This is a genomic window from Dethiosulfovibrio peptidovorans DSM 11002 (assembly GCF_000172975.1).
In the GTDB taxonomy this organism is placed as follows: Bacteria; Synergistota; Synergistia; order Synergistales; family Dethiosulfovibrionaceae; genus Dethiosulfovibrio; species Dethiosulfovibrio peptidovorans.
On sequence record NZ_ABTR02000001.1, the window covers coordinates 1,873,862 to 2,335,234 of the forward strand.

The following is a 461,373-nucleotide window of genomic DNA, read 5'->3' on the forward strand; positions in this document are numbered from 1 at the left end:
GACGAAGTCGAATCGCTGGAGAAATCCAAGGTTCGTCAGGATTCCCGTCTGAAACGTCTTCTATCGGGACGTCCAATTGCGGAATGGAGGGCCATGGAAGCCTTTTTCCGTCGTTCAATCTCGCTTTTTGAAGGAGAGTCCAGGTCTGTCGAACTGGAAAAACAGATAGTTACGTTGAGGACCGATCTCAGGAAAAAAGAGGCGGATCTGATGGTTCTTGCGGAAAAAGCAGGTCTTCTCGATTCCTTGGTAGAATCTTTGGATAAGAGAAGGGAAGATAGAGCGAGGACCCTTTCGATGGAGGTGCAGAGGGGCTCTCTGGTCGACGGATGTCCCTGTCCTCTCTGCGGGGCGCTCCATCACCCCTATTCGTCGAAGGTACCCGGTTTCGACGATGGATTGGACGAAGAGTGGCGTTCCAGAAAAGCCGAACTGTCCCGGCTGAGAGACGAGAAAATCAGGCTCGAGACTACGGTCGAGACTTCGTCTGACCAGCTTAAAGGGATGGAATTGGAGAGATCCGAGCTTCTGAGGTCTATCGAAAGCGAGAGATCTGCCCTGATGTCATCGGCGAAGTCCTTGTCCTTATCGATTCCTTCCGACGAAGGCAAATCCCTTCTTGAAAAAAGACGGCTGGAGAAGAGACTCAAGCTTTTAGATAGGATATCGGAGATCAGGGATGAAAAAAGAGGAAGGCTGGAGAATCTCAGATCCTCCATCGGAGAGAAGGAGAGGGCGGTTCATCGTATCGAGCTATCCCTGTCCGAGTTGGAGAATAGTCTTCGCGTCGCCAGAGAGAAAAAAAGTCGACTTGTCGGAGATCTCTCCTCGATAAAAATCTCCCTTGAGGCGGACCTGTCTCCTGTCGGTCTGGACATAGGGGACGATCTGGAGACAGAGATCTCCGAAGGAGCTTTAGAGTTCGAAAAAGTGAGCAGATCTCTTGATTCCTTGCTGGATAGTCAGACCGAGCTTCTTGCCGATAAGAGGGAACTGGAGGCGGAACGATCCTCCCTCTCCAATCGATTGAAGGTTATCTCTGAGGGGATAAAAGAGAGGGAGGAAGAGATCGCCAAGCGGCTTGTCGAGAGGAAGACATTGTTCCCGGGGAACCCCGATGTTGCCGAGGAGGATTTTGATGCAAGGTTGAAGGAGCTTTCCTCGGAATTGGAGAGAGTTAAACGTTTTTTGGCGGTTTCGGAGAGACAGCTTGATTCTTACAGAGAGTCGAGGGGGAATATATCGAAGGAAGCGGCATCGATGAAATTGGAGCTTGCCTCGGCCGAGGTCGCCTTTGGAGAACTCTGTAGAAAGGCAGGCCTTTCCGGTGAGCCCGACTTCGTAGCTTCCTTTCGCGATCAGGACGACATGGAGGAGCTTTCTCTTTGGATGGAAGACTGGAGAAACAGAAAAAATACCGCCGAGACCAATCTAGCCGATCGTAAAAGCAGAAAGGCCTCCATAGGCGAATTTGACGGGGAAGATCTCCGGTCTGTCGAGGCGAAGGCGGAGGCTCTGAGGTCCGAAAGGGACCTTAAACTGGCAGAAAAAGGTCGGCTAAATGCCGAATTGGACAGGATAGAAGAGATGGAAAAAAGCAGGTCGGAATTGAAGTCCAGACTTAAGGAACAAGTTTCGAACGTCGAGCTTTGGCGAGGGCTTCACGGTCTGATAGGGTCCGCCGACGGGAAGAGATTTCGGTCTTTCGCCCAAGGGATAGCCTTCAAGACCCTAATCTCCCTCGCCAACGGCGAGCTTCGAAGGATGACGGATCGGTATGTCTTGCTTCCCAAGGAGGACGAGCCTATGGAGCTCCTCGTCAAGGACTTCTATCAGGCCGGCGAGATACGGTCTACCAGAAATCTGTCCGGAGGGGAGCGCTTCCTTGTCAGTCTATCCCTAGCCCTGGGGCTCTCCGATATGTCCAGTCGTAAGGTTAGGGTTGACTCGTTGTTTCTGGACGAGGGGTTCGGCACATTGGACGAAGCCGCTTTGGACCAGGCTCTAGAGGCCTTGTCGGAGCTTCGGCGGGGCGGTAAGCTCATAGGCGTGATATCCCACGTCTCTGCGATAAGAGAGAGGATCGGGGCTCGGATAAGGGTGGAACCTTCGGGAGGAGGCAGAAGCCGTCTGAGTGGTCCAGGAGTTTTACGAGAAAAGTAGATAGAAGGAGGAAGGTCATGGCTGGAGAGTCGTTGCGATCGTCGGTTTCGTTGCCCACGGATTTGACGTATCTGGAACCCCTTGAGGGATTCGTCAGGGGACTGTGCAGGGTCGCGGGGTGCGATCAGAGGGACACGTCCATGGTAGCGTTGGCGATCGAGGAGGCGGTCAGCAACGTCATCCAACATGGATATGACCAGGGCGAGACGGATGTCTTCGACGTCTCCTTCGATGTGGGCGCTGCCGGCATAGTTGTCGAGGTCCACGATAAAGGACTTCCCTTCGATCCCGAATCGTTTTTTTTCAAAGAGCCTCTCTCGGGGGGAGCTGCTCCGGAGAGAGGGATAGGCATAAAGTTAATGAAGGGCGCCATGGACAGGGTGGAGTTCGTCAATCTCGGCAAGGGCGGAAAATTGGTCAGGATGACCAAATACTTTCGTCACAGGAGGATAGACAGTTATTTCACCGATGGGGAATTGGTCGATTCACCTGAAGAGGAGTCTTTTTTGGGGCCATTTGAGGTTAGAGTCATGAAGTCGGAGGAGGCGCTGGAGATATCTCGCTGTGCCTATCGAGCCTACGGTTACAGCTACAGGGAGTTCGTATATTACCCGGAGAGGATAAGAGAGCTCAACGAAAGCGGAATGATGAGGTCCTTCGTCGCAATCGATTCCAGAAATTCCCTCGTGGGACATCTGGCCCTTTCGTTTTCCGATCTCGATTCCGTCATAGCCGAGATGGCTGCGGCTTTCGTAAACCCATCCTGTCGGGGCCAGGGAATTCTCGGGATGATGAACGAGATGGTCATGGCGGAGGCGGAGAGATCGGGTCTTCAGGGATTGTTCGTCCACGCAGTGACCAGTCACGTAGCTTCACAGAGGGGAGCAGCCAAGTCCGGTTTCATGTCTACCGGGATTCTTTTGGGGGCGTTGTTCTCAGACTTGAACTTCAAGGCCCTGGCTGGAGAGGTGAGACAGAGGGAGAGTGCGGCGATTATGTATCGTCCCCTGTGCCATCGTGTGGATTACGATATCTGGGTTCCCGATAGATACGTGTCCATCGTATCCGCCATAGTCGCTTCCTGCGGGGTGAACGGGAAGGTCCGATCGTCTCCAGTCTCCCTTCCGGAGAGAGCCTCTAGAAGAGGAGAGGGGAACAGAGCCTACAAGGTGGGGGAGTTCAACTTCGGGGAGATAAGAATAGTGGATTTCGGCCAGGATTCTTTGACTGATCTGCATCAAAGGCTGAGGGAGTTTCGCAGGGATCGGCTAGACGTCGTGTACCTTTATCTGGACGCAGAGGTCCCCGAGGCTGTGCCCTTCGCCGAGGAATGCCGCCGAATGGGATTCGTGTTTTCCGGATATCTCCCGGGAGAGCTGAGGGGACACGATGCCTTGATCCTTCAGTATCTAGACGAAACGTCTTTGGATCCGTCTAGGATAAATCTCGCCGGTAAGATGGGGCAGGATATACTGGAGTATATAGTTGCCGAGATGGATGAAAGGGAGGAGTCTCTATGAGAGAGTTCCCAGCGGTGGATGCCTACAGTTGTATCGATAAAGCCTTTGGCCGTACCGAGGAATCGGATAGGCTTTTTCTCGAGGCAATCAGAGAGAACTACCTGTTTCAGCTCAGTTGTCAGTCTTACGTCAGAGCTCTTATGGAGAGATACGATTTTTCTCCTGAAGATCTAAAGGGGCCGGAGGATGTATTGAAACTCCCTCCTGTTTTCGTGGATACCATGAAATACCATCGTTTTATCTCTGTTCCGGAAAAGGACGTTATCATGACACTGACCAGTTCTGGGACCAGCGGGCAGGTTACCCAGGCGTTGTTTGACCGTCCCGGTGTGGAGAGAATACAGCGTATATCCAGTAAGATATTTAACGATATAGGTTTTTGTTCGTCCAGACCTGCGGGGTATCTCATGTTCAGCTATGCCAGAGAGGACGCCCAATCCATCGGCACCAGTTGGAGCGATGAGCAGGAGATGAAGTGCGCTCCTGTTTCAGAAGAGAAATGGCTGCTTCGCAAGAACGATGAGGGAATATTCGATTTCGATCCCGAGGAGGCTGTTGATGCCCTTGCGGATATGGCCGAGAGGGGACCTGTGCGTCTTCTCGGTTTCCCCTCCTTTATATTTCAGACCCTGGATGAATTAGATAGGCAGGGAAGGTCTATCCAGGTCGATGGAGACAGTTTCGTCATAGCCGGTGGAGGCTGGAAAAACCATGCAGGGGTGCCTATGACGCAGTCCGAGTTTGCCTCCGAACTGGAGAGGAGGATAGGACTTCCCAAGGAGAACGTCAGGGACCTCTACGGAATGGTCGAGCATGGCATACCCTATTGTTCCTGTCCGATGGGCCATCACCATGTTCCCGTGTTCTCCAGGGTGGCGGTCCGTCATCCTGTGACCATGGAATTTATGCCTCACGGGGAGGAGGGCCTGCTTCAGCTGATATCGCCTTGGAATGTCGCTCAGCCGAACTGTTCTATACTGTCCTCCGATCTGGTCCGGGTAGAGAAAGACTGTCCTTGCGGTATTCCCGGCGAATATATCGCTTCGATAAGAAGAGGCGGTAAGAAAAAACATAAGGGCTGTGCCATTGCGGCCCAGGAGATACTGGATAAAGTACGCGCCGATAGGGAGGGACGATAATCATGGAGAGCATGAGACATTTTCTTTTCGGAGAGTGGCGGGAACTCCCGCCCGATCTGCCTCTCGACGAGGCCCGCAGCGTCTTTGAAAGTAGTGCTATGGCGGAGCGGCTGAAAAAATTCTCCTCCATATCGGTGGATGATGTCATATCCCTTCTGGATAGAGTGGGAACCAGGCTTACATCCCCTGGACCGTACAGGGATAGGATTATGGATGCTATGCCGGACGTTACGGGGTTTTCACCTTCCATGGTCGAGATAGGGTTAGATGTCCTGAAAGGGCTGCTTTCCCGGGGGTCACTGGAGGAGCGCCTGGCCTGCCTAGGGGATCGTAGGGTTCTGGATTGTTGGACCGAGAGCGGAGGCAGCCCCATAAGGGCTGTCCCTCTTGGGTGCATATGCCATATAGCGGCGGGCAACATCTTCCTTGGATCGATCGATTCTCTCGTGATGGGTATGATAACCAAGAATTTGAATGTTCTCAAGATCTCCAGACAGGATCCGATATTCCCTTTTATATTCCTCGAAGCCCTGCTTGAGGAGGACCGTGGGGGAAAGATCTCATCTTCTATAGCCATTACCTCTTGGAGTCATTCCAACGAGGGAATAATGGACCTTGTAGGTAGGAGGTTTGACGGGATACTGCTCTTTGGAGGAGAGGAGGCCGTCCGTTCCTACAGATCCATGGCGTCTCCGGGAAATGAGGTGCTGGCGTTCGGGCCCAAGATCAGCTGGGCACTGATACGGGAGGGTCTTTCCGAAGAGGAGCTGGACGAGGCGATCAAAGGGTTCGCCATGGACGTATCTCTATGGGAGCAGAGGGCCTGCACCAGCTGCCAGAATATCTTCGTAGAGGGACGCGACCTGGTCGACAGAGTCGCCGAAAAACTTCATGAGGAGCTGTCCTCTCTGGAGGAGTCGATCCCGCAGGATAGGCTTTCTATAGACGATGCCGTGGATATACTCAGGGAGAGAGAACAGGCTTTTTGGGATCAAGTTCACGGTAACAAGAAGCTCTTTCAGGGATTGGGACATACCGTTGTGTTAGGTCAGGGCGCTAGGCTTTTGCCGTCTCCTTTAAATCGGACCGTTTTCGTCTCTGCCATAAGGAACATCGGTGAGCTGGCGAAGGGAGATATCCTCGATATGGGGTATTACATGTCGACCGTAGGTTTGGCCGTTCCTGATGTTCTCATGGACGAGACGATAGAGACCCTTCAAAAGCTTGGAGTTCGGCGCTTCTGTCTTCCTGGGACTATGGGGTTGGGTGCCGACGGAAAAGCATCTCACGATGGCATTCATATAGCACTCAGTTTGGTGCGGCTTATAAACAGGGAGGATATCTCGAGAGATGGATTGGGGCTCAACTGGGTTTCTAAAGACAGACGAACAGAGTTGCTCCTGGGAAGGCTCAATCGGGTTCTCTCCGAGGCCATGAAGGCACCTTTCTATAGGGAAAAATACAGGGATCTGTCTCTTCCTCTGAAAAACCTTTCAGCCTTTGCCGAGCTTCCCTGCATGGAAAAGAGTGACCTGGAGAAAAATTCTTATCCCTCCAAAGATATGTTGACCGATCCAGATTTGGGAGGATACGTTTTCTCCTCTGGTGGAACCTCCGGTCATCCCAGATCGCTTCGCTGGACTTCGTCGGAGTTCCGAAAATCAGCGGAGGTGCTGGGAAGGGGATTTAGGACTCTCGGAATAGGTCGGGACGATGTGGTGGCGAACTTGATGGTGGCCGGTCCCCTCTATACAGGATTTTTGGCGGTCAACGGAGGGCTGGAGGAAACGGGATGTACGGTGTTGTCTATGACGGCCAACCAGTCTCCGAAGGATACGGTCGATCTTCTGGTCGAACTGTCTCCTACGGTCGTGATGGCCATGACGAGCGCTCTGGTGGAGCTTGCCGAGGAGGCTTTGAATAGGGGAGGGATCCATCTGGATCGAATCTTCTACACGGGAGAGACCATGGGCAAGTCGTCCATAGCCTTGCTGGAAAAGGCCTTTTCTCCCAATCGTGTAGGTTCTCTGTCCTATGGGGCGGTGGAGATAGGTCCCTTGGCGTTTCAATGTCCTCATTGCAGACATGATGAATTCCACGTGGACGAGTCTTGGGTTTACGTCGAGATAGATGACGATGGCGAGCTCTACGCTACCACCCTGGAGAGGACCCTTCAGCCGATAATAAGATATAGATTGGGCGACAGAGCGGAGTGGATAGGCGAGGCCTGCGATTGCGGCAGAAAAGCCCCCCGTTTCAGGCTTATGGGCAGATCTGACGACTCGGTTCGTCTGCTCTACAACGATCTTTACCTTAAGGATCTGGATGACACTGTATCGCTTTTCTCCGGGCTTTCTCCGATCTATCAGGTCGTGGTGGAGGATGGTTCGAAGGGACCGGACGTCTCTATAGCGGTAGAAGGAGACGCTTGTTCGATCGAAGAGGAGTTTCTCCGGGTTCTTAAGAAAAAATCGTCTCAGTTCGACCATCTCTCCGATTTCGGATGTCCGGTCAAGCTGTCGGTGGTACCCAGAGGTACGATAGAGAGGCTTGGAAGGACGGGGAAGGTTCGCCGCATAGTGGATCGGAGGATCCGTTGAGGTGAATTTTAAGGCATTGACAGGGCACCCTCTGGTCAGATTCGGGGATTTTAGGCGGTTCTTCCTGGCTCGCTTCGTGTCCTCCATAGGGGATAAGTTTTTCGCTATAGCTCTGTCTTGGTGGGCCGTCAACGACGCGGGCCCTAATGGGCCGATGCACCTCGGGTTTCTCATGGGCATAACCTTATTACCTGCGGTGGTGTTGGGGCCGATATCCGGGACCTTGGCGGATCGATACAGCCGTAAGACCTGTATGATCGTGGCCGATTGTGCCAGATTGGCTGTTATGTCGGTCATGACGGGGTTGTTGATAATCGGGGAGATGTCTTTGCTCTTGATGTACCTCTCGGTGTTGACCCTTTCATCCTTTATGCCTCTCTTCGAGGCATCTGCCAACGGATGTCTCGAGGCCTTGACCGACGAAGAGAGCCTGGCTGCTGCCGCGGCGGTGAACTCATCCGTTGTCGAGCTGTCGAACGTCCTAGGTGCGGCCTTAGGCGGAGTGGCCCTGGCTACTTTGGGCACCGCCGGAGCGTTCGGCGTGGATGGGGGGACGTTTCTTCTCTCTTTATTGTTCATCGTGATGATAGGGAATCCACTTCGTCCCGAAAGGTTGCCGGTCTCCTCTATAGAGGGCGGTATGAAAGAGCTTTTACTGTGGCTGCGAAGCAACGGCGACGTTTTAGGGTATCTCTGTCTTTTCGGAGGTCTCAACTTTTTTGCCGCTCCGCTGATGGTGTCGGTCCCTATGATGGTCAAATACGGTTTCGATGGCCCTGTCTCCTGGGTGGCCTTTCTCGAGGGGAGCCTCGCCCTTGGATCGGTGGTGGTGGCGATGTCAGTGAGCTTCCTTTCTCCCGGGTCGGTATCTCGAAGGGTTTTCTGGGGTATCCTTACGACCGGTCTCGCGATGGCCGCTTTCGCCTCGTCTTCCGGTTTTGCCGGAGGAGTCCCGTCGGTGTTCGTCGCCGGGGGAGGTCTGGCTTTGGTAAACGCCGCTGCTATGGGATATTTTCAGAGAAGGGTTCCCGACTCTATGAGGGGACGTTTTTTTGCCGTTCTCACCGCCGTCGCCTATTCGGTTATGCCCGCCGCCCTTGTGGTGAACGGCGTGGTATGTCAGATATGGCCTGTAAGGGCGGTTCTCGCGGCTGATGGAGCGATAGTTGCCTTGATGGGAGCTTTGGTATGGCGGGTTCCGGGGGCAATATCCGGTAGAAACTGATCGGGGTTTTCCCATTGTGATAGTATAGAGAAAGTATCGGAGGGAGATGATCCTATGACTTTACTGCGGGTGGATAAACTCAAGGAAGGTATGGTCGTAAAGGTAGATGTCGTGGCTCCCTCCGGAAGGCTGCTACTGCCGGTCGGCACGAATCTTGAGGATAAACACGTCCGATTGCTTAAAAGCTGGGGAGTAGTGGAGGTCGAGATAGAAGGTGAGCCCCAGCCGGAGAGTTTGCCCAAATTGCCTCCTATGCCCAAAGAGGCCATGACCAAAGGCGCGAGCTATCTGGATCATCTATATTCTCTCTGTGGTAGAGGATCGCCGGTGTTAAGGGAGATGTTCCGTATCTCCACTGTGAGGATAATGGCTCTGATAGCCGAAAAGGGTATCTCGGTGGTCCCTGATATATCTCATATGGACGATCTGGACGATCCCTCTCGTATCAAGTCGCTCGATTTATCTATCTCTCAATTGTTAGGAAAACAAAACAAGCTTTTTTCTTTTTCCGAGACTTACCGTCAAATCGTCGAGGTCCTTAGGTCTCCCAGGAGTTCCTCAGCTCATATAGCTCAAGTCGTGGAGAAGGACACCAGCCTGTCCGCCAAGCTCCTCAGAATAGTTAACAGTGCTTATTACGGTTTCCCCTCAAAGATAGGATCTATCCAAAGGGCGGTTACCGTGCTTGGAGGTAGGGAGCTTACCACCTTGGCGATCGGAGTGACGGCCATACGCTATTTCTCTGGATTATCTCAAAATGTCATAGATATGGACCGTTTCTGGCGTAATTCCGTGGCCTGCGGTGTATTTGCCAGACTTCTGGCCGGAGAGAAGCATCTCCTATCGGACAGCCATTTTTTTCTGTCAGGGCTGCTCCGCGACATTGGCCTGCTTCTACTGCTGGGGGAGTGTCCGGATTTCATGGGGAAGCTCTTGGATAGAGCGAGCTCCAGGAAAATGTCTCTGCCGGTGTGCGAGAGAGAGGCATTCGGATTCTCTCATTCCTTTTTGGGAGCCGCCTTGCTTTCGGAGTGGCAGGTTCCACCCTATCTCATAAGTACCATAAAGTATAAAGATAATCCCTTGGCCTCCGACGATGTGTCGGAATCGTCTATTTTGCACGTTGCCGATGTGTTGTCCTTTGCGATGGGTTATGGTTGGAGTCCTATAATTCCGATTCCATCGCTGGATCAGGACGCCTGGGATCACCTTGAGCTGTCTCATAACGTCTTGGATACCCTTACTGCCAGGGCCAACAGACAGATAAGCGAGATCGTAGGAAGCTTCATAGACTGAATCGGAGAGATTGCATGATCGATCTTAAAAAAAGACTCGACTATCTGGAAAAGGAAAGGGATAGGGTCATAGCTTCCCTGGACTCTGTGTTGAGCTTCAACAGTCGATCCTCCATGATAGGGGAATCGACGACGCGGACCGGGCTTTTGACCGACGCTTCCGCTAAGCTCCGGCGATTATGTCATTTTAGATGTGTGTCTTTCTACCTCGTGGATAAAGAGGATCAGGATTTTTATCAGGCTTTTTGCGACGATTCCGAGTGGCGAGATTTCGTCGAGGTCGAGAGAAATGGACTGGTCGACGATGGAACCTTCGCATGGGTTCTGGGAAGGACTCAGCCTACCGTACTGAGCTCCAGCGATGGCAGTTATAGTTTGATGTTGTGCTCTCTCTCCACCGTGTCTCGAATAATGGGTATGTTCGTTGCCGTAGTCGATCGGGACAAGGGTTGCATGGACGACATCTCTCTTTCTTTTCTGGCGTTGATATTGAACATAACGTCCATTTCCCTTCAGAATCTTGAGCTTTATGGTCTCGTTCATGAGCTGAACGAAGATCTGGAGAAAAAGGTGTCCAGCTTGACCGAATCGGAAAAAAGGTTGACCAATTACCAGCGTAATCTAGAGGATTTGGTCAAACGTAGGACCGCTGACTTGGAAAACACCCACGACGAACTTCTCCTCGCAAAGGAGAAGGCCGAAGCAGCCAACGCCGCCAAAAGCGCTTTCCTCGCCAACATGAGCCATGAGATTCGTACCCCTATAAACGTAGTACTTGGTATGACCAACCTGGCCTTGGAGTCCGCAGATATCCCAGACGGTCCTAGAGAATATCTTGAAGACGCTAGATTGGCCGGTAGAGAGTTGCTGAAACTTATAGACGGTATCCTGGACCTGTCTAGAGTCGAGTCTGGAGAGATGAGCCTCTCCTTGGAATCCTGCGATCTTTACGAATTGTGTCGTTCCGTTATGGATATGACCAGGGTGAGAAATAGTTCCGACGAGCTTGCTATAGAGCTCGTTTTCGACGAGTATGCTCCTAGATTGGTAAAATGCGATACGTTACGTATGAGACAGGTACTTTTGATCTTGACGGAAAACGCGGTTAAGTTTACGGAGAGAGGTTCCGTGACCTTGGTAGTCTCCATGGTTCGTCGTGCCGAGGGAGAGGCTACGATTCGTTTCGCCGTGAAGGACACAGGCATAGGTATATCTGAGGATAAGAGGGACCATATATTCGGTACCTTCTACCAGGTAGATGACTCCCGATCCAAGAGGCATAAGGGGGCTGGTCTCGGTCTGTCCATAGCCAAGCAGATAGTGGAGATCATGGGAGGTCGCCTGTGGTTGAAGAGCGAGGAGGGAAAGGGAAGCACTTTTTTCGTGGACGTGCCTCTTCCCGTCTTGACCAATGAGTTCCATCCTCCCGCTGTGGGGGGTGGTTCGGTTGTTACCTCCGATGATATGGAGACGCCTCGCGATTTGACAGTCCTGTTGGTAGAGGACAATATGTTGAACCGCAAACTGGCGGAAGCCATGATGGCAGAGCTCGACTGGACCATAGACGTCGCAGAGGATGGCTTCAAGGCGGTTGAGGCGGTATCGGCTAAAAGGTACGATCTCGTGCTTATGGACGTTCAGATGCCCGGTATGGACGGACTTGAGGCGACCAGAAAGATAAGATTCATGGAGAAAAGAGGAGTTATATCCTATCGTCCGATAATAATAGCCATGACGGCCAATGCGATGAAGGGTGACAGGGAGATATGTATGGAGTCGGGAATGGATGATTATCTATCCAAACCCCTCAGTCGGGATTTAATGATGAAGACTATTACGTCGGCTTTGATATCCGGGGGATGACGATGGATCGATCTAGAGTGGAATTGAAGAAATGCGCCATATGCGACAGGGCCTTTTGGGGTGGCCCCGAGGATATGGCCTGCGGATCCTGTCGAGCGGAATACGAGAAACTCCGGGAAATGGTGAGAGAGTATCTTTGGCATCAGCCCATGCAGAAGGCTACCTTGGAGAGGATAGAGACCGATCTGGGAATCCCCCCCAAGGTGGGCAGGATGTTGCTGAAAGATCCTAGATTCGCTGGACTCAGCGATGAAGATATAGCCAAGGATGGTCTCGAAAAAGAAAAGAGGAAGTTTAGACATGGTAGGTAGAATAAAAAAAATATTGTATTACGCCAAGCTTTTTATGTTTGGGACGTTTTTAGATAAACGTAGTGCCGTCGTTAGAAAAGAGGCCTTCGACGAGAACGACGATCTTATGTTGCTTCTCTTCGGCGATTATCTTGGTATACCGAACCCCATCTCCTATTATATGCTCGAGCTATTGCCCTATGTGGCGTCCGATATGGATGCCTGGGAGAGGCGTATTCAGAACAGAAAGATGATCTTGGCCGAGAAAGCGGCTCAATTCGATTTCGATTGATCTTAGGACGGAGGTCTAAATATGTATCGTAGATATACCTTCTTCGGAGGAAAGGGCGGAACCGGTAAGACGACCTGTGCCGCCTCCTACGCTCTCTCCTTGGCACGTCGGGGCGTAAGGACCTTGGTGGTGTCGACCGATCCTGCTCATTCTCTGGCGGACGCAATAGGATCTCCGATTGGGAGCGAGGTCGTGGAGGTTGAGAAAAATCTCTGGGCCCTGGAGATAGACGCGGAGCTTGAGGCGAAGAAATATATGGAGTCCATTCAGCAACAGATGCTTCATATAGTCAGTGCAGCGATAGTCGAGGAGATAAAACGTCAGCTTCGTATCGCATATCTCTCTCCCGGTGCGGAAGAGGCGGCCATATTCGACAGGTTTATCGATTTGATGGAGGAGGCGGGGGATAAATACGACGTAATAGTCTTCGATACCGCTCCTACCGGCCATACTCTCAGGCTTTTGACCCTTCCCGAGGTGCTGAAGGTCTGGATCGACCATCTGATAAAAAAGAGAACCAAGGCCATGGATCTGATGAGACTGGCGGCCAGATACGAGAAGGAGCTTCAGGAAAAGCTCAAGGACGATCCGATATTCAACATTCTCTCCCGTCGTCGAGATAGATTCCAGAGAGCCAAAGATCTGCTCACCGATCACGATAACGCAGTCTTTCATTTCGTTTTGAACGCGGAAAAGATGCCTATTCTCGAGACGGAAAGGGCTATAAAATTGCTAAAGGAGTTCGATATAAAGGTAGGCTCCGTGGTGGTCAATAGGATCATTCCCCCTGAAGCCGGGGCCTTTTTCGAGAAGCGCAGAGAGGCTCAGGATGGATATCTCAAGACCATAGAGGAACGGTTCGGAGTGTATGGTATCGTTCGTCTGCCTATGTTGGAGTCCGACATTCAGGGAGTGGAACAGCTGGAATCCATATCCGAGTCGATAAAGGAAGTGGAGGAGCTATGATAAAGAGGACCGGTTTTTTAACCGGTCCTCTTTATCGAGGAATAGCTTTAACGTTCCTCTCTGTAAAATGGGGTGCCTAGGGCTGCTGGAGCCCCGAACAGTATCCCCTTTCCTTTTTTCACGGATATGACCAGCAATACCGTTATAGTCAGTATGTAGGGCAGCATAAGGAGGAGGGGAGCCGGGATGTTCGTTCCCGCCGCCTGTATCCTGAGCTGACAGGCCTCGACTCCTCCGAAAAGATAGGATCCGAATGCCGCTCTGGCTGGGTGCCATATCGCGAAGATCACCAGAGCAACCGCTATCCAGCCTCTGCCTGCGGACATCCCCTCTGTCCACATGTGGCTGTAGGATATGGACATATAGGCTCCTCCTACGGCAACGACTCCGCCTCCTATCAGTGTGGCCGCGTAACGTATGGCCGCTACGTTCAAACCGACCGAATCGGCGGCCCGGGGGTTGTCTCCTACCGCCCTTAGGTTTAATCCGGTCTTCGTCCTCCATAGAAACCAACACATGAAGGCGACCAATGCATAGGATATGTAGACCAGTGGATCGTGGTCGAAGAAGACCGGCCCTACGAGGGGGAGCTCGCCCAGAAAGGGTATAGTTGTCTTCGTCAGTCCCTTGATGGTCTCTCCTACGTAATTTATACCGAGTATGGCGGTTGTCCCCGTTCCCAGCATGGTCAAAGCCAGGCCGCTGACCACTTGGTTCCCTCCGAGGGTTATGCAGACTACGGCGTGAAACAGGCTGAAGAAGGCTCCTATGCCGAAGGCTGCCGCAACCCCGAGCCACGGGTTCCCCGTGGACGATGTGACGGCGAAACCGGATAAAGCTCCCAAGAGCATCAATCCCTCCAACCCGAGGTTCATCACTCCGCCCTTTTCGGTTATTATCTCGCCCAACGTGGCGTAGAGGATCGGGGTTCCGCTTCTGACCGCTGCGGCCAATATGGGTACGATGATCTCCACGTTAGATCTCCTCCTTCACCAGGACGATTCGGTATCTTCGGAAGAACTCTCCAGCCAGTATAAAAAACAGGATGCATCCCTGAACCACTAGGGTACTAGCGATAGGCAGCCCCATCACGATCTGGAGGGATTCGCCTCCGACCAGTAGACCTCCCATGAGGAAGGATACGATCGCTATGGCCAGAGGGTTCAGCCTGGATAACCAGGCCACTATGATGGCGGTATAACCGAATCCTCCGGAAAAACCATGCTGCAACCTGCCCTGAAGCCCGGCGACCTCGCTCATCCCGGCCAGTCCGGCTATGGCTCCCGATATGAACATCACCACAACGACGTTTTTGACGTAGTCTATTCCGGCGAAGGTAGCTGCCTTCGGGTTTTCTCCTATGACCCTTATCTCGTATCCCCAACGGGTCATCTTGAAGACCCACCATGCCAATAGAATCAAGGCCAAAGCTATGAAGATGCCCGAGTGGACCCGCCCCCATCCTATAGGTACCAATTTGGCCGTCTCCGGGAAGGGCGCCGTCATGGGAAATCCCAGACTGGACGGATCCCTCCAGGGACCGTAGACGAAGTAGTCCATCAGGTGTATGGCGATATAGTTCATCATGAGGGTCGTTATGATCTCGTTGACGTTCCACCGAGCCCTTAAATAGCCGGCGAAAGCGGCCCATATGCCTCCTGCGATAATCGCCGATATGCCCATTATGGTCATCATGGTCCAATGGCCCTCTACGGGGAAGTATCTTACCGCGGCGGTCGCTGCGATAGCTCCCATGAATATCTGCCCTTCCGCCCCGATGTTCCATATCAGCATCTTGAACGACAGCATAAGGGCTATTGCCGTCATAGCCAGAGGTATGGCCTTGACCATACACTCGCTAAGGCCGTAGCTGTCGCCAAAGGCGGAATAGTACATTTCCCTATAGGCTTCGATGGGAGAGACCCCCATCATGACGAGAAAGACTCCGCTTGCCAGAAAGGCCATCAGAAGTCCTCCGACGGGAATAGCCAGGTCCAACCAAAGAGGTTGTCCTATCCTTTTCTGCCTTTTTATCCTCATGCCTTGGTCCTCCCCAGTTCATCCATCCTGGTTCCGGCCATCATCATGCCTATCTTCTCCACCCCGAACGACGATGGCTCGTCGACGATCCCCATTATCGAACCTCTGTACATCACAGCCAGGCGATCGCTCAGAGCCAACAGCTCGTCCAGGTCCTCGGATATCAGAAGAACGGAGGCCCCTTTCTCTCTCTCGTCCAGAAGCTGTTCCCTGACGAACCTGGTCGCCGCCACGTCCAACCCCCATGTAGGATTCATCGCTATCAGGATCTTAGGAACGTCGCTGAGCTCTCTACCGAGCATCAGTTTTTGAATGTTACCTCCCGATAGATTCCTGACAGGGGTTCCCACCGAGGGCGTATCCACGTTGAAGTTCTTTATGATGTTCAAAGCGTGTTTGATAACTATCTTCCAGTCTATGATAACGCCGTGAGCTACTGGGCTTCTCCAATATCTCTTGAGGGTGGAGTTTTCCCCTACGTCCATGTTGGAGACCATGCCGGTTCCCCGTCTATCCGCAGGTATGTAGCGAACTCCCGCGTCTATCAGTTCTCTGGCCCCTTTCCCGGTTATATCTTTTCCGCCGAGGAAGAGATTTCCCGAGACCAGCCTTCTGAGACCGGCCATGACCTCGCACAGTTCGGTCTGTCCGTTTCCGGCGACTCCCGCTATCCCCAGTATCTCCCTTTCCCTGAGGTCGAAAGATACCTGGTCCAGAGCCTTGAGACCTCGATCGCTGAGAGCTGTGATCTCGAACAGGCTGTATGTGACGTTTCCTGGGGAAAGGTTTTTTTTATCCATCTCCAGCGATACCCTTCGGCCGATCATCATCTCGGCTATCCGTTCCTTGCAGGATTTGCAGGTGTCCACCGTGCCTATGAGTTTCCCCTTTCTGAGGACGGTGATCCTGTCTGAAATTTCCATTACCTCGTCCAGTCTATGAGATATGAAGATCACGCCTCTTCCCTCGGAGGTCATTTTCTTTACGGTGGAGAATAGATTTCTGGCTTCCTGAGGGGTGAGGACCGCCGTTGGTTCGTCGAGTATCAGGACCTTGGCGTTTCTGTATAAGGTCTTGAGTATCTCGACCCTCTGCTGTTCTCCTATGGAAAGCTGCCATATCAGGGCCTCGGGATCGACGTCCAGGCCGTATTGACGGGATATTGACTCTATATCGGATATGATCTTTTTTTTCGGAAGTATCTGAGGAAGGTCGGCGGAACCCAGGATCATGTTTTCCCATACCGTCTGAGAGGGGACCAGCATGAAGTGCTGGTGTACCATACCTATACCTCTGGCTATCGCGTCGTGAGGGGATCCGAAGGAACACTCTTCTCCGTCGATCTCGATAGACCCTCCGTCGGGACGATATATGCCGGAAAGTACGTTCATCAGGGTGGATTTCCCGGCTCCGTTTTCCCCTAAAAGCGCCATTACCTCCCCCGGTTTGACCGAGAGGTCCACTTCGTCATTAGCTCTGATGCCTTGAAAGGATTTTACGATTCCTCTCATATTGACCAAAGGGCTTGGTTCCGACGTCGTCATAAAAAGAGTCCCCCCTTGCACGGTATCATGGATATGAGGAAATAAAGCGAGGGTGCTCTTTTATGAAGCACCCTCTTGTTATGATACACTGAAAACCTATCTCGGCGAATTAATTATGAATGAGTCTATTTGGGAATGGTGCCTTCGACGCCCTGCACGAACCAACTCATTCCGAGCATCTCTCCGTCGGTCATCTTTGCGTCCTCGGCGACCTTCAGCTCGCCGTTTTGGTCCCATATGGGTCCCCAGAAGACGTCCCATTCCCCGGATATTATGGCCTTTTTCCTGGATTCTACCGTTTCCTGAAGGGACTTTGGCACTGCTTCGTTGAACGGGGCGAGTTCTACCAATCCTTCTTTCAGTCCCCACCATACCTGATCGGGAGCCCATACTCCGTGGGCTATCTGTTTGACCGTGTAGTCATAGTATTTTCCCCAGTTCCATATAGGAGAGGTCAGGTGCATCTTCGGTGCGAACTTGGACATGTCGTTGTTGTATCCTATTACGTATACTCCGGCTTCTTCGCAGGCTTGAGGTGCTGCTCCGCTGTCGGCGTGCATACCTATGACGTCGGCGCCAGCGTCGATGAGGGCCTTGGCTGCCTCTTTCTCCTTGCCTGGGTCGAACCAGGAGAACAGCCATATTATTTTTACCTTGACCTTGGGATTGACGCTTCTGGCTCCAAGGGTAAAGGCGTTTATGCCTCTTATGACCTCCGGGATCGGCTGAGCCGCCACGTAACCGAGTACGTTGCTCTTTGTCATGGCTCCGGCCACTATTCCGGAAAGGTAGCGGGCCTGATACATGCGGCCGAAGTAGGTTCCCATGTTGTCCGCCGTTTTATATCCCGAGCAGTGCATGAAGTAGGTGTCGGGATGTCTCTTGGCTACGTCGACCATGAAGTCCATGTAACCGAAGGAGGTTCCGAAGACCACGTTACATCCCTTTCTCACCAGGGTCTCGATGACTCGGGCGGAATCAGGTCCTTCCGGGACGTTCTCCACTATAACGCTCTTAGGCAGGTCGGGGTTGTTCTCGTGCATATAGGCTCTTCCCTGATCGTGCATGAAGGTGTAGCCTCCGTCTCCCACTGGCCCTATGTATATGAAGCCGGACTTTATGTCCTGAATTGGGATGGCTTTCATGGCGGCGGTAGCGGTGCCGATCATGAGAAGCGCGAGGGATAGGGCGATGATGCCTGTCAGTAACCGTTTTTTCACAGTCAATACCTCCTCTACGTATTAACGAGACGAAGCCCGTCTTTGCCAGAGTATATCACGTAAGGACGATGTATATCCATGAATACAGTTACCCTGGTTTTACATTTTTCTCGATTTGGGTAAAATAATGGACAGGCAAAACGCTTCCCTCACAGGGGAGACTTTTTATCTTTGGAGGAAATGCCAGATGGGTTCGGAGGAAAGATACCACAAGACTTTCTCTGTATCGTGGGAACAGATTCAGAGAGACTGCAAGGCCCTGGCCTGGAGACTTTTGGACCGCAAGTGGGAGAGGATAATAGGTATAGCAAGAGGGGGACTCATCCCCGCCGCCATAATAGCTAGAGAGCTCGATATAAGGCTGGTCGATACCGTATGTGTATCCAGCTATACCATGAAGCGTCAGGGCGAGCTGGAGATATTGAAGCAGATCGACACGTCCAGCAAGGGCGAGGGGTGGCTTATCGTGGACGATCTCGTCGATACCGGCAAGACTGCGAAGGTTGTCAGGGATATGTTTCCGGAGGCTCGGTTCGCAGCGGTTTATGCCAAACCGGAGGGAAGGCCGTACGTCGATACGTACATAACCGAGGTCAGTCAGGATACCTGGATACTGTTCCCCTGGGACGCCGAGGCCCAGTATTCGGATCCCATAAGCATGAGGCAAAAATAACGGTAAAACGGGACGTAGGTTCGGCCGAACTACGTCCCGTTCTTTTACTCCACCAGTGTGGGAGGAAGTCTATCCCCCTCCTCGGGTACCATGCAGATGAAATGGAAGTCGCAATGTTCCTTGGCCTGGAATCTATGGTGCACCTTCGGAGGTATGTAGAACCAGCCGCCCTCCTTGAGTTCGAACGTCTGGTCGTCTACGATCGCCGTAGCCTCTCCTTTCAGGATCAGCCCCCAATGAGGCCATTCGTGGCAGTGAAGCGGGTTTCCCGTTCCCGCTTTTATGGTGAAATAGCGTACCACGTGTCCTGGCCAGTCGTGGACTTTCGGGCTGAATACGATTCTTTTTTCCATGGTGGGACCGCTGGCGTCGTCCAGCGTTATGTCTCTTAACGATCCGGTATATTCTTTCATGCTCCAAATCCCCCTTCGAGTAAGGTCTCTCGAAAATCAGTATAACAGAAAGCTCCCTTTCTCAGATTGCGGAAGGACAGCCGGAGGAGCTTTTTCCGGAATCGTTGGAGATGATCTCGGCCATTATTGCCACAGCTATTTCCTGAGGGGACCCGGCTCCGATTTCCAGTCCTATGGGGGTATGGATTCTCTCTAGATGTTCTTTGGATACTCCCTCTTTTTCCAGTGTTTCCCACAGGGTGGCGGCCTTCTTTTTGGAGGAAAGCATGCCGACGTAGGATGGATTCCTGCCATCCAGGAGTTTCACCACGTCTCCGTCTTTTCCGTGGGCCCAGGTGCATATAACGACGGAGACTCCCGGTTCCATCGGGAGGGTGTCGATGGCCTCTTCGAGAGGCAGATTCACAAATTTAGAACAGCTCGATGGAGCCGTTATCCCGTCTCTGTCGTCCCAGAAAATCACGGAGTAACCGCAGAGGGAGGCTATGGTTCCCACCGCCCGTCCCACGTGTCCTGCTCCGAATATGACCAGATCTCTTCTCCTGCCTATCGCCTCCATGAAGATGGCGGTGCTGCCTCCGCATATAAGCCCCTCCGTATCGGAAGATTCCGCCTCCAGCCGGTATTCCATCATCTCGTGAGGACGGTCATCTGAGAGCAGCTTCTGCGCTTTCGATATGGTCTCTCTTTCCAGAGCTCCACCTCCGACCGTGCCGATCGTGGTGCCGTTTTTTTCGACCCACATCTTCGAACCTATCCGACAGGGGGTGGATCCGTTTTTCGCCACTACCGTGCAGAGTACTCCGGGGACTCTCTCTCTTATAGACCTTTCCATCGCTTCGATTATCTCTGGGGTCATATCGTTTCTCCTTTTATGTTATTTGGGGGCTCCAGTTGGATCTGACCAGTTTTACCCCTTTGGAGCCGTAGTCCAGTACGTGGATCCCGCAATAATCCTGTTCCATGGAAAAGACGGTTCTGAGGGAAATTCCGATCTCCTTCCATAAAATGGTCCTGAATACACCCAGATGTCCGAAAACCGTTAGTGACCTGCGGTCTGTCAGCCTTCCCCTGATGGCAGGTACGGTCCTCTTTGCGAGGTCCTCGAAGCTTTCTCCCTTGGGAGGTCTGAAGGTCTCTATCTCGGTCCACCTCTTGTCGAGGTCCTCCGGGCATTCCCTTGCCAGGTGGGAGAATTTCTTCATCTCCCATTCTCCCAGGTCGATCTCCCTGAGATCCGGAACCTCCAAAGGCTTAAGGCCCGCTTCTTCGGCGGTGTCTAGACATCTGATCATGGGACTGGATACGACGAAGTCCGGGGAAATTCTACCGATGACGTCGGACAGTTCTTTCGCCGATTTCCTACCTTTCTTTGAAAGAGGAAGGTCGGTGGCGCCGTAGAGCGTCCTTTTCTCCTCCAGTTTTGGTTCACCATGGCGTATCAGATAGACTCTGCAGGTCATCTCAGTTCCTCCATGCCGTCCCTGCCTATCGCTTTAGAAAAATCATCCAGCATCTTTTTCGCTTTTTCCAGCCTTCTGGCCGCGTTTTTTCTGGCTTCCGGCCGATCCTTGAACTTGGCCAGCATCCCGGCGAGCCGTTCATCCGGAGAGCATATTCTGTCGTCGCAGGTGAGCTTGTCCGCCAGATAGAGCAGGGCGCCTTCGTCCAGAACGCCGTCGTAGGGGTAGTCCATGTGCAGTTCCACCAGACTAGCGACCGACGGAAATCCGTGAGAACGCAGTGCTTCAGCTCCGACTTTTCCGTGTTTTTTCTCGGTGCGACAGAGGTCGTGGAGGGATGCTGCCGCCTTCAATAAAGGCAGGTCGAGCTTTGTACCTCTCTCGATCAGGAGATTGGCCATCTTGAGGGCGGTCTCGGTAACCTGCTTTTCGTGTCGTATCACCCTCGTCGGGGTTTCGTACATAGTTTCGAGGGCTCTGATCTCCTCTTCGGAGGGGATCGTTCTATTCGAGGCCATTGAGGAAAGGTTTACGTGATCCTCTCTGTCGTCCATGTCGCAGAGTATGAAGCGATCCGCCACGGGAATTTCGGAGCTCTGATCTTCCAACAGATTCAAGGCCCCCCTCAAGCCCATTTCTCCGTTCCAGCCCAGGATTTTCGAAACGGCTTTCCTGTCTATAATGGGAGGATGGCCTCTTTTTCCGAGAAACGTGGGGTAGGCGACGGTAGAACTCCCTGCCAGACCGGCGAGTCTCGATAGAGTAGCGGCCTTTACCATAGGGATGTCGACCGGAAGGAAGAGAAAACGATCCCAACTTACAGGCATGGCCTCAAGGGCCTTTCGGACCGATGAGAACATCCCATCTTCGTATCGTTCGTTGTGGACCGTCTTACATCCGAGCGCTTGGGCCAAGGGATCGATCTTTTCTCTCCAGTGTCCAGTGACTACTAGGATCTCCTCGATACCGGCCTGTCGAAGATTCGATACCACCCATTCCATGGCGGGAAGTCCCAGTATCTCCATGGTAGCCTTGCAGGCTCCCATTCGGGAGGAATATCCGGCGGCTGGAACTATCGCTCCCGTTTTCAACATGATTTCGGACATAGATGATTTAGCCCCAAGAGGGCGCCTGTCCCCGATATGGTGGTGCCAAAGAAGATGATCTCCTTGTCTCTTCTCTCGTATATTTCGACTATCGAGTCGATCGTATCGTTTACCAAGGTGGAGCCGGTGACGAGACAGAGGTCGACCTGGTCCGCCATTCTCTCCATGTCCTCGTCTCCGTTCCAGACCTCTACTCCATATCGGACTTGACCTATGTTGGCAGGGTTCAGGTCGACGATCTTTACCCTTTGTGGTCCCAGTTTCTCCGAAGCGTTGCGCAGCATAGCGGGCTGGTACCCTACTATGCCCAGGATACCGTCAGGTGGCAGTTTCTCCTCTATCAGGTCGGCGATCTCAGATCCACAGGAGTCGGGCTCCGAGTCCTTGCAGTGGACCGTGTGCCCGCATATGCCGAGGGCTGACGACAGGGCGTTGACGGTGCCTATAATAAGGGCTCTCGATCTATCGTCGTCTGGATTCATAGTCAGTACGTCCGAGAGAGTCCCAACCCAATTGGATGGACTGGAAGTGAAGGACTGCCCATGATGACCGTCTATCTCGACGTCCATTAACTTCTCGACGCCTCTCTGTAGGGCGAAGTCCTTGTACGGGGACGGGTCCCCTAGGGCTTCCTCCACTCCGAGAGCTCTGGCGGTTATGTTCGAGCCGGTAGGGTAGCTACTCTCTCTTATCACGTCGTTTAGGTTTTTAATCGCCGATGCCAACAAGGTCATCTTAATCCTCCTCGTGATCTTTCGCCTTTTTAGAATTGCACTCGTCGCATATTCCATATCCCATAAACTGCTTCCCCCTTATGGTCCAGCCCTCCGGAAGGCTTATGTTGGGTATGGGTTGTTCCTTTAAGCATATCATTCTTCCGCACTCGGTACAGATTAAGTGAGCGTGGTTTCCTGGGCAACCTACAATTCCTTCGTCGTGGATGCAGTATCTCCATATTCCGTCTATGCCGAGTATGCGGTGGATCATTTTCCGTTCTTCCATAGATTTTAGGTTTCTGTAGAGGGTAACTCTATCGAAGGGGGCTAGCTCGGGATCCGATTCGAGATCGCAGTGAGCCATGGGCTCTCCCTCTTTGGCTAATCTCTGCAGGATAGCTTTCCTACAGGGAGTGGCCTTGAGCCCGAGCTCGTTGAGTTTTCTTCTGTAGTCCATGATGTCAGGCTCAACGGGATGCGAAGCCGCAGTTGGGGAAGTTGCAGATCTCGCAGTGTCTGCAAAGTCCGCCGACTCCCCATCTTCTGGTCTCCTCGAAGGAGGGGAGTTTTCCCGTGAATACCCGGGGCAACAGAAGATCCAGGGAAGTCCACGTCTCAAATACCGCTCCCGCCGGGACTCCCAGTACGGGCAATCCTCCCTTTCGGGCGAGCATTATATGGCATCCGGGAAGGACGGGTATCCCCTTGAAGATGGTCTCGTCCGTAGTTGTCTCTATAGCGGATGAGGTGACGTCGTCGGCGTCCACGCTCATCCCCCCGGTGCATATGATCGCTTCTGCCCCTATATCGACCATGTGATTTATCGCCTGGACTATGACCTCCTTTTCGTCGGGAACTACGGTCTGTTCTATAATTGTTCCTCCGTATTCGGCTATCTTGACCTCCAGTTTCGGTCTGAAAGCGTCCTTTATACGTCCCTCGGCCAGCTCTTTGCCGGTGGTTACGAGCCCTAACTTTAAGGGAGAAAAGGGTATCACCGATATGGGGGACGCTATCTCCTCCGCTCTTTTCACCTGTTCTTCGTCGACGACTAAAGGCAATACTCTGAACCCAGCCACGATCTCTCCCCGTTTAACAGGAACGTTGACCGGCAATGTAGAGATTATCCAGCTTGGATCCAGGTTGATCCCGTTTATCCCGTCGGTGTCGAAGTGGAGCAGACCGTCTCTTTTCGCTTTCAAAGTGCATTTCCCCTCCGACGGCCCCGATCTAGAGACCCCATCTCCAGTCAGTATCCTAGAGAGTCTCACCGATGCATCGTCCTCGTGAACCTCCTGCGGTTCGAGTTCCAGTACCGTGAGATGGGCTCTTCCCATGGACTTAAGGACCTCAAGGTCGGATTCCTCTACGACGTGCCCCTTCTTGAAACGAGCCCCCTTGAATCCTCTCTGCGGTGATATCTGAGTGAGGTCGTGGGATAGAGGATGGCCTATGGCCTTTTCCAGGGGCAAGGTTTTTTTATTCATGGTAGATTCCTCCGATTCTTGAATATGATCGATATATTCCTCGGCCTTATCGCCATCGCCACGGATGAACCTTCCTCCGTATCTAGCGAGGTGTATGAGGTCGAAGGGAATTCCAGCTGCCAGCTAGTTCCTCCTCCGTCCACGTGTAGATGGCACACGTTGCCTATGACGTACCTCTCCAGCACCGTTCCTCGCACTATATTTTCGGAGAAGATAGGATCCATCGGTATGTCCGGATATAGCAGAGATATATTGTCGGGGCTTATGAAGGCAGAGGCTGGGCCCTCATCGTTTATCGAAGGCGGGAGCATTAGCTTCCCTCCGTTCCAAAGGAAACGCATACCTCCGTCGCCTCTCACCACCGTCCCCTCCATAGTGGTTCCCCATCCCAGGGAATGCCATCTTTCCCCCGTCCCGGATAGCAGTTCCTCCGACCTTATCTTGCCGGTGATCCTGCCGTCCTTTACCAGAAAGATGCGGTCCCCCAGCGAACAGACATCCTCTATCTGGTGGGTAACGTATATCATGGGAACGGAGGTCTCTCTGTGAAGCCTTTTCAGCTCTCTTCTCAGAGATCTTCTGAGAGGGGTATCCAAAGCGCTGAACGGTTCATCCAGGAGGATCAGATCCGGCTCGGAGGCCAGAGATCTGACCAGGGCGACCCGTTGTCTTTGCCCTCCGGAGAGTTGGTGCGGAAACAGGTCCTTCTTTCCGTCTAATCCCACCTTTTCGAGCCATCTACTCGCCTCTTTATTAGCTTCTTTTCGGGGCATCCTGTCGTCCATGGCGAAAGCCACGTTTTGTTGGGCTGTCATGTGTGGAAAAAGGGCGAGATCCTGAAACACCATGGATATTCTTCTGGTCTTCGGGGATGTCCATGAATTCCCGTCCGACAATATCCTGTTACCAAGGATCAGTCTGCCTCCGCCGTTAGGCTTGATTAGTCCCGCCAGAAATCTCAGGGTCATGCTTTTTCCCGCTCCGCTGGGTCCGAAGAGGACCGAGATCTCCTTTTCCATGGAGATGTCGACGTCTAGGTCGAAATCTCCTACGCTGTGTCTGAAGGATGCGTCCAGCCACGTCACGATCGGTCTTCCATTCTTCTAACGAAAAGCAGGCTGGCTACGCCGACACATGCCAGCACAGCCGCTGCGGCGTTCGCCTTTGCGAACTCCAGAGACTCAACCTGGCTATATATGTACAACGGCAAAGTCTGCGTCCTTCCCGGTATGTTCCCCGCTATCATCAGGGTAACACCGAAGTCACCTAACGCTCTGGCCGATGACAAAGCCAACCCGGCCAGTATGTACTTTCGTGCCAGAGGAAGGGTTATCCTGTAGAATATCTGCCATTCTCCCTTCCCCATAGTCCGTGCCACCTCCTCCAGAGAGTTGGGTACGGAGAGGAAACCGGTCCTGGACGCGGATATTATCAAAGGCATCGACGGAATAAGGGCCGCTATAGAGGCGGCGGGGAAGGAAAAGAGCAATCCCATCGATCTCATGGCAGGTATGCTGCCGAGTGCCATGAGCAGATAGAGTCCCAAAACCGCCGGAGGTAGCGCTACCGGAAGCATCAGGGCTGTTTCCAGAATCGGTTTGCCTGGAAAATCCTTTTTAGCGAGGAGCCAGCCCGAGGACGTGCCGATTATCAAGAGAAGGGGGACATCTACAATCAGGACTTTAAGGCTTATTGTCAGGGATTGGATCAATTACGTCCCTCCAGAGCGAACCCCCACTTCAGCCAGATAGGGTCGACTTGTGAGGAACGGCAAAAAGACCAGAATTTTTTTGCCTCGACCCCGGCGGAAGGGGATAGACCTCCTACCTGAGGCAGAGTGGCTCCCTCCATGACGGTAAACGAACCTTCGGCCTTCAGAGCTGCGCTCTCGGGGATAAAAGCCCATTCAGCCGCACCGCTTTTTACTGTGATAATCGCCTGAGGGGCCGACTTTGCCGGTAGGATTTTTTTTCGATCGAGCGAGTTCCACATATTCAGTTTTTGTAGGTGTTTTTGGGCAGCCATTCCGTAGGCGGTGGTATCCGGATCCGGTATGGCTACGGTTTTCTTTTCGAGATCGGACAGATTCGGTTTTTCCGTCCCGGGACTCCACAGTACCAGTTGTCCGATGGCGAAGGTGTGGATGTCCATCAGAAGGTCGCGACTCTCCATCCACTTTGGCCATCTCGGTTCCGAGAGCAGTATAAGGCCATACGGGGCGTTGGCGTCGGCCTGTTTTGCCAGGGCTCCACAGGGTCCCTTCACGATGGAGAGAGGCTCGTTCCCTTCCGATACATAAAGCGTCATGACCTCCTCGACGCATGGTGCTATTCCGGCGGCCACGGCCACTATCTCCCTGTCCGTAGCTGTCGAGGGCACAGTTGAGAAAAGGAACAGAGCGATTGAAACGATCGAGACAATGTTTCTCTTAGTTGACTGCTTCACGTAGCAGGACCTCCTTCGATGTTTCCCCCGAGCGTTATTTATGGGAGATGCTATATAATGCAACCTAGTTGCGATTATATTATACACCGAAAAAAAAAGGAGGATCCTATATAATCATGTCGAAAATCGAGGCTATATGTATTAGCTCCAAACGTAGGGAACCGAAGAGATCCGTCCCCTATGCCTCTTTCCTGTACGGTGGTATAGACGGGGACTCTCACAGAGGTATCTCCAAGAGAGAGGTCAGTATGTTGAGATCGGAGGATATATCGGCTGCGGAGATCCAGGCCGGATTCAGCTTTCCCCCAGGTGTCTTGGCGGAGAACCTTATAGTTTCGGGGTTGCCGAAGGATCTTCCTGTAGGGACGGAGCTTAAAATAGGTACCGTGTCTCTTTTGCTTATAGAAATAGGAAAAAAGCCGGGAGAACCCCATTCCTATGACTATAGGGGATGGTGCCTCCTTCCCGACGTAGGTTTTTTTCTCAAGGTCGTCGAAGAGGGAGTCGTTAGATTGGGAGACGAGGTCCTCTTGAGTTTTCCGAATTAAGTTGAAGGGTATTCACCGCAGACAACTTTTTGGTATGATGGTTCGATAGATGAGTCGATGTTTCAGAGAGGTGGTGATTTAAAGGGGAGTCGCCATAGTGGGATTTTTTCTATCTGTAGCTGATGTATGTCGGGGGTGGCTCGACTCGTTCAGGCTTTTTTAGTGTTATTTATGGAGGGCTTTTATGTCTAAGGAAACGACCAAAAAAGATGGTTTTTTCGTAAAGGTCATTAAGGGTATCGAGGTAGCGGGAAACAAACTGCCCCATCCTTTTTGGCTGTTCATGGGGCTCTGGGCTATAGTCCTGGCTCTTTCCGCGGTTTTTGAGGGTGTCTCAGTCCAAAAACCGGGTACGGAGGATACCGTGGCCATAATGAATCTGCTATCACACAAGGGGTTCGATTGGTCCGTGAGAAGCATGGTCAAGAACTTCGCAGGATTTCCACCTCTCGGGTTGGTCCTGGTCATGATGATCGGTCTGGGGGTCACCACGAAGTCCGGATTCCTGGAAAACCTCATGAAGAATATCGCCAAGGTGCCGGAAAAATTCATTATCTTAGCGGTTTTCCTCTTCGGAATTTGCGGTAACCTGGCCTCCGATGCGGCTATAGTCATAGTCCCCCCGCTTACGGGAGCTCTTTTCTTCTCTATGAGGAAGAACCCTATATTCGGTTTGGTAGTCGGTTACGGTGCTGTGTGTGCCGGTTTCACCGCGAACTTGTTCATAGCCGGTACCGATCTGTTGCTGGCGGGAATCTCCACTACCGCCTATCAGATAGTCAAGCCCGGTGCGGAAGTCTATCCCACCGCCAACTACTTCTTCATGGTGGTGTCAACCTTCGTGATATCCGGCTTGGCTTCCATCTTCGTCAGCAAGTTCATGATGCCCTCTTTCGGCCAGTGGGACGAGAAATTCGAGCACTGTCAGGCGGCCGAGGAGATGCAGCACGGTGGCGGAGGATTCGAGGTCTCCGAGCAGGAAAACAAGGCCTTCCGGTCCGCCATGATATTTACCGCCGTCTATTGGATCGGCCTCATCTCTTATGCCATGGTTCCTGGTAGCATACTGAGAGATCCGGTAAAGGACGTTCTGATTCCTTCGCCCTTCATCAAGGGCCTTGTTCCTATTCTGCTCCTCTATTTCATCCTGGTCGGGGTCATCTATGGTAAGAAGGCCGGAACGATAAAGACGGCGAAAGAATTGGTCAACTCCATGGTAGAGGGAGTGGGAGGTATGGCCAGTTACATCGTCATAATCCTGCCCATCGCCAACTTCATAGCGGCTTTCTCCAAGTCGAATATGGCTATCGTGATGGCGGTAAAACTGGCTGAGGGGCTTAAGAACGCCGGTTTTACCGGATTCAGCCTTCTAGTGATGATAATTCTTTTCTCCACTTTCGTGAACCTCTTCATAACCAGTGGATCTACCAAGTGGGCATTTATGGCTCCTGTCATAGTTCCGATGCTCTATTATCTCGGGTATTCCCCTCAGCTTGCGCAGCTTTTGTATCGTATCGGTGATTCTTGCACCAACTCGATAACTCCCATGATGCCCTATTTCCCTATACTCCTGGGTTTTGCCGCTAAGTACGATAAAGACGCCGGTATAGGGACGATCGTATCCAGAGGGATCCCCCTTTCTATATTCTTTGCCGTTGCCTGGATAACTCTCTTGGCAGTGTGGTACTTCCTTAATCTGCCTCTCGGACCTGGAGCGGGTATCTTTGTAGGTTAATCTAAGCGGTTTTCAGTGGTAAGGACGAGCCCCCCCGTTTGTTGGAGGGGGCTCGTCGTGCTAAAGTGGTTTGGAATAATAATAAAAGACCGCTAAGGAGCTGAGGCGATGGAACGAGGCATAGAGTCCAGTTTTGGAAGATATCTGAACTACGTCAGGATCTCCGTGACCGATAGGTGTAATTTCCGTTGTCGATACTGTATGCCGTCCAGAGGAGTGCCGACCTTGAGCCACGAGGAGATAATGAGCTATGAGGATATCCTCTTTCTGGCTAAGACCCTATCTTCCATGGGGGTGAAACGGTTGAGGTTCACTGGAGGGGAGCCTTTTGTAAGAAAGGATTTCGTTCCTTTTTTGGAGAGACTGAAATCGGAACTCCCCGATTTGGCGGTGGCTGTGACTACCAACGGCTCTTTGGTGAAGCCCTGGGCCAATAGGCTGGGAAATCTTGGTCTAGACGGTATAAGCGTAAGCCTCGATAGCCTCAAGCCCGATCGTTTCAGGAATATAACCAGGCTCGGAGATCTGGGATCTGTGATAGAGGGTATCGAGGCCTTGGTCGATAGCTCGAATGCAGTGAAATTGAATACGGTTATGGTGAAGGGGTTTAACGACGACGAATTGCCGGATTTGATCGATTTCGCCAGAGAGAAAGGGGTCCTTTTGAGACTGATAGAGTTCATGCCTCTCGATTCCGAAGTGTGGCTGGAAAACGCTTTCGTATCCGTGGACGACATGATCGATGGCCTTCCCGACGGGGAGCTCTGGATCCCGGAAAGACCGTCCGATAGCGTTACTTCCGGGCCTTCCGTGTATTACAGAAATCGAACAACGGGGCAGAGATTGGGTCTGATAGCTGCCGTATCCCATCATTTCTGCGATCGTTGTAACAGGCTCAGAATAACCTCCGATGGAGAGGTTAGACCTTGTCTTTTCGATGTTAGAGGTCGCAGCGTCATGTCCGCGCTCAGGGACAGATGCAGTGAGGCGCTCGTTGAGACCATAGCGGTCGCTGCCCTCGATAAACCCGAATGTTGGACCAAGGTCGCCCGTGGCGAGAGCCATATGTCCAGGATAGGAGGTTGATAACAATGTCGAAGTTCACCCATGTCGACGACGAGGGACATCCCCGGATGGTGGATGTAGGAGGAAAGCCAAGGACAGACAGGACCGCCGAGGCGGAGGGATGGGTTCTGATGTCCGATAAGGTCCGTGATGCAGTGGCGGAGGGAGGAAACAGGAAGGGAGATGTATTACGCATTGCCGAGCTTGCGGGGATCTCTGCGATAAAAAAGACCTCCGACCTGATCCCGCTTTGCCATCCTCTCAGACTGGATCACGGTGCCGTTATCTGTCGCCTGGATCCAGGCAAAGGTGTCCATATAACCTGCAAGGTCAAGGCCGGAGACGTGACTGGAGTGGAGATGGAGGCTTTGACCGGTGTCTCAGTAGCCGCGCTTACGGTCTACGATATGTGTAAAGCGGTCGATAAGGGTATGGAGATACAGGGAGTCAGACTCCTGAAAAAATCAGGCGGTAAAAGCGGTAAATGGACCAGGGACGGCTTAGAGAGGAATGGCGATCTACCGGAGATAACCGTGGCCGTCCTGACCGTGAGCGACAAGGGCAACCAGGGAGAGAGAGAGGACCGATCCGGTCCGGCTCTATGCAGGGCTGTAGAGGAACTCGGATACACCGTACAAGATAGGGCTATAGTACCGGACGAGAAGGATGTTATAGCGGACAGAATCGTAAAATGGGTGGACGAGGAAGACGTCCATATGGTCTTGATAACAGGCGGAACCGGTCTCTCCTCCAGGGACGTAACGCCGGAAGCGGTCATGTCCATAGCGGACAGGGAGGTGCCCGGACTGGGAGAGAGGATGAGATCCTATTCTCTCAACTTCACCGATAGAGCGGTTTTGTCCCGAGGATTGGCCGTCACTAGAGGTGGGTCTTTGATATTGGCCATGCCCGGAAGCGTAAGAGGAGCGATCCAGTGTTTTCAGGCGGTGGAGTCTGTGATCGGTCATGGATTGGAGACTTTAAGAGGACGGAGTGGGGATTGCGGTAATTGAACCGTTGCATATCGGAAATATTCGATCCAATCCATTGACTTTCCCTATGGCAGGGGTCGTCGGTTTTCTTGACACCGAGGTCGCCGAAATATACGATATTGACATTAAAAAGACAATGTCATGTCTTAGTCAGAGGAGGGGGCAACTTGAGTTCAAAATGGCTTTTTCCTTCCGATATCGATGAGCTCGTCGGTTTATTGGAGAGAGATAATCCCCTGGTTCACGGAGGGGGAACTGGAATTCCTAGAGGTCGTGTTAGGTCCTCCAAGGTAGTGGTCGATCTGGGTAGGATGGGATGGAACCGTTGCTACGAAGATGGAAAAAATCTCCTTTTGGGGGCGACCTGTACGTTTTCTAGGACGGTAGAGCAGCTGTCGAGAATTCGTCCCGGACATATCCTGGTGTCCGCCCTTAGTCGGGCGGCCTCTACGCCTCTGAGAAACAGGATTACCCTCGGTGGCAGCGTGGCTTTCTTCCCCCTGTGGTCCGATCTCATGGGGCCTCTCTTGGCTCTAGGGGCATCGGTGGATTTGGTCGGAACGGTATCGGGGCGTTATCCGATAGAGCATTTCGTGTCCAACAGGGGGCTTTTCAGGGGGGCGGTGATTAGATCTGTCGTCGTTCCCGATCTTCCTGTGGATAGCTGGTATTACAGAGAGGTTCGCGTCGGTTTCGATTACCCCGGTTTCACGATGACCCTGTTGGCCCAGAGGGACGGAGACATCCTGGCAAATTTTAGAGGTGTTTGCGTGGGAACCAAAGAGCGGTTCAAAGTTTTAAAGGGTGTATCTGAGAGTCTCAAAGGGATCCGTTACGGCGATGTGGACGTCAACGCCGTGGCCGAAAAGCTCGAGCTGGATTTTCCGGATAAAAAATCCGGAAGCGGAGAGTATTTTGGTCAGGTCGCCAAGGTCTGGTTCGAGAGAGGCCTGGCGGAGCTCTTGGAAAGGTAGGTGGCTGTCTTGGAAGGACGTTTCGTGATAAACGGGGTTGAGAAGGTCCTGTCGTTCGAGCCTGACGCTACTTTGCTCCAGGTCCTTAGAGACGGTGGTTTTACCGAGGTTAAGAGAGGTTGCGATACCGGTGAATGCGGTGCTTGCGCCGTCGTCCTTAACGGAGACCTCGTGACATCCTGCAAGGTTTACGCCGCCTCGGTGGTCGGTTCTGAAATACTTACGGCAAAGGGGTTGGGTACGGTACAGAACCCCCATCCTATTCAACAGGCTTTCGTTGACGCCGGGGCGATTCAGTGCGGCTTCTGTACTCCTGGCATGGTTATGGCTACATATGCGTTGCTGTCGAAAAACCCCTATCCCACCGATGATGAGATCAAAAGGGCCTTGGATGGCAACAAGTGCCGTTGCACCGGCTACGTGAAGATATTCGACGCGGTACGATTGGCAGCTGAAAGGATGAGAGATCATGGATAGGGATTTTTCCTCCGTAGGTCACGACGTTGAGAAGATCGACGGTCTGTCCCTGGCGACGGGAACGGGACGCTATACCGACGATTTTGATGCTCCTGGAACCCTTCACGTGGCGGTGCTGTACTCTCCCCATGCTCACGGGATCATAAAGAATATAGACGACTCGGAGGCTTGGAAGGTGCCGGGAGTGGTGGACGTTATGTCCTATAAAAACGCCTACGACGACATGCCTAAGGTAGTTCATACCACTGCCGGTCAGGGGTTTCCCGAACCCTCTCCCTACGATTCATGGCTTTTCGACGACAAGGTCAGATTTGCAGGCGACAGGGTAGCGGCGGTAGCGGCGGAGACCCTGGATATAGCCAGGCAGGCGGTATCGAAAATAAAGGTGGAGTACGAGCTGCAGGAACCCCTCTTCGACCCGGAGAGAGCCATGGACCCAGGTGTCCCGGTGGTTCACGACAGGGACGAATATATGCCGATCCCCGTCCCATACGACCCATCCAAGAACCTGATGGCGGAGAAGATCTTCTCCATAGGAGATGTGGAGAAGGGCCTGGCAGAGGCCGACTTCGTCCTGGACCAGGTCTATCGCACCCATTACGCCCATCACTGCATGATGGAACCCCATTCAGCCTTTGCCCTTTTCGACGAGACCGGAAGGGTGATCGTCTACTCGTCCACCAGCGTGCCGTTTCACGTTCGTCGAATAGTCGCCCAGGTGCTGGATTACCCCCTTAGGAAGGTTCACGTCATAAAACCCCGGGTGGGAGGAGCTTACGGCGGCAAACAGGAGGCCTTCATAGAGCCCCTAGCGGCCAAGTTCGCCCTCCGTACCGGTCGTCCGGTGAAGGCGATACTGTCGAGGGAAGAGGTTTTTACCTCGTCCAGGACGAGACACCCCATGAGGGTCCACGTCACGGCAGGGGTGATGAAGGACGGGACCATCACCGCTCTCAGAATGGACGACCTGATGACGGCTGGAGCCTATGGTCCTCACGGCCTCACCGTGCTTTGTAACGCAGCTTCAAAGGTCCTTCCCCTTTTCAACAAGGTGGAGAACGTCGAGTTCATCGGTCGCACCGTCTATACCAACCAGCCGGTGGGAGGAGCTTACAGAGGCTACGGTGTTACCCAGGCGACATTCGGTTTTATGCAATTCATCGACGATTTGACGAGAAAACTCGACGTGGATATCTTGGAATACATCAAAAAATGGCATATCAAAGAGGGGGAGGGCTCTCCCGTGTTCGAGGCTATCGGAGAGGGCAAGGCAGGAGTTCCTCAGGTCATAACGTGCTGTAAACTCAGCGAGTGTATCGACCGAGGTGCCGAGGCTATAGGGTGGTACGAGAAAAGGGGCAGACGTATATCCGATAGCCCTGGAAAGATCCGTGGGGTAGGTATGGCGGTCTCTATGCAGGGATCGGGAATTCCGCTCATAGACATGGGAAGCGCCTACATGAAGTTGAACGAGGACGGCTCCTGTAACCTCCTCATGGGGGCGTCCGATACCGGAACCGGATCCGACACCGTGATGTGTCAGATTGCCGCGGAGGTGCTGGATATACCTACAGATATGGTGGTCCCGCTTTCCTCCGATACGGACGTCACTCCCTTTGACGTAGGGGCCTATGCGTCCTCCGGTACCTACGTATCAGGAGGAGCAGTAAGGGCCTGCGCAGAGGATTTTCTTAAGAACATAATGAAGGTAGCTTCCGTCATGTTGGAGGTTCCGGTCGAAAGACTGGAGACCTCCGGGGGTAGGATATGGGATCGCGACAATCCCGATGTCTCCACCGACTTCGGAGCGCTGTGCTGTTTCTCCCTCTACGGTGCCGGTGAAAACATGCAACAGATTCAGGGGTACGGATCCTACACGTCTCCGGTGTCACCGCCTCCCTTCATCGCCCAGTTCGCCGAGGTGGAGGTGGATACCTTCACCGGCAGAGTAGAGGTGCTGCGTTTCGTCAGCGCCGTGGACTGCGGTAAGGCTCTCAATCCTAAGATGGCCGAAGGGCAGGTCGAGGGAGGAGTTCTCAACGGTATAGGTTACGCCTTGACCGAACAGTATCTCTTCGACGACAAGGGAAGAATGACCAACCCGGATTTCGGAAACTACAAGGTCTTCGGATCCCTGGATGTCCCGAAAATCGAGACCATTCTGGTGGATTCCTACGAGGAAACCGGTCCTTTCGGAGCTAAATCCGTCTCGGAGGTATGTATAAACGGACCGGCTCCGGCCATCGCTAACGCGATATACGACGCCGTAGGCGTGAGAATATTCGACCTTCCTCTTACTCCCGAGAAGATCCTAGCCGCCTTGAAAGACGTGGATCGCTGAGAGCGAGGTCTGCTCGACGGGGGCGGTCAAAGACCGCCCCCGTCGAGTTGAGGTATTTTCCTCGAAAGGGGGAATGTCACAGTGGATCAAAATCGCTATATCATCTCTAACGGCGTAGTGGCCGACGGCAGAGGCGTCTTCTATTACAACGGATCCGTTTTGGTCGATAGCGGTAGGATCGCCTCCGTAGGCCCTCTCGACGACCTGGAGATCGAGGGTCTTCCGGTTTTGGATGTGGGTGGTAGGTTGATACTGCCAGGTCTGGTGAATATGCACCATCATCTCTACTCCCATTTTGCCCCCGGTCTGGCTCCTCACGGTCCCTCGGAGGGCTTCGTCGAAGTCTTGGAGGACCTATGGTGGCCTCTTGACGCCTCCATGGACGAGAGCTCGATTTATTGGTCCTCCCTGTGTGGCGCCATGGACTCGGTTCGCCATGGGGTGACCACCTTTTTCGATCATCACGCTTCGATGAACCTGTCGGAGGGAGTGCTTGACGTGATAGACCGTGCCGTCGAAAAGGTCGGATCTAGGGCGGTCCTATGTCTTGAGGTATCCGATCGTCTCGGCAGGGAGCGAGTAAAGAATCAGTTCGAGGAAAACGTCCGATTTTGGAGCTCCCATCGAAACGATACCGCCAGAAAGGGAATGCTTGGCATTCATGCCAACATGACCTTGTCGGACGAGTCCATGGCCTTTCTAGGACGGCAAAAACCCAAGGAGATGTCTATCCACGTCCATTGTGGAGAGGGACGTCCCGACTACGATTTCTGCGTAGAGAAGGGGTATCACGGACCGATCCATCGGCTGGACTCGTTTGGACTGATTTCCCCGGGGTCTCTGTTGGTCCACTGTATTCATCTCTCGGAAAGGGATTACCGCATATTGGAGGAAATCTCTCCCGCTGTGGTGACAAATCCGGAGTCGAACGCGAACAACAGGGTGGGACGGATGGATAGAGGCCGCATAGGGCGTTTCCTCTTGGGGACCGACGGTATGTCGGGAGATATGGTGGCTTCTCTTCGTTCGGCTTTTCTGCTTGATCGTCAGGCCCCGAGGCTCTGGGAAGGCTTGAAAGACGCCTTCTTCGACGAAAGGTACGACTATGTCCGTCGTTTTTTTCCGGATCTCAGAGGCTTCGAGATAGGGTCAGCCGCGGATGTAGCCGTTTTGGACTATGTTCCCCTTACCCCTGTATCAGAAGATAACCTCTTGGGACATCTCATATTCGGAGCCAAGGGCGGAAACTCGTTCATGACGGTGGTTGACGGAAAGATCCTCTGGCATGATGGAAAATTCACCGACAGTGATTTGAACGATGTCTCTTTGGTCTCGGAGGCTCGAAAGGCTGCTTTAAACCTTCACGGCAGATTCGAGGCGCTGGACTGGAACGGACATCTCAGGTGATTCGATAGGCTTACCGAAAGGGAGGGTAAATATGGCAGATTTGACCGTTAAATTGGGGAAGTTAAAGTTCATAAATCCGGTGCTTCCCGCAGCGGGCCCCAACGTCATGAGGTTGGAGCAGATGTTGGAGGCAGTGGAGAGAGGGGCTGGAGGCATAGTGACAAAGACGGTGTCCAGAGAACCGGCCGTCTACCCTAAACCCTGCATTTCCAAAGGACCTTGCGATGGTCTTTTGAACTGCGAGACTTGGTCCGATCGTCCCTGGAGGAGCTATATAGATGACTATGTCAAGGTCAAGGAGACCGGTGTTCCCCTGATATGCTCCATCGGCTACAGCCCCGAGGACGTGGCTGAGCTTGGCAAGGCGCTGGAGGCGGAGGTTGGTCCCGACGTGGTGGAGTTCTCAACCCATTACGTCGGCAAGACCCTCGATCCACTGAAGCGTGTGGCCGAGGCCCTTAGAGGGTCTGTATCCTGTCCTGTATGGATGAAGGTATCTCCCAGTACCCCGAATATACCGGAGATGGCCAAGGTCATGTCCGATTATGTCGACGGATTCGTTGCGGTCAACTCGGTAGGTCCCGCTCTGGATTTCGATATCGATAAACCTAAGCCTCGGTTGGGGACGGAGGACGGCCACGGTTGGCTTTCCGGCCCGGCCATCACCGGCGTCGCTCTTTATGCGGTCTATCAGATATCCCATTCTCAGGATAAACCGGTCGTGGGGGTAGGAGGCATCAGGACCGGAGAGGATGCGGTCAAGTTCATCATGGCAGGGGCTTCTTTGGTCGGAATATGTTCCGAGGCGATACGCAGAGGAACCGGCATATACGGAAAAATAGCCTCCGAGATATCCGATTGGATGGATCGAAAGGGATATGGCTCGTTGGACGATATTCGGGGTCTATATGCTCCGGTCGAGGCGGGCGATTCGAGATGATCGGAGGCCTCGATATGGATGGACGCAGGGTGGTGGGGAAGCCCGAGCCGAGGAAGGACGGTTGGGATAAGGTAACGGGCAGGGCTCTTTTCGTGGACGATATACCTTTGGATGGATGTTGGTATGGCGGAGTTCTTAGGTCGACCGTTGCCAGAGGAATTCTCAAGGGGATCGATAGAGATCCTTCCTTCGACTGGTCCAAGGTTACGGTCGTGACCGCCGCGGACCTGCCCGGGGCTAATATGGTGGCCTCGGTGCGAGACGACTGTCCAATATTGGCGGAGAACCGAGTTTCCTACGTTACGGAGCCTATCGCCTTGGTGGCCGCCCCGGATAGACTATTGCTCGAAAGGGCCTTGTCTTGCCTGAGACCGATCATAGAGCCGGACGGGGATCCTGTGGTCGACGTGATGGAGGCATTGAAGGCCGAACGGATCGTATGGGGAGAGGACAACGTCATACAGCAGTTCGATATCCGTCGAGGAGATCTGGCCGCCGGTTTCGACGAAGCTGATTTTATCTTCGAGGAAACCTACAGCACCCAGCATCAGGAACAGGCCTATCTGGAGCCACAGGGAGCCTTCGCCGTGCCCACTTCCGACGGAAGGGGAGTCGAGGTCACCATATCCTGTCAGTGCCCTTTTTACGTGCATAACTCTTTGTCCAAGGGGTTGCCTCTTGATCCGGGGAACATAGTTGTGAAGCAGTCCACCACGGGAGGAGCCTTTGGAGGGAAGGAGTTTTATCCGTCTTTGGTTGCCCTCCATGTGGCAGTTCTGGCATTGGTCTCGGGTAAAACGGTCAAGCTGATATTCGATCGTGAGGAAGATCTGTCATCTACCTCCAAAAGGCACCCATCGGTCACCAGAATTCGCTCCGGTCATAAGAAGGACGGTACCTTAACCGCCATGGACGTGGACTTTATCCTGAACGGAGGGGCCACCACCACCTTGAGCGTGGTGGTACTCCAGAGGGGGGTCCTCCACGCGACGGGGTGTTATCGGGTCCCGAACGTCAGGGTATTGGGAAGGGTGGTAGCCACCAATCTACCCCCCAGCGGAGCCTACAGGGGTTTCGGTGTTCCTCAGTCGGTCTTCGCTGTGGAGCGTCATATGGATCTTGTAGCCTCCAGACTCGGGATCTCTCCTGTCGACATCCGTAGAGCGAACATGCTCAACGTGGGGGACATGCTGCCCTGCGGACAGGTTCTGGATCAGGTCGCAGCTAGAGAGGTCATGGATAGAGCCCTGAAGAGCTCGGACTACTTCGAAAAGGTGAAGAGATATTCGGAGGAAAATTGCTCCGGATCGAAGGTGCTTAAAGGCATAGGGACGGCGGTATTCCTTCACGGAGGAGCCTTCACCGGGTCAGGAGAGGAGTATATAGACGGCGTCACAAAAGTCGTCTTCGTTCCCGGAGAGGTTCCGGAAGACGGGCGGGTCGAGATAAGAATAGGCAGCACCGAGATGGGCCAAGGAGCTGCCACTGTGTTGCCCCAGATAGTCGCTGAAGGCCTTATGCTGGATCTCGAGAAGGTGGATTACATGGACCCCGATACCTCCGCCGTTTCGAACAGCGGGCCGACAGTAGCCTCTCGTACCACCGTCGTCGTAGGGGCCATATTGACCAGATCGGCCCAGGATATGATAGATAAGCTGAGGGATTTTATAGGGGAGAGAGAAAACTCGATCGTCTCCTACGAGGACGGTTTATTTCGTTTCGATGGAGGAACGATATCCTTTATGGAGGCGGCCCATAGCTATTCCGAGGTCAAGGGCGAGCTCGTAGGGTGGGGCAGATATCGTTCCACCGGAAGCCGCTGGGACGACGATACGAATAGCGGCGACGCCTATCCTTCCTACTCCTGGGCTTGCGACGTGGTAGAGGTGGAGGTGGACAGAGACACCCTCGAGGTAGTCCCCACCAGGCTTTATGCCGCCGTCGAGATTGGGACGGTTATCAACCCGGTCCTGGCGGAGGGGCAGTATGAAGGGGGGACTCTTCAGGCTCTCGGTTACGGTTGGCTGGAGGATATGAAGGTTAAAAGAGACCGCATAGATGCGGGGTCTCTGAGTAAATATCTTATACCGACCACGATGGACACGCCGTCCTTCCAAATCGAATTCTTAGAGGTGCCATACGAATACGGGCCCTATGGAGCCAAGGGGTTGGGCGAGCTCCCCCACGACGGAGCCGCTCCTGCCTTGGCCCAGGCGATAGGGCATGCATTAGGGATATTCCCCAAGGACATCCCGGTGACCCCGGAGAGGATCACCGCCATGTTGACCTCAAAGGAGGAACGGCGATGAGAATCGCTTTGTCTATAAACGGAGAGAAACTAAACTTCGAGGTGAGCCCTCTCGACCGTCTCCTGGATATACTTAGGACCTACAAGGGACTGACCGGGACCAAGGAGGGCTGCGGAGAGGGGGAGTGCGGTGCCTGTGCTGTCATTCTGGACGGCCGACTGGTCAACTCCTGCATGATCCCTGCAATGGAACTCCACGGCAGCAAGGTGCTGACAGTAGAGGGGCTTGAAGGGGAGGGCGATCTCCTGCAAAGGGCATTCGTGGAGGAGGGGGCGGTGCAGTGCGGCTTCTGTACTCCCGGGATGGTCATGGCCTCCAGGGCCCTGCTAGCCAGACGTCCCCATCCGACCAGGGAGGAGATCAAAGAGGGACTCGCTGGCAATCTATGTCGTTGCACCGGTTACGAGAAGATAATAAAGGCCGTGTCCAGGGCGGCCGACGAGGGATACGGCGAGATAGCTAAGGCCGATCTGGATTTTCAGGAAATGGAAAAACCCTCCGAGCCCGCTGGTCTTAGCGAGAGTGAAATGGATAAGGTTTTTCTTCCCTACGATCTTGATGAAGCCTGCCAGGTCTTAAGCCGTTTCGACGATGTTTACATGCTCGCCGGTACGACCGATTTCTACCCGGACCTTAAGAAAGGGAAGCCCGTTCCGGGGCGATTGATGGATCTTACCCATATATGCGAGCTGAAGAAGATAGACGTATCGGAGGCCAATGTGATTATCGGTAGTGGAGTTACCACCCAAAGGATAGCGGAAGATCCGACTATAGCGGAGTTTTTCCCTGCCCTCCGGGAAGCCGCCGATAGCTCCGCAGCGATCGCCATAAAAAACAGGGCCACTTTGGGTGGAAACCTGATGACGGCGTCCCCTGCGGCCGACATCCCTCCGGTTCTCATGATGCTGGGAGCGAAGGCGGTCCTTCGAAGTTCCTCCGGCCGAAGAGAGATTCCGATGGATTCTCTCTTCAAAGGCTACCGGGAGACGGTCCGTCGTCCCGACGAGCTCCTGGATTCCGTAATGATTCCCACCCCCAAAAAAGGAACTGTTCAGGTTTTTTACAAAAGAGGATCGAGAAAATCACTGACCATCTCCAGGGTAAACGTGGCCTGCTCCGCTCGACTGGAGGACGGAGTGGTGAGGGATATGAAGGTAGTAGCCGGGACGATGTCGATCTTCCCGAGCCCTTTGGTACAAGTATCCGAGATGGTCGAGGGGAAGCCGATAACGGCATCTCTGGTAGAGGCCGTTCGAGAAGCTGCCAGAGACGGAGTTCATCCGAGAACCTCGGAGGAGTACAGAAAAAACATCACCGGAAACATGGTAGCTCGTTTTCTGAGCGAGCTTGGTCAGAGGTTTTGAGGAGGGACGACAGTGGAAGCCGACGTTATCTTCAACAGGATGCTGGACGTTATAGAGAGAGACGTAGTGCCCCTAACCCGTAAAGGGGTGGAAGAAGGACACAAGGTTTTCGGTGCGGCGATCCTTAAAAAGGACGATCTCTCGTTGGTGGTCGCCGGGACGAACCACGAGCTGGAATGTCCTCTATGGCACGGAGAAGTCTATACCATAAAGAAATTTTATGAGATGTCGAACAGGCCGGATCCGAAAGACTGTGTGTTTCTGTCCACTCATGAGCCCTGCTCGATGTGCCTGTCCGCCATCGCCTGGGCTGGTTTTCCGGAGTTCTATTTTCTTTTCAGTTACGATGACACGAAAAACGCCTTCTCCATACCTCACGATATAAAAATGCTAAAAGAAGTCTTTGAATGCGATGCCCCTACCAGGGAAAATTCCTTCTATCGGGCTCATCCCTTGATGGATATGGTCCCTGATCTGGACGATCCCGACGACGCTAAAGAGCGTATCTCTAGGATCCAGTGCGAGTACGATTCTATGTCTTCGCTCTACCAGTCGAGAAAGGATACGAACTCAATCCCTTTAAAGTGAAAACGGAGGAGATCTCTTCCTCTTGCCAAGGATGTAGGCTTTCGTCTATACTGAATATGCTTTACAGCTGGTTAACGTCATTATGATGTGAGTCGCACGATAACGTCCAAGCAGAGGGAGGTCGGCAAAAGTTATGGAAGTCCTTAAAGTTTCCGCAAACTCGCAACCTAAATCGGTGGCCGGAGCTATCGCTGCGGTTATGAGAGATTCCGGTATGGTGGAATGTCAGGCCGTAGGAGCTGGCGCGGTGAATCAAGCGGTCAAATCGATCGCCATCGCCCGAGGTTACGTGGCCCCTAACGGAATCGATTTGGTCTGTGTGCCGGCTTTCGCCAAGATACTGATAGAGGGAGAGGAAAGAACCGCTATCCGTTTTCAACTTGAATCCCGTTAGTTACTCTGAACGATAGAAAAAGCGGCCCTAGGGCCGCTTTTTTAATTGGCGTTGTCGAGGTAGACGATGTATAATTTCTCGATAACGTTTTATCTTTAAACTCACGACACAGGAGGTAACGCTATGGCCGAGAGTATTAAAGCCCCTAGAGGAGTTCGGGATATTCTTCCCGATGATTCATGGAAATGGGGCCATACGTTGAATATGTCCCGAAAGATCGCCGATCTTTTTTCGTATAAAGAGGTCCATCTTCCCATATTCGAGCATACGGAGCTTTTCGCCAGAGGTATCGGCGACACCACCGACGTCGTGGAAAAGGAAATGTACACCTTCGAGGACAAGGGTGGGCGGAGCATAACCTTAAGGCCGGAGCTGACTGCATCTATGGTCAGATGTTACCTGGAACATTCCATGAACGGCGGAGCTCAGCCCGTTAAACTATGGGGATCTGGCCCGATGTTTCGCTACGAGAGGCCTCAAAAGGGGAGATACCGCCAGTTTTGGCAGCTCGATTTCGAGGCTCTAGGTTCTGATAGTCCTCTAGTGGATCTGGAGGTCATAATGACCGCCATCGAGCTTTTTAGAAATCTCGGCATGTCCAACTTGGAGGTGGTCATAAACTCGGTAGGATGTCCTGAATGTCGCCCTGCCTACAGGAAGGCTCTGATGGACTACCTTCGTCCTTACCTGGACGAGCTATGCGGTACCTGCCAGAACAGGTTCGACAGAAACCCCCTCCGAATACTGGACTGCAAGAACGACAGGTGCAAAGAGATCACCGACGGAGCTCCGGCCATATTCGAGACCCTCTGTGACGAGTGTTCCGAACACTTCAAGGCTGTGACATCCGGTCTCGATTCACTCGGTATCGTCTATCACATAGACAAGAGGCTGGTCAGAGGGTTGGACTACTACACAAAGACGGCTTTTGAGGTGCAGTCGGGAGATCTTGGTGCCCAAAACGCCGTCTGCGGTGGAGGTCGTTACGACAACCTGTCGGAGGCGATCGGAGGACCTCACGTGCCAGGCGTCGGTTTCGCCGCCGGGCTCGATCGAATAGTCCTGACGATGGAGCAGCAGGGGTGCGATTTCGGGAGGGAACCGACCCCGGATGTTTTCGTGGTCTGTGCGGACGAGATAGCTCGTTCTCTGGCGGTAGATGTTCTCTATCGTCTCAGAAGGGAGGGGATCTCCGCGGATATGGATTATCTTGGTCGAAGCATGAAAGCCCAGATGAAGTCCGCCGTCAATGGAGGATCCTCCGTGGCCTGTATAGTGGGCGGAGACGAGTTGGACAAAGGGGTCGTGACGGTAAAGGATCTCTCCAGGTCGGAGCAGAGCCAGGTGGAGTTGGAGAGTTTGACCTCCAGCGTGTCCCGACTGTTGGATCAGAGTACTTTAATAAAGCGGGGATGATTTAGACTATGGAAACAGGTGTTTTTTCGGCTTCCTGGAAAAGGTCCGTCTTCTGCGGCTCCGTAAACGGAAGCCATGAAGGCCAGGTCGTAACGGTAAACGGATGGGTCCGAAAACGTCGTGACCTGGGCGGTATTATCTTCATAGAGCTATGGGATCACACCGGGACGGTTCAGGTCGTCTTCAATCCTGAACTGTGTCCCGAACCTCACGATAGGGCTAAAGCTCTTCGGAGCGAGTTCGTGGTGGCTGTTAAGGGATCCGTAAGAGTTCGTCCCGACGGGACCTGTAACGACGATATGGCGACGGGACGATGGGAGATCATGGTCGACGATTTTGTCCTGCTAGCCCCGGCTAAACCTCTGCCATTCGAGGTAGGAGAGGGCACTGACGGAGTGGACGAAAACCTCAGGCTTTCTTATCGATACCTCGATCTGAGGCGTAACAGGATGCAGAGAAATCTGAGGGTACGCCACGATGTGGCCCGGTATACCAGAGAATTCCTCAGCGATAGGGGGTTTTGCGAAGTGGAGACCCCTGTTCTCACGAAGTCCACCCCTGAGGGGGCCAGGGATTATCTCGTTCCCAGCAGGGTCAATCCCGGTTCCTTCTTCGCCCTGCCTCAATCGCCCCAGATCTTCAAACAGATACTGATGATAAGCGGCATGGATCGATATTTTCAGATCGCCAAATGTTTCAGAGACGAAGATCTTCGGGCCGACAGACAGCCGGAGTTTACCCAGGTGGACATCGAGTTGAGCTTTCTAACGGAGGAAGATATATACGAGATGATGGAGGCCTACATGGTAGGTCTTTTCAAGGATGGACTGGGAGTTGAGCTCCAAACTCCCTTCTTGAGGATGCCCTACAGGGAGGCCATGGACCGCTTCGGAAGCGATAAGCCCGATCTGCGAATTCCCTTCGAGATCGTCGATCTTGGAGACGTGTTTGCAGACGGTGGGTTCAAGCCCTTCGAGGAACTCCTAAAAAGGGGGGGCTACGTCAGAGGAGTGGTCCTTCCCGGGGGAGCCTCTCTCTCCAGACGTCTGATAGAGCAGGTATGCGAGAGGGGCAAGGCGCTTGGAGCTCCTGAGATGGCCTATTTCCAGTTCAAAAACGGAGGGGTCAAAGGACCTCTTGCCAAGTTCTTGAGCGACGCCAAACAGGCCGATCTCGGAAGGATCTCCGGTGCTTCCGACGGAGATGTCCTGTACGTGATGGGTCATGAAGACTGGAGCTTGGTATGCTCTGTGCTGGGGCAGATCCGGTTGGAGATCGCAAAAGAGCACGGCCACGTAAAGGATTCCTGGGAATTCCTCTGGGTGACGGAGTTCCCCCTGTTCGAATGGGATGAGGAGGAAAAGAGATGGACGTCGGTACACCATCCCTTCACCATGCCGATGGTGGAAGATCTTCCTTTCATGGACAGGGCCCCTGGGTCGGTAAGATCTAGAGCTTATGACCTAGTTTTAAACGGAAACGAGGTTGGAGGAGGATCCATAAGGATCCACGATCCTGCTATACAGTCCGAGGTGTTCGGTTGTCTGGGCTTCTCGGAGAATCAGGCCAGAGAGAGGTTCGGCTTCCTTCTGGATGCCCTGAGCTACGGGACTCCTCCTCACGGAGGTATAGCCCTTGGGTTCGATCGATTGGTCATGCTTCTTACCGGATCCAACTCTATCAGAGAGGTCATGGCTTTTCCCAAAACCGCCAAGGCCCAGAGCCTCATGTCAGGTGCTCCCTCCGAGGTCGGAATCACCCAGATGGAGGAACTCCACATAAAATCAACCTTCGTGCCTAAAGGTTAGAGGGAGTTTTTTCGGGATCGTCACTGAACGGCGGCGGTCCCGTTTTTGTTATACTGTCCTTAGAGAGGGGGCGTTTCTTATGTTGGTCCGTTATCTAGGTCACTCGGCTTTTCACGTAAGAGGGGAGTCGGTCAGTTTCTTGATAGACCCCTTTCTTACGGGAAACCCTAAATCCGTAGGAAAAATCGACGATTTTGACGACGTCGACTACATCTTCGTGACTCACGGTCACGGCGATCACATAGGCGATACTCAGGAGATTGCGAGAAGAAGCGGGGCCACCGTCGTGTGTAATTATGAGATATCGGTTTATCTCTCTCGATCGGGAACAAAATGCCATGCTATGCATATCGGCGGTTCCTTTGAGTTCCCGTTCGGGAAGGTCAAGATGACCCCTGCCCTACACGGTTCGGATATATACTCTCCTGACGGGGTGATACCGGGAGGTGCGGCTGGAGGTTTTCTCATAGAGGTGGATGGAAGGAAGTTGTATCATGCCGGAGACACCGGCTTGACCCTCGATATGGGGTTGCTCAAAGAGGATGAAGTCGAGGTGGCTATTCTACCTATAGGAGGCAATTTCACCATGGACGTAGAGGACGCCGCAAAGGCGGCGAACCTCATCCGTCCCAATCATGTCATACCTATGCATTACGATACCTTCGAGGTGATAGAGGCCAGTCCGGAAGAGTTCGCCGTCGCAGTCAGCGGGACGGTGGACGTTGTGATTATGGCTCCCGGAGAGACCGTTGAGTTCCCCCTGGTCGAGGTTTTGGATCAGTAACGAAGGCCGAATACCGGGTGGTATATCCTCTCGTCGTGCAGACACTGTGCCTGGTCTTCCAGAGCCTCCTGGGCTTTTTCGCCTAAACTGATAGATAAGATTGACGTCAGGACGTGTACCAGGAAGATCGGCCCGATCAGGCTGCTTCCGAATGTAGGGCTGTTGTCGCTGACGTAGAAAGATAGATCGGCGAATCTACATATAGGGGCTGCGGGGCTGTCGGTTATGGAGACGATGGCGGCCCCGTTTTTCTTCGCCCTCTCTACCGATTCGGTTACCTGAATGGCATAGCCTGGAAGGTCGCAGGCTATCACCATGTCCTCCGGTTTTATTCCCCTAGCCTGTTCTATAAGGGTCAAGGATCCCCTCTTCATCAGGATCCCGTTTAGAGCCATCTCCCTGAATCTGGAGAACATGGACTCGGCCACCATGGACGAGATCCCCCAGCCGGTGCAGTATATATTTTGTGCTTTTTTGACGATGTCGCAGAAGAGGGTTATCTTGTCCTGAGAGAGCTGATTCCACGTGTCGTCTAAATTAGCGTGTTCCATTTGGTGGATTTTATCGGGAAGGTCGTTCTCATCGTTCATCACCCGATTCAGCCTCGCTGCCGGATTTACCTGCTCCAAAACGGCTTCTTTTAGCGCTTCTTTCAGATCCGCGTATCCCTCGAACCCCAAGACCCTGGCTACCCTCACCATCTGGGCCTTTGAGACCTCCAGACGGTCAGCCACGTCTCCTATAGATATGAAAGCCGCCTCCCTCATGTGGGTCAAGAGGTATTCCACTACCCTTCGTGCCTTTGTAGGCATGTTGTCAAGATGGGACCTCAATAGGTCCTGTAACTGTTGAGCCTCCAAAAAAACACCTCCATCCGAAGAAACTTGTACTCTAGTACAGTTTAAGACGAAAGGATAGTTTAGTCAATTCTCTCGGTCGAAACAACGAAATCGCCGCTTTGTCATAATGTTCTCGTTTTCGTCGAGTCAATCCAACAGTGCCGATATCACTTTCTCTATCTTTTCAACCTCTTCTTCGGTAATACGTCTGTTTTTATACCAGTATTCTGCGCCCGAGTTCCGGTCGAAGATCTCCTCCAGGTAGATCCTTTTCCCTTTCAAGTGATCTCCTGAGGGGATTAGCGAACCCGGGTCCACCTTCAGTATGTCGCCTAGTTTCCCGAGCAATTTTACCGAGGGGGTCTTTCTGTTGCCCTCGAGAGCTTGAACGTAGGTTCTGCTTATGTCGGCTTTTTCAGCCAGCTCCAACTGGGTCATTCCGAGACTTTCCCTGAGCAGCTTTATCCTGAGCCCGGTGCTTCTAATCTTGGATCTCTCCTTCCTGGTTCCCCTCTGCCATGTAAGAGTTGTATGCATCGTCGAAGAAGTCATATTCCAGTTTCATGGCTCTTCTGTAATGACGCCGTGCTCTCTCGGGATCCGTTCCGTGGCGGTCGACCAGTTCCGCCAGGGTATTCGTCAGGATCCTGAACGATTCGGAGGAGTAGGTGTCGATCCATTCCATATAGCGTGATTTGGAATGGTCCCCTCGCTTCAGCTCGGTTCCTAGAAAAAGGTACAACGCATCGCAGGGAAGTGTAGCCGCTGCTATGTCTCCGATCCCTTCCGTGGCCGCTACCCTCAGCAGGAAATCGACGTAGTTGGACGTAGCTTTGGAGGGAGGGCAGTTTAGGGGGAATCCCCATTTTTTTGAGTAGGCTCCATGGAGCTTCAATTCCTCGAAGACTCCGTTGAGGAGGGAGACGAATACCTCCATGGTCTCTTCGTCTTGGCTTTTGGATATTCCGAAGGCGAACGCCTTTGCGTATGCCTTGAGATAGAAGGAATCCTGGGAGAGGTAACCTTGGAAGGTCTCCAGTTTTAGAGATCCCGTTTTGAGTTCCCGTATGAAAGGATGATCCAGACAGGCTAGAGCTATGTCCATGTTTTCGTCAAAAAGGACCGTTGATAATGCGACCATAAATCGACAAATCCCCCTTTTTCTAGAGTTTTGATGTGCTTAGAATGACTCTAACCGAACCTTCCGTTCTTGCCAAGCCTTTTATCCCATGTGATAATCTTCGTTGGATGAAAAGACCTGTAGACGTCGCTGAGAGGAATGGTATCCTATGGATTTTAGAGAATTGGAGACTTTTATAGCTATAGTGGAAAAAGGCAGCATCTCCGCTGCGGCTGCCGCCCTAGGCGTCTCCCAGCCTGCGGTCAGTAAGAGAGTCGCCAGGCTCGAAAAAGAGATGGGAGCGACGCTGTTTGCCAAGGGGCATAAACATTCGAGCCTGACTTCTGAGGGGTCGGTTTTCTACAAGTCCGCTTTGAGGATGCTGGACTGTCGAAAAAAGACGAAGCTTCAGATAGCTGAGATCTCCGAGGAGCTTTACGGCTCGGTCACAATAAGCGCCAGCTCTATTCCCGGAGATTACATCCTCCCCACTTTTCTCGTGGAGTTTATCGAACGTCATCCGGGGGTGGATGTGAAGGTCAGAGTCGGAGATTCTCAGACGGCTTTAGAGGATCTGTCGTTACGCAAGGCCGATCTGGCCATTGTCGGCACCGATCGCTCTTTGCCCGGATTTTCCAGCGTTCCTTTCCTGAATGACGAGCTTGTGCTGGTGGTGGGAAGAAGACATCCTCTTGCTACGAAAAAGAGCGTCGGACTGGAGGAAATTGCTTCGTTGAAGTTGGCTGGCAGGAGTTCTGGATCGGGAACCAGACAGATATGGGAGAGAGCCTACAAATCCGTAGAGGCTGGATCGAAGGATATTCCTCTGCAATTCGGTCACGCTTTAGCCGTGGTCAACGCAGTGGCCAGCGGCGCCGAAGCTGGCGTGGTATCCCGGGTGGCGGCGGAATCCAACCCGGACGTGGCTGTGATAGCTTTCGAACCTCCGGTCAGGAGGCCTTTCTACATGGTCTACGGCCTGTGCGAGACCAAGGCGGTGGAGTCTTTGGTGTCCTTCCTTATGGAAAAAGCGGAGAGCAGGGAGGTCTGACGATGGAAAACGAAGCGGTGAAAAAGGTAAGATCTTTTCTGGATTCCAAGGGCTACGACGGAACGATCTATCATACCGACGACACCATATTTACTGTGGAGGACGCCTCCAGGGCAGTAGGGGCTCCTCCAGAGGAGATATTGAAGAGCCTCGTTTTCATGGTGAGCGGCGATCCTGTTTTGGTGCTGATGTCCGGTGATAACAGGGTCGATCCCAAGAGGATTGCCTCGGTCATGGGAACAGCTAACTCGAAGGTTAAGATGGCTCAGCCGGATTACGTTTATTCCAATTTCGGCTATAAGGTGGGAGGCGTGCCTCCTGTGGGGTATCGGCCGTCTCTTCCTGCCCTGGTGGACGAGGAACTTAGTAGATTTGACGTAGTCTGGGCTGCTGCCGGTACTGATCACGACTTCTTTCCCATCTCGCCTGAGCTCCTGTTGGAATATACGGAGGGGCGAATGGTATCCTTGAAAAAATAGTATCGTCCATATAGAAAAAAGACGAGGGGAAAAATCCCCCTCGTCTGCGAGGTCAGCTTCTTCTTTCCGGGATAAGCGCCTCGAAAGCGTTTATATCCCTTCTGTTGAAGTGCTGGGAGTATATCGGTTTCAGAAATAGCTCGATGTTTCTCATGGCGATTGCCTCCATGATGTGACCGCCTATTACCTGATGATCCGGGGAACTGAAGACTCCGTGGAGGTGGGGATACATTCCGTCTCTCCTGAAGCTTATGTCTCCCGAGAGAGAGATTAGCTCCATCGTCCCGTCGTAATTTTTCTTGAGATATTCTTTTCCGGTAAACCATCCGAAGGTCACGGATGAGATCATTCCTAGCCCGGAAATAACTACGGCGGAGTCTACGTTGCTTCCCTGGCAGGCCGTGACGATACAACCGTGAAGGTTTTCTCCGTCCTCTATGTGAAGCGCCAGGAGTTCCTCCGTTCCACAATACTGCATGATCTCGCCCCCTTTTTTGTCTCATGCCTTTTGACCGGTTCCTCTTGGCTTTATTGTACTATATAGAGGGCGTTTTCCCAAAAGTATCCAAGTCATATCTTTCTATGGAGGGTCTACATGTCTTCTTATCTCAGCCTTGTAGCGGTGTTCTTGGTGGGAGTAGCGGCGGGATTCTTGAACGTCACGGCGGGAGGGGGAAGCCTGCTGAGCCTTCCTATGCTGGTTTTTACGGGGCTTTCTCTTCCTATGGCCAACGCGACCAACCGTATCTCCATATTTTTCCAGAACACTGTGGCAACCACGAGGTTTTACCGGTCGGGGGTCCTCTCCGTCCGAGAGGCGCTGTCTTTGGCTGTTCCTGCTACGATAGGATCTGTGGTCGGCACATCTTTGGCTATAGAGTTAAATCCTAAAGTCCTTCAGATATCCATATCGATTTTGATATCCGTGATGGCTTTTCTTCTTATGTTCAAGCCGTCTATGTGGGAAAAGGAGAGGAGCAGGGATGTTCCCAAGCCTGCTTTGTTTCTCCTCTTTTTCGGAATAGGGGTTTACGGCGGGTTCGTTCAGGCCGGAGTGGGGTTTATCTTCCTTTGGGCTCTTTCCGGGTTTGTCGGCCATGATCTTGTTCGATCAAACGCCCTCAAGGTTGCGGTTATCCTGTGCTATACGTCCATCAGCGTGGCTATGTTTGCAGCGAAGGGATTGCTGGACCTTAAGGTCGGTCTGGTTCTTGCCTGTGGCTCCATGCTAGGCGGGTATTTAGGGGCCCGTTTTGCCGTGTCCAAGGGTAGTCGGTGGATTCGATGGATGGTTGCCGGTGCTGTTATCGTAAGCGCCTTCAAGATGATGTTTCAGGCCCTTTCCGCTTGAAACAGGAAAAGATACTAGGCCGACCTTAAGGTCGGCCTAGTATCATCTTTGACAGAATATGTAATCCTGTAACTCCGGTCCGGAAAGACCTGCTCCTATGGCCACCGAAAGTTTCAGACGAGCTTTTTCAGGAGACAGATCTCCTCCGTTCAATACCCCCATATCGAAGAGCCGACTGGCGGACCCCTCGAAACAGTATCGATTTACGACTCTGCCGGCCGAACATCTTGAGGTAAGCAGAACCGGGACCGATGATCTTACCAGCGCCTTGACGGAGGGAATCCAGCCGGGGAATATATTTCCGTTCCCGAAAGCGGCCAAAACGACCCCGTCGGGGAGGTTGTCGGAAGACATGGTCAAGGCTGCCAACAGACGCTCTCCACCCCCCAGAGACGCCTGAATCAGCTCGACTCCTTTCGCCGGTGTTACGCCTTCGATTATCTTTCCTCTCTTCGGCGCTCTCCGGAGCATCACGTCCTCGCCGATAATCTCTCCAACCGGTCCCCTGTCCAAAGCGACGAATCCGCTTCTCCTGTAGTTGCTCTCCTGGGTAATCTCGGAGGCGGCGAAGATGCAGTCTTGTATACACACCAGGACCCCAGCCCCCCAACAGGCCTGAGATCTGGCGGATAGGAGCGCTTGGTATAGATTTACAGAGGAGTCCGTCCCTATTACATCCGATGGATAGGTCGCGCCGGTGAATATAACCGGTTGTGGATAGGCCCACATAAGATCGGCCAAGTAAGCCATTTCCTCAATGGTGTCTGTGCCGCAGGTGATGACGATTCCCTGTATTCCGTCTATCACTAGCTTGTTCAGTATATCCATCAGGTCGGAGGTCATACGTATGGAATAATGGCTGCTGGCCTGGTGACTCCAATCTACCAGATGGATTTCCTCTGCTATCTCGGGAGGCAGCCATTGGAGCATTTCCTCAGCCGTGACCTCCGGGGTATGGCCATTTTTGCGCTCGGAGTAACGCATTCCGATCTCTCCTCCGGCCATAACCAACGCTATTTTACCCCGATTAGGCAAGGTAAAAGCCTCCTGCCCTAGTACCCAAGGTCTTCGCCTACCAGGATGACGTGGGATTCCCGTCCCATGGTCGGGTTTTCCATTATCAGTAGGGCCCTACATACCGTCTTGGGAACGGGACAACCTACGTGATATCCCAGCTTGGCACAGGGAACATCTAAGCCGAGTCTGATGGCGTTCATTGGAGTGGCTACGTCCCTTACCCTTTGCATGGCCGACTCAACGTCGTGGCAGACCTTGTTTATCCCCACGACGTAGATTATTTTTCCTCCGGTCCAGCACATGCCAGCCAGCCTGTTGCCGGTGCCGTCGATGTTCACCATCTTCCCGTCTATGGTCATGGCGTTCGTGCTTGTAAGAAATACATCGCTCGAGAGCTCGTCCTTGAGTCTCTGCTTTTTTCCCTCGGCGGTCAGAGAAGGATCCCAGTGATGGTGTACCGTGTGTCCTTTTTTCTCCAAGGCCTCAAGGGCTCCGATCTCTCTTATGGTTACGGTACCAGGCACCCCTACGGATGCGCCCTCGGGGATGAGTTTTAGCACCGCTTTCAGTGCTTCTTCTTTGGTGCTTACGTATGCGGCTCCATAGCCGCGTCCCTCCAGAGCCTTAACGATCGTAGCTCCCAGACGATGTTTCCACTCTCTTCGGGTGTCGTCGAAAGCGGATGCCCGTTTTTCGCTCATGAATCCATACCTCCCAAATATCTGGTTTCGTCTCATCACTGACGATAATGGCAGAGTTTCAAGTAAAAGTCCAGTCTTGAAAAAGAGGTGTCAAGGTCTATAGCTTGACACTTTTCCGAGGCCGTTCTATACTATGTCGTCTCGTCGGGAGGGATTGCCGTGGATGCCAATAAGCTTGACAGGAGATTCTACATAGCAGGTCTTTACGACCTTTACGGCCCGGTTCTCACCGAAAAACAGAGGCGGATATACGAGATGCACGATCTTCAGGATCTGTCTCTCTCGGAGATCTCCGACGAGCTGGGAATAAGTCGTCAGGGGATATCGGATCAGCTACAGAGGGCTAGAGACCGTCTGGACGAGCTGGAGAATCTCCTGGGATTTTTCGAAAGATCGGCGGCTTGGGATGGAGTCTACGCCGATGTGTTAAGGTTGGTCGATTTGGAAAGGGACCGTCTTCCCTCGGATTTCATCTCCGAAATTAGGGCGATCCTCTCCGAAGTTGATTAGAGCGGCGAAGGGAGAGATTTGACCGTGTTCGACGCCCTGAAGGAAAGGCTTGACGGCGTTTTTGGTAAACTCAAGGGAAAAGGTAAGCTGACCGAGGGAGACGTACAGGAAGCCCTTCGGGAAGTTCGTAGAGCCCTCCTGGAGGCGGACGTCAACTATAAGGTCGTCAAGGGACTGGTCGAGAATATCCGTCGAAGAGCGATGGAGAGGTCCGTCCTGGATTCCATTACCCCGGGACAGCAGGTCGTAGCTGTTGTCTACGAGGAACTGATGGATCTCATGGGCTCCGAGCCCAAGCCTTTGACCATATCGCCTAAACCTCCGACCCTGATGATGATGGTGGGACTTCAAGGTGGAGGTAAGACCACCAGCACCGTGAAGTTGGCCAAACGGTTGAGTAAGGGACATAAACCACTTGTCGTGGCATGTGACCTTCGGCGACCCGCTGCGGTCGATCAGCTCAGGGTCCTAGCCGAGTCCGCCGGAGTAGGATTTTATGGTCCAGAAAAAGGGGAGTCGGACGTCCTCAACGTGATAGACGGAGCGTTGCGTTACGCCAGAGATAGATTGATGGACGTTATTCTCTTCGATACCGCCGGTCGTCTGACAGTGGACGATGAGATGATGGCAGAGCTGGATGCCATGAAGGCCAGGATAGCCCCTCATGAAATTCTTCTGGTCGTGGATGCCATGACCGGGCAGGAGGCCGTCTCGGTATCGGAGGCTTTCCACAGTAGGATGGACCTTACCGGAGTAGTTCTCAGCAAGGTCGACGGTGACGCAAGAGGAGGGGCGGCTTTGGCCGTTCTTGCTACTACCGGAGTGCCCATCAAGTTCGCCGGTGTCGGAGAGGGAATAGATGCCCTGGAGGTCTTCGACGCCAAACGTATGGCGGAGCGCATAATGGGCATGGGAGACGTCGTAGGGTTGGTGGAGAAGATAGAGCAGGCCACCAGCGAGGAGGACGTAAAGAGACTTTCCTCGTCTCTCAAGAAGAACAAACTGGACTTCAACGATCTTTTGGCTCAATTCGAGCAGATCGAGAAGATGGGCCCCCTGGATAAAGTTATGGAGATGATTCCGGGAGCCGACAAGATAAAGGAATTGAAGGACGGGGAGATGGATCCCCGTAGGATCGCCAGGATGAAGGCCATAATCCAATCCATGACGCCGGAGGAACGGAGAAGCCCTGCGGTGATCAAGGGAAGCCGCAGGCGAAGGATAGCCCAGGGATCGGGAACTACCGTTCAGATGGTGAACCAGCTTTTGAAGCAACAGAGCCAGATGAACGATCTCTGGAAAAAAATGGGTAAGGGGAAGGGACGAAAGAAGTTTCAGATGCCGAAGCTCAAGGGATTCGGCGGTCTCTTCAACTAAATAAAGTCACTCACGAGGCATGAAACCGGTCAACCGGTTCTATGACGTATCTATATCAGGAGGTGTTTCTAGACATGGCAGTACGTATTCGTCTCGCCCGTCACGGGCGTAAAAAGGCTCCTTTCTATCGTTTGGTGGTAGCGGACTCCAGAAGTCCCAGAGACGGTCGTTTCATCGAGCAGCTTGGTACCTACAATCCTATGACCGACCCCTCGGAGATAACCGTCGACAGCGACAAGGCGGTCAAATGGCTTCAGCAGGGAGCTATCCCTTCCGATACGGCCAGAGGGCTTCTCAAGAAGACTGGAGTTTGGGAGAAGTTCGTCGAGAGCAAAGGTAAGGCTGAGTAGTCGTGCCTGATTACGGTGCCCTGGTCGAGTATGTAGCTCGGGCCTTGGTCACGAAACCCGAGATGGTTCAGGTGTCATCTCAGCCGGTGGAGGATGGCACCGTGAAGGTTCTGGTGGATGTCGATTCCGACGATATAGGTCGCATGATCGGTCGTCGGGGGGCTACCATCAACGCTATTCGTCAGGTAGTACGGGCCGCTGCCGTCAAGTCCGGCGAGCGGGTCGACGTGGACGTTAGGGAGGATTAACGGTGAAGGGCGACGACCTCGTTGAAGTGGGAAAAGTAATAGCTCCTCACGGGGTCAAGGGTGAGTTTAAAGTTTTCCCTCTGACCGACTTTCCCGATCGTTTCGAATCCATGGACGAGTTGAATCTGTACGACGGCAAGGGGCGATTCATCAAGGCCGTCCCTATCTCCTCAGTTAGATTCAGACCGGATAAGGGCGAGGTTATGATAACCTCCCCGAAAATATGCGATAGAGACGAGGCTGAATCTCTGAGAGGTCTGTTGATAAAGGTATCCAAAGACCAACGCAGGGATCTGCCTGAAGGCGAGTACTGGATAGACGATCTCATCGGTCTATCCGTAATCGACGAAGGATCGGGCGAAACTATCGGTACTCTGTGCGATGTCATGGTGACCGGGGGATCGGACGTCTATACGGTTAAACGCCCGGATGGACGAAACATGATGATTCCCGCCGTAGGAGAGTACGTCTCTTCCGTGGATATCGCTTCTGGGGTGCTCAAGGTAAAGAACATCGAGGGCCTTAGAGATCTATGAAAGTAACGGTGATAACCGCTTTTCCCGAGTTCTTCCGTGCCTTTTTCGAGACCAGCATCGTCGGTCGCGCCGTCGAGAGAGGTCTCCTCGAAGTTGACGTGGTGGATCTCCGCGATTACGGAGAGGGATCCTACAGCAAGATAGACGATTATTCCTTCGGAGGCAAGGGAGGAATGGTCCTGATGGCCGAGCCTTTAGCCCTGGCTTTGGAAGGGTTGAAAGGTGATCCCTACGTGGTCTATCCCAGTCCCCAGGGGGTTCCTCTTACCCAGGAAACGGTGGAGACCCTGTTTTCCAAGGGGGACGTCGTCATAGTTTGCGGTCATTACGAGGGGATAGACGAGAGGTTCGTTTCGTCCCGGGTCGATCTTGAGCTATCGATAGGTGATTATGTCCTCACAGGAGGGGAATTGCCTGCCATGGTGATAATCGATGCGGTCTCTCGCTTGGTTCCCGGAGTGGTTGGAAAGGGACGATCCGTAGAGGAGGATTCCTTTTTCAAAGGCATGCTAGATACCCCTCATTTCACCAGACCGTCGAGCTGGAGGGGGCAGGACGTCCCAGACGTCCTGCTGTCCGGTAACGATGGGGCTATAGAGGACTGGCGTCGTAGAGAGGCGGTTCGTAGAACCCTCGAGAGACGTCCGGATCTTTTGAGCCGTTCCGGTCTTTTAGGGTATATGGATAAAAATGCGTTCCTCATGCTTCCTTTATCGGAGGTATCGTCTCCTTGGGAAATCCGTTCGATAGCTAGGTCCTGCGGTTTTTACGGTGTCTCCAAATTGCTGATCCCAGTAGAGGACAGGGATACACGGGACTCTGTGCGATCTTTGATCCTGAGAGAGGACCTCGGGGCCCTGGTAAAGCTTTTCCCCTCTGTGGCTAGAGCTTTGCGATGGGTCTCCGATAAGGAGAAGGCAGTTCCCTATATGGTAGGATTCAATGGTTTTAACTCGAGTGGTCTTTCCTGGCTTGAAATCAAAAGGGAGATCCTCAAGGTCTCCAGGCCGGTGATATTCATGGCCGGAGGAGACGAGAAGGATTGCGATGTAACTATGCGTCCTGTCGCGGGAGATGATCGATCTCGATCCGCTCTTCCGGTACAGAACGCCATTTCGGTTGTATTAGATCGCTTCTTCGGATGGCGATAAATCTTATATGTACACGACAGGGAGGGTTATGCATATGGATCCCAGAATTAGTCTGATAGAGCAGAAGTTCATGAAGCAGGATATTCCCCAGTTCCGTTCCGGAGACACCGTCAAGGTTCACGTTCGGGTCAGAGAGGGAAGCAGAGAGCGTATCCAGATGTTCGAGGGAGTGGTGATCGCCAGGAAACACGGCGGCCTCAGCGAGACTTTCACGGTTCGCAAGGTCTCCAGTGGAGTGGGAGTCGAGAGGATTTTTCCCCTTCATTGTCCCAGCGTGGAGAAAATAGAGGTTAAACGCCTCGGCAGGGTACGTAGGGCCAAGCTTTACTATCTGAGACAGAGAAGCGGTAAGTCCGCGAGAATCAGAGAGCGCAGGATCTAAACTTCTTTCGCGATAGGGGCTTGACTGACTGCTTGGGCCTCTGTATAATACGCACTGTCCTAATGCGGGGGTGGCGGAACTGGTAGACGCGCAAGACTAAGGATCTTGTGGGCATAGCCTGTGGGAGTTCGAGTCTCCCCCTCCGCACCACTAAAAGAGCAAGGCCGGAAGCTTAAGCTTCCGGCCTTTTCTTATGTGTACTCTCTCGGATTTTTACTCCAGAATATAGGCCTTCGAGATCACCACTGGCTCGATTGGAACGTCCTGGTGTGGTCCGAATCCACCGGTCTTTACCGTTTTTATGGCGTCAACGACCTCTTTGCCCTCCGTTACCTTCCCGAAAACCGCGTAGCCCCAACCACGAGCGGTAGGAGCACTGTGATTGAGAAAGTCGTTGTCCTTTACGTTTATGAAGAACTGGGCCGTAGCCGAGTGAGGATCCTGGGTCCTGGCCATCGCGATGGTGTAGGCCTCGTTTTTCAGCCCGTTATCGGCTTCGTTCTCGACTGGGTCTCCGGTTTCCTTCTGGCTCATCGTCTCGTCGAAGCCGCCTCCCTGGATCATGAAGCCGTCTATAACCCGATGGAAAAGCGTACCGTCGTAGAATCCCTCTTCCACGTATCTTAGAAAATTTTCGGTGGTCTTAGGTGCCATTTCTTCGTTTAATTCCAGGACGATATCTCCCTTGTTGGTCTCCAGTTTTACCATAAACTATCTCCTCCGTCGTCTTGATTGGCCTTATTTATCCGGTCCGGAAGTATTATGCCCTATGCCTACCCTACAGTCCAGAAACAGGTTCGATTATTTTTCGCCTTCCTCTCTGTCCAGAGAGCACCAATCCAGGTACATTCTCAGCGAGATCGATGGATGTCCGTATCTGTTTCTGCGGAGGGACGATCCCCGGTTGTACTGTATGGCCTTGGATGGACACCAATGAAAACAGGATAGACATCCGGTGCAGTTTCCAAGCCGAGGGACGACCGTCGACAATCTTCACGTTGTTTACGGGGCATACAGAAGCGCAGATTCCACATCCTGTGCATTCGTCCGTTTAGAAGAACTTCGAGTCCCCTTTGGGGCCGCTCTGAGGGCTCTGGAATTGATGAAGTCGGACAGAATACCTAACAGTTTATTCGGAGATCGGGAACCCTTTCTCGTCAATACGGCCTCGATGACTTTGTCCATGGAAACGTCACCTTTTTGGGCCAGACGCCTCAGCTTTTCTCCCGACGGCGGGTTGGAGAGAGGCGGGTAGTTCCCCGGCATCTTTACGGAAAAGGAGGCGTCCAGCCTTATCCCTCTTTTCTCCAATATCCTGCGGCACTATGCCTCGGCTCCCAGCGGCGTTCCGGCGCTGTCCAATACGAGGTATATCCAGCTGGACGTCTTCGTCCATCAGTCCCACCATATTGTGTATCTCGTGTTTGCCGATCCTCTCCGATAGCTTTTTTGCCAGGTGAAGCGTGTTTCCCGTCCCCGAGTAGACGTACATGAGGTTCTTCTAATTCCTCCTATCGAATACCTATGGTGATTTAGTCTCAGAATCTATCGATATATTAGTACATGATCTACATGATCGGTGAATTTTATAGCTGAAATACAGCTTCTCTTATGGGGTATAATGATCGGAATTCGGATACGAAACGGAGATGGAATGGATGGATAGTGCCGGGGTGTTTTTCGCATTGGGAGCGTCCCTGTGTTGGGGGACCGTTCCTGTTATATACAAGCTTGGAATGGGCAAGGTCCTGATGGAAAAGATGAACGCCATAAGGTCTTTCGGGTTTCTCGCCAGTTCCCTGATAATATATCGGCTCGCCGGAGAAAGTTCTATGGGAGGCGCCAGCTGGGTCATCCTAGTAGGGCTGGGGCTGGCGGTCCTTCTGGCCAACGTAGCAGGGGATCTGCTCTTTTTCATAGGTATCGACGCGGTAGGGGTTGGAAAGGCCACCGCCGTGACCTGTAGCTATCCCCTCTTCGTGACGGCTATATCGGTGCTTTTATTGGGGGAGTCGGTTACCTTGACGGCCATTTCCGCCACAGTCGTCGTAATAGTCGGACTCGTACTCCTTCGAAGCCGTCCGGTAGGACAGGAGGGGGGATCGGGGGCCATATTCAAGGGGGTTTCCGCCTCCTTGGGAGCCGCTTTCCTCTGGGGCGGAAGCCTGGTCGTGACCAGGTGGGCGGTTCTGGAAAGCGATCTTGGGCCAGCGGCCCTTAATCTGTGGAGGGCGATCTTCTTCCTCCCCATAGCCTGGGGATGGTGGGGGTGCCGCTATCTCTCCATGGGGAATGCCGATCGCCCCGATCTCTTCAGGACAGATCTCAAAAGCTGGGCAGCTTTGGTGATAGCCGGAGCTTTGGCCCTCTCTCTAGGTGGTTTTTTCATCACCAGGGCGATGATGCTTGCTCCTGCCTCTTTGGTAAGTCCTATAGCGGCCACCAGCCCTCTGATAGCCGCCATATGGGGCAGGTTGCTCTTCTCTGAGAGGCTGTCTCCCTCTCAGATGCTCGGTGTGGTGTTGATCATAGCGGGCTCTTTGGCCATAAGCATCTAGTTCCCAGTCCTCCAGCAGGCGACCATCCTGCCATCTCCCATGTATTTCATAGGAGGGGTTTTCTCGCAGACGTACATGGCTTCCGGGCAGCCTTTTCTAAACGGACAGCCGGTGGGGGAGGGGGTCCTGTCCTTCGACGTCCTCAGCACCATCTTCTCGTTCAACCTCGGCATGGCTCCGTAAAGTGCCTTGGTATAGGGATGGATCTGTTCGGATACGATATCGTCGGAATTCCCCGTCTCGCATAGCGATCCTCCGAAAAAAATCGCCGTCTTCCGGGCTATAGATCGTGCCAGGAGGAGATCGTGGGTGACGAAGATCAGAGACATACCGCGGTCCACCCTTTCTTGGAGTAACCTTATGACTTTGTTTCTCGTGGATATGTCCTGCATGCTGGTAGGTTCGTCGGCCAGAAGCAGTTCCGGGTCGTTGATTAGGGCTCTGGCTACCGCTATTCTCTGTCTCTGTCCTCCTGACAGCCCTTTTTTAACCTTTCGGTTCCCCAGGTTTTTCGAGTCCAGTCCCAGCCGCTCCATCAGTTCGACGGCGTATTTTTTACCGGCCTCTTTGTTGTTTTTAGGGTGAAGAAGGTCCCAGGGTTCTCTGACTGTATCCAGGGCAGAGAGGCCCGGCGGAAGTCCTCCATATACGTCTTGAGGAATGAACCCGCACCTTCTTCTGACGGCGATTGTCCCCTTTTTGTCCAGTTCGGAGATGTCTTCTCCGAATAGAGAGATCGCTCCGGAGGACGGAGGCTGGAGTCCCAGGATGGCCCTCACCAATGTGGTCTTTCCGCACCCCGACTCTCCGACTACGGCCAGAGACTCTCCCCGTCCCAGTTTTATGGAGAGTGGTCTGAGAGCTCTCACCGATTTATCCCCGCCTCGGTAGACGACCTCGAGCTCGTCGGTCTCCAATATGACGTCTTTCATCGTTCCATCTCCTCCTGAGCTCTCAAAAGGGACTTCGTGTGTTCGTCGGTGGGATGGCTCAGGATCTCCTCGACCGTTCCGTGGTCGACCAGTTTCCCGTGGCGTAAGACCGCTATAGAGTCGCATATCGACGATGCCAGGGCTATATCGTGGGTCACCAGTACCATGCCCATGTTTCTCTTCTTGACGGCTCTTCTCAGAAGCGAAATTACCTCAGCCTGGGTTATAACGTCCAGAGCCGTGGTCGGTTCGTCCGCCAGGAGGAAATAAGGAGCACAGGCTAGGGCAGTAGCTATGGCCGCCCTCTGTTTTTGACCTCCCGACAGCTCGTGAGGGTATCTCTCGTAGGCGTCTTCAGGCAGCCCTACCTCGGACAGCAGCCTTCTGACTTCCTTCGTGGATTCGCCGATAGGTATGTCCGAGTGCTCCAGCAGGACCTCTGCGATCTGATATCCCACAGTCAATACCGGTGTGAAACCGTTCATCGCTCCCTGAGGAACCAAGGAGATCCTGTCCCATCTGAAAAGACGCATATCCTCCTCGTCCAGGGATAGCAGGTCCTGTCCCTCCGAGGTGATGGTCCCTTTAACGAAGGTCCCTTTCGGCAGGAGCCTCAATATAGCCATCAGAAGGGTGCTTTTTCCACTTCCCGATTCTCCTACCAAACCCAGTATCTCCCCCATCCTGAGGGATAGAGACACATCGTCCAGGGCAGGAGGGTAGGGCAGAGGTGAATTGGAGTATCTGATGCTGAGGTTGGACAGGTTTACCATCATGGCGAACCCTCCTCGGATATTTTTCCGAAATCCAGGAATATAAGACAGACCAAGACTATCCCGAGCCCAGGAGGCAGGAGGAGCCACCATGCTCCGGCGGAAAAGGCTCCGAAGCTGTGGGCCTCGTGGAGCATCCTTCCCCATGAGATCACACGGGGATCGGAAAGCCCCAGAAAGGATAACCCCGCCTCGGCCAATATGGCGCCCGGGACCCCCAGGGCTACGTTTGCGGCCATTATAGGCATCGTCTCCGGCAGTATATGTCTTCTCAGTATATAACCCGTCGGAGCTCCTAGAGCTCTCAGCCCCTCCACGAAGGGGGATTCCCTCAAAGACAGGACCTGGGCCCTGACCGTACGGGCTGTGCCCATCCATGAAAACAGAGAGAGTATGACGATCATCTGTATCAACCCTTTCCCCCATAGGGAAGCGAGTACCATGAGTATAGGAAGGGTCGGTATGGACATGAATAGGTCGACTACCTTCATGATAGCCCCGTCTATCCAGCCTCCCTTGTATCCGCTGATCATCCCCACCGTCAAACCCAGGATCGATGCTATGGCCGTGGTGGCCAGACCTACCACGAGGGACACCTTGATGCCGAGAAGGAACAGCAGAAAGACGTCCCTTCCCCTTTGATCTGTACCTAAAAGTCCCCATCTCTCTCCGGGGAGGTGAAGGGTCAGATCGGAGGAGACGAGTTCTCCTGTGACCTCGATCCTATATGTCCCCTCTCTCGGGAATAGATGCTCCATAGGATCGTCGAAGGGGGATATGCCCAGGTTCAATTTGAACGACATGTCCCTGTTGTCCAGGTCGATCTCGTTTTTCCCTCCCGATAGGTCGATCAGCTTTGAGGGACCCTCAGGGTTTTTCCAGATTATCTCTCCGGAACGTTCCTCTGGCAGGACAACCGTGCCAGATAACCTGAATCCTCCCGGGGGCTGACCAGCCCATTCTATCTGTCCAGATCTTTTCTCATCGATATCCAACGTCACGCTGGGCGGAAGATCTCCGTCTATCCATAGAGGTTTCGAGAAGGGAGGGGCCACTGAGTCCACCGATAGGTCCACCACTGTAGGTCCTAAAAACCCCATGATCGATAATCCCGCCAGAGCCCAGAGGCTCCATCTTCCAGTTATCTTGAAGTTCATTTAATGGTCCTCCCCAGCCTTACCCTGGGATCCACCAGTTCATATGCGGCGTCGGCCAAGAGGTTGGATCCCACCGTAATCAAAGACAGCAGGTAGAAAGCGGCACCGGCGGAGGGGTAATCGTGTCCGATCACCGATTGCAGCAGGAAGGCCCCTATGCCATGAAGGGAGAACACCGCTTCGGTTATTACCGCCCCTGATACCAGTGATGGTATGGACATCAGAAGTATCGTCAGGATTGGCGGCAGTATGGATCGGAAGGCGTGTCGCCATATTATCCTCTTTTCGGACAGTCCCCTCGCTTTGGCCATCAGGATGAAGTCCTCCTCTAAAACCCGAACCATCAGGTTTCTGGCGTATAGAGCCCATCCCCCGAATCCCAGGAGGATGAGGGAACCGGCGGGAAGGACGAGGTGCCAGAGGTAATCGATCAGTATCTGGATGGGCTCCGTTGGCGGTGGAACCGACACCGATCCTCTGAGGGGAAATAGGGGAAGGCCGTAGGCCAGAGCCATCAAGAGCACCATCTGTACGAAAAAGGAGGGAAAGGAAAAGGACAGTGCGCTCCCCCATAGGACCAGTTTCTCCGTCCATCGGCCTTTTCTCGTCGCGGCCTTTACCCCAAGCCAGATTCCAGATGCGGCGGAACCTAACACGGCGATTCCCATAAGCGCTATCGTGTTGGGAAGCCTGGAGGCGATTTCCTCCCACACCGGCTTTCTCGATATGAAGGAAATCCCGAAGTCCAGCGTCAGGGTTCTTTTGGCGTAGGTCAGAAATTGACTCCACAGAGGACGATCCAGACCGTATAATCCCTTCAATTTCTCCTTGGCCTCGGGAGAAAAGCCGGGGTCTACGATGGACGATACCGGATCACCTGGCATGATTCTGAACAGCAGAAAGTTCAGGGCGAGAACCGCCAGCATTATCGCCGCGGCCCCCGCAAGTCTCCTGGTCCAATATCTTTCGCCGACTAATGGAGTCAACGGCGGTACCTCCTGTAATGTTCGTTCGACGAGAATCTCACGAACTCACCGGGCCTGTACTCCTTAAGAACGAAGGGTCCCGAGCCGATGAGCCCCCCGTCCTCCATGGGCTGCCAGCTTTTCCAGTCGTCTATCTTTCTCAGAACTTTAGCCGGGAGAACCGGAAGTCCCGCTATATGGTGAAAGTGCCAATAGCTGATCGAGTCCATCGTAACAGTCAAGGTCGATTCGTCCGGGGTCTCGACCGCCATAAGATCCGATACATTGTCGAAGAACCGTGGAATCTCGTTTTCCGCGATATATCGGATAGTCTCCGCCGGGTCGGAGGAGGTCAGAGGCGAGCCGTCCTGCCAGAGGAGCCCTTCCTTTAATTTGAAGGTTATCCTGGTAACCTCGCCGCCGGCGACCGTCACGGTCTCGACCTTCCAGGACTCGGCTAGTCCCGGTCGGTCTCCCAGAGTCGTGGGATCTATCTCGATGAGGGAGTCGTATATCAATCCCAGGACCTTCCACGCCGTGGCGCTGGAGGATGTGAAGGGGTTGATGGCTCTGGGATCGTCCTCCAGGGCCATCTTGAACCGATCGTGTCCGTCTCTGTAGGCCGACAGAAGGGTCCATATGGAGTCCACCGAGGTCGCGGTGGTAGCGACAGTTCCAGACCACCCCTTGCCTACGGCTCCTACGGACGAACGGCTGTATATAGGAACGACCGGAACCAGCTCGGAAAGGAGTTTCTGGGATTGGTGAGCCGCCGTCATAGCTGATTCTTCATCTGGTGCGTAACGCAGCCTTTCGATAGATTCGTCCAGAGTGGAAGATCGGACGCCGGGAAGATTGTATCCTCCTGGGACGTCCATCGACGAGTGATACAGAGAGTAGAGGACGTCGGGATCCCTGGTCAAACTCCATGCCATGACGTAGCAGTCGAAGTTTCTGGCGTCGAGCCTCGCCAGCATGGTGGAGAAGTCCATCGGTTCCGCCTGCGTAGGTATGCCCAGAGCGGTCATCTCGTCGGCTATGCGAGAGGCCAGTTCCGCCGTGGTGGGAGCCGAGTTCGCCGTGGGGGATAGTATGGATACGGGTTTCAGAGGATCTGAGGATTCGGGAGGAATTAACGCCCCTTCGTCGTTCCAGCTCCAACCGGATGCCCTCAGCATCTCTCTGGCTTTGTCCCTATCGTATTTCGGTTGGGATATCTCGGGATCGTGATAGGGAGACACAGGAGGTAGGTACGAATACAGCGGCTCGGAAAAGCCTCCGAAGAGCTCTCGTACCAGCCTTTCTCTGGGAATGATCGTGTTTATCGCCCGTCTAAGCTCGACTCTGTTCCATGGGTTTCTTCGGAGGTTCATCCCCATAGATAAAGCGTGAAAGCTTTTGGCCATGGACATCGAGATCCTGTCGTCGGCTCTCGAGAGCCTGTCGATTATCGCAGGGCTGGCTATGTCCCCTATCAGGTCGACCTCGCCCTTCTCCAAGGCCAGAGCCCTGGCGTCGGGGTCCTTGATCACCACCATGTAGAGTTCGTCTATCGATGGTCCCTGGATTCTATCCGGATCGACAGAGGCGTCTGCGATTTGGGTCAACACCGTTGCGGCAACTGTAAGGGCTAAAAGGCATCTTTTTCTCAAGACTTGCGTCCTCCTTTCTCTACGTTCTTTTTCCTCCGATTTTTCTGGCCCAGTAGACGAAGGGTGTATCGCAGGCTGCGACTATGAATTTCAACACATAGGTGGATAGGACGATCTCTCCCAGAACCCCTGTCGGGACCGTCCCATAGAATGCCACCAATGTAAATATGACGCTGTCCAGCGCCTGGGAGACCATGGTGGAAAGGTTGTTCCTGAGCCACAGTAGACGGCCTCCCGTGCGTTCTTTCCACCAGTGGAAAGCCCACACGTCGTGGAGCTGGGAAGCTCCGTAGGCCATAAACGAGGCCAGGGCGAGTCTGGGCATCAGCTTGAAGATCGTATTCAGTGCTCCTTGGGCGAAATCGTCAGGATGAGGGGTGAACCACAGAGCCAGGTTCATTATTATCGTCATCGCTATCAAGGAGAAGAATCCGATGTAGACCGCCTGCTTGGCGTCCTCCTTGCCGTGGTTTTCCGACAAGATGTCGGTGACCAGAAAGGCCGATGCATAGACTATGTTGCCAAGGGTCGATGTTATACCGAAAAGGGATACCATCTTGACTACCTGAATATTGGCCAATATGACCGATACCGGAATCCAGCACAGCAGGCCCTGTTTTCCCCAAAGTCTGTAGATGGCCATTATGCATCCGAAGTTCAGAAGCATCATGGCAAACCATAAAATTTCGTTTGACACGTAAATATTCCTCCCTGTTGTCGAATCGAATTATGTCGCTCATTTTAACCCATAAAGACGATAAGGTCTCTTCTCGGTATGTCCTTGATATTCCTTAGAAACATAAAAACGAACGTTGTGTTACAAAATCCCTACATAGAGGAACAGTTCTATACAAATAATTGACCTAAACGGTCCTGGTCGTTAAAATTTTTCACAGTGAATGCGTGGTATCCAGGTATCGACCCCCGTCGCGTTCTTGGCGGGTATTTTTGTTCGGGAGGGTGTTTTTATGTCCGTGAGAAGCGTTTTCAAGAGGGCGGGAGTTGCTGCAGGGGCTTTGGCTGTTTCGGCAGTTCTCGTAGGATCCGCCTTCGGATGTACCGCTATGATGGCGGGAAAGAAGGCCACCGTGGATGGTTCCACCATGGTCAGTCACACGGCCGATGGATGGTACGATCATAGGCTTCAGATAATCCCCGGTCGTAAATGGGATAATGGAGCCACCGCTCCGGTTTACAAAAACCTATGTTATCAGACGATACCTATCAAACCTCTGGACAAAGTAGGCGAGATACCTCAGGTCGAGGAGACCTACACCTACTTCAACGTGGGATATCCCTTCATGAACGAGCATAAACTCATGATAGGTGAGGCTACCTGGGGTGGCCGCGAGGAGCTCTACTGCGACAACGGCTGGATGATGATCGAGATGCTGGAGGTCTTTGCGCTCCAGAGAGCCAAGACCGCCAGGGAAGCTATAACTGTCATGGGCTCTCTCGCCGAGAAATACGGTTACGGAGACGCTGGCGAAGGACTCTGTATAGCCGACGGAGACGAGGTTTGGCTTTTCGAGATTGCCGGACCGGGACCTCTCTGGACCTCCGACAACGGTAAGCCCGGTGCCGTGTGGGTAGCAGCCAGAATTCCCGACGACGAGGTCAGCGTAATCGCCAACCGTTCCAGAATAGGCAGAGTTGACTTCGACGACGACGAGAACTATATGTACTCCTCCAATGTCAAGACCTTTGCCAAGGAGATGGGGTGGTGGAAGGAAGGAGAGGAGTTCCTCTTCAACAAGGCCTACATGCCAGCTGAGGACTATGCCTACTCTCCGGTGTGTAGCCGCAGGGAGTGGAGGGCGCTCGATCTGATGGCTCCTTCACTGAAGCTCAAGTCCACCGAGGCCCAGTACCCCCTCTCGATCAAGCCGGACAGGAAGGTCTCCGCCAAGGATCTTATGACCATAAACAGAGACCATTATCAGGGAACCCCTTACGATCTTGCCAAGACCAAGGCCGGAGGTCCCTTCGAATGCCCCGTGCTCTACAGGCCCAACAGGGATCAGAAGCCCGAGGGAACCGAGCATACCTACTGGGAGAGGAACATCAGCATCTTCCGTTGCTCCTACAGTCACGTAGCCCAATCCTGGAGCGACCTTCCCGATCCGGTGGGAGGGGTGCTTTGGTTCGGTTTGGACCAGCCTCTCACCACGGTCTACGTACCTGTGTTCTGCGGCGTGACTGAGGTCCCCGAGAGCTGGGCGACCGGCATGCGCCACAAGATGGATCGTAACAGCGCCTGGTGGGCCTTCAACTTCGTGTCCAACTGGGCCACGGTCAAGTGGAACTACATGATCGTGGATATCGCAGCCGAACAGGAGAAGTTCGAGAGCCGTTTCCTCGCCGAAGTGCCTAAGCTCAGGGACGAGGCGGCCGAAGTCTACGGTAAGGATCCCTCCAAGGCCGTCGCCATGGTGACCGACTATACCAACGAAGCCATGGAGGTAGTGGAGGCCAGATGGTGGGCGCTCGGAGACGAGTTGGTCGGTAAATACAGCGACGGTTACGTAATGACCGACGAAGGTTCCCAGGAAGGAGCTGGCTATCCTACCTGGTGGTTGAAGGATGTTGGATTCGGAGCCACGTCCAATCCATCTGATCCTAAATAAAAATCGTTATTGCTGAGCCATAGACGATAGGAGAAGGGGTTCTTCAGCCCCTCCTCCTGTCTTCATTTCCTCTTCATCCTGAAGTATCCGCCTAAACAGCTTTTTACGTCGAAAACGGTCACGAAGGCCAGGTGTTTGATCATCCTGGTTATCTCCGGGATGTCCTTTCTGTTGCATATTATCTTGATTATATATCTGGGGCCGTTCTTCCCCTCACCTCTTATCATCGTAGTGCCGAAACCTCTGTCTCTGAGGTCGTCTACGACCTTCAACGTCTCGTCGCTACAGGGTGCCATCGCCTCCAGCATCGTATAGCCTTTCATGAACTTGTCCTCCATAAAGGCCCCTACATAGTTTCCGAAGGCGTATCCCGTGCAGTATGCCAGTAGTTCCATGGTCTTGAGGGTGCGACCGCCCCCCAGTATGTGACTCAGCACCGCCATATATATCATAATCTCGAAGAAACCTATCATGGTGGCGGCTATTCTATGTCCTCTCACCAACTGGAGAATCCTGAAAGTGCCGAGGCTAACGTCGGTTACTCTGGCTAAGAATATCATTGTCATGCTGAGCAGAAGAGCGGTGTCGATCAATGAAATCACGGTCCTTTCTAGTGTCTTTTTCCCTTTTTCCTGTGCTATGCTTAGTCGTGAGATAAAGCTTCGATACGGAGGCATTTCAGCCTGCGTAAATACATTTTCGGGAGGTCTTTTATATGAGAAGATGCACCGTCCGAGTTGGGAAGCTATTTTTTGTCCTGATGGCGATAATGGCTTTTTCCATGCCATCTTGGGGCAAGGATGGAACCGCCACTATAGTGGGATTCAACGATATGCACGGGAAGATATTTTCCTACGAAGCCACGGTAAAGGTTGACGGCGAAAAGGTCAAGGAAGACGTTGGAGGAATAGCTAGAATGGCCTCGGTTATAAGGGAGATAAAATCTCAATCTCTCGGTAACGTCGTCGTGGCTCAGATGGGTGATACGGTTGAAGGTCCGCTTTTCTTTTTCTTTCATGGAAAAGCTGAGCTGGCCGGAATAGACGCGATACCGGTGGACGTTGGAATTCCTGGCAACCACGAATTCGATCTGGGAGCCGATGTGTTCGGCCAGTTCGTAAGGACCGCCTCCTTCCCCTTGATATGCGCCAACCTGGATACCTCCATAGAGGACTGCGAGCTGCCAGCTACCTGGACGACCACTCTGAAAAACGGTCTTAAGGTAGGGTTTTTTCGGTTTGCTCTGTACTGAACTGGCATCTCTCACCAGTCCCGGTCCTGATATCGCGGCCGGCCAGGATCTGATCGCCGTTTCCGAAAAATGCGTCGAGGACCTTCGAGAACGGGGATGCGATGTCATAGTAGCGTTAACCCACGTGGGGATCGACTCAGATAGGGCACTGGCCGGATCCGTCTCGGGAATACATGCCATCTTAGGAGGACACAGCCATACAGTGATGGAGTCTCCGGAGATAGTGGAGGGCCCAGATGGATGGAGGACCATGATAGGACAGGCCGGTGCCATGGCGAGATACGTCGGTTCCATGGCGGTAACGGTCAAGGACGGAGAACTCGACGTCGAAAGATCGAGCTGGAAGCTGATCGAGATGCGTCAATCTATTCCCAAGGCTCAGGACGTAGAGTCCGCAATAGAGCCTTACGGAGAGGAGCTTAAGAAAAATCTGAGTAAAAAGGTCGGAACCTTCGCTGCCGATATGGATGCCACCAAGCTTGTGGTGAGGGCCCGTGAATCCGCATTAGGAGACTACCTGGCCGATGGACTTCGTTGGAAAGCCGGAACCGACGTAGCCTTCGTGAACGGTGGAGGTATCAGAGGAGACAGAGTATTCCCCGCCGGAGAAATTTCCTACAACACGATAATGGAAATCTTCCCTTGGGGCAACACTATGCAGACCTTCTCTTTCTCCGGAGCGGAGCTGCGGGAAGTGATGGAGATATCCGCCTCGGCTCTCAAGGGGACGGACGATGAATACGATCCGGCCGTGAGGGCTCCTAGCGGAGCTTTTCTACAGATATCCGGTCTTAGAGTGGTCCTCGATCTCACCAAGGCCCCTGCATTGATAGACAACGATTCCAAGTTGATCCGTTCGGGAGCCCGGGTAGTCTCCATGGAGATAGAGAGGGACGGGAAAAGGATTCCTCTCGAGGACGACGAAATATACACCGTCGCCACCTATTCCTGGACCGGAGGAGGAGGGGACAAGTATTATCCTTTCGCCCGTAAAAAAGCCGCCGAATCCTACGTTACCGACTCGGACGTTTTGGCTGAGACCATAAGACACACCGAGGGGATAGTGGAAAAATCCGAGGACGGGCGCATTGCGGTGAAAAAATGAAGTCAAAGGTTTAAGGTCTAAGGGTTTCCTGAAGTAGTTCCGGTCTTTAAGCAGGTGTGCCATCGATGGCGCACTTGCTTTTTTTTGCGTCCTGTTGTAGGATATCCTGAACTTAAAATCATAGCTTGGTTTTTTAAGAAACCTTAGTTTTGTGGAGGTGCCTATGTATCAGGTCGCTTTAAGTCTGTCAGATGGAACTTCGAAGAGTTGCCTTTCGACGATCGATGGAGTCGATATCGAGGGGGAGCTTGTCTTCACCACCGCCTATCCGGGGTACTCTCAGTCCATCACAGATCCGTCCTATCACGGTCAGATTTTGGTGTTCGCCTTCCCCTGTATAGGAATATACGGATTGGACGAAGTGGATTTTCAGAGCTCCAGGCCTTGGGTTAAGGCTGTGGTCGTCCAGAGACTCCAGGATACGGAGGGGACTTTTGAAAAATGGTTGGCCAAATGGGGTGTTCCAGTCATAACCGGGCTCGACTGTAGGTCTTTGGTCCTGAAGTTGAGGGAAATAGACACTCCAATGGCCAGGATATCCGAGACGAGAGAGCCCCCCATCGTCGATACTTTGGGGGGTGGCCTCGTTTCCGAAGTCTCCTCTTCGGCGGTGCGAAATTATGGATCCGGTAGCACCTCTGTGGCTTTGATCGACTACGGCACGAAGATGGATATAGTCAGGCGTTTGGTCGACAGAGGGTGTTCCGTGACCCTTTTGCCTCACTCCGTCGATCCTCGTCTCGTCCTGAATGGAGATTTCGACGGAGTCCTGTTAAGCAACGGTCCCGGTGATCCTTCCCTTTTGCCCGAAGAGATAGGCGTTGTGAGAGAGCTGTTGGGTAAAATTCCTATTCTAGGTATCTGTCTCGGTTGTCAGATATTGGCTTTGGCTTGCGGTGCCGAGACCGTCAGGCTGCCCTACGGACACAGGGGAGGAAACCACCCGGTTTTGGATCTCCGTACCGGCAGAGCCATGGTGACCAGCCAAAATCATGGTTATGCCATAGATGAATCCAGTCTGAAAAATACCGATCTGGATATTTCTTTCCGTCATCTTTCCGATGGAACCGTGGAGGGGATCTCCGATCCCGCTCTCCGCATTTCCGGGGTACAGTTTCATCCGGAGGCGGGGGCCGGGCCTATGGACGGACTATGGATATTCGACGACTTCGTAGACACCCTGAGGAGGACTTGATCGATGGACGTTATCGAGAAAATACTGGTTATAGGTTCGGGGCCCATAAGAATAGGACAGGCCGCCGAGTTCGATTATTCCGGGAGTCAGGCCTGTCGAGCTCTGAAGGAGGAGGGATACGGCACGATCCTGCTGAACAGCAACCCCGCCACCATACAGACCGATACGTCTTTGGCCGACATGGTCTATCTACGTCCTCTTACGGTGGAGTCGGTGGAGGAAATTCTCGCTGCTCATAAGATCTACGGCGTTGTCGCTACCTTGGGAGGACAGACCGGCCTGAACCTCTGTGTGAGTTGTCAAGATATGGGTCTCTGGGACCGTTACGGCGTGAGAGTACTGGGAACCTCGGTGGCGTCCATCCTGAAGGCGGAGGGTCGGGAGTCCTTTAGAGACTGTGTTAGCTCCATCGGGGAGCCGGTGGTGGAAAGCGCCTACGTGGGATCGATGAAAGAGGCCCTGGCCTTTGCGGAAAAGACGCCCTTTCCCATGGTGATAAGGCCCGATTTTACTTTGGGAGGAACCGGCGGAGGAGTAGCACGGGATGAGTCTTCTTTGAAAAGAATAGTCGCAGAGGGGCTTAAGGCGTCTCCGGTATCCAGGGTCCTGGTGGAGAGGTATCTTAAGGGATGGCGGGAGATAGAGGTAGAGGTCGTCCGGGACGGGTCTGGGAATTCCTTGGCAGTCTGTGGTATGGAGAACGTCGATCCCATGGGGGTGCATACCGGAGATTCGGTCGTGGTATCTCCGGTCCTGTCTCTTAGCGACAGGATCTGGCAGACCCTGCGCTATTCGGCCCTCAGGATAGTGGATGCCCTGGACGTAAGGGGAGCCTGTAACGTTCAGTTCGGATTAGCTCCCGATGGAGATGAATACGTCGTCATAGAGGTCAACCCTAGGGCCAGCAGATCCAGTGCCCTGGCCAGCAAGGCGACGGGATATCCCATAGCCAGAATAGCCGCGAAAATCGCTCTGGGGCGTTCCTTGAGCGAGATGCCAAACCCTGTGACCGGTACGGGCAGTGCGATGACAGAACCGGCACTGGACTACGTTGTGGTAAAGGTTCCACGTTTTCCTTTCGATACGTTCGATACGAAGGACCGATCCCTAGGGACCAAGATGAAGGCTACCGGAGAGGTCCTGGAGATGGGGCTTAGCTTCTCCGAGGCTTGGATGAAGGCCATGAGATCCCTGGGAACCGAGTCCTGGCGTTTCTCCGTCGACGGGGTCTGTCTGTCCGACGAAGAGCTACAGGAAGATCTGACGATCCCTACCGACAGAGCGCTGCTTTCCTCCATGGAACTTTTCAGAAGAGGCTATTCGACGAATTGTTTGGCACGGAGGTCCTCTATCGCTCCTTGCTTTTTGAATTTTCTCGAGGAGATCGTGTCCATGGAAAGAGTCATCTCTTCTGGAGGGCGGCTGGACGAATTCGTCTTGAGAAAGGCCAAGTCCATGGGATTTTCCGACAGGGCCGTCGCCTACTGGGCCGGAGTAGAAGAGGGAGATGTCAGGGATCTTCGGAGGAAGGAGGGGATTGTTCCGGGGTATCGCGAGGTCGACGGTTGCGCCGGGGAATTCCCCGCCGGGTCCGGTTTCTGGTACGGCAGCTACTCCGCCGAAGGAGATGTTTTTTCCGCCCCCTCAGGGAGAGCTGTGGCGGTCCTCGGTTCCGGTTCCATAAGGATAGGGCAGGGGGTAGAGTTCGATTACTGTTGCGTGAAGGCTGTTGAGGCCCTTAGACGGAGGGGGATTCGGGCGATTATGGTGAACGATAACCCCGAGACGGTGAGCACCGATCACGATATCTCCGACGGACTCTACGTAGAGCCATTGACTGCCGAGGACGTCGAAGCGTTGCTCGATAGGGAGGGGATATCCTCGGTATTCGCCTCCTTCGGCGGGCAGACTTCGCTGAAGGTAGGTCTGGATCTGGAGGCCAGAGGTAAGGAGCTTATAGGAATCTCCGGCGATACGGTGATTCAGGCCGAGGATAGAGGTGCTTTCGTTTCTCTGCTCGATCGACTGGCCATTCCCTATCCTAAAGGGACTGCGGTACGAGACATTAAAGAGGGGCTGTCCTGCGGTGATGGCATCGGCTATCCTCTCATGGTTCGTCCCAGCTTCGTCATAGGAGGGGCGGCCATGAGAGTGGTCTACCGTCCTCAGGACTTGGAAGGGGTCCTGGAAAGGGCGTTTTCCGTCGATGCCGATCAGGAGGTTTTGATGGATCGATTCCTCACCGGCAAAGAATTCGAGGTGGACGTAATCTGTGATGGCAAGGACGTGTTCGTGCCGGGTATTTTCGAGCATCTGGATCCGGCCGGGATCCACTCAGGGGATTCTATGGCGGTGTTTCCCGATATCTCCTTGAACGAAGAGATGCGTTTGGAGATAGCGAATATCTGTGAATCTCTCGGGAAAACGATGAACATAAAAGGCCTTTTGAACGTTCAAATGGTCCTTCACGGCGGTCGGCTGTGGGTCATAGAGGCCAATCCTAGGGCAAGCCGAACTGTTCCCATAGTGGCGAAGCTCACGGGATTGCCCTTGGTGGATATAGCGGTAGGCGTGGGGTTGGGAGAGCCCCTTTCATCTTTCGTCGTTCCCGGAATTCATCGTTATCAAGGACCGATGGGGGTCAAGGTTCCGGTTTTCTCAACAGAGAAGATCCCAGGGGCAGAGGTGAGACCCGGCCCGAGGATGAGCTCTACCGGGGAGTCCCTGGGATTGGGCGAGTCTTTAAGCGAGGCACTGAGAGAGGCCTGGGTCGGTGCCGGGTGGTCCGTCCCCCGTAAAGGCAGAGTCCTTTTTTCCGTGGACGATGGCAAAAAGGCGGAGGCCTGTGCCATTGCGGCTCTTTTCGAATCCAAGGGATGGGAGGTGGAAGGGACTCCTGGGACCGCTTACTTTTTCTCCAGATGGGGGGTGAGTTGCCGTTCTGTCGTGAAAAAAGATGGATTGTCGGCCTCCTTGAACGATGGACGATGGGATCTGGTGGTAAACCTTCCGGGGCCCGATCTTGGTGCTATTAAAGAGGGAGCGGGAATAAGGAGAAATGCCATGGAAACGTCGACGCCCTGTCTTTTCTCGTTGGAGGCGGCGTCGGCTGTGGCGATGGCGTTAAACTTGACATAGTTGGTAGGGTATGCTAGTCTAGCATCGAAACACATTGGACTTTACGTCTATCTTCAGGAGGCGATGCCATGAATGGCAAGGTATATATGGATTATGCCGCCACTACCTTCGTTAGACCGGAGGTCGTGGCGGCCATGATGCCCTACCACTCGATTTCCTTTGAGAACCCTTCGTCGCTTTACAGCTACTCCGATGGGAACAGACGAGCTATAGAGGAAGCTCGAGAGGCGGTGGCCGACCTCATAGGAGCGTTGCCTGAGGAGATTTTCTTCACCGGCGGCGGTTCGGAGGCGGATAACTGGGCCCTTAAGGGGTTGGCTTTCTCTCGGGCCGGCAAAGATAAACGGCACCTGATAACCACCGAGACCGAACACCATGCGGTGCTCCATTCCATGGATTTTCTGGAGAGGATGGGTTTTCGTGTCACTTATCTTCCTGTAGATTCGGAGGGATTCGTCTCCATCGATAAGTTGAAGGAGGCCATAAGAGACGACACCTTGTTGGTCTCGGTCGCATTCGCCAACAACGAAATAGGCACTATTCAGGATGTAGAGGCGATCGGAAAAGTCTGTAGGGACAGAGGTGTACTGTTTCACACCGATGCGGTTCAGGCCGTGGTTCACGTGCCTATAGACGTGAAGTCTATGGGGATAGATATGCTTTCCATGGCGGCCCATAAATTCTATGGCCCCAAAGGTGTCGGGGCCCTTTACGTGAAAAAGGGGATACGATTGGAGAATCTCATACACGGTGGAGGTCAGGAGAGATCTAGACGGGCAGGAACGGAGAATGTAGCGTCGATAGTCGGTATGGGAAAGGCCGCCTCCTTGGCCTCGGAGGAAATGGAGTCTGATTCCCTAGAGATCTGCAAACTTCGTGATCGTCTCATCGATGGAGTCATGTCCACCATACCTCATACCAGGCTCAACGGTCCCGTGGGAGACAGGCGTTTGTCCAACAACGCCAACTTCAGCTTCGTAGGAATTGAGGGAGAGACCCTTCTGTTGGACCTGGACGATGCCGGGATAGCCGCCTCTACCGGAAGTGCCTGCGCGTCCGCTTCTCTCGATCCGTCTCACGTCCTAATGGCCATAGGGCTGTCTCACGAGATGGCCCACGGTTCTGTCAGGTTGACTCTGGGGCGGTCCAGCTCTGACTACGACGTGGCTCGACTCCTGGAGGTCTTGCCCTCCATCGTGGAGGGGAGAAGGGCGATGTCTCCTCTTTGGGACGACTACATGGCCCGACGGGAGGTTCTGTGATGCTATACAGCGAGATCGTGATGGATCATTTTAGAAATCCGAGAAATGTCGGGGAGATTGAGAATCCCGACGGGGTCGGAGAGGTAGGCAACGCCAAATGTGGCGACATAATGAAGATATATCTCAGGATAGAGGACGACGTCATAATCGACGTCAGATTTAAGACCTTTGGATGTGCCTCCGCCATAGCTTCCTCCAGCATGGCTACCGAGATGATAAAGGGCAAGTCCGTCCAGGAGGCCGCCGAGCTCACCAACAAAGCAGTAGCTCAGGCGTTGGACGGCTTGCCTCCGGTCAAGATGCACTGTTCCGTACTGGCCGAGGAAGCCATAACAAAGGCTCTCAACGATTACCTGGGCAAAAAAGGGCGTCCACTGCTTCCCGAGAGGAACCAGAATCAGCTTGCCCACGATCATGGCAACCGATAAGGGCTATAAAAAGAAAGAGTAGGAGGGGATTTCCCCTCCTACTCTTTGCATTCTATCTTTTCTTGAATCCCTTCAGGTAAAGCTCTCTTATCTCCGATATCAAGGGATATCTGGGGTTGTTGCCGGTGCACTGGTCGTCGAAGGCCAGCTCGCTTAGTTCGTCCACCTTGGCCATGAAATCCGCTTCGTTGACCCCTGCCTCTTCGATGGTCGAGGGGAGGTTGAGGTCCTTTCGTAGCTTCTCTATGGCGGATATGAGCGCCTCTATCTTGTCGTCGTAGCTCTTGCCAGGCAGCCCAAGGTAATCGGCCACCTTTGCGTACCTCTCTTTGGCCTCGGGGTACTTGTACTGGGGGAACGCCGCCTGTTTTCTCGGTGCAGATGTCATGTTGTACCTGATGACCTCGGTTATGAGTATCCCGTTGGCAACCCCATGAGCCACATGGAAGGCCGAGCCCAGTTTATGGGACATCGAGTGGCACAGTCCCAAGAAAGCGTTGGCGAAGGCCATCCCCGCCATCGTCGCAGCGTAGTGCACCTTTTCCCTGGCCTCGGGATTGGCCGCTCCGTCTCTGTAGGACGCCGGTAGGTAGGTGAAAAGGAGTTTCAGAGCCTCCATGGCTATGCCGTTGGTGTAGTCGGTGGCGGTGGTGGCCACCAGTGCCTCCAGGGCGTGGGTAACGGCGTCTATCCCCGATGCCGCAGCCACTCCTCTAGGCATGGATAGAACCAGGTCCGGGTCCACTATGGCCATGTCCGGAGTGAGCTCGTAGTCCGCTATGGGGTATTTAACCCCTTCCTTGTCATCGGTTATGACAGCAAAGGGAGTGACTTCCGAGCCGGTACCGGAAGTCGTGGGGATAGCGACCATTATGGCCTTCTTCCCCATTTTAGGGAACTTGCAGACCCTTTTTCTTATGTCCATGAAACGCATGGACAGCCTGTCGAAACGGACCTCCGGATGCTCGTAAAGCAGCCACATGATCTTGGCCGCGTCTATAGGAGATCCTCCTCCGAGGGCCAATACCACGTCGGGGTTGAAATCCTTCAGCCTCTCCAATCCCTTCTGGATGGTGGAGATGTCTGGGTCGGGTTTGACGTCTGCGAAGATCTCGATCTCCATGCCCATGCTCTCCAGATGCTTGGTCACCTTGTCCGAGTAGCCCAGGTCGTACAGCGGGCGGTCCGTCACGAGAAATGCCTTTTTACGGCCCTCCAGCTCATTCAACGACTCGGAAAGGCATCCGGGTTTGAAATAGACCTGGGAGGGGATGCGAAACCACAGCATATTCTCTCTTCTTTCCGCAACGGTCTTCAGGTTGATCAGATGACGGATTCCGACGTTTTCGCTGACACTGTTGCCTCCCCAGGAACCGCATCCCAGAGTCAAAGAGGGCTCTAGACGGAAGTTATAGACGTCTCCAATTGCTCCCTGGGAACTGGGCATGTTTATTAGGACCCTGCCGGTGGACATCTTCTCGCTGTAGGCTTTTATCCTGTCTCTGTTGCTGGGCTGGGTGTAGAGAACCGAGGTGTGTCCCATCCCGGCGAATATCACCAGTTTGGAGGCCTTTTCCACTGCGTCGGAGAAGTCTTGGGCTCTGTAGAGTCCCAGGACTGGAGATAACTTCTCGTAGCTGAGGGGTTCGTCGGAGCCTATTTTTTCTGCCTCTCCTATCAGGACCTTGGTTGCCTCCGGAACCTTGAAACCCGAGAGCTCGGCTATCCTGTGGGCCGGTTGGCCGACTATGTCTACGTTCAGCTTTCCGTCCTGAATTATAGTCCTTCTCAGCTTTTCTCTTTGGTCGTCGTTAAGTATTATGGCACCTCTCTCGGTGAACTCTCTGTACACCTTGTCGTATACGGATTCACACACGATCACCGATTGCTCCGAGGCACATATAAGTCCGTTGTCGAAGGTCTTGCTCAGGAGTATGGAGTTTACCGCCATCTTTATGTCGGCGGTCTCGTCTATCACAGCCGGGGTGTTCCCCGAGCCTACCCCTATGGCAGGCCTTCCAGATGAGTAGGCGGCCTTCACCATGCCGGGACCGCCGGTAGCGAGGGTCATGCTTATGGATCTATGGGACATGAGGTACTGGGATCCTTCGACGGAAGGTTCCTCTATGCAGGCAACTATGCCTTCCGGAGCTCCTGCCTTGACGGCGGCGTCGTGTATCAATTTTGCCGTCATTACGGTACATTTCTTGGCCCTAGGATGGGGGGAAAATACGATCCCGTTTCTGGTTTTCAACGCCAGCAACGCCTTGAATATGGCTGTAGAAGTCGGATTTGTCGTCGGAATTATTCCGGCCAGTACTCCCAGAGGCTCAGCTACCCTGAAGAAACCGTTGGTCTCGTCCTTTTCGACGATGCCGCAGGTTTTATGATTACGGTACTTGTTGTATATGAACTCGGAGGCGAAATGGTTCTTTATAACCTTGTCTTCCACTATGCCCATGCCGGTTTCCTCCGAGGCCGCTTTGGCCAGAGGAATTCGGGCTTGGTTGGCCGCCATGGCCACCTGGAAGAATATCTCGTCGACCTTTTCCTGACAGTATGTGGCGTATTTTTCCTGAGCCGCTTTGGTCCTGGATACCAGATCGTCGATCTCTCTCGGTATATCTCTGACGGATTTTTCGGTCGTTTTTGCGTCTTCTGGGATTTTTTTGGTGGCCATTTTTGTAGAACCTCCTTGAAAAATAGTATTAGGTAAAACAATAACTATCGTATAGCTTGATAGGTATTGTAATCACATTCACAAATAAGTCAAGGGAGATCCTTAGGGGTCAGAAGAGACAGATTTGACCGATAAAACGAGGTCGATTTTTGCTGCTGTAGAATTGAATACAGAGAAAAGTTTGCCTTCGATTCTTTTAAGTGTATAATCGAAATAGATACGTAACCGAACCATATCATTTTTCAGTGAGGTGAATCGATTGAGCGTAGCTGAGACAAAGGCGCAAGCACGTTCGGCGGAAAACTCACGGTATGAGGCCTTCCGGGGTAAGAGGTTTCTGAAACGTAAGGTTCTGGTTCGAGAAAGACTTAAGTTATTCGGTTTCGAGGTCAACACCGAGGTAGGGCAGGAAGAAAGCGACGTCGATAAGCGGTAATTCGAGGATTGAAAAAGGGGCCGGTTAAAGCCGGCCCCTTTTTCAATCCTCGTGGTATACTCGCATTTTTATCGGTTTTATCATGGATAGGGTTGTAAATAAATTTGATGAGAGAGGTTTTTTCGATGTCACATGAAGACAACTCCTTTTCGTATCGATCCATGGAACGCCTTTTTCGCCCCAATAGTATTCTGATAGTCGAGGATTCTCTAGGCGGCGGCGTAATATCAAGGTTGAGAGCACTTCTTCACGAGTGGGGTTTCTCCGGCGAGGTCGTAGCCATCTCGGAAGAGAACGCGACGTCGATTGAGGATCTGCCATTTGTCCCCGACCTGGCTATGATTCTTTCCTCTTCGGATTTCTCTTTGAAGGCCTTGGATATCTGTTCTCGCGTAGGAGTTCCCTATATGGTGCTATTCTCCCGGCTGGAAGGTTCCGGCCGGGATCATAAACCTATCCTGAAGAGGGTCCTCTCCAGAGGCACCAGATTTATCGGCCCCGAGTCTCAGGGGTTCGTCAATTTCGTTGATTCCATACCGATCAGTTGTTCCAGCGCTCTGGATCTCAGTCAGGGAGAGGAGGGACATGTGGCCTTAATCTCTCAAAGCGGAGCGTTGGGTTTTTCCGCTTTGGCCATGGGGATAGACTCAGGGGTTCGTTTCCGTTACGTGGTGACCACCGGGGTATCCATGGATCTGGACATGATAGATATCGGACGTTGGATAGTGGAGGACCGCGAGGTAAGGTTGATTATATTTTATATCGAGGGTATGTCTGATGGGCGGGCTTTTCTTTGTCTGGCTCAGGAAGCCAGGGCAAGGGGAATATCTGTCGCGGTAATGAGAGGCGGAACGTCGAAATGCGTCAGGGATAGGGTCTTGGACAGATATGGCTTAGGTTCCTCTACCGACGACGGTATATGGAGAGCTGTGGCGAAGCAATTTGGATTGGTGCTGTTGGACGATCTTGAAGAGCTGATAGATATGTCAAGAATTATAGGGGAAAGCGAAAGAGCCTCGGGCAGCAACGTGGCGATTCTGTCCCTTTCCGGTGGTATCGGGGTTATTCAGGCTGATAAGTGTGTTTCCCTAGGGCTGAACGTGGTGGGATTATCCGATAGGACCAAAGAGGAGCTGTCGGACGTGCTACCCTTAGGAAGCATATCCCAAAACCCTGTAGTCGTCCCTCATTCAATTGAAAATCCATTTTCCGTTTTGTCCAATGCGCTCTGTATTCTTCAAAGTGCGGATGAGGTCGATGCAGTTATAGTGGATGTTCCGATCATGTCCGCCGGAGGGGCCGAATTGGTGGCTGATGCCTTGATAGGTACGGTTCGCCCTGATTCGAAGCCCATACTGTGTTGTTGGTTGATAGACGATGCTCACGGTAACCACGCTTTGGAGAGGCTTCGTAGGAGCGGGATACCACTTTTCGATAGTCCTAGAAGATGCGCGGATGCTCTAGTATCCCTTTTGGGTATGATACAGACTCCGGTTCCTTCAGAGTTGGAATGTTCTCCCTCCGGTGCCTCCGTGCTGGATCTGTATCCGAAGGATCTCAACGAACACGATGCCACCGATTTTATCGGTCGCTACGGCCTCTCCCTGGTCAGACAGCGTTTCTGCCGTTCTTTGGACGAGACCCTGACGGCCGGTAACGAGATCGGCTATCCTGTGGTCCTCAAGGTAGTGTCCACCGACGTGTTCAGCAAGAAGGCCGCCAGAGGCATAGCCCTGAGTCTCAGGACGGAGGAGGAATTGCAGAACGCCTATGGCCGTATACTGGAGAGGACAGGACGCTCCTGTCCGGGGGCGGTCATAGACGGGGTGTTGGTGCAGGAGATGGTGGAGGAGGGCATCGAATGTATGATAGGGATGAAGAGGGATCCTGTCTTCGGACCAGTCGTCGCCGTAGGTTTGGGAGGGGTTCTCTACGACGTAACTAAGGACCTGGCCCTCAGACTAGCACCTCTGGATTTTTCCTCGGCTCTGGAGATGGTCGAAAGCCTCAGAGGGTATCCTCTTTTTTCCGGGTTAAAAGGGACGGAAACGCTGGATTTTAAGGCCCTTGCCGGTGAGGTGGTAAAGGTCTCTAGGCTATCCTGTGCCGAGCCGGACCTTCAGCTCCTGGATATAGATTCGGCCTTTGTGACCTCTGAAGGCGTTAAAATAGCCGACGTCTACGCCTTCAGGGCTAGAAAGGATGATGTATGATGTGGAGTTTCTTTGTCTCTTTCGCTTGGCTGGTATTGGGATACCTGGCAGGGTCTTTCCCTACCGCTTATCTGATTGCCCTACGCTTGAGGGGCATAGACATAAGGACCTACGGTTCCGGTAACGTTGGGGCGACCAACCTGGGAAGGCTCATGGGTAAGAAATGGGCTTTTTTAGTGGCTATAGTGGACATGCTAAAAGGGGGAGTCGCGGTGCTTATGATCCGGCTTTTCGGGGCATCCGATGTCACAGTGGCTATGGCTGCTTTCGCCGCCGTCATGGGCCATAACTACCCTATATGGCTGGATTTTAAGGGTGGTAAGGGGGTCTCTACCACCTACGGTACCCTTTTCTTCGTAGCCCCTCCTGGGTCGATGATAGCCGTTCCTCTCGGTGGACTCGTCTGGCTGATTATATTGAAGATTGGAGGGTATGTCTCTCTTGCATCGATCCTTTCGTTATTCGGTTTAGCGTTTATCCTTCCTCTTTGTGGAGTTCCTGCTCCTTTCGCCTTGTCTGCCTTTGGATTGGCTGTTTTATCTACGTGGAGACATAGAGCCAACGTTAAAAGGCTTCTCTCCGGTCGAGAGTCAAGGGCCCGATCTAAATAAGATCAGCGAAGCTCTGACCTATTGACTATTTTTGACCAATAGGATAGAATGTCGACATTATCGTATATGGATAGGGGGAGTTGTGGTGCGGAGCCTCACCGAGGTCATAGAGAGTCACATAATAGAGCTTCTCGAGGGAAACGACGAGGACGTCGTATCCCTTCGTAGAAAGGAGCTTGCTGAGAGGTTCGGGTGCGTCCCCAGTCAGATAAACTACGTTTTGAGGAGCAGGTTCACCCCCGAGCGGGGATATCTCGTAGAAAGCCAGAGGGGCGGTCACGGCTACATAAGGATTCTACGGATATGCTACGAGACCCCGGATGCCAGACTCCGTCATCTGGACGACCTGGTAGGAGACAGCATTACCGAACAGGAAGCTAAGAGGTTGTTGGCTTCCCTTCAGTCCAGAGGTCTTCTCGAACTGAGGGAGAGGCTTTTGATAGAGGTTGCATTGCGTCATGTGGACGATATGGGAGAATCGGTCTTCGATGTGTCTCCCTATAAGAGAAACGTTCTCCAGGCCGAGCTTCTCAAGAGAATGCTTCGCAGTCTGGTTCTTTCGTGATGGAGGGTAGTATGTGGCAGTTCTTTACAGAGAGAAGCAAGAAAGTCATACAGCTGGCTCATAGAGAGGCCCTCCGATTGGGCCACGATATGATCGGAACGGAACATATACTTATGGGGTTGGCTCTGGAAAACGGCGGGGTTGCCGCGCAGATTCTATCCTCTTTAGGGTTGCCTTCGGACGAGTTGCTAGTGGCGGTCGAGGCTAGCGTATCGCTTGGAGAACCCATAAAGAAGCCGATGGATCTCCCGTTGAGTCCCAGGGCCAAGAGGGTTCTGGACCTCTCCATAAGGGAAGCCAGGAACATGGGGGTCAACTACGTCGGCACCGAGCATATTTTGCTCGGTCTTTTTTCAGAGGGGGAGGGCATGGCGGTACAGGTCCTTAGAAATATGGGACTGGAACCGGCGGAGGGCAAGAAACAGGTTCTTCGTTTTCTCTCAGGAGGAGAGGGCGATGGCAAATCCTCGAACAAACAGGAAAGAAAGGATCGGAATAGAACGCCGATCCTGGATCAGTTGGGGATAGATCTCACCGAAATGGCGGAGAAAAACGAACTGGATCCCGTAATAGGAAGGAGCAAGGAAATCCGTAGGGTCATACAGGTCCTTTCTAGAAGAACCAAGAACAACCCCGTGTTGATCGGAGATCCCGGGGTAGGCAAGACCGCTATAGTGGAGGGTTTGGCCCAGAAGGTCTTATCGGGAGATATTCCGGAGAGCCTTAAGGAAAAGAGAGTCTTTCAGTTGAATATGGGCAATCTCGTAGCTGGGACCAAATACAGAGGCGAGTTTGAGGAGAGAATGAGAAAGTTGGTCGTTGAGCTGAAGGAGTGTCGGGACGTCATCCTCTTCATCGACGAGATCCACACTATAGTCGGGGCGGGAGGAGCTGAGGGCGCCATCGATGCGGCTAATATTCTGAAGCCCAGCCTCGCTAGAGGGGAATTTCAGGTCGTAGGAGCGACTACTCTGGAGGAGTATCGTCGTCACATAGAGAAGGATGCGGCACTGGAGAGGCGTTTTCAACCCGTTAAGGTGTATGAGCCCAATCTGGAAGATGCCTTTCTGATAGTGAAGGGGCTGAGGGATAGATACGAGTCTCATCACAGAGTGACCATAACCGATCAAGCCCTGGACGCGGCGGTAAAGCTGTCCTCGAGGTATATAACCGATCGATTTCTCCCGGACAAGGGGATTGATCTCATAGACGAGGCTGCGGCTCGTGCTAGATTGGATACGATGGAGCTTCCGGAGTCCCTGAAGAAAATGGACAAGGAACTTGAACGAATCAGGAAAGAAAAAGAATCGGCGGTGAATTCTCAGGCTTTTGAGAAAGCCGCCAAGCTTAGAGACGATGAAAATCGACTTTCCGACGACCTGGAGAGGAGACGTCGTGAATGGGTCTCTCGACAGACCAAGGAAGTTCCGGTGCTTACCGATGAGAGCGTGGCTCAGGTCGTATCCGAGTGGACCGGTGTCCCTGTGAGCCAGCTTACGGAAGAGGAGTCCAAAAGGCTCTCCCGTATGGAGGATGAGATCCATCGCCGTCTTGTCGGGCAGGAATCAGCGGTCTCGGCAGTATCCAAGGCTATCAGGAGAGCTCGTAGCGGACTTAAAGATCCCAAGCGCCCCATAGGCAGTTTTCTCTTCCTGGGGCCTACAGGGGTAGGCAAGACCGAGATGGCCCGTTCTTTGGCCGATTTCCTCTTTGGTTCGGAGGATGCTCTAGTGACCTTGGATATGAGCGAGTTTATGGAGCGTCACGAGGTCTCTAAGCTTATAGGAGCGCCTCCTGGATATGTCGGGCACGAGAGCGGTGGCAAGCTTACCGAGACGATAAGGAGAAGGCCCTACTCGGTTATACTCTTCGACGAGATAGAAAAGGCCAATCCGGACGTTTTCAACGTGCTTCTTCAGATTCTAGAGGAAGGTCGTCTTACCGACGGTCAGGGTCGGAAGGTGGATTTCCGAAACACAGTGGTCATTATGACCAGTAATATAGGGGCTAGAAATATCGTCAAGCGCCAGGGGTTCGGTTTTGCCACCGATAATCACGAAGGTTTTTCGGACTGGTCCAGCGTCTCCAAGAATATAGACGAAGAGGTTAGACGGGCATTTAGGCCGGAGTTCTTGAACAGAATAGACGAACAGGTAGTCTTCAGTCCCCTCAGCAAAGAGCAGATGCTTGGCATTCTGGACGTAATGTTGAAGGAAGTCAGGGAAAGGCTCTCTGAAAAGGGTATTCGACTTACCGTCTCGACCAAGGCGAAAGAGCTGATCCTGGAAAAGGGGTATCAGCCTCAGTATGGAGCTCGTCCTCTTAGAAGAACCATACAGAGGCTGCTTGAAGACCCTCTTGCGGATATGATATTGGATGGGAGCCTGATCGATGGATACACCTCCAGGGTTGGAGTCTCCCGTGGGGAGCTGTCGTTGCGTTGCGTTCCTCCCAAAAAAGGAGATCAGCGAAAGGTCACAGCGTAGGGAAGAGGTCGTTCTCTCCCTTCCGACGGTAGGTTCACGGTGATCCCTTTCCACCATAGCTGGCTCGATCCACCTCCGTCCATGTTTATCGCTTTTACGAGACCAGCCTGTCTGGCTATGAAGGCCGCCTCGGACAGTGTGGCGCCGTCGCTATGCCACGACGAACGACCGTCTATGACGATCCAGCATAATCTGTCGCCATCCCAGCCCGCTAAAGTCCTGGGGTGGCGTTTGTTTATTATCGAATCAGAAAACCACTCGGAGGAAAATGGTCCTTCCAGACCGAGGATCATAGGGCCCGCTTGAATTACCTGTTTGGCCTCGATCATCGCTTCATCGGACCAGATGGTCTGAAGCTTGATCTCAGCCGCATCGGAGAAGGGGCCTAATCCGGATGTCCTTAGATATAAAATATTCTCTTCCGGTTTCATGAAGTGGTTCGATCCGGCTGATCTCCTGGCCTTTATCGTTTTCGACCTTTTTAACAGAAACTCCGTCCCGTTTCCCTTGATAGAGGTGGCGAACTGTCCGAAATGAGGGGTATAAAAACCTATCTTACCCTCGGATGTCGGCTGATTTATGGACGATATCGGAAGACTCTTATCCCCGCATTCAACCGACAGCCGAAAGGATCCATCTCCGAAGAAGGCCATCTCCTGATTCCAGCCTACGGCGGACCTGTTCTTATAGGTCGGCGATACCGGGATATCGTCTATAACTATCGTGCCGACCGGCCTGTTTTTCCAAAAAAAACCGGCGTTTACCGCGGCCACCGAATGGGAATGTTCCCCGATCTCGCTCAGGGAGAGCTTTCTGGCTCCTATGGAAGGTGCCGTGGTTATGGAGGTTCTCGACGGAAGAGCCTTTATCATGCACCAGAAAAGAGTCCTTCTTCCGCCTCCAATCGGCAAAATGGAGACCTTTCCGAATTCTCTGGGCACTTTCTTTGCCAATAACCACGCCTGAGCATAGTTGCTATACGGTCCTATTCTGACCGAGAAAGCGCAGTCGGTTCTCTCTATATAGGACGGGAAATTCAGGTTCTTTAGCCTTTTTATCGTCGCTCTGGCCTTCTCCTCACTGGAGTTTTCCGACAGGGCTATCGCCCACCCTTTAGGCGGGCGGCCAACCCCCTCTCTGTGTAGAGAAAGGGTATAGCTCGAACTGTTCACACTCATGTCCCACCTTACCCCTGAGACGATGCTTTCTTTTAGCCATTCGGTCAGGTCTTTCAGATCCTCTTCGTTCAAAGTATGGGAAGGGGAACGGACCAGAGCGGGAGGCATCTTAGGTTCTATTTCCCCGGCTAGGCTTACGTATGGCTCCAGGTAGGGGGGCAGCTCTCCCTTCGTCTGGACAAGGGAAGCGGCCATTTTAGCCTCGTGATGCCAGCCCATCGCTCTGAACGAAAAAGCTATGGCCTCCGCTTTGCTGATCTCTATGTCAGGATAGAACCTGTCGGAGGGGAAAAGTATCCCCATGGCGAAGGCCGATTCCACATAACGTGAGCTTGGATGATCTTTAGGAACGTCGGAAAAACTTTTCCCGTTCCAAAGAGGAAGGCTAAGTGCGGATATTATCTCGGACAGAGCTTTCCCTCTGTTCACGGCGGCAGCCGGAGTGGATACAGCTAACGCCAGCATAAAACCTACCGTTATCTTTAAAAGATGTCTCAATGTTTTACCTCCCTGATGTAATCGATTATATTATAACCGGTTAAAATGGTACCATAGGTACAGCGCGTATGGACAGATCTACTCATCCTTGTGCTACAATGGCTCTTGATGTAAAGCTCTAGAGTGGGAGGTGTCGGCAGATATGGAGAAGAATCTAGAGGCCTGGATTCGAGAACCACGAAAAAAACTGGATCCCGATGCCATGGGTTTCCCCATCGTCTCCTCCGATGTCGATGACGATGCCTCTGGACAGTCAAAGGAGGGTTTCTCCTCTCCTATCGATTTTATAAAAAAGAGCGAGGCTCCTGCACACTCTATAGAAGAGATAGTCCCCGAGAATACTCTCGATTCCTTGGCTTCAGCGGTCTTTACAGACTTGGGGATCTCCGACTCGGTTGAAATCCCTCCGTCTCCGTCCATGGGGAAGGTCGACGAAGAAACGGAACAATATCTTGAAGAAGAGCTCGCCGAACCTCAATTGTCCTCCTCTTCAGAGCCCCCCCCTCTTTCTCACATGGAAGAAGGGGCTATAAGGGATATGGAGGATCGTATTCTTTTCGATGGGGAGCCTGCATTTATTCCCGAGGATATCTCCGGGGAGGAAGAGGATCCCGAGGGCTCTAAGTCCAATTTGCCTAAAAAAGGGGAGAAGACTTCATCTCGCCGTAAGTATATTCTACTTTCATCCCTCGCTCTCGTCGGAGGGGCCGTACTTTTGGTCTGGAATTCAATAGAAACTCCAACTAGAACACTCGAAGAGGCGGATCGGATGTATTCCTCAGGCGAGTTTGAAAAAGCTGTCTCTCTTTATGAAGAAGTCGAGATGGAGAGATCTCTTCCTCTCCAGTCCCTGATAAAAAAGGGAGAGGCTCTTTTGACTGCCGAAAGATATGCAGAGGCTTTGGATTCCTTTTACGGTGCCTTGGCGTTATCCCCTGAAAGCCCGGATATTCACCGAAAAATAGGATCGATCTTGTCCCATCTTGGTTCATCCGCTCAAGCGGAGAAGAGCTACAGGGAGACGTTGCGGTTAGATCCTAGCGATAACGAAACACGTCTCGAATTGGCACGGGTGCTTTTGGAAAAATCTCAGCCGTTGGATGTCCTTCAATTAATCGAAGAAGCTCCAATCGAAATATCTGGAGACGAGGTAAACTCGCTCAGATCGGATGCGCTGGACCTTCTGTTACCGGTGGAGGATGTTATCTCTGAGGATTTATCGGGAGATCTCTCGGTCTCTCCCGATGAGTTTGTCGCCGTGTCCATGGATGAAGTCTCCGAAGACTCGGCGGTCTTGACGGTAGAGGTTCCCATAGAGATAGTCGATGAAAAAAGCTCGGAGGATCAAAAGGAAAAAACTCAACCGATTAAGGCTGAAAAGGTCGTCGAATACGAGGTTGCTTCGTCTCCTAAAGTCGTTCCTCCTAAAAAAACAGATAGGAAACAAGAGAGAAGAGACGTAAAAAGGGTTGCCCGAGAAGAAACAGACAAAACGGAGTTATCCGGTCCTAGTCTTGAAGAACGACACTTCCTGGTCCTGTTAAGTTCCTCCCGAAGGATAGGAGCCCAGGATTCGGATATGTTGAGACGACTCACCGATAAGCGCGATGTGTCATCTCTCTTTCGGTTGGGGAAGGCCTATAATATGGCAGGCCGTTTCAGAGAGGCTTTGCTTTTCTTGGAGAAGGGGCTGCTTTTGAACGATAAAGACTCTCGTCTTTTACTGGAAGCCGCCTATAGCTGCTCATCCATAGGTAGAGATCAGGATGCTATGGCCATGGTGCAGCATGTCTTGACCAAGAAGAGCGGTGCATCGTTGAAGGGAGACCCTCCTTCCGTCTTGGTCTACAGATCGAGGAATAACTGGAATATCGGATGGAACGACGGCGATGGCACTGTGAAGGATGCCACTCTTTATGCCGAGGACGAAGGAGTGTCCATTCCCGGTCTGATAGTACCTAAAATCGGTCTCGATATGTACGATCCTTTGAAAAAAGCCATAAAACTTAACCCTGGTGGGAAAGAGCTATACATAGATTTTATGGCTCTTACGGTCAAAATCACTCCGAGCCCCCCTTCGAGGATCCTTAAGGCCTCCGCTATAGCTATGGAAGCCCACAGTCTTTTTGTCTCCGGACGAAAGGACGAGGCCTTGATTTTGCTCGATACTGTTGAAGAATTAGCCCCTTCGGTGGTTTTTTGGAAAGAACTGAGGGACAGCTTTTCGACGAAGATATAAAAACGGCATTTTCAATATACCCTTTTTCATCTATACTTTTTAAGGCGTTTTATTTTTTTACGTTAGTAACATATCGATATCAAGCACAGGTGGTGGTCGCAGAATGCAGACTCAGAAGGTCGAGGAGTGGGGGTTTCAGTATATCCAGCGCTACTCCATGTACCAGGAATTCGTGAGGAGAATGAAAAATCTTCTCCAAGATTTAATCGAAAGGGAGCATGTAAAGGTATACGCTCTCGAGGGATGGGCTAAATCCCCGGAAAGTTTTATCCGTGACCTTACGGAAAGCGGTAAGGCTCTTCCTGTCGATCCGTTTAAGGATATGCCCGACTTGGCTACGGTGAGGATTCTCCTCTATTTCCCCAGCGATGCTATCGCGGTGGAGAAGACGATACAGGAAGAGTTCCTGATAGATCTTCCGAGATCCACTACCAGCAAGGATCTTGAGGATCCCGATATATTCGGCTATCGCTCCATAGTTTATGACGTCTCTTTGAAGTCCGATCGGAGCAAGTTAAGAGAATGGGAGCGTTATCGAGACCTGAAGCTTCATCTTCAGGTCCGTACGATGTTACAGGAAGCCTGGGCTACCATCAGCCCTGAAATTGCGGGAGCTACCGATGTAGTAACCAAAGGTAAACTGAAGAGGAAGCTTTCCAGGGTAAGTGCCCTTCTTGAGGAAGCAGATGAAGATTTCCACTATCTGAGAGAGGCCGCTAAGGGATTGGCCATACCTGTGACGCCCGATCGAGCCAAGCCCATAATCGATAACTCTCCTCCAGAGGAGAAAAAGCCTTTGGATAAGGAAGATTTACGTAAGCTTTTCGAGGAATCCGACGGAGCTCTCTACTCACGGTGGTCTGAGGCTGCTAGAGAGACGGGTTTCCCAGGATTTGTCCCGGACAGTTCCTATCTGGAGGATAGCCTTGATTATCTGTGCCGTATCTTTAAGGCGGCCGAGTTCAATTCAGTATCCGAGGTGAGAGATTTCCTCTCGTCTATGGAAAGAGACGGCACCGGCATAGAACAACTTAAGACGGTCCACTCCGCATTCGAGGAAGAGATCTCCTCCTGGAAAGTGGACGGTTATTCCGCAGTGTTCCTGCTAGTGTTGAACATGAAGTGGGATGTTCTTCAGAACAAAGATCTCGTGGGGTTGGGCATAAAGATGGGGTCGGATAGGATCAAAGGCGTTTGATCCCGTTTGGTGCGGCCTGTATTACCTGTGCAGGAGGGCGGAAGCCCTCCTTTTTTGAAATGTCCAGGCCCGGCAGTAAGGAGGGTGTCTTTTGATCTTTAAGGATTTTCTACGGGGCCTTTTGGTCATCGCGGTCGTCCTTTTGATTTCCGATTTCGCATTGGCAGAACCCTGTCTCTCGAAGGTCGGAGGTCAGGAGGTGACCGAGGACGACCTTATTTATCTTTTATCCAGACGGATGGACAGCAGCATGGATGTAGCGGCTTTGGCTTGGATGGGAATGGACTCCAAGCAGAGAAAAAACTTTATTTCCCACGTTGAGGACGTCCTGTTTCTCTCCGAGGCCTCCAGGTTAAGGGGACTGGGGTTGAATCAGGACGTGGCGAGGAAGATCCGTTGGGACGGCATCAATACATTGGCTAAAGCTTACGTCGGCAGAATCGGTTTGACCTGGGATCTCTCCGAAGAAGCTCTTCGAAAGTACCACTCATCCAACGGTGAAAGGTATAGAGCTCCAGAGAGGGTTTTAGCCGAGGTTCGTCACTGTGGCGGTTCATACGACGGTAGTCTCGATACAGGAGAGCCACGGTGGTTCAGCTTGAAGGATGTCCCCGATGCCCTTAAGGATGTTTTTTTTCTCGATCTCAAGCTAGGAGACGTGCCTCCTGTACTTTCTTCCGATGGCGGTCTCTGGATAGCGAGGGTGTTGGAATTTCAGGGCAGTCGAGTCCTGCCTTTTGACGTAGTAAGGGACAGGGTTAGAGAGGACCTCAAGGGATTCTACCTGGAAAAAGAGCTACGCAGACTGAGGGGTAGAATCCTTCCCGTAAACTGATACAAAAGGTGTTGACAGGATCGACCTCCTAACATATAATTCTCCCTGTCGCCGCGAGGCGTCGATGTAAATTGATCGGGGCTATAGCTCAGTTGGGAGAGCGCTTGAATGGCATTCAAGAGGTCAGGGGTTCGAATCCCCTTAGCTCCACCATTGTTTTTTAGGTCCACTCTATAGAGTGGGCCTTTTTTTGTTCCTTAGAATTCTTCTTAAAAGCGTCGATTTTATGTGTCCAGCCTTGTGGTTTTCTATGCCATGGCTCTTATTGCGTTATTGTTTATGGGCTTTTTAGAAGTGGTATAGTATAAGACATATCTAGACTCACGACTTTAAGGAGGGGTGGATATGAAAAACTATGATTTGATAGTGATCGGGATGGGGCCAGCCGGTATGGCGGTATCCGCGATGGGGGTCTCGATGGGATTTAACGTCCTATCGATAGAGAGGCGTAAAATCGGCGGAGAGTGCCTTAACTGTGGGTGTATCCCCAGTAAGGCGTTGTTGAAAGGGGCCGAGGCATTTCATGGGCTTAAGAGGCTCTCCTCCTACGGGATCGATATCGACGCCGATATCCTCAAGGTCTCCCCTATGTCGGTGGTTCGGGATAAAATAGACGCTATAAACAGCAAAAAAACGATGAAGATGTTCGAGAAGGTCTCCCTGATATCCGGAGAGGCCGTTCTGGATGGACCTGATGCCGTAAGGGTGAACGGCCATACCTACAGGGGAAAGCGGATATTCATAGCTACGGGGACAAGCCCCGCCATCCCTCCTATACCTGGATTGAAGGATCTCCCCGACATTTTGACGAATGAGAATCTCTTCCAGCTTGAGGAGATACCCAAATCTATGACTATCATAGGCGGAGGTGCCATAGGCAGCGAGATGGGACAGGCATTTGCTAGATTGGGAACTAATGTGACCATCGTGCATATGGACCCCCATCTAGTGCCGACAGGGGACGAAGCTGCGGGGCACCTGCTTGAAAAGGTTATGGTGGAAGAGGGCGTTACCGTACGAAACTCCGCTTCGATAGACAGAGTGGAGAAGATAGACGGCAGGGTTTTCCTCTACTCTGGAGATGACGTTTTTGAGTCCGAAAAGCTCCTCGTGGCGGCCGGAAGGGTCCCTCGTATATCCGGTTTGAGACTGGACGAGGTTGGGGTAAACCACGATAAAAAAGGGATCTCCGTGGATCAACGTATGAGGACCAGCGTCAAAAATATATACGCCGTAGGAGATTGTAACGGGCAATATCTTCTATCCCACGCGGCTATGCACCAGGGTATGCTGGCTTTTATGGATGCCTTATCTCCGTTCAGTCTGCCTTGGACCCGCCGAGATCGGTATGTGGTTCCCTGGGCGGTATTTACGGAGCCGGAAATAGCTCAGGTAGGAATCACGGAGAAAGAGGCTTCAAAAAGAGGGCTAAATTACGATGTTTGCGAGAAGAAGTACAGTTCATATGGCAGGACAGTAGCGGATGGTCACCCGGAGGGGTTCGTAAAGATTATAGTCGGGAAGTCTGGTAAAATCCTTGGAGCGACCGTTATAGGTGAAGGGGCGAGTGAGCTTATTCAGGAATGGACCGTGGCCATTCAGGACAGGCGTAGGATGACCCATATCATGATGACCCAACATCCTTTCCCTTCTGTCGGAACCATCAACAAGATGGTAGCGGAGGAATGGATGATGTCGAAAATGAGATCTCCTATCCTTTGGAAACTTGCCCGTTTTATTTTGAGATGATCCGATAAGATCCGAATACCGGCTTGATCGTCGTAGGAAGGGTCTTGAAGGGGGATTACGATGGTTGATCCTGGGAGGGAGTTCAGAAAACTCCCGATAGAGACTTTGACGGCATTAGTGCAGTCTTTTCAAAGAGGATTCTATCGCTTTAACGAATCCATGGGCATAGACGTCCACTTTCGGAGGAGGGAAACCTCGCTTTCCTACTCGATCCCTTACGGCGTTATAATCGCCATGATAGGAGTGGTGGGAGACTGCAGAGGAGGACTTTCCGTAATACTGGATCAGGCCGGTTTTAGTCGTTACGTAGGGGCTTTGACTGGAGGCATTATCCGTCCTGACGTGGAGGACGCCATTGCCCTTAGTTCCATAGGGGAGATGTTGAATATGGTGGCAGGTAGGATGGCTCTCGAGATGAGCAAGGAGGGCTTCTCGGTAGATATAACTCCTCCTCAGACCTTTTGCGGCGAGAGGATCAGACAGGTGGAATCGGAAAGGACTGCTCATATAATATTGCCTTACCTTCTGAGTGAGGCAGACGGAGGGGATGGGGTGGCCCATCTGGTAATCAACAGCCCCAACCTATAGACTTAAAGGGAGTTTCCTTAAGGAAGCTCTCTTTTTTAAATCTCTAGCGTGTTTAGTTGTAGCGAAAGCCTTTAAAATGACTATCAAGCCATTTGATTTTATTGTCTCGATATGGTATAAATCTCGAGTCCGAGTTATTTGAAGGTGGGGTGTGTTAAAGAATGATAGAGGTTAAGGACGAAAAAATAGAGGATATGACCGATCTTTTGGTGGAATTTTGTGAAAAATTTAGCGGGTGGGAAGGGGCCGTTGCCAAGTTGGGAAGGCTTTCTCCCGCTCAGATGAGGACCATCGGTGTTATCGGTCGTAATAGAAACCTAAGAATGAAGGATATCGCTGAAAAGATGGAACTTACGACTGGTACGGTAACGGTCATGGTCGATAGATTGCAGGAAATGGGCTTGGTCGAAAGATGTAGGAACGAGATGGATCGTCGTTCCTACAGAATAGTTCTCTCCTCCAAGGGAGAGGAGTACTTTCAGCGGCATAGTCAGAAACAGCGTGAGCTGGTAAAAAGGCTGGCTTTAAAGCTTAACGACGACGAACAAGATAACCTGATAGGTTTTTTAGGTCGATTTTTAGAAGCTCTATGATAGTAATTAAAACATAACACGTCTTATCGATCTAGGGGGGAACGGTGTCTAACGCTGTTCCCCCCTCGGCTTTGAGAGGAGTCCTTGACACGAGAGGTCCAGATGGTCTTTCATCAGTTGGACGGACAGCTCCTCGTCGTGTCTGGACAGGGCGGATAATATGGCCCGATGCTCGTCGAGGCTAGGGTTATCGTGAAAATCAAAAAAATTCTCGTAGAAAACCATATAAACGTAGGTTCTGGATAACACGTTTTCTATGTACTCGGCAAGGACCACGTTGCCCGATCCCTCCGCTATTATGCTGTGGAACCTCTTGTTTATCTCCAAATAGCCCTCTAGATCCTTGTCCTCGAAGCTTTTTTCCTCTTTTTCTATCTGTTCCTCGAGTTTGCAGATCTGAAGCGGTGTTATACGAGTTGCCGCTTTTTTTACGGACAGTCTTTCGAGGTATTCTCTTACCTCGTAGGTGCTCTCTATCTCCTCTTTCGTCGGGGCGGTCAGTCTGGCTCCCCCGTTAGGAATCAACTGCACTATTCCTTCGTTGGCTAGTTTTCTCAACGCCTCTCTTACCGGTGTGCGGCTTACGTCCAGCCGTTTGGCTATGGCTATCTCAGGAAGCCTCTGACCGGCTTTCAATTTTTTAGTCAATATCTGGCTTCTCAGTTCATGGTAGACGTAATCTGCGGTCGTAGTGTAAAAGACGTTATCTCTCATGCGGTTCCCTCCCTGTCTGAACAACGAAAATCATACAAGAACCCCTCTGCATTTACAAGCTTTCTGGTGCTAAATAATTCTAAATACAGAGAATGTGTTGACAAGATAGAGCGTCAGTGTTATATACAAAGTGTCCAATGTATTCTATGTATACTTAAATTTTGTTATGACGATTGAGGAGGGGTAAGGGTGATCGATCTTAACGAGTTTTTCGGTATGAAGGGCAAGGTGGCGTTAGTGACCGGATCGGCTTCAGGAATCGGTTTGGGGATATCTCGTTTTTTCGCAAATACCGGCGTGTCCGTTGCTATGTTCGATATAAATGGCGATGCCGGTCCGGCGAGGAGTGCCGAGATCGAAGGAGATTCTGAGTTTTTTCTGTGTGACGTGACCGATAGCGGTAGTTGTTCTTGCTGCATTGACGCTGCCTTGGAGAGGTTCGGGCGTATAGACGTATTGGTCAACTGCGCCGGTGTCGCGAGACGAAACGATGTGGTGGGGTTGAGCGAGAGCGATTGGGATCTGGCTCTCGGGGTGACGCTGAAAAGCGTATTCCTGATGTCTAAGTTCGTGGTTCCCCATATGAGGAGACAAGGCAGAGGTCGAATAGTCAACATAGGTTCTGGGTGGAGTTTCAAAGGAGGGCCTAAAGCCGTTTCATACTGTGCTGCCAAAGGAGGGGTTTGGAACATGACTAGGGCTATGGCCATAGATCTGGGACCGGACAACATAAACGTGAACTGCGTGTGTCCCGGAGATATCGATACCCCTATGTTAAAAAGCGAGTGCGAGCAGTTAGGTGGGGTGTACGACGAGAACTACAGAGAGGAGTGTTCTAAAAGGCCGATCAAAAGGCTGGGAACCCCGGAGGACGTGGCCAAATGTGTTTTCTTTCTAGCTAGCGACATGTCTCCTTGGGTGACCGGAAGTAGTTTGGTCGTCGATGGCGGCGGGATTGCATAGATTTTAACTTCAGGAGGTCTGTCATGAAAAAAGTGTATCCCTATATACCGAACTCGGCACCGGAAGCACAGAAAGAGATGCTCGAGTATATAGGAGTCCAATCCATAGACGATTTGCTTGTCGACATACCGAAAGAACTTCGGATCAGAGGAGGTTTGAAGCTTCCCCGTCCATGTCTTTCGGAGGCGGAACTCCGTCGACATATGGACGGAATAATCGACAAAAACATCCCGGCAGGTAGGAGTATATCCTTTCTCGGAGCTGGTTGTTACAACCATCAGGTTCCGGCGGTGGTGGACGAGGTAGTCTCTTCAGCCGAGTTCCTGACAGCCTATGCTGGCGAACCCTACGAGGATCACGGGCGTTTTCAGGCTCTCTTTGAATATCAGAGCATGATGGCCGAGCTTCTGGACGTGGATGTCTGTAACGTCCCGACCTACGACGGAGCTCAGGCGGCTGCGACCTCGCTCAGAATGGCTTCCCGTGTTAGCGGTCGAAATGTGATCCTATTGGCTGGAGCTATCGATCCTGATCGCAGGGCGGTTATCGAAACGTATCTGGATCCGGTTCTTTCTGTCGAATATCTGGGTTACGACGAGAAAACAGGGCTGGTAAATCCAGCCGAACTGAAAGAGATTTTGAACGATAAGGTCGCGGCGGTATACGTCGAGAATCCCTCCTTCCTGGGGTCGATTGAGGAAAGGGGAGCTTCTATAGCTCAAATTGCTCACGATGAGGGAGCGCTTTTCGTCGTATACGTCGATCCGAGTTCTCTGGGTGTTTTAACCCCTCCATCTCGATACGGGGCAGATATCTCCTGTGGAGATATCCAATCTTTGGGGATTCACATGAACTACGGTACCGGTGGCGGTTTTATAGCTACTAAAGACGATCCTCGGATAGTCGAGGAATATCCGTCAAGGCTGTTTAGTCTGGCTCCCACCTCCGGAGGGGAGTGGGGCTTCGGAGACGTCCTGTGGGAGAGGACCTCCTTCGCCAATAGGGAGACCGCTAAAGAATTCGTCGGAACCCACTCCGCCTTATGGGGAATCGGAGCTGGAGTATATCTGGCTACCATGGGACCTCGTGGAATGGAGGATCTCGGACGGGGCATAATGCAGCGTTCTCTCTATGCTAAAAAACGTCTTTCCGAAATTCCGGGGGTCTCTACCGATCGTTTCGGATCGGTGTCATTTAAGGAGTTCGTCGTCGATTTCAATCACACCGGGAAATGCGTGAAAGATATCAACGAGTATCTGTTGGGTAAGGGCATATTCGGAGGCAAAGATATCTCCTCGGATTTTAAAGAACTGGGGCAGTGTGCTCTCTTCTGCGTTACCGAGATGATAAGCGCCGAGGATATCGATTTTCTCGTGGAGACTCTACGGGATTGTCTAGGGTAAGCGGGGAGGTCTCGATATGAATAAAACCGCTATGATCCGTAGATTTCACCAGGCGAGTTGGGATGAACCGATAATATTCGATCTCAGCGAACCAGGTCAGAGAGGGGTATTGGTGCCTGAGGCGGGGCCGAAGATAGAGGAATCCGTTGGAGATGGTCTCTCCGCCATCCCGGAATCCATGCGTCGCTCCGATATTCCGCTGTTGCCCGAGATGGGACAGCCTCAGGTGTTGCGACATTTCAACCATCTGGCCCAGGAGAACCTGGGAGCCGATTACAACGTCGACATAGGACAGGGGACCTGTACGATGAAGTACAGCCCTAAGGTCAACGAGATATTTGCAACTTCCTCTAAAATAGCCGATCTCCATCCCTATCAAGATGAATCAACCGTCCAAGGAGCTCTTGAGGTCATGTACCGCCTGGGGGAGTGTTTCAAGGAGATTTCCGGCCTGGACTGTTTCAGTCTTCAGCCTGGAGGTGGATCACACGGAGCTCTGGCGATGGCCACCGTAGTTCGTTCATATTTTAGGGATAGAGGCGAGGAGGATCGTAGAGACGAGGTGATAACCACTTTTTTCTCCCATCCCGCCGACGCGGCCGTTCCGATAGTGAAGGGGTTTAAGGTGGTCGTCCTTCCGCCCGATAAGGACGGTTTGCCCGATTTCGAAGCCTTTAAGGCCGCTTTATCCGATCGTACTGCCGCTATATTTTTCACCAATCCCGAGGACACCGGTATATTCAACGGTCGTATAAAGGATTTCACCGGTTTGGCCAGGAAATTCGGTGCTCTATGTTGCTATGACCAGGCCAATGCCAACGGATTGCTCGGTATCGCTCGGGCGAAAGAGGCCGATTTTGATCTCTCATTTTTCAATCTTCATAAGACTTTCTCATCCCCTCACGGATGTGGAGGTCCTGCAACAGGTCTGGTCGCTGCTAGGCAGTTCCTAGGGACTTACCTGCCCGCCCCTCTGGTCGTTAAAAAAGGAGACCGTTTTTCGCTGGACTGGGATATGCCTAAAAGCTGTGGGAAGATAAAGGCGTTTTACGGCACTCTTCCGGTTATCGTCAGGGCTTATGCCTGGATTATGAGCCTAGGAGCCGAAGGTCTGAACGAGGCCTCCAGGGTAGCCATTCTCAACAATAACTATGTTATGAAAAAGCTTCTCTCCATAAAGGGCTGTTCCATCTCCTTTCCCGATCATGCTCCGAGAATAGAACAAGCGAGGTACAGCTGGAGAAAACTCAAAGAGGACACGGGGTTCGGCACCGAGGACGTTCAGCGTCGTATAGCTGACTTCGGAACCCATTACTGGTCCAGTCACGAACCCTGGGTTATCCCCGAACCCTTTACAGTCGAACCGAGCGAGTCCTATTCAAAGGCCGATCTCGACGAGTTCTGTGCCATATTGGAACGGATCTCCCAAGAGTGTTACGACGATCCCGATACTATACGACATGCTCCGCATAATAGCACCATACACCACGTGGATCACGACGTTTTGGACGATCCCGATCTTTGGGCCATAACCTGGAGATCCTACAAAAAGAAATACGACGGCTATTTTGAGAGAAGGAAAGATTGATTCTCGGCCTTTGGACGTGGGTTTCGGTTCACGTCCAAAGGCCGTTCTTCTTTAGAAAAGAGGAGTGATGCTTTGAAAACCGTCGGTTTTATAGTCAACCCCGTCGCAGGAATGGGAGGGGCGGTGGGACTAAAGGGAACCGATGGCCCGGAGATCCTGGAGCGGGCCATCGCTTTGGGTGCTGTCCCTAAGGCGAAGGAAAGGGCGATCTCAGTCCTGAGAGGATTGATAGATCTCAATGGGGTTCGATGGATAACCTGTCCCGGTCCTATGGGTGAGGAGGCGTTTCTGTCTTTAGGCATGGATTTTGAGGTGTTAGGCGGCGATTTCGCAATTCCCACGACCGGTCGAGATACCGCTTTCGCGATCGAAAAAATGATCGAGATGAACGTGGATCTTCTGAGTTTTGTCGGAGGGGACGGTACAGCCAGAGACGTAGCGTCCGTAATTGGAGATCGAATACCGGTCGTAGGGATTCCCGGCGGGGTTAAGTTGCACTCCGCGGTTTTCGCGAAGACTCCGCTGAAAGCGGGGGAAATACTCGAGAGATATATCAGGGGGAGGATAGACGACTTTCGTCTTGCCGAGGTGATGGACATAGATGAAAAAGCGTTCAGAGATGGGAGACTGTCCGCCAGCCTTTACGGATATATGAGAGTCCCGGTATCACCGGAGGGCATGCAGTCTAAGAAGTCGGGAAGACACAGAGAGTCGTCGTCCTTCCGATTGAAGGAACTAGCCTGTTACGTCGCTTCTTCCATGGATGAAGACGTCATATATCTACTTGGGTCGGGGTCCACCGTTAAGGGGCTTTCAGACTATCTCGGTATCGACGGAACCTTGCTCGGCGTCGATGCCGTCATAGGAGGAAGGATGATCGGCAAGGATATGACCGAGGAAGAGATAAGGAAAGCGATCGAAGCTACCTCCCTCAGGGTAGCCATGATTCTCTCTCCAATAGGAGGTCAGGGATTTCTGTTGGGAAGAGGAAACCAACAGCTTAGTCCCGATATCGTTCGTTCCGTAGGAAAGGAGGGGATATCGGTTATAGCAACCCCTGAAAAAATGGAGGCACTTTTCGGAAAACCTCTGCTGGTAGATACGGGGGACCGAGAGCTGGACGAAGATCTGAAGGGATTTGTGTCGGTTATAGTCGGAGACAGCAGAGAGCTTATATGGCCTTTGGAATGATGGTTGAATGTGAACTTGGTTGGGAGGTATTTAAGGATGGAATCTGTCGGATACGGATTATGGGCGGTATTGCCGCCTTTGGTCGCCATAATACTGTGTTTCAGGACCAAGATGGTCCTTCCGTCGCTTTTTGCCGGGCTTTTTACCGGAGCGGTTATAGTATCGCACGGTAATGTCCTCGCAGGTATCGGATACTCTCTTGAGACGATCGTCGATAACATGGTGGATCCATGGAACGCGAGATTGCTGCTTTTTACTTTTTTCATGGGAGTAGGGATATCCTTCATATGGAGGCTGGGAGGCAGCTTTGCATTGGCGGATCAGGCCAAGAAGAGGATAAAGACCAGAAGATCGGTCTGTCTCGGTACCTGGCTTTTGGGAATGGGCACATCCATCAACGATTGTCTGGTCGCCGCCGTCGATGGCAACGTCTTCAGGGATATCTGCAAGGAGTACAGGGTCTCTTCCGAGAAATTTTCATACGTTCTAGATTCCACAGCCGCTCCGGCCGCCGCTCTCTTCATATCCGATTGGGTTGCCTACCAGATAGGGATGATTCAACAGGGATTGGATATCGCCGGAATAACTACCATAAAACCTGTGGAGGCTTACGTTAAGACCATTCCGTTCAACCTCTATTCCATATTTACGTTGTTTTTCGTTGGAGTTCTTATGTATACGGGCAAGGACTATGGACCGATGTTAAAGGCGGAGATGAGGGCTATCTCTACGGGTAAGTTCAACCGGGATGGAGCCGTACCGATGTTGGACGTAGGGTCTGAGCTGGGAGAACCTATAAAGACCAACCCGATGATTATAACATTCGTACTGCCCCTTGTAGCGGCTTTCGTGGTTATTCTAGCGGGGCTTTACTGGACCGGAAGGAGCGGAACCTCTCTTATGGGGGTTTTGGAGAATTCGGATGCGTCGATAGCCTTGCTTTGGGGAGCCTTTGCTATGGCGGCGACGGGGGTAGCACTGGCTCTTACGACGAGAATAATGGACTTCAAGGACGCTATGGATACCTTCGTAGATGGTTTTAAACTGATGGTCTTGACCGCCTCCATATTGGTGATGGCATGGTCCCTTGGTGCGATAACGAAGGAGATGGGGTTGGCTCAATTCATAATAGAAAAAATCGGAATGGAGTTACCCTTCGTGGTGCTTCCAGTGATTATCTTCTTGCTCTCTATATTAATAGCTTTTGCCACCGGGACATCTTGGGGAACCATGGCCATCATGACTCCCTTGGCTATTCCCCTCGCTTACAACATAACGGGGGATCCCTCGACATCGTCCGCCATTGCCGGTGTGGTTCTGTCCGGTGCTATATTCGGAGATCACTGTTCACCGATATCCGATACAACCGTGATGTCTTCTATCTTTTCCGGAGCCGATCATATAGATCATGTAGCCACCCAGTTACCCTACGCCATTACCGTAGCTGTGGTGGTGTTGTCCATGTACATCTTATACGGGGCTTTCAGGATCTCTCCTGCGGTTTTAATACCTATAGGCATGGTCTTGCTATTGTTGCTGCAGAAACTCCTTCACGTGGGGTACTTGAGAGGTTTGAGAATGAGTGAATCTTAGGATAACGATTTAAAACAAAAAGGCCCTCCATTTTTCATGGAAGGCCTTTAACTTTTGGCAGTCCCTAGGGGGTTCGAACCCCTGTTACCGGGCTGAGAACCCGGCGTCCTAGACCACTAGACGAAGGGACCATTTGGCTGGGGAACAGGGATTCGAACCCCGATTACCTGATCCAGAGTCAGGCGTCCTGCCGTTGGACGATTCCCCAATGGTCGACCGAGCTTCAGCCCGGTGCGAGAGGTATAATACCATGGAGGTTGGATGTTCGCAACCCCGGAATAAATATCAAAATAGTCTCTTTTTTGGACGTACTTCTCCTCTTTTACGAAAGCGGCTGTATGGCTATAATGTCAAAAGAGGAACGAAGTATTTGGAACGTCTATTTCAGCGTACCTCTAAAAACAAAAGTTCTCAGTGAGGTTGTCCCGATGGATCTCGAATGGGAGGATCTCACGGAGGAAGAGGTCTTAGAGGTTCCGCCTAGACGTTATCGTGTTATCTTGAGGAGTGATAGTGTTATGGTATCTAACGAGAGTTCTTTTCTCGACAGACGTCCTCTAAACGTCAGAGCTAGATGGGGTTCCGAGGACGTGGCATTGGTCAGCGGACGGGATGTTTTCGGAGCTATGAAATACAAAGGAGCAATTGCCTTGGCTGCGAACGCCAGACATCCCCTTACCGTAAAAGGTATTCTGAAAGCGGCAAAAAAACTTGACGCCGCGGTTGTGATAGAGATAGCGAAATCGGAGACCAACTATTGTGGAAGTAATTTCGATACTCTGCCGGAGGCTGCCGTTCGATATTCGTCCGAAATCGGTCACGGAGCTGTCTTTGCCCTTCACGTGGATCACTACGGTATAAAGGGTTACGACGACGTGATCAAGGCGGTCTCCGATTTAGGTAGGATAGTCAGAAATGGTTGGACCTCCGTCGCCATAGACGCCTCCCATCTTCCCGATTGGGAGAACCTTTGTGCTACCAGAGATGTCGCTATGCACGTGCCCCCTTATTTCGGTCTGGAGGTAGAGGTGGGCGAGATAAAAGGAGCCGGGGAACTTTCAACGGTCGAGGAGGCTCTGTACTTCGTAGGCGGATTGAATTCCTGGAGTATCTTTCCTGATCTTTTGGCCATCTCGAACGGGAGTTTGCACGGTACCTACGATGCCTCGAAGGGGCAGGCGGAGGGGATTGATCTCAAGAGGACGAAGGAAATCGCCGAAGCCATTGCTCCCTACGGTGTATCCATAGCTCAACACGGCATATCCGGTACCGCCATAGACAAGTGTGCTGAATTCTCAAAATACGGCATAAACAAGGGCAACGTGGCGACCTTATTCCAAAATGTGCTGTTCGGAATCAAGATGGACCAGGAGACCGGTAATGCCGTAATAGAAGGGGATAGCTACGTAAAAGAGCCGGATCGAGGGATACCGATGGATCTATGGAATGATCTGGTCTCTTGGTGTGACGATCAGGGCTATAGCCGTAAGGACGGTAACTATAAAAAAGCCAATCTTCCTTTCTGGGAGCGAATAGAGTCTCTTCCTTCGGAGCGTCTCGACATGATAGTCGAGGAGACCCAGTGGTGGGCCGAGAGGTTCATAAAGGCCTTCAACGCGGAGGGAACCGCCGAAATAGTCAAGGAAAGGATGTCTTCCAGGGAAAACTGGAATCCGTTCCCCGACACTAAAGTCCAAGCCTCTCGAGGGGATTTTGGTGCGGACAAAGCTCCCAACGCAGCTAAGAAAGACGGCGAGGATTACTCCGACTAGAACATTTTGCCCAGAGGCCTCCTATTATGGAGGCCTTTACTATATAATTTCAAGGCCGATGTTCGATTTTAAAGGGGGCCTGGAAAATGCAGGATAGATCTATTCGCTTGGAGGATCACTTTCTGGATGTTCTGTCAGTGGAGATAGCCAACTATGAGAGGATAAGCCATCTACTTGACGATATGGAAGAAGCTCGTCTGGTCATAGATCCTGTCGTGGTGGACATCAGAAAACTGACATCCAGTTATATCAGACGCAATAGGGTGCCTTCTGGAGGGGGAACTCCGTTCGTAGTCTACTGTAGAATTCGCGGAGGAGGGGCTGCGAAAGAAGCCCTGGTAGAGGATTCCATAAGCAGATGGTACGGAGAGGAGATAATATTACGGGCGACGAAGAAAATCGTCGACAGGGGTTTTTTCTCTCGTTATCAGGTGGAAGATGCTGTGGGAAGAATCGGCTCCATGGGGTGGGTCCCTGCTGATTCCGACGAGGACGGTCGTAGATGAGTCTATCCAAAACGGTTCTGGCGGTGCTGTTGCTTTCTTTATTTTCGGTATTTTCGTTTTCCTCCACTGGTCTTGCCAAGGTGAAGCTTACAGCCGACAACATGACTTTTGACACAGCTACGGGGCTTTTGGTCGGAGTGGGAAATGTCACGTTGATAAGGGAGGAACTCAAGGTTTTCTCCGACCGTTGCGAGGGCAGCTACAGGGAAAATACCGCCAGGATGTGGCAGAACGTTAGGGCCGAGGGAACCTGGAGTGGCGAGAATCTTTCGTTTCACTGCCAGGAACTTAGCGCGTCCTTCTCCAAACCGGAGAAAATATCCATGGTTGGCTCCGTCGACGGTCGTTTCGGAAGCCGTTCTTTGAGATGTTACGACGTTGAGATGATCGGAAATCGTTTTATAGCGACTAAGGTCACTCGTTTTAAGGACGACGACGAAGGCCTTTCCCTGTCCTGCGATAGGGTAAAAGGGGCGATCGGCGAAGGTATGCTTCTAGAGTTCGAGGCCGAGGGATCCGTTGAGATGGAGATAAAACACGCAAAAGACGGGACTGTGACGAGAATCTCCGGTGGTAAAGCGCTATACTCCAAGGATAGAGGATCGATCGTTATGAGCGGAGGAGCGGTGGCGGTACAGAGGGGTAGAAAGATAACCGCCAAAAACGTGGTCTTTTATCCGGCTACAAGCAAGATAGAGGCGAAGGGCAACCCCAAGATAACCTTCGACGTGGAATGAGGTTGTGTTAACTATGACATCCCGAAATGGAGTTACTCTTTCTGCAGAGGGGTTGACGAAGAGTTACAGAAAACGGACTGTAGTTTCAGGGGTCGACCTGAAGATTCCTATGGGAAAGATCACCGGACTCTTGGGGCCTAACGGAGCTGGTAAAACCACCAGTTTTTACATGATAGTAGGGTTGATAAGACCCGACAGAGGTCGCGTCCTACTGGGAGACAGGGAGATAACCGGCCTTCCTGTCTATAGGAGAGCCCGTATCGGAATAGGCTATCTGCCTCAGGAGAGCTCGGTATTTCGAAGTCTGACTGTTAGAGAAAATTTAGACCTTGTGTTGGAGGAGAGACACGTCGCTAAAGCGGAGAGACGGGAGATCGCAGATCGTCTGATAGAAGATTTGGGGCTTCAGAGACTGGTGGACGTGTCGGGATACGCCTTGAGCGGTGGAGAGCGACGACGGCTCGAGATAGCTCGCTGCCTGGCTATAATGCCGGATTTTATCTTCTTGGACGAACCCTTCAGCGGGATAGATCCGATAGCGGTCTACGATATACAGCAGATAATTCTGGGGCTCAGGGAAAAAGGATACGGAATAATGATAACCGATCATAACGTCAGGGATACCCTGGCCATAACCGATAAGACCTATCTAATCCACAGAGGAGAGATAGTCATAGAGGGCAACCCTGATGAGGTAGCCAGGAGCGAGGTGGCCAGGAAGTTCTATCTCGGAGAGAGGTTTACCTGGTGATTTTTTAATCAAAGAGGTGCTATTTCGTCGGTCCCTTCTCTTCTAAGGATTCTCTCTACCTTTTCTGCTGCAGAGGCCACCTTGACGCTGAGGGGAGCTCCTAGAACGACTCTATCTGGCTGTATCCCGATTACGAACGTCTCCAGATCGAACTGGTTCAACATCAGGTTCAGGGGCATATCGTGATTTGTGAAAGAGACATCCGATATTCGCTCTATCGAAAAACGCCTGAAATCCCCGGGGATGAGCCCCATGTCGGAGGCGTCCACCAGGATCAACTTTTCTGGCCTCTCTCTCTTTATGGCATATACATAATTTCCGGGTACGGTATAACATGTGTATACCACCGTGTCGGCAGGAGGGGTTCTTTTTAATCTGTCGGATATTATCACCCCTACCGCGTCATCCCCGTAGAGCTCGTTTCCCAGACCCCATATCATCGTCTTGCTCATCTTATTATGCACCTCGATCTATCTTGAACTGGAGGAAGCTCTGTGTCGGTAATTCTCTCTCGTATGGTCAGAAATGCTCTTACAATGATGCTAGGAACCTTCGCTAGCCGCATACTTGGACTGGCTAGAGAGATCATAACCGCGGCCCTCTTCGGGGCCTCTCGTTCTCTCGACGCTTTCTATATAGCCTATACCCTTGCTAATCTGGCAAGACAGCTTCTGGCGGAAGGGGCACTCTCCGCAGCTTTCGTGCCGGTTTTCGCTCAGGTCCTCGAGAAGGACGGATGCGAGAGGGCCGAAAACCTGGCTAGGCAGGCTTCATCTGTGTTGCTTTTTTTGTGTGCCGTGGTAGTCGTCTTGGGTTATCTAATGTCTCCATTATTGGTCTCCTTGATGGCCCCGGGATTTGACGTCGAAAAGACCAACTTGGCTGTGTCTCTGACAAGATGGATGTTCCCATATCTGATGATGGTATCTATGGCCGCACTGGCCATGGGAGTTTTAAACAGCATGGGCAGGTTTTTCGTGCCTGCCGTGGCTCCCGCCATGGCCAACGTAGCATATATTACGATCGTGCTCTTGTTTGCGTCAAGGAGCGGCGTATCCTGTCTGGTCTGGGCGGTCCTTCTAGGAGGGGTATTGCAGATGGGGATACAGCTTCTGGCGGTCTCCAGAGAAGGCGTCTCCCTCCTCCCGGCGATTCCTAGAAAAGGAGATCCCGAGCTCAGAAGGATGATGTTGCTCTTCCTTCCCTATGCGGCAGGTCTTTCTCTGAATCAGATAAACCCGATCATCAGCAGAGTATTGGGTTCTTTTCTTCAGGATGGGGCCATATCGGTATTGAACTATGCTAACAGAGTTATACAGCTTCCTCTCGGGCTCGTCGTGATAGCCATATCTCAAGCGGTGCTTCCCGAGCTCTCTAGGTGCCTGTTGGAGGGGGACAGGGTTTTCTCTGAGACCGTTCGGGATTCGGTGAGGTTTGCTCTTTTCGCCATACTGCCGATAACGGTGGCAGCCTGCATAGTCTCGGGGCCCGTGATACACGTTCTTTTCTATAGAGGGGCTTTCGACGAATGGGCATGGAACGCGACCTCTTTGGCCATGTCTATGTACGCTTTGGGACTTCCGGGAATGGCCTGTTCTACTGTGATCATGAGAGCGCTCTACGCCAAGGGGCTTCCAAGGGCGGCCGTTGCAGTGACAGTCTCCAGCGTCGTCTCTAACCTGGTAATCAGCGTATTGCTCCTGCGCCCTATGGGATTCAGTGGGCTGGCTTTGGCTACCTCGATAGCCTTTACTCTTTCCTCGTTTGTCGGGCTTTATCTTCTCAGTAGGAAGACGACACATCGGATAGGTTTGTTCGACGTGTCATGGATCGTTAAAAATCTGGTAGCTCTATCGGCTCTGACCGTGGCACTGTACGGTCTCTCGGTTTGGTATCCCTATCCCCAGAACGGTTCGATGGCCTGGAGATCACTGTGGATCCTTTTAGCCGCGATCTTAGGAGGTGCCTTCTACATAGGGGGAGCCGCCGTTATGGGGTCCGGTGAGCTTCGTTGGATAAAAGAGGCCGTCGTCTCTAAAAAAGGGAAAGGACAGAAAAACCGTGATAAATCGAATGATTAAAATATTTAGCTTCTCGCTTGTTGTGTCGGTGCTTTTTGTCGTCGGCGCCCCCTGTTGGGGTTTGTCTTTTGATGATTTGGAGGTCGATCGCTCGTCGGTGGTGTGGGTCGAAGGTCAGGTTATGGGCGATATGGTTTTAGGAGCGAAAGCAAAATTGATCTTCCTGTTTATGGACAGGAGGTTATGTGATGTCGCCAGAGTGGATAGAGGAGATTTGCCGGAATGGCTGACATGGAACCTTCAATATGAATCGGCCGCAAGAAGAGGGAAACGGGAGTTCTTCCTGTTGAGATACGAGGCGATAAAAAACTGGGAATTTGATCCCACCAAGATAAAGGTGGGGGGATATAAATTAAAGATGACTGACGTATTGTCCAGAAAGGACATGGTAAACGTCGGTCCCCTGTCTTCCGGCACGTTGGCTACGTTGGCATTCTCCGTCCCCAGATCTTTTCTGAAGCCGGGGCATTCTCTGGAGATTGTTTACGGTGACTGGGCGACAGATTGGATTGTCCCGAGGAGGTGAGGTTAGTGCACGTTTTTAAATGCGCGGCCTGCGAAAAGGAGTTCAAAAGCGAAAAGAGAGAGCTTAAATGTCCTTTCTGCGGCAGCAAGGTTCTGATTCACGTCAGTGGAGAGAAGTTCAACTCAAAAAGTTGCGGCGGTAACTGCAGTTGTTGCAACGGTTGCGGGAGTTAAGTTTATGGGGTTCCTGACATTGGCCATAGAAAGCAGCTGCGACGATACCGCCGTTGCCGTAATCGATGGCCAGAGAAATGTACTGTCCTCTACGATGTCCTCTCAGGTGGAGAGCCATGCTCCCTTTGGAGGGGTTGTTCCGGAATACGCCTCCAGGATGCACCTGGAGGCGATTCTTCCCTTGGTGGACAGGGCTTTAGCTGAAGCCGATGCAAAACCGTCGGACTTGGACCTCATCGCCGTGACCGCTGGACCGGGACTGATGGGGTCCTTGCTGGTAGGTGTCATGACGGCCAAGGGATTGGCCCAGGCCTGGGGAAAACCGATTCTAGGGGTAAACCATCTGGAGGGACACGTGTTCGCCAACGTGGTAAATCATCCCGACCTTGATCCTCCCTTCATAGCGATGATAGTCTCCGGCGGGCACACTGAAGTTGTCCTCGTAGAAGATCTGGGGTTTTACAGAATACTGGGAGGAACCAAAGACGACGCCGCAGGAGAAGCGTACGACAAGGTGGCTAAACTTCTAGGCCTCGCGTATCCGGGAGGCCCTATCGTGGACGAATTGGCGAAGGACGGTGATCCCCAGGCATTCGACTTTCCCGTTCCTTTGAAAAGATCGGATGAGATATCCTTCAGTTTCAGTGGTTTGAAGACAGCCGTACTCTGGCAGGTAGAACGCATAAAGAAAGAAGGAGCATCTCTCCCGGTGGAGGATATATGTGCTTCCTTTCAGAGAGCTGCCGTAGAGGCCCTGATATGTAAACTGGATCTGGCTGTCCAAAAGACCGGGGTTGAAAAGGTGGTGCTCTCGGGAGGTGTCGCCGCCAATAGCTGTCTCAGGGATCTGGTCCTCAATCGAGGGGACTGGAAGGGGTATGTTCCAGATATGTTCTATTGTACCGATAACGCCGTCATGATAGGTGCGGCAGGATACCACGGTTGGATGAGAGGACGTAGAAGCGGTTTGGACTTGGCTCCTTCTCCGTCGTGGAGCATCATGGACGGAGTTTGACCAAATGTGATTTTAGAAGAAAAAAGACGATTTTAGCCCATAAAATGGATTATTTGCGTCACAATGCCTCTGATCTCTCTTGAGATTTAAAGAGGCTGCCTGTATTATCAACAGCGTCGGTTAGCACTCACAAGGTTTGAGTGCTAATATCACCAAAGAAATTTTGAGGGAGGTATTTAGCGTGAATCTCAAACCCCTTGCGGATCGTATTGTAGTCAAGGTAGTTACCAGTGAAGAAAAGACAAAAGGTGGACTTTTCTTGCCCGACACTGCCAAGGAGAAGCCTCAGGAAGGCGAGGTAATGGCCGTAGGGTCCGGAAAAGTTCTGGAGAACGGTCAGAAGCTCCCCATTGAGCTTAAGGTCGGCGACAGGATCATCTTCAGTAAGTACGCCGGTACGGAGGTAAAGATCGACGGAGACGAATATGTGATCTTCAGCGAGAGAGACGTTCTCGCCGTTATAGAGAAGTAGACGTTTAAGAACGTTAGCCTTTTAATTTACCGATAGAAAGAACGGGAGGTTCGACAACTATGGCAAAAATTCTCGCTTTTGGTGAGGAAGCTCGTCGCGCAATGGAGCGCGGGATCGATAAAGTCGCTGATACCGTAGGTGTTACCCTTGGCCCCAAGGGACGTAACGTCGTTTTGGAGAAGAAATTCGGCTCTCCGACTATCACCAACGACGGTGTAACCATAGCCAAGGAGATTGAGCTGGACGATCCTTACGAGAATATGGGGGCCCAGCTGGTCAAGGAGGTCGCTTCCAAGACCAACGATGTGGCCGGAGACGGTACCACCACGGCGACCGTTCTCGCCAGGGAGATAATCCACGAGGGCATGAAGAACGTAGCTGCCGGCGCTAACGGGATGTTCCTTCGCACCGGTATCGAGAAGGCCGTCGATTTCATAACCGAAGACCTGAAGAAGAAGTCCATACAGGTTAAGGGCAAGTCGGAGATCAGCCAAGTGGCCTCCATCTCCGCCAACGACGAGGTGGTCGGTAAACTGATTGCCGAGGCGATGGAGAAGGTCGGCGAGGACGGGGTCATCACCGTAGAGGACAGTCAGACCATGGGAACCACCCTTGAGACCGTGGAGGGACTTCAGTTCGACAAGGGCTATATCAGTCCCTATATGGTTACCGATCCCGAGCGTATGGAGGCTGCTCACGAAGACGCCTATATCCTGATATACGATGGCAAGATCAGCAACATCAAGGACGTCCTTCCTATATTGGAGAAGGTGGTCCAGACCGGGAAACCTCTTCTCATAATCGCCGAAGACATAGAGGGCGAGGCTCTGGCGACCCTGGTTGTCAACAAACTGCGCGGTACTATGCAGGTTGCTGCTGTCAAGGCACCCGGCTTCGGCGAGCGTCGTAAGGCCATGCTTCAGGACATCGCCATCGTGACCGGCGGAGAGGTGATCACCTCCGACCTGGGCGAGAAGCTGGAGAACGTGGAACTCTCCAAGCTCGGTAAGGCCAAGAAGGTCCGGGTTACCAAAGAAGAGACCACCATAGTCGAGGGTGCCGGTAACCCCGAGGATATTCGCAAGAGGGCCGCTCAGATTCGCAAGGAGCTTGAGGATTCCACCTCTGATTACGACAAGGAGAAGCTCCAGGAGCGTCTTGCCAAGATAGTCGGAGGAGTTGCTGTGATACAGGTCGGCTCCGCTACCGAGACTGAGCAGAAAGAGCTGAAGCTCAGGATCGACGACGCTCTGGCCGCTACGAGAGCTGCCGTCGAGGAGGGCATCGTTGCCGGAGGCGGTGTCGCCCTGGTCAGCTGCATCGATGGCTTGGCCAAGGAGATTGAGAATCTTGATGGAGACGTGAAGACCGGCGCCAGCCTGGTCCTCAAGTCCCTCTCCTCGCCTCTCCACCTTATAGCCACCAATGCTGGCCTTCAGGGCGACGTTGTGGTAGAGAAGGTAAGAGGCCTGGAAGACGGTTTTGGGCTTAACGCTGCCACCGGAGAATATGTCAATATGATCAAAGAGGGTATCATCGATCCCGTCAAGGTTACCAGGAGTGCCTTGGAGAACGCGGCTTCCGTGTCTAAAATGGTCCTGACCACCGAGGCTCTCGTGGCCGACAAGCCCGAGGAGAAGAGCGATCCTGCTGCCGGAATGGGCGGGATGCCCGGCGGAATGGGCGGTATGTACTAGATTCTGTCCTAGAGGATCTTTCCGGAACCCCCGGTTTTTCACCGGGGGTTCCTTTTTTCGATTTTATAGCTTGAAAGATCACCAAGGCCTCCCTTTCTGGTATCATGAATGGAGCGACGGGAAGGTTCGTATTTAAACGGGGGAGGAACTTTGAGATCATGGAAAATATCGTGATTTTGGACTGCGGCTCTCAGTTTACCCAGCTGATAGCCAGGCGCATCAGGGAATTGAAAGTACACAGCGAGATAATGCCGTGGGACGCCACCTTGGAGGAGGTAGAAGCCAGATCTCCTATGGGTGTGGTTATATCCGGAGGTCCTAGGAGCGTTTTGGAAGAAGGTTCCCCCTGGATAGATCCTGCCATACTGAATATGTCGGTCCCTGTGATGGGACTATGTTATGGGATGCAGTACATCTGTAAGGCCATGGGAGGAAGGGTTCGGTCATCCACAAGTAGGGAATACGGTCGAGCTCACGTCACCATAGTGGATGACAAGGCGACGGTCTATGATGGAGTTCCCTCCAGGATCCAGGTTTGGATGAGTCACGGCGACGATGTCGAGGCCATCCCTGAGAACATGGTCTTGACTGCCAAGACCGACGACGGTGTTGTCGCCGGTTTTCGCAGCCTTGACGGACGGCTGGTGGCGTTTCAGTACCACCCTGAGGTCGCCCATACAGAACACGGAATGACAATGCTTTCTAATTTTTTGTTTAAGGTGTGTGGGTGTAACGGAGACTGGGATCTAGGAGACTGGGTGGAGAGTTCCGTGGCCTCCATCAGGTCTAAAGTAGGCGACGACCGGGTTATCTGCGGTCTCTCAGGAGGCGTGGATTCTTCCGTGGCCGCCGCTTTGGTGTCCAAGGCTATCGGGGACAGGCTTCAGTGTATCTTCGTGGACACCGGAATGCTCAGGGACAGGGAAGCCGAGGAGGTCTTGGAGAGCTACGAGGCCATGGATTTAAACGTCGTTCATGTGGATGCTTCGGAACGTTTTCTGACCGCATTGGAAGGTGTCACCGATCCAGAGAGAAAACGTAAGATTATCGGAGAGCTTTTCGTTAGAGTTTTTGAGGCCGAGTCGGCGAAGATATCCGATGCCAAGTGGCTTCTGCAGGGGACCCTCTATCCGGATGTCATAGAAAGTGGCCATCAGGGGAAAAACGCTGCGGTAATAAAGAGCCATCACAACGTCGGAGGTCTTCCCGAGGACATGGATCTGAAGGTCCTAGAGCCACTCAGAGATCTCTTCAAGGACGAGGTAAGGGCTATCGGAAGGATACTTGATGTGCCTCAGGATATAGTCAATCGTCATCCTTTCCCCGGCCCAGGTTTGGCTGTCCGTTGCCTTGGAGATATCACCAAGGAAAAATTGGATGTCCTTAGGAAGGCCGATCGAATATATATCGACGAGATAAAAAGGGCCGGTCTGTACGATAGTATATGGCAGGCATTTGCGGTGTTACTCCCGGTCTACACCGTAGGGGTTATGGGTGACGACAGGACCTACGCCAGGGTTTTGGCCCTTCGAGCTATAACCTCCTCGGATGGAATGACCGCAGAATGGTTTCGTTTTCCAATGGAGGTTCTCGACAGGGTTTCCACCAGGATATGTAACGAGGTATCCGGAGTAAACAGGGTAGTTTACGACGTAACGAGCAAACCGCCTGCAACCATAGAATGGGAGTAGTTTCGGGCCGGACCTTTGCTTGTTTTTATCCTGTCCCTTTACTATAATGTTGGAGCTTTGATGAGGTGATCCTCCTAATGGGGGGCCTCGTTAACGGTGTGTTGTATCGAACACAGAGGAGGTCTGTTTTATGGGTCAAGTGTTTTTGCTTGTCGGTTTTTCCGGGATTCTGGCCCTGATCTATGCGATGATGGCTTATCGCAAGGTCAGTGGTTTCAGGGTCGATAACGAGAGGGTGGAGGAGCTTTCCAGCATCATCCATCGCGGTGCCATGGCTTTTTTGAACAGAGAATATCGTTGGCTTTTCCCCTTCGTGATCTTGGTCGCCGTGCTTTTAACCTGGAAGCTCGGATTGCCCACAGCTCTGGCTTTTGTTCTCGGAGCCATGTGCAGCGCCGTTGCCGGATATATCGGCATGAACGTCGCGACCAAGTCCAACGGGAAGACCGCCTATGCTGCCACGAGAGGGATGAATCCCGCTCTCAACGTGGCTTTCAAAGGCGGCAGTGTGATGGGCATGGCGGTTGTCGGGCTCGGTGTATTGGGAATACTCGTTTGCTATTTCCTGTATCGTGATCCCAGCGTCATAACCGGTTTCGGATTCGGTGCCAGCTCCATCGCCTTGTTTGCCCGTGTCGGTGGAGGAATCTATACCAAGGCTGCCGACGTCGGAGCAGACTTGGTTGGCAAGGTCGAGGCGGGGATTCCCGAGGACGATCCCCGAAATCCTGCTACCATCGCCGATAACGTCGGAGACAACGTCGGAGATATCGCCGGCATGGGAGCCGACCTTTTCGAGTCCTACGTGAACTCCATAATAGCCGCCATGGCTATAGGGGTCATAGTTGCCGGAGGTGTCGGTGTCGCATACCCTCTGGTGCTGGCCGGTATAGGGATAATTTCGTCGATCCTCGGTACTGTAGTCGTTAAGGTCAAAGAGGGAGGCAACGCACAGGCCGCTCTCAGAAAGGGAACCTTCCTTACCGGGGCTTTGATGATGGTAGGAGCTTTCCTGGCCACCAAGTTCATGATGGACGATATCGCCCTTTTCTGGAGCGTCCTCTCCGGGATCCTGGTCGGTGTCCTTATAGGCTGGGTTACCGAGATATACACCTCGGCAGACTACAAGCCGGTGAAACAGATAGCCCAGGCTACCGAGACGGGTGCTGCCACGACGATCCTTTCCGGGATCGCGGTGGGAATGATCTCCACCGTAGTCCCCGTTATAATGATATGTGTAGCCACTCTGGTCAGCTATAAGTTCGGCGGCCTCTTCGGCATAGCCTGTTCCGCCGTTGGGATGCTCTCTATCACCGGCATGACCCTAAGCGTAGATGCCTATGGTCCCATCGCCGACAATGCTGGCGGTATCGCCGAAATGAGCAAGCTTCCTCCTGAGGTCAGGAAGATAACCGATAAACTTGATGCCGTTGGCAACACCACTGCCGCTATGGGCAAGGGATTGGCTATAGGTTCAGCCGCTCTTACTGCTCTATCCCTGTTCGCCGCCTATGCTGCTGCGGTGAACCTCCAAGCCATCGACCTCAGCAACCCGACCGTCATGGCCGGACTCTTTCTCGGTGGGATGCTTCCCTTCCTCTTCAGTGCCCTGACCATACAGGCTGTAGGAAGAGCTGCAGAGAAAATGATAGACGAGGTCAGACGTCAGTTCAGGGAGATTCCCGGCATCATGGAGGGAACGGCCCGTCCCGAATACGAAAAGTGCGTCGAGATTTCTACCGGTGCGGCTCTCAAGGAAATGGTTTTGCCCGGTCTTTTGGCCATAGTATGTCCAGTTTTGGTCGGTATCTTCCTCGGTCCTGAAGCTCTCGGAGGACTGTTGGGAGGAGCCATAGTTACCGGTGTAATGTTGGCTATATTCATGTCAAATTCCGGAGGAGCCTGGGATAACGCCAAAAAGTATATCGAGGAGGGACATCACGGAGGCAAGGGCACCGAGCAACACGCCGCCGCCGTGGTCGGAGACACCGTCGGAGATCCCTTTAAGGATACCTCCGGTCCGAGTCTCAACATTCTCATCAAGCTGATGTCCGTCGTGGCCGTGGTTATGGCCCCTCTCTTCCTGTAGCAGGAGATATTTAAGCCTACGAATCGGATATCCGGTTTTACCATCTAAAGCGGGGAGAGCATATGCTCTCCCCGCTTTTTGATAAACTTACCTTTTGAGGGGGTGAGATTGTGGGCGACGACGTGGATAGAATAAAATCCAGACTAGATGTCGTGGATATCGTCGGAGATTACGTAAAACTGACCAGGAGCGGGAGAAACTACAAAGGTCTATGCCCTTTTCACGAAGAGAAAACTCCTTCCTTTTACGTATCCCAGGAGAGGCAGTCCTGGCATTGTTTCGGATGCGGGAAGGGCGGGGATATCTTCAGCTTTGTAATGGAAAAAGAGGGGCTTTCATTTCCTGAGGCTCTCTCCCTTCTGGCTCGCCGAGCAGGTATAGAGATCGAGTCATATCGACGAAGCGACGGATCCGGTAAAAAAACTCTTTTCGACATAATGGAGGAAGCTTGTTCCCTTTTTAGAACATGTATGAATGGGGATCAGGGGAGTGTTCCTCGAGGATATCTGGACCGTAGGATGATCCCTCCCCAGGTCCGGTCGTCGTTCGAATTGGGGTGGTCTCCCCCCTCTTGGTCTTTTATGGTCCAATATATCAAGAAAAAAGGGATATCCTTAAAAGACGCGGAGAGGTGTGGGCTTGTCCTCAGAGGAAACCGAGGTCCTTACGATAGATTCCGAGGCAGGGTTATCTTCCCGATCAGGGATATCACCGGTCGTTTAGTGGCTTTTGGTGGACGTATCGTCGACGGTGACGGAGCGAAGTATCTCAACAGCCCTGAGACCGAGATCTACAGCAAAAGGAGAACCCTTTATCTGATAGACAAAGCTAAGGGGGCTATAAGAAACGGCGGACACTCGATAATAGTCGAGGGATATATGGATGCCTTGCGACTTCATATGGAGGGCTATCCTCAGACGGTAGCGACCTTAGGTACTGCTTTGACGGAGGACCAGGCGACCATATTAAAACGATTGGCTGATGAGGTCTTCATCTGTTACGATGCAGATCAGGCGGGACAGACTGCGGCGATAAGGGGGATGTACGTCCTTCAGCAAGCAGGATTATCTGTAAAGGTCGTCGCTCTTCCCGAGGGGAAGGATCCGGACGATCTCTTGAGGTCCGACGGTGGAAAGGCCCGTTTCAATGATTGTCTGAAAGAGGCCTTGCCGCTGGTAGAACATCATATAAAATTGCTCTCTCCTGCCATCAAGGACGACAGGACCAGAAAGTCGGCGATTCACGATCTTTTAGAGGGCCTTTCAAACATAGACGTGACCGATGTATCTCCCTATCTTCCCTCTTTGGCCGCTTTGTTAGGTATAAGAGATTTCGAGGTTCTGGACGCATTGGAGAGAGTCCGCTCCAAGCGCAGGAAGACCGATCGTTCTTTCGATACAGAAGAGATCCCTTCATCCCTTCCAGATGAAGGCCAGCAAAGCCAGGAAATGCCTCCTTTGCCGGAGATAGCTCTGATCTCCTTGCTCTGGAGCGAATGCGATCTTCGTAGAAAATGCGATACCCGAGAGGTTGTGGAACTTCTCTCCGATCCGAGACTTAAACTCATGGCCAGCTCCATAATGATGGGAGAATCCCCCTCATCTCTGGAAAAGCGATGGCTCGAGATGGGGGAGACCTTTCAGCTTCGCGTTTTAGCCAGAGGAGGAGCCTATCTGGACGAATTCACTCAAAATTCCGACTGGAAATGGCGACATTTTTGTCATCTTCTCTATCGCCAAAAGGGGCAGATGAGGTATAATGAACTTCGTGTAAAAATGCTCAAAGGGGAAGCTACGACCCGGGAAATAAGGGAGATGGAGGACCTTCGACAGAAACTGGTATCCCAGAAAGGTTCCTGATTGTGGAAGAGGACGGTGGTTGTGGTATGAAGCACATCGTTGACCAGCAGGAAGTAAGCGATGATCTAGATATAGGAGCGGATCATACCGAGATCGTTCTGGACCAGTACCTCGATAAGATAAAGGACATTCTTCTCGAGGGGCAGAGCAAGGGATTCGTTACCAAAGAGGACATCAAACGTCATATGACCCCTCAGACCCTGAACGAGGTGTTACTGGAGAAGATATACGATAATCTCCGAGCCTTGGGGATAGATATCCAAGGGATCGACGACGAGGATGAAAAAAAAGGCGACGATCCCTCTTCTCGCATTTCCGGAGAATCGGTCTCTTCCGACTCCGGAGGCGGTGGAGACCCTGTCAGGATGTACCTTCGGGAGATCGGTACCATTCCTCTGCTGAATCAACCTCAAGAGGTGGAACTGGCGAAGAGGGTAGAGATGGGGGACGACGAGGCCAAGTCTCAGCTGATAGAGGCCAACCTCCGTCTGGTAGTCAGCATTGCCAAGAAGTATATGGGACGTGGGATGCTCTTTCTGGATCTGATACAGGAAGGTAATCTGGGGCTCATCAGGGCCGTCGAGAAGTTCGATTACTCTAGAGGCTATAAATTCAGTACCTATGCCACCTGGTGGATCCGACAGGCCATCACCAGGGCAATAGCGGACCAGGCCAGGACCATAAGGATACCGGTCCATATGGTGGAGACTATCAACAAGGTGATGAGAGCCTCCCGCAATCTTGTTCAGAGCTTGGGAAGAGAGCCCACCGACGAGGAAATAGCCGCGGAGATGGGCATAGAGCCAGCCAAGGTAGTCCAGATAAGGAAGGTAGCTCAGGAGCCCATATCCTTGGAATCCCCGGTAGGGGAGGAAGACGATAGCGAACTGGGAGACTTCATAGAGGATAAGGACATGATAAGTCCCGACGACTCCACCTCGATGGAGTTCCTGAGGGATCAGTTGGACGATGTCCTTGAGGGGCTTACCGACAGGGAGAAGCAGGTTCTCCGACTTCGATTCGGTTTTGACGACGGTCAATGCTACACTCTGGAGGATGTCGGTCGTCGATTCGGAGTCACCAGAGAGAGGATCCGTCAGATAGAAGCAAAGGCTTTGAGAAAACTTCGTCATCCCAGTCGGAGCGTTACTTTGAGAGACTACATGTCTTGATTCTTTAGGGGGCCATGGCTATCAGATTGGATAAATTTTTAAAACTTGCCAGATTGGTTAAGAGAAGGACTGTAGCCCAGGAGATGGTGGAAGCTGGCGCAGTGAGGATAGACGGTAGAAAGGTTAAGCCATCGTCGGACGTGAAGGTCGGTTCCACCCTTGAGGTGGCCTTTCCTCGCAGGCTTCTGGTAGTGGAAGTCTTAGTGGACGAGGAGGCTGTCTTGAAGAGACGGGGCTGCGAGCCTTACAGGTTGATAGAGGACAAAAGGGTGAATCCAGAGACTAAGCTTTGGGATCGATAGCTCTTTACTTGCAGGATTGGGAGGTAGTTGCATGAGTACCATAGTTGGAATACACGGCAGAGAAATTCTCGATTCGAGGGGAAACCCTACGATAGAGGTGGAGGTTGCGCTGGAATGTGGCGTGATAGGCAGGGCTGCCGTTCCCTCGGGAGCTTCTACTGGAACCTTCGAGGCGGTGGAATTGAGAGACGGAGGCAGTCGCTACATGGGGAAGGGGGTCCTTAAGGCGGTCGAGAACGTCAACGAGAGGATCGCTTCGGAGATCGTCGGAATGGACGTCTCGGAACAGTCCTATATAGACGGGGCAATGATCGATCTGGATGGGACTCCCAACAAGGGCGATCTCGGAGCCAACGCTATCCTGGGAGTGTCTCTGGCGGTAGCTAGAGCCGCTTCCGATTACTACGACATGCCTCTTTGGGGCTATATCGGTGGGTTAGGCCCTTTCACCCTCCCTACCCCCATGATGAACGTCATAAACGGAGGTGCACACGCAGACAACAACCTGGACATTCAGGAATTCATGGTGATGCCTTACGGCGCATCGAGTTTTTCCGAGGCTCTCAGGATGAACGTAGAGATATACCACACCTTGAAGAAGATGCTCAAGGAAAAGGGCTACTCCACGTCACTGGGAGACGAGGGAGGCTTTGCTCCTAACCTGGGGAGCAACAGAGAAGGGTTCGATATACTGGTCGATGCGATAGGGAAGGCCGGATATACTCCCGGCGACCAGGTAGGTATAGCTGTAGACGTAGCCGCCTCCGAGCTGTTCTCCGGCGGAGTATACTCGTTTAAGGGAGAGGGGAAGTCCTTTTCCGCCGAGGATCTCAACGGTTACTATGAAGGTCTGTGCAAGGATTACCCTATAGTCTCCATAGAGGACGGAATGGCAGAGGAAGACTGGGAGGGCTTTGCCCTGATGACCGAAACCTTGGGTGACAAGATCCAGATAGTGGGAGACGATCTTTTCGTCACCAATCGAGATCGCCTGAGCAAAGGCATAGAGATGAACTCCGCAAATTCCATATTGATAAAACTCAACCAGATAGGTACTCTGACCGAGACTCTTGAGGTCATAAGGACGGCTAAGAACGCCGGTTTCTCCACCGTTATATCTCATCGTTCAGGTGAAACCTCGGACACGTTTATCTCCGACTTATCCGTTGCTGTGTCGGCGGGGCAGATAAAAACAGGCGCTCCTGCCAGAACCGACCGAGTCGCCAAGTACAATCAGCTTCTTCGTATAGAGGAAGCTATAGGCTGTTGCACCTCTTATGCCGGGCTCTCTTCGATAAAAGGGCTTAAGGTTCGTAGGTGAAGGTTGCATCCTCGATGGCGGATGAGGGATGCGGATGAAGGTCGCGGAACCTACGGTAGAGCGGTTGGTCCAGTATCGTAGACTTCTGGATCGTATGGACAGAGACAAGGTACAGGTAATCTCCTCCAAGGAAATAGGGGATATGCTGGGTTTTAAGGCCAGCCAGGTGAGAAAGGACCTCTCCTACTTCGGAGAAATAGGAAAACGAGGCGTCGGGTATAACGTCGATCGACTTTTGAAACACGTATCCGATATACTATCTCCTCCTAGAAAATGGAATGTAGGCCTGGTCGGAGTGGGAAGGCTTGGAGAGGCCCTGTTGGACCATAAGGCCTTTTTATCGGATAAATATGAGATCATAGCGCTTTTCGACGTCTCGGATGAAAAGGTAGGAGAGACTTTTTTCGGACGGCCATGTTTCCACGTCGACGATATGCCTGGAAAACTGGAAGAGATGGATATAGAGATACTCATACTGACGGTTCCTAAGGATGCCGCGCAAAGATGCGTGGATGCCGGTACGGAGAAAGGGCAGATAAAAGGAGTCCTGAACTTCTCCCCTTCTTCCGTCGTCGCTCCTCCAGGTATCATAGTGTACTCCGTCGATATTTCGGTAGAGCTGGAGAAACTGCTCTTTTATCTAAAGCACGAGGGAACCGAAAGTATATAAACTTCCCGGTCCATGGTAGAATAGTTATTCCTGGTCGTGGACAAGGGATATAAGATATAGGAGGCGGTATCGTTGAATCAAACTGGACAGGCGGGCGCGATGCAGATGTTTTTTCCTCTGGTGATATTCGTCGTCATCTTCTACTTCTTCATCATAAGACCACAGAAGAAGCGTCAGAAGAAGCACGATGAACTTTTAGGGTCTCTAACCAGAGGGGACCGAGTAGTGACAGCCGGTGGATTCATCGGCATCGTGAGAGAAGTAAAGGACGATAGCCTGATCCTCGAGATAGCCGACGGCGTCAAGGTCAGAGTCCTTAAGGGGTCTGTTTCCAGCAAAATGGTTACTGAAACCCCTGATGCCAAGAAGTCGGTAAAGGACGAGACCACGTCCGAGCCCAAGAACGATAACACGGAGGATAAGGGCGAGAACTCAGACGAGGCGAAGTAGAGACCTTCGGTTTCGACCGGAGTGGGTGTCCTTTACGCATCCACTCCTTTTTCGTTTTTTTATTTTTTTATTTTTTTGAGGAGGTAGTGACGTTCTATGCTGAGAAAAGATCGTTGGCGGCTCACGTTGGTAGCCGTCGTCGTTATCGCCGCCTTGGTGTCGGTTTTCCCAATAAAAGGGCGGATTCATCTCGGGCTCGACCTCAAGGGAGGAGCGCATATAGTTCTCCAGGCAAAGGGTACCGACGAGAATCCCTTGACCGGCGACAGCGTCGAAAGACTCCTTGCAGTCCTTAGAAACAGGGTCGACCAATATGGCGTATCCGAGCCTCTCATACAAAGGGAGGGGCAGGACAGGGTGATAGTGGACCTTCCCGGTGTGGAAAACCCTGAACAGGCTCTTGAACTGATAGGCAAAACCGCCCTTTTGGAGTTCAGACAGGTACTTCAGGCTACCTCTGCTCTACCTCCTAAAGCTCAGAGGGAGAACTACGATTCCGATGAGGAATACCAGGCCGCCGTTTCAAGATGGAACGAGGTAAAGGCCGACAGGGACGAACTTGAAAGCCGTTTGCGGTCGGAGGCTTCCTCCGAGTCCGGTGCGGTAGTGGGAAGCGATGAGGCCGGACGTATATACCTTCTCGGACCGGTGTATGTCGGAGGAAAAGACCTCAAGGACGCCAAGGCGACCTACGATAACCTGGGAAGGCCTGTCGTAAGCCTGGAGTTCAACGACGATGGCGCAAAGCTCTTTGACTCGGCCACAGCCGAGAACGTCGGCAATCAGATAGCGATAGTGCTCGACGGAACTGTGGTGTCCGCCCCGGTTGTTCAGGAGCGGATCAGCGGAGGTGCAGCCCAGATCTCCGGTCGTTTCACGCCGGAAGAAGCTCGCAACCTAGCTATTATGCTTCGTGCCGGAGCCTTGCCTGTTCCTGTCGATGTGCTTGAGAACCGTTCGGTAGGGCCTACTCTGGGAGCGGACTCTATCAATTCGGGGCTTAAGGCGGGGCTTATAGGGTGTGCCCTGGTCATCCTGTTTATGTTGCTCTACTACAGGATCTTGGGAATCGCCGCCGATATAGCCCTGTCGGTAACGATCTTGATCCTCTTCGCTTTGCTGATAAGCTTCAAGGCCACTCTGACCCTTCCCGGAATCGCCGGTATCATCCTTACCATAGGAATGGCCGTCGACGGCAACATATTGATATTCGAACGTATCAAAGAGGAATACAGGGACGGCAAGACTCCTTTCGCTTCGCTGGATTCGGGGTTCAAGAAAGCTTTCAAGACGATTCTCGATGCCAACGTGACTACGTTGATAGCGGCAGCGGTCCTCTACTATTTCGGAAGTGGACCTATCAGGGGATTCGCCCTTACTCTGGCTTTCGGAATAGTGGCTAGTGTCTTCAGCGCAGTGTTGGTGACCCGTGTCCTCCTCCAGGTCATGGTCAGCCATAACAGCATACCTTCTCTGGCTCGTAGGAAGTAACGGGAGGCCGGTCGACATGAATAAAACAGCGGAATATCGTTTTGATTTTATGGCTTTTCGTAAAAAAGCCATGGTTTTGAGCATGGTTTTACTGTTGGTGAGCTTGGGGTCTTTGTTTTCCAGAGGACTCAACCTAGGGATAGACTTCACCGGCGGCAATTTGGTCCAGTTGGAGTTCGGCTCTCCCGTAGAGGTTGGAGAGGTTCGAGATGTGTTGGCCGGGGTCGGTCAGGACAAGGCTGTTATACAGGCCTATAGCGATAAAGGGGTCATCATAAGGATGAAGGCCGACGAAGAGGATGCTCGACGAGATGTACTCAATGCTCTCAAGGCTAAATACGACTCGGTTCAAGTTCTACGATTCGAGAAGGTCGGACCGGTGGTAGGAGATCAGCTTCGTAAAGAGGCTTTCATAGCTCTCGGGCTCGCTCTGGTGGGGATCTTGATCTACATCACAGTTCGGTTTCAGTTTCGTTTTGCCGTGGTCAGTGTGCTGGCCCTGCTGCACGACTCGATAATAACCCTGGGTATCTTCAGCATCATGGGAAGGGAGATATCGGTCACCTTTATAGCGGCGATTCTGACCATCGTGGGCTATTCCCTGAACGATACTATCGTGGTTCTCGACAGGGTGAGGGAGAACTGGAAACACCTAAGAGGTTGGGGAATCGACGGTCTTTTCAACGTATCGGTAAACCAGACTTTGTCCAGGACGATAAATACCTCGCTTACCACGTTTCTTCCCGTTTTAGCCTTCTATATATGGGGAGGCCCGGTCCTGTCGAACTTTTCATTTGCCCTCATGGTGGGGATTGTGGTGGGGACCTACAGTTCCATTTACGTGGCCAGCTCGATACTGGACGAGTGGTTCACCAAATCTCCGGTCAAACATTAGTTCGGACAGTTTTTCAGAGAGGAGGAAGCCTGGTGCTCCTCCTCTCTTTTTATTACAATGTCCGTCGGAGAGTTTTCGATGACCTTTCCCCGAAGGAGTTGTTTCGATAAGTGTTGCCTACCTGTACATTCGACGACATTAGACTTATATCCATCGACGACGAGATATTGAAGATAGCCGAAAAGATGAACTGCTCGGATGTCGTAGCAGCTGTCTTGAGTTCCAGAGAAAAAGATGGCCTGATAAATATAGAGAACTTCCGTGTCGGAGGTATCGATGAATCTTTATCCTCTCTGGAGCTCGGTCCCGGAGTTTCAGAGGCTGTGGATACATGGAAAAGATCTGTCTCCGGTAGTTCCGTTCTGGTATACGGCGATTACGATGTAGACGGGATAGCCTCCACCGCCTTAGCGGTGGAATTGGCAGGAGTTTCCGGTGCCTCTTCGGTTCATTACTATCTTCCTCACAGACAGAAAGAAGGATACGGAGTACATCTTCCCCTGATCAGAAGGGCTTTGGCTCAAGGGGTCCAGACCTTGATAATCACCGATTGTGGTTCCAAAGACGTGGAGCCCTTGAGGGAGGCGGTCGATGGCGGTATGGCCGTCATCGTCTTCGATCATCACTCGGTGGACGGAGATACGATCGACTTACCCGCCCTCGTCAATCCCCAAAGGGGCGGTTCTCAGGAGGCCAGAAATCTCTGTGCTACATCCGTTCTCTGGTGTTGGGCCGCTGTCTCGTCCATCGTTTCCAGAAGATGGCTGGAGGAGAGATTGGACCTTGTGGCCTTGGCTACCGTGGCCGATTGCGTGCCTATGGGCAAGCTCAACAGAGTCTTGGTCGACAGGGGACTTGAGATGCTCCGAAACACGAGACGATCGGGGATCAAGGAGCTTTATGCTCGCCTGGGAGTTTCGACCGCCGTATTGGACGAAGAGACCTTGGCGATGAAGGTTATTCCCTGTCTCAACGCCGCGGGGCGAATGGACGTGGCCGATCTGGCCCTTTCTATCGTTCTCGGAACGGGAAACGTGGCAGGTGATGTTGATAGGCTGGATGCTTTGAATCGCAGGAGAAAAGACCTTTCCGCCGATATCTCGTCGGCGATCGCCGAAAAAATAAAGAGAGATATGGAGCACGTTCTCTATGATGATAGATGGCCGGTAGGGGTGTTGAGCGCCATAGCAAGTCGTCTCTGTCATTCCTACGATAAGGGGTTTGCTCTGGCGGCACCTTCGGGAAGCGGAATAAAGGGGACCTTGAGGGTTCCGGAGGGAGCCAACGCCGTCGGGATATTGTCAGAACTGGACGATATGCTCACCGCATGGGGCGGCCACCCATATGCAGCGGGTTTTTCCGTCGATCCCTCCAGATGGGGAAAGCTATCCTCTAGACTTTCGGAAAAACTCAGATCCATAGTCCCTGAACGGACCGTAGAGACCGTCATAGAATATGATCTTTCCCGTTTCGATATGGCATTGTGGAGGGACCTACGTACCATAGGACCTTTCGGGCAGTTAAACCCGTTCCCATGTTTTTTTATCCCTAGGCGGGGAGGGGAAAGACTTTTGCCTCTCGGAAAAGGGGAAATCCACTGTAAAATCGACGTGGGGTCAGGTTTTCTAATAGCTTTCAACGGAGCCGAACAACATCGAGAGATGGATAATATCGCTGGATGGCTATACAGACCTCGACTCAATCAATGGAAGGGCAGAATAAATTTGCAGTTCTTGGTGGAGAAGATAGTCCTATCCTGCTAAACTTGACGGTTACTCCGGAGGTGAGAACCTTGACGAACGAAACCGATAAATCGCCCAGCAAGAGGGAGCTTATATCCCTTAGAGATAGTTTTATGGGGCGGATTCCCATGTCTCAAAGATCTGTAACTGTAAAGTTTGCCTGGCAGGAGTTGTGGTCGAAGGTCTCCCATTATCTTTCCAAGGAAGAGCTTATGGAGCTCGGCGAGGCCTTGATATTCGCTGCCGAGGCTCACGGTGAGCAAAAGAGAGGGACCGGCGAACCCTATATAATTCATTGTGTCTATGTCGCATCGATACTTGCCGATATGAAGATGGACGTCAAAACCATGGAGGCCGCCTTGTTGCACGACTGTATAGAGGATACCGTCGTCACCAAAGAAGCCCTGGCAGAACGGTTTGGCGAAGAGGTTGGAGTACTGGTCGACGGGGTAACCAAGCTGGGAAAACTTCCTTTCAAGTCTTTCGAGGACTACCAGGCAGAGAACCTCCGAAAGATGTTTCTGGTCATGGCCAAGGATATCAGGGTAGTTCTTATAAAACTGGCGGACAGGACCCATAACATGAGAACCCTAGGGGCCCTTCGGAAGGACAAGCAGCAGAGGATAGCCAAAGAGACCCTTGAGATATACGCACCTTTGGCCCATAGACTGGGAATATATCAGGTCAAGAGGACTCTGGAGGACCTGGCTTTCAAGTATTACGATCCCAATATGTATTATGAGATAAAGAAGAAGGTCCAGAAAAGGCTACCCGAGAGGGAGGCTACAATAAAGAAGGCCATAGATGTGCTGGAGGAAAAGCTCAACTCTCAGGGAATAGATGCCCTGATAAAAGGACGAGCAAAACATTTCTATAGTATTCTCGAGAAAATGAACCGAAAGGGGCTTTCCGTCGACCAACTTTACGATCTTTTGGCGATGAGGATCATAGTCGACGATATCACGACCTGTTACACGGTTCTCGGGATAGTCCACACCATATGGAAGCCCATACCGGGGCAGTTCGACGACTATATAGCCAACCCCAAGAACAACATGTATCAATCGCTTCACACTACGGTGGTAGGTCCTTCCGGCGAGCCTTTAGAGGTTCAGATAAGGACCTGGGAGATGCACTGGCTGGCTGAGTACGGCGTAGCTGCCCACTGGCGCTACAAAGAAGGTGCCGACAAGATGGACGACCTGGATGCCAAGCTGGAATGGATCAGGAAAGCCATAGAGGGCGGTCAGGAAACCCGTCCCGATGAATTTATGGAGAGGCTGAAGGACGATGTCCTTACCTCCGATGTCTTCGTCTTCACCCCTCAGGGAGACGTGAAATCGCTTCCTCGGGGGTCTACTCCGGTAGATTTTGCCTACGCCGTACATACCCAGGTTGGAAATCAATACGTAGGAGCGATGGTAAACAACCGGATAGTTCCCACCGATTATGAACTTCAAAACGGTGATATCGTAAAGGTTCTTACCTCCTCCCAGGGGAAACCCTCCCGGGATTGGCTCAAGGTAGCGAAGAGCAGTAAGGCTAAATCCAAGATCCGGACCTATTTTAAACATCTGGATTCGATAGCCAAAGCGGAGTCCCTACAGCGTGGCAGAGACCTGGTTGATAGAGAGTTGAAAAAACGCCTGTCCAGCAGTGAGGAGAGCTCCCATTCGCCGGAAGAGATCACCGCTGCTTTGAACAGGGTCGCCAGAGATATGGGTTACAATAACGGCGACGATGTTTTCTTCGCGGTGGGATCCAACAACCAGTCCGCAGGTCCGATCGCTGCTAGAATTTGTTCGATCTTATCCAGCCACGATGGTAAATCCGACCTGAGAGGCGATGGCAAAGGCGGTTTCGATAAAAAAGACAGCAACGCAGATATAGTCGTGGAGGGAGCCGATGGCGTATTGGTGTCTCTCGCTAATTGTTGTAGACCGGTGCCGGGAGACTCCATAGTTGGATTTGCGACCAGAGTTCGAGGGATAACCGTACATAAGGAAAACTGTCCCAACGTTTCGTCCGTCTCTTCCGATAGGTTGATCAGCGTCGCATGGGGAAATACCTTTAAAAAGAGATACGATGCCAGGATTTTGGTAGAAGGACTCGACCGTCCCGGACTTTTTTCAGACGTAGCTCAGGCGGTCACCAAGGCCGAGTCCAGTTTGTTATCCGTGAAAGCCAACCAGATAGGCGGAGGGCAGGCCAGAATGAAACTGGAGGTAACGGTCAGGAACCTGGAGCATCTTTACGCCGTTATAGCCAGGATAAATACCGTTAAAAATGTCATAGACGTGTCCAGGGGGTAATCTTCAATGAGAGCAGTTATCCAGAGAGTATCCCGAGCTGCCGTATCGGTCGACGGAGTCGAGACCGGGAGTATCGACAGGGGATTTTGTGTTTTTCTTGCCGTAGGTCAAGGAGATGGGCAGAGACAGGTCCGTTGGTTATCGGATAAAATAGCCGGATTGAGAGTCTTCGAGGACGACTCTGGAAAAATGAACCTCTCCCTGAGCGAGGTGGGGGGAGAGGTTCTGCTGGTGTCCCAGTTCACCCTTTATGGAGACTGTCGTAAAGGACGTCGTCCCTCCTTCGTTAAATCGGCTCCTCCCGATATGGCGAAAAGTCTCTACGATGCGTTTGTCGAAGCTTTGAAGGAGAAAGGCCTGGTTGTGGAGACCGGAGTCTTTCAGGCCCACATGGTCGTTGATATCGTCAACGATGGGCCCGTTACTCTAATAGTGGATACTCCGGAGGATATGTGATATGAAATGGAAGCGTTTTCCCTTGGGATCTCTTTGGACGAACGGTTATCTTCTCTGGGATGATGATGGAGTTGGCTTCTTCGTCGATCCCGGAGGTGACCCGACGGATGTGTTTGAATGGGTGGAGGATCATGGAATAGACGTCAAGGCTATACTGTTGACTCATGGACACGGAGATCATATAGCCGGTGCCGCTGCGATGTCAGAACGGTTTGGTTCTGACGTATGGATTCACAGAGAGGACGAAGAAATGCTCTGCGATAGGGACAAAAACCTCTCTTCCAATCTGGGAACCGAGTGCCCTGCGGTCGTTGCCACGGGATATCTTGAGGAGGGGGGTCCCCTTTCCGTAGGACGGATGGATCTTCAGGTGATCCACACTCCCGGACATACCAGAGGGAGCTGCTGCGTTGTCGTTCGAGACGGCGAGAACAAACTCCTCTTGGCGGGAGACACCCTTTTCGCCAGGAGCATAGGAAGGACCGATCTTCCGGGTAGCGTGCCGGAACTGATGTCCGGATCGCTGCAAAGGGTGGCATCGTTAGACGAAGATATGCTCGTGCTTCCCGGCCACGGTCCGGAAACTACCATAGGGACCGAGAGGCGGGAAAACCCGTTCCTGTCATGACAGAGGATCAGCTTCCGAGAGAAAGGCTTTTCAGAAACGGAGCAACGGCTCTGAACGACGTCGAGTTGCTCGCCATATTGTTGAGGACTGGCGGAGGCGGGGAAGATGTCCTCGGTCTTTCCGAGTCCATATTGGATGGATTTGGAGGCTTGGGAGGTCTTACCAGAGCATCGGTAAAAGAGTATCTTTCCTTTAAGGGCATAGGGGGTGCAAAAGCGGCCAGTCTTGCGGCCGCCGTCGAGATAGGTAGGAGATTAGCTATCTATAACGGCCGTGATCCGTCCAGACCTCTCTCCTGGAGGGACGAGCTGAAGGATATCCAGGTACGTCTTTCCGACGAGCCCAGAGAGTTTATCGTGGCTATCTTCCTCGGAGATAGAGAGCGTTTCCTATCCAAGGAGATGATCTCCTTTGGTGGTCCTGACGGAGCTAGTTTGGATATCAGGCATTTCATGAGGGTCGCAGTTCGTCTGGATGCCTACGGAGTGGTTCTGGTGCACAATCATCCCGACGGCTCTTTGGAAAGCAGCGCCGAAGACAGAACGCTTACCCGGATCGTTCGCGAAAGACTGGACGCCTTGGGTATTCGATTTCATGGTCACTATATAGTCTCCAGGCTGGGTATAGCTGCGGTGGAGTAATAGGGGCAAGGATAAAGAGGAGGAACTTAAAGGTGGGCTTCTTTTCTGGTTTTTTGGGCAACGATATAGGTATCGATCTTGGAACGTCCAACGTCGTAGTCTATCAGTGTGGTGAGGGGATCGTTCTGGACGAGCCTTCCGCCGTGGCGGTTAGAAAAAGAAAAAGGGGCGGGCAGGCCGAGGTAATAGCCTTTGGGCATGAGGCCAAGGCTATGGCCGGAAAGACCCCTGCGGGAGTGTCCACGATAAGGCCCTTGAAGGACGGGGTAATAGCCAACTTCGATATGACCGAGGCCATAATACGTCATTTTCTCCAGCTTACCGGAGGGGCAGGCATAAAATCCAGACCCAGAGTAGTCATATCCGTTCCGGCAAAGGTAACAGAGGTGGAGAAAAAGGCCGTCATAGACGCGACCTTGGGTGCAGGAGCCAGAGAGGCCTACGTCGTCGACGAGCCGATCGCGGCTGCTTTGGGGGCGGGGCTTCCCATACAGGAACCCATAGGAAGTATGATTCTAGACGTAGGAGGGGGGACCAGTGAGGTCGCTGTATTGTCCCTCGGAGGCATAGTGGTCAACAACTCCCTGAGGGTGGCCGGTGACGACATGGACGATGCCATAATAGCCATGTTGAGGCAGAAGCACGCCATTTTGATAGGAGAGACCACAGCGGAGTCGGTGAAGATGGAAATCGGATCAGCTCTACCTACGGGAGAAGAGGTAGAGATAGAGGTAAAGGGCAGGGATCTAGCGGACGGCTTGCCTAAAGTAGCGACGGTCTCATCTGCCGAGATAAGGGAAGCCCTTGATCCTTTAGTGTCCAGAGTGGAGGACATGGTCAAGGTAGCTCTTGAGCAGACCCCTCCGGAACTATCGAAGGACATAGTCGATCAGGGGATCGTCTTGACCGGCGGGGTATGTCAGCTTCGTGGTTTGGATCAGCGTCTCTCGAGGGCTTTGAACGCTCCGGTTATCCTATGTGATGACCCGTTGCATTCCGTAGCTCAGGGAGTCGGCAAGATCCTTGAGGATCTGAACGCTATGAAAAAAGTCTTGATGTCCGTGGAAAAGGGGAGCCGTTGATATAGATCTCGGAGGATGGCATGACGGAGAATCGTCAGGGATACGTAATATCTGGACTATGTGCCGTGGCTCTAGGCCTGGTGTTGACTCTCGGTACCGGTAGTCCATTTACCGAGAAGGCCATGGGGGTTTGGACCGATTGTCTCGTCTGGCTGGAGCAGCCAGCGACGCATCTTCGAGGGCTTTACAGGACGGGACGTAAATGGGTCTTAGAGAGGCGCTTTCTCATAGACAAAATGTCTAAAATGGAGGAGGAAAACGACGCTCTTTTTCTCTCTCTTCATCTCAAAGACGCTTTGGATTTGCGGGATACTCTTTTGAAATCAACCGTGAATGCAATGGTGGACCTAAGATTGCCTCTGAGCTGGTGGGAGGAGATAAGGATAAACCAAGGCGGCATGGATGGTATCTCCCCTGGAGATCCGGTTTTACAAAAAGGTTTTTTAATAGGCCGGGTGAACCGTGTGGACGGAAGCAAATCGTGGATTACCCTTTTGGCCTCCACGGAAGAGATGATACCGGTGGTGGTAAGGGAGACTAGAGATGTCGGCGTGGTAGTCGGAGACGGCATGGGAGGAATATGGCTTTGCTATATACCGTTGGATTCCGAGATCAAAGCGGGAATGAACCTGGACACGGCATTGATCAGCGAGATAATCCCTCCGGGGATTCCAGTCGGAACTGTGACGGACGATATAAGGGAAAACGAACAGGGATATCGTGAATATCGGATTTCCTCCGGGGCCGACCTATCCAGACTTTACGACGTGAAGGTCTTTCGTAGAGGGGACATGTTGCCATGACGGTAGCCTTGATCTTTGCCTGGTGTCTGCAGGACTTTCTTCAGGCATTGTTTTTGGGGTGGACCAACTCTCCCGATATCTTCCTTATGACCTTGCTGACCGTGGGATTGATCGATGAAACGGCGGAGCACAGCTACATATGGATAGCTTTCATAGGAGGATTGCTCATAGATCTTCGATGGACCGGGGTGCCTGGAATGCACGGTGCCCTGTTTGGCGCCGCCTACATGATTTCAAGCCTTTTTTGGTCCTTTGTTCCTAAGGAAGGCAGGATCCCTTATCTTTTCCTCTCTTTCATTGCTGTGAATTCGAGTTTAGTCGCCTTATTTAGATGGGTGCTATCGAAGGCTGGTTTGCCTATAGGGACGGCCTCCCTTGGAGCCTGGGTGTTGCTTACCGTACCTTTCATTCTGATATCATGGCTCTATTACTGCTGGTTTTACAGGAGAGAAAATGTTTAACGATAAGGTTTTGCTTAATTCTAGACTTCGTCTGATAAGGATAGCACTGATGCTCTCTATGTTGATCCTGTTCAGCGGTTTGTTGTATTACCAGGTTTTTCGATCCGACAAGTACGTCAAATTAGCGACGTCCAATAAATTAAGGGTGGTCAGGCTTCCCGCAAGAAGAGGAAGAATTCTCGATTCCAACGGAGTGCTCCTGGCGAACAACGTTCTGACGTTCGACATAGTGGGGTATCCGTTAGACCTTAGAAAAGAGGGGATACTGTCCGGTTTCGCCGATCTGTTGACCCGACATGGAATCCCCCTTTCCGAGGAAATCCTGGAGAAGAGGATAAAGAAACAGTACATCGTACCATATCGTTCCGTAGTTTTGCTCCGTAACTTGACCTTACCGCAGGTAACGGATCTGGTCGGGGATCCCGAGTTTCCTCCACAGCTTTTTCACCTTCCCGTCTGGAGAAGGACCTACCCGATAGGGTCTCTCGTCTGTCATGTCTTGGGCTACGTTGGGGAGATTTCGGAGCAGGAGCTCAAGGAATTGGGACAGGACGGCGAGACCTCTCGTTTTGTCGGTGGTGACGTGATAGGCAAGGGAGGAGTCGAGCACTTTTACGAGGACCGTCTACAGGGCTACCCGGGACACAAAGTCCTGGAGGTCGATGCGAGAGGGCGGTTCGTGAGGGTCCTGTCCGGCAGAAAGCCCGTTCCGGGAGAAGATCTGTCTTTAACCCTCGATCTGGGGGCGCAGAAGTTCGCTGCCGATCTCCTGGGGGAGAGTCGAGGTGCCGTCATAGCTATGGACTTGAAGACTGGGGGGGTGAAGGTGCTTTACTCCAACCCTACCTTTGACCTAAATCCTCTCGCCTGGGGCGTTTCCTCCAAGGAATGGAAAGATCTCGTCTCCGACCCCCATCGGCCCATGATGAACAGAGCGATAAGCGGAACCTACTCTCCCGGATCGGTTTATAAGCCTGTCGTTGCCTATGCGGCACTAGCAGATGGTGTCGTAACGGAGAAGACGACTTTCTTCTGCTCCGGAAAGTTCGAGCTTGGGAATCAAATATTTCGTTGTCATAGACGTTGGGGGCACGGAAACGAGGACCTTGTCGGAGCCCTGAGAGATTCCTGCGATGTCTATTTTTACGAGGTCGGACAGAGAGTCGGAATAGATTCGTTGGTCCGATGGGGCAAGGTATTTGGGGTAGGATTAAAGACTGGGATCGATCTTCCCGGTGAATCCGAGGGGAATATCGCTGGTCGAGAGTGGAAAGAAAGACGTTTCGGAGATAGGTGGTACAAAGGTGATACTGTTAACTACTCGATAGGTCAGGGATTTCTTCTTATGACACCTATACAGATATTGAGACAGTTCGGAGCTGTTGCAACGGGGAAATTGCTGCGACCTCATTTATTCTGCGATGCGGCTTCTGCCCCGATTAATCTCGGCCTCTCGCCTAAATTTCTCAAAGTGGTTCAAAATGGAATGGCCGCTGTGGTCAAACCGAAAGGAACGGGACGGCGTGCCGGTATCTACGGAGTTTCTGTAGCCGGAAAGACCGGTACAGTCCAAAATTCCGGAGAGGATCATGCGGTGTTTGGAGGATACGCTCCGGTGGAAAATCCACGCTATGCTGCCGTAGCTTTTGTAGAGGAAGGATTGCATGGCAGCATCGCCGCAGCTCCCATAGTTGGTCAGCTTCTGGCGTATTTGGTCAAAAACGACGAAGGAGGTCCCGGCGGTGCTTCAGGAAAAGGCGAATGAGGATATGGTTATATTGAAAGGACAGGGCAGTCTACTGAGGTTGTTGCTGTCCGTAGATGGTCCTTTGGAGATCGTGTTATCTCAGGCTAGAAAAGCCCTGGAGAAGGCCTCTTCCATGATCGGCGATATAGGTATCGTCCTGGAGACCGATTCCAGACGTCTGGATGGGATATCGATCGTTCGGATTCTGGAGGATCTTATATGGCCGATGTCCTTAAATGTGAAATATTGGAAGAGCGAGGATAGAGAATCGCTCCTTCTTCTTCGGAGATCGGGTTTTTCCTTAGAAGACGATACTTCCTCCGGCGAAAATATCTGTACCGGTGAGCCTTTGGTGGTGGACCGTTCTCTGAGATCGGGACAGAAAGTGGTTCACGACGGAGACGTCCTTATATTGGGAAGCGTTCACGATGGTTCCGAGGTTTTGGCGTCAGGGAATATCTGTGTTTTCGGAAAGCTCCAGGGCCTTGCTCATGCCGGTTCCCAAGGGGATGATAGAAGGTTCATCGCCGTCGATTCTTTTATGGCACGTCAGGTAAGGATAGGCTGTAGGGTCAGCAACGAGATGGCCCAATCGGAACAACACTGGTGGGGAAGGCCTGTTATAATTTCCATTGAAAGAGGGTCTTTTTTGGTTACCGAGCGGAAATAGTTTGTTTTTTTATGTAGATTTTGCATAGATGGGGGTTTTTTATGTGGATGCACGGGTGATAGTTGTTACCTCGGGCAAGGGTGGAGTGGGAAAGACGACCACCACTGCCAACGTCTCAATGGCTCTTGCCAAGAGAGGCTACAAGGTCGTGGCCGTCGATGCGGATATAGGTCTCAGAAATCTCGACGTCATCCTAGGGCTCGAGAATAGAATAGTATACAATTTGGTGGACGTCATAGAGGGAAATTGCGGGCTTAGGCAGGCGATGGTAAGGGACAAAAGGGTGGAGGGGCTTTACCTTCTTCCTGCGGCTCAGACCAGGACCAAGGACGCAGTTTCTCCCGATCAGATGAAAGGTCTCTGTGATGAACTTAAGAAGGAATTCGATTTCGTCCTTCTGGACAGTCCTGCTGGTATCGAAGGTGGCTTCCAAAATGCAGCAATAGGAGCCAGAGAGGCGCTGGTAGTGACCACCCCCGATGTTTCCGCTGTAAGAGATGCCGACAGGATAATAGGAATGCTCGAGTCGATGGGGAAGATGCCCATAAAGCTCATAGTCAACAGAATAAGGCCTCAAATGGTAGATAAGGGAGAGATGTTGTCGGTCGACGATGTCCTGGAAATTCTTGCAGTCGACCTGGCTGGAATAGTTCCCGAGGACGAATCGGTCGTAACCTCCTCTAACAGAGGCGAACCTCTCACCATGGGGAACGAATCCCCTGCCGCCAAGGCTTTCGCGAACATAGCCGGAAGGATAGTGGGAGAGGAAATAGACCTGCTGGACATGAAGTCGTCTCAAAATGAAGGTTTTTTGGATGGCTTTAAAAAGTTCTTTCTCCGCAAGTAGAGAGGGACAGATATGAGTTTTCTGGACAAGATATTCAGCAAGAAAAAATCTCAGTCCGTCGCCAAGGAGAGGCTTCAGCTTGTATTGATTAACGATAGATCGGACATATCCCCTGAGGTATTGGAAAGGCTTCGTGAGGATTTAATCTCTGTGATATCCAGCTATATGGAGATAGATACGGAACACATAGAGATGGACTTCGATCGAGAGGGTAAAAAAGTAGCCTTGGTGGCGAACATCCCGGTGACCAATATCAGGAGGGGCCAGCGAGGCAACAGGGATGTCTGAGGAAAGGGCATACTCCTTACGGAAATCGTTGAAGGGACTCGACCTTACGCTGTTTTTCTGTATCGTAGTTCTGTATTTCGTGGGAGTTGCCTTCATATACAGCGCAGCATCGGGGATAAACGTCAGCGGAATTGGTTTCGCTCGTCGCCAGCTGATATGGGGAGCCGTCTCGATACTGGCCTTCGGAGCGGTTCTGAAAATCGGCTACAGACGTTTTTTAAGTTGGGGCTACTGGATATACGGTGGAATTCTCTGTTGTCTCTTGCTAGTCCTGTTGACCGGAGTCGTGGCCAAGGGAGCTCAATCCTGGTTTTCCTTCGGTGGACTTCGGTTGCAGCCATCCGAGCTGGGTAAGATATCCCTGGCTTTATTGTTGGCCAAGCTTTCGCTATACGGTAAGTTGGAGACCCTTTCGGGCTTTTTGAAGGTGTGGGCACTGTCCGGGTGCAGTCTGGTCCTGGTCCTGCTCCAACCGGATCTGGGAAGTGCCCTGGTCTATGCGACCATGATCTTCGCCGCCCTATGGACATCAGGGTGCCGTAAACGCCATTTCTTCTCCCTGATAGGCCTAGGATTGGCCATGCTCCCAGTTGGGTGGCATTTTCTTAAGGAATATCAGAAACAGAGGTTGCTGGTATTCGTGGATCCATCCCTCGACCCGTTAGGGGCGGGATATAACGTCATACAGTCCAGGATTGCCGTAGGATCCGGATCGATCTGGGGTAAGGGATTTCTTCAAGGGACCCAGAGTAAGCTTCGTTTTTTGCCTGAACCTCACACGGATTTTATCTTTAGTGTTTTTTCCGAGGAATGTGGATTCATCGGAGGGGTCACCGTCCTGGCTATCTTTTCGTTGCTTTTCTGGAGAACGATCTCCATCGCGATCAAGACCAAGGATAAGCAGGCTAAAGTGATGATAGCCGCCTTGACCGCCTGGTTATGGTTTCAGGTCTTCGAATGTGTCGGGATGAGCATGGGGCTTCTTCCCGTGACGGGGCTTCCTCTTCCTCTTCTGAGTTACGGAGGTAGTGCCTTGGTCGCTACATCCGCTGCCTTGGGACTGATAGCGAGCGTTGGTATGACCGACGAGATGGAGCGCCAGACTTTTGAGAGGTAATCGTTTTTGTTTTTTTACTGACAGGGGAGCTATTTATGTTTTTTGACGAGTGGAACGATCGACGATGGGAAGCTATGACCTCGGTCAAGCGTCCTTCGAGATACGCCGGAGGGGAATGGGGAGACATCTCCCCCAAGGTAGACCCTTCCTACAGGATATGTCTGTGCTTTCCCGATGTCTACGAGGTGGGTATGAGCTATCTCGGTTATCAGCTTCTGTATTCCATGATAAAGGGACTTGATCGAATAGACGTGGAGAGAGCTTACTGTCCTTGGATAGATATGGAAAAAGAGATGAGATCCAGGAACATTCTCCTGGGATCTCTGGAATCCGATCGACCTCTGTCCGATTTCGACGCCTTAGGATTCACGTTGCAATACGAGCTCTCGTTTACGAATATACTGACCATGCTAGATCTGGGCGGAATCCCCCTTAAGGCATGTGAGAGAGATGACGATATCCCTCTCGTCATAGCGGGAGGCCCGGGAGCACTTGCTCCCGAACCTATCTCCGAGTTTTTCGACCTTATCTGTCTTGGGGATGGAGAGGAAATGCTTCCCTCTTTGCTCGAGTCATTGGCCGAATCTTCCGGAATGTCACGGGACGAGAGAATTCGTATGGCCTCCGATATCCCGGGAGTTTACGCTCCTTCCTCCATCGATTGGACCTATGGAGAGTATGGTGCCGTTCGTCTTAGGGCGGAACGCCCTTTTTCGAGGGTGATCTCTTCCGACATGGAGTCGATATGTCCCGATTCGGCTATAGTTCCGTCCGCCAGTATCCTGCACGATCGGATCGCCGTAGAGGTCTTTCGTGGATGTTCCAGAGGATGTCGCTTCTGTCAGGCTGGAATGGTATATCGACCTATAAGGGAACGATCTCCAGAAAAGGTATTGGAGACGGTAAAGAAACTTGCCGAGGCCACCGGATGGGAGGAGGTCAGTCTCGTCTCCCTGGCGAGTTGCGACTATTCCAGGATCGGTGATGCCATCGAAATACTGAAACCTTATCTGGATGCCAGGGGCATGAAGCTCAGCTTGCCCAGCCTTAGGATGGACAACTTCGCTCTTTCTTTGGCCGCAGGACTCGACGTCATGAAGAAAAGCGGGTTGACCTTGGCGCCAGAGGCGGGATCTCAGAGGCTTAGGGACGTGATAAATAAAGGGGTCTCCGAGGAAGACGTGGAGACTACTCTGAAAGCGGCCTTCGAGCACGGATGGAATAGGATGAAACTTTATTTCATGATGGGACTTCCGACAGAGACGGAGGAGGATCTTGCCGGAATTCTCCGGATAGCCGATAGAGCTGCCAAGATCGGTCGTTCCATGAAGAAGAGAGGGCAGATCTCAGTATCGGTGGCAGGTTTCGTTCCGAAACCTCACACTCCTTTCCAATGGGAGGCACAGGATGGTATCGAAACCCTCAGGGAGAAGGGACGGTGGCTCAAGGGACGTGTAAGGGATAAGAAGATATCCCTCAGGTACCATGAGCCCGAACAGACTTTTCTGGAAGGCGTTTTCGCAAGAGGAGACAGGAGATTGGGCGATGTCATAGAGCGGGCCTGGCGTCTAGGGGCCCGTTTCGACGGTTGGACGGAGACCTTCGATCTGTCTATATGGCTCAGGGCTTTCGAAGAATGTTCCGTCGACCCGGAATGGTACAACCAAAGGGAGAGATCCAGGGACGAGGGCTTCCCCTGGGATCATATTGACGTCGGAGTGACCAGAGAATTTCTCTGGAGGGAGAGATGCCGCTCCAGAGAGGGTCTTTTAACCCCCGACTGTCGTGGAGGCACTTGCTCTGTCTGTGGATGGCAGGGACGAGGATGCAGTTGGTCCGGGGGAGGTGTCGATCTTGCTCAGAATTAGAGTTCTTTTCTCTAAAAGAGGTCCTTTTTGTTTCATACGTCACGTCGAGTTACCCCAGATATTCTCCCGGGCTGCCGCCAGGGCGGGGTTGTCCATAGAGCTGACGGAGGGCTTCTCCCCCCATCCCAAGATCTCCCTAGGTCCTGCTCTGCCTGTCGGTGTGGTCGCTTGTGCCGAGCCGGCGGAGATCTGGTTCGACGACTGGCGGGATTCATATCTCGAAAGGTTCGACGATGCTCTTCCCGACGGCCTATCGGCGTTCGCAGCAGCGTTTGTCGAGGGAAAGTCGCTCAATAAACTCTGCGATGCTGGAGAGTATATCGTGCATTTTCCCAGTGATGATACGAGAGAGAGCGTCCTGTCGCTATTGAGAGAGGGGAAACAGCCTTGGGAGGAAAACCTTCTCGACTGGGAGATAATCGGTCGCTCCATCCGTATGGTTATGTCGTCTCCCTCGCAGAAAGGCCCGGGGAATATAGTCAAAAAACTGGTCGAGATGAAGATAATCCAGGGATGGGCCGATATCAGATTGGCTCGTCTTTCCGTAGGTACATGGAACAGCAAATCTAAAAAGGTGGTTCCTCTGGTCGAGAGCGCCTCTGGGACTCTTTCCGTCAGAGAGGGGTGAGACCATGGCCGATCGGGACAGCGAGATCAGGATAATAGCCAACACAGTCGATCCCGAAGAGATGAGAGTAGCGATAATAGAGGGTGACAGACTCAGAGAGCTCTTCATAGAGCGGATGTGGGAGCGCCAAAAATCAGGTGAAATTTACAAGGCCAGGGTGGAAAGCGTCTTGCCGGGAATGAACGCCTCCTTCGTCAACCTGGGGGACGGTCGAAACGCCTTTCTCTACCTCAACGACGCCAAGGGTTACCATCTAAAGCCTGGGATGGACGTGGTCGTTCAGGTGGTCAAAACCGCCAGGAAAAATAAAGGTGCCAGGGTTACGACCAGACTGTCTTTGCCAGGACGTTTTCTCGTGATAGTCCCCGGAGGTCAGGACGTCGGGGTCTCAAAGAGGATCGTGGAAGATAAGGAACGTCTCAGACTCAGAGATGTAGCCAGACAACTCTCGAAAAGAGAGGATATCGGCATCATCATCAGGACCGCTGCCGAAGGTCAGGATTCTGAAATTCTCGAAAACGATTTCGATAGCTTGATGCAACTTTGGCGTGAGGTCGCACACGAGGCCGATGTTCAGACAGCCCCATGCCTTCTCTATCGGGATCCGGGACTTACCGGCCGTGTCCTTCGAGACGAGTTCTCCGGAGACGTCTTCGAGATCGTGATCGACAACGAGGAAGAGAAAACCAAGGTGGAGGAATGGCTGAGGACCTACGGGGGACAGGTTATGCCGTCGGTATCCCTTCACCGAAGCAACACCCCCGTCTTCGAGTTCTACGATATAGAGAAAGAGGTAGCGGCTGCGTTGGATCAGAAGGTATGGCTTCGTTCCGGAGCCTATATAGTGATCGAACAGACCGAGGCTATGACGGTAATAGACGTAAATACCGGTAAATTCGTAGGCGATACAGACCTGAGACACACTGTTTTACAGACCAACCTCGAGGCAGCAGACGAGATAGCCTGGCAGCTTCGTCTCAGGGCTATTGGTGGAATCGTCATAGTGGATTTCATAGATATGGAATGCGAGGAAGATAAAACAACCCTGGTCCAGAGGATGGAACAGCTTTTGGCCGACGACAGGTGTCGTTCCAAGGTCTTCGGAGTTACCCATCTGGGATTGGTGGAGATAACCAGAAAAAGAGCCAGAACGGACGTGAGGTCCATACTCACGAGAAGCTGTCCTTTTTGCGGCACCACTGCCAGGGTCTTGAAAGAAGACAGTGTCGCCGTTACCTTGAAACGATTCATCCGAAAAATCGTCAGGTCCAACAAGTCAGAGGCCATGTTGTTGGAGTGTAACTCCCGTATCGCCGGCTATATAGCGGAGACCTATCTCTCCGTATGGGAGGAAGCTTTCGAACGTGCCATAGCTCTATGTGCCGTTCCTTCGATGGATTGGGAGAAATTCAGGCTGGACTACCAGGGGAGCAGAGAAGGGCTTGAAAAGAGAGTCGCCCAGCGTCAGGAGGAGGCCCTAGTTGTATATAGCACGACTTCAGCTTAAAAACTTCAAGAGTTTCGGTGGATCCCACGAACTGCCTCTCTCCGAGGGGTTTACCGCCATAGTCGGTCCGAACGGCAGCGGCAAGAGCAACATACTGGACGGACTCAGGTGGGGTCTTGGAGACAGCAACGGAGGGCGACTGAGGATCACCAGACAGTCCGATCTACTCTTTCAGGGAACTACCACCCGTCAACCATCCAAGTCGACCGAGGTCGCCTTGGAGCTGAAGGATGGGGATACATCCACTGTTATACGCAGAAGATTCTCCGACGAGTCCGGGGCGGTTACCTTGGTCGACGGCGTGAAGCATCGATTGCAGGATCTCTCTGAGGTCAAACGTCGATGGCGATTGGACGGCGATAGATTCGCCTTTATAGGACAGGGCGACGTGACCGATGCCATTACCCATCGTCCCATGCAGAGGAGAAATCACCTGGAGGAATTGTTCGGGATAGATACCTACCGAAAGAGACGGGACGACGCCTTGAACAAAATCCTATCCGCCGAGGACGAACTGGGACGTCTAGAAGCTTTGATGGCAGAACTGGAGTCCAGGAGGCGTGAGATAGCCCCGGCGGTGGCCAAGGCGAAAAAGGCTAGGGATATAGAGACGGCCCTGGATGAATCCAGGGCCGATTGGTATCGGCTCAGACGTCGAGACATGGAACGCGAGATAGAGGATCTCTCCAGAAAACTGGTCGAGGAGAGACGCCGTTTCGAGGATAGGCTGGGATGGAAGCTCATCTGGGATACCGCTTTGAACCGGCTCAAGGAAAAATCCGTCCAGGTGGAGAGACGTAGAATAGAGTCCAGACAGAGACTGTCCAACATAGACGGTGTACTCGAGACCTTGGGAAGAGAGGTCTTCGAGCTCGAGACGGCGCTCAGGGTAGAGGAAGACAGGTTTTCCCGTCTGGACATATCATCCATCGAGCTCAGGGAGAAGGAGAAGAAGATCTCCGGGGAACTCGAATCTGCAAAGGAGGACTTACTGTCGGTCGGTAAGGGATTCGACGATAGGCGAGCGGAGCTGACCGATCTCGAGGCGAAACAGGAGGATATCCTTCGAAAGATGGAGGCCCACCGTTCCAGGAGAGAGCAGTTGATCCTCCGGAAAGAGGAGCTGCTCGCGTCCATAGAGGCGGCTAAAGCTAGAAGCGGAGCTCTTTCGGGATCGGACAGAGAACGTCGGACCGCATTGAAAAAGCTTTTCAGCGAGATCGTCGAACTGGAGAAGGCCATCGAAAAAGCCAAGCTCGTCGAGCGGGATCGCAGAAACGACTTAAAAGAACGTTCCTCCTCAAGATTGGAGGCTAACAGAAAGTGCAGCGAATTAGGCGCCACGGTTCAGACTATTCGCAAGGAGATTCTACGGTTGGAGAGGGAGCAGGATTCCCTTTCATCTGCGGCAAACGATGGACTCTATCCGAGGCCGGTAAATCACCTTATCTCTGCGGCCGACCTCGGTCGCCTGACCGTGAGGCCCACTCCTGTGGTGGAGTCATTCCAGTGCCCTGAAGACCTTACAGTAGCCATGGACGCAGCTCTGGGAGGCCGTCAGTTCTGGTTGTTGGTCGAATCCATGGAGGACGCCAAAGAGGGCATAGAGGAACTCAAAAGGAGCAAGGCTGGAAGAGCCACCTATCTTCCTCTGGACAGGACGAGGCCGAGGACGGTCGGGAACGTCCATCTTCCCGAAAAAGGTATCGTAGGTTGGGCTATCGACCTCATGTCTGTCATGGAGGTCTGGAGGCCCGCCTTGGAGCATATATTCGGAGATCTTCTGATCGTGGAGGGCTACGAAGTCGGGGCGTCTCTCGTCTCCGGAGGATACCGTTTTCCGATCGTATCGGTCGCCGGAGAGGTGTTCTCTCCGGGAGGTACTATAAGCGGAGGTCAAAAGCGCAATTCCGGAGGGGCCTTGAAGATAAGAGGACGGCTCCACTCGGTCGAAATAAGTCTTGACGAAAGCAGAAAAAAACTTAGATCTCTGGAGAGATCTCTGGAGATGGCGGAAGTAGACGAGGCCAAGTGGGCAGAGGAGGAAAAGAAAGCCTCCGATCTCGTCGCAGAGGCGGAGACCGAGGTCCTCCGAGGCGAGAAGGTCCTGGCCGATCGAATCAGGGACAGGGAAATGTTGGAGAGCGAGGCGACCCAGACTGCCAAGAGGCTGGAATCCCTCGATAAAGAGATCTCAGAGGCAGAGGCGGAGTTGCTCTCCGTCTCGGAGGAGATCTCCAGTCTGACCGCCCCGGAGGACGAGACCATAAGGGATCGACTGAACGAACTCCGTCCGGAACTGAAACTTTGGGAGGAACGCAAGACAGCTGCATCCTTACGGGTCGGAAAACTACAGTCCGATCTGGATGAGATCAAAGCAACTCTCTCCAAAACCCTGTCGGAGTCCTTGGCCCTCAAGGAGGAGATGGACCGAAAGGGCCGAAGGCTGTCTCAATTGACATTGATGATGGATGCCAAAAAGAGAGAAAGAGCCGAGGAAAAAGCCGCTTTGGACGATGCCGAATCCGGTGGAGGTCGTCTGGGTGAGGCCCTGGACCGTTGTTATCTGAGATATCAGCTTGCCTTGGAAAGGTCGGACGACGGAGAGAAAACCGTATCGTGGCTGGAGCAGAAAAAAGACAGAGTCGCCAGTCGTCTGGAAGACCTTGTGGAATCCTGGGAATCCCGATACCCTTACCTTCTCGAGGGGGATATGGTCGAGGGCGATCTGGACGAGACGGAACGAAAGGTAAAGAGGCTGGAGAACGCCATGGCGGCTTTGGGAGACTTCGATAGAGGGGCTCTGTCGGAGGACCAATCCCTGGAAGACCGGATAGAATACTATCGCGAACAGACCGAGGACGTTTCCTCCGGCATATCGGAACTTCGTTCCCTCGTGGAGACCACTGACCTTCAGGCGGGAGAGCTATTTGGAAACGCTCTGGAGAAAATAGACCTTCGGTTCAACGGTCTTTTTCAGCGGCTGTTCGGCGGAGGCGAGGCCCACCTTAGGCTTCAGGAGGATGTAGGACTTTGGGACTCCGGAGTCGATATAGTGGCCCGTCCCCCTGGAAAGGGATCTGCTTATCTGGCCCAGCTCTCAGGAGGAGAGCAGACCCTCACGGCCCTCTCGCTCCTTTTCGCCTCCATGGAGGTAGCCCATGTACCAATGGTAGTGCTGGACGAGGTGGACGCCGCGTTGGATGAGGTGAACCTGGGGCGATTTGCCGGCATAGTCTCGGATTATGCGTCTTCCCTTCAGATACTGGCGATGACCCATCGTCGTCAGACCATGGAGAGGGCCGACGTAATGTACGGCGTCACCATGTCCGAGCCCGGACTATCCCAGATAGTAGGGGTCAGACTGGAGGACTGGCTATGATAGACCTTAAGTCCATAAGCGAAGATTCCATAAACGGCGTGGACATAAAATTGCTGCAACCTTTAAAGGGTCCGAGGGTAAACGTCGATACGGTCCTTCTCGCTGGATTTTCGAAGGTTCGTAGAGGCGAGAGGATATGTGAACTAGGTTGCGCTCACGGTGCCGTCTCCCTAATTCTGGCTAAGAGAAAGGAAGTCTCCGTGGTCGGACTGGATATACAGGAAAACCTGGTCCACATGGCGGAGAAAAACCGGGAGCTCAACGAACTATCAGATAGGGTCTCCTTTATACACGGAGACCTACGAGAAATACATAAAATCCTACCCCCTCAGGGATTCGACGTCGTAGTGGCCAACCCTCCGTACGGAGATCCGACCAGACACAGGACCGGCAACAGATCGGAAAACGTGCTGGCGAAACATGGGGTGGTCTGTTCCGTGGAGGACGTGGCGGAGGCCTGCCGGTATCTTTTGGGAGACAAGGGAAGGGCCTATTTCGTCTTTGCAGCTGAGAGGTTGGTGGACTTACTCTGTGCACTCAGATACCGTGGCGTGGAACCCAAAGCTTTGAGGGCCGTCCATCCCAGAGAGGGCAAGGATGCCTCCGTCTTTCTGGTGAAGGCCCTCCGGTCGGCCTCTCCAGGCATAAGGCTTCTTCCTCCTCTGAGGATAAACGACGACGGTGGTAGCTACACCGAGGATCTGCTGGAATTCTACTCCCCGGAGGGATCGCCATGCCCCTGATAGTTATACCGACCCCGGTGGGCAACATGGACGACATAACCTTGCGAGCCCTGGAGGAACTTGAAAAGGCCGACGTCGTGGCCTGTGAGGATACCAGACACTCAGGGTTGCTCCTCAAACGTCACGGAATAGACGCCAGACTGCTCTCTTATCATAAACACAACGAAGCCGGCAGGTCGGAGGAGCTGTTGGACCTTTTAGCTCAGGGGAAAAGAGTGGCTCTTATCTCCGATGCGGGAACTCCCGGCATATCCGATCCGGGATACGAGATAGTAAGAAAAACCGTGGACGAAGGCTTCGAGATCGATGTCCTTCCCGGGGCTACCGCCTTCGTTCCGGCCCTGATTTTGTCGGGGCTCCCTCCCCATCCCTGTCTGTTTTTCGGGTTCCTGTCCGACAGAGAAGGGGACAGAACCAGAGAGTTGGTAGGGCTCAAGGACATCCCCTGGACACTGGTCTTCTACGTGTCGCCGCACAAGGTCGTAAGACATCTCGAATCGATGATATCCGTATTCGGGGACAGAAAATCGGCTCTGGTAAGGGAGATCAGCAAGATCCATCAGGAAGCCTTGCGGGGATCCTTGACGACAGTTCTCCGAAAGGCCGAGTCGGGGTTAAAGGGTGAGATGGTCCTGATCGTGGAGGGTGCCTCCGTTGATTCCGAAGACGAAGAGATCCGGTGGAAAGAGAGGGCCCTCGATATGGTCCGGAAAGGGATGTCCCTGAAGGACGTTGCCTCGACGCTTTCGGAGGAACTGAGAATCCCGAAAAACCCGATAAAAAAATGGCTCCTAGGACAAAAGGGGATAAAATAGAGGGAGTTTTACTTTAGCAGGAGGTTGAGATCATGTCAGATTCCAAGCACTTTTACATAACCACGCCGATCTATTACGTTAACGACGTGCCTCATATCGGTCACGCCTATACTACCATAGGGGCGGACGTTATGTCCCGTTACAAGAGGATGGACGGCTATAAGGTGTTCTTTCTCACCGGAACGGACGAACATGGACAGAAGATCTACGAGAGCGCCAAGGCCAAGGGAATGACCGCCCAGGAACTCACGGACGAGATGGCGGAGAACTTCAAGAGGCTTCTGCCCGTGTTGAATATATCCAACGACGACTTTATCAGAACCACCGAAAAGAGGCATGAACGGGTTGTCCAGTCCATATTCTCCAAGCTCATGGATCAGGGAGATATCTACAAGGGTACATATAAGGGACTATACTGCGTTCCCTGCGAGACCTACGTTCCGGAGAGCAGCATGGGAGAGAACAACACCTGCCCCGACTGCGGTCGTCCTCTGGTCGAGATGGAGGAGGAAAGCTATTTCTTCAAGACCTCTCGCTATGCCGACAGACTTTTGAAGTATTATGAGGACAACCCGAAGGCTATAATGCCCAAGACCCGCTACAACGAGATAGTCAGCTTCATCAAAAGTGGTCTCAGGGATCAGTCGGTCTCTCGAACCTCCATATCTTGGGGCATTCCCGTTCCGGGGGACGAGAAACACGTGATATACGTGTGGTTCGACGCCCTGATAAACTATCTCACGGCCTGCGGTTACGAGGACGACCCGGAAAAACTGGCGGCATTCTGGCCCAACGCTCATCATCTCATGGCGAAGGATATAATACGTTTCCACTGCGTAATCTGGCCCATCATGGTTATGGCCCTGGGATTGAACCCTCCCGTTGGGGTCTTCTCCCACGGCTGGTGGACCATGGAGGGGGAGAAAATGTCCAAATCTAAGGGGAATGTGGTGGATCCCTTCGAGATGGTCGATCTCTACGGTGCCGACGCTTTCCGCTATTTCCTGTTGCGACAGGTGCCTTTCGGGATGGACGGAGACTTCTCCGAGGCGGCCATGGCACAGAGGATCAACTCCGATCTGGCCAACGACCTGGGCAACCTCCTCAGCCGGACCGTGTCTATGGTGTTGAAGTATAGGGACGGGATAGTGCCGAGTCCCTCCGATCTCTCCCCTCTCGATATAGAGCTTTCCGAGGTGGCGAGAAAGGCCCTCGATACCTACAGGGAGAAGATGGACGACTTTACCTTCGACGAAGCCCTCAAAGCCGCCTGGGGTCTTATCGGAAGGGCCAATAAATACATAGACGAGACAATGCCTTGGAAATTAGGCAATGAAGGGTCTAAAGAGCCTCTGGACGCCGTGTTGTGGGGACTTGTGGAGAGCCTTAAGTTGGTATCCATGATGATATCTCCCTTCATGCCAGAGACCGGTCATAGGGTATGGTCTCAGCTGGGTTTCTGCGGCGACCCAGCCAACCTCCAGTGGGAACACTATCGCTGGGGAGAGCCCACCGCCGGCATGCTCTCGGTCTGCAGGAGCAAGGATGTGCTGTTCCCCAGGATAGACATGAAGGAATGGGAGGAATCCAAAAAGAAGAGGGATATCGCAAAAGGCAAGGTGGTCGATCCGGGGGAACACGAGCCTCAGATAACCATAGACGACTTCGCCAAGATAGAGCTCAGGGTAGCCCAGATAGTGAAGGTGGAGGAGGTCCCACGGGCCAGAAGGCTCTACAAGCTTGAGATCGACCTGGGATACGAGAGGAGAACCATAGTCTCCAGTCTCAAGGAAGACTTCACCGCCGAAGAGCTTGAGGGACATAAGATAGTCGTCGTAGCCAACCTGAAGCCAGCCAAGATGTGCGGTGTCCAGAGCGACGGAATGCTTTTGGCCGCATCTCTGCCGGGGCACGACGGGCTGTCCCTACTGGCCCCCTTTGAGGACATTCCTCTGGGCAGCAGGGTTCACTAGGTCGAATCTCCCATATGACGCCTTATATAGACGGACATTGCCATCTCAACTCGCCGGAGCTCAGGGGGGAACTCGATCGCCATATAGACGAAGCCCGTTCCGCCGGAGTACAGAGGATGTTGGTGGTGGGTACCGACCTTCGGACCAGCGAGGAAGCCATATCCATATCGAAGGGCTATTTCGACTCGGGAATCAGGGCATCGGTGGGGATACACCCCCACGATGCCTCGTCCGTAAGCTCCTCCTTGCCGGAGGAACTTACGGATCTGGCGAAAGACCCTGTCGTAGTTGCCATAGGGGAGATAGGGCTGGACTATCACTACGACTATTCGCCATGCAAGGTCCAGCGCGACGTCATGATATCCCAGATCCTATGGGCCGAGGAGGCGGATCTTCCGATCGTTTTCCACGTGAGGGAGGCGTTCGACGATTTTTTCTCCATATTGAGGGACTATCCTGTGGATCCCGAACGAGCGGTAGTTCACTGTTTCTCCGGTTCTTTGGAGGAGGCGAAGTCCTGTCTGGATCTGGGGTTCTATCTGGGATTCGGAGGAATGATAACCTTCAAGAAAGCCGACGGTATAAGGGAATGCCTGGCATCCTGTCCTATCGACAGAGTTATCCTCGAGACAGATTCTCCCTGGCTTGCGCCGGTTCCCTTCAGGGGAAAGATCAACAGTCCTCTCAACATGCCCTTGATATACAAGGCTGCGGCTGAGGTCTTGAAGGTTAGAGATTCCGTTATGGCCGACGCGGTGTGGACCAACGGTGTGAATTTCTATCGATGGGAGAACGAATGATGTTCGAGTTCAGAGTCCAGGCGGTATGTCCCGAGACCGGAGCCAGAGCTGGAGAGCTCGTAACCCCTCACGGAATAATAGAGACGCCGGTGTTCATGCCGGTCGGAACCAGGGCGACGGTGAAGGCCATGTCTCCCAGGGAGATGGAGGAGATAGAGGCCCAGATAGTTCTCTCCAACACCTACCATCTCTATCTCAGGCCGGGAGTGGAGCTGATAGAGAAAGCCGGTGGGCTCCATCGTTTCATGAACTGGCATCGTCCGATACTGACCGACAGCGGGGGGTTCCAGGTCTTTTCTCTTTCCGGAATAAACCGCATCAAAGAGGACGGAGTCGAGTTCTCCTCCCACCTGGACGGAAGCAGACACTTCATGACCCCCGAGTTGGCAACCAGGGTCCAGGAGGGTTTGGGCAGCGACATAGCTATGTGTTTCGATCAATGTGTAGAGTTGCCCTGCGACGAGGAAACGGCGAGAAAAAGCGTAGAGAGAACCCTGAGGTGGGCGAGACGATGCAAGGAAGTACACCGTAGGGACGACCAGGCACTTTTCGGAATAGTCCAGGGGGCCCTCTTCGACGATCTGAGGAAAGACTGTGCCAGAGAGCTTATAGCGATGGATTTTCCAGGGTACTCTATCGGAGGACTTTCCGTTGGGGAAAGCCACGATGAAATGTACCGTATTCTGGACCTATTGAATCCGATTTTGCCGCAGGAAAAGCCGAGGTATCTGATGGGAGTCGGTTTCCCCACCAACCTGGTGGAGGGAGTTGCGAGAGGGGTGGATATGTTCGACTGCGTCTTGCCCACCAGAAACGGTCGTAACGGCACGCTCCTGACATCCAGAGGCAAGTTCAACATCAAACACAGTCGCTTCGAGGAGGACTGGGGACCGATAGATCCTGACTGCGACTGTTACGCCTGTAGAGAGTTCTCCAAGGCCTATATCAGACATCTCTACAGGTCCGGCGAGATGCTCGGAGCCAGGCTGTGCAGCTGGCACAACCTCAGGTATCTGATATCTCTCATGAAGGGAGCCAGAGAGGCCATACTGGAAGGCCGTTTCCCCCAGTTTCGGGACCGTTTTCACGAGCTTTTCTCCACAGGTAAGGTTCTATGAGGGTGCCGATAAAGGTCGATCGCTGGAACCCCGACAGGGAGGTCATCGATAGGGCAGTCTCCATCCTCAAGTCGGGAGGGTTGGTTGGGTTCCCCACCGAGACGGTTTACGGACTGGGTGCCGACGGACTTGATGGAAAGGCCGTCTCAGGAATCTTCGAAGCCAAGGGCCGCCCGTCGGACAATCCTTTGATATTGCACGTCGGAGATCCAGAGTCGGTGAGAAAGATAGCCAAGGTGGACGATCGAGCTGATATGATCATGAAAAACCTTTGGCCCGGGCCTCTCACACTGGTATTGCCCGCCTTGCCCATCGTGCCTCCAGAGGTTACCGCCGGTTTGGACACGGTGGGAGTCCGAATGCCCTCTCATCCTGTGGCATTGGCTCTTCTCCAGGCCTGCCCATTTCCCGTTGCCGCTCCCAGCGCCAACACCAGCGGGAGGCCCAGTCCTACGGACGCGGTGACGGTGGCTCGAGACCTTGACGATAGGGTAGATCTGATCATAGACGGGGGGGCTACCGAGGTTGGACTGGAGTCAACCGTATTGGACGTAACTGGAGAAGTTCCCGTTTTGCTTAGGCCCGGGGGGCTTTCGGTGGAGGTCCTGGCGGATCTTTTGGGCGAGATAGCTCTGCCGGTCGGGGAGCTGGAACTTAAGAGATCTCCCGGTACCAGGTATCGTCATTACGCTCCGTCGGTTCCGCTTATACTATGGATACCTGAGGAGAGCGGCCACCCTGATTTCGGTGAAAGTTGTCGTTATATAGGCATGGTCGAGCCGGTTTTTCCGGTGGATAAGTCGATAATCTTCGATTCCGTCGAGAGCTATGGAAGAGGTCTTTTTTCCGCACTGAGAGAGTTGGAACGAGAATGGGATGGAACTATAGTGGCTCAGTGGCCCGATTCTGACGGAATAGGACTGGCCCTAAGGGACAGACTTCGCAGAGCTTCCGGCGGTCGTTGAGATCCCTGACCTCGAAAAAACGATAAAGTGCTTGCAAATCGGAGGATCGGCTGATAAAATACATCTCGTTTCGAAGATACGCCCGGGTGGCGGAATTGGTAGACGCGCTAGATTCAGGTTCTAGTGGGCATTTGCCTGTAGGAGTTCGAGTCTCCTCCCGGGCACCATCCAATAGGGGTGCTATGCACGATTGGATCGCCAAGTGTGTATCAGGTCGTATTGTGTCGTTGACATAATGCGACCTTTTTGTTATTTTTATTGTTCGTCAGCATGGAGAGTTTACCCTCACTTTTAGAGACACAGGGAGGTCGTCAGCCTAATGGCCGAATTCGTACCCGTGGGCAAAAAGCGCAGCCGCCTCACCTTTGGGCGTGTTCGAGATCTAGTAGAGATCCCGGACATGGTCGAGGTGCAGCGAGATTCCTACCGAAGCTTCTTTCAGGAGGATGTCGATCCCGACAAAAGGGACAGCGTAGGACTTCAGGAACTTCTCGACGAGATTTTTCCGATTGAAAGTTACGACGGCTCCTTTGCCCTGGAGTTCGTCCGATACTATCTGGACAGGCCAGCCACTACACAGGAGGAGTCCCAGCAGAAGGACTGTACCTGGCATCGTCCCGTACGAGCCACCATAAGACTCGTAAACAGAAAGAACCTGGAGATCAAGGAAGAGGAGATCTTTCTGGGCGACTTTCCGATGATGACAGAGAGGGGAACCTTCATCATCAACGGAACCGAAAGAGTCGTCGTCAACCAGCTTACCCGCTCCGCGGGAATCTACTTCAAGGTAGACTATTCAGCCCCCGTGGCCGAGACCTTCACCGCCAAGATAATCCCCGACAGAGGAGCCTGGCTGGAGTTCGCCATGGGAAGCGGAGATGCCCTCTACGTCAACATAGACAACCGCAAGAAACTTCCTGGAACCCTTCTTCTCAAGGCCTTCGGAGTCTCATCCAACGAGGAGATGCTTCGTCTTTTCGGAGGGGAGATAGAGGAGGTCGATATATCGGAGGAACTTCTGATAGGCAGGCTTCTCGGTGAGACTGTCCTGGACGAGGGCGGGAACGTCGTGGTCCGCAAGGAGGAACGTATAGGGAAGGAAGAGCTCGAACGACTTTGGGACATCGGCCGAACGAGGGTGAAGGTCTGGAACGTCAACCCCGTTTTCGCCGCTACGTTGGAGAAGGATTTCACCAACAACAGAGACGAGGCTATGTTGGAGATATTCCGCAGGCTTCGTCCTAACGACCCGGCCAGAATAGAGAACGCCAGAGAGTACATAGACAGCCTGTTCTTCGATTCCCGTCGTTATACGCTGGGTCGTGTCGGTCGTTACAAGCTCAACAGAAGGTTGAAGCTGGATCTGCCCGACAGAGAGTACCTGCTCACGATAGACGACCTGGTCAGAATCGTCAAGGGAATAATTGTCTTAAGAGACACGGAAGAGCAGAGGGATGTAGTTTCTTTCCCCGACGTCACCGAGGAGTTTCCTGACGATATCGACCATCTCGGCAACAGAAGAGTCCGTTCCGTAGGCGAGCTTCTTCAGAATCAGGTCAGAATAGGCCTTCTACGAATGGAGAGAATAGCCAAAGAGCGTATGACCACCGTGGCGGATCTCACCAAGGCAATGGCCAGGGACCTTATAAACGTCAGGCCCATATCGGCGGCACTCAGGGAGTTTTTCGGTTCGGGACAGCTGTCTCAGTACATGGACCAGAACAATCCTTTGTCCGAACTGACCCACAGGCGGAGACTTTCCGCACTGGGTCCGGGTGGTCTTAGCAGAGAAAGAGCCGGCTTCGAGGCGAGAGACGTCCATTACACCCACTATGGTCGTATCTGCCCCATCGAAACTCCCGAGGGCCCCAATATCGGGTTGGTGACGTCTCTTTCGACCTACTCCAAGGTTAACCAATACGGTTTCTTAGTAACCCCCCGTCGCCCCGTGGTAGAGGGTGTCGTTTCGTTGAATCCCGAGGATGTCGTCTACCTTGCGGCGGATGAGGAGGACAACTCCTACGTAGGAAGGGCTAATACCCCTTACGACGAGAGTACCGGCCGTCTTTCCGAGGAGTACTGCTACGCCCGTTACAGAGGGCGTATAGTCGAGGTGCCTCAGGATAAGATCGATTATCTGGACATATCTCCTAAGCAGATCGTCTCGGCCTCTACTGCTCTGATCCCTTTCCTGGAGCATGACGACGCCAATAGAGCCTTGATGGGGTCTAACATGCAGCGTCAGGCCGTCCCGCTTCTCCTTCCGGAGGCCCCGAGAGTCGGTACCGGCATGGAGGGTAGGATAGCAAAGGATTCAGGCTCCTGCGTGGTGGCTCCCGAGGACGGTGTGGTCACCTACGTAGACGCCGACAGAATAGAGATAAGAAGCGACCTGGGGGTATATCGTTCCATGTCCCTCCAGAAGTTCAAGAGATCCAACCAGGGCACCATCATCCATCAGAGGCCTATAGTCTCGAAGGGCGATGTCGTCTCCAAAGGCGAGATAATGGCCGATGGGCAGTCGGTGGATCAGGCGGAGCTGGCCCTTGGGCGTAATGTCCTTATAGCCTTTATCCCCTGGGAGGGGTATAACTACGAGGATGCCATCCTCCTCAGCGAGAGATTGGTAAAGGAGGATTTCTTCACCTCCATACACATAGAGGAATATGAGATGGACGCCAGGGATACCAAGCTCGGTCCGGAGGAGATAACCAGGGATATTCCGAACGTCGGAGAGGACGCACTTAAAGACCTCGACGAGTTCGGGGTAGTACGTGTCGGAGCCGAGGTCAATGCGGGGGATATTTTGGTAGGAAAGGTAACCCCCAAAGGAGAATCTGATCAGTCTCCGGAGGAAAAATTGCTCAGGGCTATCTTCGGCGAAAAAGCCAGAGAGGTCAGAGACACCTCCCTTCACGTTCCCCATGGAGCAAGAGGAAAGGTCGTAGCGGTCAAGAAGCTGAACAAGGACGAGAACAGCGACTCCTTGAGTCCCGGGGTCAACGAGGTCGTCAAGGTCTACGTGGCTCAGCTAAGAAAGATCACCGTCGGAGACAAAATGTCCGGACGTCACGGCAACAAGGGTGTCGTCTCCAGGATCCTTCCCGTAGAGGATATGCCCTATCTTCCGGACGGTACCCCTGTGGATGTCTGCCTCAACCCCCTCGGGGTTCCGAGTCGAATGAATCTCGGACAGGTTCTCGAAACCATACTTGCCACCGTGGCAGTTGCCAACGATTGGCACGTAGCTACTCCGGTTTTCGAAGGAGCACAGGAAGAGGAGATCTACGATTTGCTCGATAAGCTCAGTCAGGAGAACCCCGACTATTCCACCCTGACCAGAGGCGGCACCATGCAGCTCATAGACGGCAGAACCGGAGAACCAATGGAATACAAGACCACCGTTGGGCATATGTACATGCTCAAACTTAACCACTTGGTGGACGATAAACTGCACGCTCGATCTATAGGACCTTACAGTCTCATAACCCAGCAGCCTCTGGGCGGTAAGGCTCAGTTCGGAGGGCAGCGCTTCGGAGAGATGGAGGTCTGGGCTCTTCAGGGATACGGAGCTGCTCACGTTCTTCAGGAAATGCTGACGGTAAAATCCGACGATATCCACGGCCGACTCAAGACCTACGAGAAAATCGTAAAAGGTCAGAATCTGACCAGGCCGGGAGTTCCCGAGAGTTTCAAGGTTCTTGTAAAAGAGCTGGAAGGGTTGGGCTTAGGAGTCGATATAGAATACAACGACGGCACCATCGGTCCTCTCCTTCCCGACGAGGACGATGAACAGAGCAACTCTGCTCCTGTCCCCCAAAAGGCGGAGGCCGTTCCGGCCGTAGCTCCGGATGAGGCATCTGCTCCTACGCCAAAGGAGATGGAGGAGATGATCTTCGGCAACGAGGAAGCTAGCGTTAAAGAGAGTAAAATCTCTTATGCGGAGTCTACGGAAGCTCTCTCGGATAGTCCCACGTCCGAAAAGAAGAGTGGGACCTCCGACGAAGGGTCTAAGGAAGCTCTCTCGGATAGTTCCAAACCCGAGGAGGAGAGAAAGACCTCTAACGAAGAGTCTAACGAAGCTCTCTCGGATAGTTCCACAGTCGAGAACGATGATGTGAAAGGAGCTGACCGCTAACGATGACCCGCCGCGAGATCGTCGGAGTCAGGGTACGTCTTGCCAGTCCTGGAGAGATAAGGGGACTTTCCACCGGAGAGGTCAAGAAACCCGAGACCATCAACTACCGGACCTTGAGGCCCGAGAAAGACGGCCTTTTCTGCGAGCGTATCTTCGGGCCCACTAAAAGCTTTGAATGCGCCTGCGGCAAGTATAAGAAAAGCGGTCCGAAATTCAAGGGCGTGATATGCGATCGATGCGGCGTGGAGGTAACGGATAACCGCGTTCGTAGAGAGAGAATGGGGCACATCGAGCTGGCCGCCCCTGTCGTTCACATATGGTATCTCCGGGGTATCCCCAGTAGACTCAGTCTATTGCTTGGGACCGCCACGAAGATGCTGGAAAAGGTGGTCTACTTCGCTCCCATAAGAAAGAGGGAACCGGCCTTCAAGGTAGTCATAGAGGGCAAGAGGTCCGATCTCGCTAAGAGAGGAGACATCGTCTCCGAAAGCGAGGTCAGGCTTCATTGCCATTACGACCCGAAGTTCAAGGCAGAGGAAGCCTACAGGGTCGTCTCTGTTGACGATGTCCCGATCTCGGATGGCGACATAGTGTCGTCCGCTCAGATAAGTCGCTACAAGGCTGACTATGGCGACGAATCCTTTTCCGCCGAGCCTGCCTTTGTAGTGAAAGACCGCGGAGAGGGAGTCGAGATTGAGCTTGACTCGATCCTATCCGGAGATGAATATCGGTCGTTAAAAGAAGAAGGTCTGGATGTAACGGTAGAGAGGGCCATGTCGGGCAACCAGGAGGGTTTTGTCGTCACGTCGGTTGCTAAGCTCCCATTTGCCAAGGGAGACGTTATATCCACCAGCGAGTTCAACCTCTTCCAGGAGCGCTATCCGGAACGTTTTACCGCGCAGCTTGAGACTGTTGTTGTTGAGGATCCCTGCTTTCTGGTGATAAACGGCAGCGAATCTCCCTTTGACGATGGCGACGTTATATTGGATAGAGAACAGTATCTCTGTAGTCACTACGACAAGAAATTTCGTGCCGGAATAGGCGCGGAAGGCGTAAGGGAGATGCTCGACACCCTGGACATGGATCATCTGGCCCAGCAACTCAGGGAAGAACTGTCCGAGACTTCCGGCCAGAAACGTAGGAAGCTGGTCAAGAGACTCCAGGTCGTAGAGGATTTTCGCAAGGGAGACTGCAACCCTCAGTCCATGGTGCTTGAGGTCTTGCCGGTCATTCCTCCGGACCTTCGTCCTATGGTGCAGCTCGATGGAGGTCGCTTTGCTACCTCAGACCTTAACGACCTGTACCGAAGGGTTATAAACAGAAACAACCGACTGAGAAAGCTTCAGGAGCTCAGGGCTCCGGAGATAATAGTCAGGAACGAAAAGAGGATGCTCCAGGAGTCGGTCGACGCACTTATCGACAACGGTCGCATGGGCAAGGCGGTGCTGGGGGCGGGCAATCGTCCCCTGAAGAGTCTCTCCGACCTGCTGAGAGGCAAGAAGGGACGTTTCCGTCAGAATCTGCTCGGTAAGCGAGTGGATTACTCCGGTCGTTCTGTCATAACGATAGGGCCCAATTTAAAGATATACCAGTGCGGTCTTCCCAAGCAGATGGCTCTGGAGCTGTTCAAGCCCTTCGTAATACAGAAACTGGTGGACCTAGGCATAGCTCCGAACGTCAAGAGCGGCAAAAGGATGATCGAAAGAGGCAAGGAGGAAATCTGGGCCATTCTGGAGGAGATCATAAAGGATCACCCTGTGATGTTGAACAGAGCTCCCACGCTTCACAGACTGGGCATCCAGGCTTTCGAGCCTGTTTTGATGGAGGGTAAGGCCATACGGCTTCACCCCCTGGTCTGTACCGCTTTCAACGCCGACTTCGACGGAGACCAGATGGCAGTACACGTGCCTCTCTCCGTGGAGGCTCAGGCGGAGGCCAGGATGCTCATGCTCTCCGCAAACAACATACTTTCCCCCGCCAGTGGAAAGCCTATAGTGGCTCCCTCGCAGGACATAATATTGGGGATATACTATCTGACCAATCTCAGAGAAGGTATGACCGGAGAGGGCAAATACTTTGACAGCTTTGACGACGTCTTAACCGCTCTGGATCACGGAATTGTGCACGTGAACGCCAGAATTCGCATGAGATGGAACCACGAATGGGGAAACTGGAAAGATAAGGTCGATCAATGGGGAGTCTCCTTCCTGGACGAAAGCGGAAAATGGTTCGAGACCTCGCCGGGAAGGGTTCTTTTCAACAGCTATCTTCCTAAAAAACTTCGATTCCTTGACGGTCAGCTGGGAAAGAAGGACCTCAGCAGGTTGCTTGACCTCGGCTACAACGAGGTCTCCCGTCAGGAAATGGTCGAGATGTTGGACTCCATAAAGGGGCTCGGCTATCACTGGGCTACCTTGAGCGGTATAAGCTTCTGTGTCACCGACGTCGTAATACCCAAGGAAAAAGAGGACGTGGTCTCCACTTCTCTGGTAGAGGACGACGAGATAAGAAACCAGTACGATATGGGGGTCCTCTCGGAGGACGAATACCTCCTTCAAAAGGAGACCCTGTGGTCCAAGGCGGCCGCCGATGTCGGAAATGCAATTCTTAACCACATGGGGCACGATAATCCAGTCAGAATGATGGTCGACTCCGGAGCCAGAGGAAGTAGAGGACAGCTTGCTCAGATGGCGGGGATCCGAGGCCTTATGGCCGACCCCACCGGGCGAATAATAGACTATCCCATCACAACCAACTTCCGTGAGGGGATGAACATGTTGGAGTATTTCATCTCCACTCACGGAGCCAGAAAAGGTCTGGCCGATACCGCCCTTCGTACGGCCAAGTCGGGGTATCTGACCCGTCGTCTCGTCGATGTCTCTCAGGACGTCATAATAACAGAGGATGACTGCGGAACGGAGAAGGGTGTCAAGATAGAGCCTTTGGAAAGCGACGGCAAGACGGTCATCCCTATCAGCGAGAGGATAGCCGGTAGAACGTCCCTGAACGATGTCAACGATCCGGAGACCGGTGACCTGATAGTCGGGGCTGGCGAGATCATAACCCCGGATCTGGCTTCCCGAATAGATTCCTGCGGATTCAAGGAGATCTGGGTAAGAAGCCCCATGACCTGCACAACCAGACACGGTATATGCCAGAAGTGCTACGGTGTTGACCTAGCTACCCGTTCCGTCGTCGACATCGGAGAGGCTGTCGGGGTCGTGGCAGCCCAGTCTATCGGTGAGCCTGGAACCCAGCTTACCATGAGGACTTTCCATACCGGAGGAGTTAGGATTACCGGTGAGGACATCACCCAGGGACTTCCAAGGATAGAGCAGCTCTTCGAGGCCCGTCGTCCCAAAAAAGTCTCCGTCCTTGCCGGTGTGGACGGCAAGGTGATCGAAATTCGGGAGATGGAGGGCAAACGCAAGGTAATAATAACCTCCGAGGAGCCCGGGAACGAACAGAAGATCACCCACACCATCCCTTCGTCGCAGAACCTTCTGGTCGAAGAGGGCGAGCCTGTCTACCGTTCGACCAAGCTGACCGAGGGCTATATCGATCCTCAGCAGCTTCTCGAGGTGTTGGGGCAGGAAGAGGTTCAGAAATACCTGGTGGACAGCATTCAGGAGGTCTACCGCTCTCAGGGCGTCTCCATCAACAATAAACATATAGAGGTAATCCTCAGAAAGGTCGCTCCTGTTAACAGACTGAGAGTCGTCGATGAAGGAGACACTGCATTCGTGGCAGGAGATCTGGTATGGGCCGGTGACGTGGAGGCCGAGGAAAAGGTTATACTGGAGGAAAACGAGAACAACATACACGAGGCGGTCAAGATCTTCTCCGGTAAGATATTCCAGGGAATTGCCGGAGCCGTTAAGACGGATCTGAGCAAGAAAAAAAGCCAGCCCATGGACGAAGAGCTCATAAGATCCATCCTGACCCCTGGAGCACCTGTTACGGAGATAGACGTGACAGATGAGGTTGGCCCCCTTAAAATCATTGCGGGAGAGGCCTCTTTTAGAAAAGAACTCAAGGGATTCGAGCTTATAGATCCCTTCGAGGCCAGAGACGGAAAGGTCGTCGAGTCTGGGCAGCCTCTTACCCTTGGCCAGCTGTCGGTGATAACCTCTCAGGAACCTCGGCCCTTGAGGGTCAGGGACGTGGAGGTAATAGAGAAACTGGTGGATTCGGCCTATCTTGCTGAGGACGTCTTGGTGGACGGTCAAGCCGTCGCCCTCAAGGACCACATGGTCACGGAGGAAGTCGCTGCGTTGTTGAGGATAAACGACGTGTCCTCCGTCAAGGTATGGAAGGGAATCGAGAGAATCAGCGTCTCCGACGCAATGCAGGAAAGGCTCTTGGCCAGGATATGGGGTAAACCTCTTAAGCAGGCCATAGATTCCCAGGGCAATGCGCTATCCTCAAAGCCTCAGCTTGTAGATGGTAGCGTGGTTCGAGGAATAATAGACGGAGAGCTGGCCGCCATCTCCATAGGTGAGGATATAATAACGAGGGATAACATCCTCAAAGACGTCATAGCCGATACCTGTTATGGAAAGGTTCTGCTGGACAGGGTAGAGGTTGACGGCAGGGTTGCGGCCGACTCCGGTCAGGAGATAAATAAATCGCTTCTGGACGAGCTGGTCGCAGCTGATCCTGAGGAATTGGTCATAAGACCTATTCACTGTAACAGTGAGACCAGAAACATAGTCTCCAGGGTTACCTTTGTTCGTAAGCTAAGGCAGAACCCTGAATGTCGAAAGTTTATCCATGGAATAACTAAGGCCGCTCTGGCCACGGACAGCTTCCTGAGTGCCGCTTCCTTCCAGCAGACCGCTCAGGTGCTTGCGGGGGCTGCAGTCCGTTGTCAGGTCGATAACCTCGTAGGCTTGAAGGAGAACGTGATAATCGGTCACCTCATCCCGGCTGGAACGGGAGTGGAGGATTTCCGTAAGATCGCGGTCAAGGAAAAAGAGTCCTAAAAACGAGTAATCTTTCCAAATAAAGCTCGACCTGGTGCTATGTTTCTTGACATAGCACCAGGTCGTTGTTATCATTACTCGGTGCCTATGCTCAGGAGGTTTTATGATGAACGTAGCGGAGTTGACCGAGGGCAGACGATTTGTGGGTTTCAAGCAGGTCCGTCGCGAACTTTTGAGGGGCAATGTCCGTAAAGTCTTCATCGCTGCCGATGCCGACGTTTTGATGATTCAGGAGATAACCCATATATGTTCCGAACGGGGTGTCCCGGTGGAAACGGTCGACTCCATGGCATCTCTGGGTAGGGCTTGCGTCATAGATAGAGGCGCAGCTACGGCGGCTTTGCAGCGGGACGACCGCTGTTAAGAAAGCATATAAGAATATCTGGAAGGAGGTAACGTAGTGCCAACAATCAATCAGTTAGTCCGGAAAGGTCGGAGCGAGAAGGTCAAGAAATCCGATTCCCCGGCGTTGCAGAATTGTCCGGCGCGGAGAGGGGTCTGTACGCGAGTCTATACGATCACTCCGAAGAAGCCCAACTCGGCTTTGAGGAAAGTTGCCCGTGTGCGTCTGACCAACGGTATCGAGGTGACCTCATATATACCGGGAGTCGGTCATAATCTGCAGGAGCACTCTGTCGTCCTGGTCAGGGGTGGTCGAGTCAAGGACCTTCCCGGTGTGCGCTATCACATCGTACGCGGTACCCTTGATTGCGGCGGTGTCGAAGGTCGTCGTCGGAGCCGTTCCAAATACGGTGCCCGTCGTCCTAAGTCCTAAAGGTTATAAGGAGGTAGTGCCATGCCGCGTAAAGGGCATGTGAGAAAGAGAGATTCGTTGCTGGATACCAGGTTCGGAAATCTCGCTGTCACTAAGTTCATCAATAAGGTCATGCTCGACGGTAAGAAAAGTACCGCCGAGAAGATAGTCTACGAAGCTCTCGATAAAGCCGCCGAAAAACTGGGCGTGGAGCCTATCGAGGTCTTCAACAAGGCCATGGAGAACGTCAAGCCTCTCGTCGAGGTCCGTTCCCGCAGGGTCGGTGGTGCGACCTATCAGGTCCCAGTGGAGGTTGCGCCCGCAAGGGCTCAGGCTCTCGCTATCCGTTGGATAATCTCCTACTCTAGGGGCAAGAAAGGCATGCCCATGAACGAGAGGCTCTCCAGGGAGTTTATCGATGCCTACAAGGGCGAGGGTAGCTCCATCAAGAAGAGGGAAGATACCCATAAGATGGCAGAGGCCAACAGGGCCTTCGCTCACTACCGTTGGTAGCACTTGACGATATGTTCGTCAGTCGACGTTACGCGTCCTAGGTGATAATTATGGCTGGAATGGATCTACATAAAATAAGAAACATAGGAATAGCTGCGCATATAGACGCAGGTAAGACGACCACCACCGAGCGTATCCTGTTCTACACCGGGCGCAACTACAAGATCGGTGAGGTTCACGAGGGCGCGGCCACCATGGACTGGATGGAGCAGGAACGTGAGAGAGGAATAACCATCACTTCCGCTGCTACCACATGTCAGTGGAAGGGCCATAATATCAATATAATTGATACACCCGGGCACGTGGACTTTACTGTCGAGGTCGAGCGTTCCATGAGGGTCCTCGACGGAGCCATATCGGTCTTCTGTGCCGTAGGCGGGGTCGAGCCCCAGTCCGAGACCGTGTGGCGTCAGGCCGATAAATATCATGTTCCTCGCATAGCCTTCGTCAACAAGATGGACCGGGTTGGAGCCAATTTTCTCACCGTGGTCGATCAGCTGAAGGAAAGGCTGGGTGCTACCGCAGTCCCCCTTCAGCTTCCGATAGGGTCCGAGGAGGACTTTCAAGGAGTCGTCGATCTCATAGAGATGAAGGCGATACTCTTTTCCGACGTGATGGGTGCCGAGCCCACCATAGAGGAGATTCCGGCGGACATGATGGAAGAGGCAAAACTCTACAGAGAGTCCATGATAGAGTGCCTGTCCGATTTTGACGAGGAGATAATGGCCCTCTTCCTCGAGGGAGAGGAAGTCTCCAACGACATGATCAGGTCTGCTATCAGAAAGAGCACCATCTCTCTAGATATCGTCCCGGCAATGTGCGGAACGGCTTTCAAAAATAAAGGGGTTCAGCCCCTTCTGGACGCCGTCGTAGCATATCTTCCAAGCCCCATGGATCTTCCCGCTATAGTGGGGGTTGATCCTGACGATGGATCGGAGCTGGAGAGGCACGCCAACGAAGACGAACCCGTATCCGCGCTGGCTTTTAAAATAGCGGTGGACCCCTTCGTAGGTAAACTGACATTCTGCAGGATATACTCGGGAGTTCTTAAGTCGGGGACATCTATTTACAATCCGACCAGTCGCAAGAGGGAGCGTATCGGCAGGATTCTGCAGATGCACGCCAACAAAAGAACCGACATAGACGAAGCCGGAGCTGGTATGATAGTGGCTCTTCCGAGCCTCAAGAACACCAGGACTGGCGATACCCTCTGTGACGAAAAGAACCCGATCGTTCTCGAGAATCTCGAGTTCCCCGAGCCAGTCATTTCTCTGGCGGTCGAGCCCATAACCCAAAGCGACAAAGACAAGCTCTCCAAGGGGCTTATCGCTCTGGCCGAAGAGGATCCCACATTCGTGGTCCGCAACGACGAGGAGACCGGTCAGACCGTTATCTCTGGAATGGGCGAGCTTCACCTCGACATCATCGTCGATCGTCTCAAGAGGGAATTCAAGGTCGGGGTCAACGTCGGTCGTCCTCAGGTCGCCTACAGAGAGGCCATTACTAAAGCGGTCTCCCAGGTCCAGGGTAAGTTCGTTCGTCAGAGCGGTGGTCGCGGGCAGTATGGAGACGTGGTTATCGACATGGAGCCGCTTGAGGAATGCAAGGGTTTTGTCTTCGAGGACAAGATCGTCGGAGGAGTCATCCCAAGAGATTACATACCTGCGGTACAGAAGGGTATAGAGGAAGCCATCACCAACGGTATACTCGGAGGCTTTCCTGTAATAGGCGTGAAGGTCTCGCTGGTTTACGGAAGCTACCACGATGTCGACAGTTCCGAGATGGCGTTCAAGATCGCCGCATCTATGGCGTTCAAGGAAGCCATGAGAAAAGCCGGGCCGACTCTTATGGAGCCGGTGATGTTCGTGGAGGTCGTGACTCCCGAGGAATACGTCGGAGATGTCATGGGAGATCTTTCCTCCCGTCGTGGAAGGGTCGAGGGCATGGAGATCCGTGGTAACGCCAGGGCTATAAAAGCATACGTCCCCCTTGGTGAGATGTTCGGATACGCCACTGACGTAAGGAGCAAAACCTCTGGTCGAGCCACCTACACCATGCAATTTGATCACTATGAGGCCGTCCCGGCAAGCGTTGCCGAGGAAATCCTCAAGAAATAGGACTTCTTATTAGGAGGGAGTACCATGGCAAAAGAGAAATTTGAAAGAACAAAACCGCATCTGAACATAGGGACCATCGGTCACATCGACCACGGGAAGACGACCTTGACGGCGGCTATCTCGAAATCGCTTTCAACCGAGGGCTATTCGGATTTCACCAAATTCGAGGATATCGACAAGGCCCCTGAGGAGAGAGAGCGCGGAATAACGATCAACATCGCTCACATCGAGTATCAGACGGACAAGCGTCATTATGCTCACATCGACTGTCCCGGACACGCCGACTACATCAAGAACATGATCACCGGAGCGGCCCAGATGGACGGAGCCATTTTGGTGGTTTCCGCCGCGGACGGTCCGATGCCTCAGACGAGGGAGCACGTTCTTCTCGCCCGTCAGGTGAACGTTCCGGCCCTTGTGGTCTTCATGAACAAGGTCGACATGGTGGACGACGACGAGCTTCTGGATCTTGTCGAGATGGAGATCAGGGAGCTTCTGGATAAATACGAGTTCCCCGGAGACGAGGTGCCGATAGTCAGGGGTTCCGCCCTGAAGGTTCTCGAGGAGAGCGACGGCGGCAGGGAGAGCGAGTGGAGCAAGGACATTTGGGCGCTCATGCAGGCCTGTGACGACTACTTCCCCGATCCCGTTCGTGAGACCGACAAGCCCTTCCTCATGCCCATCGAGGACGTCTTCACCATCACCGGTCGCGGCACAGTCGTAACCGGAAGGGTGGAGCAGGGAGTCATCCATTCCGGCGACGAGGTTGAGATAGTCGGAATCAAGGACACCCAGAAGACCGTGGCGACCTCCCTTGAGATGTTCCGTAAGATCCTGGACGAGGCTCTTGCAGGAGACAACGTTGGGGTTCTCCTTCGTGGAACCGGCAAGGACGACGTCGAGCGTGGACAGGTACTGTCCAAGCCGGGATCGATCAAGCCTCACACCAAGTTCAAGGCGGAGGTCTACGTTCTGAAGAAGGAAGAGGGCGGACGTCATACGCCTTTCTTCAAGGGCTACAAGCCCCAGTTCTACTTCCGTACCACCGACATAACCGGAGCCATCGAGCTTCCCGAGGGAGTGGAGATGGTGATGCCCGGAGACAACGCCACCTTCAAGGTGGAGCTTATCCACCCGATCGCCATGGACACCGGTCTTCGCTTCGCTATTCGTGAGGGCGGCCACACCGTAGGTGCCGGCGTCGTCACCGAGATTCTCGAGTAACCTGGAGGTTTCGCCGTGTCCAAGAAGATCCGCATTCGTCTGAAGGCCTTCGATCACAAGGTCCTCGACACGTCCGCCGCTCAGATAGCCGAGACTGCGGATAGAAGCGGGGCAAGGGTCTCTGGTCCGATCCCCCTTCCTACGGAAGTCAATAAATTCTGTATCCTCAAGTCCCCCCACGTGGATAAGGATGCGAGAGAGCAGTTTGAGATGAGAACCCATAAGAGGCTAATCGACATCATCGATCCCAATCAGAAGACGATGGACGCCCTTATGCAGCTGAATCTTCCCTCTGGAGTAGATATTCAGATCAAGCTTTAGTGGGAAGCTCTGAGCAAAGGAGTGAAATAATATGAGTCTTGGTATCCTGGGGCAGAAACTGGGCATGACCCAGATCTATAACGAAAATGGCCAGGCCGTTCCCGTAACGGTAGTCGAGGCCGGACCCTGTCCGGTTTTGGCGGTTAGGACCGAAGAGAAGAACGGCTACGACGCCATCCTTCTAGGGTTCGGTAAGGTCAAGCCCCGAAAAGTCACGAAACCTCTTAAGGGTTTCTTCGACAAAGCGCAGAGTGAGGCCAAGCGCTGGCTCAAGGAGTTCCGGATCTCCAACGCTTCGGATTACGAAGTCGGAAATGCCGTGGACGTAACCATCTTTGAGGCCGGCGAGAAAGTTGACGCTACCGGGGTCAGTAAAGGTAAGGGGTTTGCCGGAGTAATAAAGAGATACAACTTCGGCGGAGCTCCTGCGAGCCACGGCGTGTCTAAAACCCATAGAAAGCCGAACTCCAGCGGCGCCAGCAGCTATCCCAGCCACGTATTCAAGGGCAAAACGATGCCCGGACAGCTCGGCAACGAGCAGGTCACCGTGAAGAACCTAACCGTGGTGGCCGTGGATGTGGAGAATAACCTCGTCCTCGTCAAGGGGGCCATCCCCGGTGCCAAAAACGGCCTGGTCCTGCTCCACAAAAAGGGCTAGTCGGCACGGTTAAGGAGGTCAAGAAAAATGCCGAGCATCAAGCTTGTCACTATAACCGGCGAGTCGACCGGGGAACTGTCTCTGTCCGGTAACGTCTTCGACGTACCGCTTCACGTTCCCGCTATGCACCAGGTGGTGGTCGCTCAGCTCGCCAACAGGCGTCAAGGTACCCACTGTACCAAGGGCAGAGGCGACGTCCGCGGAGGCGGAAAGAAGCCTTGGAGGCAAAAGCACACCGGTCGTGCCCGTCACGGCAGCAGCCGTTCGCCCATCTGGGTCGGAGGCGGAGTTACTCACGGTCCCAAGCCGAGAAACTACCGTCAGAAGGTCAACAAGAAGGTTAGGAGACTCGCCATCTGCAGTGCGCTGTCTCAGAAGATCCGGGACGCCCAGTTGATGGGATTCGAGGCTTTCTCCATGGAGAAGCCCTCGACCAAGATCATGAAGGGCCTGTTTCAGTCCCTCGGGGTGGAAAAACCCCTCGTGATAGTGGATCACAGGGACGAAAACATCTCTATGTCCACGAGAAACATACCCGGAGCAGACGTCCTTCACGTGGACAGCATCAACGTCTACGACCTGTTGAAGCACGGACACGTTTTTATCAGCGCCGGTGCCGTTAAGAAGCTGGAGGAGGTGTACGCCTAATGAAACTTATGGCTCACGATATCATCGTTCGGCCTATCATCACCGAGAAAAGCAGCCGTATGATGGAGGATAACAAGTACACCTTCGAGGTTCATCCCCAGGCAAACAAGACCGAGGTCCGTAAGGCCGTTGAGACGGTTTTCAAGGTCAAGGTCGAGAAGGTCCATACCCTGAAGGTCCGTTCCAAGCCCAAGAGGATGGGAGTGTTCCTGGGGAAGAGCCGGGCCTGGAAAAAGGCCATCGTTACTCTGGCTGAAGGGGAACGCATAGAGTTCTTCGAAGGCGCCAGCGTTTAGCTCTGACGGGAGGACGGAACAATGGGAATCAAGAAATATAATCCCACGACGCCGGGTCGGCGTTTCATGAGCATCCAGACCTACGAAGAGGTTACCAAGAGCGAGCCGGAGCGTTCGCTTTTGGCCCCTATCGCTAAAAAAGGCGGTAGAAATAACAACGGTAGGATCACGATGCGCCATCGTGGGGGCGGAAACGCCAAAAGGTACCGTATCATAGATTTTAAGAGAAACAAGATCGGGGTTCCCGGCAAGGTTGCCACCGTGGAATATGACCCCAACCGTTCGGCTAGGATCGCTCTGATCCACTATGCCGACGGAGAGAAACGTTACATCCTTTGCCCTGTAGGACTTCAGGTTGGGATGACCATCATGGCAGGGCCCGAGGCGGACATAACTCCAGGCAACGCTCTTAAGTTGTCCGACATCCCTGTAGGTACCATGATCCACAACATCGAGCTGGAGCCCGGTAGAGGCGGAGTAATGGTCCGTTCCGCCGGAACCACCGCTCAGTTGATGGCAAAGGAAGGCAAATACGCCTTCGTCCGTATGCCCAGCGGAGAGCTTCGTCTCGTGCTGTTGGAGTGTATGGCTACAGTGGGACAGGTCGGCAATACGGAGCATGAAAACGCCAGCATAGGTAAGGCCGGTAAAACCCGTTGGCTTGGCCGGAAACCCCACGTTCGCGCCATGGTCATGAACCCAGTTGACCATCCCATGGGCGGCGGTGAGGGACGAAGCAAGTCCCATAAACACCCTGTATCTCCTTGGGGAACGCCCGCAAAGGGATATAGAACCCGCCGGAAGAAGCCTTCGGATAAGTTCATCGTCCGTCGCCGGTTTGCCAAGTAGAGATAAGGGGGTAAATCAATGGCTCGTTCTGCCAAGAAGGGACCCTTCGTCGAACAGAAACTTCTCAGCCGCGTAGAAACTCTCAACGAGAGCGGGGAGAAGAAGGTCGTCAAGACCTGGTCCCGTGCCAGCATGATAGTTCCGGCGATGATCGGACACACCATCGCCATACACAACGGCCGTATTCACATACCTATTTACATCAGTGAAAACATGGTCGGTCACAAGCTCGGGGAGTTCGCTCCCACCAGGAAGTTCGGCGGTCACGCCGGACAGGAGCGCCGCTCCGGCGTAAGATAGGGAGGAATAGGATTATGGAGGCAAGAGCACGTGCCAAACAGGTCCGCGTCTCTCCTTTTAAGGTGCGCCAGGTGCTGCCTCTGATCAGGGGCAAGAAGGTAGGCGACGCTTTGGTCGTCCTCAGATACACCCCGAAGAAGGCTGCCAAGGTCATCGAAAAGGTGCTCAAGAGTGCCGTGGCCAACGCCGAGCACAACTACGGACTTGACATCGATAAGCTCGTGGTAGTCGAGGCCTTTGCCGATCAGGGGCCCAGCATGAAGCGTTTCCGTCCGGTGTCGATGGGTCGGGCCCATCCCTACCGCCATCGCACGAGCCACATCACCGTGTCGGTAGCCGAACGTTAAGGAGGGCTAAAGATGGGTCAGAAAGTACACCCCGTAGGATATAGAGTCGGTGTCATCCGGGACTGGGAGTCCCGTTGGTTCGCCGACGGCAAGAACTACGCCAAGAACCTTCACGAGGATCTCAAGCTTCGTGATTGGATCAAGGCTCGCTGGGATGGCGCAAGCATCTCCAAGGTCGAGATCGAGAGAGTGGGTAAGGTAATACGCTTTTCGATTTGGACCGCCCGGCCTGGTGTAGTTATAGGAAAAGGCGGCTCGGAGATCCAGAAGGTCAAGGAAGAGCTTCAGGCCATGACTGGCTCTAAGGTAATGATCAACGTTCAGGAGATCAAGAACCCCGAGGTCGAGGCCCAGCTTGTGGCTGAAAACGTGGCCGCTGCGTTGGAGCACAGGGTAAGCTTCCGTCGCGCCATGAAACAGTCCATCTTCAGGACCATGAAGGCTGGCGGCAAGGGCATCAAGATCCAGTGTGCCGGACGTCTCGGTGGAGCCGAGATAGCCAGAACCGAGTGGTACAACGAAGGACAGCTTCCTCTCTCCACGCTCAGGGCCGACATCGACTATGGTCTGGCCGAGGCTAAGACCATGTATGGCGTCATAGGCGTCAAGGTCTGGATCTACAGGGACGAGAAGGCCATCAACACTCCTGCGCCGAGACAGCCCAGGAGGGGTCGTAGAGATGGGGGGCGTAGCTGATGTTGATGCCCAAGCGCACCAAATGGCGCAGACCTCATCGAGAGAAGCTTAAGGGAGACACCAAGGGCGGTGCCTACGTAGCCTTCGGAGAATACGGTCTTCAGGCCCTTGAGTGCGGCTATATAACCGCTCGTCAGATAGAGGCCACCCGTATCGCGATCACCAGGAAGCTTCGTAAGGGCGGTAAGGTTTGGATAAGGATATTCCCCGACGTGGCCTACACGAAGAAGCCCCTGGAGACCCGAATGGGTAAAGGTAAGGGGTCGCCGGAATTCTGGGTGGCTCCGGTCAAGAGGGGACGTATCATGTTCGAGGTTGCGGGGGTGTCCCGCGAGATCGTCGAGAGGGCCTTCAGAACGGCCTCCTACAAGCTTCCGATCAAGGTGAGGCTTGTGGCTCGGGAAGGTTTGGGTGGTGAGTAAGCCATGGATGCCAAGAGTCTGCGTGATTTGACAATAGAAGAGCTGCAGGAAAAGCATCGTCAGTACAAAGAAGAGCTCTTTAACCTGCGCTTCCAGAACGCCATCGGTCAGCTCAAGAACACGAGCAGGATCAAAGACGTCAAGAAAACCATCGCCAGAGTCCTTACCGTCGTTCACGAGAAAGAACAAGGTCTGGGAATCGGTGGAAGGAGGTAAGGACAGATGGAGACCCGTACACCCCATCGTAAAACTCGTGTCGGAACCGTAGTCAGCGACAAGATGGAAAAGTCCATCTCGGTCCAGGTTATCCGTCACGCCATGCATCCTCTCTATGGAAAGAGGATCATAAAGTCAAAGAAGTTTATCGTCCATGACGAGGAGAACTCCTGTCGCATAGGTGACAGAGTCCTGATCGGCGAGGAGCGCCCCTTGAGCAAGACGAAGCGCTGGTCCGTCGTCAGGATAATCGAGAGAGCTCCCGTACTCGGAGATAGTACTACCGAGTCTAAAGAGGAGGCGTAGGTCATGATCCAGCTTCGTACCGTCCTTAACGTGGCGGACAACTCTGGAGCCAAGAAGATCATGTGCATCCAGGTCGTGGGCGGAAGCCGTCGCCGTTGGGGCAATGTCGGCGACGTCATAGTGGCCTCCGTAAAGGAAGCCATTCCCAACAGCAACATCCCCAAGGGGAAAGTGGTCAAGGCGGTCATAGTCAGAACCAAGAAGGAACATCGCCGTGTCGACGGATCCTACGTTCGCTTCGACGACAACGCCGCAGTGATCATCGACAACAACGGGGACCCCAGGGGAACCCGTATCTTTGGCCCTGTGGCCAGGGAACTTCGGGCCAGGAAATACATGAGAATTCTCTCTCTGGCTCCCGAGGTAGTGTAAGGGGGCACATGGTATGAACAGATTAAAAAAAGGCGATCGCGTCCGTGTGATCTCCGGTAAAGACAAGGGAAAAGAGGGCAAGGTCCTCAAGGTCCTCAAAAGCAAGGACAGGGACATGGTCGTGGTCGAGGGGGTCAACATGGCCTCCAAGCACGCCAAGCCCTCCCAGAAGAGCCCTCAAGGCGGCATCGTCAAGCAGGAGAACCCCATATATGCCTGTAAGGTGATGCTGGTCTGTCCGACCACCGGGAAACCCACCAGGGTCGGACATGCCTTCCTTGAGGACGGTCGCAAGGTCAGAGTCGCCAAGGTTAGCGGCGAGATCGTGGACCAGATCTAGCGGAGGAGGTACGGAAATGAAACCTCGTATGCTCGAGAAATATCAAGGCGAGGCTGCTCCGGCCCTTCATAAGGAGTTCGGCTACAGCAACCCAATGGAGATCCCTCGTCTCGTCAAGATAGTGATCAACATCGGAGTCGGTGAAGGCAAACAGGACGCCAAATACGTCAACGCCGCCATGTCCGAGCTGGCTACCATAGCGGGACAGCGACCCATGATGAAGAGGGCTAAGAAGTCCATAGCCGGTTTCAAGCTCAGAGAGGGCGTTCCCGTCGGTTGTTCCGTGACCCTTAGGGGCAGTCGTATGTGGGAGTTCCTGGATAGGCTGGTCAGCGTCGTTCTCCCTCGTATTAAGGACTTCCGGGGCATATCCGGCAAGGCCTTTGACGGAAGGGGTAACTATAACCTCGGTCTCAAGGAACAGATAATCTTTCCCGAGATCGACTACGACAAGATCATGGTGTCCAAGGGGATGAACATAACGTTCGTCTCGACCGCGAATACCGATGAAGAGGGACTGGCCCTGCTTTCCAAGCTGGGCATGCCCTTCGCAAGGTAGAGGAAGGGGTAACGGAGTATGGCCAGAAAAGCCATGGAGCACAAGGCGACTTTGACGCCCAAGTTCAAGGTACGTCAGCATAACAGGTGCCCTATCTGCGGCCGTGTTCACGGATATATGCGGAAGTTCAACATGTGCCGCTGCTGCTTCCGCAAGCTGGCGAGGGAAGGCAAGATTCCCGGCATCGTCAAGTCCAGCTGGTAGTCACTGAAAGGGGGCACACACGGGATGTACGTTAACGATCCTATAGCGGATATGCTCACTCGGATCAGAAATGCCAACATGGTGTATCATGATTCGCTGGACATTCCCATCAGTAAGACGAAGCTCTCCATAGCCAAGATACTTAAGGGCGAGGGCTATATAAAGAACTACAAGGTTATCAACGATCCTAAGAAACCCTACGGGATCCTGAGGGTATTCCTCAGTTACGGTCCCAACAGGGAGAGGGTCATACAGGGACTGCGTCGCATAAGCAAGCCCGGACGCAGAATGTATGTAGGCAAGGACAAGCTGCCCAAGGTAATGGGCGGCCTCGGCATCGCCATCATCTCCACCTCCAGCGGTCTAAAGACTGACGCTGAAGCCAGAACCTCTGGCAGTGGTGGAGAGGTCGTCTGCTACATCTGGTAGGGGGGAGAGGCATACATGTCTAGAATCGGACTTAAACCCGTAACCCTTCCAAGCGGAACCACGGTCTCCGTAGCGAACGACAAGATCGTCGTCAAAGGGGCTAAGGGAGAGCTTTCCATGCCCACGATCCAGGATATCTCCGTCGAGGTCTCCGATGGTATCGTCAAGGTAGCGAGGGCTAACGAACTAAAGAAGACCAAGTCGGCCCACGGGATGGTCCGTGCCATGATTCAGAACATGGTGACCGGAGTAACCGATGGCTACGAGATAAAGCTCGAGATCGTCGGAGTAGGGTACAGGGCTCAGATGCAGGGAAGCAACCTTCAGTTGAGCCTTGGATTCTCCCATCCGGTGATCCACGAGGCGCCAGAGGGCATAGAGTTCGCCACAGACGGTCCTACGAAGTTAAGCGTAAAGGGAATCGACAAGCAGCTAGTCGGTCAGACCGCCGCTATCATCAGGGGATACCGTCCGCCCGAGCCCTATAAGGGCAAGGGCATCCGTTACGAGGGCGAGCACATAATTCGTAAGGCCGGCAAAGCCGGAGCCAAGTAGGGGTGATCGCATCATGATCAAGATAAAAGGCAGAAACAGGATGAGGGTCGTCCGTCATCTTCGGCTTCGTCGCAAGCTCAAAGGAACCTCCGAGCGTCCCAGAATGTCGGTGTTCCGGAGCCTGAACGAGATCTACGTCCAGATTATAGACGATACTGTGGGACGTACCCTGGCATCGGCTTCCACCCTCGACAAGGCCCTCAAGGCAGAGCTCCAGGTCCACGGCACCGTGGACGCCGCTAAGGCGGTCGGCGAGCTAGTGGCCCGCAGAGCTCTGGACAAAGGGATCTCCGAGGTCGTCTTCGATAGGGGCGGTCATATGTATCACGGTCGCGTCAAGGCGCTGGCCGAGGCCGCTCGCGAGGCGGGCCTGAAGCTGTAAGGAGGATGGAGCATGAACGGTAGACAGGCAAACTCCGATATGCTGGAGCGCGTCGTCGCGATCAACCGGGTCAGCAAGGTCGTCAAGGGCGGAAAACGCTTCCGTTTCAGCGTCCTGGTTGTCGTTGGAGACGGCGAGAGCAAAGTAGGCGTAGGCATGGGCAAGGCTCGTGAGATCTCCGAGGCCGTCCGCAAGGGCATAGAGGCCGCCAAGAAGGATCTCAGGGTGGTCAAGAAGGTCGGAAAAACCCTTCCCCATCCCATCATCGGGAAGTTCGGATCCGCCGAAGTTCTTCTCAAGCCGGCAGCCCCCGGTACGGGAGTAATCGCTGGCGGAGTGGTCCGAGCCATCATGGAGCTCGGTGGGGTCAAAGACGTTCTCACCAAGATCGTCGGACGTACCAACAACCCCATCAACGTGGCTCGTGCTACCTTGTCCGCGGTAGGTGCCCTAAGAACTCCGGACGAGATCCTGGCGCTTCGCGGCAAGAAGCGCACTCAGGAAACCGCTTAGGACAGGTGATCGATATGGCTAAACTTATCATCACCTGGAAGAGAAGCACCATAGGTCGTCCTCCCAAGCAGGAGAGGACCGTCAAGGCTTTGGGCCTCAAGAAGCTAAACTCTACGGTGATCCATGAGGATACTCCTCAGATCAGGGGCATGGTGGCCAAGGTTGCTCACCTTGTCGAATGTTCGACCGTAGAGGAATAGGGAGGGAAGTCCAGTGAAACTCAACGATCTCCATCCCGCACCGGGAACGAAGAGAAAACCCAAAAGGGTTGGATGCGGCGCAGGATGCGGCAGCGGAAAGACCTCCGGTCGGGGACATAAGGGACAGAAGTCCAGAAGCGGAGGCGGAGTTCGCCCCGGTTTCGAAGGCGGACAGATGCCTTTGGTTCGCAGAACTCCTAAGAGGGGATTCAACAACGCTCGTTTCGGGACCTCCTACCAGGTCGTCAACCTGGATCTTCTCGAGTCCCGTTTCGAATCAGGTTCGGTCATCACCGCCACCGAACTGGCCGCCAAGCGGCTTATAAGCGACGAAAAGGGCCTGGTGAAAGTCTTGGCGAAGGGGGACATTTCCAAGGCCTTGACCGTCAAGGTCAACGCTTTCAGCGCCGAGGCCATCAAGAAAATAGAGGCGGCCGGCGGGAAAGCCGAGGTGATCTGAGGTGCTGGATTCCTTCCGAGATGCATTCAGGCTTCCGGATCTTAAAAGGCGGATTCTCTTTACTATGGGGATGCTTTTCGTTTTCCGCCTCGGGGCTCATATTCCCACTCCGGGAATTGACTCCGCCGCCATGGCGCACCTCTTCGAGGGAGGCGGCGTGCTCGGGTTTCTGGATATGTTCGCCGGAGGCGCGTTGAGACGATTCAGTATATTCGCTCTCGGTGTCGCGCCTTACATCAACGCCAGCATCGTCATGCAGCTTTTGGTGGTCGTGTTCCCGGCTCTTGAAAAAATGCAGAAGGAAGGACCGGAAGGACAGAAGAAAATCATTCAGATCACCAGGTTGAGCACACTTGGTTTCGCCGCTATCCAGGCCGTCGGAATGGTCTTCTGGCTTCAGAGGGTAGGTGTCTTCTCCGGTGGTGCACTAGGCATGGTGACCGCCATTTTGACCATAATCGCAGGAGCCATAGCGGTTATGTGGTTGGGCGAGGAAATATCCGATCACGGAATAGGAAACGGAATCTCTCTGTTGATATTCGCCGGAATTGTAGCCAGAATTCCCGAAGCCACTATAAGAACCTGGAACATGCTCCATCTCGGAGAGCTTCACGCACTGATCGTCCTATTGGCTCTGATGGTCATGATAGTCGTGGTGGCCGGTTGTATAGTCTTACAGGAAGGTCAGAGACGTCTTCCGGTTCAGTACGCCAAAAAAGTCGTCGGCAACAAGGTCTACGGAGGTCAGAGTACCTTTATTCCTTTGAAGGTCAACCAGGGAGGGGTCATGCCGATAATATTTGCTTCCTCCATATTGATCTTTCCTTATACGGTGCTCAAGTTTTTCTCCGGAGATATAGCGATCAAGATGCAGAATATGCTGGCTCCCGGTAGCTGGCTCTATTCGGTTCTCTACGTAACCTTGATATTGTTTTTCGCCTATTTTTACACCGCTATGGTCTTCAATCCCAGCGATGTGGCGAACAATATGAAGAAATACGGTGGCTTTATCCTCGGTATACGCCCCGGAAAACCCACCTCTGATTACATCGAAAAGGTAATGTCCAGGATCACCCTGGGCGGTGCTCTTTTCCTCGCCGTCATAGCCCTGATACCTACGGTGATGACCAATCTCATGGGGATAACCAGCTTCTACTTCGGTGGGACCGCCGTCCTCATCGTGGTCGGTGTTGCCTTGGATCTCGTACATCAGGTCGAGGGTCAGCTGTTGATGAGACACTACGAGGGCATCCTGAAACGTCGTAATGGCGCCGGTGCCGGTATCCTGAGGTTCTAGGCGGTGTCGATATGAGAATCATTCTCCTTGGACCTCCCGGAGCAGGGAAGGGAACCCAGGCGGAAAAGATAATGGAGCGCCATGCGGTGGCTCACATATCGACCGGAGACATACTCAGGGCCAACGTCAAAGCTGAGACAGATCTGGGACGTAAAGCCAAAAGCTACATGGACGCGGGAAAACTCGTTCCCGACGAGGTTATAGTCGAGATGATGGAGGAGCGTCTTCAGGAAAGCGATTGTTCCGAAGGCTTTCTTCTCGACGGTTTTCCCAGGACAGTGGCTCAGGCAGAGGCTCTGGACGTTATGTTGAAAAAGCTCGGACTCGTCCTGGACGGGGTGGTGCTTCTGGACGTCGACGACGAGACCGTCGTCAAACGTCTCTCCGGACGCAGAATGTGCAGGGGATGCGGAAAGATCTTCAACGTGACATTCAAGCCCTCTGCCAAGGGAGACCTCTGTGATCAGTGTGGAGGAGAGCTCTACCAGAGGGATGACGACCGAGAGGAAGTCATCCGAAATAGGTTAGCTGTCTATCATAATCAGACGGCTCCCCTTATCTCCTATTATGAGGAGAGGGGACAGCTTCACAGAATAGATGCGGCGGACGGCGACGACGTCCCCGATAAGATCGATTCAATCGTCGGACGGGTCTAATGATCTCGATCAAAAAAACCCGCGAGATAGAAAAGATGCGCCGGGCCGGCCGTATAGTGGCCGACGTGATCATGCTCCTCAAGGACATGATCCGGCCCGGCATAACGACCGCCGATATAGACAGAGCGGCGGAGGATTATATCCGGAAGGCCGGGGCCTATCCCTCTGAAAAGGGATATAAGGTCCCGGGAATACCGGATCCCTACCCTGCATCAGTGTGTACCTCGGTAAACGACGAGGTGGTGCACGGGATCCCGAGCGAGGATCGATACCTTGAAAACGGTGACATCGTCAGCGTCGATATAATGGCCTGCTACGACGGTTATCACGGAGATGCCTGTTACACCTACCCGGTGGGAGAGATCTCCGATAGCCGCCAAGACCTCCTGAATATAACCAAACGGAGTCTGGATCTTGCCTTAGAGGCAGCCAGGGCCGGAAATACCCTGGGCGATATCGGGAACGCCGTTGAATCTCTGGTCATACCTGCGGGCTACGGCCTGGTAAGGGAGTACTCGGGACACGGCATAGGAAAGAGACCTCACGAGGCGCCTATGGTCCCCAACTACGGACGACCGGGACGGGGAATAACCCTGAAGGCCGGCATGACCTTGGCTATAGAGCCCATGGTCATGGCTGGACGGGAGGAACTTGTCCAAGGTTCGGATGGTTGGCTTGTCTCCACCGCCGACGGATCCGATGCGGCCCATTTTGAGAGAACAGTCCTCATAACCGAGGGAACCCCCGAGATCCTAACTCCCTGGGAAGACTAAGGAGGGAAATCCATGGCCAACAAAGACGATGTTATCCAAGTACGCGGAGTAGTCGTAGAGCCTCTGCCCAACGCTATGTTCAAGGTTAAGCTCGAGAACGACCACAAGATACTGGCCCACGTGTCCGGTAAGATGAGAATGCATTTTATAAGAATATTGCCAGGAGACAAGGTCTTGGTGGAGCTTTCGCCCTACGACTTGACAAGGGGACGAATCACCTATAGATATAAATAGTTTTTTCGTCCGTTCTAAGACTCCGTTTCCTAGAGGAAGACGAGCAGGAGGAGCGTATATCATGAAAGTCAGATCTTCGGTAAAACCGATATGTGAATATTGTCGTGTGATAAAGCGGAGAGGTGTGGTCAGAGTCATCTGCAGCCGCAACCCCCGTCATAAGCAGCGTCAGGGAGCGAGGAGGTAAGGCGATGGCCCGCATTTCAGGAGTCGATCTGCCCCGCGAGAAGAGGGTTGAAATAGGTCTCACCTATATATTTGGAATAGGTCTGACCACGTCTAAGAAGATCTTGGCCACCACCGGTGTGAACCCCGATACCAGGGTCAAGGATCTGACCGAGGAGGAGACCCAGAAGCTTCGGTCCGAGATCCAGAACGGCTACACCGTTGAGGGAGATCTTCGTCGAGAGGTGACCATGAACATAAAGAGGCTCATGGACATCGGTTGCTACCGGGGTATCCGTCACAGACAGGGTCTTCCCCTTCGAGGCCAGCGGACCAAGACCAATGCCAGAACCAGAAAAGGTCCGAAACGAACCGTTGCCGGCAAGAAGAAATAGCCGGGAGTCAAAGGAGGTAGACCTTCGTGGCCAAGCGTACTCAGCGTAGAGGCAAGAGAAAAGAGAAAAAGAATATATCCTACGGAGTTGCTCACGTATTTTCCACTTTCAACAACACTATCGTGAGCATAACCGATAAGGGCGGAGCCGTTATTTCATGGGCTTCCGGTGGTAACGTAGGATTCAAGGGAACCAGAAAGTCCACTCCCTTTGCGGCTCAGATCGCCTCGCAGCAGGCGGCCAAAGCCGCACAGGATCACGGACTTAAAGAGGTAGACGTCATAGTCAAGGGCCCCGGTCCTGGCCGAGAGTCCGCCATAAGAGCTCTCCAGGGGGCGGGACTTCAGGTCAACAGCATCAGAGACGACACACCGATCCCCCACAACGGATGCCGTCCTCCCAAGAGACGTCGCGTATAGCCGTGTCTTGCGGTCACGGAATCCACATGTGGCCGGCGGTCATAAGGAATGGGAGAAAAGACGATTTATCAGCGAAAGGTGTTGGGATCATTGGAGTTTATGAGGCCTGAAATCCGAGTTGAGGAATGTTCGGCGACCAGTGCCAGGATCGTCGTCGGTCCCCTGGAGCGGGGGTTCGGCGTAACCATAGGTAACGCCCTCCGCAGGGTATTGTTGTCCTCCATCAAGGGGGCTGCCATCACCTCGGTGCGTATCGACGGCGTCGTCCATGAGTTCAGCACCATCCCTGGGGTCGGGGAGGACGTCATCGAGTTGCTGTTGAACCTTAAACACGTACCGATACGGTCCTACAGTCCTGAAGTCAGGGTGCTGAGGCTCGAGGCCGAGGGAGAGCGGAGGGTAACAGCCGCCGATTTTCAACCCGACAGCGAGATAGAGTTTGTCGATCCCGAAGCCTACATCTGTACCTTGGCTGAGGGAGCTCGTCTCTCACTGGAAGTCTATATCGAACAGGGAGTCGGTTATGCGCCAGCAGATAGACCTAAACCGGCCTATCTGCCTATGGATTCGTTGTTGATAGACGCCATATTCACCCCGATACAGAGGGTCAAGTACGAGGTCCAGGCGGAGAGAGTCGGCCAGAGGACTGACTACGAGAGGATCGTCATGGACGTCGACACCAACGGAGTGGTAAAGCCCGATCTGGCGGTAGCCGAGGCGGCTAGGCTCCTGAGGAAATATTTCACCATAGTCGTAGAGGAAATCCAGAAGTTACACCCATCGGAGCATACTGATCCCGAGATCGTGGAGTCTCAGGAGATCTCTGTGGCAGAAGAAGAGACTGAAACCGAGCAGGAAAGCGAGGAGAACACCCTCCTTTCCAGAGGCGTTCGAGATCTCGAACTCTCCATCAGAAGCGAAAACTGCCTCCTGCGAGGGGGTATCCACACCATCGGCGACCTGGTGAGTCGCGGGAGGGACGATCTCCTTAAAATCCGGAATCTCGGAAAGATCTCCCTCAGGGAAATCGAGGAAAAGTTGGAGAACCTTGGTTTCTCGCTCCAGGACGAAAAAACTGGAGACACAACGGACAAGGAGGACGAGTCTGAATGAGACATCGAGTCGATAGAAGAAAGCTCGGTCGCCACGGCAGCCATCGTAAGGCCATGTTGGCCAACATGGTAGCCAGCCTTATCATCGAGGAAAGCATCGAGACCACGGTGGCGAAGGCCAAAGAGGTGCGCCGAGTGGCGGAAAAGATCATCACGAGAGCCAGGGGAGGGTCCCTTCACGATAGAAGGATCGTCATCTCCAAGATGAACCACAAAATCGCAGTCAACAAGCTTTTCGACGACGTGGCCAAACGCTATTCCGAGCGTCCCGGCGGTTACACCCGTATCGTCCGTACGGGGTATCGTAACGGCGACGCCGCTCCCATGGCGGTCATCTCCCTGGTCTAGAGGATGGACGAACTTTCCATTGCCTCCCTCGATAGAATAGGTTATTCCTACGTTGAGGAAGGCAATCCCGCCCTCAGGGACATATCCCTGGAGGTGCGGCGGGGCGAATGGCTCGCTCTTTTGGGCGGCAATGGCTCCGGCAAGTCCACGCTGGCAAAACACCTTAACGCCCTGCTCGCTCCGATGCAGGGCGCTTGTTTTATATCCGGGATGGACAGCAGAGACGAGAGGAATCTCTGGGAGATAAGAAAGACCATCTCGATGGTATTTCAAAACCCGGAAAACCAGATCGTCTCCACGGTGGTGGAGGACGACACCGCCTTCGGACCGGAAAACCTGGGTCTTCCTCCCGACGAAATTGAGAACAGAGTCAAAAAAGCTCTCGATATTGCGGGATTGAGCGACAAAGCTAAATCGGCATCCTACACCCTGTCGGGAGGTCAGAAGCAACGTCTGGCTATCGCAGGGGCCATAGCCATGGAACCTCCCTGTATAGTTCTAGATGAACCTACCGCTATGCTCGACCCTCAGGGACGAGGTGAGGTGATGGCCCTATTGGAAGAACTTCACGGTCACGGAATAACGATAATCCACATAACCCACAGGCTTGAGGAAATACGAAAGGCGACCAGAGCGGTCGTTTTACAGGCAGGTCGGTTGATCTGGGACGGACTTCCCGAGGACCTGTTCAAAGAACCTGAACTGACTTCATGGGGGCTAGAGCTTCCTCCGATAGTCTCTTTCTGGCGTCGTCTCAGGGAACGGGGTCTATGTGAAGATGACGTCATCCTCACCGTCGAAGGGTTGGTGAACCGGCTATGTCGATAGAAGTGAATAACTTGACCCATATCTACCATAGAGGAACCCCGCTTGAGACGGTAGCTCTGAGAGACATCTCTATGGAGGTACCCGATGGTGGATGGGTCTCCATAGTCGGCCATACCGGAAGCGGCAAATCCACATTAGCGCAGCATCTGGATGCTCTCCTGCTTCCCGACGAAGGCAGCGTCCTGGTGGACGGCCTATCCACGGACGTAAAGAAAGACCTCAGAAAGATCAGACGCAAAGTCGGCCTAGTATTCCAGTATCCGGAACAACAGCTTTTTGCCGAAACCGTCAGGGAAGAACTCTCCTTCGGACCTAAGAACTGGGGTGAAATCGACGATATCGATCGAACCCTGGCTGAGGTCATGGAGCAGGTCGGACTGGACGAATCCTATCTGGAAAGATCCCCATTCAAGTTGTCCGGTGGCGAAAAAAGAAGGGTCGCCATTGCCTCTGTATTGGCGGTTAGGCCTTCCTATCTGGTCTTGGACGAACCTACAGCAGGACTGGACGCCTCGGGCCGTCATCGTCTGGTAGAACTGCTTTCCAGAATACACTCAGATGGAACGGCGGTCATAATGGTGACTCACGATCTAGAGATAGCTCTGGACCTGAGCGATAGGATCATCGCTCTCGAAAAAGGTACGATAGCCTGTCAGGGTAGTCCGGAGGAAATAGTCCTCTCCTTGGAAAGTCGACCGGTCTCCGGATTGGTTCTGCCCGATATATGCAAAATTTGGCTGGGCGTTAAAAACAGAGGCATGGAGATCCCCTTCAGCTGCGATCCCATCTACCTTGCGGACTTCATCGCTGATAGGAGCTGATCGGTTTGAAATTCCTAGATAACCTGAGTTTCGGACAGTACATACCGGCGGATTCCCCCGTTCACAGATGTGATCCCAGATGTAAAATTATGTCGGTCCTGATCCTTCTGACCGGTGTATTTCTGGTGGATTCCCCTGTAGGCTTTATCTTTTGGGGAGGTCTGTTGTGGCTGTTGAGCCTTATCTCGAAAATAGGCATCCCCGTCCTTCTCAGGACGGTAAGGCCGATAATGTTTCTTATAATATTCACTGCTATAATAAATCTCTTCTTCACATCGGGGACTCCTCTGTTTGAAATAGGTCCCATATCGATTACGAAAGAAGGAGTTCGATTGGGCGCCTATATGGCCCTTCGGCTCCTGTTTCTGATCCTCTTCGCCAACCTCTTGACCTTGACCACTAGTCCTATGGCATTGGCTGATGGTATAGAATCTTTGTTGTCTCCCTTTAAAAGACTGGGGCTTCCCGCGCATGAAATGGCAATGATGATGACCATCGCCTTAAGATTCATTCCGACCTTGATGAACGAGACCGACAGGATAATGAAAGCTCAGCTCGCAAGGGGGGCTGATCTCGATAGGGGAGGATTGATCAAGAGACTAAAGGCCTTTATACCCGTACTTATTCCTCTGTTCGTGATAGTATTTCAGAGGGCCGACGATCTTGCCGTAGCCATGGAAGCCAGATGCTACAGAGGTGGAGGAGGACGAACCAGAATGCGTCCTTTTGCCTGGGGGACCGGAGAAACCCTATCCTTGGGCTTCGTACTGACCGTGGTGGTAGCTCTGACCGTCCTCGAAAGGAACATCGGCCTATGAAGTACGCATTGGAGTTATCCTATGAAGGCAATCACTTTTCCGGTTGGCAGCTGCAACCGGATTCGATAACGGTGCAGGAAGTTCTCGAAGAAGCTCTTACCGTTCTTGAAGGGGCTCCCGTCAAAGTTTCCGGTGCTGGAAGAACCGACAGCGGAGTCCACGCCAGAGGTCAGGTGGCATCCTTCGAATTGTCGAAAACATGGGATCCCTACAGGCTCACTCTTGCGGTAAACGCCAATCTTCCCGAACACGTCTCGGTTATGAGGGCCTCGGCGGTCCCGGACGATTTTGACGCTAGACGGAGCGCTCTATGGAGGGAATACGCCTACTTTGTATGGCACGGGCCTTCCTGTTTTCCCCATGTCCGTGACATGGTCTGGTGGAGAAAGAGAGACGATTGGGACATGGACGCGGTCGACGGATGTTGCAGGGCTTTGGTCGGGGAACACGATTTCGGCGCCTTCTGTAGACTCTCCGAATGTCCTGAAAACGCCGTGAGAACACTGTTCAGTGTAAGGCATATAAGGAGAGGAAGGCTGTCCATCTTCAGGATAAGGGGTAAAGGGTTTCTCACTAACATGGTGAGAATAATCCTCGGGAACATCGATGCCGTAGCGACCGGAAAGAAAAGACTAGAATGGTTCGAAAGGCTGCTTCTCGGAGGAACGAGAGTAGACTCGGCTACGACGGCTCCCGCTTCGGGATTATTCTTTTGGCGGGTTGGCTACGACGATTTTTAACGGTAGAATCGTAGACGTTATCGAGTTCGAGGATCTAAGTCGTAATTGAGGAGGAGACTGCCACGTGTTTGGTTTGGGAAACGATATAGGCATAGATTTGGGGACGGCGACGGTCCTGATCTACGTCAAGGGTAAAGGTGTCGTCCTTCGGGAGCCCTCGGTCGTGGCGGTGGATCAGGAATCGGGAAAAATCCTGGCCGTAGGGTACGAGGCTAAAAACATGGTGGGACGGACACCGGGAAATGTCATATCGGTCCGCCCCCTTAGAGACGGAGTTATAGCGGACTACACGATGACCGAGACCATGCTCAGATATTTCATGAGACGGGTCAACACCGGCATTCGCAGGTTTTTCAGGAACAGGGTCATGATATGCGTTCCATCCGGGGCCACAGACGTAGAGAGGCGAGCCGTCCTGGAGGCAGCCGTAGAGGTGGGAGCCAGAGAGGCCTATCTCATAGAGGAACCCATGGCCGCGGCCATAGGAGCTCAGCTGAACGTCGAGGAGCCCAGAGGAAAAATGGTGGTCGACATAGGCGGTGGCACCACCGACATAGCGGTGATATCCTTGGGCGGTATCGTGATATCCAAATCGCTGCGAATCGGAGGAGACAAGTTCGACGAGTGCATAATGCGCTACCTTCGTAGGCAGTACAACCTAGCCATAGGCGAGCAGATGGCCGAAAATCTTAAGATAATGATAGGAACATGCTTGGCCGACGGAGAGGAAACGGAGATGACCTTGAAGGGCAGGGACCTGGTCCAGGGACTGCCCAGACAGATAGAGGTCAGCAGTAGAAGCGTCTGTTCCGCCATAGGAGAGAGGGTCCAATCCATCGTCGACGGTGTTAGAAACGTTTTGGAGCTCACGCCGCCGGAGCTTTCCGCCGATATTATAGACGGAGGGATCGTTCTTACCGGAGGAGGGTCCCTCTTAAGAGGTCTGCCGGAGCTCATATCCAGACAGACCGGAATCAGATGTTTTGCGGCGGATCAGCCTACCGAGTGCGTCGCTCTGGGAACCGGAATAGCCCTGGCGAACATAAACAGGCTGCTGGATTCTGGAAAAGGAGGTATCCTTTTCTCGGCCAGAAGAGGACGTCGCCGTCGCTGGTGAGGAGGGACGCTAAAAGTGCATAAAGGCATTTACGCCGGAGTATCGGCCATGATGGTGCAGCAGGGAGTCACCGACTGTGCCGCCAACAACCTGGCGAACGTAGACACGGCTGGGTTCAGGGCTAGAAAACCTATAGCCAAGTCATTTCCAGAGGTTCTAATGGAAAGGGTCGATCCCGCCAAAGGGCAGGGGGAGATCCCTCCTTGGCCTTGGAGGAGTCACCCTATCGGAAACGCCTCCATGAACCAGGTGCTTTCCGAGACGTATATGTCCACCGACGAGGGGAACCTGCAGGTTACCGATTCCCCTATGGACGTTGCTTTGACGGACGAAGAAGGTTTTTTCGTACTTCAGGACGGAGAGGGCAACCAATTCTACTCCCGATCCGGTCATTTCCTAGTCAACGAGGGGGGGCAGCTGGTCAATCCAGACGGATATCTTCTCGTGGGAGACGGAGGACCTATCGACGTAGGGGAAGCCGCTGCCGTATCTTTTACCGACGACGGACAGGTGATCGCAGATGGGATCGCTGTGGCTCAGATAGACATAGTGGGATTCGAGTCGCCTACCGCCCTCAGGCAGATGGGCAAAAACCTTTTGGCAGAGACGGAGGACTCCGGGGCTCCTGCTCCCGTCGAAGTTCCTCAGGTGGCGGTGGGGGTACTGGAGCGTTCAAACGTCAACGTCGTCGAGGAGATGGTCCGCCTGATAGAGGCACAGAGAGCCTACGAAGCCGCGTCTAAGGGAATCCAGACTTCCGACGATATGACCGGACAGCTCATAACGTCCTTGGCTAAGCCTTAAGGAGGATAAACAATGATAAGATCTCTTTGGACCGGCGCTACAGGAATGGTAGCCCAACAGACCAATCTAGACGTTACCTCCAACAATCTAGCCAACGTCAACACCGTGGGCTATAAGAAGGTAAGGACCAACTTCGCCGACCTTCTATACCAGATAAACCGCGAACCGGGTTCTCCCGTAGAGGGGGGGACTACGGTACCCACTGGAATACAGGTCGGACTGGGAGCCAGGGTCAACGGAACCTCCAGGATAACCACCCCCGGCAGCTACGAGGTTACCGATGCACCTTTAAACGTCGCCATAGAGGGCAACGCTTACTTTCAGGTCGTCCTCCCCAACGGGGATATAGCCTATTCGGCTAACGGAGAATGGCAGAGAGACGGCGACGGACAGATAGTCACCTCCGACGGTTATCTTTTGGAGCCCGCCATAGTCATACCGGAGGACGGAACGGACATAACCATAAGCTCTACCGGACAGGTCTACGTAAGCCAGCCCGGCGACGACGAGGCTCAGGAAATAGGTCAGATAGAGCTGGTTCGTTTCGTGAACCCTGCGGGCCTTAGGGCCATAGGGCGCAACCTTTTCAGGGAAACCGCAGCCAGCGGAGATCCTCAGATAGGCAATCCGGGAGACGACGGTTTTCCCACCCTTCAGCAGGGCATACTCGAGAGGTCGAACGTACAGGTAGTGGAGGAAATGGTCAACCTGATAGTCGCTCAGAGAGCTTACGAGGCAAACTCCAAGACCATTCAGACCGCCGATAGACTTCTGGAAGTTGCAAACGGCCTCAAACGCTAACAATAGGAGGATTCTGGATGGTATCCTCAAACGCCGGGCGGCGGGTCCTCCTGAGGGCCCGCCTCTGTCGTATAATAGTGTCGATGATAGCGGTTTCGGTGTTGTCCTTTTCTGCCGAGGCATTGGAGCTTTCTGTGGAGATCAAATCGGGAGCGGTCGTCCCGTCCGGACCGATCAGGCTGAAGGACGTTGCCTACGTCGCCTGCGACTCTCCAGAGATATTGACAGGGAGCTCCTCCGCTATATTGAGACCCTCCGGAAATACAATAACCCCGGAGGACGTCGTAACCGCCCTTACCCAGGCTGGAATAGGCGGGGTATCTCTCAGGCTTGTCATGGCGGACAATGTGCCCTTTCGACGTGAAAACGACATAGAGCGATGGCTTAGAAACTACTCCGGGTGGACAGGAGCCCTCGAGGTAGAATCCGACGGATTTCCCCAAGGGGGCAGGCTGGTACCTCCCGATTCCCTCTATCCCGGGGCTAAGGCGATAAACCTCAGATTCGATGTGGCCGGGGCAGAACAGATATATCCCGCCAGGCTGCGATGGCTTCTTCCTGCGGTAGTCGCCGACAGCTATCTTAGAAAAGGCGTATATATAAAAAACACCGACCTGGCGATCGCAGCCATAGAGGTTAGAAGAAACAGAAAATATTACGACGATCCCAAAGACCTGGTGGGAATGACTGTCGAGAGGGACATGGCCAAAGGCGATCCCTTCACCGTAAGGATCACTGAGGAGCCCGAGCTGATTCGAACTGGCGATCTGATTCGGTTGTTATACCGTAGCGGCTCCCTGTTGGTCTCTACGTCGGGAAGAGCCATGGACAGAGGTGCTTTGGGGGACAGGATAAAGGTCCGTAACGACAGAACGAGAAAAATAGTGTTCGGAATAGTGACCGGGCCTGGAACCGTGGAGGTGAGTGAATGAAATCCTTAACTATCGTGATGCTGGCCGTCTGTCTGGCGTCTACTCCGATCTCCTGCGCGTCTGGACAATCCCTATGGCAGGACGGCACGAACTACATAGGAGACGACAGACCTTCCAGAGTAGGGGATATCGTCATGGTCGAGGTCGACGAGAGAACGGATACCGAGGACGAGGCCAAGACTGAGACCACCAAAGAGGGTGGGGCTAACGTAAGCGAGGGAACCGGTATATTGGACTTCATCAAGGGGCTGAGCCTTACGTCCAGCACGACCAGCACAGGAGACGGATCCTCTGAGAGAAGCTACAGGACCAGGGCCAAGGTCACCTGCGTCGTGACGGAAGTGCTCCCGAACGGCAACCTGGTCATAGAGGGCACCAGAGATCTCCAGACCCACGGCGAAACCCTGAAAATGAGGTTCAGAGGGGCCATCAGGCCTCAGGACGTCGACGGAGATAACACTATCTCCAGCGAGAGAGTCGCTAACGTGGATCTTATAGTCGACGGCAAGGGCACCCTTACCAGGCTGCAAAAGCCCGGCATATTGACCCAGATCCTGCAGGCAATTTTCTAGGAGGTCCCGGTGTAGATGAAGATAATAAAAGCGATCCTTTTGTCCGTTGCTGTTTCTCTTTCCGTGGCCGGACTGAGTCTCGGTGCCCCTATAAGTCCGGAGGTACGAATAAAAGACCTGGCCGATATCGAAGGGGTCAGAAGCAACCAGCTTTCCGGGGTCGGTGTTGTTATGGGACTTCAGGGGACGGGGGACAAGTCGGACATGTCCATACAGGTTCTTCGTAACCTCATGCGTCGCTTCGGAGTTACCTTGTCGGATAAAGACGTCAAGAGTAAAAACGTAGCCATGGTGGCGGTAACGGCGGAACTGCCTCCTTTCGTTCGTCCCGGACAGACTGTCGACGTTACCGTGAGCACCCTCGGAGACGCCAAGAGCCTCCAGGGAGGCGTCCTTCTACAGACCCCCCTTAAGGCAGCGAACGGCAACGTCTATGCCGCCGCCCAGGGTCCGGTTCTGGTCGGTGGATTCTCCGCCGGTAGAGGAGGCTCCAGCGTGACCAAAAATGTCGTCACAGTAGGACGCGTCAACGGAGGGGCCATAGTGGAGAGAGATGTTTCAACCGAATTTTCCTACGGAGGCAGGCTCTCTCTTCTGCTCAGGAACCCCGACTTCACCACCTCCAGAAGGATAGCCGACGCCATAAACAGGAAATTCGGATCGATAGCCTCTGCCTTGGACGCCGGACGGGTTCAGATACAGCTTCCCGGAGCCTATATGGCCTCGCCTTCCGCCTTCATAGCCGACATGGAAAGCATGAGGGTTACGCCGGATATGCAGGCCAAGGTAGTTGTCAACGAGAGAACCGGAACGGTCGTTATGGGTGGTAACGTCCAGATCAGCTCGGTTGCAGTGGCTCACGGAGACCTGACGGTCAGGATAGACCAGGAAAACCAGGTATCCCAGCCTGAGCCTTTCTCGGGTGGAGTCACCACGCCCTACGCCAACGATACGGTCCAGGCGGAGGAGAAGAGAGGTTCCTTCATAAAGATGGATGCCACCACCACGGTAGATCAGCTGGTAGACGCGATCAACGCGGTTGGAGCCTCTCCCAGAGACGTAATAGGAATATTGCAGGCGATAGATAGAGCCGGTGCGCTTCACGGCGAACTGGACGTAATGTAAGGAGGTATCCGAGGTGAAGATTGACAACTCCGAACTATCGGCCCTCAGCTTAAGCGGAGGACGAAAAGACCCTCACGAAACCTTAAAGAAAGCCTGTCAGGATTTCGAGAGCGTCTTTATGGCCCAGACCTGGAAAGAGATGATGAAACAGGCCCGGGAGATCGGCGGCAAGGACGAGGACGATCGCCCCTTCGGGATATTGGAAGATCTCTCCGTGGAGATGGCCTCGGAGGCCCTGGCGGGGCAGAACGACAACGGTCTTTGGAAGGTCCTTTACGACTCTCTGGCGTCCTCCCTGCCCGACGAAGATATCGAGAAGTCATGAAAGCATCCTCTCCCTGGTGGTTCGAAGGGCTTAGATTCTCCTGTGTAGGATGCGGAAGATGCTGTAGAGGAGAACCTGGCGCCATCTTCTTTTCCAGATACGAGGAGATGAGAATAGCTTACTGCCTGGGGCTATCCTTAGGGGAGTTTCGTAGAGGATATGTAACCGGTAGATGGGGATTGCCCAGCATCGACGAGAGATGGAACGGCGAATGTCTCTTCTACGATCCTGCGACCGCCAGATGTCGCATATACCCGACACGTCCACTTCAATGCAGGACGTGGCCCTTCTGGCCGGAGATACTGGATACCCCGGAATCCTGGCGGAAGGCCTCTAAAATGTGTCCCGGAATGGACCAGGGAGTCATGCACGACGGTCCTGAAATAAAGGGGATACTGGATTCCTACGTCAAATACCTCGGGGAGATGGTAAATTGACATCCTTAGCCGATGCCTTGCCGGAGATGAATTGGCAGTTGATATTTTTTACCGTCCTTCTCAGTGCGCTGGTGGCCTTCTTAGGCGACCTGTTAGGCATGAGAATCGCAAAAAAAAGGATCACCCTTTTTGGCTTAAGGCCCAGACATACCAGCACCCTTATAACAGCCATAACCGGCATGGTTATAGCCATGGGAATAATGACCGCTCTGGCTGTGACTTCCGACACCGTCAGGACCGCCCTCTTCAGCTTGAAATACGTTCAGAGACAGGTCCTGGACCTAACATCCCAGCTTCAGGAAGCTAGAGACGAATCGGATCTAATGGGCATTCGCTACGTCGAAAGCCTCCAGAAGCTGGAAAACAGTGAAAAGGAACTGGCTCATGTGAACGAGAAGCTGAACTCTCTCACCCCGGAGCTAGAGGCCACCAGAAAGGAGATATCCGAGCTGCGCTCTCAGAGGGCGAAGCTTCAGGAACAGATAGAGGCCCTTCGTTCCGAGGCGGTAAACCTTCGTAGAGGTCTGGAGGCGGTCAGAGAAGGACGTGTAGTGGCCTTTGCGGACGAACTTTTGTCTCAGGAGACCGTTCAGGAGGGAGCGTCCAGGGAAGACTTGCTCTCGATAATGTCCAATCTGAGGAATAAAGTGAGATTTATAGTGGCCAGAAGAGCCTCTATATCCCCGGAGGACATCTCTATCGGGAAGGACGAACAGGAAGAGGAGCGGGTGATCTCGCGATGTCTCGTCATAAACAGCAGAAAGGTAATCCGGGCGAGAGCTTTGTCCAACGTGGTCGCCGGAGAGCCAGTCACCCTCAGCTACAGGGTATACGAGAGCGTTAGAGTGTATAGAAAAGGCGAGCTCGTATTCAGAAAAGCGGTTCCCCCCGTAAACGATGTAGCAGAGGCGGAGGGAGTCCTCCACGAGGTTCTCAAGGAGGTAAACCCCATAGCGGTCAGGGACGGTATCCTTAGGGATCCCTTCACCAGGACGGTGGGGCAGATAGACGCAACCGATTTTTACGAGGCGGTAGACAGGCTTAAGGACACCGAAAGCTCCCAGATAATCGTGTCGGTGCTGGCTGCCGAGGACATATACACCGAGGGACCGGTCAGGGTGACCTTGTCGATCGGTCTAGACGAGGGGTAGACCAGATGGATCGGGAATACCTGTATTACGACAGCAAGATAGGACTCTCTTCCGAGGAACTTCAAGGGTTGTATCGATTTACCCGATGGGGAAGAAGCCGTTCCGTATCGCAGATAGAGAGAATGCTCAAGGGCACGGACCTCTGTTTTTCCGTCCGTTATGAATGTGAGTTGGTCGCCTTTTGTCGAATAATCACCGATTTCGTCTTCAGGGCCTCTTTATGGGACGTGGTGGTACATCCGGACCATCAGGGGCAAGGGCTCGGTTCCAGCCTGATGGGGTATGCCCTGGAACACCCTGCCATAAGGAATATCCCGATGATAACCACCTACAGCAGCGAGCTGGGCCCTTTTCTGGCCAACATGGGGTTCGAGCCCAAGGAAGGCATGATGATGTTGCTTCGGTGTCCTATAGAATACTCATGACCTCGATAGACCTTTTCTTGCATTTTCTGTGGCCGGTAAGCTGTCCCGTTTGCGGTAAATTGGCCAGCGTCCTCTGTCGTTCCTGTTCGGACGAACTGGTTAGGGATAATCCCTTGCGATGTCTGGTATGCGGAGAGGATATTCCCTGTCATCTTCACGGCCATAGCTATCCTTCCGTATCGGGAGCAGTCCACTCCGGCATGGCCAGAGAGTTAGTGTTATCCATGAAATATCACGGTGTGTCGGGAATGGGAAGAATAATGGGACGATCTCTGGGATCCGCCATAGCCATGCCCTTTCCCCAAAATCGCATAGTGCCCATTCCTCTCCATCGTGGAAGTACCAGAAGATACAACCAGTCCCGATGGTTGGCTATGGGGATATCGGACGTTTGGGGTGTAGTTCTATCGGATCATCTGAAATGGAGGACATCGGAAAAACAGTCGGAACTTGGGGCCGAGGCCAGGAGGAGTATGCCAAAAAACTCCATCCTTTGGAGAGGTCCCGATCTTAAGGGGCAGAGCTGTACCCTCGTCGACGACGTAAGGACGACCGGAACCACCCTTCTAAGAGGAGCGGAGGCTCTTTACGAAGCCGGCGCCGAGAACGTTCTGTCCATCACGTGGAGTCGGTCGATAAACGCTAACGAGAGAGGAGATCTATCATGGAGCTGAAACACTGTAAGATCTGCGACAAAGTCTTCGCAACCGTCACGGCGGATATATGTCCTTCCTGTTGGGAAGATCTGGAGGAAGTCTACATGAACGCCAGAAAAGCCATAAGGGATCATCACGGCTCCCGGTTGGACGCCTACTCTTTGTCCGAGATGCTGAATGTAGACTCTATATACATAGAGGTACTGGTGGACCAAGGGCGTTTAAGCCTCTCCGGAGAAGACGACGGTAGGCCTCGTTGTAAGTCCTGCGGCGTAGAGGTCCACTCCGGGCAGGAGTACTGCGATACCTGTAGAGAAAAGCTGATAAAAGGTTTTTCCTCCGACGGGGAACACAAGAAAAAGACCATGTTTAGACAGGAACGCAGGAGTAGATGAGGTTAAAGTTCGCGATCTTCTACCTGTTAAGGAGTCGGCCCCGAAATCCGATACATAACCAGATGCTCCTGGGGGGGATGTCACGATGATAGATAAAATAGTTGGATCCTACTTATACAACGGCGGTTCTCCCGTAAAGAACCGTAAAAAAATCGACTCCAACGTCGGCACGGATAAAAAAATCGACGGAGTAGAGGTAAGCGATTTCGCCCAGACTCTGGGCAAGGCCATGATGGAATCCAGGAAAGTATCGGACGTCAGGCAGGACAAGGTCCAGGCTATGTCCGATAGCATAGATTCCGGTTCCTACGATCCCGACATGGGAATATTGGCGGCCAAGCTGATAGCGGCCGGGCTGACCAGGTCTTCCGATTGATATGTGGTCGTCTGAGATCGTAGGGGTGATCGAACGGCAGACGGAGGCGATCCATCGCGTCCTGTCCGTGGTCGTGAAACAGCGAGAGGCGCTCAAAGAGGGGCGCCTCGAACTTTTGAAAGACCTCCTCAAGGACATGGATCAGGCCCATCAGGAGGCCATTACCGCCGAGTCCATGAGGATCCAGGTCGTCAATAAGATAGCCGAGAGCAGAAAATGCTCCCCGACCTTGAATGAACTGGCCGCCTCAGGTACGCTCGAGGAGTCCGAGGCGATGCTGAAGGCGGGAAAAGCCCTGAGAGCCGCGGTCGAATCTGCTCGGTCCGAGATGGCGTTGCTGAACTCCCTTGTCGAGGAAAACAAGGCCCTTAACGATATGCTTATAGACGAATGGCGGCGTTTAGGCGGAAATCAATCACTATCGTCTCTTGACTTGAAAGGTTAGGTGAATGCCTCATGATCAACAGTTTTTTCGGGTTCGAGATGGGAAGAAGGGCCCTCAGCTATTTCCGTCAGGGATTCGAGACATCCGGTCATAACATCTCCAACGCGGACGTGGAGGGGTATTCCCGCCAGAGAGTTGAAGCTTCTTCTACCGATCCTTTTACCGAACCGGGCCTGAATCGTCCCGCTCTTCCAGGGCAGATCGGCACGGGAGTAAAGGTGGATGCCATAGTCCGTCTCAGAGACCAATTTCTCGATCTCCAATACAGGGAGGAGAGCACGGTAAAGGGGTATTGGGACATAATGACTCAAGGTCTGGACACCCTAGAGACCTTCGTCAACGAGCCCAACGGAGAGAGCGTAAGGGTCGGTTTAGACGATTTCTGGGCCGCTCTTCAGGAAGCTTCCAAAAATGCGGACAGTTCCTCCGCCAGGGAAAACCTGATATCCAAGGCAGGAACCTTGGGAACCTATCTGGACAGTCTCTCTAGAAATTACGAAGAGTACAGGACCGGATTGAACGAACAAGTTTCCCTGGCTGTGAACGAGGCCAACACCTATATAGACCAGATCTCCGCCCTGAACCTTACGATAAGGGAGGTCGAGGGAACCGGCGGTAACCCTAACGACCTTTACGATCGGAGGGACCTGTTGGCCGAAAAGCTCTGCTCTCTTATAGATTGTGAAGTAAGCGCCCCTTCCGATATGGAGGACGGCGAGTACAAGATATATCTCGGCGGAAGGATATTGGTTCAGGGAGATAAGGCCAGACATCTCGAATTGAAGTCCGTTCCAGGTAACTCCGGTTTCTATGACGTCCAGGTCGAGGACAATACCTTCGATCACGTCTCAGATACCGACGTTTTGACCGCTTCGATAGGCCAAAAGGCCTCCGAGGCGATCCATTCCGTGGCGGTAGAAAGGCTTGCCAGCGAGACGACCTGGAAAGTCGGAGGGGGAACCATAAACGGAGCCGTCGGTCGACTGCCGGTGAGCGATCCGGACGAGGCCATGAACATAGAGGGAACCATCAGACTGCAGGTTGGATCCTCCGGAGTCAGAGCCACCGGCAACCAGATGAACAACGAAATGGGAAGCCCTGTGCTTCTCAAGTTTCCCGGAGGAACCGATCGTACCGAGTATACCTTCAGAATAGCCTCTCAAGACCTGAACTCCATGCCGGGCAATCCCGAGGAAATGTACGTAACGGTTTCCTGGAACTCTGCGACGTCGGAATGGGAGATGTCCAGCCGCTGCGGCAACAGCTCTTCCGGCACGGTGTCCGCAGGTGGAGAGCTTTCCCTCGATGAGCTTCAGTCCTTTCTTCAGAACGACACCGGTGTGGGAGGCCGGTTGGAGGTATACGTAGAGAGCTCCGGATCGGTAGACCGTCTGGTGATAAAGTCCGGCGACGACCATCTTCTCTCCTTCAACGACATGAAGGGAGACCTACTTTCCGGAACGCTGGGACTCGAGAACGACGCTCCGGTGGTAACGGTCGAGATAGACAACGACGACACCCTTAGATCAATAGCGAACAAGATAAACGGTGCTTATAACAACGGCGATGGAATGCCCGACGATCCGTCGGAATGGCTCCACGCATCGGTGAAAAGCGACGGAGGCGGAGACTACTACCTAGTCTTGGAAAGCGACGTGGTAGGCGAGTCCAGCAGAATAAACGTTATGGGATCCGATGCAGGAGATTCCTATGCCGCCAGACGTCTCGGGCTTATGGGGGGAACCGCCGCGGAATACTCCACCGAAACCCTCTCCACCTCTACGGATGCATTGGTGATGGTGGACGACGATCGCTATCTGTCCTCTTTCAACGAGTTTCGGCAAGCTCGAAAAATATCCGCTTCCGACGGATATAAGGCTTCTTCCATGGAGGATGTCGCTTCGGGCATAGTTCTCAGCCTGAAGGACACAGGCAGCTCCGCCATAAGGGTGGAACATCACGTCTCCGGAGGAGAGATAAACGCCCTTATGGAGGTCAGGGACGACGTAATATTGCAGCACCTGGAATCCTTCGACGCCATAGCCTACAACCTGATAAACGAGATGAACGCAGTACACTATGCCGGTCACGGAAGCGGGGACTATTCGGACATAACAGGAACGGCCTTCTTCTCTCCGACCTCCGTTATGTCGGGAGCTTCCAGGAATCTCTCCGTGAACGATCAGTTGGTGCAGGCCTCCGGGCTCTTCGCCGCTTCCGCCGACGACGGAAACGGCCAGTCCAAAGGCGAGGGCAACGGGGACAACGCCATCGCCATGGCCCAGCTGAAACAGGCCAAGGTAATGGCCGGCGACAGCGCCACCTTCAACGAATATTACGAGGATTTCATCGCAAGGCTTGGGGTGGAAAGCCAGAGATCTCAGGCCATGCTGTCCAACCAGACCACCTTAGTGGACCAGATAAGCTCTCAGAGACAGTCGGTCATGGGGGTCAACATAGACGAGGAGATGATGCAGATAATGCAGTTTCAGCAGTCCTTCAACGCCATCTCCCGTTACGTAACGACCCTGGACGAGATGCTCGACAGGGTGATAAACGGCATGGGCCGCGTCGGCCTGTAAGGAGGGTAACCCATGAGAAGGGTCAGTAACTCCATGATGTACGGTGGCATGATGACGGACATGCACAACAACTTGGCCCGTCTTCTTAAGATGAACAAACAGGGCTCGACGGGAAAGCTCCACCATAAACCCTCGGACTCGCCTATAGACGTGACCAGGGAGCTCTCCCTCAGCACCACCATATACGAAAACGAGCAATATATAAGAAATATGAACGACGGTCTTACCTGGTTGAAGAACACCGATTCGGCTCTCAATCAGATAGGTGAGATGATAGATCGGGTTAGATCCCTCTCCGTTCGTGCCGGAAGCGGTGCCTTGAACGACGAGGAGATGGATGCAATCGCTCAGGAGATGATAGAGCTTCAGGAGGGAATAAGGGAGGCCGCCAACTACAGCGTTGAGGGTCGATATCTCCTCTCCGGCGCAGCGACCTCCGTGCCCGCCTTCCAGAGGGACGAGGAAGGGCACGTGATATATGCCGGAAATGACTACAGGGTTCAGTTCGAGATGGAGCGTGGCATAGTCAGCGACGTATCCGTGACGGGCAAAGAGGTCTTCCCCGATGACTACACCCAATATACCCTGAGGAGTGCCGACGTTCCCGCCGATTTCGAGTGGACCGGCAGAAACGAGATAATACAGATCCAGGTCGGAGATCGTTCAGTTAAGATCAGGATACCCGAGGAAGACTGGGAGGACGATAACTACGACAGCTCTACCCTTACCGACTACAACAGATTCAGAGATCCCGGAGAGCTTCACCCTATGTCCTTGGACGATATAGCCGAGACCATAGAGAGCTCGGTCAATATGGGAGACGCCGGGAAGCTCGTGTCGGTTCAGGTAATAAAAGACGAGGACGCAGGCACTCAAAAGCTGGAGATTCGCAGCCATACAGGAGAACCTATCTCCATGACATCCTGGCCCGAAACGGACGATATACCGATGAACCAGGCAGTAGAATCACTTGCAGTGGATGACTCCGTTCCTGGCGGCTACGTTCTTCCATCGGACGGCTCGATCGAAATAGCTATAGACGATAGCCAGAATATCACTACACTGAACTTCACCGCCGGAATGACCTTGGATCAGATGGCCGACCAGATCTCCGGACAGGAAGGTTTGGTCGGTAAGGTAATAAATTCCGGAACGTCTTCCGCCAAACTCATCGTAGTCTCCAGCGATGAGAACGTAAAACTCAACGTAACTCCCGAGGGTGGAGCGACAAACCTTTTCGGTCCCGACCCGGTCGCCTCCGAAGCAGTTTCCAAGCCTCACGATCACAGTCATATAGGCCTTATGGGTTTACTGGGAATGGAGACATCCCTTCAGGGAACCGAATATTCTGAAGGGGCTACCATCGCTTCCGGACTTTCGGACACGAACAAGGTGAACTTCTACATACAGTCTGGAAAGAACAAAGCGGAAATTCTGGTCAACTCCGGACCGGACATGACATTGGAGGACCTGGCCCAGGAGATAAGGGCCGTAGCGGGAGATTGGCTCGAAGTGGTCGTGCAGACCGATCCGGGAGACGGAGTGGCTGGTCCGAACGTATCCGGAAGTAACCTCGAAAACGGAACCCAGCGCCTGGTCATCAGGGCCAAAGACGCAGGAGCTCCTGTAAGCATGATGGACCTAGCCACCGATGGAACAAATGCGAACACCTCGCTAATTCAGTCTATGGGACTGTCCACCGCCGTCTACGCTCAGGGAGCGGCGGAATTTCCCACCGGAGGAGATCTAGATCCCAACATGCCTGCTCGTATGACCGTGTCGGTAGGAGAGAGGGACTATGATCTTAAACTTTACTCCGATGACGTAGCGACAGGCGGAGTGGTGGACAACGTCAAGATGGCTCGGGAAATTCAGCGTCAGGTAGGTAAGGGCCCCGACGGCGAGGACCTCATCGGCTACAAGGAGCTTTCCTCGGGAGGAGTGGCACTATTCGCCACCTCCGGAGAGCCGCTTCAATTCGTCGATCGTTCCTTCGGAGATCCTTCAGTGGACGAATACAGCGCCGGTCTTGCCCTCCAAAGCGGCATTGCTTCGGGGATACAGGGAGAATCCGTTGCGGAAAATCTGGCCGTAGATACCGGCTCCGGAGGGGTTATGCGCATAGAGGCCCTGGGGCGGTCCGTGGATATATCCGTGGCTCCGGGAGATACCATGAAGGATTTTTCCGAAAAACTTCGCAAATATGCCGGGAACTGGCTTAACGTATCCTACGTCGATACCGATCTGGACGACGGCACCAACGACGTTAGGCTCTCTATATCGGCAAAAGACGGCTCCGCCGTCAACGTCTACGACCTGGAACCGGCCGCCATGACGGCAGGTGGTCCCGGTGCGGCGGCAGCTTTCGGCATAGACACTGCGATCAGGGGGGCCGCTCTGCCTGCCGGTCCGGTCGTCGTCGACGACAGCACGAACACTCTCTCCATTTCGGTGGACGGATACGAGCACACGATGGACCTCAGAGAGCTCGATGCCGACGGAAGCGGAGTTCTGAGCCACGACGAGATGACCTCGGTGGTGGACCTCATAAACTCCCGTTTTCAGGGACAGGACGTAGAGGCTCAGCTATACACCGACCAGGCCGGAGACGATCATGTCATACTGACATCTCCCAAGGGGTACGAGATAACCGTATCGGGAGATCTGGCTAACGACTTTTTCGGGGCCGCTACCATCACCAGCCCTGACCACGGAGGAACGGGCCCCTACGGTCAGGTTGTAACGAGACGAACCGGGGCCGACTATCGCCAGACCGATTTTTTCGGAATGATGGAGGATCTCATAGACGCGGTCAAGGGGCAGGACAGCGAGGCAATAACCACGCTCCTAGGCGACATAGATAACGAGATAGACTCCCTTCTCAAGTGCCGTACAGAGGAGGGGGCCTTGGTCAAACGATATGAGGGCAGCTCCAGCAGGCTGACCCAGAACAACGGCAACTACACCGAGCTGTACAGCTCCATAAGCGACACCGATCTGGCCAAGATGGCCATGGAATACATGTCGGCCCAGTCGGTCTATCAGGCCGGACTTGCCACCATAGCCAGGATAATCCAGCCTACGTTGGTGGACTTTCTGTCATGACGAAAAAAATGTCTAAAACGTTGACGATCTCGACGAGCCGTTTCGGTGACGTGAAATACGAGGAAAGCATGATTTTTCTATCGCCTAAGGGGATCCCGGGATTCGAGGATATGCGCAGATGGTTACTGGTAGGCGAGGATGACTCAACCGTAAAACATCTTCAGAATTTAGAGGACGGAGGTCTTGCTCTGCCGGTAGCCGTTCCTCAGCAGCTTTTTTCCGATTACTCGGTGAAAATCCCTCGAGAATTTCTAGATGAAGTGAAAGCCGAGGACGAAAGAGACCTAGGGATCCTTTTAATTCTTACTGTTCCTTCCGGAGCGATATGGGATATGACCGTCAACATGAGAGCCCCCATATTGATAGGGCTTTCCTCTCGGTTGATGCTTCAGGCCATATTGCCGGATGAATCCCTGACTCTTCGTCGCCCTTTGTGGAATCAGGCTCAAAGAGACGAGATGAAAAGTAAAATTCAGCAGTCGTCTCTAAACGGGGAATAACCTATGTTGGTTTTATCCCGCAAAGTCGGAGAGGGAATGAAAATAGGAGAGGATATAACTCTCAGGATACTCGAGGTAAAAGGAGACACCGTTAAGTTGGGATTCGTGGCTCCTAAAAACGTCCCTATATGGAGATCAGAACTCTTCGATGAAATAGCCGATGCCAACCGTCAGGCCGCCTCGATAGAACTAGGAGGCGATATAAACCTAGATAACATTTTAAGGTCTACGAAGAGGGGTGATGCCTCGTGATGGATAGAGCTCTACTAGAAAAAAATTTGGAAAAACTGGAGGGGCATCAGCCTTTACTGGTAAAACGATTGAGGGCAAGGCTAGAGGAACTCGGAGATTCTCCTATGAAACCGATTTTCCGTGAAACACCTAACGGCAAATGGGTCTCGGGCATTACGGAATCACCTTTTTTCGAGAAGGAACCGGCGTTCAACTTCAAACACGTAAAGGTGCCGGTCTACGCTCTGTTCGGGATAGGAACGCCTCCCTATCTCTTCAAGATGCTCAAGGCCCTGCCTCAGGAGGCCCTGGCGGTAATCGTTGTCGAGCCCTCTTTAGATCTGATACTCCATACCCTCTCCCTTACCTCGGCTTTTATGGCATTGCCTCGAGGATGCCGCCTTTGTTTCCTGGTGTCCGACGACCGTCCTTTAATGGACGAGCTAATGGACTGGACCTTGGTACCCATGGGGATATTCCCGGCCGCCAACATGCACTCCGAATATCATGGGGGAGAGGTGGAGACGGTTCCTGAACTAAAAAACCTTGGTGAGTTCTTCCGTACCGAGGTGGTTTACAGACTCACCCTGCTGGGGAACTCGCCGGAGGACACCCTTCTAGGATTTCGACATGCGGTTCTCAACACCCCGAGGATTCTAAAGGGAATTTCTATGAAGTCTCTCAAGGATGCCTTCGGAGGAAGGCCATTCATCTGCGTAGCCGCCGGGCCGTCGCTGGAGAAGAACGTGGATTTGATCAAGGGCATGGAAAATAAATGCGTCATCGTCGCATGCGACACGGTGCTTCTGCCCCTTCTCAGGCGGGGTATCGTTCCCCACGTCGTAACGACTATAGAGAGGCCCTATCTCAGCTACAAAATCTGGTGTCAGAGGGTTCTGGACGAATATCCCGATGAGTGCCACAATATAGTGCTTTTGTCCCAGTCGGTCAGCTACCCTATGACGGCGGGACGATGGCCTGGCCCTGTCGTGGTGATAGGCAAAAAAGGCGTTCCCGTCGACGAATGGTATGTAGGAGCGTTGCTTCACAGGGATCGACTCTATTCGGGCCTGTCTGTTGCTCATATGGCCCTGACTCTGGCTATCTATTCGGAAGCTTCTTCTGTGGCCTTGATAGGTCAGGATCTGGCTTATGCTCCGTCCGGCGAGACCCACGTCGGAGGAGCGGTTGGTCAGGCTATAGAATCCATCGAAAAGAGTAAGGCAAGGCTAACGGTTCCCGCCTCCATGGGTGGTACGGTGGAGACCCACGACCTTTGGTTGACCTTTATCCAGATATTCGAGAGGATAATAGCCGCCACGCAGAAAAAAGTTTATGACTGCACCGAAGGAGGAGCCTTGATAAAGGGCACCGAGGTGATATCCCTGGTCGAATATCTGGAGGAACACGTATCCTCCAAGTCTTTCGAACCGGTAGACCTTTCTTACCTTTTAAAGACGGACCGACGGGGTTGGTCCGAGGAGCGGGAATCTATACTGGCTCGTATAGACTCGGCCAGAGGGGATCTCGAATGGTGCGTCCGGATGTTGGACGAAATGGACGATTTGATCGAAGGCGCAACGGCCCCTGCCTTGCCCCCCTCCAGGAGGAGGGACAAGGGGTTCAAAGTTGCGGAGTTATTGGACAAAATACATGCGGCCAATCCTGTTCTCTCCTTTATAGGTCAGAGCTACACCTACTTGGCTGGAACTGCCATGGCGGAGACCAGAATGATGGACAACGTGGAGTCGGTCTCCCGTTGGGAAAGGGTCCATCGCGAAATAGTCCGATCTCACAGGGCTAACGTCGCATTTTTGGACCAGTGGCTAAACTACGCACGGTCGGTGGTACCGTTCGACACTGATACGACCGCCGACAGGGATTCTGCGATGGATCTTCTCGAAAAAATCGACGGAACCACGGATAAATCCGACCTCATGGTGGCGCTCTCTGAGTTGCTCTGTCGCATGGATCCCGTCGTGGAGGGCGATTTCGGGCCGGAGGACCTGTGGTCACTGGCCCGTTTTTTGTCTTCCAGGGGGAGATCGGAGGAGGCATGCCTCTTCATGGCGAAAGGGGCCTCCCTGATGGAGGATACCTCCGTTCCCGTGGATTTTGCCGGTAGATTCCTCCGGGACTGGGCAGTTATGAGCGCCTCCCACGACCTGTGTAGGGTTCCCAACCTTGAGGAGGCTATGGAATTGGCATCCAACGCTATGCGTTATCTGCCGGACGACGAGGATCTTAAGGCCATAATGGAGGAGATCTCCTCCAGAAACGTCGATCAGCTCAGGGAACTCTCGCGCTTTTTCTCCGACATGGGAGAGACGGTACGATCTCTGAAGTTTAGTGTCGCCAGGGGAAGAAATAAGGCGGAGCTGGCCATTAGACATGACGATCTTGTAGGAGCTATGGATGTCGTCAGGGATATGATATTGGACCTGCAAGCCGACGAATCCCATGAAAATTTCGTAGTTGCGGTCTCTCCCTTCGTGGAATGGCTCGCCACCACCTCGGCCCGTTGTTTGGAGGCCTCTGACGGTCTCATTGTCGAAGGGTCGAAAAAGCACCTGGATTGGCTGGCCCATTGGATTCCTACGGCAGGATTAGAGGGATTGATATTTCCTACGGTTACGGTACAAGCTCTTGAAAAATTCGGTCTCAAGGTGTGGATCGATACGGCCGAAACTGAAACAAGTCAATAGATAAAGGGGGGACGAATTAGTAATCCGAAACATGGGCATGGAAGCCCAAAATCATACAAGGAGGTAACAAATAATGCGTGTATATCATAACGTACCTGCACTCTTCGCCTACAACTCGCTGAGTGCAACCAACAACAACCTTCAGAAGTCCATCAATAAGCTGTCCACCGGTCTCAGGATCAACTCCGCTGCCGACGATGCCGCTGGTCTCGCCATCAGCGAGAAGATGCGTGCCCAGATCAACGGTCTGGATCAGGCAACCAGCAATGCCCAGGACGGCATCTCCATGATCCAGACTGCAGAGGGCGCCCTTAACGAGACCCACTCCATCCTCCAGAGGATGAGAGAGCTCTCCGTTCAGGCTGCCAACGACACCCTCACCAGCCAGGACAGGGATTACATCCAGATAGAGGTCGACCAGCTGAAGGAAGAGATAGACCGCATCTCCACCACGACCCAGTTCAACAAGAAGAAACTGCTCGACGGTTCCGCCTCTGTCCTTTGGTCTTCCGATAACCTGGAGACCAAGGCCTTCGTAAGAGGAAGCCTCCGTACCGTAGACCAGTTCGGTCAGAAGTCGGCTGCAGAGGGCAACTACAAGATCAGCATCACGGCAGACCCCGGTCAGGCCGAGGTTCAGAAGACCGACATCTTCAAGATCAAGCACGAAAACGTCATAATGAACGTAACCAAGAATGAAGCGGATGGGCTTCAATCCATAAGAGTCGATAGCCTTCCCGCCGGTACCTATAATGTTATTGCTTCAGCCGGAGTTACCGCAGCCGCTGTGTCCGAGCTTCAACAGTATGGTACAACCGCTGTTTTAAATTTGGTTGCAGGAACTGTAGATGTTGCTGGTGCTTCCATTTATCTTGAAGTTGCGTCGATAAATACGGCGCTTAATCAGGTTACATTTAAGGCAACAAGCAATGTTCTTGGTTCCGATGGTTCTCTTACGACTAAAAACAACACCAACCTTGTTGTTGGATCAGCGGCGGGGACGGCTGCAGTTCAGCTAGATAGTCTTGGCCTTGGTTCAGCTACCGTTGCGATAGGAAATACTACTGCTGAAAATGCTGCTATGTACTCCATAGGTGATAAGATCGTAATTGGATATGTTGGTTCTGCTGGAGATGTTAGCGTAACTATCTCCGGTACCACCAACCCCGAATGGGACGGACACTGGGGAGGTACCGCTGGTACTGATCTTGACGACCGTAAATTTTCCTTAGTCGCAGCAGATGTTCGGGGCAAAGATATACACTTCAAGAACTTCTACTTGAACACCGCCAACGGGACCCTGTACCAGTCGGACACGGTTCTGGAGTTCAATACGGCCTTTGCTGCCGCAGATGCAACACTTGCCGGATTCGACGCCGCCTACGTCGGTCAGGTTGCCAAGGGCGATGTTCAGCTTAGAGATCTGGACAAGTTCTGGGACGCCAACGGCCGTTTCATGTTGGAGGATGCCCAGCCTATAACCGTAACTCAGGGTGACGGAACCCAGACCAGCATAACCCTGAACTCCACCGATACCCTTAGAGATGTCGAGATAAAACTCAACGATGCCATCGCTTTCGGGCTAGGTCAGGCCAAGTACCTTGATGGCAATACCGACCGTTTCGTCGACTTCATAGAGGGCGAGACCGACAACACATCCGAGTCCGTCGAGGGTACGTTTGTAATACGTTCCGTCGTGGCCGGTTCTGACGGAGAGATCAACTTCGCCGGAGATGAGGACGTAATAAAGGCTCTCAGCCTCAACGTGATACAGGAATCAACTGAGAGTCAGTACGATGTCACCGTCAACGACGCCCATAGCGGCAACACCATCGCCTCCAACGTCAAGGTAACCGGTAACATGCTTTACGGTGTGGTACACAAGAACGTAGACGTTCAGTTCGATGCCATGGCCGATACCAACGTCGAGTGGTCCGAGGATGCAAAGTCTTTCCGCCTAACCACCGACAGCGATGATACCTACGAGACAGTCATCCACCTTGCCGATAACAGCACCGTCTTCCAGATCGGAGCAAACGAGAAGGAAGACATGGGAATCAGCATAGGAGACATGGGATCCGAGGCTCTTGGTATCGATGGGCTTCTTGTAACGGACAGAGAGTCCGCCGCTCGTTCGATCACGGTTATCGACAGTGCGATAGACACTGTATCGAAGCAGCGAGCTAACCTCGGTGCCTATCAGAACAGGTTAGATCACACCATCAACAACCTTACCATTGCCAGCCAGAACCTGACCTCCGCAGAGAGCCGCATCCGCGATCTCGATATGGCCAAGGAAATGATGAACTTCACCAAGCTCAACATCCTTTCCCAGGCTGGAACCAACATGTTGGCTCAGGCCAACCAGCTGCCGCAGAACGTCCTGTCGCTGCTCCGTTAATTGAACTAGACGACTCGGCCAAAGAGGCGGGAGGGAGCTCCCTCCCGCCTCTTTTTTAAAACCCGAAAGGGGGCATGACAAGTGACGGTAGAAAAACTTGTTCCGTCATCTTCTCCCTCATCGAGGTATGTCGTGTCCGATGGAAGTTTAGTAGGGCGTCAGGTAGATGTAAAAGATAGGGCCGCCTCCGTACAGAGGTCGAATGAGTTTCTCCGTCCTCGGAAAGAAGAGATAAAGCGTTCTTTGGCGAAAGCTGAAGAGGTGGCCCAGGCTTTCGACAGGCAGATCCGTTTCCGTTTCAGGGAAGAGGCCGATGAATTTCAGGTCGAGGTACTTGAAAAGGACGGATCGGAGGAAAAAGTCATAAGGAAAATACCACCTGACAGCGTTATCAACTTCATAGAGCACGTACAGGAGATGTTCGGAGCTTTGATCGACGTGGAAGCGTGACGATTGGAGAAATCGACGGTATTGAGAGGCTTCCGCCAGAGATGCGGCGGCCTCTTTTGACTTTTATCCGGACCGGTGTCCGATGAAGGGTGTGTCTTTATGTTCGACGATAGATCGATACTTATAACCGGAGGAACCGGTTCTTTCGGAAAGGCCTTTATCGGCAGATTGCAGAAGGAATGGAGCCCCAAGCGAATAGTCGTATATTCCAGAGACGAATTCAAACAGTACGAAATGCAGCAGGTTTATAATGCCCCGTGCATGAGATATTTCATAGGAGATATCCGCGACGGCGACCGTCTCTCCATGGCGATGAAAGGGATCGATTTCGTCGTTCACGCCGCCGCCTTGAAGCAGGTCCCAGCCGCCGAATACAACCCCATGGAATGCATAAAGACGAACGTGGACGGAGCATACAACGTTATACAGGCGGCCATAGCCAACGACGTGGACAGAGTGGTAGCCCTATCGACGGACAAAGCGGCCAACCCCATAAACCTCTACGGAGCGACAAAACTCTGCTCGGATAAACTCTTCACCGCCGCCAATAACCTAGTAGGAGAAGGAAGAACCCGATTTTCCGTCGTTCGTTACGGCAACGTAATGGGATCCAGAGGATCGGTAATACCTTTTTTCAAGAAGCTGGTCGAGGAAAATGCTCCCGAAATTCCGATAACCCACGACGGCATGACCCGTTTTTGGATAACTCTCCCTCAGGGAGTGGATTTCGTGGTGAAAGCCTTTCTGCGTATGCAGGGAGGGGAGCTCTTCGTGCCTAAAATTCCATCAGCCAGGGTGGTGGACATCGCCACAGCCATAGCTCCGAAAACACATCAGAAAACAGTCGGAATTAGGCCGGGTGAAAAACTCCACGAAATCATGTGTCCTCTGGACGATGCTAGAAACGTCCTCGAGTTCGAAGACCACTTCGTCATAACGCCGTCGCTTACCTTCCAGTCTCAAAGGGATTTTCAAAGAAACGAACTGGGAGAGACCGGCAAATCAGTAACTGAGGATTTCGTGTATAGCTCTGGAGAAAACGAATGGTTCCTTACGGTCGAAGAAATAGCGCAAATGATAGAGCGTAACTGCGAAAGATAGAGTATAAAATGATAACAGCCCTGATCCCCGCCAGAGGGGGAAGCAAGAGAATACCGGGTAAAAATATACGACCATTTTTAGGCAAACCGATAATGGCTTACTCCATAGAGGCTGCAGTGAAAACAGGTCTTTTCGACAAGGTGATAGTCTCGACGGACGACGAAAAAATAGCCGACGTAGCTCGTTCCTACGGTGCCGAAGTTCCCTTTATCCGTCCGGAAAGACTATCGGACGATCATACAGGAACCGATGCGGTTGTCCGTCATTGCCTGGAATGGCATGAAAAACGAGGAGACATCGTCACCCATATATGCTGTATATACGCCACGGCCCCGTTCGTACAGTCAGAGGATATAATAAAGGGGTATGAAAAAGTCTGTGAAGAGGGAACGGCATCCTCTTTCTCCGTAACCCCTTTCGAATATCCCATATACCGTGGATTGAAGCTCTCCGAGGACTGCCATGTGGAGATGATCTGGCCGGAATACCAATCCTCGAGATCGCAGGATCTGCCGGAGGCCTACCACGATGCGGGGCAGTTCTACTGGCTGAACGTATCGGAGATGTCCGAAGAGGGCCCCCTCTTCTTCAGCCGAAACGCTAGGCCTGTCATATTGCCGTCCTGGAGAGTTCAAGACATAGACACGTTGGACGACTGGAAAAGGGCCGAGCAGATATTCCGTATGATAGAGGAAAAAAAAGAAGAGTAAGTTTATAAAAAAAGGAGGTTCTTCCATGACGGACTCTATTTTCATGGCAGGAAGGCCTGTAGGCGAAAAACACCCCTGCTTCATAATAGCGGAGGTAGGGGCCAACCATAATAGGTCCTACGACCTGGCCTTACGACATATAGACGCCGCTGTCGAGGCTGGGGCTGATGCGGTCAAATTTCAGATATACTCGGCAGACAGACTCTACTCAAAAAAAACGCCTAAGCACTCCGGATACGACAAGGACCTCCACACCCTCATATCGGAGATAGAGACTCCCAGGGAATGGCTTCCCAAGCTTGCCGATTATTGCAAGAAAAAAAACATACTCTTTTTCGCCACTCCCTTCGATCACGAGGCGGTGGACGAACTGAACAAAGTCAGCGAATTCTTCAAAATAGCATCCTTTGAACTGGTAGATCTGGACCTAGTAAGATACTGTGCCTCCAAGGGCAAGCCGATGATAATCTCTACCGGTCTGGCCGACATGGAGGAGATAGAGGACGCCTATAGAGCCTGTGTGGAGGCCGGCAACGAGAATATAGTCTTTCTTCAGTGCGCCTCCGTCTATCCCGCTCCGCCTCATATAATGAACCTGAAAAGCATGGAGACCATACGCAGGGCTTTCGGAACCCTGGTGGGGTTATCGGACCACACGCCGGGCGTACATATATCCGTTGCCGCCGTAGCCATGGGAGCTTATGTGGTAGAGAAGCACTTCACCTTGGACAGATCCATGGAGGGACCGGACCATCCCTTCGCCATAGAGCCCGACGAACTCAGGGAATTGGTCAGGCAGATAAGGGAGGTCGAATCGGCCATGGGAGATGGCAGGAAGCTAGGTCCTTCCGAAGAGGAGATGGAGTTCTATCAAAAGGCCAGGAGAAGCCTCCATGCATCTAGGGATATAAAAGCGGGAGAGACCATAACGGAGGGTATGCTGACCTGTAAAAGGCCTGGACTTGGTATCGCTCCCAAACACTCAGATATAGTGGTGGGAAGAACCGCCAAGATCGATATAGAACGAGACCAGTGGCTCACCTGGGAGATGATTTGAAATAGATAAGTCATTGATGTTTAAAAACTTGAAGGATGTTTCGGAAGAGACGAGGCTTAAGCTTTTGAGATGGAGAAACTCACCATCCGTTGCCTCTAAGATGCTTAATTCTAAAGAAATAACCTTAGAGGAGCATCTTTTCTGGGTTCGACGTGTTGTGCAAGATGTGACTAAAAATATTTTAGTTGCTTTTTATGACGATATCCCGGTGGGAATAATATCCTTCAGAGGTATAGATATTGAAAATCAGCATGCTGAGTGGGGATTTTATATTGGAGAGGACAAATATAGAGGTCGTGGTTTGGGTTCTTTCATGTTACGAGAAATTATCCGTATCGGTTTTTGCGAGTTTAAACTGAGGCGACTTTATACCTCCGTTTTGTCTACTAACGAGAAAGCTATCGCTATGTACGTCCGTTACGGATTCCGCATAGAGGGATGCTGGAGGGAGCATCTTTTTCGTGACGGGAAACCGGTCGATATCTACTGGATGGGAATGTTGAATACGGAGAAAAGGGCCGACTTATCGTGATTATCCTGGCCGACGGCGGTCCTTCCGTCGGAGGAGGACACATAAGCCGTTGTCGGTCCATCGCTTATGAGATAGACAGAATGGGTCAGCCGGTTCGTTGGATAGTTCCGGTTGAGGCGTCTCCCTTCATGAGGAAAGAAGAGGATTTTTCAGGCATCGTGGATTTTACCGTGGATGCAATCTCCACGGTGTTGAACGCCGACAATCCCATTCAAAAGAGCGATATTCTTCTGGTTGATGGCTATCGCTTTTCGGAGGAACTTTTAAGGTTCCTGGGCGATAACTGCATCCTGGTCGTTTTGGATGACTATCGTAACATTCCTGTGGATCGATGGGCTTCTATCGTGATCAACTATAACCTTGGGGTGACGGATATTCCCTATGGTAGAGAGGCCGTCAAGCTTCTTGGCCCTTCATACTGTCCTCTTCGTCCTTCTTTTGCGAAACTGACTCCCAGCGATGAAGGATTCGTACTTTTTCTGGCCGGTGCCTCGGATATGGCCGGTGTCACGGCGGATGTCGTGACATGGTACGATATCTCGTGGCCTCCTATGGTAGCTGTGTTGGGTCCTATGGTGCCGGACGACTATTTTGATAAGGTGTCTCGGATGGCTGACAAGAAGGACGGATTGACCTTGATGAGGGCTCCCTCCGATTTCGATAGGCTGATGGCTAGGGCCTCCTCGGTGGTCTGTACCTCCAGCGTGACCTGTTACGAGGCGATGGCACTCGACAAGCCTGTGGTGGTGTTTCAGGTGGCTGAAAACCAGAGAGGGATAGGACGGGCCCTGTCCGAACTTGGCTGGGGTATCGATCTGGGGTGGTGGAAAGACATATCCCCCGAAATCCTGCACAGTGCCATAGAAAAGGCCTTCCCCCCTCCTGCCGGTTGCGTGACCACCGACGGAGCAAAGAGGGTGGCCAGTGCCATACTCTCCATGGTTCGATAAAAACTTGAGAAGAAAGCGGCGGTGTTTTCATGATCCCCTATGGGCATCAATATATAGACGAAAAGGATATAGAGGCTGTCTGCGCGGTTCTCAGAGGAGACTGGCTGACCCAGGGCCCCACTGTGGAGTCCTTCGAAAAGGCCCTGGCGGCCAAGGTCGGGTGTAGATACGCCGTTACCTTCAGCAACGGCACCTCCGCATTGCACGGAGCAATGTTCGCCGCCGGAGTGGAGAAGGGAGACGAGGTTATTACGTCTCCCATGACCTTTGCCGCCACCTCCAACTCGGCTCTTTATCAGGGAGGGGTTCCAGTTTTCGCCGATATAGACGAGAGAACCGGATGTCTCGATCCCGAAAAGGCCATGGAAAAGCTGTCTCACAGGACGAAGGTTATAGCCCCGATAAGCTATAGCGGCTATCCGGTGAAGTTGAGTCCCTTTCTGGAGATGGCCCGTTCCGTAGGGGCTCTCGTCGTGGAGGACGGCTGCCATGCCTTGGGCGCTAGTAGAGATGGCTTTATGGTGGGGCAGGAAGCGGATATGACGGTTTTCAGCTTTCATCCCGTAAAGCACATAACCACAGGAGAGGGGGGAGCGGTCGTCACAAACGACGAAGAGCTGGCCCGAAAGCTCAGGCTTTTCCGCTCCCACGGAATAACCAAGGATCCCGACGAGATGGAGAACGCCGATGGACCGTGGTCCAACGAGATGATCGATCTGGGCTACAACTACAGGCTTACCGATCTTCAGTGCGCTCTGGGGTTGAGCCAGCTTGAGAAACTGGACGACTTCGTCTCCTATCGCAGGGCGGTGGCCGGACGATACGACGAGGTACTCGCCGAGCTTCCAGGGGCGGTGATACCGGCCGGGCATCCCGGTCATGGATACCATCTCTACGCCTTCAGGGTTCCAGCGGATATCAGGAAAAAGCTCTTTTTGGATCTAAGGGATGAGGGCATATGGGTCCAGGTGCACTATCCTCCGGTTCACCTTCACCCTTATTATAGAAAGAGTTTCGGCTATAAAATCGGGGATTTTCCCGTGGCCGAGAGATTTTATTCCATGGAGGTATCCCTTCCAATATATGTGGGCCTTTCCGAGTCGGATCAGGGTTTGGTCATGAGGAAAATCGAGGATATGTTGAAAAATCCGTAGCAACGGTTCGACTACTGGTATAATGATAAAGTGGTTTTCTTAAGGCTTGCGGGCCTTTTCAAAGATCGAAAGAGGTGTCTCATGGAGAAGATCGTGCTCGACGGGGTCCCCTTGACCCTAGATGAAGATGGCAACGTTCAGGTTTACGAGAGAATATCGTCTATTTTAACCGATCAAAACCGGGTGATAGCCTCCGTGGCCGTGGACGGCGTGGAGATGTCTCCCGAGGCCTTCGTCTCTCTTGAGGGGGGAACCTCGGTGGAGTTCGTCTCCATGGACGTGAGAGAGCTGGTCGTCCAGACGTTGGGAACCGCCGGAGAATACGTCGTCAACGTTCGAAAAGGCGCTCTCTCCGTGGCGGATATGCTGGAATCGGAGAAGGTCGAACAGGCCATGAATCTGTCGGTTCAGGTCATGGAGGGGATGGATTGGCTTCTTACCGCCGTCGGCAGGTGTACGTCTCTTCTCGGCTGCACCCCCGACGAGGGTATCTTCGGAGATTTTCAGGATGCCCGTCAGAAGGTGGCTGAAAAGATGGAGTCGGTGGTCGATTCCTTCGAGGCCGGGAAGTTTTTTGCTCCTGCCTTTGTGTTCAGAGAGGAAATACCTCCTCTAATCGACGTAGTACAAAACACTATCGCCGCGTTGGAGGGACAGGTTACGGGACGCAGACAGTGATATAGGCGTTTTTACCGTGGACTTGTCCTGAAGGACGGGGTAGAATTCTTACGCAACGAGAGAGATGTAATAGCTTTGAGGAGGTTTTTTTTATGGGTATGGTTAAGTCTGTCAGGTTGGTAGCTCTTGGGGTTCTTTTCGCTTTGGTCTTTTCGTCCGTCGCGGTAGCGGCAGAGAAGATCGGGGTGATCGAGCCTCAGAAAATTCTTTTTCAGCATCCCAAGTTCGAGCAGGTAACTAAGAGAGTTCAGGCCGTTCTGGATTCCAAGCAGAACGAGGCCAAGTCCGCTATAGAGAAGGCCTCGGACAACAAGAAGAAGGCCGAGATCTACGCTACCAAGAAGCAGGAGGCCGCCATCGAGGAGCAGAAGCTCATGGCTCCTCTCTTCAAGGAGATCAACCTCGCCATAAGGACTGTGGCCAAGGCCAAGGGCATAACCGTCGTTTTGGACAAGGCGCAGGTTTTCTACGGCGGTGTGGACCTCACCGAGGACGTCATCCAGCAGCTCAAGAAGATGAACCTTTCCCAGTGATAGAGGGGATGGATTTTTCGGGGCCCCGCCGTTCGGCGGGGCCTTTTCGTCGTCTGTTGGTAACGGATCTGGACGGAACGCTACTGGACGGCAAGGGCAGTATGTCTTCCACCACCGTTTTGGCCTTGGAAAGGCTGAGGTCCGACGGTTGGGATATCTCCGTGGCCAGCGGAAGGATTCTCGGTTCCGCCTTGCCACATATCCTGGCGGTCGGGGCGGAGCTTCCGTCGATTCTATACGATGGGGCCAGGATAATTGATAGACGAGGCCAGGTGTACTGGGAGGCCCAGATGGATCGTGATCTTGTGACGGAGGTCCTTCGTCTCGGCTGGGAGCAGGGGGTCGAGGTTCAGGCTATGGGGGACGAGTTGGTCTTCTGTAGGCCTCAGGACCTCGGAACCATAGAGTTTTTCGAGTCCGTCGGCGTTCCTTACTCTCCGTCTCTTGCCGGTCCCGAGGCCGATCTCGGTAGGGTCTTCCGGGTTATGTTTCACGATCGTTCCCGGTCGGAAGGCAGGGGCATCTCCGAGATGCTCAAATCGGCTCTCGGCGGAAGGGCCGAGGTCGTCTTGGCGGGAAACGGATTCGTCGACGTTTTGCCTTTCGGGGTGAACAAGGGAAGCGCTCTGAAAAGGTTGCTGGACATGGTGGATGTGGAGTACGATATAGTCGTCGCCGTAGGGGATAACGAAAACGACATGGAGTTGTTGCGCAGGGCAGATGTCCCTGTGGCGATTTCCTCCGCTCCCGGGGATCTTCTGGCTCTCGCTTCCTGGACAGTTCCATGTCCAGAGATGGGCGGCGCAGATGTCCTTGTGGATCGGCTTTTAAAGATCGAGAAGGAGGAGTACGTAAATGGCTGAGATTTCGAGATGGTGCGTCGAGGATATGGTCATTCCGGAGAACTGCAACATAGTGTTGGGGCAGAGCCATTTCATAAAGACCGTAGAGGACCTTTACGAGGCTCTTGTGACCTCGTCGCCTTCGCTGGAATTCGGCGTAGCCTTCTGCGAGGCCTCGGGAGATTGTCTAATTCGAAAGGATGGCAACGCTCCCGACCTGGTCGAGACGGCGGTTGAGAACGCCGGAAAGATCGCTGCTGGTCATAGTTTCGTCGTCCTTTTGAGAAACGGCTATCCCATAAACGTGTTGGACCGTATAAAAGGGTGTCAGGAGGTTTGCCGGATTTTCGCCGCCACGGCGAATCCGATTCAGGTTTTGGTCGCGGAGACGGAGCAGGGCAGAGGGGTTGTAGGCGTGGTGGACGGCTTCGTTCCCAAGGGAGTCGAGTCCGAGGAGGATGTAGCGGCCAGAAAAAGCCTCCTCAAAGATATCATAGGATACAAAAGGTGAGCTTCCGAAGCTTTGGAGTGGCTCTTTTTCTCCTTTTGCTGACGGCCCTGTCCTCGGCGGAGGCCGAGGTTCCCCGCTCGGTGGAGGAGGGGTGGGCCTGGCCGATCGCGGTGATACCGCCTTCCGACGGTTGGGACAGCCCTTCCGGCCGGTCTGTGGCTCCCGTGGTGGAGTACGCTCAAGGGCTTGTCAACGACAGTATCGAGGGGATAAAGGAACACGACGTCTTTTTGCGCCTGGAGTCGGGCGACGTGTTCGATTCTTCCGACATGGCCCGTTGGAGAAAAGAGGGTTTTCTGGCGGTGATCTCCTTCGCCGACGAGAGGGTCAACCGTGTGCTGGCCGATTCGTGGCGACAGGGAGATCCGGTGTTGCTCTTGGCGGACGATTCCTCCACAGTTTTGAGGGACGAAAAGGAGGTCGTAAAGGCAGGACTTTTTTCACTTGACCTTCACGATTCCTACGTTACAAGGGCCGCCGTCGAGACCGCCGTATCGATCCTTCCTCCCGCGAGCGAGGTGGGGCTTTTATCCGATCGTCTGGCCCAGTCTCTTTCCAGAGGAGCCAGAGCCGTCTCGAGAGGCCTGAGAGAGGGAGGGCTCAATTCTCAGGTTTTCTGGGTTGCCGGAGGGGGCACCGATTCGTTTTCCATGATGGCTCAGGAGATGCTGGGCTTCGGATCCGATATGGTAGTGGTCTGGATGACCGACATGGCAGCCAGGGAATTTTACCGGCAGTTGAGGGTGCTGGATGGATCCGTTCCGGTATGGTCCGGTGGGGCTTCTCTGGACGGTATCGTCGGTTTAGAGGGAATAATGACTGTCGATCAGGATCTGCCCCTTAGGCTCGACAAAGCTATCAAGACCCTCAAGACCGACGTCTGGGATGCCACCAGGGTTCGGGTTCCGGACAGCCCTCTGGCTGCCAAGGCCTACGCCTGCTGTCAGTGGGTATTTCAGGGGCTGAAAGACGTACAGAAGGCCGATCCCGAGCACTTGGCCAAGGTAATGGCGTCCACCAAGGGAATTCCTCTAGGATCGGAGAACTTGGAGATAAACCCCGTTACCCATCGTCCTTCTGTGAAGAAGGTGGCGGTCATAAGGGCAAAAAAAGGAAAATGGATTCAGGACGAGATATTCTCCCTTTCCGAGTCCGGAGCCGGCTATTACTTCGGAACTCCTAAAAATGAATAATTATTTGTTATTTTTATTGATAAGACAGTCTGTTTGTGATAAAATCTTCCTAGAAGATGACCTGCTGAGGAGGGGTGTTAAGTGAGATATGCTATAGCATTTGATTTAGATCAAGATACTCTCTCTAAGAGTTATCCCAATCCAAGTTATACTAACGCATATAATGATATAAAGAAAATCTTAGAGGATCACGGTTTTAGCAGACGTCAAGGTAGTGTGTATTTTGGCAATGAAACCGTTGATGCTGTCAAATGTGTCCTGGCGGCCCAAAAGCTAGCTAAAGAATTTTCTTGGTTCCCCTCTAGCGTAAAGGACATCAGGATGCTAAGGGTTGAGGATGATAACGATTTAAGAGAGGCTATCGAGAGTATTTAAAAAAGAGCAGAGTTCCATGTTTTTCCTTAACAGTGGAGCTCTGCTCTTTTTGTCGTTATTTATGTCTTTTTTTCAGCTCTCTCCAGATCTCTCCCGGAGACAGGTCCGAGGCCAATAGTCCCACCAGCAGATGGTAGACCAGGTCCGCTGCTTCGTAGATAGTCTGTTTCCTGTCCTCGGTGGCTATCGCCAGGGCCGTCTCCACCCCTTCCTCCCCGATCTTCTGGGCGACCCGGCTCTTGGGCCCGGCGATCAGTCTGGCCGTGTAGCTTTCCTCCGGCGAGTCCTGGGATCTCTTCTTCAGGTAAGCCCACAGACGGCCCAGAAATACGGGAGAATCGTCGTCGTTTCCATGGATGAAGCGGTAGAAGCAGCTGATCTTCCCTGTGTGGCACGCCGGTCCCATGGGATGCACTCTGGCAAGGACGGCGTCGCAGTCGCAGTCTATCTGCAACGACGCCAGAGGCAGCCTGTTGCCGCTTGTCATTCCTTTGTGCCATATCTCTTTTCTGGATCGACTGTAGAAGACCATCTCGCCTCTCTCCAGGGTCAGCCTCATGGATTCCTCGTTCCCGTAGGCCAGCATGAGGACCTCTCCGCTGTCGGCGTCCTGTACCACCACCGGTACCAGGCCGTCGGGACCGTATTTTATGTCTTCCGGTTTCATCTGCATCGTCCTCTCATATCCTGACCGGGATTTTCGCCCCGACGAGGTACCCCTTCACATCTCCTATCCTAAGCTTACCGTAGTGGAAGATCGACGCTGCCAGGGCTGCGTCCGCTCCGGCTCGAAAGGCCTGAAGTATGTGTTCTTCCTTTCCCGCTCCTCCCGATGCTATCACCGGGACGGTGGCTTTAAGGGATACTCGTCTCAGAAGCTTGAGGTCGTAGCCCGCCTCCGTTCCATCTCCGTCCATCGATGTCAGGAGTATTTCGCCGCAGCCCAGTTTCTGGGCTTTTTCTATCCATTCCAGTCCGTCCAGGTCGGTTTTATTCGCTCCTCCCTGGATATAGACGGCCCAGCGGCCGTTTTCCCTCTTGACGTCCACCGCAACCACCACGGCCTGGCTTCCCAGCAGTCTCGAACATCTCTCTATCAGAGAGGGGTCTTTTACCGCGGCGGTGTTCAGGGAGATCTTATCCGCTCCGAGGGCTATTATCTCTCTGGCCTGTTCCGCCGAGGATATTCCTCCCCCGACGGTGAAGGGTATGGTCAGGCGATCCGCCACGGCTTTTACCCATTCGGCCATGGTGGCCCTTCTTTCTTCCGAGGCGCTTATGTCCAGCAGGACAAGCTCGTCCGCTCCCTCGGAGGAGTAGAGCTCCGCCAGCTCCGCCGGATCTCCGGCGTCCTTCAGGTTTACGAAGTTTATGCCCTTTACCACCCGTCCGTTCTTAACGTCCAGGCAGGGTATTATCCTCTTGGTCAGCATATCCCGAATTCCTCGACGGCCTCTCGGAGATCTACCGTGCCTTCGTAGATGCTTTTGCCGAGCACTGCTCCGGATACGCCGATTTCGGCCAGGTCGGCCAGGTCTTTTTTGTCCCTTATGCCTCCCGCCGCCAGGATCCGTCCGTCCGTTTTTTTCAGCCTTTCGTAGAGCTTCAGGTCCGGTCCGGAGGCGGTGCCGTCTCTGGATACCGACGTGACCAGAAAAGTGGAGTAGCCGATCCGGAGGAGTTCCGTTATAGCCTCCTCCGGAGGGAGTTGGGTTACCTCGGTCCATCCGGATAGCGCCACGGTTCCGTTTTTGACGTCTACCGATGGCACGATGGAGTTGCCGAACCTTTTCCACAGGGTCCTCGGCGATCCCTTGAACAGCAGGCTTCCCAGGTATACCCTTTTCGCTCCGGAGGAGAGGGCCAGGGCTACGTCCTCCTCCGTTCTCAGTCCCCCTCCGTATTGAACCGGCAGGCCGGTGGAGGCTGCCACCTTTTCCAGCTCTTTCAGGTGGACCGGAGAGCCTTTTTCCGCTCCCTCCAGATCTATAAGATGTATCCAGCGGGCTCCCGCCTCTGCGAAGGATAGGGCTGTTTCCACCGGGTCGTCTCCGTATTCCTTTATCTTTTCGAAGTCTCCTCCGGTCAACCTGACGACCTTTCGGCTGTATAGGTCTATGGCTGGGTATATCTCGATTTTTTTCATCGGCCTAGTTCCTCCAGTATTCGGTCCAGTATGGCGTGTCCTACGTCGCCGCTTCGTTCCGGGTGAAACTGAAGCCCCATGACGGAGTCTTTCCTTACGGCGGAGACGAAGGCGACTTTTCCCGCCTCGGTCGTGGCTGCCCGGTCCTTCGAGTTTTTAAGGCCGTAGCTGTGGACGAAGTAAAGGTAGCTGCCGTCGAAGGGCTTTAGTATGGGGTCTTCCGTGGATATGTCGTTCCATCCCATGTGGGGCAGAGGGGTCATGTCCAGTTTTTCCGATTTTCCCTCTATGAGTCCAAGCCCTCGGTGGCTCCCGTTTTCGTCGCTTCCTTCGGCGAAGAGCTGCATTCCGAGACATATTCCGAGAAGGGGCCTTTCTCTATCGGCCCATTCGATAAGGGCCCGGTCCCAGCCTTTTTTTCTCAGAGAATCCATCGCCGGTCCGAAAGCCCCGACTCCGGGCAGAACGATGGTGGATACGGATTCGGGGATCTCGTCGGGGGATTCGAGCAGCACGCCGGATCTGCCGAGTCTTTTAAGGGCCCTCATAACGTTGCCCAGGTTCCCGGCACCGTATTCCACTATGCCAACCTGTTTCACAGGAGTCTACCCTTGGTGGAGTTCAGGTCGCTCGATTCGGCAAGTGCTTGGCCGAGGGCCCGTCCAGCTCCTTTGAAGATGGCCTCCGCGAGGTGGTGGGAGTTATCCACCGCCAGGGCCTTTACGTGCACCGTGGCCCTGGCCTCCCTGGAGAAGGCCCTCCAGAACTCCGGTATCAGCTCCAGATCGAAGGTTCCGCATTTTTCCGTGGGAAACGGGGCTTCCATGGTGAGGCTTCCTCTGCCGCTCAGGTCCACCGCCACCAGTGCCAGAGATCCATCCATCGGCAGTGCGCACCAGCCGTATCTTTCGTATTTGCGCCCCTCTAGAGACTTCAGCAGGGCGGATCCCAGGACTATGGCGAGGTCCTCCGTCAGATGGTGTTCGTCGACGTCGTCTCCTCTGGCGGATATCTTAAGGCTCATTCCGCCGTGGAAGGCCATCAGGGTGAGCATGTGGTCCATGAAGCCGCATCCCGTGTCTATGTCGACGGACCTTTCCTCGGGGGAGATGTCCAGCGACAGACATATGGAGGTCTCCTTAGTCCCCCTTTTAAGGGTTGTCATGCCACCACCTCCCCTACCAGTCCCTTCATGTTTTCCAGCACCGGTTTTATGCCGTTCCATCCGAGGGAGGCGCTTTTCCTGCTGGCCACCAGACGGAGGGACACGGGAGCCACCTTTTCCAGTGTAACCAGGCCGTTGGCCTTGAGGGTCGTGCCGGTCTGGACGATGTCCAGTATGCAGTCGGTCATGCCGAGCATGGGGGCCAGCTCTATCGATCCGTTCAGATGGACTATCTCCACCTGGACTCCTCTTCTTGAGAAGTGGTCGTCGGCTATCTTTGGGTACTTGCTGGCGACTCTGAGCCACATGAGCTCCGATCTGTGGCAGCGAAACCTCTCGCCGAGCTCGGGAGGTCCCGCCACCTGGAGAGAGCATCGACCCATTCCCGTGTCCAGAAGCTCCACCAGTCTGGCCCCAGATTCCCACATCACGTCGCTTCCCACCAGAGCGAGGTCCGCCACGCCTCTGTCGACGTAGAGGGGAACGTCCATGGGTTTTGCCAGGATATAGCGTATTTTGTCTTCCTCTATCACCAGTTCTCTGCCGGGGTTGCTCAGTTTTTTCGACGGGAGCCCGGCTTCCCTCAGAAGTTCTATCGCCTCTTTCATAACTCGTCCCGTCGGCAGGGCTATGGTCAGCATGAGCCTTTCTCCTCTCTGTTTCGAAACCAGACCTCCAGGCTCGCCGTATTTCCGCCTTCCCTGGATATATCGGTCACTGTGTCGTTTTCCGGATCGTACCACCAGGAGTATCCCTTGGCTTTGGCTCGGGCCATTCCCGAGTCTCCGTCGTGGCTCCAGGTTATCTCGGTGGTGAGCCCTGCGTCGTGGAAGGCGGAGCATCTGGACAGGACCAGGTCCGGCGGTGTTCCTCCTCCTTTGATGGCCACTATCGGTTCCGGGTTCCTGTAGATCGAGTGTCTGGCCAGTTCCTCCAGATCGAGTCCGAAGCCTATGGCCTGGCCGCTGAGGCCGTAGGAGCCTAACAGGCTGTCGTATCGTCCTCCGCCTCCCAGAGATTTTCCCGATTCGGGGGAGTAGACGTCGAAGACCGGTCCGCTGTAGTAGTCCAGCTCTCTGATCGATCCCAGGTCGAAGGCTATTCTGTCCGATTTTCCCATCCTTCCGAGGATCTCACTGATGTTGTCCAGGGATCGAAGGGACTCTGCTCCTGTCAGTTTTCTGGCCTCGTCCAGCACCTCCGGGCCTCCCTTCAGCTCCGGAAGGGCCTCCAGAAGCCTGTTTTCCTTGGATCGGCATCCGGACAGAAGTTTAAAGTAGGTTCTGTATGATCCTTCCTGAAGGGCCTTCAGCAGGTCGGATTTAAGCTCCTCGTCCAGTTTCTCCATGGCGTTGTCCACTAGGGTGACGTCGCTCAGAACGAGCTTTCCGTCGATCAGCCCCAGAGAGTCCAGTCCCTCCAAAAGAAGGGAGAGGATCTCCACGTCGGCACCCTCTCCCTCCCATCCGAGCAGCTCGGCTCCGATCTGAAATTTCTCCAGGTCCCCGCCTGGAGCGGGGTTTCTGTAGAGACGATCGGCGTAGCACATCCTGAGAGGCCGTTCCTGAGGGGAGTAATGGTTCGCCAGATAGTTCACCGCCGCCAGTGTTATGTCGGAACGAAGACAGCAGGGCTCTCCCATGGGAGAGGTCAGTACCAGAAGGCTCTCCCTTATGGTTCGAGGAAGAAGATCCCAGGAGGTCTCCAGCAACTGGAGCCCGGAAGACCAGAAGAGGCGGTATCCGTGTCGGTTGAAGAGGCTTATGAATCGATGTCGGCATCTCTCCATGGCTATGGCCATGCGTCCTCCGGTGCTTCTGCACCCTGCCGGTAACCGTCTCATCGATCTCGAAGATGTCATTGGGATCTCTCCTTTATCATGCTAAAGCGATAGTATGGTGTCGTGCGGGATCATACCATCGTGAGGTCGTCCTGTAAAGTGGTCAGGACAGGCCTGTGACGGTACAATGATCCGGTGAAGGTCGAAACGGAGGCTGTTTCTTATGGCGAAGAAGAACGAGGTAAGATACGTCTGTTCCGAGTGCGGCTACGTCAGCCTGTCTCCCATGGGACGCTGTCCCGGCTGCGGAGAGTGGGGGACCGTTGAGGCCGAGGTTCTGTCGGTCTCGACTGAGGGCAGAAAGAGCGGATCGTCCCCCCTTTCTCCCCGGTCCATACTGGGGCTGAAGCCCCCGAAGCGGCTGCCCTCGGGGATAGGGGAGCTGGACCGGGTTATGGGAGGAGGCTGGGTCGAGGGCGGAGTCGTCCTCCTCGGTGGACAGCCCGGTATCGGGAAGTCCACTTTGTTGTTGCAGGTCTGCGGGAACCTGGCCAGATCGGGCTCCAAGGTGCTGTACGTCTCGGGGGAGGAGTCCGCTTCCCAGGTGGCTTTGAGGGCATCCAGGCTGGGGGCCGACTCGGAGGGACTGGAGCTGCTTTGCATAGCCGACGTAGAGATGGCTCTGGGGTCCCTGAACGATCACGGTCTAGTGGTGATAGACAGCGTTCAGGCCATGAAGGATCCCGGAGAGGGAGGCTGGCCCGGCACTCCGAGCCAGGTCAGGGCCACGGCTCAGAGGTGTATAGACACGGCCAAGTCCAAGGGGATTCCGATGGTGCTGGTCGGCCATATAACCAAGGAGGGCCGCATAGCCGGGCCCATGTTGCTGGAGCATATGGTGGATACGGTCCTTTTATTCTCGGGAGACGACGGGTCTCCCTACAGGACCTTGAGGGCCACCAAGAACAGATACGGAGGGACAGACGAGGTCGGACTCTTCCAGATGGGCGAGAGGGGGTTGAACCCGGTCGACGATCCCAGCGGCCTTTATTGGGATAGAGGTGATCAGTCGGTTCCGGGAGTGGCTCTCACCGTGGTGATGGAGGGAAGCCGAGCCTTGGTCGCAGAGGTTCAGGCTCTTGCCGCATCGACCAGTTTCGCCTATCCCAGACGGACCGCCAGGGGTACTTCGGTTAACAAGCTCCATTTGCTGCTGGCGGTGCTTCAGAAAAGATGCGGTTTAACTTCCTCCGGATTGGACGTCTACGTAAACGTGGCGGGAGGGATGGACCTTAGGGATCCCGGGGCCGATCTGGCCCTGGCTCTCTCTTTGGCGTCTTCCGCCATGGACAGGGCTCTTCCGTCGGACTGCTGTCTCTTGGGAGAGGTCGGTCTGGTAGGCGAGATAAGGCCGGTCGGCCGGACCGGACAGAGGCTAAGGGAGGCTGCCCGGTTGGGATTCAGAAGCGCCGTGGTCAGCGCCAGGGAGAAGGAGGAAGCCCCTAGGGGGATGGATGTGATGGCGGTCAGGTCTCTGGCTGAGGCCATGGCCCGATTAGGGCTGAACTAGCGATAAGTCGATTTTGTAGGTATAATCGGCGAGTTCAGATAGAACCTGGAGGAGGACGAACTGGCTATGGATTACGATTTTCGATCCATCGAGAGCAAATGGCAGGCCTATTGGGAGGAGAACAAGACCTTCAAGGCCGAGGAGGACCCCGCGATTCCCCGGGATAAGCGTCGTTATGTACTGGATATGTTTCCCTATCCCTCCGGGGCGGGGCTACACGTCGGCCATCCCGAGGGCTACACAGCCACGGATATATACTGTCGTTTCCTGAGGATGAAGGGCTACGCCGTTTTGCATCCCATGGGATTCGATTCTTTCGGCCTTCCGGCGGAGAACTACGCCATAAAGACCGGAACCCACCCGGTCGTGACGACCGAGAGGAACATAGAGCGTTTCAGAGAGCAGATAAAGTCGTTGGGATTCTCCTACGACTGGGACAGGGAGGTCTCCACCCACAAGTCGGATTACTACCGCTGGACTCAGTGGATATTCCTGAAACTTTTCGAAAAGGGGCTGGCCTACGAGGCTGAGACCCCGATCAACTGGTGTCCCTCCTGTCAGACCGGCCTCGCCAACGAGGAGGTAAAGGAGGGGCGATGCGAGAGATGCGGAGCCCAGGTTGAGAGGCGAAACCTGAGGCAGTGGATCCTCAGGATAACAGCCTATGCAGAGAGGCTTCTCCAGGATATCGACAAGGTGGAGTGGCCCGAGGCCATCAAGGCCATGCAGAGAAACTGGATCGGAAAGAGCACCGGCGCCAATGTATCTTTCCCTCTGGAGGACGGAAAGGGCGAGCTGGTAGTCTACACGACCAGGCCCGACACGCTTTTCGGTGCTACCTATATGGTGTTGGCTCCGGAGCATCCTTTGGTGGCAGAGATAACCACCGAAGAACATAGAGGTGCGGTGGAGGACTACATCCGTCAGGCCTCCCTGAAGTCCGATCTTGAGCGTACCGAGCTCAGCAAGGACAAAACCGGCGTCTTCACCGGAGGGTACGCCATAAACCCGGTGAACGGCAAGAAGATCCCCGTGTGGATATCGGACTATATCCTCATCTCCTACGGCACCGGGGCCATAATGGCCGTTCCCGCCCACGATCAGAGGGACTGGGAGTTCGCCGTCAAGTTCGACCTGCCTATAGTCGAGGTGCTTCAGGGAGGGGATGTCTCCGTCGAGGCCTACACCGGGGACGGACTGCACGTAAACTCCGATTTCCTGGACGGCATGGGCAAGGAAGAGGCCATCTCGTCCATGATATCCTGGCTTGAGGATAAGGGGCGCGGCGAGAAGACGACGAACTATAAGCTGAGAGACTGGGTCTTCTCCAGACAGCGTTACTGGGGAGAGCCCATTCCCCTGGTTCACTGCGAGAAGTGCGGGGTTGTGCCGGTGCCGGAGGATCAGCTGCCTCTGGTGCTTCCCGAGGTGGAGAGCTACGCTCCTACCGGGACTGGCGAGTCTCCTCTGGCCGCTATAGACTCCTGGGTGAACACGACCTGTCCCTGCTGCGGAGGGCCTGCCAAGAGGGAGACCAACACCATGCCCCAGTGGGCCGGCTCCTGCTGGTATTACCTTCGCTATCTCGACCCGGACAACGAGTCCGAGTTCGTGGGGCGGGACAAGGTGGATTACTGGATGCCGGTGGACCTCTATGTCGGAGGAGCGGAGCACGCTGTTCTCCATCTGCTCTACGCTCGCTTCTGGCACAAGGTTCTCTTCGATCTCGGGGTGGTTAACACCGATGAGCCTTTCCAGAGGCTGGTCAACCAGGGGATGATAACCTCCTTCGCCTATCAGAGAAAGGACAAGTCTCTGGTGCCGACCGACGAGGTCGAGGAGACCGGTCCGGACACTTTCGTGGAGAAGGATACCGGCGAGCCACTCGAGAGGGTCGTGGCCAAGATGTCCAAGTCCCTGAAGAACGTCATCAATCCGGACGACATAATAGAGAACTACGGAGCCGATTCCATGAGGATGTACGAGATGTTCATGGGGCCCCTTCAGATGTCCAAACCCTGGTCCACCCAGGGACTCATAGGGGTTCACCGTTTCCTCGACAGATTGTGGAGGCTGATGGACAGGCCTTTGGTGGACGACGAGCCTCCTGTGGAGCTTACCAGGGTTCTCCATCAGACCATAGCCAAGGTGTCCTCCGATACCGACTCTCTGAATTTCAACACCGCCATAGCTCAGATGATGGTGTTCGTGAACGAGTGTTTCAAGGCAGAAGCGGCCTATAGATCCCTAATGGAGCCCTTCGTTCTGTGTCTATGTCCCTACGCTCCCCATATGGCGGAGGAGCTATGGGAGCGTCTCGGCCATAAGCCCTGTGCCTCCCTTCAGCCGTGGCCGTCCTACGATCCCGAGCTGGTCAAGGAGCCGGAGATAACCGTGGCGATTCAGGTAAACGGAAAGGTCCGGGAGAAGATACAGGTGTCCTCCGATGTGTCCGAGGACGAGTTGAGAAAGGCCGCCATGGAACATCCTGGAATAGTCGGCCGGATCGAGGGTAAGTCGGTCGTGAAGGTCATAGTAGTGCCAGGTCGACTGGTCAACGTGGTGGTGAAGTAGACGGTGCCCCATCTTGTGATAGTAAGCGCCGCTGAGTCCTCTCAGCGGCGTCTTCTGGTGGAGGCGGTGGAAAAGGCGAGATCAGACGGCTACGACGTCCTGGGCTCGTCGGAGGAGATGGACTGGAACGGCCTTTTCGCCGACGCCATGACCGCCGGTCTGTTCTCCTCTCGCTCCGCCCGGGTGATAGAGAAGGCCGAGGCAATGGGGAAGTTTCCCGATTCTTTGATACCCTCCTTGGAGGGCTGCGATGCCGATTACAGGTTTATACTCCTCTACGGCGGTGGATATAAGAAGTTTTTTCCCAAAGATGCGATCGCTTCCTCCACCGTCAAGGAGGCCGAGCAGGTTCCCTTTTGGCCCTCTCAAAGGACCAAGTGGCTTCTGGGTCGGGCACGGTCCCTCAGGATAGACTTAAATTACGATGCAGCCTCTCTGATGGTCGAATGGGTGGAGGAGCCGGAGGAGCTTCTGTCCGTCCTGTCCACCTTGGGGAATTTCGCCGACGGTGAAACGGTGGACTGCGATATGGTCGAGAAGCTGGTACTGAACCAGGAGGCCAAGGGTATGCTCCGCCTATTGGACGGTTTCTGCGCCAGGAAGGCGGGAAAGTGTCTTCAGGGTTTCTTGGAGCTCAGGGAGACCGGGGATGTTATTCCCACCATGGCTGCCCTGCACAAAAGGGTTCGTTTCGCCGCCTATCTGTCACTGACAGGCGGGGGCGATTCCGTGGAGAAGGCTTTCGGCATGACCAAATATCAGGCTAGACAGGCGAGGGATGCTGCGGGCAGGTACGACCCTCAGGAGCTGAAGGACCTTCTGGCCGGGGTTATCTCACTTTCCATGGCGGAACGTACCGGAGCGGGAGAGGGCTGGGCCGGATTTGAGAGATTGGTGCTTCAGTCCATGTGAGGTTATGGAGGCATAAAAAAAGAGAGGATGCGAATTCGCAACCTCTCGGTAGGGTCCTCTCGTCGAGGATTTCGGTGGTTTTGCTACGCCTTTGCCGTGGCCAAAGTCTTGACCTTGGCTGCCAACCGCGCTTTGCGGCGGGCTGCGGTGTTTTTGTGAACCACGCCCTTGACGACGGCCTTGTCCAGAACGGACTGAGCCATGTCGAGCCTCTTTGCGGCCAGCTCCACGTCACCGGCGCTGACGGACTCGAGCACTCTTTTTACCGCGGTCTTGCACCGGCTTTTCCAGTAACGGTTGTAAAGACGGTTTCTCTCGGACGTACGGACCCGTCTCCTGGCGGACTGTTTGTTGGGCATCCTCGACTCACCTCCTTGGTAAAATCATGGTGTATTATACACGCTCGTCGAACATTGAGCCATAGGCTACTTTCGGGCGCAAGACAAGATTGTATCAGAAAACGACGGTGATTGCATGACCGATTTATTCGGCCCAGATGGGCTTTTCTGCAACAACCTCTCCGGATTCGAATATCGTCCTCAACAGGAGAGGCTTTCTCAGGCGGTGTTGGGCCTGCTGGAGGGGAATTCCGGTCGAATTTTGGCCGCCGAAGCTCCTCCCGGGGTGGGCAAGACTTTTGCCTTATTGGCTCCGGCCGTAACCTGGGCCAAGACTACGGGAAACACGGTTTTGGTGTTGACCTCGAGCATAACCCTTCAGGAACAGCTTATAAACAAGGACCTTCCGACCCTTTCGGAGGTGTTGGGTTTGGACGTTCCCTTCGGTCTTCTGAAGGGAAGGAGCAACTACGCCTGCATGAGAAAGGCGTCGGAGCTAGGGGACGAGGGGTTGCTTTCCTTCAACGATAAGGGAGAGGCTTCCGGTGTGATACTGGAGTGGCTGGCTCTGACCGAGGAAGGGGATCTGTCCGAGGTTCCTCTGCCGCCGGGGCATCCCGCGGTGGAGCGGATATCCGGCAGTTTTAGAGGGTGTCTGGGGGCTCGGTGTCCCTACAGGGATCGTTGTTTCGTTCAGAGGGCTCTTCGGAACGCTTCTAGATGGACGGTGGTGGTCGCGAACTATCACCTTTATTTTTCCTACGCTTTAGGAAGGGGAGGGGCTTTTCCGGTTCCGGCCCGTCTGGTGCTCTGCGACGAGGCCCATAGGATGCCTGAGGCGGCATCCTCGGTCTCGGCCGTAAGCACCAGGATGGACGACTGGATCAGACATCTCAGAAGGGTTCCGTCTCCCGGATTGAACGAACTGGGAGCGAAGACGGTGGGCTACGATCAGCAGAAGACGCTGGACGATGTGAAGTCCTTGAATCGGGCGGTAAGGCTGTTTTTCGAGAGGCTCGATTCCTCCGGGATAAAAAACGGCCTTTTTATCGAGCCTCCGGAGGAGTTGGTCAGGGAGGGACTCGACGTCCTGGACCTGGCGGCTCCCGTTATAGCAACCGGTCGTCGTTTTTCCTCCTATCTGGATGATCTGGGGCCCTCCGGCGAGGAGATGGCCAGGGACGGAGCGGAGTATCTCGCCTGGGTACAGGTACTGGACGAGATGGGGCAGGCCTTTCGGTGGTGTCTGGACGTTTCGGACTATCCCGATTGGACTTACTGGAAGGAGGACGGCGCCCTGTCGAGCGCTCCGAGCAAGTGCGGCGATATCCTGCCCAGGGCTTTCGGAGGGGACGATCCTCCCTATATGGTGGCTGTTTCCGCCACCATGGCTGTGGACGGGCGTTTCGACTATTGGAGCAGGGAGACCGGCCTCGAGCCGGACGAAGCTCTGCTGCTGGACTCTCCCTTCCCCCTGTCGGAGCAGATGGAGCTTTTGGTGGTCGATCTGGGGATAGCCGTTACCGACGAAAAATACGACGATCGGGTATGCAGGGTGGTCAGAAAGCTCTGCAAGGAAAACGGGGGGGCGTCCTTGGTGCTCTTGAGCTCCACCAGGCTGCTCAAGAGGGTGGGAGGTTACCTCAGGCGTTGCAGCGGAGACGGCTACAACGTGTTGATTCAGGGAGACCTTCCCAAGGTGGAGCTTCTACGTCGTTTTAGGGAGGACGAAAGCTCCGTTCTGGTGGGCACTGTTTCGTTCCGAGAGGGGGTGGACGTTCCGGGAGATTCTCTGACCCAGGTGATAATCGATCGTATTCCCTTTCCCCATCCGGACGATCCTATCCAGAGGGCGAGACGGGATCTGGAGGGGCCCTCCAGCTTCGTAAAATCGGTCCTTCCCAACGCTAAAATGCACCTCAGACAGGCGGTGGGGAGGTTGATACGCTCTTACGGAGATAGAGGAAGGGTCGCCGTTTTGGACGGAAGGCTTTTATCCCGCAGGAACTGGAGGGTCTTGGACAGCCTTCCGGATGTGCCGATAAGAAAGATAAGAGTGGTCGACAGATCTGTTGATACTACAGGTGGAGTGTGATATATTGTCCAAGCTGGTTTTGATTCTATAGGGATTTTTGTCTTCACTAGATGGCAGGAGGTGTAACCATGAAGCAGACGTTTCAGCCCCACAATAGACCTAGAAAGAGAAAGATGGGTTTTCTCGCCCGTTCCAGTTCCCCCAGCGGCCGCAGGATCCTCGCTAACCGTCGTGCCAAAGGTCGGAAGCGCTTGGCCGTTTAACACCGGGGCCTTGGAGTTCAAGTATCCACCCTCGTTAAGATTGAAGAGGGGATGGGAGTTTGACGTCGTATTCCGCACCGGCAGTCGGCATAAAGGCGCGCTGGTGCGGTTGTTGTTTATCGAAGCCCCCGACGGAAAGACCCGCTTCGGAGTCGTTGTGGGCAAAAAACAGGGTAATGCCTGTGTCCGCAGTCGTGGGAGACGGGTGCTTCGGGAGGCGGCCCGCAGGCTGGCTCCCTGGGTTCGTCCGGGATATTGGTTCGTACTGAGTCTGTCTTACAGAGGGCTCGGCGGCAACGCCAGAGATGTCTATGTCGATGTATCCCGTCTGATGGAGCGCAAGGGTTTTTTGTCTTCCGATTGGCCTGGAATATCGTGGTGAAAATTCCGGCTCGAATCGCCGTTTGTTTTATTAGGGGATATCAGCTGTTCATATCCCCCTATCTAGGAAAAAACTGTCGGTTTCATCCTACCTGCTCTCGTTATGCCATAGAATCTATAGAGCGTTTCGGCTTGATCAGGGGTGGTTGGCTGACTTTGTGTAGAATCGTTAAATGCGGTCCCTGGCATCCTGGGGGCTACGATCCGGTTCCAGAAAAAACAACAGATGGACCCGACTCAAGAGGAGAGTGAAAGTTTTGTGGGAAGCAGCTAGTAACGCTATGTATGGTCTTCTTTCAACCATCCACAATTTTGTAGGTTCCTGGGGCCTTGCGGTTATAGTTCTGACTTTGTTGGTGAGGTTGCTACTTCATCCTCTGAACCACAAACAGCTGGTCAGCATGCAGAAGATGCAGAAGCTTCAGCCTCGGATCAAGATGCTTCAGGAGAAGTACAAGGACGACAAAGAGGGGCTCAGCAGGGAGACCATGGCCCTCTACAAGGAGAACAAGGTTAACCCTGCGGCGGGGTGTCTCCCCCTTCTGGTGCAATTGCCCATACTGATACTTCTCTTCAGGGTACTCATGAACTCCGATTTCGGAGGAGCCAGTTTTCTCGGCATCACTTTGGAAGGATCCGTTCTCACCACCATGGCGGAGGCTCTCGGAGTCGTGGCCGCCGAGGGCACCAATATCGGCTTTATGACCGTGGTCAAGGCGATAATGGCCAACCCCTCCGGACTGGCCTCTTTCGGTCTGTACGGACCCAATCTCCTTCTTCTTGGCCTGATCATATTCGTGACCTGGTATCAGCAGAGGATGTCCTCTACCGGAAATCCTCAGATGGCTATGATGAACTGGTTCATGCCGGTCTTCATGGGATTCATCTGCCTTAGCCTTCCCGGAGGAGTCATGCTTTACTGGGGGGCCTCGTCTTTCATAGGAGTGGGGCAGCAGTGGTGGGTCCTTCACAAGACCTCGCAGGAAGGGAAGCCCACTCTATACAAGGATAACCCGACGAAGTCCAAGGAGGATTAGGTTTCCTCGAAGGGAGGAATAAAGGGTGACCGAAGACTACAGAATAGTTCTGGACGTCAAGTCCGAGGAAGAAGCTATCGCACAGGCATCGGATATCTGGGAAGTCGATCCTGATAGATTGATAGTGAAGGTCTTGGACGAGGAGAAGGCTTTTTTCGGCCTTTTCGGAAGAAAACTGAGGGTCGAGGTTCGAATGGAGGCCGACGACCCCGAGGTTACTGAGGTCGATTCCGACGGAGGTCCATCGACGGAGGACGAGGATACTCTCCCTGTAAAGGGGGATCCAGCTTCGGATGGGCCGAGCTCCAAGGAGGAGATTGTTCGAAAGCTGATTTCCCTGATGGGGCTCGACATCCAGGTCGACCTCAACGAGCGGGACAGGATAAACCTCTCCGGTCCGGATGCCGGTATCGCTATAGGCAAATACGGCGATACGATAAAGTCCATGGAATATCTGGCAAATCTCATGGTGCGACAGAGTTCGGGAGGTCCTAGGATTCGGCTGGACAGCGACGGATACAGAGAACGAAGGGAGTCCTCTCTAAGCCGTTTGGCTAACTCCGCCGCCAAGGATGCTCTCAGAAGCGGACGCACCGTATATCTGGATCCCATGACCAGCTGGGAGAGACGGATCGTTCACCTCGCTCTCAAGGACAGAAAGGACGTCGAGACCCACTCGGTAGGTGTAGACCCCGATCGTAAGGTCGCCATCCGCCTCACTCAGCAGGGCAGAAAAAGACGAACCTCCAGGAGGCATTGATGCATCCCGTCTTATTTTATATCGGTTCCGTGCCGGTCCACAGCTATTACGTGCTGTGGACCGCCGGTTTGTGGATAGCCCTCTTTTGGACCAGGTCCAGAGCGGAAAGACGTTACTTCGTCGACCCGGACGATCTTCATCACGTCCTTATATGGAGCTTCATCGCCATGCTTCTCGGAGCCAGGATAGGCGGATATTTCGACAATTGGTCGATCTACGCTCAGGATCCATCCAGGATATGGCGGATCTGGGAAGGGGGGATGTCCTCCATTCCTGCGGCAATTTCTTGCGGATTGACGGGGATCTGGCTCTGTCGGCGTAAGGGGATAGATGTTTGGCGTCTTGCCGAGGCTGCTAGCGTTCCTACCATGGCCTGTATCGCCATAGGCAGGTGGGGATGCTTCCTGAACGGGTGCTGTCACGGGATTACTACCTCCTGTCCTCTGGCGGTTAAATTTCCCAGGCTTTCCATACCTGTTCATCCTACCCAGCTTTATTATTCTTTCGGAGCTCTGGCGATAGCCATGCTTTTATGGGCTATCGAGAGGCGGATAGGTGCAGGGGATAGAAAGACCCCTGTGGCGATTCTGTGGCCCCTCTTGATGATCCTCTACGGTGCCGAACGTTTCTTTGTCGATATTCTAAGAGATGGAGACCGAATATTGGATTTCAAGGTTGGGCAGGGGTTGGGCTTTTTTGTGGCTTTGGCCGGCTTTCTCTGGCTTTTCAGATCGATCTCCGTTATGTATATTCATTCTAGATCTCAAAAAGGTTAAAACACCTCCGCGATATCGCGGAGGTGTTTTTTTGAATCAATATTCAGCATATAGGGAATATTGCGCGTGCATTATTGAATATACTTTATACTGTATTTTGGAACGGGCCTTTCTTGAGATGCACGGTGAAAGAGAGTATTCTTAGATGGAGAAGTTTTTAACAATCTCAGAGGAGGGGGAATATGTCGCTCAACACGACAGAAGTCATCGCCAGAACCAGTGAGATCGTGTCTCCCTGGAAGTCGAAGCATGGGGGGTTGATCCCCATCCTTCAGAGCATCCAGGGAGAGTTTGGTTATCTTCCAACGGAGGCCTTGAAGACGGTTTCCAAAGATCTAAAGATTCCGGAGGCGGAGATCTACGGAGTGGCCACTTTTTACGCTCAATTTCATCTGAATCCGAGGGGACGCCATGTAGTGAGGGTCTGCCGAGGAACGGCATGCCACGTCAGAGGAAGCCAGAAGATCCTCGACATGGTGAAAGAGATAACCGGTATAAACGAGAACGAGACCACCAAGGATCTGCGGTTTACCATTGAGCCTGTGGCCTGTCTCGGGGCCTGCGGTCTGGCGCCGGTCATGATGGTCGACGATCAGACCTTCGGACGTCTGGAACCCAGCAAGGTGCGGGAAATTCTGGAGAAGTTTGAGTAGCCTGAGAGGTGGGGGAATATGGCTAAGATCAAGAGCCTGGACGAGTTGCGCAGGATAAAGACGTCAGCCTCGGACCTGACCGCTGCGAGATCCAGCAATGCCGTGAAGGTCATAGTAGGGATGGGGACCTGCGGTATCGCCGCCGGTGCCAGAGAGGTTATGGACGCCGTTTTAAAGGAAATAGAGAAAAGAGGGCTTAAGGACGTCTCGGTGCAGACAACTGGCTGCATCGGTATGTGTCAGGAAGAGCCCCTTTTGGACGTGATTTATCCCAATAAAGGGAGAATCACCTACGGTAGAGTGACCCCTGAGGACGTTCCCAGAATAGTGTCGGAGCATGTCGTCAATGGTCGTATCGTCGAGGACCTGGTCATAGCCAGGGTCGACGATTAACGGAGGGCTGTCATGTATAGAGCTCACGTTCTCGTATGCGGCGGTACAGGCTGTACGTCCAGCGGATCTCATGGGGTTATGGATGGCCTTAAATCCGAGCTGAAGAAGCAGAATCTCGACGACGAGGTACTGGTGGTTCAGACCGGATGTCACGGTATGTGTGAGATGGGACCCATCGTGGTGGTGTATCCCGAGGGGACCTTTTACTGCAGGGTGTCCAAGGACGATGTTCCCGAGTTGGTAGAGGAGCATCTTCTCAAGGGAAGGACCGTAGACCGTCTTCTATACACAGGAGAGGGAGACGTTCACGTTCCCCACTACAGCGAGATCCCCTTTTACTCTAAACAGGAAAGGGTAGCCTTGGGTAACTGCGGCTATATCGACGCCGACAAGATAGAGGAATATATAGCAAGGGACGGTTACGAGGCCCTGGGCAAGGTCCTTACCTCCATGACCCCCGAGGACGTCGTGGAGGAGATGAAGACATCCGGCCTCAGGGGCAGAGGCGGCGGAGGATTCCCCACCGGTCTCAAGTGGAGTTTCTGCGCCAAGTCGCCGGGGCCGAAGAAATACGTCATCTGCAACGCCGACGAGGGAGACCCCGGTGCTTTCATGGACAGATCCATACTTGAGGGCGACCCCCATTCCATCATCGAGGGCATGATGATAGGTGCCTATGCTATGGGAGCCGACGAGGGATATATCTACTGTCGTGCCGAGTATCCTCTGGCGATAAAACGTCTGAAGAGGGCCATAGATCAGGCGGAGGAGTACGGTCTTCTCGGAGAGAACGTCCTGGGAACCGATTTCTCCTTCTCTCTCCACGTGAAGGAAGGTGCGGGAGCCTTCGTCTGCGGCGAGGAGACAGCCCTGATGGGATCGATAGAGGGTCGGAGGGGAATGCCGAGGCCTAGGCCTCCTTTCCCGGCTGTCAGCGGTCTATGGGGTAAGCCGACCAATATAAACAACGTCGAAACCTGGGCCAACGTGCCGTCCATTATCCGCAGAGGTGGCGCCTGGTTCGCTTCGATGGGAACGGAGAAGTCCAAGGGTACCAAGGTTTTCGCCCTGACCGGAAAAGTTAAGCATACCGGTCTCGTCGAGGTTCCCATGGGTATAACCCTTCGGGAGATCATCTTCGACATAGGCGGAGGAATTCTCGGGGACAAGAAGTTCAAGGCGGTCCAGATAGGCGGCCCCTCCGGAGGATGTCTTACCGAGGAGCACCTGGATCTTCCCGTCAGCTACGAGGATCTGGCCAAGGCCGGAGCCATAATGGGATCGGGCGGGATGGTCGTCATGGACGAGGATAACTGTATGGTCGACGTCGCCAAGTTCTTCCTGGAGTTTACCCAGAGGGAGTCCTGCGGAAAGTGCGTTCCCTGTAGAGAGGGAACCAAACAGATGCTCCTGCTTCTCAAGAAGATTTGCGATGGAGAGGGGACCATGGAGGATCTCGCTCAGCTCGAGGAGCTGGCCCATATGGTAAAGGATATGTCGCTGTGTGGGCTTGGACAGACCGCTCCGAACCCGGTTTTGACGACTCTGCGTTACTTCCGTCACGAGTACGAGGCCCATATAAAGGACAGAAGCTGTCCCGCCGGGGCCTGTCAGGCTCTCATCCGCTACAGAATAGATCAGGACAAGTGCAAGAAGTGCGGTCTCTGCGCTAAAAACTGTCCGGTCAACTGTATAGACGGAGATCGGAAGACCCAGTTCGTCATAGACGAGGATGCCTGCGTCCGTTGCGGTACCTGTTACGACAAGTGCCCCTTCGATGCAATCCTCAAGCTCTAGTCCCGGGAGGTTCTAAAAGATGAGTCAAATTACCCTGACCATAGACGGAAAAATCTGTAACGGGTCGGCGGGGCAGACCATCCTAGAGGTTGCCCGGACCAACGATATATATATTCCCACGCTATGTTACCTGGAGGGGCTCTCTCCTATCGGGGCCTGTCGTATGTGCGTCGTAGAGGTGGAGGGGAACGCAAAGCTTCTCACGTCCTGTACCACTCCCGCCAACGATGGGATGGTAGTCCATACCGCGACGGATAAGCTGAAGGCATACCGTAAGGAGATTCTGGAGCTCATGTTCGCCGGCAGAAACCACTTCTGCATGTTCTGTTCTCAGAGCGGCGACTGCGAGCTTCAACGTCTTGCCATAGAGCATGGAATGGACAGCGTCCGTTATCCATTCCTGTACGCTCCCTTCCATAACGATACCAGCAAAGAGACCATTCAGATGGACCATAACCGGTGCATCCTATGCCTTCGTTGTATCAGGGTCTGTGCTGAAAAGGTCGGCGCCCATACCCTCGATCTGGAGAAGAGAGGTTGGAACACCAACGTCGTCGCCGATCTCGGTCACTTGCTGGGGCAGAGTGAGAGCTGCGTAGACTGCGGCGCCTGTGCCCAGGTCTGTCCCACCGGTGCCATAACTATAAGGGACTTCGTCTATAGAGGCAGAAGGAACGACTGCGACGATGTGGTGGAGAGCGTGTGTCCTCTTTGTTCGATGGGATGCAAGATCAAAGCCTACGTGAGAACCGGAAGCGTCACCAGGGTCGAGGGAACCGAGACCTCGTCTCCCGACGGAGGTCAACTCTGTTTCAAGGGGCGCTGGGAGCTTCCCAAGTCCACAGAGCGAGACAGGGTCGCTGTTCCCATGATAAGAGAGGGGTCGTCCTTCAGAGAGGCATCCTGGGACGAGGCTCTCGATCTGGTCGCGACCAAGATGAAGGGTGCCTCCAAGGATAAGATGGGTGTTCTGGTGTCCGATCTCAGCTCCAACGAGGATCTCTCCAGCTATGCGGCTCTTTTCAGGTATGGCCTCAAACTCGGTAAATACGACGTATTCAACGGCGACGTCTCCAGAGGTTTCCTAAAGGGAATGGAGCCAGTGGCCATGCAAAAGGTTCGCCCATTTACAGCCGCTCACAATATTCTCGAGTCCGACGTCATAATGACTGTCGGTGCCGATCCTCAGGAAGAGGCTCCCGTCGTGGCTAGTTACGTGAGGGTCGGTGCTATAAAGAACGGGGCTTCGGTGATCAACGTCTCCGGCGACGGAGCGCCTTTCCCAGGAGTGACCGATTCCGATCTCAGGGTAGATGAGTCCGATATGGAGTCTTTCCTCGGCGGTCTCTGTGCGATGGTGGCCGATGTGAAGTCCGGCAAGGATATAGATACCTCGGAACTGGCCGAACGTTTCGATCTCGAAGCGGCTTCGGTGTGCGAGGCGGTCAAGCTCCTGGCCGGTGCGAAAAAACCGGTCTTCGTGGTCGGTAGAAAGGCGGCCAAGTTCCCCAAGGCCGTCACCGCTGTGACCAACGTGGCCATAGTTTCCGGCGGAACCTTCGACGATGGGCTGGCAGTGGTCCCTCTGATGACCAGCGGCAACAGCCTCGGAACCCTTCACTCCATGTTGGGACAGGAGTCCTGGCTGGGAGAAGGGGATCTGGATGTCCTGTTCGTATCGTCGACCGGATTGGTCGACGAGGATCCGGATACGCTGGACGCCATGACTAAGAGTCGTTTTACCGTGGTTCATACTCCCTTCATGGTGCATCCTCTGGTAAACATGGCCGATGTTATCCTGCCGGCACAGGCTTGGTTCGAGGTCGGAGGACATTACTGCAGTCTCGAGGGAGAGAACAGAAAGGCCGAGGTCATAGTGAAGCCCGACGACGAGAGGCTCGGGGTCGACGAGGTCGTGAGCGGGTTGGCCGACAGGCTTGGCGTGACCCTCGACAGGTCTTGTTCCGTCGGGCCCTGCGAGAGTGTCTTCCTGTCCGAGGTAGCTCCGGACAGGGCTAAGACCGTGGAACTGTAGGGGGGCTGGATCATGTCGAAACCAAAGGTCGCTACAGTATGGCTCGAGGCCTGTGCCGGATGCCATATGTCTTTTCTCGATATCGACGAGAGGATCGTCGATCTTCTGGACAAGGTCGAACTGACCTCCTGTCCTATAACCGATATAAAGGAGATTCCCAAGGTAACGGTGGGGGTAATCTCCGGAGCTCTCGGCAACGATGAAGAGGTCCACATCGCTCGGGATATTAGGGAGAAGTGCGATATCCTGATAGCCTGGGGAGATTGCGCGGTTATGGGTGGTATCAACTCCATGAGGAATTTTATGAAGCCGGAGGAGGCACTGGAGGTGGGGTACAAGGATACCCTCAGCACGGTAAACCCCGATGGCGTCATTCCCGGGGAAGATCTTCCCAAGTTGCTTCCTATGGCTATCCCGATAGACGACGAGGTTAAGGTCGACGTCTATATACCGGGATGTCCTCCCGATGCGGATACCATACTTTACGTTTTCCAGGAGATACTGGAGGGGCGCATCCCCACGGTACCTGTGGACATGATGCGGTACGATTGAGGAGGGGAGAATCATGCCCAAAGAGAGAAAGACCATCGTCGTAAACCCCATAACCAGAATAGAGGGGCACGGCAAGATAACCGTATATCTCGACGATTCTGGTAACGTGGACGAGACCCGTTTCCACGTTACCCAGTTCAGAGGCTTTGAAGCGTTCTGCAAGGGCAGAGATTTCAGGGAGATGCCGGTGATAACTCCCAGGATATGCGGAATATGCCCGGTTAGCCACCATCTGGCCTCCGCCAAGGCCTGCGACGCCATACTGGGGGTTACGATAACCCCCACGGCCCACAAGCTCAGGGAGCTGATGCACATGGGACAGATAGTTCAGTCCCACGCTCTAAGCTTCTTCCACCTCTCTAGCCCCGATCTGCTGTTCGGATTCGACGCCGATCCTGCGGTGAGACACGTCGGAGGAGTTGCAAGGGATTTCCCCGAGCTGGCCAAGAGGGGAATCCTCATGAGGAAGTTTGGCCAGGAGCTCATAAAGACCTTGGGTGGCAAGAAAATCCATCCCTGGCACAGCATTCCCGGAGGGGTCAACAGGAGCATAAAGGTAGAGGAAAGGGATCTGTTCCTCAAGGGCCTCCCCGAGCAGAAAGAGGCCATAAAGGACACCATTGAGTTGATAAGGAAATATCTCGAGGATAACGGAGAGGAAGCCAAGAAGTTCGCCACCCTCAAGAGCTCATACCTCGGGTTGGTGAAGGGTGGAAAGCTTGAGCTTTTCGATGGCGATATCCGTCTTCGCGGCCCCAGAGGGAGGATCACCGACGAGTTCCCCGACGTGGAGTATCTGGAACACATAGGAGAGCACGTCGAGCCTTGGAGTTATCTGAAATTCCCCTTCTACCGTTCCCTCGGCTTTCCTCAGGGAAGCTACAGGGTCGGTCCTCTAGGAAGGGTCAACGCCTGCGACGACTTCGCTACCCCGGAGGCCTCCAAAGAGCTCAAGAGGTTCAGAGAGCTCGGAGAGGATGGCATGGTTCACTACACCATGTATACCCATTATGCCAGGCTGATGGAGGTCCTTTACGCCCTGGAGCGTATGGAAGAGCTGCTTTTGGACGAAGACATCACTGGCAGCGATCTCAGGGTTTCCTCCAAAGGACTTCAGCCGGAGGGCATCGGGGTCATAGAGGCTCCCAGAGGAACTCTCATACACCACTATCAGGTGGACGAGGTGGGATCGGTCAAGGCGGTCAACCTTATCGTGGCCACCGGTCATAACAATTATGCCATGAACAAGGGCGTCGAGATGGTCGCCAAGGAGTTTATCCACGGCGCAGACGTCAAGGAAGGTGCCCTCAACAGGATGGAGCACGTCATACGTTGTTACGATCCCTGTCTTTCCTGCTCTACCCACGCTGTCGGCAAGATGCCTTTGAAGGTCTCCATAGTGGACGGAGATGGCAGGGAGATCCGAGAGATCTTAAAGGGTTAAATGAAGGTTCTCCTTGTAGGGTACGGCAACGAGTTTCGTCAGGACGATCGAGTAGGTCATGTCCTGGCTCCGAGGATCGCCGAGTGGCTCGGCGATCAGGGAGTGGATACGGAGTTATGGCTTGGAGCCCAGTTGCTGCCCGAGTTGGCCGACGACATGACATCGGTGGACTTGGCGGTTTTCGTCGATGCGAGCACGGTGGAGCTGCCCGGAGGGTTCTCTTTCGATGAGATATTACCGGACCCTTCTTTGGAGGGGTTGAACATACACTCCATGGGGCCGGGTTGGTTGTTGTCCCTTATGGACGATCTCGGCTATAGGAAGCCGAAGACCCTTTTGATATCGGTGACCGGAGTTTCCTTCGACTTTAGCGACGATATAACCGAGGAATGCGCTGGTTTCGTCGATTCGGCGGAAGCGGCGTTCAAGGATTGGTGGGCTCAGGCCTAATTTGGTTCGCTTTTTCGGAGAGAGGGATATTCCCTCTCTCTTTTTTCTTGTTATGTTGTCACGGAATGCATATAATGAACTGGGTTGTCGATTAGATCGTTTTTCGAACCTAATTGAGGAGGGTTTATCTGTGAAACGAATAGTGGTAACCGGAGGACTGGGACAGATAGGGACGGAGCTGATCCGCCGTCTCAGGAAGGAATACGGCAACGACTGCGTATTGGCAACGGACGTGAAGGAAGAGGGAACGGAACGTCTTGGCGAGGGGCCCTTCGAGCTTCTGGACGTGACTGACGGAAACAAGCTGAGTGAACTGGTGAAGAGACACAGGGCCGACACGGTGCTTCACCTGGCCGGCATACTCTCGGCCAACGCGGAGAAGAACCCCCAGCTGGCTTGGTCGGTCAACATGAACGGTCTCTACAACGCCCTGGAGGTCGCCCGTCAGGAGAGCTGCTCCTTCTTCTTTCCCAGCTCCATAGCGGCCTTCGGACCAGGGACGCCACAGGACAAAACGCCACAGGACACTGTCCAGAGGCCCAACACCATCTACGGAGTGGCCAAGGTATCGGGAGAGCTTCTGTGCGACTACTACCACGGCAAATACGGCCTGGACACCAGGGGAGTCCGCTTCCCCGGACTCATCTCCTACGACGCCCTTCCCGGAGGAGGGACCACCGACTACGCCGTCCACATCTACTACGACGCAATTCGCAAAGGCAGCTACACCAGCTTCATAGCCCCGGGGACCTACATGGACATGATGTACATGCCCGACGCCCTGGATAGTGTGGTGGGGCTCATGGAAGCCGACCCGTCCAGGCTGAAGCACCGGTGTTGCTTCAACATAACCGCCATGAGCTTCGAGCCGGACCAACTTGCGGCGGCCATAGAAAAGCACGTACCGGGATTCGTCCTGAACTACGACGTAGACCCGGCCCGTCAGGCCATAGCCGAATCGTGGCCCAACTCCATAGACGACAGCGCCGCCAGAGAGGAATGGGACTGGAACCCTAAATACGACCTGGAGGCCATGACGGTCGACATGCTTGAGAAACTGAAGGCCAAACTATCCTAGAAGTAGGGGAAGGAGAGAAAACCATGCTGGACAGACTGGAGAAAACCCTTAATGGGAACCTGGAGGAGCTGAGAAACTCCGGACGGGCCAAGGGCAAGGAACTGATAATAGAGGACGTCATCAAGCCGGAAGGCGACAGGGGGCCTCGCTACCTCGTCAAGGGACACGGTGAGAAACCCTTCATAAGGATGAACTCCAACTCCTACCTGGGACTTACCCTGAGGGACGACCTCAGAGAGGCGGAGGAAGAGGGAGCCACCAGATACGGAGTCGGCCCCGGAGCGGTCCGGTTCATAAGCGGTACCTTCAGACCTCACAGGGACCTGGAGAAAAAACTGGCCGCCTTTCACGGCAGAGAGGAAGCCATGGTCTTCAGCTCGGCCTACATGACGGTAAACGGAGTGCTCACCTCCCTGATAACCAAGGAAACGGCGGTCATAAGCGACGAGCTCAACCACAACTGCATAATAAACGCCATAAGGCTCTCCCGCCCCAGGAGCAAATCGGTCTACGGCCACAACGACGTGGCAGAGCTGGAGAGCAGGATCCTGGAGGCCCAGGGAGCCCGGCGTCTCATAGTCGTCACGGACGGCATCTTCAGCATGAGAGGAGACCACGCCCCTCTTAAGGAGATAGAGGCAGTGGTCAGGAAACACGACCATCTCTTTCCTGAGAACGCCATACTGGTGGTGGACGACTCCCACGGGGTGGGGGCCTTCGGAGAGACAGGCAGAGGCACGGAGGAATACACGGGAGGTCGGGCCGACGTCCTGGTGGGGACCCTGGGCAAAGCCTACGGTGTCAACGGCGGCTACGTCGTATCCAGCGAAGCGGTAGTAACCTACCTGAGGGAACACGCCCCCATGTACATCTACTCGAACCCCATCTCCGCCGGAGAGGCGGCCGCCACGGTCAAGGCCCTGGAGATACTGGACGGCCCCGAGGGAAGGGGCATACTGAAACACCTGAGGAACATGACCGGACGGTTCGAGAAAGGGCTGACCGACCTGGGCTACGAGGTGATCCCCGGAGACCATCCTGTGGTTCCCCTGATGGTCCGAGACACCGAGGAAACCTCCAGGATAGTCTCCTACCTGCTGGAGAATGGCGTCCTTGCCACGGGGCTGAACTACCCTGTGGTTCCCAAGGGAGACGAGGAGATACGGTTCCAGATATCCGGCGACCACACGGCATCGGATATCGACGCTGTTCTGGATATACTCAGGGAGTACAGAGAGAAACGGTAGAGGAGGTCGGCTATCGTCGTTTTACCCTATGACGGTTCGGTAGAAATTACGATGTAAAACGAGGGCCTTCGATGTAATTTATACGTAGATATTTTGGAGGTGATCTCATGAGGGATGTAAAAAATATCAAATCGAGAGTTCTTTTTTCAGCTTTGATGGTGTTCGTCCTTGCATTGTCCGCCGTGTCCGCTCAGGCCCAGGACGTCTATACAGGCAACCCCGTGTCCGCCATATTCGAGCAGGCTTCTCCCGCTGTGGTCAACATAGATACGGAGGCCATGGTGAGGCAGAGCGTGTCTCCCTTCGGAGACGATCCTTTCTTTAGGGAGTTCTTCGGCGATAGGTTCAAGGAGTTCTCCAGGATGGTCCCTATGAGAGGCAAGGGATCCGGTTTCATCGTCAGCGAGGACGGCAAGATCCTTACGAACAACCATGTCGTGGCCGATGCCGATACAATAACGGTAACTCTCTCGGACGGCAGGACTTTCGACGCCAAGATAGTGGGGAAGGATCCGACCTTCGATCTAGCGGTTTTGAAGATAGAGGCGAAGAATCTTCCGATCCTCGAGTTGGGAGACTCGGAGGCCACCAAGGTCGGCGAGTGGGCCGTGGCCATAGGAAATCCACTCGGTCTGGAACATACCGTCACAGTGGGAGTTGTCTCGGCCAAGAACAGGAGTATCCACGCCAGAAACTTCAATTTCGACGGTTTCATACAGACCGATGCGGCCATAAACCCCGGTAACAGCGGGGGGCCACTTTTGAACATGGACGGCAAGGTGATCGGTATAAATACGGCCATAATCCCTTACGCCCAGGGCATAGGATTCGCTATACCGGTGAACATGGCAAAACAGGTCATGGACGATATAGTCCGTTACGGCAAGGTCAGGAGAGGTTGGCTCGGCGTCTATATACAGCCGGTAACGAGGGACTTCGCCAAGGCCTATAAGCTCGATGGAACCGACGGAGCCGTGGTCAGCGACGTGGTTCCCGATTCTCCAGCGGCCAAGGCCGGATTGAAGAGGGGAGACGTCATAATCTCCATCGACGGGAAGAAGGTCAAGGACCATCAGGATTTCGTTATGAAGGTCCGTCATCGTATGGCGGGAGACGAGGTCGCCTTGAAGGTAGTTCGCCGAGGAAAGGAGAGGACCTTGAAGGCCAAGCTCTCCGAGGTGGACGATTCCGCTGGGTTCGGCGAGGTGTCCGGGTCGGGAGAGATCGACAGCCTTGGGGTCAAGGTGGCAGTCATCACAGGCCAGCTAAAGGATAAGTATGATCTTCCGTCGGAAGACGGTCTGGTTATACTGTCGGTTGAGGAGCGGTCCTCCGCTGCTATGGCCGGACTGAAGGAGGGAGACGTTATCCTGGAGGCCAACGGCCATTCCCTGAAGACCCCCTCCGATCTTGGCAGGGCCCTGAAGAACGAAAAGGGTAACGCCGTGTTGTTGGTGAGAAGGGACGGAAGGACCACCTTCATCTCCATAACTCTGAGACGTTAGAGTGGAGAAAAAGGGTGGGGTTCCCAAAAACGGAGCTCCACCCTTTTGATTTAATCTATATCGACGAGTTAGCTGCACTCACTGCACTGGACTTTGTAGCCAACGCCTCTTACCGTTACGACGATAGAGTCCATCTTGTGTTCTCTGAGTTTGTCCCGGAGGTACTTTATGTGGACGTCGACCACGTTGCTGGTCCCGTCATATTCCTTCTGCCATACCTCGGATATGATTCTCTCTCTACTGAACACCTGGTTGTCGTGACGCATCAGGATCTCGAGGATGTCGAATTCCCGTCTTCTCAGGGGGACGGAGGTGCCGTCAACCTTGCATTCCCTCGCTACCGGATCCAGTATGAGTCTGCCGCAGGTGAGTAGCGGCCTATGGCACTGAGCGCTTCTTCTTATGAGAGAATGCACTCTGGCGATGATCTCTCTTCCGTCGCAGGGTGAGGCCACGTAATCGTCGGCCCCTCTCTCAAACATGGCGACCAGGTCGTCCACGGTCTTGTTGGCCGATATTATCAATATAGGCAGTCCCATTCCACTTTCCTTGTTGAAGTCGACCAGGTCCATTCCGCAGTTATCCTCAGCGTCTTTTCTGTCTATTATGACGCAGTCGTACTTGTTGGATTTCAGCATCTCCAGGCCCTCCTCTGGATCGCTGATGCGGACTACCGTAAACTCTCGAGATAGATCGCTGAAAAGATTCTGGCTTTCACCGACGCCTACGTTGTCCTTATCCCCTATCATAAGAATTCTCATTTATACCACCCCTGAAAAAATAGTAGATTTCATAGATGCTATCGCATCTTATGTGTATTAAAACACAACCACACTGCCTTGTCTAGAGTGAAAAAAGATTTTTGAGGGGATTTCTTAGGGTTGCTTTTATAGTTCTTGTCCGTAGCCGATTCGGATGATACAATTAGCGCACCCAAATCTAGGATAGCCCTTTCAGAGCTTTCGTGGATTCGGGAATTCGACGGCAAAAGTCGTTTAGAGGTGAACAGTATGCTTTCCAAAGAAGAGAAGAACGTAATTATCGAGGATTTTCACTCCCATTCCACCGATACCGGATCTCCCGAGGTCCAGGTGGCGATCCTTACCAAGAGGATCAGGGATCTGACCGAACATCTCAAGGTGCACAAGCACGACTTCCACTCCAAGAAGGGGCTTCTTACCATGGTCGGACGTCGTAGGAAGATGTTGAGATACCTCAGGAACAAGGATTTCAACAGATACAAGACTCTTATCGAGAGGCTCGGCCTGAGACACTAAAAAAGAGTCGAAATTCTAGGTCTGAAATGCGGAGACGATTTAAATCGTCTCCGCATTTTTCGTCTTTTATGTGGTATGCTTATTCGGATCGAAAGGGATGGAAAAAACAAGGAGGAAATTTTTATGCAGGATATCTATCGAGTGAGAATTGGAGAAGAAGAGCTGGTCTTCGAGACCGGTAAGGTAGCCAAGCAGGCTAACGGATCTGTATGGGCTAGACAGGGCGACACGGTCATCCTTACGACCGCTTGTATGACCGATAAGCCGAGAGAGGGGCTGGATTTCTTCCCCCTTCTGGTCGACTTCGAGGAACGATTTTACTCCGCAGGGAAGATCCCCGGCGGTTTTATAAAGAGGGAGGGGCGTCCTTCCCAGACCGCCATCCTGAGTGCCAGGGTTATAGACAGGTCGATTCGTTCTCTTTTCGAGAGCTGGATGAGGCACGACGTACACGTGGTTTCCACCGTCCTGTCGGTGGACCAGCATAATCCGCCTAATATACTGGCAATAAACGCAGCTTCTGCGGCCCTGACCATATCCGATATCCCATGGGGTGGTCCTGTAGGTGCTGTACGTATAGGCTACATAGACGGTTCCCTGGTGGTTAACCCCACGGAGGAGATGATGGAGAACAGTTCTTTGGAGCTGGTCGTCTCCGGTCATTCCGACGGAATCACAATGGTCGAGGCGGGGGCCCAGGAGGTCCCGGAGGATCTTCTGGTGGACGCCATGGAGCTTGCCCAAGGAGAGATAAAGAGGATCGTCGATCTCCAGCTACGCATGAGAGAGGAGATCGGCAAGGACAAGATCGTAATAGATCCTCCCGTCAGGGTCCCCGAGATAGATTGCTGGGTGGAGACGAATCTCAAATCCGATATCGCCGAAGCCGTTATGATACACGACAAGAAACAGAGAGGCGCCGCCATTAGAGCTCTGGAAGATAGAGCTCGGGAGCATTTTGCCGAGGAGTTCCCCGATAAGGGAGGATATATATCCGGTGCCGTCGAGCATTGGGTTAAGGCTATGATGCGCAAGATCACCGTGACGGAGAAGCGCCGCGCCGACGGTCGAAAGACCGACGAACTCCGTTCTCTGAGCTGCGAGGTCGACGTCCTTCCCAAGGTCCACGGATCCGCAGTGTTTACCAGAGGGGAGACCCAGTCTCTGGCGACGGCCACTTTAGGCATGTTGGGTGAGGACGATCAGCTCATAGACGGTCTCAAGCACAACGAGCCGAACAAGAGCTTCCTGCTTCACTACAACTTTCCGCCCTACTCGGTGGGAGAGGTCCGTCCAATGAGAGGACCGGGCCGAAGGGAGATAGGACACGGTGCCTTAGCGGAGAGGGCCTTGACTCCCATTATCCCCGACGATACCGAATTTCCCTACGTGGTCAGGGTGGTATCGGATATCCTTGAATCCAACGGTTCTAGTTCCCAGGCCTCTATATGTGGGGGAAGCCTGGCCCTCATGAGTGCCGGAGTTCCCATAAAGAGGCATGTTGCCGGCATTGCGATGGGACTGATCAAAGAGGGAGACGACGTCGTAGTTCTCACCGATATACAGGGACTGGAGGACCACTACGGCGATATGGACTTCAAAGTCGCCGGTACCCGCGAAGGGGTCACTGCCCTTCAGATGGACAACAAAGCCGGAGGGATAACCAGGGAAATACTGAAGCAGGCTTTAGGACAGGCCAAAGACGCCAGGATGGCGATCCTTGACGTTATGGAGCAGGCCATATCCAACCCCGGGGATCTCTCTCCCAACGCTCCCAGGATGTACACTATGATGATAAACGTGGATAAGATCCGAGACGTTATAGGGCCTGGAGGTAAGGTTATCAGGGGGATTACCCAGGAGACGGGGGCCAAGGTCAACATAGACGATGACGGTCAGATTCTGATTGCCGGAGCCTCCCAGGAAGAGGTCAACGCGGCGATAAAGATGATCGACGACATAGTCAGAGAGGTTCAGGCCGGAGAGGTATTCCAGGGCAAGGTGACCCGTCTCATGGCCTTCGGAGCCTTCGTGGAGGTCCTGCCAGGCAAGGAGGGATTGCTCCACGTCAGCGAGATCAGCACTCACAGGGTAGGAAAGGTAGAGGATGTATTCAAGCCCGGAGATCCTGTGCTGGTGATGGTCCGAGAGATCGACGATATGGGCAGGATAAACCTGACCAGAAAGAAGATCCTGGCCGACGAGGCAAAGGTCAAGGAAGCCGGACTGGAGTCCTGTTTGTCCTTCGAGGCCGAGAGGGACGAGGCCATAGCTGCCCTGCCTCCCGCACCTGCCGGAAACGACAGGCGTAGGCCTGGCGGAGACGATCGTCGAAGAGGCGGTAACGGCGGTCGTAGAAACGATCGCAGATAAAATGGAGATACGTATCCCCGTGGTACGGGAAGGGGAAGCCTTAAGGCTTCCCCTTCCCGGCTATGAGACGGATGGTTCCGCCGGTATGGACCTGATAGCGGCGGAACCTGTGGTGATCCCTCAGGGAAAATGCATGACGGTGGGAACCGGACTCAGAATAGCGGTTCCCGAGGGCTTCGAGGCCCAGGTTCGCCCAAGAAGCGGCCTGGCTCTCAATAGAGGTCTGGTGGTTCCGAACTCTCCTGGAACCATAGATTCGGATTACAGGGGGGAGCTCAGGGTAATAATGATGAACCTGGGAGATGATCCCTTCGAGGTGGCAGTAGGCGACAGGATCGCCCAATTGGTGATCGCTCCGGTCGCGAGGGCCTGCTGGGAGGAAGTCGTTACTTTGGAATCCACCGAGAGAGGCTCCGGTGGATTCGGTAGCACCGGCATCTCGACCCCTTCGAGGAAATAGTAGGAGAATGGGGACATCAAGATCCCCTCTAGCGTTGTAAAGGGCCTGGTCGGTCCTTGGAAAGGCAGGTAGGAAATGTATCGTTTTTCCGGTCCCGCCGGGCAGCTTCTCGAGTCGGAGAAAGCTGTCGTCGGCGATATCTTAAAGGAATGGAAGCTTGACAAGGGAGCTCTCGCGGCCAAGGTGAACGGAGAGGAGCTGGATCTCGACGTAGAGGTCTCCTGCGATGCCTCGGTGGAGCCCATAACCTCCGATACCGAAGAGGGTCTGGAGATACTGAGACACTCGACCGCCCATCTCTTGGCCCAGGCCGCCACCAGACTGTTCCCTGGAGCAGTGGTCGCAATAGGTCCGGTGATAAAGGACGGTTTCTACTACGACATAGAGTTCAAGGAGCCCATCTCAGAGGCGGATCTGCCCGCACTGGAGAAGGAGATGCGCAGGATAGTCAAGAGGGGAATACCTCTGAAGCGCCAGCGAGTCTCCAGAGAGGAGGCCATCGAGCTCTTCAAGGAAAGGAAGGATCTCTATAAGGTCGAGATCCTGGAGGGAATAGACGACGATTCGGTCAATCTATACTGGCAGGACGAATACGTCGATCTCTGTCGGGGTCCTCACGTGCCCAACACCAGGGTGCTCCAGAACTTCAAGCTTCTCTCCGTCGCCGGTGCCTATTGGAGAGGCGACGAAAACAACATCATGCTTACCCGTATATATGGAACCGCCTTCGCCACCAAGGAGGATCTGGAGGCCTACGTCACCAGGATGGAGGAGGCTAAAAAGAGGGATCACCGCAAGATCGGTCGTGAGCTTGGCTTGTTCTCTCTCCACAAGGAAGGTCCGGGGTTCCCGTTTTTCCATCCCAAGGGTATGGTGGTGATAAACACCCTAATCGACTTCTGGAGCAAGGTGCACAGAAAGAACGGTTACGATCAGATAAGGACTCCCATGATTCTTAACAGGGATCTGTGGATACAGTCGGGGCACTGGGATCATTACAGGGAAAACATGTATTTTACCGAGATAGACGATCAGCCCTACGCCATAAAACCGATGAATTGCCCCGGAGGAATCTTGGTCTATAAGTCGGATCTTCATAGCTATAGAGATCTTCCCCTCAGGCTCGGCGAGCTCGGGATCGTCCATAGACACGAGAAGTCCGGAGTGTTGCACGGTCTGATGAGGGTCCGTTGTTTCACCCAGGACGACGCACATCACTATTGCACCCCCGATCAGATCAAGGACGAGGTCTCCCTGATCATGGACATGGTGGACTACATATACTCCGAGGTGTTCGGCTTCAAGTTCCACGTGGAACTGTCAACCAGGCCGGATAACTCTATGGGCAGCGACGAGATGTGGGAGTTGGCCGAGAAGTCCCTGAGAGAGGTGCTGGAGGAGAGGGGAACTACCTACGTCCTCAACCCCGGAGACGGAGCTTTCTACGGTCCCAAGATAGACTTTCACCTGGAGGACTGCATAGGTAGGACCTGGCAGTGCGGGACTATCCAGCTCGACTTCCAGATGCCGGAGAAGTTCGACGTCACCTATATAGGCTCGGACGGGAAGGAACATCGTCCTGCCATGCTCCATAGGACCATATTGGGAAGCATCGAGCGTTTCCTTGGCATACTGATAGAGCACTACGCAGGGGCCTTCCCCTTCTGGATCGCTCCCGTTCAGGTGAAGGTCCTCGCCGTAGGGGACGATCACGTCGATTACGCCAAGGATTTGAAGGCTTTGCTCCAGGATCGGGAGTATAGGGTTGAACTGGACTGTCGGGACGAAAAGCTCGGTAGGAAGATCAGAGACGCTCAGATGGAGAAGGTCCCTTTCATGCTGGTCGTCGGAGACAAAGAGCTGGAGACCGGTACCGTCTCAGTGAGAGACCGGTCCGAAGGGGATAAGGGATCCATGAGTAAGGAGGATCTACTGGAGCTGCTTAAAGGGCAGTTCTCCCCCTTATAGAGAAAAACTTGCCTAAAACGGGATGTCGTGGTAACATCTTACGAGTTACGATGTAGAAAAGAAGGGGATCCCCTCACCTGGCGACGCCTTTAGCAGTTGTCTGGTTCCAGTCGAATCATCGCGCCTCAGGGCGTAGTGTATTTCGTACTTTCGAGGGGGCCGTAGTCGGTCCCCTCTTTTTACGCCAATCATTCACGGAGGTGAACCGTTATAGCTAAGAAACTTTCTGACGAGCCGAGAGTTAACGAGGAGATAACCGCACGAGAGGTCCTGGTTATAGACGATCAAGGTGGAAAATTGGGAGTCCTTCCCATAAACGAAGCCCTGGATCTGTCGGCAGGAAAGGAACTGGACCTGGTGGAGGTGGCTCCGGGAGCCAAGCCGCCGGTCTGCCGCATCCTGGATTATGGTAAGTTCAGGTATCAGCAGCAGAAGCGGGAGAAGGACGCTCGTAAGAAACAGAAGACCCAGACTCTCAAGGAAATGAAGATGCGTCCGAAGATCGACGAACACGATTACAACTTCAAAACCAAGGCCATTAGGAGTTTCCTGGAGAACGGTCACAGGGTGAAGGTCTCCATATTCTTCAGGGGTAGGGAGATGGCGTTTCTGGATCGCGGCAAGGAAGTGCTGGACAGAGTAGCCAAGGACTGCGAGGACCTCGGCAAGATGGAGGGCTTCCCCCGCATGGAAGGACGTTACATGCGGATGATGATAACTCCGGTCCAGCAGAAAGAGGTCAAAAAATCCCCTAAGAGCGAAAGCGATCAGGGGGAAGAGTAAGGTTCTATAAAACGGTATTCTAATATAAGGAGGAGCTCCTATGCCTAAGATGAAAACCCACTCCGGCGCTAAAAAGCGTTTTTCTTTCACCGGAACGGGAAAGGTATCCTATAAGAAATCCGGTCGCGCTCACATTCTCAGGACGAAGAACGCAAGACGCCTTCGTCGCCTTCGTCAGGACGGTATCCTTAACGATACTTTGACCGAGACGATGAAGAAAATGATGCCCTACGCCTAACGGCGATTCCGTAACGAGAGGTGAAGAACGATGCGTGTTGCTGCTGCCAGCTCTAGCGATAGAAAACGCAAAAAGCTGTTTTCCATAACTAAAGGTTATTTCGGAAGAAAGAAGAACGTCTATCGTCGTGCCAGGGAGGCTTTCCTTCACTCACTGACCAGGATGTATGCCGACAGAAAGCTTCGCAAGAGGGACTTCCGTCGTCTTTGGATAACCAGGATCAATGCTGCGGCCAGGATCAACGGTATGAACTACAGCAATCTGATCAACGGCTTGAAGAAGGCCGGCGTGGAGGTCAACCGCAAGATGCTTGCGGACCTTGCCGTAAACGACATGCCCGCCTTCGAGGCCCTAGCCGTCAAGGCCAAAGAGGCCTTGAACCAGGCGTAGTGAGGACATACAGCTCTATACGAGTTGAACGAGCCATCGTCGGAGGGTTCCTATCATTGATTTTGATAGGAGCCCTTCTGCTATGGGGTTTCAACTATCTGGGAGATATGCCTATCTCTCCGTTGGACGCCCTTTTCACCTCCACTTCCGCTGTCTGCGTGACCGGTCTGGCCGTGGTAGATACCGGCAGGGACCTGGTCTTTTCGTCTCAGGCGACACTCCTTCTTCTGATTCAGCTGGGAGGTCTGGGAGTTATGACCGCGGCGACCTTCACCCTTTTTCTACTGCGTCGTCCCATAGGGATAAGACAGAGGCTTCTCTTTGCCGGAGGCATGGGGCTTGAGGGTCCCTCCGGTGCGGTGAGACTCGTAGCCCGTATAGTGAAGATGACCCTTGTGATCGAGTGCTTAGCGGCTATTCCGCTTTTTTTCGTTTTCAGCGAGACCATGTCCTCCATGGATTCCCTGTGGTGTTCGATCTTTCACAGCATCAGCGCCTTCTGCAACGCCGGTTTTTCCCTCTTCAGCGATAGCCTGGAGGGTTACGCTACGGGATGGCTTGTCCCGGCGGTGGTGATGTTTCTCATAATTCTAGGCGGTGTCGGCTTCATCGTTTTGTGGGAGCTAGGTGAGTGGTTCAGAGGTAGAAAAAGGCTTTCCATCCATACCAGGCTAGTGCTGGTGGTAACCGTATCGTTGGTTTTTTTCGGAGCGGCCGTTCTCGCCTTGACCGAATGGGATGGCCTGCTGAGAGGGCTTTCGGTTCCCATGAAGATATGGAACGTCCTTTTCGCCTCCGTTACCTCTCGTACCGCCGGATTCAACACCTTGCCGACCGTCGAGCTGTCCTCTCTAGGGGCTTTTCTGATCATGATCCTGATGATGATAGGAGCTTCGCCTGGCTCTACGGGAGGGGGAATGAAGACAACTACCTTCGGGCTTCTGGTCTCCTCCGCTTTTTTCAACACGAGAGGCGACTCCAATCTGGTGCTTTGGCACAGAAGTGTTCCTCAAAAGCTCGTGCTGAGGGCGATGATGCTCGCTTTCCTCTACGTGGCCACGGTTTTATTTGGTATACTCCTTCTGAACTTGGTGGAGGATATGTCGTTCAGGAGCTTGGCCTTCGAGGTCGTCTCGGCCATCGGCACGGTGGGGCTTTCCATGGGGGTTACTGCGGGGCTCTCCCCTGCTGGAAAATGGATTCTCATACTCCTGATGTTCTGGGGTAGGGTGGGGATCCTAACCTTCCTGTTCAGCCTCGCGGACAGCGACGAGTCCAGCAAGGTCAGCTACGCCGAGACCTCTATACCTATAGGATAGGAGCTGTTCTTCATGGCCCGGGAGACCAAGATGTATTTCGTCGTAGGACTGGGGCGTTTCGGCCTCTCTCTTTGCGAGAGGTTGGTAGCTCTGGAACAGAGGGTAGTTGCGGTCGACATGGATCCCGACAAAGTGGCGGAGGTCGCCGATACGGTGGACTACGCTGCCGAGCTAGATGCCTCAGACGAGGAGGCTCTTATAAAGGTCGGGGCCAAGGAAGCCGATGTGGCCGTTGTCGCCATAGGGGAGAACGTGGAGGCCAGCATCCTCACCACAGCGATCCTCAAGGGTTTGGGAATAGATAGGCTCGTATCCAGAGCCCAGACCGCCCTTCACGCCAGAGTCCTGGCCAGGGTCGGGGCGGACAGGGTCATCTTTCCCGAAAAGGACATGGGAGTCCGTCTGGCGGAGCAGTTCGTCAACCCCTGGCTGTCGAACTTCTCTCAGATACCGGGCAACGGCTATATAGTGGGAGAGCTTAGGCCCCTTCCTGACATGGTGGGAAAGAGCCTTATAGAGCTAAACTTTAGAAGTTCCTACGGCGCATCCATATTGTTGTTGGAGCGGGATGACGCCAAGATGATGCCTGGTCCGGATTCGGTTATAAGAGAGGGAGATAAACTGATGCTGGTCGGCGACAGGGAACGCCTGGCCGATTGGGTGGATAAACTGGAAAAAATAAATTCGGAAAGGGAGGTCTAGACGATGGATTTGAAACTGGATATAGAAGGGGTGAGAAGTTCCTTCCTTTCTGAGCTAGAGGATGCGAAGTCTCTGGACGATCTAAAAGACCTCCGGGTTCGCTATCTGGGCAAGAAGGGCAAGGTGACTGCTCTTTTGAAGTCTCTGAGGACGATGTCGCCGGAGGAACGTCCGGAGGCGGGTAAGGTCATAAACGAGCTAAAACAGGTCCTCGACTCGGATCTGACAGAGAGGTCCAAAAGGGCGGAAGACGAGGCTTTGAGGCAAAAGGAGCTCGATGAGTTCGTGGACGTTACCCAGCCCGCCAGAGGTCGCCTTTCCGGGGGAGTCCATCCGGTTATGCAGGTGATGTACGATGTCTCCGAGATACTCACCGGGCTTGGCTTTTCCGTGGCCCTTGGGCCGGAGGTGGAGGACGACTTTCATAATTTCGAGGCCCTCAATATCCCCCCTCATCATCCCGCCAGGGATATGCAGGACACCTTTTATTTCGACGATGGCAGACTTCTCAGGACCCATACCTCTCCGGTGCAGGTGAGGTCCATGTTGGCCTACGGGGCGCCTTTGAGGGTAGCCTGTCCCGGGAAGGTCTACAGGAGGGACAGCGATCCCACCCATTCACCTATGTTCCATCAGATAGAGGGGCTTCTGGTGGAGGAGGACGTCTCCATAGGAGATCTCAAGGGCTGTCTGGAGGCCATGGTTTCGGCGATCTTCTCCAGGCCTCTCAAGGCTCGATACAGAGCGAGCTATTTCCCATTCACCGAGCCGTCCATGGAGGTCGACATAGAGTGTATCGCCTGTTCCGGCAAGGATCCCTACTGCCGGATATGCAAGGGGACCGGCTGGCTGGAGATAGGCGGTATGGGAATGGTCCATCCCGAGGTACTTCGGGCCGGAGGAGTCGATCCCGAGAGGTTCAACGGTTTCGCCTGGGGTATGGGGCTGGATCGAATAGCTATGTTGAAATACGATCTCAGGGACCTTCGCCCTCTCTTCGAGGGAGATCTGTCCTATCTGCTCTCCGGGAGGGATGAATGATGTTGGTTTCCTGGAATTGGCTCAACGAGCTGGTGAATTTGCCTGTCTCGATGGAGACTGTGGCCGAGAGGCTTACCGTTACCGGAAACGAAATAGAGGCTATACATCGCCCGTGCGAGAGGTTGGCCGGGATAGTGGTGGCCCAAGTCTCCTCGATCGTTCCACATCCTCGCAGCGGGAACCTCCTGCTGGTGGATCTCGATAGAGGGAATGGTTCGATCTCCTGCGTTACCGCCGCTAAAAATCTGTCCGTAGGCGACAAGGTTCCCTATGCTCCCAGTGGCGCCACCATAGCCGACGGAACCGTGTTGAGCGACAGGGAGTTCGACGGTGTGGTCAGCTCGGGAATGATGCTTTCCGCCGAGGAGCTGGGACTTCCCGACGTGGCGGACGAGTTCGGTATACTGAGACTGCCGGAACATCTGGGCGCAGGAGACGACGCAGTCAAGGCTCTGAGGTTGGACGATTTTATCTTAGAACTTTCCATAACCCCCAACAGAGGGGATATGTTGAGCATGAGAGGGATCGCCAGAGAGGTGATAGCCCTCTTCCCCGAGGCCTCCATGAGAAAAGGGGACGAGCCCGTCTCCCTGGGAGATCCCGACTGGGACTTCGATTTCAAAGGCATAACTCTGGAGGACGACGGATGTCCGGTCTATCTCATGGGTATGGCGGATAGGCTGAAGATAGCTCCGTCACCCATTGAGGCCAGGATTCGGCTGGCTCTTTGCGGAATGAGGCCGGTCAACAACGTGGTAGACGTTACCAACCTGACCATGCTCGCCTTGGGGCAGCCCCTTCATGCCTTCGATGCCGACAGGTTGCCCGATCGGTCCATCTCGGTCCGTTCGGCCCTCCAGGGAGAGCGGTTCGTGACGCTGGACCACAAGGAAAGGGTCCTCGACTCGTCGGATCTCGTCATATGCAGTGGAGATAGCTCGGTGGCCCTGGCAGGGGTCATGGGAGGGTTGAACTCGGAGATAGAGGACGGCACGACGCGGTTGCTCCTGGAAGGCGCCATATTCGATCCTGCCAGGATAGGCTCGACCTCCCGTCGTCTGGGACTTCCCAGTGAGGCCTCCTATCGCTACGCCAGAGGGGTGGATCCGGAGCTTCCGGAGAGAGCCATAGACTACGCTTTCTCCTTGCTGAAAGACTGGGGATGTGCGGAGGTCGCCTCCGGTGTGGCCAGAGCCTTCAGAGGCGATACGAACCGTCCGGTGGTGTCCCTGACGAAAAGAAAACTGGCCCGAATCACCCAATGGGACGATATGGAAGAGGCGTCCTCCATCCTATCGAGGCTGGGGCTTGTCGAGGTCGAGGTCAGTGAGAACGGCTGCGTGCGAAGTTTCAAAGTCCCTTCCTATCGTCCGGATATATCCATAGAGGAGGATCTCGTGGAGGAGGTCGCCAGGATAAGGGGATACGACGTGATACCTTCCCGAATTCCCGGATGCTCCTACGGTACGGGAAAACTGGGAGCCGTGACCGCGACGTCGAGAGAGCTGAGGTCGCTCGCCATCGCCAGAGGGTACGTAGAGGTCGTCTCTTATAGCTTCCATTCGCCTAAATACGGAGAGACACTGCGCCTCGAGGACGATCCCAGAGGTCGTTTCCTCTCCCTCAGCAATCCGATAAGCGGAGAGCTGTCCGTAATGAGATCGACCATGTTGCCCGGACTTCTGGAGTCCCTGAGGCGGACCTTGAGGTCGGGCTGGCGAGGTCCCGTCAGGCTTTTCGAATCCGGCAGGGTCTTCAGGCTGGACGAAAGGGACGAATTGATCGAGTTCGACAGGATCTCCGGTCTGGTCTATCCCGGTAAGGATACACGCAGCCCTTACGGTGAATCCGTCGTAGACGATCTGCTGTCGGTGAAGGCGGACGTCCAGTCCTTCGGGTTGTCCAGAAAGGTCCGTTTTTCCTTCGTTCAGGGAGAGGAGCCTTTCGGACATCTTGGGCAAACGGCCCATATCGTGTATGATGGTGCGGTGATAGGCTTTATGGTCAGGCTGAAGCCGGCCGTAGAGAGCGAGTTGGACCTGGACGGCCCGGTTTTCTGTTTCGAGTTCGACTTGGCTCCTTTGCTTGAGGATCCGGTTTTGAGGTTCGGACAGGGCTCCTCTTATCCTCCGGTTTTCAGGGATATTTCCTTGCTGGCAGATTCCTCCGTATCGGTCGAATCCGTGATTGGTGACGTAGAAAACCTCGCCGACGACCTTCTAGATAAGGTCAGGCTGTTCGATATATACGAAGGGAAGGGAATTCCCGAGGGCAAGAGGAGTCTGGCGTTTTCCATGGCCTACAGGAGCTCGGACAGAACCCTTAAGGACAAAGAGGTCGATTCCGTACACGAAGAACTGAGGTCCAGGCTGGAAGAAAAAGGCTATTCTCTCCGCTGAGCTGCGGAGCCATAAACGGGTATTCCCGAAATTTAAATAATACTGGAGGGGTCATTATGAACCTGGAAAATATGGATCAACTTATCGATGGACTCGCTGAGAGACTTAAGGTCCTTAAAGAATCCAGAGACCGCTTCAAGGACGAGCTGGAAGGAGCCAAGACCCAGCTGAAGGACAAAGAGATGGAACATATAAGGCAGGAAAAGGAGAGCCAGAGACGGATAGAGCAGCTGGAAAGGGAGAAGATGAATCTTCAGAAGGAGAAGGCCCAGATGGAGAGTCGTCTGACCGCCGTCTACGGCAAGCTTAAAAATCTGTTGCCCCAGGAGGGGCCGGATAACAGAGGATAAGAGGGGAGTCGCTTGATTGTCCGATAAAAGCCGCCAAGAGACCGTCGTGATAGGCAGGAACCGCTACAGCGTGGAGACCGCCGTAGACGAAGCTACTTGGTCACGAGCCATGGCCTTCACGGAGGAGGTCATGGGCAAGATCGATTCCAAGATGCCCTCGGATCGACGGCTTCTGATGGCGTGGCTGAACCTGGTCCTCTGGGTCGACGGTCAAAGCAGAAGGCTGGAGGATCTACTGGCAGAAGTAGATCCGGCGGAGGATTCTCCATGAATATAGGACTGGCAATAGACCTGATATTTCTGTTTGTCACGGTCATTTTCGCTGTCAAGGGAATGTTGCGAGGTCTTATGGGAGAGGTCATCTCCCTGGTCGCCACGGTGGGAGGTCTGGTCTTGGCTTTTCGCCTGGCCGACCAGGGCGCCGCTTTTCTGACGGAGGCTTTCGACGGTCTATCCCTTCCCGCCGGCAAGGTGATATCCATGGTGGTAGTCTTCGTCGTGGTCGTCCTTCTGGGTGCTCTGTTGACCAGGGTATGCAGGGCTTTCCTGACCATTACATCCCTCACCTTTCTGGATCGAATGCTGGGACTGGCCGCCGGGTGCGTTAAGTCGGTAGCCCTTCTATTGGTCCTCTTCGTACTGATCTCCATGGTGAAACCTCTGGTTCCCCAGGAAGTTTTAAAACAGAGTCGTTCGATGATTTTGGCCGCAATAATATGGCCTCACGTCGCGCCCTATGCGGCTAAGAGCGGGCTTTTGCCCGATGAAGGGAGTTCCTATCCCGTCGATACGGGGGATATCTGAGTTATGTATGTGTCGAAAGCGGCCTATAAAAGCCTTGAAATAGAGAAGATAATGCTCCAGTTCGCCTCTCGGGCTCGAAGCGAACTGGGCGTTTTTATGTTGTCCCGGCAGGAACCCTTTTCCGATATGGACCAGGTTCTCAAGAGACAGTCCCTGATAGAGGGGTATCGAAGGTATCTCTCAATACATGGCAATTTGCCCTGGTCCTCCGACGTGGCTTCCGTCGACGGCCTGATCGAAGGAGCCTCCGAGACCGGAATGATGTCGGGAGAGGAGCTTCTGCGTGTGCGTGTCCTCCTTCATCTGGCTGGGCGTATTCGCGATTCTGTCGTAGAGGTCAGGGATGATTTCCCCTCCCTGTGGACTTTGGCCAGAAGGGTCCGGGATTTTTCCGAGGATCTCGAAAGGCTATCCGTGTTGGACGAGAAGGGAGAGCTCTACGACGGAGCATCTCCAAGGTTGAGGGATCTGAGAGAGAGGATAGACGAACTACGGAGAAGAATAAGGAGAGACTGTAACGGCATAATCAACGGTAGCTCCTCTCATATGCTGCAGGAGAGGGTCCTCTCCATGAGAAACGGTAGATCGGTCCTTCTGGTCAGACAGGAGTTCGTGGGAAGGTTCCCGGGGATATTGGTAGATCGTTCTTCATCGGGAAATTCCGCTTACATGGAGCCCAACTGCGTGGTCTCCCTGAACAATCGCATGGTGGAGCTCCGTCAGGACGAGAGAGACGAGGAAAGACGAATTTTCCGGGCCCTTACCGCCGGTATAATGTCCAGAAAAGGGGCCGTCCTAGAGGCCCAGGACGTCTTAGGGACTATGGATATGATATACGCCGTATCCGATCTGATGGACAGAGAGAGATGGGCCTTCCCTGAGATGGCGGGGGGAACCCGTTTCAGGTTGTTTCAGGTACGCCATCCTATGCTCGGTTCGTCGGCCGTTCCCATTGACGTCCATTGCGGTGGGGCCTTCAGGGTCCTGGTCATCACCGGTCCTAATACGGGAGGAAAGACCGTGGTCCTCAAGACCGTGGGGGTGTCGGTTTTTCTGGCCTGGTGCGGCCTGCCTATCCCGGCGGTGGAGGGCTCCCAGGTCGGAGAGGTGTCGTCTCTTTTCTCCGATATCGGCGACGAACAGAGCATAGAACAGAGTCTATCGACCTTCAGTGCCCACCTCAAGAACATCGTGAATATATTGGAGGATTCGGACGATCGATCCCTTATCCTTCTGGACGAGCTGGGTGCGGGTACCGATCCCCAGGAGGGAGCTGCCCTCGGAGTTGCGTTGCTTAAGACCTTCAAGAGAAGAGGTTCTTTGGTTCTGGCGACTACCCATCACAACCCCATAAAAAAGTTCGCCACCACCACCGATGGAGTAGAGACAGCCAGCGTGGATTTCGATCTGTCCACCCTCACGCCGACCTACCGGCTGATAATGGGCATTCCGGGACAGAGCAACGCCCTGGCTATAGCTGAGAGGCTAGGCATGCACCGGGAGGTTCTAGGGGATGCCGAAAAAGTTCTTAAAAGCGGAGAGGCCTCCATAGAGACCATGATAGGCGAGCTCCAGAAGAAGACCCTTCATCTCGACTCTCAGGCCGCCTCTTTGGCCAAGGAAAGGCTGGAGATTGAGGAGCTTAAAAAGGCTATCGAAAAAGAACGCCGCGATCTTGAGAGGATAAAAAGACGGACCATCATGAAGGCCGACAGAGAGGCGGAGAGGGTCCTGGAGGAGGCGGAGAGGCAGGCCAGAGAGATGCTCCGCGGCCTCGACGAGGCCGCTAAATCGGCAGCCGACAGAGAGTTGAATAAGCACAAAAAAGGGGTCAAAAAATCGAAGGAACGATCCCAGGTCCGTCAGGCTGTATTCGAGGCCAAGGAGATAAAGGAACGGGGGGCCAAGGAGATAGAGGTGGGAGACGTGGTTCAGGTCTCCGGATCAGGTTCGGCCGGAGAGGTGCTCTCCATAAAGGGGAAGAGAGCGGTCGTCCTGGTGGGGGGGCTGAAGATAGAGACGGATATCAAAAAACTTACGGTGAGCGATAAGAAGATACGTCCTGAGGTTTCCGGTCCTTCTATCTCAGTATCTCGTCCCGTCGGGGTACCTAGCTCCATAATGGTACGGGGAATGACGGTGGACGAGGCCATGCCTATAGTGGCGGATTACCTGGACAGGGCTGTCCTGGCTGGCTACGGAGAGGTTACCGTGATTCACGGACGGGGCGAGGGGATTCTGCGTAGAAAGGTCCACGAGCTATGCTGCCGTCTGCCCTATGTGGCGAATTTTCGACTGGGAGAGAACGGAGAAGGCGGCTATGGGGTAACAGTGGTCAGTTTCAGGGACTAGCTCCAGGTTTATTTCCGTAGGGGACACTTGACCTAAGAGGCTTTTCGATGTATCGTATCCAAGTTGCTTAGCTTTGAACGATGCGCCTGTAGCTCAGCTGGATAGAGTGCTGGCCTCCGGAGCCAGAGGTCGTGGGTTCGAATCCCGCCGGGCGCGCCATATGAGATATCGAGCCTCCAAGAGGCCTTCCAACCCGCCTGTAGGCGGGTTTTTTTATAGCCTATCTACGGTCGTACCATCGGTAGATATTAGACCGAGACGGGGAAAAAGATGTATAATCGACGGGCAAAATACGATTTCCAAGGGAGGTCGCGATGAAAAACGTAAACATCATAGTGGCGTGCGTTTTCATACTGACTTTGGTAGCGGTAGGTATGGTGCTCAAGGCCGCTCAGAGCGTCATACTTCCCTTCGTTATAGCCTGGCTTCTTTCATATGTGTTCGGACCTATAGTTCGCTTCATGGCCCGGAAGAAGATTCCAATCTTCTTCACCATCGTGGCGGTTTTAGCCCTGTTTTTGGGGGTATGTGCCCTAGGGGCCATTTTCATGAATACCCGGGTGGTGGCTTTCGCGTCGGCTTATCCCAAGTATTACGATCAGCTCATAGCTCTCACGAAGAGCTTCGCCAGCAGCGATCTGCTGCCTCCGGATTTCTGGGATAACATAAACTGGGGTGAGAGGATAGGCAAATATCTCCTTTCCCTTTCCGGCTCTCTGGTGACCTTTATGTCGAACTTGGTGTTGGTCATAGTCTTTCTGGTCTTTATGCTTTTGGGCAGCCCATACGTGGAGTACAAGATCAAAAAGGCCTTCTCCGTCGACTCGGGGTCCAGAATTCTTTCGGTTCTGAAGGCCATCTCCACCCAGATAGGGAGCTATTTGACCTTACAGACCTTGATAAGCGTCTCCACCGGGGTCTGCGTCTGGTTGGCTCTGTCCTACCTTAGGGTCGATTTCGCCATGACCTGGGGGGTTTTGGCTTTCGCTCTCAATTTCATCCCGACCATCGGTTCTATAATAGCCTCGGTTCCTCCAATTCTGCTCGCTCTGGTACAGTATTACCCGAATACTTTCCCCGCCATAGGCGCGGCGGTGTCCCTTCTGTTAATCCAGATGCTTATCGGAAACGTGATAACCCCTAAGGTCATGGGGGACAGTCTGGACGTCAGTCCGGTGGTAATACTCATATCCCTGTTCTTCTGGGGCTGGCTTTGGGGTGTCATAGGCGCGTTATTGTCGGTCCCAATAGTGGCGATCATCAAGATAATATGCGAGAACGTCGATTCCCTGAACACGGTGGGAGTTATGATGGGAACGGGTAAACAGTATAAAAAGGAGTTCGAATGATCCAGAGAGGAGGTCGTTCCGGAGTGTCGGTTCGAGTGCTGAGGTTGGATAACAAAAAAGGGAAGAAAGCCAGCGTTCTGATAGATGGGGATCACTTTCTTCACCCCGAGGGAGGCGGACAGCCCGGCGATTCGGGTGTTTTCTCCTCCGACAACTGCGATGGATTCATCTTAAATACCAGAAAGGACGAAGACGGTCTCTGTGTCCTGGATCTAAAGCTTAAGAGCGGGGAGCTTCGGGAGGGGGATCTCCTGAAGATAGAGAGAGACGACGTCAGACATTCCGTCCTATCGAGGATGCACTCGGGGGAGCACGTTCTTTCCCGGATCATGGAGGATATGCGGCCGGGGCTGTCGGTTTACAAGGTCGCTGTAGGCGAGGAACGGACCGGGATCTACATGAGATACGACGGCGATCTGGACTGGGATTTTCTCTTCGAAGCGGAGGATCGGGCCAGAGGGGTCGTAAGGTCGTCCTTGCCGGTGGAGACCTTAGTTCTCCCGATAGAGGAAGCAAAGAGACTGGACGGTCTCAAGGCCCGGTGGGACAGGGTTTCCGACGACTCCATAAGGGTAGTCCGAATACCGGATTTCGACCTGATCGCCTGTTCGGGAAGCCACGTGGAGAACACTTCCGAGATAGGAACCCTGTTCGTCGAGTCCTTCAAGGGCAGTTCTCCCGAGTGGGAGGTCGTGTTTTCCTTGGATTCCGATAGGGATGTCCTGTATTCCAGGGAAATGAGAAGGTTGATCTCTAGGGCGAACTGTCGATACGACGAGGTAGGAAAGATAATGGACCGTCTTGGCGAGGAGAATGGCAGCCTGAGAAAACAGCTCGCCAAGGTTCAACAGTACGTGACCCTTCCGTGGGAGACCAGAGAACTAGATGGACTGACTTTCGATGTGCTTCACTCGATAGGGTTGCCCAAGGAGCTGGTTACCTCTTCCTGTAGAAAGAGGGCGGAAGGCCGTCCCGACTCTATAGTGTTGGCCCTCATCGACGACGGGGTCGGTCGGGCCATCCCCTTTATGCTGTGCGTGGGGGAGGATTACTCCTTCGATTCTAAGGGTTTGCTCGGTTCGGATGAGCTCAAGGTCCGTGGAGGCGGAAGAGGAGGAGTCCTCTCGGGGCAGGCGGAATGTCGGTCTCTGGACGTATGGTTGAAGGTCTGTAGAGGATTTATTTCTTGAGAGGTCGGTGTTTTTTTAGATGAAGTGGACGAAAATGTTCGCCGGAGAGGAAAGGGAACAGGATGCCGCCTATAACGGGGGGGAGATGGAGAGAGATAGCCTTTCAGACGATGACGACGGAGTGGAGATAGTAGCCAGGATCCGTTTTAGCGCCGACGGTCAGATAGGCAGAGCCGCCTTGCTATTGGCCTCTACCTTGACGAAGGAAGACGAGGATTCGGTCAAGAGACAGCTTCTCGATCTGGGATGGCATTCCGTAGCAACCGAGGTGGGAGGCGTTTACGGAGACCTTCCCCAGAAGATAACCAGGGCTTTGGTAGGGGCGGCTCTAAACAGCGGTGTTATACAGAAGGACCAGAGGGAGATGCACGCCCTTATGCACGCAGCTTTCGAGTCTTTGGATGCATTCATCCCGTCCGGCCTCCTGGAGGCCAGCATAGGTGCCAAGATAGCCATCGTCAGGAACGATAAGTGGATATCCGTCGCCGTAATGGGGGACACCGCTTATCATGCCGTGGCCCATCACGAGAGGTTCGGCCTGGGAGTCATGCATATCTGAATCGATTCTCTCCTTGATAAAAATCGGCAGCTGTGATAGATTCTCGTTTTGAGATATTTTCGGTTCTTAGGAATATCGAACGTTTCATTTAGAGGAGGAGCTTCAATATGAAAAAGGACATTCACCCCAACTACGGGCCCTGTAAGGTCTCCTGCGCCTGTGGGAACACCTTCGAGACCCAGGCGACCGTCGACGAGATCAAGGTAGGCGTCTGCTCGGTCTGCCATCCTTTCTACACCGGCAAGAAGGGAAGAATTCTCTCCGAAGCTGGAAGGCTGGAGAAGTTCAACAAGAAATACGCTGGAATCAACTACGGCCAGAAAGAGGCCACCGAGTAAAAGAGGGGCTTTGCCCCTCTTTTTTTTCTAGAGTATCTCAGAAGAGAAAGGGGCACATCATGAGAGTCGATCTGATCTATACTACCCCGGACTACCTCATGGCCGTATGGCTCGCAGGCCATACATGTCACAGTCCCAAGGCCCCTCAGGAGCTATACGCCGAGCCGGTCAGCAGGGAAAAGATGCTGAAGCTTGCCGACTTTCTCATCAAGGCGAAGCACCTGAGCGTCATGGAGCATTGTTCCATGACCTTCGCCGTTTCCGGGGTTTCCAGGACCTTGTTGGCCCAGTACAGTCGTCACAGGATAGGGGTTAGCCTCAGCGTTCAGAGTCAGCGATATGTCTCGGAGAGGTCCGATTCTGGAGCTGTCTTCGATCACGTGGTTCCCCCTACCGTATCTGCCTCTCCGGAGGCCATGGAGATATTTTCCAAGGCAATGGAAAGCTGTCAGGACTATTACGATAGACTGTTGGACGTTGGAATCCCCAGGGAGGACGCTAGGTTCGTACTTCCCGGCGCGATAACTACTAACTTCGTCACCACGTTGAACCTGCGGTCGTTTCTCGATGTATACAGCAAGAGGGTCAGCGTCAAGGGGGCGCAGTGGGAGATCCGGGAGCTTTTGGTCGAGATGGGAAGGTTGTTGCTCGAAAAAGAATCCTGGCTTAAGCCTTATCTGGGCTCCGATCTGGAGGAGAAACGATGATATTAGGTCCAATCAAGTTCATGGCTCTTTTGGCCGGAGCCTCCGATAGGGTATCGGAAAACGCCTGTCCTGAGACCCTGCCGGTCGGAGGCCAAGCGGTCATAGAGGGGGTCATAATGAAGGGTCCCAGCCATTGGGGGATGGCGGTGCGTCGCCCCGATGGCGAAATATGGAAAGACCGCTGGCCTTGCGCCGGGTGGGATAAAAAAGGTATATGGAAAAACCCTGTTTTCAGGGGAATGGCCACCATGGCAGAGATGCTCAGAGAAGGCTTCAGGGCTCTGTCCCGATCCGCCCAGATAGCTCTAGGGGAGGAAGAGGAACTTACCTCCTTCGATATAGCGATGTCCGTCCTGGTGGCGGTAGTGGCGGTCGTAGGGCTTTTCGTCGCCCTGCCCCTTTGGATCGGCGATCTTTTCGGTGGCTGGTTCGGCCTGGGACATCTGGGTAAAAACGTGGTGGAGGGCGTCGCCAGAGGGCTCGTCTTCGTCACCTACGTCGGCTGTATCGGCCTGTGGAAGGATATTCGAGAGGTTCTGATGTACCACGGAGCGGAGCACAAGACCATAAACGCCTTCGAGGCCGGTTCCCCTATGACGGTAAAAAGGATAGGAAGGTACTCCAGGATCCATCCCAGATGTGGGACGTCCTTTCTTATGGTTGTGGTGGTCATGAGCATTCTCGTCTTCTCCCTGGTCGGAGGGGGAGGCATTCTGTGGAGGGTGGGATCCAGGGTGGTGCTGTTGCCTCTGGTGATAGGTCTTTCCTACGAGATAATACGTTCCTCCGCGAAATGGGGTTCCTTGGGAAAGAGCATAATGGCTCCGGCCTTGAGCCTGCAGTACCTCACGACCAGGATACCGACCTACAGGCAGTTGGAGGTTGCCCTGTCCGCCTTGGAATCCGCTCTTGACGTCTCTTTCTTGCCCGATAGACCTGGGAGGGATCTGTACCGTGAAACTAGACGATAAACTTCAGGAAATAGCGGCCACCCACGAGGAAATAGAACACAAGATGGCCGACCCCTCTGTTACCTCCAATCCGAAGGAGCTTCAATCTCTGGGAAAGAAACATGCCGAGCTGTCGGAGATCGTGGAGGCATACGAAGAATACAAGAGGATAAGGTCCGAGCTGGAGGAGGCTAAGGCTCTTCTGGACTCGGATGACCCCGAGATGGCCCAGTTGGCCAAGGAGGAGGTCCACAGTCTGGAGCCTCTTCTGGAGGAGCAGGAGAAAAAGGTTACTTTGTTGCTTCTTCCCAAGGACCCGAACGATGATAAAAGCGTGATGGTAGAGATAAGAGCCGGTACCGGCGGAGACGAGGCCGCGCTTTTCGCCTCCGACCTTTTCCGTATGTACAGTCGTTTCGCCGAGCAGCGTCGGTGGTCGGTAGAGATACTTGATGCCAACGAAACGGAGATAGGCGGCTACAAGGAGATCGTCTTCAAGGTCGACGGCCAGGGGGCCTACAGCGATCTAAAGTACGAGAGCGGGGTGCACAGGGTCCAGAGGGTTCCTGCCACCGAGTCGGGGGGGAGGATACACACGTCCGCAGCCACTGTGGCGGTCTTGCCCGAGGCGGAGGAGTTCGACGTTGAGGTTCGTCAGGAAGACCTCAAGATAGATACCTACCGTTCCAGCGGCGCCGGAGGACAGCACGTCAACATGACCGATTCTGCTGTCAGGATCACCCATCTGCCGACCGGTATAGTCGTTACCTGCCAGGACGAGAGATCTCAGATAAAGAACAGGGCGAGGGCCATGGCTTTTCTGCGGACCAAGCTCTACGACATGGAACAGCGGAAGAGACAGGATGCCGAAGCCCAGGAGCGAAAGGGACAGATAGGTTCGGGGGACCGTTCCGAGAGGATAAGAACCTACAACTTTCCTCAAAACAGGATAACCGACCATCGGATAGGACTTACCCTTTACAAACTCGACGCCGCCATGGGAGGATCTATAACTGAGCTGGTGGAGGCTCTTCGGATGGCAGAACAGGCGGAGCGTATGAAGGATCTGGACGATAGGTGAGCCTCCCCCTGAAAGATCTGAGGCGACTGTTCATAGCGGATCTTTCCGAAACCGGGGTTGATAATCCCGATCTGGATGTTGATCTGATATTGTCCCATTTTATGGGTGTGAGTAGGTCGTGGATTCACTGTCATGGGGAATTCCCCTTTGAAGGTGCTACATTGGACTTAATGAAGGAGGCTGTCTTTCGTAGGAAGGGCAGAGAGCCTCTACACTATATTTTAGGCAGCTGTCCTTTCTGGGGGAAGACTCTGTCCGTGAGGTCCGGCACCCTGATTCCCCGGCCTGAGACGGAGTTTTTGGTCGAGGTCGCTTTAAATTATTTCGACGGCGGGACGTTCGTCGACTGGGGGACCGGCTCGGGATGTATCACCTGTGCGATTCTGTCCGATAGACCGGATGCCTCCTGTATCGCTGTAGATTCCGAGGCGTCGGCGATAGAGGTCGCCTACGGTAATCTCCGGAGGGAGGGCTTTTTAAACCGCTGTCTGCTTTGGCACGGTTCGACTCCCGAGTCCATCCCAGTGGCTTCCGGAACGGTGGACCTGATAGTCTCCAATCCACCCTATATTCCCTCCGAGGACGTTCCGTCGTTGATGCCGGAGGTCGCCCGTTACGAACCTCGTTCCGCCCTCGATGGAGGTAGGGACGGTCTGGATCCATACAGGATGCTCCTGCCATGGGCGAAGAGGACCTTACGGCCAGGAGGACTGCTTTGGGTCGAATTCGGAGGGGCAGATCAGGTTCGGCCTCTGGAAGAGATGGCGCCGTCGGGAATGTCGCTTCTCGAGGTCAGGAACGACCTTTCCGGCATACCTCGCCTTATGGGATGGCGTCGTGTATAATAATCAGCTGGTTATATCCTGCGATCGTGTCGCATGGAAGAGATATCAGAACTGAGGAGGAATTGTCATGGAACAGAGAGATCTTGTTATCATAGGAGCTGGGCCTGCCGGTCTTACCGCGGCCATCTACGGAAGAAGGGCCGGTTTGAGCACCTTGGTGATAGAGAAGGGTGTCTTTGGCGGCGCTATCTGCGTGACCGACGAGATCGAGAACTGGCCTGGAGTTAAGCACGCTACCGGCCCCGAGCTCGGAGATATGTTCAGAGATCACGCCGAATCCCTGAAGACAGAGTTCATGGAGGCCGAGGTCAAGTCCATCAAGGAGAACGGAGATTCCAAGATAGTCGTGACCGACAAGGGCGAGATAGAGGCTAAGGCCCTCATCGTCGCTACCGGAGCCAGCTTCAGAAAGCTCGGTTGCCCCGGAGAGGCCGAGTTCACCGGCAAGGGGGTCAGCTACTGCGCTACCTGTGACGGAGCCTTCTTCGAGGATCTTGAGATAGCGGTCATCGGAGGAGGAAACACCGCCGTAGAGGAGGCCTGCTACCTCACTCAGTTCGCCTCCAAGGTCTATATCGTACATAGAAGGGACAAGTTCCGGGCCGATCAGGTGGCTGTGGATCGTGCTCTGGCCAATCCCAAGATCCAGCCTGTCTGGGATTCCGTGGTCGAGGAGATCGCCGGAGACGGTATGGTCGAGAAGGTCGTTCTCAAGAACGTCAAGACCGGAGAGATCTCCGAGATCCCCGTATCCGGCGTATTCATGTTCGTCGGCAACACCCCCAACGCCGAGTTGGTCAAGGATATTCTGGAGACCGAAAAGGGCGGATGGGTCAAGACCGACGAAAAGATGGCCTCGTCGATGAAGGGACTCTTCGTCGCCGGCGACCTTAGGAGCAAATCCCTCCGCCAGGTTGTCACTGCCGCGAGCGACGGAGCAATCGCGGCCATGTCCTCCTACGAATATATTGCGGAGCACTTCTAGAAGATTTATACTTATAGGCGGTGGGGCGGGGTGGCTGTCACCCCGCCCTTTTCTTTAGGTAAAATGTCCCTTCAACGGAGGAGGATGATCGATGATCGTCACTGTGACTCTAAACCCAGCGGTCGATGAAGGCTATGTAGTCAGGGATTTCAATCCGGGAGGGTGGTTTCGGGCGGTATCGTCCGACAGATCTCCAGGGGGAAAGGGGATCAACGTCTCCCTGCTCCTGAATCAGCTGGGCCATGAATCGGCCGCTATGGGTTTTTTGGCGGGGTTTAATGGGGATTACATCAGAGACGTCTTGAGGCGCCTTCGCATAACCACCAACTTCGTACACGTTACCGGAGAGACCAGGACCAACGTCTATGTAGTGGACGAGACCGGCCGGGTCGAGACGGGAATATCCGAGTCCGGACCGGAGATCTCGGAGGATGCTCTCACTCGCTTTCTGTCCAATTACAGACGGATGTTGAACAGAGCTTCGGTGGTGGTTATAGGAGGCTCCATCCCTCCGGGAGTTCCGCAGGATATCTACAGGGATCTGGTGTCCATGGCCAAAGACGTAGGAGTGGAAACCTTCGTTGATGCCGCGGGGCCAGCTTTTATGGCCGGTATAGAGGCGGGACCGTCCTTTGCCAAGATCGACCATAGGTTCATGTCTCAACTTTCGGGAACCCCGCTTTCCACTCTGGACAACCTGATCCGCGCTGTCTCCGACCTCCACGATCTGGGGGTGAACTGGGCGGTCTCCTCGTATCACGTCTACGGAGACGTGTTTTTTACACCGGACGGCATCTATCTGGCAAAACTGGGAGACAGGACCGACGTGGTCTCCATGTTCGGGGCCAGCGATGCTCTGGTGGCTGGGTTAGTTGTGGGTTATATGGAAGGCATGTCTCCGGAGGAAGCCATCCGTTTCAGCATGGGCTGTGCCATGGAGGACGCTACCCACATGGCCAAGGGGATCAGCGGCAGAGAGGCAGTGGAACGGTATATGTCGACGGTGGAGATAGAGAAACTTCGTTGACCGTCGAATTTCGGTTCAAGCCGGAGACGGGAAACATCCGAAACTACTGATAGGAGGTGGGTGCTTATGGAACAGAAGAATCAGAACGCTCAGTTGGCCTATCAGGTCACTAGGATCAGAACTGCCTCTAGAGAACAGTTGTTGCTGATAACCTACGATATAGCCATTAGATTTTGCCTGTCCGCCGAATCGGCCATAGCGAAGGGCGATACCGAGGAAAGCCACGAGAACCTCTTGAGAGCTCAGAACGCAATTAGGGAACTTATGGTTTCACTCAACGTGCAGGTCGGTGGTTCCGTCGCGGAGAACTTGATGGGGCTATACGATTTCATGCATCGTAGCCTCGTGGAGGCCAACGTGGAGAAATCGGAGGAAAAGGTGGCTATGGTCAGGTCCATGCTGGAAGAGCTGCGGGATACCTGGCAGGAAGCATTGGAGAAGATCAAGAAAGAGGCCATCTCCAACAATCAGGAGGAGACCGTCCCGTCCGGGGGAGGGGTTAGTTTTGCCGGTTAAGCTGGAAGATCTGGTAGCCGGATTGCTGAGACAGGAGCTTGATCTTTACCGGCTGCTCAGGTCGAGAATAGACGCAGAGCTGGAGGCCATCGACGGTGACGATATGGATCTCCTCATGTCCATCCTTCAGGAAAAACAGTCCATAATATCCAGACAGGAGCTTCTTATGGAGCGTTGGGGGGATGTGTCCTCCGAACTAGGGATATCGGAGGGCCGAGACGAACCGGTTTTCTGGAAGGCTCTTGCCTCGGCGGTGGGTGAGAGAGGCTACGAGGCCCTTATATCCAGGGTGAGAGAGATTCAGGATCTGGTCTCTGCCTCTATAGATTTCGAGAACGTCGCGCAGGAGAAGATGGCCGGAAAATTGAGTGAGCTCAGAAGCCGGATGTCCCGGGTCGCCAACGGCAAAAAGGCGGTACGGGGATATATGGGCAGCATCTGAAGGTGCCGTCGTGAGGATGGATACTCTTAAAAAAATGGCTGAGAAAGCCATTTTTTTATTATCCTTGGCTCTCTGTCTCTTTCTGTCCCCCGTGGCCGGACTAGCCGGTCCTTACGAAAGGGAGATAGCCTTAGGCAAAAAAGTGGCCTCTCAGGTAGAGGAGCAGTGGCCGATCGTATCCGATCCAGTCAAGGTCGCTAGGGTAAGGGCGGTGTTCGAGAGATTGCTTCCCTTCGTCGAGAGGAAGCTTCCCTACAGCGTGAATCTCCTGGATGCCGATTTTCCCAACGCCTTCTGTATCCCCGGAGGTGGAATATACGTCACATCCGGCATGTTGGATTTCGTTAGGAGCGACGGCGAATTGGCCGCTATTTTGGCTCACGAGTTGACCCATGCAGACAAAAACCACGTCATGATCCAGGCGGAGAGATCCCAGAAGCTGTCATTGGCTACCTTGGCTATCTTGATCGCCAGCGAGGGGCAGGCAGCCGCTGCCATGATGGCTGGAGTGGCTCAGATCGCCATAACCAACGGATACAGCCGGGACCTCGAGAGGGAGGCGGATCTTGGCGCCGTCGATAAGATTCACCGGGCCGGTTATCCTTCCGCCGCCGCTCTTACCGTGATGGAGGGGTTGGCAGCGGAACAGCTGAAGAGGCCTTACGTAGATCCCGGTGTTTTCATGGATCATCCTAGATTATCCGATAGAATCGACTATATCACGAGGTTCATAGAGGACAGCGGCTGGGAGCTCAGCCGTAAAGCCGCTTTGAATCTTTTAGTTACAGAGGTGAGGGAATCGGACTATAGGTTGGAGCTGACCGTCGACGGGCTGCCCGTCTGGTCGTCTTCCTCGGAGAATCGGGAGTACTTGGCCGAGGTGGCTTCGGCTATATCCGATAGCCTGGAACTTGAGACATCACCACACGACATACAGATAATAGGGACCCTCGAGGGACGGAAATCGCTTATCATAAGCGGACATATAATAGCTTCCGACCCCCTTCCGAAAGGAACATCCTCTCTGTCCGAGCTCAGAAAGGGCATATTGAAAGCTCTCTCCGCGGCTAAGGACAAGAACCCCACAGCAGACTATCTTTCCTGACGAAGAGCCCGACACGCTGCATCCGAACAGCCCGTCGGGTATAATGGTCGTGCCTCCTTGGAGGATTTTTTATAAGAACAGGAGGACTTCCATGTACCTTTCTCTGTACCGTCGCTATAGACCTCAGACTTTTCAGGACGTAACCGGCCAAAATACCGCCGTAGAGGTGGTGCGCCGCGCCGTCTCCAGGGGTAACGTGGGACACGCCTATCTCTTTTCCGGTCCTAGAGGTTGCGGAAAGACCACTGTAGCCAGGCTTTTCGCCAAGGCCGTCAACTGTAGTGACCGAGGCAAGGGCGGAGAACCCTGCAACGTCTGTGATTCCTGTCGCAGTATCTCGGAGGGAAACTCCCTCGACGTCGTAGAGATAGACGGAGCCTCCAATAACAGGGTCGACGAGATAAGGGATCTCAAGACCCACGTGGGGCTGGCGTCTTTTTCCTCTCCCTACAAGGTCTATATAGTGGACGAGGTCCACATGCTTTCCATAGGGGCTTTCAACGCCTTGTTGAAGACACTGGAGGAGCCCCCCGAGTCGGTGCTCTTCATCCTGGCGACCACGGAGCCCTTCAAGGTTCCGGTTACGATTCGTTCCAGATGTCAGCATATACCCTTTCACTCTATCGGTCTGGAGGATATGGTCTCCAGATTGCGTTATGTCACCGAACTGGAAAAGGTGAAATGCGACGACGACTCCCTATGGGAGATCGCCCGTCAGGCCGACGGTGGTCTGAGGGACGGGCTTTCACTGTTGGAGCAGGCTATGGCTGTCCAGGATGACGGGGTGGATTTGTCCGTGGTTGAACGGTTGGTGGGAGGAGGAAGTCACGGAGAGCTGTGTAGATGGCTCGACGGTTTTCACGAAAGAGGTGAAATGGGCACCCTCAAGGACCTCGAGGGGATGTTCCTCAGAGGCGCCTCTGTGGAGAGGGTGCTCGACGGACTTTACGTTATATTCAGGAATCTCTGGATAGCCTCTAGGTGGGGCGAGAAGGGAATAGACGCTTTGGGCCTGTCTCCCTGGGAAAGTCGTTTCCTGACCCGAACCGTCGGAAGATGGAACGAACCGTTTCTCAGGGATATGATGGAACTGACGTCGTCCCTTATGCCTCAGGGCAGAAGAGGACTGAGGCAGGACGTGCTGATCGGGATTTTGATGACCCGTCTGGTGCCTTCGGAAACGCCGTCCTCCATCAAGTCTCCTACCGTCGAGCCGCCTAATGAGGAGCCGGTCTCGGCGAAACCGGCGCCCGTATCCGTTCCCGCGTCAGACGGAGAGGATCCGCCACTGTGGTCTCGCTTTGGGGATATACCCCATATAGTCTCCGCCCTGGCTTTTTGCGCCATATCTAGGTCCGACGACGAGATGGAGGTCGTGGTATCTCCGGAAAGAGTCTTCTGCTTCGAGCTTCTCTCCGGAGAGAGAAACGCCTATATAATGCAGTCCGTTCTGAACGAGGACGGATGGGAGGGGCGAGTCGTCTTTCGTTGCGGAGATCGAGAGAGGGTTTACGAGCCCTTATCGGCTCCTTCGTCGCAGGAACTTCCCCTGGAGGTCGATCGGGAGGACCAGAGGGAGACTGTTAAAGAGGTAAAATCGACGGATGTCTCCAAAACAGAGGATATAGAGGTCCCCGACGGGGACGACGGTTTATTGAGAGCCCTTCAGGTGGTCCGATCCCAGACCTCCGGGGAGGTCCTTTACCTTCGCAAAGACGAGGAGATAGAGAAGGAGGATGAGATAGACGGTGACTAAGGAAAAGAATTTCGTCCACCTTCACGTCCATACGGAATACAGCCTTCTTGACGGTGCCATCCGATGCAAGGAGCTAGCCAGAAGGGCCAAGGAATGGGGTATGCCCGCCGTAGCCATATCGGATCACGGCGTGATGTACGGTGTCATAGAGTTTTACCAGGCCTGCAAGGACGAGGGAATCAAGCCGATCATAGGGTGCGAGATCTACGTTGCCCCAGAGGGAATAGAGGAGAAGAGAAAGGAAAATCCGATAAATCACCTTCTCCTCCTGGCGGAGAACGACGTCGGATACCACAACCTGGTAAAGCTGGTCTCCATCGCCAACACCGACGGTTTCTACTACAAACCCAGGGTGGACCACGACCTTCTGTCCCGTTACAGCGAGGGGATCATAGCCTGTTCCGCCTGCCTGGCCGGAGAGATCCCCCAGCTTCTCATAGCAGGAGAGGACGAGAAGGCCCTGGATAGGGCGAATCTCTACAGGGATATATTCGGCGAGGACAACTTCTTTCTCGAGATACAGTACAACCATATCCCTCACCAGGCGGTTGTCAACAAGGGACTGATAGAGATGTCCCGTAAGCACGGTTTCCCTCTGGTGGCCACCACCGACTCGCACTACATGAACAAGGAGGACTACGACTGGCACGAGATTCTTCTGTGCGTGGGGACCAACTCGACCCTGGACGATCCTAAGAGGATGTCCTTCGAGACCAACGACTTCTACCTTCGTTCCGCAGAGGAGATGTGGCAGATATTCGGGGACGATGTGCCGGAGGCTCTGGAGAATACTCTGAAAATAGCGGAAAGGTGCGACGTTTCCTTCGACCTGGGGACGAGGGAGTATAAGCTTCCCCAGTTCGATATACCCGAGGGTGAGACCTTGGAGAGCTTTCTGGAGAAAAGCGCCTTCGATGGACTCAAGGAGAGGTTGAAGGGTGCTCCTCTGACGGATGAGTACAGACGGAGACTCGAATACGAGCTGTCGGTGATTAATCAGATGGGGTTCCCCGGTTATTTTTTGATAATCGCCGATGTCATACAGGCCTGTAAGGAGAGGGGCATACCCATAGGTCCCGGGAGAGGTTCCGCTGCGGGGTCTCTGGTGGCATACGCCATGAAGATAACCGAGCTGGATCCCATAAAATACGGTCTGATCTTCGAGAGATTCCTCAATCCCGAGAGGGTGACCATGCCCGATATAGACACGGACGTCTCTGACAAGGGACGGGAAGATCTTCTAAAGTATGTCGTGGAGAAGTACGGGGTGGAAAACGTCTCCCAGATAATAACCTTCGGTAGGATGAAGACCAAGGCTGCCATAAAGGACGTGGGAAGAGCCATGGGTATTCCCTACGCCGAGGTGGACAGGGTAGCCAAACTCGTTCCCGACGGAGTGAAGTCCATCGCCGATGCCATCTCCCTGACCCCGGATCTCAAGGAAATCCGTGACAAGGACCCTAAGATGAGGACCTTGCTGGAAAGCGCCGCCAAGATAGAGGGCTTGGCCAGGCATTGTTCCCAGCACGCAGCCGGGGTGGTAATAACCCCCATGCCTCTTACCGACCTGGTTCCGGTCCGTAAGATAGGGGAGAACCAGGTAGTGACGCAGTTCTCGATGGAGCCTGTCGAGAGGCTGGGGTTGGTCAAGATGGACTTTCTGGGACTTCAGACTCTCTCCATATTGGAAGAAGCGTTGGAAAATATAAAAACCAACGGCAAGGAACCTCCAAACCTGAACGAACTGCCCATGGACGATCAGTCTACCTTCAAGATGCTCCAGGCGGGAGATACCTTGGGAGTGTTCCAATTGGAGTCGGCCGGTATGAGACGGTTGCTCAAGAAGATGCTTCCCGACAGCTTCGAGGACGTCATAGCGGTGCTGGCTCTCTATCGCCCCGGTCCTCTGGAGAGCGGAATGCTGGATCAGTACGTGGAGTGCAAGCACGGCAGGGCCAAAGCTCATTATCTTCATCCCATGCTGGAGGACGTCCTGAAGGAAACCCACGGGGTCATTCTCTATCAGGAACAGGTTATGAAATGCGCATCCACCCTCGCTGGTTACACTCTGGGGGGAGCGGATCTTCTTCGCAGAGCCATGGGGAAAAAAAAGGTCGAGGTCATGAACGAGCAGAGGGCCATCTTCCTCTCCGGAGCGGAGAAGCAGGGAGTTGACAAGGCCAAGGCCGACGAGATCTTCGACATAATACAGAAGTTCGCCGGATACGGCTTCAACAAATCCCACAGTGCCGCCTATGCTCTCATCAGTTACCAGACAGCCTATCTCAAAGCCCATTACGATAGGGAATTTATGGCAGCCTATCTTACCAGCCAGATAGGGTCAAAAAAGGACGTCATGGCAGCCTACGTCAGGGAGGTCAGAAAATCTGGCATTCCTGTGTTGCCCCCGGACGTAAACCAGTCCCGTTCGGCCTTCACAGCTGCGGAGAACGTAATCCGTTTCGGCCTCGAGGCCGTGGGCAAGGTGGGATCAGGGGCGGTGGAGGCTATCATAAAGGCCAGGGAAGAGGGAGGCCCCTTCAAGGATCTCTGGGATTTTCTGGACCGAGTGGACGTTCGCTGTCTGAACAAGGGGGTCATGGAAAACCTCATAAAGGCCGGGGCGTTCGACAGCATATCTCCAAATCGCAGACAGCTCATGGAATCCTTCCCGGCCATGATGGACTATGCTTTGAAACGGGGTTGCGACGGAGACCAGTGTTCGCTTTTCGGGGAACAGGAGGCGGCAGTTCACCCAGATATGGTAGAGGTCGAGGATTACGATATACAGGAAAAACTGGAGATGGAAAAGTCCGCCATAGGCATGTATATATCGGGACATCCCTTCGAGAGATACGAGGAGAAGGCCTCCAGATACGTCAACTGTACCATCTCCGATCTGGAGCTCTGGAGGAGCGAGAAGGTGTCTCCCTGCTTCGCCGGCATGTTGGTGGAATCGGTGGAAAAATATACCAAAAGAGGGGAGCCTATGGGGATACTTCGTTTCGAGGATTGTTCCGGAGAGATCGAGGCAGTATGTTTCCCCAAACCCAGGGAAGGAAGACCCTGGTTGGATATCAAGCCCTCTTTGATATTGGGAGACCCCTACCTGGTCAGAGGATCCGTGCAGGATCGGGGCGGGGTGAACGTTCTGGTGAACGAGGTAGTTCCCCTGAAGGGAGAGCTCGTAGGCGTCAAACGATACGCCGAGATATCCCTCCGGGAGGAGGCCTTCAGGGAGTCCTTTTTCAGGGAGTTTTTGCGTATATTGAAGGGGCACCCAGGCGATAGTTCGGTCTTGTTGAAGTTGGAGGGCGACCACGAAAGAGCGTGCGTGATCCTGGACGATATCAGAATATCCCCTAGCTCGGATCTCCGTAAAAAGCTGGAGAGTTTGATTTCCTCCGATCTAGTTGCTTTGAGGATATAGAGTCTTTTTTTTCGGAGGTGAAATATAATATGCAGAGAAAGGTCAAGATAATATGCACATTGGGCCCTTCCAGCTCCGACAGAGAGGTTCTGGCGGAGATGATAAAGGGAGGCATGACCGTGGCTCGCCTGAACTTCAGCCATGGAACCCACGAAGGGCATCTCGATACTTTGAGGTTGGTCCGTGGTCTCTCCGATGTGTACGGAGGCCCGGTGCCGATCATGCTTGATACCAAGGGACCGGAGATAAGGACCGGGCTTCTGAAAGACGGAACCACCGATCTCGTTCAGGGCTCCGCCTTTTCCTTGAGGCTTAAAGACGATTCTCCCGGGGACTCCTCCGGCGTGTGGGTCACCTATCATCTCTTGGGAGACGAGGTCTCGGTGGGACAGGATGTCTTCATAGACGACGGTACCATTCATCTCAGGATAGATTCCATCTCGAAGGAATCTGTCGACTGTTCCGTAGTGGTAGGAGGCTCTTTGGGCAACAGAAAGGGCGTCAACGTGCCTGGAGCGAACTTCTCCTTCTCCGCCATGTCCGAAAAGGACAGGGAGGACATACTATGGGGCGTAGAAAACGACGTGGATTTCGTGGCTGTCTCTTTCGTGAGGGACAGACAGGACGTCCTGGCTGTGAGAAAGGTAATAGAGGATGCCGGTGGAAACATAAAGATAATCGCCAAGATCGAGACCCGCCAAGCGGTGGCAAACATAGACGAGATAGCCGAGGTCGTAGACGGGATGATGATAGCTAGAGGAGATCTGGGAGTCGAGATACCGACCGAGGAGGTTCCGCTGGTCCAGAAGAGATTGATAGATATATGCAGAGGTCAGGGAAAGCCGGTCATAGTGGCCACCCAGATGTTGGACTCGATGATCAGAAATCCAAGGCCTACCAGAGCGGAGGCCAGCGACGTGGCAAACGCGGTTCTAGACGGCGCCGACGTGTTGATGCTCTCGGGAGAGACCGCGGCGGGGAAATATCCTGCGAGGTCCGTGGAGACAATGTCCAGAATTATCTCCAAGGCGGAGGAACAGCTCGAGAGATGGCAACGTCCCTTTGAGGTCCCTTCCGTGCCCAACAGCGTTCCGGATGCGGTCAGTATGGCCGCGGTGGAGATAGCTAAAAAAACCGGGGCCAAGGCAATTCTTTCCCTTACCAGAAGCGGCGTTACTGCCAGGATGGTCAGCAAATATCGTCCGGATTGTCCGATTATCGCCACCACTCCATCGGTAAAGACGCAAAAAGAGCTCTCGCTCAGTTGGGGAGTAGTTCCCCTTTTCAAGAGCACCGACGGTTCTGAGGACGAGGCGATAGAGGGAGCGGTCGCCGCCGCCATGGGGCGAGGATTTCTATCAGAAGGGGATATGGTAGTGATAACCGCCGGTATGCCCTTGGACGTGCCAGGGACTACGAATATGGTGAGGGTCCATACCATAGGGCGAATCGTCCTTAGAGGCCTTCCGGTGATTCCCAAGGTCCTGGCTGGTCGGGTGTTTAAGGCCTCTTCTGCCAAGGAAGCTCAATCCATGCAGGACGGGGATATACTGGTGACTTCCTTTACCGATGGATCCTACATGTCTGCTTTAAAGCGAGCCGGTGCTTTGATCACGGAGGAGGGAGGGCTTACGTCTCCCTCGGCTATAATGGCCCTTGAACTCGGCCTGCCCTGTATCGTCAACGCCTCTCGATGCATGGAGTCCCTTAAGACCGGAAACATCGTGACGGTAGACAGCGGGAAAGGACTGGTCTACGAGGGGACTGTAAACGTTGGAGCCTAGCCCACGCTTTTCCCCTTTTTCTCCGTGGGAGACTCTCGTCGGTAACTTTGAACCGGTCCGATGGGGAGCGGTTGCCATTCCTATCTTATCGACCAAAGCTGGGCCTAGAGTTGTGTCGATATTAAGGCCGGAATCGATGAGGTCTCACGGAGGGCAGATAGCTTTTCCCGGAGGAGCCAGAGAGGAGGGGGACCTCACCCCATGGGAAACGGCCTGTAGAGAGACCTGCGAGGAGATAGGCCTGGACGGGAAATATCTTAAATTTCTCGGAGCCGTCCCAATTGAGGACGTCTTTGTCAGCGGTTTCAAGGTCATACCTATAGTCGTAGAGGTCGATGGAGCCGTGAGGGAGTCGGATTTCGTCCTCAACGAGGACGAGGTCGCGAGGGTGATTCTCCTGGATCCCGATACTCTCTCCGGTTCTCCGGAGATGAAGAGAGGTCTTTATAGGGGGGTCGAATACTCTTATCCCATATATCCTCTTTGCGAAAAAATGTCCCTTTGGGGGGCTTCAGCCAGGATGTTCCGGAATGTGGATCGCCTAGGGTTCTTTCGGCGTTTTCGGTCTTTTGAATAGTCGTTTTTCCAAGCCTCTTGAATCTAGCGGCCAGGTCGAGAAGGGGATGCATCATGACGGAAATATTTAAGCTTATAAGATGGCAGGATGTAGTCGATATATTGGTCATATATTACGTCGTCTATCGCCTTCTTTCGCTGCTATACGGAACGAGAGCGATGCAGCTGGTCAAGGGGCTTCTGGTTATCGGTATGCTCGCGGCATCCGCCAGGCTCCTCAACCTGGGGACCATATCGTGGTTTATGGGGCAAATCCTGAGCATAACGGTAATAGCCGTTCCCATAGTCTTTCAGCCCGAGCTTCGGAAAGTCCTGGAGGAGCTCGGCAGGGGGAACATATGGAAGAGACATAAGGCGCAGAAAAGAGCGGAGACGATCGCCGGGGAAATATCGAAAGCCCTAATCTACATGAAGGGTCAAAGGATAGGAGCTTTGCTGGTATTGCAGAGAGGGACGGGGCTGAAGGATTTTTGGCGTACAGCCATAGAGTTGAACGCGGACATAACTCAGGAACTCTTGATATCCATCTTTTGGGTCAACAACCCACTCCACGACGGAGCGGTCATCCTGGATCAATCCAAGATCATAGCGGCTGGATGTTATCTGCCCTTGACGGAGAACAGCGATCTCTCTAGGTGGATAGGGACGAGGCATCGGGCCGGTCTTGGGGTCACCGAGGTGTCGGACGCTATTTCCCTGATAGTTTCGGAGGAGAGAGGAGAGGTGTCTCTGGCCATTAACGGACATCTTTCCAGAAACCTCAAGGACGATCAGGTGCATAAGCTTTTGGTCCATTATTTTTCCGGAGAGGATACGGAACAGCAATCCTTCCTCGATACTCTCAGAGATGAGATAAAATCTCTAGGATCGTGAGGGTAGAACGATGCCTTTTTTAAAAAACGTGGATAACTTTTTCGGATCCAGATTCTTCCTTCGAATAGTGTCTCTCTTCGTCGCTTTGGTGCTGTGGTTCTACGTAAACGGGGATATCGGCGGCAACATGGAAAAAGAGGTGTCCTGCGACGTCCAATTCCTCAACCTTTCCTCGGAGCTGACCTTGACCTCCGAGCTTCGTAAAGTGGACGTAGGTGTGGAGGGGAAAAGAGACGTAGTCGCCGATTTAAACCCGATGGACATATTATGCGAGGTGGACGTAAGGGGGCTTGCTCCGGGTAAGTACCGGCTGCCGGTTAAGGTGATATTGCCCGCAGGAGTTAAGCTGGGGTTCGTTCGGCCTCCTAACATGGAGGTGTCTCTGCTCAGGTATGCGGAAAAAGTGTTGCCCATACACGTTTCCGTGGTAGGTGGTCTCCCTGCCGGGTTGTTGATGGACGCAGTGGACCTATCCCCGACGGAGGTAACCGTCAGAGGCCCGGAGGAGGATCTGGCCTCGGTTAAAGAGGTCCAGGTCCAGCCTACCGTAGATGAACTTCAAAAAGGAGAAAAGCTTACCTTGCCGGTTAAGCTGATACAATCGGAGGGGGCTGACGACTCTTTGACTGTCCATCCTTCCGAGGCGGATCTTACGGCGATACTTCGTAAGGGACTTCCGAGAAAGACCCTGCCGGTAGATATTTCCGTTAGTGGATCCCCGGCGGAGAGTTTCGAGGTTAAAACCCTTGTAGTTACTCCGTCGATGATCGAGATAGAGGGGCCGGAAAAGGCTATCAAGAAAATAGACAAGGTGGAGACTGAGACTATCGATCTTACCGGGTTCGATAAAGACAGATCGATGATAGTACCCTTGAGGCCGCTTGAGGACGAAGAGGTCCATTTTCTGGGTGATTCCGCGGTGTCCGTGAAGGTCATGCTTAAGCCTAAAACGGAGAGCAGACTGTTTGCCGGGGTTCCCGTAGTCACTAAGGGGAGAAGTGTCTATCCCGGATGGGAGGTATCTCCCCAGACCGTGGACGTCAGATTGGAAGGACCAGCGAAGGTGATGAAATCCCTGGAAGATTCGGAAATCCCCTTTTTCGTATACGTTGACGTTACCAACATAGTATCGAGACAGCTTCGGGTTCCCGTAACGATCGAGATGAGAGAAAAGGGACTTAAGGTCGTATCGGTGGCTCCTGAAAGAGTGACCGTTAAGGCTAAAATAGATTGATGTCATATAGGATAAACGAGGGAGGAGCGCTTATGAGCGACGTAGCTACTAAGAGGAGGCGATGTCTCTTCGGTACCGATGGGGTCAGAGACGTGGCCAACAGGGGGTCCATGACCCCTGAGATGGCTCTTCGCCTAGGCAGAGCATACGTTCTCTTTTTGACCGAAAGGGGATTCCCCAGGCCCAAGATAGTAGTGGGTAGGGATACCCGCCGTTCCGGACCTATGTTGGAGGCCGCTCTTGCGGCTGGCATGACGTCCGCCGGGGCGGATGTAATATGTGTGGGAGTGACTCCTACTCCTTCCGTCGGTTTTGGAGTGAGGTTTTTTTCGGCCCAGGGAGGGGCCGTGATAAGCGCCTCTCATAACCCAGCGGAGTATAACGGAATAAAGTTCCTGGATGGAGTCGGGTGTAAGCTCTCCGACGAGGATGAACTTTCGATAGAGGACTATCTTGGAGACAATCTGATAGATGAATGGCGTCCATCAGGTGCTTCGGTCGGCTCTATCGAGAGCAGAGAGTGCGACTTCAACAGACAGTACGAGGATCATGTTCTGGACCTGGTTGGCCACGTCGGTCTCGATAGGGCTTCGATACTTTTCGACTGTGCCAATGGAGCTCTATCTCCGATCGTGTCGGATATGATCGGCAGGATGGGGATGGTTAACTCTTCCGCCGTAGGCAATCTTCCGGATGGACTGAACATCAACGAAAAATGCGGTGTCATGGCGATGGAGGGGCTCTGTAAGGAAGTCATGGCAAGAGGTATGTCGTTGGGGATCGCCTACGACGGGGATGCGGACAGGGTCCTTCTCTCCGACGGAAAGGGGCGAGTCCTGGACGGAGACATAATGCTCTGGATCATAGGCCGATGGCTTCATTCCCGGGGGGAGCTGGGTGCTGGGGTAGTGGCCACAGTTATGAGCAATTTGGCCCTGGATCACCATTTAAAGGCCGATGGCATCGATGTGCATCGTTGTCCCGTAGGAGACCGTTACGTCTTTCAGACAATGGTGGAAAAGGATGCCAGGCTCGGCGGAGAACAATCGGGGCACGTGATAGTCTTTCCTTACACTAAAACGGGCGATGGATTATGTACGGGATTTCTGTTTTTGAGAGCTTGCAACGAGCTGAAGGAGGATATCGACACCTTGGTGGATCGTTTCGGGCGATTCCCCCAAAAGCTTACCAACATAGTCGTCAAGGATAAGAGTCGCGTTATGAACGACGGGGATATAGCCTCCGCGGTGGAGTCTGCGTCGAAAGATCTAGGCGATACCGGCAGAGTTTTCCTAAGACCGTCCGGCACGGAGCCTTTAGTCAGGCTCCTCGTCGAATGTCAGGACCCGAATCTGATGGAGGAGATATCCTCCGATCTACAGAGGCGCATATTGGAGATGATAGTATGACCCATTTGGAGTGCATCTTCCCGGTAGCGGGACTGGGTACAAGATTTCTGCCTGCCACGAAAGAGATTCCCAAGGAGATGGTCCCTCTTTTGGATCGCCCGGTCATCCACTATGGAGTAGACGAGGCCCGTAACTCGGGTTGTTCTCGGATGATAATGGTCACAGGGCGCTCAAAGGGCTGTCTGGAGGATTATTTCGATCGTTCCTGGGAACTGGAGAGAATTCTTGAATCCAGGGGGAAGGAACGTCTTCTGGACGCTGTAAGGGAGACTTCCTCTATGGGGGATATCCTCTCGGTAAGACAGAGCGCCCCGCTTGGGCTCGGACACGCCGTGCTTTGTGGAGAGCCATTGTGTAACGGTGAATTTTTCTCCGTAATACTTCCAGACGACGTGATGGAGGGGCAGCCTCCTGTGCTTCGTCAGCTGATGGACGTTCACGATACTCTGGGAGGATCCGTCCTGGCCCTGGAGGAGGTGTCGGATGCCGAAGTCTCCAGATATGGCATGGTGGCAGTAGAGCCTTCGGGAACGGAGGGGATATTCCGAATTACCGACATGGTCGAGAAACCCTCGGCTGCCGATTCTCCCAGCAGGTTGGCGGTGATGGGGAGATACGTTCTGTCCAGAAGGATTTTCGATCTACTTAAGTCTCAGCCTAAGGGAGCCGGTGGAGAATACCAATTGACCGATGGGATAAAAGCTTTGATAGACGAGGAGCCGGTCTGGGGGGTTGTTTACAAGGGAGAACGATACGACTGCGGCACCCTGGAAGGATGGTTGGATGCTACTATCAGGATGGCCTGTAGACGAAAGGATTTAGCCGGAGTGGTCGAAAAAGCGATATCCTCGGCCGGTAAATAGAGCGACGTCTGCACGGGAAGGGGGTGATATCCGAAACCACGATTGCGCCCGATAAAAGCGCCTGAACTAGGGAGACCTAGTTGACGAGGACGGAGGTTATCGATCTATCGGCGGATGCCTCCGGGGGGGCGGGAAAACTCCCTGAATCGGGAACACAAAACCGCTGGGCGACCGGTGGGACAAAAGCTCCCGTTTTTCCCGATCGTGGAAGGACGTGTGTTCTTTATATGTGCGGAATAGTAGGGTATATCGGTCACAGGGATGTGTCCAAGGTAGTCCTGGACGGGTTGGCCCGTCTCGAGTACAGGGGATACGATTCTGCCGGAATGGCCGTCGTGGGAGAAAAGGGCGTCCAGATAGTCAGAGAGGTCGGCAAGGTCGCCGATCTGGCCAGGCAGATCGGCGAATTTCCTCTGGAGGGTACCATCGGGCTGGGACACACAAGGTGGGCAACCCACGGAGGCGTATCGGTGGAAAACGCTCATCCCCACAGAGATCAGGATGGATCGGTTGTATTGGTCCACAATGGAATAGCCGAGAACTATCTGGAGATAAGGGATGAGCTGGCGAAAGAAGGGGTTTCGTTTTATTCCGACACGGATACGGAGGTCATAGCCCAGCTTTTGGCCAAGATCTACGACGGAGACCCCAAAAAAGCCCTGGTCGAGCTGTATCGACGGATAGAGGGAGCTTTTGCCCTGGCGGTTATATTTGCCGATGACATGGAACATCTCTACTGCGTCAGAAAGGGATCTCCCCTTATAGTCGCTTTCGGCGATGGAGAGAACATCTGCGCTTCCGACGTACCGGCGGTTCTCCCCTATACGAGAAGTATAGCGTACCTGGGAGAGGGGGAGATGGCCTGTCTTTCCAGAAACGACGTGTCTTTTTGGGATTTCGAAGGCAACCCCGTAGAGAAGGACGCTGTGGAGATAGATTGGGATATCTCCATGGTGGATAAAGGGGGATATCCCCATTTCATGCTCAAGGAGATCAACGAGCAGGGTGCCGTGTTGAGACGGTCCATGTTGGACAGGATCTTCCACGGTGAGGTCGACCTATCCAGAGAGCTTTCCTGGTCCTCCGAATCTGCAAAGAGGATAAAGAGGCTTCATCTGGTCGCCTGCGGAACCTCATATTATGCCGCTTTGGTGGCGGAGAGGCTTATAGAGAGATTTTCCGATCTGGACATAAGGGTGGATATAGCGTCGGAATATCGCTATAGAGATATTCCTATAGGAAACGATACCCTGGCGGTGTTCGTCACCCAGTCTGGAGAGACCTTGGATACACTTGCGGCGGAGCGATTCGCCAAGGAAAAAGGTGCCCGATGTATGGCGATAACCAACAATGGGCTCTCTACCGTAGCCAGAGAAGTGGACGATGTTTTGTCGCTCAAGGCCGGTCCAGAGATAGGAGTTGCTGCGACAAAGACCTTCATGGGACAGATGACGGTGCTTTATCTTATGGGCCTCTATCTTCTGAAGCTGAGAGAAGAGCTTTCTCTCGGTGACGAGATGAGGCTGGTGAGAGAGATGGAGGTTCTCCCATACAAAGTGGAGTCCTTGATCGATAGGGCCGACGAGATAAAGGCCATAGCGTCGAGATACTGCGAGGCCAGGGACTTCTTGTTCTTGGGGAGGGGGTTTTCTTTCCCTATAGCCATGGAGGGAGCCCTTAAGTTGAAGGAGATATCCTACATTCATGCCGAGGCTTACGCGGCTGGGGAGATGAAACACGGTCCCATCGCCCTTCTGGACAGGTCCGTTCCGGTGGTGGTGGTTATGCCCGACGATAACCTTTTCGAGAAGACCCTCTCCAACGTTCAGGAGACAAAAGCCAGGAATTCCCCGGTTATAGCGATTGCGACCGAGGGAAGGAAGTCTATCTTGGGACAGGCCGAGGACGTCATGTGGGTTCCTAAAACTGATATGGAGTTAAATCCTTTCTTAGCTGTTATACCTCTCCAGATATTCGCTTACTACGTGGCCCTGGCCAAAGGCAAGGAGATAGACCAGCCTAGAAACCTCGCCAAAAGCGTCACTGTCGAATAAAAACATGAGGGATCGAGCCTTGTCTCGATCCCTCTCATTTTTACGGCTTACCCTTCATTAGTATCTCTGTAAGTCTTCCTTGATATAGCCCCGACGGAGCACGTTCGACCCCGTATTTTCGACCTGTTGTCGTGTAGGAGGCCCTCACGGAGGGGCTGAGTTTCCAGAGGTACCTTCGTGTCAGTCCTTTAACGGCTCCCTGTCGTCGGGGAAATATATCCTCAGATGGGTCAATGATTTGAGGGAGTTATCGTTCCGTCCTATCGACTCCGGCAGGAAGCGCCACGGTCCTCCATCGATTCGGCAGAGGGCCAGCGATCGTCTCCCGTATTTTGCCCAAAGAGAGAGGAAGTTTAACCTGTCTTGGTCCTCTACTTGAATCGGTCCCGGTACGAGGTATCCGTCGAACAGTGGAGGGTTGCCGGCCAGAGGAACTCCGTCCAGAGGAGCCAGTATCATCCATTGGGTCATGTGCCACATGGAGGCCATCTCCGGAGAGTCTCCGTGTTTTAAGGGCACTATTTGAAACCCTCCGATCTTTCCATAGGGAGATGTCGAGATGTCTATGACTCCCGTATGGTTTGCCCTTAATCTACTGACCGATTGATAGAGGGTTCCTCCGAACCTGCCGGTTCCTCCGACAGGTCTCACGACCTTCGCTATTGTCCTATAGCCCTGTTCCGATAAGGTAGAGACCCTTCCTCCCGGGTGGTTTTCTATCTCCACAAAGACAGGAGGATCGGAGGTCTCCACCCTCAATTTCAGGGTCTCTCCCTCTTGGGGCAGGTCATCGGCCTTTAGAGGGCGCTCCGTTCCCTCAGAATTCCTGATGGTTACAGGTGTCCCGATAGGTGGTGCCCAGGCTCCAAAGATCCCCGTTCCTCCCTTACCGTCCAGTACTATGGCTGTCCCAGGAGTTGCCGCAGGAGCTACCGTCTCGGAAGGAATCAAGCTTATGGTTCTGCCCTTTCCCTTTTCAACGGATAAAAGCATATGTATCGCGTTTACCGCGGACGCACATACCCTACCCGGCTTCCCCCAGGCACTGGCAGTATAGGCCGGATATCTCGAGGAGTTAGGGATCTTCATTACCTTGCCTATAGGTATTTTCCTATCCTCGAAGTCTACGAAAGCCTGAGATCCCACCGATATCGGAATTTCCACGTCCCACCTCAAGTCTGCCTCTGCCTTGGAGACTGACGCCTGTAGGGTAGAGAAAAATAGGGTTAAGAACAAAAGGTATCTATACATGGACAAACGCCTCCTGATATGAGTTAAATCGGTATGTCGGGAAAAAACCATATCGACCATATATTTCCGGCGAAATGGTATATAGCCGATGGTGCTACGGATCGATGTCTCTCTCGAAGAATCCCCATCACTAAACCGGGGAAAAAAGTGGCAAATCTCAGCCAATGGAGCTTGAGAAACAGATGGGCTATGGCGAAGAGAAGGGCTGTCGCCACTATCGAGATGTAGCGGTTGGTCCTTTTAGACAGCAGGGTCTGTAGCCAGCCTCTGAAGAAGACCTCTTCCACCACGGCGGCCACGGCTCCAGCCGCCAGGAGGGTTAGTACGGTGTTTGACGGGAGGACTCTGGGAAGGTCATTACCGGGCCATTTCATAGCTAAAGGGGTCAAGGGGGTCAATGTAAGGGCTATCGCAAGAAGGGACTCCTTACAGCCTTTCCTGTCCAGAGTCCAAGATAGGCCGTATTCCTCCGTCGGTTTCTTTAGCATGAAACACCAAGCATAGGGGCCGTAGAGCATGATCCCGGCTATAATGAACGGTATCACCGATTTCTCCTTATCCGCAGAAAGATAAGCGCGAACAGAACAGACGGAATTGCCGGTATTGCAGCAGCCCAAGGTGCTACCACCGAGTAGAGGACTATGGAGACGGATAAGAGGAAGAGGATTGAGGACGTCCAGAAAAACCTCGTGCCCCAGGGAGTCTTCCCTTTCGCCGCCCATATGCCGGAAAGAGAGCTCGCCACCAACGTTGTCACTATGAAAATTATAGAATATTCTCGTATCATATAACCATCTCTTTCGAAAAGTCTTATTCATCTTGACAGCCAAAGAGGCCATGGTAGTATAGTACCGCTCTTTTGTTGAGTTATCTGATGTCGTATAGTTTGAACCGACAGGTAGGTTCGTCTTTTCGTCAGTATATCAGAAGGGGGGCCTTGAGGTTCCCCCTGTTTTTGTGTTTTTCTCTTCTCGAAGGTGATGATGACTTATGAGTGCAGACGAGAGATCCTTGGCGATAGTTGTTCTCGCCGCTGGCAAGGGGACGAGGATGAAAAGCGACCTTCCCAAGGTGATGCAGCCGGTTCTCGAAGAACCTATGCTGTATCATGTGATGAGGGCTTTGGCTCCTCTGGGGCCCGTTGCCGTCATAGTCGGTCATGGCGGAGATGTCGTCGAATATTACCTGGATTCGAACTGGCCTGATACCAATGTTCTGTGGCAGAGAGATCAGCTTGGTACCGGACATGCTGTGATGATGGCCAAGAATTGGCTTTCAGGTTTCGACAGGGTCCTTATAGTTAACGGCGATATGCCGCTTTTGACGACCGATACAGCTAGACATATATCCGATTCTCACGTAGGAGGATGTTCCTTCGCCACTTTCTCTGCCGAAGATCCTTCTGGGTACGGAAGGGTCTTAAAGGATCCCAGGGTTCGCATAGTGGAGGAAAAGGACTGTTCCGAGGAAGAGAGAGCCCTAACAGAGGTCAATGCCGGCGTCTATCTGGTGGATGTCCCTCCACTTTTAAAGGGATTGAAAGAGCTGGGCAGGGACAATTCCCAAGGAGAGTATTACCTGGTGGATATATTGGATTCTTTTCATCGAATGGGACTTCCTGTTTCTGCGATACACCTGGATAGCAGCGACGATGTGATGGGGGTCAATAACCCCTTGGAGTTGGCGGAAGTCGGCCGTATCCTTCGAGACAGATATCTGAAGGGCTGGATGATCGGGGAGGGCGTGAAATGTATAGATCCTTCCTCTGTGTGGATAGGCCCTGAGGTAGTGTTCAAGGGGGAGGCGATCATATATCCGAACGTACAGATTTGGGGAAAAACCGAGATAGGTCGAAACGTAACTGTGGAGAGCTTCTCCGTCTTGAGAGATGCTGTAGTGGGAGATGGTTCCAGGATCAACGGTTACGTTCGAATAGAGGATTCTTCCTTGGGTCGACAGGTTAAAGCGGGGCCCTTCTGTTATATTAGACATAGAGCAGACGTTTCCGACGAGGCTTTCGTGGGGAAGTTCGTGGAGGTCAAAAAGAGCTTAATAGGCAAGGGCAGTAAGGTCCCCCATCTATCCTACATGGGAGATGCTACCCTCGGAGAGAGGGTCAATATAGGAGCCGGTACGATTACCTGCAATTACGACGGCGAAAACAAGCACAAGACCTCCATAGGAGACGACGTTTTTGTCGGAAGCGATACCATGTTGGTGGCTCCCGTCAAGATCGGGGATAATGCCATGACCGGTGCAGGGTCGGTGATAACAAAGGATGTGCCTGACGGAGCCTTGGCCATAGGGAGAGCCCGTCAGAGAAACATCGAGGACAGACGGGGTTTGATGAAGAAAAAATCTGGGGGTGGGGATCGTGTCAAACAGTAGTCGCAATCTCATGATCTTTTCCGGAACGGCTCATAAGGCTTTCGCGGATAAGATTTGCTCCGAGCTCGACGTCCCTCTGTGCAGGGCCAGTCACTTTAGGTTTTCCGACGGGGAGATAGGCCTTTCCATCGAGGAAAGCGTCCGAGGTGCCGACGCGTTCGTCGTGCAACCGACGTGTTATCCTGTGAACGAAAACCTCATGGAGCTTCTGATCATGGTGGACGCGTTGAAGAGGGCATCCGCCTATAGGATAAATTTGGTCATTCCCTATTTCGGATATGCCAGACAGGACAGAAAGACCAAGGCGAGAGATCCCATTTCGGGAAAACTCGTGGCGAACCTTTTGGAGACTGCCGGCGCTCACAGGGTTATCTCTGCGGATCTTCACGCCGGTCAGATCCAGGGTTTTTTCGATATCCCGGTGGACCATCTGATGGGTGTGCCTCTTCTGGCCTCGTACTTCAAAAAACAGCTTGCCGAGGATCTGGAGGACAGAAAGGTCACGGTAGTAGCACCAGACGTCGGCGGGGTCGTGAGGGCCAGGAAGTTCGCGGTTTTGTTGAATTCGGACCTGGCCATAGTCGATAAAAGACGTTCCCATGAGGTGGCCAACTACTGTGAGGTTATGGCCGTCATAGGCGATGTCTCCGGTAAGGTCGCTATCTTGGTGGATGATATAATCGATACTGCGGGAACCATCGTCAACGCAGCCAAGGCATTGAAGGAACGGGGAGCGTCTAAGGTGTATTGTTGCGCCACTCACGGAATCCTCTCCGGTCCTGCGGTGGAGCGTCTGGCCTCGGACGAGGTGGATGGAGTGATCTTAACCGACAGTATCAAGTTGCCGGATGAGAGAAAACTGGATAAAATTACTCAGTTGTCCATAGCGCCTTTGTTCGCCGAAGCTATACGTAGAGTACATGTGGACAGTTCGGTGAGCAGTCTTTTCGACTGATAATCGAGTTTTTACTATTTGTTGCTTTAAGCAACGTCTGAGGAGGATTTTTATGGATCTTGTTAGACTTAACCTCGAAAAGAGAGATGCCGTAGGAAAAGAGGCCTGCGGTCGTCTTCGCCGTTCGGGATATATTCCCGCGGTTCTCTACGGCCCCGACTACAGGGAAGCCGTGTCGGTACAGGTCAAAGCGGAAGATTTTCTGCCCAATATAAGAGGCACCCACTGGAACACGCTCAAGTTCGACGCTGTGCTGCCCGATGGCTCTTCGGAGATGTGCATCATAAGGGACATGAACAGAAATTACGTCAGCGACGACGTGCTTCACGTCGATTTTTATCAGCTGGTCAAAGGCCATAAGGTGTCCGTGAAGGTTCCCATCGAGATCGTAGGCAAAGAGACCTGCGCCGGAGTTAAAGCCGGAGGTCTTCTGGAACAGCGCATTCTCGATATCGAGATAAACGTCCTTCCCAGGGAGATCCCGGAGAACGTCGTCTTGAACGTAGAATCCATGAACGTCGGCGACTCGATTACCTTGGCCGACCTCGACCTTCCTGAGAGCGCCGAGATGGATAAAGATCCTTCCGAGATCGTCGTCGAGGTCGTCCACGGCAAGGCCGCCTCTTCCGAGGAAGTTTCCGAGGAGGAGGAAGAAGCCGCCGAGGAGATGGCCTAACGGCGGCACGTAAGGTTGAAGCTGTTCGTAGGTCTGGGGAACCCCGGGTTAAAATACGGCCAGACCAGACATAACGTTGGCTGGATGGTCGTTGACAGGTTAGTGGACGAGCTAGCTTTAGGCGCTCCGCAGGAGAAGTTCAAGTCTTACATATGGGGGCCTGTACTTATGGACGGAGAGAGGGTCTTCCTGATGAAGCCCTTGACCTACATGAATGCCAGTGGAGAGGCCATAAGGGATTTTCTCCGATATCATCCTGTGGATCTGGAGGATCTCCTGGTTATTTACGATGACGTGGCCTTGGATGTCGGACGAATCCGTATCAGAGCGAGAGGGTCTGCCGGTGGACATAACGGCATGAAATCGATCATAGCCTGCCTGGGTTTCAGCGAAATCCCCAGACTTCGGATAGGGGTAGGTCCCAAACCGGACAGAATACCCTTGGTCGACTTTGTCTTGGGACGATTTCCAGAGGATCGGATTCCCGATCTCCTAAGTTCCCTGGACAGAGCCTGTTCTGCCTGTAGAGAGCTGTGCTCCAACTCGTTGGAACACGTCATGAATAGGTTCAATTAACGCGATGGATGGTGGCGGAATTTTTATTCCGCCACTTTTTTAAATGTCTTTAGGATATCTCTAAAAATGCAGACCCTTCATTAGGTCGTCGCGACTGAGCTTGTTCTAGGATATCTCCAAAAACGCTGATCCTCGTAGAGGTCGTTCCGCCTGCGCCCTGTCTCGCCCGAGCGTCTTTTCGACCTGCCTGTTTCGTACGGACCGCCTCGGAGCCCCCTCGGCTTGGGGCGACGTCCTGTCGCCCCATTCGTACTACACGACGGCAGGTCGAAAAGACGGGCTCGAATGGGCTCCGTCGGAACGACCTCTACGAGGAGACTCGGACGTGAGTTTTTAGAGGTTCCTTTTATCGGGAGGAGGATATAGACTTGTTGGATCTTTTCGACGGCTCGAGAGCTTTTTTCTTTCCCTTCAAGGGGGCGGTCAGGGCTTGGATATGTCGAGAGCGGTCGAGCCGCCTTACCGTGCTGCTTCCCGATGAGAATCAGGCAGAGGATTTCTATTCCGACGCTAAAATTCTGCTCTCCCACGAGAAGATATTCAGGTTGCCCGATATTCCATTGGAAAAGGGGATCGTCGACGACCCGGCCTCTATGGTCGCAAGAGGTCACGTTCTTCGAAAGTGGTCCGAGGAAGGGGGCATACTGATCTCCACTCCAGGCGGGATGATGTCTCCCTTTATGAATTCCGAAGGACTTCTCTCCCTAAGAATAGGGGAGTGTGCGGGCAGAGACCGTCTTATCTCCTGGCTGGATTCATCCGGCTATTCCAGAAGCGATCTGGTGTGGAAACCAGGAGAATATGCCGTAAGAGGAGGGATCGTCGATCTGTTCGATCCTTCCTCTCGAATGCCTCTGAGGGTAGTTTTTTTCGACGACGAGATAGAGGAGATGCGCCTGTTCTCCCCGGAAGATCAGACGAGCAAATGCAAGGTGGAGGCCTTCTCTGTATGGGAATTAGGGGATCGTGTGACCCCATCCGCTGCCTCCACTGTGTCTGAAAAAGGGGAGGTCTTTCTTTTCGACCCCATCCGCTCACAGATTAACGCCGATAGTTTCAGGTCCATATGGAACGATCTCTCCGCCAAGTGGAACATTCCGGAGGAGCGATGGGATCGCTTTTTAATCGATACTCCGCTTCTCTACCGTTTCGAATCCGGTCTCGGCGTTCGTCAGAGGAGATTGTCCTTAAGGGAGGTTCCCCGATTTCGAGGACGCATATCCGAGATGGCGGTTCAGATCTCTCGTTGGAGAGAACAGGGGTATTACGTAGCTATCCGAAGTTCGTCCCCTCTGCCGAGCGATTTCGAAGGAATGGACTGGCAGCCCGAGCCCCTTTCCTCCGGTTTTATAGACGACGAGGAGAAGATGGTCTTTTTATCCGACGTAGAGATGTACGGAATCAGGCCGGACAGGAGGACGGAAAGACAGGGAACGCCCAAGGATTGGTCTATTCTTTTCGAGGCCAGGGACTGGTTGGTTCACGAGGATCACGGTCTTTGTCGTTACGGCGGCCTTGAGTCGGTCGAGGGATCCTGGGGAAGACAGGAATTCCTCGTTTTGGAGTTTCAGGACAAGAAGAGATTGCTTTTGCCCACCGGGCAGATTTCGAGGATCTCTCCCTACAAGGGATCGGTGGACGAATCGACGGTTCCGGATCGTCTGGGATCGTCCCGCTGGAGCACTTCTTTGAGAAAAGCGGAGAGGCAGATAGAGGAGGAGGCCAAGGAGCTTCTGGAACTCTATGCCAAGAGAAAGATCGCAAAGGGACACGCTTTCTCTCCCGACGGAGAGGCGATGGAGGAATTTGAGAGGTCGTTCCCCCATGAGGAGACGATAGACCAGTTAAAGGCCATATCGGATGTGAAGAAAGATATGGAGTCGCCGAGACCTATGGATCGTCTCGTCGTAGGAGATGTCGGATATGGAAAGACAGAGGTGGCTCTCAGAGCTGTCTTCAAGGCCGCCATGGACGGATTCCAGGTGTTGGTGTTGGTCCCTACGACCGTTTTAGCCCAACAACATTACATGACGTTCCGTAGCAGAATGGGGCCGTTCCCTCTTAAGGTGGAGCTGCTTTCCCGTTTTGTTTCACAGAGGAGACAGAACGAGATATTGACGGGCTTAGCGGATGGCTCCGTGGACGTGGTGATAGGAACCCATAGGCTTTTACAGAACGATCTCAAGATACGGCGCCTGGGGCTTATAATCGTCGACGAAGAACATCGTTTCGGAGTCGCCCATAAAGAGAGGTTCCGTAAACTGAGATCCGGAGTGGACGTCCTGACCCTTTCGGCAACGCCGATTCCCAGAACTTTTTCCATGGCGATGAAGGGTATGAGAGACGTATCGATAATCGAGACGCCTCCTGGTAACAGACCGGCCATAATAACGGTGACAGGCGCCTGGGACGACGGACTTGTCCGAAAGGCCCTCGCCAGAGAGATGGCGAGAGGCGGTCAGGTCTATATGCTTCACAATAGGGTCGGGACCATAGAGGAAAGAGCCGGATGGGTGAAGAGCCGTTTTCCCGATGTCCGAGTTGCCTTCGCTCACGGTCGAATGAGAGAAAATGAGCTGGAGGAAACTATGATGGCCTTTTACGACGGGGAGATAGATATCTTGGTCTGCACCACTATAGTCGAGAGCGGACTGGACGTCGGAAGAGCCAATACATTGGTGGTGGATGACTCGAGACTGCTCGGCCTCGCCCAGATGCACCAGCTGAGGGGGCGGGTCGGTCGCAGAGACGACACCGCTTACGCCTTTTTTCTCTATCCGTCCGATTGTGTCTTACCTCATTCCACCGCCGAAAGGCTCGACGCCATCGGCAGACTTTCCTTTCAGGGGGCCGGTTACGAACTGGCCAAGGAGGATCTTCACATTCGTGGCGGAGGCGACCTGCTGGGGATGTCCCAACACGGCCACAGGGAGAGGGTCGGACTTCAGCTGTATTATAGAAAATTGCGGGATGAGGTCGATCGTCTGAGAGGAGGGACCACGGGGGAGACGGAGATGGAGATAAGAATACCACTCTCTATTCCTGAAAGCTACATCTCCGTGTCGGCCCTTAGATTGGCCATATATCGTAGAATAGACGAGATAGAAGATTTAGAGGGTCGTGAAAATCTGAGAAACGAGCTTCAGGACAGATTCGGACCGATTCCATCCGAGGTAGATCGACTTTTGGATCTTGCGTTGCTCAGGACTATATGTCGAAAGCGGGGTATAATTCGTTGTATGCTCTCCGAGGAACGATGTGAGATAACCCTGGGAGAGAAGACGGACGTAAGGCTGTCTGCTCTATGGACCGAAAAGAAAGACGAAATGGTCGGTCCCGGAGGCCGATCGGGGATTATATCTTTGCTGGATATCTTGACCGATCGAAAGTCGACTGAAGGAGTGATCTCATGAAAGACGATAGCGGGGCGCTTTTTTCCCAGTTGAGGGATATCATGAACCGACTGAGAGCCCCCGGGGGCTGTCCTTGGGACAGAAAACAGACCTATGGTTCTCTTCGTCCTCATATCATAGAAGAGGCCTATGAACTGGTCGATGCCGTCGACAACGGCGATATAGCGGGGATATGCGAGGAATCAGGTGATCTTCTGCTCCAGGTCGTCTTCATTGGAGTGATAGCGGAGGAGTCCGGGGATTTCTCCCTGGCGGACATAGTGAGGTCGATATCGGATAAACTGATCCGTAGGCACCCCCACGTTTTCGGCGATGTCGACGTTTCCGATAGCGATGAGGTCTTGAGGAACTGGGAACAGATAAAGCTCAATGAAAAGGGCGGTCAGGATAACGGAGCCACGGTGCTGTCGGGGGTCCCCAAGGGATTACCTCCGCTTATAAAGGCTTTCAGGATACAGCAAAAGGCGGCCAGCGTGGGTTTCGATTGGGACCAGTCGTCTCAATTGCCGGTTTTCGATAAGATAGACGAGGAGATCGACGAGGTCAAGACGGCTATGGAATCGGAGGACAGGCTTTCCATGGAGGAGGAGATAGGGGACGTTCTTTTCTCCATAGTGAATCTGGCTCGTCGGTTAGGGGTGGACCCGCATCTCGCGCTGGAGAGATCGAACAAAAAATTTATCGATCGTTTCGGGAGGATAGAACAGGACCTTCGGGATCGAAATAAGTCATGGACCGATACCGACCTGGACGAACTCGATTCTCTCTGGGCTCGGGCTAAGGCGGTCTCTCGGCAGGATGGTGCGTGCGATAATCCCATGTGATATAGTGTCCACAGTTACTGGAATGGAGGTAAGACTATGAGTCAGTCGAAAAACTCTATCAGGAAAATAGGGATAACCGAGACCGCTTTGAGGGATGCTCACCAGTCCCTCATGGCGACTAGACTCCGGATCGAGGATATGCTGCCGGTCCTCGAAAAGATGGACCAGGTTGGATATCACTCCCTGGAGGTGTGGGGAGGAGCCACCTTCGACTCCTGCATGAGATTCCTCAACGAGGACCCTTGGGAGCGCCTTAGAGTACTCAGGAAACATATCAAGAACACGAAGCTTCAAATGCTCCTTCGTGGACAGAACCTGGTTGGATACAGACATTACGGAGACGACGTCGTGAGGGAATTCGTCAAGAGAGCGGTCGGTAACGGAATCGACATAATGAGGGTCTTCGATGCCCTCAACGATCTTAGAAACCTCGAGGTCGCGTCCGACCAGGTCAAGAGGGAGGGCGCCCACCTCCAGATGTGTATTTCCTATACCATATCTCCGGTGCACACGAACGATCTGTTCATCGACATCGCTGGCAAGATGAGGGATATGGGAGCCGATTCGATATGTATCAAGGATATGGCAGGTCTCCTCAGTCCGGTCGATGCGGATCGTCTGGTAAGAGGGATAAAAAAAGAGACCGAGCTTCCCGTACAGGTTCACAGCCACTACACCAGTGGATTGGCGTCAATGGCCTATTACGCTGCCATAGAGGCCGGTGCGGACGTGGTTGACTGTGCTATATCGCCCTTTTCAATGAGAACCAGTCAGCCCGCTTCAGAGTCCATGGTAGCAGCCTTGTCCGGCGGTCCTTTCGACACGGGACTCTCCTTGGAGAATATGATTCCTATAGCAGACCATTTCAAGAAACTCCGATCCAAGTATGACGATCTTTTCGTGAAGCTCGACGGAGCCGATACAAACGTGTTGATATATCAGATACCGGGAGGAATGTACTCCAACTTGGTGAATCAGCTTAGGGAGCAGTCGTCGGAGCATCGCCTGGACGATGTTCTCAAAGAGGTGCCGGTGGTCAGGAAGGCCATGGGTTATCCTCCGCTGGTGACCCCTACCAGTCAGATAGTCGGTACCCAGGCGACCTTGAACGTCCTCGTAGGAGAGAGATGGAAGATCATTCCAAAGGAAGTGAAGAACTACTTTATGGGTTACTACGGGAAGCCCCCCGCAGAGGTCGATCCCGAGGTCCAGGTGAAGGCCCTCGGAGGGGAGGAGCCCATAACCTGCAGGCCGGGAGAGAAGATCGCCCCCGAGCTCGATAGGGCCAGGGCCGATATAGCTGCCTGGATAACCCAGCCGGAAGATGTCCTCAGTTACGTCCTTTTCCCCGCCGTAGCGAAGGACTTTCTCATGAAACAGTACTCTAGGTTGAATTTAAGGGATATCGGTCTCGACGAGGTAGTCGAAGAGATCGCTTATCCGGTGTGATCGGGAGGTTGAAATGAGTTTGATAGATAGGATAAACGAAGTGGTTGACAAAAGCATCCGTCCTGCCCTTCAAAGTCACGGTGGGGACGTTGAGGTTGTATCCTTCGACGAAGAATCGGGAGTTATCTCCGCCCGTCTTCAAGGGGCTTGCGGTACCTGTCCCTTCGCTCAGGAGACCCTCAGGATGCAGGTAGAGGCGGTCTTGAAGAGGGAGATTCCGGAGGTCTCCTCGGTTGTCAGAGCCTAGCCCCGGTAGGTTGTCCTCTTGACCAGTAAAATTACAGTAGAGGAGACTCCCGGTGGGTATTCCTACGTCTTTGAGTCCGGGGCAGTCGGCTCGGGATCCAAGTTTTCCGGTAAGGACGACGAGAATATCCATCTGATAGAGGAGAGGTATCCGGTACGCATAGTCCTGCGGGGAGAGAACATAACTGTTCAGGGCCCCGATAGAGACGCGGTCGAGATAGTTTCCGATTTTATAGATCAGATGCTTAGCATAGCCTCCAAGGGCCATGCCATAAGGGCGGCGGAGATAAGGTATGGAATGGACATGATCGCCAAGAGAGGGGCCGTCGATCTAGAGGCCCTTTACGACGATCTGCTCTGTATGACTGCCAGAGGGAAACCGGTTCGACCGAAAACCCTTGGTCAGAGAGCCTATATAAAAGCGATCAGGGAGAACGACGTCGTCTTTGGTATAGGTCCGGCCGGCACGGGAAAGACTTATCTGGCGGTCTGCGAGGCCGTGAATATGTTGAAGTCCGGCGCTATCAGCAGGATCGTGCTGGTCCGTCCAGCGGTAGAGGCGGGTGAGAGTTTAGGCTTTCTTCCAGGGGATCTGAAAGAAAAGGTGGAGCCCTATCTAAGGCCTCTTTACGACGCTTTTTTCGACCTCCTGAGTCCGGAACGGTTTATGAGATATATCGACAAGAACGTCATAGAGGTAGCCCCTTTGGCCTATATGAGAGGGCGAACTTTGAATGACAGCTTCATAATATTGGATGAGGCTCAAAACACCTCTCCGGAGCAGATGAAGATGTTTTTGACGAGACTCGGTTTCGGATCCAAGGCGGTCGTAACGGGGGACTTGACCCAGGTTGATCTCCCCTCAGGAAAAAGATCCGGACTTTTTGTCGTTCAGGACATACTCGAAGGTGTCAAAGGGATCGATTTTATCCGCCTGGAAAACGTCGACGTCGTACGCCATGAGATCGTTCAGAGGGTTGTGGCTGCCTATGAAAGACATGAAGAAAGACAAAGAGAAAAACAAGAGACAGGAACCGGTTCGACAGCAGCCAAAAGCTGAGGACCGGTCTCATGAGAGGCTGAAAGCGACTTATCTGTCGCTTTCAGCCCTCCTTGTCGTTGGCTGTCTGCTTTTGGTTTTTAGGTGGGTATCCATAGATATCGATAGATCTTTTGTGAAGGGACTCCCCGCAACCAGAAATTACTTCGCGTTATTCAACATGCGTTATAAAGACGAGAAGGAGACCGAACAGCTCAGGGATTTTGCAAAAGATAGTATCGTAGACGTGTTGGTGAGAAAAACCGGTCATATAAAGGAAGCCCAGGAGAGATTATCTCTGATAGGGGAAGGTCGTCTGGAGGAAGCCGGAGTTCCCCAGGTTTTCATCGAGCTTATTCGGGCCCTCCCGATCGAAAGGCGGGATCTCCTTCTTAAAGTCACCTCTAAAGCCGGTTTGGAGATCTCCGAATCGGATATCTACAGGGATTCGATGCAGGGTGTTTCTGAAGACTATCTATGGCGTGTTCTGGAGAGCAGCGGCTTGGATCCCGGAGAAGCCAATATATCCGTACAAGTCCTGTCGGGAATCCTTATACCGGCTGTCTCGGGAGAATCGGGTATCACGGACAGGTTAAGAGATATAGTTGCGGATGCGGTAGAGACGGTCCCGAAAGAGATCCAGGCGGGAGAGGTAATAGTTTCCAAAGGGGATACGATCACCCCTCAAATTGCCGAATTACTGAGGAGACAGGGATATCCTGAAGCTGCCTTTCCTATAAAAACCCTTTTTGTTATTTCATTGTCGGTCGTATCGGTTTTTATCTGGGCCCAAAAGAACGTTCTTACCCTATGGGACGAGAGAAAAGCAGGTTTTGTGGCTTTTCTCTTTGCTTTATGCCTCGTCATGGGAGTTCTATCCGCCTTTTACGGGATGACGGGGCTCGGTATAGTTCCCATGGCAGGGATAGCCTACGTAACGATGCCCCATCGAAGAGCCAGAGCCACTGTTTTGGCTGGGACCCTTCTGTTAGCGTCTCTTTTTTTCGACGTCACTCCGATATCCTCAGGAGAAATTTTACTGATAGGGATGGTCGTCGCTGGGATAGGCGAGATCCTATTCAGGAGAATCGATTCCAGATCGAGTCTTTGGCTCTGCATGGTACAGCTTGGCCTGGTCTCAGGAGCGGCCTTATTGTTGTCGAGATGGATATTCAACAACCCCTTCGACTATATATTTCCCCTGCAGGTTTTTCTTATGTCGATTCTTTGGGGAACCTTGACGATGATAATCCTTCCTCTGACGGAAGGTCTGTTCGATGTCCTGTCGCCTTTGCGCCTAATGGAACTCTGTCAGCCCGATCATCCCCTCCAGAAAAGGCTTCAGATAGAGGCACCGGGAACCTACCATCATTCTCAAATGGTTGCTATACTTGCCGAGGCGTCGTCCGATGCATTGAGACTTAACTCCAGACTGGTAAAATCCGGAGCTTTCTTTCACGATATAGGCAAGCTGAAACGGCCGCAATTTTTCGTGGAAAATCAGTTTGGATCTAAAAACGCTCACGATGACATATCTCCCGTTATGTCTGCTCTCGTGATAGTATCCCATGTGAGAGAAGGGCTGGACTTGGCCCTGGAGAACAAGTTGCCCGAGGGGATAAGACGCTTTATAGCGGAGCATCACGGCACGACTTGTCTGGGGTATTTCTACAAAAAGGCTAAGAAAATGGGACTCGATCCTTCCGAGAGTCAGTTCAGATATCCCGGGCCCAGGCCGAAGACGAAGGAGACTGGATTGGTTATGTTGGCCGATTCGATAGAGGCGGCGGTTAGAGCGGAGAGGGAAAATATAAAAAGTTTTATGGATCTAAAGGAAATAGTAGATGGGGTAACCGAGTCCAAGCTGAGAGATGGTCAGCTTGACGATACTGGATTTACCCTGCTGGATTTGGCTAAAATAAAGGAAGTAATGCTTCAGACTTTGAAGTCGATGTACCATACCAGAAACATAGTACCGTTGCAGGAAGACAAAACACCGGAAACCGGAAAGGATGGACAGATGTGATGAAACTGGAGATTGGCATCTCAAACGACGAGGGTGACCCTCGACCGTCTGCGATACTCGACGAGGAGGTTCTCTCTCTCTGTATATCCCAGCTTTTCGACGAGGTATGGCCACAGTGGCGAATGAGGGATTCAGTGTCCATATCGATAGCCACCGTCGATGAGGAGACCATAAGGCAGCTGAACAATTCTTATAGGGGCTGCGATAGTTCTACCGACGTGCTTTCCTTTCCCCAATGGGAGGACGGCGTCTTCTCTCCACCGGAAGAATGGACCGAGCTACCGTTGGGAGATGTGGTCATATGTACTTCTATCGTAAACCGTAATGCCGAGGAACGCAATGAATCCTACGACAGAGAGATGGCCTTGATGGTTTTTCACAGTGTTCTTCATCTCTTAGGATGGGACCACGATACGCAGGAAAAGGAAGCGGCCATGTGGTCCCTACAGGAAAAATACAGAGATATAGCGATGGAAAAATTGGGGCAGGAGGGTTGATCTGGTTTTGACTATCCTCTTTAAAAGCCTGATATTCGTGATCTTTCTGCTCTTTCTCTCCGGGCTCTTCAGCGGTGGAGAAACGGCTATAACCGCTACCAGCAGAGCTAAACTACTCGCTCTGAGAGATCGCTACATGAGTTTTCGGAAGGTTTTGGATTGGCTCTTGAAGGATCGTCAAAAAGCCCTTACCACGATCCTGATCGCCAACAATCTGGTCAACATAGCGGCTAGTTCTTTGGCTACGACTCTGGCCGTGATGGTTTTTCAAAGACATGGAGTCGTTCTTGCTGTGACAGCTATGACGGTATTGATAGTTATCTTCGGAGAAATTTTGCCCAAAAGTTTCGCTTTGGCAAAAAGCGAAAAGGTCCTGTTTTTTACCCTGCATTTTATTCGGTTCTCCAGTCTGGTGTTGTCCCCCTTCGTCTGGATAATAGGCGGTATCGTAACCGCGATCGGCAGACTCTCCAAGGTAGATCTCTCTCTGCAGGCTTCCTTTGTCACCAGAGAGGAAATAGAGCAGGTGGTTACTATCGGGGAGGCCTCTGGCGCTTTAGAGGAATCGGAGAGGCGAATGATCCACGGCATAATCTCTTTCGAGGACACCAAGGTCTCGGAGGTCATGGTCCCCCGCATAGATATGGACGTCGTCGATAGCGACATAACCATAGAGGAATTGATTCCCCATCTGGAGGAACACGGTCATTCCAGGATACCTATCTATGAGGATAGCTTGGACGATATCATAGGGATTCTCTACGTGAAAGACCTGATAGGGTTGCTATATTCAGGGAAAACCGAAGTGAAGTTAGCCAGCCTTAAGAGAGATGCTCTCTTTGTTCCGGAAACAATGAAGGTTCCCGACCTTTTTAACATAATGAAAAGTCGAAGGATACATATGGCAGTGGTGGTCGACGAGTACGGTGGCACCGCCGGGATAATAACCCTCGAAGATCTCCTTGAGGAGATTGTAGGGGAGATCCAAGATGAATACGATCACGAACTTCCAGCCATAGAAGAGGTTGAGGAAGGGGTCTATCAGGTTCAGGGAAACATGGACCTCGAGGACCTGAGCGATTTTCTTGGGTATCCATTCGAATCGGAAGATGTGGAATCAGTCGGTGGATTGATAACCGATCTTTCCGGGGATTTCCCCGGCACCGGTAGCTCCGTGACCTATGGTCCTTGGGAGTTTACCGTTCTAAGCTTGGCGGATCACAGAGTGATGGAGGTAGAGTTGAGAAAAATTGATTCAGAGGAGTGTGTCGAGGATGACGATTGAAAAATTCGACGAGGGCTATAGATCTGGAGTCGTAGCCGTGGTCGGGAGACCTAACGTCGGCAAGTCCTCCTTGGTTAACGCTCTTTTACGTTGCAAGGCCACGATAGTATCCCCTAAACCTCAGACCACTAGGAACAGAATAAGGTGTATCGCAGATGTGGAAGGCGGCCAGATCGTCTTTACAGATACCCCGGGAATTCATAAGCCGCAGCATCGTCTCGGAGAGGCCATAGTTGACTCGGCTTTGGTAGCCCTGGACGATGCTGACCTTATCCTCTACGTTATATCGGCTCAGGACGAGGGAATTACCGGCCAGGACAGACATATAATCGAGCGCCTCAAAAACTCGAACACGCCTGTTATCATGGTCATAAACAAGGTGGACCTCCTGGGTTCCAAGAAGGCTAAAATTCTTCCTTTGATAGATACCTACCGTAAAAAGCTAAACCCCATGGATGTCTTGCCCGTCTCCGCTAGAGAGGATATCAATCTGGAGACGCTCATGGATTTCATACTTGAGCATATTCCTGAGGGACCTCCTATGTATATGGAGGATATGCTGATAGACCGTTCCTCTCGTTTCCTGGCTGCTGAGATAATAAGGGAACAGGTTCTTTTGAGAACCGACCAAGAGGTTCCGCACAGCGTGGCGGTGGAGATCCTGGAGTATAAATCGCCTGAAGAGTATCCTGAACGGAGAGATACCTACATAAGAGGTGTTATCTTCGTGGAACGTCGAGGTCAGAAGCTAATTTTGCTGGGCTCTGGTGGCGAAAAAATGAAAGAGATAGGAACTGCGGCGCGGGAAGCTCTGGAGAGCTTCCTGGGGGGGAAAGTCTTTTTGGACCTATGGATAAAGGTCAGAAAGGATTGGCGGAACTCCGAATCGGAGATTCGTCGCCTCGGATACAGAGAGTGATCGAAAAACCTCAGGGACTCCGTCGTCGAACCGGAGTAGTCCTCAGACGAGAGATCAGCCCTGAAGGGGACATCCGTCTTATGTGTCTCTTTCGAGGGGATGGCGTCCATTGGCTCTCCTTGCCGGGAGGGGGCCGCGGCAGGGTGAGATTGGGCGGCAGTACCGAACCTCTGACCTGGGGAGTTTTTTCATTCTATAAAGGCAGAAATCGCTCCTTTTTGAAGGAAATAGAGGTGAAGAAGGACTTTTGGGATCTTCGAAATATGCAGGAATCCCTTAAGTTCGCTTTAGGATGGTGTCGGTTGTTGTCCGAGATGTTACCCTATCAGCAACCTGTCGACGAGGTAATCCCTGTCTTTTTCTGGGCCTTGGAACTTCTCGAGGACAGGAGGGATCCTTGGGGAATGGACCTGCGATTTTTATGGCGGATCCTTAAGGTCTGGGGAGTGGCCCCTTCTCTCTCTTCTTGCGGAAGCTGCGGAAAAAGGCTCTCTGAGGGAACATGGAAAGACGGGGTGTTTCTGTGTCCTGTCTGTTCGCCTGGCGGGCGAGGCCGGATACCTCTTGAGGCAGCTACTTTTTGGGCTAGAACGGATAAAAAAAACTTACCGCAGGAAACGTTATCCGAGGGTAACCGTAAGAACTTATATGCCGTCAGGAGTATAATTTCGAGTAACCTAAAGGCTTTTAGATAAAAAACTTTCGGCAAGGATGTGGTCTATTTGAATTTTCAGGAGATAATCTTCCGTCTGGAGCGTTTTTGGGCGGAGCGGGGATGTGTCATACAACAGCCTTACGATGTCGAGGTAGGAGCCGGTACCATGAATCCGGCGACCTCCCTGAGGGTAATCGGACCTGAGCCCTGGAAGGTCGCCTACGTAGAGCCTTCCAGACGTCCTACCGACGGTAGATATGGAGAAAATCCCAACAGGCTTCAACATTATTATCAGTATCAGGTGATACTGAAGCCTGCCCCCGACGATGTCCAGGAACTTTATCTGGACAGTCTCGCCGCCTTAGGAATAGACCCATCGGAGCACGATATTCGATTCGTGGAGGACGATTGGGAATCCCCTACCGTAGGAGCCTGGGGGTTAGGCTGGGAGGTCTGGCTGGACGGTATGGAGATAACTCAGTTTACCTATTTTCAGCAGGTCGGCGGGGTGGACATGGCATTGGTCCCGGCGGAGTTGACCTATGGAATAGAGAGAATCGCCATGTTCGTCCAAAAGGTCGACAGCGTCTATGATCTCAATTGGAACGATGAGTTGACCTACGGGGACATCCATCATAAAGGTGAGGTAGAACACTCCACCTATAATTTCGAGGTCGCCGACACCGACATGTTGTTTAAACTTTTCGATATGTACGAGAGAGAATCCCATAATATAGTCGAGAAAGGGCTGGTCCTGCCGGCATGGGACTATACGCTGAAATGCTCTCATACGTTCAACATGTTGGACGCACGAAACGCCATAAGCGTAACTCAGAGGACCGGGTATATATCCAGAATCCGTGCTCTGGCCATAAAATGTTGCGAGAGCTACAGCGCTCAGCGCAAAGCCATGGACTATCCGCTAAAGGGAAAGTTAGTTTAGGAGGGGTGTCGCAATGGAGACGAACAACCTGATTTTAGAGATAGGTACGGAGGAAATCCCCTCCCGTTTCATGCCTCGTGCTCTGAGGGAACTGGCCGATATAGCCTCGGCCGAGTTCTCCGAGGCCCGTATAAGCTGTGGAAATATAGAGACCTACGGTACTCCCAGGAGGCTGGTGCTCTCGATAAAGAAGCTCAATTCTCGTCAGGACGATCTCTCGGAAGAGTTTAAAGGTCCCGCCTGGAAAAGCGCCTTCGATGGGAACGGTACACCCACCAGAGCCGCCATAGGATTCGCCAAGAGCAAGAATATAGAGGTAGAGGACCTTGAAAAAAGGGACGTCAACGGGATCCCCTACGTATTTGCCGTGGTAAACCAGAAGGGCGGTCAGACCCTGGATCTCCTGCCCGATATGCTCTGTAGGATCGTCAACAGACTTGTTTTCCCTAAGAATATGTATTGGAAGAAAACCTCCGTTCGGTTTGCCAGACCTATAAGGTGGATCCTCTGTCTTCTAGACGATAAAGTGGTTTCCTTCGAGCTAAACGGGATAAAATCCGGTCAGATATCGAGAGGCCACAGGTTCATGGGCGCTCCTTCCGTTTCGGTATCCAAGGAGTCGTCCTACATGGAAAAACTTTACGATAACTACGTCATAGTGGATCAAAAAAAGAGAAAAGAGAAGATGCTTTCCGCTATAGCGATTCTAGAAAAAGAGATGGACGGAACTATAGATAAGGATCCGGATCTGATAGAGGAAAACCTGTTTCTCGTAGAATACCCGGTCCCTTTTTACGGTAAATTTGACAAAAAATACCTGGAGTTGCCGGAAGAAGTCCTTGTCACCACTATGAAGCACCATCAGAAGTATTTCCCCGTTAGGGATCATTCGGGGAAACTGATGCCTTATTTCGTAGGTGTAAGCAATAACAGAGCAGTTAACATGAACGTCATAGTAGAGGGAAACCAGAGGGTACTTAGGGCCAGGCTAGAGGATGCCTCGTTTTTCTGGAACGAGGATAGCCGAGAGCCTCTGGCGTCTAAACTGGATCGGCTTAAGACCGTGGTGTATCAGGAAAAACTCGGATCGGTTTACGATAAGGTAATGATAACTGTTGATCTGGTTCGTAGTTTAACCTCCATGCTTGGATTGGAGGAACATATAAAACTGATAGAGAGAGCGGCCATTCTTTCCAAGTCCGATCTCGTCACCAACATGGTATACGAGTTTCCGGAACTTCAGGGTATCATGGGAAGGGAGTACGCTCTAAAAGATGGCGAGGATCCCAGGGTTGCCATGGCTATATATGAGCAGTATCTTCCCAAGAGCGCGGGAGACGAAACACCGAGCGACGTCATAGGAGCGGTGTTGGGGTTGAGCGAAAGGGTCTTCAACATGGTAGGGGCTTTTAAAATGGGATTTAGGCCATCGGGATCTCAGGATCCCTATGGACTGAGACGGGCCGTTCGTTGCGTAAACGAGATAATCTGGAGTCTATCCCTCGACGTAAATCTGGACGAGTTTTTAAAAGAGGCGGCCCACTCCCTCCAGTTGGAGAAAGAGCCCATGGAAGAACTCATCTCGTTCATAAGACAAAGACTTCTTATCCAGCTTAAGGAAAAGGACTTCTCTCACGATCTCGCGGAGCTGGCTGTATCGGTCACGGGAGGACGGCCCCTACAGGCATTGAGGTTCCTCGAATCGTTGAAGGCCGTTCAGGAAGAACAGTGGTTTATCAATCTGGTCACAGCTGCCGTGAGGGTACAGAATATCCTGGCCAAGAACGGAGAGGAGAGAGGAAGTTCCGTAGAGGTCGCAAAACTTCTCATGCCTGCTGAAAAGGATCTCGCTGAAGCGGTCGAAAGCTGTTCCCGGACGGTCTGTAAGGCAGTAGAGGAGGATAACTGGGATCTTCTGATGGAATCCCTCTCGAGGCTTTCCCCTTCCATAACGTCGTTTTTCGACGACGTTATGGTTATGGACGAAGATTCGACGGTCAGAGCGAACAGACTGGCGCTCCTCGGAGAATGTGAGGATCTTTTCCGAGAGATAGGCAATCTGTCTCGGCTGAAGAGGTAGTGTTTTGCGGAACAAGGATAGTTTAAAATGTCTCCAACTATAGCCCTAGTTTCCGATTCGACCGGAGAAACCGCCGAATATATAGTTCAGGCGGTCTTGACCCAGTTCAAGGATCTCGACGTGAAGTTCATCCGATTTAGATTCGTGGATTTGCCGGAAAAAATAGAACCTCTCATAGAGCAAGCTCGAGATAGAGGGGCCTTGGTCGTCTCCACATTGGTGTCAGATGAGGTCAGAAGAGAGTTGATGGATCAGGCCGAGAGAAACGGCGTGATGGCGATCGATCTTTTGGGACCTCTACAGGGGGCCGTCTCTCGTTGGAGTGGCTTTAGGGCACTTCAAAAGCCGGGATTGCTTCGTCGAATGGACGATAAATACTTCCAAAGGATAAAGGCTATAGAGTTCTCCATCAAATGCGACGATGGGAAAAGCCAGAATCTGATGCTCTCGGCGGACATAGTCGTACTGGGAGTGTCTAGATCGGGAAAGACCCCGTTGTCCATGTTTCTGGCCAACAAGGGATATAAGGTTGCTAATTTACCTCTAGTTCCAGAGGTGGCACCTCAAGATACTCTCTGGCAGGTCATGCCCCAAAGATGTGTCGGACTACTGATCAGTCCCGATAAGCTGATGAAAATACGGAAAGACAGGCTGAGAATAATGGGATTGGATCCCGACATATCCGCCTATGCTCAGGAAAAGAGGATACTTCTGGAGCTTAACTACGCGAAAGAGATAATGATCAAGGTAGGCTGTCGTGTGTACGATACGACCGATCGCTCAATCGAGGAAATCTCTCAAAATCTCCTGGAGGATATGAGGTTAACCCACGTAAACTAGAGGACAGGGCGAAAAATTACCCAGACGGCTTAAGCCGTCTGGGTAATTTTTTTTGTTATCAGTCTGAAAGGCCGTACTGTTTGAGAAGTTGCTGGTACTTATCCTCGACCGTTGCAGGAGTTTCGCGCTCATCAGCGTATGGATCGGTGGCAGGAGCAATCGCCGGGGGCACACGAGCGGGAATGGACGGCGGTATCATAGACGGCGCAAGCTCCGAGGGAACGGTCATCTCTCCCAACTGGAAGGAGCTATCCTGAGGAAGCAGAAGTAATCTGGGAGCGTTGGGATCCTCCATTGCCATCATGGGAGATCCGCCGTGTAACGGGCAAACCGCCTTCGGTGCTCTGTCTTCCGGCAAGTACAGCTCCGCAGAAGAGCAACCGTCTGAAGCGATGTAGCCGGATTTGCGGCAAACCATGACCTTGACCACCGCGGAATTTTCTGGCACGTCGAAAGTGCTAGGATAAGTCCTCATGGTAACGGCTTTTTCCATGAAATTTTTCCAAACGGGGAGAGCGATCCTTCCTCCCGTTGCGCCCCTTCCTAGAGGTTTATGATCGTCATTGCCTGCATAAACGACGGAGACCAGTCCGGGTAGTCCGCCGGCGAACCACGCATCGCTGTACTCGTTCGTCGTTCCCGTTTTTCCGAAGACCTCGTATCCCGTTAGAGCTGCTCTGCGTCCCGTTCCGGCCTTGACCACGTCTATCAGCATAGATCTCATCACTATGGCGGTGGAGGGATCTATGGCCTCTTCGAGTTTCGGAGTGTGGTTTTCGAGTGTTTTATCGTTGTTATCCCGTATCTCTCTTATGGAGTAGGGAGTGACCCTTTTGCCGTTATTCGCATAGACGCAGTAAACCGATGCCATCTCAAGAGGGGTCACGCTGGCAGTGCCCAGTCCGATCGATAAAGCGGGAGATAGGTGTGGCGATGTTATACCCAGTCTTCTGGACATGGACATTACTGCTTCTACACCGGTAAGATCGGTAAGCCTAACGGCAGGAGTATTGTGAGAATGGGTAAGGGCCTCAAACAACGGTTCTTCTCCTGCGAATTTCTTGCTGTAGTTACCGGGAGTCCAAATCTTGTCGACGCTCTCCTTTATTTCATAGGAGATATGTTTGTCAAGAATATGATCCGTAGGCATATAGCCGCTTTCCAGTGCCGCGGTGTAGAGGATCGGTTTGAAAGCCGAGCCGGGCTGGCGATAGGCTTGAGTGGCCCTGTTGAATTTGCTGACCTTGAAATCCTTTCCTCCGACCAGAGCCAATATCTCTCCGGTCTCGGGATCCAGTGCTACTATAGCTCCCTCTGACTTGAGCTCTTGGATGGCCTTCTCTGCCGCTATCTGTAGATCCAGATCGATGGTGGTGTATATCTTTAGACCTGAAGAGTAGACGCGATCTCTTCCATATTTGGGCAACAGTCTCTTGAAGAGTATGTGGCTCACGAAGTAAGGAGCCTTATTGACGTTTAGAACGTTTTTTACGGTAGTGTTGTTGAAAGTCAGTTTTTCCGATAGGGCCCTTTCTTTCTGTTCTTCTGTTATCCACCCCAAAGTAGTCAGTCTTTGAAGGACGTACCTCTGACGGACCTTGGACTTTTTGAGGTTTTTTATCGGAGAATACCTCTCCGGTGCCGCTATAAGACCTGCGAGAACTGACGCTTCCGCCAATGTCAGATTAGAGGGCGGTTTTCCAAAATAAGCCTGAGCAGCGGCTCCTACTCCCCAGGCCCCGTGTCCGAAGTAAATGGCGTTTAGATAGGTTTCCAGTATCTTATCTTTGCTGTACAGCTGTTCTATGCGAAGCGATAGAATTGCCTCTCTTCCTTTTCTCTGCATCGTTTGATCCAAAGTAAGAAATAGATTTCTGGCCAGCTGTTGCGTTATCGTGCTTGCGCCGTGTCCGCCGTCACCTGAAAAGATCGATCGCAGAATCGCCAGAGGTCTTATCCCGTGATGGGAATAAAAAGAGGAGTCTTCCGCCGCTAAAGTAGACATCACCATCCATCTGGAGATGTCCTTAAGTTCCACCGGTCGCCTGTTTTCCAGAAACAGTTTCGTTATTACCTTGCCGTTTCTATCGTACACGACGCTGGCTTCGTTCGCTTTATAGGAAAGGATCTCGTCGTCGGAGGGCAGGTCCTGGGCCAATTTCGACACGATGACGGCAGTTCCGATAGCGCTCAATGCGACTATTACCGTCAAAGACAAAAAGAAAAAGGTCCCCAGAATTCGCCAAAGAGAAGAGGGGGCCTTCCGATTTTTAGTTTTTTTGCGTAACATGGATCACACTCCCTGAGGGGTTTTTTCGTAGAGTTTATCGATACCGTTGAATTATAACACCTGCATCCTCATATCTTCGTAGGAAATCCATTGAAAAGGGAGAAACAGAAAAAAGCTTATGGAGGGGTTGCACGATATCAAGTGAGATGTTATAGTACTTCGGTCGCCGCAGGGTGGCACGAAACTTGAAAAGAGAATACAGCGCATGAGAAGAACTAGCGTAACTCGAAAAATTTTATGGAGAGTTTGATCCTGGCTCAGGACGAACGCTGGCGGCGTGCTTAACACATGCAAGTGGGACGAAGGTATGTACTTGAAAGCTTCGGCTGGACGGTACATATACTGAGTCGCGGACGGGTGAGTAAAGCGTGAGGACCTGTCCATCAGAGGGGGATAGCCCCGGGAAACCGGGATTAAAACCCCATAAGCCCAAGGGTGAAAAGGAGCAATCCGCTGATGGAGGGTCTCGCGTCCTATCAGGTAGTTGGTGGGGTAAAGGCCTACCAAGCCGAAGACGGGTAGCCGGACTGAGAGGTTGACCGGCCACATTGGAACTGAGATACGGTCCAGACTCCTACGGGAGGCAGCAGTGGGGAATATTGGGCAATGGGCGGAAGCCTGACCCAGCGACGCCGCGTGAGGGAAGACGGTCTTCGGATTGTAAACCTCTGTTGCAGGGGAAGAAGGAAGTGACGGTACCCTGCGAGGAAGCCCCGGCAAACTACGTGCCAGCAGCCGCGGTAACACGTAGGGGGCGAGCGTTGTCCGGAATTACTGGGCGTAAAGGGCGCGTAGGCTGCGAGGCAAGTCGGGTGTAAAAGGCACGGGCTCAACCCGTGTGTGCACTCGAAACTGTCTTGCTGGAGGGGTAGAGAGGCAAGCGGAATTCCCGGTGTAGCGGTGAAATGCGTAGATATCGGGAAGAACACCAGTGGCGAAGGCGGCTTGCTGGCTACACCCTGACGCTGAGGCGCGAAAGCCAGGGGAGCGAACCGGATTAGATACCCGGGTAGTCCTGGCAGTAAACGATGAATGCTAGGTGTGGGTGGGTCAAACCATCCGTGCCGCAGTTAACGCGATAAGCATTCCGCCTGGGGAGTACGGCCGCAAGGTTGAAACTCAAAGGAATTGACGGGGGCCCGCACAAGCGGTGGAGCACGTGGTTTAATTCGATGCAAACCGAAGAACCTTACCTGGGCTTGACATCTAGGTGGTATTGACCTGAAAGGTGATAGACCATATTTTCGGATATGGAGCCTAGACAGGTGCTGCATGGCTGTCGTCAGCTCGTGTCGTGAGATGTTGGGTTAAGTCCCGCAACGAGCGCAACCCCTATTGTCAGTTGCTAACGATTGAAGGCGAGCACTCTGGCGAGACTGCCGGCGACAAGCCGGAGGAAGGTGGGGACGACGTCAAGTCATCATGGCCCTTATGTCCAGGGCAACACACATGCTACAATGGCCGATACAGAGGGAAGCGAAGGCGCGAGTTGGAGCGGATCCCACAAAGTCGGTCCCAGTTCGGATTGCAGTCTGCAACTCGACTGCATGAAGTTGGAATCGCTAGTAATCGCAAATCAGCTAAGTTGCGGTGAATACGTTCCCGGGCCTTGTACACACCGCCCGTCACACCATCCGAGTTGGGTGCACCCGAAGCCGGAGGCCGAACCCTTAGGGGGCGGATCCGTCGAAGGTGTGTCTGGTAAGGAGGGTGAAGTCGTAACAAGGTAGCCGTACCGGAAGGTGCGGCTGGATCACCTCCTTTCTAAGGAGTACGTTCTTTTATGTTCTATCATGCGCTGTTCTCTTTCTTTTTAGTGGGCCGGTAGCTCAGGCGGCTAGAGCACTCGGCTGATAACCGAGAGGTCAGTGGTTCAAGTCCACTTCGGCCCACCAAGTTTTCGTTTTTTTCTATGGGGGTGTAGCTCAGTCGGGAGAGCGCCTGCTTTGCACGCAGGAGGTCGTCGGTTCGATTCCGGTCACCTCCACCAATGAAGATACCAAGATGGAGAGCGTTCTGCATAGATGTAGGACGTTTTTTGCTTTCCGTTTGGTAGTTCCTTGACAAAGGAATAGAGAAAGCAAAGAGAGGTTAAGGTAATAAGGGCATACGGTGGATGCCTAGGCACCTGAAGCCGAAGAAAGACGTGGCAAGCTGCGAAAAGCCACGGGTAGGAGCAAGCATCCTTTGATCCGTGGATATCTGAATGGGGCAACCCGGCCGAGCAACCCTCGGTCATCCCGTAAGGGAAGGAACCCGGCGAAGTGAAACATCTCAGTAGCCGGAGGAAAAGAAATCGAGAGAGATACCCTGAGTAGTGGTGAGCGAAAGGGGAGCAGCCTAAACCCGGTAAGTGTAAGACTGCAATCGTTGCTTATGGGGGGTTGTGGGAATATGTACTCGTGACTTGCAGGTTGCGACAGCAGTTACAAAAGAAATCGTTAGACGAACCGTGTTGGGAAAGCGGACCGCAGAGGGTGAAAGTCCCGTAGTCGAAAGCGAAATCTCTGTTGACATATCTCCCGAGTAGGCCGGAGCACGAGGAATTCCGGTTGAATCCGGGCGGACCATCGTCCAAGGCTAAACACTTCAGGTGACCGATAGCGAATAGTACCGAGAGGGAAAGGTGAAAAGCACCCCTGGCGGGGAGTGAAACAGACCTGAACCCGTATGCCTACAAGCAATCGGAGCTGGAAATGCCGCGAGGCATGGAAAGTGACGGTGTGCCTATTGAAAAATGAGCCTGCGAGATACTGCGTGTAGCAAGGTTAAGGGCTATAAGGTCCGCAGCCGAAGGGAAACCGAGTCTTAACAGGGCGCAAGTTTCACGTAGTAGACCCGAAGCCCGACGATCTAGCCATGGCCAGGTTGAAGTGAGGGTGAAACCTCATGGAGGACCGAACCAGTATCTGTTGAAAAAGATTTGGATGAGCTGTGGTTAGGAGTGAAAAGCTAATCGAGTTGGGTAATAGCTGGTTCTCCCCGAAATGCATTGAGGTGCAGCCTCAGGTATTTCGTCTCGGGGGTAGAGCACTGGATGGATGCGGGGGACTGGGGTCCTACCAAATTCAACTAAACTCCGAATACCGAGACGTGAAGCCTGGGAGTGAGACTACGGGTGATAAGGTCCGTGGTCGAAAGGGAAACAGCCCAGACCGTCGGCTAAGGTCCCAAAGACATGCTAAGTGTGGCAAGGATGTGGAGATGCCCAAACAGCCAGGAGGTTGGCTTAGAAGCAGCCATCCTTTAAAGAGTGCGTAATAGCTCACTGGTCGAGGATCTCTGCGCCGAAAATGTAGGGGGCTAAGCATGACACCGAAGCCACGGGATGTATGTAAATACATCGGTAGGGGAGCGTTGCCATTGGAGTGAAGCCGTATTGTAAAGTGCGGTGGACCGATGGGAAGTGAGAATGCAGGCATGAGTAACGACAAACAAGTGAGAATCTTGTTCACCGGAAGACCAAGGTTTCCTGGGGAAGGTTGATCCGCCCAGGGTTAGGCGGGACCTAAGGCGAGGCTGAGAAGCGTAGTCGATGGACAGCAGGTAGACATTCCTGCCCCGTTCTTGGACGTTATTACCGAAGTGGTGACGCAGGAGGCTAGGTGTAGCCGGCGGATGGAAGAGCCGGTCCAAGGGAGTAGGCAGGGTAGGCAGGAAAATCCACCTACCTGATAATGCTGAGACCTGAAGGGGAGTGCTTACGAGCGCGAAGACATTGACGCCACGCTGCCGAGAAAAGCCACTAGGGAGGAAGAGAACGCCCGTACCCGAAACCGACACAGGTGGTCTGGCTGAGAAGGCTAAGGTGAGTGGAATAACCATCGTTAAGGAACTCTGCAAGTTGACTCCGTAACTTCGGGAGAAGGAGTGCCACCCTGGTGAAGCTAATGCTGGTGGAGCTGAGGGTGGTCGCAGAAACCAGGCCCAAGCGACTGTTTACTAAAAACACAGGACTCTGCAGAAGGCGCAAGCCGACGTATAGGGTCTGACGCCTGCCCGGTGCTGGAAGGTTAAGGGGAGAGGTTAGTCTTCGGGCGAAGCTTTGAACCGAAGCCCCCAGTAAACGGCGGCCGTAACTATAACGGTCCTAAGGTAGCGAAATTCCTTGTCGGGTAAGTTCCGACCTGCACGAATGGCGTAACGATTTGGGCGCTGTCTCGACGATGGATCCCAGTGAAATTGTGGTACCGGTAAAGACACCGGTTACCCGTGGTGGGACGGAAAGACCCCGTGGAGCTTTACTGTAGCCTGGCATTGGGACTCGGCACATCATGTACAGGATAGGTGGGAGCCTGAGAAGCGAGTACGTCAGTATTCGTGGAGGCGTTGTTGGGATACCACCCTTGTTGTGTTAAGTTTCTAACCGCTGCTTCTGAATCGGAGAGCGGGACATTGTCAGGTGGGCAGTTTGACTGGGGCGGTCGCCTCCTAAAGAGTAACGGAGGCGCGCAAAGGTCATCTCAGGGCGAATGGAAAACGCCCGAAGAGCGTAAGGGTATAAGATGGCTTGACTGTGAGACAGACATGTCGAACAGAGACGAAAGTCGGTCCTAGTGATCCGGCGGTACCGAATGGAAGGGCCGTCGCTCATCGGATAAAAGCTACCCCGGGGATAACAGGCTGATCTCCCCCGAGAGTTCCCATCGACGGGGAGGTTTGGCACCTCGATGTCGGCTCGTCGCATCCTGGGGCTGAAGCAGGTCCCAAGGGTTGGTCTGTTCGCCCATTAAAGCGGTACGTGAGCTGGGTTTAGAACGTCGTGAGACAGTTCGGTCCCTATCCACCATGGGCGTAAGGTATTTGAGGAGAGCTGCTCCTAGTACGAGAGGACCGGAGTGGACGCACCGCTGGTGTACCAGTTGTGTCGCCAGATGCATAAGCTGGGTAGCTATGTGCGGAACGGATAACCGCTGAAGGCATCTAAGCGGGAAGCCGCCTCCAAGATGAGATACCTCACTGCGTAAGCAGGTAAGGCGTCCCGTAGACGACGGGGCAGATAGGCCGGAGGTGGAAGCGTGGCAACGCGTGGAGCTGACCGGTACTAATACGCCGAGGCCTTAACCTCTTTTTGTTTTCTTTGTTCCTTGTCAGGGAGCTTATATATAGTTTGGAAAGATTCTTGGTGGCTTTTGCGGAGGGGGTACACCCGGTCCCATGCCGAACCCGGCAGTTAAGCCCTCCAGCGCCGATGGTACTGCGATTCGCTTCGTGGGAGAGTAGGTCGCTGCCAAGAGTCTTTTCTCCTTTCTACGACCAGCCCCGACCATCCTTCGATGGTCGGGGCTGGTCGCGTTATTATTCTGTATATTTCCTCTCCTGTTTGACCTCTTGAAAAGAAACTCCATCTCTGATATACTCTCCAAGTCTTGAAGAAACGAGGACATCGCGGGGTGGAGCAGTTGGTAGCTCGTCGGGCTCATAACCCGAAGGTCGCAGGTTCAAGTCCTGCCCCCGCAACCAATATATGGCGGTGTAGCTCAGTTGGCTAGAGCATACGGTTCATACCCGTAGTGTCACTGGTTCGATTCCAGTCACCGCCACCATCGACCGATTCAGCCCCTTGAGAAGGGGCTTTCTTTTTTAAGGGTATATTTAAGATCGTTTGACTGACTAGTTCCACGGTGATATCATCTTTTTGTTTAAAATGATGCCCGAGTGGTGGAATTGGTAGACACAAGGGACTTAAAATCCCTCGCCTGTAAAGGCATACCGGTTCGAGCCCGGTCTCGGGCACCAATATCGTTCTTTATCGTCTGTTCATGACGGTATGAGGAGGACTCTACAAGGAGTCCTCCTGTTTTTTTACCGGTTAAGTTGCATCGTATTTGACGTCGTGATAAAGTTATTGTCGCTTTATCGCTTTAAAGTGAGGAGGATCAGCTATGAGCCATATTTTAAGACTTGATAAGAACGAGTGTCCCTATTCGATTCCTTCGTACATGAAGGACGATGTCGATAGAGCCCTTCTATCCGTGGAACCCAACAGGTATCCCGATCCCACTTACGGAGAGCTTCGTCAGGTGTTAGGAGATTATGTCGATTTTCCAGCAAGTTCAATCGTACCGGGAAACGGCGGGGACGAAATCCTATGGATGATCTTTGCTGCGTGGATAAAACCTGGAGATACGGTGTTGACTTTGAATCCGTCTTTTTCTCAATACGAACACATGTGTAAGGTGTTCAACGCCAGACATCTCCCCGTTCCCATGGTCTTTGACGAGACTGTTTTTAAGGTCTCGGTAGATGAAGCGGCTTTTATAGGGGCAATAAAAGAGGCTTCTCCGTCTTTGATACTCTTGGATTCCCCCAATAATCCCAGTGGAACGGTCCTCTCCGACGATTTTATAAATTCGGTGGTGGAGAACTCCTCCTGTCCCGTCATAGTGGACGAAGCCTACGGTGAGTTTGCCTCCAGGAGATATCTCGATCGTTTTACCACCGAGACCCTTCCCGAAAGGGTCTCGGTCTTGAAGACGATGTCCAAGGCATGGGGTATAGCCGGATTGAGAGTGGGGTGTCTCGTGACTTCAGAAAAGGTATCCCGTCTTCTGAACGATCTAAGGAGTCCGTTTAACGTCAACGTATATTCCGAGGCGGTGGCTCTGACCCTGCTGAAAAATCGTTCTTGGCTGGAGGAGAGGATAAAGACCATCGTTTCGACCAGGGAAAAATTCAGAGAATCCCTTGCAGAGATGTCTCAATGGAAAGTTCTACCCAGCGAGGGCAACTTTCTCCTGGTCGATAGTCCTATACCTGGAGACGAGTTGATCTCTACGCTGAGGGATAGACATGTGGAGGTGAAGAGGTTCAATCTGCCTTGGGAGGGCGAGTGGATTCGTATAACCGTAGGTACCGATGACGAGATGAATCGTTTGCTCTCTGTAATGGAGAAACTGTAAATCCTTTCTTGTGTACTTGTAGACTCTATTGGTTGGTGATACTATGATGTAGAGATTTTGAAGATATCAGGAGGCAGGAAAGGAGGATTCAGGACGTGGAAAAATGGAAAGATCGTCTTACCGATCAGCTCTGTTCAGCCGTTCTGTCGTTAGAATCCCAGGAAGAGGTCTATTCGTTTCTGGAGGATATCGCCACTATCGGCGAGATAAGAGCGTTGGCGCAACGTCTTGAAGTCGCAAGGCTTTTACGTGATGGTTATACCTATCCTCAGATAGCTCAGCAAACCGGTGCCAGCACGGCCACTATAAGTCGGGTGAAAAAATTCCTGGAATACGGTGCCGACGGTTACAGAATTGTCCTGGAACGCCTCCAAAAGGGCACGAAGGAATAATTCCGACATAATTACAAATCCCTTGGGGGAGGTCTGATGTCAGGACTTCCCCCAAGTTGTGTCTCTATCTCTCGTCGTTTTATGGCAGCTCCGTCAGTTCTGTTGTAAAATACGGAAGCTGTCCCTAGGGAGGGTATTTTTCCTGGGTTCCATATATGTGGTCGTGCGGACCTCACGGGGAGGTTCTTTTTTTTCTTTTATCCCGTCCGGAGGTGTGATAAAGGTGAGACGTTGTTCCGAGCAATTAGGAAAGGCCTTACACCGTGCCGGCGTCAGACAGGGATGGTGGAATGCTAAAAGGATAGCGGTGGCAGTCTCCGGAGGAAGTGACTCAATGGCGTTGCTTTGGTTGATGCTTAACTGTTGGCCCAACGATATCTCGGTAATCCATGTCGAGCATGGGATAAGAGGAGATTCGTCCAAAGCGGATGCCTGTTTTGTCAAAGAACACTGCAAAAAGCTGGACATACCGTGTTTCATACTCTCGAGGGACGTCCCAGTCGAGGCTATGAAGGGAGAGTCCCTGGAACAGGCTGCTCGTAGAATACGCCACGAGGCCTTGGCATCCAAGGCGGAGGAGATAGGGTCGGATTTTGTGGCCCTGGGCCATAACTCGGATGATACAGTGGAGACATTTTTTCTCAACCTGGCCAGAGGTTCCGGAGCCTACGGGCTTGCCGGAATTCCCGAGGTCAGGGATCGTTTTGTCCGGCCAGTTCTGGAGGTCTCCAGGGATGAGCTGCGAGAGCTGCTGAAGGAAGTCGGATGGGGTTGGGTCGAGGACGAAAGCAATCAGGAAGACCTCTATCTCCGAAACAGGATAAGACACGAGGTCCTGCCTCTCTTGGAGAACAGGATAAACCGTGGAGTCCGTCGTCACGTGCTCTCATTGATAGAGGAGATGTCGGATCTCCGTAAGGAAGAAGAAAGAACTGCCTTCGACCTAGCTCGTTCTCTGTTCTCCTTTATGCCTTGGTCTCTCTACTCTCTGGATAGATCCGGCGTGATGGATCTATCGAAAAGGCACAGAATTTGGCTCTTTCGCCACGTAGGTAGAGAGCTTGGACTGAGAACTTTGTCTAGACACAGGACGGAGATCCTTTCGGATTTACTGGAACGCTCTTCCAGATGGCGTTTTCAATGGTCCGAGGACGTCGAGCTATGCTGCTGTAAGGACCATCTTATATGGCTGACGAAAGAGTCCCTGGAGGAAAGTCCTTCCCCAACGATCTTTCTGTCCCCTCCTAGAGGCGAATCAGAGTGGTCTGGTGAGGAGATCACCTGGTCTTATCTGGAGGAAGGAGCCCCCTTCAGAGAGGGGCTCGTGGCCAACGTCCCTGTCTTGTCGAAGAATGGGGAGTCCTTACTCGACGTAGTTTCTCTCTCTTCTATAGAAAAGAAGGAGAAAAAGGCCGTAAGAGGTAGTTTCCCATGGTGTATCGAAAATAAAATCCCAGTAGTGAGGATAAACGGAATACCCTATTGGTCTCCCAGGATCGGAAATTGGTCCGGGCGGTGGGCTTTTCCGCTGGATAGTGTAAAATGTGATGGTGTTTGTTTCATAAGGTTTACCCATCCCCATCAGGGGTAGGAAGGAGAGCGTCGGATGGATTACGAGGTTGCCGGAACCCTCATAGACGAGGATAGGCTAGCCCGAAGAGTTGCGGAATTGGGGAAGGCCATAAGCGTCGATTACAACGGCAGGGAACTCATCGTTATAGGAATACTGAGGGGAGCGGTCATATTCATGGCCGATCTGGTTCGAGCTATAGACGATAATGTCGATGTCAGCATGGATTTTATGAGTGTCTCCTCTTATGGGGATTCCACGAAGTCCAGTGGCGTGGTGCGCATAAACAAAGACCTGGATAACTCTATAAAGGACAAAGATGTTCTCATAGTGGAGGATATCGTCGATACGGGGCTTACCCTTTCCTATCTCAGGAGGGTCTTGATGGAGCGAGGACCGAAAAGTTTGGCGATATGTTCTCTGTTAGACAAGAAAGAGAGGCGGATCGCCGATATCTCTGTCGATTACGTCGGCTTCGATATACCCGATCTTTTCGTCGTAGGATACGGCCTGGATTATTCGGAGAGATGGCGTAACCTTCGGTCGGTCCACTCGGTGGAGCCTACGATCGAGGCATAACTGGAAGGAGGTAAAAATTTGCAGCGATTGGTAAAGAACCTCGGGCTCTACCTGATCCTGATCGTTCTGGTTGTGAGTCTGGTAAACGTCTTTCTCTCGCCGGAACAAAGAGGAGTCAACGTAAGAGACCTGAGCTACAGCCAGTTTCTTCACGAAGTTGATAGCGGTCGTATAAAGTCGGTGGTCATAAACGATTCCATCCTGACCGGCAAGACGGTGGACGGCAAGGACTTTGTCACCTACGTGATAGGGGCGGGAGACATAGCCCAAGATATCACCCAAAAAGGGGTGGACGTAAAAATAGCTCCTCCTCAGAAAAATCCTTGGTGGGTCACCATGATGTCATCTCTGTTCCCGACGTTGCTCCTCATAGGAGTCTGGATATTCTTCCTGTACCATATGCAGGGCGGTGGCGGAAAGGTGATGAGTTTTGCCAAGAGCAAGGCCAAGATGTTCCTCGACAACCGTCCTAAGGTCACCTTTGACGATGTCGCCGGGTGCGACGAATCGAAAGAGGAGCTCCAGGAGGTAATCGAATATCTCAAGGACCCGTCCCGTTTTACCAAGCTCGGTGCCACCGTTCCCAAGGGAGTCCTGCTTCTGGGACCTCCAGGCACCGGTAAAACCCTTTTGGCCAGAGCCTGTGCAGGGGAGGCGGCGGTACCTTTTTTCAGCACCAGCGGATCCGATTTTGTAGAGATGTTCGTAGGGGTAGGAGCCTCAAGGGTTCGCGATCTCTTCGAGCAGGCCAGGAAGTATCAACCCTGTATAGTCTTCATAGACGAGATTGACGCGGTCGGAAGACAGAGGGGGGCAGGCCTAGGAGGCGGACACGACGAGAGGGAGCAGACATTAAATCAGCTCCTTGTGGAGATGGACGGATTCGACGAGAAAACCGGTATAATTTTGATCGCCGCCACCAACCGTTCGGATGTCCTCGATCCCGCCCTGATGAGGCCGGGAAGGTTCGACCGTCATATTGTGGTGGATCGCCCCGATGTCAGAGGACGTAAGGCCATACTGGACGTCCATATAAAAGAGAAAAAACTGGACGAATCGGTGAACCTCGAGGTAGTCGCAAAGAGAACTCCCGGTTTTGTGGGAGCCGATCTGGCCAACCTGGTAAACGAGGCTGCTCTGTTGGCTGCCAGATCCGGTAAAGAGAGAATATCCATGGACGAGCTTGAGGAAGGGATCGACCGTGTCTTAGCCGGTCCGGAGAGGAAGAGCCGTCTAATAGGAGAGAAGGAAAAGAATATTATCGCGTTCCACGAGACAGGCCACGCTTTGGTGGCGAAATTTATTCCGGGATGCGATCCGGTTCATAAAATATCCATCATTCCCAGAGGTAGCATGGCCTTGGGCTACACCTTACAGCTTCCTGAAGAAGATCGTTTCCTCATGTCGAGGAACGAGCTTTTGAACAACATCTGCGTTCTTTTAGGAGGAAGGGTCACTGAAGAACTGGTTTTCGGTGATATAACTACCGGAGCCACCAATGACCTGGAGAGGGCCACTCAGATAGCGAGGCAGATGGTGACCCAATACGGGATGAGCGAAAATCTGGGTCCTGTCACCCTCGGGAAAAAGCAACACGAGATATTCCTCGGCAGGGATATTGCGGAGGACAGGAACTACAGCGAGGAGATCGCCTACGCCATTGACAGAGAGGTTCGCTCCATCGTCGAGGGCTGTTACGAAAAGGTCAAGACCATCCTCTCGGACAACATGGATAAGGTGGATCTGGTCGCACAGACCCTTCTAGAGAGGGAAATAATAGACGGGAAGGAACTTTCCGTTCTTCTTGGAGAGGTCATTGAGGAGGAGGAGAAACAGGCGCCTCAGCCACAGGAGGACGATGTTAATTTCGACGAAGATTCGTCGCAAGAGGACATCCCCAAAGAGACTCCAGAAGAAGACGGAGTGAACTTTCAGGCATAATTAGATCGGGAGCGAGGGGATTTCCCCACGCTCCCTTCGTCTCTTTTCGGGAGGTGAAAGATATGCCCAGTCTTTTTAAACTCAAGTCACCCTGGGCTCCTTCGGGGGATCAGGGCCAGGCTATAGACAAACTATCCGAGGGATTCGAGAAGGGATTGAAGTATCAGACTCTCATGGGGGTGACCGGGAGCGGAAAGACCTTTACCGTAGCCAATGTGATACAGAAGGTCCAACGGCCCACACTGATCCTGGCTCACAACAAGACCCTGGCGGCTCAGCTCTACAGTGAGTTCAGGGACTTCTTCCCCGACAACGCCGTCCATTATTTCGTCAGTTACTACGATTACTATCAGCCGGAGGCCTATGTACCTTCGTCGGATACCTACATAGAGAAGGATGCCTCGGTCAACGATAGAATAGAGAAGCTACGTCTCGCCGCCACCAAAGCGCTGATAGAGAGAGAGGACGTAATAGTGGTCGCCAGCGTATCCTGTATATACGGTCTGGGAAAGAAAAAAACCTACGAGGAAGCAGTGATACCCTTCTCGGTGGGGGAGATCTGGGATCGAAGGACCTTCTTGGAATCCTTGATGGCGGGATACTACAGCAGAAACGACGTCGCCCTTTCCCCCGGTAACTTCAGGGTAAGAGGGGATGTGGTGGAGATATTTCCGGCTTACAGCGATACCTGTCTCAGGGTGGTGTTTTTCGACGACGAGATAGAATCCATCGAGGAGACAGACCCTGTTTCTGGAAAAACCGTTCTTCGCAAGGAGAGAGCTGCCATATATCCCGCTCAGCATTATGTCACGACGGACGAGGCGGTGGCAGGAGCGATGAAGGCGATCTCTGAGGAGATGAGGCAGCAGGTGGACCTTTTTACCTCTCAGGGAAAGTTCATAGAAGCTCAGAGGATAGAGAGCAGGACCAGATACGACATGGAGATGCTGGTCGAGACGGGGTATTGTTCCGGCATAGAGAACTACTCGAGGTATATGGACGGCCGCTCCGAGGGAGAGCCTCCCGGTACGTTGATAGACTTCTTCCCCGACGATTTTCTGCTGGTGGTGGACGAGTCCCACATCACCTTGCCTCAGGTTAGAGGAATGTTCAACGGAGACAGGGCCAGAAAGGAGACCCTGGTCAACCATGGATTTCGCCTACCGTCCTGTCTCGACAATCGCCCTCTTCGTTGGGAGGAGTTCTCTCGCTACATGAACAGGACCCTTTTTCTATCGGCTACGCCGGGGGACTGGGAATCGTCGATGTCGGAACGGATAGTCGAACAGGTTATAAGACCGACGGGCATACCGGATCCGGAGGTTTTGATAGTCCCCGCCTCAGGTCAGGTAGACGATCTTCTAGAACGATTGAGAGAGGTCATAGGCAAAGACGAGAGGGCACTGGTGACCACCTTAACCAAAAAGGGAGCGGAGGATCTTGGTGGCTATTTGGTAGACCTCGGCCTAAAGGCCAAGTATATTCACTCCGACCTGAACACCTTCGAGAGAGCGGACCTTATAAAGGAACTACGCTCCGGGGGCGTCTCGGTCCTGGTAGGGGTGAATCTGCTTCGTGAGGGAATGGACCTTCCAGAGGTGACGTTGGTGGCCATCCTCGATGCGGACAGAGAGGGATTTCTTCGATCGTACCGTTCGCTCATACAGGTTATGGGACGAGCCGCCAGAAACGTCAACTCCAAGGTGGTTCTCTACGCCGACGAGATGACCGACAGTATATCCAAAGCGGTGGACGAGACGGTAAGACGCAGGGAACTCCAGATAAAGTATAACGAAGAGCATAACATAGTGCCCAAGACGGTATATCGAGAGATAAGAACTCTCCTCCCTGAGGAATTGATGAAGGACGCCCTGCCTAAGGGGCCTGACAAATGGGAGGAGACCTTAGAGGGCATGGAGGAACGGGATCTCGAGAGGCTGATGTGGGAGGCCGTGGAGAAACTTCAATTCGAGAGGGCGGCTACCCTTAGAGACATACTGGGAACTATAAGGGGAGGGGAGATGCCCCGTGTCGCATCGGGTAATTCGCATCGTAGGCGCAAGAGAACATAACCTGAAGAATATATCGGTGGATATTCCGAAAGATACCCTGACGGTCATAACCGGACCTTCCGGTTCGGGAAAGTCCTCCCTGGCTTTCGATACCCTCTATGCGGAGGGGCAGAGAAGATACGTCGAGTCCCTGTCAGCCTACGCGAGACAGTTCCTCGGGGTTCAGAAAAAGCCGGACGTGGACGACATAGACGGACTTTCACCTGCAATATCCATCGAACAGAAAGGCGTTTCCCACAACCCTCGGTCGACTGTGGGGACCGTAACAGAGATATACGATCATCTACGACTCATTTTCGCCAGGATCGGCGTTCCCAGATGTCCGTCCTGCGGTGCCGAGCTTCACAGGCACAGCGTGGACGAGATGGTGGATCTGCTCTTGAGGGAAAAAGAGGGCAAAAAGGCGGAGATATTGGCGCCGGTGGTGAAGAGAAAAAAGGGAGCGTTTAAAAACCTCTTCGTCGACCTCAGAAAAAAAGGTTTTCTGCGGGTTCGAGTGGACGGCGAGGTCTATTGGCTGGAAGAGGACCTGGAGTTGGATAAAAAACGTCCTCACGACGTCGAAGTCGTGGTCGATCGTCTGAAGATTGTGGAGGATCGTAAAAGCAGGATGGCCGAAGCAATCCAGGTCTGCCTGGATCTAAGCGATGGATTCGTCTCGGTAGAGATCGAGGACGGAGAGCCCCGTAGACTTACGGAAAGACACGTCTGTCCCGATTGTGATACCTCTTTTCCCGATCTCGAACCGGCGCTTTTCTCGTTCAACAACCCTTCAGGGGCCTGTCCCGATTGTTCCGGTATAGGGATCCATAGGGCTTTCTCCGAGGACCTGGCAGTAGTGAGCGATTTGCCTCTTTTGGACGGAGCTTTGCTTCCGTGGCGTAAGAACCACTACATGCTTCGCCGTCTTACTTCTCTGCTCTCGTCTCTTGAAATAGACGGGGAGAGGCTTTACCGAGATCTCTCGGAGGAAGAGCGATCCATCGTGCTTAACGGCTCCGATAGAAAACTTCGGCTCACATTCGAGAGAAAAGGGGTTACATCTGAGTATATGGGACGCTATGAAGGCCTTCTGACCTGGTTGGACAGGCGTTGGCGCGAAAGCGACTCGGAGGCTGTAAGAGACGAGCTGTCCCAGTATCTATCGGAGGATATCTGTCGTTCCTGCTCCGGACTGAGACTTAGACCGGAGAGCCTCAGCGTATTCATAGGAAAATGGAACATAGGCCAGTTGGTCTCCATGCCTGTGGACGAGCTGTTGCAGGTGATCAAAAATCTCTCCTTAAACGACAGGGATAGCTCTATAATCGATCAGGTTCTCTCCGAGCTTATAAAACGGTTGGAGTTTTTGGTGCAGGTAGGAGCGGGATATCTTTCTCTGAACAGAAGGGCTGATACCTTGAGTGGAGGGGAGAGCCAGAGGATAAAGCTGGCTACCCAGATAGGCTCGAAGCTCACGGGCGTACTGTACGTCCTGGACGAACCTACGATAGGGCTGCATCCAAGAGACACTGGCAAGCTCATAGAGACACTTGCCACCATAAAGAGCATTGGCAATACCGTGGTGGTAGTGGAGCACGACAGAGACGTGATGAACTCCGCCGATTATTTAGTTGAGATAGGACCAGAGGCAGGAGAACAGGGAGGACAGCTGATCCGTCAAGGATATAGAGATGAATTCGACGATTCGGTGGGTAAAACCGGTCCCTACATCAGGGGAAAAGCCTCCGGCATATACAGAGATGGAAGGCTCTCTCCCGGGGAAGATAAACTGAAGATTTTGGGGGCCTCGGAAAATAACCTTAAGGATATGGACGTAGAGATTCCCCTAGGCAACCTGGTCTGTCTGACCGGGGTTTCCGGATCTGGAAAAAGCACGTTGCTGTACGACGTCATCTACAGAGGGATAAAAAGAAAGATGGATAAATCCTACAGGATAAGACCGGGAGCTCATCGAAACATAGAGGGATGGGAGAAGATCCGTAAGGTCGTCATGGTGGATCAGAGCCCTATCGGCCGTACTCCCCGGTCTAATCCGGCTACATACACCGGATTGTTCACCCATATCCGGGAGTTCTTCTCCCGGATGCCCGAGGCCAAAATAAAGGGATTCGCTCCCGGGAGGTTCAGCTTCAACGTAAGGGGCGGACGCTGCGAGGCCTGCGGAGGCGCTGGAGTCCAGAAAGTATCGATGTTGTTCATGCCGGATGTCTACGTCGACTGTGAGGTCTGCGGAGGAAAAAGGTACAATAGAGAGACCCTGGAAGTGACATACAGGGGTAAAAACATAGCGGATGTGCTGGACATGACGGTGGACGAAGCCCTAGGACATTTCAGCGAAATACCGGCCATCGCCTCCAGATTGGCCTTCATACAGGATGCCGGGCTGGGTTATATTAAGCTCGGTCAATCTGCCTTGACCCTCAGCGGAGGAGAGGCCCAGAGGGTGAAGTTGGCAAAGGAACTCGGCCGCAGATCGGGAAAGGGAACCCTGTATCTCCTGGACGAGCCGACTACCGGTCTTTTCTACACCGACGTAGTAAAATTGATAAAGATACTGAGAAAATTGGTGGATCAGGGAAACAGCGTGGTGGTCATAGAGCACAATCTGGACGTCATATGTTCCGGAGATTACGTCGTAGACCTTGGTCCGGAAGGCGGCGTCGGTGGCGGAAACTTGGTCGCCTCGGGAACCCCCGAGGCTTTGTCTGAGAAAAAATCTGGGTATACCGGTTATCATATAGACCGTTATCTTGAGGAAGGGAGATGGCTGACCTGAAGGATAAAAGAAAAGTCCGATCGGATCGTTCCAAAGGAAGAACCACGAGCTCCCGTCGTTCGGAAGATAAAGATCTATGCTGGGGTAGAAACGCCGTAATATCTATGCTCGAGACGGTTCCCTCAGCCTGTAAAAAGATATATCTGGCCACAGGTATCCAGACCACATTTCGAGACGACCTTCTGAGTTTGGCTGGCAAGAATGCCGTTGAGGTGACTGAGGCCAACGGATCCTATCTGGACGAGATCACCGGAGGAGAAAAACACCAGGGTATAGTGGCGAATATAGATTTGCCAAAACCGAGGGATCTCTCACAGTTCTCTCCGAAAAAAGGCCCTTCGCTTTTGTTGGCTATGGATCACGTGAAGGACCCTCATAATTTCGGAGCGATGATAAGAACGGCTGAGGCTGTAGGGGCACTCGGGGTGATATACCCCTCCAGAAGATCGGTAGGCGTAACGGGAACCGTGATAAAAACCAGTGCTGGTGCGGCTTTTAGGGTTCCCCTGTACGAGGTGACCAATCTGGTTCGCTCTATGGAAATCCTCAAGAAGGAAGGATATTGGGTGGTCGGTTTGGACCATGAGGAACCTCGAGATATATGGTCCAGTCCTCTGCCTGATAAACTTGTGCTTATGGTGGGTTCAGAGGGGGAGGGGCTGTCCAGGCTTTCTTCGGAGAGATGCGACGATCTTCGCAGAATTCCCATGGTCGGGAAGACCGGGTCTCTGAACGCCAGTGTCGCTGCGGCTTTGGGTATGTTTGAATGGCGTAGATTAAACCCATTGGCGGAATAGAACGAGAGGAGCTGTCCGGATTGAACGATGTGAGACGTAAAATCGCTGTAGTCGGAGCCGGTGCCTTAGGAGGTGCCGTCGCCGAGGGGCTCTATCTTAAGGGGCAGGACGTCATGGTCTACGATACGAGCGCCGAAAGACGTCTGGACATGGAGGGTAAGGGAATCTCCGTAGCCGATGAAATGGACGAGGCCCTGGCGCACGGTGAAATTGTATTCTGGGCCTTGAAGCCACATATCGTTTTGTCGGTGATAGAGACCAACTCCGACAAGCTCTCAGGAAAACTCTGTTGTTCTCTGGCGGCCTGCGTGGATTTGGAGCTATTGAAGAAGAACGCTTCCGATGCCCGTTGGACTAGGGCCATGACCAATATATGTGCGTCGGTATGCAAGGCTTTCACCGGATATAGCCTATCGGCTGAGGTTACCGAAAAAGACAAAGAGTTTCTTCGCGAAGTTCTATCCTGTATCGGATTGGCTCGGGAAGTCTCCGAAGGCGATCTGGACGGCATTACCGGAATATCCGGTTCCGGTCCGGCCTATGTCTTCACTATCCTGGAGTCCTTCATCCAGGGCGGACTGGCCTCCGGTCTGAAAGCGGATGTCTCCTTCGAGGCCGCGGCGATGACCCTGATAGGATCCGCCGAGCTTGCCCTGAGGGGAGGGGAACACCCTGCGGCTTATAAAGACAGGGTCTGCACTCCCGCTGGCACGACCATAGATGCCTTGAGGGTTATCGAATCCGGTGGTCTCAGGACGTCTATTATCGAGGCGGTCGTCACTGCCAGCGAGAAGGGACGTTCCGGATCTCGTGCTTTGAGGGAAAAGCTATCGGGTAGATAGAAGCTCTTTATGCCGGAGTAGTGGAGATCGGAGATTGACAATAAGCCCTATCCCATGTAAAATTCTCTGGCGTTGGCGGGTGGTTAGTTCAGGGGTAGAACGCTTCCTTGACGCGGAAGAGGTCAGAGGTTCGATTCCTCTACCACCCACCATTTAAGTTTAGGATACAATCGAATAAAGCCCCCGGGTGGTTAGTTCAGGGGTAGAACGCTTCCTTGACGCGGAAGAGGTCAGAGGTTCGATTCCTCTACCACCCACCATTGAGTACAAAGCTTCGACCACGGTCGGAGCTTTTTTTGTAACTTTTAACCCGTAAAATTATTGACGCAAGCATCGTTTGATTATAGAGAAATATGTTTATCCATAAAGATACTTCTCCAGAAGATCTGTTTTTACATCTTTTTTCTTCGGGGGAATTGTGATTTCTCAAAAATAGAGTATAGTATTGTTCTGTACAGGGGAGGGGAATTTATGGTTCTCGGTATAGGCGTCGATCTCTGTCGAGTATCTCGACTGGCGAGGTGCATAGAAAACGATCGTTTTCTCAAGAGGGTCTTCTCTCCTGAGGAAATAGACTATGCCATGTCCCGCCCGGTTCCTGCCAGACATTTGGCGGCTTCTTTCGCTGCCAGGGAGGCCTTCTCAAAGGCTTCCGGCGTTCACTTGGCCAAGGTGGTCTTTCAAGGAGTTTGGGTTTCCCGAACGGAGAAAGGTCCTTTTATTAGGTTGGACGGACTTTCTCCGGAGATCGGGCAATATCTAGGAGAGAACCGCTTTCACCTTTCGTTGAGCCATGACGGCGACTACGCATTAGCTTTTGTGGTTATGGAGGAGGGGCCATACCATGAAAACCTTAAATAAGATTTATCCTTCTGAGGTCATACAGTCCGCAGATAGGTACGCCATGGATCATCTGGGCATACCATCTGAGATACTCATGGAAAACGCCGGTATCGCATGTTCCGATATGGCAGCATCCATGTCCGCAGTCGGGGACGATGTGGCCGTATTGGCAGGTACCGGAAGCAATGGAGGCGACGGATTCGTAGTGGCCAGGCATCTTGCCAGAATGGGCCGACGTGTCTCCGTCTTTCTTGCAGGATACGAGTCCCGTCTGTCCGATGCCGCTTCTGCAAACTATTCCATCCTGACCAAACTTCACATACCCTGTGTAAAAACAGAGGATCTTTCCGATCCGGAATTGGCTGACTCGGTCGGTCGAGCTTCCCTGGTAGTCGACGCATTGCTCGGTACCGGTGCAAAGGGAGCTCCCAGAGGGGAGGTCCTCCGTGCCGTACGCTCCTCCCGAAAAGCGAGACAGATCCTAGCCATAGACGGCCCCTCGGGAGTCGACCTGAGCGACGGTACCGTTCTCGGAGAGGCGATAAAGGCAGACGTGACCGTGACCATGATTGCCGGAAAGATCGGCCATTTCGTTTCCCCAGGGCGACTTTATTCGGGGGATCTCGTTATAGCTCATATAGGCGTGGACGGCGACGTCATCGTCAGAGACGACGAGGGGCTGTCCATGGACCTGATAGACAGACTGTGGGTAGAGGAGAGATACCCTTCTACCCATCTGGACGCCCACAAGGGAAGCCGCGGAGGCGTGTTGATAGTCGCCGGGTCTCTCAGATATCCAGGAGCTGCAGCTTTGGCCTCCATGGGGGCTCTCAGAGGAGGGGCGGGGCTCTGCGTCTTGGCGGCTCCAGAGATCGTAAGACCCTATATTTCCTCCATCCCGGAGGTCATTTTCGAGCCGATGAACTCTTCCGACGAACTGAGCGTTATTCTCGACAGATGGAGAGAGAGGTGTTCCGTCGCCGTGGTGGGGCCCGGTCTGGACAGGAACGGCCTTTCCGAGGAGATCTTCTCTTGCTTTTGGGAGTACGGAGGCTATAAAACCGTCGTAGACGGAGACGGGCTTTTCTTCTTGGCTTCTCGAAAGGATCGTCGGGAAAACCTATTGATAACCCCCCACGAGGGAGAGGCCGCCAGGCTTTTAGATTGTACCCCATCCGATGTGGCGTACCGAAGGCTGTCCGTCGTGACCGAGCTAGGAAAAAAATACGGCCTCTGTCTGTTGAAGGGGTACGGGACATTGATAAGCGATGGTCGGAGGCGTTCTGTCATCTCCTCGGGGAATCAGGCCCTGTCCATTCCGGGGTCGGGAGACGTTCTCTCAGGGTTGGTTGGAGCGATGTGGGCTAGGGGTCTCTCTTCCATGGAGGCTGGAGCCATTGCCTCGTGGATCCATGGAGTTTCCGGAGAAAATCTCTCTGAGAAAAGCGTGGATGGACTGAGAGCTTCAGAGATAGCCGACGAGATTCCATCGGTGATGGGAGAGGTTCTATGAGAGGAAGAGAGCCGGTCGATTGGGATAAAGAGCTGCGTAAAACAAAGAAAATACAGCGTAGAGGTCTGGGGATATCGGCTTTATCTCTGTTGTTTGCCTTGGCCATGATAGGCGGAGTTAAATTTTACCGTCCGGAGGTCGCCGTTTCCAAGGTACTACTGCCTGCCATAGCGATGTTTTTCGCCGTGGGGGTCATCTTTCTCGTATTGATGAAAAGGTGGAAAAGATGACTTTTTCGATTACAACTACGTCGTCGGAAGAGACCGAGTCTTTCGGTGCCGCCTTCGCGAAAGCCCTGACTCCGGGGTCGATAATCCTGTTGAACGGTACTCTGGGCATGGGAAAGACCACCTTCGTCAGAGGGATGCTCAAAGCACTTGGATGGAGGGAAGTGAGAAGCCCTTCGTTTACCTTGGTTAACGAGTACGATTCGACCATCCCGGTAGCCCATGCCGACCTTTATCGTCTGGAAAAGGTCGATTTCAGGGAACTTGGACTGGACGAATACAGCGACGACGGCTGGGTTGTAGTGATCGAATGGCCCGAGAGGCTGACCTCCGTTCCTAAACAGGAGGGTTTTTCCGTCTTATTCAAGGGAAACGAGAACGATGCTTTCCTCAGAACCATAGAGGTCCATCCTCTGGACGATGTCAGTCGAGATCTTTTTGATTCCTTGGACCTAGAGAATTGGAGGTCTTGATATATGAATAGAATTTTGGCCCTGGACTGTTCCAACCGTTGGACCTGCGGGGGAATCGTCTCCGAGGGGATCCTGGTTTCCGAGATCAACGTGGATCTCGGAAGGACCCAGGCAGCCAGGCTTCCGTATGTAGTGGATTCACTCCTCTCTTTGTCTGGGATGTCCTTGCAAGATATAGATGCGATATCGGTTACGGTAGGTCCCGGGTATTTTACCGGAATACGCATAGCCGTGGCATATGGCGTCTCTCTCGCCAAGGGGCTGGGGCTCCCGGTCATACCGATAAGCTCCCTCGAAGCCCTGGCTCGGGGGGCTAACCCCATCATCGGGGATCTGATCATACCCTGTATAAGGGCTGGCAGAGACGCAACCTATTCCGCCGCTTTTTATCTAGCCGACGACGGATTCGAGGAAGTCATGGCCGAAAAAGAGAGATCTTTATCCGATCTATCGTCGGCCTTGAACGATTTAGACGGTTTTCCCAAGGTCGTGGTGACGGAAGACCGTACATGTCGAGGTATGCAATACGGTGGTTCCATAAACCTTATTCCGAGGATTGGTGGTATCGCCACAGCCTTGACGGCTTGGCACCGCAAGGACTATGCGGTAGACCCCGAGGCCGTAAAGGCTAGATACCATAGAGATCCCGGCATAGGTGGTTTTTCAAAATAAACTTACATGTGCACCAACCGTTCCTGGGGGGAACGGAATCCTTTGGAGGTGAATTTTTTGGCGAAGAAGTTTGAGGTAATCATCAACAAGACCTGGTGCAAAGGATGTTCACTCTGTGTGGAGATCTGTCCTAAGAAGGTCCTCGGCATCGACGACAGGCAGAAAGCCGAGCCTTTCGAGCCCGAAAAGTGCATAGGTTGTCGTCAGTGCGAGAATATCTGTCCCGACTTGGCCATAACGATTAGGGAGGCGGAAAAAAATGGGTAAGATTGCGTTTTGGCAAGGTAACGAGGCTTTGGCTATGGGGGCCTTGGCTGCCGGCTGTCGTTTCTTCGGCGGTTATCCCATAACCCCTTCCACAGAGATAGCTGAAAAGATGGCGGAAGAGCTTCCTAAACTGGATGGTCGCTTCATCCAGATGGAGGACGAGATTTCCGCTATAGCAGCGACCATTGGCGCTTCCATCGCCGGTTCCAAGGCTCTTACAGCGACCTCCGGGCCTGGCTTTTCCCTTAAACAGGAGAACCTGGGTCTTGCCTATGAGGCGGAGATACCGATAGTCGTAGTCGACGTCATGAGAGGCGGCCCCTCCACGGGACTTCCCACTAAAGCGGGACAGCAGGACGTCATGCAGGCTCGTTGGGGAACCCACGGAGATCACGGTACTATAGCCTATGCCCCTTCCTCGGTTGAGGAGTGCTACACCATGGCCGTAGAGGCCTTCAACGCTGCCGAGAAATATCGTCAGCCTGTGCTGATAATGAGCGATGCCGAGATCGGTCATATGAGAGAGAAGATAGAGATTCCAGATCCCGAGGACATCAGAATCTCGAACAGAAAAAAGCCGACCGTGGAGATGGAGAAGTTCGTCCCATATAAAGCAGCCCCAGAGGACGATATCCCTCCCATGGCGTCCTTTGGCGACGGCTATCGTTGGCACGTGACCGGTCTTACCCACAATGACTGGGGATTCCCGACCAATAACGCCGACGAGATAGAGAAGAAGATGACCCGTCTGATGAGAAAGATAGACCGGTTCAGAGACGATATAGTTCGTTACGATACCGAGTCCGTCGAGGACGCCGATATCCTGGTGGTCTCTTACGGAAGTGTGGCCCGTTCCAGTTCCAGAGCCGTCAAGGATGCCAGAGCCAGGGGCATGAAGGTAGGACATTTCCGCCCCATAACCCTGTGGCCCTTCCCCGACAAAGAGCTGGAAAAACTCGCCCGCAAGGTCAAGACCATCATAGTCCCCGAGCTGAACTGTGGCCAGATGGTATTGGAAGTGGAGCGTGCGGTTCACGGAAAATCCAGGGTAGTACCCATGGAGTTGGTCAACGGGGATCTGTTCCACCCCAAGGATATCCTCGAAAAAATTTCCCAGGAGGTCAGATAAGATGCCCTCGAAAGAAGTATACAGCTGGCTCAGAACTCGGTTTTTCCCTCATATGTGGTGCCCAGGATGCGGCCACGGCATAATCATGCACTCGCTGCTTCGGGCATTGGTGGACCTTAAGAAAGACCAGAGCAACACGGTCATAGCCTCCGGAATCGGATGCTCCAGCCGTATGCCCGGTTACATCGACGCCTGCACCCTTCACACGACCCACGGTCGTTCTCTGGGATTCGCCACAGGCATCAAGATGGTCAAACCGGAGATGACCGTTATAGACGTAATGGGCGACGGAGACTGTTCCGCCATAGGAGGCAACCACTTCATCCATGCCTGCCGACGTAACATCGACATAACGGCCATCGTGATGAACAACAACATCTACGGCATGACCGGAGGACAGGCTTCTCCCACCACCCCTGCCGGAGCTTTGGCCACCACCGCTCCTTACGGTGCAGTTGATCCCACCTTCGACCTCTGTCGTTTGGCCGAGGGGGCTGGAGCGACTTTCGTGGCAAGATCCACCATCGCCAACCCCAAGCAGGCGGAGAAGTACATCGTAGATGGCATAAAACATAAGGGTTTCTCCGTGGTGGAGATAATCTCAAGCTGTCACACTCAGTTCGGCCGTAAGAACAAAAGGCGTACTCCCATATCCAACATAGAGTTCCTCAAATCCGCCACCGTCACCAAGGAAAAGGCAAAGGAAATGTCTCCGGAGGAGCTTTATGGCAGGATAGTCGTAGGAGAGTTCGTCAACAAGACCGCTCCCGAGTACACCGAGCAATACCTTGCCATGACCAAGAAAGTGAGGGAAGGCTAATGAGCGATCGTTTCGAAATTCGTTTCGCCGGCTCCGGCGGACAGGGCGTCATCTTGGCATCGGTCGTGGTCGGAGAGGCCGTCTCCCTTTACGCTGACGGTCTGTTCGCAGTTCAGACCCAGAGCTACGGTCCCGAGGCCAGAGGAGGTAGCTCCAAGGCAGAGGTGGTCATCTCCAGCGAGCCCATAGATTATCCCATGCCGGTTCAGCCGAACCTCCAGGTTATCCTGACTTCCCAGGCCTGCGAGAAGTACGCTACGGACACGAAGCCCGGGGGACGTCTGATAATAGACGATTTCTACGTCAAGGACATACCTGAGGTGGATGCCAACATCTATCATCTTCCCATCGTGAAGACAGCGAGAGACGTCATCGGACGAGAGCTTGTCACCAATATGGTCTCTCTCGGAATGGTGGCCAGAGTGCTCGAGCTTGAAAAGGTAGCGGAACCCGAAGCGATAAGGAAAGCTATCCTCTCCAGGGTCCCCAAGGGAACGGAGGAGATGAACGGCAAGGCTTTCGACGAGGGCTATAAAGTCTTCAAGAACAGCCAGTCGCTTCACTTTTAGTGTAGAATAAGGACATATATCGTGCCGGGGAGAGATAAAACTCTACCCCGGCATATTTATGGGGGGATCTCCGTGGGCAAAGAAATCACTCTTACAGTTAGAGACGTGAATTCCAGGGGACAAGGAGTTGCCGTCGGAGAGGACGGTAAGGTAGTCTTCCTTGATGGAGGACTGCCTTCCGAGGTAGTAAGGGTCTCCCTGGAGACTGATAAAAAGAACTACTCCACGGCTAAAATCCTGGATATCGAGGTCCCATCGGAACATAGGATAACCCCTAGATGTCCCTGGTACGGACTCTGCGGAGGATGCCAGCTCCAACACGGAAGTTACGATCTACAGCTGGAGATAAAGGCCAAGAGCGTGAGAGACGCCATGGAGAGGATCGGAAGGATGAGGGTCGATAGACTCGTCTGTCATCCGAGTCCGATGCAATGGGGCTATCGTAACAAGGCCTCGTTTCCCGTAAGGTCCGAAAACGGTGGGGAAATAGGTTTCTTTAGATCCGGCAGCCATAAATTGGCACCTATTGACGGATGCCCCGTTCTCATGCCTCACGTGGAAAAACTCTACGTCGATTTCAGGGATACGGTGATGCCGGAGTTGAAAAGGAACGGAGTTCCCTTTTACGACGAAAGACGACATAAAGGCCTGTTACGACACATGGTTTTCAGGGGCAACAGAGAGGGTTCTCTTTTGGCTCTCGCAGTTGTTACATCCCTCAGAGACTGCCGTGGAAAAGAGCTTCTCGAGCGATCTCTAGCTAGACTGAAGGAGACCACTCAGACGTCGTTTTCCGGAGTCTGGAACGAAAACTCCTCCAGAGGAAACAGGATACTTGGAGAGAGATCGTCGACGATATGGGGAGACGGGGTCATAACGGAAAAGATCTCAAACTACGATCTATCCTATGATGGTACCGCTTTCTTTCAGGTAAATCCGTTTCAGGCGGAAAGGCTTTTCCTCAGAGCGTCCTCTATCGTTGCCGAAAGGGGAGGGGCGGTCGTGGAACTCTACGCCGGAGTGGGAGCTCTGACCGTCATTTTAGCCAAAGCTGCGAAAACGGTATTGGCAGTTGAGGAATGGGCACCTGCGATCGAAAGGCTTTTGGAAAATGTCTCCCGTAACGGCTTGGACAACGTCAAGGGAATATGCAACAGGGCGGAGGATACCGTCAGAACCATGGTAGAGGCCAAGCCTGACGTGATCGTCGTCGATCCTCCGAGAGGTGGCTGTGCCTCGGAGGTCCTGGATGCCGTCACGGAGAGCTCTGCCGATATGTTGGTTTACGTCTCCTGTAATCCCTCTACACTGGCGAGAGACGGCGCTAAGCTGGTCTCCGACGGTTGGGAGTTGGCCACATTGGAGTGTTTCGACCTGTTTCCCCAGACCGTTCACGTCGAGACCCTGGCCTCATTCAAACGCACCGCAAGAGGTTGACAGATCTGCATGAATCGCTATAATTACGGACGTTGATTGCTTTCAGATGTCAGAATGCGGACATAGCTCAGTCGGTAGAGCATTAGCTTCCCAAGCTAAGGGTCGCGGGTTCGAATCCCGTTGTCCGCTCCATATAAAAAATAAAAGAGCCTAGCTGTCAATTAAAGACAGCTAGGCTCTTTTATTTTTTATAGCTCTTTTTAGAGGATAATTCGCTTTCAGTCATTTGTTTTGATTGACACGACTATCCTCGATCACTAAAATTGAGTGGTGTCCCGGTCTGTACACGAGAGTACAGACCTTTTGAAGGATTTTGTTCCTCGAAAGGAGGTGAGCGGAATGGCGACCAGTCTTACCGAAGAGATCAAAAAGGTCGAAGCTCAGGCTAAACAACAGGTGGCTGAAGCCAGATCCGAGGCAGCTAAGATAGTCTCCAAGGCAAGGGACGAGGCGGATCTTATGCGCAAGGAATCGAAGCAGGAGGCCTACAAGAGGTACAAAAACCGATTGACCGAGGTCGAGGCGGAGGCGGAAAAGAACGCCGACTCCATCGTTGCGGAGGGCGAAAAAGAGGCTCAGAAGTTTATCGAGGCCGGTAGAAAAGGTGTCGATGCTGTGTCCTCCTGGGTTGCGGAAGAGGTGATGGCTAGATATGGGCGTAGCTAGTGTCAAAAAGCTGGAGCTATACGCTCACAACACCGTGGTCGACACGGTTCTCGCCACGCTTCAGAAATTAGGGTGTTGTGAGATCGTCCTTCCCGATGGAGACGAGGATGGACAGAAGTCTCCGGCAGTTCTAGCGGATTTGGACGATAAGATCAGCGAAGCCCGATATCTCCTCAGGATACTGGAGCCCTATTATGTAGACGAGATCAGCTCTATAGCTAGATCCTTTGGGGAAAGGCCGGAGTTCTCACTTCGGCATCTGGCTTCCGCATCCGAGTCGTTCGAGGTCAAGGAGAGGGCGGAGGAAGTTCGCGCCCTGGAAAGAAAGCTCGTCGAAATTCGATCTGATATATCTCAGACGGACGGATATCTGACTTTTCTAGACGAATTGAAGGATATGCCTTATCCAATGAGCCTCATGTCCGCCGGAACCGAAGTAGTTTCCGGCGTCATGGGAACCATCCCAGTCGAAAAGATAGACCAATGGAATCGGTCCATTTTAGACGCTCTGGGAGAGGATATCGAGACCTATCACGTGCCGTTCGGCCCCAAGGATAAAGAGACCTGGGGCGTTATGGTGGGGCTTAGAGCCTTGGAATCGAGGGCTCTGGAGATAGCCAGTGGCTTCGGCTTTTCCAAGATCGATGTGTCAAAAGACCTGTCCCTATCTCCTCAGGAGGAGAGAAGACGCCTCGTCGAGAAGAGAGGGCGGCTTTTGAAAGAGGCCGAGGATCTGGACGTTAAGATGCATCGAAAGGCGGAGGAGTTGGTTCCGGACGTCAGAAGGTTCAGCGACTATTGGGCGATTCTCGCCGATCGTGCGAGGGCTCTGGAGGGCGGAGAGTACACCGACGAAGTCGTTTTAATCCGCTCCTGGGTTCCGGTAGAAGAAGAGGACGAACTGGTGAAGGCTCTTTCTCCTGTGTCCGATCTTACCGAACTTCGTTTTTACGATCCGGAGGAGTCCGACATGCCTCCGACTATGCTTCAAAATCCCGAGTGGGCTCTTCCGTTCGAGACCTTGACCAAGCTTTACGGAGCTCCCAAATACGGAGGTATAGATCCGACTCCTCTGTTGGCGCCGTTTTTCTTCATATTCTTTGGGATGTGTCTGGGAGACGGTGGGTACGGTCTCATCATGGTCGGTTTCTTTATGGCCTTCCTTAAAAAATTCAAAAAAATGCCCTCGGGAACCAAGCAATTCTTCTCTCTTTTCGTGCTGTCCGGCATCGCCGCCACCTTGGTAGGCGCCTTAACCGGAAGTTGGATGGGAGACATGATAGACGTAGTACCGTTCCTTCGTTTCCTTAAGCCCATCAAGGATATCCCGGTTCTCTTGATTCCCATGAACGATCCTATGGCCTTTTTGGGAATCTCTCTGGTTTTCGGCATAGTCCAAATATTCTTCGGGATGGCCGTCGCTATGAAGGATTGCCTGAGAAAAGGCGATTATATGGGTGCTTTCGCGGATCAACTCGGATGGATGGTCTTCCTTACCGGACTTCTTCTTTTAGGCGCTTCCGCGAAGTTGCCAGCGATTTCCTGGTTGGGAAAACTCGTCACCGCAGCAGGTGCGATAACCTTGGTGGCGACGCAGGGCAGAGATAAAGACGGCATGATCCAAAAGGCGATCTCGGGGCTCCTGAGCCTGTACAACGTGACAGCCTACCTGGGGGACGTCCTCAGTTACAGTCGTCTCCTGGCCTTGGGGCTGGCCACTTCGGCCATAGCTATGATAATAAACATGTTGGCCGGTCTTTCCTCGAGCATTCCTTACATAGGATGGCTGATAGCCATCGTGCTTTTCCTGGGAGGTCACCTTTTCAGCGTGGCAGTCAACGTCCTGGGAGCGTTCGTTCACTCTCTGCGTCTACAGTACGTGGAGTTCTTCAGTAAGTTCTACGCCGGAGGAGGTCGCCTTTTCGAACCTCTTCGGTATAACACGAAGTACGTCGCCATATCAGAAGAGGGCGGCGAAGGCTAGTAGATTGGTCTATCCCACAATAGGGAGTCACCATTTATTTTTGTGAGGGGAGTGTCGTACTTTATGGAACATCTCGGTGTGATGCTGACGATTCTTGGTGCAGCTTTGGCCGCCGGTTTCGCCGGTGCTGGATCGGCTATCGGAGTTGGTATTGCCGGTGAATCCGGCGCTGGAGTCATGACGGAGGATCCCGGTAAATTCGGTTTGGTGCTTTTGCTTCAGGCCCTTCCGGGAACTCAGGGAATATACGGTCTTTTAATCGCTTTCTTTGCCATGCTCAAGGCTGGCCTCATCGGAGGAGAGCCCACGATGGCGATAACCTGGCTCAACGGGCTAGGTGTCCTTTTCGCCTGCCTTCCTATCGCCATAGCCGGGTATTTTTCCGGAATAGCCCAGGGAAAGACTTCCGCTTCTTGTATTCAGATGATCGCCAAGCGTCCGGAGGAAACCGGTAAAGCCGTTATCCTTCCCGCTATGGTCGAGACCTACGCCGTTCTTGCCCTTTTGGTGAGTATCCTCCTGCTCAACGGGATATCCTAGGCTTAGGCCTTAAGAGTTGGAGTGATCGGCATGTCTTTATCCGACATAAAGAAAAAAATTGAGGCTGACGCCAGAGCAGAGGCCGGAAAAATCCTGGATAAAGCTCGAGAACAGGCCGGAGAAATAACGGCCGAGGTAAAGCGAGAGGTGGAGTCGATGAAGGACTCCTATGAATCTCGATTCGAGAGCGAAAAACCGGAAATTTTGCGACGTCGCGAGATAGTGGCGAAGCTGGACGTCAAGAAGCTTGAACTCGGTGCCAAGCAGCAGCTCGTCGACGAGGTTTACAAGGGATCCCTGGAGAAACTCAGAGCCCTTCCCGCCGCTAAGTATCTTTCTTTCGTCGAATCCCTCTTGGGGAAAGCGATTCAGACAGGCGACGAGGAGATAGTAGTAGGAAAAGGGGACAAGCACCTCAGCGAGACTTGGCTCAAGGGATACAACGAAAAGCACAAGACCAATCTGACTATGTCGGGAGAAAAAGCTCCTATAACCGGAGGTTTTATACTCAAGAGGGATAAAATAAGCGAAAACGCTTCCTTCGATATGTTGGTCCGCTGGCTTCGGGACGATCTTGAGGCAGACGTTGTAAAACGGCTGTTCTCAGAGTAGTTGGGCGGTGAACACATGGCCCCGGCGGAACGATATGGATATTCGGTCGCGCGTCTGAGGGCGATGGAGAATCGGTTACTCGACGAACCCCTCTTCCAGAGGCTTATCGAGTGTGACGGTCTGGACGGAGCCATAAAGGTACTTGGGGAGACCGTTTATGCCCCATGGATCATGGAGATGAAGTCCAACGAGGAGTTTGACTCGGCCATCGAGGCGGAACTTCATCTCGCTTACGATGAGATCAGCCGATTCACCCCGGACGAGGAGTTGGTTCAGCTTTGCCGACTGCCTTACGATTTTCACAACGTCAAGGTTCTGGTGAAGAGCCTGATCCTCTCCAAAGAAGGAGGAGATCGTCGCTTCGATCTCCTGACGTCTCTGGGGACCATCGACACCGATTCTTTGGTCATGGCAGTGGAGAGCGAGGAGTACCGTCTGTTGCCATTCGGCCTACATCGCACTATACCGCAGGTGTTGACTCATTGGGATCAGAATCACGATATGCTGGCGGTCGAGTGTGCCTTGGACAGGAGCCTCTTCGAGGCCATGTCCGATTTGGTCGGCAAGCTCTCGATGCCGCAGGTGGACCTTTGGTTCAAGAGGCGGGTAGATGCGGAGAACGTCCGTACTCTCATCAGGTTAAGTCGAGCCCAGGTGGAGTCCTCGGCAGCGGTGGACTTTCTACATAAAGGCGGGGATATATCGATAGACCGCCTTATATCCACTCTAGCAGAGCCGATCGATAGCTGGGGAAGGCTTCTGGCCTTCGCCGACGTCGGAACGGTCTTCGATTACATCCAGGATTCCTCCGATATGGAGACCCTCCTGATGGTGTTTGACAAAATTCTCGATGATTACGTAACCGACGTGCTAGAAGAGGCAAAGTATGGTTGCTTTGAGCCGGAAAACGTACTCCGTTTTTCCTGGTTGAAAGAGTTGGAAGCCAAAAACCTGAGGGTTATATTGGTTTCCATCGCCAACGGAGCCGATCGAGATATGGTGAGGAGGCTGATGCGTCGTGTCGGATAAAAGCTCTCGCCCTATGGCTGCGGTCGGACAATACGATACAGTATTGCCATTTCAGGCAGTAGGCGTAAAGCCCTTCCCTGTCGGAGAGAAATCCGATGAGGTCAAGAAACTTCTGGAACGACTGGCCAGAGAGAACTACGCAGTCGTCTTCGTTGAGGAGGCCCTCTTCATCGAGAATAAGGATCTCATCTCGGAGCTCAACCAGGAGTATCCCGCCAGCATGATCCCCATTCCAGGCATAAGAGGGTCCCTCAACGTCGGACTCTCCGCTATTCGCGGAAACGTGGAGCGAGCCGTGGGAATGGATATCTTTGCTGAAAAATAGTTAAGGCTGGAGGCGATTCATAGTGGCCACGGATAAGGTCATAAAAGGCAGCATAGAAAGAATATCCGGACCCCTTGTAGTCGCTAAGGGAATGATCGGTGCCAGCATGTACGACGTGGTCCGTATCGGGGAAATAGGTCTTGTCGGCGAAATCATTGAGCTGAAGGACGAATATGCCTCGATTCAGGCCTACGAGGAGACGTCGGGGCTAAAACCCGGCGAACCAGTCGTAAGCACCGGAGAACCCCTTAGCGTCGAGCTTGGGCCCGGACTGATAGAGCAGTTTTACGATGGCGTTCAGAGACCTCTTAAGAGCATCGAGGACGCCGCTCAGAGTCCCTATATAGCGAAGGGAATCGACGTTCCCGCCCTGGACCACTCGAGAAAGTGGGATTTCGAGCCACGTCTTAAGGAAGGGGATCAGGTCTCCCAGGGAGATGTTCTAGGAATCGTACAGGAGACAGTGCTGGTCGAACATCGCATAATGGTACCTATCGGTATATCCGGAAAAATAAAGAAGATATCGAAGGGAAGCTTTACCGTCGACGACGTGGTCGCAGTAATAGAGAGCGACGACAAGGAGAAGCACGAGGTCAGGATGGCCCAGAAATGGCCTGTCCGTAAAACCCGTCCGGTAGCGAAGAGGCTTCCTCCCGTTACGCCCTTGACCACCGGTCAGAGGGTAGTCGACACCTTCTTCCCCATAGCCAAAGGAGGAACGGCCTGTGTGCCCGGTCCCTTCGGCTCCGGGAAGACTGTTATACAGCACCAGCTGGCCAAGTGGGCGGAGGCTCAGATAGTCGTATACATCGGCTGTGGAGAAAGAGGAAATGAGATGACCGACGTTCTCCTCGAGTTCCCCCATCTGGAGGACCCCAGATCGGGAGAGCCTCTGATGAAGAGGACGGTTCTCATAGCCAATACATCCAACATGCCCGTCGCGGCACGAGAGGCTAGCGTATACACCGGAATAACCATGGCTGAGTACTACAGGGATATGGGCTACTCGGTAGCTTTGATGGCCGACTCCACGAGCCGTTGGGCAGAGGCCCTCAGGGAGATGTCCGGACGACTTGAAGAGATGCCAGGAGAGGAAGGTTACCCTGCATATCTGGGGACCCGACTGGCGTCCTTCTATGAGAGGGCTGGACGGGCTATCTGTTACGGCAGAGAGGGCGCCGAGGGATCGGTATCGGTCATCGGGGCAGTGTCCCCTCCCGGAGGAGACCTCTCCGAGCCTGTAACCCAGAATACCCTTCGAGTTACAAAGGTCTTTTGGGGACTGGACGCCCAGTTGGCCTATCAGCGTCACTTCCCGGCCATTAACTGGCTCCAGAGTTACTCTCTCTACACCAACAAGCTGGACGAGTACTGGGACGGAGAGTTCGACGACGAGTGGTCCCACACCAGGGTCGAGGCCATGGGACTGCTTGAGGAGGAGGACAAGCTTCGAGAGATAGTGAGGTTGGTCGGGATAGATGCCCTCTCCAGAAACGAGAGGATGATACTCGAGACGGCCAAGTCTCTCAGGGAGGATTTTCTACACCAGAACGCCTTCCACGAGACCGATACCTATACGTCGATGAAGAAGCAGTTCAAGATGCTTGCGACGATCATAAAATTCCATCATTACGGAACCGAGGCGCTGAAAAACGGTGCTCCCATGAACGAGCTTTTCAACCTCCCTGTCAGGGAGAAAATAGCCAGGATGGGACTCGTCGCCGAGGACTCGCTTCAGCAGATCGACGACCTTGAGAACGTCATGAAGGAAGAGATCGCCAAACTGGTTCCGACGGGAGGCGAATCCAATGTTGCCTAGAGAATATAAGACCATCAGCAGCCTTCAGGGACCGCTACTCGTGGTCGAGAAGGTCCAAGACGTCAAATACGACGAGTTGGTCGAAATCGAGCTTTCCAACGGCGAAAACCGCCGGGGAAGGGTCCTGGAGATAGACTCCAACAGAGCGCTGGTACAGGTCTTCGAGGGAACCGACGGTATAGATATAGAGGATACCAAGGTCCGATTCGTCGGGAAGGTCCTAACTTTACCGGTCAGCGAAGACATGTTGGGACGGGTCTTCAACGGCAGGGGAGAGCCCATAGACGGAGGGGCTCACATAATCGCCGACAAAAATATCGACGTCAACGGACTGCCTATCAACCCCTTTTCCCGAGATTATCCGGAGGAGTTCATCCAGACCGGCATATCCACCATCGACGGTATGAATCCCATGGTTAGAGGTCAGAAGCTGCCCATCTTCTCAGGAGCTGGGCTTCCCCACAACAGGATGGCAGCCCAGCTGGCTCGTCAGGCGAACGTAATCAGCGGTCACGAGGCCTTCGCCGTCGTATTTGCCGCCATGGGTATAACCTTCGAGGAGGCCTCCTTCTTCATGGAGGACTTCAGGAGAACCGGTGCTCTGGAGCGTACCGTAATGTACGTCAACCTGGCCGACGATCCGGCTATCGAGCGAATAACCACTCCCCGTCTGGCTTTGACCGCGGCGGAGTATCTCGCTTTCGAGAAGAATATGCATGTCTTGGTCATCCTTACCGACCTCACCAACTACTGCGAGGCCCTTCGTGAGATCTCGGCGGCTAGAAAAGAAGTCCCGGGCAGACGTGGTTACCCCGGTTATCTCTACACCGACCTCGCCACTATGTATGAGCGGGCCGGTAAGATAAAGGGCCGCAGCGGATCCATAACCCAGGTTCCCATACTTACCATGCCGGAAAACGACAAGACCCACCCGATTCCGGACCTTACGGGTTATATCACAGAGGGTCAGATAATCCTCAGTCCCAACCTTCACCGTAAGGGTATATATCCCCCGGTGGACGTCATGCCTTCGCTGTCCAGACTCAAGGACAAAGGTATCGGCAAGGGAAAGACCAGAGAGGATCACGCCGACCTGATGAACCAGCTCTTTGCTGCCTACGCCAGGGGCAAGGAGGCCAAGGAGTTGGCCGTCATATTGGGAGAGGGTGCCCTGTCCGAAGACGACAAGGCTTTCGCCTCTTTCGCCGACCGTTTCGAGGACGAGTACGTCCGTCAGGGAGAGTACAAAAACCGAACGGTGGAGGAAACCCTCCAGCTTGGCTGGGAGCTCCTTACCATGGTCCCTGTCAAGGAGCTCAAGCGTGTCCACGACGAGTATATAGAGAGGTATCTGCTGCCTCTCAAAGAGGGTCAGAAGTCCGCAGAAGAAGTCAAGGCTTAGCGGGGTGATGTCATGGCTCGTCTGAACGTCAACCCGAACCGAATGGAGCTATCCAGGCTCAAGAAGAACCTGGTGGTGGCCAAGAGGGGCCACAAACTCCTGAAGGACAAACAGGACGCCCTGATAAAGGCCTTTCTGGAAAAGGCTCGCAAGGTCAAGGAGCAACGCGAAGCGGTGGAGGAAGAGCTCCGTAGATGTTACGAGAGCTTCCTCCTCGCCAGAGCTCAGACCTTGCCCGCCATGTTGGAACAGGCACTTATGATTCCCGGGGCGAAGTGCCGTATCTCCGTGGAACATCGCAACGTTATGAGCGTGGTGGTCCCTGAATACGGTATAGACCAGGAAGGCAAGGCTCTCAACTACGGTTTTGCAACAACCCTGGGCAGTCTCGACGTCGCTCTCGAGCGTTTTTCTTCCATAATGCCGAAACTCATAGAGCTTGCGGCGGAGGAAAAGGCCATAGCTCTCATGTCGACCGAGATAGAGAAGACCCGAAGAAGGGTCAACGCGTTGGAGCACGTCCTGATTCCGGCTACAATAGAGACCATAAAGTACATCACCATGAAGCTGGAGGAACAGGAGCGATCGACTCTCAGCCGTATAATGAAGATCAAGGATATCGTCAGATCTCACTAAACAAAAAGCGGAGGTGGGGCTTTAAAGCCCCACCTCCGCTTTTTCGATTTTTCCTTCTATTTGAGGGGTTTTTTGTAAAGAAAGGGCTTTGCAGCCTCGAATCCGTAGGATTTATACTCGAAAATCTGTTCCGTCGATCCCACTAGAAGATACCCTCCCGGTCTGAGTGCATCGAAAAACTTCTGATAAAGGACCGCCTTCGTCTCCGGTCTGAAGTATATAACCACGTTCCTGCACAGTATAAGGTCGTAGTCTTTTTCGAACCTATCCTCTACTAGGTTCAATCTGGCGAAATCGACTCTCTTTTTGAGATCGTCCTTAACCTGATAGGTTTGCTCGTCTACGGCCTTGAAGTACTTGGTTATCCAATCTGGAGGAACGTTTACCAGCTGTCTCTTGTGATAGATCCCTTTTTGGGCTATGGCGATTGCGCCGGCATCGATGTCTCTCGCATGGACCGGGGTAGTGGAGGATAGCCCGCATTCGCTGGACAACATCGCCAGAGAATAGGGTTCCTCTCCGGTTGCAGATCCGGCACTCCAAAAACGAAGTTTTTTATTGCCTTTGGTCTTGATGAGATCGGGAATTACATGATCTTTCAAATCCCACCATCGTGGAGGATTTCTTAGGAACTCCGACACATTTATCGTTAGATAATCGAGAAAATCCCTCAGTTTATCCTCATTTTTGTTGATCATAGTAAAGTACTGGTCGTAATCGGTCAAATTCCATCGGCTCATGAGCATATGAGCACGACGATGTATTTGGTTCTTATATGAATTTAAATCTAGACCAGTTAGTTTTTGAACCTGTTGTTTAAAACGCGTGTATTCTGGCGAATCGTAATCCTTCTCGTTAGCGACCAAGGGAATCCCTCCTTTATGGTGTTATCGTCTACAATCATACCATGTCGGCGAATCACTTGAAATGTGATATACTGCCTCCTGAGAGTCTTCCAGGTAGTCGCTGCCGATAAATATCGGGAGAGGAAAGTCCGGGCTCCAAAGGGCAGGACGCTGGGTAACGCCCAGTTGGCGTAAGCCACAGGCCAGTGCCACAGAGATATACCGCCTCTTCAAGAGGTAAGGGTGAAAAGGTGGGGTAAGAGCCCACCGGACGGCAGGTGACTGTCGTGCCAGGTAAACCCCGTCCGGAGCAAGACCGAATAGGGGGGGATGAGGCGGCCCGCCGACCTCCGGGTACGGTCGCTCGAGATGTCTCGCGAGGGATGTCCTAGATAAATGACTACCCACGACAAAACCCGGCTTACAGGAAGGCTCTCCAGCACCGTTTTTTGGGACCTACGGCCTAGTAAAAAAAGGCCTGGGTCCTTTTTTTTGCCCTTTTATCCGATGAGAGGCCATGATCCTCTTGACTCTTTCACCTTTAAGTTCTACTGTTTAGTTGGTATATCGTGGAGAGAAGTGGGAAGTTATGGGGGACAAGCCATGTTCTTGGGGAGTTACGATCATAAAATAGACGATAAGGGACGGATGATCCTTCCTTCCCGTTTTCGGAATGTCCTCGGATCTCCCATTGTATGTACCGTAGGAATAGAAAGATGCATGGCAGTATATCCACTTGATAGCTGGCAGACTTTCGTAGCTCGCTTCGATGAACTGCCCTTTTCTAAAGAAAAATCCAGAAATTTCAAGAGAGTCCTTTTTTCCATGGCCGACGAAATCACACCGGATAAAACCGGGCGTATTCTCATCTCGCCCTCTCTTCGTTGCTACGGAGAATTGAAAGAGGATGTTTCGGTTATAGGGGTCGAGGACCACATAGAGATATGGGATCGTGCCCGTTGGAACGACAGAAGGTCTACCTTGCTTGGAGATCTGGGAAAGATGATCGAGGAAGTGATGCAGTGAAGGTTGAACATGTTCCAGTTATGTTGGAGGAAGTACTTGAGTATCTTAAAAAAACGGGCTCCTCAGGTCCTATAGTAGATGCCACCTTAGGTTTGGGCGGGTACTCGGAAGCGATCTTGGCTCGTATAGAAGGAGTAAATGTCTTCGGAATAGATAGAGACCCCCAGGCTTTGACCATGGCCTCGGAAAGGCTGAGTCCATTCGGAAAGAGGTTCATTCCCATAAAGGGTAATTTCTCCGATCTAAAGGGATTGCTCGAAGATATAGATGGTATCCCAGTGGGAGGAGTCGTCTTCGATTTAGGGGTCTCCAATATGCAGATATCCCTACCGGAAAGGGGCTTTTCCTTCAGAGAAAACGGGCCTTTGGATATGAGGATGAACCACGAAGATGGAGGCGAAAGCGCAGCCGATATGGTCAGAGAACTGACCGCCCCCGAGCTAAGCGAGATTTTTAGAAAATACGGAGAGGAACGATTTGCCTGGCCGATCGCCAAGTCCATAGTCCGTTATCGTGAAAAGAGCGGTCCTATAGAGGACACGGATACATTGGTAGAGGTTATACGTAAGGCTCTTCCAGCTCCGGTTATGAGAAAGGCCAAAGGGCACCCTGCCAGGAAGGTCTTTCAAGCTCTTAGAATTGCTGTAAACAAGGAGATGGATGCCTTGGACGAGGGACTAAACTCCGCTCTAGAGGTCATATCTCCTGGTGGGGTGGTGGTGGTAGTGTCATATCACTCCCTTGAGGACAGAATCGTCAAATGGAAATTCAGAGGATGGAAGGATCAGGGAGAAGGAACTATTCTGACTAAAAAGGCCCTGGTTCCCTCGGATCTTGAGATAGAGAACAATACCAAATCCAGAAGCGCTAAGCTTAGAGCTTTCGCCAAAGGACAGACGTACACAGGAGGGCTGTCGTGCTTTTCAAAGATAAACTCAGAGAAGACCGTTATCGATCTGACGACGTCCGTGTCAGAAGGAAAAAAATCAAGATAAGCCCTATCTTTGTACTCTTTCTCGTTGTGGCTATGATGCTGTGTTCTTCTCTGGTATGTCTGAGAATGTATGGTCTAGTTCTTGAATCCAAACTGGACGACCTCTCTGCGAAGGTAAGCGATTTGGAGGCACAGGTCACGTCGATCCATAAAAAATGCCTTGCCATGGAATCGCCGTCAACGGTATATGGATATGCCAGCACAAAATTGGGTATGACGGAGGACGCCTATGCGGGGATAATAAGGGTTCAGTTCTCAGGAAAAACTGCATCCTCGATGTCCGATCCCAAAAGATGGAGTGGCTCTCTGCCAGACAAGCACTATAGATGAAAAAAAACTTTCCATGGGTGCTTCTTTTCCTGGTTATAGCAGGCCTGATAGGCAGAGTCATAGTTCTTCAGATAAAACCGGATGAGAGGGTTGTAGAGAGGCTTGGAAATCAAAGCAATAGGTTCGGTAGGACCTGCTCAAGTAGAGGTCCTATCTTAGATAGAAGAGGCGAGCCTTTGGCGATCTCCGTCCCTACCGCAAGCCTGTATGTCGACCCCAGAGATTGGAACACCGATAACGCCGATAAACTCAGCGAGTGGGTCTCGAAAGAGAAGACGGCTATCCTGTCGTCGCTCAAAAGAGGCCGTTTTTATTGGGTCCGGAGACAGATGGAAGACGAAAAAGCTAAGAAAATACTCGATATGGGCTTGGAAGGACTCCACGTTCTACAGGAGACGAAGAGGATATATCCTAACGAGACTCTTCTGTCCCACGTTTTGGGGTATTGCGATATAGATGGAATAGGATTGGCTGGACTTGAACTGAAGTGGAACGATGTACTTTACACTCCCTCCGGTTGGACTATGAAAACCAGAGGACTAAGAGATCCCACGATCGGTGGTTCCGAAGGTAGGGTTTTTTTGACAGTGGATCGTCGTATACAATACATTCTCGAAAAGCGACTTTCTGATATATCGGTCAGGGAAAAGGTCAAATGGGGTGCTGCTCTCTGTCTGGAAAGCAATACAGGGAGAATCGTTGGGATGGCAAGTTGGCCTAGTTTCAACGCTAACAAAAGGGCAACCTTGAATAACGATAACATGACTAACAACTGTATCGGCAGGGTCTACGAACCTGGGTCTACGTTGAAGCCTGTTATTGTGGCCATGGCGCTTCAGTCCAAACTAGTGGGAAGAAACTCCTGGTTTATAGATAATGGCAGGATCAAGGTAGCCGACGGTTGGATTTCCAACTCTCATGGACGCGGAAAAGGCAAGATAGACCTCTCCGACGTGCTTATATATTCTTCCAACGTCGGTATGGCTCAGATCGGAATTAAACTCAATCCCTACGAAGCCTACAGAGATCTGGAAGCCTGGGGATTCGGGAAAAAAACCGGAGTAGAGTTGAACGGAGAGGAAAACGGGTTATTGCTACCTCCCGAAAGATGGTATGGGGTAATCCCCGCTAACGTGGCTATCGGACAGGGAATAGCTGTTACGCCTATTCAACTGATCACAGCCTTCAACGCCGTAATAAACGGAGGAAAGCTGTTGCTCCCTCATATAGTCGATAGAGTAGAGGATGGAGACAGGAAACCCATATATCGCTCTGAAACGGTTGTCCTGAGAGATTTGCTTCCTCCGCATTACGTCGATTGGTTCAGAAAGACGCTTCGAAGGGTGATAGTCGAGGGAACGGGCAGAAAAGCCGACTGCAAAGAGGTTAAGATAGGTGGGAAGACCGGTACCGCCCAGGTGGCTGTAAAAGGCGAGTACTCAAAGAAACGTATGGTAGCATCTTTCATAGGGTTTTGGCCTTACGATTCCCCCAAATACACCTTATTGGTTGTTCTTGGAGAACCTGGTCGAGGTCGATATTACGGAGGAGACATAGCCGCCCCGGTCTTCAAAGCTATAGTCGAGGACATAGAGAGATTGAATTCTGGAGAGTGATTACTCTACGATGAAAAAAATCAATGAACTTGTCGAGGATCTTAGATCCTCCGGAATGGTATCGGCGATCGTAGGCCAACTTAGCGATGAAATCATTAGTTCTATCGAGTTCGATTCCCGCAAAGTCACATCGGGAAGTCTCTTCTGTTGCGTGCCCGGACTCCATAACGATGGACATAAATTCGCCGTCGCTGCCGTAAAATCGGGAGCGGCGGCTCTGTTGTGTGAACATATTCCCGACGGAGTGAAAAAAGACGTGCCGATTATCTTAAGCTCGGACGCCAGAAGCGCATTGGGAGCGATAGCCTCTTCTTTTCACGACCATCCTTCGGAGTCTCTCTCGATGGTTGGAGTTACCGGAACCAATGGTAAAAGCACGACTACCTATATGATTCGGTCCATCATGAGGGGAAGGGGCAAGGTCGGTTTGCTGGGAACAATAACCTACGACGACGGGACCAAGGAAATCGAGGCAGATAGGACCACTCCGGAGGGATCGGAGATACAGGCCTTTCTCTCCGAGATGGTCCGATCCAGTTGTAACGGTTGTGTTATGGAGACATCCTCTCACGGTCTTGCCCAGGGACGGCTGTCGGGATGTCTATTCGACGTAGCGGTCTTCACAAATCTAACTCCGGAACATCTCGACTTTCACGGAGATATGGAGCGCTATTTCGAGACTAAAAAGTTGCTTTTTACACAATACATGAAATATAACTGCAAAAAAATCTTTAACGTGGACGATCCTTACGGAAAGCGATTGCTGAGGGAATGTTCCGGATCCGATGTCGTAACCTATTCGTCCAAATCTAGCTCGGCTACGGTTACGGGGTCCAATATATCACTGGATGTAGGGGGGCTTTTCTTTGACCTCGCCATAGAGGGACGGGTTAACAGGGTTCGTCTGCCCCTGATAGGGAGATATAACGTCAGCAACGCCTTGGCAGCGGCCGCTGCCTGTCATTCCATCGGTTTTTCCTACGATGAGATCCAGCGTGGTTTAGAGAATATGCCTCAGGTACCGGGCAGAATGGAACGTTACCTTTTCAAAAAGAGAGGTTGCGCCATAGTGGATTACGCCCATACGCCGGATGCGTTGAGCAATCTCCTCTCAGCCGCCAGAGAAATATGTAAGGGGCGGCTTATAGGGGTCTTCGGTTTAGGTGGGGAGAGGTTCAGAGGAAATCGTTGGGCAATGGGCGAGATAGCGGCACAAAAGGCGGACCATCTGGTACTGACGATGGATAACCCCAGAGGAGAGGATCCACTATCGATTGTCGAGGACATATTGGAAGGCGTCCATAAAGTAGATGGCAACAGCTACGATGTTATCATCGATAGAAAAGACGCTATATACAGAGCTCTGGATATGTCTAGAGAGGGAGACGTGGTGGTAATCTCCGGCAAAGGGCCGGAAAATTATATCCTTATAAAAGGGAAAAAGACTCCCTATAGCGACTCTGAGTCGATAAGAAACTGGGGGAAATATCGAGGAATCCCATGGAAATGAATCCTAAAATCCATACCTGGTCTCAATATGCCTCGCTGGCAGAGGGTATGCTCAAAGGCGACGATGGCGAATTTTCCGGTCTTATACGTGTGGACAGTCGAAAGATAGAAGAGGGAGACCTGTTCGTGGCTTTGTCAGGCAAAAACATGGATGGCCATGACTTCATCCTTGATGCCTTTTCCCGAGGAGCCCATTGCGCCCTGGTGAGTAGCTCTTGGGGGGAGAAAATAAGAGACCTTCCCGAAGGGATCCGAGTAATAGAGGTGGCGGATCCCGAGCAGGGGCTGATAAAAATAGCTCGTCATCGACTCAAAGGCCTGAAAAACGTGATAGCCGTAACCGGGAGCGTAGGTAAGACGTCCACCAGAGAGATGATATTTCTCGCTTTAGGAGGGTCTTCGTCAGGGGTCTACAGGGCTAGAAGCAGCCATAACACGAGAATCGGCTGCGCTCTTACCGTAGCGGAGATGCCGGAAGACACTTCCGTCCTGATCCTGGAGATGGGGACCAACCATCCGGGAGAGATCTCCGAGATGGTCGATCTATATCCTGTAGACACTGCGGTTATAACCGAAATAGCTCCGGCTCACCTGGAGGGGTTGGGTAGTTTAGAAGGCGTGCTTGATGCAAAACTTGAAATACTGGAATCCCCAAATTTGAGGAAGGTCATCTTTAACGGCGACAACCCCATGTTATCCTCCGCCGTAAAGGAGAGGTCCTTTGGGAAGAACTGGCAAGCCCTATCGGTAGGGTCTTCGGGAAGCTATGTTTTGGAGGATATACGGCTCGAGTGGCAGGAACGTCCTGTCCTTTCCATGATCATCGGGGAAAAACAGGGGCGGAGCTCTTATGGAATTAAGGCAAAACTCACTGGGATACATAACGCCAGCCTGTTGGGAATCGCATGGGCTACCGCGGTGGAATTGGGCATATCGCCAGAGGAGGCCTCTATCAGATTATCCTCGATAAAACCCTACCATGGAAGGGGGGTCTTGAAAGATAGAGGCGGGATCCTGGTTCTGGATGAAAGTTACAATGCCAACCCAAAATCCATGGAAGCCTTGCTGGATCTGGTGGCTCAGAGTCCTTTCCCTAGAGAAAAAAGGCTCCTCATTCTCGGTGAAATGGGAGAACTTGGAGAAGGGTCTCTATCTCTACATGAGGAAATTCTTAAAAAAGCCCTACCATTGGGGACGGTTTTTCTTTTTGGGTCGATGTGGATTAGTTTGAAGCCTCCCGTAAAGGTGTATGAGGATATTGAATCGTTATCCTCTGATCTAAAGAGTCTTCTATCAAAGGGTTATTTCATCGCCATAAAAGGGTCCAGAACCAACGGGCTGGAACGTCTGATGGAGATCTTTTCATGACTATAGGCCTTTTGATGTGGGGGTTGGTCCTGTTTTTTTTCTCCATCCTAGCTCAATCCAAATGGATATTATGGTTGAAACACCGTGATTTTAAATTGGCCCAGAAAAGCTATGGTCCGATGAGAGACGAACAAAAGGGCAAGACCCCGTCCCTTGGAGGGGCAATGTTTATGGTAATGGCGCTGCCGTCCATTTTGATAGGCTGGGCTTTAGGAGATGGTTATATTGGATTTCAGATAATTCTATGGTCATTGCCTCTGGCTTCCGGAGGGATCGGTCTATGGGATGATATCCTGAAATACTCAAAATCCTCTAGTGAGGGGCTATCCAGTCTGCAGAAGCTTTCAGCTCAGGTATTAATATCCCTGATTTGGTCCGTGGTAGTCCAAAGATATTTAGGAATCGCTATTTTGCCTGGGGTTTATATATCGCCTACGTTCTCGATTCTCCTTTGTTCCTTTTTTGTCGTCTCCATGCTCAACGGAGTCAACGTTACAGACGGATTGGATGGACTGGCCGCGGGAGCCTCGTCGATTTCGTTGATGTTCATCTGCACAGTAATATCGTCCGGAATCAGCGGAGCGGTAGCGGGACTAGCCATGACGCTCGGTTTTCTGTGGTACAATTCCTTCCCCGCCAGGATATTCATGGGAGATTGCGGTTCTCATTTTCTCGGAGGGCTTTTGGTCTCCATATCGGTCTGTGGAGGAGGACTGCTGTATGTTATCCCTGCTGGAGCTCTTTTCGGCGTCGAGATATTATCCGTGGCGATTCAAATAGTAGCCATAAGGGTTTTCTCCAAAAAAGTCTTTAAAATGAGCCCCGTGCATCATCATTTCGAACTATCAGGATGGAGCGAGGTGCAGATAGTTCTGAGATTCTGGATCCTACATATAGCCGGGATCGTCGTCCTTTTTCTGTCTGGAATTGGCCTTGGACTTCACTTTTAACGAGAGGTGGCAGTCGTAGTGGAAGATTTATTCGGTAAAAAAGTTACCGTATTGGGAGCCGGGATCAGCGGCGAGGCTTTGGCTTCCTCTGCGGTCAGGTCGGGAGCCTCGGTCTTTGTTACGGAAAGCAAAGCCGATATACCGGAAGATAGACGGCTTGGCCTAAAGGATATGGGAGTCAACTTCGAGATAGGAGGGCATTCCTCCAAGGCCTTGGAGTGTGACCTCATGCTGGTGAGTTCCGGAGTTTCCCCTAAGGCTCCTTTGCTTCTGGAAGCGAGAGATGCCGGAATCAAGGTGATGGGAGAGGTAGATTTCGTGTTACCCAAACTGGACGGGAAGGTCGTCGTTGTAACTGGTACTAACGGAAAGACCACCACCACTTCATTGATCGCCCATCTGCTTGAAGTCTCCGGTCTTGATGCCTTAGCACTGGGGAACATAGGTTCGCCTCTAGGTGATTTCGCAGGTGAAAGAAGAGACGTCTTCGTGATAGAGCTGAGCAGTTTTCAACTCCACTGGACCGAGAAATCCGAGTTTGATATCTCTGTAATTACCAACATTGCACCGGACCATATCGATTGGCATGGGTCCTACGAAAATTACATTTCAGCCAAGAAAAAAGCCATCTCTCACAGAAGGGATACTGGGTGGTCCATCGTTCAGGAAAAGGATCGTTCCCTCCTAGGTGGGCAAAGCGATCCAAGGACCATCGGTTTGACTCTGGAGAACGATTTAAAGAAAGACGGTATATTTATAAACAATGAAAGAGCGATCGCTGTTATAGAGGGCGTTCGCCACGATCTTTTCATGTCGAAGCAAGTTCCTTTGCTGGGAGGACATAACATAGAGAACGCCGCCATGGCCGCAACTGCCTGTATATTGTCATCTTCCAGAAAAATAGATTGGTCCATGGGGCTCGCCTCCTACCAAGCCCCTCCCCATAGATGTCAGTTCATAGTGGAGAAGGACGGAATATCCTACGTCGATGACTCCAAGGGAACAAACGTTGCCTCCACTTGTACAGCCCTTAGGTCCATTCCTGGCGGAAAGGTCGTTATCCTGGGAGGAAAAGGGAAGGGAGAGAATTACCGCGAGTTGGCACTTGCGGTGAAGGATAACTGTAGATATGCCATATTGCTTGGAGAAGAGCGTTTTGCCATAGCAGATGCCTTGAAAGAACAGAATGTAACCGACTGGCAGATGGTTGAATCCATGGAAGAGGCCGTAGTCAAGGCGTCCAGAAGGGCTAAAAGAGGGGACACTGTGTTGCTATCCCCTGCTTGCACTAGCTGGGATATGTACGGAAGCTACAGGGAGAGAGGCGACCATTTCAGTGGGTTGGCGAAAGCGATAGAGGGGATAGACGTAAAGTCGTGAGATCAGGAAGGGACCCTGTCGTATGGATCGTGCCCCTGATCCTTTCTGCCCTCGGAATAGTGGTGATATTGTCCTTGACCACGGTTAGGTTAGGGGACGGCTCCATATCGTTCGTGTTAGGGCAAAGACAGGCTCAGTGGTTGGCGGTTGCCTTGATATGTATGTTGATATCGAGCGCCTTGCCACTGGATTTTTGGTGGGAACGAAGCGGGCTCTTTCTGTCATCATCCTGGATTCTTACCTGGTTGACATTGATCCCAGGCATAGGAACCGGCGGAGGCGGTGCTTCAAGATGGATCAAGTTAGGTTCCATCAGCTTCCAGCCCCTGGAATTGCTCGTTTTTTTTCTGATGATCCACCTGTGTAAAATCTACACGAGAAAGAAGCTAAAATCCTTCAGGGCCTTCTCCTTGACGTTATTGCTGATATTCATCGCGGCTGTACCGGTATTGCTGCAACCCGACCTTGGTGGAACTTTGTTATTGTTTTTCCTTGCCATGGGAATCTACGTGCAGGCTTACGGTTTTCTTCTACCCCTTACGTCTGCGATCCTGCTGTCGCCCGTTTTCGTATTTCTCTCTCAGAAAGGCTACAGACAGAGGCGAATCGTCGCCTGGCTCGACCCTTGGTCCGATCCTTCCGACGTCGGATACCAGACAATTCAAGGATTGATAGCCTTTGCTAACGGTGGTTTCTGGGGTACCGGCTTGGGAAAGGCTGTACAGAGAAGTCGCTTCCTGCCAGCGGCTCACACGGATTTTGTCTTTGCCGCTGTCGCTGAGACTCTGGGGGTAATAGGAAGCGTAACCGTCCTATCTTTGTTCTCGCTTTGGTTTTTTCGGATTTACTGTCATTTTCGTCAGGCCGAGGATTCCTCGATAGCCTTGTTGCTGTGGGCAGGAGCTCTGTCTATAGCTATCCCTCTGATCATAAATATCGGAGGAATATCGAATGCCATACCGATGACTGGAATGCCTTTGCCCTTTTTGAGTTATGGTGGAAGCTCTCTGGTAATATCTTGGCTTAAGATAGGGCTCATCCTTAGAGCAATGAGAGAGTTATACGATGGAAAAAGGTGGGTGGAAGATTGAAAATAATTTTAGTCGCAGGAGGAACCGGTGGGCATATAACCCCGGCCATAGCGTTCGGAAACTCGAGAAGGGAAGCAGGAGATCAAGTCTATTACGTATGTGGATCCAGATCGATGGAAAAAAACATATATGAAAACCATAATGTTAGTCCTTTTATCCTACCGGTAGAGGGATCGCCTTTAGGCATCAAGACTTTAAGGAGTGTCTTTGAAAGATCGTGGAATATGATAAAGTCCATCGCAATTATGTATAAAAAGGTCAATGAGATAAATCCCGATTGTTTAATCCTTTTCGGAGGTTACATCTCTTTTCCCGCCCTCGTCGTGAGCAAGTTTGTAAAGAGTCCCGTTTTTATACATGAACAAAACGTCGTTGCGGGAAAGGTATCTCGTATCGCCTCAAGATGGAAAGTACCTGTGGCTACTGGGTGGCACAAATGTAAGGGGGTAAAAGGAGTTTTCACAGGGACGCCAACTAGAAAATTTAGAAAATTATCTCGAGGGGCGTCTCTTGACGAACTAGGGTTAACCGATGCAGTCGGCGAAGAGGATCGTGTTATCGTGCTTCTTGGTGGCTCTCTTGGCAGCTCTAGCCTGATCGACTTGGTATCGATCACCTCATCTATGGTAGAATTTGTAAGGTGTTTTTTCATCGTACTAGGAACCGACGAGGATAGAGTGGAGAATAAAGTGGCATATCTTTCCAATAGATGGGATATGTCGCCAATTTACGGGGTAGCTGATATGGTTATCTGTCGGGCCGGAGGAGCCACATTGGCCGAGATAGGCGAGCTAGGCATACCCGCCGTGGTAGTTCCCTGGGAGAAAGCCTCCGATGGACATCAATATGAAAATGCCCTGTCTTTTTTGGAGGATAAAAAGTCGGTACGAATCTGGACTCCCCAAATGGGCATTGCCGAACTGGTAAAGATAATAGACGAGTTAGAGAACGATATTTCTCGAAAACCGAATACAGAATACGGCGAATTAAAAGAATTAAAAAACTCGACCGACGACGATAATGCAGTCTCGGCGTTGTGGCGATTGATTCTTTCGCATATTTGAAGGGAGAGTCCGGCTTTGGAAATAAAGGAGATAAACTTGGATGAGGTTCGCCATATACATCTGATGGGGATCGGCGGTGCCGGAATGAGCGGTCTAGCCCTTCTTTTAAAGGAGCTCGGCTTCGATGTCAGTGGCTGCGACATGTCCTATGGATTCTACGTTGAAAAAGTGGCTCAAGCCGACATAGATTTCAATATAGGTCATAGTTCGGACCACCTATCCCGGTTCTCTCCCGACCTGTTAGTCTACAGCAGTGCGATTCCCGAGGATAACGAAGAGTTGGTAGTCGCCAGAGAAAGCGGTATAGCCGTCGCTCAGAGGGCTCAGGTATTGAGCGCTATATTCGACGTTAGATACGGAATAGGAGTAGCCGGTACCCACGGAAAAACTACTACATCTTCAATGATAGGCCTAATTCTCAGCGGAGCCGGGCTTGAACCTACCGTCGCTATAGGCGGCGAGCTGTGCGATATAGGTTGCAACGCCAGACTCGGATCGGGGCCTCATATGGTCGCCGAACTCGACGAAAGCGACGGTTCCTTTCTCTGTTTTCATCCCACCATATCGGTTATAACGAACGTCGATTGGGATCACGTAAATCACTATCCCGATTTCGATTCCGTCCTTAACACCTTCGAGTCTTTCTCCAAAAATCTTAGGAAGGGGGGATTGTCCGTACTCTGCGGAGAGGACGGAGGAGTACAATCTCTGCTGAAGATGATGGAGAAAGATGGCCCTAAAGCTAAAGTCACCTACGGCTGGGGAGACAGGTGGGATTGGGGAGCCACAGACATAGAGTATAATCATGGTGGCGGTGTCTCGTTTTCCGTCAGAAAACACGGTAGATCTATAGGCAGAATAGAGCTCTCAGTCTCGGGAGACCACAACGTGTTGAACGCCTTGGCATCCTGTATAGTAGCAGACACGTTGTCTGTTCCGTTCGACGTGATAAAGAGAACCCTGCGTCAATTTAAAGGTGCGAAAAGACGGTTACAGTTCAAGGGCGGAGTCGAACATATAGATGTATACGACGATTACGGCCATCATCCAAAAGAAGTAGAGGCTACCTTGAAGGCGATAAGTCAGATCTTTCCAGAGAGAAAGATCTTGGTGGCCTTTCAGCCTCATCGATTTACAAGGACGGCAGCAATGGCGGAGGACTTTGCCGAAGTCCTAACATATGCCGATAAGGTCGTCGTATTGCCTATCTACCCAGCCGACGAACCGCCTATAGACGGTGTGACATCCCACATGATAGGGGATCATCTATCGATGAAAAAGCACCCGTCCTTTTTTGTGGCGGATAGAAAAAAGGACGCCATAGATAAAGTAATGTCCTTGGTTGAGGAGGGAGATGTGATCTTGACTCTAGGGGCGGGAGATATAGCGGATCTAGGCGATATACTTGTAAAAGAGATAGGTCGCAAGAATATAGTTCCTCGTTCAATAGCTATAGGGGTTTGAGCGAGGCGATAGAAGCGAGTGTTTTCTCATGCAGGAAAATCGTCTAGGGGTGCTTTTTTCCCTCCTATTGGTATCGTTTCTCGCGGCATTTCCGTTTAAGCTAGAGAGAAACTATCAGTTTTTGAGATTGAGGTCCATAGTCTTGGATTCCTGTCCATCCTTAAGGATAGAGAAAAAGATCCTGTCGTACATATCTCCAGATGCTATACGTTTTTGGCCTTTATCGTTTACACTATTAGGCGACCTGGACGAAGCCATAAAGAAGAGCGAGCCTCTGTCCATAGATACTCAGATCGGATGGGGCACTTTATCCTTCAGGTTAAAACCCTTGACCGTTTTAAGTACCTTTTCCTGGAGAAAGACCTCCTGGTATCTTTCCAGAGAGGGTAGGGTCTGGTCCGAAGACCACCCTATGAACGAAGAAATCTACGGGAAACCGGACGATCCTTTGGTGGTTATAGATGAGTCTATGCCTCCTCCGATAAAAGTGTCATCGAAAGATCAAGGATCGGTAATGGATTTCGATTATGACCTTGATTATTATTCGTCAACGATAAAAGAGCTCACAGACATGGATTTGCCTGGAGAAGTCCAGGCATTAAGGATTTATAGAGAAGGCGGTATGGAATTGGCTTCTCTGTATATAAAAAGAGAAAACAATGGGTTTTTAACTGTCATAATTGACAGAGACAAGAACTTGCACTCTCAGATATCTGCCGTAAACGAGCTACTGAGTTCGGGAGTCAAGTTCAGAAGCGGTGAAATCGTGGATGCCTCTTACGGTGATAAAATAGTCGTAAAAGGGCTGAACGATTAAACCATGCGCGAAGGGAGCGATGGGTTTGTGAAAAGAGAGCCTGACATTTTCGTAGGTCTTGATCTCGGCACCTCAAAGGTGTCCGTCGTCGTGGCGGAAAGAGACGTCCGCTCCGACGAGGCCCAGATCATAGGGGTGGGGCAGGCTCCCTCCGCAGGGATAAGAAAAGGCATGATAGTCAACCTGGAACAGGCCGTTTTAGCCGTAAGAAGGGCTTTGAAGGAAGCTGAAACCATGGTCGGCTTCACTCTGGATGACGTCACGGTTGCTTTTAGCGGAGTAGAGGTCGACAGCGTGATGTCTCACGGTATGGTCTCTCTGGGAAGGACGCCTCGACAGATCGAGATAGACGACGTCGAGAGAGTCATTGAGACGGCACAAAGCGAGCTTTCCGTGTCATCCAACAGGAGCGTACTCCATACAATTCCAGTGAAATACTCTATAGACGGGAACTCCGGAATAGACGACCCTTTGGGAATGACGGGAATCCGTCTCGAGATAGAGCTACAGTCGGTAGTTGTGCCCACCACAGCGCTTCAAAACGTGGTCAATTGCGTGGAGAAAGCTGGCGCCCGAGTAAACGGACTGGTCGTAAAACCTCTTGTAGCGGCTCTAGGGGCCCTATCCTCAGAGGAGAGGACCGCTGGAGCGGTGGTGGTATCCATAGGCGGAGGAACTACCGGGGTAGCCATATTCGTGGATGGCCGTCCTATACGGCTCTCCGTAATTCCCATAGGAGGAGATCACATCACCAACGACCTCGCCTATGTGGCCAAGATCCCAATAAGCGTGGCGGAGGAATTGAAAAAACGCCTGTCTCTAGAGCCACCGGAAGAGGATGAGGAGTTCGAGGTAGTGATAAGAGGAAAGGCCAAGACCATGCCTATTGACGCCTTAGTAGAGGTCGTCTCCTGTCGATTGGAGGAGCTGTTCTCTCATCACGTGAAAGAGATCCTGGACGGCATGAACTACCATGCTTTCCCCTCGGGAATCATACTAACGGGAGGCGTGGCTTTAACGGAAGGGTTGGAGGGATTCGTCTCCGATGTCATGGAGTTGCCGGTGAGAGTCGGAGCCCCCATCGTATCCCATCAGATGCCTCCTGGGATGAGTTCATGTCAATATTCTTCCTTGGCGGGAATCGTTCGCTACCTTGTGGAGAGAGATCGGCACAGATATCGCTATATAGAAACCTCGGTAGGAGTTTTAAGAGGTGGAGGATACACTTCAAGAGAACCGTCGCCTAGACGTATGCCGAGCTTCGGAGAGGCAAGAGGGGTCTTCGATTCTATAAAGAGGGCCTTCAAAGATCTGTTTTAAAGAACCAGCCGCTGGGAGGTTGTGATATGGACATGAATGGTGTCTTTAAAGTCACCTCGGAGAGCAGTCCGCACAGAGAGGTAATTAAGGTCGTCGGTGTCGGAGGAGGCGGAGGCAACGCCCTCAACAACATTATCCGAAGCGGCGTAACCGGAGTAGAGTTTTTAGCAGTCAATACCGATATGGCATCTTTAAGTCTATCGGAAGCCCCAACCCGTCTGATATTAGGGAGGGAACTCACCAAAGGGCACGGAGCTGGAGCGGATCCTCAGATAGGTCACGGAGCCGCCAAGGAATCTTTCGACGAGCTCAAGGAGGTTCTGGTCGGTGCCGATATGGTCTTTTTGACCGCGGGTATGGGAGGAGGAACCGGAACCGGTGCCAGCCCGGTCATAGCGGAGATAGCCAGGGAAACCGGCTCTCTCGTAGTAGCGGTTGTGACGACACCTTTTTTCTGGGAGGGTAAAAGACGAAAGTCTCAGGCTGAGATGGGGATAAAGGCCCTTCAGGAAAAAGTCGATGCTCTGATAGTTATCGAAAACGATAAATTGATGGAGATCTCCGATAAAAACACCGTTCTGACCGATGCCTTCAGAATGGCCGACGACGTCCTTCGTCAGGCAGTTCAAGGGGTGACCGATCTGATCCTGAGGCCAGCACTTGTGAACGTCGACTTCGCCGATGTCCGATCGGTAATGCAGAACGCGGGATCAGCCATTATGGGCATAGGAGAGGGACGAGGCGACAACAGAGCAGTCATGGCAGCCCAGGCCGCGATAAACAGTCCTCTGATGTCAATTCCCATGACCGGAGCCAAGGGAGTTCTCTTCAATATAACCGGAGGGGCGGATGTTGGTATATTCGAAATTAACGAGGCCGCCGGGATCATAAACGAAGCCTCCGACGATGACGCCAATATTATATGGGGAAGCGCCATAGACGAGGAGATGGAGGACAGGATAAAGATAACGGTAATAGCTACAGGGTTCTCCGACTATGAACAGGCCAAATCCAAGGCAACTCCTTTTGGAAATATAAACGCGGGATCGGGATCCAAGTCCACGGCTCAGAGAAAAGAGAAGAAGACCTCCGGTATAAAATTAGAACCGACGGATCTGTCTCCCGAGGAAGATGGTCCGGACATGTTTGAGCTCCCAGGGCTCCCAAAAGACTCATACGATGTTCCGTCCTACATAAGAAAGGTGCGTAGGACCCGCGATAAAGATAAAGACAACGGAGGAAGGTAGACATCTAGCGGGGCCGAACCTCTATAGGTTTGTCCCGCTTTTTTAAGGGAATGGTGTTGTTATGGCTAGGAAGGTAAAACGGAAAAAGAGGAGCTTGTTGCCCTTTGGAGATCTTATGCTACCGATACTTGGTCTGGTGGCTTTGGGGTTTTTGGTCTTCGGGATAAAGATTTTTTTTCTGCCGGATAAAGACGATCCCTATGGGAAATACGTCCAGGAGGCCATTCCCGTCCCATCTCAGCCCCGAAAGATAGACGTCCCCATAAAAAAAGAAAGTCCTCTAAACGAGGACGAAGTCTCGGTAGAGGATGGTACTGTGATTGCCGTTCCCATAACCATGAAAGAGGCAGAGGACAAACAAAGAGAGACTTCTCATAAAAAAACCGCATCTCAACCGAAGCCTACGAGCACCTCTTCTAGAGCCTCTGCCAATGCTAAAAACTCCTCTTGGTATGTTCAAATCGGTGCCTTCAAACAACGATCGATGGCTAAGGCCTTGGCGTCTAAGGTCGGTTCCAAAGGCTACTCGGTTATAATAGGCGAGGGAATAGTGAGCGGGACAAAATATTACAGGGTTTGGATTCCCGGCGGGAACTCACGTAACGAGGCTACTGCCGTTGGGGAGAGGCTCAAAAAACTGGGATATCCTTATTTTGTGTTTCTCAGAAAGTAGGTGACGCTGTTGGGAATCTACAATGTGAAGAAGCTGGTGGTGGTCACAGGACTATCCGGCAGCGGTAAATCCAGTACCCTCAATATCCTGGAAGACCAAGGCTTATTTGCCGTGGATAACATCCCTGCAGCACTTCTTCCTCAGCTTCTGGAACTTTTGGGAACTCATGATTCTGCCGTCGTAAACGGCGTGGTCGTAGTTGTAGACGTGAGAGGAAAAGACCTAGATCGATTCGAGACGATCTCCAGAGAACTCAGGGCTGGGGTAGAGGATTTTTCCGTAGTCTTTCTGGACGCCACCGACGAGGTTCTCGTACAGAGATTCAACACCACCAGACGGAGCCATCCTCTGGGAGATGGCGTGACTATACTAGAGGGGATAAAAAGGGAAAGAGACCTTCTCGCATCCATAAGGCAGGAGGCGGATATCATCGTAGACACCTCCAATCTTGATATAAGATCGTTTAGACCAGCACTTTTAAAAGCTCTGGGATCGCCGGATCCTCAGCTCACGGTCCTTTTTTCCTCGTTTGGGTTTAAACACGGAATACCGAACGACAGCGACTACGTCATGGACGTCAGGTTCTTACCTAATCCCTACTACGTTCCCAGCCTTAGAGATCTTACAGGCACGGACGAACCGGTAAAACAGTATATAAAGGAACAATTCCCGGACTGGGAAGCTTTTTTAGACAAGACCGTCGATTTTTTCGAGTTTTTACTTCCTCAATATGGTAGGGTGGGAAAGAGCTCAATGCACATAGCTATAGGATGCACCGGAGGACGACACAGGTCCGTAGCCATGGTCGAATGGCTCGAGTCAATTTTCGAGGAACAGGGGTATCGTGTGACCCATTTCCATAGAGATATAGATAAACATTGAGTTTCTTTACGATATCACGATACACTCCAGGGAGGAGATGACTCTATGAGGCATCTATGGCCCTTTTTATGGGGACTTTCGGTAGGTGTTATCGCTGGAGCACTCTTTAAGAGGAGAAGGACAGGATTCCGATCGTCCCCTCCGACGAAAGATTCCGGTGTCTCCTTTCGTCTTTCATCTGGACCTTATGTCGTGGCTGTAGGCGGAGGTACCGGCCTATCCGCCTTTCTGATGGGATTGAAAGGATTCACGAAAAATATAACAGCGGTCGTAACCGTTACCGATGAAGGTGGTAGCTCGGGACGTATCACCAGGGACTGGGGAGTCCTTCCCCCCGGAGATATCCGAAACTGCATCGTGGCCTTGAGCGAAAACGACGATGTATTGAGATCCTTTATGGACTTTCGCTTCGACAAAGGAGATCTAGCAGGACATAGTCTGGGAAATCTCATGTTGTTGGCCTCGGCCGAGATGACAGGAGACTTTAAGCTGGCGGTGGAGAGGATCAATCAACTTCTAGCGATAAGAGGCCGCGTCCTTCCGGTCTCCACTGAAAACATCGTTCTTCGGGGAAAGACAAGCGGCGGGAAGCAAATCAAAGGAGAGCTCGAGATTTCAAATTTCGGCACGGACCTGGACGAGATATGGCTGGAACCGTCGGACGCAAAGCCGATCAAAGAGGTCATAGCCGCTGTAGACACGGCGGATCTTATCGTATTAGGCCCCGGAAGTCTCTTCACAAGCGTGATCCCCAACCTTCTCATAAGAAACTTTAGAGAAAGGATAAAAAAGGGATTGGCTCCCACCGTATATGTGGCCAATATAATGACACAGCCCAGAGAGACCGAGGGAATGTCGGTGACGGGACATCTAAATTGGATAGAGAAAGTCCTAGGGAAACTCCCTGACTACGTCATAGTGAACGATCAGGAGGTTCCGAGGGGACTGTTGGAACGATATAAAGCAGAAGGTGCGGAACCTCTCTACCTGAACGACGACGAAGAGGTCGAACTTTACGAAAAAGGCTGCAAGGTCCTGCGGGGGTCTTTTCTAAGGTTAGATCAAGTAAAGGGAGAACCGGTCATAAGGCATGACGGAGGACGTCTATCGGAGGCCATTTTCTCCTTGATACAGAAGAAGGACGGTGGCACTTTCTAAGTGGACTCTCTAAGCAGTGAGATATGGGATGAATGGATATCGTCCCATATTCCGGATCGGATATCGGCAGACTCGGAAATAGCGGGTACCTTTTCCTGTATGAGACGCAAGATAACGAAAGCAGATAGGGTGATTCTATCCTCCAGAAGACTGTGGGTTTTCCATCGCATGAGACGTTTGTGGAAGAAAACCTCCTGGGGTGGCGATTTTGACCTGGGAAAAATGTTGCACGTTCCAGAAAGACACAGAGGGACCGTGCAATTGGAGATGCCCATAGACCTATTCAGAGCTATTCAGTCGAAAGAGCTTAGCGGCTCCTTCATCCGCTGGGCCTGGATCAGAGGTATATTCGGTGCCGTAGGTTCAGTTTTTTTCCCTAAACGAGGATATTACTTTCTATTCCGAGTCCCTTACGACGAAATACTCGCGGGTCTAAAGGATCATCTTCAGAAAAACGACCTCTCCGTCTCATATCGGAGGGGATCTGGTTGTGTCGAAGCCATGGTGAGAGGTCAAAACGACATTGTAGATCTAATGATAGGCATGGGATTATCCGATGCGGCTTTGAAGATGGAGGAAAAGGCCATCGTCAGATCCATGAGGGATAGGGCCAATCGTCTGGTAAATTGCGATGCCTCCAATATAAGAAAGACCGTCGATGCCGCTAGACGTCAGATAGCCCTTGCGACATTCCTTAAGGAAAACGGCCATGAAGATGAGCTACCTCCCGATCTGGCCGAACTTATCGACCTGAGAATCGCCAATCCAAGCGCCAGCCTGAACGAACTGGGATCTGCAATGAACTCTCCCGTAAGCAAGAGTACCGTAACTTATCGATGGAAAAAGATCATGTCCATCGCCGAGACCTACGGTTTTAGCTACGATAATTAAAAACTTGAAAGGAGCGTCATACGCCATGTCTAAGGTGAAAGTCGCAATTAACGGTTTTGGTAGAATAGGAAGATTGGTACTGAGAGCCCTTCATGAGTACGACCAGGAGGGGCTGATAGACATAGTGGCGACAAACAGTCGCTCGACCTCGGAGCAGAGAGCCTATCTTTTCAAGTACGATTCGGTCCATCGCAGATATCAGGGCAAGGTCGACTACGACGACGAAAATATCTTCGTGGATGACAAGGCCATAGCCACCCTTCGACATTCGACCCCGGACCAATTCAACTGGGGCGACCTTGGAGTGGATATCGTAATCGAGGCATCGGGGATATACAAGGATACGGAAAAAGCCCAAGCTCACCTCGACGCAGGGGCTAAGAAGGTAGTAATCACGGCACCTGGCAGCGGAGAAGGGCTGGGAACCTTCGTGATGGGAGTCAACGAGGAGTCCTACGATCCTGCGACACATCACATCGTCTCCAACGCTTCCTGCACGACCAACTGTCTTGCCCCTGTGGCGAAGATACTGAACGACGAGTTCAACATCGTAAAAGGGGTTATGACCACCGTTCACGCCTATACAGGAGATCAGAAGACGGTCGACTCGTCTCATAAGAAATTCCATAGAGGAAGAGCCGCCGCCGTCTCCATGGTCCCTACTTCCACCGGAGCAGCCAAGGCTGTAGGCTTGGTAATACCGGAACTCAAGGGCAAACTGAACGGAATGGCTCTGAGGGTCCCTACTCCTAACGTCTCCGTAGTCGACCTCGTCGTCGAGCTTCCAAAATCGGTGACAGCAGAGGAAATCAACTCTACGATCAAAAAATATTCCGAGGAATCCATGTCCAGATATCTGGGATACGAGACGGACGACTGCGTGTCCATGGACTTCGTCCATGACAGTCGATCCTCTATTTTCGCCCCGAACCACACTATGGCTATAGACAACATGGTCAAGGTGCTGTCTTGGTACGATAACGAATGGGGCTATTCGTGCCGTTGTCTGGACCTGGTCAATCACATGATCAGGAAGGGGCTGTAGGACTTGAACCTAAGGACTCCCGACTACGGTTCTCTTAGAGGCAAGAAAGTCCTGGTGAGGGTGGACTTCAACGTTCCGTTAAAAAACGGTCTCGTATCGGACGATACAAGGATAAGGGCCCACCTGCCGACATTGAAGGCCTTGAGGGACGCTGGAGCTATCGTAGCTTTGGCCTCCCATCTAGGTCGTCCGAAAGGCAAAATAAATCCGGAGTTCAGCCTGAAGACGGTACTGCCGGCAGCGGAAAAGCTGCTCGGCCCCATAGAGTTCGTCGAGGACTGCGTCGGTCCCAAAGTGGAGAAGGCCCTGAGAAATTCGACGGGGAAGATCCTACTGTTGGAGAACACCAGATTCCACGAGGAAGAAGAGGCCAACGACCCCGACTTTTCCCGTTCCATGGCGGCTCCTTTCGAGGTATTCCTGTTGGATGCCTTCAGTGCATCTCACAGAGCTCATGCTTCCACCGTAGGAGTTCAGGAACACCTCAATTCCTACGCTGGTTACCTTTTGGACGAGGAAATATCCGCATTGTCAAAGGTGAGAGACCATTCCGAACCTCCTTTCGTGCTCGTATTGGGAGGAGCGAAGGTATCGGATAAGATAGGGGTCATAGATAACCTCATGTCCAAGGTGTCCTCCATAGTGATAGGAGGGGGCATGGCCTTCACGTTCCTCAAGGCAAAAGGTGGTACGGTGGGCAGATCCCTTCTCGACGAGGGACACCTTGATTTTGCCGCTTCCATGCTGGAGAAGGCGGAAAAATCGGGCGTGACGGTGGAGCTACCTGTCGACGTCGTAGCGGCTACATCTATAGAGGATCTATCGAGTCTTACTTCCTGTCCCGCCGACGAAATTCCCGACGATTTGATGGGGTTGGATATAGGCCCCGAATCCGTAAAGGCTTTTTCTAAAATCATCGAAGGTGCAAAGACAATACTCTGGAACGGACCGTCCGGGGTTTTCGAAGTCGAGACTTTCTCCAAGGGAACCAAGGGTCTATGCTACGCCGTGGCCAAAGCCACATCGCAAGGGGCTTTCTCCGTAGTAGGTGGAGGAGACACTGCCTCGGCGGTATCCTTGATGGGATATAGGTCGAAGGTCTCCCATGTGTCCACCGGAGGAGGAGCCAGCCTCGAGTTCTGCGAGGGCAAAGTCCTTCCTGGCATAGCTCCTCTTCTGCTCGATTAAGGCGGTAGGAGCCATGAAAAACTATCTTTTCGGAAACTGGAAGATGAACATGAACGGGGCTGAGATAGACCGTTTTTTTAAAGATCTATCCTCCGGTTTTCCTGAAAAATCGGAAACGGTAATGGCTATATTTCCTCCATTCGTCTATCTGGAGAGAGCCGTCAAACTTGCTAAATCCATGGGCGTTGCGGACAAGCTCTCCATAGGGGTTCAGAACGTTCACGAGGCTGACAAGGGGGCCTATACGGGCGAGATATCGGTGAAAATGGCCCTGGACTGTGGAGCAGAATACAGCTTGATCGGTCATAGCGAGAGACGTCATGTCTTTGGAGAATCGGAAGAACGTATAGCGGCCAAGGTGAACGCCTGTTGTAGCCGAGGCCTGAAGACCGTTTTATGCGTAGGAGAGACGCTGGAGGAGCGGGATAGGGGAGTTACCTGGGAGACGATCGAGAGGCAGTTGAAATCCGGACTCTCCGGAGATAAAATCCCGTCCGATTCTATCGTAGTGGCCTACGAGCCCGTATGGGCTATAGGGACGGGACGTTCTGCCTCTCCTGAGGACGCCCAGGAAGTATGCGGGGCCATAAGAAAATGGCTCTCAGGTCGCTTTCCCGGTGCCACAATTCCCATCCTATACGGAGGAAGCGTAAAACCGGATAATTCGGAAAGTCTGTTCTCTATGACCGACATAGACGGCGGACTCGTAGGAGGAGCTTCCTTAGATCCTGGATCTTTCCTGAATATGGTTCGATAAAAGAGACAAAGATAGATAACGTAAAATATCTTTCGCACATTTACTTGAGGAAAAACTTGGCAGTAGCCCCCACAAGGGTTATGTTTTAGGTGACAAAGCCAAAAACATATTGTCCCGAGGGAGGGCTACCGCAAATGTACGATACCACAGATAACACCGGGAAGACAAAGGGTGATTCCAAGATCATAAGGATCGACGAACAGGAGATCCGTTCCCATCTGGATCGGATAGTGAAGGGAACCGTAGAGGATACCCTGAACTCGTTGCTGGATGCCGAGGCGGACGCAATCTGCCAGGCCGGTCGTTACGAACGTACCCCGGACCGTCTGGACACCCGTGCCGGCTATTACAGCAGGAAGCTTCAGACCAAAGCCGGTGAGGTGCAGCTGAAGGTTCCGAAGCTCCGTAAACTCCCCTTCGAGACTGCGATCATCGAACGTTACCGTCGCCGTGAAAGCTCGGTGGAAGAGGCCCTGGTGGAGATGTACCTGGCCGGAGTCTCGGTCCGCAGGGTCGAGGACATCACCGAGGCCCTCTGGGGAACCCGGATAAGCCCATCTACCGTAAGCGATCTAAACAAGAAGATCTACGGCAGAATCGACGAGTGGAGAAACCGTCCTATCAGGGGTGAGCATCCCTACGTGTTTCTTGACGGTATCTGGCTCAAAAAGAGCTGGGGAGGCGAGGTCCATAACGTCTCGATACTTATAGCCATAGGGGTCAACCAGATGGGCTATAGAGAGGTTCTGGGCGTATGCGAAGGCAGCCGAGAGGACAAGGAAAGCTGGTCCTCCTTCCTGAGGCATCTTAAAGAAAGAGGCCTGAAAGGGGTCCGTCTCGTCACCTCCGATAAAAGCATGGGGCTCTTGGAAACCCTACCCCATTTCTTCCCTGAAGCTCTGTGGCAACGTTGCATAGTTCATTTCTACCGCAACGTCTACAGTGCCGTCCCGAAGGGGAAGGCACGAGAAGTAAGCCTGATGCTGAAGGCGATACACAACCAGGAAGACCTGAAAGCAGCCAGAGAAAAAGCTGAAGCCGTGGTCGAAAAGCTGAAGGCCATGAAACTTCAGAAAGCCGCCAAGATCGTCCAGGAAGGCTACGAGGAGACCCTGAGCTACTTCCATTTTCCCTCGGAACACTGGAAGCGGCTCAGAACCAACAATTCTCTGGAACGACTGAACCGAGAGATCCGTCGAAGGACAAAGGTCGTGGGCAACTTCCCCGACGGGGAATCGGCCCTGATGCTGGTATCCGCCAGAGTCAGGCATGTAGCTTCCACCCAGTGGGGTAAGAGAGCCTACATGAACATGGAGCATCTCAGAGAACAGATACTGGAGCAAGAAAATAATGCCATCGTAAGCTGACACAGAAAGCCTTAAAAACCGAACATAGCCCTATATGGGCCTGCTGAGTCAAATATTAATGTGCGAAACATACTGGACAGTACCCAAAGATACAGGGACGCAATTTTATATGCGTCCCTGTATCTTTGTTATCCTATAAGCAACATAAGATATATTATAGGACATGACCTCTATAAAGCATGGCCCGGTATACTGTGGTCCGGGCCATGCTAAAATCAGTCTTTATTTTCAAGCTTGATGTGAGGATGATCTCCCCATATCCTCTCCAGATCGTAAAACTCCCTACCTCTTGAGCTGAAGACATGAACCAGTAGGTATCCCGCATCTATCAAACGCCACATGGAGCTGGTCTGGCCCTCGACCGTATGAGACACCCCCAAGTCTTCTAAAGCATCCGAAGCGGCTTCGCAGAGTGTCTTCATATGAACGTCCGAGTTGGCGGTGACGACCACGAATTCCTCCGCAATGGTAGACCCCTCTCTGACGTCCATTATCGTGACGTCGTTTCCTCTTTTGTCGGAAACTGCTTTGGCTACCGAATCGGCTTGTTTGCTGTATTCCACGAAGATACCCTCCCCTATCTGTCTAAATTAGCGATTATCCTGTCTTTGTCGTGTCCCAATATCAAAGTTGCACTATAGGAGGCCCCCCGGTCTTCTTTGACCAGATTTTCTGGGATACCGGAAAGCTTGGCCAAGGCGAGGGCGACATCTTTGGAGTCCTCTCCGGGTTTGTGGGTTATAGTGCTGTAGTGGAAGTCAAAATGTTTGGCATTGCCTACGTAAGCGACCTCTATGCCATGTTTTTCCAGTCTGGAGGATATATTTTTTCCCAGACCTGAGGTGCCGTCTCCGTTCAAGACTGCGATAGGACGGTTTATCTCGGATACGAGATCCTCTATTACCCCTTCTTCTTTCGCTTCACCTTGACCGCTGAGGTCCATGGCACCCGACAGATCCTGACTGGACGTCAACAAAGTAGATGTCTGGAGAAGATCCGGTGACCAATAGCTGGCTCCGTTTATCATAGCCGCCTTTCCAGGCATGGTGAAAAAAGAAATCCTATCAGGAGAGATGTCCCTTAAATAGCTTATCAACTGTAAGGCCTGACTCGGAGGTATGTCTGTCTCCACTACGGAGAGAATTTCCTCTGTTATCTCCGGCAAATGGGACATGGTAGAGGGATCGTAGAGCTTTTTAAGCAGGGCCTTCAGGAATCTCTGTTGTCTCTGAATTCGTCCTATATCGCCGAGAGCATCGTGACGAAATCGAACGTATTCGAGGGCAGTCTTGCCGTCCAGATGGCGCCATCCCTTCTTGATGTTTATGTATAGCCCACCGGCGTTGTCCCTGTAGCGAAGATTTTTCTGAACATCGACGTCGATACCGCCGAGAGAGTCCACTATCTTAGGGAAGCTTTCATAGTTTACCGCCAAGGTATAATGTATCGGCATACCTATCAGGTTGACGACAGTTTCCTTGAGAAGGTCTACCCCACCGTAAGCGTAGGAATGATTTATCTTCTGAGTCCCATGATCCCTTATGGTCGTCCTGGTATCCCTCGGGAGAGACATCACCTTTATCCTCTTGTTGTCTATGTCCAGAGTGATGAAGGCTATAGTGTCCGATCGATGCACCCCTTCTACGTCGTCGACCCCCAAGGCCAGTATGTTTATGCTTCCGGTTTTCTCGTCGAATTGAATTTTTTGCTTTATATCCTGTGCTTCCGGAGAGACCAATCCCTTCAATCGCCAGGCTCCTCCGGCGACAGTGGCGAAGAGAGCGACGAATATAAGGAAAAGGATCCTCGTCTTTCGTACCATCAATTTCACCTCTTTTATGCTCTATGTCCCGATCCTTCCTTCCTGTAAAGCCCTTTCTTATCTATGAACTTCTCCACCAGAGGAGGCACTAAGTACCTTATGTTCTCCCCTTTTGCTACCCGTTTTCTTATGTCGGTGCTCGATATGGACAGAGATGGAATGGAGAGAGGAACGACCGAGTCCCTCAGAAAGCCGGGAAAGGAGATTTCTCCCTGGCTTTCATCACGATCGTAACCGGGACGACTTACCGCCACGATGGTACATAATCCGGAAAGATATTCGTGCTCATGCCAGTTCTCCATCGTCATGACCGCATCCACCCCAGTGATAAAGTAGAAAGAGGCGGTCCCCTCGGGGTACCAATGGCTCATCTCTCTCATGGTCTCCACTGTATAGCTAGGTTCATGTCTGTCTATCTCGATCCGAGAGACCCTAAAATGATCGTTTTCCAAGGTAGCCAGACAGGTCATCATATATCTGTCTTCCGGAGACGTGACTCGTCTGTCCTTTTTATGAAAAGAATCTCCAGTGGGAATAAATATAACCCTCTCCAGGCCCAAGGCGTTATAGGCTTCTTCCGCCGCTACCAGATGTCCATGATGTATAGGATCGAAGGTTCCTCCCATCACGCCGATCTTACGGACAGAGGACATGACGATTCTCAGTAAGCCCGTTCCGGCTGGAACTCGAACGCGACGTCGCCTATATATATGGTGTCTCCCTCCTGAGCTCCACTTGCCTCCAGAAGTTCCTCCACCTTATATTGTCTAAGTATCCTCATAAACCTCACAGCAGCCTCTTCTTGACCGAAATCGTATCTCGCGGAAGCGGCCTCTATCCTGGGATGAATCACCCTGAAGCAGCCGGACTCGTGAAGCCTGAGGATCTGGACCTTATCCCTGGTCCTTTTTTCTGGAAGATCCTCCTCCACCGTCGCGAACAACCTCGTGGTTCCCGTAGGTCTTGGATGTTCTCTGGACAGCGAGACTATATGATCCATGAATTCCTGGACCCCTTCTCCACTCAAAGCGCTTGTAGCTATGAAGCGGATATCCCTTTGGGAGAAGAATTCATAGGTCTGATCGATCAAATTCCTGGCCGAGTCTATGTCGATCTTGTTCCCCACGACTATATAGGGTCGCTCCAACAGATCAGCGTTGTAAGCCTGGAACTCATCCAGAACGGTCTTCCATTGATTAACGACGCTCTCGAGGGAGCCGGAGCTGAGATCCAGGACGTGGACGATTACCCTCGTCCTCTCTATATGACGAAGAAAGTAATGGCCTAGTCCTCTATTCTGATGAGCCCCTTCGATCAGTCCCGGTATGTCGGCTACGACGATTTTATCCTGGTCTATCCTCATGACTCCGAGATTAGGGGATAAAGTGGTAAAGGGATAATCGGCTATTTTAGGGGTCGCGTTGGATATCGCCGCCAAAAGGGACGATTTTCCCGCGTTAGGAACCCCTACAAGAGCTACATCGGCTATCAGTTTGAGCTCCATGGTTATCTTTCGTTTTTCCCCGTCCTCGCCTTTTTCGGAAAAACGGGGGGCCCGTCTCCTGGAGTTGGCGAAATGAGCGTTGCCCTTCCCTCCTCTCCCGCCTCTGGCCACCAGACAGCGGTCGCCGGGCTCCACCAGATCCGCCAGCGGCTCGCCTGTCTCCTTGTCGAAGACGATGGTGCCACATGGCACCTTTATCACCACGTCCGATGCGTTGGCACCGAATTTTTTGGCTCCCTGCCCGTGAGCCCCGTTGTCGGAAGAGATATGTCTAGAGTACTCGAAATCCGCCAGGGTATGCAGATCCGTAGTGGCCTCGAGAAAAATATGACCGCCCCTTCCGCCGTTTCCGCCATCGGGACCTCCTTTAGGGACGAACTTCTCCCTGCGAAAGCTCATACATCCGTTTCCGCCTCTACCGGCAGCCACCTGTATGGTTACTATATCCACAAATTTCATAGTTGTACCTACCCTCCAGGGTGAGAATGACAAAAAACGGGCCAAGGATTACCTAGGCCCGCTAGAAAGCTGGATAAAAGAACTTACGCTCCTGAGTAGATCACTCTCGACCAAGCAGGAAGCTCCCTTAAACGGCCGGGGTGAGTTCTTCTATGGTGACGTATTTTCTAGTACCCTTGTTCTTGAAACGGACGATACCGTCCTTCAAAGCAAACAGGGTGTAATCCTTGCCGAGTCCAACGTTGACGCCGGGGTGAAAGGACGTACCTCTCTGACGAACTATGATATTGCCGGCCTTGGCTATCTGACCGTCGCTGAGCTTGAGCCCAAGCCTCTGTCCGCGAGAGTCTCTTCCGTTCGAGCTACTCCCCTGTCCCTTTTTATGGGCGAAAAACTGAAGACTTAATAGATTACGAAGCATCTTCCTGCACCTCCACCAATTGTACATTTTCCGGATAGGTTTCCGCAAGAGCTCTGAAACTCTCGCAGATCGTTGCAGCTATCGCCTGGACCTCCGGCGATATGCCGTGCCATTCAAGGGCTATCTTTGTGTTTTCCTGGTCTACGCAACTATCCACGGGATTACCGAGGACGTCGGAAAGACCTATATGGAGAGCCTGGACAAGCGTGGTGACCGCGGCACAGACGATATCCTCCCCCGAAGGGGCATATCCTGAATGTCCCTCCACCGACAGAGCGTATATTAAACCATTCCGCCGGGAGATCACCACCTTGGTCATCAGCCGTCGATAGAGTCTATTCTGACCAAGCTGAAGGGCTGTCTGTGCCCTCTGAATCTCCTATATTTGGTCTTGTTCTTGTACTTGAAGACGATCAGTTTCTTGTTCTTGCCGTTGGTGAGGACGGTCCCTTTTACCGAGGCTCCCTCGACATGAGGGGTCCCGACCTTAACGTCGTCATCCGAGCCTACAAGAAGAACCTTGTCGAAGGAGACCTGATCGTTCTCCTCGATCGCCAACTTCTCGATCTTGAGTTCGTCTCCTGGCTGAACTCGATATTGTTTTCCACCTGTTTCGATTATAGCGTACATTATACTTCCTCCTCTCGCTGAGCACGGGTAGCTTAGCTTTTAAAGACCCGTCTCACGCGGTATATCAACAGCCTTTGCATTTTAAGGGAAAGTTCCATACAAGTCAAGGAGGTATGGCCTTTGACGGCTTCGCCTCGAGCTCACGCTTTTAGGCACCTTTATCTACTTTACGGTAGTGGGCGACTCCCCTCGTCTCAAGAGCATGGAGGCATGGGATCTGGCCTCATCCATATCCAGATCGCCGGAGAGCATCCTAGCTATCTCGGATACCCTCTCTTCGTCCCCTAGTTCGGATATATTGCTGTCCATCCCGTCCCTTTTGACGACCAGATGTACGTCCGCCAGGGCCGCGATAGATGCCTCATGGGTAACCATGATCACCTGGCACCTGCGGGAAAGGTCCTTCAACTTAAGACCGGCCAACACCGCGGCTCTCCCTCCCAAACCGGCCTCCACCTCGTCGAAAACGACGGTAGGAGGCCGATTCTCTTCCGGAAGAGAAAGCCTTATGGCCAAAAGGATGCGGCTCAATTCCCCTCCGGATGCCATCTTAGAGACCGGTCCTGGCTCGTTCCGTCCCCATGCAAGTCGGAACTCGACCGAGTCCGCCCCGTTGGGTCTGAGCTTTGTCTCCTCTATCAGACCTACCGAAAAGCGAGCGTCCTCCATAGCCATCTCGGTCAGGCATCGGTTTACCCTGGCCTCAAGCCATAAAGCCGCCTCTTTTCTCACCTTTCTAAGTGCCAAGGCCATCCTGGAAGCGGTTTTCCTGTGCTCCTCCACGTCCTTCTCCAGAGCCTGTCTAAGATCGTTGCTCTTGGACAGCCAATCCAGCTCCTGGTCCGCCTCTCTACAGTAAAGGATAAGCTCTTTCAGAGATGTCACACCGGCCGTTCTTTTAAGTTTCCTGAGGTGGCCTATCTTTGACTCAAGCTCTTCGACACTTTCCTCTACGGCGGATCGACGATCCTCGTCGGAATCATTTTCGAGTTCGTTTAGAAGAGCCCCGTATCCCTCAACTATAGCTTCCATATGCGGGGATAGCTCATCGCATCTATCCCTGGGGAGAAGCTGAGATAGACGATGGATCAAATCGTCCAACTCTTCCTTGACGCTTCCCGGTTCGTCGTTTTTCATCCTTATGACGATTTTACGAAGGTCGTTCAGACGGCCAAGTTCCTCCGACAGCCTTCTGTACTCCTCTTCCCAGAGGGCCTCGCTTTCCTCGGAGATATCCATCTTTCTCCAGCGGTGGACTACTTCCTCGGCGCTTTTAAATCGATCCGTGACGGACCTCTGTCGTTGTCGGAGGCTCTGAAGCTCCTTCTCTATGGATATGGTCGCCTTGACCTGCTCCCTCAGATTTTCCCGAAGTTTTTTCAGTTCCTCCCCACCGCAGAGATCCAGGATAAACAGCTGTTTATCCTGATCCAGCAGCTCTAACTGAGCGAACTGACTCTGTATAGTTATCAGCCTTTGGGATACCTCCGACAGGACTCCTACAGGAGCCTGTCTGTTTTGAAGGAGCACCTTTCCTCGTCCGTTTTTTACGATCTCCCTTCTTACGAACAGACGCCCGTCCTCCGAACCGTAGAGAAAATCGGGATCTTCCTCGTCGAAAAGATAAACGGCCTCCACCTCTGCCGAGTCGCTGCCGGACCTTATCATGGAGGAAGAGGCCCTCTTTCCGGACGCAAGTTCCAGGGCTCTGACCACGCTGCTTTTGCCAGCTCCGCTTTCGCCTGTTATGGCTGTCAGACCGGAGGAAAATTGAAGGTGACTCTCCCTTATACCTCCTATATGACGTATATGAAGCTCCTCTATCAAGAGATCACTCCTCGTCGTCGGAGACGTAGAAGGTCTGTCCCCACATGAGTTTTTTACTTAAAAGATCGTAGTAGTCCCTTCCCGGCAGCCAAAGGGTGTCCACCGCTTTGTTTTTTGCCAGACTTATATCGATCCTATCTCCCGGAAGTATCTCGTATCCGAGTTGGCCGTCTTGGGTGAGGGTTATATCTCGGCTCTCCCCCTTGGTAGAGAGGGTAAGGACATCCTCTGGTCCGAGAACCATGGGCCTGGCATAGAGAGTATGGGCACAGATGGGGGCCATGATCATGCAGGGTACGTGAGGAGGTACTATCGGTCCTCCCGCCGATAGAGCGTATGCCGTCGACCCGGTCGGAGTCGAGGCTATTATGCCGTCCGCCCTGAGTACGCTGGTCGGTTTGCCACAGACCTTGATATCGACCTCCATGACCCTTGCGAGAGCTCCCTTGGTCAGAACCAGATCGTTGAGAGCGTATAGGACGTGTTCCCTGTGATTCGATCGGTAAAGTTCGCCTAGCATGAGCTGTCTTCTTTGGATCTGATAGTCTCCCGCGACTATTTTGAGGACATCGTCTTCCACGTTTTCCCTGTCGCCGGCGGCTAGAAAACCGAGACGTCCCAGGTTTACTCCATAAAGGGCTATATGATCGTCCAAGACATAACGAGCGGCCCTGAGAAATGTGCCGTCTCCGCCTATGACGATCGCCACGGATATGCCGTCCTTCCAGCCTCTATCGTTCACCGGCATCCCCAAAACGGAGGCCTCCATAGGCGGAAGTCTGAACGTTATCCCGTTTTCCGGTGCCCAACGCAAAAGCTTAAGAGCCGTCTCTATAGCCTTCGGCTTCTGGGTGTTGACGATAAGTCCCAAGACCTTATTCAGAGTCATCCATTCATTTCCCCCTCGTGGGCTTTCTCAACCTCGGCTGCCAGGTCGATGGAGAGCGGCGAGTCTCCCTTAACGAGATAAAAAAGAAATTCTACGTTCCCCTTGGGGCCTTTTATGGGAGATGGGATACAGCCACGAAGCCCCAGGTTCGTATAGGAAGAGATGAAATCGTTCAGCTCTCTCAGGATATCCAAATGTAGCTTGGACGATTTCACCACTCCCCCCTTTCCGATCCTATCTCGCCCCGCCTCGAATTGAGGCTTGACCAAGGTCAATATTTCTCCGCCGTCGAGAAGGATCCTTTCAAGCGCAGGCAGCAGGAGCCTTATCGAGATGAAAGAGGCGTCCATAACAGCCAGTGACGGCAAAGGCGAAAAATTCTCCGGGACGATGTACCTGGCGTTCGTCCTCTCCATTATGACGACCCTGGGATCGGTCCTCAATCTCCAATGAAGCTGCCCGTACCCCACGTCCACAGCATAGACCTTTTCCGCCCCTCTGGACAGCAGGACATCGGTAAAGCCTCCGGTGGAGGCCCCCACATCCAGACAAACCTTTCCCTCAGGCGACACGGGAAAGGAATCCAATCCTCCAAGAAGTTTATAAGCTCCACGACTAGCCCATTCTGTACGCCCTTTGGCTTTAAGTTCGACCAGGTCATCCGAGGCGACAGGAGTACCGGCTTTATCCGCTACCTCGCCGTTCAACAGGACCTCGCCGCTCATGATAACGGCCTGGGCTCTACTTCTCGTCTCGGAGAGACCTAGCTCGACCATCCTTTTATCCAGTCTTTCTTTCCGTTTTTTCACCGCAAAAAGACACCGCTTTCTCCAGGGTCATGTCGCATATGTCCCATTGATCCTCAACCGTTCCATGAGGAAGGAAGGCTTTTTTCACTCCCATACGGTGAATGGACACGTCGGCGTTGAGCTCCGCGGATCTGGCCGCTATAGCCTCTCCTATGCCTCCGTCCAAGTAACCGTCCTCGGCGGTTACCACAGTGCCACCTCTCAGAAGTATGGGGTCCAGGGTCTCATAGTCCAGAGGGGCTATGGTCCTTAGATCCACCAGGCCGGGAGAGGGACAAAGCCTCCTTATGGCCTCATCTCTGGCCTGGGCTAGAAAGTTCACGGTCTTCCCTATGCCCATATAGGTGACCTCCCCCAGCGAGGGATAGAGTATTTCTGCCTTAAGACCCTGCACCGATTTCGATCCCTCTCGACAAAGGGAGGTCACCACCGCTCCTCTGGGGTACCTTATAGCGGTAGGTCCATCTCTATTCATCGCCTCGGCGATCATGGCTTTAAGGTCCACCAAATCTCTGGGTGCCTGAACGACCAGATTCGGTATCATTCGACACCATCCGATATCGAAGAGTCCCTGATGGGTCTCTCCGTCCTCTCCGACCATGCCAGCTCGGTCTATGGCGAATAAGACCGGTAGATTTTGGAGGCAAACGTCCAGGGTCATCTGATCCATCGCCCTTTGAAGAAAGGTGGAATATATGAAAGCGACCGGTTTAAGCCCCCCTGCCGCCATCCCGGCGGCCATGGTAACCATGTGTTCTTCGGCTATCCCCACGTCGAAAAAACGATCGGGAAAGCTTTCCGCAAAACCGTTGAGCTTAGATCCTTCTTTCATCGCAGGAGTTAGGGCAACGACACTGGGATCCCTTTCCGCCAGATCTCCGATTTCGTCCGCTACGGCCTGGCTCCAGCTTTTTGAGGCCTTCTTCAACCGGGAAACGGCGGAGGAAACTCCGTGATAAACGCTCGGTTCTCTCTCCGCCATCTCGAGTCCTCTTCCCTTTTGGGTTATAAGATGGATCAGGACAGATTTATCGAACTTCCTTGCGAGGGAGAATATCAAGTCCATCTCCTCCACCGAGTGCCCGTCGAAGGGGCCCCAGTAATCTATATCAAGGGAGTCGAAGATATTTTCCGGCTTCACCAGACTCTTTATCTGATCCTTAGCCTTCCCCAATATGTGCTCAATGGTCTCCCCTTTAGGGATGCCTTTGCAACATTCCTTGATGGCCTTCTTGAGCTTACGGTAATATGGGTTGGCGCTGAGGTGAGCGAAATGATTCGCAGCTCCACCGATTCTCGGGCTTATAGCCATGTCGTTGTCGTTCAGGACGAATATAACCTTGGTGTCCGCTTCCTTGAGGTGATTCAAAGCCTCGAAAGCCATCCCGTTTATTATGGAGCCGTCCCCTATTATCGCCACGACTTCGTGATTTTTTTTCAGGAGATCTCTGGCCTTTGCATAGCCTAACGCAGCGGACAGAGACGTGCTGCTATGTCCTACGTCGAAATGATCGCAGGGACTCTCGGATCTCTTGGGAAAACCGCTGATCCCCCCCAAACTTCGAACCGAGTGGAAACGATCTCTTCTGTCGGTCAGTATCTTATAGGAATAGGTCTGATGTCCCACGTCAAATACTATTCGGTCGCTGTAAGGATCGAAGTTTCTCAATATCGATACCGTTAGCTCTACCGCTCCGAGAGACGAGGCGAGATGTCCACCGTTTTCGAAGACCACGTCGGTTATCATATCCCTGACGTCCTGACAGAGGATGTCTACATCTGCATAGTTTAACCTTTCTAGTTCATCCGGTCCTTCCATGTTTTCGAGTATAGACATGACCGATCTCCTTTCATCTGGTCCGGTGTTCCAGATAGAGGGCCAATTCTCTGAGAAAAGCGCTGCTCTCTCCAAACCGATCCAGCGACGAGATAGCCCGTTCGGTCCTCTCCTTCAGTCTCCTCATAGCGCCTTCCATGCCGAGATCGCTCACGAACGTCCTCTTACCGTGAGCTTCGTCTTTTCCCAGGGATTTGCCAAGTTCTTCTTGATCACCCTTCACGTCCAGTATATCGTCGGCTATCTGAAAAGCCACTCCGAGTTCCAGACCATAGCTCTCCAGTGCCTCTAGATCCTCGGCACTTCCTCCCGACAGGATGGCCCCTGTGATCAGTGATGTCCTGATCAAAGCAGCCGTCTTCAAGGTCGATATCTCCGTAGGAGAACTACATTCTTCCTCGGATCCCTCCGATTCCATATCCAGAACCTGTCCCCCGCATATTCCGCCTGGGCCGATCGATCTGGCGAAGTGAGCCACCGCCTTGACGACGTTCCCTCTGGGAATCTCCGAGGGGAGCTCGGTCAGAGGAAGTTCGAAGGCCTGACACAGAAGGGCGTCCCCTGCCAATATAGCCAAGGCCTCACCGTAGACGACGTGATTGGTAGGCTGTCCTCTTCTGAGGACATCGTCGTCCATGGCAGGAAGATCGTCGTGTATCAAAGACGCGGTGTGGACCATCTCCAAGGCCAAGGCCATGGGCAGAACCAGGTCGGACCTTCCTCCTAAAAGCTCCGCAGCCGCCATGCAGAGCACGGGACGAAGCCTCTTACCCCCAACCTTGAGAGAGTAGACCATGGCGTCCCACATACGAGGGGGAACTCCCTCTGGACGGGATCCCACCCAATCTTCCATATACCTCTCAAAGATCTCTTTTTTATCTTTCAGCTCTCTTTTCAGGATATCAGCGTCCGCCATCTTCCGTTACCCCTTCCAATATGACTGGTTCCTGCCCTTTATCGGTAACCATGGATATGCGCTGTTCAGCTTCGGAGAGAAAACCTTTGGCCTCGGAGACCAAGGATATCCCTCGTTCGAAAAGCTCCAGAGAATCCTCTAACGGGAGCTTTTCCGTCTCCAATTTATGTACGATTTCCTCTAAAAGGGTCATCTTTTCGGAAAATCTCATATTCACACTCCCCTAGCTGTAAAGAATCGTTGTCCCTTTCGGCTCTTATATGGTACAATGCTCCAGTCGATTTGAACCTATGTAAGGAGGCCACTATATCATGTCTAAGGTGTGCGACTGTTGCGGAAAGGGGCCGGTAACGGGCAACTCCGTAAGTCACTCCCACAGGAAGACCCGCAGGCGCTGGCTTCCCAACCTTCATTCCGTTAGGGTTGATCTCGGTGCCGGCGAAACGAGAAAACTTCGTATATGCTCTCGCTGTCTTCGTTCCGGTAAGGTTAAGCGGGCCCTCTAGGGGCCCGCTTCCTTTTTAGGAAAAATCCCCTTCAGTATCCCAGGTGACGTAGATTCCTAGAGCGCCCTTCTCGAGGCTTACCGGTATTTTATCTACATCGGGCAAGATTACGTTGCTTACGGCATAGGGGTTCTCTCGCCTCAGAGAGGCCATCGAGAGAGGCCACTTCACCTCGGAGACCGAAACTCCCTCCGCCTTATCGGACAGGGCCAGCAGGGACAGGGCCTTAGGCACCCCTTTGCCTTTCAGGGAGACCGTACAGGATTCCCCTCCCTTCAAGAAAAACATCAGCTCTCTGTGATCGGCTAAGACGGTGGGACCATGTGGGAACATATCCGCCTCAAAGGCAGACATCACCAGACTCCAAAGATGGTCGAATCGACCTCCCCAACATCCGGTTATTATCAGATAATTTGACGGATCTCGCTTATCTCTCTCTATGGCTAACTGAAGATCCGTAAAATCCTTGTCGACAGGATGCCGTTCCAAAGGAACGGCATTTTTTTGCAACCAATCGAAGCAGGAACGAGATAGACTGTCGAAATCGCCTAAACACAGATCGGGGACGATACCTGCCTTCATGCAGGAATCGGCACCGGAATCCACCGCCCACAGGTCTCGGCCAGGGCAGAGGTCTTTAAGCCAGGAAGATATCGGCTTTCTGCCGCCTGCGATCATGACCCTTCCTCTCTTTCCTTCGTGAAGGCCCTCTAAATACAGGCTTACACGGGGCAATTCGACAGGATTTCTGCCTTCGTCGTCAGAGATATTCCTCAAGTATTTCCTCCGCCCTTTCTTCGTCGACGTAGATCTCTCTAGGTTTAGATCCGTCTTGAGGACCTATGATCCCCATTTGCTCCATGGTATCTATCATCCTGGCGGCCCTGGTAAATCCTACCCGCATCTGCCTTTGCAATCTGCTGGCCGAGGCGATGCCACTGCTGAGGACGAGTCTGATAGCCTCTTCCAGTCTATCGTCGTAGGAAAAGTCAACGCTACCTCCTCCTTTACCGTTTTGTTGGTCCTCAAGCTCGACGTACTCGGGATCCCCAAAAGAACGTCGAAGAGAGTCTATGACCTGTAAGGTGGTATCTTCGTCTATGAAAGGAGACTGGATCCTTATGGGTCTTGGAAATTTAGTGCTGGAAAACAGCATATCGCCCTTACCCAAAAGTTGCTGTGCTCCCGTTACGTCGATTATCGTCCTGGAATCAGTCTGTGACGGAAGGGTGAAAGCCACTCTGGCGGGGACGTTGGCCTTTATCAACCCCGTGATGACGTTTACGGAAGGTCTCTGGGTGGCCAATATAAGATGGATGCCGGTGGCTCGAGCCATCTGAGCCAGACGACAGATAAAATCCTCCACCTCCTTGGAGGCGGTGAACATCAGATCGGCCAACTCGTCCACCACTATCACTATATGTGGTAGCCTGTCTTTCGGGAGCACTTTTTGATTGTAACCCGACAGCTGACGAACCCTTGTCCTGGCAAAGACCTCGTACCGTCTCTCCATCTCGCGGACAGCCCAACCTAAAGCGTGTATCGCCTTTTGAGGATCCACGATCGGTTTTGCCAACACATGAGGGAGTTTTTCGTATATAGCCATCTCGACTCGCTTGGGGTCGACCAGTATAAAACGCAGCTCCGCAGGTGTCCTGGTTGCGCACATAGCGGTTATACAGCTCGTGACGAAGACGCTTTTACCCGAACCGGTCGTCCCTGCTACCAGGAGATGAGGAAGTTCCTCTAGTCCTACCACCAAAGGGGATCCGTCTACTCGAAATCCCAGAGGAAGAGGGAGAATCACGTCAGAATTAGAAAACTCTCCGGATTCCATCACGGAACGGAGCGTTACAGGGCGCCTGTTCTTGTTGGGGACCTCTATGCCTACGTAGGACGTCCCGGGGATAGGGGCCTCCACCCTCAAAGACGGGACCGCCAGGGCCACGGCGATATCCTTGCTCAAACCCGCAACCTTGCTGACCTTAACCCCTGGAGCCAATTGGATCTGATACTGTATGACAGTAGGTCCCTCGACGGTACGGGCCAATTCGGCGTCCACTCCGAAGCTGGAAAGAGCGCTCACTATGTCCAAACCCTTTTGACGGAGTATCATCGGATCGTTTCTGGGATCCCCAGTCTCTCCGGGGCCGAAAAGATCCATCGGCGGAGGGAAGGGACCGGTAGGATCCGTCTCCTCCAGGATTTCTGCCTCGTCGGTCTCGTCATCGTTCCCCTCGTAGTCTTTTTCGTGGGAGGTGGAAGAGACATCAGGATATAACTGTTTTTCCTCGCCATTTTCCTCGTCAGATGAGAAAAGCTCCTCCTCGCCATCATCGTAAAGAACCGTCTCTGGACAACTCTCCAGGAGAAGTTCCTCTTCCTCTTCCTCTTTCTCCTGGTCCTCGTATAGGTCGTCATCGAGACGTTCGTCCGAATTCTCGGAGGACACCGTCCTTATGGATATCTCTGGAACTGGCTCGTTTTCCCAGTCCAATGATACGTCTTCGGAGGGGTTGTATTCATCGGTAAGCGGCCTCTTTGGCAGTCTGGCCCTGAACCGAAGTACTATGCCCTGAATCCATCCGAGAACGGCCTCGGGCCTAATTGCAGAAATACCGTAGAGGTAGGCCGATAACACCGTCAAGAAAATACCTACTATCAGCGTGCCCAAAGCCCCTATCCATTCTACCGACAACCCTGCCAGCATGGTTCCCATGACGCCCGGTGTCAGAATTCTGGGCTGAGGTCCAGTCATGGACATTATTCCGGTCAAGATTGACCCACAGATAAAGAGAAGCCCGGTTCCTCCGATCTGTCTGAGAGGGGAAGTTATCTTTCTGCCGGTTCCGAGGGCAAAAAGAGAATAGGCTAGAAAGAACAAGGGAATCACAGTAGCCCCTCCGGAAAGCCCCAGAATGAAATCCCCTAAAGACCGTCCCCAAAGTCCGGTCCAAGGACAGACGAGGGTTCCGACCAAGTAGACGACGAGAAAAAAGGAAAACACGAAGAACAGACGGAGGGCCAAGATTCCTCCGGTTTTATCGTCTTTCCTCTCCGATCTTCTTCTCTTTCTTCTTATGATCACGCGATCTTGATCCTGTTCGTTATTCAAGGGCATTAATCTGTCGAACTCCCTCCCACGGTTATATTTTCAACTAAAAGGGCCGGCTGTCCATCCGTTACGGGAACACTCTGACCTCCCTTCCCACACATACCGGGAAGGAATCGAAGATCCGTTCCGACTCCGACAACGCGTCGAAGGACATCCGGACCGTTGCCGGTCAATATGGCACCTCTTACCGGAATGGTCACCTTGCCGCCTTTGATCAAATACCCCTCGGTGACGTGGAAGACGAAATCACCGGAAGTAGGGTTTACCTCTCCTCCGCCCATCTGTCTGACCAGCAGGCCGTTGTCGACCGATCCCAGTAGCTCGTCCATTGCGATCTCTCCAGGTTCGACGAAGGTATTGCTCATCCTGGTCTGAGGGGGCACTCTGTAGGACGATCTCCTGCCGTTTCCCGTCAAGGGGAAACCGGTTCTCTCTGAGGTCTCCCTATCGGTCATATAGGCCCTGAGCACCCCTTTATCGACCAGGACGTTTCTCCTCGAAGGGGTTCCCTCATCGTCGACCTCGAAACTTCCGTATAGACCGGGGATAGATCCATCGTCGACGATAGTAACGGAAGGAGACGCTATAACCTCTCCGATTCTGTCTCTGTAAACGGAAAAATCTTTCTCGACTATATCGGCTTCCATACCGTGTCCGCAGGCTTCGTGGATTATGGTACCCCCGGCCTCCCCGGCGAAGACGACATCCATGGCCCCGGCAGGGCACAGTGTGGCCTCCAACATGGTTTCGGCTGTCCGCAAAGCCTCCGAGGCGATCTCGTCCAGATCATGTTTCCTCAAAAGGCCATCGATATCGGTCATCTGGGCTACTACCCTCGATCCGGTCTGAAGATCTCCGTTTTTCTCGGCCACTACGCTGACGCTATACATAGAATAACGTCTTTTATCTCTACAGACGGAACCGTCCTCTCGAATTATGAGAACGTTTTTCTCCGAAGACGAAAAAGCCAGACTCACCTGTGCTACCTTGGACGACAGAGATCGAATTTTCTTGTCGAGCCTGATCAGTTCATCCCCCATCGCCACAGAGGGCAACACGGGGGTTGCCAGTAGGCTGCCACCTTCCGGGCTCCTACCAGCTTTGCAACCTCTCAGGATGGATATCTCTTCCAGGGCCGCCCTTAGAGCGTTTCCATCGGTGCCGTTCCTGCTGGCGTAAATCGTCTCCTCTCCTCTTAGAAGCCTCACCCCTACGCCGGAGGAACTTGAGGAGCCTATGTCCTCCAACCGTCCATCGTCCAAAGTCATATGATGCCCCGAAGAGCTTTGTAGGTAAAGATCCCCGAGAACTATTTCAGATCGGGAGCACAGGGAGGACCAATAATCCCTCAAGGAATCCATAAAAACCGTCATCGAGATTGGCCTTTTCTGTCCTTTTGACTCGGGACGAGAGCGGGCCTCAATATAGGAGAGATCCCCTTCGGGAGGTAAAATCGACCGTTTCCGTAACCGCTCCGGACGGAAAACCAGCCACATCCAGGCAATACTATGTCGAGCCCTACGTGAAAATCCTCCCTGTATTCGACGTAGTCGGGGCCCTCTAGAGAAGCCCAACAGCTCGAACAGGGAAGAGAGAAAAGATCCTCCCTGTAGGGAGCCAGAAGTTCATGCAATCGATCTTCGGTGGTCCGATGGAAGATCATCTCGTCGGCGGCAAAGGCCTCCACCTTTATCCATCCTCGTTCTCCCGCATCGTCTACGACAAACCAGCCTATAGCCCCTAAAGACAGACTTTGTCCCGGTTTGAGCACGGTGGAATAACTCTGAAGTTTTTTCTGTGGTATCAGTCCGGTCAGGCAGTCAGCACACAGCTTCCCTAGCCATGGGTTGACCTCCTTTAGTCCCGGCACGTCTACGTAGGTGATAGCGCTATGGCGACTCTTTACCTGGGTTATCCCTAAAGTCGTTCCAGGGAGCCGGGAGATAGTGGGAGTATCGTCCCCCGTCAGTCCGCTCAGAAGGGTACTTTTCCCTACATTAGTGGTTCCGAGAAGCAATATTTTACTTCCCGGAGGGAAGGCATCCTCTATCCTATTTCTAAGATCTCTGACTGATTTCCGGTTCAAGGCGGACAGAGGGTACACTCTATGGAGCGGCACCGGTAGTCTTTCGGAAGCCCAGGAGGCTATTTCCCCTGGAGTGATCCACTTGGATAATACGTCACATTTATTTATAACGACGAAAACCGGTTTGTTGAGGTCGGCCACCCAATCCAAGGCACTGGAGGATATCTCGAACTGGCATATGTCCACTACGAGAAAGATCGCGGAACACCCAGAGACTTCTCTGGAGATATCTTTTTTAATCGAGCTGTCCTTTATGGAGGCTTTTTTGAAAACCCCGTAGTGTTTCATCTGAAAGCATCTTTTGCATATTACGTTACCATCGGGGTCTTTACCCTCCGGGAGATAGCCTGCCCCATCAGGATCGTTTCTCTGAAAACGGGCACCACACCCGGGACATCTCTTATCCTTTAAGTCTTCCATGAGGTTCCCCTCCTCTCGATCTCTCGGATCGTCAATTACGGACCTTCCTTATAGCCCTTCTATGCTGTTCATAGGTACGGGAGAAGACATGACCTCCCGTACCGTCCGCCACATAGTAGAGATAACCGTGTTTATCCGGCGATAACACGGCTTTCCACGATGCAGCCGAGGGTATGCATATCGGAGAAGGCGGCAAGCCCGGTATCCTGTATGTATTGTAAGGGGAATCGACCTTCAGGTCTTCGTAGGACACCCTATTGACATCTCGTCCCTTAAGCTTCAAGGCATAGACGACGGTGGCGTCTATCTGTAAGGGCATTCCCCTTTTCAATCTGTTTTCTATGACCCCGGCAATTACGGGACGCTCCTCGTCTTTAAGGGATTCCCTCTCCACCAGAGAAGCCTTTATGGCCAGATCGAAGGCGTCTTTCGACGCTTTCGGCATGCGTTTCCCCAGCAGATTCCACCATAGTCTCGAGGCCTGAGAGACAAGAGACTCCGGATTCAGTTCCGGCAAATGGTATGTCTCTGGGAGAAGATAGGCCGCTCTGTAAGCAGGCACGGACGGCAGGAGGTCCACCATATCTTCGGGGAAAAACTTCTTGGAAAGCTGCATCTCGTCATCTCTAGATACGGAATTTTCCTCGAACGGAAAATAGTCGCCCAGTGGAGTTCCGGGAATCAAGGTTATCTTGAACTGCAACGGCTCCTGGTTTAACAGCTGCTCCACGACCCTCCAGCTGGGCCCTGGGATCAGGCTGTAAAGTCCCGGCCTTAGTTTTCTGTCCAGTCCGGATCGGACCATAAAACGGATCAGGTTTCCCCTGCTGACAGAGATTCCTTCGGCGACGAGATCCTCCGCTATTCGAGATGCCCTTATTCCCGGAGAAATCCTAAAATCGACCGCAGGAGACGAACGAAAGGGCATAACACATACATCGTACCACCAATCGGGAAACATAAGCCACAATGTCGCCGCCGATATGGATACGATCAAGGAAATCATAAAAAAACACCTAAAGGCCAAGTTCTTTTTTACCTTCATCGGAGCCCTCAGTATATAAACATCGCATCGCCAAAGGAGAAAAAGCGGTACTCCATAGATACCGCCTCTTTATAGGCGTTCAATGTTCTCTCTCGTCCTGCGAAAGCTGAGACCAACATCAACAGGGTGCTCTGAGGCAGGTGAAAATTGGTGATCATAGCGTCCACTATCTTAAACTCGAACCCCGGATATATAAACAAAGACGTATCCCTCTCCCCGGAAAGCAGGACTCCCGAATCCCCCATGGACTCCAAGGTCCTGACCGATGTGGTCCCTACGGCCACTATTCGTCGCCCTTGAGCCTTCGCCTTGTTTATACGATCGGCTGTATAGGAAGAGATCTGACACCTCTCTCGATGCATCGGATGATGCCTCAGGTCCTCTTCTTTCACTGGTCTAAAGGTTCCCAGTCCCACCTGGAGGGTTACATCCAGTATCTCGACGCCCTTTTTTTCTATCCGCTCTATAAGCTCAGGGGTAAAGTGTAAACCGGCGGTAGGGGCCGCAGCAGAGCCTACTTTGTTGGCGAAGACTGTCTGATAGGCTTCGGGGGAGGCATTCGAATCGGTTATGTAGGGAGGAAGCGGCACGGTTCCCACTTTATCTAAAAGAGATAGGACATCCACGCCTTCGGGAAAAGTCACCGATCTCAGTCCCTCCGGCCTGATACCGTCCACCTTGACCGTAGTTCCATCGGAGAGAAGGACCGAGATGCCTGGTTTAAGTCTCCTACCTGGACGAACCATGGCCTCCCAGGTCTGACCGGATAATCTGGAAAGCACCAGAATCTCGACCTCTGCCTCTCCCTCGACCTTTTTGCCCTTCAGTCGAGCCGCCATAACCCTGGTATCGTTCCTAATCAGAACGTCGTCAGATCTTAGATAGTCTACGAGATCGGAAAAGACCCTGTGTTCCAGGCTTCCGTCCTCCCTGGAGAGAACCATCAACCGAGAGCTATCCCTGGGATCCGCAGGGTTTTGAGCTATGAGTTCTTTCGGCAGTCGGTAATCGTAAGAGGATACCTTGAATATGTTTTCTTCCATGAAAAAGAACAAACCTCCAATTTTTTACGTTGCATCCCTGTATGGGATAGGTCTCTACCGGAGACCGTACGACGTGACTACCGTGCCGGGATAATAGTACTCCACTATCCTTTTGGCGTCCCATCCGGCCAACGCCAAGGCTCTAGCCCCCCACTGAGATAAACCTACTCCATGCCCCCAGCCCGTCCCCTCCAAAAGGAAGGTCCCGTTGGACCAGGAATAACCGCTATTGGGAAAAGAAGACGGATTCGGGGCCTTACGAGTCACGGTTCCCCGCCTCTTATCCAGAAGTTCCCTTTTTTTAGCCGGATCGACCAACATGGCTATCAATTCTTCCGAGGAAAAAGCTCCCTGTTTGGTCAGAGTCATTATCAAGGACTCTTCCTCTAAGGTCAGCCCCTCATTCGACCTTGCCGAGTGTTTTTCCGATTCGATAGGATCGAAAGGCTGTTTTTGCACCCCGGACATCACCTTAAACGCCGTACTCTTTACGACCTTGCTTCCTACGGCCATACGGAAGCGATGACCGGACATTGTCTTGCTGCCCTTCGTTCCCCTCAGAGTCATTGAGAGCACTCTGCCCGAACCGTCCAGCGAGTTTATCTTAATATCTGTGATGTTCCCGATGGAATAGCCACCCCTGGCGAGTGCCTTGCCCAACTGAGATCCGCTAAGGCTGATCGACCATCTGGAATGAGGGGAGTTGGAGGGTACAGGATCCTTCACGGATCGAAGGTAGGGAATGGAGCCTCCCCAGACGTTCTCCGATGCTGCGGTCATACCTCCGCTATCGGAGTGAAAAAAGGTTTTGGCCAGAGTCCCTCCGTATTTCACCACCATACTCTTCGTCTCTCTTACGGCTCGGTCCGTCACGGGATCATGGGCGTTTATCCCCCTGTAGGCCTGACAATGAGGGGTGGCACATACATCGTACCCCTTGGCTCCGTGACGGCCTATGGATCTCAAAGCATAGGTTCTGGAGATGATGGCTTGAACCTTCAGAGCCTCCATAGGCCATTTGGGATTGGCCTCCATCTTCAACACGCCTCTCAGGTAACTCTCTATATCGAGGACGTTCACCACCGATAGTCCGCCACCTATCGATATCAGAGAAAAAGACCCTAGATAAGGTCTTTTTTCGTATATTATGGGGGACGAGGATACGATCGTTACGGGAGAGGCCATGGAACGCCCCTGGCACATCAGGCGATGCCCTGAAACGGAAAAAGAGAGCGCTTTTTTGCCGGACAGGACCGTTCCGCTTTTATCCGACGCCTTTAGCGAAGCGGAGGAATAGAGCGATACGGTGGATTTCCCCTCGCCCAACCCCACCTTTATGTCTCTGCCGGCAAGTACGGGAGAGACATAATAAAGGGACACGAAGGAAATAACCGTCAAAAACAAGACGGTTAGTCTACATCTATTCTGCTTCATTCTGTATCCTCCTCTGTAGGTATGGTCAACTGAGAAGAACGAGGAGGTCGCCGTCCGAGATATTCATAGGTTCTCGCGGTCGCCTTTCTTCCTCTGGGAGTTCTCTCCAGAAGTCCCAGCTGGAGCAGATAGGGTTCGTATATGTCCTCCACAGTTTGAGATTCCTCGTTTAACGACGCAGCAACGGTAGACAATCCGACTGGACCGCCGGAGAAAAGATCGACCAATGCCTCCAGTATCCTTCGATCTCCGTCGTCAAGACCGAAGCCGTCCAGACCCAACATGGACATGGCTCGTTCAGCAATGGCAGGAGTTATGACTCCGTCTCCCGCTACCTCCGCAACGTCTCTGACCCTCCTGAGGATTCTCAGAGCTATCCTGGGGGTCCCTCTGGATCGACCGGCGATAAGCAAGGCAGCCTCCCCCTCGATGGAGACATTGAGAACCCCGGCTCCTCTGGATATTATCGACGCAAGCTCTTCCGTGGAGTAGAGGCTCAATTGCTCCACTATCCCAAAGCGTGCCCGGAGCGGAGATGTCAACAATCCCAGTCTGGTGGTAGCTCCCACGAGGGTGAACTTTGGGAGAGAAAGGCAGATATTCCTAGCCAGAGGGCCCTTTCCCACTATGATATGCAAAGAGAAGTCCTCCATAGCCGAATAGAGGACCTCCTCAATACTGCTGTTCATCCTGTGAATTTCGTCGATGAAGAGGACGTCGTTGTCCTGAAGGTTGGAGAGTATGGCTGCGAGATCCCCGGTTTTCTCCAGGGCAGGGCCTGTGGTTATCCTGAGATCTCCCCCCATCTCCCTGGCGATGATGCCAGCCAGGGTGGTCTTCCCAAGACCGGGAGGACCGTAGAACAGAGAATGATCCAACGGCTCCCCTCTCTGCCTGGCGGCCTTGACGTAAATACCGAGCTTGTTTTTTATGGATTCCTGGCCTGTAAAATCCTCGAGCGACAGAGGACGCAGCGATAGATCGTCGTCTTTTTCGGAGACATCCACTATTCTGTCTTCCATCCGTTCCAATCAACGCACCTCCTAAGCTCCGGAGTTCAGCTCCCTCAACGCTAGCATGATGAGGTCCTCTACACCTAACCCATCGACGGAGCCCCTCTTTTTAGCTATGGCAGCCAGGGCTTCCGAAGAGGATTGTCTCTGGAATCCCAGGGATTCAAGGGCCTCCATAACGGTTTCCGAGTCGGGAACGACCATCTCCCGCAGGTTATCGGTAGATCCTTTCGGAAGGCCTTCTGACATTTTTTCCTGAAGCTCGAAGCAGATCCTCTCCGCCGTTTTCTTGCCTATGCCGGGAACTCCGGTCAAACCGGAGGGATCGCCGAAAGAGACCGCCTGCACGACCGCCTCAGCCGTCATCCCTTGCAGTACCTGAAGAGCCAGCTTGCCTCCTATCCCCCTCACAGAGAGCAACCTCAGAAAAACGGCCTTTTCCAGTCCATCCGCAAAGCCAAACAGGGTAGGACCGGCATCTGAGAACTGTACATGACAATGAAGGGATACCTCTTTACCCACGCTGCACAGGGAAGAGGCTTTTCTGGTGAGCTGCATCTCGAAACCGAGGCCGCTGACGTCGACGACGGCCATTTGGGTGGTAACATCCAACACTGTTCCGGTAACCATCGCCAACATGGAGTCATCTCCTCCCTATAGTGGAAGTAGGCAAAAGGGCCAGTCCCGCCAAGGCGATGGCCAAGGCGTCTGCGGCATCGTCCGGTCGGGGAATCTCCTTAAGGCTCAATATGACCTGGACCATCCTCTGGATCTGAGACTTTTCAGCCCTGCCGTCGCCGCAGACAGTTATTTTCGCTTCCGAAGGTTTCGGTTCCAGAACGAAAAGATCGTTTTGAGCTCCCACAAGCAGAGCGACCCCTCTGGCCTGCCATACGTTTTCAGCCGTAGTCGTGTTTCTCCCGAAATATAGTTTTTCCACAGCCATAAAATGAGGGGAGCAGCCGTTTATCTGCTCCCTCAACCCTCTGTAAAGCTCGTCGAGCCTTTGAGGAACCGACATATCGGAAGGGGTTTCCAGACACCCGAAGGAACAAGCCCTGTATTTACTCCCGATTTTCTCAACTACCCCAAAGCCCATCCGACCTATTCCAGGGTCTATCCCCAGACAGCGAATCGGATCACTCGACCTGGTCCATGATTTCTTCAGGGATGTCAAAATTCGAGGAGACGTTCTGTACGTCGTCGTGTCCTTCCAGAAGATCCATAAGCTTAAGGATCTTTCTGGCTTTGTCGGGATTGGCTATCTTCACCGTGGTTTTCGGAACGAGCTGGCTTTCCGCCTCATCTATGGCGAATCCCTTGGACTCCAGACCTTCTTTGACTTCGTCCACGACGGAAGGATCCGTATAGACTACGAAACCTCCATCGTTTTCCACGTCTTCGGCTCCGGCCTCTAGGGCGGCCTCCATCAGCTCCTCCTCGTTCAGGTCGTCCCCCCCGATGTTTATGACCCCTCTGCGTTCGAACATCCAGGCCACACAGCCGGTGGCTCCGAGAGATCCGCCGTTTCGATCGAAAATCATCCTTATCTCAGGAGTCGTCCGGTTTTTGTTATCGGTCAGACACTCCACTATTACGGCTACTCCTTCGGGACCGTATCCCTCGTAAGCCAGCTCTTCGTAGGTAGCTCCCTCTATCTCTCCTGTGCCTCTTTTTATGGCTCTCTCTATGTTGTTAGAGGGAACGCTTGCGGCCTTAGCCCTGTCGAGAGCGGCTTTCAGACGAATGTTGGTCGCCGGATCGCCTCCTCCCTCTTTAGCCGCTATTATGATGGCCTTGATCAATTTCTGAAACAGGTTTCCCCTCTTGGCGTCCTGCGCGGCCTTTCTGTGTTTGATATTTGCCCATTTCGAGTGTCCTGACATACGATAAATCACCTCGTGCTTTGAATTTCCGTTCCTCTATATACGATCCTCGAAAACTATACAAGCTTCGGGGAGCTTCCTCTTGTGCTCCGTCAACTTAAATCGTCTGTCGATCTCGTCGGAGGCCTCGCATTTACCGCCTCTGACTATATACTCGTCTATCTGATCGTAGGAGAGTCCCATCTCTTTTTCGTCCGTCTGGCCTTCCCATAGCCCGGCAGAGGGCGCTTTCTCCACGATAACCGCAGGCACACCCAGAAAACGAGCTACCTCCCGGACCTCTCCTTTGGTGAGATCGGCCAAGGGGAGCAGATCTGCCCCTGAATCACCGTGTTTGGTGAAGTAGCCTACCGTAAGCTCCGCCTTGTTGCCCGTACCACAGACCAAGAAGTTGCTGTCCTGGGCCAAAGCGTAAAGAACGGTCATCCTCAGCCTCGGCTTTATGTTGGCGGCGGCAAGGCTATTTTTGTCCAAGCTCAATATTTCGGTAAAACGATCGTATACATCCGATAGATCCACCGAGGTCCAGGGCAGGTCGAAGGAATCGATCATCAGATCGGCATGGTCTCCGTCCTCGGACAGACTGTGACAGGGCATCTTGACCGCCAGCATGTTCTCCCCAAAGACCCTTTTGAGAAGAGCGGCCACGACAGCCGAGTCTATTCCTCCACTCAGCCCGACGATTCCTCCAGCGCATCCGGCATCGTCCATCTTCGACCTAAGCCAGTTCTCTATGATCAGTACCATCTCTTCTGCCTTTTTTCTCGTTTCCGCCATGGTGTCTCCTCCTTATTATATGGCCCCGTTATTGTATCACATGGCCCAAGATGGGAGTGAACGATCCGATACGGGGCCTCTATCATTGTCACCACTAGGTAGGAAAAAATGGCCCTTCCAAACTACGAAGGCGCAGAGTGAAATTCACTCCGCGCCTTCGTAGTTCAATGCCGTAGTCTCTATGTCTATTTTCCTAGGGTAGCGACCATAACCGCCTTTATGGTGTGAAGCCTGTTCTCCGCCTCGTCGAACACCAGAGAACGGGAAGACTCGAACACTTCCTCCGTAACCTCCTGCCCCTTGTTGGCGGGAAGACAGTGGAGGAAGATGGTCTCGGAGTTTCCGGTAGCTGACATAAGCTCCGAGTTGACCTGATAAGGGGTCAGAAGGGCTATCCTATCCGCCACCTTGTCCTCCTCTCCCATGGAGGCCCAGACGTCAGTATAGATGGCGTCGGCGTCCTTTACGGCCTTCTTGGGATCGCTCTCCAAGACTATATTAGCTCCTGTCTCGGCAGCGATGGCTCTTACCTCCTCTACCAGGGAAGCCTCAGGAAAAAGGCTCTTGGGAGCGGCGATGGTGCAGTGCATTCCAACCTTGGCAGCACCGATCATGAGGGAGTTGGCCATATTGTTTCTTCCGTCTCCGATATAGACCAGCTTCAGACCTTTAAGCTTTCCGAAAGCCTCCTGGATGGTCAAGAAGTCGGCCAGTATCTGGGTAGGATGATAGGCGTCGGTAAGACCGTTCCAGACGGGAACACCGCTATGCTTGGCGAGAGCCTCTACGAGGTCCTGGCTGAAACCGCGGAACTGAATCCCGTCGAACATGCGACCGAGAACCCTTGCCGTGTCCTGAACGTCCTCTTTTTTGCCGAGATGGATATCGTTCTTTCCCAAGAACTCGGGATGTGCTCCCTCGTCGATACAGGCGACGGTAAAGGCACATCTGGTCCTGGTGGACGATTTTTCGAATATAAGTGCAACGTTCTTATTCTCCAAAAGGTTACCCTTTATGCCCGCTCTCTTTTTCCTCTTGAGATCCATCGAAAGATCGAGAAGATATGCGATTTCACGGGAGGTGAAATCCTTAAGGGTCAAGAAACTACGTCCTCTGAGGTTGATCGCCATTGCAAAGCACTCCTTTCGATTTTATGGGCAACGATATTCTCGAAGACCCATCTAGGATTTTAGACGATATGGCTCAATAAGTAAACTTATCTCTTTTTCAAGTTTATGTAGAGGACACCTTCCTACGATCTCCCCTTTTCGAAAAAAGACTATCCCCGTAGGAGATCCCGCCACCCCTATATCGGCGTGGCGGGCTTCCTGAGGTCCGTTAACCTCGCACCCCATCACCGCCACCTTGAAACCGTCGGGAAGGTCGACAAGTAGGGGTCTTATCTTGGACAACACCGCCACCACGTCGAGTTTCTTCCTTCCGCATGTGGGGCAGGATATTATCTCCACCCCTCTGTGCCTCAAATCCAGAGACCGCAGTATCTCGTAGCCGGTCTCGATCTCCAGAACGGGAGAGTCGCTGAGGCTCACCCTGATGGTATCGCCTATTCCCTTGGATAACAGAAGCCCAAGTCCGACGGAGCTTTTCGTTATTCCCGGGATACCGGACCCCGATTCGGTCATACCGACGTGAAAGGGGTATTCTCCATACCGTTCATAGAGGACTCCGTTTGCCTCCAGGGTTTCTCCGACATCGGTCGACTTAGCCGAAAGGATTACATCGTGAAAATCGTGGCGCAACAACATGAGAAGTTGTTCTTCCACGGCAAGAGCGAGAGCTAGCCCCCTGTTCCCTCCGGCATCTTTTACCTGTCTAGGGCTGACAGAACCGCTGTTGGCTCCTATCCGGATCGGGACCTTTCTTTCCCTCGCCATTTCCACGATTCTCTCGAGTTTTCTCGGATGTCCCATGTTTCCCGGATTGATCCTGATCGCAGGACAGCCTTGTGCGAGAGCTTTCTCCGCCAGAGCAGGGTCGAAGTGTATATCGGCCATCAATGGGATGGGACTGATCTCCACCAATTTTTTGAGATCGTCCTCCTGATCCATAGACGGGAAAGCGACCCTGGCCATCTCGCATCCGACCTCGGAAAGCCTCCGAAGCATATCGAGACATGCCTCCCTGTCGCAGAGGGGGGTCTTCAACATGCTCTCCACCCTTACCGGGTTGTCTCCACCGATTCCGAGAGAACCTACCGATACAGATCGCGACATAAAAAACCACCTTCCTACCTGGCAAGCAACCTGAGGATATCCTGCCACGTTATAAAGGCGATCAACCCTATCAATATCACGAACCCCGTAAAATGAACGTACCCCTCCACCTTTTCGGGTAATTTCTTCCCGGTCAGGATTTCCCCCAAGATAAACACTATCCGGCCTCCATCCAAGGCAGGAAAGGGAAACAGGTTTACGATCCCGAGGTTCAAACTGATTATGGCCAAAAAGGAGAGCAGAGCCCAGCCACCTTGTTTCGCGGCCTGTCCCGCCATGGACGCTATGCCTACGGGGCCGGATACGTCAACCTGGTTCTGACCGACTATCCAGGAAAATAGTCCTCTTACCATGGCCAAAGTCATTGCGAAAGTGTAGGAAATAGATCTCCTCACGCTCTCCAGAGAAGAAAACCTGACCCTCCCAGGCTGTATACCCAGCAGGGGGTAACCGGTCGCGGGATCTTTAGGGACGTACAGCGAAAGAGAGAAGATCTCATCCCCTCTCTCTATCCTCAGGACCAGAGGTTTTTCCACATCGTGGGTTCTTATACTCTCCGCCATGGACGGCCAGTCCTCTACAGCTTCACCTCCGACGGATAGCACCAGGTCACCGGGCATCAGTCCTGCCGACTGCGCCGGATATCCATCCATAATGGTTCCGATTTTAGCCCGTTCCATATCGAGGATTCCGTGTCCCCACAACAACAGGGCCGTCAGAAAAAACGCCAACAACACGTTTGAAAGAGGCCCTGCGAACAATATAGCAAGGCGAGAGAACGGAGACTTTTCGTTGAATCCCATTCCAGGGGTTACTATCTCGTCTTCATTGTCCTCCTCCATACCGGCAAGACGGACGAACCCTCCTATAGGAAAGGCCCTTACGGACCAAAGGTTCCTCTTCCCTTTGAAGCTGTATATCGCCGGCCCCATTCCGAAGGAAAATTCGTGGACCTGTACGCCGCAGGCTACAGCGGTCCTATAATGGCCGTATTCGTGTATAACGACGCATACGGCTATTATGAATACAAAAGCCAGAATATCTACGATCATCGTTTCACCTCCCGAAACAGATCGAACGGGCCTTATCTCTGGCCCAGTCAAGTATTTGTAGCTCGTCCTTGAGGTCGGAACCTTCCCCTCCGTCGTAGAGGTCTATGACCCTGGCTATTACCTGCCAGATGTGGGTAAAGGGTATGGCCTCCTGAAGGAAGGCATCGACAGCCACCTCGTCGGCTCCTACAAGCACCGTGGGATAGCTTCCTCCCATACGAGCTATATCCAGACACAGATGGTATCCGGGGTATCTATCTCTATCGGGAGAGAAGAAAACCAAATCCCTTCCGTCCATGGTCAAAGGCTCGATACCGAGCGGCCCCAGAGGAAGCCTCTTTGGGTACCCCAAGGTGTTCAACGCCGCCAACCTCATGTCGGGTGGGGCCATCACCATCTTCACTGCCCCATCGACAAACCTGACGGCCCCATGCACCGACGATCCAGGATGAATATATCCCCTTACCTTGTCGTGTGGTAGCGAGAAAAGTCTCATGGCCTCTATGATCTCTATTCCTTTGTTTATCATGGTAGCGCTGTCGACACTTATCTTCCTTCCCATGTTCCAAACGGGATGGGCTACGGCATCGGCGGGAGTTATAAACTCCATCTCTTTCAGAGGCGTCTTGAGGAAGGGACCTCCCGAGGCCGTCAAGGATACCTCCAATACTGAAGAGGGCTCCTCCCCCGCCAGACATTGCCAAACGGCGTTATGTTCGCTGTCGAGTGGCCTTATCTGGTCTTGAGAGGCAGACGCCATAACCCACTTCCCCGCCACCAGGATGCTCTCTTTATTGGCTAGAGAGATCGTTTTGCCCTCCTTGAGGGCTTCTTGAAGCGCGGGGATACCGTCCGTTCCTGAAGACGCTACCACCACGTGATCGACCGTACCGGAACGGACCATCTCTATGAGGGCTTCCGGTCCTCCGAAAAACTTCGTATCGGTGGATGAGCTGGGAAGTCGGTCTCTCGGGATTTTCGACAGAACCGCCATTTCGGGGCGGAACTCTCCTGCCAATGCCTCTAGTTTGGAGATACTTTCCCCTGCGGCAAGTCCTACGACGTTGAACTTATCGGGGTAACTCCTACAGACGTTCATCACGGAAGATCCAACGCTTCCGGTAGATCCTATTATCGCCAGGTTCAACGGAGTCATATCGGTCATCTCCAAGCCACCTCAAAGACAAAGTAGACCAGGGTCAAGCTGATGAGAACGCTGTCGAATCTATCCAACATTCCTCCGTGTCCGGGAAGTATCTTCCCGGTGTCCTTGACGGCGGCCTCTCGCTTCAGTATGGATTCGCAAAGATCGCCCATTTGGCCAGCTATCCCGCATATCAATCCCACGATCAGGAGAGGGAGCGGAGGAAAGCTTCTGACATAGGCGATGGCGGATGCCATCAGGAAACTGCCGGCGACGCCACTGCAAAAGCCCTCCCAGGTTTTGTTGGGACTTATGTTGTCACAGAGCTTATGTCTTCCCCAGAGGGTTCCCACGATATAGGCGGATACGTCGCAAGCCCAGGTGCATAGGAAAACAGAGAGCAGGAGGATCTTACCGTAAGGACCTTCTCTAAGTATCACGGAAAAACTCCAGGGCAGGACCACGAAAACCAACCCTGCCAAAGTCCCGGCCCCGTTTTCTATGGCGGTACTTACCCTTGAATACTGACGTCTCAGCATCTCTATGGACAGTACGGCGATAAAAGCCAAGGCCAGAGAGACCAAGATCACGTGGGATTCCGCGTGTCCCAGTCCTACCGCCATAAGGATGACAGCGCCGAAGATCAGTCCGATCCCCTTGGATATCTTCAACCTCTTGGCAGCCAACTGGTAAAACTCATCCAAGGATATAATCCCCACTAGAGTTACCATGACTCCCCACAGCCATCCGCCATAAGAGATGCCGCCCAATATGGCTATAACGATCAGAGCGCCGGATAGGCTTCGAGTCAGAAGCTCTTTGCTCTTCTTATTTAAGCCCGCCATAACGTCTTTCCCTCTTATTGAAAGTTTTCAAAGCTTCGTCCAAAGCCTCGGGGGTAAAATCCGGCCAGAGAGAGGATGTGAAAAAAAACTCGCTATAACTGCTCTGCCACAGCCAGAAATTGCTCAACCGTAGCTCTCCACTGGTACGAACGATAAGGTCCGGATCGGGGACCTCCGGCAGATAAAGGTTGGAACATATAGCATTCTCCGATATCGGCTCACCTGGATGTTCCTTCACGAAACGGTTTACGCTATCGACGATCTCCTGTCTTCCTCCATAGTTGAAACAGGCTATGAGGGTCATCTTTTCACAATCGAAAGTCTCGGTCTCGGCCACGTCCATAGCCTGGACGACCGATTCAGGCAGACCTTCCTTTCTACCGGCGAACCTGACCCTTATATCCGCTTTGACCAGATCTCGGAGTTTTTTACGGGCGTAATAGCTGAAGAGCTTCATCAATCCCTTTATCTCGACGGAAGGACGGTTCCAGTTCTCGTTGGAGAAAGCATAAACCGACAGATACCGGATACCCCTGTCTTTAGCGGCATAGACAATTCTCTCGAGGGTATTCACTCCCGCCCTATGACCTAAAAGACGGGGAAGTCCCCTTTTCTTCGCCCACCGTCCGTTTCCATCCATTATGATCGCTAGATGAGCAACCTTGTTGTCGATTTCATTCATGGCGACCTCCAGCCTTCAGTTCGTCCAATCGACGACGAACTTCAAGGATATCTCTCCACGTCAGGGCCTTGGGACTATTTTTCTTCCGAGATTCATTCCTCAAAAGATAGCTAGGATGGAACATAGGCATTACATCTATGCCCTTCCATGAAAACCACTGCCCCCTCAACTTGGTTATCCCCTCGGAGGTTCCCAAGAACCATTTCATGGGGGTGTTCCCAAGACATACTATTATTCGAGGATTTATCACAGCTATCTGAGCCTCCAGGAATCTTTGGCAGACCATGGTCTCCTCCACCATAGGAGTCCTGTTCTTAGGAGGTCTACACTTAACCACGTTGGTTATATAGACCCCTTTTCTATCTATTTTCGCCGCTTCCAGTATTTTATCCAGGAGCCTACCGGCCCTGCCGACGAAGGGAATCCCAGAACGGTCCTCGTCCTCTCCGGGACCTTCCCCTACAAACATCAGGGCCGCATCCGGCGGCCCTTCTCCCAGAACTGGCTGAGTTCTCTCCTTGCATAGATCACACCTTCGACAGGAGGAAACCTCGTGACTTAGCCGAGCCAAAAGCCGTTTCTGCAAAGAGAGGAGCTTCCGTAAATCAGACATCTTTCGACACCACCTTGTCGATATTAACGTCAACCCTCCGGACCTCAAGACCGCATAGAAATTCGACGGTCAGTTTCACTCTTTTCGAGAGAAATCCGGCGATAGAAAGGAGTTGCTGGGAACCCAATATGACCGAAAGATTCATCACTATATCGACCGACGATCCATCCAGATCCCTTACCTGAACGTCATCGACACTGTGGACTTTGCTGTAGGAGGATAGAACGTGACGGGTTATCTGAACGACCGCATCGCTCTCTATTTTTATATCTCCGTAAAAACTGAAGGGAGGCCTAACTATAGTCTTTTCGTAGTTATCTTTCAGCCTCAGCAGATTCTTCAGCCTTCCCACCAACTTGCCAGTGTAGTTCTTCCTTATCTGGGCTTGCGACACCGGAATAACGTGTTGTTTTTTATGTTTACGCTCGTACTGGGCCCTAGCTATATCCTCCGGCGAGGCGATATCGGCTATATCTATGAAAAGCTCCGGAGGCTTAATCCCCAAGGAACAACATATCTTCTCCGCCATGCCCTTAGATGTCGCTATAACCATCAAGGAACAGGGGGAATGTAGCTTGAGGAAATTGACCACCTCGGCCCTATGGTCGGGGAACAAAAACATCGCTCTACGAATCGCACGAACCATATTCTTTTCCGTCTTGGCGCTCTTGCCAGCCACTATCCGTCCACGATAAATGACCAGTCCGTCGTCGATGATGAAGTCGATCTCCTTATCCCTCGCGACGAACTGTGCTCTGAGACTTTTCCCCGTCCCTGCCGGACCAACGAAAGATATTACCCTTATGTCCTCAAGAATTCCCGCCATGACCAGCTTCCTTAACCGTCCTCGTCACCTATATCGCTCGCTATTTTGGCACCTACCGACGATAGATTGACCTCTATGTTTTCGTAACCTCTCTCAACGTGCCCCATACCGTGAACCACCGTTTCCCCCTCGGTGGCTAATCCAGCCAAGATCAAGGCGGCTCCTGCTCTCAGGTCGGTCGCCATCACTTCCGAGCAGTTAAAATGGTTAACTCCCTTTACTATAGCCGTATTCCCCTGGAGCTCCACGTCGGCTCCCATCTTTTTAAGCTCACTGACATGAAGGAATCGTGATTCGAAGATGCTTTCCTTGATCACGCTAGTGCCCTGAGCCAAGGACATGACTGCCATCAACTGAGGTTGAACGTCGGTTGGAAATCCCGGATATGGAAGGGTTTTCAAGGATATAGCCTTGAGTTTTTTTCTGGAGGGACCCACCGATACGCTGTTACCATCGAAACTCACGTCTACAGAAGCTTCTTCCAATTTTGCGAGGAGCGAGTCAAAATGTTGAGGTATAACGTCCGAGACGGTAACCTCTCCATCGGAGATAACTCCGGCCAGAATATATGTACAGGCGGCTATTCTGTCAGGAATTATCCTGACGTTGCCGCCTTGAAGGTCCGGGCTTCCCTGGATCCTGAGAACACCGGTGCCCTCTCCCTCTATCTTCGCTCCCATAGTCCTGAGGGAATCGGCGAGGTTGACTATCTCGGGCTCCCTCGCGACGTTTTCCAACACCGTCTCTCCCTCAGCCAGGATGGCTGCCATGAGAAGATTTTCGGTAGCCCCTACGGAGGGGAAATCCAAGTAGATCCGACATCCTTTAAGTCCCTTGGTGGAAGCGTGTACGGCACCGTGCTGAAGTTCTATAGAAGCGCCCATTTTAGCCAGACCCTTGAGATGAAGGTCTATAGGGCGACTTCCTATGGAGCATCCTCCTGGAAGGGGCATAACAGCCCTTCCCTCTCTCGCCAACAACGGTCCTAGTACAAGAGATGAGGCTCGCATCTTCTGGACCAGAGGAGCTGGTGTCTCCCACGATATTGAGTCCGGAACCGATATAGAGACCTTATGATCGTGAAAAGAGATATCGGCACCCAAGACCTTGAGCAAGTCGACCATCGTGGTTATATCCTTTAACTTTGGTACGTTCTCCAATGTCAATGTCGCATTTTTAAGCAGCAAAGACGCCGCCATGACGGGCAGTGCGGCGTTTTTAGCCCCCTGAGTTTTAATGGTGCCCTTCAGAGGCGTTCCTCCAACTATCTTTAGCTTATCTTCCACGGTACCACTCCTAGCCTATCTAATCGATATATCGGTAAAATCGTCCGATCGAGGTCTTCAAAGATTATATCATCTCTCGAAGAGATCACTGAGAAAGTAGGAGGGCACCAAGGCGAAAGAGAATCATCTGAAGAGAGGATAAAATCATGAGTATGACGGAAACCGGTAATCCCATATCTAAAAGACGATGGTGAATATGGCCCCGGTCTGGGGAAAAGGGAGATCTCCGGGATATCAATCTACGTAAGATAGTAACGAGAGTATCCAGAACTGGAACGCCTCCGAGGAGAACCATGACGGGGATGAGGGACGGTCCCGCTTCGGATAACATTTTTGCCCCCCATCGGAGAATCAGATTGGCCACCACGAACCCCAACAAGTAGACCCCGCCATCCCCTAGGAAGGTCCTCGCTCGGGGAAAATTCCAGAATAATACTCCGGAGGAAAGACCTACGACTGGAAGAGTAAAGGTCGCTGCTCCATTCCAAGCAAGCGAAACCATCGTCACTATAGCCATCGACAGAGATAAGCCGTTCATTCCGTCGATGAGATTGTATGCGTTGGTACATCCGGCTATCCATAAAACGGAAATCAAGATAAAAAAAGGGGAGCCCTGTTGAAACGGCAGGACCATCAATCCAGCAGCCAATAGATGCACGGATAGACGGATCATGGGATTCAAGGAGGACATATCGTCCATATATCCGACGAGAAAAACCATCGAACCACCGGTAGCCAAGGCGGGAAAATACCAGCCAGCAGGAGCGAACATAAGACACCAGAAGAGGTATCCCACCCAGAGGATCAGGCCAGCTCCCCTAGGGATGGGTTCATTATGGATCTTGCGGGGGTCCGGAAGATCCATAAGTCCGAAACGCCCCGCAAGTTTGATAGACAGTGGAGTAAGAGAGACACCCCATATAAACATGAGGATCATCTCCAAGATAGTTTTTCCTTTTATCACGATATTATCTGTCACTTCGTTCCGAAAAGTCGATCCCCGGCGTCGCCTAGGCCTGGAACGATGTAACCGTGATCGTTGAGGTGACTGTCCAGGGAAGCACAGTACACGTTGACGTCCGGATGGGCCTGATGGACCCTTTCGACACCTTCCGGTGCTGCGATCAGACACACCAGAGAGACTCTCTTCGCTCCTTTTTTCTTGATCATATCGATAGCGGCGGCAGAGGATCCTCCTGTGGCCAACATCGGATCTAGCAGGAAGATCTCTCGATCCTCTATGTCTCCGGGCAGTTTACAGTAGTACTCCACCGGCTCGAGCGTTTCGGGATCCCTGTATAGGCCTATAAAACCGACCTTCGCGTTCGGAATCAGGTCTATTATTCCGTCGACCATGCCGATCCCCGCCCTCAGAATGGGAACTATCGCCAGCTTCTTCCCCGCCAAGGCGTAGGCTTTTGTGGTAGTGAGAGGTGTCTCGACGTCGATCATCTCGAGAGGAAGATCTCTGGTTATCTCGTAGACCATAAGGCTGGAGATCTCCTTTACCAGCTCTCGGAACTCCTTTACCGACGTCTTGACATCCCTTATTATGCTGACCTTATGCTGAACGAGAGGGTGATCGAAGATGACGATCTCCCCTCTTTTTTGTCCGAAAGACTTTGATAGGCTGTGTTCGTAAGCCTTGATCTTCTGAGTGCGACGGACGTGTCTATCTCCGTCGAAATCGGTCCCCAGCCAGGTTTTCACAATCTCCTCCGCTACGGAGAAATCGGTCGTACGTCCGCCTATGGAGAGCATATTCGAGTTGTTGTGCCTGCGGCTCATCTCCGCATCCGAGATATCCCTGCACAGCGCACAATAAGCACCGGGAACCTTGTTAGCAGCGATGGACATACCTATGCCGCTTCCGCATACCAAGATTCCTTTTTCCGCCTCGCCGGTGGCCACGATTTTAGCGACCTGCAAGGCTATATCTGGATAATCGCAGGAGACATCTCCGCTATCGGTGCCGAAGTCAGAGACTTCGGCACCGATAGCTTTCAAGACGGGGATGAGCTTCATTTTCAATTCATATCCTGCATGATCCGAACCTATAACTATACGCATGTCACACACCCCCTAGTTATTTTCATCAACTCAAAAGAGTCAACATAACCGACGCGGCGACGGCTGTCCCTATGACGCCTGCGACGTTGGGTCCCATTGCGTGCATCAACAGGAAATTCCCTGGGTTCTCCTTCTGGGAGACGTTCTGAACGACCCTGGCCGCCATAGGAACGGCGGAGACCCCTGCGGCACCGATCATCGGATTTATCTTTCCGCCGCTCATAATCTTCATGAGCTGACCGAAGAGGGTTCCTCCCACAGTGCTGGCGACAAAGGCAACCAGGCCGAGGACGATGATCTTGATGGTGTCGATCGTAAGGAAATCGGCGGCGCTCATGGTCGCACCGACGGAAAGCCCGAGAAAGATCGTGGTGGCGTTGAGGATCTCGTTCTGAGCGGCTTGGCTCAGCCTCTCGGTGGCTCCACATTCCCTGAGAAGATTTCCGAACATCAGAATACCGATCAGGGGAACAGACATAGGAAGCAACAACCCAGCCGCCACAGTACAGACTATCGGAAACAGGACCTTTTCCAGTTTGCTGACCGGTCTGAGGTTATCCATCCTGATAGCCCTATCTGCCTTGGTGGTGAACATCTTTATCACCGGAGGCTGAATTAGAGGCACCAGAGACATATAGCTGTAGGCCGCCACTGCCACAGCTCCCAAAATCTGAGGTGCCAGCTTCATGGTGAGATAGATGCTGGTGGGACCGTCGGCACCTCCGATGATAGCGATGGAGGCCGCCTCTTTTACGGAGAAGCCCAGCATCATCGCTCCGAAAAGGGCGATAAAAACACCTAGCTGAGCGGCGGCGCCGAGCAAAAAGGTTATCGGATTGGCCAGCAGAGGGGCGAAATCTGTCAAGGCCCCTATACCCATGAAGATTATAACGGGATATATCTCATGCTGAGTACCGAAAAATATGTATCGGAGAAACCCGCCTTCATCCATTATTCCCGAGAGGGGAAGGTTCACCAGGACACATCCGAAAGCGATAGGCACCAAAAGCAGAGGCTCGAAGCCCTTTACAATGGCCAGGTAAAGGAAGACGAAGGCCACCAGGAGCATCGCTATATTGCCCCAGGTCAAAGCGGCGAATCCGGACTCGCCTAAGACCTTCGCCAAAGACTGGAGATACAGCTCCATGGCCCGCTCCTCCGCTCTAGCCGATCACGGCCAGGACGTCGCCGCTATTGACAGATGCGCCTTCTTTGGCCGCCAGCTGAGTTACCGTTCCTCCGACGGGAGCAACGATCTCGTTCTCCATCTTCATGGCCTCTAGAATCATGAGAACATCTCCGGCAGAGACTGAGGATCCCTGTCCGGCCACTACCCTGAGGACCTTGCCCGGCATAGGTGCCGTCACCGTCTCCCCTCCAGCCGGAGCGGCAGGAGCGGGAGCGGGCGCAGGAGCAGCCGCTTTTGGAGCCGGAGCGGCGGCAGGAGCCGCCTTAGGGGCAGGAGAGGGTGTCGCAGGGGCAGCCGCGCTCTGAGCACCTCCGCCAAGACTTTCTACCTCTACCTCGTAAGCAGTTCCATTCACCGTCACTCTGTACTTATCCGCCATAGTAATAGTCATCCTCTCGTGTTTTATGTGTTATCTTCTTCCGCCGACATTCCAGGCGGAACTATCCAATCCCTGCATACCATCAAAACGTCCCCAGCTGGACCACCCGTTGGCCCCGGCGTTTTCCTTGCCAGCGGGCCTTACGTTGACGATTCGGACCCCTCGTCCCAGCTTGGCTATCAAAGCTCCTGTGATAGCCGCGACTACCTCCTCGGAGGAATCGCTGGACCGTACGGACGAAGCGGTACTTGGCTGAGCCGGTTTACTAGGTGCACTTCCCGTAGAGACCCTGGAGGTCGGTGCAGACCCCTTCTGTCCAGCGAAAAACCTTATCGCATAGATGACGAAGGTAAGTCCTAAGAGGACGAAGAAAACTATGCTGAAAGCTATGAGAGACAGGCTGATGGCACCGTGTACACCTTCAAATAACTGATTCATGCTGTGTCACCTTCGCTTAGTGAGGCATCACGCCGTGTTTCTTTCGGGGAAGGGCCTGTCGCTTCGTTCCGTTGGAGCGAAGGGCCAGGATGACCTCCTGTCGCGTTTCCTCAGGAAGTATGACCTTATCTACCAGTCCTCTGCTAGCGGCCTGATAGGGGTTGGCAAAGGCCTCCTCGTACTCGTCAATCTTCTTCTGTCTCATGGCCTGCTGGTCCTCGGCACCGGAGATCTCTTTTCTGAAGATGATGTTAGCGGCTCCCTCAGCTCCCATGACGGCTATCTGAGCCTGAGGCCAGGCCAAGACGGTGTCGGCCCCCAGGGACTTGGCGCACATACCCAGATAGGCTCCTCCATAGGCCTTACGAAGCACCACAGACACGAGGGGTACGGTCGCCTCGCTGTAGGCGTAGAGAAGCTTGGCTCCATGTCGTATTATGCCGCCCCATTCCTGGCTCTTCCCTGGAAGGTAGCCGGGGACGTCGATGAGAGTCACGATCGGAAGATTGAAAGCGTCGCAATGGCGGATGAAGCGGCTTGCCTTGTCGGAGTTGTCTATATCCAGACAGCCAGCCATCTTGTTGGCCTGGTTCGCCACTATCCCGACAGGCTGTCCGCCGAAGGAGCCGTAACCTATGACCATGTTGGTGGCCCACATAGGCTGAACCTCGACAAAACGTCCGTCGTCCACGATCCTGGAGATGACATCTCTGACGTCGTAGGCTTTGTTGGGATTGGTTGGAACTACGTTCCTGAGGTCCATATCCATCCTGTTGGGACTGTCCGAGGTCTCCTTGATGGGAGCATCGCACATGTTGTTGCTCGGCAAAAAGCCCAGAACGTCCCTGACCTGCTTGAAACATTCGGCCTCATCGTTGGCGAAGAAATGGGCGTTGCCGGACTTGCTGTTGTGGGTCTTGGCTCCGCCGAGCTCCTCGCTGGTGACCTCCTCGCCGGTGACGGCCTTGATCACAGCGGGACCGGTTATATGCATAATCCCGGTTTTATCCACCATGAAGATATAGTCGGTCAGTGCGGGGCTGTAGACGGCTCCACCGGCGGTAGGACCGACTATAACGGAGATCTGGGGGACGACTCCGCTGGCAAGGGTGTTCTTGTAGAAAATCTCTCCGTAACCGTTGAGAGAATCCACCGCCTCCTGTATCCTCGCTCCGCCGCTATCGTTGATCCCGACTACGGGGGCACCGTTCTGAAGTGCCAGATCCATGACCTTGCAGATCTTCTTTGCGTGCATCTCCCCGAGAGAACCTCCGAGGACTGTGAAATCCTGGCTGAAGACGTAAACCTTCCGTCCTTCCACCGTTCCCCATCCCGTTACGACACCGTCTCCGGGGAATTTCTTGGTCTCCATTCCGAAATTATGGCAACGATGCTCCACGTATTCGTCTATCTCGACGAAAGACCCCTCGTCGAGCAGAAGGTCTATTCTCTCCCTCGCGGTCAGCTTGCCCTTCTCTTTCTGCTTAGCTACGGCTTTTTCGCCGCCTCCCATGTTCACCTTTTCTCTTTTTTCCAAAAGGCCGTTACAGAGCTCATCAATCGACTTTATAGCCATTCCCATTCCCTCCTAAACGTATTGACCGGATCGGACCTCGTCCAAAGCGCTCACGAGCACATCCTGAGCCACCCGATAGGGATCGGTTTCCTTTCGATAGAGATTTTCCAGCACGGACTCCTCCTGACGCCGATCCCAAGCTAATTCTGTTGCCTTGGCGATACGACGACGGACAATTTCCTCCACCTCCCATTGAAGCCGTCTTTTTAAACGAAGCTCCCCTTCCTCAGATGTCTCGAGATAACGACGGTGACGCTCTATCGTATCGGAGAGCTCCTCAAGTCCGCTACCGGTTTCAGCGGACGTAAGGGTAACCGGTTGATACCATCCTGTGCCATCGTGGAACATCTTAAGCATCAGCTGGACCTCGGCGGCGACCTTGTCGGCACCGTCTCGATCGGATTTGTTTATCACGAAAAGGTCGGCTATCTCCATAATTCCGGCCTTCATTATCTGCATATCGTCGCCCATCCCGGGGACCAACACCAGACATACGGTGTCGGCAATCTTAACCACATCTATCTCGGACTGACCGACTCCCACGGTCTCCACGATGACGATATCCTTGCCGCAGGCGTCTAGAATGAGAGCACCTTCGTAGGTGGATTTGCTCAGTCCACCTAGGGAACCACGGCTCCCCATACTCCTGATGTATACATCAGGATCTCCACTATGCTCCTGCATCCTAATACGGTCCGCAAGGATGGCCCCTCCGCTGAAAGGACTGGAGGGGTCCACCGCTATTATGCCGACCGTCTTTCCCTGCCCGCGGAACGATGCGATCATCCTGTTGACCAGCGAGCTCTTACCCGATCCCGGACTTCCGGTCACACCGATTATATGGGCTTTCCCGGTATGAGGATATATCTCTCTCATGATCTTCTCGGACCTAGCCGTCTCGTTCTCTACCTCAGAGATCAGACGGGCCATGGCCCTGACGTCTCCGGACAGGGCTTTCTCTATCATCGATCTACTCGGCTTCCCGTTTCTTGGCGACCGCTTCTTTCAACCACGTGGCACAGGTCGACGTAGGCGTTCCGGGACCGAAAATAGCGCCAGCTCCCATCTCCGTCAAAGAAGGGATATCGGCTTCCGGTATGACCCCACCGCCGAAGACTATAATGTCCTTTGCGTCTTTTTCGGCAAGGCCCTCTATTATGGCCTTGAAATAATGATGATGAGCTCCGGAGAGTATGCTTATTCCGATGGCGTCAACGTCCTCCTGGATCGCGGTGTCCACGATCTGATCGACGGTCTGACGAAGACCGGTGTAGATTACCTCCATGCCGGCATCCCTGAGAGCTCTGGCAATTACCTTGGCTCCTCGGTCATGGCCGTCGAGGCCAGGTTTCGCTACGACAACTCGAATTTTACGATCACTCATTGAACAGTCTCCCCCCAAATGGATACGTCCTACAGGACGATATTTTCCTTGTACTCTCCGAACTCCTCCCGAAGGATCCCGCAGATTTCGCCCTCGGTGGTATAGCAACGAACGGCGTCCAAAATGGCGGGCATCAAATTCGCACCCTCGTCCTTGGCCGTCTCTCTTATCTTATCGAGAGCGTTATTCACCGCTATGTTATCTCTGGACTCACGAAGCTCCTTGAGCTTCTTGGCCTGATTGGTACCTACCGACTCGTCAACCTTTAGGAGCTGGAGGGTCCCTTTTTCCTCCTCGACGGTAAACTTATTCACCCCTACGACAATTCTGTCGTTTTCCTCGATGGACAGCTGATAATCATAGGCGGCATCCTGAATCTGCTTCTGGACGTACCCCTTCTCTATAGCGCTCATCATCCCACCCATCTCGTCTATCTTGGATATATAGGCCATAGCCTGATCCTCGATCTCGTTGGTGAGGCTCTCTATGGCGTAGGATCCTGCCACGGGATCTACCGTGTTACAGACTCCGGATTCATGAGCTATGATCTGCTGGGTCTTGAGGGCAATGCGGACGCTCTTCTCCGTGGGAAGGGCAAGAGCCTCGTCCATGCTGTTGGTGTGCAGAGACTGGGTCCCGCCCAGGACCGCGGCGAGGGCCTGTATGGTGACCCTGGCGATGTTGTTCTCCGGCTGCTGAGCCGTTAGGGTGCAACCGCCGGTCTGGGTGTGGAAACGAAGAGAGAGAGCCTTGGGATCGGTGACATCGAACCGATCTTTGAGGATCTTGGCCCAAAGTCTCCTAGCTGCTCTGAACTTGGCGATCTCCTCGATAAAATCGTTGTGAGCGTTGAAGAAGAAGGAGAGACGCTTACCGAAAACGTTGGGATCCAGCCCGGCTTTTATAGCGGCTTCCACGTAAGCGATGCCATCGGCAAGTGTGAAGGCCACCTCCTGAACGGCGGTACTTCCAGCCTCGCGGATATGATAGCCCGAGATGGATATGGTATTCCACTTCGGCACGTTTCTGCTGCAGAAATCGAAGATATTCGTTATCAACCTCATAGAGGGCTTGGGCGGAAATATATAGGTTCCCCTAGCGATATACTCCTTGAGGATGTCGTTCTGGATCGTACCGGAAAGCTGCTCCATCGAAACACCCTGTTTTTCGGCAACCCCTATATACATCGCCAAGAGGACGGAAGAAGGAGCGTTGATCGTCATAGATGTGGAGACCTTATCCAGCGGAATCTGATTGAACAGTATCTCCATATCCGCAAGACTGTCTATGGCGACTCCAACCTTGCCGACCTCACCGGCTGCCATTGGATGATCCGAATCGTAACCTATCTGGGTGGGAAGGTCAAAGGCGACGGAAAGCCCCATCGTTCCCTGCTCCATGAGCATACGATAACGACGATTGGAATCCTCGGCAGTAGCAAACCCGGCGTACTGTCTCATGGTCCAAAAACGACCTCTGTACTGAGTAGGCTGGACCCCTCTCGTGTAGGGATAGGATCCCGGAACACCCAGATCCCTCTCATAATCGACTCCCTCGATGTCAAGAGGTGTATACAGACGCTTCAGCGGTATACCACCACCGGTGGTAAAACTCTCTCTTCGCTCCGGACGCTTGACGATGGTCTTCTCCACCGAAGCGTCGTAGCTTTCCTTCAGCCTACGGACTTCTTCCAAAATCTTTTTGTCAAACACGCTCTTTCCCCCTTAGTGTACGCTTATAGCCTATAAAAGATCCGGCCAAACCGGAAGCCAACCTCGATAAGAGATCATACCAAAATCTGCGATGGTTGATAACATGTTTTTGCTAGGATAGCCCGAAGAATATACAGTATCCGGATAAAAAATCTTGATAAAAAAACTATTCGTTTTTAAAGGAAAAATATTTTTTTTCGACAGACTGCTGGAATAGTAAACCGTTCCTCCGGTGTTTTCAACTGCCAATATCAAATTATCTGAAGGTATTTTCGTGATCCAAGCCGATATTGAAACACCGTTCATAAGACAAAATCTTAAAATTCGAGAAAGTTGTTGCTTACTCAGTTCTATGGATGAATCAAGTATCAGCTGGGACACGGGAAGTCCTTCCTCCCAGATCATTCTGAGTCCTCTTTCCAGGGAGTTATCCTCCTCGGATATAAGCAACGCCTTGGTGTCGCTTATTCTATTCAGATTTTTACCGGAAACCAGAATGGCTTCGGAGCCGACTTCGTCTTGAATAGAAAGTATTCGACCGGGCTTCATGGTATCCTGCCATACAGTCGACAAAACTCCGCTCTGGCTTTTGGTGTAGCTTATCAGAGGACCGTTTATGGACATCCTAACCGATATCGCCGAACCTTGATCCTCGTTTATTTCCTCAAAAAGAGGTTCATACAGGATCACATCTCTCGTCAACCCCTTTTTCTTCAACGGGGTTGGGGTCAATGCGGTTATAGATCTACCATCGGCTTTTATTATGTAGACTTGGTCTTTCATCCTGGCCATGGAAAGCCCCTCTTCTACCTCTATTTTGTCGGAGATTTCCCAATGCCCGTCCTCTTCGGGAGAGAAAACCGACATCGTCCCATAATCGGAAAGGGACAGCAGATCGCCACCCACCCCCCACAGAAGGGAACGAGGAGCCTCTTTATCAAGTTGAACGTAGTTTTGATCACCCCATGAAAAGATAAAAACCTTATCACCGTTCCTGTCGGAGACAGCAACTGAAGCCCCCCTTACGGCTAAGCCCCTCGGCTCGAAGATACCGGTTTGGGGAGGGGACCATTCGGATATTCGCTTTAAGGACGGATATTCGTATAGCCCCACTTTCCTAGTGTCGGGAAGAGCGGCTACCATCCTGGTATCAGACAAAAAAGCGATGCTTTCTAGAGATTCTCCAAGATCTCCGCTTCTGACGACCTTAAAGAGAGCATCGTCCTCCTCATACTCGACGACTATTCCCTTTTCCGAAGCCACGACGAAGTGATTCAAACTAAGAGGAACCAAGCCCACAGGAGATTCAAACGACAGCTCCCTGTATTCCATAGGGGAAAAAAACTGGACCCTGTCGGAAATTCGATCGCATAAGGCCAGGCTATCTCCGAAAAAACCGCTGCCAGCAAGGCCCAAGGTACCGGTAGCAATCTGAGGAGGCAACTTGAAAAAAGCCTTCAAAGATTGTGAGTATCCCCGGTACTTAACCGGGATTCTCCTAAAGGGATCGCCGTCGTTATTGGAAAACCCCTTGAAAAATCCCTTAGCTGTAGCGTCTCTGGGACGAACCTCCAGATAGGAGTTCAAATCTGACAGTGCCCTTTCCGACAGCCCCATGGCCCTCTCCACTATAGCCTTTAAAAGGTAGCAATCCACGTTATACGGGTCTGCCTTGAGACTATCGTCAACGCTCTCCAGAGAACTCCAATACTTTCTTTCAATTAATTTTCTATAAGAATCGACAAAAAACCGTTCGGAGATTATTCTATCTCCCTTTGCCGGTTGAATTGGCTCTTGGGCTTTCAAGGACCCAACCGATATAAAAATCAAAACAGATGCCAGTAGACAGATCTTTTTAACCATGTAAAAAAATTCCTCCCTTCAGGACGTCGATGCCGGCGAAAGAGGCCAGTCCGAGAGCGATAGAAGCGGCAAAGAGGAAACCTATCAAAGCTCTAAGATAGAGAATAGACCCTGCTCCTCCCGGTATAGTTCCCTCCGATATTCTCCTCACTACCCTTGCGAAAAACAGACATAGGCCGAAACATCCTAAAGCCAACAATGCCTGAAGATTTACAGCCGGTATGGACTTAAAAATGCTCATTTGGAGCCCTCCCCTACAGTTATCGAATCGCCATAAAAAAAAGGAAGAGGCAAGCCTCTTCCTTTCATTTTACACTACTTAAAGTCATACAGTAGGGCTATACAGCCTCTTTCGTATGAGCCGATAGCGAGTTATTTCGGTGTATCTGTTTCAATACCTCCACAGCAATCTCCAAGGCTCTCTTGCCATCGGAAATGCCCACCAACGGCTGTTTGCCGTCTCTGACGCAGCTTACAAAGTGCTGCAGTTCCAGCTTAAGGGGCTCGCTCTTGGGAAATACGGGGTGCTCTATGACCTCAACTAATCCGGTACCGCTTTGGTTTACACAGCGGTGTATGGATACGTCCTGGGTTTCGTAGTTTATGGAAAGGTACCTCTCCGGCTCCATTATCTCCATCTGACGAAGCCGTCTCTCCGAGACTCGACTCACGAGAATATGTGCCATCGACCCATTTTCGAAGGAAAGTTGAGCGGAGGCTATGTCCTCGTAGTCGGAACAAATCTTTCTACCGGTAGCGGAGATATTCTCTATAGAAGAATTCACCAGAGATAGCACGATGTCTATATCGTGAATCATAAGATCCAAAACCACTCCCACGTCGCTGATCCTGGACGAAAAAGGACCGAGTCGCCTCGACTGAAGGAACATGGGCTTGTGAGATATCTTTGATACGTACTGTATGGCACTGTTAAATCTCTCTATGTGCCCTACCTGAAGCACCAGATCCTTCTCCTCCGCCATTGTCAAAAGCTGTTCCGCCTCTTCGACGGTGGTAGTGACCGGCTTCTCTATCAATACGTTGACCCCTCTGAGGAGAGCCTTTCTCGCAACCTCGAAATGGTCCACAGTAGGAACCACTACGCTGATACCGTCGGGACGTGCCGAATCGAGAAACTCATCTATATCGCCGTAATACGGAACCCCGAGATGTTGACCTATAGCGGAAGCCCTTTCGGAGTTTTCATCCATCACCCCGACGAGCTGAGCTCCCAATATCTCGGTGTAAATTCGGGCGTGATGCTGCCCAAGATGGCCTACTCCAACGACGCCCATTCTCTTCAATTCCACCAGTACTCACTCCAATCGGCCTGGTTCTATTGTTCCCGTCTACAGTATCACAGATAAACACCGAAAGTGGCATCTATTGACGAAAAAAGTACCATTCGGTTCTCTTTATCCCCGCTTCGATAGGATAGATACCGAGAAGAGTTGCAGAAAGTACATTCACCATGAACAGCGATATTCTTCGGGTCAATACCCAATCCCTCGATCTGACTTCTTATAGCGGGAGCCATGTCGAACCATACGGAGTCGCCGTCTTGTCTCCAAAAGTCACTTTTAAGCAAACACATCGCTTTATCGGTCCAGGGATCGTCGATTCTTCGGCTATAACAACAAGGTCCTATTCCAGAACCTATCCAGGCACGAGATAGCTCTACATCCACGTCCATCGTCTCCAGAAGTCTGCGCCATCCGGAAAGGACTATATTGTCAACAGTTCCCTTGAATCCCGAATGGAGAAGAAGGCGCCAAGGCGCGGGAGAGTTTCCCGAAAGCAGGACGGGGTAACAATCCGCTACCTGAATCGTCCCTATGAATCCTCCGGATGTCAGTAAGACGCCGTCCCCGAAGGGCCGAGAGACGAGATCGTCCCGATCGGTAACTATATCGACTCCGTGCACCTGTCTAGGGGAGATCACGGTTCCCAAGGTCGACAGGGACATTATCACTTCGTCCTGAGGGCGAAGATCGGAAGAACGCAACGTCATAGCGCCGCGAACGGAGTTCCCCTCCAAAAACTCGAGCACATCTCCATTTGTTCCGGTCGACACGCGAAAGGAAGGGGTCATGGCTTTACGTAGTTCCTGTATATCCAGGACAATAGATAGAGACTCCCGCAGCCAACAACGATGTCGCACTCTTTCGAGGCGAGATCCAGGGCTTTCGATGGATCGGTTACGGCTATCGGAGGGGCCGCCCACCTCATGTCCCTCGCAGCCAGAACCAGTTTTTCGGCTTCGGCACACCTCTCGTTATCGGGGATCTCGGTGCAGTAGAGCCGACAGGACATGCTGCAGGACAATATACCTAACACGGTGGTGTAGTCTTTGTCGGACATGGACGTATAGACGACTCCGAGACTTCGAGATCCGACCAGATTTCCCAAAGAGGCTACCAAAGCCGACATTCCGTGAGGATTATGGGCTCCATCCAGAAGCAGAGGAGGCTCTTTTCTAAATACCTCCAACCTTCCAGGCCATTTAGTGGAGGAGAAACCTCTCAAGAGATCCGCCTTATTTATACGAGGAAAGTCTTCCATGAGGATATCGCAGGCCAGATAGGCCATACGAGCGTTGTCCGCCTGGTATCTACCCAATAAAGACAGGGCTAGATCAACGATCTCTCCCTGTCTTTTAAAAGATACCGTCGTACCTGAAAGGGACAGGGATAAATTGTCCAAATCTATAATTTCATCCGCCACGACATCGGCACAACCTCGATTATCGCATATCTCTCTGAAACGGCGAGAGAGCTTTCCTCCACCATCTCCGGCAAAGACGGCTCTTCCCCCATCCCTTATGACTGCAAATTTTTCCTCCGCCACCGCCTCCAGTGTATCTCCGAGAAAGTCGCTGTGATCCAAGGCGATAGGCGTGACCACCGACAGCCTGACGTCGCCCAACACATTGGTGGCGTCCAGACGGCCTCCCATGCCGGCCTCAATCACCGCTATATCGGGAGATCTCTCGGAGATCAAAGTCAAGGCACATACCGTCATGATCTCAAAATAAGTAGGCCTGTCCTCTTTTAGCGAGGGGTCTTCTTCTACACAGTCAAATATCCGAAGAATCGATCTCCTCCAGGCTTCTGGAGATACACATTCGCCATTGAGGGTTAATCTCTCTCCGAAATGCAGAAGATGGGGACTGGTGTAGAGAGCTGTAGAATATCCCGAGCTCCGTAACGCCGCCTCTATCAAGGCGGAAGTGGATCCCTTACCGTTGGTGCCGACCACGTGGATGGCAGGAAAAGATCGTTCGGGATTTCCCATGATGTTCAAAAGACGGATGACCCTGTCCAGCCCGGGATGTATCCCCGGGCTGGACAGATCTGTCATAAGCCTCTCGATCTCGTCATATCTCTCTATATCTATTTTTTCGTTCATTTTTCGGAAAGGCTAGCGATGTTTTCCGCTATTCTACGAATTTTTCTTTGGAACTCCTCTATTCTATCACGCTCTTTTTCCACGACATCCTGAGGAGCCCTTTCGACAAAATTCGGGTTGGCCAGCTTTTTTTCGCTCTTGGAGAGGTTGTTCTCCATCTGTTCCTTTTCCTGCCCCAATCTACTTATTTCAGAGTCGATATCCAGGAGGTCTCCTACCGGCAAATAGACTATACCAGAGCCAAGGACGGAGCTGAGAGACTTGCCGGGAGCATCGGATCCAGTCGGGATCACCGATATCCTCTCCACCTTGGCTAGGAGGGATATCATGTCCTCATTCTCCTTCACCAGTTCGATTGTATCTCTCGAATCGGTCCTCACCACCACGGAATCTACAGACTTCTGAGGAGGCAAACCGGCCTCGGCTCTAAGGTTTCTTATGGCCCTTATCATATCCTGGAGGGTCTCCATGGATTTTCCCAGGGCATCGGAGTTCTCGTCGGAGGATCTGACCTTCCACTCCTCCCTTTCCATAGGCTCCTGTCCAAAACCGAAAGCCTGCCACAGCTCCTCCGTCAGGAAGGGAATAAAGGGGTGAAGCAACGAGAGGGTCTCTTTGAAGACGTCGAGAAGAACCCAGAGGGTGGCTTCCTTTCTGTCCTCCCCCTCGTCTCCCCAGAGAGCGGGTTTGCTCATCTCAACATACCAGTCGCAAAGGTCTCCCCAGATGAAATCGTAGAGCAACCTGGCAGCATCGCCTATGAGATATTCGTCCAGATAATCGGTGACCTGTGAGTTCACCTTGGACAGCCGATCCATTATCCACTTATCGTGAAGCCTAAGGTCCTTCTCATCAGGTCGGGAGGGGTCCGAGTCGCCCAAATTCATCAGTGCAAAACGGCTGGCGTTCCATATTTTATTGAGGAAATGCCTGTAGTTCTCTATCTTGCTTGGACTTAGGAGTATGTCCCTTCCGGGCATCGTAAGGGCAGCTACGGTAAAACGAAGGGCGTCGGCGCCGAACTGGTCGATCATGATAAGAGGATCGATCACGTTACCCTTGGACTTGCTCATCTTCTGTCCCTGCTCGTCTCTCACCAAGGCATGGATGTAGACGTCGTTGAAGGGGATCTCGTCCATGAACTCCAGCCCCATCATTATCATCCTAGAGACCCAGAAAAAGATTATATCGAATCCCGTAACCATCAGGGAAGTTGGGTAGAAATGCTCCAACTCCTCGGTCTTATCGGGCCAGCCCAAGGTCGAGAAAGGCCACAGGGCGCTGCTGAACCAGGTATCAAGCACGTCCTCGTCCTGAATCAAGTCGGACGATCCGCATTTAGGACATCCTGTCGGGTCTTCCTCGGCGACCACTATATGTCCGCAGTCCTGACAGGTCCAGGCCGGGATCCGATGTCCCCACCAAAGCTGACGTGAGATACACCAGTCCCTGATGTTCTCCATCCACTGATAGTAGGTCTTGGTCCAATGTTCAGGCAGCCATCGGATCTCGCCGTTTTCGACCGATTGGACTCCTCTGTCGGCCAAAGGCTTGGCCTTGACGAACCACTGTTCGGACAGATAGGGTTCCACAACGGTGTTACACCTGTAACAATGGCCGACCTGGTGAGGAAGATCCTCGACCTTCTTGAGGTAACCCTGTTCTTCAAGGTCCGAGACGGCCTTCTTCCGTCCTTCCTCGACGGACATACCTACATAGGGACCGGCGTTCTCGTTCATCACGCCCTGGGCATCGATCACCTGGAGCTGTTCGAGGCCGTGTCTCTGCCCCACCAGGAAGTCGTTCGGATCGTGAGCGGGAGTTATCTTGACGAACCCCGTTCCAAACTCGGGATCCACCATATTGTCCTCTATTATGGGTATCTCCCTGCCTCCGGTTAAAGGAGCCACCACTTTTTTGCCTATCAGAGAGCGGTTATTCTCGTCTCTGGGATGGACGGCTACTGCGACATCTCCAAGGATGGTCTCAGGTCTGGTGGTGGCTACGAGGATATGTCCACCCTCCCCGACGATCGGATAGGCGACGTAGTAAAGCTTACCTGGCTCTTCCGAGTGCTCTACCTCCAGATCGGAAAGGGCGGTCTGACACCTGGGGCACCAGTTTATAATGTATTTACCTCTATATATGAGTCCTTTTTCATAAAGCCTAACGAAGACGGCACGTACCGCCTTGGAGAGCCCCTCGTCCATGGTGAACCTCAGACGACGCCAATCGCAGGAATTCCCTAGCTTTTTCTGCTGGTTTATTATCCTGTTGCCGTATTCCTCTTTCCACGCCCATACCCTGTCGATAAAATCCTCTCTGGACATATCGTGTCTGGAGATACCCTCTTTGGCAAGCTCCCTCTCCACAACGTTTTGGGTGGCTATCCCGGCGTGATCCGTTCCGGGAAGCCACAGGACGTTATAGCCTCTCATCCTCTTGTATCTGCAGATAATGTCCTGAAAGGTGTTGTTGAAGGCATGCCCCATGTGAAGAGATCCGGTCACGTTAGGGGGGGGGATGACTATGCTGAAGGCCTCTTTCTCCTTGTCTACGTCCGCCTCGAAGAGTCCTTTGTCCAGCCACCACCGATAAAACCTGTCCTCGATCGGTTTAGGATCGTAGTTTTTGGAAAGCTCTTTGTTCCTCTCTGTCATCTTTTTTCCCCCTTAACTATCCACATAACGGTTCCACTCTTCCAGGTAAGCCGATATGAAAGTCCGCAACTCGTCTATTCCCAACTTCCCTTCCGTAGAGGTGAGGATAGGGACATCGACGGATTTCAAACCAGACTTAATATACTTGTGAAGCTCGCCTTTCCTTTTTCCCCTGGCTATTTTGTCCACCTTGGTAAAGACCGTGAGCATTGGCACGCCAAGAGCGGAGATCCACTCCTGAAGCTCTACATCGTTCTTCAGGAGTCCGTGACGAAAATCGACCAAGTGTATGACCAAGGATAGATTTTGCCTGGAAGATACGTATTTCTCTATCAGCTTACGCCACTGGTCCTGTTCTTTTTTGCTCCTCGACGCAAATCCGTATCCAGGAAGATCGACCAAGGTGAAGGGACTTCCCCCAGAGGCGACCTCGAAAAAATTTATGCTTCTCGTCTTTCCTGGCTTCGAACTGATATGGGCTATTTTCTGATCGATGAGGGCGTTCAGCAAACTGGACTTTCCCACGTTTGATCTGCCTGCCAAGGCGATCTCAGGAAACTTAGGTTCCGGAAACTGACGGGCCTCGAAGGCCGTTTGGACAAGTTCCGCTCTCCATCTGGACATCAATCGGACTCCAAGGCGTGCTTAAAGACGTCTTTGGCGGAGGAGACAAAGACGAAACGAAGGCCGTCCTTAACCCACTCTTCAAGTTCTTCCACGTCGGGGCGATTGCCCTCGGGAACGATGATCCTCTTGATACCGTTTCTCTTGGCGGCCAAAATCTTTTCCCTGATACCCCCAATCGGGAGGACCTGTCCTAGGAGGGATATCTCGCCAGTCATAGCCACATCCGGAAGGTATCTTCTACCGGCCAAAACCGACAATATGGCTACAGCCATGGTTATACCGGCAGAAGGCCCGTCCTTCGGAATGGCGCCTTCAGGTACATGGAGATGGACGTCGAGACCGCTCCAGTCGACATCTTTAAGGCCAAGCTGTCCACCATGACCTTTCAGATATCCCATTGCCGTCTGTGCCGATTCCTGCATGATGGAACCTAGGTTGCCGGTCAAGGTGACCTGCCCCTTCCCCTCCGTCGAGATAGCCTCTATCACCAGGACCTCACCACCAGCTTGAGTCCAGGCCAAGCCCAAGGCGACTCCCCTGCGAGGACTCTTGGGAAGCCTGAGATCGTACCGTTTAGGAGCACCAAGATAGTCTTTTAGGTTTTTAGCGGTCACCTTTATAGGTCCGACTTTTTCGTCGGAATTCTCCGATTCGACGATCTTCATCGCTGCTTTCCTACAAAGGGAGGCGATGTTCCTCTCCAGGTTTCTTACGCCCGCTTCTCTCGTGTACTCTCCCACTATCTTTCGATAGACTCCGTCGGAAATGGTAAGGTCTTTCCTGCTCAGGCCGTTCTCTCTGAGAAGCTTAGGCAACAGGTGTTTCTTCGCTATCCTCAGTTTTTCCTCCATAACGTAACCGGAAAGCTCTATAACCTCCATACGATCCAACAAAGCGCTTGGGATGGTATGGGTGACGTTTGCGGTGGTAATGAACAGGACCTTGCTGAGATCGAAGGGTACCTCCAGATAATGGTCCACGAAGCGATCATTCTGCGACGGATCTAGTACCTCCAAAAGAGCCGATGCCGGATCCCCTCTGAAATCGTTGCCCAGCTTATCGATCTCGTCCATCAACAACACCGGGTTCTTGGTCCCCACCTGCTTTATCTTCTGCATTATCCTACCAGGCATGGATCCAATATAGGTCTTCCTATGGCCCCGTATCTCAGCTTCGTCTCTTACTCCACCCAGAGACATGCTGACGAACTTTCTTCCCATAGCATCTGCGACGGAACGGCCTAACGAGGTTTTTCCGACCCCGGGAGGCCCGACAAGACAGAGAATTCCTCCTCTGGCTTGGTCTCCCGCCAGTTTCCTGACCGCTATGAATTCCAGGAGGCGTTTCTTTATCCTCTCGAGACCGTAATGATTGGACTCCAAGACGGAACGCACAGAGGACAGGTCGAGATTGTCCTCTGTTTCCTTGTGCCAAGGCATCCCCAAGATCCAGTCTATATAGCTCCTCACGACCGTGGCCTCCGCCGATAGAGGCGGCATCTTGCCCAATCTTCGAAGTTCCTCCCTGGCCCGTTCCTCCACTTCCTCTGGAAGCTCTGCATTGAGGATCTTCTTTTCGTACCCGTCCAGTTCGGATTCCGAATCATCCTGCCCTAACTCGGAACGTATGATTTTCAGCTGCTCCCTCAGATAATATTGCTTCTGCCCCTGTTCCAGCTCCTGTTGAACTCTGTCGTGGATATCGTGTTCCAGTTTCAGAAGTTCGTTTTCCTCCAGTAACGTCTTGAGAAGAAGCTCCAACCTCGTATCCATGCGGTTGCATTCCAAGAGATTCTGTTTTTTGTCAACATCTATGGTCAGATGAGACGCGACCAGGTCGGACATTTTATCCAGGTCTTTCACAGAATTGACCGAGATGAGGATCTCCGACGGAAGTTTTGGGTGAAGGGTTACGTATTCCTCGAAAGCCAGCATGACACTTCTCTTTAGCGCCTCTATCTTTTCATCTTTCCTCCATCGCCCTGTCTCAACTGGTACGATATCGGCCGATAGGACATCCCTCTCCTTGACGAACGATCTGGCTCTCATTCGTCCGAGCCCCTCAAGTAAAACCTTAGTCGATCCATCCGGAACCCTGACCATCTGAAGTATATTACAGAGAGTTCCCATAGAGTAAAGATCGCCGTCTCCGGGATCCTCTACCGACAGGTCCATCTGGGTCGCGACGAAAATCTTGCGATCCTCGAGTATGGAAAGCTCAATAGCCTTGAGGGATCTGGGACGTCCTACGAAAAGAGGAGCAATGGCCCCCGGGAACATCACCATGTCCCGAACGGGAAGAACATAGGCCATAAACTAGGCTACCTCCTCATCGCTTCCGAGAACATACCTAGGCGGCTCCGAGCCGTCGATAAAACCTTCGTCCAGAATTATCTTGACGACGTCGTCCTCTCTGGAAGGGATATCGTACATAAGATCCAACATTCTGCCTTCCATTATCGTCCTGAGTCCTCTTGCCCCGGTGTTCTTGATCATGGCTTTTTCAGCTACGGCTTTTAGGGCTCCCTCGGTAAACTCCAGATCGATGTTCTCCAGCTCAAGGAGTTTCTCATACTGTCTGACCAAAGCGTTACGAGGCTCGGTAAGTATCTTGACCAAGGCGTCTACGTCCAGGGTCTCCATGGGGACCAAAACGGGAATACGGCCTATGATCTCCGGTATAAAACCGAAGGACATCAGGTCGTCCGGTTCTGCATGAGACAGAAGCTCAAACCTCTTCGCCGACACTTTGCTGTGGACTTCGCCTCCAAAACCGATCATCTTTCTGTTCATCCTTCTGGCTACTATATCCTCAAGACCATCGAAGGCCCCTGCACATATGAAGAGGATATTGGTGGTATCTATCGATATGAACTCCTGATAGGGGTGTTTTCTGCCACCCTTGGGGGGAATGTTGGCCAAGGTCCCCTCGAGTATCTTAAGCAATGCTTGCTGAACTCCTTCCCCCGAGACATCTCTGGTTATCGACGTAGACTCGGACTTACGGGTTATCTTATCCATTTCGTCTATGTAGATGATCCCTCTCTCCGCAGCGGAGACATCGTAATCGGCGGCTTGTAGAAGCCTTACAAGGATATTCTCGACGTCCTCTCCGACATATCCAGCCTCTGTAAGAACGGTGGCATCAGCCATGGCAAAGGGAACGTTAAGCTTTTTGGCCAGTGTCTGGGCGATCAGAGTCTTTCCTGAACCGGTAGGACCGGCCAACAGCAGGTTGCTTTTCTGGATATCAACTTCGCTTTCGTTGGCTATATTGTTCTGAATCCTCCGATAGTGGTTATATACCGATACGGAGACGGCTCTCTTGGCCTTTTCCTGACCGATAACGTAACGATCTAGATAGGACTTGATCTCTCTGGGCTTGGGAATGTTGTTGAAGTCCATAAAAGGCTCCTTTACCGAGAGAGTCTTTCCCGACTCCTGAGAAGCCTGATCCTCCTGAAGTATCAGAGAACAGAGGTTGATGCACTCGTTACATATATAGACGCCAGGTCCGGCGATTAGCTTGACCACCTCTTCCTGGGTTTTTCCACAAAAGGAACAACGAATGCCCTTATCTCCGGTACGATCTTTTTCGTCAAAATTTCTCATTTTTCGTCCTCCTTGCGATCGAATAGGAATCTGGACGACGCATTAACGCCCATAATGCACAAATAAGGGATACCCATTTTACGGGCTCCCTTATCTGCGTCTCGGCGGTTACGAATTCTATCGTCTATCGATGACCTTGTCCACAAGCCCATAGGCCATGGCCTCGTCAGCTGACATATAGAAGTCCTTTTCCGTATCTTCGCATATCTTATCGAAATCCTGGCCACTGTGATCGGCCAAAATCCGATTCAAAGTTTCTTTAGTATGCAGAATCTCCTTGACCTGAATAGCCATATCGGACGCTTTACCTCTGGCACCTCCCCAAGGTTGATGAATCATCACCCTGCTTCGAGGAAGAGATACTCTTTTCCCCGCCGTACCTGCGGTCAAGAGGACCGCCGCCATGCTGGCGGCTATTCCTACGACTATGGTCGAGATATCGCACTTGACATACTGCATGGTGTCATATATCGCCAACCCGGCGGTGGTGGAACCACCGGGGGAGTTGATGTAAAAGTAGATATCCTTGTCGGGGTTCTCGCTCTCCAAAAACAACATCTGGGCTATGACCGAGTTCGCCAGACCATCGTTTATCTCGTCTCCTATGAAGACGATCCGGTCCTTCAAGAGCCTGGAGTAGATATCGTAAGATCTCTCTCCTCGGCCCGTTTGCTCTATGACATAAGGGATATACATCGAGGTAACTCCTCCCTGTCCTGATTATTGAGCCTGGCCCAACTCCTTTTCCTCGACGGTGACTTTCTCCATCATGGCGGAGATCGTCTTTTTGACCTTCAGGCTGTGGGCTATCTCGTTGATCTTATCCTTGTTTTTAAGAAAAGCTTCCTTTACCGCCTCTACGCCAATTCCGTAACCATCGGCTACACGCTGGAACTCCTCATCGAGATCTTCCTTGGTCAACTCCACTGCCAGATCCTTGCCGTAAGCCTCCAAGACCAGGAACTCCTTGACGTCCCTTTCAGCCTGAGAGGTTAGCTGTGAATCGTCTACACCCGCGGCTCCCTGCTCTTCCATCCGTTTCTTGAGGTTTTCGACCTGTCTGTTGACCATGGATACCGGAACCTCTACCTCGGAGGCGTCGACCGATTTCCTGACCATATCGCCCTCGGCCGCCTGCTGAGCCTCGCCTTCCATATGTTCTCCAAGACGCTGAGATATGGATTCTCTGAAAGTTTCCTCGTCCATGGCCTCGCCTTCTTCGCCGAAGACCTGAACGAAGAAGGATGAATCGAGATCTGGAAGGACTCTTTCCTTGACTTCCTTTACGGTAAACTTATACTTAGCGGTTTTTCCCGCTAATTTCTCGTCTTTGTAATCCTCGTCTATAACGACCTGAGACTCCCTTTCGTCCTCGGGAGAGACGCCAACCAGGGTCTGATATATCTCCGGTCTCAATGTCTCCTCGACCAAGTCGAAAGAGTGGGTCTCAGCAGGATGGGAGACTATTTCCTCTCCATCGTCATCGACCACTACCGTCGAATAATCTGCTACGACGACGTCTCCTGAAGCGCTGGGACGATCTACCGTCTCAAGAGAAGCGTGTCTTTTACGAAGATCCTCGATAGCTTCCGCTACATGGTCGTCGGTCACGTTTATCTTCGGTTTTACCACCAGGATCTCGGATAGATCGGCCAAGGACACCTCGGGCTCGACCTCAAAAACCAAGGTCAACTCCACGTCCTTCCCCTCTTCAATAACGTCGATCTTAACGTCCGGATCCTCGATAAGGTTCAAATCGTAATCGGTGGTTATCTCTCCCAGGAGAGATGGGATCATCTCTTCCAACGCCTCTGCCAAAATAGCCTCTTTCCCGAAACGAAGATCGAGAACCTTTCTGGGGGCCTTCCCTCGACGAAACCCTGGGATAGCCGCGTTTTTGGCGAGCTTATCGTACATCTTGGAGACCTCTTTTTTGAAGTCCTCTTTTTCAACAACCGCTTTTATGGTAACCACGTTCTTTTCCTGCGACAGCATCTCTGATCTCACGAGAGGCAACCCCTTTCACGACAACCTATATCTTAAACAACCACGGTAGTATATCACAAACGAACTTCTTTTACTAAATCATTCATTCCTGTGCATCTATGAACAGACGTATCTCGTCGTTGGAACGATTAATGGCCTCCTCGTAGAGGAGAAACAGTTCCTCGAGAAGGTCTCTACGCTCATCACGACCGGCCTGACCTATGGCAGACAGCCTTTCTATTGACTCGAGACTTCCCATAGCTCCTAAACTGCCCTCTATCGAGTGAACCATCCGCCGTACGTCCAACGGATCTCGTCGTCCTACGGCATCGGCCAGGGAGCGGTGCATCTCATCGTAATGAGATAAAAAGATGCGGGCCAACTCTACGGCCAGTTTTACATCTCCCCCCGCCATGTCAAGCAAGCGTTTTTCTCGTTGACTTGAGGACTCGGACACGGGCAACACCTCTGCATTGGTTAAATTTTATTCTACGAATAAACAAGACTCCTGAAGCAACACGCCCCAAAAACAGCTTATCATACAAAGGAGAATAAGAGTACTAAAAGGAAGGGTAATAGATGAAGGGGATCCCTTAACGAGGAAAATGGTGCGAGAGAGGGGACTTGAACCCCTACGCACGAAGGCACTGGATCCTAAATCCAGCGTGTCTACCAATTCCACCACTCTCGCATCGTCGTTGGCGGAAAAATGGTGGACCGTACAGGAATCGAACCTGTAACCCCCTGATTAAGAGTCAGGTGCTCTGCCAGTTGAGCTAACGGTCCCATTAGAAGGCATCACCAAGACGGAAAATTGGTGGATCGTACAGGAATCGAACCTGTAACCCCCTGATTAAGAGTCAGGTGCTCTGCCAGTTGAGCTAACGATCCACAAAGATAATGGGGTGAGTGAGGGGATTCGAACCCCCGACCTCTGGAACCACAATCCAGCGTTCTAACCAACTGAACTACACTCACCATAAAACTCTTGGCGCGCCGGGCAGGATTCGAACCCGCGACCCACGGCTTAGAAGGCCGTTGCTCTATCCAACTGAGCTACCGGCGCAAAAAAAATGGAGCGGAAAACGGGACTCGAACCCGCAACCCCCAGCTTGGAAGGCTAGTGCTCTACCAATTGAGCTATTTCCGCATATCCATCGTAATATGGTCGGGGCGAAAGGATTCGAACCTTCGACCCCCTGCTCCCAAAGCAGGTGCGCTAACCAGACTGCGCTACGCCCCGCACTACAGCCGAAGGGTGAAAACTTGACCTAACAGCGCCCGAACTCGGTACCGGGAAATGATACAACAAGAAGCTAAAACCGTCAAGCATTTCCCTATCCCATGAAAATCCGCAGAAAAGTCTAAAAAGAGCTAATCTGGTGGAGCTGGGGGGACTCGAACCCCCGACCTATTCCTTGCGAAGGAATCGCGCTCCCTCTGCGCCACAGCCCCTCTCATCACGAGACGGCGATAATTGTACGGATATGAGGCGATCTTGTCAAGCAAAGAAAAAAGGATTACCCTAACACCCAACGGTTAAAGACCGAGGATGGAGCGTGATCTTATGGGATATGGCCCAGAACTGGTTGGTGCCCTCTCTAAGGAACTTTCTTCACTGTTGGAGGGAAAATCGATCTCAAAGATAGAGGGAGGAAAAGAGTGGATTCTCTTAAGAATGAGGGATAAAAACATTTTCGTGTCCTGGGGACAGGAAAACTTCGGGGTAACTCTTCTCTCTACGAAACAGACGCTTTTATGCAAAGAGCTAAAACCTATCCGAGGCGGCCTCCCGCTAGCACTGAACAAATATCTATCAGGAGGAAAGATAAAGAGCATACGTCAGGAAAAAATGGACAGAGTAATAGCCATCGACATAAGACGGTTCGTAGGGGCAGGGATAGAGAACGAATACACAGTGATAATAGAGCTTATGGGGCGGCTGAGCAACGTAATTCTTCTGGACGGAGAGGGAACCATAATAGAACCTGCCAGACACGTGCATCCGGACGTAAACCGCTACAGAAGCGTGCTCCCAGGTCAGACCTACGTATCTCCGCCGCCAGTCCAGGGAATATCGCCCGATGGCATAGAGAGATTGAACATCATAGATTATCTAAAAAACCCGATAGGCATAGGCAAAAAGCTGTCTAAAAACCTGCTGATAGAGGTCGAAAAAGGGTCGTTAACCCAGGACGAAGTACTTTTTGATCTAAAGAGGATGTTAAACGGTGAGGGGATCGTCCAGGACATAGGAGATTACACCTCCATATGGCCTCGTCCTCTGGAGTCGGGAAAAGTTCTTCAGGAAGGAACCATAGAGATCTTTCGACGTATATCTTTTTGGAGAGCTCTGGAAAGGGTTCGATTCAAATTGATATCGGAGGGCAAAAAGAGACTATCCAAGAGGATAAAAAGCCTCAATCGACACATCGAGGGAGTGTCTAGACAGCTCAAAATGATAGACGAAGCCGAGGTTTTCCGCATAAAGGGAGAAACCATCCTGTCTAACCTACATGTAATACCGTCGAGGACACCGGAAATGGAACTACCCTATTGGAACGAAGAGGGGCGAGAGGTCAAGCTATCGGTGAAACTCAACCCCGACCTCTCCCCGTCGGCAAACGCCGCTATATACTTTAAAAAATACAAAAAGTACGCCGCCGACGAAAAGTCGGTACTCGCACACAGGGAAAAGGTACTTAAAGAGAAGGAGGAAATGGAGGCAGAGCTGGATAATCTGGACAGAATCGAGGACATAGGGCTCCTCCGACAGATGGTCTCGGAAATATCGGGAAAAAGCGACGACGCCACGAGAGATAAAAGACGCAAGAAAAGAAAAGAGGAAAAAGAGCCTCCTCATATACGATACGACTTCCAAGACAGCCTTATCCTGGTAGGGCTGAACGAGAGAGGGAATCGTCACGTGACCTTTCGTATGGCTGGACCGGACGATATATGGTTCCATATACATGAAATGCCGGGAAGCCATGTTATATTAAAGGCCCCTCCCAAAGACCAAGTCCTGTTGGATACGGCAATAAGGATATGTGCATCCCTAGCCGTCTATTACTCAAAGGGAGCTAACCTACCTAGCTCCTCGGTGGATTACACTAGTAGAAAACACGTCCGTCATATACAGGGAGCCGGACCGGCGCAGGTGACATATAAAAACAGCGACTCCATAACGGTCAACTCCGACCTATGGAGAGAACTCTTGAAAGAACCGACGAGAGATCACGAGGAAGAACGGAACGAAAATTCATGATCTCACCCGTCCTAGGATGAGGCAGCACGAGTTTCCAGGCATGGAGAAAAACTCGCCCCTCCAGAAGAGGGTCGTTTTTCCTGGCCTTTTTCCTAAAACCATAAAGTTCATCTCCCACCAGGGGTGCACCCAAATGTCTGAGGTGCACCCTTATCTGATGGGTCCTCCCCGAGTGCAGTTCGCATATCAGAAAAGAGTACCTCCCTCTGTTCCAGAGAGGGTAGACATCTGTACGGGCGTTCTTTCCGTCGTCCGTGACAGTCATCCTGTAGCGGTTGTTTCTATCCCTTCCGATAGGAGCGTCCAAGGAAATCTCCTCTCCGACGACACGTCCATCGGACAAGGCCAGATAGAACTTTCCCACCTTTCTGTCTCTAAAGGAACTTTGAAGTTCGTTCAGAGACTCGGTGTTCCTGGCTACAGCCAAGAGGCCAGAGGTCGTCGAGTCCAGTCGATGGACTATTCCAGGCCTGACCACATCGTTTATGGTGCCTATGTCGGGATACCTGTAAAGCAAACCGTGCACCAAGGTTCCCCGCCAATGTCCGGGAGCCGGATGTACCACCACTCCAGCAGGTTTATCCACGACTATTATGTCTTCATCCTCGTAGACTACGGAAAAATCGACCGGTTCAGGGACGAGGTCCATCCTCTGGGGAGGCGGAAGCTTGAACCTCAAAGACTCTCCCGCCAAAACCGATCTGGACGGTTTCACTCTCTTCCCCTGAAAGACCTTCACGTAACCGTCTCTGATCACTCTCTGTATAAAGGTTCGGGAGACGCCTAGAAAATCGGACAAGAAGGCATCCAGACGAACACCGTCCATATCGGGGGGGACAAGTATCTCCTCTTCTTCAGGACAGGCCGAGAGAGCCTGTCCTTGATCGGACAGGCTCTCCTCGTCTAAGAATTTTATCGGGTCTACCCTCTCATTACGCTCTGGCATCTGGGACACAGACCTTCTTCGTCTACCTCTGTAACGTATTTCCAGCAGCGAGGACACTTGTCGCCTGGGGCGTTCTCCACCAGGACCTTATATCCCGTATCCTGATCCTCGACGAAACCGTCTCCTTCCTTATCCACCCACTTAAAGGACGAGACTATGGTCACGTACTCCCAATCTTCTCGAGAAAGATAGTCGGAGACATCTCCATCCGGTCTCACCACCGATACGGCGGCCTCCAGGGACTGTCCGATCTCGCCTCTGCCTCTGGCAGCCTCCAATGCCCTGCTGACGGCGCCTTTTAGTTTTATCACGGCACTCCATTTTTTTTCAAGGTCCTCATCGTCGGCTCTTTCATCGAAGAGGGGCCAATCTGCCAGAAAAACACTCTTCTCTAGAGACTCGTCGATCTTTCTGAGTTCCCGCCATATTTCCTCGGACGTAAAACTCAGCACGGGAGCCAGCATGGTGGACAAAGCCGTAACGATCCTCCACATGACGGTCTGAATAGCCCTGCGGCCCTTGAAGTTCAGGGCGTCTGCGTAAAGAGAATCCTTAGCTGCGTCGAGATACAGAGAGCCCAACTCGTTTACGCAGAATTGATGGATAGATACGGTCGGTATATGGAACTCGTAGGAATCGTATCCCTTCGTAACCCTCTTAATAAGCCTGTTCAACCTGGACAGGATCCACCTATCGAAAGAGGACATCTCCGCCTCCGAGACGAAATCGGTACTCGGATTAAAATCGCACAGGTTCCCCAGCAGAAAGCGAGCCGTGTTTCTTATCCTTCGGTACTCCTCGCTCAAGGTCCTTATGATCGTCTTCGAGATGCGAATATCGTTTTTGTAATCGGTCGAGGCTACCCAGAGTCTCAGTATATCGGCACCGTTGGTATCTATGATCTCCTGAGGAGCTACAACGTTACCGATGGACTTCGACATCTTCTTTCCCTTGCCGTCGACGATGAAACCGTGGGTCAAGACGGCCTTATAGGGAGCGACTCCCCTGGTGGCGACGGAGGTCAGCAGGGAGGTCTGGAACCATCCTCTATGCTGATCGCTGCCCTCGAGATAAAGGTCCGCTGGCCAGGAAAGTTCCGGACGATTCTCCAGAACCGCAAAATGACTGATGCCGGAATCGAACCACACGTCCATGATGTCTTTCTCTTTTTTCAGATTGCCGCTACCGCAAGAGGGACATTTACACAGGTCGCCCAGCAGTTCCTCCGGCGACTCCTGCCACCAGACGTCTCCGCCCCTCTCTTTGACCTTTTGCTGAACCAGTCTTATCGCATCGGGATCCAGCAACATCTTTCCGCAATCCTGGCAGTAGAAGACCGGGATGGGCACTCCCCATACCCTCTGTCTACTGATACACCAATCCGAGCGATCCCGTACCATGTTGTAGATCCTATCCTTACCCCAATCGGGAATCCACTTGACCTCGTTTTCTATGACGTCCAACGCCTGTTGACGGAATTGAGCCACGTTTACGAACCATTGATCGGTGGAACGGAAGATCACCGGCTTCTTGCATCTCCAGCAATGAGGATATGAGTGAAGTATTTCAAGCTGTCCCAAAAGCCTGCCGTTGTTGGTCAAGGTCTTCAGAACCAACGAGGCACCTTCGTCCAGAGTCATACCGCCGACTAAAGGGGTCTCTGGAAGATATCTTCCGGTCGGATCCACCGGGTTATATACCTCTATGCCGTATCTGACGCCCGTCTCGTAGTCTTCGACCCCGTGTCCCGGAGCGGTGTGGACACAGCCCGTCCCAGTATCAAGGACAACGTAATCGGCCAAAAGAACAGGGGTCTTCCTGTCCTCGTAGAAAGGATGAACTGCCTCGACCTTCTCCAGTTCCGCCCCTTTAACCGTAGCGAGCGGCTCTCCGAAGGTCATCCCCGTGGTCTTCTCTACATCGGCTATCAACGCCTTGGCCAGAAGGTAGACCGAGTCCCCCGAAGGGACGAAGACATATTCGTAGGCAGGATGAATGGCTACAGCCATACTCGCAGGCAGGGTCCAAGGAGTCGTCGTCCATACGATTACGTTGACGTCCCTTCCGGCTACCTCGGGTATCCTTTCGGCAACGTCAGGCATGGAATAGGCCACGTAAATCGACGGTGAAGTCTCGTCACCGTACTCGATCTCCGCAGCGGCCAGAGCCGTCTGACAGTCGATACACCAATATACGGGCTTTTGTCCCTTGTAGACCAGTCCCTTCTCCACCATATCAGCGAAGACACCTATCTGTGCAGCCTCGTACTCGGGCTTCAGAGTTATGTAAGGATTTTCCCAATCGCCGACACCACCGAGGCGCCTGAACTGAGAGCGCTGGGAGTCCAAGAAACCAAGGGCATAATCGGTGCATCGACGGCGAAGCTCCACCGGATCGATAGAATCCTTGTCGACGCCCTCCCCTTTGAGCACCTTCAACTCGATAGGAAGACCATGGGTATCCCAGCCGGGGACATAGGGACATCTATAGCCTCTCATAGATTTGAATTTAACTATAAAATCTTTAATAATTTTATTAAAGGCTGTTCCTATATGAATATCTCCGTTAGCATAAGGAGGGCCATCATGCAATATAAAGGAAGGCTTGTCCTCGTTTTTCTTCAACATGAGCGAATGGAGATCGATCTCTTCCCAGCCCTCTATTAAACCGGGTTCTTTCTTGGCCAAACCGGCCCTCATGGGGAAATCGGTCTTAGGTAGACACAAGGTCTCCTTGAAATCTTTCGACATTAACCAGGTCACCTCTCAATACGGAAATGCCGCCCCGGGAGAGGCGGCGCAAAATCGAACGATGAAATTGTATCACGTATCGTCCCTGTTAGGGACGATACGTGATGTTTTTTGCCTCTAGGCGGCTGAAGCGTTCAGCCGTTTAGCTTTAGCGGCTTGAAGAACATGCAACACAACCAAAACGGAGAGTCCGGCTAAATCGCTGTAAATACCCGGTATCAACAGACAGAGGGCACCGGACAAAGCGACTATACGAAAGACCGGGTTCATAGAACACTTGTAGAAACCGACGGTGCTCATCCCCAGGAGGAATACCCCTAGCACGGCCGTACCGACTGACATGGCGAACCGCCCCAACGTGAAGTTGACCAAGACCAATATCGGATTATAAGCGTATATGTAGGGAACCAGGAAACCTGCCAGGGCGAGTTTTATAGCCGTAGCCCCGGTCTTAAACGGATCGGCTCCCGCTATACCAGCGCCGGCATAGGCTGCTAACGCGACGGGGGGGCTTAGATCCGCCGCTATACCGAAGTAGAGAACGAACATATAGGCGGCGATAGGAGCGACTCCCAGCTGGAACAAGGCCGGTGCACACATGGTGCTCGTGACTATAAAGTTGGCCGTCGTAGGTAACCCGGCCCCTAGAAGAATACAGGCGACCATGGTCAACAACAATGTGGGAAGGAGCTTGCCGCCCGCTATGGCGACCACGGCGCTGGCTATTCTGAGGCCCAGTCCGGTCAAGGTGGCTGTCCCGACTATTATACCTACGGTAGCACAGGCACAGGCTACCCCTATAGCCCCCCTGGCTCCGTTTTCAAACGCGGCAGCCAGTTTTTTAGGGGTAAGCCAGGTCTCCCTGTTGAAATAAGACACGGCTATGCTTATAAGGATGCCGTTAAAGGCGGCCTTCAGAGGCGTATATCCAGCGATCAGAAAATAGATGATACCGATTATGGGGAGCAACAAAAGCCCCTTTTCCTTCAAAAGGGGGGCCAATTTAGGCAATTGTTCTTTGGGAAGTCCCTTCAGTCCAAGTCGGTTAGCCTCTAGATGAACCTGAATCATCACGGCGAAATAGTAGAGCAAGGCCGGAACGATAGCAGCCAGAGCAACATGTATGTAGGGAATTCCAAGAAACTGAGCCATTATGAAAGCCGCTGCTCCCATTACCGGTGGCATTATCTGTCCTCCGGTAGATGCGACCGCTTCCACCGCTCCGGCGAAATGACTCTGATAGCCCACGCTCTTCATCAATGGGATGGTAAACATACCTGTAGTACATACGTTAGCCACGGAGGAACCGGATATCGATCCCATAAGTCCGGAGCTTAAAACCGCGACCTTGGCGGGACCACCGGTGCTATGTCCGGCCAGAGCCATAGCCAGATCGATGATGAACTTTCCGAGTCCGGTCTGTTCAAGGACCGATCCAAACAATATGAACATAAAGACGAAAGTCGCCGATACCCCGAGAGGGATACCGAAAACCCCCTCTGTCCCGAGGTACATATGGTTGATGATCCTCTTTATGCTGAATCCTCTATGCTGAAAAAGCTCAGGAAAAGCCCTTCCATAAAAACAGTAAATGAGAAAAAATATAGCTATGCAGGGCAATATCGGACTGGATACCCTTCTGGTTGCCTCTAGCAAAAGCAATATACAGATGAAGCCCATAACTATATCCATCTGAGTCGGAAGCCCCGCCCTATTGACCAGTTCGTTGAAATTTATCATCAGGTAAAGAGCAGAATAAGCTGCCACTGCGGCCAAGGCAAAATCCATCAGGGGAATCTTATCCTTGGGCGAGCTCTGCCTTGCTGGATAAAGCAGGAACACCAGAGACATGACGAAAGCCAGGTGTACCGCCCTCTGTTGAAGGGCAAGCAAAAGCCCAAAACCCGAGGTATAAAAATGGAACGCCGACATAGAGACAGCTAGGATAGTTATCAACATACCCTGCCAATCCCCTAACTCCCTGTATCTGGCCTCGGTATCGAATTTTTTTCTCAGATCGTCGAGATCAATGGTCTGATTTTCCTCGGCGATCTTTCCCTCTAAGATATCGCTCAAACAAACCCCTCCCTCTTATCTCTAAGCTTAAATCCTAATGAGAGTAGTTAAAAAAGGTTTTGTCTCTACAGAAACCGCGCATCTTTTACCTGGAACGATCTCGAATAGATCGATCCAGTCGGATCGGCCGTAAAAACGGCATACGTTTCGCCCCAACACGTCGTTTCCGACTCTCAGCATATACATCTTCGTGCTATAGCGTCCACCGAAAAAATGCATCCACTCTTTATCCGACAGGAAATACCCACGATAAGGGGACTCAGATGGAAGACCTGCATTGTGGGAGACGACCCGCTCCTCCCAAAGCCACAGTTCTCCATCGACAACGACGTAGACATCCTCTACCGGAGTTTTTTGAACTGAGTGGATATAGCCGGTCTCGAACAGGCTCCCAGGGTACATATACTTATCGAACAGGATCTCTTCTCTCACTGCCAAAGATATTACGGTTACGTCGACACACATAAAATAAATAAAAAAAACACATGCAAAAAACAAAGCAGCCCTTCTAATCGTTATTATAGCCCCTCCCCCCATTCACAGGTGAACGCACTTACAGATTATAACGCCTTAGGGAGCTAATCACAATGGACTAGTCTAAAAAGATACGCCCTTTTATTTAGTCAGAAAAAAGAAAACTATACATATGGCATATCCTTTTGTTTGATACACAAACCAAGGCGACCAAAATATCACAAAAAATTCAGACAAAGAAAGAAGGTCTCCCGATTGAGAGACCTTCTCATTCAGCTATTTAAAATTAAATGGCGGACCTGGGGGGATTCGAACCCTCGACCTACGGCTTAGGAGGCCGTCGCTCTATCCTCTGAGCTACAGGCCCGCACCTGGAACGAAAGGAATTGTACCACGGTACATCATACAATTCAAGACCGAGGAGGTGTAAAAAGGGCTAAGGAGATCGGTTTTACATCCGAAAATCCCCTTGGTCCTCTTTATGTCGTCCTTTAACTGACTTACGAGCCTTTCCGGATCGAGAAAACGCCGTTCAGACCTGAGTCTCTCAAAAAATAGAACGTATAGAGTCTGATCGTAGAGATCTTCGTTTTTGTCGATTATGTGGACCTCTACCCTATTTTCCGATATATCGCCGAACGTGGGATTATTCCCGATCGAGATGGCCGCGGGGCACCATTCGCCGTCCAGATAGGCAGCACCGGCGTACACGCCTGGTTTGGGGATTATCTTAGTGGACGGGAAGGATAGATTTGCCGTAGGAACCCCTATTTTTCGTCCTCTTCTAGATCCTTCTATTACGTGACCTCTCATGAAGAAAGGATAACCTAGCCTAGTCGAGGCCTCCGAAATTTTACCCATAGAGATTAAATCCCTTATCGAAGTACTGCTGACCACGGAGCCATCGATGGTCACAGGAAGCACCGAACTAAACGGAATTCCTTTGCCTCTACATATCTCCGAAAGGGTATCCACGTCTCCCCTTCTTTCCCTCCCGAACCTGAAATTATCCCCGACGACTACACCGGAGACGCCTATTTCCTTATCCATGTAGGAAAAAAAATCCTCCGGGTCCATCGAGGAAAGTCGAGAGGTAAAGGGGAACTGTATCATCGTCGGAATGGACAGTATTTCCCTCAAAAGGACCTTTTCTTCCTCCGTGAAGAGCAATGAGACTCTCTCGTGCATCAGCACTGTCTTGGGATGAGGGGTAAAAGAGACCACCGCCCATCCACAGGATTCCCTCTCAGCCATGGCGGATGCAACGGAGAAAAGCCTCTGATGTCCTAAGTGGTAACCGTCGAAGGCCCCCAATACCACTATCATGAAGGGCTCTCCATCAGCAGATTGGTCTCAGGAACCAGATAACAACGGTCGTCCTCAAAACGGAACCTGCACACCGACAGAAGACCTTCCCCTGTGACTACAGCCCTCGAGCAGCACCAGGCCTCATCGTTTTTTATCGGCCTTAGAGTGGAAAGTGGAAGGGGAAGTCCATTCTTGAGAGCTCCAAGATCTTCATGCCTCGTTATCTCATAGCTCCTGTAAGCTCTGGATATAAAATCCACAGGAAGCAAGGATTGCGAGAGCACCTCTTTGTCGAGACAGTCCATCCCCTCCGAAAAGGACACCCCGTCCGATACGTCGAAGGGCCCGGTAGAGATTCTGCGTAATGAGCTCAGATGGGCCCCATATCCGGACATATCTCCCATGTCCCTGGCGATACTCCTTATATAGGTGCCTTTATGACAGACCACTCCTATGGTGGCCTCTCCTTTATCGGCAAAAACATCCTGAACTTTCAAGGAGGTTATAAAGACCGGTCTCAACGGTAACTCCATCAGCTTCTCCGATCTGGATACAAGGTGAGCTCGCCGACCGTCGACCTTCAAGGCCGATATGGAGGGAGGACGCTGCATCCTTATTCCCAAAAAGGAGGGAACTAAAGACTCCAACGATCCCCGGTCGATAAAGGGGTCATCATCCATAGAGCTCAGGATATCGCCGGTACCATCGTCGGTGGAGGTCTTCACCCCGAACTTGACGATTCCCAGATAGCTTTTGGGCAGATCCATAACGTAACGACATAGACGGGTGGCCTTACCTACCAGAACGATCAGAAGTCCCTGGGCAGTGGAATCCAGAGTACCGGCATGACCCACCCTTACCCCTCTGCCAAGAGCCCTCTTTACCGCGGAGACACTGGCGGTGCTTCTGACTCCCTCTGGTTTATCTATTATCAAAAAACCGTCTCTACCGTTTGTAAATCGAGTCGAGGACACGGGCGATCACCTCGTCCATGGGACCTGTCAATCGGCATCCGGAGGCACATGGATGTCCTCCACCGTTCCATAGATGGGCTATCTCTCTGACGGACAAACTACCGTCGGAGCGAAGACTTACCTTCACGTCTTTGTCGTTTTCGACGAACAATACAGCGACCTTGGTATCCTTGATTTTCATCAGAGAGTTGACCAACGATTCCGTATCGTCCTGATCGGTATGGGTCTCCTCGAAGTCCGCATCGTACAACCACGAATAACACAGGCCATCTAGTCGAACCGCACGTTCGTATGCCCGTCCCCAAAGATGAAGTCTTTCAACCGTGTCGTTATGATAAAGCATCTTTACGACGCGCTGAAGGGGTAAACCACAATCAAGAAGATCGGCCACGATTCTCAGGGTCTTTCCGCCGGTGTTGGAAAAGGTCATTCCACCTGTATCGGTAGCTATCGCCACGTATATAGACTCTGCCATATCGGCCGAGATCGCCACGTTCAGATCCCCTGCTAAACAGTAGACCATCTCTCCGACTGAGGAGACGTCTTCTATCAAGTTGATATCCCCAAATCTGGCGTTATCACCGTGGTGGTCGATAACCACCAGTTTCTCCCCTTTAGACATTCCCTCTATCCCTCTATCGAGGGTACTCACGTCCAAAGCGACAACTACGGAGTCTTCTGGGATGTCCGGCATGGATTGGACCGATTCATAACGATCGGAGGCGAATAAAAAACGATAGCGCTCGGGAAAAGGATCCTTGCCGTACCACCGAACATCCTTTCCCAAAGATAGGCCTATTTTAAAAAGAGCGCTTGCGGACCCCAGAGTATCGCCGTCGGGCTTTACGTGACTTACCAATATCCAACTACCGCTATTTTTTAAGGTGGAAATCAAGCGGGCCTTATTCTCGTTCTCCATCGTCACCCTCGACATAATCGGTATTCTCTTCATGAGTTACCACCATATCTAGAAGTCTGTCAATGGATCTTCCGTATTCCCCGCTTGTATCGTAGATGAAGCGCAACTCGGGAACCGTCCTGATCCTCAAGGTCTGAGCGAGAGAGGACCTGAGAAAAGTCCTCACTTTTTTCAAGGACTCCGAGACAGAACGGCGATCTTCCGGGGAGATAGTGGTGAAATAGACTTTCGCCGATTTCAAGTCCTTAGCGCAGTCGACTCCTGTTACAACCGCTCTTTTGGCATTTTCGTCCTTTACGGAGAACTCCAGGAGACGGGATATTTCCCTTTGAAGTTCTTTATTGACTCTCTCTATTCGAAATCCCGCCATAGGAATCACCTCACTTATCGATGATAATCTCAAAAGTATCCGCCGGAGGTCCAACGATGCGGCCTCCGGCGGACTGTCCCCGTTACTACAGGGTTCTCTTTTCCTCTATCAGTTCGTAGGCTTCTACGACATCGCCTTCTTTTATATCTTGGAATTTAGCGAAGCTCATTCCGCACTCGTAACCGGAGGTCACCTCGGCAACATCGTCCTTGAACCTCCTGAGAGCGGAAAGCTCTCCCTCCCAGTAGACCACTCTGTCCCTTATCAGTCTGACCTTCGAGCCTCTCTTGACGGACCCCTCCGTCACCATACATCCGGCGACTTTCCCTACCTTGGGAACCTTGAAAATCTCCCTGATCTCCGCCTGACCGATTATCTTTTCCCTTATGTCCGGGGCAAGCATTCCCTCCATAGCCGCCTTGATGTCATCGATAATATCGTATATGACCCTGTAGAGACGGATCTGGACATGCTCTTTCTCCGCCATTTTTTTGGCGTTGGCGTCGGGACGAACGTTGAAACCTATGACTATGGCATCCGATGCGGATGCCAGCATAATATCGGACTCGGACAATCCGCCCACACCGGTATGAACGATGTTTATTCCGACCTCATCGGTCGTCAACTTGTCCAAAGAGCCGGTAAGAGCTTCTATACTCCCCTGAACATCGCATTTGATCAGCAAGTTCAGCATGGGGGTCTCGCCATCCTGCATCTTAGTGTAGAGCTCCTCCAGGGTCATCCTAGGAGCCATCTTGTTAGCCTCCAGGCGTTTCTCCTGTTCCTTGGCCGCGATGGCATCCCTTGCGGTCTTTTCGTTGTCCACCACGAAGAAACGCTCTCCCGGCTGAGGGACCTCGCTGAGCCCCAGAATTTCCACAGCGGTGCTTGGACCGGCGGCCTTTACCTGTTTACCCGATGCGTCTATCATGGCCCGGACCTTTCCCCAGGAGGAGTCCAGCAACACTATGTCCCCTCTTTTGAGGGTTCCCTGCTGAACCAGCACCGTGGCCACCGAGCCCTTACCCTTGTCCAACTCGGCTTCCACTACAACTCCCTCGGGAGATACGGTCGGATCGGCCTTTAACTCTTCCATCTCAGAAACGAGAAGGATCATCTCCAGAAGCTGGTCTATGTTTTCGCCGGACTTCGCCGAGACATGGACCATTATGGTATCTCCGCCCCAATCTTCGGGAATCAGCCCCTGATCGCTGAGCTGCTGCTTAACCCTGTCGGGATTGGCTCCTGGTTTATCCATCTTGTTGACCGCCACGATTATGGGAACTCCGGCAGCCTTGGCGTGGTTTATGGCCTCCATTGTCTGAGGCATTACGCCATCGTCGGCTGCCACCACCAAAATAGCGATATCGGTACACTGGGCACCTCTGGCCCTCATGGAGGTGAAAGCAGCGTGCCCCGGAGTATCGAGAAAGACGATGTCCTTGCCATCATGGCTAATCCTGGACGCACCTATATGCTGCGTTATTCCGCCCGCTTCCCTAGCTGTTATGTTCGTGTTCCTGATGGTATCCAGAAGGGTTGTCTTGCCGTGATCGACATGCCCCATAACCGTCACTATAGGGGCCCTGGGCTGAAGATTTTTGCCCTTAAATTCCGGCTTCAATGTGGTTTTATGAGGTTCCTCGTCGTCGGCCTCGACAGCCCACTCGATATCGACCTCGTAAGCATCGGAGAGTATGGTCAACACCGAATCGTCGGCCTGTGCCGAAGCAGGCAGCATCACGCCCTGAGCTATAAGGGTCTTTACGGCATCTGCAGGGGAGACCTTGAGGATATCAGCCACTTCCTTGATGGAAGATCCTTCCGGAACGGAAACTCCTCTCCTAGGTTTATCCTCTTCCTTGGAGGTTTTTCTTTCATTATTAGAGGACTTCTTCACTAAATCCTCAATCTGTTGAGCCGTTTCCACGTCCAAAGAACTCATATGGCTCGTAACCTCCACGTCCATATCGTGCAGTATCTCCATAAGCTCTTTGTTGCTCATTTCCAGCATCTTTGCAAGCTCGTAGACCCTGATTTTACTCAATGGCCTCTCCCCCTTCTTTTAATCGCAAAATTACGGTATCGGTAAGCCCTTCTCCTTTGGGGAGGGCTACAATTTGACAACCTGCCAGCCCTATGGCCTCGCCCAGTATCTCTCTATCTATCGTCCTCAACTGAAAAAAACTATGACGAGAAAAGACCTCCTTTTTAGCCTTTCTGGCTACGGCATCGGATCTATCGGAAGTCATTATCACGACGTAGCTTTTTTTGTTCTTTTGTAAGACGGTGAAGACGTTATCCTGTCCTATCACCAAGAGCCCCGCCCTCCTGGCGAGCCCTAAAAAGGACATCCACGAGAGATCAGGCATCGTCGCTATCCTCCAAGCCCTTAACCCTCTCGAGCAAACGAAGGTAAACGTCCTCCGGCACCCTTACCTTGAGGGCTTTATCCAGACGTTTTTGACGAAACGCCGTTTGAACACAGCGACTAGAGGGGCATAGGTATGCCCCTCGACCGTTGACCCTTCCTGAATCGTCTACGACGACGGTTCCGTCGGGACGACGAACTACCCGAATAAAGTTTGCGGGTACGTCGTGTCTACGACATACTAGACACATCCTAGGGTTCTTCGATTTCTTTTTGGGAACCACCACTATTTTACAACCTCTCGCCTCTTATGGGATATCTTCGAACAAATCCTGCAAAGTCGGCATCGAATCCTTTTCCGGTGCCTCCAAAGGATTGATGTCCACTTTCCACCCGGTAAGACGGGCAGCGAGACGAACATTTTGCCCCGCTTTCCCTATGGCGAGAGAGAGCTGATCGGGACGGGCAAATACCTTGGCGGATTTCTCCTGCTCCAAAATCGGCTCCACCCTGACTACCTTAGCAGGAGAAAGGGTATTCCTTATGTATTGAAGAGGATCATCGCTCCATATTACCACGTCGATCTTTTCTCCGTTAAGTTCGTTGCTTATGGTCTTGATTCTGGAACCACCGTTTCCGACGCAGGCTCCGACAGGATCGACGTTGGGATCCAATGTCGTCACTGCGACCTTGGCTCTGGCACCGGCCTCCCGAACGATCCCATGTATCTCCACCACTCCGTCTCGGATCTCCGGAATCTCCAGCTCCATAAGGCGACGAAGCAAACCAGGATGGGTTCTGGAGACAACAATCCTAGGCCCTCTGGTAGTCTGACGAACGTCTAACAGATAGAATTTCATCCTCGACCCCAGTTCGTAGGTTTCTCCGTTTATGCGTTCTTCCCGGGGTAACATTGCCTCGGTTCTCTCGCTTATACGGACGAGAATCTGGTCGTTTTCGGCCTTAAAGACGACACCGTTGACCATGTCTCCCACTCTCTCGGAGAACTCGTTGAAGATAATTTCTCTCTCTGCATCTTTCAAACGCTGGATTATCACCTGTCTGGCTGTCTGAGCCGCTATACGTCCAAAGCTCTCAGGAGCGATCTCCACTTCTGTCTTGACCACATCTCCCTCTACCAGACCAGGGAAGCCTAGAGCAGCAGCCTCCTCGGAGGTTAACTCCGCGTCGGAATTTTTTACCTCATCTACTACTCGCCTGATCTCCATGATCGAGATATCTCCGGTCTCTCCGTCTATCTTCACCTCGGGCTCGAGGTTTTTTTCCTTGTATTTTTTATAAGCCGAAGCCAGGGCCGCCTCAATACTGCCCAGAATTATGGATTGAGAGAGATTACGCTCCTCCGTTAGCTGCATCAAAGCTCGAATAAAATCGCTCCCCAGCTGCATTTACTGATCCTCCTCGCGTACTTTCTTTCTCTTGTTTTTCTTTTTAGTGCCCTTCTTTTTTCTGTTACTATTGGTTTTTTTGTTCTTTTCTAAAACATACTTTAATTTAGCGGAGAGGATCATCTCTAGAGGGAACTCAAAAGCACCGTCTTGGTTCTCCACCCTTATCGAACCATCCTGAGACACCGAGACGATTCCATTTATGCGACGGCGTCCTTCGACGAGTTCATTCAAACGGATGGATGCCTCTTTCCCCGAGAAACGACGAAAATCGTCCAAGCTAAATAGCGGTCTCTCTAAACCGGGAGAACTGACCTCCAGATAATAGCGATCGTCGAGAAGATCCTCTCCAGATTCCTCCAGCCAGTTGTTGATCCTTCGAGAGACGATCTCGCAGTCCCTCACGGATATTCCACCTAGAGAATCCATATAGACCCTGACAAAAGAGGCAGCGGATTCTTTTTTCACCTCGAGACCTATGAATTCATAACCTAAGCTTTCGACGATTTCACGAATTTCTTCTTTAGGGAAGTTTTTCCCCTCCATGCTTTTCGACTCCTTATATGACTACATAAAAAATGAAGAGTGGGGGGGCCCACTCTTCTCGGTCCAGGACATTTGACCCAGCGTCTCAATCAGTATATCACGCATAACTAGGCATAACAAGATTATTCGGAGACATCGGAGAGGAAATCCCCCCACCAGAGATCAACCGTAGCGATAAAATCTTCCTCCGGTATCAAGCGAATTTCCTGATCAGCGAAGACCTCTTCCTCCAGGCCTTCGAGGTCGTTCAGACCGAAGAAAAGGGAAGAATCGTTCATATCGATTCTCTTATAGTAGTGAAAATCTCTGGAAATCAAGGAGATCCCCCCTTTGTCTACCTAGTCAAAGCCTATAAGGATCAATCGACCCAATAGTTCGGAGCTTCCTTGGTAACTACGACGTCGTGAGGATGGCTTTCCTTTACCGAGGCGGATGTCATCTTTACAAAACGAGCGTTACGATGCAGATCTTCGATATCGGAAGCCCCGGCGTAACCCATCCCTGATCGAATGCCACCGGTCATCTGGTAGATAACGTCTCCCGCCGACCCTTTGTAGGCTGCCAATCCTTCGATTCCCTCGGGTACCAGTTTATTTTCTTTCGCACCTTCCTGAAAATAACGGTCTTTGCTGCATCCACCCTGCATAGCTCCCAGAGAGCCCATCCCACGATAGCTCTTGTAGGACCTGCCGTGATAGATAATAACCTCTCCCGGGCTTTCCTCAGTTCCAGCCAAAAGGGAGCCTATCATTACCGAGTCGGCACCGGCAGCTAAAGCCTTCACTGCGTCTCCGGAATAGCGTATGCCTCCATCGGCTATAACCTTGACCCCTCTAGGGGTCGCTTCGGACGCTACATTCATTATAGCAGCCAACTGAGGAACTCCTATGCCGGCTATTATCCTCGTGGTACAGATCGACCCGGGCCCCACTCCGACCTTGACTGCCTGCACCCCCCTGTCGATAAGGGCCTTGGCGGCCTCGGCTGTGGCGATATTTCCTCCGATAAGAGGCAAGCTCGGATGTCTTCTGCGTATAGCCTCCACGGTATCCAGGACCTTGATCGAATGGCCATGGGCAGTATCTACCACGACCACGTCGACACCGGCCTTGACCAAAGCGTCCACTCTGTCGTAGACATCCGCCCCTACTCCGACTGCGGCTCCGACCCTGAGTCTTCCGGAAGAATCCTTGGCAGCATTGGGAAAATCCTTGACTTTCTGGATATCCTTTATGGTTATAAGTCCCTTTAGAACTCCGTTGCAATCGACAATCGGTAGCTTCTCCACCTTATGGCACATCAATATCTGCTGTGCATCGTCCAAAGTAGTGCCCTCTGGAGCTGTTATCAGATTTTCCCAGGTCATTACTTCGGATATCGGTTGATCATAGTCATGAATAAAACGAAGATCCCTGTTTGTTATTATACCCACCAATTTTTTGCCGTCGTCTACTATCGGAACTCCCGATATATGGTAATGGGACATCAGCTCAAGAGCCTGGCTCAGACGATCCTCTGGATGGAGATAAAAGGGATCGACGATAACCCCTGACTCGGATCTTTTTACCTTGTCTACCTCTCTGGCCTGTTTCTCCAGAGTCGTGTTCCTGTGAACTATTCCAATTCCGCCCTCTCTAGCCACAGCGATGGCCAAGCGACCTTCAGTAACGGTATCCATAGCCGCACTGCATATCGGTATGTTCAGCTTTATCTCCGGCGTAAGCCAGCTCTCTACTTTAACCTCCGACGGTAGAACCTCGCTGTATCGAGGCTCTATCAACACATCGTCGAAGGTAAAACCGTCATAGGGCGCGAATTTTTGAGAAATATTCATGACAACCTCCTCATATTTTGTCGGGTTAGTCGTAAATTGTGAGCATTATAGTGGATTTGCCGCTTTATGCAACCCCATGGAGGTGTTTTTTATCGTAGCGACAGCGTAGCACATCATGCAATGCCCCGACCCTACCGATCCAACGCCCTCTCCAGACTTCACCTTAAGATTGACTCTACGCATCCCGTCGTTCCATACGGAATCAAGATTCTTGGTTATCTCGATCACGGTTTCACCGATTCGGGGCAACTGAGCATGTAAAACCACGTCAAGCCAGACGATCGACCATCCGCACCTCTCTACCTTGGAGACCACCTCTCTCAGAAGCTCATAGCTGTCAGCGTCCTTATAGGCGTCATCGCAGGCCGGAAAAACACGTCCTATATCGGGCAAACCCGCCGCTCCAAGGATTGCGTCCGAAATGCCATGACATATAATGTCGGCGTCGGAGTGTCCGTCCAACCCCATCGGCGAGGGTACCTCTACACCGCCGAGGACAAGAGAACGCCCCGGCACCAACGGATGGACGTCAAAACCTATGCCGGTTCTTACCTCTCCAGCCGAGTTTCCATCGGCCAAACAGGTGGCCATCTCCCAATCCCCCTCGGTAGTGATCTTAAAATTCATCTCGTTGCCCTCAACAGGGACGATGACACCGCCATTGGAAATCCACGGTTCGGCTTCGTCTCTGACCTCCTCCGACGAGAGGGACAACGCCTTTAAAAGCTCCTCCCTGGGAAAACCCTGAGGAGTCTGGGTTATCCTTACACCGGAACGATCCACGGTCTTCACTACATCGTCGACGGAGACCCTCTTTAAAGCATCCTTTACCGGCAGCAAAGGAATAGCCCCTGTATTTTTCGACACAGCGGACATGATCTTCTCACACATGGAGATCTTCGCAAAAGGTCTGGCCCCATCGTGGATCAAAACCTTGTTCGATCGAACCGAGGCGATCCCTTTTCTTACGGAAAGAGATCTGGTGCGACCACCCCTTACGATAGACAGTTCCTCTCTCGTCCTCACCGGATACAATTTATCGTCCCAATCCTCCGGCAAAACGAGAACTATCTCCTCTATCCCCAGATTACAGGCCAGATCGAAGGACCATTCCCACATGGGGCGACCTCCAAGGGATCTGAACTGTTTAGGCGTTCCGCCAAGACGACTGCCGCTACCGGCAGCCATTATCATGAAAGACCACTCGCTCACTCGCGAACCTCTCTTCTTATCCTTCCGAAAACCATCCTACCGGCGGAAGTTTGAAGCATAGACGTCACGACGACCTCTACCCTGCGACCGATGTAGTTCTCTCCGTCCTCCACAACCAACATGGTCCCGTTATCGAGATAGCCTACCCCTTGTTGCGGTTCCTTCCCTTCCCTGATGACGTCTACGACTACCGACTCGCCCGGCAGAAGGGAGGGTTTCAGTGAGTTGGCCAGATCGTTTACGTTGAGAACAACGATATCCCTGATCTGTGCTACTTTGTTCAGGTTATAATCGGTGGTGAGGATCTTTCCGCCTATTTTTTGAGCGAAGACAATCAATCCACTGTCCACCGAATCGGCATCCAGATCCTTCAAACCGACCTCGGTTATTACGATCTCCAAAAATGAGACCTTCTGCAAGGCCTTGACGACATCAAGACCTCTTCGACCTCTGGCTCTCTTGTTGGGATCCTTGGAATCCGCTACGGACTGAAGCTCGGTCAATATAAAACGAGGAAGTATGATGGCTCCTTCTAGGAAACCTGTCTTGGCTATATCCAATATTCGGCCATCGATTATCACGCTCGTATCCAGTATTTTCCCCGGAATAGCCATGGCCATGGCGGAATTGCCTTCCATGTCCTCTATAACTACATCGTTCCCCTTGCCCTTGAAAGAAGCTATCTTCTGTTTGAGACCTACGAAGGGGGCCAATACCCCCCTGATGTCGTTCTGTCTCTTGACGAACAGCCTAGCCAAAACGTAACCTATAACTATGTTTAGAAATACCGCTACATAAGGTCCTACGGGAAGACCGGAAAAAGGCATAGCCACCAGGTTCGCCAGCAGAAGACCGACGAAAAGCCCAGTCGTGGCAGCAGATATATCCTGCCATTTCGTGCTTTGCAGATGTTTCTCGAAAAGAGTCCCTATAAGGCCGAGTATGCGAAGAAAAAACGGAGCTATTAAAAAGCCGATTGAACCACATATAAAGACGCAGATACTACTGAGAGCGAATTTACTTAAAAAACGATCGGTCCCAATCCACTCGGACAGATGTGGAACTATGGCAAAGGCCAGTTGATAACCTGCCATTCCTCCCAGCAAAGCCAACAGAACCCTGCAGATGAATTTCATTATCTTTATGAGTCCCTCCGTCATAAAATCACCCCTTCCTGAATATCATACCTAATTATTCATTAAGATCAATCTTCTCCCGATACGAAAATCCTGGTCTCCATGGCGGCATGGAGGGTCACCCTATCGGCAAATTCTATGCTTCCTCCAACCGGAAGTCCATAAGAGAGTCTGCTTTTTTTGAGATCCGACATACCCTTCAGGGCAGACAGGACAGCGTGATAGGTCATGTCCCCCTCCACCCGGGGATTTGTGGCTACTATAACCTCGGAGACTCTCCCCCTCTCGATCATGTTTATCAACCCATCGAGGCTCCCTTCCGGGAGATCCTCTCCGTCCAAGGGAGAGACGGTGCCTCCGAGAACGTAGTAAAGTCCATCGTATACCCCGGCCTGCTCGATGCTGAGAAGATCCTCTATCCCTTCCACGACACATAGAGTAGAACGATCTCTTAAGGGATCGGAGCATATATTACAGGGCTGTCTATCCGTTAAATTACCGCAGATCTCGCATACCGATAGATTTTTTTTCAAGGAGAGAAAAGCGTCGGCCAACTCTATGGAATACCCCTCCGGAGCCTGAAAAACGAAGAACGCCATCCTTCTGGCGCTCTTCTCTCCGACTCCGGGAAGCCTCTTTAAAAGACCTATCAGCCGTTCAAAAGGTCCAGGGAGAGCCATTAGAGTCCTAGCCCTCCTAGGGCACCTCCCAGACCACCGGTTATCTGCCCCATCTTTTTCTGAGCCAATTCCTGTCCCTTTCTGGCCGCATCGTTAACCGCCGCCAGCACCAGGTCCTCCAGCATCTCGATATCCTCGGGATTCACCACCTCGGGAGCTATCTTAAGAGAAAGAATTTCGCCGTGACCATTAGCGGTAGCGGTGACCATTCCTCCACCGGAGTTTCCCTCGACGCGATCATCTGCCAAGGAGGCCTGGACCCTCTCCATTTGGGCCTGCATCTTCTGAGCTTGTTTCATGATATTGTTCATCTTCATGTAAATCCCTCCACAGATTAATCGTGATGATACGATGTGTTCCTAGATATCATTAAAGCTCTATATATCTGTTCAGAAAAAAACAACAAACACATCTCATGGGTCAAGGTCATCGGAGATAATGATAACATCTCATCGCTTCTTTTACGAACATCCTCACCGAAACCGAAAGGACCTCCTATGATGAAGACCAGTCGTCCCTGAGCCGATTTCAACCTGGAAAACAAATAGGACGAAAAGGTCCGACTGGTCATGGTCGAACCCCTCTCGTCCAAAAGAACCACGTGATCTCGAGACGTAAGATACCTGAGAATGGCCTTGCTCTCTCTCTCAGTAGATTTTTCAGGAGAAAGACCTTTGCTATCCTGAATGTAATCCAAGGATATCGGCAGATTAGGAGTAGTTCTCTTTATATAGGAATCAATCCCCTTGAGTATAGATTTATCCTTGGGTTTGCCTACTGCTAAAACAGATAGCTTCATCTGCGCTTCTTCTTTCCGGTTAGTTTTTTTATGGTGTATCTTTCCTGTCTCTCTCTCTCTGACAACACCTCTAGAATCTTCTTCTTCTCTTCCGAGAGAGACGGCAAAAGCGAGTGTTCCAACGTATTTATCTTCAAGTTGGTCTTTCTCAGCTCCCTCTCGAAGGCCTGTATCTTGCTTCTCAACGTTATATAGCGCCACAACATCGATTCGGCCTGCTCCAGCAGGAACAGAAGTTCCTCTATGTACAACGACGATAAAGCCGGATCCATGTCCAATCTAAACCGATGCTCGATTTCCGAGGGCTCGGATTCGAACCTGGTATATCGACAACCCATAAGCGACTCTCTGAAGAGCCTCAGGCTTAGCAGTGGGTGCTGAAGCCTGAGAAGGTCTATGGTGTGAGAACCTTCATAGACCCTGATCAAACCGTATACTGCCGCTATACTGCTGCACAGTTTTCTATATTGGTCCTGAAGCTCGTAGAAAAGCTTCTTTTCTCCTTCCATAGCGCGGATAAAGGCATCTCTCTTTTTCTCCAGAAGCCCTTTTCCAAAGGCTATATCCTTTATCCTGCTCGATACCTCTAGAAGTCGGTCTCTTGTGGCGGAGGACTGGCTCATCCTAACGCTCCCTCCGAGAGACCAAGTTCTGGGGCAGTTTAAAAAGCTCCTGATCCGGAAGGGCCCGAAGGGCTCTCCAAGCCTCCTCTAAGGAATCCTCCAGGTTACGATCTCCGCCTCTTTGGTCGATAAAATTCTCCTCGAAGGACCTGCCGAAGGCTATGTATCTGTGTTCTATCTCGGTCAGACCGTCGTCTCCGACTATGAGTCTAAGCTTGACGAGCTCCCTGGCCTTGGCATAGGCAGAGTAAAGTTGATCTGCCATAGCCCTGTGATAATCCACCGTCTGATCCTTGCCTATACCCTTATTCATAAGACGGCTGAGACTGGGTAAAACGTCTATAGGAGGAAAGATACCCTTATCGTGAAGGTCCCTTCCCAGAACTATCTGCCCCTCTGTTATGTACCCCGACAGATCGATAACAGGATGGGTCATGTCGTCGTCCGGCATGGTTATTATCGGTATCTGGGTTATGCTTCCATCGGAACCGTCTATAGAACCAGCTCTTTCGTACAGATCTGCTAGATCGGAGTACATATATCCGGGATAGCCTCTCCTGCCCGGGACCTCCTCGCGAGCGGCGCTTATCTCCCTCAAAGCGTTGCAGTAATGGAGCATATCGGTCATTACTACCAACACATCGTAGCCCTTTTGGAAGGCGAAATACTCGGCCACGGTGAGAGCCATCCTGGGAGTCAGAAGCCTTTCCGCCGCGGAATCGCTGGCCAGGTTTAAAAAAAAGACCCCCTTCTCTATCGCTCCGGTCCTCTTGAAGCTTTCGATGAAATACTGAGACTCCCTTTTCGTTATCCCCATGGCGGCGAAGACCACCAGAAACTGGCTGCTCTCCCTCACCTTGGCCTGACGGACTATCTGAGTGGTTACCTCGTTTGCCGGAAGTCCCGACCCAGCGAAGATGGGCAGTTTTTGCCCTTTGACCAAGGTATTCATCACGTCTATCGTCGATATTCCCGTTTGAATAAACGATCTCGGGCTACGTCTTCTGGCTGGATTTATGGGAAGTCCGGAAACCGGTATTCGATCCTCGCAGAAAAGTATCTCTTCGCCCCGTTCGTCTAGACCTCTGCCGTTCAGAATCTTCCCTATGAGGTTCATCCCGACCGGAACCTTGACGACGTCCCTGTCCATCCACACCGTAGTATCTCCGGTGGAAAGCCCCATGGCTCCGTCGAAAAGCTGTATGACACAGAGATCTCCCTCTATTTGAAGTATCTGGCCTTTCCTGGTCCGTTTTCCGTTTTCCACGGTCACGAGTTCACCATAGCCCCCTTTCTTCACTCCTCTGACGAAAAGTAAGGGGCCCGCTATACCCGCTATATTTCTGTAACCTTCTCTATAGAGTTTCATCTTCTACCTCCACGACGGAAGCCTTGAGCTTTTCCTCCAACTTGGAGATCCAGGACGAAAAGTTACGGTCCATCGATACCTCATCCTGTCCTCGAAGGTCGAGAAGGTCCCTGACCATAGGGAAATCAGATATAGCCTCGAGTCTGGCTCCCGATGACAGGGCACCAACCACCATATCGTCCAATCTCTTCAGATTGGACAAAAGGAAAAACTGCTTTTTCAAAGATGAGCTGGCATCGACATCGTCAAACGCATTTTGTTGGAGGTAGACCGATTTCAATATGTCCACGAACGACAGAATCCATTTATCCTTATCGGAAAGTCCATCTCTGCCGACCAACTGGACCAGATTTCTGAGCTCTCTTTCCAGGGCGAGACGCCCTCTAAGAAAGGCTTTTAGCTCGTACCACAGATCGGAAACCTCTTCTCGATAGAACCGCTCCATCTCCTGTTCGTAAAGACTGTAGCTTTGATTCCATTGAATGGAGGGGAAATGCCTCTGCTGAGCCAGAGCCTTATCCAAGGCCCAGAAGACCCCTGAGAGCCTCAAACTGGCCTGGGTGACCGGTTCGGAGAAGTCTCCGCCTGCGGGAGAGACAGCGTTGATAACCGTTATGGACCCCTCTCTCTCCGGAGATCCCAGAAGCACCGATCGACCGGACCTCTCGTAATATTCGGCCAGCCGGGTTCCCAGATAGGCGGGATATCCTTCCTCTCCGGGCATCTCCTCCAGTCGACCTCCGATCTCCCTGAGGGCCTCGGCCCAACGCGAGGTGGAATCGGCCATTATAGCCACGTTCAACCCCATATCCCTGTAGTACTCGGCCATGGTTATGCCGAGATAGACGCTGGCCTCCCTGGCCGCAACTGGCATATTGGAGGTATTGGCGATCAAGATCATCCTGTCCATCAGGGGAGCGTCCCTATAGGGGTCCTTTAGCTCCGGAAATTCCTCAAGGACCTCCGTCATCTCATTGCCTCTCTCGCCGCATCCTATGTATATTATTACGTCGGCGTTGCACCACTTTGCTATCGACTGCTGGGTAACCGTCTTTCCCGTGCCGAATCCACCGGGCAAGACAGCGGCTCCGCCTAGAGCGAGGGGGAACAGGGTGTCCAAAACCCTTTGACCGGTTATCAGTGGCCTATCCAGGTTCAGACGCTTCCCTACCGGACGAGATCTCCTCACATCCCATCTCTGGGACATGGATATATCTCCTCCGTCACAGGTCGCCAGGACGGTATCTACGGTATAGTCGCCCTCCTCTAAGATCGAGAGTATCTTGGAAGATCGAAAATCGGGGGGAGCCATTATGTGGTGTTCTACGGCCTCGCATTCCTCCACCGTCCCGACGACATCCCCCGATTCCACCCGATCTCCGACCTTGAGGAGGGGGATAAAATGCCAGAGCTTCGACCTGTCGACCGTAGGAATAGATCTTCCTCTCTCCAAAAAGGGGCCTTCTTTACCCAGCACCTTCAGGGGACGTCCGATACCGTCGAAGACCGAACCCAGAAGTCCGGGAGCCAGCTCTACCGAAAGAAGATTGCCAGAGAAGAAAAGAGGATCGCCCACCGCGATCCCGTCGGCATTTTCATAGACCTGAATGTCAACCGTGCCCTTTTGTATCCTAACAACCTCTCCCAATAGACGTTGACGACCGACATGAACGACCTCGTACATCGATACAGGAAAATCGACGCCAGCCCTTATGACCGGTCCTGCGATACCCCATATAGTGGATTCTCTTCTCATTCCATGTGCTCCTCTATATTCAACGTAGGTAAGGTGACCCAAAGGGGTTTTTCCATCCGCTCCAGTCTCGTCTTAAGGGCAACGGGAACTCTGTCGAACCAGCTTTCCTCGACGACGATACAGACCACGTCGTCTCTGTCCAACATCCTTGACAGACAGTCTCTTAGCATCTCCGGGGTCTCACATGATACCGGCTCCAACCCTAAAAGACTCCATAGGTCTATGAAGAGCCTGCGTCCCAACACTACAGTTCGCTGCGGATCCTCCATCGGCAGACCTCCTCTAAATTTTCCACAGGAGGGTACGAATCCTCTCCGGCGAAAGCTCTGCGGCCAACCCCACGGCCAACAGTTCCATGTTTCGCCACTCCACTATCTGGCGAGCCATATAAGCCATGGCAACTCCGATACCCATAAAACTCTTTCTTCTCTGGGATATCTGCCACCTGAAGAATTTATCCTGTAAGATTCGCCCGACCTCGGAATGTCTGTCTTCCTCCGATATAAAAACCTCCATCCACTGGGTGTTCCGCAACAGAGATTTTATAGTTTTGCTTTCCTCGAGACGATTCACGGACAACAAAGCTCCGCCGTCGAGATACTCTACAGGGAAGGCGGAATCTCCGCTGTTTCTCCTGAACCATATGAGAAGATTCCAAAGATCCACCGTCCGACCAAGGTAATCCTTGACCAGAGTGTAATTGTCGTTTTTCCTTTTGAGGGATCCGTAGCATATCGAGAGCAAGCCCTTTAGATAAATTCTCTCCGCTATAGCCAGATTTTCAGACGATTGAAGCACATCCAATGCCTCGGATAAGGCGAAGGCCGCAGGAGATCCTAGACGGTAACACAGCTCGATAGCCTCCGCTACGTGGTTCCCCTCTCTCCATATCTCGTCGAAAAAATCTCCGCCAAGAAACCCATAATCGTGCCATTTAGGAACTATAACAGGAGCTCTATCGCTGTGATACTTTCTTATCAGAGCCCTGCCGTTATATATATCGGCCCTTATGGATATGATCGGCATCAAGATCTTCCCCTCTTCGGGGGACCAGTTTTTCATTTTACGAAATTTCTCCGCCGATCCTGCCGCCATAGACCTCTTTATGCGCTCTAAAACCGACGTCTCCGAGGTGGCTAACTCCTTACGATAGTGGGATGAATAAGGGCTCGAAAGGAAGATCTGTTCCAACTCTTCCAAATTTTTGTCCGCCATACCGTAAAAAAAGGAATAAGGGTAGAAATACCCCCATTCTCCTCCGAGCCTCGCGTTAAGATAGCCGTAGTCGTCCCCGAACGTCAGGGTGTCTTTCCATGACCTCATCAAACCGGACAGCCAGCTCTCCGATCGCCCTTTGGAAGACCTTATCGAGCCTGGATCTGAAGGTATTGTCAACTACGGCCCCTCCTTCTCTGTCGACTGCTACACAGCCTCCCCAACCATCTTCGTCGAGAGGCAACGGAGCGCGACCGTCGCGGGAAAGGCAATCCACTAAAGAGGGGGATACCGAGAAAGATGCATCCTCTCCCAAAACGGACAAAGCCTCATCGGTTAAAGCTTCCACCGAGGCTCGATAGTCACTCTCGGATATCGTCAATGAATCCAGTCGTTTTTCAAGAGCTATTCTCACCTTCTTTGCAAGCTCTCTTTGGATATCCTCGACGGCTCTCTGCATCTCTCCCCTTAGTTTCAGCCTGGATTCTCGCCTCATGCTCTCGATCTTCCTTCGCTGCTTCTCCCTCATATCCTTCATCAGGGATTCGACCTCTCGCCTGCGAAGAGCTATCATATCGGCGATGCGATCCTCTATCTCCGATCTCTTTCTTTCCAGGCGTTCCTCCCCTTCCTTACGGATAGAAGAGAGAAAATCCTCCAGATCGGATCTATCAGAGACGGCCATCACGCAAACTGAATAATTAGCATTATGGCCACGACGAATCCCAATATAACCATCGTCTCGGGAATCGCCTCCAAAATTATCATCGTTCCCGCGGTCTCCGGCTTTTCCGCTATAGTGCTGGCAGCGGCACTTCCTATTTTAGCCTGAGCTATCGCGGTAGCAAACGCAGGCAGGCCAACCGCCAGAGCAGCAGCCAGGGCTATCATCGCTTTTTCCAATTGAAACTCCTCCTTCTTTTTTTTGCGAAAGGACGATATTCGGTGTCCCCGCCACTGTAAAAGGTACCCATAAACTCTACGTAGTGAAGCCTGGCGGAATGCAACCCCGACTCGGCCGTCGCCAAAACGAAATTTAGCAGATGTATCGCTAAAGCGATAAAAATCCCTAAAAAGGAAACTCCCAACACATCGACGAACTTGGACGCAACCATGGCCAATATGGCCGAGGAAAGACCGATCGCACCTATCCTCACATAGCTGAGGATGCTGCCGAAAGAGCTCATAGATTCGACAAGCCCTCCAACCCCGCCTCCGGCTATCAACAATATCAGGCCGATCGCCAAGACGATCATAGATACGGAGAAGAAGCTCTGGGGTATAACCCCTTTAGTGGCACACAGAGCTCCAATCATAGAGAGGATTATCACCATATTCCCTCCACGCTCCATCCACACGTGGTGAGACCTATTCTTGATCCCCTCTATGACGCCCAACGCCAACCCCAACAATATATGGGCCAGCCCCAAGGCCACTGAGAAAGCCAGGACGGGAACGACCGCATGAGACCTCTCTACCACCAAGGGCTCTATGCCGAAAATACGGTGAGCTACGTCTCCAAAATATTCTCCGTAGATTACACCCCAGATAACGCTCCAAAAGGCCATGGTCAGCAAAACGAATGCCCCGTCGGCTACCATCGGATTGCTTGTCCTCTTTCTTATCCACCAGGCCAACGATGCCAAAATAATCCCATAACCGGCATCCCCTATGATGCATCCTGCAAAGAAGGGGAAGAATATGCCTATCATCACCGTAGGGTCAGTGCCTCTATAGCTCGGAGGTGATACCAGCTTCAAAAATATCTCGAAAGGCTTGAATAAGGTGGGATTCGATATAGCAGTGGGTACCACCTGCCATTCATCGGAGGTAGGATATCGCCAACGAACCATGACGTCGTCACCGAAGACTTTTTTCAGTTTTTCACACAGGAGGTCTCGCTCGTCCTCGGGAAGCCAGCCCTCCAACATGAAGGCCTCTCCCATATCCTTTCCCCTTTGTTCGACGACTAGCTGCTCGAGTCTCTCGTCTATTAATATGAATAAAGCTCCTAGACGAATTCCCCATTGAGCCCTAACACTGGAGAGAGTTTCCTCTATGTAATCGCAGGCTTTTGGACTCTCGTTCAACTTTTCGTCCACGTACTCTATACATCGGAGCAATCCCATACCGGGTTCACATCCCGGAGGAGTCCAGGAAACGAGACCCTCCGATTCCAGGAATAGATTGACCGGCCCCCTATATTCCAGAGGGACCCCCACGGCCAGAAGGCTCTCTTTTTCTCTTATATGAAAGACGTGATGATGAAGCTCGGGGACAGGGCCCCTTCCACTATGGTCGGATACGAGGAGGGATTGAATCTCTGATAGGATCTTAGGAATCTGCTCCTTTCGAAGCCACCATATCGACACATCTCTGTTCGCCTCGTTTTCTGACTGCACGAAGGATCTGAAATGCACAGATATATGGCTGGCTCCCTTAAGTTTATTCCTAAGACGTCGAGCTTCCTCCCTCTGTTCCAGAAGGCTGGATAACTCCTTTTTGAAATGGTCCAGACTTTCGTTCGTTTCCTCTATCATCTGAGAAAAAGGCAAGGTCAAATTCTGGCCGAGGTCGTTTAGATCCTCGTCCCTTATTTCTTCCCAACTATCCCATTCAAGGGATTCGACCATACCCAATAGTTTGCTCCGGAGGAGACGCAGAGAGTCTGCTTCCTCATCGGTTATCCTGACGGCCTCTCCATGCTCCACGTGCAAAACTCCCTGATCGTGAAGAAAAGAGACGATCTCTCTCTGCCTTGAGGTCAACCCCCATATGGCGACTCGGATCATCTTACGGATCAAGAGCAATCCTCCTTTTCGGGAAAAGCGATCAGGGAAAAGGCCTCATCCACGATATCCTCAACCCTGCAATGGGAGAGATCTTCCCTCAGTCTCTCAAGAACTTCGAAGTTTTCAGCGCGGCCCCGCCTTTCCTCATCAAAGACCTCGGCCTCCATTACAGCAAACTCCTCCCCCAACAAATCTATAGTTCGGTCCGCCATCTCCTTCAGCCTCGACTTGGCCTTGTCCAGCTCGGCCTCTATCTCTTTCTCTTTTTGGGCCAGCTCCGTCGCCAACTCCATCCTGCTTTGCTCCAGTCGATCGTTTTCGACGGACCATGTAGCCGAGGAGAGAGAATCGACGGGATTATCTTTCCGGAGAGACACCTTCTATACCGCCTTCCATCAGAAACTCGCAAAAAGCACCTCTGTCGATTATCCCTATAAACTTGCCTTCTTCGGTCACGGGAAGACGTTTGAATTTCTTTCTGAGCATCATATCCGCAACGGTCATTATGCTCGTATCGGGAAAGACAAAAACGGGGTCTTTCTGCATAAAATCCTTAACCAGGTCGTTCTTCATAGCTCCAAAACGCTGAAAAAGCAGGTTCTCCTCGTTTCCAAAAAACGTACTTTGAGCCAATATCTCAAGGTAGGTCGGAATGGTTGGCTTCAGGATATCCGACTCAGACAGGTATCCGACCAACCTCCAATCGTCGTCTATAACGGGAAGACCGGACAACCCATGAGAGTACAGGACGTGGATGGCGTCGAAAACGCGGTCTTGAGACATCACCGCCGTGAGATCTCGGCTCATAATGTCTTCAGCTATGATGGTTTTCATTTTTTCCCCTCCAGCCGGAGAACCCTATCTTCTCCAATAGAACGGAGAATACAAACAACACCAGAGCGACATCCTGGCGCAAACGCCAGGGTTCCTGAATAAGTCTATAAAGCCATTCCAGACCGCATTTTTGCCACAAAAGAGGAGCCCTTCTAAGCCTTCCAGATATGACGTCGAAGCTTCCTCCGACCCCGACCCCTACGACACCGTCCATCTCGGGAAGATTACGGTTCAGCCAGACCTCCTGTTTGGGTACGCCCAAAGCAGTAAATAGGAGCTTAGCCCCCGAACTCCGGATACTCTGCAGGATATCTTGATCCTCCGAATCGTTGAAATAACCGTCACGATAGCCCACTACTTTCAAGCCTGGATAAAGTCGCTCCAGCTCGACGGCGGCAGCGGATACGACCTCGGGCTTACTTCCCAGCAGATAGATAGGCCAGTTCTCCACTGCGGCAAGGCGGCACAATCCATGCATAAAATCTATGCCAGCCACCCGCTCGACCACCGGCACTCCCAAAAACTTAAGAGCCCAGACCAATCCGGCACCATCGGGCAGGGTAAGCCAGGCTGAATCCGCAATCTCTCTGTAGAGAGGGTCTTTTTTAGCCCTGTAAAAAGACAGGGCATTGGCAGTCACTATCATAGCAGACGGAGCCCTGGACAATAACCTTCCCCTTACCTTGGAAAGGGCGTAATTCATTGACATTCCATCGACCCGGACTCCCCAAAGACCGGTTCTAGCCCTGCTTTTCGAACCTCTGAGACAGGAGACCACTACTGCGGTAGACACAGCCAAAAGGGATAAAAACGCAGGTCTGGTGGTATCGTTTATGCCTATCTGCACGAAAGATACTACCGTACCGATCAAAAGACAGAGGAAAGTGACGAACTTGACCGCACCGGGATGGTCCACCCCTCTGTCCATCATCCTGTGATAGATTGACACATTGCCCCATTTCCCCAGGGGAACCGCATGGCTGACCAGATACAGGGATAGCTCCATCATCGGAAGAGCGTAGAGCCCCATCGGTATGACCATCAATGTGGTGAAGGTCACACCCTTGGTCACCCCGACCAGAGAGGCCCCCGCCACCAACATACCCCAAAATGAGGAAAGAGGCTTTCCAAGTTGGCGATAGTTATGGCCCAGTCTACTCCAGAAGACCGCGACGAAAGAGACCCCCGCAAGAGACATGAGGAAAGCGTCTCCCACTTGTTGCCCCGAAATCGAGGATATCAGCAAGGTCAAGGAGAAACTTACCCCGAGAAGATGTCCGGCCAACCCGGGGATATCATCCAATCTCTGAAACAAAAGAGGAAAAACCGTCACCCAAAGGGCTGTCATCAAAATCGATGAATAAGAGGAGAGATAAAGATATTGCCCTCCCGGCATGCCTACGAATGAGATCCTAGGACCTACCAGGGCGAAAAAAAGGCCGACCACTCCGAAAAGCCACGAGAGTTTTTTGTTCGGAGAGGTGTGCTGCACCATGCCGACTATAGAACCCAACAGCGCCATGCCTACGACGGCACGAATCTCGCTGTCTCCGGTCCAAAGGGCAAACAGCATCCAGACTCCCACCAGAGTCAGATCTCTCATATAAAAATAGCGTTCTTTCGATAAAGTCCTCCGGTAGAGTCTCTGCAACATGAACGACGCGAGCACCAGGGAGGATAGGACAAAAGCAGTCGAGGAGGAAAGATAATGTATCACGACGAAAAACGACTCCCTTCAAGGATACTCCCCTCAGAGTATCGCTCTATATAACACCGCTCTTATTGTACCAGCGGACTCGGCTATTTTCCAGAAAAAACGCCGGCCAGAAGCCGGCGTTTTTTCTATAAGATCATCTATTCGTAATTTCTTTAAGTCCTCCCATATATGGGACAAGGACTTCCGGGATCTCTATGGATCCGTCGGTACGCTGATAGTTTTCCATTACCGCTATAAGAGCCCGACCTATAGCGATCCCAGATCCGTTCAAGGTATGGACGAACCTCGGTTTCCCCCCTTGGGAGGGTCTGTATCTGGTGTTCATTCGGCGAGCCTGAAAATCCTCGCAGTTGCTGCAGGAGCTGATCTCCCTGTAACGCCCCTGCGAAGGCAACCATACCTCAATGTCGTAGGTCTTGGAGGCACCGAACCCCATGTCCCCGGTACAGAGGGTGATAACCCTGTAAGGCAACTTCAACAGCTGAAGGACTTCTTCCGCGTTGGAGGTCAGTTTCTCCAGCTCTTCGTAGCTGTTCTCCGGGGTGGAGAGCTTCACCATCTCCACCTTTTCGAATTGATGTTGTCTCATGATCCCTCTGACGTCCCTGCCGTGGCTTCCCGCCTCTTTTCTGAAACAGGGGGTGTATGCGGTGTAGTAAAGGGGCAGATCCGACTCCTCCATGATCTCTCCGCCATGAAGATTGGTCAGAGGAACCTCCGCTGTCGGGATCAGCCAGAGGTCGTCGTCGGCAATCCGATAGAGATCGTCGGCGAACTTCGGCAACTGACCTGTTCCGGTCATGGTGGCAGAGTTAACCATAAAGGGAGGGTTTATCTCCTTATACCCGTGACGGTCCACGTGAAGATCGAGCATAAAATTCAGAAGAGCCCTCTCCAGCCTGGCACCGGGCCCAGCCATGACGGTAAAACGACTCTGGGCCAATTTGACCCCTCGCTTGAAATCCAATATCCCCAGATTTTCACCGAGATCCCAGTGCGGAAGGGGTTCGAAGTCGAATTCGCGGGGGTCTCCCCATTTCCTGACCTCTACGTTGTCGTCCTCGTCCACTCCTACCGGCACCGAATCGTGAGGCCTGTTGGGTACCTGAAGCATGAGATCGTCTAAACCGGCGTCGACCTCAGCCACCTTCTGGTCCAGAGCCTTGATCTCCTCCCCTATGGCCTTCATCCTCTCCATGATGGCCGTTGGATCCTCGCCCTTAGCTTTGGCCGCTCCGACCTTCTTCGACCCGGCGTTTCTTTCCGCCTTTAGCTCCTCCACCTCGGATATGAGCTCTCTTCTTTTGGCATCGAGCTCCAGAATCGAATCGAGGTTGAAATCGTGATTACGGGCTTTCAGAAAATCTCTGACCTCGTCCATGTGATCTCTGACGTATTTTATATCAAGCATATCTATTATCCCTCCCGGGTTATTCTTATCTCCTTGAGAAGATTCACCATCTCCAAAGCCGCAATCGCCGCCTCAGCTCCTTTATTGCCGGCCTTACTTCCAGACCTTAGAAGCGCCTGCTCCAGGTTGTCGCAGGTCAGGACCCCAAAGCTGATGGGAGTTCTCTGATCCAATCCGATATTGGCCAGTCCCTTGGAGACCTCCGAGGACACGTATTCGAAGTGGGGAGTATCACCCCTTATGACCGCCCCCAGAGCAATGACGGCATCGAACTTGCCCAGCAGAGCCAGCTCCTTGGCGACCAGAGGGATCTCCCAGGCTCCGGGAACCCAGAAGACCTCTACGTCGTTGACCTTGACCCCGTGGCGGAAAAGAGCGTCCTTGGCCCCTTCCAGTAACTTGGATGATATCAGTTCGTTGAATCGCGATACGATGACGGCGTAACGTCCACCTTCGGCCACAAGTTTTCCCTGATATATCTTCATGACGTAGCTCCTCTCAGTTCAAGATATCCTTAAGGTGAAGGACATGCCCCATGCGGGCTTCCTTGGTAGACAGATACCTGCGGTTGTGTTCGTTCGGCTCTATTATCACCGGAACCCGTTCCTCTATGGTCAGACCGTACCCCTCCAGCCCGACCACCTTGAGGGGATTGTTGGTCATAAGCCTGATACTGGAGAGCCCCAGGTCTTTCAGTATCTGGGCGCCCAGTCCATATTCCCTGAGATCAGGCTTGTGCCCCAGTGCGACGTTGGCGTCCACCGTATCCATCCCCTCCTCCTGGAGGCGGTAGGCCTTCAGCTTTTCCAGTAAGCCGATTCCTCTGCCTTCCTGACGCATATACAGGACCACCCCTCTGCCTTCCTTTTCCACCGCACGTAGGGCGGCGTGAAGCTGAGGACCGCAGTCGCATCGTAGGGATCCGAAGACGTCTCCCGTCATGCACTCGGAATGAACCCTTACCAAAACGGGGGCCTCTCCGTCGAGATCTCCCTTCACCAAGGCGATGTGAAGCTTGTCCGGCACGTCCTCCAGAAGGCTCCTGTAGGCATGAGCCTTGAAATCGCCGTACTCGGTGGGAAGGAGTATCTCAGCCACCTTCTCCACCAAAACGGTCCTCTCGGTCCTGTATCTTATGAGATCCCTTATTGAGATCAGCTTGAGACCGTGTTCGCGGCAAAATTTACCGAGGTCGGTCAGCCTTGCCATGGATCCGTCGTCTTTTATGATCTCGCATATCATCCCGGCAGGACTCATTCCGGCCAACCTTGCCAGATCCACCGCCGCCTCGGTATGCCCGGACCGTTTAAGCACTCCTCCGTTTCTCCCTATGAGGGGGAATACATGCCCTGGCCTCATCAGATCTGACGGAACGGTCTCGGGATCGGCCAAAGCCCTGGCCGTCATGGCCCTTTCCTCCGCCGATATACCTGTAGTCGTTCCTTCTCGAAGGTCCACGCTGACGGTGAAAGCAGTACCGTGACGGTCGCTTCCATCCCTCACCATCGGTTCCAGACCGACCTTAGAGGCCTGCTCTTCCGTTATTGGCACGCAGACCAGCCCTCTGGCGTGACGGATCATGAAGTTTACCGACTCGGGTGTAGCACATTCGGCTGCCATCACGAGATCGCCCTCGTTTTCTCTGTCCTCGTCGTCCACCACTACGACCATCCTGCCTTTGGATATATCCTCTATGGCTTCCTCGATGGAAGCGAAAATGTCTTTATTCGAACTCACAGCCGTCACCATCCGATTTCGTCAAGTCGTTCAATGCTCAATCCCCCCTCACGGGGGGAGCTCTCCTCTACCTTCAAACCCAGAAGGCGCTCGACGTAACGTCCTAACACATCGACCTCCAGGTTAACAACGCCCCCTATCGATAGGTTGGACAGATTGGTATCGCTCAAGGTGGTCGGTATAACCGCCACGGAGACCAGAGGACCGTCCAAAGACGCTATCGTCAGGCTGATGCCGTCCAATGCGATGGACCCCTTGTGGACGACGTATCTCTCCAGTTCCGACGGAATCTCGAAGATCATCTCGGACGAACCGCCAGAACGGACGAAAGACCTCAATATCGCCGTCCCATCCACATGCCCCGTCACTATATGCCCGTCCAGACCGCTATCCAACCTGAGAGCCCTCTCCAGGTTCACCCTGTCTCCGGGCCTAAGAGAGAAAAATCGAGTTCTCTTCATGGTCTCCTCGGTCACGTCTGCCTCGAATCGCCCTCCTCCGGACGACCTTACGGTCAGACAAGCACCGGAGACCGCGACGGACTCTCCTCGAAAGAGCGTATCCGCCATGGAACCAGCATCGACTGAGATCACAAAGACCCCGTCTCTCCTTCCGATGGAACGAACCGTTCCTACCGTTTCAATAAGTCCCGTGAACAAGGGAAAACCCCCTCCAGCCATAGATCTCCATCCTGACCTCTGCACGAGATCAAAGATAAATTCATCGACTCCTCCATCGAGGATAAAATCATGCCGGGCGTCATCGTCTGCCCCTGCCCCATAATCTTGGGGGCGACGAACAAGGAGACCTCGTCGACGAGACCGTCACTCAGAAGGGACGAGATGATACGCCCTCCGCCCTCCACCAGTAGTCTCCTGACTCCAGATCCGTAGAGATCTCTCAGGACCGTCTCCAGATCGACCTGTCCGTTCTTTTCTGGAATCACTCTCTCTCCATTTAGCCCTGCGAATCGTTTTGTATAGATTATACATCTATCGTCCAGAAAGACACGCCGATTTTCATCGATCCCTCCGATCACGACGGGAATAGGCGACTTTCCTGGAACATCCCTCACTGTCAAGGCAGGGTCGTCCGCGGTTACCGTGCCCCTGCCTACCATGACCGCGTCCGATTCGGACCTGAGCAGATGAGCCTTTACCCTGGAGGTACCGTTGGTTATCCACTTGCTTTTCCCGTCCGGGAGGGACATATCGCCGTCCAGACTGATGGCGGCCTTTACCGTCACCCAGGGCAAACCGGCGAGGGCTCCTTTGATAAACCCTCTGTTGAGCCATCGACACTCTTCCTCCAAAACTCCGACGGACACATCCACCCCGGCGGAACGAAGTATCTCGATTCCCCGCCCAGAAACCCTGGGGTCCGGATCTACCGTCGCCACGACACACCTCCCTATGCCGGCTTCCACTAGGGCGGGAGCACAGGGTGGAGTCTTGCCGTGATGTGAACAGGGCTCCAGCGTCACGTAGGCAGTGGCCCCCGCTACCCCTCCGACAGCGGACATCAATGCCTCCCTCTCTGCATGGGGGGCTCCGCAACGACGGTGATACCCCTCCCCCAGTATCTCCCCGTCCCTCGCTATGACGCATCCGACCATGGGGTTAGGAGACGTGTAACCGGTCCCTCTCATGGCCAGGCTAAGGGCTCTCCTCATATAGGTGACGTCTTCAACTCTGCTTTTCATCGTCGATACCTCCGAGATGTCTCAATATATTCCTGGCATGGGATTCCCCTATTCCGGGAACCTCCATCAGAGCGGATTCTCCGAGCCTGGCGATCTGCTGGACGCTTCCGAACCGAGCAAGAAGGGCGGCTGCCCTGCGCTTACCTATTCCGGGGATCTCCTCCAGGGCGGAGCGTCTTAGCCTCTCCTGCCTCTTTCCTCTGTGGGTCGTTATGGCGTAGCGATGGGACTCGTCCCTTACCCTCTGGAGCAACCTCAACGCCGGGTCGTTTCTCTCCAGCTCGATAGGCTCCTCCGAATCCAGGGTAAAGACGAGCTCCTCCCTCTTCGCTAGGGACATCACCGGGATAGAAAGGCCCAGCTCCGACAGGGCCTCGGAGGCAAAACGAAGCTGTTCGGGACCTCCGTCTATCAGTATGAGCTGAGGAAGAGGGGCCTCTCCCTCAAGACATTTTCTGTATCTCCTGGTCACGGTCTCCTTCATTGACCTGAAATCGTCTATGCCCTGGACCTCCCTTATGCCGAAGCGCCTGTAGAGGGACGGGTTGGGCAACCCCTGTTCGAAAACCACGACCACCCCGTAGGTCTCGTGTCCCGACGAATGGGAAATGTCAAAACCGTCGATGCGCCAGGGTACGGTGGGCAAGCCGACGATCTCCTGAAGATCGCAAAGTACCTGCCAGGTATCCTCGTCCAGATCGGCGGACAGGGTGGCGGACACCTTCTGCCTGGAGAAACGCCACAGGGCCCTCAGGGTATCCCTGAGCCTCGCCGCCTCCTCGAACCGCATCTCCCTAGCCCTCCTGTCCATCCTCTTCCTGAGCCTATCGGTCACCTCCAAAGTCTGTCCACGAAGCAACAGTACCACGTCGTCTAGGACATCGCCGTATTCTCCTTTGGAACAGAGCCCCACGCAGGGAGCTAAACACTTTCCCAGAGAGTGTCTCAGGCAGGGGCGAGTCAGATGAACCTTGGAAAAATCGTGTCTGCAGGTCCTGAGGGGGAAATACCTCTCGATCAGCCGCAACACTCTTCGAAGCTCTCCGGCGCTTACGTAGGGGCCTATATGGAGCCCCTCGCCCTTACGGAGAGTCACCTCCAGCCTGGGAAAATCGTCGTCTGTGACGTATACGTATGGATACCGTTCGTTCATCTTGAGATCTACGTTGAAAAAGGGCATTATCTTTTTTATCAGACGGGACTCCACTATCAGTGCCTCCGCCTCGGTCTCGGTCCTTATGGTGGAGATATCCTCTATGGAGGCCACCAGTTTTCTGAGCCTGGAAGAAGCGTAGCCGGAAGCATGGCGGAAGTAGGACGAGACCCTCTTCTTAAGCGACTTAGCCTTGCCCACATATATAATCTCTCCGTCGGAGTCGTGCATAAGATAGACCCCAGGCCTGTTGGGAAAGGTTCGTACCAATTTTTTGAGACGTTCCAGTCGATCCGTCATGGCTACCTCCGAACATAGGTGAAAAAGTGGCAAAATATTAGAGGAACAGTATAATCAGTATGTACCTGGAAATCCAGTTCCACCCAAACGAAAAGATGGAGGTTTCATGTCATGAGTCTTGTTCTGTACAACGATCTAACCAGAAAAAAAGAGCCCTTCGTTCCCCTAAAGGACGGCGAGGTCGGCTTTTACAGCTGCGGCCCGACGGTTTACGACTACTTCCATATAGGCAACGCCAGACCCTTCATCGTCTTCGACGTCCTTCGACGTTACATGGAGTTCTCGGGCTACAGGGTGACCTTTGTCCAGAACTTTACCGACGTGGACGACAAGATGATAAACCGCGCCAACGAGATGGGAATAACGGTCCAGGAGCTGGCGGAGAAGACCATCGCGGATTACTTCGAGGACGCCGACGCTCTTGGCATAAAGAGGGCCACCCACTACCCCAGGGCCACTGAACACATCGAGGAAATTATCGACCTGGTAAAACGGCTGGAGGAATCGGGACACGCCTACGAGGTCGACGGGGTCGTCTATTTCGACGTATCCTCCTTCCCGGAATACGGCAAACTCTCCCGACAGAACATCGAGGAACTCCAGTCCGGGTCCAGGATAGAGGTAAACAGCTCCAAGAGAAACCCCCTCGACTTCGTCCTCTGGAAGGCCCAGAAGCCGGGAGAACCGGCCTGGGACAGCCCCTGGGGCAAGGGACGACCGGGATGGCACATAGAGTGCAGCGCCATGGCGATGAAATACCTGGGCAACACCCTGGACATCCACTCGGGAGGGACGGACCTGACCTTTCCCCACCACGAAAACGAGATAGCCCAGGCGGAGGCCGCCACGGAGGAGGTCTTCGTACGCTACTGGCTCCATAACGAATATATCCTCATAGACAAGGAAAAGATGTCCAAGTCTCTGGGCAACTTCATGACCGCCAGGGAGGCCAGAAAACACTACTCCCCTCTTGCCATAAGGATGTTCATGCTCAGCGCCCACTATAGGTCGCCGGTCAACTTCGGCCCCGAGGGCCTCCAGCAGGCCACCGCCGCCCTGGAAAGGCTCCACAATTGCTGGAGCGACTTCCGTTACGCCGCCGACAACCGTCCTCATTCCCAGGGACAGGACGACATAGTCGAGTCCATAAAGCG

442 protein-coding genes, 23 tRNA genes, 3 rRNA genes, 1 other RNA gene and 1 pseudogene (2 of these 470 only partly in view) are annotated in these 461,373 nt (G+C 52.7%); 320 read left to right on the plus strand and 150 right to left on the minus strand.

Annotated elements, in window-relative coordinates:
• The 10 genes in view from DPEP_RS08980 to DPEP_RS09025 are tightly spaced (at most 54 nt apart) and all read left to right on the plus strand, a layout consistent with a single transcriptional unit that may run on beyond the window.
• Positions 1 to 2,163, plus strand: partial view of an AAA family ATPase gene (locus tag DPEP_RS08980; RefSeq protein WP_005661455.1) — the 3' portion only. It extends 1,422 nt beyond the left edge of the window; 2,163 of the gene's 3,585 nt are visible here — the last part of the coding sequence; its start codon lies off the left edge, out of view; the stop codon is at positions 2,161 to 2,163.
• A gap of 17 nt (positions 2,164 to 2,180) precedes the next feature.
• The gene (locus tag DPEP_RS08985; RefSeq protein WP_005661456.1) at positions 2,181 to 3,683 is read left to right on the plus strand and encodes a GNAT family N-acetyltransferase; all 1,503 of its coding nucleotides are present in this window, start codon (positions 2,181 to 2,183) and stop codon (positions 3,681 to 3,683) included.
• Positions 3,680 to 4,822, plus strand: a complete 1,143-nt coding sequence (locus DPEP_RS08990; protein WP_005661458.1) for a LuxE/PaaK family acyltransferase — start codon at positions 3,680 to 3,682, stop codon at positions 4,820 to 4,822. Before DPEP_RS08985 ends, DPEP_RS08990 begins: the two co-directional genes overlap by 4 nt.
• A 2-nt stretch (positions 4,823 to 4,824) precedes the next feature.
• Complete coding sequence (locus DPEP_RS08995) at positions 4,825 to 7,422, plus strand: acyl-CoA reductase (protein ID WP_005661459.1); 2,598 nt, start codon at positions 4,825 to 4,827, stop codon at positions 7,420 to 7,422.
• A gap of 1 nt (position 7,423) precedes the next feature.
• Positions 7,424 to 8,647, plus strand: a complete 1,224-nt coding sequence (locus DPEP_RS09000; RefSeq protein ID WP_005661460.1) for an MFS transporter — start codon at positions 7,424 to 7,426, stop codon at positions 8,645 to 8,647.
• A gap of 54 nt (positions 8,648 to 8,701) precedes the next feature.
• Positions 8,702 to 9,943 carry an HDOD domain-containing protein gene (locus DPEP_RS09005; RefSeq protein ID WP_005661461.1) on the plus strand — a complete coding sequence of 414 codons (1,242 nt, stop codon included), beginning with the start codon at positions 8,702 to 8,704 and terminating at the stop codon, positions 9,941 to 9,943.
• 14 nt (positions 9,944 to 9,957) lie between these two features.
• Positions 9,958 to 11,805 carry an ATP-binding protein gene (locus tag DPEP_RS09010; RefSeq protein WP_005661463.1) on the plus strand — a complete coding sequence of 616 codons (1,848 nt, stop codon included), beginning with the start codon at positions 9,958 to 9,960 and terminating at the stop codon, positions 11,803 to 11,805.
• 2 nt (positions 11,806 to 11,807) lie between these two features.
• Complete coding sequence (locus tag DPEP_RS09015; RefSeq protein WP_005661465.1) at positions 11,808 to 12,116, plus strand: hypothetical protein; 309 nt, start codon at positions 11,808 to 11,810, stop codon at positions 12,114 to 12,116.
• Positions 12,106 to 12,387 (plus strand): DUF7990 family protein, encoded by a 282-nt coding sequence (locus DPEP_RS09020; protein ID WP_005661467.1) that lies wholly within the window; start codon positions 12,106 to 12,108, stop codon positions 12,385 to 12,387. The genes DPEP_RS09015 and DPEP_RS09020 overlap by 11 nt, the downstream gene beginning before the upstream one ends.
• A gap of 21 nt (positions 12,388 to 12,408) precedes the next feature.
• Complete coding sequence (locus DPEP_RS09025) at positions 12,409 to 13,353, plus strand: ArsA family ATPase (RefSeq protein WP_005661470.1); 945 nt, start codon at positions 12,409 to 12,411, stop codon at positions 13,351 to 13,353.
• A 47-nt stretch (positions 13,354 to 13,400) separates the two neighbouring features.
• On the opposite strand, the gene DPEP_RS09030 is transcribed toward DPEP_RS09025, so the two are convergent.
• From DPEP_RS09030 to DPEP_RS09045, 4 genes are all read right to left on the minus strand, one after another.
• The gene (locus DPEP_RS09030) at positions 13,401 to 14,327 is read right to left on the minus strand and encodes an ABC transporter permease (RefSeq protein ID WP_005661472.1); all 927 of its coding nucleotides are present in this window, start codon (positions 14,325 to 14,327) and stop codon (positions 13,401 to 13,403) included.
• A 1-nt stretch (position 14,328) separates the two neighbouring features.
• Positions 14,329 to 15,393, minus strand: a complete 1,065-nt coding sequence (locus DPEP_RS09035; RefSeq protein ID WP_005661474.1) for an ABC transporter permease — start codon at positions 15,391 to 15,393, stop codon at positions 14,329 to 14,331.
• Entirely contained in the window at positions 15,390 to 16,937 is a 1,548-nt protein-coding gene (locus DPEP_RS09040) for an ABC transporter ATP-binding protein (protein ID WP_005661475.1), read from the minus strand. The genes DPEP_RS09035 and DPEP_RS09040 overlap by 4 nt, the downstream gene beginning before the upstream one ends.
• 125 nt (positions 16,938 to 17,062) lie before the next feature.
• Positions 17,063 to 18,157, minus strand: coding sequence for a BMP family ABC transporter substrate-binding protein (locus DPEP_RS09045; protein ID WP_005661477.1), 1,095 nt, complete (start codon positions 18,155 to 18,157; stop codon positions 17,063 to 17,065).
• Between the two features lie 187 nt (positions 18,158 to 18,344).
• Here DPEP_RS09045 and gpt point away from each other — a divergent pair, with 187 nt between their 5' ends.
• The gene (gpt, locus tag DPEP_RS09050) at positions 18,345 to 18,830 is read left to right on the plus strand and encodes a xanthine phosphoribosyltransferase (protein WP_005661479.1); all 486 of its coding nucleotides are present in this window, start codon (positions 18,345 to 18,347) and stop codon (positions 18,828 to 18,830) included.
• A gap of 44 nt (positions 18,831 to 18,874) precedes the next feature.
• On the opposite strand, the gene DPEP_RS09055 is transcribed toward gpt, so the two are convergent.
• The 10 genes from DPEP_RS09055 to modA form a co-directional block, all read right to left on the minus strand.
• On the minus strand, positions 18,875 to 19,243 hold the full coding sequence (locus DPEP_RS09055; protein WP_005661481.1) for a cupin domain-containing protein: 369 nt from the start codon (positions 19,241 to 19,243) through the stop codon (positions 18,875 to 18,877).
• A 61-nt stretch (positions 19,244 to 19,304) separates the two neighbouring features.
• Positions 19,305 to 20,102 carry an XdhC family protein gene (locus DPEP_RS09060; RefSeq protein ID WP_005661483.1) on the minus strand — a complete coding sequence of 266 codons (798 nt, stop codon included), beginning with the start codon at positions 20,100 to 20,102 and terminating at the stop codon, positions 19,305 to 19,307.
• A 13-nt stretch (positions 20,103 to 20,115) separates the two neighbouring features.
• Positions 20,116 to 20,706: a histidine phosphatase family protein gene (locus DPEP_RS09065; RefSeq protein ID WP_005661485.1), complete on the minus strand. Its 591-nt coding sequence runs from the start codon at positions 20,704 to 20,706 to the stop codon at positions 20,116 to 20,118.
• Positions 20,703 to 21,812 (minus strand): DVU_1551 family NTP transferase, encoded by a 1,110-nt coding sequence (locus DPEP_RS09070; RefSeq protein ID WP_050771321.1) that lies wholly within the window; start codon positions 21,810 to 21,812, stop codon positions 20,703 to 20,705. The genes DPEP_RS09065 and DPEP_RS09070 overlap by 4 nt, the downstream gene beginning before the upstream one ends.
• The gene (locus DPEP_RS09075) at positions 21,794 to 22,546 is read right to left on the minus strand and encodes a Rossmann-like domain-containing protein (RefSeq protein WP_005661488.1); all 753 of its coding nucleotides are present in this window, start codon (positions 22,544 to 22,546) and stop codon (positions 21,794 to 21,796) included. The genes DPEP_RS09070 and DPEP_RS09075 overlap by 19 nt, the downstream gene beginning before the upstream one ends.
• Position 22,547: 1 nt before the next feature.
• Positions 22,548 to 22,985 (minus strand): Fur family transcriptional regulator, encoded by a 438-nt coding sequence (locus DPEP_RS09080; RefSeq protein ID WP_005661489.1) that lies wholly within the window; start codon positions 22,983 to 22,985, stop codon positions 22,548 to 22,550.
• A gap of 10 nt (positions 22,986 to 22,995) precedes the next feature.
• A complete protein-coding gene (locus DPEP_RS09085) occupies positions 22,996 to 24,015 on the minus strand; it encodes a molybdopterin-binding protein (protein ID WP_005661491.1) in 1,020 nt (339 codons plus the stop codon).
• Positions 24,012 to 25,100, minus strand: coding sequence for an ABC transporter ATP-binding protein (locus DPEP_RS09090; RefSeq protein ID WP_005661493.1), 1,089 nt, complete (start codon positions 25,098 to 25,100; stop codon positions 24,012 to 24,014). The genes DPEP_RS09085 and DPEP_RS09090 overlap by 4 nt, the downstream gene beginning before the upstream one ends.
• Positions 25,097 to 25,726 (minus strand): molybdate ABC transporter permease subunit, encoded by a 630-nt coding sequence (gene modB / locus DPEP_RS09095; protein WP_005661495.1) that lies wholly within the window; start codon positions 25,724 to 25,726, stop codon positions 25,097 to 25,099. Before modB ends, DPEP_RS09090 begins: the two co-directional genes overlap by 4 nt.
• On the minus strand, positions 25,723 to 26,460 hold the full coding sequence (gene modA, locus DPEP_RS09100; protein ID WP_005661496.1) for a molybdate ABC transporter substrate-binding protein: 738 nt from the start codon (positions 26,458 to 26,460) through the stop codon (positions 25,723 to 25,725). Before modA ends, modB begins: the two co-directional genes overlap by 4 nt.
• 116 nt (positions 26,461 to 26,576) lie before the next feature.
• Between modA and DPEP_RS09105 the strand changes: the two genes are divergently transcribed.
• The 16 genes from DPEP_RS09105 (at position 26,577) to DPEP_RS09180 (ending at position 45,602) form a co-directional block, all read left to right on the plus strand.
• Entirely contained in the window at positions 26,577 to 27,008 is a 432-nt protein-coding gene (locus DPEP_RS09105) for an MOSC domain-containing protein (RefSeq protein ID WP_005661498.1), read from the plus strand.
• A 184-nt stretch (positions 27,009 to 27,192) separates the two neighbouring features.
• Positions 27,193 to 28,743, plus strand: a complete 1,551-nt coding sequence (locus DPEP_RS09110) for an AbgT family transporter (RefSeq protein WP_005661500.1) — start codon at positions 27,193 to 27,195, stop codon at positions 28,741 to 28,743.
• A gap of 108 nt (positions 28,744 to 28,851) precedes the next feature.
• Positions 28,852 to 29,829: a GTP 3',8-cyclase MoaA gene (moaA, locus tag DPEP_RS09115; RefSeq protein WP_005661502.1), complete on the plus strand. Its 978-nt coding sequence runs from the start codon at positions 28,852 to 28,854 to the stop codon at positions 29,827 to 29,829.
• 5 nt (positions 29,830 to 29,834) lie between these two features.
• Complete coding sequence (gene moaCB / locus DPEP_RS09120) at positions 29,835 to 30,821, plus strand: bifunctional molybdenum cofactor biosynthesis protein MoaC/MoaB (protein ID WP_005661504.1); 987 nt, start codon at positions 29,835 to 29,837, stop codon at positions 30,819 to 30,821.
• A 146-nt stretch (positions 30,822 to 30,967) separates the two neighbouring features.
• Positions 30,968 to 31,774, plus strand: a complete 807-nt coding sequence (locus DPEP_RS09125; protein WP_005661505.1) for an FAD binding domain-containing protein — start codon at positions 30,968 to 30,970, stop codon at positions 31,772 to 31,774.
• A 9-nt stretch (positions 31,775 to 31,783) separates the two neighbouring features.
• Complete coding sequence (locus tag DPEP_RS09130; RefSeq protein WP_005661507.1) at positions 31,784 to 32,251, plus strand: (2Fe-2S)-binding protein; 468 nt, start codon at positions 31,784 to 31,786, stop codon at positions 32,249 to 32,251.
• The gene (locus DPEP_RS09135; protein ID WP_005661509.1) at positions 32,244 to 34,592 is read left to right on the plus strand and encodes a xanthine dehydrogenase family protein molybdopterin-binding subunit; all 2,349 of its coding nucleotides are present in this window, start codon (positions 32,244 to 32,246) and stop codon (positions 34,590 to 34,592) included. The genes DPEP_RS09130 and DPEP_RS09135 overlap by 8 nt, the downstream gene beginning before the upstream one ends.
• Before the next feature lie 81 nt (positions 34,593 to 34,673).
• The gene (locus DPEP_RS09140) at positions 34,674 to 35,999 is read left to right on the plus strand and encodes an amidohydrolase family protein (protein WP_005661512.1); all 1,326 of its coding nucleotides are present in this window, start codon (positions 34,674 to 34,676) and stop codon (positions 35,997 to 35,999) included.
• Positions 36,000 to 36,030: 31 nt separating this feature from the next.
• Complete coding sequence (locus tag DPEP_RS09145; RefSeq protein WP_005661514.1) at positions 36,031 to 36,939, plus strand: dihydroorotate dehydrogenase; 909 nt, start codon at positions 36,031 to 36,033, stop codon at positions 36,937 to 36,939.
• Positions 36,940 to 36,953: 14 nt separating this feature from the next.
• On the plus strand, positions 36,954 to 39,248 hold the full coding sequence (locus DPEP_RS09150) for a xanthine dehydrogenase family protein molybdopterin-binding subunit (protein WP_040383343.1): 2,295 nt from the start codon (positions 36,954 to 36,956) through the stop codon (positions 39,246 to 39,248).
• Positions 39,245 to 40,612, plus strand: a complete 1,368-nt coding sequence (locus DPEP_RS09155; protein WP_005661516.1) for an FAD binding domain-containing protein — start codon at positions 39,245 to 39,247, stop codon at positions 40,610 to 40,612. The genes DPEP_RS09150 and DPEP_RS09155 overlap by 4 nt, the downstream gene beginning before the upstream one ends.
• 12 nt (positions 40,613 to 40,624) lie before the next feature.
• Complete coding sequence (locus DPEP_RS09160) at positions 40,625 to 41,200, plus strand: nucleoside deaminase (RefSeq protein ID WP_005661517.1); 576 nt, start codon at positions 40,625 to 40,627, stop codon at positions 41,198 to 41,200.
• Between the two features lie 133 nt (positions 41,201 to 41,333).
• Positions 41,334 to 41,594: a stage V sporulation protein S gene (locus DPEP_RS09165; RefSeq protein ID WP_005661518.1), complete on the plus strand. Its 261-nt coding sequence runs from the start codon at positions 41,334 to 41,336 to the stop codon at positions 41,592 to 41,594.
• Between the two features lie 123 nt (positions 41,595 to 41,717).
• Positions 41,718 to 43,010 carry a histidine--tRNA ligase gene (gene hisS / locus DPEP_RS09170; protein ID WP_005661519.1) on the plus strand — a complete coding sequence of 431 codons (1,293 nt, stop codon included), beginning with the start codon at positions 41,718 to 41,720 and terminating at the stop codon, positions 43,008 to 43,010.
• Between the two features lie 8 nt (positions 43,011 to 43,018).
• Positions 43,019 to 44,818, plus strand: coding sequence for an aspartate--tRNA ligase (gene aspS, locus DPEP_RS09175; protein ID WP_005661520.1), 1,800 nt, complete (start codon positions 43,019 to 43,021; stop codon positions 44,816 to 44,818).
• 79 nt (positions 44,819 to 44,897) lie between these two features.
• The gene (locus tag DPEP_RS09180; protein WP_005661521.1) at positions 44,898 to 45,602 is read left to right on the plus strand and encodes a metal-dependent hydrolase; all 705 of its coding nucleotides are present in this window, start codon (positions 44,898 to 44,900) and stop codon (positions 45,600 to 45,602) included.
• On the opposite strand, the gene DPEP_RS09185 is transcribed toward DPEP_RS09180, so the two are convergent.
• The 3 genes from DPEP_RS09185 to DPEP_RS09195 all read right to left on the minus strand — a co-directional run bounded on the left by DPEP_RS09185 (position 45,596) and on the right by DPEP_RS09195 (position 47,582).
• Positions 45,596 to 46,462 carry a MurR/RpiR family transcriptional regulator gene (locus tag DPEP_RS09185; protein ID WP_005661522.1) on the minus strand — a complete coding sequence of 289 codons (867 nt, stop codon included), beginning with the start codon at positions 46,460 to 46,462 and terminating at the stop codon, positions 45,596 to 45,598. The two genes, DPEP_RS09180 and DPEP_RS09185, sit on opposite strands and share 7 nt — an antisense overlap.
• Positions 46,463 to 46,588: 126 nt before the next feature.
• Positions 46,589 to 46,978, minus strand: coding sequence for a helix-turn-helix domain-containing protein (locus DPEP_RS09190; protein ID WP_050771322.1), 390 nt, complete (start codon positions 46,976 to 46,978; stop codon positions 46,589 to 46,591).
• Positions 46,923 to 47,582, minus strand: a complete 660-nt coding sequence (locus DPEP_RS09195; RefSeq protein ID WP_005661528.1) for a TenA family protein — start codon at positions 47,580 to 47,582, stop codon at positions 46,923 to 46,925. Before DPEP_RS09195 ends, DPEP_RS09190 begins: the two co-directional genes overlap by 56 nt.
• 148 nt (positions 47,583 to 47,730) lie before the next feature.
• On the opposite strand from DPEP_RS09195, the gene DPEP_RS09200 reads away from it, so the two are divergent.
• Positions 47,731 to 48,612 (plus strand): LysR family transcriptional regulator, encoded by an 882-nt coding sequence (locus DPEP_RS09200; RefSeq protein ID WP_005661530.1) that lies wholly within the window; start codon positions 47,731 to 47,733, stop codon positions 48,610 to 48,612.
• Between the two features lie 2 nt (positions 48,613 to 48,614).
• Positions 48,615 to 49,091 carry a YbaK/EbsC family protein gene (locus tag DPEP_RS09205; RefSeq protein ID WP_005661532.1) on the plus strand — a complete coding sequence of 159 codons (477 nt, stop codon included), beginning with the start codon at positions 48,615 to 48,617 and terminating at the stop codon, positions 49,089 to 49,091.
• Between the two features lie 52 nt (positions 49,092 to 49,143).
• On the opposite strand, the gene DPEP_RS09210 is transcribed toward DPEP_RS09205, so the two are convergent.
• Positions 49,144 to 49,569, minus strand: a complete 426-nt coding sequence (locus DPEP_RS09210; RefSeq protein WP_005661534.1) for a PPC domain-containing DNA-binding protein — start codon at positions 49,567 to 49,569, stop codon at positions 49,144 to 49,146.
• Positions 49,570 to 49,686: 117 nt separating this feature from the next.
• Between DPEP_RS09210 and DPEP_RS09215 the strand changes: the two genes are divergently transcribed.
• Positions 49,687 to 50,442, plus strand: a complete 756-nt coding sequence (locus DPEP_RS09215) for a sulfite exporter TauE/SafE family protein (RefSeq protein ID WP_005661536.1) — start codon at positions 49,687 to 49,689, stop codon at positions 50,440 to 50,442.
• Positions 50,443 to 50,484: 42 nt separating this feature from the next.
• Here DPEP_RS09215 and DPEP_RS09220 read toward each other — a convergent pair whose 3' ends face one another.
• A complete protein-coding gene (locus DPEP_RS09220) occupies positions 50,485 to 51,477 on the minus strand; it encodes an asparaginase (protein ID WP_005661538.1) in 993 nt (330 codons plus the stop codon).
• Between the two features lie 17 nt (positions 51,478 to 51,494).
• Complete coding sequence (locus DPEP_RS09225; RefSeq protein WP_005661539.1) at positions 51,495 to 52,160, minus strand: lactate utilization protein; 666 nt, start codon at positions 52,158 to 52,160, stop codon at positions 51,495 to 51,497.
• Between the two features lie 159 nt (positions 52,161 to 52,319).
• Here DPEP_RS09225 and DPEP_RS09230 point away from each other — a divergent pair, with 159 nt between their 5' ends.
• The 8 genes from DPEP_RS09230 (at position 52,320) to DPEP_RS09265 (ending at position 56,864) form a co-directional block, all read left to right on the plus strand.
• Positions 52,320 to 52,670, plus strand: a complete 351-nt coding sequence (locus tag DPEP_RS09230) for a sigma factor-like helix-turn-helix DNA-binding protein (protein WP_005661541.1) — start codon at positions 52,320 to 52,322, stop codon at positions 52,668 to 52,670.
• Positions 52,671 to 52,694: 24 nt separating this feature from the next.
• On the plus strand, positions 52,695 to 54,047 hold the full coding sequence (gene ffh, locus DPEP_RS09235) for a signal recognition particle protein (RefSeq protein WP_005661543.1): 1,353 nt from the start codon (positions 52,695 to 52,697) through the stop codon (positions 54,045 to 54,047).
• A gap of 74 nt (positions 54,048 to 54,121) precedes the next feature.
• Positions 54,122 to 54,397: a 30S ribosomal protein S16 gene (gene rpsP / locus DPEP_RS09240; protein ID WP_005661545.1), complete on the plus strand. Its 276-nt coding sequence runs from the start codon at positions 54,122 to 54,124 to the stop codon at positions 54,395 to 54,397.
• A gap of 2 nt (positions 54,398 to 54,399) precedes the next feature.
• Complete coding sequence (locus tag DPEP_RS09245; protein WP_005661547.1) at positions 54,400 to 54,645, plus strand: KH domain-containing protein; 246 nt, start codon at positions 54,400 to 54,402, stop codon at positions 54,643 to 54,645.
• Between the two features lie 2 nt (positions 54,646 to 54,647).
• Positions 54,648 to 55,181, plus strand: a complete 534-nt coding sequence (rimM, locus tag DPEP_RS09250) for a ribosome maturation factor RimM (protein ID WP_005661549.1) — start codon at positions 54,648 to 54,650, stop codon at positions 55,179 to 55,181.
• Positions 55,178 to 56,332 (plus strand): tRNA (guanosine(37)-N1)-methyltransferase TrmD, encoded by a 1,155-nt coding sequence (gene trmD, locus DPEP_RS09255; RefSeq protein WP_005661550.1) that lies wholly within the window; start codon positions 55,178 to 55,180, stop codon positions 56,330 to 56,332. The genes rimM and trmD overlap by 4 nt, the downstream gene beginning before the upstream one ends.
• A gap of 34 nt (positions 56,333 to 56,366) precedes the next feature.
• The gene (gene rplS / locus DPEP_RS09260) at positions 56,367 to 56,714 is read left to right on the plus strand and encodes a 50S ribosomal protein L19 (RefSeq protein ID WP_005661552.1); all 348 of its coding nucleotides are present in this window, start codon (positions 56,367 to 56,369) and stop codon (positions 56,712 to 56,714) included.
• A gap of 64 nt (positions 56,715 to 56,778) precedes the next feature.
• Positions 56,779 to 56,864: transfer RNA gene (locus DPEP_RS09265), tRNA-Leu, on the plus strand.
• A 63-nt stretch (positions 56,865 to 56,927) separates the two neighbouring features.
• On the opposite strand, the gene DPEP_RS09270 is transcribed toward DPEP_RS09265, so the two are convergent.
• The 3 genes and pseudogenes from DPEP_RS09270 to DPEP_RS13460 all read right to left on the minus strand — a co-directional run bounded on the left by DPEP_RS09270 (position 56,928) and on the right by DPEP_RS13460 (position 58,206).
• Positions 56,928 to 57,422, minus strand: a complete 495-nt coding sequence (locus DPEP_RS09270) for a peptidylprolyl isomerase (RefSeq protein ID WP_005661554.1) — start codon at positions 57,420 to 57,422, stop codon at positions 56,928 to 56,930.
• 70 nt (positions 57,423 to 57,492) lie between these two features.
• Positions 57,493 to 57,762, minus strand: a pseudogene (locus DPEP_RS13775) (4Fe-4S binding protein); the annotation flags it as partial.
• A gap of 144 nt (positions 57,763 to 57,906) precedes the next feature.
• Entirely contained in the window at positions 57,907 to 58,206 is a 300-nt protein-coding gene (locus tag DPEP_RS13460; protein WP_040382573.1) for a hypothetical protein, read from the minus strand.
• 157 nt (positions 58,207 to 58,363) lie between these two features.
• Between DPEP_RS13460 and DPEP_RS09280 the strand changes: the two genes are divergently transcribed.
• Complete coding sequence (locus tag DPEP_RS09280) at positions 58,364 to 59,272, plus strand: DMT family transporter (protein ID WP_083797576.1); 909 nt, start codon at positions 58,364 to 58,366, stop codon at positions 59,270 to 59,272.
• On the opposite strand, the gene DPEP_RS09285 is transcribed toward DPEP_RS09280, so the two are convergent.
• The 6 genes from DPEP_RS09285 to DPEP_RS09310 are packed head-to-tail and all read right to left on the minus strand — an operon-like array spanning position 59,269 to position 65,448.
• The gene (locus DPEP_RS09285; protein ID WP_005661558.1) at positions 59,269 to 60,204 is read right to left on the minus strand and encodes an ABC transporter ATP-binding protein; all 936 of its coding nucleotides are present in this window, start codon (positions 60,202 to 60,204) and stop codon (positions 59,269 to 59,271) included. The two genes, DPEP_RS09280 and DPEP_RS09285, sit on opposite strands and share 4 nt — an antisense overlap.
• Entirely contained in the window at positions 60,201 to 60,980 is a 780-nt protein-coding gene (locus DPEP_RS09290; RefSeq protein WP_005661559.1) for an ABC transporter ATP-binding protein, read from the minus strand. The genes DPEP_RS09285 and DPEP_RS09290 overlap by 4 nt, the downstream gene beginning before the upstream one ends.
• Positions 60,977 to 62,134 (minus strand): ABC transporter permease, encoded by a 1,158-nt coding sequence (locus tag DPEP_RS09295; protein WP_005661560.1) that lies wholly within the window; start codon positions 62,132 to 62,134, stop codon positions 60,977 to 60,979. The genes DPEP_RS09290 and DPEP_RS09295 overlap by 4 nt, the downstream gene beginning before the upstream one ends.
• Positions 62,131 to 63,120 carry an ABC transporter permease gene (locus DPEP_RS09300; RefSeq protein ID WP_005661562.1) on the minus strand — a complete coding sequence of 330 codons (990 nt, stop codon included), beginning with the start codon at positions 63,118 to 63,120 and terminating at the stop codon, positions 62,131 to 62,133. The genes DPEP_RS09295 and DPEP_RS09300 overlap by 4 nt, the downstream gene beginning before the upstream one ends.
• The gene (locus DPEP_RS09305; protein WP_005661564.1) at positions 63,117 to 64,751 is read right to left on the minus strand and encodes an ABC transporter substrate-binding protein; all 1,635 of its coding nucleotides are present in this window, start codon (positions 64,749 to 64,751) and stop codon (positions 63,117 to 63,119) included. Before DPEP_RS09305 ends, DPEP_RS09300 begins: the two co-directional genes overlap by 4 nt.
• Before the next feature lie 19 nt (positions 64,752 to 64,770).
• The gene (locus DPEP_RS09310; protein WP_005661566.1) at positions 64,771 to 65,448 is read right to left on the minus strand and encodes a queuosine precursor transporter; all 678 of its coding nucleotides are present in this window, start codon (positions 65,446 to 65,448) and stop codon (positions 64,771 to 64,773) included.
• 271 nt (positions 65,449 to 65,719) lie between these two features.
• Between DPEP_RS09310 and DPEP_RS09315 the strand changes: the two genes are divergently transcribed.
• The gene (locus DPEP_RS09315) at positions 65,720 to 67,378 is read left to right on the plus strand and encodes a dipeptidase (RefSeq protein WP_005661567.1); all 1,659 of its coding nucleotides are present in this window, start codon (positions 65,720 to 65,722) and stop codon (positions 67,376 to 67,378) included.
• Positions 67,379 to 67,440: 62 nt separating this feature from the next.
• Here the strand turns inward: DPEP_RS09315 and DPEP_RS09320 are convergent, their stop codons facing one another.
• A complete protein-coding gene (locus tag DPEP_RS09320; RefSeq protein WP_198003065.1) occupies positions 67,441 to 67,980 on the minus strand; it encodes a DUF2179 domain-containing protein in 540 nt (179 codons plus the stop codon).
• A gap of 113 nt (positions 67,981 to 68,093) precedes the next feature.
• On the opposite strand from DPEP_RS09320, the gene DPEP_RS09325 reads away from it, so the two are divergent.
• The 6 genes from DPEP_RS09325 to nifU all read left to right on the plus strand — a co-directional run bounded on the left by DPEP_RS09325 (position 68,094) and on the right by nifU (position 75,758).
• On the plus strand, positions 68,094 to 68,630 hold the full coding sequence (locus DPEP_RS09325; RefSeq protein WP_005661571.1) for a bifunctional UDP-sugar hydrolase/5'-nucleotidase: 537 nt from the start codon (positions 68,094 to 68,096) through the stop codon (positions 68,628 to 68,630).
• The gene (locus DPEP_RS09330) at positions 68,617 to 69,735 is read left to right on the plus strand and encodes a bifunctional metallophosphatase/5'-nucleotidase (protein ID WP_005661572.1); all 1,119 of its coding nucleotides are present in this window, start codon (positions 68,617 to 68,619) and stop codon (positions 69,733 to 69,735) included. Before DPEP_RS09325 ends, DPEP_RS09330 begins: the two co-directional genes overlap by 14 nt.
• Positions 69,736 to 69,898: 163 nt before the next feature.
• On the plus strand, positions 69,899 to 70,930 hold the full coding sequence (locus DPEP_RS09335; protein ID WP_005661573.1) for a carbamoyl phosphate synthase small subunit: 1,032 nt from the start codon (positions 69,899 to 69,901) through the stop codon (positions 70,928 to 70,930).
• A gap of 3 nt (positions 70,931 to 70,933) precedes the next feature.
• Entirely contained in the window at positions 70,934 to 74,068 is a 3,135-nt protein-coding gene (carB, locus tag DPEP_RS09340) for a carbamoyl-phosphate synthase large subunit (RefSeq protein ID WP_005661574.1), read from the plus strand.
• 68 nt (positions 74,069 to 74,136) lie between these two features.
• Entirely contained in the window at positions 74,137 to 75,330 is a 1,194-nt protein-coding gene (nifS, locus tag DPEP_RS09345) for a cysteine desulfurase NifS (RefSeq protein WP_005661575.1), read from the plus strand.
• Positions 75,330 to 75,758 carry a Fe-S cluster assembly scaffold protein NifU gene (gene nifU, locus DPEP_RS09350; protein ID WP_005661576.1) on the plus strand — a complete coding sequence of 143 codons (429 nt, stop codon included), beginning with the start codon at positions 75,330 to 75,332 and terminating at the stop codon, positions 75,756 to 75,758. Before nifS ends, nifU begins: the two co-directional genes overlap by 1 nt.
• A gap of 52 nt (positions 75,759 to 75,810) precedes the next feature.
• On the opposite strand, the gene adhE is transcribed toward nifU, so the two are convergent.
• Positions 75,811 to 78,438 carry a bifunctional acetaldehyde-CoA/alcohol dehydrogenase gene (gene adhE, locus DPEP_RS09355; RefSeq protein ID WP_005661578.1) on the minus strand — a complete coding sequence of 876 codons (2,628 nt, stop codon included), beginning with the start codon at positions 78,436 to 78,438 and terminating at the stop codon, positions 75,811 to 75,813.
• A gap of 597 nt (positions 78,439 to 79,035) precedes the next feature.
• Between adhE and DPEP_RS09360 the strand changes: the two genes are divergently transcribed.
• The 4 genes from DPEP_RS09360 (at position 79,036) to DPEP_RS09375 (ending at position 84,749) form a co-directional block, all read left to right on the plus strand.
• Positions 79,036 to 81,087: an acetate--CoA ligase family protein gene (locus DPEP_RS09360; protein ID WP_206740457.1), complete on the plus strand. Its 2,052-nt coding sequence runs from the start codon at positions 79,036 to 79,038 to the stop codon at positions 81,085 to 81,087.
• The gene (gene plsY, locus DPEP_RS09365; RefSeq protein ID WP_156775112.1) at positions 81,087 to 81,698 is read left to right on the plus strand and encodes a glycerol-3-phosphate 1-O-acyltransferase PlsY; all 612 of its coding nucleotides are present in this window, start codon (positions 81,087 to 81,089) and stop codon (positions 81,696 to 81,698) included. The genes DPEP_RS09360 and plsY overlap by 1 nt, the downstream gene beginning before the upstream one ends.
• Before the next feature lie 85 nt (positions 81,699 to 81,783).
• Positions 81,784 to 82,263, plus strand: coding sequence for a CtsR family transcriptional regulator (locus DPEP_RS09370; RefSeq protein WP_005661583.1), 480 nt, complete (start codon positions 81,784 to 81,786; stop codon positions 82,261 to 82,263).
• 11 nt (positions 82,264 to 82,274) lie between these two features.
• A complete protein-coding gene (locus DPEP_RS09375) occupies positions 82,275 to 84,749 on the plus strand; it encodes an ATP-dependent Clp protease ATP-binding subunit (RefSeq protein ID WP_005661584.1) in 2,475 nt (824 codons plus the stop codon).
• Here DPEP_RS09375 and DPEP_RS09380 read toward each other — a convergent pair.
• On the minus strand, positions 84,728 to 86,425 hold the full coding sequence (locus tag DPEP_RS09380; RefSeq protein WP_005661585.1) for a phosphodiester glycosidase family protein: 1,698 nt from the start codon (positions 86,423 to 86,425) through the stop codon (positions 84,728 to 84,730). The genes DPEP_RS09375 and DPEP_RS09380 overlap by 22 nt on opposite strands.
• A 142-nt stretch (positions 86,426 to 86,567) precedes the next feature.
• Here DPEP_RS09380 and DPEP_RS12870 point away from each other — a divergent pair, with 142 nt between their 5' ends.
• The 7 genes from DPEP_RS12870 (at position 86,568) to DPEP_RS09415 (ending at position 93,627) form a co-directional block, all read left to right on the plus strand.
• A complete protein-coding gene (locus DPEP_RS12870; protein ID WP_005661586.1) occupies positions 86,568 to 88,664 on the plus strand; it encodes a tetratricopeptide repeat protein in 2,097 nt (698 codons plus the stop codon).
• A gap of 103 nt (positions 88,665 to 88,767) precedes the next feature.
• Positions 88,768 to 89,862: a RelA/SpoT domain-containing protein gene (locus DPEP_RS09390; protein WP_005661587.1), complete on the plus strand. Its 1,095-nt coding sequence runs from the start codon at positions 88,768 to 88,770 to the stop codon at positions 89,860 to 89,862.
• 91 nt (positions 89,863 to 89,953) lie between these two features.
• Positions 89,954 to 90,697 carry a peptidylprolyl isomerase gene (locus tag DPEP_RS09395; RefSeq protein ID WP_005661589.1) on the plus strand — a complete coding sequence of 248 codons (744 nt, stop codon included), beginning with the start codon at positions 89,954 to 89,956 and terminating at the stop codon, positions 90,695 to 90,697.
• A 77-nt stretch (positions 90,698 to 90,774) separates the two neighbouring features.
• Positions 90,775 to 90,850, plus strand: a tRNA-Ala gene (locus DPEP_RS09400).
• A 192-nt stretch (positions 90,851 to 91,042) separates the two neighbouring features.
• A complete protein-coding gene (locus DPEP_RS09405) occupies positions 91,043 to 92,446 on the plus strand; it encodes a dihydrolipoyl dehydrogenase family protein (protein WP_005661591.1) in 1,404 nt (467 codons plus the stop codon).
• A 60-nt stretch (positions 92,447 to 92,506) separates the two neighbouring features.
• Positions 92,507 to 93,034: a chemotaxis protein CheX gene (locus tag DPEP_RS09410; protein ID WP_005661593.1), complete on the plus strand. Its 528-nt coding sequence runs from the start codon at positions 92,507 to 92,509 to the stop codon at positions 93,032 to 93,034.
• Between the two features lie 161 nt (positions 93,035 to 93,195).
• Positions 93,196 to 93,627, plus strand: coding sequence for a MarR family winged helix-turn-helix transcriptional regulator (locus tag DPEP_RS09415; RefSeq protein ID WP_005661595.1), 432 nt, complete (start codon positions 93,196 to 93,198; stop codon positions 93,625 to 93,627).
• Between the two features lie 48 nt (positions 93,628 to 93,675).
• On the opposite strand, the gene DPEP_RS09420 is transcribed toward DPEP_RS09415, so the two are convergent.
• Positions 93,676 to 94,341, minus strand: coding sequence for a GntR family transcriptional regulator (locus tag DPEP_RS09420; RefSeq protein WP_005661596.1), 666 nt, complete (start codon positions 94,339 to 94,341; stop codon positions 93,676 to 93,678).
• Between the two features lie 189 nt (positions 94,342 to 94,530).
• Between DPEP_RS09420 and DPEP_RS09425 the strand changes: the two genes are divergently transcribed.
• From DPEP_RS09425 to DPEP_RS09445, 5 genes are all read left to right on the plus strand, one after another.
• Positions 94,531 to 95,304 carry an SDR family NAD(P)-dependent oxidoreductase gene (locus tag DPEP_RS09425; protein ID WP_005661598.1) on the plus strand — a complete coding sequence of 258 codons (774 nt, stop codon included), beginning with the start codon at positions 94,531 to 94,533 and terminating at the stop codon, positions 95,302 to 95,304.
• A 23-nt stretch (positions 95,305 to 95,327) separates the two neighbouring features.
• The gene (gene gcvPA, locus DPEP_RS09430; protein ID WP_005661599.1) at positions 95,328 to 96,707 is read left to right on the plus strand and encodes an aminomethyl-transferring glycine dehydrogenase subunit GcvPA; all 1,380 of its coding nucleotides are present in this window, start codon (positions 95,328 to 95,330) and stop codon (positions 96,705 to 96,707) included.
• Positions 96,708 to 96,723: 16 nt separating this feature from the next.
• Positions 96,724 to 98,295: an aminomethyl-transferring glycine dehydrogenase subunit GcvPB gene (gene gcvPB / locus DPEP_RS09435; RefSeq protein ID WP_005661600.1), complete on the plus strand. Its 1,572-nt coding sequence runs from the start codon at positions 96,724 to 96,726 to the stop codon at positions 98,293 to 98,295.
• A gap of 72 nt (positions 98,296 to 98,367) precedes the next feature.
• On the plus strand, positions 98,368 to 99,486 hold the full coding sequence (locus DPEP_RS09440) for an ATP-NAD kinase family protein (RefSeq protein WP_005661601.1): 1,119 nt from the start codon (positions 98,368 to 98,370) through the stop codon (positions 99,484 to 99,486).
• A 36-nt stretch (positions 99,487 to 99,522) separates the two neighbouring features.
• A complete protein-coding gene (locus DPEP_RS09445) occupies positions 99,523 to 101,079 on the plus strand; it encodes a Na+/H+ antiporter NhaC family protein (protein WP_005661602.1) in 1,557 nt (518 codons plus the stop codon).
• A 55-nt stretch (positions 101,080 to 101,134) separates the two neighbouring features.
• Here DPEP_RS09445 and DPEP_RS09450 read toward each other — a convergent pair.
• Positions 101,135 to 101,210, minus strand: a tRNA-Glu gene (locus DPEP_RS09450).
• A 3-nt stretch (positions 101,211 to 101,213) separates the two neighbouring features.
• A tRNA-Gln gene (locus DPEP_RS09455) sits at positions 101,214 to 101,287 on the minus strand.
• A gap of 310 nt (positions 101,288 to 101,597) precedes the next feature.
• On the opposite strand from DPEP_RS09455, the gene DPEP_RS09460 reads away from it, so the two are divergent.
• The 4 genes from DPEP_RS09460 (at position 101,598) to lptB (ending at position 104,845) form a co-directional block, all read left to right on the plus strand.
• Positions 101,598 to 102,851 (plus strand): class II fructose-bisphosphate aldolase, encoded by a 1,254-nt coding sequence (locus tag DPEP_RS09460; RefSeq protein WP_005661603.1) that lies wholly within the window; start codon positions 101,598 to 101,600, stop codon positions 102,849 to 102,851.
• Positions 102,852 to 102,937: 86 nt separating this feature from the next.
• The gene (locus DPEP_RS09465) at positions 102,938 to 103,357 is read left to right on the plus strand and encodes a hypothetical protein (protein WP_005661605.1); all 420 of its coding nucleotides are present in this window, start codon (positions 102,938 to 102,940) and stop codon (positions 103,355 to 103,357) included.
• Positions 103,354 to 104,094: an LptA/OstA family protein gene (locus tag DPEP_RS09470; protein ID WP_005661606.1), complete on the plus strand. Its 741-nt coding sequence runs from the start codon at positions 103,354 to 103,356 to the stop codon at positions 104,092 to 104,094. The genes DPEP_RS09465 and DPEP_RS09470 overlap by 4 nt, the downstream gene beginning before the upstream one ends.
• 13 nt (positions 104,095 to 104,107) lie before the next feature.
• Positions 104,108 to 104,845: an LPS export ABC transporter ATP-binding protein gene (lptB, locus tag DPEP_RS09475; protein ID WP_005661608.1), complete on the plus strand. Its 738-nt coding sequence runs from the start codon at positions 104,108 to 104,110 to the stop codon at positions 104,843 to 104,845.
• Between the two features lie 8 nt (positions 104,846 to 104,853).
• Here the strand turns inward: lptB and DPEP_RS09480 are convergent, their stop codons facing one another.
• Positions 104,854 to 105,297 carry a hydrogenase maturation protease gene (locus DPEP_RS09480; protein ID WP_005661609.1) on the minus strand — a complete coding sequence of 148 codons (444 nt, stop codon included), beginning with the start codon at positions 105,295 to 105,297 and terminating at the stop codon, positions 104,854 to 104,856.
• A 42-nt stretch (positions 105,298 to 105,339) separates the two neighbouring features.
• Between DPEP_RS09480 and murJ the strand changes: the two genes are divergently transcribed.
• The 114 genes from murJ to DPEP_RS10040 all read left to right on the plus strand — a co-directional run bounded on the left by murJ (position 105,340) and on the right by DPEP_RS10040 (position 211,923).
• Positions 105,340 to 106,926, plus strand: coding sequence for a murein biosynthesis integral membrane protein MurJ (gene murJ, locus DPEP_RS09485; RefSeq protein WP_005661611.1), 1,587 nt, complete (start codon positions 105,340 to 105,342; stop codon positions 106,924 to 106,926).
• Positions 106,919 to 107,452 (plus strand): hypothetical protein, encoded by a 534-nt coding sequence (locus tag DPEP_RS09490; protein WP_050771323.1) that lies wholly within the window; start codon positions 106,919 to 106,921, stop codon positions 107,450 to 107,452. The genes murJ and DPEP_RS09490 overlap by 8 nt, the downstream gene beginning before the upstream one ends.
• A 5-nt stretch (positions 107,453 to 107,457) precedes the next feature.
• Positions 107,458 to 107,625: a hypothetical protein gene (locus tag DPEP_RS13465; RefSeq protein ID WP_005661615.1), complete on the plus strand. Its 168-nt coding sequence runs from the start codon at positions 107,458 to 107,460 to the stop codon at positions 107,623 to 107,625.
• A gap of 4 nt (positions 107,626 to 107,629) precedes the next feature.
• Complete coding sequence (tsaD, locus tag DPEP_RS09495; protein WP_005661617.1) at positions 107,630 to 108,640, plus strand: tRNA (adenosine(37)-N6)-threonylcarbamoyltransferase complex transferase subunit TsaD; 1,011 nt, start codon at positions 107,630 to 107,632, stop codon at positions 108,638 to 108,640.
• A 181-nt stretch (positions 108,641 to 108,821) separates the two neighbouring features.
• Entirely contained in the window at positions 108,822 to 109,112 is a 291-nt protein-coding gene (gene groES / locus DPEP_RS09500) for a co-chaperone GroES (protein WP_005661619.1), read from the plus strand.
• Positions 109,113 to 109,171: 59 nt separating this feature from the next.
• The gene (groL, locus tag DPEP_RS09505) at positions 109,172 to 110,809 is read left to right on the plus strand and encodes a chaperonin GroEL (RefSeq protein WP_005661620.1); all 1,638 of its coding nucleotides are present in this window, start codon (positions 109,172 to 109,174) and stop codon (positions 110,807 to 110,809) included.
• A 158-nt stretch (positions 110,810 to 110,967) separates the two neighbouring features.
• A complete protein-coding gene (guaA, locus tag DPEP_RS09510) occupies positions 110,968 to 112,500 on the plus strand; it encodes a glutamine-hydrolyzing GMP synthase (protein ID WP_005661621.1) in 1,533 nt (510 codons plus the stop codon).
• Between the two features lie 130 nt (positions 112,501 to 112,630).
• Positions 112,631 to 114,589: a sodium-translocating pyrophosphatase gene (locus DPEP_RS09515; RefSeq protein ID WP_005661623.1), complete on the plus strand. Its 1,959-nt coding sequence runs from the start codon at positions 112,631 to 112,633 to the stop codon at positions 114,587 to 114,589.
• Positions 114,590 to 114,699: 110 nt separating this feature from the next.
• Positions 114,700 to 116,448, plus strand: a complete 1,749-nt coding sequence (dnaG, locus tag DPEP_RS09520) for a DNA primase (protein WP_005661625.1) — start codon at positions 114,700 to 114,702, stop codon at positions 116,446 to 116,448.
• 26 nt (positions 116,449 to 116,474) lie between these two features.
• Positions 116,475 to 117,620 (plus strand): RNA polymerase sigma factor RpoD, encoded by a 1,146-nt coding sequence (gene rpoD / locus DPEP_RS09525; RefSeq protein WP_005661627.1) that lies wholly within the window; start codon positions 116,475 to 116,477, stop codon positions 117,618 to 117,620.
• A gap of 14 nt (positions 117,621 to 117,634) precedes the next feature.
• Positions 117,635 to 117,922 (plus strand): S4 domain-containing protein, encoded by a 288-nt coding sequence (locus DPEP_RS09530; RefSeq protein ID WP_005661628.1) that lies wholly within the window; start codon positions 117,635 to 117,637, stop codon positions 117,920 to 117,922.
• A 31-nt stretch (positions 117,923 to 117,953) separates the two neighbouring features.
• Positions 117,954 to 119,243, plus strand: a complete 1,290-nt coding sequence (gene eno / locus DPEP_RS09535; protein ID WP_005661629.1) for a phosphopyruvate hydratase — start codon at positions 117,954 to 117,956, stop codon at positions 119,241 to 119,243.
• 34 nt (positions 119,244 to 119,277) lie between these two features.
• Entirely contained in the window at positions 119,278 to 119,913 is a 636-nt protein-coding gene (locus tag DPEP_RS09540; protein ID WP_005661630.1) for a redox-sensing transcriptional repressor Rex, read from the plus strand.
• 72 nt (positions 119,914 to 119,985) lie between these two features.
• A complete protein-coding gene (gene yajC / locus DPEP_RS09545) occupies positions 119,986 to 120,363 on the plus strand; it encodes a preprotein translocase subunit YajC (RefSeq protein WP_005661631.1) in 378 nt (125 codons plus the stop codon).
• 96 nt (positions 120,364 to 120,459) lie between these two features.
• Positions 120,460 to 121,854, plus strand: coding sequence for a protein translocase subunit SecD (gene secD / locus DPEP_RS09550; protein ID WP_005661632.1), 1,395 nt, complete (start codon positions 120,460 to 120,462; stop codon positions 121,852 to 121,854).
• A gap of 16 nt (positions 121,855 to 121,870) precedes the next feature.
• Positions 121,871 to 122,749, plus strand: coding sequence for a protein translocase subunit SecF (gene secF / locus DPEP_RS09555; protein ID WP_005661633.1), 879 nt, complete (start codon positions 121,871 to 121,873; stop codon positions 122,747 to 122,749).
• 113 nt (positions 122,750 to 122,862) lie between these two features.
• Positions 122,863 to 124,512, plus strand: a complete 1,650-nt coding sequence (locus DPEP_RS09560; RefSeq protein ID WP_156775115.1) for a single-stranded-DNA-specific exonuclease RecJ — start codon at positions 122,863 to 122,865, stop codon at positions 124,510 to 124,512.
• Between the two features lie 29 nt (positions 124,513 to 124,541).
• Positions 124,542 to 126,803 carry a RelA/SpoT family protein gene (locus tag DPEP_RS09565; protein WP_005661635.1) on the plus strand — a complete coding sequence of 754 codons (2,262 nt, stop codon included), beginning with the start codon at positions 124,542 to 124,544 and terminating at the stop codon, positions 126,801 to 126,803.
• 6 nt (positions 126,804 to 126,809) lie between these two features.
• Positions 126,810 to 127,259, plus strand: coding sequence for a D-aminoacyl-tRNA deacylase (gene dtd / locus DPEP_RS09570; protein ID WP_005661637.1), 450 nt, complete (start codon positions 126,810 to 126,812; stop codon positions 127,257 to 127,259).
• Position 127,260: 1 nt separating this feature from the next.
• The gene (locus tag DPEP_RS09575; RefSeq protein WP_005661638.1) at positions 127,261 to 127,887 is read left to right on the plus strand and encodes an MBL fold metallo-hydrolase; all 627 of its coding nucleotides are present in this window, start codon (positions 127,261 to 127,263) and stop codon (positions 127,885 to 127,887) included.
• Entirely contained in the window at positions 127,884 to 128,528 is a 645-nt protein-coding gene (locus DPEP_RS09580; RefSeq protein WP_005661640.1) for a JAB domain-containing protein, read from the plus strand. The genes DPEP_RS09575 and DPEP_RS09580 overlap by 4 nt, the downstream gene beginning before the upstream one ends.
• A gap of 32 nt (positions 128,529 to 128,560) precedes the next feature.
• Complete coding sequence (gene mreB / locus DPEP_RS09585; RefSeq protein ID WP_005661642.1) at positions 128,561 to 129,610, plus strand: rod shape-determining protein; 1,050 nt, start codon at positions 128,561 to 128,563, stop codon at positions 129,608 to 129,610.
• Between the two features lie 20 nt (positions 129,611 to 129,630).
• Positions 129,631 to 130,413 (plus strand): rod shape-determining protein MreC, encoded by a 783-nt coding sequence (mreC, locus tag DPEP_RS09590; RefSeq protein WP_005661645.1) that lies wholly within the window; start codon positions 129,631 to 129,633, stop codon positions 130,411 to 130,413.
• Entirely contained in the window at positions 130,410 to 130,874 is a 465-nt protein-coding gene (locus tag DPEP_RS12875; RefSeq protein ID WP_005661647.1) for a hypothetical protein, read from the plus strand. Before mreC ends, DPEP_RS12875 begins: the two co-directional genes overlap by 4 nt.
• Positions 130,867 to 132,639: a penicillin-binding protein 2 gene (gene mrdA, locus DPEP_RS09600; RefSeq protein ID WP_005661649.1), complete on the plus strand. Its 1,773-nt coding sequence runs from the start codon at positions 130,867 to 130,869 to the stop codon at positions 132,637 to 132,639. Before DPEP_RS12875 ends, mrdA begins: the two co-directional genes overlap by 8 nt.
• A complete protein-coding gene (gene minC / locus DPEP_RS12880) occupies positions 132,617 to 133,291 on the plus strand; it encodes a septum site-determining protein MinC (protein ID WP_005661651.1) in 675 nt (224 codons plus the stop codon). The genes mrdA and minC overlap by 23 nt, the downstream gene beginning before the upstream one ends.
• A 43-nt stretch (positions 133,292 to 133,334) precedes the next feature.
• Positions 133,335 to 134,138 carry a septum site-determining protein MinD gene (gene minD / locus DPEP_RS09610; RefSeq protein WP_005661653.1) on the plus strand — a complete coding sequence of 268 codons (804 nt, stop codon included), beginning with the start codon at positions 133,335 to 133,337 and terminating at the stop codon, positions 134,136 to 134,138.
• Between the two features lie 12 nt (positions 134,139 to 134,150).
• Positions 134,151 to 134,426: a cell division topological specificity factor MinE gene (gene minE, locus DPEP_RS09615; RefSeq protein ID WP_005661655.1), complete on the plus strand. Its 276-nt coding sequence runs from the start codon at positions 134,151 to 134,153 to the stop codon at positions 134,424 to 134,426.
• Between the two features lie 28 nt (positions 134,427 to 134,454).
• On the plus strand, positions 134,455 to 135,543 hold the full coding sequence (gene rodA / locus DPEP_RS09620) for a rod shape-determining protein RodA (protein ID WP_241760471.1): 1,089 nt from the start codon (positions 134,455 to 134,457) through the stop codon (positions 135,541 to 135,543).
• 35 nt (positions 135,544 to 135,578) lie between these two features.
• The gene (locus DPEP_RS09625; RefSeq protein WP_005661659.1) at positions 135,579 to 137,411 is read left to right on the plus strand and encodes a TIGR03960 family B12-binding radical SAM protein; all 1,833 of its coding nucleotides are present in this window, start codon (positions 135,579 to 135,581) and stop codon (positions 137,409 to 137,411) included.
• A complete protein-coding gene (locus DPEP_RS09630) occupies positions 137,398 to 138,039 on the plus strand; it encodes a TIGR03936 family radical SAM-associated protein (protein ID WP_005661661.1) in 642 nt (213 codons plus the stop codon). Before DPEP_RS09625 ends, DPEP_RS09630 begins: the two co-directional genes overlap by 14 nt.
• A 4-nt stretch (positions 138,040 to 138,043) precedes the next feature.
• On the plus strand, positions 138,044 to 139,546 hold the full coding sequence (locus DPEP_RS09635) for an Rne/Rng family ribonuclease (protein ID WP_005661663.1): 1,503 nt from the start codon (positions 138,044 to 138,046) through the stop codon (positions 139,544 to 139,546).
• Positions 139,521 to 142,928, plus strand: a complete 3,408-nt coding sequence (smc, locus tag DPEP_RS09640; protein ID WP_005661665.1) for a chromosome segregation protein SMC — start codon at positions 139,521 to 139,523, stop codon at positions 142,926 to 142,928. The genes DPEP_RS09635 and smc overlap by 26 nt, the downstream gene beginning before the upstream one ends.
• The gene (locus DPEP_RS09645) at positions 142,925 to 143,671 is read left to right on the plus strand and encodes a tRNA1(Val) (adenine(37)-N6)-methyltransferase (protein WP_005661668.1); all 747 of its coding nucleotides are present in this window, start codon (positions 142,925 to 142,927) and stop codon (positions 143,669 to 143,671) included. Before smc ends, DPEP_RS09645 begins: the two co-directional genes overlap by 4 nt.
• On the plus strand, positions 143,662 to 144,486 hold the full coding sequence (gene rsmI, locus DPEP_RS09650; RefSeq protein ID WP_005661671.1) for a 16S rRNA (cytidine(1402)-2'-O)-methyltransferase: 825 nt from the start codon (positions 143,662 to 143,664) through the stop codon (positions 144,484 to 144,486). Before DPEP_RS09645 ends, rsmI begins: the two co-directional genes overlap by 10 nt.
• 32 nt (positions 144,487 to 144,518) lie before the next feature.
• Positions 144,519 to 146,459, plus strand: a complete 1,941-nt coding sequence (gene metG / locus DPEP_RS09655) for a methionine--tRNA ligase (RefSeq protein ID WP_005661674.1) — start codon at positions 144,519 to 144,521, stop codon at positions 146,457 to 146,459.
• A gap of 14 nt (positions 146,460 to 146,473) precedes the next feature.
• Entirely contained in the window at positions 146,474 to 147,259 is a 786-nt protein-coding gene (locus DPEP_RS09660) for a TatD family hydrolase (protein WP_005661676.1), read from the plus strand.
• Positions 147,259 to 148,377 (plus strand): tRNA guanosine(34) transglycosylase Tgt, encoded by a 1,119-nt coding sequence (gene tgt / locus DPEP_RS09665; protein WP_040382583.1) that lies wholly within the window; start codon positions 147,259 to 147,261, stop codon positions 148,375 to 148,377. The genes DPEP_RS09660 and tgt overlap by 1 nt, the downstream gene beginning before the upstream one ends.
• Entirely contained in the window at positions 148,374 to 149,342 is a 969-nt protein-coding gene (locus DPEP_RS09670; protein WP_005661682.1) for an L-threonylcarbamoyladenylate synthase, read from the plus strand. Before tgt ends, DPEP_RS09670 begins: the two co-directional genes overlap by 4 nt.
• 80 nt (positions 149,343 to 149,422) lie before the next feature.
• Positions 149,423 to 149,509 (plus strand) — tRNA-Leu (locus DPEP_RS09675).
• 152 nt (positions 149,510 to 149,661) lie between these two features.
• Positions 149,662 to 153,480 (plus strand): DNA-directed RNA polymerase subunit beta, encoded by a 3,819-nt coding sequence (gene rpoB, locus DPEP_RS09680; RefSeq protein WP_005661683.1) that lies wholly within the window; start codon positions 149,662 to 149,664, stop codon positions 153,478 to 153,480.
• 2 nt (positions 153,481 to 153,482) lie between these two features.
• Positions 153,483 to 158,465 carry a DNA-directed RNA polymerase subunit beta' gene (gene rpoC, locus DPEP_RS09685; RefSeq protein WP_005661685.1) on the plus strand — a complete coding sequence of 1,661 codons (4,983 nt, stop codon included), beginning with the start codon at positions 153,483 to 153,485 and terminating at the stop codon, positions 158,463 to 158,465.
• Between the two features lie 106 nt (positions 158,466 to 158,571).
• Positions 158,572 to 158,829: a ribosomal L7Ae/L30e/S12e/Gadd45 family protein gene (locus DPEP_RS09690; protein WP_005661686.1), complete on the plus strand. Its 258-nt coding sequence runs from the start codon at positions 158,572 to 158,574 to the stop codon at positions 158,827 to 158,829.
• 36 nt (positions 158,830 to 158,865) lie between these two features.
• Positions 158,866 to 159,240: a 30S ribosomal protein S12 gene (gene rpsL / locus DPEP_RS09695; RefSeq protein ID WP_005661688.1), complete on the plus strand. Its 375-nt coding sequence runs from the start codon at positions 158,866 to 158,868 to the stop codon at positions 159,238 to 159,240.
• A 21-nt stretch (positions 159,241 to 159,261) separates the two neighbouring features.
• A complete protein-coding gene (gene rpsG, locus DPEP_RS09700) occupies positions 159,262 to 159,732 on the plus strand; it encodes a 30S ribosomal protein S7 (protein ID WP_005661690.1) in 471 nt (156 codons plus the stop codon).
• Positions 159,733 to 159,782: 50 nt separating this feature from the next.
• Positions 159,783 to 161,849 carry an elongation factor G gene (gene fusA, locus DPEP_RS09705; protein ID WP_005661692.1) on the plus strand — a complete coding sequence of 689 codons (2,067 nt, stop codon included), beginning with the start codon at positions 159,783 to 159,785 and terminating at the stop codon, positions 161,847 to 161,849.
• A gap of 24 nt (positions 161,850 to 161,873) precedes the next feature.
• Positions 161,874 to 163,073: an elongation factor Tu gene (gene tuf / locus DPEP_RS09710; RefSeq protein ID WP_005659225.1), complete on the plus strand. Its 1,200-nt coding sequence runs from the start codon at positions 161,874 to 161,876 to the stop codon at positions 163,071 to 163,073.
• A gap of 15 nt (positions 163,074 to 163,088) precedes the next feature.
• The gene (rpsJ, locus tag DPEP_RS09715; protein WP_005661695.1) at positions 163,089 to 163,394 is read left to right on the plus strand and encodes a 30S ribosomal protein S10; all 306 of its coding nucleotides are present in this window, start codon (positions 163,089 to 163,091) and stop codon (positions 163,392 to 163,394) included.
• A gap of 31 nt (positions 163,395 to 163,425) precedes the next feature.
• On the plus strand, positions 163,426 to 164,052 hold the full coding sequence (gene rplC, locus DPEP_RS09720; protein ID WP_005661697.1) for a 50S ribosomal protein L3: 627 nt from the start codon (positions 163,426 to 163,428) through the stop codon (positions 164,050 to 164,052).
• A 27-nt stretch (positions 164,053 to 164,079) separates the two neighbouring features.
• Positions 164,080 to 164,700 carry a 50S ribosomal protein L4 gene (gene rplD / locus DPEP_RS09725; RefSeq protein ID WP_005661699.1) on the plus strand — a complete coding sequence of 207 codons (621 nt, stop codon included), beginning with the start codon at positions 164,080 to 164,082 and terminating at the stop codon, positions 164,698 to 164,700.
• The gene (rplW, locus tag DPEP_RS09730; protein WP_005661701.1) at positions 164,700 to 164,996 is read left to right on the plus strand and encodes a 50S ribosomal protein L23; all 297 of its coding nucleotides are present in this window, start codon (positions 164,700 to 164,702) and stop codon (positions 164,994 to 164,996) included. The genes rplD and rplW overlap by 1 nt, the downstream gene beginning before the upstream one ends.
• A 21-nt stretch (positions 164,997 to 165,017) precedes the next feature.
• A complete protein-coding gene (rplB, locus tag DPEP_RS09735; protein ID WP_005661703.1) occupies positions 165,018 to 165,845 on the plus strand; it encodes a 50S ribosomal protein L2 in 828 nt (275 codons plus the stop codon).
• Positions 165,846 to 165,863: 18 nt separating this feature from the next.
• On the plus strand, positions 165,864 to 166,145 hold the full coding sequence (rpsS, locus tag DPEP_RS09740) for a 30S ribosomal protein S19 (protein WP_005661704.1): 282 nt from the start codon (positions 165,864 to 165,866) through the stop codon (positions 166,143 to 166,145).
• Between the two features lie 14 nt (positions 166,146 to 166,159).
• Entirely contained in the window at positions 166,160 to 166,492 is a 333-nt protein-coding gene (gene rplV / locus DPEP_RS09745) for a 50S ribosomal protein L22 (RefSeq protein ID WP_005661705.1), read from the plus strand.
• 12 nt (positions 166,493 to 166,504) lie between these two features.
• Complete coding sequence (gene rpsC / locus DPEP_RS09750; protein ID WP_005661706.1) at positions 166,505 to 167,188, plus strand: 30S ribosomal protein S3; 684 nt, start codon at positions 166,505 to 166,507, stop codon at positions 167,186 to 167,188.
• A complete protein-coding gene (gene rplP, locus DPEP_RS09755) occupies positions 167,188 to 167,610 on the plus strand; it encodes a 50S ribosomal protein L16 (protein WP_005661707.1) in 423 nt (140 codons plus the stop codon). The genes rpsC and rplP overlap by 1 nt, the downstream gene beginning before the upstream one ends.
• Before the next feature lie 3 nt (positions 167,611 to 167,613).
• On the plus strand, positions 167,614 to 167,826 hold the full coding sequence (gene rpmC, locus DPEP_RS09760) for a 50S ribosomal protein L29 (RefSeq protein WP_005661709.1): 213 nt from the start codon (positions 167,614 to 167,616) through the stop codon (positions 167,824 to 167,826).
• 6 nt (positions 167,827 to 167,832) lie between these two features.
• The gene (gene rpsQ, locus DPEP_RS09765; RefSeq protein WP_005661711.1) at positions 167,833 to 168,132 is read left to right on the plus strand and encodes a 30S ribosomal protein S17; all 300 of its coding nucleotides are present in this window, start codon (positions 167,833 to 167,835) and stop codon (positions 168,130 to 168,132) included.
• Between the two features lie 3 nt (positions 168,133 to 168,135).
• On the plus strand, positions 168,136 to 168,504 hold the full coding sequence (gene rplN / locus DPEP_RS09770) for a 50S ribosomal protein L14 (RefSeq protein WP_005661714.1): 369 nt from the start codon (positions 168,136 to 168,138) through the stop codon (positions 168,502 to 168,504).
• Between the two features lie 13 nt (positions 168,505 to 168,517).
• Positions 168,518 to 168,844: a 50S ribosomal protein L24 gene (gene rplX / locus DPEP_RS09775; RefSeq protein WP_005661716.1), complete on the plus strand. Its 327-nt coding sequence runs from the start codon at positions 168,518 to 168,520 to the stop codon at positions 168,842 to 168,844.
• A 16-nt stretch (positions 168,845 to 168,860) separates the two neighbouring features.
• Positions 168,861 to 169,403 carry a 50S ribosomal protein L5 gene (gene rplE / locus DPEP_RS09780; RefSeq protein ID WP_005661718.1) on the plus strand — a complete coding sequence of 181 codons (543 nt, stop codon included), beginning with the start codon at positions 168,861 to 168,863 and terminating at the stop codon, positions 169,401 to 169,403.
• An 18-nt stretch (positions 169,404 to 169,421) separates the two neighbouring features.
• Positions 169,422 to 169,607 carry a type Z 30S ribosomal protein S14 gene (locus DPEP_RS09785; RefSeq protein ID WP_005661721.1) on the plus strand — a complete coding sequence of 62 codons (186 nt, stop codon included), beginning with the start codon at positions 169,422 to 169,424 and terminating at the stop codon, positions 169,605 to 169,607.
• 24 nt (positions 169,608 to 169,631) lie between these two features.
• Positions 169,632 to 170,036 (plus strand): 30S ribosomal protein S8, encoded by a 405-nt coding sequence (gene rpsH, locus DPEP_RS09790; RefSeq protein WP_005661723.1) that lies wholly within the window; start codon positions 169,632 to 169,634, stop codon positions 170,034 to 170,036.
• A 15-nt stretch (positions 170,037 to 170,051) separates the two neighbouring features.
• Positions 170,052 to 170,591: a 50S ribosomal protein L6 gene (gene rplF, locus DPEP_RS09795; RefSeq protein WP_005661725.1), complete on the plus strand. Its 540-nt coding sequence runs from the start codon at positions 170,052 to 170,054 to the stop codon at positions 170,589 to 170,591.
• Positions 170,592 to 170,604: 13 nt separating this feature from the next.
• Complete coding sequence (rplR, locus tag DPEP_RS09800; protein WP_005661727.1) at positions 170,605 to 170,973, plus strand: 50S ribosomal protein L18; 369 nt, start codon at positions 170,605 to 170,607, stop codon at positions 170,971 to 170,973.
• A 12-nt stretch (positions 170,974 to 170,985) separates the two neighbouring features.
• On the plus strand, positions 170,986 to 171,486 hold the full coding sequence (gene rpsE, locus DPEP_RS09805; protein ID WP_005661729.1) for a 30S ribosomal protein S5: 501 nt from the start codon (positions 170,986 to 170,988) through the stop codon (positions 171,484 to 171,486).
• A gap of 14 nt (positions 171,487 to 171,500) precedes the next feature.
• Positions 171,501 to 171,686, plus strand: a complete 186-nt coding sequence (rpmD, locus tag DPEP_RS09810) for a 50S ribosomal protein L30 (protein ID WP_005661731.1) — start codon at positions 171,501 to 171,503, stop codon at positions 171,684 to 171,686.
• Positions 171,687 to 171,699: 13 nt separating this feature from the next.
• Entirely contained in the window at positions 171,700 to 172,146 is a 447-nt protein-coding gene (gene rplO, locus DPEP_RS09815; RefSeq protein WP_005661732.1) for a 50S ribosomal protein L15, read from the plus strand.
• 1 nt (position 172,147) lies between these two features.
• Positions 172,148 to 173,443 (plus strand): preprotein translocase subunit SecY, encoded by a 1,296-nt coding sequence (secY, locus tag DPEP_RS09820; RefSeq protein ID WP_040382590.1) that lies wholly within the window; start codon positions 172,148 to 172,150, stop codon positions 173,441 to 173,443.
• Between the two features lie 11 nt (positions 173,444 to 173,454).
• Positions 173,455 to 174,099, plus strand: a complete 645-nt coding sequence (locus tag DPEP_RS09825; RefSeq protein ID WP_005661736.1) for an adenylate kinase — start codon at positions 173,455 to 173,457, stop codon at positions 174,097 to 174,099.
• On the plus strand, positions 174,099 to 174,872 hold the full coding sequence (gene map, locus DPEP_RS09830; RefSeq protein ID WP_005661738.1) for a type I methionyl aminopeptidase: 774 nt from the start codon (positions 174,099 to 174,101) through the stop codon (positions 174,870 to 174,872). Before DPEP_RS09825 ends, map begins: the two co-directional genes overlap by 1 nt.
• A 12-nt stretch (positions 174,873 to 174,884) precedes the next feature.
• On the plus strand, positions 174,885 to 175,106 hold the full coding sequence (gene infA, locus DPEP_RS09835) for a translation initiation factor IF-1 (RefSeq protein ID WP_005661740.1): 222 nt from the start codon (positions 174,885 to 174,887) through the stop codon (positions 175,104 to 175,106).
• A 61-nt stretch (positions 175,107 to 175,167) separates the two neighbouring features.
• Positions 175,168 to 175,293 carry a 50S ribosomal protein L36 gene (gene rpmJ / locus DPEP_RS13095; RefSeq protein ID WP_005661742.1) on the plus strand — a complete coding sequence of 42 codons (126 nt, stop codon included), beginning with the start codon at positions 175,168 to 175,170 and terminating at the stop codon, positions 175,291 to 175,293.
• 4 nt (positions 175,294 to 175,297) lie between these two features.
• Positions 175,298 to 175,666 carry a 30S ribosomal protein S13 gene (rpsM, locus tag DPEP_RS09840; RefSeq protein ID WP_005661744.1) on the plus strand — a complete coding sequence of 123 codons (369 nt, stop codon included), beginning with the start codon at positions 175,298 to 175,300 and terminating at the stop codon, positions 175,664 to 175,666.
• Between the two features lie 26 nt (positions 175,667 to 175,692).
• Positions 175,693 to 176,085, plus strand: a complete 393-nt coding sequence (gene rpsK / locus DPEP_RS09845; RefSeq protein ID WP_005661746.1) for a 30S ribosomal protein S11 — start codon at positions 175,693 to 175,695, stop codon at positions 176,083 to 176,085.
• Between the two features lie 48 nt (positions 176,086 to 176,133).
• The gene (locus tag DPEP_RS09850) at positions 176,134 to 177,198 is read left to right on the plus strand and encodes a DNA-directed RNA polymerase subunit alpha (protein ID WP_005661748.1); all 1,065 of its coding nucleotides are present in this window, start codon (positions 176,134 to 176,136) and stop codon (positions 177,196 to 177,198) included.
• Positions 177,195 to 177,545, plus strand: coding sequence for a 50S ribosomal protein L17 (gene rplQ / locus DPEP_RS09855; protein ID WP_005661750.1), 351 nt, complete (start codon positions 177,195 to 177,197; stop codon positions 177,543 to 177,545). The genes DPEP_RS09850 and rplQ overlap by 4 nt, the downstream gene beginning before the upstream one ends.
• A 3-nt stretch (positions 177,546 to 177,548) precedes the next feature.
• On the plus strand, positions 177,549 to 178,373 hold the full coding sequence (locus DPEP_RS09860) for an energy-coupling factor transporter ATPase (RefSeq protein ID WP_005661752.1): 825 nt from the start codon (positions 177,549 to 177,551) through the stop codon (positions 178,371 to 178,373).
• Complete coding sequence (locus DPEP_RS09865; RefSeq protein WP_005661754.1) at positions 178,364 to 179,194, plus strand: ATP-binding cassette domain-containing protein; 831 nt, start codon at positions 178,364 to 178,366, stop codon at positions 179,192 to 179,194. The genes DPEP_RS09860 and DPEP_RS09865 overlap by 10 nt, the downstream gene beginning before the upstream one ends.
• Positions 179,195 to 179,199: 5 nt before the next feature.
• A complete protein-coding gene (locus tag DPEP_RS09870) occupies positions 179,200 to 180,012 on the plus strand; it encodes an energy-coupling factor transporter transmembrane component T family protein (protein WP_005661755.1) in 813 nt (270 codons plus the stop codon).
• Positions 180,009 to 180,752 carry a tRNA pseudouridine(38-40) synthase TruA gene (gene truA / locus DPEP_RS09875; protein ID WP_005661758.1) on the plus strand — a complete coding sequence of 248 codons (744 nt, stop codon included), beginning with the start codon at positions 180,009 to 180,011 and terminating at the stop codon, positions 180,750 to 180,752. Before DPEP_RS09870 ends, truA begins: the two co-directional genes overlap by 4 nt.
• 64 nt (positions 180,753 to 180,816) lie before the next feature.
• Complete coding sequence (gene mreB, locus DPEP_RS09880; RefSeq protein WP_005661760.1) at positions 180,817 to 181,869, plus strand: rod shape-determining protein; 1,053 nt, start codon at positions 180,817 to 180,819, stop codon at positions 181,867 to 181,869.
• A 15-nt stretch (positions 181,870 to 181,884) separates the two neighbouring features.
• Positions 181,885 to 182,673 carry a flagellar hook-basal body protein gene (locus DPEP_RS09885; RefSeq protein ID WP_005661761.1) on the plus strand — a complete coding sequence of 263 codons (789 nt, stop codon included), beginning with the start codon at positions 181,885 to 181,887 and terminating at the stop codon, positions 182,671 to 182,673.
• A 12-nt stretch (positions 182,674 to 182,685) separates the two neighbouring features.
• Positions 182,686 to 183,474 carry a flagellar basal-body rod protein FlgG gene (gene flgG, locus DPEP_RS09890; protein WP_005661763.1) on the plus strand — a complete coding sequence of 263 codons (789 nt, stop codon included), beginning with the start codon at positions 182,686 to 182,688 and terminating at the stop codon, positions 183,472 to 183,474.
• A 17-nt stretch (positions 183,475 to 183,491) separates the two neighbouring features.
• Entirely contained in the window at positions 183,492 to 184,406 is a 915-nt protein-coding gene (gene flgA, locus DPEP_RS09895; RefSeq protein ID WP_005661764.1) for a flagellar basal body P-ring formation chaperone FlgA, read from the plus strand.
• Entirely contained in the window at positions 184,403 to 184,978 is a 576-nt protein-coding gene (locus DPEP_RS09900) for a flagellar basal body L-ring protein FlgH (RefSeq protein ID WP_005661765.1), read from the plus strand. Before flgA ends, DPEP_RS09900 begins: the two co-directional genes overlap by 4 nt.
• A gap of 15 nt (positions 184,979 to 184,993) precedes the next feature.
• Positions 184,994 to 186,103, plus strand: a complete 1,110-nt coding sequence (locus tag DPEP_RS09905; RefSeq protein WP_005661766.1) for a flagellar basal body P-ring protein FlgI — start codon at positions 184,994 to 184,996, stop codon at positions 186,101 to 186,103.
• Positions 186,104 to 186,116: 13 nt separating this feature from the next.
• Positions 186,117 to 186,428, plus strand: a complete 312-nt coding sequence (locus tag DPEP_RS09910) for a hypothetical protein (protein ID WP_005661767.1) — start codon at positions 186,117 to 186,119, stop codon at positions 186,426 to 186,428.
• A complete protein-coding gene (locus DPEP_RS09915; RefSeq protein WP_005661768.1) occupies positions 186,425 to 186,865 on the plus strand; it encodes a YkgJ family cysteine cluster protein in 441 nt (146 codons plus the stop codon). Before DPEP_RS09910 ends, DPEP_RS09915 begins: the two co-directional genes overlap by 4 nt.
• Positions 186,862 to 188,016, plus strand: coding sequence for a DUF3084 domain-containing protein (locus tag DPEP_RS09920; RefSeq protein WP_005661770.1), 1,155 nt, complete (start codon positions 186,862 to 186,864; stop codon positions 188,014 to 188,016). Before DPEP_RS09915 ends, DPEP_RS09920 begins: the two co-directional genes overlap by 4 nt.
• A 5-nt stretch (positions 188,017 to 188,021) precedes the next feature.
• Positions 188,022 to 188,441: a GNAT family N-acetyltransferase gene (locus DPEP_RS09925; RefSeq protein WP_005661771.1), complete on the plus strand. Its 420-nt coding sequence runs from the start codon at positions 188,022 to 188,024 to the stop codon at positions 188,439 to 188,441.
• Positions 188,420 to 189,115 (plus strand): ComF family protein, encoded by a 696-nt coding sequence (locus DPEP_RS09930; RefSeq protein ID WP_050771325.1) that lies wholly within the window; start codon positions 188,420 to 188,422, stop codon positions 189,113 to 189,115. Before DPEP_RS09925 ends, DPEP_RS09930 begins: the two co-directional genes overlap by 22 nt.
• Positions 189,106 to 189,492, plus strand: coding sequence for a hypothetical protein (locus DPEP_RS12885; protein ID WP_005661776.1), 387 nt, complete (start codon positions 189,106 to 189,108; stop codon positions 189,490 to 189,492). The genes DPEP_RS09930 and DPEP_RS12885 overlap by 10 nt, the downstream gene beginning before the upstream one ends.
• 85 nt (positions 189,493 to 189,577) lie before the next feature.
• Complete coding sequence (locus DPEP_RS09940; RefSeq protein ID WP_005661778.1) at positions 189,578 to 189,868, plus strand: flagellar biosynthesis anti-sigma factor FlgM; 291 nt, start codon at positions 189,578 to 189,580, stop codon at positions 189,866 to 189,868.
• A gap of 1 nt (position 189,869) precedes the next feature.
• On the plus strand, positions 189,870 to 190,313 hold the full coding sequence (flgN, locus tag DPEP_RS09945; RefSeq protein WP_005661781.1) for a flagellar export chaperone FlgN: 444 nt from the start codon (positions 189,870 to 189,872) through the stop codon (positions 190,311 to 190,313).
• An 11-nt stretch (positions 190,314 to 190,324) separates the two neighbouring features.
• Positions 190,325 to 192,895 (plus strand): flagellar hook-associated protein FlgK, encoded by a 2,571-nt coding sequence (flgK, locus tag DPEP_RS09950; RefSeq protein ID WP_005661783.1) that lies wholly within the window; start codon positions 190,325 to 190,327, stop codon positions 192,893 to 192,895.
• 12 nt (positions 192,896 to 192,907) lie between these two features.
• Positions 192,908 to 196,000, plus strand: coding sequence for a flagellar hook-associated protein FlgL (gene flgL, locus DPEP_RS09955; protein WP_005661785.1), 3,093 nt, complete (start codon positions 192,908 to 192,910; stop codon positions 195,998 to 196,000).
• Positions 195,997 to 196,500, plus strand: a complete 504-nt coding sequence (gene fliW, locus DPEP_RS09960) for a flagellar assembly protein FliW (RefSeq protein ID WP_005661786.1) — start codon at positions 195,997 to 195,999, stop codon at positions 196,498 to 196,500. Before flgL ends, fliW begins: the two co-directional genes overlap by 4 nt.
• Before the next feature lie 3 nt (positions 196,501 to 196,503).
• Complete coding sequence (gene csrA, locus DPEP_RS09965; RefSeq protein ID WP_005661788.1) at positions 196,504 to 196,752, plus strand: carbon storage regulator CsrA; 249 nt, start codon at positions 196,504 to 196,506, stop codon at positions 196,750 to 196,752.
• 26 nt (positions 196,753 to 196,778) lie between these two features.
• Entirely contained in the window at positions 196,779 to 199,436 is a 2,658-nt protein-coding gene (locus DPEP_RS09970) for a motility associated factor glycosyltransferase family protein (protein WP_198003066.1), read from the plus strand.
• A gap of 73 nt (positions 199,437 to 199,509) precedes the next feature.
• Positions 199,510 to 201,837: a flagellin N-terminal helical domain-containing protein gene (locus tag DPEP_RS09975; protein WP_005661791.1), complete on the plus strand. Its 2,328-nt coding sequence runs from the start codon at positions 199,510 to 199,512 to the stop codon at positions 201,835 to 201,837.
• A 132-nt stretch (positions 201,838 to 201,969) separates the two neighbouring features.
• Positions 201,970 to 202,287: a flagellar protein FlaG gene (locus DPEP_RS12890; RefSeq protein ID WP_005661792.1), complete on the plus strand. Its 318-nt coding sequence runs from the start codon at positions 201,970 to 201,972 to the stop codon at positions 202,285 to 202,287.
• A 99-nt stretch (positions 202,288 to 202,386) separates the two neighbouring features.
• Entirely contained in the window at positions 202,387 to 203,388 is a 1,002-nt protein-coding gene (gene pseB / locus DPEP_RS09985) for a UDP-N-acetylglucosamine 4,6-dehydratase (inverting) (RefSeq protein WP_005661793.1), read from the plus strand.
• 8 nt (positions 203,389 to 203,396) lie between these two features.
• Positions 203,397 to 204,098, plus strand: coding sequence for a pseudaminic acid cytidylyltransferase (gene pseF, locus DPEP_RS09990; RefSeq protein ID WP_005661794.1), 702 nt, complete (start codon positions 203,397 to 203,399; stop codon positions 204,096 to 204,098).
• A 25-nt stretch (positions 204,099 to 204,123) separates the two neighbouring features.
• Complete coding sequence (locus DPEP_RS09995) at positions 204,124 to 205,155, plus strand: N-acetylneuraminate synthase family protein (RefSeq protein ID WP_005661795.1); 1,032 nt, start codon at positions 204,124 to 204,126, stop codon at positions 205,153 to 205,155.
• Between the two features lie 16 nt (positions 205,156 to 205,171).
• The gene (gene pseH, locus DPEP_RS10000) at positions 205,172 to 205,687 is read left to right on the plus strand and encodes a UDP-4-amino-4,6-dideoxy-N-acetyl-beta-L-altrosamine N-acetyltransferase (protein WP_005661797.1); all 516 of its coding nucleotides are present in this window, start codon (positions 205,172 to 205,174) and stop codon (positions 205,685 to 205,687) included.
• Positions 205,684 to 206,637 (plus strand): hypothetical protein, encoded by a 954-nt coding sequence (locus tag DPEP_RS10005; RefSeq protein WP_005661798.1) that lies wholly within the window; start codon positions 205,684 to 205,686, stop codon positions 206,635 to 206,637. The genes pseH and DPEP_RS10005 overlap by 4 nt, the downstream gene beginning before the upstream one ends.
• 29 nt (positions 206,638 to 206,666) lie before the next feature.
• Positions 206,667 to 207,791, plus strand: coding sequence for a UDP-4-amino-4,6-dideoxy-N-acetyl-beta-L-altrosamine transaminase (gene pseC, locus DPEP_RS10010; RefSeq protein ID WP_005661799.1), 1,125 nt, complete (start codon positions 206,667 to 206,669; stop codon positions 207,789 to 207,791).
• A gap of 81 nt (positions 207,792 to 207,872) precedes the next feature.
• Positions 207,873 to 208,469 carry a hypothetical protein gene (locus tag DPEP_RS10015; protein ID WP_005661800.1) on the plus strand — a complete coding sequence of 199 codons (597 nt, stop codon included), beginning with the start codon at positions 207,873 to 207,875 and terminating at the stop codon, positions 208,467 to 208,469.
• 92 nt (positions 208,470 to 208,561) lie between these two features.
• Complete coding sequence (locus DPEP_RS10020; protein WP_005661801.1) at positions 208,562 to 209,002, plus strand: OmpH/Skp family outer membrane protein; 441 nt, start codon at positions 208,562 to 208,564, stop codon at positions 209,000 to 209,002.
• A gap of 8 nt (positions 209,003 to 209,010) precedes the next feature.
• The gene (locus DPEP_RS10025) at positions 209,011 to 209,865 is read left to right on the plus strand and encodes an HAD family hydrolase (protein ID WP_156775116.1); all 855 of its coding nucleotides are present in this window, start codon (positions 209,011 to 209,013) and stop codon (positions 209,863 to 209,865) included.
• Positions 209,858 to 210,355, plus strand: a complete 498-nt coding sequence (locus DPEP_RS10030; RefSeq protein WP_005661804.1) for an adenosine-specific kinase — start codon at positions 209,858 to 209,860, stop codon at positions 210,353 to 210,355. The genes DPEP_RS10025 and DPEP_RS10030 overlap by 8 nt, the downstream gene beginning before the upstream one ends.
• Positions 210,352 to 211,548: a type 1 periplasmic-binding domain-containing protein gene (locus DPEP_RS10035; RefSeq protein ID WP_005661806.1), complete on the plus strand. Its 1,197-nt coding sequence runs from the start codon at positions 210,352 to 210,354 to the stop codon at positions 211,546 to 211,548. Before DPEP_RS10030 ends, DPEP_RS10035 begins: the two co-directional genes overlap by 4 nt.
• 81 nt (positions 211,549 to 211,629) lie before the next feature.
• Positions 211,630 to 211,923 carry a virulence factor gene (locus tag DPEP_RS10040; RefSeq protein ID WP_005661808.1) on the plus strand — a complete coding sequence of 98 codons (294 nt, stop codon included), beginning with the start codon at positions 211,630 to 211,632 and terminating at the stop codon, positions 211,921 to 211,923.
• A gap of 55 nt (positions 211,924 to 211,978) precedes the next feature.
• On the opposite strand, the gene hisIE is transcribed toward DPEP_RS10040, so the two are convergent.
• From hisIE to DPEP_RS10075, 7 genes are read right to left on the minus strand one after another with little or no spacing between them, the layout of a single operon-like run.
• Positions 211,979 to 212,590 carry a bifunctional phosphoribosyl-AMP cyclohydrolase/phosphoribosyl-ATP diphosphatase HisIE gene (gene hisIE, locus DPEP_RS10045; RefSeq protein WP_005661809.1) on the minus strand — a complete coding sequence of 204 codons (612 nt, stop codon included), beginning with the start codon at positions 212,588 to 212,590 and terminating at the stop codon, positions 211,979 to 211,981.
• Between the two features lie 13 nt (positions 212,591 to 212,603).
• On the minus strand, positions 212,604 to 213,356 hold the full coding sequence (gene hisF / locus DPEP_RS10050) for an imidazole glycerol phosphate synthase subunit HisF (RefSeq protein WP_005661811.1): 753 nt from the start codon (positions 213,354 to 213,356) through the stop codon (positions 212,604 to 212,606).
• Entirely contained in the window at positions 213,350 to 214,069 is a 720-nt protein-coding gene (locus DPEP_RS10055; RefSeq protein ID WP_005661813.1) for a 1-(5-phosphoribosyl)-5-[(5-phosphoribosylamino)methylideneamino]imidazole-4-carboxamide isomerase, read from the minus strand. Before DPEP_RS10055 ends, hisF begins: the two co-directional genes overlap by 7 nt.
• Entirely contained in the window at positions 214,066 to 214,668 is a 603-nt protein-coding gene (hisH, locus tag DPEP_RS10060) for an imidazole glycerol phosphate synthase subunit HisH (RefSeq protein ID WP_005661814.1), read from the minus strand. The genes DPEP_RS10055 and hisH overlap by 4 nt, the downstream gene beginning before the upstream one ends.
• On the minus strand, positions 214,665 to 215,234 hold the full coding sequence (locus DPEP_RS10065; protein WP_005661816.1) for an imidazoleglycerol-phosphate dehydratase: 570 nt from the start codon (positions 215,232 to 215,234) through the stop codon (positions 214,665 to 214,667). The genes hisH and DPEP_RS10065 overlap by 4 nt, the downstream gene beginning before the upstream one ends.
• On the minus strand, positions 215,231 to 215,875 hold the full coding sequence (hisG, locus tag DPEP_RS10070) for an ATP phosphoribosyltransferase (protein ID WP_005661817.1): 645 nt from the start codon (positions 215,873 to 215,875) through the stop codon (positions 215,231 to 215,233). The genes DPEP_RS10065 and hisG overlap by 4 nt, the downstream gene beginning before the upstream one ends.
• On the minus strand, positions 215,869 to 217,095 hold the full coding sequence (locus DPEP_RS10075; protein ID WP_005661818.1) for an ATP phosphoribosyltransferase regulatory subunit: 1,227 nt from the start codon (positions 217,093 to 217,095) through the stop codon (positions 215,869 to 215,871). Before DPEP_RS10075 ends, hisG begins: the two co-directional genes overlap by 7 nt.
• A gap of 142 nt (positions 217,096 to 217,237) precedes the next feature.
• On the opposite strand from DPEP_RS10075, the gene radA reads away from it, so the two are divergent.
• From radA to holA, 3 genes are all read left to right on the plus strand, one after another.
• Complete coding sequence (gene radA, locus DPEP_RS10080; protein WP_005661819.1) at positions 217,238 to 218,584, plus strand: DNA repair protein RadA; 1,347 nt, start codon at positions 217,238 to 217,240, stop codon at positions 218,582 to 218,584.
• A 66-nt stretch (positions 218,585 to 218,650) separates the two neighbouring features.
• On the plus strand, positions 218,651 to 221,158 hold the full coding sequence (gene leuS / locus DPEP_RS10085; protein WP_005661820.1) for a leucine--tRNA ligase: 2,508 nt from the start codon (positions 218,651 to 218,653) through the stop codon (positions 221,156 to 221,158).
• 3 nt (positions 221,159 to 221,161) lie between these two features.
• A complete protein-coding gene (holA, locus tag DPEP_RS10090) occupies positions 221,162 to 222,070 on the plus strand; it encodes a DNA polymerase III subunit delta (protein WP_005661821.1) in 909 nt (302 codons plus the stop codon).
• An 83-nt stretch (positions 222,071 to 222,153) separates the two neighbouring features.
• Here the strand turns inward: holA and rpsT are convergent, their stop codons facing one another.
• Positions 222,154 to 222,429, minus strand: coding sequence for a 30S ribosomal protein S20 (rpsT, locus tag DPEP_RS10095; protein WP_005661822.1), 276 nt, complete (start codon positions 222,427 to 222,429; stop codon positions 222,154 to 222,156).
• A gap of 115 nt (positions 222,430 to 222,544) precedes the next feature.
• On the opposite strand from rpsT, the gene DPEP_RS10100 reads away from it, so the two are divergent.
• The 17 genes from DPEP_RS10100 (at position 222,545) to DPEP_RS10175 (ending at position 238,814) form a co-directional block, all read left to right on the plus strand.
• On the plus strand, positions 222,545 to 224,503 hold the full coding sequence (locus DPEP_RS10100; protein ID WP_005661823.1) for an ATP-dependent DNA helicase: 1,959 nt from the start codon (positions 222,545 to 222,547) through the stop codon (positions 224,501 to 224,503).
• 68 nt (positions 224,504 to 224,571) lie between these two features.
• On the plus strand, positions 224,572 to 224,706 hold the full coding sequence (gene rpmH / locus DPEP_RS10105) for a 50S ribosomal protein L34 (protein WP_005661824.1): 135 nt from the start codon (positions 224,572 to 224,574) through the stop codon (positions 224,704 to 224,706).
• Positions 224,707 to 224,746: 40 nt separating this feature from the next.
• Positions 224,747 to 225,088 (plus strand): ribonuclease P protein component, encoded by a 342-nt coding sequence (locus DPEP_RS10110; RefSeq protein ID WP_241760472.1) that lies wholly within the window; start codon positions 224,747 to 224,749, stop codon positions 225,086 to 225,088.
• Positions 225,085 to 225,339 (plus strand): membrane protein insertion efficiency factor YidD, encoded by a 255-nt coding sequence (gene yidD, locus DPEP_RS13100; RefSeq protein WP_083797583.1) that lies wholly within the window; start codon positions 225,085 to 225,087, stop codon positions 225,337 to 225,339. Before DPEP_RS10110 ends, yidD begins: the two co-directional genes overlap by 4 nt.
• Positions 225,340 to 225,368: 29 nt before the next feature.
• Positions 225,369 to 226,124, plus strand: coding sequence for a YidC/Oxa1 family membrane protein insertase (locus DPEP_RS10115; RefSeq protein ID WP_040382599.1), 756 nt, complete (start codon positions 225,369 to 225,371; stop codon positions 226,122 to 226,124).
• A gap of 25 nt (positions 226,125 to 226,149) precedes the next feature.
• Positions 226,150 to 226,884, plus strand: coding sequence for an RNA-binding cell elongation regulator Jag/EloR (gene jag, locus DPEP_RS10120; RefSeq protein WP_005661829.1), 735 nt, complete (start codon positions 226,150 to 226,152; stop codon positions 226,882 to 226,884).
• A complete protein-coding gene (locus DPEP_RS10125) occupies positions 226,884 to 227,660 on the plus strand; it encodes a prolipoprotein diacylglyceryl transferase (protein ID WP_005661831.1) in 777 nt (258 codons plus the stop codon). Before jag ends, DPEP_RS10125 begins: the two co-directional genes overlap by 1 nt.
• 182 nt (positions 227,661 to 227,842) lie before the next feature.
• Positions 227,843 to 228,313: an NADH-quinone oxidoreductase subunit NuoE gene (gene nuoE / locus DPEP_RS10130; RefSeq protein ID WP_005661832.1), complete on the plus strand. Its 471-nt coding sequence runs from the start codon at positions 227,843 to 227,845 to the stop codon at positions 228,311 to 228,313.
• 18 nt (positions 228,314 to 228,331) lie between these two features.
• The gene (locus DPEP_RS10135) at positions 228,332 to 228,706 is read left to right on the plus strand and encodes a (2Fe-2S) ferredoxin domain-containing protein (protein WP_005661834.1); all 375 of its coding nucleotides are present in this window, start codon (positions 228,332 to 228,334) and stop codon (positions 228,704 to 228,706) included.
• A gap of 12 nt (positions 228,707 to 228,718) precedes the next feature.
• Positions 228,719 to 230,503 carry an NADH-quinone oxidoreductase subunit NuoF gene (nuoF, locus tag DPEP_RS10140; RefSeq protein WP_005661836.1) on the plus strand — a complete coding sequence of 595 codons (1,785 nt, stop codon included), beginning with the start codon at positions 228,719 to 228,721 and terminating at the stop codon, positions 230,501 to 230,503.
• A 19-nt stretch (positions 230,504 to 230,522) separates the two neighbouring features.
• On the plus strand, positions 230,523 to 232,538 hold the full coding sequence (locus DPEP_RS10145) for a molybdopterin-dependent oxidoreductase (protein ID WP_005661838.1): 2,016 nt from the start codon (positions 230,523 to 230,525) through the stop codon (positions 232,536 to 232,538).
• A 12-nt stretch (positions 232,539 to 232,550) separates the two neighbouring features.
• Positions 232,551 to 233,090 carry an NADH-quinone oxidoreductase subunit B family protein gene (locus DPEP_RS10150; protein ID WP_005661840.1) on the plus strand — a complete coding sequence of 180 codons (540 nt, stop codon included), beginning with the start codon at positions 232,551 to 232,553 and terminating at the stop codon, positions 233,088 to 233,090.
• Positions 233,091 to 233,103: 13 nt separating this feature from the next.
• Entirely contained in the window at positions 233,104 to 234,534 is a 1,431-nt protein-coding gene (locus DPEP_RS10155) for a Ni/Fe hydrogenase subunit alpha (RefSeq protein ID WP_005661842.1), read from the plus strand.
• Complete coding sequence (locus DPEP_RS10160; protein ID WP_005661845.1) at positions 234,535 to 234,984, plus strand: hydrogenase maturation protease; 450 nt, start codon at positions 234,535 to 234,537, stop codon at positions 234,982 to 234,984.
• Between the two features lie 130 nt (positions 234,985 to 235,114).
• On the plus strand, positions 235,115 to 236,062 hold the full coding sequence (locus DPEP_RS10165; RefSeq protein ID WP_005660857.1) for an L-threonine 3-dehydrogenase: 948 nt from the start codon (positions 235,115 to 235,117) through the stop codon (positions 236,060 to 236,062).
• A gap of 23 nt (positions 236,063 to 236,085) precedes the next feature.
• Positions 236,086 to 237,309: an aminotransferase class I/II-fold pyridoxal phosphate-dependent enzyme gene (locus DPEP_RS10170; protein ID WP_005661847.1), complete on the plus strand. Its 1,224-nt coding sequence runs from the start codon at positions 236,086 to 236,088 to the stop codon at positions 237,307 to 237,309.
• 107 nt (positions 237,310 to 237,416) lie between these two features.
• Entirely contained in the window at positions 237,417 to 238,814 is a 1,398-nt protein-coding gene (locus tag DPEP_RS10175; RefSeq protein ID WP_005661849.1) for a DegQ family serine endoprotease, read from the plus strand.
• Between the two features lie 68 nt (positions 238,815 to 238,882).
• Here DPEP_RS10175 and DPEP_RS10180 read toward each other — a convergent pair whose 3' ends face one another.
• Positions 238,883 to 239,575 (minus strand): response regulator transcription factor, encoded by a 693-nt coding sequence (locus tag DPEP_RS10180; RefSeq protein ID WP_005661852.1) that lies wholly within the window; start codon positions 239,573 to 239,575, stop codon positions 238,883 to 238,885.
• A gap of 249 nt (positions 239,576 to 239,824) precedes the next feature.
• On the opposite strand from DPEP_RS10180, the gene rpsO reads away from it, so the two are divergent.
• From rpsO to glmS, 38 genes are all read left to right on the plus strand, one after another.
• Positions 239,825 to 240,091, plus strand: a complete 267-nt coding sequence (rpsO, locus tag DPEP_RS10185) for a 30S ribosomal protein S15 (protein WP_005661854.1) — start codon at positions 239,825 to 239,827, stop codon at positions 240,089 to 240,091.
• 123 nt (positions 240,092 to 240,214) lie between these two features.
• Complete coding sequence (locus tag DPEP_RS10190; RefSeq protein ID WP_005661857.1) at positions 240,215 to 242,464, plus strand: polyribonucleotide nucleotidyltransferase; 2,250 nt, start codon at positions 240,215 to 240,217, stop codon at positions 242,462 to 242,464.
• A 1-nt stretch (position 242,465) separates the two neighbouring features.
• On the plus strand, positions 242,466 to 242,924 hold the full coding sequence (dut, locus tag DPEP_RS10195; protein WP_005661858.1) for a dUTP diphosphatase: 459 nt from the start codon (positions 242,466 to 242,468) through the stop codon (positions 242,922 to 242,924).
• A 75-nt stretch (positions 242,925 to 242,999) separates the two neighbouring features.
• Positions 243,000 to 244,892: a threonine--tRNA ligase gene (thrS, locus tag DPEP_RS10200; RefSeq protein WP_005661860.1), complete on the plus strand. Its 1,893-nt coding sequence runs from the start codon at positions 243,000 to 243,002 to the stop codon at positions 244,890 to 244,892.
• A gap of 210 nt (positions 244,893 to 245,102) precedes the next feature.
• Positions 245,103 to 245,675, plus strand: coding sequence for a translation initiation factor IF-3 (infC, locus tag DPEP_RS10205; RefSeq protein WP_040382602.1), 573 nt, complete (start codon positions 245,103 to 245,105; stop codon positions 245,673 to 245,675).
• Positions 245,676 to 245,715: 40 nt separating this feature from the next.
• A complete protein-coding gene (gene rpmI, locus DPEP_RS10210; protein WP_005661863.1) occupies positions 245,716 to 245,913 on the plus strand; it encodes a 50S ribosomal protein L35 in 198 nt (65 codons plus the stop codon).
• A gap of 30 nt (positions 245,914 to 245,943) precedes the next feature.
• A complete protein-coding gene (gene rplT / locus DPEP_RS10215; protein WP_005661865.1) occupies positions 245,944 to 246,303 on the plus strand; it encodes a 50S ribosomal protein L20 in 360 nt (119 codons plus the stop codon).
• 56 nt (positions 246,304 to 246,359) lie between these two features.
• Positions 246,360 to 247,622: a TrkH family potassium uptake protein gene (locus tag DPEP_RS10220; RefSeq protein ID WP_005661867.1), complete on the plus strand. Its 1,263-nt coding sequence runs from the start codon at positions 246,360 to 246,362 to the stop codon at positions 247,620 to 247,622.
• A 12-nt stretch (positions 247,623 to 247,634) separates the two neighbouring features.
• On the plus strand, positions 247,635 to 248,324 hold the full coding sequence (locus tag DPEP_RS10225) for a potassium channel family protein (protein WP_005661869.1): 690 nt from the start codon (positions 247,635 to 247,637) through the stop codon (positions 248,322 to 248,324).
• A 3-nt stretch (positions 248,325 to 248,327) separates the two neighbouring features.
• Entirely contained in the window at positions 248,328 to 249,365 is a 1,038-nt protein-coding gene (gene pheS / locus DPEP_RS10230) for a phenylalanine--tRNA ligase subunit alpha (protein WP_005661871.1), read from the plus strand.
• Entirely contained in the window at positions 249,365 to 251,764 is a 2,400-nt protein-coding gene (gene pheT, locus DPEP_RS10235; protein WP_040382605.1) for a phenylalanine--tRNA ligase subunit beta, read from the plus strand. The genes pheS and pheT overlap by 1 nt, the downstream gene beginning before the upstream one ends.
• 56 nt (positions 251,765 to 251,820) lie before the next feature.
• Positions 251,821 to 252,114, plus strand: a complete 294-nt coding sequence (locus DPEP_RS10240; RefSeq protein ID WP_005661874.1) for a coiled-coil domain-containing protein — start codon at positions 251,821 to 251,823, stop codon at positions 252,112 to 252,114.
• Positions 252,115 to 252,130: 16 nt separating this feature from the next.
• Positions 252,131 to 252,385, plus strand: coding sequence for a hypothetical protein (locus tag DPEP_RS10245; RefSeq protein WP_005661875.1), 255 nt, complete (start codon positions 252,131 to 252,133; stop codon positions 252,383 to 252,385).
• The gene (locus DPEP_RS10250) at positions 252,382 to 252,918 is read left to right on the plus strand and encodes a CvpA family protein (protein ID WP_005661876.1); all 537 of its coding nucleotides are present in this window, start codon (positions 252,382 to 252,384) and stop codon (positions 252,916 to 252,918) included. Before DPEP_RS10245 ends, DPEP_RS10250 begins: the two co-directional genes overlap by 4 nt.
• 3 nt (positions 252,919 to 252,921) lie before the next feature.
• Complete coding sequence (locus tag DPEP_RS10255) at positions 252,922 to 255,270, plus strand: endonuclease MutS2 (RefSeq protein ID WP_005661877.1); 2,349 nt, start codon at positions 252,922 to 252,924, stop codon at positions 255,268 to 255,270.
• Positions 255,271 to 255,352: 82 nt separating this feature from the next.
• Positions 255,353 to 255,429, plus strand: a tRNA-Arg gene (locus tag DPEP_RS10260).
• A 155-nt stretch (positions 255,430 to 255,584) separates the two neighbouring features.
• On the plus strand, positions 255,585 to 256,619 hold the full coding sequence (locus DPEP_RS10265) for an AI-2E family transporter (protein ID WP_005661878.1): 1,035 nt from the start codon (positions 255,585 to 255,587) through the stop codon (positions 256,617 to 256,619).
• The gene (locus DPEP_RS10270; RefSeq protein ID WP_005661879.1) at positions 256,616 to 257,809 is read left to right on the plus strand and encodes an alanyl-tRNA editing protein; all 1,194 of its coding nucleotides are present in this window, start codon (positions 256,616 to 256,618) and stop codon (positions 257,807 to 257,809) included. The genes DPEP_RS10265 and DPEP_RS10270 overlap by 4 nt, the downstream gene beginning before the upstream one ends.
• A gap of 19 nt (positions 257,810 to 257,828) precedes the next feature.
• Positions 257,829 to 258,368 (plus strand): HutP family protein, encoded by a 540-nt coding sequence (locus tag DPEP_RS10275; protein ID WP_156775118.1) that lies wholly within the window; start codon positions 257,829 to 257,831, stop codon positions 258,366 to 258,368.
• 107 nt (positions 258,369 to 258,475) lie between these two features.
• Positions 258,476 to 258,706, plus strand: a complete 231-nt coding sequence (gene rpmE, locus DPEP_RS10280; protein WP_005661881.1) for a 50S ribosomal protein L31 — start codon at positions 258,476 to 258,478, stop codon at positions 258,704 to 258,706.
• A gap of 59 nt (positions 258,707 to 258,765) precedes the next feature.
• Complete coding sequence (gene thyX, locus DPEP_RS10285) at positions 258,766 to 259,413, plus strand: FAD-dependent thymidylate synthase (RefSeq protein ID WP_005661883.1); 648 nt, start codon at positions 258,766 to 258,768, stop codon at positions 259,411 to 259,413.
• A complete protein-coding gene (locus DPEP_RS10290) occupies positions 259,410 to 260,384 on the plus strand; it encodes a DUF1385 domain-containing protein (RefSeq protein WP_005661885.1) in 975 nt (324 codons plus the stop codon). The genes thyX and DPEP_RS10290 overlap by 4 nt, the downstream gene beginning before the upstream one ends.
• Positions 260,368 to 261,444, plus strand: coding sequence for a peptide chain release factor 1 (gene prfA, locus DPEP_RS10295; protein WP_005661887.1), 1,077 nt, complete (start codon positions 260,368 to 260,370; stop codon positions 261,442 to 261,444). Before DPEP_RS10290 ends, prfA begins: the two co-directional genes overlap by 17 nt.
• Positions 261,441 to 262,289, plus strand: coding sequence for a peptide chain release factor N(5)-glutamine methyltransferase (gene prmC / locus DPEP_RS10300; RefSeq protein WP_005661888.1), 849 nt, complete (start codon positions 261,441 to 261,443; stop codon positions 262,287 to 262,289). The genes prfA and prmC overlap by 4 nt, the downstream gene beginning before the upstream one ends.
• Positions 262,290 to 262,356: 67 nt before the next feature.
• Complete coding sequence (gene trxB / locus DPEP_RS10305; protein ID WP_005661890.1) at positions 262,357 to 263,274, plus strand: thioredoxin-disulfide reductase; 918 nt, start codon at positions 262,357 to 262,359, stop codon at positions 263,272 to 263,274.
• A gap of 91 nt (positions 263,275 to 263,365) precedes the next feature.
• Positions 263,366 to 264,301 carry a 1-phosphofructokinase family hexose kinase gene (locus tag DPEP_RS10310; RefSeq protein ID WP_005661892.1) on the plus strand — a complete coding sequence of 312 codons (936 nt, stop codon included), beginning with the start codon at positions 263,366 to 263,368 and terminating at the stop codon, positions 264,299 to 264,301.
• A gap of 66 nt (positions 264,302 to 264,367) precedes the next feature.
• Positions 264,368 to 264,817, plus strand: coding sequence for a flagellar export chaperone FliS (gene fliS, locus DPEP_RS10315; RefSeq protein ID WP_005661894.1), 450 nt, complete (start codon positions 264,368 to 264,370; stop codon positions 264,815 to 264,817).
• Positions 264,807 to 265,259: a flagellar protein FlgN gene (locus DPEP_RS10320; protein ID WP_005661896.1), complete on the plus strand. Its 453-nt coding sequence runs from the start codon at positions 264,807 to 264,809 to the stop codon at positions 265,257 to 265,259. The genes fliS and DPEP_RS10320 overlap by 11 nt, the downstream gene beginning before the upstream one ends.
• Before the next feature lie 34 nt (positions 265,260 to 265,293).
• Positions 265,294 to 266,364, plus strand: a complete 1,071-nt coding sequence (locus DPEP_RS10325; RefSeq protein WP_198003068.1) for a M48 family metalloprotease — start codon at positions 265,294 to 265,296, stop codon at positions 266,362 to 266,364.
• A 91-nt stretch (positions 266,365 to 266,455) separates the two neighbouring features.
• On the plus strand, positions 266,456 to 268,120 hold the full coding sequence (gene dnaX / locus DPEP_RS12895; protein ID WP_005661901.1) for a DNA polymerase III subunit gamma/tau: 1,665 nt from the start codon (positions 266,456 to 266,458) through the stop codon (positions 268,118 to 268,120).
• Positions 268,113 to 271,550: a DNA polymerase III subunit alpha gene (dnaE, locus tag DPEP_RS10335; RefSeq protein ID WP_005661903.1), complete on the plus strand. Its 3,438-nt coding sequence runs from the start codon at positions 268,113 to 268,115 to the stop codon at positions 271,548 to 271,550. The genes dnaX and dnaE overlap by 8 nt, the downstream gene beginning before the upstream one ends.
• 29 nt (positions 271,551 to 271,579) lie before the next feature.
• Positions 271,580 to 273,334, plus strand: a complete 1,755-nt coding sequence (pyk, locus tag DPEP_RS10340) for a pyruvate kinase (RefSeq protein WP_005661905.1) — start codon at positions 271,580 to 271,582, stop codon at positions 273,332 to 273,334.
• Positions 273,324 to 273,911 (plus strand): NUDIX hydrolase, encoded by a 588-nt coding sequence (locus DPEP_RS10345; RefSeq protein ID WP_083797585.1) that lies wholly within the window; start codon positions 273,324 to 273,326, stop codon positions 273,909 to 273,911. The genes pyk and DPEP_RS10345 overlap by 11 nt, the downstream gene beginning before the upstream one ends.
• 53 nt (positions 273,912 to 273,964) lie before the next feature.
• On the plus strand, positions 273,965 to 274,783 hold the full coding sequence (gene cdaA, locus DPEP_RS10350; protein ID WP_005661909.1) for a diadenylate cyclase CdaA: 819 nt from the start codon (positions 273,965 to 273,967) through the stop codon (positions 274,781 to 274,783).
• Between the two features lie 10 nt (positions 274,784 to 274,793).
• Positions 274,794 to 276,017 carry a CdaR family protein gene (locus DPEP_RS10355; protein ID WP_005661911.1) on the plus strand — a complete coding sequence of 408 codons (1,224 nt, stop codon included), beginning with the start codon at positions 274,794 to 274,796 and terminating at the stop codon, positions 276,015 to 276,017.
• 32 nt (positions 276,018 to 276,049) lie between these two features.
• Complete coding sequence (glmM, locus tag DPEP_RS10360; protein ID WP_005661912.1) at positions 276,050 to 277,426, plus strand: phosphoglucosamine mutase; 1,377 nt, start codon at positions 276,050 to 276,052, stop codon at positions 277,424 to 277,426.
• Positions 277,423 to 278,289, plus strand: coding sequence for a UTP--glucose-1-phosphate uridylyltransferase (locus tag DPEP_RS10365; protein ID WP_005661914.1), 867 nt, complete (start codon positions 277,423 to 277,425; stop codon positions 278,287 to 278,289). The genes glmM and DPEP_RS10365 overlap by 4 nt, the downstream gene beginning before the upstream one ends.
• Before the next feature lie 227 nt (positions 278,290 to 278,516).
• A complete protein-coding gene (gene glmS, locus DPEP_RS10370) occupies positions 278,517 to 280,343 on the plus strand; it encodes a glutamine--fructose-6-phosphate transaminase (isomerizing) (protein WP_040383405.1) in 1,827 nt (608 codons plus the stop codon).
• 180 nt (positions 280,344 to 280,523) lie between these two features.
• Here glmS and DPEP_RS10375 read toward each other — a convergent pair whose 3' ends face one another.
• Positions 280,524 to 281,594 carry a hypothetical protein gene (locus tag DPEP_RS10375; protein ID WP_005661919.1) on the minus strand — a complete coding sequence of 357 codons (1,071 nt, stop codon included), beginning with the start codon at positions 281,592 to 281,594 and terminating at the stop codon, positions 280,524 to 280,526.
• Positions 281,595 to 281,617: 23 nt separating this feature from the next.
• The gene (mrtS, locus tag DPEP_RS13105) at positions 281,618 to 282,139 is read right to left on the minus strand and encodes a Synerg-CTERM system glutamic-type intramembrane protease MrtS (RefSeq protein WP_005661921.1); all 522 of its coding nucleotides are present in this window, start codon (positions 282,137 to 282,139) and stop codon (positions 281,618 to 281,620) included.
• Positions 282,140 to 282,584: 445 nt separating this feature from the next.
• Between mrtS and glmU the strand changes: the two genes are divergently transcribed.
• The 17 genes from glmU (at position 282,585) to DPEP_RS10465 (ending at position 302,405) form a co-directional block, all read left to right on the plus strand.
• Positions 282,585 to 283,982, plus strand: coding sequence for a bifunctional UDP-N-acetylglucosamine diphosphorylase/glucosamine-1-phosphate N-acetyltransferase GlmU (glmU, locus tag DPEP_RS10385; RefSeq protein ID WP_005661924.1), 1,398 nt, complete (start codon positions 282,585 to 282,587; stop codon positions 283,980 to 283,982).
• Positions 283,983 to 283,992: 10 nt separating this feature from the next.
• Positions 283,993 to 284,937: a ribose-phosphate diphosphokinase gene (locus DPEP_RS10390; RefSeq protein WP_005661926.1), complete on the plus strand. Its 945-nt coding sequence runs from the start codon at positions 283,993 to 283,995 to the stop codon at positions 284,935 to 284,937.
• Positions 284,938 to 284,989: 52 nt separating this feature from the next.
• Entirely contained in the window at positions 284,990 to 285,613 is a 624-nt protein-coding gene (locus DPEP_RS10395) for a 50S ribosomal protein L25 (RefSeq protein ID WP_005661927.1), read from the plus strand.
• A 15-nt stretch (positions 285,614 to 285,628) separates the two neighbouring features.
• Complete coding sequence (pth, locus tag DPEP_RS10400; protein ID WP_005661928.1) at positions 285,629 to 286,189, plus strand: aminoacyl-tRNA hydrolase; 561 nt, start codon at positions 285,629 to 285,631, stop codon at positions 286,187 to 286,189.
• Positions 286,190 to 286,557: 368 nt separating this feature from the next.
• Positions 286,558 to 289,602, plus strand: a complete 3,045-nt coding sequence (locus tag DPEP_RS10405) for a DEAD/DEAH box helicase (protein WP_005661930.1) — start codon at positions 286,558 to 286,560, stop codon at positions 289,600 to 289,602.
• Positions 289,599 to 290,426, plus strand: coding sequence for a nucleoside triphosphate pyrophosphohydrolase (mazG, locus tag DPEP_RS10410; RefSeq protein WP_005661932.1), 828 nt, complete (start codon positions 289,599 to 289,601; stop codon positions 290,424 to 290,426). Before DPEP_RS10405 ends, mazG begins: the two co-directional genes overlap by 4 nt.
• Positions 290,427 to 290,462: 36 nt before the next feature.
• The gene (locus tag DPEP_RS10415; protein WP_005661934.1) at positions 290,463 to 291,875 is read left to right on the plus strand and encodes a pyruvate carboxylase subunit B; all 1,413 of its coding nucleotides are present in this window, start codon (positions 290,463 to 290,465) and stop codon (positions 291,873 to 291,875) included.
• A 13-nt stretch (positions 291,876 to 291,888) separates the two neighbouring features.
• Positions 291,889 to 292,122: a NifU family protein gene (locus DPEP_RS10420; protein ID WP_005661936.1), complete on the plus strand. Its 234-nt coding sequence runs from the start codon at positions 291,889 to 291,891 to the stop codon at positions 292,120 to 292,122.
• An 18-nt stretch (positions 292,123 to 292,140) separates the two neighbouring features.
• Positions 292,141 to 293,181 (plus strand): PhoH family protein, encoded by a 1,041-nt coding sequence (locus DPEP_RS10425; protein ID WP_005661938.1) that lies wholly within the window; start codon positions 292,141 to 292,143, stop codon positions 293,179 to 293,181.
• Positions 293,081 to 295,186 carry an HD family phosphohydrolase gene (locus DPEP_RS10430; RefSeq protein ID WP_083797587.1) on the plus strand — a complete coding sequence of 702 codons (2,106 nt, stop codon included), beginning with the start codon at positions 293,081 to 293,083 and terminating at the stop codon, positions 295,184 to 295,186. The genes DPEP_RS10425 and DPEP_RS10430 overlap by 101 nt, the downstream gene beginning before the upstream one ends.
• Positions 295,186 to 295,683: an rRNA maturation RNase YbeY gene (ybeY, locus tag DPEP_RS10435; protein WP_005661942.1), complete on the plus strand. Its 498-nt coding sequence runs from the start codon at positions 295,186 to 295,188 to the stop codon at positions 295,681 to 295,683. The genes DPEP_RS10430 and ybeY overlap by 1 nt, the downstream gene beginning before the upstream one ends.
• A gap of 7 nt (positions 295,684 to 295,690) precedes the next feature.
• Positions 295,691 to 296,968: a hemolysin family protein gene (locus DPEP_RS10440; protein ID WP_005661943.1), complete on the plus strand. Its 1,278-nt coding sequence runs from the start codon at positions 295,691 to 295,693 to the stop codon at positions 296,966 to 296,968.
• Positions 296,958 to 297,887, plus strand: a complete 930-nt coding sequence (gene era / locus DPEP_RS10445; RefSeq protein WP_005661944.1) for a GTPase Era — start codon at positions 296,958 to 296,960, stop codon at positions 297,885 to 297,887. Before DPEP_RS10440 ends, era begins: the two co-directional genes overlap by 11 nt.
• A gap of 263 nt (positions 297,888 to 298,150) precedes the next feature.
• Positions 298,151 to 298,582: a DNA repair protein RecO gene (gene recO, locus DPEP_RS13780; protein ID WP_420805912.1), complete on the plus strand. Its 432-nt coding sequence runs from the start codon at positions 298,151 to 298,153 to the stop codon at positions 298,580 to 298,582.
• A 27-nt stretch (positions 298,583 to 298,609) separates the two neighbouring features.
• Entirely contained in the window at positions 298,610 to 299,485 is an 876-nt protein-coding gene (locus DPEP_RS10455; RefSeq protein WP_005661946.1) for a glycine--tRNA ligase subunit alpha, read from the plus strand.
• Positions 299,486 to 299,498: 13 nt separating this feature from the next.
• The gene (glyS, locus tag DPEP_RS10460; RefSeq protein ID WP_005661947.1) at positions 299,499 to 301,565 is read left to right on the plus strand and encodes a glycine--tRNA ligase subunit beta; all 2,067 of its coding nucleotides are present in this window, start codon (positions 299,499 to 299,501) and stop codon (positions 301,563 to 301,565) included.
• A 27-nt stretch (positions 301,566 to 301,592) separates the two neighbouring features.
• The gene (locus tag DPEP_RS10465; RefSeq protein WP_005661949.1) at positions 301,593 to 302,405 is read left to right on the plus strand and encodes a pyruvate, water dikinase regulatory protein; all 813 of its coding nucleotides are present in this window, start codon (positions 301,593 to 301,595) and stop codon (positions 302,403 to 302,405) included.
• Between the two features lie 58 nt (positions 302,406 to 302,463).
• Here DPEP_RS10465 and DPEP_RS10470 read toward each other — a convergent pair whose 3' ends face one another.
• Positions 302,464 to 304,695: a penicillin-binding protein 1A gene (locus DPEP_RS10470; RefSeq protein WP_005661951.1), complete on the minus strand. Its 2,232-nt coding sequence runs from the start codon at positions 304,693 to 304,695 to the stop codon at positions 302,464 to 302,466.
• Between the two features lie 234 nt (positions 304,696 to 304,929).
• Here DPEP_RS10470 and DPEP_RS10475 point away from each other — a divergent pair.
• From DPEP_RS10475 to DPEP_RS10665, 39 genes are all read left to right on the plus strand, one after another.
• A 16S ribosomal RNA gene (locus tag DPEP_RS10475) occupies positions 304,930 to 306,459 on the plus strand.
• 54 nt (positions 306,460 to 306,513) lie between these two features.
• A tRNA-Ile gene (locus DPEP_RS10480) sits at positions 306,514 to 306,590 on the plus strand.
• Between the two features lie 19 nt (positions 306,591 to 306,609).
• Positions 306,610 to 306,685, plus strand: a tRNA-Ala gene (locus DPEP_RS10485).
• A gap of 99 nt (positions 306,686 to 306,784) precedes the next feature.
• A 23S ribosomal RNA gene (locus DPEP_RS10490) occupies positions 306,785 to 309,763 on the plus strand.
• Positions 309,764 to 309,816: 53 nt separating this feature from the next.
• A 5S ribosomal RNA gene (rrf, locus tag DPEP_RS10495) occupies positions 309,817 to 309,931 on the plus strand.
• Together the 16S, 23S and 5S rRNA genes with 5 tRNA genes alongside form the textbook arrangement of a ribosomal RNA operon.
• Positions 309,932 to 310,082: 151 nt before the next feature.
• Positions 310,083 to 310,158 (plus strand) — tRNA-Met (locus tag DPEP_RS10500).
• Between the two features lie 6 nt (positions 310,159 to 310,164).
• A tRNA-Met gene (locus DPEP_RS10505) sits at positions 310,165 to 310,241 on the plus strand.
• A gap of 106 nt (positions 310,242 to 310,347) precedes the next feature.
• Positions 310,348 to 310,434 (plus strand) — tRNA-Leu (locus DPEP_RS10510).
• Positions 310,435 to 310,580: 146 nt separating this feature from the next.
• A complete protein-coding gene (locus DPEP_RS10515) occupies positions 310,581 to 311,597 on the plus strand; it encodes a pyridoxal phosphate-dependent aminotransferase (protein WP_005661953.1) in 1,017 nt (338 codons plus the stop codon).
• Positions 311,598 to 311,692: 95 nt separating this feature from the next.
• Positions 311,693 to 311,989 (plus strand): YerC/YecD family TrpR-related protein, encoded by a 297-nt coding sequence (locus DPEP_RS10520; RefSeq protein WP_005661955.1) that lies wholly within the window; start codon positions 311,693 to 311,695, stop codon positions 311,987 to 311,989.
• A 223-nt stretch (positions 311,990 to 312,212) separates the two neighbouring features.
• Entirely contained in the window at positions 312,213 to 313,580 is a 1,368-nt protein-coding gene (tilS, locus tag DPEP_RS12900; protein WP_005661957.1) for a tRNA lysidine(34) synthetase TilS, read from the plus strand.
• Positions 313,581 to 313,595: 15 nt separating this feature from the next.
• Positions 313,596 to 314,138, plus strand: coding sequence for a hypoxanthine phosphoribosyltransferase (gene hpt, locus DPEP_RS10530; RefSeq protein WP_005661959.1), 543 nt, complete (start codon positions 313,596 to 313,598; stop codon positions 314,136 to 314,138).
• Between the two features lie 18 nt (positions 314,139 to 314,156).
• On the plus strand, positions 314,157 to 316,079 hold the full coding sequence (gene ftsH / locus DPEP_RS10535; RefSeq protein ID WP_005661961.1) for an ATP-dependent zinc metalloprotease FtsH: 1,923 nt from the start codon (positions 314,157 to 314,159) through the stop codon (positions 316,077 to 316,079).
• A gap of 62 nt (positions 316,080 to 316,141) precedes the next feature.
• Positions 316,142 to 318,151, plus strand: coding sequence for an excinuclease ABC subunit UvrB (gene uvrB, locus DPEP_RS10540; RefSeq protein ID WP_005661963.1), 2,010 nt, complete (start codon positions 316,142 to 316,144; stop codon positions 318,149 to 318,151).
• Positions 318,108 to 320,930, plus strand: coding sequence for an excinuclease ABC subunit UvrA (gene uvrA / locus DPEP_RS10545; protein ID WP_005661965.1), 2,823 nt, complete (start codon positions 318,108 to 318,110; stop codon positions 320,928 to 320,930). Before uvrB ends, uvrA begins: the two co-directional genes overlap by 44 nt.
• Positions 320,918 to 321,727: a 23S rRNA (guanosine(2251)-2'-O)-methyltransferase RlmB gene (rlmB, locus tag DPEP_RS10550; RefSeq protein WP_005661966.1), complete on the plus strand. Its 810-nt coding sequence runs from the start codon at positions 320,918 to 320,920 to the stop codon at positions 321,725 to 321,727. Before uvrA ends, rlmB begins: the two co-directional genes overlap by 13 nt.
• A gap of 29 nt (positions 321,728 to 321,756) precedes the next feature.
• Complete coding sequence (gene proC / locus DPEP_RS10555; RefSeq protein ID WP_040383415.1) at positions 321,757 to 322,569, plus strand: pyrroline-5-carboxylate reductase; 813 nt, start codon at positions 321,757 to 321,759, stop codon at positions 322,567 to 322,569.
• 77 nt (positions 322,570 to 322,646) lie between these two features.
• Positions 322,647 to 322,721: transfer RNA gene (locus DPEP_RS10560), tRNA-Val, on the plus strand.
• Positions 322,722 to 322,754: 33 nt separating this feature from the next.
• Positions 322,755 to 322,829, plus strand: a tRNA-Val gene (locus DPEP_RS10565).
• A 211-nt stretch (positions 322,830 to 323,040) separates the two neighbouring features.
• Positions 323,041 to 323,430, plus strand: coding sequence for a holo-ACP synthase (acpS, locus tag DPEP_RS10570; RefSeq protein ID WP_005661968.1), 390 nt, complete (start codon positions 323,041 to 323,043; stop codon positions 323,428 to 323,430).
• The gene (locus DPEP_RS10575; protein ID WP_005661969.1) at positions 323,414 to 324,925 is read left to right on the plus strand and encodes a bifunctional ADP-dependent NAD(P)H-hydrate dehydratase/NAD(P)H-hydrate epimerase; all 1,512 of its coding nucleotides are present in this window, start codon (positions 323,414 to 323,416) and stop codon (positions 324,923 to 324,925) included. Before acpS ends, DPEP_RS10575 begins: the two co-directional genes overlap by 17 nt.
• The gene (locus DPEP_RS10580) at positions 324,922 to 325,155 is read left to right on the plus strand and encodes a hypothetical protein (RefSeq protein ID WP_005661970.1); all 234 of its coding nucleotides are present in this window, start codon (positions 324,922 to 324,924) and stop codon (positions 325,153 to 325,155) included. The genes DPEP_RS10575 and DPEP_RS10580 overlap by 4 nt, the downstream gene beginning before the upstream one ends.
• Positions 325,152 to 325,625 (plus strand): tRNA (adenosine(37)-N6)-threonylcarbamoyltransferase complex ATPase subunit type 1 TsaE, encoded by a 474-nt coding sequence (gene tsaE, locus DPEP_RS10585; protein ID WP_005661971.1) that lies wholly within the window; start codon positions 325,152 to 325,154, stop codon positions 325,623 to 325,625. Before DPEP_RS10580 ends, tsaE begins: the two co-directional genes overlap by 4 nt.
• Positions 325,626 to 325,628: 3 nt before the next feature.
• Complete coding sequence (tsaB, locus tag DPEP_RS10590) at positions 325,629 to 326,297, plus strand: tRNA (adenosine(37)-N6)-threonylcarbamoyltransferase complex dimerization subunit type 1 TsaB (protein WP_005661973.1); 669 nt, start codon at positions 325,629 to 325,631, stop codon at positions 326,295 to 326,297.
• A 57-nt stretch (positions 326,298 to 326,354) separates the two neighbouring features.
• Positions 326,355 to 326,564, plus strand: a complete 210-nt coding sequence (locus tag DPEP_RS10595; RefSeq protein ID WP_005661975.1) for a 4Fe-4S dicluster domain-containing protein — start codon at positions 326,355 to 326,357, stop codon at positions 326,562 to 326,564.
• Positions 326,557 to 327,693, plus strand: coding sequence for a 2-oxoacid:acceptor oxidoreductase subunit alpha (locus tag DPEP_RS10600; RefSeq protein WP_005661977.1), 1,137 nt, complete (start codon positions 326,557 to 326,559; stop codon positions 327,691 to 327,693). The genes DPEP_RS10595 and DPEP_RS10600 overlap by 8 nt, the downstream gene beginning before the upstream one ends.
• A gap of 1 nt (position 327,694) precedes the next feature.
• Positions 327,695 to 328,513 (plus strand): 2-oxoacid:ferredoxin oxidoreductase subunit beta, encoded by an 819-nt coding sequence (locus tag DPEP_RS10605; RefSeq protein ID WP_005661978.1) that lies wholly within the window; start codon positions 327,695 to 327,697, stop codon positions 328,511 to 328,513.
• On the plus strand, positions 328,513 to 329,082 hold the full coding sequence (locus DPEP_RS10610) for a 2-oxoacid:acceptor oxidoreductase family protein (RefSeq protein ID WP_005661979.1): 570 nt from the start codon (positions 328,513 to 328,515) through the stop codon (positions 329,080 to 329,082). The genes DPEP_RS10605 and DPEP_RS10610 overlap by 1 nt, the downstream gene beginning before the upstream one ends.
• A gap of 72 nt (positions 329,083 to 329,154) precedes the next feature.
• Positions 329,155 to 330,519, plus strand: a complete 1,365-nt coding sequence (gene rlmD, locus DPEP_RS10615; protein ID WP_005661980.1) for a 23S rRNA (uracil(1939)-C(5))-methyltransferase RlmD — start codon at positions 329,155 to 329,157, stop codon at positions 330,517 to 330,519.
• Positions 330,520 to 330,575: 56 nt separating this feature from the next.
• Positions 330,576 to 330,651 (plus strand) — tRNA-Gly (locus DPEP_RS10620).
• Between the two features lie 207 nt (positions 330,652 to 330,858).
• Complete coding sequence (locus DPEP_RS10625; protein ID WP_005661981.1) at positions 330,859 to 331,185, plus strand: hypothetical protein; 327 nt, start codon at positions 330,859 to 330,861, stop codon at positions 331,183 to 331,185.
• A complete protein-coding gene (locus tag DPEP_RS10630) occupies positions 331,172 to 333,169 on the plus strand; it encodes a V-type ATP synthase subunit I (RefSeq protein WP_005661982.1) in 1,998 nt (665 codons plus the stop codon). Before DPEP_RS10625 ends, DPEP_RS10630 begins: the two co-directional genes overlap by 14 nt.
• Positions 333,170 to 333,232: 63 nt before the next feature.
• Positions 333,233 to 333,709, plus strand: coding sequence for a V-type ATP synthase subunit K (locus DPEP_RS10635; RefSeq protein ID WP_005661983.1), 477 nt, complete (start codon positions 333,233 to 333,235; stop codon positions 333,707 to 333,709).
• Between the two features lie 30 nt (positions 333,710 to 333,739).
• The gene (locus DPEP_RS10640; protein WP_005661985.1) at positions 333,740 to 334,321 is read left to right on the plus strand and encodes a V-type ATP synthase subunit E; all 582 of its coding nucleotides are present in this window, start codon (positions 333,740 to 333,742) and stop codon (positions 334,319 to 334,321) included.
• Positions 334,322 to 334,336: 15 nt separating this feature from the next.
• A complete protein-coding gene (locus DPEP_RS10645) occupies positions 334,337 to 335,350 on the plus strand; it encodes a V-type ATPase subunit (protein ID WP_005661987.1) in 1,014 nt (337 codons plus the stop codon).
• On the plus strand, positions 335,340 to 335,675 hold the full coding sequence (locus DPEP_RS10650; protein ID WP_005661989.1) for a V-type ATP synthase subunit F: 336 nt from the start codon (positions 335,340 to 335,342) through the stop codon (positions 335,673 to 335,675). The genes DPEP_RS10645 and DPEP_RS10650 overlap by 11 nt, the downstream gene beginning before the upstream one ends.
• A 22-nt stretch (positions 335,676 to 335,697) precedes the next feature.
• A complete protein-coding gene (locus DPEP_RS10655; protein ID WP_005661992.1) occupies positions 335,698 to 337,494 on the plus strand; it encodes a V-type ATP synthase subunit A in 1,797 nt (598 codons plus the stop codon).
• Positions 337,484 to 338,896, plus strand: coding sequence for a V-type ATP synthase subunit B (locus DPEP_RS10660; RefSeq protein WP_005661994.1), 1,413 nt, complete (start codon positions 337,484 to 337,486; stop codon positions 338,894 to 338,896). The genes DPEP_RS10655 and DPEP_RS10660 overlap by 11 nt, the downstream gene beginning before the upstream one ends.
• Positions 338,897 to 338,908: 12 nt before the next feature.
• Positions 338,909 to 339,532, plus strand: coding sequence for a V-type ATP synthase subunit D (locus DPEP_RS10665; protein WP_005661995.1), 624 nt, complete (start codon positions 338,909 to 338,911; stop codon positions 339,530 to 339,532).
• 56 nt (positions 339,533 to 339,588) lie between these two features.
• Here DPEP_RS10665 and DPEP_RS10670 read toward each other — a convergent pair whose 3' ends face one another.
• Positions 339,589 to 340,398 (minus strand): CheR family methyltransferase, encoded by an 810-nt coding sequence (locus DPEP_RS10670; protein ID WP_005661996.1) that lies wholly within the window; start codon positions 340,396 to 340,398, stop codon positions 339,589 to 339,591.
• 81 nt (positions 340,399 to 340,479) lie between these two features.
• Between DPEP_RS10670 and rnpB the strand changes: the two genes are divergently transcribed.
• From rnpB to DPEP_RS10780, 23 genes are all read left to right on the plus strand, one after another.
• Positions 340,480 to 340,817, plus strand: an RNA gene (rnpB, locus tag DPEP_RS12935) — RNase P RNA component class A.
• Between the two features lie 163 nt (positions 340,818 to 340,980).
• Positions 340,981 to 341,403, plus strand: coding sequence for a division/cell wall cluster transcriptional repressor MraZ (mraZ, locus tag DPEP_RS10675; protein ID WP_005661998.1), 423 nt, complete (start codon positions 340,981 to 340,983; stop codon positions 341,401 to 341,403).
• A complete protein-coding gene (rsmH, locus tag DPEP_RS10680) occupies positions 341,400 to 342,398 on the plus strand; it encodes a 16S rRNA (cytosine(1402)-N(4))-methyltransferase RsmH (RefSeq protein ID WP_005661999.1) in 999 nt (332 codons plus the stop codon). The genes mraZ and rsmH overlap by 4 nt, the downstream gene beginning before the upstream one ends.
• A 35-nt stretch (positions 342,399 to 342,433) precedes the next feature.
• The gene (locus DPEP_RS13320) at positions 342,434 to 342,727 is read left to right on the plus strand and encodes a hypothetical protein (protein ID WP_206740458.1); all 294 of its coding nucleotides are present in this window, start codon (positions 342,434 to 342,436) and stop codon (positions 342,725 to 342,727) included.
• On the plus strand, positions 342,724 to 344,343 hold the full coding sequence (locus DPEP_RS10690; RefSeq protein ID WP_005662000.1) for a peptidoglycan D,D-transpeptidase FtsI family protein: 1,620 nt from the start codon (positions 342,724 to 342,726) through the stop codon (positions 344,341 to 344,343). Before DPEP_RS13320 ends, DPEP_RS10690 begins: the two co-directional genes overlap by 4 nt.
• A gap of 10 nt (positions 344,344 to 344,353) precedes the next feature.
• On the plus strand, positions 344,354 to 345,853 hold the full coding sequence (locus DPEP_RS10695; RefSeq protein ID WP_005662002.1) for a UDP-N-acetylmuramoyl-L-alanyl-D-glutamate--2,6-diaminopimelate ligase: 1,500 nt from the start codon (positions 344,354 to 344,356) through the stop codon (positions 345,851 to 345,853).
• The gene (locus DPEP_RS10700) at positions 345,850 to 347,220 is read left to right on the plus strand and encodes a UDP-N-acetylmuramoyl-tripeptide--D-alanyl-D-alanine ligase (protein ID WP_198003072.1); all 1,371 of its coding nucleotides are present in this window, start codon (positions 345,850 to 345,852) and stop codon (positions 347,218 to 347,220) included. Before DPEP_RS10695 ends, DPEP_RS10700 begins: the two co-directional genes overlap by 4 nt.
• Positions 347,217 to 348,170: an MraY family glycosyltransferase gene (locus DPEP_RS10705; protein ID WP_005662006.1), complete on the plus strand. Its 954-nt coding sequence runs from the start codon at positions 347,217 to 347,219 to the stop codon at positions 348,168 to 348,170. The genes DPEP_RS10700 and DPEP_RS10705 overlap by 4 nt, the downstream gene beginning before the upstream one ends.
• 18 nt (positions 348,171 to 348,188) lie before the next feature.
• Complete coding sequence (gene murD, locus DPEP_RS10710; protein ID WP_005662011.1) at positions 348,189 to 349,550, plus strand: UDP-N-acetylmuramoyl-L-alanine--D-glutamate ligase; 1,362 nt, start codon at positions 348,189 to 348,191, stop codon at positions 349,548 to 349,550.
• Positions 349,547 to 350,641 carry an FtsW/RodA/SpoVE family cell cycle protein gene (locus DPEP_RS10715; protein WP_005662014.1) on the plus strand — a complete coding sequence of 365 codons (1,095 nt, stop codon included), beginning with the start codon at positions 349,547 to 349,549 and terminating at the stop codon, positions 350,639 to 350,641. The genes murD and DPEP_RS10715 overlap by 4 nt, the downstream gene beginning before the upstream one ends.
• Complete coding sequence (locus tag DPEP_RS10720; protein WP_005662016.1) at positions 350,638 to 351,705, plus strand: UDP-N-acetylglucosamine--N-acetylmuramyl-(pentapeptide) pyrophosphoryl-undecaprenol N-acetylglucosamine transferase; 1,068 nt, start codon at positions 350,638 to 350,640, stop codon at positions 351,703 to 351,705. Before DPEP_RS10715 ends, DPEP_RS10720 begins: the two co-directional genes overlap by 4 nt.
• A 15-nt stretch (positions 351,706 to 351,720) precedes the next feature.
• Positions 351,721 to 353,169 (plus strand): UDP-N-acetylmuramate--L-alanine ligase, encoded by a 1,449-nt coding sequence (gene murC / locus DPEP_RS10725; RefSeq protein WP_005662017.1) that lies wholly within the window; start codon positions 351,721 to 351,723, stop codon positions 353,167 to 353,169.
• Positions 353,170 to 353,197: 28 nt separating this feature from the next.
• Complete coding sequence (locus tag DPEP_RS10730; protein WP_005662018.1) at positions 353,198 to 353,986, plus strand: hypothetical protein; 789 nt, start codon at positions 353,198 to 353,200, stop codon at positions 353,984 to 353,986.
• A gap of 27 nt (positions 353,987 to 354,013) precedes the next feature.
• The gene (ftsA, locus tag DPEP_RS10735; RefSeq protein ID WP_005662020.1) at positions 354,014 to 355,306 is read left to right on the plus strand and encodes a cell division protein FtsA; all 1,293 of its coding nucleotides are present in this window, start codon (positions 354,014 to 354,016) and stop codon (positions 355,304 to 355,306) included.
• A gap of 26 nt (positions 355,307 to 355,332) precedes the next feature.
• Positions 355,333 to 356,553 carry a cell division protein FtsZ gene (gene ftsZ, locus DPEP_RS10740; RefSeq protein WP_005662021.1) on the plus strand — a complete coding sequence of 407 codons (1,221 nt, stop codon included), beginning with the start codon at positions 355,333 to 355,335 and terminating at the stop codon, positions 356,551 to 356,553.
• Between the two features lie 115 nt (positions 356,554 to 356,668).
• Positions 356,669 to 357,226 carry an SPOR domain-containing protein gene (locus DPEP_RS10745; protein WP_005662022.1) on the plus strand — a complete coding sequence of 186 codons (558 nt, stop codon included), beginning with the start codon at positions 356,669 to 356,671 and terminating at the stop codon, positions 357,224 to 357,226.
• Complete coding sequence (gene rapZ, locus DPEP_RS10750) at positions 357,227 to 358,108, plus strand: RNase adapter RapZ (protein WP_420805907.1); 882 nt, start codon at positions 357,227 to 357,229, stop codon at positions 358,106 to 358,108. It abuts the gene before it with no gap.
• A 192-nt stretch (positions 358,109 to 358,300) separates the two neighbouring features.
• Positions 358,301 to 359,266: a gluconeogenesis factor YvcK family protein gene (locus DPEP_RS10755; protein WP_241760475.1), complete on the plus strand. Its 966-nt coding sequence runs from the start codon at positions 358,301 to 358,303 to the stop codon at positions 359,264 to 359,266.
• Between the two features lie 99 nt (positions 359,267 to 359,365).
• Positions 359,366 to 360,157 (plus strand): DNA-binding protein WhiA, encoded by a 792-nt coding sequence (gene whiA, locus DPEP_RS10760; RefSeq protein ID WP_198003073.1) that lies wholly within the window; start codon positions 359,366 to 359,368, stop codon positions 360,155 to 360,157.
• 25 nt (positions 360,158 to 360,182) lie between these two features.
• A complete protein-coding gene (gap, locus tag DPEP_RS10765) occupies positions 360,183 to 361,202 on the plus strand; it encodes a type I glyceraldehyde-3-phosphate dehydrogenase (protein WP_005662029.1) in 1,020 nt (339 codons plus the stop codon).
• Between the two features lie 3 nt (positions 361,203 to 361,205).
• The gene (locus DPEP_RS13580; protein ID WP_005662031.1) at positions 361,206 to 362,390 is read left to right on the plus strand and encodes a phosphoglycerate kinase; all 1,185 of its coding nucleotides are present in this window, start codon (positions 361,206 to 361,208) and stop codon (positions 362,388 to 362,390) included.
• Positions 362,391 to 362,403: 13 nt separating this feature from the next.
• Positions 362,404 to 363,147, plus strand: coding sequence for a triose-phosphate isomerase (gene tpiA / locus DPEP_RS13585; protein ID WP_005662032.1), 744 nt, complete (start codon positions 362,404 to 362,406; stop codon positions 363,145 to 363,147).
• Between the two features lie 134 nt (positions 363,148 to 363,281).
• Positions 363,282 to 364,514 (plus strand): IS256 family transposase, encoded by a 1,233-nt coding sequence (locus tag DPEP_RS10780; protein WP_005660293.1) that lies wholly within the window; start codon positions 363,282 to 363,284, stop codon positions 364,512 to 364,514.
• Positions 364,515 to 364,729: 215 nt separating this feature from the next.
• On the opposite strand, the gene rsfS is transcribed toward DPEP_RS10780, so the two are convergent.
• The 13 genes from rsfS to xseB all read right to left on the minus strand — a co-directional run bounded on the left by rsfS (position 364,730) and on the right by xseB (position 375,839).
• Positions 364,730 to 365,077: a ribosome silencing factor gene (gene rsfS / locus DPEP_RS10785; RefSeq protein ID WP_005662033.1), complete on the minus strand. Its 348-nt coding sequence runs from the start codon at positions 365,075 to 365,077 to the stop codon at positions 364,730 to 364,732.
• Positions 365,078 to 365,091: 14 nt separating this feature from the next.
• Complete coding sequence (locus DPEP_RS10790) at positions 365,092 to 366,336, minus strand: LCP family protein (protein WP_005662034.1); 1,245 nt, start codon at positions 366,334 to 366,336, stop codon at positions 365,092 to 365,094.
• A gap of 14 nt (positions 366,337 to 366,350) precedes the next feature.
• Positions 366,351 to 366,989, minus strand: a complete 639-nt coding sequence (nadD, locus tag DPEP_RS10795; protein WP_005662035.1) for a nicotinate-nucleotide adenylyltransferase — start codon at positions 366,987 to 366,989, stop codon at positions 366,351 to 366,353.
• Positions 366,990 to 366,997: 8 nt separating this feature from the next.
• A complete protein-coding gene (obgE, locus tag DPEP_RS10800) occupies positions 366,998 to 368,299 on the minus strand; it encodes a GTPase ObgE (RefSeq protein WP_005662036.1) in 1,302 nt (433 codons plus the stop codon).
• Positions 368,300 to 368,426: 127 nt separating this feature from the next.
• Entirely contained in the window at positions 368,427 to 368,720 is a 294-nt protein-coding gene (rpmA, locus tag DPEP_RS10805; protein ID WP_005662037.1) for a 50S ribosomal protein L27, read from the minus strand.
• Positions 368,710 to 369,039: a ribosomal-processing cysteine protease Prp gene (locus DPEP_RS10810; protein ID WP_005662038.1), complete on the minus strand. Its 330-nt coding sequence runs from the start codon at positions 369,037 to 369,039 to the stop codon at positions 368,710 to 368,712. Before DPEP_RS10810 ends, rpmA begins: the two co-directional genes overlap by 11 nt.
• On the minus strand, positions 369,039 to 369,350 hold the full coding sequence (gene rplU / locus DPEP_RS10815; RefSeq protein ID WP_005662039.1) for a 50S ribosomal protein L21: 312 nt from the start codon (positions 369,348 to 369,350) through the stop codon (positions 369,039 to 369,041). The genes DPEP_RS10810 and rplU overlap by 1 nt, the downstream gene beginning before the upstream one ends.
• A gap of 162 nt (positions 369,351 to 369,512) precedes the next feature.
• A complete protein-coding gene (locus DPEP_RS10820; protein WP_005662040.1) occupies positions 369,513 to 371,177 on the minus strand; it encodes a DNA repair protein RecN in 1,665 nt (554 codons plus the stop codon).
• A gap of 4 nt (positions 371,178 to 371,181) precedes the next feature.
• Positions 371,182 to 372,066, minus strand: coding sequence for an NAD(+)/NADH kinase (locus DPEP_RS10825; RefSeq protein ID WP_005662041.1), 885 nt, complete (start codon positions 372,064 to 372,066; stop codon positions 371,182 to 371,184).
• Entirely contained in the window at positions 372,063 to 372,875 is an 813-nt protein-coding gene (locus DPEP_RS10830; RefSeq protein ID WP_198003074.1) for a TlyA family RNA methyltransferase, read from the minus strand. The genes DPEP_RS10825 and DPEP_RS10830 overlap by 4 nt, the downstream gene beginning before the upstream one ends.
• Complete coding sequence (dxs, locus tag DPEP_RS10835; protein WP_005662044.1) at positions 372,847 to 374,712, minus strand: 1-deoxy-D-xylulose-5-phosphate synthase; 1,866 nt, start codon at positions 374,710 to 374,712, stop codon at positions 372,847 to 372,849. The genes DPEP_RS10830 and dxs overlap by 29 nt, the downstream gene beginning before the upstream one ends.
• Positions 374,713 to 374,725: 13 nt before the next feature.
• Positions 374,726 to 375,628, minus strand: coding sequence for a polyprenyl synthetase family protein (locus DPEP_RS10840; RefSeq protein ID WP_005662046.1), 903 nt, complete (start codon positions 375,626 to 375,628; stop codon positions 374,726 to 374,728).
• A complete protein-coding gene (gene xseB, locus DPEP_RS10845) occupies positions 375,615 to 375,839 on the minus strand; it encodes an exodeoxyribonuclease VII small subunit (RefSeq protein ID WP_005662049.1) in 225 nt (74 codons plus the stop codon). The genes DPEP_RS10840 and xseB overlap by 14 nt, the downstream gene beginning before the upstream one ends.
• A 100-nt stretch (positions 375,840 to 375,939) precedes the next feature.
• On the opposite strand from xseB, the gene rpmB reads away from it, so the two are divergent.
• A complete protein-coding gene (gene rpmB, locus DPEP_RS10850; RefSeq protein WP_005662052.1) occupies positions 375,940 to 376,134 on the plus strand; it encodes a 50S ribosomal protein L28 in 195 nt (64 codons plus the stop codon).
• A 15-nt stretch (positions 376,135 to 376,149) separates the two neighbouring features.
• Here rpmB and DPEP_RS10855 read toward each other — a convergent pair whose 3' ends face one another.
• The 50 genes from DPEP_RS10855 to DPEP_RS11100 all read right to left on the minus strand — a co-directional run bounded on the left by DPEP_RS10855 (position 376,150) and on the right by DPEP_RS11100 (position 421,993).
• Complete coding sequence (locus tag DPEP_RS10855; RefSeq protein ID WP_005662055.1) at positions 376,150 to 376,911, minus strand: thiamine diphosphokinase; 762 nt, start codon at positions 376,909 to 376,911, stop codon at positions 376,150 to 376,152.
• The gene (locus DPEP_RS10860) at positions 376,895 to 379,249 is read right to left on the minus strand and encodes an FtsK/SpoIIIE family DNA translocase (RefSeq protein ID WP_241760476.1); all 2,355 of its coding nucleotides are present in this window, start codon (positions 379,247 to 379,249) and stop codon (positions 376,895 to 376,897) included. The genes DPEP_RS10855 and DPEP_RS10860 overlap by 17 nt, the downstream gene beginning before the upstream one ends.
• A 5-nt stretch (positions 379,250 to 379,254) precedes the next feature.
• Positions 379,255 to 380,622, minus strand: coding sequence for a TldD/PmbA family protein (locus DPEP_RS10865; protein ID WP_005662058.1), 1,368 nt, complete (start codon positions 380,620 to 380,622; stop codon positions 379,255 to 379,257).
• Positions 380,619 to 381,755, minus strand: a complete 1,137-nt coding sequence (locus tag DPEP_RS10870) for a GTPase (RefSeq protein ID WP_005662059.1) — start codon at positions 381,753 to 381,755, stop codon at positions 380,619 to 380,621. Before DPEP_RS10870 ends, DPEP_RS10865 begins: the two co-directional genes overlap by 4 nt.
• A gap of 31 nt (positions 381,756 to 381,786) precedes the next feature.
• Positions 381,787 to 382,761: an endolytic transglycosylase MltG gene (mltG, locus tag DPEP_RS10875; protein WP_198003076.1), complete on the minus strand. Its 975-nt coding sequence runs from the start codon at positions 382,759 to 382,761 to the stop codon at positions 381,787 to 381,789.
• Positions 382,762 to 382,808: 47 nt separating this feature from the next.
• Positions 382,809 to 383,843, minus strand: coding sequence for a tRNA preQ1(34) S-adenosylmethionine ribosyltransferase-isomerase QueA (gene queA / locus DPEP_RS10880; protein WP_005662063.1), 1,035 nt, complete (start codon positions 383,841 to 383,843; stop codon positions 382,809 to 382,811).
• Positions 383,844 to 383,897: 54 nt separating this feature from the next.
• Positions 383,898 to 385,277, minus strand: coding sequence for a SpoIID/LytB domain-containing protein (locus tag DPEP_RS10885; protein ID WP_005662065.1), 1,380 nt, complete (start codon positions 385,275 to 385,277; stop codon positions 383,898 to 383,900).
• Positions 385,274 to 386,299, minus strand: a complete 1,026-nt coding sequence (gene ruvB / locus DPEP_RS10890) for a Holliday junction branch migration DNA helicase RuvB (RefSeq protein WP_040383435.1) — start codon at positions 386,297 to 386,299, stop codon at positions 385,274 to 385,276. The genes DPEP_RS10885 and ruvB overlap by 4 nt, the downstream gene beginning before the upstream one ends.
• Before the next feature lie 21 nt (positions 386,300 to 386,320).
• Positions 386,321 to 386,929 (minus strand): Holliday junction branch migration protein RuvA, encoded by a 609-nt coding sequence (gene ruvA, locus DPEP_RS10895; protein WP_005662071.1) that lies wholly within the window; start codon positions 386,927 to 386,929, stop codon positions 386,321 to 386,323.
• Between the two features lie 4 nt (positions 386,930 to 386,933).
• On the minus strand, positions 386,934 to 387,425 hold the full coding sequence (ruvC, locus tag DPEP_RS10900) for a crossover junction endodeoxyribonuclease RuvC (RefSeq protein WP_040383437.1): 492 nt from the start codon (positions 387,423 to 387,425) through the stop codon (positions 386,934 to 386,936).
• 4 nt (positions 387,426 to 387,429) lie between these two features.
• Positions 387,430 to 388,176 carry a YebC/PmpR family DNA-binding transcriptional regulator gene (locus DPEP_RS10905; protein ID WP_005662073.1) on the minus strand — a complete coding sequence of 249 codons (747 nt, stop codon included), beginning with the start codon at positions 388,174 to 388,176 and terminating at the stop codon, positions 387,430 to 387,432.
• Between the two features lie 36 nt (positions 388,177 to 388,212).
• A complete protein-coding gene (gene nadE, locus DPEP_RS10910) occupies positions 388,213 to 388,953 on the minus strand; it encodes an NAD(+) synthase (RefSeq protein ID WP_005662074.1) in 741 nt (246 codons plus the stop codon).
• Between the two features lie 185 nt (positions 388,954 to 389,138).
• Positions 389,139 to 390,083, minus strand: coding sequence for an ornithine carbamoyltransferase (gene argF, locus DPEP_RS10915; protein WP_005662075.1), 945 nt, complete (start codon positions 390,081 to 390,083; stop codon positions 389,139 to 389,141).
• Between the two features lie 51 nt (positions 390,084 to 390,134).
• A complete protein-coding gene (ispG, locus tag DPEP_RS10920; protein WP_005662076.1) occupies positions 390,135 to 391,187 on the minus strand; it encodes a flavodoxin-dependent (E)-4-hydroxy-3-methylbut-2-enyl-diphosphate synthase in 1,053 nt (350 codons plus the stop codon).
• Between the two features lie 14 nt (positions 391,188 to 391,201).
• A complete protein-coding gene (rseP, locus tag DPEP_RS10925; protein ID WP_005662077.1) occupies positions 391,202 to 392,239 on the minus strand; it encodes an RIP metalloprotease RseP in 1,038 nt (345 codons plus the stop codon).
• Positions 392,240 to 392,243: 4 nt separating this feature from the next.
• Positions 392,244 to 393,404 carry a 1-deoxy-D-xylulose-5-phosphate reductoisomerase gene (gene dxr / locus DPEP_RS10930; RefSeq protein ID WP_005662078.1) on the minus strand — a complete coding sequence of 387 codons (1,161 nt, stop codon included), beginning with the start codon at positions 393,402 to 393,404 and terminating at the stop codon, positions 392,244 to 392,246.
• Positions 393,401 to 394,228, minus strand: coding sequence for a phosphatidate cytidylyltransferase (locus DPEP_RS10935; RefSeq protein ID WP_005662079.1), 828 nt, complete (start codon positions 394,226 to 394,228; stop codon positions 393,401 to 393,403). The genes dxr and DPEP_RS10935 overlap by 4 nt, the downstream gene beginning before the upstream one ends.
• On the minus strand, positions 394,212 to 394,910 hold the full coding sequence (gene uppS / locus DPEP_RS10940) for a polyprenyl diphosphate synthase (protein WP_005662080.1): 699 nt from the start codon (positions 394,908 to 394,910) through the stop codon (positions 394,212 to 394,214). The genes DPEP_RS10935 and uppS overlap by 17 nt, the downstream gene beginning before the upstream one ends.
• Positions 394,903 to 395,523, minus strand: coding sequence for a uracil-DNA glycosylase (locus tag DPEP_RS10945; RefSeq protein ID WP_005662081.1), 621 nt, complete (start codon positions 395,521 to 395,523; stop codon positions 394,903 to 394,905). Before DPEP_RS10945 ends, uppS begins: the two co-directional genes overlap by 8 nt.
• Complete coding sequence (locus tag DPEP_RS10950; RefSeq protein WP_005662082.1) at positions 395,516 to 396,349, minus strand: hypothetical protein; 834 nt, start codon at positions 396,347 to 396,349, stop codon at positions 395,516 to 395,518. Before DPEP_RS10950 ends, DPEP_RS10945 begins: the two co-directional genes overlap by 8 nt.
• A gap of 11 nt (positions 396,350 to 396,360) precedes the next feature.
• Complete coding sequence (gene murA, locus DPEP_RS10955; protein WP_005662084.1) at positions 396,361 to 397,635, minus strand: UDP-N-acetylglucosamine 1-carboxyvinyltransferase; 1,275 nt, start codon at positions 397,633 to 397,635, stop codon at positions 396,361 to 396,363.
• 85 nt (positions 397,636 to 397,720) lie between these two features.
• Entirely contained in the window at positions 397,721 to 398,563 is an 843-nt protein-coding gene (locus tag DPEP_RS10960) for a glycosyltransferase family 4 protein (RefSeq protein ID WP_005662086.1), read from the minus strand.
• A gap of 47 nt (positions 398,564 to 398,610) precedes the next feature.
• Positions 398,611 to 399,705 (minus strand): uracil phosphoribosyltransferase, encoded by a 1,095-nt coding sequence (upp, locus tag DPEP_RS10965; protein ID WP_005662088.1) that lies wholly within the window; start codon positions 399,703 to 399,705, stop codon positions 398,611 to 398,613.
• 25 nt (positions 399,706 to 399,730) lie between these two features.
• Complete coding sequence (locus DPEP_RS10970) at positions 399,731 to 400,852, minus strand: sodium ion-translocating decarboxylase subunit beta (protein WP_005662089.1); 1,122 nt, start codon at positions 400,850 to 400,852, stop codon at positions 399,731 to 399,733.
• Positions 400,853 to 400,868: 16 nt separating this feature from the next.
• Positions 400,869 to 401,273: a biotin/lipoyl-containing protein gene (locus DPEP_RS10975; protein WP_005662090.1), complete on the minus strand. Its 405-nt coding sequence runs from the start codon at positions 401,271 to 401,273 to the stop codon at positions 400,869 to 400,871.
• Positions 401,274 to 401,303: 30 nt separating this feature from the next.
• Complete coding sequence (locus DPEP_RS10980; protein ID WP_005662091.1) at positions 401,304 to 401,711, minus strand: OadG family protein; 408 nt, start codon at positions 401,709 to 401,711, stop codon at positions 401,304 to 401,306.
• A 16-nt stretch (positions 401,712 to 401,727) separates the two neighbouring features.
• Complete coding sequence (locus tag DPEP_RS10985; RefSeq protein WP_005662092.1) at positions 401,728 to 403,287, minus strand: acyl-CoA carboxylase subunit beta; 1,560 nt, start codon at positions 403,285 to 403,287, stop codon at positions 401,728 to 401,730.
• 12 nt (positions 403,288 to 403,299) lie between these two features.
• Positions 403,300 to 404,253, minus strand: a complete 954-nt coding sequence (gene meaB, locus DPEP_RS10990) for a methylmalonyl Co-A mutase-associated GTPase MeaB (protein WP_005662093.1) — start codon at positions 404,251 to 404,253, stop codon at positions 403,300 to 403,302.
• A 4-nt stretch (positions 404,254 to 404,257) separates the two neighbouring features.
• Positions 404,258 to 404,671 (minus strand): cobalamin B12-binding domain-containing protein, encoded by a 414-nt coding sequence (locus DPEP_RS10995; protein ID WP_005662094.1) that lies wholly within the window; start codon positions 404,669 to 404,671, stop codon positions 404,258 to 404,260.
• 29 nt (positions 404,672 to 404,700) lie between these two features.
• Positions 404,701 to 406,383: an acyl-CoA mutase large subunit family protein gene (locus DPEP_RS11000; RefSeq protein WP_005662097.1), complete on the minus strand. Its 1,683-nt coding sequence runs from the start codon at positions 406,381 to 406,383 to the stop codon at positions 404,701 to 404,703.
• A 30-nt stretch (positions 406,384 to 406,413) separates the two neighbouring features.
• The gene (locus DPEP_RS11005; protein WP_198003077.1) at positions 406,414 to 408,039 is read right to left on the minus strand and encodes a hypothetical protein; all 1,626 of its coding nucleotides are present in this window, start codon (positions 408,037 to 408,039) and stop codon (positions 406,414 to 406,416) included.
• A gap of 199 nt (positions 408,040 to 408,238) precedes the next feature.
• On the minus strand, positions 408,239 to 408,487 hold the full coding sequence (locus DPEP_RS11010) for a hypothetical protein (protein ID WP_005662100.1): 249 nt from the start codon (positions 408,485 to 408,487) through the stop codon (positions 408,239 to 408,241).
• A 97-nt stretch (positions 408,488 to 408,584) separates the two neighbouring features.
• Entirely contained in the window at positions 408,585 to 409,556 is a 972-nt protein-coding gene (locus tag DPEP_RS11015) for a Gfo/Idh/MocA family protein (RefSeq protein ID WP_156775123.1), read from the minus strand.
• A 47-nt stretch (positions 409,557 to 409,603) separates the two neighbouring features.
• Positions 409,604 to 410,257 carry a purine nucleoside phosphorylase YfiH/LACC1 family protein gene (locus tag DPEP_RS11020; protein WP_198003078.1) on the minus strand — a complete coding sequence of 218 codons (654 nt, stop codon included), beginning with the start codon at positions 410,255 to 410,257 and terminating at the stop codon, positions 409,604 to 409,606.
• A 77-nt stretch (positions 410,258 to 410,334) separates the two neighbouring features.
• Entirely contained in the window at positions 410,335 to 411,654 is a 1,320-nt protein-coding gene (locus DPEP_RS11025) for a bifunctional folylpolyglutamate synthase/dihydrofolate synthase (RefSeq protein ID WP_005662105.1), read from the minus strand.
• Positions 411,651 to 414,314, minus strand: coding sequence for a valine--tRNA ligase (locus tag DPEP_RS11030; protein WP_005662106.1), 2,664 nt, complete (start codon positions 414,312 to 414,314; stop codon positions 411,651 to 411,653). Before DPEP_RS11030 ends, DPEP_RS11025 begins: the two co-directional genes overlap by 4 nt.
• A 12-nt stretch (positions 414,315 to 414,326) precedes the next feature.
• Entirely contained in the window at positions 414,327 to 414,938 is a 612-nt protein-coding gene (gene yihA, locus DPEP_RS11035; RefSeq protein WP_005662108.1) for a ribosome biogenesis GTP-binding protein YihA/YsxC, read from the minus strand.
• The gene (gene lon, locus DPEP_RS13325) at positions 414,938 to 417,253 is read right to left on the minus strand and encodes an endopeptidase La (protein ID WP_005662109.1); all 2,316 of its coding nucleotides are present in this window, start codon (positions 417,251 to 417,253) and stop codon (positions 414,938 to 414,940) included. Before lon ends, yihA begins: the two co-directional genes overlap by 1 nt.
• A gap of 3 nt (positions 417,254 to 417,256) precedes the next feature.
• Positions 417,257 to 418,552 carry an ATP-dependent Clp protease ATP-binding subunit ClpX gene (gene clpX / locus DPEP_RS13330; protein ID WP_005662110.1) on the minus strand — a complete coding sequence of 432 codons (1,296 nt, stop codon included), beginning with the start codon at positions 418,550 to 418,552 and terminating at the stop codon, positions 417,257 to 417,259.
• Positions 418,553 to 418,669: 117 nt separating this feature from the next.
• Positions 418,670 to 419,248 carry an ATP-dependent Clp endopeptidase proteolytic subunit ClpP gene (clpP, locus tag DPEP_RS11050; protein WP_005662111.1) on the minus strand — a complete coding sequence of 193 codons (579 nt, stop codon included), beginning with the start codon at positions 419,246 to 419,248 and terminating at the stop codon, positions 418,670 to 418,672.
• A gap of 24 nt (positions 419,249 to 419,272) precedes the next feature.
• Positions 419,273 to 420,559: a trigger factor gene (tig, locus tag DPEP_RS11055; RefSeq protein WP_040382625.1), complete on the minus strand. Its 1,287-nt coding sequence runs from the start codon at positions 420,557 to 420,559 to the stop codon at positions 419,273 to 419,275.
• A gap of 82 nt (positions 420,560 to 420,641) precedes the next feature.
• On the minus strand, positions 420,642 to 420,962 hold the full coding sequence (locus DPEP_RS11060) for an Hpt domain-containing protein (RefSeq protein WP_040382628.1): 321 nt from the start codon (positions 420,960 to 420,962) through the stop codon (positions 420,642 to 420,644).
• A 182-nt stretch (positions 420,963 to 421,144) separates the two neighbouring features.
• Positions 421,145 to 421,229 (minus strand) — tRNA-Leu (locus DPEP_RS11065).
• Between the two features lie 19 nt (positions 421,230 to 421,248).
• Positions 421,249 to 421,324 (minus strand) — tRNA-Lys (locus DPEP_RS11070).
• Positions 421,325 to 421,353: 29 nt separating this feature from the next.
• Positions 421,354 to 421,429: transfer RNA gene (locus DPEP_RS11075), tRNA-Lys, on the minus strand.
• A 10-nt stretch (positions 421,430 to 421,439) separates the two neighbouring features.
• A tRNA-His gene (locus tag DPEP_RS11080) sits at positions 421,440 to 421,516 on the minus strand.
• A gap of 11 nt (positions 421,517 to 421,527) precedes the next feature.
• Positions 421,528 to 421,604, minus strand: a tRNA-Arg gene (locus tag DPEP_RS11085).
• Between the two features lie 8 nt (positions 421,605 to 421,612).
• Positions 421,613 to 421,688 (minus strand) — tRNA-Gly (locus tag DPEP_RS11090).
• Between the two features lie 15 nt (positions 421,689 to 421,703).
• Positions 421,704 to 421,781 (minus strand) — tRNA-Pro (locus tag DPEP_RS11095).
• Positions 421,782 to 421,918: 137 nt separating this feature from the next.
• A tRNA-Ala gene (locus DPEP_RS11100) sits at positions 421,919 to 421,993 on the minus strand.
• A 112-nt stretch (positions 421,994 to 422,105) separates the two neighbouring features.
• Here DPEP_RS11100 and DPEP_RS11105 point away from each other — a divergent pair.
• Positions 422,106 to 423,806 (plus strand): Rqc2 family fibronectin-binding protein, encoded by a 1,701-nt coding sequence (locus DPEP_RS11105; RefSeq protein ID WP_005662116.1) that lies wholly within the window; start codon positions 422,106 to 422,108, stop codon positions 423,804 to 423,806.
• Here DPEP_RS11105 and DPEP_RS11110 read toward each other — a convergent pair.
• The 38 genes from DPEP_RS11110 to DPEP_RS11290 form a co-directional block, all read right to left on the minus strand.
• A complete protein-coding gene (locus tag DPEP_RS11110; RefSeq protein WP_005662117.1) occupies positions 423,730 to 424,752 on the minus strand; it encodes an RluA family pseudouridine synthase in 1,023 nt (340 codons plus the stop codon). The genes DPEP_RS11105 and DPEP_RS11110 overlap by 77 nt on opposite strands.
• Positions 424,728 to 427,502 (minus strand): isoleucine--tRNA ligase, encoded by a 2,775-nt coding sequence (gene ileS / locus DPEP_RS11115; RefSeq protein WP_005662118.1) that lies wholly within the window; start codon positions 427,500 to 427,502, stop codon positions 424,728 to 424,730. Before ileS ends, DPEP_RS11110 begins: the two co-directional genes overlap by 25 nt.
• Positions 427,503 to 427,619: 117 nt before the next feature.
• On the minus strand, positions 427,620 to 429,578 hold the full coding sequence (locus DPEP_RS11120) for a TRAP transporter permease (protein ID WP_005662119.1): 1,959 nt from the start codon (positions 429,576 to 429,578) through the stop codon (positions 427,620 to 427,622).
• 27 nt (positions 429,579 to 429,605) lie between these two features.
• Positions 429,606 to 430,010: a DUF1850 domain-containing protein gene (locus DPEP_RS11125; RefSeq protein WP_241760513.1), complete on the minus strand. Its 405-nt coding sequence runs from the start codon at positions 430,008 to 430,010 to the stop codon at positions 429,606 to 429,608.
• Positions 430,011 to 430,343: 333 nt separating this feature from the next.
• Positions 430,344 to 430,419 (minus strand) — tRNA-Arg (locus DPEP_RS11130).
• Entirely contained in the window at positions 430,410 to 431,378 is a 969-nt protein-coding gene (gene ribF, locus DPEP_RS13115) for a riboflavin biosynthesis protein RibF (RefSeq protein WP_005662121.1), read from the minus strand. Before ribF ends, DPEP_RS11130 begins: the two co-directional genes overlap by 10 nt.
• On the minus strand, positions 431,375 to 432,295 hold the full coding sequence (gene truB / locus DPEP_RS11135; protein WP_198003080.1) for a tRNA pseudouridine(55) synthase TruB: 921 nt from the start codon (positions 432,293 to 432,295) through the stop codon (positions 431,375 to 431,377). The genes ribF and truB overlap by 4 nt, the downstream gene beginning before the upstream one ends.
• 10 nt (positions 432,296 to 432,305) lie before the next feature.
• On the minus strand, positions 432,306 to 433,286 hold the full coding sequence (locus tag DPEP_RS11140; RefSeq protein ID WP_005662123.1) for a DHH family phosphoesterase: 981 nt from the start codon (positions 433,284 to 433,286) through the stop codon (positions 432,306 to 432,308).
• Positions 433,237 to 433,623, minus strand: a complete 387-nt coding sequence (rbfA, locus tag DPEP_RS11145; protein WP_040383447.1) for a 30S ribosome-binding factor RbfA — start codon at positions 433,621 to 433,623, stop codon at positions 433,237 to 433,239. Before rbfA ends, DPEP_RS11140 begins: the two co-directional genes overlap by 50 nt.
• A gap of 85 nt (positions 433,624 to 433,708) precedes the next feature.
• On the minus strand, positions 433,709 to 435,670 hold the full coding sequence (gene infB / locus DPEP_RS11150; RefSeq protein ID WP_005662128.1) for a translation initiation factor IF-2: 1,962 nt from the start codon (positions 435,668 to 435,670) through the stop codon (positions 433,709 to 433,711).
• Entirely contained in the window at positions 435,663 to 435,995 is a 333-nt protein-coding gene (locus tag DPEP_RS11155; protein WP_005662129.1) for a hypothetical protein, read from the minus strand. The genes infB and DPEP_RS11155 overlap by 8 nt, the downstream gene beginning before the upstream one ends.
• A complete protein-coding gene (gene rnpM, locus DPEP_RS13785; protein WP_040383449.1) occupies positions 435,988 to 436,245 on the minus strand; it encodes an RNase P modulator RnpM in 258 nt (85 codons plus the stop codon). The genes DPEP_RS11155 and rnpM overlap by 8 nt, the downstream gene beginning before the upstream one ends.
• 57 nt (positions 436,246 to 436,302) lie before the next feature.
• Positions 436,303 to 437,403 (minus strand): transcription termination factor NusA, encoded by a 1,101-nt coding sequence (gene nusA, locus DPEP_RS11165; protein WP_005662131.1) that lies wholly within the window; start codon positions 437,401 to 437,403, stop codon positions 436,303 to 436,305.
• A complete protein-coding gene (locus tag DPEP_RS11170; RefSeq protein WP_005662132.1) occupies positions 437,404 to 437,949 on the minus strand; it encodes a ribosome maturation factor RimP in 546 nt (181 codons plus the stop codon).
• A gap of 122 nt (positions 437,950 to 438,071) precedes the next feature.
• A complete protein-coding gene (locus DPEP_RS11175; RefSeq protein ID WP_005662133.1) occupies positions 438,072 to 438,266 on the minus strand; it encodes a hypothetical protein in 195 nt (64 codons plus the stop codon).
• 41 nt (positions 438,267 to 438,307) lie between these two features.
• Complete coding sequence (guaB, locus tag DPEP_RS11180; protein WP_005662134.1) at positions 438,308 to 439,783, minus strand: IMP dehydrogenase; 1,476 nt, start codon at positions 439,781 to 439,783, stop codon at positions 438,308 to 438,310.
• Positions 439,784 to 439,828: 45 nt separating this feature from the next.
• Positions 439,829 to 440,995, minus strand: a complete 1,167-nt coding sequence (gene ispF, locus DPEP_RS11185; protein ID WP_241760477.1) for a 2-C-methyl-D-erythritol 2,4-cyclodiphosphate synthase — start codon at positions 440,993 to 440,995, stop codon at positions 439,829 to 439,831.
• Entirely contained in the window at positions 440,992 to 442,155 is a 1,164-nt protein-coding gene (locus tag DPEP_RS11190) for a PIN/TRAM domain-containing protein (protein ID WP_005662136.1), read from the minus strand. Before DPEP_RS11190 ends, ispF begins: the two co-directional genes overlap by 4 nt.
• 44 nt (positions 442,156 to 442,199) lie before the next feature.
• A complete protein-coding gene (recR, locus tag DPEP_RS11195) occupies positions 442,200 to 442,811 on the minus strand; it encodes a recombination mediator RecR (protein ID WP_005662138.1) in 612 nt (203 codons plus the stop codon).
• Positions 442,811 to 443,128 (minus strand): YbaB/EbfC family nucleoid-associated protein, encoded by a 318-nt coding sequence (locus DPEP_RS11200; RefSeq protein WP_005662139.1) that lies wholly within the window; start codon positions 443,126 to 443,128, stop codon positions 442,811 to 442,813. Before DPEP_RS11200 ends, recR begins: the two co-directional genes overlap by 1 nt.
• Positions 443,129 to 443,145: 17 nt before the next feature.
• Positions 443,146 to 443,610, minus strand: coding sequence for a 23S rRNA (pseudouridine(1915)-N(3))-methyltransferase RlmH (locus DPEP_RS13790; RefSeq protein ID WP_005662140.1), 465 nt, complete (start codon positions 443,608 to 443,610; stop codon positions 443,146 to 443,148).
• Positions 443,607 to 444,233 (minus strand): V-type ATP synthase subunit D, encoded by a 627-nt coding sequence (locus DPEP_RS13490; RefSeq protein WP_005662141.1) that lies wholly within the window; start codon positions 444,231 to 444,233, stop codon positions 443,607 to 443,609. Before DPEP_RS13490 ends, DPEP_RS13790 begins: the two co-directional genes overlap by 4 nt.
• A gap of 1 nt (position 444,234) precedes the next feature.
• Positions 444,235 to 445,602, minus strand: coding sequence for a V-type ATP synthase subunit B (locus DPEP_RS11215; protein WP_005662142.1), 1,368 nt, complete (start codon positions 445,600 to 445,602; stop codon positions 444,235 to 444,237).
• A complete protein-coding gene (locus DPEP_RS11220) occupies positions 445,589 to 447,358 on the minus strand; it encodes a V-type ATP synthase subunit A (RefSeq protein WP_005662143.1) in 1,770 nt (589 codons plus the stop codon). The genes DPEP_RS11215 and DPEP_RS11220 overlap by 14 nt, the downstream gene beginning before the upstream one ends.
• Entirely contained in the window at positions 447,355 to 447,627 is a 273-nt protein-coding gene (locus DPEP_RS11225) for a V-type ATP synthase subunit F (RefSeq protein ID WP_005662144.1), read from the minus strand. Before DPEP_RS11225 ends, DPEP_RS11220 begins: the two co-directional genes overlap by 4 nt.
• Positions 447,628 to 447,640: 13 nt before the next feature.
• Positions 447,641 to 448,681 carry a V-type ATPase subunit gene (locus DPEP_RS11230; protein ID WP_040382633.1) on the minus strand — a complete coding sequence of 347 codons (1,041 nt, stop codon included), beginning with the start codon at positions 448,679 to 448,681 and terminating at the stop codon, positions 447,641 to 447,643.
• The gene (locus tag DPEP_RS11235; RefSeq protein WP_005662146.1) at positions 448,629 to 449,258 is read right to left on the minus strand and encodes a V-type ATP synthase subunit E; all 630 of its coding nucleotides are present in this window, start codon (positions 449,256 to 449,258) and stop codon (positions 448,629 to 448,631) included. The genes DPEP_RS11230 and DPEP_RS11235 overlap by 53 nt, the downstream gene beginning before the upstream one ends.
• Entirely contained in the window at positions 449,258 to 449,476 is a 219-nt protein-coding gene (locus tag DPEP_RS11240) for an ATPase (RefSeq protein WP_005662148.1), read from the minus strand. Before DPEP_RS11240 ends, DPEP_RS11235 begins: the two co-directional genes overlap by 1 nt.
• Positions 449,461 to 451,377 (minus strand): V-type ATP synthase subunit I, encoded by a 1,917-nt coding sequence (locus DPEP_RS12905; protein WP_005662150.1) that lies wholly within the window; start codon positions 451,375 to 451,377, stop codon positions 449,461 to 449,463. Before DPEP_RS12905 ends, DPEP_RS11240 begins: the two co-directional genes overlap by 16 nt.
• Positions 451,374 to 451,742, minus strand: a complete 369-nt coding sequence (locus tag DPEP_RS11250; RefSeq protein ID WP_040382635.1) for a hypothetical protein — start codon at positions 451,740 to 451,742, stop codon at positions 451,374 to 451,376. Before DPEP_RS11250 ends, DPEP_RS12905 begins: the two co-directional genes overlap by 4 nt.
• Positions 451,723 to 452,199 (minus strand): CBS domain-containing protein, encoded by a 477-nt coding sequence (locus DPEP_RS11255; protein ID WP_005662154.1) that lies wholly within the window; start codon positions 452,197 to 452,199, stop codon positions 451,723 to 451,725. The genes DPEP_RS11250 and DPEP_RS11255 overlap by 20 nt, the downstream gene beginning before the upstream one ends.
• On the minus strand, positions 452,180 to 453,802 hold the full coding sequence (locus DPEP_RS11260) for a WecB/TagA/CpsF family glycosyltransferase (RefSeq protein WP_198003083.1): 1,623 nt from the start codon (positions 453,800 to 453,802) through the stop codon (positions 452,180 to 452,182). Before DPEP_RS11260 ends, DPEP_RS11255 begins: the two co-directional genes overlap by 20 nt.
• 247 nt (positions 453,803 to 454,049) lie before the next feature.
• A complete protein-coding gene (serS, locus tag DPEP_RS11265; RefSeq protein ID WP_005662157.1) occupies positions 454,050 to 455,327 on the minus strand; it encodes a serine--tRNA ligase in 1,278 nt (425 codons plus the stop codon).
• A 5-nt stretch (positions 455,328 to 455,332) separates the two neighbouring features.
• Positions 455,333 to 455,812: a 6,7-dimethyl-8-ribityllumazine synthase gene (gene ribH, locus DPEP_RS11270; RefSeq protein WP_005662158.1), complete on the minus strand. Its 480-nt coding sequence runs from the start codon at positions 455,810 to 455,812 to the stop codon at positions 455,333 to 455,335.
• A gap of 13 nt (positions 455,813 to 455,825) precedes the next feature.
• A complete protein-coding gene (locus tag DPEP_RS11275) occupies positions 455,826 to 457,076 on the minus strand; it encodes a bifunctional 3,4-dihydroxy-2-butanone-4-phosphate synthase/GTP cyclohydrolase II (protein WP_040382638.1) in 1,251 nt (416 codons plus the stop codon).
• The gene (locus tag DPEP_RS11280) at positions 457,070 to 457,723 is read right to left on the minus strand and encodes a riboflavin synthase (RefSeq protein ID WP_005662160.1); all 654 of its coding nucleotides are present in this window, start codon (positions 457,721 to 457,723) and stop codon (positions 457,070 to 457,072) included. Before DPEP_RS11280 ends, DPEP_RS11275 begins: the two co-directional genes overlap by 7 nt.
• Positions 457,696 to 458,766 (minus strand): bifunctional diaminohydroxyphosphoribosylaminopyrimidine deaminase/5-amino-6-(5-phosphoribosylamino)uracil reductase RibD, encoded by a 1,071-nt coding sequence (gene ribD / locus DPEP_RS11285; protein ID WP_005662161.1) that lies wholly within the window; start codon positions 458,764 to 458,766, stop codon positions 457,696 to 457,698. The genes DPEP_RS11280 and ribD overlap by 28 nt, the downstream gene beginning before the upstream one ends.
• Positions 458,750 to 460,219, minus strand: coding sequence for an excinuclease ABC subunit UvrC (locus DPEP_RS11290; protein WP_005662162.1), 1,470 nt, complete (start codon positions 460,217 to 460,219; stop codon positions 458,750 to 458,752). The genes ribD and DPEP_RS11290 overlap by 17 nt, the downstream gene beginning before the upstream one ends.
• A gap of 111 nt (positions 460,220 to 460,330) precedes the next feature.
• Here DPEP_RS11290 and cysS point away from each other — a divergent pair, with 111 nt between their 5' ends.
• Positions 460,331 to 461,373 carry the 5' portion of a cysteine--tRNA ligase gene (gene cysS, locus DPEP_RS11295; RefSeq protein ID WP_005662163.1) on the plus strand. 367 nt of this gene lie beyond the right edge of the window, so the window shows 1,043 of its 1,410 coding nt (coding positions 1–1,043); its start codon is at positions 460,331 to 460,333; its stop codon lies beyond the right edge, outside the window.

Coding starts and splice junctions, on each gene's coding strand:
- rpsH (WP_005661723.1), top strand. CDS start 169,632: ATGTACGTTAACGATCCTATAGCGGATATGCTCACTCGGATCAGAAAT.
- ribF (WP_005662121.1), bottom strand. CDS start 431,378: ATGATAGTGGTATTGGGGGCCTTCGACGGTTACCACTTAGGACATCAG.
- pseF (WP_005661794.1), top strand. CDS start 203,397: ATGATAACAGCCCTGATCCCCGCCAGAGGGGGAAGCAAGAGAATACCG.
- dnaX (WP_005661901.1), top strand. CDS start 266,456: ATGTACCTTTCTCTGTACCGTCGCTATAGACCTCAGACTTTTCAGGAC.
- DPEP_RS09180 (WP_005661521.1), top strand. CDS start 44,898: ATGTTGGTCCGTTATCTAGGTCACTCGGCTTTTCACGTAAGAGGGGAG.
- DPEP_RS09325 (WP_005661571.1), top strand. CDS start 68,094: ATGAGAAGATGCACCGTCCGAGTTGGGAAGCTATTTTTTGTCCTGATG.
- DPEP_RS10155 (WP_005661842.1), top strand. CDS start 233,104: ATGCCCAAAGAGAGAAAGACCATCGTCGTAAACCCCATAACCAGAATA.
- DPEP_RS09190 (WP_050771322.1), bottom strand. CDS start 46,978: ATGCATACAACTCTTACATGGCAGAGGGGAACCAGGAAGGAGAGATCC.
- DPEP_RS09995 (WP_005661795.1), top strand. CDS start 204,124: ATGACGGACTCTATTTTCATGGCAGGAAGGCCTGTAGGCGAAAAACAC.
- uvrB (WP_005661963.1), top strand. CDS start 316,142: ATGCCCAGTCTTTTTAAACTCAAGTCACCCTGGGCTCCTTCGGGGGAT.
- DPEP_RS09660 (WP_005661676.1), top strand. CDS start 146,474: ATGACGCCTTATATAGACGGACATTGCCATCTCAACTCGCCGGAGCTC.
- DPEP_RS11275 (WP_040382638.1), bottom strand. CDS start 457,076: ATGGTGACGGCTGTGAGTTCGAATAAAGACATTTTCGCTTCCATCGAG.
- hisF (WP_005661811.1), bottom strand. CDS start 213,356: ATGCTGACCAAGAGGATAATACCCTGCCTGGACGTTAAGAACGGACGG.
- rplW (WP_005661701.1), top strand. CDS start 164,700: ATGAAACTTATGGCTCACGATATCATCGTTCGGCCTATCATCACCGAG.
- DPEP_RS10885 (WP_005662065.1), bottom strand. CDS start 385,277: ATGAAGCAGAATAGATGTAGACTAACCGTCTTGTTTTTGACGGTTATT.
- rpmC (WP_005661709.1), top strand. CDS start 167,614: ATGGATGCCAAGAGTCTGCGTGATTTGACAATAGAAGAGCTGCAGGAA.
- DPEP_RS09515 (WP_005661623.1), top strand. CDS start 112,631: ATGGGTCAAGTGTTTTTGCTTGTCGGTTTTTCCGGGATTCTGGCCCTG.
- DPEP_RS11155 (WP_005662129.1), bottom strand. CDS start 435,995: ATGCCTGATCTCTCGTGGATGTCCTTTTTAGGGCTCGCCAGGAGGGCG.
- nifS (WP_005661575.1), top strand. CDS start 74,137: ATGAATGGCAAGGTATATATGGATTATGCCGCCACTACCTTCGTTAGA.
- moaA (WP_005661502.1), top strand. CDS start 28,852: ATGGAACGAGGCATAGAGTCCAGTTTTGGAAGATATCTGAACTACGTC.
- whiA (WP_198003073.1), top strand. CDS start 359,366: ATGAGACGCAAGATAACGAAAGCAGATAGGGTGATTCTATCCTCCAGA.
- DPEP_RS10950 (WP_005662082.1), bottom strand. CDS start 396,349: ATGGCGGGAATTCTTGAGGACATAAGGGTAATATCTTTCGTTGGTCCG.
- DPEP_RS09065 (WP_005661485.1), bottom strand. CDS start 20,706: ATGACCTGCAGAGTCTATCTGATACGCCATGGTGAACCAAAACTGGAG.
- DPEP_RS10605 (WP_005661978.1), top strand. CDS start 327,695: ATGCCCTCGAAAGAAGTATACAGCTGGCTCAGAACTCGGTTTTTCCCT.
- DPEP_RS10575 (WP_005661969.1), top strand. CDS start 323,414: ATGAAAACCTTAAATAAGATTTATCCTTCTGAGGTCATACAGTCCGCA.
- DPEP_RS10160 (WP_005661845.1), top strand. CDS start 234,535: ATGAAGGTTCTCCTTGTAGGGTACGGCAACGAGTTTCGTCAGGACGAT.
- ispG (WP_005662076.1), bottom strand. CDS start 391,187: ATGTCGCGATCTGTATCGGTAGGTTCTCTCGGAATCGGTGGAGACAAC.
- DPEP_RS10935 (WP_005662079.1), bottom strand. CDS start 394,228: ATGGCGGGCTTAAATAAGAAGAGCAAAGAGCTTCTGACTCGAAGCCTA.
- DPEP_RS09200 (WP_005661530.1), top strand. CDS start 47,731: ATGGATTTTAGAGAATTGGAGACTTTTATAGCTATAGTGGAAAAAGGC.
- DPEP_RS10420 (WP_005661936.1), top strand. CDS start 291,889: ATGAGTTTGATAGATAGGATAAACGAAGTGGTTGACAAAAGCATCCGT.
- uppS (WP_005662080.1), bottom strand. CDS start 394,910: ATGAATGAAATCGACAACAAGGTTGCTCATCTAGCGATCATAATGGAT.
- flgL (WP_005661785.1), top strand. CDS start 192,908: ATGAGAAGGGTCAGTAACTCCATGATGTACGGTGGCATGATGACGGAC.
- DPEP_RS09080 (WP_005661489.1), bottom strand. CDS start 22,985: ATGGACTACAGAAGAAAACTCAACGAGCTCGGGCTCAAGGCCACTCCC.
- DPEP_RS10170 (WP_005661847.1), top strand. CDS start 236,086: ATGCTGGACAGACTGGAGAAAACCCTTAATGGGAACCTGGAGGAGCTG.
- DPEP_RS10145 (WP_005661838.1), top strand. CDS start 230,523: ATGAGTCAAATTACCCTGACCATAGACGGAAAAATCTGTAACGGGTCG.
- DPEP_RS10065 (WP_005661816.1), bottom strand. CDS start 215,234: ATGACAACCCTTAAAAGGGGGACTAAGGAGACCTCCATATGTCTGTCG.
- DPEP_RS08990 (WP_005661458.1), top strand. CDS start 3,680: ATGAGAGAGTTCCCAGCGGTGGATGCCTACAGTTGTATCGATAAAGCC.
- nusA (WP_005662131.1), bottom strand. CDS start 437,403: ATGCAGCTGGGGAGCGATTTTATTCGAGCTTTGATGCAGCTAACGGAG.
- DPEP_RS09110 (WP_005661500.1), top strand. CDS start 27,193: ATGTCTAAGGAAACGACCAAAAAAGATGGTTTTTTCGTAAAGGTCATT.
- DPEP_RS10695 (WP_005662002.1), top strand. CDS start 344,354: ATGAAAAAAATCAATGAACTTGTCGAGGATCTTAGATCCTCCGGAATG.
- aspS (WP_005661520.1), top strand. CDS start 43,019: ATGGAAACAGGTGTTTTTTCGGCTTCCTGGAAAAGGTCCGTCTTCTGC.
- DPEP_RS10870 (WP_005662059.1), bottom strand. CDS start 381,755: ATGGAAGACTTAAAGGATAAGAGATGTCCCGGGTGTGGTGCCCGTTTT.
- DPEP_RS11200 (WP_005662139.1), bottom strand. CDS start 443,128: ATGAAGATGAACAATATCATGAAACAAGCTCAGAAGATGCAGGCCCAA.
- DPEP_RS09145 (WP_005661514.1), top strand. CDS start 36,031: ATGGCAGATTTGACCGTTAAATTGGGGAAGTTAAAGTTCATAAATCCG.
- DPEP_RS09285 (WP_005661558.1), bottom strand. CDS start 60,204: ATGAAAGACGTCATATTGGAGACCGACGAGCTCGAGGTCGTCTACCGA.
- DPEP_RS10395 (WP_005661927.1), top strand. CDS start 284,990: ATGGATCTTGTTAGACTTAACCTCGAAAAGAGAGATGCCGTAGGAAAA.
- DPEP_RS10190 (WP_005661857.1), top strand. CDS start 240,215: ATGCAGGATATCTATCGAGTGAGAATTGGAGAAGAAGAGCTGGTCTTC.
- DPEP_RS09040 (WP_005661475.1), bottom strand. CDS start 16,937: ATGACGACGTCGGAACCAAGCCCTTTGGTCAATATGAGAGGAATCGTA.
- pseH (WP_005661797.1), top strand. CDS start 205,172: ATGTTTAAAAACTTGAAGGATGTTTCGGAAGAGACGAGGCTTAAGCTT.
- csrA (WP_005661788.1), top strand. CDS start 196,504: ATGTTGGTTTTATCCCGCAAAGTCGGAGAGGGAATGAAAATAGGAGAG.
- DPEP_RS10630 (WP_005661982.1), top strand. CDS start 331,172: ATGGGCGTAGCTAGTGTCAAAAAGCTGGAGCTATACGCTCACAACACC.
- DPEP_RS10150 (WP_005661840.1), top strand. CDS start 232,551: ATGTCGAAACCAAAGGTCGCTACAGTATGGCTCGAGGCCTGTGCCGGA.
- carB (WP_005661574.1), top strand. CDS start 70,934: ATGGACGTTATCGAGAAAATACTGGTTATAGGTTCGGGGCCCATAAGA.
- DPEP_RS08995 (WP_005661459.1), top strand. CDS start 4,825: ATGGAGAGCATGAGACATTTTCTTTTCGGAGAGTGGCGGGAACTCCCG.
- DPEP_RS09060 (WP_005661483.1), bottom strand. CDS start 20,102: ATGACCCCAGAGATAATCGAAGCGATGGAAAGGTCTATAAGAGAGAGA.
- rpmE (WP_005661881.1), top strand. CDS start 258,476: ATGAAAAAGGACATTCACCCCAACTACGGGCCCTGTAAGGTCTCCTGC.
- rplU (WP_005662039.1), bottom strand. CDS start 369,350: ATGTACGCTATAATCGAAACAGGTGGAAAACAATATCGAGTTCAGCCA.
- flgK (WP_005661783.1), top strand. CDS start 190,325: ATGATCAACAGTTTTTTCGGGTTCGAGATGGGAAGAAGGGCCCTCAGC.
- DPEP_RS09470 (WP_005661606.1), top strand. CDS start 103,354: ATGAGTCTATCCAAAACGGTTCTGGCGGTGCTGTTGCTTTCTTTATTT.
- nuoF (WP_005661836.1), top strand. CDS start 228,719: ATGTATAGAGCTCACGTTCTCGTATGCGGCGGTACAGGCTGTACGTCC.
- glyS (WP_005661947.1), top strand. CDS start 299,499: ATGGAGACGAACAACCTGATTTTAGAGATAGGTACGGAGGAAATCCCC.
- tsaE (WP_005661971.1), top strand. CDS start 325,152: ATGACTTTTTCGATTACAACTACGTCGTCGGAAGAGACCGAGTCTTTC.
- pheS (WP_005661871.1), top strand. CDS start 248,328: ATGGATTTGAAACTGGATATAGAAGGGGTGAGAAGTTCCTTCCTTTCT.
- DPEP_RS09940 (WP_005661778.1), top strand. CDS start 189,578: ATGATAGATAAAATAGTTGGATCCTACTTATACAACGGCGGTTCTCCC.
- DPEP_RS09900 (WP_005661765.1), top strand. CDS start 184,403: ATGAAATCCTTAACTATCGTGATGCTGGCCGTCTGTCTGGCGTCTACT.
- DPEP_RS09445 (WP_005661602.1), top strand. CDS start 99,523: ATGGAATCTGTCGGATACGGATTATGGGCGGTATTGCCGCCTTTGGTC.
- DPEP_RS12885 (WP_005661776.1), top strand. CDS start 189,106: ATGGAGCTGAAACACTGTAAGATCTGCGACAAAGTCTTCGCAACCGTC.
- DPEP_RS11290 (WP_005662162.1), bottom strand. CDS start 460,219: ATGACGGATCGACTGGAACGTCTCAAAAAATTGGTACGAACCTTTCCC.
- DPEP_RS09410 (WP_005661593.1), top strand. CDS start 92,507: ATGGTTGATCCTGGGAGGGAGTTCAGAAAACTCCCGATAGAGACTTTG.
- DPEP_RS09530 (WP_005661628.1), top strand. CDS start 117,635: ATGGCTATCAGATTGGATAAATTTTTAAAACTTGCCAGATTGGTTAAG.
- DPEP_RS10240 (WP_005661874.1), top strand. CDS start 251,821: ATGAACCTGGAAAATATGGATCAACTTATCGATGGACTCGCTGAGAGA.
- DPEP_RS10600 (WP_005661977.1), top strand. CDS start 326,557: ATGGGTAAGATTGCGTTTTGGCAAGGTAACGAGGCTTTGGCTATGGGG.
- thrS (WP_005661860.1), top strand. CDS start 243,000: ATGTATCGTTTTTCCGGTCCCGCCGGGCAGCTTCTCGAGTCGGAGAAA.
- thyX (WP_005661883.1), top strand. CDS start 258,766: ATGAGAGTCGATCTGATCTATACTACCCCGGACTACCTCATGGCCGTA.
- DPEP_RS09075 (WP_005661488.1), bottom strand. CDS start 22,546: ATGACCTTGTTGGCATCGGCGATTAAAAACCTAAACGACGTGATAAGA.
- rpsG (WP_005661690.1), top strand. CDS start 159,262: ATGCCGCGTAAAGGGCATGTGAGAAAGAGAGATTCGTTGCTGGATACC.
- DPEP_RS11220 (WP_005662143.1), bottom strand. CDS start 447,358: ATGAGAAGAGAATCCACTATATGGGGTATCGCAGGACCGGTCATAAGG.
- tpiA (WP_005662032.1), top strand. CDS start 362,404: ATGAAAAACTATCTTTTCGGAAACTGGAAGATGAACATGAACGGGGCT.
- rlmB (WP_005661966.1), top strand. CDS start 320,918: ATGGCTGACCTGAAGGATAAAAGAAAAGTCCGATCGGATCGTTCCAAA.
- DPEP_RS09270 (WP_005661554.1), bottom strand. CDS start 57,422: ATGGTAAAACTGGAGACCAACAAGGGAGATATCGTCCTGGAATTAAAC.
- DPEP_RS09490 (WP_050771323.1), top strand. CDS start 106,919: ATGATTAAAATATTTAGCTTCTCGCTTGTTGTGTCGGTGCTTTTTGTC.
- pheT (WP_040382605.1), top strand. CDS start 249,365: ATGTTGGTTTCCTGGAATTGGCTCAACGAGCTGGTGAATTTGCCTGTC.
- DPEP_RS10075 (WP_005661818.1), bottom strand. CDS start 217,095: ATGACATCTTCGAGATCGATGAGACGGTTACCGGCAGGGTGCAGAAGC.
- DPEP_RS10745 (WP_005662022.1), top strand. CDS start 356,669: ATGCTACCGATACTTGGTCTGGTGGCTTTGGGGTTTTTGGTCTTCGGG.
- guaB (WP_005662134.1), bottom strand. CDS start 439,783: ATGAATATTTCTCAAAAATTCGCGCCCTATGACGGTTTTACCTTCGAC.
- rplD (WP_005661699.1), top strand. CDS start 164,080: ATGCCGAGCATCAAGCTTGTCACTATAACCGGCGAGTCGACCGGGGAA.
- DPEP_RS10825 (WP_005662041.1), bottom strand. CDS start 372,066: ATGACTCTGAATAAGGTCTTGGGACTTATCGTCAACACCCAGAAGCCG.
- DPEP_RS09280 (WP_083797576.1), top strand. CDS start 58,364: ATGGAATGGATGGATAGTGCCGGGGTGTTTTTCGCATTGGGAGCGTCC.
- adhE (WP_005661578.1), bottom strand. CDS start 78,438: ATGGCCACCAAAAAAATCCCAGAAGACGCAAAAACGACCGAAAAATCC.
- secF (WP_005661633.1), top strand. CDS start 121,871: ATGAATAAAACAGCGGAATATCGTTTTGATTTTATGGCTTTTCGTAAA.
- rpoB (WP_005661683.1), top strand. CDS start 149,662: ATGGCCGAATTCGTACCCGTGGGCAAAAAGCGCAGCCGCCTCACCTTT.
- DPEP_RS11230 (WP_040382633.1), bottom strand. CDS start 448,681: ATGAGGTCATGGAAAGACACCCTGACGTTCGGGGACGACTACGGCTAT.
- clpP (WP_005662111.1), bottom strand. CDS start 419,248: ATGTATATCCCTTATGTCATAGAGCAAACGGGCCGAGGAGAGAGATCT.
- ybeY (WP_005661942.1), top strand. CDS start 295,186: ATGAAACTGGAGATTGGCATCTCAAACGACGAGGGTGACCCTCGACCG.
- gpt (WP_005661479.1), top strand. CDS start 18,345: ATGGGTTCGGAGGAAAGATACCACAAGACTTTCTCTGTATCGTGGGAA.
- rpmI (WP_005661863.1), top strand. CDS start 245,716: ATGCCTAAGATGAAAACCCACTCCGGCGCTAAAAAGCGTTTTTCTTTC.
- ruvB (WP_040383435.1), bottom strand. CDS start 386,299: ATGGAAGACAGAATAGTGGATGTCTCCGAAAAAGACGACGATCTATCG.
- DPEP_RS10945 (WP_005662081.1), bottom strand. CDS start 395,523: ATGTCTGATTTACGGAAGCTCCTCTCTTTGCAGAAACGGCTTTTGGCT.
- rpsC (WP_005661706.1), top strand. CDS start 166,505: ATGGGTCAGAAAGTACACCCCGTAGGATATAGAGTCGGTGTCATCCGG.
- pyk (WP_005661905.1), top strand. CDS start 271,580: ATGCAGAGAAAGGTCAAGATAATATGCACATTGGGCCCTTCCAGCTCC.
- hisS (WP_005661519.1), top strand. CDS start 41,718: ATGGCCGAGAGTATTAAAGCCCCTAGAGGAGTTCGGGATATTCTTCCC.
- DPEP_RS11010 (WP_005662100.1), bottom strand. CDS start 408,487: ATGAGCATTTTTAAGTCCATACCGGCTGTAAATCTTCAGGCATTGTTG.
- radA (WP_005661819.1), top strand. CDS start 217,238: ATGGCGAAGAAGAACGAGGTAAGATACGTCTGTTCCGAGTGCGGCTAC.
- DPEP_RS10625 (WP_005661981.1), top strand. CDS start 330,859: ATGGCGACCAGTCTTACCGAAGAGATCAAAAAGGTCGAAGCTCAGGCT.
- DPEP_RS10970 (WP_005662089.1), bottom strand. CDS start 400,852: ATGGAGCTGTATCTCCAGTCTTTGGCGAAGGTCTTAGGCGAGTCCGGA.
- DPEP_RS10125 (WP_005661831.1), top strand. CDS start 226,884: ATGCATCCCGTCTTATTTTATATCGGTTCCGTGCCGGTCCACAGCTAT.
- DPEP_RS09135 (WP_005661509.1), top strand. CDS start 32,244: ATGGATAGGGATTTTTCCTCCGTAGGTCACGACGTTGAGAAGATCGAC.
- DPEP_RS10275 (WP_156775118.1), top strand. CDS start 257,829: ATGAAGTGGACGAAAATGTTCGCCGGAGAGGAAAGGGAACAGGATGCC.
- DPEP_RS09850 (WP_005661748.1), top strand. CDS start 176,134: ATGGGAGAAAAGACGATTTATCAGCGAAAGGTGTTGGGATCATTGGAG.
- recR (WP_005662138.1), bottom strand. CDS start 442,811: ATGGCTCTCCCTGGACCTTTTGAACGGCTGATAGGTCTTTTAAAGAGG.
- moaCB (WP_005661504.1), top strand. CDS start 29,835: ATGTCGAAGTTCACCCATGTCGACGACGAGGGACATCCCCGGATGGTG.
- DPEP_RS10310 (WP_005661892.1), top strand. CDS start 263,366: ATGATCGTCACTGTGACTCTAAACCCAGCGGTCGATGAAGGCTATGTA.
- nifU (WP_005661576.1), top strand. CDS start 75,330: ATGCTATACAGCGAGATCGTGATGGATCATTTTAGAAATCCGAGAAAT.
- rplV (WP_005661705.1), top strand. CDS start 166,160: ATGGAGGCAAGAGCACGTGCCAAACAGGTCCGCGTCTCTCCTTTTAAG.
- leuS (WP_005661820.1), top strand. CDS start 218,651: ATGGATTACGATTTTCGATCCATCGAGAGCAAATGGCAGGCCTATTGG.
- rplT (WP_005661865.1), top strand. CDS start 245,944: ATGCGTGTTGCTGCTGCCAGCTCTAGCGATAGAAAACGCAAAAAGCTG.
- glmM (WP_005661912.1), top strand. CDS start 276,050: ATGAGCGACGTAGCTACTAAGAGGAGGCGATGTCTCTTCGGTACCGAT.
- DPEP_RS11140 (WP_005662123.1), bottom strand. CDS start 433,286: ATGAAGAGAATACCGATTATGTCGAGGGTGACGATGGAGAACGAGAAT.
- meaB (WP_005662093.1), bottom strand. CDS start 404,253: ATGATAGAGAAAGCCCTGTCCGGAGACGTCAGGGCCATGGCCCGTCTG.
- DPEP_RS09225 (WP_005661539.1), bottom strand. CDS start 52,160: ATGAGCGAAAAACGGGCATCCGCTTTCGACGACACCCGAAGAGAGTGG.
- rpsO (WP_005661854.1), top strand. CDS start 239,825: ATGCTTTCCAAAGAAGAGAAGAACGTAATTATCGAGGATTTTCACTCC.
- nadE (WP_005662074.1), bottom strand. CDS start 388,953: ATGGCGGAAACGAGAAAAAAGGCAGAAGAGATGGTACTGATCATAGAG.
- flgA (WP_005661764.1), top strand. CDS start 183,492: ATGGTATCCTCAAACGCCGGGCGGCGGGTCCTCCTGAGGGCCCGCCTC.
- DPEP_RS10580 (WP_005661970.1), top strand. CDS start 324,922: ATGAGAGGAAGAGAGCCGGTCGATTGGGATAAAGAGCTGCGTAAAACA.
- nuoE (WP_005661832.1), top strand. CDS start 227,843: ATGTCGCTCAACACGACAGAAGTCATCGCCAGAACCAGTGAGATCGTG.
- DPEP_RS10325 (WP_198003068.1), top strand. CDS start 265,294: ATGGCTGAGAAAGCCATTTTTTTATTATCCTTGGCTCTCTGTCTCTTT.
- recO (WP_420805912.1), top strand. CDS start 298,151: ATGCAGGAATCCCTTAAGTTCGCTTTAGGATGGTGTCGGTTGTTGTCC.
- rpmA (WP_005662037.1), bottom strand. CDS start 368,720: ATGCTTCGTAATCTATTAAGTCTTCAGTTTTTCGCCCATAAAAAGGGA.
- DPEP_RS10610 (WP_005661979.1), top strand. CDS start 328,513: ATGAGCGATCGTTTCGAAATTCGTTTCGCCGGCTCCGGCGGACAGGGC.
- DPEP_RS13790 (WP_005662140.1), bottom strand. CDS start 443,610: ATGAAGCTATCTGTTTTAGCAGTAGGCAAACCCAAGGATAAATCTATA.
- DPEP_RS13460 (WP_040382573.1), bottom strand. CDS start 58,206: ATGTACGTCTACTCGGGGACGGGAAACACGCTTCACCTGGCAAAAAAG.
- rplN (WP_005661714.1), top strand. CDS start 168,136: ATGATCCAGCTTCGTACCGTCCTTAACGTGGCGGACAACTCTGGAGCC.
- xseB (WP_005662049.1), bottom strand. CDS start 375,839: ATGAGATTTTCCGAAAAGATGACCCTTTTAGAGGAAATCGTACATAAA.
- era (WP_005661944.1), top strand. CDS start 296,958: ATGACGATTGAAAAATTCGACGAGGGCTATAGATCTGGAGTCGTAGCC.
- DPEP_RS10180 (WP_005661852.1), bottom strand. CDS start 239,575: ATGAGAATTCTTATGATAGGGGATAAGGACAACGTAGGCGTCGGTGAA.
- DPEP_RS10645 (WP_005661987.1), top strand. CDS start 334,337: ATGGCCCCGGCGGAACGATATGGATATTCGGTCGCGCGTCTGAGGGCG.
- DPEP_RS09165 (WP_005661518.1), top strand. CDS start 41,334: ATGGAAGTCCTTAAAGTTTCCGCAAACTCGCAACCTAAATCGGTGGCC.
- mreC (WP_005661645.1), top strand. CDS start 129,631: ATGACGGAGAATCGTCAGGGATACGTAATATCTGGACTATGTGCCGTG.
- DPEP_RS10135 (WP_005661834.1), top strand. CDS start 228,332: ATGGCTAAGATCAAGAGCCTGGACGAGTTGCGCAGGATAAAGACGTCA.
- rpsM (WP_005661744.1), top strand. CDS start 175,298: ATGGCCCGCATTTCAGGAGTCGATCTGCCCCGCGAGAAGAGGGTTGAA.
- glmS (WP_040383405.1), top strand. CDS start 278,517: ATGTGCGGAATAGTAGGGTATATCGGTCACAGGGATGTGTCCAAGGTA.
- DPEP_RS09195 (WP_005661528.1), bottom strand. CDS start 47,582: ATGGTCGCATTATCAACGGTCCTTTTTGACGAAAACATGGACATAGCT.
- acpS (WP_005661968.1), top strand. CDS start 323,041: ATGGTTCTCGGTATAGGCGTCGATCTCTGTCGAGTATCTCGACTGGCG.
- DPEP_RS09540 (WP_005661630.1), top strand. CDS start 119,278: ATGAAGGTCGCGGAACCTACGGTAGAGCGGTTGGTCCAGTATCGTAGA.
- DPEP_RS10100 (WP_005661823.1), top strand. CDS start 222,545: ATGACCGATTTATTCGGCCCAGATGGGCTTTTCTGCAACAACCTCTCC.
- DPEP_RS09460 (WP_005661603.1), top strand. CDS start 101,598: ATGGTATCTAACGAGAGTTCTTTTCTCGACAGACGTCCTCTAAACGTC.
- DPEP_RS11020 (WP_198003078.1), bottom strand. CDS start 410,257: ATGACGTTGCGTTCTTCCGATCTTCGCCCTCAGGACGAAGTGATAATG.
- rnpM (WP_040383449.1), bottom strand. CDS start 436,245: ATGTGTCTAGTATGTCGTAGACACGACGTACCCGCAAACTTTATTCGG.
- cdaA (WP_005661909.1), top strand. CDS start 273,965: ATGACGGAAATATTTAAGCTTATAAGATGGCAGGATGTAGTCGATATA.
- DPEP_RS10640 (WP_005661985.1), top strand. CDS start 333,740: ATGTCTTTATCCGACATAAAGAAAAAAATTGAGGCTGACGCCAGAGCA.
- rpsE (WP_005661729.1), top strand. CDS start 170,986: ATGAACGGTAGACAGGCAAACTCCGATATGCTGGAGCGCGTCGTCGCG.
- ileS (WP_005662118.1), bottom strand. CDS start 427,502: ATGTCGAAAGATTTCAAGGAGACCTTGTGTCTACCTAAGACCGATTTC.
- rpmB (WP_005662052.1), top strand. CDS start 375,940: ATGTCTAAGGTGTGCGACTGTTGCGGAAAGGGGCCGGTAACGGGCAAC.
- rpmD (WP_005661731.1), top strand. CDS start 171,501: ATGGCTAAACTTATCATCACCTGGAAGAGAAGCACCATAGGTCGTCCT.
- flgG (WP_005661763.1), top strand. CDS start 182,686: ATGATAAGATCTCTTTGGACCGGCGCTACAGGAATGGTAGCCCAACAG.
- groL (WP_005661620.1), top strand. CDS start 109,172: ATGGCAAAAATTCTCGCTTTTGGTGAGGAAGCTCGTCGCGCAATGGAG.
- DPEP_RS09785 (WP_005661721.1), top strand. CDS start 169,422: ATGGCCAGAAAAGCCATGGAGCACAAGGCGACTTTGACGCCCAAGTTC.
- DPEP_RS09645 (WP_005661668.1), top strand. CDS start 142,925: ATGATAGACCTTAAGTCCATAAGCGAAGATTCCATAAACGGCGTGGAC.
- DPEP_RS11225 (WP_005662144.1), bottom strand. CDS start 447,627: ATGGAGGATCCGCAGCGAACTGTAGTGTTGGGACGCAGGCTCTTCATA.
- DPEP_RS10840 (WP_005662046.1), bottom strand. CDS start 375,628: ATGGCGGACGCTGATATCCTGAAAAGAGAGCTGAAAGATAAAAAAGAG.
- DPEP_RS10515 (WP_005661953.1), top strand. CDS start 310,581: ATGAGCCATATTTTAAGACTTGATAAGAACGAGTGTCCCTATTCGATT.
- truA (WP_005661758.1), top strand. CDS start 180,009: ATGAAGTACGCATTGGAGTTATCCTATGAAGGCAATCACTTTTCCGGT.
- DPEP_RS09670 (WP_005661682.1), top strand. CDS start 148,374: ATGAGGGTGCCGATAAAGGTCGATCGCTGGAACCCCGACAGGGAGGTC.
- rseP (WP_005662077.1), bottom strand. CDS start 392,239: ATGATCGTAGATATTCTGGCTTTTGTATTCATAATAGCCGTATGCGTC.
- DPEP_RS10290 (WP_005661885.1), top strand. CDS start 259,410: ATGATATTAGGTCCAATCAAGTTCATGGCTCTTTTGGCCGGAGCCTCC.
- rplR (WP_005661727.1), top strand. CDS start 170,605: ATGATCAAGATAAAAGGCAGAAACAGGATGAGGGTCGTCCGTCATCTT.
- DPEP_RS10905 (WP_005662073.1), bottom strand. CDS start 388,176: ATGTCAGGACACTCGAAATGGGCAAATATCAAACACAGAAAGGCCGCG.
- DPEP_RS10865 (WP_005662058.1), bottom strand. CDS start 380,622: ATGACGGTTTTTATGGATTCCTTGAGGGATTATTGGTCCTCCCTGTGC.
- DPEP_RS11260 (WP_198003083.1), bottom strand. CDS start 453,802: ATGAGAGATCTGACTCTGGTGGGAGTCTGGATGCTGTTTGCCCTTTGG.
- DPEP_RS08985 (WP_005661456.1), top strand. CDS start 2,181: ATGGCTGGAGAGTCGTTGCGATCGTCGGTTTCGTTGCCCACGGATTTG.
- mraZ (WP_005661998.1), top strand. CDS start 340,981: ATGTTCTTGGGGAGTTACGATCATAAAATAGACGATAAGGGACGGATG.
- DPEP_RS10355 (WP_005661911.1), top strand. CDS start 274,794: ATGCCTTTTTTAAAAAACGTGGATAACTTTTTCGGATCCAGATTCTTC.
- rpsS (WP_005661704.1), top strand. CDS start 165,864: ATGGCTCGTTCTGCCAAGAAGGGACCCTTCGTCGAACAGAAACTTCTC.
- rsmI (WP_005661671.1), top strand. CDS start 143,662: ATGCCCCTGATAGTTATACCGACCCCGGTGGGCAACATGGACGACATA.
- DPEP_RS09015 (WP_005661465.1), top strand. CDS start 11,808: ATGGATCGATCTAGAGTGGAATTGAAGAAATGCGCCATATGCGACAGG.
- DPEP_RS10690 (WP_005662000.1), top strand. CDS start 342,724: ATGAAAAAAAACTTTCCATGGGTGCTTCTTTTCCTGGTTATAGCAGGC.
- hpt (WP_005661959.1), top strand. CDS start 313,596: ATGGATTACGAGGTTGCCGGAACCCTCATAGACGAGGATAGGCTAGCC.
- DPEP_RS09335 (WP_005661573.1), top strand. CDS start 69,899: ATGTATCAGGTCGCTTTAAGTCTGTCAGATGGAACTTCGAAGAGTTGC.
- DPEP_RS09105 (WP_005661498.1), top strand. CDS start 26,577: ATGTCGAAAATCGAGGCTATATGTATTAGCTCCAAACGTAGGGAACCG.
- DPEP_RS10985 (WP_005662092.1), bottom strand. CDS start 403,287: ATGGCTATAAAGTCGATTGATGAGCTCTGTAACGGCCTTTTGGAAAAA.
- DPEP_RS10790 (WP_005662034.1), bottom strand. CDS start 366,336: ATGGTACGAAAGACGAGGATCCTTTTCCTTATATTCGTCGCTCTCTTC.
- DPEP_RS10025 (WP_156775116.1), top strand. CDS start 209,011: ATGGATTTTTCGGGGCCCCGCCGTTCGGCGGGGCCTTTTCGTCGTCTG.
- DPEP_RS09905 (WP_005661766.1), top strand. CDS start 184,994: ATGAAGATAATAAAAGCGATCCTTTTGTCCGTTGCTGTTTCTCTTTCC.
- rplF (WP_005661725.1), top strand. CDS start 170,052: ATGTCTAGAATCGGACTTAAACCCGTAACCCTTCCAAGCGGAACCACG.
- DPEP_RS10375 (WP_005661919.1), bottom strand. CDS start 281,594: ATGTATAGATACCTTTTGTTCTTAACCCTATTTTTCTCTACCCTACAG.
- DPEP_RS11105 (WP_005662116.1), top strand. CDS start 422,106: ATGGGATATGGCCCAGAACTGGTTGGTGCCCTCTCTAAGGAACTTTCT.
- rplQ (WP_005661750.1), top strand. CDS start 177,195: ATGAGACATCGAGTCGATAGAAGAAAGCTCGGTCGCCACGGCAGCCAT.
- DPEP_RS09580 (WP_005661640.1), top strand. CDS start 127,884: ATGACAGAGGATCAGCTTCCGAGAGAAAGGCTTTTCAGAAACGGAGCA.
- DPEP_RS09010 (WP_005661463.1), top strand. CDS start 9,958: ATGATCGATCTTAAAAAAAGACTCGACTATCTGGAAAAGGAAAGGGAT.
- secD (WP_005661632.1), top strand. CDS start 120,460: ATGCTGAGAAAAGATCGTTGGCGGCTCACGTTGGTAGCCGTCGTCGTT.
- DPEP_RS10635 (WP_005661983.1), top strand. CDS start 333,233: ATGGAACATCTCGGTGTGATGCTGACGATTCTTGGTGCAGCTTTGGCC.
- fusA (WP_005661692.1), top strand. CDS start 159,783: ATGGCTGGAATGGATCTACATAAAATAAGAAACATAGGAATAGCTGCG.
- DPEP_RS09295 (WP_005661560.1), bottom strand. CDS start 62,134: ATGAACTTCAAGATAACTGGAAGATGGAGCCTCTGGGCTCTGGCGGGA.
- rplC (WP_005661697.1), top strand. CDS start 163,426: ATGAGTCTTGGTATCCTGGGGCAGAAACTGGGCATGACCCAGATCTAT.
- minE (WP_005661655.1), top strand. CDS start 134,151: ATGAGTTTTCTGGACAAGATATTCAGCAAGAAAAAATCTCAGTCCGTC.
- argF (WP_005662075.1), bottom strand. CDS start 390,083: ATGGCGATCAACCTCAGAGGACGTAGTTTCTTGACCCTTAAGGATTTC.
- hisG (WP_005661817.1), bottom strand. CDS start 215,875: ATGCTGACCATAGCCCTGCCGACGGGACGAGTTATGAAAGAGGCGATA.
- DPEP_RS10730 (WP_005662018.1), top strand. CDS start 353,198: ATGCAGGAAAATCGTCTAGGGGTGCTTTTTTCCCTCCTATTGGTATCG.
- yihA (WP_005662108.1), bottom strand. CDS start 414,938: ATGTCCAGATGGAGAGCGGAACTTGTCCAAACGGCCTTCGAGGCCCGT.
- DPEP_RS10055 (WP_005661813.1), bottom strand. CDS start 214,069: ATGAAAAAAATCGAGATATACCCAGCCATAGACCTATACAGCCGAAAG.
- rplS (WP_005661552.1), top strand. CDS start 56,367: ATGGATCCCAGAATTAGTCTGATAGAGCAGAAGTTCATGAAGCAGGAT.
- DPEP_RS10020 (WP_005661801.1), top strand. CDS start 208,562: ATGGGTATGGTTAAGTCTGTCAGGTTGGTAGCTCTTGGGGTTCTTTTC.
- DPEP_RS09085 (WP_005661491.1), bottom strand. CDS start 24,015: ATGAATAAAAAAACCTTGCCCCTGGAAAAGGCCATAGGCCATCCTCTA.
- DPEP_RS09205 (WP_005661532.1), top strand. CDS start 48,615: ATGGAAAACGAAGCGGTGAAAAAGGTAAGATCTTTTCTGGATTCCAAG.
- DPEP_RS09405 (WP_005661591.1), top strand. CDS start 91,043: ATGAAAAACTATGATTTGATAGTGATCGGGATGGGGCCAGCCGGTATG.
- DPEP_RS10365 (WP_005661914.1), top strand. CDS start 277,423: ATGACCCATTTGGAGTGCATCTTCCCGGTAGCGGGACTGGGTACAAGA.
- DPEP_RS10700 (WP_198003072.1), top strand. CDS start 345,850: ATGAATCCTAAAATCCATACCTGGTCTCAATATGCCTCGCTGGCAGAG.
- DPEP_RS11030 (WP_005662106.1), bottom strand. CDS start 414,314: ATGACAGAGAGGAACAAAGAGCTTTCCAAAAACTACGATCCTAAACCG.
- fliW (WP_005661786.1), top strand. CDS start 195,997: ATGACGAAAAAAATGTCTAAAACGTTGACGATCTCGACGAGCCGTTTC.
- tsaD (WP_005661617.1), top strand. CDS start 107,630: ATGGGGTTCCTGACATTGGCCATAGAAAGCAGCTGCGACGATACCGCC.
- DPEP_RS09635 (WP_005661663.1), top strand. CDS start 138,044: ATGGCCGATCGGGACAGCGAGATCAGGATAATAGCCAACACAGTCGAT.
- trxB (WP_005661890.1), top strand. CDS start 262,357: ATGGAACAGAGAGATCTTGTTATCATAGGAGCTGGGCCTGCCGGTCTT.
- rpmH (WP_005661824.1), top strand. CDS start 224,572: ATGAAGCAGACGTTTCAGCCCCACAATAGACCTAGAAAGAGAAAGATG.
- DPEP_RS11110 (WP_005662117.1), bottom strand. CDS start 424,752: ATGCCAGAGCGTAATGAGAGGGTAGACCCGATAAAATTCTTAGACGAG.
- DPEP_RS09035 (WP_005661474.1), bottom strand. CDS start 15,393: ATGAGGATAAAAAGGCAGAAAAGGATAGGACAACCTCTTTGGTTGGAC.
- DPEP_RS09860 (WP_005661752.1), top strand. CDS start 177,549: ATGGACGAACTTTCCATTGCCTCCCTCGATAGAATAGGTTATTCCTAC.
- DPEP_RS10780 (WP_005660293.1), top strand. CDS start 363,282: ATGTACGATACCACAGATAACACCGGGAAGACAAAGGGTGATTCCAAG.
- metG (WP_005661674.1), top strand. CDS start 144,519: ATGTCAGATTCCAAGCACTTTTACATAACCACGCCGATCTATTACGTT.
- rpoD (WP_005661627.1), top strand. CDS start 116,475: ATGAAGCACATCGTTGACCAGCAGGAAGTAAGCGATGATCTAGATATA.
- DPEP_RS10810 (WP_005662038.1), bottom strand. CDS start 369,039: ATGACCAAGGTGGTGATCTCCCGGCGGAATGGTTTAATATACGCTCTG.
- DPEP_RS10980 (WP_005662091.1), bottom strand. CDS start 401,711: ATGAATCAGTTATTTGAAGGTGTACACGGTGCCATCAGCCTGTCTCTC.
- DPEP_RS09375 (WP_005661584.1), top strand. CDS start 82,275: ATGTGGCAGTTCTTTACAGAGAGAAGCAAGAAAGTCATACAGCTGGCT.
- DPEP_RS09360 (WP_206740457.1), top strand. CDS start 79,036: ATGGAACGCCTTTTTCGCCCCAATAGTATTCTGATAGTCGAGGATTCT.
- DPEP_RS09210 (WP_005661534.1), bottom strand. CDS start 49,569: ATGCAGTATTGTGGAACGGAGGAACTCCTGGCGCTTCACATAGAGGAC.
- dut (WP_005661858.1), top strand. CDS start 242,466: ATGGAGATACGTATCCCCGTGGTACGGGAAGGGGAAGCCTTAAGGCTT.
- glmU (WP_005661924.1), top strand. CDS start 282,585: ATGAGTGCAGACGAGAGATCCTTGGCGATAGTTGTTCTCGCCGCTGGC.
- ribH (WP_005662158.1), bottom strand. CDS start 455,812: ATGAAGATATATCAGGGAAAACTTGTGGCCGAAGGTGGACGTTACGCC.
- DPEP_RS09055 (WP_005661481.1), bottom strand. CDS start 19,243: ATGAAAGAATATACCGGATCGTTAAGAGACATAACGCTGGACGACGCC.
- infA (WP_005661740.1), top strand. CDS start 174,885: ATGGCCAACAAAGACGATGTTATCCAAGTACGCGGAGTAGTCGTAGAG.
- lptB (WP_005661608.1), top strand. CDS start 104,108: ATGACATCCCGAAATGGAGTTACTCTTTCTGCAGAGGGGTTGACGAAG.
- DPEP_RS09690 (WP_005661686.1), top strand. CDS start 158,572: ATGAACGTAGCGGAGTTGACCGAGGGCAGACGATTTGTGGGTTTCAAG.
- DPEP_RS09290 (WP_005661559.1), bottom strand. CDS start 60,980: ATGATGGTAAACCTGTCCAACCTCAGCATCAGATACTCCAATTCACCT.
- obgE (WP_005662036.1), bottom strand. CDS start 368,299: ATGAAATTTGTGGATATAGTAACCATACAGGTGGCTGCCGGTAGAGGC.
- rpmJ (WP_005661742.1), top strand. CDS start 175,168: ATGAAAGTCAGATCTTCGGTAAAACCGATATGTGAATATTGTCGTGTG.
- rplP (WP_005661707.1), top strand. CDS start 167,188: ATGTTGATGCCCAAGCGCACCAAATGGCGCAGACCTCATCGAGAGAAG.
- tsaB (WP_005661973.1), top strand. CDS start 325,629: ATGAATAGAATTTTGGCCCTGGACTGTTCCAACCGTTGGACCTGCGGG.
- dxs (WP_005662044.1), bottom strand. CDS start 374,712: ATGTCTATACTCGAAAACATGGAAGGACCGGATGAACTAGAAAGGTTA.
- trmD (WP_005661550.1), top strand. CDS start 55,178: ATGAAAGTAACGGTGATAACCGCTTTTCCCGAGTTCTTCCGTGCCTTT.
- DPEP_RS10265 (WP_005661878.1), top strand. CDS start 255,585: ATGAAAAACGTAAACATCATAGTGGCGTGCGTTTTCATACTGACTTTG.
- DPEP_RS09480 (WP_005661609.1), bottom strand. CDS start 105,297: ATGAGCAAGACGATGATATGGGGTCTGGGAAACGAGCTCTACGGGGAT.
- DPEP_RS10250 (WP_005661876.1), top strand. CDS start 252,382: ATGAATATAGGACTGGCAATAGACCTGATATTTCTGTTTGTCACGGTC.
- DPEP_RS09155 (WP_005661516.1), top strand. CDS start 39,245: ATGAGAATCGCTTTGTCTATAAACGGAGAGAAACTAAACTTCGAGGTG.
- dxr (WP_005662078.1), bottom strand. CDS start 393,404: ATGACCGATATGACTCCGTTGAACCTGGCGATAATAGGATCTACCGGA.
- DPEP_RS09975 (WP_005661791.1), top strand. CDS start 199,510: ATGCGTGTATATCATAACGTACCTGCACTCTTCGCCTACAACTCGCTG.
- guaA (WP_005661621.1), top strand. CDS start 110,968: ATGGAAAATATCGTGATTTTGGACTGCGGCTCTCAGTTTACCCAGCTG.
- DPEP_RS10995 (WP_005662094.1), bottom strand. CDS start 404,671: ATGAGTGATCGTAAAATTCGAGTTGTCGTAGCGAAACCTGGCCTCGAC.
- flgN (WP_005661781.1), top strand. CDS start 189,870: ATGTGGTCGTCTGAGATCGTAGGGGTGATCGAACGGCAGACGGAGGCG.
- DPEP_RS10030 (WP_005661804.1), top strand. CDS start 209,858: ATGGCTGAGATTTCGAGATGGTGCGTCGAGGATATGGTCATTCCGGAG.
- upp (WP_005662088.1), bottom strand. CDS start 399,705: ATGCGTATAGTTATAGGTTCGGATCATGCAGGATATGAATTGAAAATG.
- DPEP_RS10660 (WP_005661994.1), top strand. CDS start 337,484: ATGTTGCCTAGAGAATATAAGACCATCAGCAGCCTTCAGGGACCGCTA.
- DPEP_RS10270 (WP_005661879.1), top strand. CDS start 256,616: ATGATCCAGAGAGGAGGTCGTTCCGGAGTGTCGGTTCGAGTGCTGAGG.
- rplX (WP_005661716.1), top strand. CDS start 168,518: ATGAACAGATTAAAAAAAGGCGATCGCGTCCGTGTGATCTCCGGTAAA.
- DPEP_RS09865 (WP_005661754.1), top strand. CDS start 178,364: ATGTCGATAGAAGTGAATAACTTGACCCATATCTACCATAGAGGAACC.
- gcvPA (WP_005661599.1), top strand. CDS start 95,328: ATGAAAAAAGTGTATCCCTATATACCGAACTCGGCACCGGAAGCACAG.
- DPEP_RS10665 (WP_005661995.1), top strand. CDS start 338,909: ATGGCTCGTCTGAACGTCAACCCGAACCGAATGGAGCTATCCAGGCTC.
- pseC (WP_005661799.1), top strand. CDS start 206,667: ATGATCCCCTATGGGCATCAATATATAGACGAAAAGGATATAGAGGCT.
- rpsQ (WP_005661711.1), top strand. CDS start 167,833: ATGGAGACCCGTACACCCCATCGTAAAACTCGTGTCGGAACCGTAGTC.
- gcvPB (WP_005661600.1), top strand. CDS start 96,724: ATGAATAAAACCGCTATGATCCGTAGATTTCACCAGGCGAGTTGGGAT.
- DPEP_RS09215 (WP_005661536.1), top strand. CDS start 49,687: ATGTCTTCTTATCTCAGCCTTGTAGCGGTGTTCTTGGTGGGAGTAGCG.
- DPEP_RS11170 (WP_005662132.1), bottom strand. CDS start 437,949: ATGGAGGGGAAAAACTTCCCTAAAGAAGAAATTCGTGAAATCGTCGAA.
- DPEP_RS10705 (WP_005662006.1), top strand. CDS start 347,217: ATGACTATAGGCCTTTTGATGTGGGGGTTGGTCCTGTTTTTTTTCTCC.
- DPEP_RS12875 (WP_005661647.1), top strand. CDS start 130,410: ATGACGGTAGCCTTGATCTTTGCCTGGTGTCTGCAGGACTTTCTTCAG.
- DPEP_RS09070 (WP_050771321.1), bottom strand. CDS start 21,812: ATGTCCGAAATCATGTTGAAAACGGGAGCGATAGTTCCAGCCGCCGGA.
- DPEP_RS09420 (WP_005661596.1), bottom strand. CDS start 94,341: ATGAGAGATAACGTCTTTTACACTACGACCGCAGATTACGTCTACCAT.
- tuf (WP_005659225.1), top strand. CDS start 161,874: ATGGCAAAAGAGAAATTTGAAAGAACAAAACCGCATCTGAACATAGGG.
- DPEP_RS10465 (WP_005661949.1), top strand. CDS start 301,593: ATGTCTCCAACTATAGCCCTAGTTTCCGATTCGACCGGAGAAACCGCC.
- mazG (WP_005661932.1), top strand. CDS start 289,599: ATGAAAGACGATAGCGGGGCGCTTTTTTCCCAGTTGAGGGATATCATG.
- DPEP_RS11025 (WP_005662105.1), bottom strand. CDS start 411,654: ATGAACGAAAAAATAGATATAGAGAGATATGACGAGATCGAGAGGCTT.
- gap (WP_005662029.1), top strand. CDS start 360,183: ATGTCTAAGGTGAAAGTCGCAATTAACGGTTTTGGTAGAATAGGAAGA.
- ruvA (WP_005662071.1), bottom strand. CDS start 386,929: ATGTTGGCGATGGTTACCGGAACAGTGTTGGATGTTACCACCCAAATG.
- ftsZ (WP_005662021.1), top strand. CDS start 355,333: ATGGACATGAATGGTGTCTTTAAAGTCACCTCGGAGAGCAGTCCGCAC.
- map (WP_005661738.1), top strand. CDS start 174,099: ATGATCTCGATCAAAAAAACCCGCGAGATAGAAAAGATGCGCCGGGCC.
- DPEP_RS09025 (WP_005661470.1), top strand. CDS start 12,409: ATGTATCGTAGATATACCTTCTTCGGAGGAAAGGGCGGAACCGGTAAG.
- rpoC (WP_005661685.1), top strand. CDS start 153,483: ATGACCCGCCGCGAGATCGTCGGAGTCAGGGTACGTCTTGCCAGTCCT.
- mltG (WP_198003076.1), bottom strand. CDS start 382,761: ATGATTTCCTTGATCGTATCCATATCGGCGGCGACATTGTGGCTTATG.
- DPEP_RS10015 (WP_005661800.1), top strand. CDS start 207,873: ATGGAGAAGATCGTGCTCGACGGGGTCCCCTTGACCCTAGATGAAGAT.
- hisIE (WP_005661809.1), bottom strand. CDS start 212,590: ATGAAACCGGAAGACATAAAATACGGTCCCGACGGCCTGGTACCGGTG.
- DPEP_RS12870 (WP_005661586.1), top strand. CDS start 86,568: ATGGAGAAGAATCTAGAGGCCTGGATTCGAGAACCACGAAAAAAACTG.
- plsY (WP_156775112.1), top strand. CDS start 81,087: ATGTGGAGTTTCTTTGTCTCTTTCGCTTGGCTGGTATTGGGATACCTG.
- DPEP_RS10960 (WP_005662086.1), bottom strand. CDS start 398,563: ATGTTTATATGGGGTGTCTCTCTTACTCCACTGTCTATCAAACTTGCG.
- DPEP_RS09575 (WP_005661638.1), top strand. CDS start 127,261: ATGAAATGGAAGCGTTTTCCCTTGGGATCTCTTTGGACGAACGGTTAT.
- DPEP_RS09925 (WP_005661771.1), top strand. CDS start 188,022: ATGGATCGGGAATACCTGTATTACGACAGCAAGATAGGACTCTCTTCC.
- rbfA (WP_040383447.1), bottom strand. CDS start 433,623: ATGGCGGGATTTCGAATAGAGAGAGTCAATAAAGAACTTCAAAGGGAA.
- DPEP_RS10470 (WP_005661951.1), bottom strand. CDS start 304,695: ATGTTACGCAAAAAAACTAAAAATCGGAAGGCCCCCTCTTCTCTTTGG.
- clpX (WP_005662110.1), bottom strand. CDS start 418,552: ATGAGAAATTTTGACGAAAAAGATCGTACCGGAGATAAGGGCATTCGT.
- rplB (WP_005661703.1), top strand. CDS start 165,018: ATGGGAATCAAGAAATATAATCCCACGACGCCGGGTCGGCGTTTCATG.
- serS (WP_005662157.1), bottom strand. CDS start 455,327: ATGCTTGATATAAAATACGTCAGAGATCACATGGACGAGGTCAGAGAT.
- DPEP_RS11235 (WP_005662146.1), bottom strand. CDS start 449,258: ATGGCCGTCTCTGATAGATCCGATCTGGAGGATTTTCTCTCTTCTATC.
- DPEP_RS10430 (WP_083797587.1), top strand. CDS start 293,081: ATGAGATCGTTCAGAGGGTTGTGGCTGCCTATGAAAGACATGAAGAAA.
- lon (WP_005662109.1), bottom strand. CDS start 417,253: ATGGCCTATGTTCTTCCCGTTCGGGACATGGTGATGTTCCCGGGGGCC.
- rpsT (WP_005661822.1), bottom strand. CDS start 222,429: ATGCCCAACAAACAGTCCGCCAGGAGACGGGTCCGTACGTCCGAGAGA.
- DPEP_RS09465 (WP_005661605.1), top strand. CDS start 102,938: ATGCAGGATAGATCTATTCGCTTGGAGGATCACTTTCTGGATGTTCTG.
- DPEP_RS10390 (WP_005661926.1), top strand. CDS start 283,993: ATGATCTTTTCCGGAACGGCTCATAAGGCTTTCGCGGATAAGATTTGC.
- fliS (WP_005661894.1), top strand. CDS start 264,368: ATGGAACAGAAGAATCAGAACGCTCAGTTGGCCTATCAGGTCACTAGG.
- ribD (WP_005662161.1), bottom strand. CDS start 458,766: ATGAAAAGCAGAGTTGAAGACGTCACCTATATGAGGAGAGCCCTTAGC.
- DPEP_RS09415 (WP_005661595.1), top strand. CDS start 93,196: ATGATAGAGGTTAAGGACGAAAAAATAGAGGATATGACCGATCTTTTG.
- mrdA (WP_005661649.1), top strand. CDS start 130,867: ATGTTTAACGATAAGGTTTTGCTTAATTCTAGACTTCGTCTGATAAGG.
- DPEP_RS11215 (WP_005662142.1), bottom strand. CDS start 445,602: ATGAAACTCTATAGAGAAGGTTACAGAAATATAGCGGGTATAGCGGGC.
- nadD (WP_005662035.1), bottom strand. CDS start 366,989: ATGTCCTCTGTCCGTAAGATCGGCGTGATGGGAGGAACCTTCGATCCT.
- DPEP_RS09915 (WP_005661768.1), top strand. CDS start 186,425: ATGAAAGCATCCTCTCCCTGGTGGTTCGAAGGGCTTAGATTCTCCTGT.
- rplE (WP_005661718.1), top strand. CDS start 168,861: ATGAAACCTCGTATGCTCGAGAAATATCAAGGCGAGGCTGCTCCGGCC.
- DPEP_RS10975 (WP_005662090.1), bottom strand. CDS start 401,273: ATGGCGGATAAGTACAGAGTGACGGTGAATGGAACTGCTTACGAGGTA.
- DPEP_RS10415 (WP_005661934.1), top strand. CDS start 290,463: ATGAGTCAGTCGAAAAACTCTATCAGGAAAATAGGGATAACCGAGACC.
- dtd (WP_005661637.1), top strand. CDS start 126,810: ATGAGAGCAGTTATCCAGAGAGTATCCCGAGCTGCCGTATCGGTCGAC.
- DPEP_RS10255 (WP_005661877.1), top strand. CDS start 252,922: ATGTATGTGTCGAAAGCGGCCTATAAAAGCCTTGAAATAGAGAAGATA.
- DPEP_RS09825 (WP_005661736.1), top strand. CDS start 173,455: ATGAGAATCATTCTCCTTGGACCTCCCGGAGCAGGGAAGGGAACCCAG.
- DPEP_RS09390 (WP_005661587.1), top strand. CDS start 88,768: ATGCAGACTCAGAAGGTCGAGGAGTGGGGGTTTCAGTATATCCAGCGC.
- DPEP_RS09150 (WP_040383343.1), top strand. CDS start 36,954: ATGGATGGACGCAGGGTGGTGGGGAAGCCCGAGCCGAGGAAGGACGGT.
- DPEP_RS09625 (WP_005661659.1), top strand. CDS start 135,579: ATGTTTTTTGACGAGTGGAACGATCGACGATGGGAAGCTATGACCTCG.
- DPEP_RS10115 (WP_040382599.1), top strand. CDS start 225,369: ATGTATGGTCTTCTTTCAACCATCCACAATTTTGTAGGTTCCTGGGGC.
- rpsP (WP_005661545.1), top strand. CDS start 54,122: ATGGCAGTACGTATTCGTCTCGCCCGTCACGGGCGTAAAAAGGCTCCT.
- DPEP_RS10225 (WP_005661869.1), top strand. CDS start 247,635: ATGGCCCGGGAGACCAAGATGTATTTCGTCGTAGGACTGGGGCGTTTC.
- DPEP_RS09315 (WP_005661567.1), top strand. CDS start 65,720: ATGTCCGTGAGAAGCGTTTTCAAGAGGGCGGGAGTTGCTGCAGGGGCT.
- eno (WP_005661629.1), top strand. CDS start 117,954: ATGAGTACCATAGTTGGAATACACGGCAGAGAAATTCTCGATTCGAGG.
- queA (WP_005662063.1), bottom strand. CDS start 383,843: ATGGAAGAAAACATATTCAAGGTATCCTCTTACGATTACCGACTGCCG.
- pseB (WP_005661793.1), top strand. CDS start 202,387: ATGTTCGACGATAGATCGATACTTATAACCGGAGGAACCGGTTCTTTC.
- DPEP_RS09005 (WP_005661461.1), top strand. CDS start 8,702: ATGACTTTACTGCGGGTGGATAAACTCAAGGAAGGTATGGTCGTAAAG.
- DPEP_RS13320 (WP_206740458.1), top strand. CDS start 342,434: ATGCTGTGTTCTTCTCTGGTATGTCTGAGAATGTATGGTCTAGTTCTT.
- DPEP_RS11255 (WP_005662154.1), bottom strand. CDS start 452,199: ATGAAAACCATCATAGCTGAAGACATTATGAGCCGAGATCTCACGGCG.
- DPEP_RS11190 (WP_005662136.1), bottom strand. CDS start 442,155: ATGACGGAGGGACTCATAAAGATAATGAAATTCATCTGCAGGGTTCTG.
- DPEP_RS13490 (WP_005662141.1), bottom strand. CDS start 444,233: ATGAGCCAGTCCTCCGCCACAAGAGACCGACTTCTAGAGGTATCGAGC.
- DPEP_RS09020 (WP_005661467.1), top strand. CDS start 12,106: ATGGTAGGTAGAATAAAAAAAATATTGTATTACGCCAAGCTTTTTATG.
- tgt (WP_040382583.1), top strand. CDS start 147,259: ATGTTCGAGTTCAGAGTCCAGGCGGTATGTCCCGAGACCGGAGCCAGA.
- DPEP_RS10175 (WP_005661849.1), top strand. CDS start 237,417: ATGAGGGATGTAAAAAATATCAAATCGAGAGTTCTTTTTTCAGCTTTG.